Genomic DNA, 438,746 nt, shown 5'->3' with positions numbered 1-438,746 from the left:
CGGCGCTCGCTTCGTGCTCACCCGCACGCCTGGCTCACTTACAGATATTCGTTCATCATTCGTCCCCAGGTGGGCCAGTCGTGGCTGTTGTAGCTGTCCCAGGTCCAGAGCTGGTGGGGGATGCCTTTTTCGCCCATGATGCGGGCGAGGTCCTGGTTGTCGCCGAGGCAGTGGTCGTCCCAGCCGGAGCAGAGCAGGTAAGTGTTGCGGCGGTAGTGGTCGAAGTACCAGGGATCGCTCAGGCTGCGGAGGTAGTGCGGCGGCGTGTTGAAGTAGACATCGCTGTCGTAATAGCCGCCGAGGAAGCGGGTCATGTCGAAGGCGCCTGACATGGAAAAGAAGCCGGTGAAGCGGTCGGGATGGCGCAGGGCGATGTTGACGGCGTGGTAGCCGCCGAAGCTGCATCCCAGGCTGATGAGCTTCGGGTTCGGGTTCTTCCGGCGGGCGAGCGGGAGGACCTCCTCCATCACATAGCTCTCGTACTGCATGTGGCGGGCGATGCGCCAGCGCGGCAGGACGTTGCGGTTGTACCAGCTTTCCGCATCTACACTATCGAGAGTGAAGAGCTGCACCTCGCCGTTGTCGATTTTGTGGGCGATGGCGGAGATGAGGCCGCGGTCCTCGAACTCATAGAAGCGCCCCTGCGAGGTGGGGAAGACGATGACGGGCACGCCGGCATGGCCAAAGATGAGCAGCTCCATGTCACGGCTGAGGCGTGGCGACCACCATTTGTGATACTCGCGGTTCATGCTCTGTTAATGTAACAGGCATACCTCCGGGCGCATGGAAAGAATTGTGCGGCGGCAGACGACGAGACGGGAAGGACGAGACAAGGGCCTGGCCACACAGATTCCAGCATCTGCTCCCATGCAGCCGCCTCCGGCGGCCGAGGAGAGAGCACGCGAGCGTACGCGGCGCGCCCGCCTGCGCGTGCATACGAAGTTTCACAGCCGGTTTCTGCCGGACGACCGCGATGTGACGGTATATCTGCCGCCCGGGTATGAGGAAGAGACGAACCGGCGGTATCCGGTGCTGGTGATGCACGACGGGCAGAATCTGTTCGATCCGCGCACCTCGTTTGTGCAGGGGCGGACATGGCGCATGGCCGAGACGGCGGACGCGGCGATTGCCGCGGGAGAGATTGAGCCGCTGGTGATTGTGGGGGTGGCCAATACCGGCGAGCGGCGGATGGCGGAGTACACGCCGACGCGCGACTGGAAGATGGGCGGCGGCGAAGCGGCGCAGTACGGCGAGCTGCTGACGGAGGAGCTGCTTCCGTTTCTGCGGACAAACTACCGCCTGATGTATGGGCCCGAGCACACGGGACTGGGCGGATCGTCGCTGGGCGGGCTGGCGACGCTGTATCTGGGGCTGAAGTATCCGGAGCTCTTCGGGCGGCTGGCGGTACACTCGCCGTCGGTGTGGTGGCACCACAAGTCGATTGTGGGGCTGGTGAACGAGATGGCTCCGCTGGTGCCGCTCCGGGCAAGGATCTGGCTGGATGCCGGCGACGCGGAAGCGAAGAAGATGATCGCGGATACCGATCTGCTGTACCGGCGGCTGCTGGCCCACGGCTGGCGCGACGGAGCGGATCTGCACTATGAGCGTGTGGCCGGCGGAACGCACGACGAAGCGGCCTGGGCGCTGCGGGTAATGCCGATGCTGCGGTTTTTGTTCCCCGCATAATTCCGGGTTCCGGCTCTGAGCTTCAGAGTCTGAGCGTGCCGAACTCCGGGACATTCTTCTGAATTCCGAAACAGATGAGCAGTCTGTGAGCGGATTTGCCCTGGCGCGCCGCGGCGGCGAGCGATTGCGGGCCGGTGCGGGAGAGCATTGCTTCCTTCCTGTGCGCGGCGGGAAAATCTTTATAAAACTGTTATACTTGCACCTCAGAGACAACCTGTTTGCCGATGGAAGAGGCCCCATTTCTGCGGGGTCTTTTTTGATTCAGGCGGCAGGGTGCCCTTCCCCGGGCCGGGTTTGCCGGAACAGCCGGGGGGCGGCCGCATCTCTGGTGACTGCATGGGCAAATTACTCGATACGATCCATTCGCCTGCCGATATCAAGCGGTTCACGATCCCGCAGCTTGAGTCCCTCGCACAGGAAATACGGGAACGGCTGATCTTCACACTTTCAAGAACCGGCGGGCACCTGGGGCCGAACCTGGGCGTGGTGGAGCTGACGCTGGCGATGCACTACGTCTTCGACACGCCGCAGGACCGGTTTGTCTTCGACGTGAGTCACCAGGCCTATATTCACAAGCTGCTGACGGGACGCCGCGAAAAGATGGACACGATCCGGCAGCCGGGCGGCCTGAACGGCTTTATGCTGCGCACCGAGAGCGAACACGACAGCTATGGAGCGGGGCATGCGGGCACGGCGCTGTCGGCGGCGCTGGGCATGGCGGTGGCGCGCGACATGGCCGGCGGCAAAGAGCACGTGATTGCGATGGCCGGCGATGCGGCGTTCACGAACGGCATCTCGTTCGAGGCGCTGAACAATCTGGAGCAGACGAAGCGGCTGATCGTGGTGCTGAACGACAACGAGTGGTCGATTGACCGCAATGTCGGCGCGATTGCGAAGTATCTGCACAAGATCGTCACCAACGAGCACGTCTCGCACCTGCACGGCAGCGCGCAGCGGCTGCTGGAAAAGGTGGGCGGCAAGGCGGCGGTGAATGTGGTGCGCCGCGCCGAAGAGGCGGCGAAGGGATTGCTGTGGCCGTCGGTCTTCTTCGAGGAGTTTGGGCTGACCTATTACGGGCCGCTCGATGGACACAATATCGGTCTGCTGATCGAGACCTTCAAATTTCTGAAGCAGCAGGACAAGCCGGTCATTCTGCACGCGATTACGCAGAAGGGACGAGGCTTTCAGCCGGCGCTCGACAAGCAGAAGAAGTTTCACGGGCTGGGGCCGTACGATCCGGAGACGGGCGAAACGAAGCCGGCGGGGCAGAAGACGTACTCCGAGGTCTTTGCCGATACGCTGGTGAAGCTGGCCAACGAAAACGATAAGCTGGTCGCGATTACGGCGGCGATGCCGAACGGGACGGCGCTCGATCTATTCCGGCCGCATCATCCGAAGAAGTATTTCGACGTGGGGATTGCCGAAGAGCATGCGGTGATCTTTGCGGCGGGCATGGCAACGCGCGGCTACAGGCCGTTCTGCGCGATCTACTCGACGTTTCTGCAGAGGGCCTTCGATCCGATCGTGCACGATGTCTGTCTGCAGAATCTTCCGGTGGTCTTCTGCATGGACCGCGGCGGGCTGAGCGGCGACGACGGCGCGACGCATCACGGGCTCTTCGATATCAGCTACCTGCGCGGCATTCCGAACATCGTGCACATGGTGCCGAAGGACGAAGACGAGCTGGCCGATATGCTGTACACGGCGATGCTGCACGAGGGGCCGAGCGCGGTGCGGTATCCGCGTGGAACCGGACCGGGCGCGGCGGTGAAGACGCATCCGAAGGCGCTGCCGATCGGGAAGGCGGAGGTGGTGCGCGAGGGCGACGACTTTGCCATCTTCGGGCTGGGCGCGCTGCTGCCGATGGCCGGAGAGCTGGCCGATGTGCTGGAGCAGCGCGGATATTCGGCGGCGGTGATCAATCCGCGATTCGTGAAGCCGCTGGATAAGGACCTGATTGCGGCGTACGCGAAGCGTGTGACCGCGATCGTGACCTTTGAAGATCACGTGCTGATGGGCGGCTTTGGCAGCGCGATGCTTGAGGCGCTGAGCGAGATGCAGATCGAGACGCCGGTGGTGCGGATCGGCTGGCCGGACCGGTTCATCGAGCACGGCAAGGTCGACGCGCTGCGGGCACGGCACGGCATCAGCGTGGAGGCGGCGCTGGAGAAGCTGGCTCCGTGGCTGCCGACGAAGCGGCGGCTGGCGATCAGTCATTAAAGGCAGGGATCAGCCATCAGGGATCAGCTGTTATCCATTAGCTGTTCGAGCCCGGACGCACAGATTTTCTGGTGGTTGCTTATCTCTAAGAACTGCATGAGCCTATGTCCGAACATCCGGACATGGGGCACCCGATGCTCTGACAGCTAAGGACGAAGGGCTATTGGGGATCGCTCATTCCTGATGGCTGTTCCTGATGGCTGTTCCTGATGGCTAACAGCTAATCCCTGATCCCTAATCCCTGATCCCTGATCCCTGATCTATGTACTGCGGTCTTTCAGTCCGCTGAAGCGCTGCGCGCCGGCCTTCTGGAAGACCTTGCCGGTTCGGGCGAGGATCTCGGCCAGGCGCTTCTGGCGGTAAGCAAACATCTGCTCGATCCGGCGGCGTACGAAGAGGGCGTGAGCGAGGCTGCCGATGGGGCCGAGGGGAAGCTCGTAGGCGATCTGGTCGATGATCAGGGTTCCCCACGCGCCCTGATGGGCATGCTCCTTCACGCGGTGGAAGTGCTGCCAGAAGGCGAAGGGGCCGCGCACCTGCTCATCGCAGAGGTGCTGGTTCCAGACGAACTCGGCGATGCGCGCCTCCCATGTGGTGCGTTTGAGGGAGATGCGGGAGGGCCGAAAGCTGAGCGTGATGGCCGATCCCACGCCGGCGGCCACGTTGTGGAAGCCGCGCATGGCGTCGGCGGTGGCCGGAGCGGGGGGCGGGGCGACGATCTTCACCTCCTCGATGCGCATCTTTTGCCGCGGCGGAGAGAGCAGCGGCAGGTTCTGCGGATTGGCGAAAAAGGCGAAGACGAGAGCGGGCGGCCACGGGACCCAGCTCTCGGTCGACCAGGTATAGCGGTGACGCATCGCTCCTCAACATACAGCAGTCTCGGAACAAAGGCGAGAAAAGCGTGATCCGTGCGGGCTCTGTACGGAATTCGTACAGACCGGAGCGAAAAGAGCATCTGTCGCGGCCACAAACGAGAGGGCCGGAATGAGGAAGCTTCCGGCCCTGTGTCGTTTGCGCTGATGACGGTTACTTACTTAATGGTTCCGTTGAGGCCGTTGGGGAAGAAGACGCCGCCGGAGGAGCCTCCGCCGTAGACGATCTTCAGAACCTGCGCGGTGGTGCGGGCGTAGGTCATGGCGTTGGCGTCGTTGTCGACGATGGTGGCCGCTCCGCCGCTGCCGACACTGACGCCGATGTCGTCGTTGCCGGTGCCGTCGAGCGAGGCGCGGGCGGCGGCGATGGCCTGCGATGCCGATTGCGCTGCGGTACCTGCCTGGAAGATGCGGGTGCGGATGGAAGCGGCGTGATAAGCCTCGACGTTGTGAATGCCGATTGCCTTGTCCAGATAGGTTTTGCTGGAGAGGAGCGTGGCGGCTCCCTGATAGGCGGTGACGCCGACATCCTCGAAGATAAAGGCGCCAAGGAGGAAGTTGGTCTCGCTGGCGAAGGGGTCGAAGGCAGATCCCAGACCGGCGGCCTGGGCAAGGGTATTGAAGCTGGCCATCAGATCGATGTTGGGCTGGGCGACTGCCGAGGAGCCCAGGGCGGACTGGAGGAATTTGACGTGGTTCTGCTCGTCCATCGCGACTTCAGCAGCGAACTGCTGGAGAAGCGGCGTGGTGAAGGGAACCATCGGGCTGGTTTTGACGGAGACCGTTCCTCCGGCGGTGCCGCTGCCGCTTTTGGTGGAAATGCCGGCCTGGTCGAGGGTCATGCCGGTGGTGGCGAGGGTATAGAACTGCCCCTCGAGGAATTCAAGGTTGAGAGCGAAGTTGAGGATATCCGAGTCGGAGACCGTGGACTGCGCGAAGGCGCTGCGGGTAAGGGCGAGGCCGGCCAGGGCTGCTCCGCCGAGCAGGAGAGCGGAGCGGCGGTTTTTGCCCGGGGACGGTTCGATGGGTGTCTGATCCATGTGAGAGTTCTCCATTTCCATTTCTCGTCTAGGTGGTAGTCGCGGTGATGGTGCCGTTGAGGCCGCTGGGAAAGAAGCCACCCTTGCTGACCACTCCTGCCATTGCGCTGAGATAGACAATGTGCAGAACCTGGCTTGCGGTGCGGTCCCAGGAGATGGAACTGGAGTCGCAGGCGACGATGGAGGTGCTGGAGAGTGTGGTCTCCGCTCCGCCGCCGGCGGATGCGCGCAGGGCTGAGATCTGGTTGGCATAAGTAATGTAAGGAGTACCGAGCTGGGTGAGCAGGGTGCGGATGGTGCCGGCGTGATAGGCCTCGGTGCCCAGAATGCCGCCTGCGGCAGCGAGGTCGGAGGAGACGGTGAGCAGAGTGGCCGCACCGTGATAGGCGGTGACGCCCACATCCTCAAAGGTAAAGGCGCCGACGATGAAGCTGTTCTCGTCGGCGAAGGGGTTGAAGGCCGGGCCGATGCCGGCGGCCATGGCCGCCGCATTGAAGCTGTTGGTGAGATCAATATCGGGACGGCCGACGGCGGCGGAGCCGAGGGCCTTCCGCAGGAAGCGAACGTGGGCCAGCTCGTCATTTGCGATCTCGACGGCGTACTGCTGGATGGCGGGCGTTTTGAAGGGCACCATCGCGCCGCCGGTCACGGTGCCGGTGCCGCCGGAGTCGGTGGAAGAGAGGCCTGAGCCGGTGGTGGCGCGCAGGTAGAACTCGGCTTCGAGGTATTCGAGGTTGAGCGCGAAGTTGAGGATGTCCGTATCGGTGATGGTGGCTCCGGTGCCTGTGCCGGGTCCGGAGCCTGTTCCTGTGGACGAGCTGTTATTGCTGTGGCCGCCGCAGCCTGCAGCGACGGTCAGCGCGGCAGCAGCGCCGGCGCCTGTTCCGATTCCGGCAAGAAATCGGCGCCGCGAGAGGCGCTTTCCTGCCAGCCGATTGAGATTTTCCACGTAAGTTCCTCCCTTAGTTGACCTGCGCGATGCTCGTGCCGCATCGATTCGTACGCAGAGAGAACGCGCGGCCTGGCAGGAGCGGATTGCGGTCAGGAATGCTTTGCCGAAAGATGGCTTCGACGGGACGCAAGCGAGATGATCCAACGGTTTTCACGCATGGTGCATCGCCGCGTTTTGGCTGAGGCATGTGGGTAGACGGGACCGGCAGGTGCGAGAATAAAAGCTGCACATGTCAGCATCGGCTCCCACGAAACAGGATCACAGCACGGAACGATCGTCTTCCGTTCACGACAAATGGCTGATCGCGATCGGCGTCTACAAGCTGGTGGAGGCGACGCTGTTTGTTCTGCTGGGCATTGGCGCGGTGAAGCTGCTGCTGCGCCGCGCGGACCTGGTGGACGTGGCGACACACTTCATCAACGTGCTGCGCTTCAACTCGGAAGGGCGGCTGGTCAACCTGATCCTCGAACGGGTGGCGATGATCGATCCGCACCGGCTGCGTCAGATCAGCGCGGTGATCTTCGGCTATGCGGCGCTGCACGCGACTGAAGGCATCGGCCTGGTGCTGCAGAAGGCATGGGCCGAATACGTGACCATCATTCTTACGGCATCGTTTCTGCCGTGGGAGTTCTGGGAGATGCATCGCCACCTGACGTGGATGAAGGCCGGCGTGACCGCAGTGAATGTGCTGGTGGTGGTGTATCTGGTGTTTGTGGTGCAGGCGCGCATTCGCGAGCGCCGGCGCGGAGCGCGTGGATGAATCTGCCGGGAAGAAGGTTGTATCTATCGGCGGGTTTTCGACTTACCTTGAGCCGGGCGATCTGACAAGAGGCAGAAGCTAAAACGGAACCAAACTCGTTAACCACTACTGGTAGTGGTTAACGATCTGAATTCCCGCTATTCCTTGAGGTTTCCACAGCGGCGCTTCCGACCCCCCGGAAATTGCTCATTTTTGCCCCGAAATAAGGTGTTTTTCCCTTTGACACGGTACCAGCCATGCGCCAGGATTGTGGAGTGAAGTGGCCCAAAATGGAGTCTGAGGGCTGATTTCACGGTTTAACCGAAGCAGGCAGGGGTCGATAAAGCCTCACTCTCGACAGCCTGAACCGGATGGACTGGATCTGGCAAGGGGTTTTCGCAAATGTTTCGCGGCAACAACCCGGCGAAGGTGGATGAAAAGGGTCGGCTGAAGATTCCGGCGGAGTTCAGGCACGGATTCGATGAGCGCGGCGACATCCGTTTTTTCATCACGAGCCGGGACGGGAAGCGGGCGGAGATTCACGCGATGCAGGACTGGGAAGCGATTGAGCTGAAGCTGGCCGAGATTCCGGATATGAATCCGGCGAAGAAGAAGCTGATGGACCGGGTGAACTACTTCGGCCACACGTCGGAGATCGACACCCAGGCGCGGGTGCTTATCCCGCAGATTCTGCGGGACAAGGCGAAGCTGACCGGCGATGTGCTGGTGATCGGCAAAGGGAAGTATCTGGAAGTGGCGAATCGCGAGGAGTACGAGCGCGAGATGGAAGAGAACGAACTGACCGTGGACGATGCGCGGGAGCTGGCGAGCCTGAAGCTGTAAGCGGACTGGCTGTTAAGAGTTTTTACCCCCGAGGGGGAGCACATGAGCGAACAAAGTCGGCATGTGCCGGTTCTTTTAAAAGATGCGATCCGATACCTGAATGTGCGGCGAGGCGGCACCTATGCCGATGCCACGCTGGGCTATGCAGGGCATTCGTCGGCGATTGCCAGGGTGCTGGGTCCGGAGGGAAGGCTGATCGCCTTCGACCGCGATCCGGAGACGATGGCGCTGGCGAGGGAGCGGCTGGCGGCTCTGAAAGAGGAGCTGGGGCCGGAGATGCCCGAAGTAGTGCTGCACGATGTGGAGTTTTCGCAGGCGGGCGAGCTGCTGGAACCGGCGAGTCTCGATGGTCTGCTGGCGGACTTCGGCGTGAGCTCGATGCAGTTCGACGACGCGCACAGAGGGTTTAGTTTTCAGGCGGACGGGCCACTGGAGATGCGGATGAATCCGCGCCAGGGGGTGTCTGCCGAACAGGTGGTAAACCAGGCCGGCGAAAAAGAGCTTGCCGATCTGATTTACGAATTCGGAGAGGAAAGGAGGTCGCGGAGAATCGCCAGAGCCATTGTCAGGGCCCGGCCGGTGACGACGACGGCACAACTAGCCAGAATCGTTTCGGCCGCGGCCCCGGCGATGAAATCGGACAGAATGCGTCATGCTCTGCATCCGGCGACCAGGACGTTTCAGGCTCTCCGAATTTATGTCAACGCCGAGCTGGAGGAGATCGAAGCGCTGCTGGAAGCGGCGCCGAGGCTGCTGAAGCCGGAGGGAAGGCTGGTCGCGATCAGCTTCCACTCTCTCGAAGACCGGCGGGTAAAAGATGCGCTGCGCGAAGGAGCGCGGCAGGGAGTTTACGAGGTACTGACGCGGAAGCCGGTGACGGCGGAAGCGGAGGAGACGGATCGCAATCCGCGGGCTCGCAGCGCGAAGCTGAGAGCGGCGGAGAGGAAAAGCAGGGATCAGGGATCAGGAATTAGCGAGTAGGGATTAGAGATCAGGAAACAGAGATCAGGGATTAGCAATTAAGAACGAAGCGACTTTCTAATGGCTAAATGGCTAATGGCTAATCACTGATCGCTGTAGTGAAAAGATCGGGCCGGGGTCGTCCCACCGTTGTACAAGGCGAAAGTAAATGCTCCGCAAGACGACTTCAGCAGTAAACATCCTTCCGATTCAGCGGCCCAGGCCCGGTCACTGGAAGGAAAGCAAGGATTAGAGATCAGGAAACAGGGATCAGCGATTAAGGACAAAGTGACTTTCTAATGGCTGATGGCTAATGGCTGATCGCTAACGGCTAAGCGCTGATCGCAGAAGTTCAGGAGACGAGAGATGGCGACACAGGCAATTGCGGCACAACCCGGAATCGGCGTCAGCCGCCATAATGCAGAGCGGCTGATGGAGCGCAATGCATCGCTGATGGCGGCGCAGCGCCGCGCCCGCCGCGGTCCCACGCCTGAGGTTCTGTTTGCCAAGCGGCTCGACAACACTCGTCTGGTGAAGGCGGAAGACCCGCAGCGGGTGCGCGAGATGCGCAGCTTTGCCTGTGCGATGGCGCTGCTGTTCGGGCTGATCATGTTTTACGGATGGCAGCACTTCAGCGCCATCGAGTACGGCTATCACGTGGAAGCGGAGAAGCAGCAGGTGCAGCAGCTGGAAGAGCAGAACCATCAGCTTCGCCTGACTGAGGCGCAGCTGGGCGATCCGGCGCGCATCGACACGATGGCCAAACAGCTTGGACTGACGGCGCCGCAGCCCGGTCAGGTGGTTCGCCCTGACGGAGCCGAAGGCGTGACCGCCGATCCGAATGCTCCGGTACTGGCAGAAGCGCGGCCGCTGCTTCCTGCCGTTCATTGATTCGTTGTACTGATTCTGTTTCTGCGGGGAGGAAGCCATGGCGGTCATGAAGCCAGTTTCGCTTCCTCCCGGCGACCATCCCTCTTCTCCGCGAAATGCCGCATCCACCGGACTGGTGACGCCGATGCGGCGCATGCGCATTCTGAACATCCTCTGCATTTTCTGCGGGTGGGCGCTGCTGATCTGCTGCCGCCTGACGTTTCTGCAGGTGATTGAGCACCATAAATGGACCGAGCGCGCGGCCAGGCAGCAGGAGCGCACCTTTGAGGTGGCGCCGCGCCGCGGCATTCTCTATGACCGCAATCTGCAGGAGCTGGCGATGACGGTGCTCGCCGATTCGGTCTACGCGGTACCCACAGAAGTTGGCGCGAACCGGCCGGCGGATGCGGCGATTCTGGCGAAGATCGTACATACCGATCCGGACGATCACTTTACGACCGAGCATCAGATTCTGGCGCGGATGATGGCGTCAAAGAACTTTGCCTGGGTGGCGCGCAAGCAGCCGCCCGCTGTGGTGGCCAAGATCAAAGCGCTGAACCTGAAGGGCATCTACTTTCAGAAAGAGTTCAAGCGGTTTTATCCCGATCAGCAGTTGGCGGCGCAGGTACTGGGCTATGTGGGGCTCGACGACGACGGGCTGGGAGGTATTGAGCAGCGCTATGACGAAGAGCTGCACGGCACGCCGGGACGGGTGCTGACGGCGATCGATGCGCGGCGGCATGTGCTGGACAGCGAGGAGCACGAGCCGCTGCCGGGAGAAAACCTGGTGCTGTCGATCGACGCGAATATTCAGTTCATGGCGGAGCGCGCGCTCGACGAAAATATGGAGCGCACGCATGCGGTGAACGGCACGGTAGTGGTGCAGGACCCGCACACCGGGCAGATTCTGGCGCTGGCGATGCGGCCCACCTTCGATCCGAACGACTTCCGGCACACGAATCCGGCGCTGCTGCGGGATCACGCGGTGAGCGATGTGTATGAGCCGGGGTCGACGTTCAAGCTGGTATCGTATTCGGCGGCTCTGGAAGAGCACGTGACGACGCCGGATGCGCAGATCCGCACGCTGGGCGGGCAGATCAACGTGGCCGGGCGTATTGTGCACGACGACCGCGATGCCATTCGCTATGAGGCGGCGCACGGCAATGTGCTGTCGACGACGGAAGCCCTGGAGCAGTCGAGCGATGTGGCCGCGATCGAGCTGGCGCAGCGCATGGGTGTGGATCGGTTCTACAAGTACATCGTGGGATATGGATTCGGCGAGCGGTCGGGGATTGAGCTGCCGGGTGAGACGCGCGGCCTGGTGAAGCCGCCGCGCCGGTGGCAGCCGACGACGATCGGCTCGATTCCGATGGGGCAGGAGATCGGCGTGACTCCGATTCAGCTGATCACGATGGCTTCGACGATCGCCAATGGCGGCATGTATCTGCCGCCGCATGTGCTGCTGGAGAGCACGGACGATCGCAAGGGAAGTCCGAAGCTGAAGCCGGCTACGTTTCGTCCGGAGGCGGAGCTGCCGAATCCGCTGCCGGAGGGCGCGCACCGGGTGATCTCGGAGCTGACGGCGGCGGAGATGCGCCGGATGATGGAAGGCGTGGTGCTGTACGGCACGGGGCGCAGCGCGCAGCTGAACGGATACAGCGCTGCGGGCAAGACGGGCACGGCGCAGAAGATCGATCCGGCGACGCACACCTACTCGAAGACCAAATATGTGGCGTCGTTCGTGGGCTTTGCTCCGGTGAATAATCCGGCGGTGACGATTGCGGTGGTGATGGATTCGCCCGCGTATCAGTTTCATTACGGAACCGCGGCCAGCGCGCCGGTCTTTCAGAAGCTGGCGCAGCAGATTCTCGAATACCTGGGCGTGCCGCACGATGAGGACCTGAAGCCGGCGACGCTGGTGGCAAAAGACCAGAATGCGGCTCCGGAGGCGGAGGATGAGCCGCAGGAGTCACCGGAAGATCTGAACTCGCTGTTTGCCGAGGTGAACCATCTGCCGCAGGACGATCCGCTGCGCGAGCAGGCGGACGGAGAGGGCGATGGACAGAGCGCAGGGATCAGGGCGCAGGGCTCAGGCGGGACAGGTGATGCAGCCGGGCAGGATTTGACGGCGGATGTGATGCCGAAGACGCCTGAGGCGGCTGCGCCTGAAATGGAAAAGACGGGAAGGGAAAAGACAGGAGCAGAGAAGCCGGACGGCGCTGTATCTCCGTCTGTACAGGCGACAGCGCAACAGACGCAGACGGCGGCTCCGGGGATGGCAGTGGTTCCGTCGATGGCAGCGGTGACGGCTCCTGCTGCTGCGCCAAAGGGATCGGTGTCGGTGCCGAATAAGAAGGTCGCGGTTCCGTCGTTTGCGGGCGAATCGGTGCGGCAGGTGGTGGTGCAGGCGGGCTCTTCGGGGCTGGCGGTGCAGGTGCTTGGATGGGGCATTGCGCGGGCGCAGGCTCCGGCTGCGGGCACGATGGTGCCGGCGGGAACGGATGTAGTGGTCCGCTTTACGCAGCAGCCGCCGAATGCGCAGACGAGTCCTGTGGCGGCCCCGGCGGACAAACATGCGGCTGTTGCGCAGCCTGCGGGGCATCCTCCGCAGAGATAACCGCTCCGCACGCCGTACAATCGGCTGGAGCGGACTCTGATGAAATTTTCCGACATTCTGAAGGGCGTGGAGATTCTGCGCCGCACGGGCGGCAGCCCGGAGATCGCAGGCGTGGAGTATGACTCGCGCTGCGTGGGCCGGAGCTCGCTCTTTCTGGCGATGCGCGGCGGCACGACGGATGGGAACCGCTATATCGGCCGGGCAATAGAGCAGGGCGCGGCGGCGATTGTCACGGATTCGGCGGGAGCCTTCGACGACACCGCGAAGAGATTTCCGGAAATTGCCGTTGCGGAGATTGCGGCGGAGACGGGGCGCCAGGCGATGGCAGCGCTGGCGGGAAATTTCTTTGGGCATCCGGAAGCAGAGCTGGCGCTGAGCGGAGTGACGGGCACGAACGGCAAGACGACGACGGCCTTTCTGCTGGACGCGATGCTGAACCATGTGAGCCGGAAGACGGTGCTGGTGGGCACGATTGAGTACCACCTGCCACTCCATCACGCCAACGGCGGGCGCGCCGGGGACCCCGGTGCGCCCGGTCAGGTACGATCTTCGCCGCACACGACGCCGGAGTCGCGCGATCTGCTGGCGCTGTTTCGCGAGGGCGTCGATCTGGGCGCGACCGAGGCGGTGATGGAGGTGTCGTCGCACGCTCTGGCGCAGGGGCGCGTGTACGGCCTGCCGTATGATGTGGCCATCTTCACGAACCTGACGCGGGATCATCTGGACTTTCACGGAACGATGGAAGATTATTTTGCCGCGAAGAGGATGCTGTTCGACGGATCTCTGGGACGCGCGCCGCGCGCGGCGGTGGTGAATGTGGATGATCCGTACGGCGCGGAGCTGGTGATGGCGGCGCGGGGAGCGGGCGCGGAGATTCTGTCGTACGGGCTGGAGTCGGGCGAGTTTCGGGCCGCTGACGTGAAGATGACGGCGTCGGGCATGCGCTTTCGCATGCATACGGTTGCGGGCCCGGTGGACGTGCGGACGCGGCTGACAGGAAAGGTGAACGTCTATAACCTGCTGGCGGCGAGCGCGGCGGCGCATGCGCGCGGGCTGACGCTCGAAGAGATTGCGTCGGGTGCCGAGGCGCTGGCCTGCGTGCCGGGGCGGTTTCAGACGGTGGATGCGGGGCAGCCGTTTACCGTCGTCGTCGATTACGCGCACACCGATGATGCGCTGCGCAATCTGACGGCGCTGGCGCGGGAGTTCGTGAAGGGCACGGGCGGGCGCGTGATTACGCTCTTCGGCTGCGGCGGCGACCGGGACCGCGCGAAGCGTCCGCTGATGGGACGGGCGGCGGGCGAGGGCAGCGACTTTGTGGTGCTGACGTCGGATAATCCGCGCAGTGAGGAGCCGGCGGCGATCATCGCGGATGCGCTGCCGGGGCTGCGGGAGACGGGCGTGGAATTTGTAACAGAGACGGATCGCGGGCGGGGCATTCAGAGGGCGCTGGAGGCGGCGAAGGCGGGCGATATTGTTCTGCTGGCGGGCAAGGGGCACGAGAAGACGCAGACGCTGCGCGAGGGAACGGTTCCGTTTGACGATGCGGAGGTTGCGGCGAGGCTGCTGCGCGCCCATCAGGCTTCAGGAGTAAGAGCATGAGGCTGCTGCTGGAACAGATTGCGCACTGGTGCTCGGGCGAGCTGCGCGGCGGCGATGCGGCCGGTGTGCATGCCACGGGATATTCGATCGACTCGCGCACGGTGGCGCAGGGGGATCTGTTTTTTGCGGTGCGTGGAGAGCGCTTCGACGGCCACGAGTTTGTGCAGGCGGCGCTGGAGCGCGGCGCGTGCGCGGCGGTGGTGGCGCAGGAGAAGTATGCCGCGCTGCCGGAGGGCGTGAAGGATTTTCCGCTGATTACGGTTGCGGGCGCGGAGGGCGCGGATGCTCCGCTGGCCGCGCTGCAGCAGCTTGCGGCGGCGGTGCGCAGGCACTGGGGCAAACGCGTGGTGGGCATTACGGGCAGCGCGGGAAAGACGACGACGAAAGAGGCGGTTGCGGCGGTGCTGGCGGCGCGCTTCGTGGTGCTGAAATCGCAGGGAAATCTGAACAACGGTTTTGGACTGCCGCTGCAGCTGCTGAAGCTGGAGCCGGAGCATGAAGTGGCCGTGATCGAGATGGGCATGTCGGCAGTCGGCGAGATCGCCGCGCTGTGCCGCATCGCCGCGCCCAACTGGGGCGTGGTGACGAATGTGGGCAACGCGCATGCGGAGAACTTTGCCGACGGCATTGCCGGGATTGCGCGCGCGAAGTATGAGCTGGTGGCTTCGCTGCCTTCGGACGGGAGCGCCTTTCTGAACTGCGACGATGCGTATGTCTCGCAGTTTGGGCGCGATCTGCGCAGCAGAGCGGTGTACTTCGGGCGTGGTCCGTGCGCCGATCCGCGCGCGGAGGCGGTGGAGGCTCTGGGAGCGGAGGGGTTGCGGATCAGAGTGCGGGCGGGAGGTCGGCATGCGGAGCTCAATCTGCATCTGCCGGGCGAGCACAACATGAGCAATGCGCTGGCGGCGATTGCGGTGGGCCTCGAAGCGGGGATTCCGCTGGAGACATGCTGTGCGGCGCTCGAGGAGCTGCGGCCGGGAGACAGGCGCGGAGAGGTGCTGCATGTGCGCGGCGCTACAGTGATCAACGACAGTTACAATTCCAACCCCGAGGCGCTGAAGGCGATGATCGCCACGCTGGCCGGGGTTCCGGCGACGCGGCGGATTCTGATTGCGGGCGAGATGCTGGAGCTGGGGCGCGAGGCGGCGGCGCTGCACGCGGCGTGCGGAAGGGCCGCGGCAGCGGCGGGAATCGATATCGTGATCGGCGTGCGCGGAAACGCGAAGTTTATCGTCGAGGCAGCGCGCGAACTCCAAAATGAGTCCCGGACCGAGGCGCTGTTTGTGGAGACGCCGGAAGAGGCGGGTGCATGGATGCGCGAGCATCTGCGCGAGGGCGATGCGGTACTGCTGAAGGCTTCGCGCGGGGTGCGGCTGGAGAAGGCGTTAGAAGCAGGGATCAGGGATTAGCGATTAGTCATTAGCCTTCAGCCATTAGCCATCAGGGATTAGAAAAGATGATGCGAGTATCTGATTTTTCCCGATCGTTGAATTTCTGATCCCTGTTGCCTGATCTGAATTTCTCATCTCTGGTCTTTAACTCCTGATCCCTGATGGCTAATGGCTGAAGGCTAATGACTAATCGCTGTTCCCTGATCGCTGTTTGCTGCATTATGGCCGTTGACAGAACGGGCACAGGCTGAAGATCGGCGGGTTCGCGGCGGCGGGAGCCTGTAAGATAAGCATCGAAACCCTGTCCCGCCGGAGGAAGTTTGCTTTACTGGCTCCTTTATCAGAAGCTCTTTCCCTACTTCAGACCCTTTCGCATCTTCCGGTATCTGACGTTCCGCACGGCGTTCGCGTCGTGGACGGCGCTGCTGATCGCGCTGCTGATCGGTCCGTATGTGATCGAAAAGCTGCGCGAGTTTCAGATTGGCCAGTACATTCGCGAGGAGGGTCCGCAGGCGCATCAGAAGAAAGCCGGCACGCCAACGATGGGCGGGGTGCTGATCTGCATTGCGATTTTGCTGCCGACTTTATTGTGGTCGGATCTTGCGAATCCCTTTGTGTGGCTGGTGATGTTTTCGACGCTGGCCTTCGGCGCGATCGGCTTCGCCGATGACTATATCAAGGTCGTGAAGCGGCGCAATCTGGGGCTGACGGCGCGGGCGAAGATGAGCTTCCAGGTTCTGGCCTCGACGGTGATCGCGGTTGCGCTGGTCCTTCTGCAGACGCGGGGCGATTATTCGACGCAGGTGATTGTGCCATTCATCAAGAGCGTTCGTCCGCATCTTTCGATCGGCGCGCTCAGTCATCTTCCGCACCTGGGGCTGCTGGCGTTTTTCCCCTTCGTGATCTTCGTGGTGCTGGTGATCGTGTTTTCAAGCAACGCGGTGAACCTGACGGACGGCCTGGACGGGCTGGCCATCGGCTGCACGATCATCGCGGCCGGCGCGCTCACGGTGCTGACCTATGTGAGCGGGCATGTGGTCTTTGCCGATTATCTTGAGCTGCAGCGGATGCCGCTGGTGAGCGAGCTGACGGTCTTCTGCGGCGCGATGGTGGGCGCGAGCATCGGTTTTCTCTGGTACAACGCGCATCCGGCCGAAGTGTTTATGGGCGACGTGGGGTCGCTGGCGCTGGGCGGAGCGATCGGCACGGTGGCGGTGGTGATCCGGCAGGAGCTGCTGCTGCCCTTTATCGGCGGCATCTTCGTGCTGGAGGCGGTGTCGGTGATTCTGCAGGTGGGCAGCTACAAGCTGCGCAAAAAGCGCATCTTCCGGATGGCGCCGCTGCATCATCACTTCGAGCTGATGGGCTGGTCGGAGTCGAAGGTGATCGCCCGGTTCTGGATTGCGGCGCTGGTGTTTGCACTCTTTGCACTCACCACGCTGAAGCTGCGCTGAATCGCACACAGAACGTGTGACAATGGCCTCACTCCCGTCCGTAAGGGAGGAGAAATGTATTCCCATGTCCGAAAACACGGACATGGAGCACCCAGGTTTTGCAGCCCGGGGAACCGGTGTGTGTACGCTGCGAAGGGCGCTCCCACAGCAAAACGGTATAGCCTGAAGTCGTTATGGAACTCAAAGGCAAAAAGGTACTGGTCGTCGGACTGGGCAAGTCAGGCCTGGCGGCGGCGCTGTTTCTGCGGCGGCGGGGCGCGCAGGTCACGGTCTCGGATATTCGCAGCGCAGAGGCGCTGGGCAAAGACATTCCGGCGCTGCTGGACGAGGGCATTATGGTCGAGGCCGGCGGGCATGGCCTGCTGACCTTCCGCAGGCAGGACCTGATCGTGGTGAGCCCGGGGGTTCCGATGGATACGCCGGAGCTGGCGCAGGTGCGCGGCTTTGGGTTGCCGGTGATCGGCGAGGTGGAGCTGGCGGCGCGCTTTCTGAAAGGGAAGACGCTGGCGATTACGGGATCGAACGGAAAGACGACGACGACTTCGCTGTGCGGGGAGATCTTCCGGACGGCGGGGCTGCCGGTGCAGGTGGGCGGCAATATCGGCGTGCCGGTGATTGCGCTGGTGGAGGAGTCCAGCGACAACGGATGGTCGGTGCTGGAGGTATCGAGCTTTCAGCTGGAGACGACCTTCGAGTTCCGGCCGCAGATCGCGGTGATTCTGAATATCACGCCGGATCATCTGGACCGGCACGGGACGTTCGAGAACTATGTTGCGGCGAAGGAGCGCATCTTCATGAACCAGATGGCGCCCAGTGAAACAGAGCAGGACGCGCTGGTTCTGAATGCCGACGACGATGCGGCGTCGCGCGCGGCAGCGCGGGCGAAGTCGCGGGTGTACTGGTTCAGCCGGACGTGCGTGGTGCGCCAGGGCTCGTTTGTGCACGAGGGCGCAATTGTCTTCCGGGCATCGGAGCAGGCGGCTCCGGAGTTCATCATGAAGATCGCGGGCATTCCGCTGAAGGGGCAGCACAACGTGGAGAACGTGCTGGCGGCGGTTACGGCGGCGCGGCTGGCGGGCATTGGCGCTGACGCGATCCGCACGGCGGTGGAGAACTTCCGCGCGGTGGAGCATCGACTCGAGTTCGTGGCGAAGATCAACGAGGTCGATTACTACAACGACTCGAAGGCGACCAATGTGGACGCGGCGATGAAGGCGATTGCGGCCTTCGATGGCGGCATTCGCCTGATTCTCGGCGGCAAGGACAAGAATTCGGATTACCGGCAGATGCGCTCGCTGCTGACGGAGCGGGTGAAGGCGGTGTATACGATCGGCGCCGCGGCGGAGAAGATCTATACGCACATCGAGGGGTCGGTTCCGGTGGTGAGCGCGGGAACGCTGGATGCGGCGGTGGCGAAGGCGGCGGAGGCGGCGCTGCCGGGCGAAGTGGTGCTGCTGGCTCCGGCGTGCTCGAGCTTCGATCAGTTTGAAAACTACGAACATCGCGGGCAGGTGTTCAAAGAGCTCGTGCTGGCACGGCGGGGGCTGAACGAATGGCAAAACGCATAGGGGTAGACAAGTGGCTGTACTGCGCCACGCTGATCCTCGTGGTGATCGGCCTGCTGATGGTCTTCAGCGCGTCGGCGGTGATGGCCAAGGAGCACGGATCGCCGTACACCTTTGTGATCCGGCAGGCGATCTGGGCGGCGGTGGGGCTGACGGCGATGACGCTGCTGATGCAGGTCGATTACCGCAAGTACAACCAGCCCAATGTGGTGTTTCCGGCGATCGGGGTCACCATCATGATGCTGCTGGCGGCCTTCGCCATGCGCGACTCGCATAATACGCACCGCTGGATACGCTTCGGCGTGCTGTCGTTTCAGCCGTCGGAGCTGGCCAAGCCCGCGCTGGTGCTGTTTCTTGCCTGGTGGCTGCAGAGCCGCATGCACACGATCGAGGACTGGCGCGGCACGATTCTGCCGGCGGCCATCCCCAGCCTGATCTTTATTGCGCTGATTCTGAAAGAGCCCGACCTGGGAACGGCGATGGTGTGCGCGTGCGTGACGGCGCTGATGCTGTACCTGGCGGGCATGAATATGAAGTACCTGGGCTATGCGGCGCTGGCCGCGGCTCCGGTGCTGTACTTCATGCTCTTCCGCGTGGCGTGGCGGCGGGAGCGGCTGCTGGCGTTCATGAATCCGGAGTCGGACCCGCTGGGCAAGGGCTTCCACATTATTCAGTCGCTGATCGCGGTAGGCACGGGCGGAATCTTCGGCAAGGGATATATGGAGGGTCTGCAGAAGCTCTTCTATCTGCCGGAGCCGCACACGGATTACATCTTTGCGAATATCGCCGAGGAGCTGGGGCTGCTGGGCGCGCTGCTGGTGGTGGGACTGTTCGTGTACCTGGGCTATCGCGGCTTTCGCGCGGCGGTGCTGTCGAAGGACCCGTTTGCGCGCTTTCTGGCCTTCGGTCTGACGGCGACGATTCTGATTCAGGCGTTCTTCAATATCAGCGTGGTGCTGGCGCTGGTGCCGACCAAAGGCATTACGCTGCCGTTTATTTCTTACGGCGGAACTTCGCTGTTCATCATGCTCTCCTGCATCGGCGTGCTGCTGAACATTTCGCGGGAAGTGGATTAAGAGCAGGAGCGGGGATTCATTCCCTGCTGGTTGTATCCTCACTTGATTCCCCCGCCTCATTCCTGCTGCGATTCACAACCGCTGACAGGCTATAGTCAAAACGGCGACTCTCACGACCTTGCTCGGGCGTGGCAAAAACTGAATCATATGCGGGCCGCACCTCGGCGGCGGTGGAAGAGGCACGACCGGATGAGTTCTACCGTCCGGCGCCAACGCCTCGCCCTCGTCCCGGGCGCTTTCCCGTTCAGCCGGAAGATGACGCGGAGGATGAGCCCTTTCTGCGCACACGCCGGCGTGTGCCGGTGCGCAAAGGGATTCTTCCCGGATGGGCCGGAACCCGCTGGGGCATGATCGGTCTGGCGGCGGGGGCGATTGTTCTGCTGGCCGGGATCGTGGCGCTCATTTTTGCTGTGAGGAATTTTCTGGACCACGACCCGCGCTTCCGCATCGACTCCTCGGCCTCGATTCAGACGGCGGGCAACAGCCAGCTCTCCCGCGCCGATCTGCTTTCGGTCTTCGGCTCCGATATCGGGCGGAACATCTTTTTTGTGCCGCTCGGCACCCGCCAGAAAGAGCTTGAAGAGATTCCCTGGGTGGAGCGGGCGACGGTGATGCGCCTGCTGCCCGACCAGCTTCGCGTGGCGGTGACGGAGCGCACGCCGGTGGCGTTCGTTCGTCTGGGAAACAAGATCGATCTGGTGGATGCGAGTGGCGTGGTTCTGGAGATGCCTCCGACGATGGTGGCGGCGAGGCACTACTCCTTCCCGGTGGTGACTGGGATCGACCCGAACGATCCGCTCTCGACGCGCAGCGCGCGGATGCACCTGTATCAGAAGTTCATTACCGATGTGGACTCGAGCGGCGAGAAGGTCTCCGAGCAGCTGAGCGAGGTGGACCTCTCGGACCCGGAGGACGTGCGCGCGGCGGTTCCGGCGAAGGGCATGGACCTGCTGCTGCACTTCGGCGAAGAGGATTTTCTGAACCGCTGGCACAACTATCAGTCGCATATCGCGGAGTGGGAGCAGCAGTATCCGCATCTGGCCTCGATTGACCTGCGCTATGAGCGCGAGGTGGTGCTGAAGATGGCCGGATCGAGCGATGTGGACCCGAACATGGCAGCTCCCCCGGCGCCCGCACCGGCACCGGCTGCGCCCGCGGCAAAGGCGGCAGCGAAGACGGCGGCGCCGAAGGCCGCTGCGGGGAAGAAGCATCCGGCGCATGCGGCAAAGCGTGTGGTCCGGCATCACGCCGCGAGAGGAAAGCGATGAGCCAGAAGCCGGAAAACCTGATCGCGGTGGTCGATGCGGGCAGCTCGAAGACCCGGGTGCTGGTGGCCGAGGTTCATGAAGGAGCTCTGCGTTATCGCGGCCACGGAATTGTGGATGCGGCAGGGGTGCGGCGCGGCGTGATTGCCGATCTGGGTCCGGCGGCGGAGTCGTTCAACAAGGCGGCGACGCTGGCCGAAGAGGTGGCGCAGGGCACGATCGAGAAGTGCGTGGTCGGCATCGGCGGGCCGCATATCCGCGGCGTGAACAGCCGGGGCGGCATCAGCCTGGGGACGCGGCTGCGGGAGATCGGCCGCGAAGATGTGCGGGCGGCGGTCGACCGGGCGCGGTCGATCTCACTGCCCGGGGACCGCGAGGTGATTCATCTGCTGCCGCAGCAGTTCATTCTGGACGAGCAGCCGGGGATTCACGATCCGGTGGGGATGGTGGGGAACCGGCTGGAGGTGAACCTGCACATCACGACGGCGTCGGCGAGCGCGCAGCAGAGCATCATCACCTGCGCGAACAAGGCCGGCCTCGAGGTGACGGAGACGGTCTTTGAGGCCGTGGCCGCGGCGGAGGCGACGCTTTCGGCCGATGAGCGGGAGCTGGGCGTATGCCTGATCGATATCGGCGCGGCGTCGTCGGAGATCATCGTCTTCTTCGAGGGATCGGTGGCGCATACGTCGGTGATTCCGATTGGCGGCGACCACTTTACGAACGATCTGGCGGTGGGGCTGCACGCGACTCCGCCGGAGGCCGAGTGGCTGAAGTGCAATTACGGCCACGCGGTGGTGACCTGTGTTTCGCAGCAGAACGAAGTGGAAGTGATGGGGCTGCCGGGGTATGAGCCGCGCGTGGTGCGGCAGCGGTTTCTGGCCGAGATTCTGGAGCCGCGGGCGCGCGAGCTGTTTCACCTGCTGCGCGACAACCTGCGCCAGGGCGGCGTGCTGGAGGCGCTGGGCGCCGGCTGCGTGCTGACCGGCGGCGGAGCGCGGCTGCCCGGACTGCCGGATACGGCGGAGAGCCTGCTGCGGGTTCCGGCGCGCATTGCGGTGCCGGTGCCGCTTTCACGCATGCCGGCCGAGCTTTCCGCGCCGGAGTGCGCGACGTTAGTGGGAACGTTGCTCTATGCCCACCGCACCAGCGTGATTCGTGCGGCGGAAGACCAGGGACTGCGCGCCAAACTGCGCGCCATTTTTGCAGGAAGCGTTTAAGAGACCGATCCGCGCACGTATCCGGATCATGACAGACGAAGAGCGAGTGACCGAGTCACGAAGGAGCCGAAGCCCGATGCATCATCCCGAAGAAATGCGTATTCAGTACCAGGACGAAATTCCCCGCGGCGCGAAGATCAAGGTCATCGGCGTGGGCGGCGGCGGCGGCAATGCGGTGAACCGCATGATCGCGGCCCGCGTGGAAGGCGTGGAGTTTATCGCGGCGAATACCGACCGGCAGGCGCTGCAGCTTTCGCAGGCTCCGGTGAAGCTGCAGCTGGGCACGAAGCTGACCAGCGGACTGGGCGCGGGCGCGAATCCGGATATCGGACGGCGGGCGGCGCTCGAGGATTCGGAGAAGATCATCGAGGCGCTCGAAGGCGCGGACATGATCTTTGTCACCGCCGGTCTGGGCGGCGGAACGGGAACGGGCGCGGCGCCGGTGATTGCCTCGCTGGCGAGCGAGATGGGCGCTCTGACGGTGGCGGTGGTGACGCGGCCCTTCGGCTTTGAGGGCAAGCGGCGCATGGCGCAGGCCGAGCGCGGCATGCAGGAGCTGCTGGAGAGCGTGGACACGATGATCGTGATCCCGAACGAGAAGCTGCTGGCGGTGGCGCGGGACGCGGGATTCTTCGAGTCGTTCCGGATCGCCGACGACGTGCTGCGGCAGGGCGTGCAGGGCATCTCGGACATTATTACGATCCCCGGCATCATCAACCGCGACTTTGCCGATGTGAAGACCACGATGGCGGGCATGGGCTATGCGGTGATGGGCACGGCGGTGCGCAGCGGCGCGAACCGGGCGGGCGAGGCGGCGGTGGCGGCGATGGCTTCGCCGCTGCTCGAGTCGGGCGCGATCGACGGGGCGCGGGGCATCCTGATCAACATCAGCGGATCGAGCTCGCTGAAGCTGAGCGAGGTGAACGAGGCCTCGACGCTGATTCAGAATGCGGCGCACGAGGACGCGAACATTATCTTCGGAGCGGTGCTGGACGAGTCGATGGGCGACGATGTGAAGATCACGGTGATCGCGACCGGCTTCCGCCAGGGATCGGAGGGGGCGGGATCGCAGGAGCGGCGCAATACCATGCTCAGCTCCGGGCTGCGCGAGATGCGGGAGATGGTGGCGCCGCGGATCGAGAGCCGTCCGGCGACGCCGCGCTTTGCCAGCGAGATCGAGGAAGAGAGCTCGGTGTTCATTCCGGTGACGGCGCGCGAGGTGATCTCGGTCTTCGCCGAACCGGAGACGGCGGTGGCGGTTGCCGAACCTGAGGCCGAAGAGCCGGTAGCCGTGGAGCCGGTGGCCATGACGTCGGAAGCGCCGGCCAGCGGAGCGGCTGCAGAGGAAGTGCACGAGGACGAGAACGGAGAAAACCTGGATATCCCGGCCTTTTTACGGCGGGGAGGTTTATAAAAGAGACATGAGCGCCGCGGGACGCCCTCCGGCGGTTCCCGGCGCGGAGATTTTGTAACAGGATCAAAGGTAGTTTCACCACTCTGCAGAACCAGGCATCTGAACTGGTGTCTGCAGAGTGAGGTAAGAGCCACCAACCCGGTCTGGGATCGTGATTCAGATCGGGAACGGCTTACGGAATTCCGGAGCCGGTACCACAACAAAGACTCCCCCTGGGCCGATTCTGCAGGCATGATGGAGCAGAGCGTGACCGGAATGGTGCCGGGGATGGTTACAGGGTTTTCGAGATGGGAACACCAATGAAGCGTTCTGTCCTTGTTTTCTTCGCGTCCATTCTTACGGTGCTGCTGGCCGTGGCGCTTTCCGTGCCCGCCGCCGCCGCCGATACCACGGCGTCTGCCCGCCATGTGGTGCATCACAGACATGCGCATGTGCAGGAGTCGGTGACGGCCCGCCGCCATCTGACTTCCGTGCGCCACGTCCGCCGTACCGCGCATCTGCGCAGCGCGACGCTGGTCGAGACACGCGGCGTCCACACGGCCCGGCTGCGGCATGCCAGCCTCCGGGTGCGTCATCGTTATTATGAGCGCTTCACGGCCAGCTCCTACGCGGCCGACGATCTGACGGCGGGCGACATCACGACCGGCGAGGACCCGGTGGTCCGCCAGGCGGCGATCGATGCCCTGGGCAACATGAACGGCACGGTGGTCGCGATCGACCCGAGCAATGGACGGATTCTGGCGATGGTGAACCAGAAGCTGGCGCTCTCAAGCGGCGCCGAGCCCTGCTCAACGATCAAGCTCTCCGTGGCCCTGGCCGCTCTCGAAGAGGGCGTCATCACCAAAGACACGCCGGTGAACCTGGGCGGCTCGTACCACCTGAACCTGACCGAGGCGCTGGCGCACTCCAACAATCTTTACTTCGAGACGCTGGGACGCCGTCTGGGCTTTGAGCGGGTGAAGCACTACGCCAATGAGTTCGGCCTTGGCGAGCTGGCCGGCTACAACATTCCCGGCGAGCAGCTTGGCATCTACCCCGATCAGCCGCTGCCGGAGTCCGAAGGCGGCGTAGGCCGCATGTGCTCCTTCGGCGAGAGCGTTTCGATGACGCCGCTGCAGCTGGGCGCGCTGGTCTCGGCCATCGCCAACGGCGGCACGCTCTATTATCTGCAGCATCCCACCACGCCGCAGGAGGTTGCGGACTTTCAGCCGCGCATCAAGCGCACTCTGAATATCGCGCCGATCATTCCTGAGGTTCAGGACGGGATGCAGGCCGCCGTGCAGTACGGAACGGCCCGCTCGCTGCGCGCCAGTTTCCGGCAGTTTCCGGTGATGGGCAAGACGGGGACCTGCTCGGACAACGGTACCCGCTTCGGCTGGTTTGCCTCCTACGCCGATACGCAGTATGGGCGCATCGTGACGGTCTTCTTCCTCGAAGGCGGCCGGCCGACCTTTGGCCCGCGCGCCGCCGAGCTGACCGGATACTTCTACCGCAATCTGTGGGATCACAGCTACTTCGCCGCGAAACAGCCGGTGGACTCCGCGCCGACGGCGAGCACGGGTCTGAATCAGTAGCCAGAGCTTCTTTTCAACGCGAGACGGCCTTCGATTGCGAAGGCCGTTTTTCTTTTGGAGAGGAGGATGGCATCCTAATCGTAATGAACGTTCTTACCGCAGCGGAGATGCGCGCGACCGATCGCGCGACGGCCGAGACGTATGGCGTACCCTCGTTCGATCTGATGCGCCATGCAGGCCATGCCGTGGCGCGCTTTGTGGAGCGCGAGTATGCCGGGGCGCGGAAGATCACGGTTCTGTGCGGACGGGGCAACAACGGCGGCGACGGATGTGTGGCGGCGCGAGCGCTGAAGGAGGCCGGCCGCGAGGTGCGGGTGCTGCTGCTGGGCGATCCGGCGGATCTGAAGGGAGATGCGAAGTCGGCATACGACGAGATGGGCATTGTGCCGGTAGTGGTTGCGGATGGAGCGACGATCGATTCGCCGGTGATTGCGCGGCTGCTCGCTGAAGCGGATTTGATTGTGGACGCGGTTGTGGGTACCGGCTTTCAGCCGCCGCTGCGGGGAACGGCTGCGGTGCTGCGGGACCGGGTGAATGTGCTGCAGATGCCGGTGGCAGCGGTCGATCTGCCTTCGGGATGGGATGCCGACTCGCGGGAGTTTTCGGCGGAGGGAGCCTTCCGGGCGGATGCGGTGGTGACCTTTACCGCGCCGAAGACGGCGCACGTCTGCGGCAACCTGACAGGCAGCGCGTACGGGCCGATTGTGGTGGCGCCGATCGGGTCTCCCGAGGAGGCGATTGCGTCGAGCCTGACGCAGAACGGGGCGCAGGAGCGACCGCGGCTGCGCTGGGCGGGCGCGGCGAAGCGGATCGCGGAGGCTCCCCGGACGGCGGATGCGAATAAAGGCCTGTATGGTCATGCGCTGATCGTGGCCGGAGCGTGGGGCAAGTCGGGTGCGGCGGCGATGGCCTCGCTGGCGGCGCTGCGCACGGGCGCGGGGCTGGTGACGGCGGCGATTCCGGAGTCGATTCTGCCGATGGTGGCCGGTGTTGCGCCGGAGCTGATGACCATTCCGCTGAAGCAGGGCGCGAAGGGCGAGATCGACCGCGCGAATCTGGAGCCGGAGGCTTTTGAGGTGCTGACCAAACGGCGGACGGTGATTGCCGTGGGGCCGGGCATAGGCGAGGAGCCGTCGACGGAGGAGTTCCTGCTGGGACTGATCGAAAAGACCGATGTGCCGCTGGTGATCGATGCGGATGCGCTGAATCTTCTGGCGAAGCATCCGGAAACGATGAAGAAGTTGAGCGGGTCCAGTGGGCGCAGGCGGACCGTGGTGATGACGCCGCATCCGGGCGAGATGGCGCGGCTGGCGGGGATCAGCACGAAAGAGGTGCAGACGAACCGCGAGCCGCTGGCGCGCGAGTTTGCGCAGCGGCATCAGATCACGCTGGTGCTGAAGGGCTGGCGGACGCTGATTGCGCATCCCGGTGGCGAGATGGCCGTGAATACGACGGGGAATCCGGGAATGGCGAAGGGCGGAAGCGGCGATATTCTGACCGGAATTGTCGCGGCGATGCTGGCGCAGCATGCGGATCGCCCGGCTGAGGCCGTCGAGGCCGCGGTGTATCTGCACGGGCTGGCGGCGGATTTTGCGGTGCGCGAGCAGGACGAGCACACGCTGCTGGCCACCGACACCATAGGTCACCTTTTTCGAGCTTTTCACTTCCGCGCGTATGACAGCGCAGGATATGTTTGGATCGAAGGATTACCGGGAAGAGGGGCAGGCAAACGATGACCCAGGCAGCAGAGATGAAGGTCCGCGAGTTCGAAAGCCACAGCAGCCAGGAGACGATTCGCGTCGGTCATCAGATTGCGAAGCTGCTGGCTCCGCCGAAGTTCCTTATCCTGCGCGGCGATCTGGGAGCCGGCAAGACCACGCTGGTGAAGGGCATTGCCGAGGCGCTGCACGCGGCCGAGCCGGACGAGGTGACGAGCCCCACCTTTACGCTGATTCACGAGTATGAGGGGACGTGGGAGGAGCATCCGGCGAAGGACGGCAGGGGCTGGCCAGTGATGCTGTACCACCTCGATCTCTATCGCATTGAGAACGAGCGACAGCTCGACTCGCTGGGGCTGGATGAGCTGAGCGCTGCGGACAGCATCGTGCTGGTGGAGTGGGGCGAGAAGTTTCCCAGCGTCGTGAAGCGCAGCCAGGGCGAGATCGTGATGACCTCGACGGGCGGCGACAGCCGGAAGATCACGCTGGCGCTGAAGGACGAATAGAGCCGTCTGTGCGGCGGCGGCGGCGCAGACGCGGCGATGGAGCATCTCAAAGGCCGCGGGCGCGGTTTACGCTGTCTGATTCACTCAGAGCTTCGAGCCTCCATCGGCGGGAATGCTGGCCCCGGTGATCCAGCGGGCTGCGTCGGACGCGAGAAAGGCGATGACGTCGGCGACGTCGCCGGGCTGGCCGATGCGTTTGAGCGCCTGTATGGAGAGAGCGGTTTCGCGGCCGGCCTCGGTTTTGGTGAAGCTCGACATGTCCGTGTCGATGATGCCCGGAGCCACTGCATTGACACGAATGCCGCGCGGTCCAAGAATGGCCGCCCAGTTCTTCACCAGTGTCTCCAGCGCGCCCTTCGTCGATGCATAGGCAAGGATCGAGGGGTTCTCGAGCGCGGGCGTGCCGGCGATCATACGCGCCACGATGGATGTGACCGCAATGATGCTTGCTCCCTCGCCCAGCAGCGGCACAAGCTGCTGCACCAGAAAGAAAGGCCCGTATACATTGGTGACGAAGAGATGGTCGAGATCGGCGGCGGTGTATGCCTCCAGCCGGGCCGATTTGCTGACGCCCGCATTGAGCACGAGCACATCCAGCCGCCCGCCTGCCAGGGCGCGCACCTTTTCGGCGAGCGTGAATGCGGCTTCCGGCGCGGACAGGTCCGTACCCAGAGCCTCGGCCTCACCGCCATTCGCGCGGATTGCGGAGACGACGGCTTCCGCCGCCTGCGCGGAGCGTCCATAGTGAACGAGCACGCGGGCTCCTGCGGCGGCGAGAGCGAGCGCCGTGGCTCGTCCAATGCCGCGTGAGGCGCCGGTCACCAGCGCCGTCTTATTCTTCAGGTCGAACATGGCTCCTCCTCTTTACAGCTTCTGCCGCGGCTGACCGCTCCTTCACGGGATACGCCGAAGATGTTCTTTGCGGCGCATGATGCGTGAAGGAGCGACCGGTGCGGCGAAGGCTCAGGCGTTGGTTCCGCCGTCGATGGTGAGGTTTGCGCCGGTGATGTACGCCGCCTCCGGGCCGGCGACGAAGGCCACCAGCGCGGCGACCTCATCGACGTGTCCGTAGCGATTGAGAGCGGTGTTGGCGATCTGCGGCGCGGCCCAGTCGCCGGATGCGGGATTGAGGTCGGTGTCGATGGGGCCAGGCTGAATATTGTTGACCGTGATGCCGCGGCGTCCCACCTCGCGCGCAAGCCCCTGGGTGAACATCTTCACTGCGCCCTTGGTGGCGGCGTATGCGGTAAGGCCCGGAGTCATGATGCGCTCGCCGACGCAGGAGCCGATGGAGATGATGCGGCCGCCGTCCGGCATGTGCTTCAGCGCAGCCTGGGTGGCGGCGAAGACCCCGCGCAGATTGACGCCGATCATGCGGTCGAGCTCTTCAAAGGGAGTGTCTTCGAAGGGCTTCGGAATCGCGGTGCCCGCATTGTTCACCAGGATGTCGATGCGGCCGAATGTCTTCACGGTCTGCTCGACGGCGAATTTCACCGCCTCGGCATCGGCGGCGTCGGCCTGCACGGCAAAGGCCTTGCGGCCCGCGCTCTCGACGGCCTTCACGACGGCCGCAGCCGCGGCTGCATCTTTTGCGTAAGTGATGGCGACGTTCGCGCCCTCTGCTGCGAGGCGTTTTGCGATGGCCGCGCCAATGCCGCGGGAAGCGCCGGTAACCAGTGCCACTTTGTCCTTCAGTTTCGACATACGTTCTCCCTGAACCAGTTTCTGAATGTGGCTCGCCGCGCTTCTCCGCGTCTCAGGCTCAAGTCGGCGAGCTAAACATCTGATGTTATGTTGCCCTGCCGGATACAACGTTTTAAGGAGTACGGCATAGTGTGCTGTGGGAGCACCCTGAAGTGAGCTTTGTGTTGTGCCTGCGCTCGCCTCAGGAGCGCGTGCGAAAGACGGTGATCTGCTCGCTGTCCGGAGCGGAGGCGGCCGTCAGCCAGGGCTCCTGCGCAACGGCGGAAGTGCAGGGGCCAAGCGTGCAGACCCTGAAGGCCCGCTTTGTGCCTTCGCTGCGCAGTCTGCCGAGCACGTCGGACAGCATGGAGCCGGTGAAGGGCGTGTACAGATAATAGACGGTGCCGCCGGAGAGGTCGGCCGTGCGCGCATCGCCTTCGATGAAGCGGACACGGCTCAGGCAAAGGATTCGGGCGCATGCCTGCGCGCTGGCCACGTACGAGCCATCCACTTCGATGCCGAGGCTGCTGCAGCCGGAAAGGATGGAAGCGAGCAGGGATACGTGGCCGAGTCCTGATCCGAGATCGACGAGGAGATCGTCTTCGCCGAGAGCGCCTGCGGCGATCAGAGCGAGAATGTGGCGCACGGGCGTGGGCTGGTAGAAGACCATCTCCGAGTCGAGAGAGTGGTCAGCGTGCGCAGGCTCCTGAAGCTCGAGGATTCCGCTTACGATCTCGTCGCGGCGGTCGTAAGAAAGGCCAGGAGCAGGGTTGAGATCCGGCGCAGGACGCTCGGGCGCGCTGCCGGAGTGAATCCAGCGCAGCACGGCGTGAGGCTGCGCGCCATGCTGAATCTCCTGGCGGATGGAGGCGTACAGCGCCGCATTGGCGGCTTCGATGCGCGCGCGGAGCGCGATGGCGCGGGCATGAATCGATGTATTGGACGGCGCGGAGCCGAGGCTTCCGATGAGGAAGTCCAGCTCATCGAGCGCATCGATGCGTCGCGCCAGCTGATCCGGCTCAAAGAGCGATGGGTCGGTTTCGAGAGGAGTGAGCAAGCGGTACAGAGTCCTTCTCTGAGGATACGGGCACGAGGCGACGGATGTTCTCTCCGTGCCGGCTGACATGTGGAGAACGCTGCGCCGGCGATGCGGATTTTGCCGCAAAACAGGCCATTTCGGGACGCCAATTTCCGCCTTTGTATCAGGCCGACTCACTTTCGATACGGGGTCTGGTCAACTGAGCGCGTACGGGTATATGGTGATGAGTCGGACTGCGGCCTGAGCTGTTTCAAGGAGCGCACCGAACACCTGGAGTTAACGCTGTATGGCAACACTGATGCACCCGGAAGTGGTTACGCAGAAAGACTTTCTTCCGCTGAACGGCACCGATTACGTTGAGTTTTACGCAGGCAATGCCCGCCAGGCGGCTTACTTTTATCGTCTTGCCTTTGGTATGAAACTGGTGGCTTACGCCGGTCCGGAGACCGGGGTACGCGACCGCGCCTCGTATGTGCTGCAGCAGGGGAAGATCCGGTTTGTGCTGACCACCTCGCTGCGTGCCGATGGAGAGATTGCCGAGCACGTGCGCGTGCATGGCGATGGTGTGCGCGATGTGGCGCTGTGGGTGGATGACGCGAAGCAGGCGTGGAAGGAGACGACGCGGCGCGGCGCGCGCAGCGTGCGCGAACCGTATGAGCTGCGCGATGCGCAGGGCGTGGTGAAGCTGGCGTCGATTGCCACGTACGGCGATACGATTCACACCTTTGTCGAACGAAGCGGCTACAGCGGCGTATTCATGCCGGGCTTTCGCACGGAGCCGGAGGACAGGGCCGCGCGGCCGACCGGTCTGTTGTACGTCGATCACATGGTGGGCAATGTGGGATGGAACGAGATGAATCGCTGGGTGGATTTTTATGCCGATGCGATGGGCTTCTCGCTCTATCAGCACTTCGACGACAAGGACATCTCGACGGAGTACTCGGCGCTGATGTCGAAGGTGATGGCGAACGGCAACGGGCGCGTGAAGTTCCCCATCAACGAGCCGGCGGAGGGACGCCGCAAGTCGCAGGTGGAGGAGTATCTGGAGTTCTACCACGGGCCGGGCGTGCAGCACATTGCGCTGGCGACCGATGACATTCTCTCGACGGTGTCGAAGCTGCAGGAGCAGGGCGTCGGCTTTCTGAGGGTGCCGCACAGCTACTACAGCGATCTGGAGAAGCGGGTGGGCCGGATCGACGAGCCGATCGAAGAGCTGGAGAAGCTGGGCGTTCTGGTCGACCGCGACGATGAGGGCTACATGCTGCAGATCTTCACGCGGCCGGTCGAGGATCGTCCGACGCTGTTTTACGAGATCATTCAGCGCAAGGGCAGCCGGAGCTTCGGTAAAGGCAACTTCAGAGCCTTGTTTGAAGCGATCGAGCGGGAGCAGGCGGAGCGGGGGAACCTGTAAAGGCAGCGATTGGCCATTAGCTGTCAGCCATCAGCGAGCAGCTTTATGTGGGTTCGGAAGATCGCTGGTTAATCGGCCACCACGGTCTCTCCGGGCAGGATGGGGCGCGTGCGGGGCAGGACTCCGCGCGCCGCCAGCAGAGCCATTCCGGCGAGCACGGCGCAGTAGACGGCGAGCTTCACGATGTCGGTGATGTGATTCTTCGGCAGCGCCTTCCAGAGCAGCAGCAGTACGGTCTGCGCGGCAGTAACGGACCAGACGGTTCCGTAAAAGTAGCGGCGCTCCCAGCCTTCGCCCTGGGTTGAGCGGCGCACGCGCGGTAAAACTCCGAATAATCCGAGCAGCAGAATGACAATGCAGAGCGGCGTGTATCCGTGGGCGTAGATCTGCTTCAGATACCACTTGCCGGAGACGGCGGCGACGGCGAGACCGGCGAGGTTGAGCAGCGCGAAGTTGAGCAGCGCGTTCCAGGCGAAGGTGTAGCAGACTCTGCGGTAGAGCGGGTTGGGACGGTCTTCGGTGAAGCGCAGGATATAAGGCGCGGGCTCGGCTCCGGGAAGTTTGCCGCGCAGGGCTGCGATTCCGGTAAAGAGGAGCACCGCTGCGAGCCAGATGAGGTTTCCGGCGCTGCCGCCGCGCGCGAAGAGATCGAAGGTCAGCGGGCCGGGCGCGAGAAAGAAGACCCAGATCCAGATGGGCCAGTGCGCGGCGCGGTAACGGCGCGTGTTGCGGGTGCGCATCTTTCGCTGATGCGCATATTCAACGCGGAGAGCCATGCAGGCATCATCCGCGCAGAGCGCTGTCGGCGGCAACGGCAATTTCGCGCTCGACGGGCTCGAACTCCACCTCGACCGCGTCGCCGATCACGCGCACACGCACGTCTTTGAGCGAGGGCACGATCCAGTCGGCGGCGGTGAGGCTTTCGAGCGAATGCGAGAAGAGCGTCGCCAGCACTTTGCATCCGGCGGCGTGGCCGGCCTTTGCGCCGGAGGCGGCGTCTTCGATGACGAGGCACTCGGAGGGCGGCACGCCGAGGATTTCAGCTCCGCGCAGGTAGGGCTCGGGATTGGGCTTGCCGTACGTGACCATGTCGGCGGTGACGATGCGTTCGGGCACGGGCACGCCGCCGTGCGCCATGCGGCTGCGCGCGAGGCGTTCGGTAGCGGAGGTGACGACGGTCCAGTACTTCTGCGGGAGAGCGGTGATGATCTCGCGAACGCCGTCGAGAATGTTGACGTCTTCGGCGTCGGCGACCTCGAAGTCTTCGATGATCTTCAGCTCGGCGTCGTCGTCGAGATCGGGGCGCAGGAAGCGGACGCTCTCAATGGCGCGGCGGCCGTGCGCGGTGTGGATGGCGAAGGCGGGGTCGATGCCGCGCATCGCCGCCCATTTGGTCCAGCTGCGCTCGACCGATCCGATGGAGCTGACGAGGACGCCGTCCATGTCAAAGAGAATGCCGCGAAGGGTGATCTTCATCTTCTTCAGGGTAACAGTTTGGCTGCCTGTGATATATCATGGTATATACCAAAGAGCGCCAGGGATGCGGAGGGCATAATGACGATCAGAACAGCCAAACTCTTTCGCAATGGCCGCAGCCAGGCGGTGCGCCTGCCGGCGGAGTTCCGGTTTGAAGGGACGGAGGAGGTCGAGATTCGCCGGGACGAGATCACCGGAGATGTGATTCTCTCGCAGCCGTTACAAAAGGCAGAAACCGGAAAAGAGTTTCTGGAGTTCGTCGCCCGGTTACAGGCCCAGGCTCCGGAGGAGTTTGAAGGTTTTATGGAAGACCGTCCCTGGCACGACCCGCGCAGGCGTGACCCCTTCAAATGAGTCACTATCTGCTGGATACAAACGCATGCAGCTATGTGGTGCGGAACTACTCTTCGCGGCTGAGCCTCAGATTTGCTTCCACAGCTCTTGAGATGATGAAAATCTCCGTGATCTCCGAAGCGGAATTACTCTTCGGACTGGAGCGGCGGCCGGAAGCCCATGTCCTTGCTATCTCCGTTCATGCTCTGCTGCGCAAAATTGCCATTCTCCCCTGGACATCTGCCGCGGCAGAATATTATGCCACTGTGCGAGCAGACCTGGAACGTACCGGACAGCCCATGGACGATATGGACATCATGATAGCCGCACATGTGCTGGCAGAGGATTGTGTGCTGGTGACGAATGATGCGGCGTTTCGACGAATTGAAGGATTGAAAATCGAGGACTGGACAGCAGGCTGAAACCTGCCCCCCGAGTTCCCATCTACAGCTTGGCGAAGAAGTCCTTCATGCGGTCGAGGCCTTCCTCGATGGTGTCCTGTGTGACCGCATACGAGAGGCGGAGGTGTTCGGCGGTGCCGAAGGCCTCGCCGGGCACGGTGACGACGTGCGCTTCGTGCAGCAGGCGCTTTGCCAGCTCCATCGTGTCGTTTGCGCCGGGCCTGCCGAGGTAGGCCGAGATGTTGGGGTAGACGTAAAAGGCTCCGTCGGGCCGCGTGCAGGTGATGCCTGGGATCTCCGCCATACGGGTGAGCATGCGGTCGCGCAGACGAAGATAGCCGGCGCGCATCTCGCAGACGCACTCCTGCGATCCGTTGAGCGCGGCGACGGCGGCCTTCTGTACGAACGACGCCGTGGATGAGGTGGACTGGCTCTGCAACTTGCTCATGGCGGCGATGACGGCTTTGGGGCCGAGCGCGAAGCCGGCGCGCCAGCCGGTCATGGCGTAGGTCTTCGAGAGCGAGCCGAGGACGACGATGTTCTCCTTCGCGTCAGGGAACGAGCCGCCGCTGATCAGCGCGCCGGTGTAGGACAGATAGACGTAGCACTCATCGAGCAGCAGCCAGAGGCCGCGCTCCTGCGCCAGCTTCACGATGCGCTCGAGGTCGGCGGGCGAGACAACGGAGCCGGCGGGGTTCGAGGGCGAGTTGAGAATGATCGCTTTGGTGCGCGGCGTGATGGCGGCTTCGATGGCATCGGCGGTGATGCGGAAGTTCTCTTCTTCGCGGGTTTCGAGCAGGACGGCCTGGCCGCCGGCGTACTGCACGATGTCCTTAAACGAGACCCAGTAGGGGACGGGCAGGATGACCTCGTCGCCGTGATCGATGAGGACCTGCACGGCATTGAAGAGCGCGAGCTTGCCGCCCGTGGTGAAGACCGTTTCGTCGGGTGCGTAGTTCGAGCCGAAGTCGCAGGCGTGGCGGTTGACGATGGCCTGGCGCACTTCAGGAATTCCGGAGACGGTGGTGTAGCGGGTGAAATTCCCGTCGATGGCGGCGATGGCCGCGTCCTTGATATGACGCGGGGTGGGGAAGTGCGGCTCGCCGGCACCGAAATCAGAGAGCTTCGCGCCCTGCGAGCGCAGCCTGGCCGCCTCGGCGGTGACGGCCATGGTGGCGGAGATTTCGATGCGTCCGATGCGCTCGGAGAAGGTTCTGGCGGCGGTCGTCGTCATGTCCTTATTTTTCCAGATTTTGCCGCAGCGTGGAGATGGAATCGCTCCGCGTGCGGGCTGAAAAAAGCATAGCCGCCTGGCTGTAAGGACGGAGTAAAGAGATAATAAAAGCTCCGCGGGCATGATCGGGTCAGGAATGAAAGCCCCCGCATCTCAGATTCTGTCGAAATTCATTCCATCGAAATTTCATCGGGGAACAGAGGTATCGGATGACCCTGCTGCTGATGCAAATGGCGGTCGTGCTGGTGGTCACTCTTGCGTGCGGATGGGTGGCGCGCAGACTGCACCAGGCGCGGGTGATCGGCGAGATCATCGGCGGCATCGTGCTCGGGCCGTCGGTGCTGGGGCGGCTGTCTCCGCATCTGTCGGCGGCGCTGTTTCCTGCCTCCTCGTTCCATGCGATGGATATTTTGTCGACGGTGGGGCTGATTCTGTTCCTGTTCGTGGTGGGAATGGAGCTGGACTACGATCAGCTGATCCGGCAGCGGAAGACGGCGGTGGTGGCGAGCGGCACGAGCATCCTTGTTCCGTTCATCATGGCGGCCGTGCTGGCGCATTCGCTGCGCATCCGCTTTGCGCCGCATGGGATCGGCAGCATGCCCTTCGTGCTCTTTCTGGGCATCTCGATGAGCATTACGGCGTTTCCGGTGCTGGCGCGCATTGTGGAAGAGCGCAGGCTGCAGGGCACCTCGCTGGGCACGACGGCGATTCTGTGCGCGGCGGTGGACGACGTGACGGCGTGGCTGCTGCTGGCTCTGGCGATGGCGCTGCTGGGCGCCGATGGCGGCTCGTCGTCGCTGCCGGTGCGGCTGGCCGCGCTGGGAGGCTACCTGCTGCTGATGCTGGGCGTGGTGCGGCCTCTGGCGTCGTGGGCGGTGCGGCGGAAGAAGAAACGGGAGCTGTCGCTCGAAGTGCTGGGGATTGCCATTGCCGGAACGCTGCTTTCCGCGGCGGCGACGGAGTGGCTCGGCATTCATCCTCTGTTTGGAGCGTTCCTGGCCGGGGTGTGCTTCCCGCGCGTGGAGGGCTGGCAGCAGTCGATTCGCACGCAGCTCGACGCGATCACCTCGGTTCTGCTGCTGCCGCTGTTCTTTGCGATGACCGGCCTGCGCACGCGGCTGGATCTGCTGAACCACATCTCGATGTGGTACTGGGCAGGCATTGTGCTGCTGGGCGCGATCATCGGCAAGATGGGCGGAGCCATTGCCGCCGCGCGATGGACCGGGCAGTCATGGCGAAACGCGATCGCCCTGGGCGCGCTGCTGAATACGCGCGGGCTGGTGGAGCTGATCGTGCTGAACATCGCCTATAACGTGGGCGCGTTTTCTCCCACGCTGTTCACCATGATGGTGGTGATGGCTCTGGTGACGACGATGTGCACCACACCGATTCTCAATCTGCTGAAGATCGACGGGGAGTGGGCCGAAGAGGAACGCGCCGGCCGCACCCAGGCCACGGCTGCCTGAAGGCTGCCGGAATCTCCTGCCGCTGCGGAGAGCGGGACGCGGTTAAGGGTTTGAAGTGCTGGAGGCGGCTTCGTGGCTGCCGTTGTGGTCGGCGACGCGCACCTTGAGCCGGCGAATGACGAAGGGCGGGACCAGGCCTTCGACGGAGCCGCCCAGCTCGAAGACTTCCTTGACGAGGCGGGAGCTGACGAAGGAGTAGCGGGCGTCGGGCATGAGGAAGATGGTCTCGAGCTCGCGGGCCAGGCGGCGGTTCATGTGGGCCATCTGCAGCTCGTACTCGTAGTCGCTGATGGCGCGAATGCCGCGCAGGACGGCCTGCGCCTGCTGCTGGCGGGCGAAGTCGACGAGGAGGCCATCGAAGGTGGCGATGGAGACGTTGTCGAATCCGGTGACGGCCTCGGTGAGCATCTCGACGCGCTCCTCGACGGTGAAGAGCGGATTTTTGGTGGCGTTTTTCAGGATGGCCACGACGACATGGTCGAAGATTTTTGCGCCGCGCGCGATCAGGTCAAGATGCCCGTTCGTGACGGGATCGAAGCTGCCGGGGTAGATCGCTTTTACGGTATTCACGCCTTGGCCATTGTAGAGGAACAGGCAGCGGCAGAAACCGGCCTTGTTCGTCGAAATGATTTTTCTTCCGTTGACCCGGTGTGGTCCAAACCCAAATGGCCGCCTTATGCGGCCATTTGGGTTTGAGGCGATGTACCGCCGCTGTTACTGGCGGCGTGCCGGGCGCACGGCTTCCTGGGCAACGGCGGCGCCGTTGACGGGAACGGCCGGGACTTCGGCGGGAGGAACATTCGCGCCGGTGATGCCGAGCTTCTGGCGGAGCTGCGTGTCGATCCTGGCGAAGGTGTCCTTGTTGTCCTTGAGGAAGGTGCGGACGTTTTCGCGGCCCTGTCCGATGCGCTCGCCGGAGTAGCTGTACCAGGCGCCGGACTTCTCGACGATGTTGTTGTTCACGGCCAGATCGAGCACATCGCCTTCGCGCGAGATGCCTTCGCCGTAGAGGATGTCGAACTCGGCCTCGCGGAAGGGCGCGGCCACCTTGTTCTTGACGATCTTGACCCTGGTGCGGGCGCCGACGACGGTGTCGCCTTCCTTGACGGCGGCGATGCGGCGGATATCGACGCGGACCGAGGAGTAGAACTTGAGGGCGCGGCCGCCGGTGGTCGTCTCCGGGTTGCCGAACATGACGCCGATCTTCTCGCGGATCTGGTTGATGAAGATCAGGCAGGTGCGCGATTTGGAGACCGTTCCGGTGAGCTTGCGCAGCGCCTGCGACATCAAACGGGCCTGCAGGCCGACGTGCGAGTCGCCCATTTCACCGTCGAGCTCGGCCTTGGGAACGAGCGCGGCGACCGAGTCGACGACGAGGACGTCGATGGCTCCGGAGCGGACGAGGGCTTCGGTGATCTCAAGGGCCTGTTCGCCGTAGTCGGGCTGCGAGACGAGGAGGTTATCGACATCGACGCCCAGTTTTTTGGCGTACTGCGGGTCGAGCGCATGCTCGGCGTCGACGAAGGCCGCCATGCCGCCGGCCTTCTGGGCTTCGGCGATGATCTGGAGGGTGATGGTGGTTTTGCCCGACGACTCCGGCCCGAAGATTTCGATGACGCGGCCGCGGGGCACGCCGCCGACGCCGAGCGCGGCGTCAAAGGAGATCGATCCGGTGGAGATGGTCGAGATGGGCACCACCGCCTCTTTGCTGCCGAGGCGCATGATGGAGCCCTTGCCGAACTGCTTCTCAATCTGCGAAAGCGCCAGTTCCACGGCGCGCTGACGGTCATCTGCCACGTTGCTTCTCCAGTCGGTGAACGCGCCTCAAAACGCACACTCCGGAGGTGCTCCGGCGCGTGATTCTGAGTGGTTGGCGCGAGTTTGAGGGAATCTTAGCACGAACTTCAGAGGGGCGAAGAAAAATCAAAAACCATAGTAATGTTTACCCCGCCGGCAAGTCCAGCGCTTTTGCCATTTTGGGCCGGAAAAGGCCGCTCAGGCACTGAGGAAATCCGGTCCGCAATGGGTTTGTGCCGGGGGCGTTCCGGCGTCGAGGTGCGGGGAAATCCCCCAGAAATGATGGAGACATGGCGCGGGTGTAATTCACCCTTATTTCATGAGCGAGCGATGCGATTCGTCATTTCCCGCTGCTAAGGTCCTTTTCCCAGGAGGTAACTATGAAGAAAACAGCTCAGTTACTTATGTTTCTGACTGTCTTTGCTCTGGCGGGCGCCATGGCCCAGGACCGTGATCAGGATCACGACTGGGAGCGCAGCCAGATTCGTCACGTGCTTCTGATCAGCATCGATGGCATGCATGCAGTGGATTACCTGAACTGCACGCAGGGCATTGCGGGAGTGAACAGCGGGCAGCCCTACTGTCCCAGCCTGGCGGCGCTGGGCTCGACGGGCGTGAACTACACGGCGGCCAGCACGTCGAAGCCTTCGGATTCGTTTCCGGGGCTGATGACGATCGTCTCCGGCGCGACGCCGCGGACGATGGGCGTGTATTACGACGTGGCCTATGACCGGTCGCTGGACGCGCCGGCGGTGACGACGGGAAACGGCGTTGCCAGCGGAACGTGTAAAGCGGGCGGTGCGCCGACGGGATCGACGACGGAGTTCGATGAAGGCATCGATATCGATCAGACGAAGCTGAACGGCGGAGCTCCGGGGGCGGGGCTGACGGACGGAGGGATCGCGTCGATCGATGTGCAGCGCCTGGATCGCGACCCGAAGACGGGCTGCGCGCCGGTGTATCCCTGGAACTTTGTGCGGACGAACACGATCTTCGGCGTGATTCATGCGGCGGGCGGCTACACGGCGTGGTCGGACAAGCATCCGTCGTACTCTTCGGTATCCGGTCCGGGCGGCACGTCGCTCGACGACTATTACTCTCCGGAGATCAACTCGACGGTGGTGGCGCTGCCGGGCGTGACGACGCCTTCGGGCATCGCCTGCTCGACGATTCCCGACAGCTCGCAGACCGGCGCGTGGACCGACAGCTTCCAGAACATCCAGTGCTACGACACGCTGAAGGTCAACGCCGTGGTGCGGGAGATCGAAGGCAAAAACCATAACGGCCATGCCGCGCGGGTTCCGACGATCCTCGGCATGAACTTCCAGGCGGTGAGCGTGGGCGAGAAGCTGATCGAGGCCAATGTGGCCACGGGCGGCTACAAGGACGCGCAGGGCACGCCGACGGCATCGCTGCTGAGCGAGATCGAATTCGTGGACGACTCGATCGGCGAGATGGTGCAGGAGCTGAAGGACCGCGGGCTGTACGAGTCGACGCTGGTGGTGATTACGGCCAAGCACGGCCAGTCGCCGATCGACCCGAACCGCTATTTCCCGATTCCGGGACACAGCGGCAACAACGGCACAACGCCGGCGACGCTGATCGCCAGTCTGCTGCCTACCTCCGAGTCGCCGCTGAATCCGACGGGCATTGGAGCGACGGAGGACGACGTTTCGCTGCTGTGGCTGATCAACGGGGCCAACACCCAGGCGGCGGTCGATACGCTCGAAGGGAGCGCGGCGAAGGCGGGCATCGGGCAGATTTACTATGGCCCGTCGCTGGCGCTGAACTACAACACGCCGGGGCTGGCTCCGAATGGAGACCCGCGCACACCGGACATCATCGTGACGCCGAATGTCGGCGTTACCTACACGGGCAGCACGGCGAAGCTCTCCGAGCACGGCGGCTTCTCGCATGACGACACCAACGTGATGCTGCTGCTCTCGAACCCTGCGTTTCGTCCGCACACGGTCTTCTCCGGCGTGGCGACGGCACAGGTGGCTCCGACGATTCTGAAGGCTCTGGGACTCGATCCGCGCACGCTGGACGGGGTGCGGATGGAGGGAACGCCGGTACTGCCGGATGTGAACCTGAACTTCAGCTGGTAAGGAAACCGCCGGTCCGGGTCATGGCGGGATCGTGACCGGGACTGTGTGGCGTAGATCACGGTGCGGATGCTTCGGGTGGAGCGCCCGCACCGTGACTTTTTTTGAACCGCGTCTCTTTTGCGAAATCAGGGGCTCAGACAGCACGAATGACGGGCGGGGCGGAAGAAAGGCTATCGCTTCAGCAGGTCCACCGGCTCGTTTACATCCGAGACGCGGAAGTACTCGGCCAGAACGGGGTGGGCTTTGCGCACGGCCTGGTACATCTCCCAGGCGACGCGGCGGTAGGAGAAGTGGCCCTGGGGCTGGGAGCGCAGCTCGGAGATGTAGAGGGCTTCGGCGAAATCCATTTTGAAGAGGGCGCGGTTGCGGGTGCCGAGCGGGAGCAGGTACTGCGCGGAGGCTGCAGCCTCGGGCGCACTTGCCTGGGAGAGCGTCGCGTAGGCACGCTGCGCGGTCTGCACGGCGGTCTCATAAACAGGCTGCAGTCCGGCCTCGGCGATGCCTTCGGGGACGGCGTAGCCGTGATCGCAGGTGAAGCTCTGCAGGATCTGCACGCAGCGGCGGTGGCGGTGCATGTCGCGGAAGCCGCCGATGTCCATGAGGATGTCGAAGCGGAGGGCCTGGCCGGAGGAGAACTCGCGGAGCAGCTCGTCGTGGCGGCCCCGGCTGCGCGTGCCGAGGGCGAGGATCTCGTTGCGGCGCGGCTCGCTGAGCGCCTCGACGTGGCTGCGGATCTGACGGTACGGATAGTGGCACTGGCCGTAGAGCAGCGTGGTGGCGATGTCGATCTCGAGCGGCGCGCTCCCGGAGGCGGCGCTCTCTTCGATGAGGTCGACGAGCGGAGCGGCCTGGATGCGCTCCTGCTTCATGAGCCCGGAGGCGGCCTGGGCCAGCTCCTGGCGGGTGTGGAGGGCGTAGTCATTGGGCGCGGCGTATTTCACCAGCGTGGGTGCGGTCTTTACCTCGCGCGTGAGCAATGCGGCGGCGCGCTCGCCGAGGGCGGGGTCGAGGGCGGCGATCTCGCGCTGCAGGCTGGCCAGCTCTTCGGCGTGGACATTCCAGGCGGGACCGGCCGCGGCGGCGCGCAACTGCTCGCCGAGCTGGCGGATCTCGGCGAAGGGGCTGGACAGCAGGCGCGAGACCTGGGTCTCGAGGGTGCGGGCGTTGACGATCTGGCCGAGCGAGGTGTTGGTGGCGAGCGGCAGCAGATAGCGGGCGACGTCGAAGGCGCGGGCTTTGAGGGTGCGGTCGAAGGCCTCGGGCTTCATCTCATCGGGCTTTGCCGTCTGCTGCTTCAGCGCGGCGAAGACGCCTTCGGAGACGGAGTGGTACGAGGTGAAGAGATGCTCGATGGTCTCGCGAAAGAGGGTGGCCGAGACGGTATCGGTGCCGAAGCCGGGCATATACCAGCCGCTTTTGCGGAAGTTCTGGTAGCGGGTGGAGCGCTCCTGACCGTCCCAGCGCTGCTCGTCGACGAGCACGATGGCGGCCAGCAGGGAGAGGCGCTCGACGGCGAAGGCGATGTGGGCGAGGTCGGCGATGGAGCGGTGGCCGTACTGGAAGTAGAAGGTGTTGAGGAACTGCTCGGCGCGCTGGCTGCTGATCTCGCGGAGGGAATCCTTCATCGAAAGAGAGGAGCGGGAGTACTTCGCCATGGCGTAGGCGAGGACTTCGGGGTCGGCTCCGTGGACGGCGAAGACTTCGGTCTGATTGCGCGGCTGTTCTTCCGCGGCGGGAGCGGCGGGGACGGATTGCGTTTCGGGCATCGGGAACAGGATACGGTATTGCGCTGCGGATTGCCGGGCCGGTTGAGAGGGAGAGAAGCGATTACCATAGGGATTCAGGCGTGCGAATGAACGATATTCTTTCGACGACCGGACATCGGCCCTGGCCCTTGCCGCGATCTCCCTGGGCGATGACCCAGCGCTGGAACGATCTTCTTTTTGCGCACTGGCCGGTGCCGGCGGCGGAACTGGTGCACCTGCTGCCGCCGGAGCTGGTGGTGGATACCTTCGACGGCACCGCCTGGGTCGGCGTGGTGCCGTTCTGGATGGACCAGGTGCGGATGCGCGGCGTGCCGCCGGTGCCGGGCGCGAGCCGCTTTCCCGAGCTGAACCTGCGCACCTATGTGCGGGAGCGGAACTCGAATCGGGCGGGCGTGTACTTTTTCTCGCTTGATGCGGCGAGCCTGCTGGCCGTGGCCTTTGCGCGGACCATTTACCGGCTGCCGTATTACTGGGCCAGGATGCGCATCGAGGAGACGGGCACCGGAACGCGCGCGGGAAACGAGTTTCGCTACACGAGCGAGCGGAAGATGACGCAGCCGCGGGCAGGCTTCCGGGCGACCTACCGCAGTCTGGGACGGCAGCATCCGAAGCGGGCGATCGAGCAGTTTCTGACCGAGCGCTACGCGCTGTACACGGCCGATCCGCGGGGCAAGATCTTTCGCGGCAACATTCACCACCTGCCCTGGACGCTCGAAGAGGCGGAGGCGGATTTCGAGATCAACGAGCTGCCGCTGGCGCACGGCATCCGGCTGCCGGCCGAGGAGCCGCTGCTGCATTACAGCCGCCAGCTGGTGGTGTATGTGTGGTCGCTCGAGAGCCTGCCCGCTCCGGGAGTGCGGACCGCGGGGGCTCCGGTGCCGGCGGCGCCGTAGAGGCAGGGCGCAGGGCGCAGGGCGCAGGGCGCAGGGCGCAGGGCGCAGGGCGCAGGGCGCAGGGCGCAGGGCGCAGGGCGCAGGGCGAGACATCATCTCCTGTCGAGCGTTGCCTGTGAAAACGAAAAATCCTGCACAAAATAAAAGCGCCATCGAGCGAGGAAGCGGTTTTGCTGTTCCTGTGCTCTGATCCCTGAGATCTGCGCCCTGTTAAGGTACCCTGTCAAAATGGCATCACTGGAAGGCAGAACGGCGCTCGTTACCGGAGCGTCGCAGGGAATTGGAAGGGCCTGTGCGATTGCGCTGGCCAGAGCCGGAGCGAAGGTGGCGCTGGCGGCGCGCAACGAGGCGAAGCTGAGCGAAGTGGCGGCGGAGATCGCCGCGGCCGGCGGCACGGCGCAGGCCTTTGCGCTGGACCTGGCGAGCGAGGAGTCGATCAAAGCCGCGGCGAAGGCGGCGGTCGCGCACTTCGGCAGCGTGGAGATTCTGGTCAACAATGCGGGCATCACCAAAGACACGCTGCTGCTGCGCATGAAGCGCGCGGACTGGGACGCGGTGATCACGACAAACCTGACGGGCACCTTTCTGCTGACCCAGGCGCTGATCAGCTCGATGATGAAGGCGCGCTGGGGGCGGATCATCAATATCTCGAGCGTAGTGGGCGAGACCGGCCAGGCGGGCCAGGCGAATTACGCGGCGAGCAAGGCGGGGCTGATCGGCTTCACGAAGTCCGTGGCGCGGGAGCTGGCTTCGCGGGGTATTACCGCCAATGCCGTCGCGCCGGGGTACATCGAGACGGCGATGACGGCGGTGCTCGACGAGAAGCAGCGCGAGGCGATGCTGGGGCGTATTCCGCTGGCGCGTCCGGGAACGGATGAGGATATCGCCGCGGCGGTGCGGTTTCTGGCCTCCGACGAGGCTTCCTACATCACGGGCCATGTGCTGGACGTGAATGGCGGCATGTACATGGGCTGAGGACGGACCGTCCTGACAGGGACTGTGGCCGGCTGAGCGGGACCGGCCGTGGGATGCTGGCCAGCCAGGCAGGGCCGGGGGCGAGCGCGGCCTGCGCCGTCGCGGGAAGCTGTGCTGCTCCGGAAAGGGATGCGGTGCATCCGCGGCCTCTGCTTTTCTCTCATTTTTCAGGATGAACCCGCCGATAACTCCGGCATGACCCTGTCCCAGGCAATGATCGGTGGTGTGGATGGCGGCCGGGGAGCAGAGGCTGAGGAGAGCCGCTCCCGCCTGGTGGCGCGGCAGCCTATTTTCGATGCCAGTCTGAACCTCTACGGCTACGAGATTCTCTATCGCTCCGGGCCGGAGAACCTGTTTCGCGGCGATCCGGACGCAGCGAGCCGCCAGGTGCTCGACACCATGCTGGGCATGGCCTACCGCTCCCCCGTGGAGCAGCCGGTGGCCTTTATCAACTGCACGCGCGAGACGCTGGTCGAGCAGCTGGTGACGCTGCTGCCGGCGCAGAGCACGGTGCTGGAGGTGCTGGAGTCGGTGGTTCCGGACGGAGAGGTGATGGAGGCCTGCCGGGATCTGCGGGATGCCGGCTACCGCCTCGCGCTCGACGACTTTGCGCCGGACGATGCGCGGCTGCCGCTGCTCGAGCTCGCGGATTTTGTGAAGGTGGATTTCCGGGCCTGCGATGCGGCCGCCCGGCGGCGTGTATATGAGCTCGCGAGCCGCAGACGGGTGCGGCTGGTTGCGGAGAAGATCGAGGACGAGCAGGAGCTGCAGCAGGCGCGCCATGAAGGGTGCACCTTTTTTCAGGGATATTTCTTTGCGCGGCCGGCCATGCTCGAGACGAAGCGGATTCCGCAGGACCGGACGCTGTATCTGCGGCTGCTCAGCGAGCTGTGCCATGTTCCGCTGCGCCTGCGGGAGATCGAGCGGGTGGTGATGCAGGAGGCTTCGCTCTGCTACCGGCTACTGCGGATGGTGAATTCGGCACGCTACGGGCAGCGGAATAAAGTGACCTCGGTGCGCAGCGCGATCCTGCTGGCGGGCGAGATGGAGTTCCGCAAGCTGGTGACGATTGCGCTGGCGGGCGAGCCGACGCCGCGGTCGCGGGCGGTGGTGTCGCTGGCGCTGCAGCGGGCCTGCTTCTGCGAGCTGCTGGCGCCGATGACGGGGCAGAACCCCGACGAGCAGTATCTGATCGGCATGCTCTCGCTGATGCCGGCGCTGCTGCGCATTCCGATGGAGCAGCTGGTGGAGGGTCTGCCGCTCGATGAGCCGGCCAGGCAGGCGCTGCTCGGCGCCAACAACGGGCATGCGCTGCCGCTGGCGATTCTCGCCGACTTCGAGCAGGGCCGGTGGCAGGAGTGCGAGCGGCGCTGCACGGAGGCGAATATCGTCTCGGAGGGCATCGAGCCGCTCTATGCGCAGTCGGTCACCAGCGCCGATGCGATGCTCGACGAGCAGCAGCACTGAGCAGAGACACCAGGGATTCACGCTGACGGCGTTTCGTCAGGGCAGCGGCCTGCGCGGCAGGCAAAGCTGCTTGCGCCGCTCCGCATTGAGCTCGGCCCCGGTGAGCACGGCGAGCGACGTGATGTAGAGCCACAGCATCAGGCTGATGACCGCGCCCAGCGATCCGTAGGCGATGTTGTAGTGCGTGAAGTGGTCGAGATAAAACGTGAGACCGACGGAGCCGGGAAACCAGACGCCGATGGCGAGAGCCGCGCCGGGAAGCGTCTCGAAGAAGCTCTGCCGCGTATTGGGTCCGAGAAAATAGACCAGCTCAAGAGCCGCCAGAAAGGTGATGACGGTGATCAGCATGCGCAGCCCCGGCCACAGCCGGCCGAGCGAGCGCGGCAGCGGGAAGATGGCGGCCAGGAAGTGTCCGAAGTGCGGCCCGGCCACCAGAACAAGAAGGCTGATGAGGATGAGGCCGCCGCTGGTGAAGGCCAGCAGCAGAGCCTGCAGGCGGTCGCGCCACCAGGGACGCGAGGCCTCGACGTCGTAGGCGATGTCGAGCGCGGTGATGAGCGAGGTGAAGGCTCCGGTGGAGGACCAGAGATAGCCGAGAATACCGAGTGAGAGGATGCGGGTGTGGCCGGGCGTGAGAAAGCCGGCGACGATCTTCTCGACCATGCTGAAGGAGTCGCGCGGCACGAGCGTCGCCATGAGGTGAAGCAGCTGCTGAAAGAGATGGGGAATGGGCAGGTACGACATCAGCGAGCCCATGACGATGAGCAGCGGGATCAGAGAGAGCAGGGAGAAGAAGGCGAGTCCGGCGGCGTTGTCGAAGGCATGCGTGCGGTAGAGCTCGTTCCAGACCGTGACGGCGAGCTTCCGGCTGGTCGTGCACCGGGTGCGGAATGCGGCGAAGCTTTTGCTGGTTCGCATCCTGCGCTGCGCTCTGGCACGATAAGGAAGCACGGGCACCTGCGTGGAGAAGTTGTGGTCGTGCCTGTACGCCGATGTGAATTTTCCGGTTCCGGATGTGCGCAGCTCCGGGCGGCAGCGAATATGGAGGCACACAACGTGATGAACGAGCCGCAGAAGACCATGAACGAGCTTCAGAAGACACTGATCGGCAATGGAGTGGCCGCTGCGCCGGAGAGGATTCTCGAGGCGCTCGACGAGGCCACGACGCACCGTTGCCTCGCGGGAGCGCCGCACACGATCTACGAAGAGGTGTGGCACCTGGCCTTCTGGCAGGAGATCAGCCTGAAATGGATCGAGGGCGATGCGGTGCCCTTTCCCGGGCATGCGGCCGAGGGCTTTCCGCCTGCGGACGGCGGGGAGCCGTGGGAGACCCTGTGCCACCGTTTTCTTGCGGGCACGGAGCGCGCGGCAGAGCTGGCCGGCGATGCGCAGAAGATGGCGGCGAGGGTGGTGTGCCCGACGCGCCCGGGGATCGATCCGCGGACCTGTCCGGCGCTGGAGCAGATGGAGAGCCTGGCGGCTCACAACACCTATCACCTGGGGCGCATCGTTCTGCTGCGGCAGATCTTCGGCTGCTGGCCTCCGCCGGCGGGCGGAGATACCTGGTAGCGCAGGCCGCCAGGCCGTTTCCGACGCGTGGCGGGAGCCGTAGCGCCCTCAGCAATACCCATGCGGCTATCCTCGGTAACTTCGTGGGACAGGACGGAAGGATTACTCCCGACGGCGTGCCCGCCTTCGAGAGAGCGCCGAAGTCACCAGCCCGCCGGATGAATGGGAAGATCGGTTCCGGCGCCGGGCATGCCTTCGGGAACCCGAATGATACCGGCGGCATCAGGCCTGCCGGTGCGAAGGATGTACAGGAGCGGATGAGCCGCTTTTTGTGCAGGAGCGGAGGCCGTAACCATGTTGTCGGATTGGGAACTGTCCCATTATGGGAGGAAGCGAATCTTATTTGATTCCTCCCATTACCTGAGTTCTATCTTTTGAGTTACCACTGATTTAAGAAAGAACTTGCGCATCGTTTTCTGCACATGTTAACTATGCAGCCAACATTGCGTACAATTCTGCCTTGCAGTGTACAGGGGAAAGTGTGGACGATAGAGAGCGTCTATGAAAATTGGAACGACGATTCGCGGTTATCGATTGCAGAAGGGGTTGTCACAGGGAGACATTGAGAAGCGCACCGGGCTTTTGCGGTGTTACCTGTCGAGGGTAGAGAACGGTCATACGGTTCCATCGCTTGATACGCTGGCGAAGATCGCGCATGCGCTGGATTTACCACTGGCTCAGTTTTTTGCCGAGGATACGCTGGGCAGGGAGCTGAATACACAGAAGCTGAGCGATGATGAGCTCCGCTTCCTGACGCAGATTCGGCGGTACTCCTCGAATCTGAACGACAGCGACCGGAAGCTGCTTCTGGCGATGGTCAGGAAATTTGCCGCTACGGCTGTTCGCTGATCGTTTGATGCAAAAGCAATTATTACCGGACTAAAGAAGCAGTTATCCCCCGGTTTTACAGGTATTGAGGGGCAGGCTCACACCCACAGGGCCTGCCAGACCACTCCCCCGGCCGGTCTGTTCCTTCCTCATCTTCCAGCGACATTCCGGCTTATTCAGAAGCAGCCCTGCCCAGGGGCGTGTTTCGAGGCTTCCACCTGCGTCAGCGGTAGTAAGAATACACGCCGAAGGTCAGCAGAAGGAGCACGAAGCTCATTCCGACGACGGCGAGCGTACGGCGTCGCTCGAAGGTCTGGCGCGGCGCGCCGATGCGGGGGACCAGCGGGAGGCCGAAGGCGAGTCCGCTGAGGAAGCCGCCGAGATGGGCCATATTGTCGACCTGCAGCGCGGTGCTTGCGATCCAGGTGCCTGCGCCGATGACGAAGTTGATGAGCGCGAAGTAGATGACGCTGCGGCGCAGCTTTTTGAGCTCGAACTGCGGGATGGGCAGCAGGGGCGATTTGAGGATGACGATGAGGACTCCGGCGAGTCCGAAGACGGCACCGGAGGCTCCGGCGCTGACGATGCCGCCGGCTCCCGGAAGCTGTGGATGGACGGCGGTGCTGAGCAGGTTGCCGGCCACGCCGGTGAGCACATACGCGGCAACGATGCCGAGCGGCCCCAGCAGCGGCTCGCCGAGCAGGCCGAGGTTCCACAGGCACCACATGTTGCTGAGCAGGTGAATCCAGCCGAAGTGGACGAAGATGGGCGTCAGCAGCCGCCACCACTGGCCGTGGACGACGAGGCCGCCGTTGCCGGCGGTAAGGCCGAAGAGCCAGTCGCCGCGCGTGGGGTCGGTGAGCGAGCCGCCGCTGACCAGCATGGCGAGAAAGACCGCGCAGTTGATGCCGACCAGAGCGTAGGTGGCGGGTGCGGAGGCCCAGTGGCTGCGCCGGGCGCGGGGCTGCGGCGCCTGCTGCTCGGGCGGCGGATACCAGCCGCGGGCCACGGGCGGGTACTCGCCCGGAGGCAGAATCTCCGGCTCGGAGCGAGCTGCCTCGTAGTGGTGACCGTGTTGTCCGCTGCCGTTCCAGTCCGACATCTTCTTTACCTTGTCTTCCTTCCGGATATCCTGTGTTTCTTTCCTCCGGATATCCAGTGTCCTTGTTTTCCAGACATCCAGTATCCTTTTTTCCGGACATCTTTTACCCTATCTTCCCCTCCGGCAGAAGACAAACCGCCGGTGACGGAATGAGCCACGCGCATGACAAGCCGTGATGCGGCCAATACAATTTTCTTTCACACACATCAGACGATTGAGACGGGAGAAACGATTTGAGCGGCAACAAAATTGTGCGCAGAGCACTGCTGAGCGTGACGGACAAGAGCGGGCTGGTCGAGTTTGCGGGGCAGCTGGCGGGCCATGGGGTGGAGCTGGTCTCGACCGGGGGCACGGCGCGGACGCTGCGCGAGGCGGGGCTGGCGGTGCGGGATATCTCCGACCTGACGGGCTTTCCGGAGATGCTGGACGGCCGGGTGAAGACGCTGCATCCGAAGGTGCACGGCGGGATTCTGCATATCCGGGGCAATGCAGAGCACCGGGCGCAGGTGGCCGAACACAGCATCGAGCCGATCGATATGGTCGTGGTGAATCTGTACGCCTTTGAGCAGACGGCGGCGCGGCCGGGGGCGACCTTCGCGGATGTGATCGAGAACATCGACATCGGCGGACCGTCGATGGTGCGGTCGGCGGCGAAGAACTTCGACGATGTGGCGATTGTGACCGCGGCGGGGGATTATCCGGCGCTGGCGGAGGAGATGGCGGCGCATGGCGGAGCGCTGAGCCGCGAGACGCGCTGGCGGCTGGCGAAGCAGGCCTTTGCCACGACGGCGGCCTACGACACGGCCATCGCCAATGCCCTTGAAAAGATCACGAGCGACGAGGCGGAAGCCCCCGTGGTCTTTGCCGGGCCGGCCGAGGCGGAGTTTCCGAAGGCGCTGCGGATCGTCTATCCGCTGGGACAGGCGCTGCGGTACGGGGAGAATCCCCACCAGCGGGCGGCGCTGTATGTGGATGGCAGCGGCGCGGGCATTGCCGGAGCGAAGCAGCTGCAGGGCAAGGAGCTGAGCTACAACAACCTGGTGGATCTGGATGCCTGCTGGGAGCTGGTGCAGGAGTTCGACGAGCCGGGTGTGGCCATCATCAAGCATACGAATCCCTGCGGCGCGGCGACGGGCGCGACGCTGGCAGAGGCCTATGCGAAGGCGCTCGAGGCCGATCCGGTGTCGGCCTTCGGCGGCGTGATCGGCATCAATCGCGAGGTGGACGGCGCGGCGGCGGAAGAGATTGCGAAGCTGTTTGTGGAGGCGATTGCGGCTCCTTCGTTCTCAGCAGAAGCGCTGGCGCGGTTCGGCGCGAAGAAGAACCTGCGCCTGGTGGAGGTGAAGCCGGCGCGGACGGCGCGGGTGATCAAACAGGTCTCGGGCGGGCTGCTGCTGCAGGATGCGGACCGGGGACGCGTGACGCTGGCCGAGCTGAAGGCGGTCACGCAGCGGACGCCGACCGAAGACGAGCTGGCGGCGATGCTGTTTGCCTGGCGCGTGTGCAAGCACGTGAAATCGAACGCGATCGTCTATGCGCGGGGCGGATTGCGCAACGGACAGATGCTGAGCGCGGGCGCGGGGCAGACGAGCCGCGTGGATGCGGCGAAGTTCGGCGCGATGAAGGCGGTGCTGCCGCTCAGGGGCTGCGTGGCGGCGTCGGACGCGTTCTTCCCGTTCCCGGATGGACTGGAAGTCGTGGCCGAGGCAGGCGCGACGGCGGTGATCCAGCCAGGCGGGTCGGTGCGCGACGCGGACGTGATTGCCGCGGCGGACAAGCTGGGGATTGCGATGGTCTTTACGGGCATGCGGCACTTCCGCCACTGAGCTTGCCGGGACTGGCGGACGCGCCTGCGGCGCAGTGCTGGCCGCACGGGCAAAGGCGCCTGCGGTGCAAAAGCTGCGGAGCAGGAACATTTGCGGCAAAGCTATAAGCGTTTGTAAAGCTCGCTTCTGTCAAAGTGCCAGTTGTCTGAATCCCCTGTGCCGGAAAGACTGCGGAGTTCAGCGATACGCTGCTCCGCAGAGATATCACCGGCCAGTTCCTGAAGAGAATCGCAGATCGATGGGTCGAGGTTCCTGCCGACGTTTTCCGCTTTTTGTCCGGTACCGACCATCAGATTGTTCGTTGGTGGAAAGTATGAGTGTATGCCAGCATTTTCCGGCAAGTCGGTATAGTCATCATCGCATCATCATTAGTGATGCTATGATGCTTTCATGAGGACAACCATCACCCTCGATGCCGATGTTGCCGATTTGCTGCGCCGGACGGTTCAGGAACGGAATGTTTCTTTCAAAGAGGCCGTGAATGAAGCGATCCGGACCGGTCTGAAGGAAGTTGCCCATGCCCACCGGCAGCCTTTCCGGCAGAAAACGGTCTCGCTGGGCGCCGAGCAGCACTTTCGATGGGAGAAAGCCCTGAGTACGGCGGCTGCTCTGGAGGACGAAGATCTGGTCCGGAAGATGGCGCTGCGCAAATGATCCTGGTTGATGTCAATCTGCTGATTTACGCGGTCAACGAGGACGCGCCGGAGCACAGGGTCATTCGCGAGTGGCTGGAGAAGACCTTGTCCAGCGGGGAAGAGGTTGGATTTGCCTGGGTGGTGTTGCTGGCCTTTCTTCGCCTCACGACCCGGCAGGGACTTTTTACGAAGCCATTGCCGGTGAAAACCGCGTTTGAGCTGATGGAGAGCTGGCTGGAACAGCCTGCGGCTTCAGTCGTGCATCCGGGGCCAAAACATTTCACGCTGCTGCGGAAGCTGCTGGAGGACTCAGGCACAGGCGGCAATCTGACCACGGATGCCCATCTGGCCGCGATGGCGATCGAGCGTGACGCAGAGCTTTGTTCTCTGGATCGGGATTTTGCGCGCTTTGCCGGACTGAGGTGGAGGAATCCGCTGCTGAAAAAATCGTAGCCTGAGCAAAAGGCCTCTCCGAAGAGAGGCCTTTTGTTTTCCTGCGGAGTGCTGCCTGTTTATTCCGGCAGGCTGGATTCACCGGTGATGGTGAGTTTCTGTGAGACGCCTTCGCCTTCTTCGGGCTGGCTGCCGCCGGCGTAGACCTGGTAGCTGCCTGCGCGGACGGCGCGCTTGCCATCGCTGTCGACCTCGCTGAGCTGGCGCGGCGAGAGATCGAACTTCACGGTGGTGCTGGCGCCGGGCGCGAGATGCACGCGGCGGAAGCCCTCGAGGGAGCGCAGAGGCATGGGGCTGCTCTGCGGCGGGATGAGGTAGAGCTCGGCGACTTCGTCTCCGGCGCTGCCGCCTTTATTGGTGACGGTGACCTCGGCGGTAAGCGCTTTGCCGGCTTCGAGCGAAGTGGTGGAGAGCTTTAGTCCGGAGTAGGCGAACTTCGTATAGCTAAGGCCGTATCCGAAGCCGTAGAGCGGCTCTCCGGTGAAGTAACGGTAGGTGCGGTTCTTCATCGAGTAATCGGTGAAGGGCGGCAGCTGGCTGTCAGATGCGTAGAAGGTGATCGGCAGGCGCCCGGCGGGGTTGTAGCGGCCGGTGAGCACGTCGGCGATGGCCTCGCCTCCGGCTTCGCCGGGGTACCAGGCTTCGATCAGAGCCGCGGCGTGCTCCTTCGACCAGGTCATGGCTACGGCGCTGCCGCTCATGAGCACAACGACGACGGGCTTGCCGGTCTGGGCCAGGGCTTCGAGCAGGTCCTTCTGTTCCTGGGGCAGATCGATGTTGGTGCGGTCGCCGCCGATGAAGCCGTCGAGATCGACCTTCATCTCCTCGCCTTCGAGGTTGGGAGAGAGGCCGACGAAGGCCAGCACCAGGTCGGAGCTCTGCGCCGCCTTTACGGCTTCGGCGCGGAGAACGCCGGCGGGCGGCTGCCACTCGAAGGTGATGCCGGCGCCGAAGAGGCCGTCGTGGTGGGCATACTCGATGCGCAGGGCATGCGGACCGGTGCTGGTGAGATCGAGGACGAAGTCGGTTGCGGGGTGCTCATGCCAGTTATTGGTGTTCTGCGTGGAGTTGGTGTAGACCTGCTTGCCGTCGAGCCAGATGGAGTAGGAGTCGTGCTCCTTGCAGGCATGGCACTGGCCCTGGCGGACGGAGAAGTGGTATTTGCCGGGCGCGGGAGCGGAGATGAATCCGGTCCAGCGAACGCTGAAGTCTTTGTAAAGGAAGTCGGTGTGGTTGCTGCCCTGGAGCGGGCTGGCCGCGTTCCAGTCGAAGTCGACCTGCTTGTCGACGCGGGTCAGAGCGGGCGAGCCGGAGAACTGCGGGTTGGAGAAGTATTCGCCCTTCAGGCCTTCCTGCTTTGAGGACTCGGCGGGGCGAAGCACGGTGCGGGGAACGGGCACGACCATGCCCTGCACATAAGACGAGCCCTGCTGATAGGTGACGGTGGCTTTGCCGCGCAGAGCTTCCTCGATGCCGTCGACGGGCAGAACCGGATTCGAGGGGATGGCGTTGTAGTTGCCTTCGATCGCGGCCAGCGACGCGGCGTTGGGGCCGATCACGGCGACGCGATGGATGGATGGCTTGAGCGGCAGGACGCCGTCGTTCTTCAGCAGCACGATGGATTCTTCGGCCGTCTTCAGCGAGAGCTCGCGGTGCATGGGCGTGTTGTTTTCGGTGAAGGGAATCTGCGCATAATGCACCATCGAGGGCGGATCGAAGAGGCCGAGGCGCATGCGGGCGACGAAGAGACGCTTCAGCGAGACGTCGACCTCGGGCTCGGTGATGAGGCCCTCGCGGACGGCCTGGGGAAGGCCGCTGAATTCGGTGCCGCAGGCGGTGTCGGTTCCGGCCTTTACGGCGGCGGCGCTGGCGTGGGCAACGTCAGGCGAGTAGTGGTGGCCGGTCTTCGAGAAGAAGTCGGTGACGGCGCCGCAGTCGGAGGTGACGAAGCCCTGGAACTTCCACGCGTCGCGCAGATGATCCTTGAGCAGCATGTCGCTGGCGCAGGCCGGCACGCCGTCGATGGCGTTGTAGGCGCACATGATGGAGTCGGTGTGGCCCTCGGTGATGAGCGCGCGGAAGGCCGGGGTGTAGGTGTCCTCGAGATCGTGCGGGGAGACGTTGACGTTGAAGCGGTGACGGTCGGACTCAGGCCCGCTGTGCACGGCGAAGTGTTTGGGCGTGGCGATGGTCAGAAAGTACTTCGGGTCGTTGCCCTGGAGGCCGGTGGCGAAGGCGATGCCCATCCGGCTGGTCAGAAACGGATCTTCGCCGTAGGTCTCCTGCCCGCGGCCCCAGCGCGGATCGCGGAAGATGTTGATGTTGGGCGACCAGATGGTGAGGCCGAAGAAGATGCTGTGAATGTCGTCGCGGATGGCCTGGTTGTACTTCGCGCGCGCCTCGAGAGCGATGATGCCGGCGTCGTCGTGGAGCAGCGGCGCATCCCAGGTGGCGGCCAGGCCGATGGCCTGGGGAAAGAGGGTGGAGTAGCCCGAACGGGCGATGCCGTGGAGGCCTTCGCTCCAGTAGTCATACTCGGGAACGCCGAGGCGGGGAATGCCGGGCGCGTCATTATTCATCTGCGCGGCTTTTTCCTCGAGCGTCATCTGCGAGACGAGCGCGTCGACGCGTTTTTCGATGGGTTGCGAGGGATCGCGCCAGACGGATTCGGACTTCTGCGCGCTGGCGGCTGCGCCGCCGAACAGAAGTGATGCCGTCAACAGGCTGACAGCGCCCTGTCCCAGGCGCTTTCTGAGAGAATGACTGCTGCTCCACCATGGATTCACAGGATCGGCCCCCTGAATGTGTGAGGTTATTAAAGCGATTTAACGCCCGGCCAGAATCTTACACGGAGAGGCCGACGCCTGGCACTATTTCGCTGTGACAGAAAACCTTACACCTGCCGCCGGGGTTTGTGCAGCCGGGACCGGGTTACAATCGTCTTACGATACAGAGGGTGTCTCCATCGCGCCTGACAGGAGCATCCTGAGTGGTTTTTTGTCTTCAGGCAGGAAGGGTCGGGAGAGCACTTCTCCCATCGACATGAGCCGCAGGTTTTACCGTTTCTCCCTCTGCACGATTGCAACATTCGCTCTGGCTGCCAGTGTGTACGGCCAATCCACAAAGCCGGAGAACCGGGATACAGCGACCGCGGCCACCCCGGCCGCGAAGACTGCGGGAGCGGAAACAGCGGCGGACACACGCTCTTCCGGCTATTACCACTACATGCTGGCGCATGAATACGAAGAGATGGCCACCACCTACGGGCGGCCGGAGTATGCGAACCGCGCCATTGAAGAGTACAAGCTGGCGCTCGATGCCGATCCTTCGTCGAAATATCTGAACAGCCATCTGGCGGAGCTTTATTTCCGCACCGGACGCATCAAGGATGCGATCCTGGCGGCGCAGGACCAGATTAAAAAAGATCCGTCGGATCTGGATGCGCACAAGCTGCTGGCGAATATCTATCTGCGGTCGCTCGGCGACGGGCAGCAGGAGCCTTCGGCGCAGATGCTGCAGCTGGCGATCGGCGAATACCTGAAGATCACGCAGCTGGAGCCGAACAATGCCGAAGACCGTTTGCTGCTGGGCAGGCTGTATGCGGCGGCTCACGATTCGGCGAAGGCGGAAGAGCAGTTTCAGGCGGCGCGAAAGATCGATCCGGATTCGGAAGAGACGGTGCTGACGATTGCGCAGCTCAGCCTGGATCAGGGAGACACGAAGCACGCCATCAGCGTGCTGAACTCGCTGCCGGACGACGATCAGACGTCGCGGACGGAGTTTCTGCTGGGGCAGAGCTACGACCAGGAAAAGGACACGAAGAACGCGATCACCGCATACCGCAAGGCGCTGGGACTCGAGCCGGACAATCTGGACGTGGAGCGCAAGCTGGCCGATGCGCTGCTGAGCGACAACCAGTACGATCAGGCGCTGGCGGCTTACAAGGACATTGCAGAGGGCGATCCGGGCGATGCCCGCGCGCTGCTGCACCTGTCGGATATCTACCGGCATCAGGGCAAGTTCGAGCAGGCGCTGGGTGCGATCCGCAAGGCGAAGACGATCGCGCCGGATTCACTCGAGATCGACTATGACGAAGGGCTGCTGAAGGATGCGGTCGGCGACTTCGACGGGGCGGCGCAGGATCTGGAGAAGCTGGCGGAGAGCTCGGATCATCCGAGCGGACAGTATTCGAGCAGCGAGAAGAACAATCGCTATCTCTTCCTGGACCGGCTGGCCAATGTGTACCGGGAGCAGGGAAAGACGGACCTGGCGGTGGCCACGTATCAGAAGATGACCGCGCTGGGCGATGATTACGCCGAGCGGGCGTGGCAGTCGGAAGTGGATGCGCTGCGCGATGCGCATGAGTACGACAAGGCCGCCGATGTGGCGCGCACCGCGGCGGAGAAGCTGCCGAAGGATTCGTCGATTCAGCTTATGCTGGCGATGCAGCTTGCCGATACCGACCATGCCGACGAAGGTCTGGCGCTGGCGAAGGCGCAGCTGAAGAACACTTCCGACAATCGCGATGTGGATCTGGCGCTGGCGCAGATGTACACCCGCCTGCGCCGGTGGAAGGACGGAGAAGAGTCTCTGGATGCGGCCGAGAAGCTTTCGACGAAGCAGGACGATAAGCTGACGGTGTACTTTCTGCGCGGCGCGCTGCTGGAGCGGCAGAAGCGGTACGACGAGGCCGAGGTGCAGTTCCGCAAGGTGCTGGCCATCGATCCGGGCAACACGATGACCCTGAATTATCTGGGGTATATGCTGGCCGATCACGGCACGCGGCTGAACGAGGCGCTGGGCATGATTCAGAAGGCGGTGCAGCTTGATCCGCTGAATTACGCCTATCTCGACTCGCTGGGCTGGGCCTATTACAAGATGGGCCAGTACACGCAGGCGGAGAACAACCTGCGCAGGGCCAGCGAGCGCGACTCGATGGACCCGACCGTGCACGATCATCTGGGCGAAGTGTACGAGAAGACGGGACGGCTGAAGCTGGCGGCGGCGCAGTGGGAGCTTTCGCTGAACGAATATGCCCATACCGTCTCAGCCGATATGGACCCGGGCGATGTGGGCCGGGTGCAGAAGAAGCTGGACAGCGCCCGCGTTCGTCTGGCGAAGGAAGCCGGCAGCACGACGGTGGCTACACGGCCTAACTGACCGGACAGCCGGGAGCAGTTCTCGCACATGATGCAATCTCTGCAGCGGACAGCAGGACAGACGCCGGTGAGAGGCGGCCGCTGACCGATGGCGCACGCCGATCGTCCGCATGGCTCGCCGCTGCCTGCGGCCTGCGCCGTTTCCGATGAAGGCGCGCTGGCCGGGCGGCAGTTCGAGGAAGCTGCTCATCCCTACCGCAGCCCTTTCGAGCGCGACCGCGGACGCATCATTCATGCGCGGGCTTTTCGTCGTCTGGCGGGCAAGACCCAGGTCTTTACGCATCGCTGTTCCGATCACTTCCGTAGCCGCCTGACGCACACGATGGAAGTGGCGCAGATTGCGCGGACGATCGCGCGCACGCTGGGGCTGAACGAAGACCTGACGGAGGCGCTGGCGCTGGTGCATGACATCGGGCATCCGCCCTTCGGGCATGCAGGCGAGCGGGCGCTGGACGAGGTTCTGCGGCGGCATGGCCTGCGCTTCGATCACAATCTGCACGCGCTGCGCATCGTGGATCACTTCGAGCTGCGCTATCTGGCCTTTCGCGGGCTGAATCTGACGCTGGGCGTGCGCGAGGGGATCGTCAAGCATTCGCGGGATTACACGGAGGCCGACCATCCGGAGCTGAAAGGGCTGCTGCTGGACCGGCGTCCGCCGCTCGAAGCGCAGCTGATCGACCTGGCGGATGAGATTGCGTATCTGACGGCGGATCTCGATGACGGGCTGGAGGCGGAGATTCTGGAGCTCAGGGATATCCGGCGGGAGGTGACGCTCTTTGAGCGGTATTATGCGCCGCTCGAAGCGAGTCATCCGGGAGGCACGCCGAAGCTGCTGTTTTACGAGGCGCTGAAGCGCATGCTGAACGCGCTGGCCGGCGACCTGATCTCGGAGACGGCGTGGCGCGTGGAAGAGGGTGGCATCCGCGATCTCGGCGGCATACGGAATGCTGCGCAGCGGCTGGCCGGGTTTTCTCCGGAGATGGAGGATCTGCGGCTCGAAGCCAAGCGGTATCTGTATGAGAATCTCTACCTGAGCGACGATCTGCGGGCGGCTCACAAAGAGGCCGCACAGGCCGTGACGGGGCTCTTCGAGATGTGGATGGCTGATCCGTCGCTGCTGCCGGTGAGCTATCAGAGCCAGATCGCGGACGACGGCGCGCCCCGGGTGATCGGCGATTACATTGCCGGCATGACCGATACGTTCATTCTGACGCTGTATCGCGAGAGCGGAAGTGCGCGCAGCCAGGACGCCGAGTCCGGCGTGGAAGGAAAGCTGCGCAAACCTTAAAACTCCGCGCGCGCGGTATCTGCGAGAATGCGACAGGGCGCGGAATCGCAGGATAACGGTGGTCGGGGAAGACCATTGCGCCGGGAAGGCGCATCCAAGTGTGACAAGTGATGAAAGACAGGTGATCTGCTGAGAATGATGAAGATACGAATGAGGTTCAGCTCGCTTTTGCTGTTGTGTTTCCTTGCTATGCCGCTGGCTTCGCTCAACGCGCAGAGCGCGGATCTGCAGAAGGTCCTGAGTGAAATGGACGGAGCGGCGCAGAAGTTCCGCAGCGCCACCGCGGATTTTTCCGCCGATCAGTACACGGCCGTCGTGCAGTCGCACGAGATGCAGAAGGGAACGACGGCCTTCCGCCGGAACGGCAACGCCGTGGAGATGGCGGTACACATCGTCAGCGATAACGATCAGCCGTCGGAGCGGCAGCTGCTCTATAAGGACGGCGAGCTGGATTACTACCAGGCGAGCATTAAACAGGAGACGATCTTTTCCGCGGGCGCCAACCGGCAGCAGTACGAGAGCTTTCTGACATTGGGTTTCGGCGGAAGCGGCAGGGACCTTACCGCCTCCTGGAATGTGACGCTGCAGGGGATGGAAGCGATTGACGGCGTTCAGACGGCGAAGCTCGATCTGGTCTCGAAGCAGGACAGTGTGCGGAACAACTTCAGCCACATCACGGTGTGGATCGACCCGTCCCGCTCGATTTCGCTGAAGCAGGTCTTCTACGCGCCCTCAGGCGACACGCGCACGGTGACGTACAGCAATATCCGGTACAACACTTCGGTGTCGTCGAGTGTCTTTACGCTGCATGCGGCGCCGGGGACGGTGAAGGTGCGGAAGTAGAGTCCGGCGTGCCTCGCGCGAAGGCGACGGCGGCGAGCACCAGCAGCACGGGAAAGCATTCGAGGGTATAGCGCGGCTCCGGTGCTTCGAGCGTGAGCAGCAGCGCGGAGCGCAGCAGGCAGAAGGCGATCATCGCGCCGCCGAGCCGCGGGTGTTTGCGCAGACCGGCGATGGCCGCGGCGAGGAAGAAGAGATTCAGCGCCGCGTAGGCAGCGCTGAACGCTGTTTCTCCTTTGTGGCGCTGAAACTGCCACCAGCGAAGCTCGATCCAGAGGAACTCGGTGCGTGGCCGCAGCCACATATCGGCGAGGCGTGCGAGCGGCAGCGCGACAAAGCAGCGGAAGGGATGGACGCGGACGCGCTCGGCGGCCAGCGCGGCGAAGCGCGCATCGAGCTGCGGGGTGAGCGTGAGGGTTGCGTTATAGGCGTCCAGAAGGTGTGCGGTCTCGGCGTACTGCTGCGGCGAATCAAAGGCGCGCAAGGGCAGAGCGTGAAGGTCGATCACGTCGTTGCCGGCGTTCCAGTACACGTCCCAGGTGCAGGCGAAGTCGACGCAGACGGTTTTGGTCCAGCGATTGAAGCCGGGGTCGGCGCTCTCGCCGGGATCGACGGCATAGCGGGGCGCGAGCGGCTGGAAGACGTGAAAGGTATGCCGGTTGCGGAGCGTCCAGGGCACGAAGGGCAGCACGGAGAGCAGGCCGCAGAAGAGCGCCGTCTTCAGCATGCGTGCTGTTCCCCACCGGCGGCGGCCGTACCAGATGAGTGCCGGGCAGAGAGTGAGGGCCAGAAGAGCGCCGTCGGGACGGAGCAGCGCGGCGCCGCTCCACGCAAGAGCCTGGAGCAAAAGCCAGCGGCGGCGGGGAAAGGCGAGATATCGCGCGAGGGAGTAGAAGGCGAGCGCGGTGAAGAAGAGCTCGGGCGTTTCGGTGAGAGGGATGGCGGCGTAGTTCGCGGTAAAGGGACAGAGCGCGGCGAGCCAGAGAGCCCACCAGGCGGCTGAAGTATTCCAGACGCGCTTTGCGAATGCGGCGATGAGCAGGCAGGTGGACAGATCCATGACGGCCTGCGTGTACATCACGGCGTGGTAATGCTCGATGCCGAAGAGGCGGAAGCAGAGGACGAGGAAGAGTGGATATCCGGGCAGGCGGATGAGCGTGGGATGAATGCCGGAGCCGCCGGAGAGGCCATAGATGCCGTGGAGCATCCAGTTCTTTGCGATGTCGCCGTAGAGGAGCGGATCGCCCTGTACCTCGGGGTAAGCGTGGATAAACCAGAGGCGCAGCGCGGCGCCGCAGGCCAGCGCGAGCAGTACGAGGCATCCTTTACGAGAGAGCGCGGCGGACATTGAGATGAATGATACAGGCGCGTAACAAGGGCACCACGGTCATGCAGAGAAGAGCGCGGAATGGCGTAGGATTTAAGGAAAGCGGAAATCTGTTTTGGATATTTCCCGTCATCCTGCTTTTTTGATTCGGACGAATCCCGGTAATGATGAAACAGATTTTTTACGATCCGCAGCGCAAACGCTGGAAACGGCTCCGGCGCATTATCGACGTCTCGGCGGCGCTGCTGACGATTGTGCTGGTGGTCTTCTTTTTCAGCGTGATCTCGCGGCAGACGCTGCCTGAGCTGCTGCTGCCCGCGCAGAAACGCAATTACCGGGCGCTGCGGACGGCGCAGCAGAACGATCTGAAGAGAGCGGCGGCGCGGACAGCGCGGCGCAGAACCCACCGCAGAGCCTCGGAGCTGACGCTGAACCAGGACGAAGGGCTGCGCGCGGCGTTCTACGTGAACGATCCGCCCAGCTATTCGGCGCTCAAGGCGCATATTCACCAGATCGATATGCTCTTTCCGGACTGGCTCCATGTGATCTCGACCGATGGAGAGCTGGTATCGGCGACGCCGTTGTTCCCCGTGCATATGTACAGCGTTGTGGACGCGGCGGGCGTGCATGGAGTGGACCCGGACAACAAAGTACGCCACGCGATTGAAGCGGCGAAGGAAGACACGGAAGTCTTTCCCATGCTGAACGACTTCAACGCGATTGCCGGCAAGTGGAATGGCGAGACCATCGGAAAGATGCTGGAGAATCCGGCCGCGCGCGAGCGCCTGCACGTGGAGCTGGATAAGTTTCTCTCGGCCAATCCTGGGTATCACGGCATCTGCCTCGATTTCGAGCAGGTTCCGGATAAGGATGAGAAGCTCTACACCGACTGGATCGCCGAGCTGCATCGCGACCTCCACGCGAAGAACCTGCGCATTTACGTGAACGTGCAGGTGAGCGCCGACGATGCGCTGCTGCACGATATGGCGGCGGGCAGCGATGGCATCATCCTGATGAACTATGACGAGCACGAGGAGGAGAGCGATCCGGGGCCGATTGCGAGCGAGCCCTGGTTTGAGGCGAACCTGGCTCACGTGCTGAAGGTGGTGCCGAAGTCGAAGCTGATCTGCGGCCTCGGCAACTATGGGTTCGACTGGTCGGTGCCGCTGCCGGAGAAGGGAAAGAAGCCCTCAGACAAAGTGCTGGATGTGGAGGACCTGACGGTGCAGGAGGCGTGGCAGCGGGCCTCCGATGCCGGCGCGGATGTTCACCTCGAAGGCGATACGCTGAATCCGCACTTTGCCTACGACGACGAGGACGCGCACGTGCGCCATCAGGTGTGGTTTCTGGATGGCGTGACGGGCCTGAATGAGATGCGCGCCGGGCGGCAGCTTGGGCTGAGAACCTTTGCGCTGTGGCGGCTGGGCGAGGAAGACGGCTCGCTGTGGTCGGTGTGGGATCATCCCGGCGCGAAGGACGCGCCGAATCTGCTGAAGATTGTTCCGCCTGGCCATGACGTGGATGCGGAGGGCGAGGGCGATATTCTGCGCATCACCGAGCTGCCGCAAAGCGGGCGGCGCAGCATCGAGATGGATGCGGATAACGACACCATCACCGATGAGAGCATGGACCAGCTCCCGCACTCCTATACGGTGCAGCAGTACGGGTACCATCCGAACGAAGTGGCGCTGAGCTTTGACGACGGGCCCGATCCGAAGTGGACACCGAAGATCCTCGACATTCTGAAGCAGTACAACGTCAAGGGCGCGTTCATGGTGATCGGCGAGCAGGCGCAGGACAATATCGGCCTGCTGAAGCGCTACGTTCGTGAAGGCCATGAGATCGGCAACCACACCTTCACGCATCCGGACATCAGCGAGGTCTCGCCGCGGCAGCTTGAGCTGGAGCTGAACTGGACGGAGCGGCTGTTTGCGGCGGAGCTGGGCGTGCAGCCGCTTTACTTCCGGCCGCCTTACGATATCGACGAAGAGCCGGAGACGACCGAGGAAGCGGCGCCGGCCTATCGCATTCAGCAGATGGGCTACACCATCATCGGCAACAAGATCGACACCGATGACTGGAACGAGCATCCGCGCAAGACGCCGCAGGAGATCACCGACAGCGTTCTGCAGCAGCTCGCCGACATGAAGACCGCTTCGTGGAAGCGGGGCAGCATCATTCTGATGCACGACGGCGGCGGCGACCGCGCGGCCACGGTGGCCGCGCTGCCCATGCTGATTACCACGCTGCGCAGCCGGGGATATACCTTTGTGCCCGTCTCCGCGCTGATGGGCAAGACCACGGCGGAGGTGATGCCGCCGATTGCGCCGCGCATGCGGTGGCAGGCGCGCATCGACGCGGTGGCCTTCTTCCTCTTCGCCTTCTTCGGGCACTTTGTGGTGGATGTCTTTTTCCTGGGCGACGTGCTGATGAGCGCCCGGCTGATTCTGGTGGGGATCTTTGCGCTGATCGACCGCATCAGAAAGCGCCGCGTTCCTCCGGGAGTCTATGAGCCGCGCGTGGCCGTGATCATTCCGGCCTACAACGAAGAGACGGTGATTGTGCGGACGATCCGCTCGGTGCTGCGATCCGATTACGCGAATATCCGCGTGATTGTTGTCGACGACGGCTCGAAGGACAACACCTGCGAGACGGCGCGCGCGGCGTATCCGAAGGAGATTGCCGAAGGCCGGCTGACGGTGATGACCAAGCCCAACGCGGGCAAGGCCGAGGCGCTGAATTTTGCGCTGCAGCAGCTGGATGAGGAGATATATGTCGGCATCGACGCCGATACGGTGATCGCGCAGGATGCGATCTCGAAGCTGGTCTGCCACTTTGCCGATCCGCGCGTGGGCGCGGTGGCGGGCAATGCGAAGGTGGGCAACCGCGTGAACCTGTGGACGCGCTGGCAGGCGCTCGAGTACATCACGAGCCAGAACTTCGAGCGGCGCGCGCTGGACCTGTTCAACGTGGTGACGGTGGTGCCGGGAGCGATCGGCGCATGGCGCACGGCGCCGGTGATGCGGGGCGGGATGTATCCGGTGAATACGGTCGCCGAGGATGCCGATCTGACGATGAACCTGCTGGAGCAGGAGTACAAGGTGATCTACGAGGACAAGGCTCTGGCGTTCACCGAGGCTCCGGTGAATGCGCGCGGGCTGATGCGGCAGCGCTTCCGCTGGTCCTTCGGCACGCTGCAGGCGGTCTTCAAGCACAAGCACGCCTTCCGCACGAACCGCGCGATGGGACTGTTCGCGCTGCCGAATATCGTGATCTTCCAGATTCTGCTGCCGCTGGTCTCACCGTTTATCGACCTGATGTTCGTTGCCGGGCTGATTCATTACCTGGCGGACCGGCACTTCCATCCGCAGACGGCGAGCGCGGCGAGCTTCGAGAAGCTGCTGACCTACTTCCTCGCGTTTCTGGTCATCGATTTCCTGACGTCGGCGCTGGCCTTCAGCCTGGAGCGGCGTCATCCGGCCAGCAAGGGCGACGGATGGCTGCTCTTCCACATCTGGCTGCAGCGATTCAGCTATCGTCAGCTCTTTTCGATCGTGCTGTTCAAGACGCTGAAGCGGGCCATCGACGGCAGGCCGTTCAACTGGGACAAGCTGGAGCGGACGGCGACGATGTCGCGCGCGACGGAGAAGATCACGGCAGGCGACTGACGGCCCGCGTTTTCTCTGTCAAGTGTCCCGAAGCTGATCCTGCCCGGTAACTGATTGTTTTTACATGCGATCAGCGCCGGTGAAAACTGGCATGCAGTTTTGCGCGGCTCACTAAAATAGAGGGAAAGAAGCAGCCTCACAAAAGGTCCGCCCCTGGCGGGCCTTTTTTATTTTCCGGAGAGGTGAGGCGGCTTCTGATCCGAAAGCATGCAAAGGATAGCTATGAGCAACATTTTCGTGAAGCTGGGAGTGGGCATCGCCGATGTGGGGAAGTGGGTTGCCGATGCGGTGAAGGGCGTGGTCGATCTTGCAACGAAGATCGAGACGATTCTGAAGGCGGAGAAGCCGCTGGAGGCCCCTTTTGTCGCGGGGCTTTCGACGGTGATGGCCGATGTGGAGGCGCTGATTTCAGCATCGGAGAGCGCGGTCAGCGCGGACGGGCTTAACTTTCCCGCCGATTCCAGGGTGTATTCGGAGTTTCTGACGCTGATCAGCGACTTTAAGAAGCTGGCTCCGGTGGTCGAGCAGGCGATTGCGATTCTGAACGGTAAACCAGCCGTTGTCGCAACCACGGCCACGGCATCGGCTGCGGCTCCGGCTCCGGCTCCGGCTGTGGCAAAGAACTGATCGCAGCAACGGGCTCATAACGGCCCTGCGGGGTCGCGTCCGGAGCCGGAATTTCAGACAGGAATCCGGCTCCGGAATCAGGCTTCGGAACCGGGAGCCTGCGCTCTCTTCGATGGCCGCGAGCAGTTCTGTGGCGAATCTGTGCATCCAATGGGAAGAAGTTATCCTGAATGGCTGGAGAGCGCGGAGCTGCTCGAAGAATGGCGCAGAAGATAGAAGATTACGCTGTCATTGGAGATTGCGAGACTGCGGCGCTGGTGGGCCGGAATGGATCGGTCGACTGGCTCTGCTGGCCGGACTTTGCCTCGGACGCATGTTTCGCCGCACTGCTGGGGTCGGAAGAGAACGGCTACTGGAAGATCTCACCGACAGAAGGCGAGTGGACGACGACGCGCAGATACGTCGATCACACGCTGATTCTCGAAACCACCTTCGAGAGCGATCAGGGCGCGGTCAGGCTGATCGATTTTATGCCGATCCGGGGCATCAACTCCGATCTGGTGCGTATCGTCGAAGGCGTGCGCGGGCAGGTGCCGATGCGCATGGAGCTGGCGCTGCGCTTCGATTACGGCCACATTCTGCCCTGGGTGACGCGCATCGAGGACGGAATACGCGCCGTGGCGGGACCGGCGCTGACGGTTCTGCATGGCTCGGTCGAGACCCACGGAGAAGACCTGACGACGGTGGCGGAGTTTACCGTCGGGCCGGGAGACCGGGAGTGGTTCACGCTGACCTACGGGGCCTCGCACAGGCCCGATCCAAAACCAATCGATGTGGAAGAGGCGCTGCGCGATACGGAGCGCTTCTGGAATAAGTGGATCTCGCGAGCCTGGCTGGACGGCGAGTGCTCGGATGCGATTGAGCGCTCGCTGATCACGCTGAAGGCGCTGACCTACCGGCCGACGGGCGGCGTGGTCGCGGCGGTGACGACGTCGCTGCCGGAGTGCCTGGGCGGCAGGCGTAACTGGGATTACCGCTACTGCTGGCTGCGCGACACAACCTTTACGCTGCTGGCGCTGATGAATGCGGGCTTTTACGAAGAGGCGACGGCGTGGCAGGAGTGGCTGCTGCGGGCGCTGGCCGGAAGTCCGGACCAGGTGCAGATTATGTACAGTATCTCGGGCAACCGCCAGTTGCCGGAGTGGGAGGTGAGCTGGCTGCCGGGGTATGAGAGCTCGGCGCCGGTGCGGGTGGGGAATGGCGCCTCGCTGCAGACGCAGCTCGATATTTACGGCGAGGTTCTCGACGCGTTTTTCCACTCGCAGCACGGCATGCGGCGGCGCTGCGCGAAGGATTTTCCGGCGCTGCAGGGACTGGTCGAGCACCTGGCCGATATCTGGCAGCAGCCGGACGAAGGCATCTGGGAGACGCGCGGCGGTCCGCAGCAGTTCACGTATTCGAAGGTGATGGCGTGGGTCGCCTTTGACCGCGCGGTGATGCTGGCGGAGAAGCTGAACCAGGAGAACGCTCCGGTTGAAAAGTGGAAGACGGTGCGGGACGCGATCCATGCGGAGATCTGCGCGAAGGCATTTGACGCGAAAAGCAACAGCTTTATGCGGTCTTATGGTTCGAGCGATCTGGATGCGTCTCTGCTGCTGATGCCGATGGTCGGCTTTCTGCCGTGGAGCGATTCGCGGGTGCGCGGCACGGTAGAGGCTGTCGAGCGCCATCTGACGCGGGATGGCTTTGTGCTGCGCTATGACTCGACGCAGGTGGAGGACGGTCTGCCGCCGGGCGAGGGAGTCTTTCTGGCGTGCAGCTTCTGGATGGTGAGCGCGCTGAAGGGCATTGGACGGGAAGACGATGCGCGCGCGCTGTTCAGGCGCCTGCTCACGCTGCGCAACGACGTGGGCCTGCTGGCCGAAGAGTACGATGTGAATCTGAAGCGGCAGGTGGGCAATTTTCCGCAGGCCTTTTCGCACATTTCCCTGGTGAATGCGGCCTTCGATCTCGAAGGCAGCGAGCGCGTGCAGAAGCGCTCGCATCGCAGCCATGCTCAGGGAGCCGGTGAGCCTGTGCCTTCGACAGCCGATGCCGGGCCGGAGCGCTGAACCACAACGTAACGTAAGGATGCTGCATGCACCGATTTCTGCTTTGGGCGCCAAAGGCGAAGACTGTCGAAGTGAAGGTCGAGGGCGCGAAACATGCGCTGGCTCCGCTGCCGGGGGGCTGGTGGGAAGCCAGCGTGAACGATGCGGGACCAGGCAGCGATTACGCATACTTTCTCGACGAAGAGGATCTGGCGCTGCCCGATCCGCGCTCACCGTGGCAGCCGTATGGCGTGCATGGCGCTTCGCGGATTCCGGATCACGCGGCCTTTCGCTGGACCGATGACGGATGGCAGGCTCCGGCGCTGCAGGATGCGGTGTTTTACGAGCTGCACATCGGCACCTTTACGCCGGAGGGAACCTTCGATGCGGCGCGTGAGCGGCTTGGATATCTGAAAGAGCTGGGCGTCACGCATGTCGAGCTGATGCCGGTGGCCTCGTTTCCGGGAAAGCATGGATGGGGCTACGACGGAGTGGACCTGTTTGCTCCGCATGAGCCGTACGGCGGACCGGAGGCACTGAAGCGGCTGGTGGATGCCTGTCATGCACAAGGGCTGGCCGTTGTGCTGGACGTGGTCTACAACCATCTGGGGCCTTCCGGAAATTACCTCGGCAAATTTGGTCCGTACTTTACGAGCGCGCACCATACGCCGTGGGGAGACGCAGTAAATCTGGAGGATCGCGGCAGCCACGAGGTGCGGCGGTTCTTCTGCGACAACGCGCGGATGTGGCTCGGAGAGTATCACTTCGACGGACTGCGCCTCGATGCGGTGCATGCGTATCTCGACCGGTCGGCGATTCGCTTTATGGAACAGATTGCGAGCGAAGCGCACGCACTGGAAGCGGAGACGGGCAGGCATGGTCTGATGATCGCGGAGAGCGACCTGAACGATCCGCGCATCGTGACGCCGCGCGAGGAGAACGGTTATGGAATGGACGCGCAGTGGAGCGACGACTTTCATCACGCGCTGGTGACGGTGCTGACCGGCGATCGCAGCGGCTACTATGCGGATTTCGGATCGATGGCCGATCTGGCGAAGTCGCTGAAAGAGGTCTTTGTTTACGACGGACGGTTCTCTCCGTATCGCGACCGGATGCATGGCCGCGCAGTGCCGGGGCTTCCGGGCTGGCGCTTTCTGGGATACGCGCAGAATCACGATCAGGTGGGGAATCGCGCAAAGGGCGAGCGGCTGATACATCTGACCAGCGCGGGGCGGGCGAAGATTGCGGCGGCGCTGGTGCTGGCTTCGCCGTTTGTGCCGATGCTTTTTCAGGGCGAGGAGTGGGGCGCGTCCTCGCCCTTTCAGTACTTCACCGATCACGAGGACCGCGAGCTGGGGCGGCTCGTCTCCGAAGGGCGCAAAAAGGAATTTGCCGCATTCGGGTGGAGCCCGGAGGAGATCCCCGATCCGCAGGATGAGGCGACCTTCGAGCGGTCGAAGCTGCAGTGGGCAGAGCGGGAGCGGCCGCCGCATGCGGAGCTGCTGCAGTGGCACCGCGATCTGATCGCCTTTCGCCGCTCGATGCCGGAGCTTCGCAACGGCAATCTGAGCGAGGTGCAGGTGCGCTTTGACGAAGAGGCGAAGTGGCTGGTGCTGCAGCATGGACGAGTGCATGTGGCGTTTACGCTGAACCCGGCGGGCAGTGAGATTGCGGTGCCGCAGCATGCGCATCTGGCGCTGCAGTCTGACGCTGCAGTCACGCTCGATCAGGGAAGGCTTCGTCTGCCGCAGGATTCGGTTGCGATTGCGGTCGAGCGCGCATAAAGCCTCTGCACGCGTGTACGGTCGGGTACGCGCAGGCGCTTTCCTGTTGCTCCGCGCACAGCCGCTCATCGTACATTGGTAGAAACGCGCGATGGATACGATGGCATTTTCCGGATGGATCTTTCTCAGCTCGCTGCTGGCTGGCCTGCTGGGAGCGCTGACGGGACTTGGCGGCGGCGTGGTCATTGTGCCGGTGCTCACCATTCTCTTTCACATCGATATTCGCTACGCCATCGGAGCCTCGCTGGTCTCGGTGATCGCCACTTCGTCGGGCGCGGCCGCTGCCTATGTGCGCGAAGGCTTCTCGAATATCCGCATCGGCATGTTTCTCGAGATCGCAACCACGCTGGGAGCGCTGCTGGGCGCATGGCTGACGGCGAAGGTGACGACGCATACGATCGGCATCCTCTTCGGCGTGGTGCTGCTCTACTCCGCATACAGCTCGCTCAGGGCAAGGCACGATCATCTGGACGCAAAGCCGGACGCGCTGGCTCTGAAGCTGAAGCTGAGCGGTTGTTTTCCGGGCGAGAATGGTCCGGAGAAGTATCTGGCGCATCGCGTGCCCGCGGGATTCGGACTGATGTTTGCGGCGGGAACGCTGTCGGGGCTGCTGGGGATCGGATCGGGCGCGGTGAAGGTGCTGGCCATGGATCAGGCGATGCGATTGCCGTTCAAGGTGTCGACAACGACCAGCAACTTCATGATCGGCGTGACGGCGGCGGCGAGCGCCGGAATTTATCTCAGCCGCGGTTACATTTCTCCGGGGCTGGCGATGCCCGTGATGCTGGGAGTGCTGGCGGGCTCGCTCGCGGGGTCGCATCTGCTGGTGAAAGCGAGGGTGCACACGCTGCGCGTGGTGTTTGCAGTGGTGATCGTCGCTCTGGGCGTGGAGATGATCTACAACAGCATGGCGGGGAAGCTGTGAAGGCCTGGGACGATCTGCGGATCGAGATCTACGTGGCGCGCATGCTGCGTACCGGCGTATTTCTGGCGGCGATTGTGGTGCTGGCCGGCGGCGTTCTCTATGTGGCGCAGTCGCACGGCCCGCGAAATGACTATACGCACTTTCACGGCGAGCCCCAGGCGCTGCGGAGTCCTTCCGGTATTGCTCACAGGGCCTGGGCGCTCGACGCGCGTGGACTGATTCAGCTTGGACTGCTGATTCTGATTGCGACGCCGGTGGCGCGCGTGGGGATGTGCGTCGCCGGCTTCTGGTTTGAGAAGGATCACCTGTATGTGATCGTCAGCGCTATCGTGCTCGCCATTCTGCTGTACAGCCTGTTCTTCGATCACTGAAAGGGCCTGCAGGCCCCTCTTCAGAAGTTGAAGGAGGCCTGCAGAGCGAGGTAGCGGTTTGAGCCGGCACTCGGAGCGAAGAATCCGGATGCCAGTGACTGCGACTGGTTGAAGAATGGTGAACCCAAAACCCCGTTGGGCGTTCCGAGGTTGGTGTGGTTGAAGATGTTGGTCGAGAAGGCGGAGAGCGTCAGGTTGTACTTGTGAGGCGTGACCGCATCGAGACGCCCCGGTCCGCCGCGGCTGCCGCTGAATCCGCCGCCCAGTCCTGAAGGCCCGCCACGCCGGCCACCGCCGCCACCGCCTGGTCCCCGGCCACCTTCGACGCGCGGCCCGATACCGATGACCTTGCTGAGCCGCATATTGACGCTGATGTTAGCCGGTCCGGTGCCGAGGCCGAAGGGAATGATCTTCTCATTTGTGCCGTAAGGCGCCTTATCGAAGCAGCCGTAAGGTGTCTGAACGACATTGGAGTCGGTCTCGTCGCAGTTTGCCGCCCAGGTGGGACGGGCATTGAACTGATTGTTGCCGGTCAGATCGGTTCCGGTGGTGATGTTGAACGGCGTGCCGGAGTTGGCGACCATGAAGGGCGATGCTGAGATCTGCCACGGCAGCGTGAAGTTTCCAAAGAGCAGGAAACGGTTGTGGATGTCGAAGGAGGTGCGTCCGAAGTCGAGTCCGGGATCGCTGGACACGGACGGCACATACGTGACGCCGCTGGTATCGCCTTTGGCGTTGCTGTACGTGTAGTTGCTGAAGAGGCTGAAGCGGCGATAGCGCGCGGTCAGCGACAGAATCACCTGGTGCTCGCGGTAGAAGCCGCCCGACTGATACTGAAGATTGTTCTCAAGCGGTTCGGTGACGGGAGCGCCGGGATAGGTGCCGTCGGTGGGGAAGAGGCTTTCGGCGCTGATGTTGTTGGTCAGGTACTGATGCGTGCCCTGGCTGTAGACATAGGTGATGTTGCCGGTGATCGACTTCGCGATCTGACGATCGATGCCGATGGCCGCCTCCATGTCATTCGCGGCGCGGAAGTGCGGATCGATCGAGTAGACGGTCGGCGCTTTGGTTCCGGCAGTGGTCTGAATGATCTGCGGCTCGTTGATGCCGTTCTGGTGAATGGCCTGCACGACATAGGGAGTTCCTGCCGCCGAGCCGAAGCTGTTGGGCACCGTGAAGCGCTGATAGAACCAGCCATAACCGGCGCGCAGCACGGTCTTCGCGGGCTTTTTATCGGCGGCGCGGCCGAGAGCGTAGGCGACGGCAAAGCGCGGCGCCCAGTCGCTCTTGTCGTGGATACGGTTCTGCGATTCCCAGCGCAGGCCGTAGCTGAAGGTCAGACGCGGGCTGACCTTCCAGTCGTCCTGATAGAAGAGCGCCGCGTCGAAGAGAATGGCGCTGGCATTGGGATTGTTGATCACCGTGTGGCTGTACTGCTGAGGGGTATTGTTCGCGTAATCCAGAAGAGACGCGTAAGTATAAGAGCCGTTGCTGCCGCCGTTGGTGAAGTTCAGATCGTCGTAGGAGCGAAGCCGCGCGCCGAAGTTGAGCGAGTGGCTGCCCAGCGCTCCGGAGAAGTAATCCTGCAGCTCGAAGTCGTTCTGCTGATCCTTAACCGTCTGCGAGTTATTGCCGCCGAAGTTGACGATGCCCTGAATGGAGACCGACGGAAGCGTCGAGACAGGCGATTCCTGACTGTGAATGTGCCGGTACTGGAAGCGGATGTCGTCGACCAGGTTTTTGCTGAGCACCAGGCTGTCGGAGATCTGAAGCTGATGCTCCATGTTGGTGGAGTCGGTGGCCTGCGAGGGCAGCGTCAGCACGCCGACTCCGCCATTGGAGGTGACGGCGCGGTAAAACTCATACCGGACGGTGAGCGTGTTGGCCTGGCCGAGCTGGATATCGACTCGCGGGTTGATGTCGAGGCGCGATGAGGAGTTGCCGAAGGCTTCGTTGAGTGACGCCGCGGTCGCCGCTGTGCCGTCTGTGTTGACAGTAACCGTCGTGGGATCGATGGCGTCGATAATGTTCTGGTTGAGCGTGCTGCGTGCGAAGGCGCTGAAGAAGAACGACGAGGTCTTTGTGATCGGGCCACCGAGATCGGCGTGCGAGTCCCAGGAGTAGTAGCCGGGCTCGGAGGTATTGTGCAGGATCGGGTCCTGGCTGTTGAAGGCGGAGTAGTTGCCGCGCGCCTCGATCTGCCCGTGCATCTTGTCGGTTCCCGGCTTGGTAAGAATCTCGATGCGCCCGTAGCCCAGGCGGTCGAATTCGGCCGAGAAGGGATTCTGGTTGATGCGAATTTCGCGGATGGAAGATTTGGGCGGCATCTGGCCGCCGGTGAATCCGTCGATATAGATCTCGCCGCCATTCGGACCGGCAGCGGGACCGGCGAGCGCCTGCAGCTCATTCTGCAGCTCGTCGGGATCGTCGGAGAGAGCATCGAGATCCTTGCCCTTGATGACGATGGCGCTGGCATTGCTGTCCGGACTGGTATCGACCTGCGTGGCCTCGGCCTCGACCTGCACCTTCTGCTCCTGCATCTCGATGGCGAGCGCGGCGTTCAGATCTTTGGACTGGCCTGCGGCGATGGTGACACTGGCGGCGTGAAAGGGCGCAAAGCCGCTTGCGGTGACATCGACGTTGTAAGTGCCGGGCGCGATGCCGCGCACCTCATAGGCGCCCCCGCCATTGGAGGTCGCAGTGCCGGCAACCTTGCCCGCAGCGGAGGTCACAGTGACCGAAGCATTGGGAATGACGGCGCCGCTGGGATCGGCAACCTGTCCGCGAAGGCGTCCGGTTCCGTTCTGCGCGAGAAGAGACGCAGCGCAGAGAAACGGGAGCGCCACAAAGAGACACAACGAGCGTATGAAGACTTTTTTGTTCACAATTCCCCACAAAATCGATAAGAGCCGCGTTCGGTCTGTTCGTACCCGCGGACGTGCTGACGTACTACGGAGTGCCTTCTTCGCCGCCTGCAGAGCCGCCCCCGAGGTTCCACGAGGCGGAGAACATGTTCTGGCTGGCGCTTGCTGAGGCCTCAAGCATGGGTTCCACCCCGGCCAGCAGTGTGACAGCCGTTGCCGAATCGGGTGTTCCTTGGGTGGCGACGATCATGATGGCGTCGCCTTTATGTAAATCGGAGAGCTGAACGACCGGGGCACGCTGAATGACCCTGGCCAGATCGCCTCCTGCTGCGCGGCCCTGTCCATTCGGACCACCGGCAGCATGCTGTGCGGGTGCCGCGCCCGAGGGTGCTTCGGCGGGCGAGGCGCCTCCACTGCGGAGACGCGCTGCAATCATCTGCGCCATCGTGGGCTCAAGGCGATGCAGTTGTGAATCCGCGGTGGTGTGGATGACGACCTGCTTTTTCGTGCGCAGGTCCTTCACGGTCAGTGAACTGGAGGCCGCGTCCATCGAGACGATGGTGCCCGCGATGTTGCGGAACGAGCCGGAGACGATCTCTTCAGCCGTGACTTCGCCTCCATCCGCGCTGTGATCGCCGCGTGCGGTGACCTGATCTCCGGCGTGAATCTGATCGAGCGTGGAGGGCTTCGCATCGGTGAAGCGAATCGAGTCGGGAGCATAGCGGAGGATCGTCGTCGCAGGAGCCACCTTCACGGTGATGACTCGCGAGCCGGACATGAGCGTGATGCTGCCCGCCGTCGAGTCCACCGATTTGACGAGACCGCCGACGCCGCGGCGCTGCCAGTCGGCGCGCTCGGCCTGCTGCTTCTGCGCGATGTCGGACTGCTTCATCGCGATGACGGCCGTGGCCGCAGCCGGAGAGCTGTCGGACGAAGGCGTGAACATAACCAGCACGCGATCGCCGACGGCAAGATCGGTGAGCGCAATCTTCGCGGCGCCGGCCAGCGTCTTCTGGCCAGGCTCGGTGCGCAGCAGGCGGGTGCTGTCGCTCACGGTCACGGATGTGGATGCCCCGTTGCCTGTATTCAGCGTGAGCGTGTTGCCGCTGATGGATGCAACCGTGCCGATGACGTGACTGGATGTTCCTGTGGCGGCCTGGGCTGCGGCGGGCGCGGGAGATTTTGCGAATGCCGGAGCAGCGCAGAACGGAGCGGCGAGAATCGCCAGGAGCAAAGCCGCTGAAGGGAAAAGATGCATACGTATGGCTGCAGTCATACAGGGTGCCTTTGTGTCCTCGGAAAAGTGTCGCGAAAACATATTGTCTTTAACCTCACAGACGCGCGCAGAGGGTGAAAGTTTCAGAGGAAAGTGCTTCAAACTGCGTTAGTTACACTTTGTTACAAAGCTCGCGTCTCTTTTCATTCCATCATGCCCGCAGCGAAAGATGACGGGCGGTTCATCAACTGGCGCGATATCATCACCAATGGCACGACAGACGGAAACGCTTACACTGCGAGTGTCCGAAGATGAACACTGCAGCGCACAAAGTGCAGGGGCCTTTTCAAAGATATGGCAATAGCAAACACCGGCAGTAACACAGCCACGGTTTCCGCAGGATCAGGCGGCAGCTATCGAAGCGCATTCGCGATGGTGACCACACTGTTTTTCGTGTGGGGCTTTCTTACTTCGCTGAATGACATTCTGATTCCGCACCTGAAGGCGATCTTCGATCTGGACTATACGAAGGTCATGCTGGTGCAGTTCGCCTTCTTTTCATCGTATGCCATATTCGGCATTCCCTCGGGCAAGGTGGTGGAGTGGATCGGCTACCAGCGGACGATGGTAGTGGGGCTGCTGACGATGGGAGCGGGCGCCATCCTGTTCATTCCGGCGGCGAATACGCCGTCGTTTCCGCTGTTCCTGGCCGCGCTGATCATCCTGGCCGCGGGCATTACCGCGCTGCAGGTGGCCGCGAATCCTTATGTGACGGTGCTGGGTCCGCCGCAGACGGCATCGAGCCGTCTGAATCTGACGCAGGCGTTCAACTCTCTGGGTACGACGATCGGGCCTCCGCTGGGAGGCTGGCTGATCCTGAAGGGCGCGGAGAAGACGCTCGAGAATACGACCGGCATGTCCACGGCGGCGCTGCATGCCTACCGGATTCAGCAGGCGGCCACGGTGAAGGTTCCGTATCTCGCGATCACTCTGGCGCTGGTGGTGCTGGCGCTGGCGATTGCGTTCTACAAATTTCCGCGGCTGGATACGACGAAGGATTACCGGCCGGCGCAGACGGGCGAAAAGGGTCACAGCATGTGGCGCTATCCGCATGTGGTGCTGGGCGCGGTGGCGATCTTTCTGTATGTGGGCGCCGAGGTCTCGATCGGCAGCTTCCTGATCAACTACTTCAATCAGTCGTACATTGCCGGGCTGAGCGCGCTGGCGGCGGCGAATCTGGTGCCGTTCTACTGGGGCGGTGCAATGGTCGGGCGCTTTATCGGATCGGGTGTGCTGCAGAAGGTGAAGACCGGCCCGCTGCTGACGCTGTGCGCAGGCGTGGCCACGGTGCTGGTGCTGATCTCGATGCTGACCTTCGGGCACATTGCGGTCTGGAGCATTCTGCTGGTGGGCCTCTTCAACTCCATCATGTTCCCGAGCATTTTCACGCTGGGCATTGCGGAGATGGGGCCGCTGACGGGCGAAGCCTCGGGACTGCTGGTGACGGCCATCGTGGGCGGGGCGATCATTCCCGAGCTGCAGGGCATTCTGGCCGACCGCATCGGCATTCATCATGCGTTCGTTATTCCGGTGCTGTGCTATCTCTTCATCGCGTATTACGGATGGAAGGGCAGCAAAGTCATTCTGCCGTCATAAAAAAGAATCACCGCAGAGACACGCTTTGCGGTGATTCGCCGTATCGCCTTTCACCCGCGCGCGGTTAAGCTGTTGGGCGATGGCTTCTTCGCTGCAACTTTCAGGACGTCCGCTCTCCATTGAAGAGATCGCCGCTGTGGTCGGCGGGCGCTGCACCGTCACCATCGCAACGGAGGCAATGACTGCGGTGCGTGCATCGCGCGCCGTGGTGGATCATCTGCTGGCCAGCCGGGAGACCGCCTACGGCATCAACACCGGCTTCGGCAAACTCTCCGACGTACATATTCCTCCGGATCAACTGGAGGAGCTGCAGCACAATCTGGTGCGAAGCCACGCGTGCGGCATAGGCCAGCCGCTGCCGGAGGATGAGGTGCGCGCCATGCTGCTGCTGCGTGCCAATGTTCTGGCGAAGGGGCTGAGCGGCGTGCGCCCGCTGCTGATCGAGACGCTGGCGGCGATGATGAACGCCGGCGTGCATCCGGTGGTTCCGGCGCGTGGGTCGGTGGGCGCGAGCGGCGATCTGGCTCCGCTGGCGCATCTGGCGCTGGTGGTGATCGGCGAGGGCGAGGCCTTCTTCCGCGCCGAGCGCATGGCGGGGGAGCGGGCGCTGCGGCTGGCGGGCATCGAGCCGCTGGTGCTGCAGGCCAAAGAAGGACTGGCGCTGCTGAACGGCACGCAGGCGATGACGGCGGTGGGCGGCCTGGCGGTGGCGCGTGCGCTGCGTGTGGTGGAGCTCTTCGATCTGGCCGGAGCCATGTCGCTCGAAGCGCTGCGCGGCACGCCGACTCCCTTCGATGCGCGGATTCATGCTGCGCGTCCGCATGCGGGACAGATGGCTGCGGCGAAGCATCTGCGCGCCCTGCTGGAAGACAGCGAGATTCGCGAGTCGCACCGGCACAACGATCCGCGTGTGCAGGATGCGTACTGTCTGCGCTGCATGCCGCAGGTGCACGGCGCGGCGCGGGGAGCGCTGGCGCATGTCCGCGAGGTGATCGAGGTGGAGAGCGGCGCGGCGACGGACAATCCGCTGATCTTTGTGGGGAACGGGGCGGAGGACGGCGCGAAGAACGGCGACGGGGAGATTCTCTCCGGCGGCAACTTTCATGGAGCGCCGCTGGCCCTCGCGCTCGATTACGCCGCGATCGCGCTGACCGACATGATGAGCATCAGCGAGCGGCGGATCGACCGGCTGGTGAATCCGGATATCAACGAGGGGCTGCCGCCGTTTCTGTCGCGGACGCCTGGAGTCTCTTCGGGGCTGATGCTGGCGCACGTCGCCTCGGCGGCGCTGCTGAACGAGGCGAAGGTGCTGGCGCATCCGGCGAGCGTGGACAGCGTGCCGACCTCGGGCGGAAAAGAGGATCATGTGTCGATGGGCATGACCTCGGCGCTGAAGCTGCGGCAGGTGGTGGAGAACGCCGGGCATGTGCTCGCGATTGAGATGATGGCGGCGGCGCAGGGGCTGGAGTACAGGCTGCCGCTGCGTCCTGCGAAAGAGGTGGGCCTGGCGGTCGGGCTGCTGCGCGAGCAGGTCGCGCCGCTTGGCGAAGATCGTGTGCTGTCGCCGGAGATCGAAGGGCTGGCGGCGAAGATTCGCGCGGGAGGCTTCGATCGCTGGCGCGGCTGAGAGCCGCCGGTGAAGCTGCGCGAGAGGAGGATGCGATGCTGCAGACGGAAGCGCCTGTGATTCGTGCTCCGCGGGGAAGCGTGCTGAGCTGCCGTGGCTGGCAGCAGGAAGCGGCTCTGCGGATGCTGATGAACAACCTCGATCCCGAGGTCGCGGAGCGGCCGGAAGAGCTGGTCGTTTACGGTGGGACCGGAAAGGCGGCGCGCAACTGGGAGGCCTTCCACGCCATCGTTCGCGCGCTGCGCTCGCTCGCCGATGACGAGACGCTGCTCATTCAGTCGGGCAGGCCGGTGGGGATTCTGCGCACGCATGAAGCGGCGCCGCGTGTGCTGCTGGCGAATGCGAACCTGGTGGGACGATGGTCGGACTGGGAGCACTTTCACGAGCTGGAGCGCAAAGGGCTGATGATGTACGGCCAGATGACGGCCGGCTCATGGATCTACATCGGCAGCCAGGGCATCGTGCAGGGCACGTACGAGACCTTTGCGGAGGCGGGGCGAAGACACTTCGGCGGATCGCTTGCGGGAAGGTTGATCGTCTCCGGCGGCATGGGCGGAATGGGCGGCGCGCAGCCGCTGGCTGCGACGATGAACGGTGCGTGCTTTCTCGGCATCGACGTGGATGCGGAGCGGATCAGGAAGCGGCTGGCGAGCGGATACTGCGATCACATCGCGTTCACGCTCGATGAGGCGCTGAAGATTCTCGAAGCGGCGCGCGCAGGCGGTGCGGCGATTTCCGTGGGACTGGTGGCGAATGCGGCCGATGCGCTGCCGGAGCTGATTCGCCGCAACATCGTGCCCGATGTGCTGACCGACCAGACCAGCGCGCACGATCCGCTGAACGGCTATGTGCCGAATGGAATGAGCCTGGCGGAGGCGCTGTGTCTGCGTGAGGAACATCCCGATGAGTACACGCGGCGCTCGATGGCGGCGATGGGCCGGCACGTGGAGGCGATGCTCGCGCTGCAGCAGCGCGGCGCGGTGACCTTCGATTACGGCAACAATCTGCGCACGCAGGCGAAGATCGCAGGTGTGGCACGTGCGTATGACATTCCCGGCTTTGTGCCGGAGTACATTCGTCCGCTCTTCTGCGAGGGTAAAGGGCCGTTCCGCTGGGTCGCGCTGTCGGGCGATCCGGAGGATATTTACCGCACGGACCGGCTCGCGCTCGAGCTCTTTCCGGAAGATGCGGGCCTGCGCCGCTGGATCGGGCTGGCGCAGAAGCGAATTCACTTTCAGGGTCTGCCGGCGCGCATCTGCTGGCTCGGCTATGGGCAGCGCGCGAAGTTCGGCATGGCGATGAATGAGCTGGTGCGGCGCGGCGAGATCAGCGCGCCGGTGGTGATCGGGCGCGATCATCTCGATGCCGGCTCGGTGGCGTCGCCCTATCGCGAGACGGAGGCGATGCCGGATGGATCGGACGCCGTAGCCGACTGGCCGCTGCTGAATGCGCTGGTGAATACGGCGGCGGGCGCGTCGTGGGTGAGTATTCACAACGGCGGCGGCGTGGGCATCGGCTACTCGCAGCATGCGGGCATGGTGGTGGTGGCCGATGGAACGGACTTGGCTGCGCAGCGGCTGGAGCGAGTGCTGACGACCGATCCCGGCACAGGCGTGCTGCGCCATGTGGACGCGGGCTGCGCCGAGGCAATTGCCTTCGCCGAAGCGAACGGCATTCGCATTCCGATGCGCGAGGCCGGGAAGTGAGCGTGCGATTGCCCGAAGACCGTAAAGAGCGTGCCGGAGGCGTCACGCATCGCCACAAGGGCGATCTGCTGGTGATGAATGCTGCGCAGGTGGTGACGCTGGCCGGACCGGCGCGGGCGCGAACCGGCGGCGAGATGCGCGAGCTGGGCATCGTTGGCGGCGGCGCGATGCTGGTGCGCGACGGTCGGATCGCCGCGGTGGGTATGCTCGCGGAGATGGAGCCGCAGACGGAGCATCCGGAGATCGTCGATGCGGGAGGACGCATCGTAACGCCAGGATTTGTGGATGCGCATACGCATCTGGTCTTTGCCGGGAACCGCGCCGATGAGTTTGAGAAGCGCTGCGCGGGCATGACCTACCGGCAGATTGCCGCGGAGGGCGGAGGGATCTGCTCCACGGTGCGCCGCACGCGTGCGGCCTCGGAGGCGGAGCTTGCGGCGAGCGCCGAGCGGTATGCGCGATGGTTTCTGGCTGGCGGCACGACGACGGTCGAGGCGAAGTCGGGCTACGGGCTTACGGTCGAGGATGAGCTGAAGATTCTGCGCGTGATTCGCCGCGTCGGTGAGACAACGCCGCTGCGCTGCGTGCCGACCTTTCTCGGCGCGCACGAAATTCCGGAAGAGTATGCGGGACAGGCCGACGAGTACGTGCGGCTGGTGATCGAAGAGATGCTGCCGCGTGTCGCGGAAGAAAAACTCGCGGAGTACTGCGACATCTTTTGCGAGACGGGAGTCTTTACGCTCGGGCAGGCGCGGCGCGTGCTCACGGCGGCGAAGCGGCATGCCCTGGGTTTGAGAATGCATGCCGATCAGTTCACCGCCTTTGGCGCGTCCGATCTGGCTGCGGAGCTGGGCGCGGCGACCTGCGATCATCTGGAGCAGTCCGGAGAGCAGTCGATCGAGGCGCTGAAGCGCGCGGGCGTGCAGCCGGTGCTGCTGCCGGCCTCGGTGTACGCCATCGGATCGCAGAAGTATCCGGCGGCGCGGGCGATGATCGAAGCCGGGCTGGCTGTGGTGCTGGCGACGGACTTCAACCCAGGTTCTTCGCCTACTCCGTCGATGCGCATAGTGATGTCGCTGGCCTGCACGCAGATGAAGATGACGCCGGCGGAGGCACTGACGGCGGCCACCATCAATGCGGCGCACAGCCTGGGGCGCGGCCACGAGATCGGCTCGCTCGAAGCGGGCAAGACGGCGGACTTTGCGATTCACGAGGCGGAAGATTATCGCGAGCTGCCGTACTTCTTCGGCGCGGGCGGCTGCGCGGTCTTCGCTGCCGGCGTGCGCGTGGCCGAAAGTTGACTTTGCGGGCGGCGCTCTGTTCTCATGCCAGCATTCGTCATGCGTTCGGTCCTGTTCATCTCCGCCATTCGCGCCATCATGATTGATGTGCGAATTATTACGCCCATGATTGGGATACCCAGCAGAGCGGGGCGGCCAGAGCAGCGAAGTTAAGCAGTAGAGACATCGCAGAAAGCAGCCACCACCGCCGGGAGCGGAAGGTGGCTTTTCTTTTGCACGAGAGGAAGTTCCATGAGCGTCACACTCGAATCGATCCAGGCCGCGCGGCAGCGTATCCGCGACGTAATCTACTGCTCTCCTGCGCCGCATTCGGCTGCGCTTTCGCAGATGACCGGCCAGCAGGTGTTTCTCAAGCTGGATAACCTGCAGCGCACCGGAGCCTTTAAGGAGCGGGGCGCGCTGAACAGGATTCTTACGCTGACGGATGTGGAGCGGAAGCGGGGCGTGATCGCGGCGAGCGCGGGCAACCATGCCCAGGCGGTGGCCTATCATGCGACCGAGCGCGGCATTCGGGCGCGGATCGTGATGCCCCTGATGACGCCGCTGGTGAAGGTCTCTTCGACGGCAAACTACGGCGCCGACGTGGTGCTGCACGGCGCCAACTACGACGAAGCGTATGCGGAAGCGCTGCGCCAGGGCGAGGCCGACGGGCTGACCTTTCTGCATCCCTTCGATGACGACGATGTGATCTCAGGGCAGGGATCGATCGGCCTCGAGCTGCTGGAGCAGATTCCGAAGCTGGAAGCGGTGGTGGTTCCCATCGGCGGCGGCGGACTGATCGGCGGCGTGGCCTGCGCGATCAAGGAGTCCGATCCGAAGATTCGCGTAGTAGGCGTGCAGACCGAGCGGCTGCCTTCGATGGTGCGCGCGCGCGAGGCCGGAAAGCCGGTGATGATTCCCGCCGAGGCGACGATCGCCGACGGCATTGCCGTGCGCCGCGCGGGCGAGCGCACGCTGCCGCTGGTGTGCCGCTATGTGGATGAGCTGGTGACGGTCGACGAGGAGGAGATTGCCAACGCCATCATGATTCTGCTGGAGCGCGAGAAGACGCTGGCCGAGGGCGCTGGCGCGGCTGCTCTGGCTGCGCTGCTGCAGAAGAAGACTTCATTGACCGGACAGCGGACGGCGGTGCTGGTCTGCGGCGGCAACATCGACGTGAGCCTGCTGGCCCGTATCATCGAGCGCGGCCTGGTCAAGGATGGACGGCGGACCCGCCTGCGGGTACACCTGACCGACCGTCCCGGCGCGCTGCACCAGCTGACGAAGATCATCGCCGAAGCGCGAGCGAATATCGTGCAGACCTCGCACGACCGCGCCTATTACGGCGTCAACCTGGGCGATACGGTCATCGACTTTACCCTCGAGACGCGCGGCGCGGAGCATATTACCGAGATTCGCAATGAGCTGGCGGCGCAGGGATACCGCCATGAGCGCATCGATTGAGAGCCGATCCTCCGGAGCGCCGACTCCACCAAAAGTATGAGACCGGGCCACGACTTCTGGCGGATTTGTCGCAAAACGGCAGTTCGCAGTTGAGCATCCTCTTTTCGTTGCAGTAGAGTACCGACTGCGGAGGCTTTTCAGAGCGCCTGCGCTCTCTAAGGCTTCCGGGCAAAAAAAGAATGCGGCTCTCAAAAACAAGGTTACGGATCGTTCTTTTCAGCCTGCTGGCCATTGCTGGAGCAGGGCTTTGTCTTCGCAGCGTGTATGCGGGCTCGGGGCCCGATCTGGACCGAAAAGATTACACGGCTCACGTGCTGCAGAACTACGATCTGCCCTTCGGCAAAGAGCAGATGTTTTTACCCAGCAATGCGCAGACCTCGACCGGTGAATTTATCCCGGCCAGCGCCTTTCCCACGGCGCAGTACTGCGGCCACTGCCACAAGGAGACTTACCATGAGTGGCGCGAGTCGCTGCACGCCAACTCCTTCCGTGAGCCGTTTTACAAAAAGAACGTCGAGCTGCTGAACACCACGCAGGGCATCGCCTTCTCCCGCCACTGCGAGGGCTGCCATGACCCGGTGGCGCTGCTTTCCGGCGCTCTGACCTCGAAGCCCTTCATCAAAGACCGTCACTTCGATAATGACGGCGTCACCTGCTCGGTCTGTCACTCGATCCAGAAGCTGGAGCCGTCATACGGCGTGGCTTCTTACGTGATGGGCGTGCCGGCGGTCATCGTCGATGCGAACGGCAAGCCGATTCCGGGCGAGGTGCCGTACAGTGAGATTCTGGCGCACACCGACCGCCATGTGGCCGCGGTGATGAAGGACTTTTACCGCACGCCGGAGTATTGCGGAGCCTGTCATAAGGCCAATCTTCCCGGCACGCTGAACAACTATAAGTGGCTGCGCGCGATCGGCCTGTACGACGAGTGGCAGGCCTCGTCCTTCTCGCACCGCTCGCCGCTGCCCTTCTATTCGAAGCCCTTCACCAAATGCCAGGACTGCCACATGCCGGAAGAGAAGGCGACGCTGAGCGACTACGCTGTAAAGGATGGCAAGATCGCCTCGCATCGCTGGGTGGCCGGCAACACCGCGGTGCCCTACTACTTTAAGTACAAAGATCAGGTGCAGCGGACCGAGGAGTTTCTCCAGAAGGACCGGCTGAATGTCGATCTGTTTGCGATTCGCCGCACTGCGGGCGGTCCGTGGATCGCTCCCTTGGGCGCGACGGCCTTCGATCTGAAGCCGAACGACAATGTCGAGACGGCGGTGGTGATTCAGAACAAGGGAATCGGCCACACACTGATCCCCGAGCAGCGCGACATCTTCGAAGCCTGGGTGGAGTTTACGGTGAAGGATGCGCGCGGCCGTGTGATCGCTGAGAGCGGCGCGGTGCAGCCGGACGGAACGCTCGATCCCGAGGCGCACAGCTTCGTGACCCGCATGCTGGATGACAAGGGCCGGCTGCTGATCAAACACGAGGTGTGGTTGCGTCACACGAATGCGAGCGACACCACCATCGCCTCCGGCCGTTCGTCGGTGGTGCGGTATCAGTTCCATATTCCCGCCGGCGCGACGGGGCCGCTCACGGTTACGGCGAAGGTGAACTACCGGCACTTCAACGAGCCCTTCACGGACTTTATCCTGGGCAAAAAGCATCCGGCGTATCCGGTGACGGAGATGGCGTCGCGGACGCGGACGTTCGTGATCGGTCATAATCCCGCAGAAGCCCATGCGGAGCAGGACAATCCCGACTGGATGCGCTGGAACAACTTCGGCATCGGTCTGCTCGACGCGCAGCAGTACGCCGAGGCGGTGGACGCCTTCACGCATGTTGCGGAGATGCGTCCGGATTACGCCGATGCGCGCACCAATCTCGGCCTGGCCTATTACCAGTGGGAGAAGTACGAGCCCGCCGACAGAGAGATTGCGAAGGCGCTGGAGATGAGCCCCGGCAACCCGCGCGCTCTGTACTACCAGGCGCTGGTCTATCGCAATGAAGGGAAGCTCTCGGCCGCGATCACCGATCTGGAAAAGGTGGCGGACGAGTTCCCGCAGTCGCCCGATGCGCACCGCGAGCTGGGCTTCAGCTACTACCAGCTCCACAAATACGAGCTGGCCGAGAAGCAGTATCAGATACTGCAGGGCATCGATCCCGATGCTCTGCCGGCGCACTATATCCTGGCGATCGTCTACCGCAGGCTGGGCAAAAAAGATCTGGCCGCGCAGGAAGCGGCACGCTTTGCCGATGAGAAGGACGATCCGATGGCGAGCACGAACACGCTCGAGTATCTGGAGAAGAATCCGGAGTTCTCAGAAGAGAGCGTTCCGTGGCATCTGCATTCCACGCAGACTGCCGAGCCTGGTCCTGCAGTCGCAAGAGGGAAATAAGAACAGGGCAGCCCAGCCTGAAGTTCAGGGCATCGAGCCCGGGCTGCGTGGCTTCCGCTTCAGCCTGTGGCCGGAGGCGTTCAGCGCTTTCCCGGTTTTACCGGCGCAGGTCCGGTCGACCGGCGAACCACGAGCAGCGGCTGAATCCGGTACTCGCCGCCCTTCCCGGCGTTCACGTTGATGTCGTAGAGCGAGCGGAAGGCGACCTTCGCCACATCGTTGCGCGAGAGCTTCACCGTGGTCAGCGAAGGCTGCGTGAACGAGCTGATCTCGATGTCGTCGAAGCCGGCCAGCGAGATATCTTCCGGAACCCGCAGTCCGCGTTCGTGGATGGCGCCGAGGGCGCCGATGGCCGTCATGTCGTTCGATGCCAGCACCGCCGTGGGGCGAATGCGCTTGCTCAGCAGCCGGGCCATGGCGTCGTGTCCGCCGTCGACGCGGTGGTTGCCCTCTTCGATCATGGAAGGATCGAGGCGAACGCCCTTCTGCTTCAGGCTGCTGACGAAGGCCTTGCGGCGAATGCGCGCGGAGGCCAGCGACATGGGACCGCTGATGAATCCGACCGACGTGTGGCCGAAACCGATCAGGTGCTCGACCGCCGCGTTCACTCCCGCCGCATAGTCGATGACGATATTGCTGATCAGCTTCTGCGGCTTGCCGGTGTCGAGAAAGACCAGAGGAATGCCGCGGCTGTTGAATTCGTCGATGAACTTTTCGTCCATCTCCGAGGTCATGATGGCGACGCCGTCGACCTTTCGCTGCAGCATACGGCTGACGCAGATCTCCATGCGGGCCGGGTCGTAGTTGGTGTTGGCCACCAGCACTTCCTGCCCGTGCTGCACGGCGATGTCTTCAAAGCTCTTGACCAGCTCGGGGAAGAACGGATTGGTAATGTCGGAGATGATGAGCCCATACAGGCTGCTTTTGCCGGAGCCGAGGGCGCGCGCGTTGGTGTTGGGGTAGAAGCGGAGCTGCTCGATCGCGCGGCGCACCCGCTCGGCCGTTTCCGGAGTGACTTTGCTCGAGCCGTTGATGGTGCGCGATACGGTTGCCGTGGAGACTTTGGCCAGCTGTGCAACTTCCCTGATATTCATGCGTTTCCGTCAGATCCTTCTGCGTTGCGGGCGGTCGTCCTCGCGCGGGAACAGGTTCCCGGGAGGCGCTGTGAGCCACGCAGCGAAGTCGGGAATGCGGTGGACCGAGGCTCCGCGGCTGCGGTTTGTATAGTATTTGGCTGCGCAGGCGTTTTCAACCCGCATTTCATTTTCTGCACAGCCGTGTGCATAAAGCGCAAAGGCATGCCGGCAAAGCAGTGGAGCCGTCGAAAAGGCGGGCAGCAGCGCCGGTGATTCTGCTATCCTTGCGCCGAATCCCTCGGACAGGAGTGCCACGGTTGTTATTTCGACGTTTCGCAGCAGTATGGCTTGCCGCTTTTTCTCTGACACTATTCTCGGCGGCTCAGACGCCGCAGGCTCCTCAGGCTCCGGACCAGCAGCCGATGGGCGGCAGCAGCACCGGAGGGGTGCACACCGCGATTCATGACGCGGAGAATCGCCCGATTACGGCAGGCGGATTCGTCGATTCGGGCCCGGTGATCTTTAAGGATGTGAGCCAGCAGGCCGGGCTGACGAGCTGGACGCACACGATGGGCACGCCGCAGAAGCAGTTCATTATCGAGACGAACGGCTCCGGCGTGGGCCTGATCGACTACGACAACGATGGCTGGCTCGACATTTATATCGTCAACGGCTCGACCTACGACGCTCTGAGCGGAAAGACGACTCCGCCGCATGCCGCGCTCTTTCACAACAATCATGACGGCACATTTACCGATGTGGCCGCAAAGGCCGGCGTGACCAACGACCGCTGGGGCTTCGGCGTGGCCATTGGAGATTACGACAACGACGGCTGGCCCGACATTTATGTCAGCAACTTCGGAAAGAACCGTCTCTACCACAACAACCACGACGGCACCTTTACCGACGTGGCCGAAAAGGCCGGAGTCACGCTGGGCAACTGGTCGACGGGTGCGTCGTTTGGCGATTATGATGGCGACGGACGGCTCGACCTCTTCGTTCCGGGATACATTCACTACGATGTGGATCACCCGCCGGTGCCGGGCACGAGGGCCGTGGCCTTTGCCGGATGCCAGTTCCGCGGCGTGCCGACCATGTGCGGTCCGCGCGGACTGCCGGGCGAGCATGATCACCTCTTCCATAACAACGGAGACGGAACCTTTACGGATGTAAGCGTGAAGGCGGGCGTCAGCGATCCGAACGGCTACTACGGCTTCACCTCCGTCTTCGCCGATCTGAACAACGACGGCAAGGTCGATCTGGTGGTGGCCGACGATTCATCGCCCAACTATCTCTATCTGAACAAGGGCAACGGCACCTTTGAGGACGACAGCTACGCGTCGGGGTTTGCGCTGAACCAGGACGGACGCGAGATTGCCGCGATGGGTCTGGGCGTCGGCGATTATCAGAACAACGGGCGTCTCGATCTGGTGACGACGGACTTTTCCGACGATTACAAGGTTCTGTATCACAACGACGGCGACGCCAACTTTACCGACGTCAGCTATCACGCGGGCATTGCGCAGGTGAGCATTCCTTTCCTTGGCTGGGGCGTGGGCTTTCTGGACTACGACAACGACGGCTGGAAAGACATTATGATGATCAACGGCCACGTGTATCCGCAGGTGGACCAGCATGACTGGGGCACCACCTTCGCAGAGCGGCCGCTGCTGTTCCACAACATTCAGGGGCAGAAGTTCGAGTATGTTCCGGCAGTAAAGGGCACCGCGCTGGCCGACGTGATTCCCGGACGCGGCGCGGCCTTTGGCGATCTCTTCAACGACGGCAAGATCGATGTGGTCGTGAATGTGATGGATCATCACCCGGTCCTCTTTCGCAACGTAAGCGACGACCATCATCACTGGGTGGAGCTGAAGCTGGAAGGCGGTCCGAAGGGGCCGCGGGACGCGGTGGGAGCGGCCGTGTATCTTACCGCGAATGGAATGCGCCAGCGCGACGATGTTCTCAGCGGCGGCAGCTACATGTCGTCGAACGACCAGCGTGTGCACTTCGGCCTGGGAACTGCGACCACCGTGGACAGCGTGGAGATTCACTGGCCGGGCGGCGCGGTGGAGAAGGTGAAGCTTCCGGCGGTGGATCGCATTTACACCGTCGAGCAGGGTAAGGGCATCACCGGAGCGCTCTGCACCGCGTGCGGGCAGAACGCAAAGGTTGCCGCGGCGAAATAACCGGCGCGGCTGTCGTCGCCGGGGGCATGCGGCAGGGCAGATACAGAGGCGAAATTTCGGGGCGCCGTCATTGCAGTGCGGCTACACTGGTGCAGACCTTCCGTTGCCAGGAGCCCTTCATTCATGCTCTGTTCGCGCGTTGCTGCCCCACTTGTTCTGCTTGCGGGCGCTGTTCTTTCCATCGCGGCGTGCTGCGCGCAGCAGGCAACTGCCGATCCGGTCCATGTGGACAAGGCTACGCTGCGCAGCTATGCCGGCCGGTATCGCTCGCAGGATGAGCCGGACATCATCCTCTCGTTTTTCGAGGACGGAGATCACCTCTACGTTGAATCGGCCCGCTCCCCACGCTTCGATCTGACGGCGCAGTCCTCCGATACCTTCACCGCGGGCGGCGGCTCGGTGCATTACCGCTTTGAAAAAGATGCCGCAGGCAAAGTGACCGGCGTCCGGCGCATCGCGGACGAGCAGGAGTCGTTCGATCCAAGGATCGACGGCCGTCCTGAGCCGAACCACTTCCGCCCCTACGACCGGGAAGAGGTGATGATCCCGATGCGCGACGGGGTCAGGCTGCACGCCATCATTCTTCGCCCAAAAGACACGCAGGCGCCACTGCCGTTTCTGATGCAGAGAACCCCGTACGGAGTGGACTGGGCGGCCTCGGACAGCATCAACGCGGAAAATACGGAGCTGGCGCAGAGCGGCTATATCTTTGTGATGGAAGATATCCGCGGCCGCTATGGATCGCAGGGCACGTTCGTAATGATGCGCCCGATTGTGGATCATCACGATCCGCATGCGGTGGATGAAAGCACCGACACGTATGACACGGTGGCGTGGCTTCTCAAACACGTTTCCCGCAACAATGGACGCGTCGGGGTGCTGGGCATCTCGTATCCGGGGTTTCTGGCCGCGGAGGCGGGTATCGATCCTCATCCCGCGGTGAAGGCCATTTCGCCGCAGGCTCCCATGACCGATGTGTGGATCGGCGACGACTTCTTTCATAACGGAGCCTTTCGCCAGAGTTACGGCTACGACTATGTGCTGGGCATGGAGAGCAGTAAGCAGGCAACCTTCGGCTGGCTGAACGAAGACGCCTACGACTATTTTCTGCATGCCGGATCGTTTGCCCAGGCGGGAAAGATCTCCGGCTCCTCTGATCTGCCGACGTGGAAGGCCTTCCTCGATCATCCGTCGTACGACGAGTTCTGGCGATCGCGCGCGGTGCAGTATCACCTCAATTCCGTGACGGTGCCGACGCTCGAAGTGGGTGGCTGGTGGGATCAGGAAGATATGTGGGGGCCGCAGGAGCAGTATGCTGTGCTTGAGCCTCACAACCAGCCCGGCGATCCGATGCATCGCGTCTTTCTCGCGCTCGGGCCCTGGCGTCACGGCGGCTGGTCGCAGACCACGCGGCATCTCGGCGCGCTGGACTTTGGCGCTCCGGTGGGCGATGAGTATCGTGCGCAGATCGAGGCGCCCTTCTTCGCGTATTACCTGAAGGATCAGCCGGGATTCGATGTGAAGAATACGGCCGCCTTTCAGACGGGCAGCGACCGCTGGATGCGCTACGACCAGTGGCCTCCAAAGAACGTGAAGGAGCGCGATCTTTATCTGCAGGCCGATGGCTCTCTCGGCTTCAGCATGCCGGCCGATACAAAGGCTTTTGTCGCGTATACCTCCGATCCGGCAGATCCGGTGCCTTATCGCAGGCGCCCCATCGAGGCGACGTATGCGCCGGCCGGCTCAGGCTGGTACACGTGGCTGGTGCAGGATCAGCGGTTTCTCAACGGCCGGAAGGATGTCGCCTCATGGACGACGGCGCCGCTCGATCACGATCTGACCATTACGGGCGATGTGGTGGCCGATCTGACGGCGTCGACCTCGGGCACGGACAGCGACTGGGTGGTGAAGCTGATCGACGAGTACCCGGACGACCCTTCCCTGGGAAAGATGTCCGGCTACGAGCTGATGATCGTCGACGAGATCTTTCGCGGCCGATACCGCGAAGGCTATGCGCATCCAGAAGCCATTCCGGCGAACCAGCCGGAGGAGTACACATTCAGCCTGCACGGCGCGGACCACGTTTTTCTGAAAGGCCACCGCGTTATGGTGCAGGTGCAGAGCAGTTGGTTCCCGCTCTACGACCGCAACCCGCAGACCTTCGTGCCGAACATCATGGAAGCGCAGCCCGCGGATTTTAAGCCCGCCGGGCAGCGCATCTACGCCGGCTCGCACATCGAGCTGCCGGTCGCTCCGCAGCCGTGAGGCGGATGCCTGGGGGCTGATGAGTCTGGTTCCTCCGCGCTGTTTTCAATCAGCCGTATTGCGGATAATCAGAGTGTGAGTGTGCCCGGCAATGCCGAGATTCTGCGCGAGTATCTGGCGTACCTGCGCATCGAAAAGGGGCTGCGCCCGCTGAGCATCGAGGCGTACGAGCGCGACCTGCTGCAGTTTGCCGAGTTTCTGGAGCTGGAGAATACGGTCTTTCTCCACGCGCGGCAGCAGCACGTCTCGGGCTTTCTGGAGCATCTGGGAAAGCATGGCGTCGAGTCGCGGTCGGCAGCGCGCAAGCTGTCGTGTCTGCGCGGCTTATATCGCTGGCTATTGCTGGACAAGAAGATCGACAGAGATCCGACGCTGAATCTCGATTCGCCGTCGGCGTGGAAGGTGCTGCCGAAGTCGCTGGCGCAGAGCGAAGTGAAGTCGATGCTGGAGCAGGCCGGTATGGCCGCCGATCATCCCGAGGCGGATGCGATTGCGCTGCGCGACCGCGCCATTCTGGAGCTGCTGTACGCGGGCGGCCTGCGCGTCTCGGAGCTGACCGGGCTGCACGTTGCCGATCTCTCGCTCGATGCCGGACGGGTGCTGGTGCGGGGCAAGGGCGACAAGGAGCGCATTGTTCCTCTGGGCCGCGCCGCGGTCGAGGCGCTGGAGACCTATCTGAAGCAGGGACGCCCGGCTCTGGCAAAGTCATCAAGCCTTGCCGTGACGCTCTTTCTTTCCGTGCGCGGCGAGCCGCTGACGCGGCAGTGGATCTGGCAGCTGGTGAAGCAGAGCGACCGGCACGCAAGCCCGCATATGCTGCGGCACAGCTGCGCCACGCACATGGTAGAGGGCGGAGCCGATCTGCGCACCGTGCAGACGCTGCTGGGCCACGCCGACATCGCGACGACGCAGGTGTATACGCATCTCGCGCTGGGGCGGCTGAAGGCCGTGCACCGCGAGCATCATCCCCGGGCAAAGCGAAGCCCGCAGGAGCCGTGATGGCCAGCGGGAGTCGTAATGAAAGAGATGAAATGCCGCGCGGCCATCGAATGCAGTTCGAGTTCGCGTCTCTCCTTCTGAGGCTGTCGCTGGGCGCCGGGTTTCTTTCCGCCGTGGCCGACCGTTTTGGAATCTGGGGACCGCTGGGAACTTCATCGGTCGCGTGGGGAAACTTTCACAACTTCGTGGCCTATACAGCCACGCTCAATCCCTGGAGTCCGGCCGCGATGGTTCCCGCGCTCGCGTGGATCGCGACGTTTGCAGAAACGGTTCTGGGTGTTCTGCTGGTGACCGGTCTCATGCTTCGTGCCGCGGCATTGCTCAGCGGCCTGCTGACGCTGGCCTTCGGCCTGTCGATGACGGCGGTGCTCGGCATCCACGATCCGCTCAACTATGGCGTTTTCGTTTACGTCGCGGGGTCCTGGCTCCTGGCGGCCTGCGCGGCATATGACCGGTGGACCCTTGATGCCGTGATTGCGAGGCGAAAGCGCCATGTCTGAAGCGATAAAGCCGGAGATCGTGCGGCTCACCGAACGCTTTCTTGCCGCGCTGGCGCATGAGCGCGGCGCTTCTGCGCACACGCTGCGGGCCTACGAGCGCGAGCTGCACGGCTTTGCCGCGTTTCTCATTGCCGCGCATGGAGCAGATTTTTCTGTACGGAAGATCGAGCACCCGCACATTCGCGCGTATCTGAGCGAGCTGTATCAGCGCGGGCTCTCCAAAGCCTCGGTGGCGCGTGCGCTGGCGTCCATTCGCTCGTGGTTCAAATGGCTGGCGCGGCAGGGCGAGGTGGAGCAGAGCCCGGCGGCTCTTGTCGCCACGCCGAAGCTGCCGAAGCATCTGCCGCGCGTGCCCACGATCGAGGAGATGAATCGCGCCGTCGATGGAACCGCCGATACCGAAGCCACGGCGTGGCCGGAGCGCGACCGCGTGATCTTCGAGCTGCTGTACGGATGCGGCATCCGCAATGCGGAGCTGGTCGGGTTGGACCTGAAGGACATTCACTGGGCGAACGAGGCGATCCTGGTGCGCGGCAAAGGGCGGAAGGAGCGCTATGTTCCGCTGGGCGATGCGGCGGCGCAGGCTCTGCGCGCGTACCTGCCCCTGCGGGAAGCGAAGCTGGCGGCGGGGAAAGCGGCTGCGGCAACACATCGATCGAGCGAAGCGCTGCTGCTGAATGCGCGGCTGAAGGGCTCAAAGAACGGATCGCAGCTGCGGCTGACGACGCGCAGCGTGGGCCGCATCGTAAAGCGCATTGCGCTGGCCCACGGGCTGCCGTCGGAGGTGCATCCGCATACGCTGCGGCACGCCTTCGGCACGCACATGCTGGAGGAGGGCGCGGACCTGCGCGCCATTCAGGAGCTGCTGGGGCACGAGCGGCTCTCGACGACGCAGCGTTATACGCAGCTCACCGTCGGCCAGGTGGCCGAGGTCTACGACCGCACCCACCCCCGCGCGAAGTAGCTCTCGACGGCATCTGCGCAGGACTTCTGCCCTGTAGTGGTGCGGCAGAAGCAAAGATCTAAACAGGCAACAAAATGGTTGCATATCGAAAGTCGGTTGGCCTAATATGCAACACAGAGGTTGCGTAACGATGGAGCATCGCATTGAGAAGCGGATTGAGCTGAAGGCGCCGGTGTCGCGGGTATGGAAGGCGCTGACGGATCACGAGCAGTTTGGCGAGTGGTTTCGCGTAAAGCTGGAGGGCCCGTTCGTTGCGGGGCAAACGGCGGGCGGCTACATTACCTGGCCGGGTTATGAGCACATGCGAATGGAGGTGGTGGTGCAGAAGATCGAGCCCGAGCACTACTTTTCGTATACGTGGCACCCGTACGCGGTGGATGCGAAGAAGGATTATTCGCAGGAGACGCCGACGCTGGTCGAGTTCCATCTGAAGAAGACGGAAGAGGGAACGCTGCTGACGGTGACCGAGTCGGGCTTTGAGAAGATTCCGGCGGAGCGGCGGCTGGAGGCCTTCCGGATGAACGACGGCGGGTGGGCGCAGCAGATGGAGAATATTCGGGAATATGTCGCAAAGAGGCCGTAAGACCGCGGCGGAGAGGGGCGGTAAACCCGCATCGGTCCGCATACTGACCAAAAACGGGCCGGTCTTTCGACAGGCTCAGGGCAGGTTTCGGGCTGCCCGGCGGCCGGTGCCAAACGCTTCCGCCGCGCCTGTGTTTGCGGCGCTGGGAGACGAGACGCGGCTGGCGCTGCTGGCAACGCTGAGCCGCGGGCAGCGCTGCTCGATCTCGCAGCTTACGGAAGGCTCGCGGCTGACGCGGCAGGCGGTGACGAAGCATCTGCGCGTGCTGGAGAGTGTGCGGATGGTGCGCTGCGTGCGCCAGGGGCGCGAGAGCCTCTTTGAATTTGCCCCGCAGCCGGTGCGGGAGATGCGCGAGTATCTCGACTTCGTTTCGGCGCAGTGGGACGAGGCACTGGGCCGGCTGAAGGCATTTGTGGAAGGGTAGGACGGTCTGTGGCAAATTATTCTGGAGCATGACTGAAACTCCTGCCACATCCGTCAGAGCCCGCTCCCGAAAGAAGAATCGTCTTCTTCTCGCGGCCCGATGGTTTGGGATCGGCGCAGGGGCTCTCTGGCTGCTGGCTTCGCTGATGCTGGTGGCTCTCCGGTGGGTCGATCCGCCCACAACAGCGGTCCACATGCAGCGCCGCGTGCAGGCCTGGGTTCAACACCGGCCTTATCATGAGCGGTACAAATTCATTCCGCTCGGCCAGATCTCGCTTAACCTTCAGCACGCCGTCATTGCGGCGGAGGACGCGCGCTTCTACCAGCACCACGGGTTCGACTGGCACCAGATCGAGCTTGCAGCCGGAGAGGATATGGAGGGCGGACGGATTCGCGGCGGCTCGACGATTACGCAGCAACTGGTGAAGAACCTGTTCTTCGGAACGGGCCGCTCGATCCTTCGCAAGGGCGCGGAGTTCACACTGGTGCCGGTGGCCGAGCTGGTTCTCGGCAAGCGGCGCATTCTGGAGCTTTACCTCAATGTCGTGGAATGGGGTCCGGGGATTTACGGCGCGGAGCCCGCATCGCATGCCTGGTATCGAACCGATGCGCGGAACATCGACCGGGAGAAGGCGTCACGGCTCGCCGCTATTCTGCCGGCTCCGCTGAAGCGGCGGCCCGAGCGCATGAATCGCTACAGCGCGATCATTCTTGAGCGGATGCGCCAGATGGGCTGGTAAAAAAGAGAGAATTTCATCGTGTTGCCTGCCGGGCCGGGCGAAAAGCCGCCCTTCCTCCGGACCATTTACACTATAAAGTGAGGAAATTCTGCTTTGATCGGTAGCACACTTACAAAGATTTTCGGGACCAGCAACGAGCGGGTGGTCAAACGTCTTCTGCCCGAGGTTCAGACCATTGGCGCGCTCGATCCGGAGACGCGGCAGCTCTCCGATGACGAGCTGCGCGCCAAAACCACGGAGTTTCGCGCGCGCATTGCAAAGGCCCTCGAGGGCATCGAGGACGCTGAGGATCGCGACAAGGCCGAGAAGCAGGCTCTGGACGAGATTCTTCCCGAAGCCTTCGCCGTGGTGCGCGAGGCCGGGCGGCGTGTGCTGAATATGCGGCACTTCGACGTGCAGCTCATCGGCGGCATGGTGCTGCACCAGGGCAAGATCGCTGAAATGAAGACCGGCGAAGGCAAGACGCTGGTGGCGACGCTGCCCTGCTACCTGAATGCGCTGGCCGGCCGCGGTGTGCACGTGGTGACCGTCAACGATTATCTGGCCAAGCGCGACGCCGAGTGGATGGGCAAGATTTACGAGTTCCTCGGGCTGAGCGTCGGCGTGATCGTGCATGATCTCGACGACAGTCAGCGCCGCCAGGCGTACGGGGCCGATATCACCTACGGCACCAACAACGAGTTCGGCTTCGATTATCTGCGCGACAACATGAAGTTCGAGCTCTCGGACTGCGTGCAGCGCGGGCACTACTTCTCGATCGTGGACGAGGTGGACTCGATCCTGATCGACGAGGCGCGGACGCCGCTGATTATCTCCGGCCCGACCGACCAGACCACCGATAAATATGCGCGGGTGGACCGCATCATTCCGTCGCTCGAGCTGGGCGAGGAGATCGAGCACGGCGAGACGAAGACCCTGACCGGCGATTACGTGGTGGACGAGAAGCACAAGACCATCAGCGTGACCGACGAGGGATGGGAAAAGATCGAGGGCCTGCTGGGCATCGGCAATATTGCCGATCCGGAGAACTGGGACCTGAAGCACCACGTCGAGGTGGCCATCAAGGCGCACTCGCTCTACAAGCGCGATGTGCAGTATGTGGTGAAGGACGGCGAGGTCATCATCGTCGACGAGTTTACCGGGCGACTGATGCCGGGACGGCGCTGGTCCGATGGCCTGCACCAGGCGGTCGAGGCCAAGGAGCGCGTGAATATCCGCCGCGAAGACCAGACGCTGGCGACGATCACCTTCCAGAACTACTTCCGCCTCTATAAAAAACTGGCCGGCATGACGGGCACGGCCGAGACCGAGGCCGCGGAGTTCGGCGACATCTACAAGCTCGACATCGTCGTGATTCCGACCAACCGGAAGCTGCTGCGCATCGAGAACCCCGACGTGGTCTTCCGCACGTCGAAGGAAAAGTACTTTGCCGTGGCCGACGAGATCGCGGTGCTGCATGAGAAGCAGCAGCCGGTGCTGGTGGGCACCACCTCGATCGAAAAATCGGAGCTGCTGTCGCAGATTCTGGCGCGCAAAGGCGTGCGGCACGTGGTGCTGAACGCGAAGTATCACGAGCGCGAGGCCGAGATTGTGGCGCAGGCGGGCCGTCTGGGCATGGTGACCATCGCCACCAACATGGCCGGCCGCGGTACCGACATTCTGCTCGGCGGCAATGCGGAGTTCATGGCGCGGCAGGAGCTGATGAAGAAGGGCCTGGCCCGCTCGATCAGTCCGGCCGAGGGCGCCATCAATCCCATGGCCGCTCCGGGCATGCTGCGCTTCTACTACCTGGGGCAGGAGTTCGAGACCTCGCAGGAAGACTGGGAGCGCGTGTACGGCGCCTATGCGCAGGACGTGTCGCGCGAGCACGACGCGGTGATCGCGGCCGGCGGCCTGCACATCATCGGCACCGAGCGGCACGAATCGCGGCGCGTGGATAACCAGCTTCGCGGCCGCGCGGGACGCCAGGGCGATCCGGGAGCTTCGCGCTTCTATCTGTCGCTCGAAGACGACCTGATGCGCATCTTCGCAAAGGAGTGGGTTTCGACGCTGTTGCAGAGGATGGGCATGGAAGAGGGCGTGCCGATCGAGTCGAAGATGATCTCGAACCGCATCGAAGGCGCGCAGAAGGCGGTCGAGGCGCAGAACTTCGAGGCCCGCAAGCACCTGCTCGAATACGACGACGTGATGAACAAGCAGCGCGAGGCGGTGTACGGGCTGCGCCATCAGCTTCTGGAAGGGGTCGACCAGAAGGAGCTGATCGTCGAGGATTATGTTCCGAATGTCCTGAGCGAGCTGCTCGATGAGTTCACGCCCGAGAAGCAGCATCCCGACCAGTGGGATATGAACGGACTGAATGGGAAGCTGATCGCGCACTTCGGCTTCGACGTGAAGGCTGAAGAGGTCGACACCTCACAGATGACGCGCCATGAGCTGGGCCAGACGCTCTTCGAGCGGCTGAAGGAGAAGTACGAGGCCAAGGAGCAGTTCATCGGCGGCCAGGCCATGCGCTTCCACGAGCGCATGATCATGCTGAGCGTGCTCGACGGCCTGTGGAAGGACCATCTGCTCAATATGGATCACCTGAAGGAGGGGATCGGGCTGCGCGGCTACGGGCAGCAGGACCCGCTGGTGGTCTATAAGAAGGAGTCCTTCGAGATCTTCGAGGAAATGATGGAGCGCTTCCAGGAAGATACGGTGCGCTACCTCTTCCTCATGCAGATCGTTGGACCGGATGGACAGCCGGTGGTGGTGCCGTCGCGTCCGCGCCAGGCGATTCCGGCCGCTCCCGCGGTGGCTTCGGCCGATCCGGTCGCGGTGAACGGGCATCATGCGCCGGCGGCGGTGACGGAGCGCCCGGCGATTCCGATTCCGACGCGCCAGCCTTCGACAACGATCGATGCGCTGGAGCGCGAGTTCGAGCGGAAAAAGAAGCAGGAGCTGCAGCATGCGCGCATGGCCGGCAGCGCAGCGCAGGAGAGCACGGCTGCGGCGCAGCGGCGCACGGGCGAGAAGGTGGGACGCAACGATCCCTGCCCCTGCGGCTCAGGCAAAAAGTACAAGAAGTGCCACGGCATCAACGAGGCATAATCGCGGCAAAGAGCAGGGAACTGAGGCAAAAGAGAAAGGGCAGAGCGGGTTGGCTCTGCCCTTTTCTGTTCCTGCGCGCAAAAAGGATCAATCGCCGTAGGCCGGAACCGGCTGCGGACCCGGATGCACGGAGAGGCCGGGACGCAGGATGGCGCGGCTTTCCTCGATGCGGAATTTGCCGATGTGCTGCTGCAGCCGCTGCGCGCCCGATTCGACAGAATGGACGATGGTGTTCATCGCGGGGATGGCCGCCGCGCTCTCTTCGCCCAGCCGGTTGATGACGTCGACGTTTTCGCTCGACTGGCGGGCCGCTTCGGCCTGCTGTGTGGCCGCCGTGGCAATCTGCGCGATCATCGAGTCCACCTGATCGGAGGCCTGGATGATGCGGGCCAGCGATTCGCCGGCGCGGCGCGTGGTTTCGACGCCCTCGCTGACGGTCGCGGTGCCGGTCTCCATCGCCTGCACGGCGCCGCGGGTGTGGCCCTGAATGCCCTGAATCATCTGAGCGATCTCGCTGGTGGCGTTACGCGTCGACTCGGCCAGACGCCGGACCTCTCCGGCGACGACGGCGAAGCCGCGTCCCTGCTCACCGGCGCGGGCCGCCTCGATGGCCGCGTTGAGGGCCAGCAGGTTGGTCTTCTGCGCGATCTCCTCGATGACGTTGACGATGCGAATGATCTGTTCGGACTCGCGGCCGAGGCGCTGCACGGTGTCGGCGGTGTTGCGGACCGAGTCGGCGATCGACTGCATGCTGACCAGCATCTGATCGACGATCGAGCCGCCTTCGCGCGCGGTGGCCGCGGCCTGGCGGGCATTGGCGGCCGAGTTCTGCGCGTGGCGCGAGACCTCGGCGATGCTGATCGACATCTCCTGCATGGCGGCGGCGGCCTGCTGCGTCTGCAGGCTCTGCTCCTTGGTGCGCCGCGAGGAGTCGGCGGCGGAGCGGGTCAGCTCCAGCGCGTCCTGGTTGACCGTGGCGGCGATCTCGCCCATGGTGCCGATCATCTCGCGCAGGTTCTGCTGCATCTGGTTCACGGAGCGCGCCAGGCCGGTGACCTCGTCGTTCGAGTCCAGGCTGAGCGCCTCGCTCATCAGATCGCCCTCGGCGATCGACTGCGCGCGGTCGGCGACCATGACGATGGAGCGCACGATGCGGCGGATGGTCACCTCGGAGAGCAGCAGGCCGAGCAGGCCGCCGGCAAAGGTGGCCAGCCACATGTAAATGGCCTCCAGATGGCTGAGATGCACCGTCTCCTCGAGGCTGTGGCCGGAGGCTGCGACCTGCTGGTCGAGCACGGTCGTCATCAGGCTGGAGAGCCGGTCGTAGTGCTGCGCCGTTTCGCCCTGCAGCAGGTCGAAGGCCTTGCCGGTCGAGTCGCTGCCCTGGCCGAAGGCCATCTGCGCGACCGTCTTCTGCTTCTCCTCGTAGATGTGATACTCGCTGAGCATCGCGTCGAGCCTGGTCATGTCGACGTTGCGCGCGAGCGAGGAGCGGGCGGATTCGATAGCCTGCACCGAGGTCAGACCCTCCTGCTGCGCCCGGTCGAACTGCCCGCGGTAACGGGCCGCCATCGCCGGGTCCACGCCGAAGAGCAGATACGATTTGAGCGCGGTCGACGATTCGACGGCATGCAGGCGCAGATCACGCATCGCCAGCATGGCCGGAAGCTGGCGCGTCGACAGATCGACCGAGAGCTCGCTGGCCTGGCGGATCTTCCAGTACGCGGCCAGCGACCCCATCAGGACAAAAAGCATCAGCACAGCGGTGCTGATGCGCAGTTTATGCGCAAGGCGCAGATTTACCATAGCCGTCATCCTCATTAGCTTTGTGGCGAACGATATTGCAGGGTTAATTGCCGACTTCGAAGTTCACGTCGATGACTTCCGTCGTGGCCCCGTCGGCAGGCGCGAACTTCCACTTGCGGACCGCATCCTCGGCGGCAGTGGTCAGAAGCTTGTTTCCGTCCGTGGCCCTCGCATTCGTGACCGAGCCATCCGGCGCGACGGTTGCGGAGACCCGCACCATGCCGCCGATATGCATGCGCCGGGCGAGCTCCGGATAGACCGGGGGAACGCGGCGCTGCACGTGGCGGTCATCGGCGTGCAGCGGAAGAGTGCAGAGCAGCAGAACGGCCACAGCCAGCAGCAGGCCTGGCCTGCGTCCCCTGGCCGGCCGCTTCACGGGAGCAGAGTTCGAGCGGGCAAAGTTATGCATGGGTATACCTCGGCAGAGCAGAGAGTCGCTTCATGAGGTATGTATCGGTAGGGAGAACCTCAGACATTAGTAACGCGGAGGGCGAGTTACTAATGTGTTGCTTCACGGACAGGGATTCCGGCGGAGACGGCGCGGCAAGGCAGGGGAGCCCATCCCTGCCGCGTGGTCTGTCTGTCGGCCGCCGGAGATCGCGCTGCCGGAGATCAGGCGAAGCGAAGGTGTACGGAGCCGCAGGTGGAAAAGCGCACCTCGACCGTGGAGCCGGCGGCGGCGTGCGTTTTGCCCGACCAGCTTCCGGTGGTGACCCACTGTCCGGCGAGAAGACCGCCGGTGCGGGCCGAGCCCTGGTTGGCCAGGTACTCGACGAGACGGAGCAGATCGGTGCCCGCACTGTTCGAGGCGGTGCCTTCAAAGCGCACCATATCGTCGACGGTAACGGTGACCGATTCGCGGGAGAGATCGACCGTGGTCCAGTCCGGAATAGCTTCACCGAAGGCGAAGCCGCCGTTGATCTGCAGATCGCCGAGGAAGGAAAAGCGCTCGACCGTATCCGGATCGTCGTAGCCCGATTCGAGCAGCTCGATGACGGGATGGGCGCTGGCGATGGCGGCGACGATCTCCTCGCGGGAGTACGGCTGGACGCGCGGCGGCAGGTCCTGCCCGAGCAGGAAGGCGATCTCGGCCTCGATGCCGCGCAGGCGGCGGAGGGGTTCGGCAATCACGGAGCCGGAGCTTGCGAATCCGCCCCAGAGCGGCATGGGGCAGTAGAGCGGCGTGGCCTCCGGTGAGAGCGCGCCGATCTTCCAGCCGCCGATGGGGCCGAGGGCTTCGGCCATCAGATCCTGCAGGGCGTAGGCCTCTTCGAGAGAGTGCGGGCGCACGGCCTCGGGAAGCTCGCGGATGGGGCGCACGTCGCGGCGCGCGCGAAGAAGCGGCTCGGTGGCCTGGCGCAGACGGTCAAGGTCGGGTGTGGAGAGGTGGTTCGGATTTTTTGATGTGAAGCCGATCATAGCGTTACTCCCGTGCGGAAATGGAGAGGATGTCGAGGCACGCCAAATGGAGTGTCGTCCGGGGGCTGTATGCCGTTTGCGGGTGGAAACCCTCCCGGTTGCGGCCTGTTCGTACTGTAACCGGCAGACCGGTAACGGAGTCCAGCCAGCGAGTGGCGACTGAGAATTCTGATTCGAATCCGGAAAGAGATTCCTTCTTCTGAGAGTACGCCAGGCCGGCGTACAGGGGCCGATACCGCACCATGCCCGGTTGGACGCAGATTGCGCCGGACCGGCCTTACTCCGAAGGGCCGCGGATAGACGAGGCGCGGCCTGCGCCGCTCCGGCGATGCAGGCGGAGATCAGTAGCGCTTGATCTTTGCCTCGGGCGCCGCGCCGGAGCGGCCGCCGAGCAGCCAGTCGACGGTGGTGCTTACGTCTTCATTGCGGGCTTCGCCCATGATGCGGGTAACGATCTTTCCCTGGTCGTCGATCACGATGGTGGCGGGCACGATGTTGCCGAGGCCGAAGCGGTCGAGCGTATCGGCGTCGGCGCCGGACCAGACATCGAGATTCACATTCAGCTTATGAATCAGCGGCTCGATTTTAGAGCGGTCTTTGGGCGCGTCGATGGAGACAGCGACAAAGTGAACATTCTTTCCGGCATATTTCTGCGCCATCGCGGAGAGGCGCGGCAGCTCTTCCTGGCAGGGACCGCACCACGTGGCCCAGAAGTTGAGCACGACGATCTGCCCCTTCAGCGACGAGAGCTTCTGCGTCTGCCCGCTGAGATCCTTCAGAGACAGGTTCGGGGTCTTTCCGGCGAATGCGGCGGAAGGAAGAAGCGCGAGCAGAGAAACGATCAGGATGCGGCGAAGAGGATTCATGGTCGTTCCGTATGTGTAACTTCTGCTGGTGTGAATCTTGTTTGAGAAGCTGCTGCGCGGCGGCATGCTTCTGTCGCCGATGCCCATGTCCGGATCTCCGGACATGGGGGTACCCGCGTGCTGTTCAGAAGCGGTGCGTGAAGCTGGCCAGCCAGACATACTGCGCGAAGGCCGCGTCGCCATGAGCATGGTACACCTCATCGGGATAGCTCACCGTGCGGTCGCGGTGAACGGCCTTGAAGACGCTGGCAGAAAAGATATTTGAGCCGCGAGCGTATTCGGCGCCGGGACCGGCGGAGACGGCAAAGCCGGGGCGGCGGAAGCCGTCGTTGCTGTTGGGAAAGAGGTTTTTCGCGGGAACGCCTTCGTCGCGCGGACCGAAGGTGATGGTGAGGCCGCGGACCTGGTCGATGGGAATGGAGACGCCGGCCTCAAGCAGATACTGATCGGAGGGGCGACGTAGTTGTCGAGCGGCGTGGTGGTGCTGGAGCTGCGCTGCACGCCGTTGGTGTCGCCCTGCGAGGCGATGTAATCGCCGTCGGTGTAGAAGATAAGGTGGCTGCCGACGGCGCGGAATCCCTGCCACTGCACATCCATGCCCCAGCCGCCATTGCCGGGCTGAATGGAGTAGTCGACCGGAGCGGTGGTGGTTGTGGTGACGCCGGCGCTGCTGGTGCTGCTGGTCGTGTTCAGCACATCGTCGTTGCCGGTGGGCATCATGATGCCGATACCCGCCTGGAAATTGCCCCGGAAGTTCTTCTTCGGATTCAGGAGCCAGACATTCGCGGCGAGAATGGTGTCGCCGATGCCCGAGGCCTGGTACTCAATCGGAGAGCTCTGCGACTTCCGCGAAGCGAAGAGGAAGGGCGCATTGAGCTCGAAGCTGATGCGCGGCGTCCACTGGTAGATCAGGTCCGCGGTGACGATGTTGATCCGGTTCTCGACCTGCGTGTGCTGCTGCGCGCGGTACTCCTGATATGCGTCGCCGACGTAGTGCTGATACGAGAACTGGTGGCGCTCCCCGATGGTGACCTGAACGTGTCCGGGCTGCAGATAACCGCCCTGGCTGGTGGGCAGGCCGTTCTGGTCGATGCCCGGCAGCACCTGCTCCGGCGAGCGGGCCACGATGCAGCCCTGCGCATGCAGATGAAGAGGAAAAAGCAGCGCCGCAGCCAGAGCCGCAAAGAGCCCCGGCAGAAGCCGCATCCTGTTTTTATGTTGTGCTGAGGTTGGTTTGAAGGCGGAGGTGCGAGCGAAATCAGAATTCAATGAGCAGGCCTCGTCAAAAAGATGAAATGAGCAGTCTCCGTGCGGATGTTTTGTTCAGGCGGAGCAGACCGCGGCAAACGCGCCGCGAAGATTCCGCCAAAGTGCCCGCATGGGTTACAGCAGACTGCGCGGACCATTATCGAGGCCGGTCACAGCATATGTCGTGATGCGACAGATGGGTTTTTCTCTCCGCCAAAAGGTGGAGTCACAGTGCCGGCAGGCGGTTCTTTGCTGAAGTTCTGCGGAGAAAGTGCGGTCAGGGGCGCGGACCGGGGCAGCCGAGCGGCTTGGACATGCGGATGAAGTGGCAGGGCATGCTGACCAGCGCCTTCATCGCCTCGGGGATGGGCTCGGTGCCCGAGACGGTGTAGCCGTACTTTTCATACAGAGGAGGCAGCTCGGTGCGCAGATGCACGACGCGCAGATCCATAAAGTGCGCGCCCATCTCGCGGGCGAACTCCTCTGCGGCGGAGATGAGGCGGCGTCCTAAACCGGAGCGCTGACGCGAGGGATCGACGGAGAGCAGGCCAAGATAGGCGCGCCGGCCGCCGATCTCCACATAGACGCAGGCCGCGAGAGCGCCGTTTTCTTCGGCGACCATAAATCGGCCGGTGCGAAAGAGAGCCTGTGCGGACTGTGCATCGAGCCGGTCACCGATCTTGAAAAAGCTCTCGACGCGGAAGGCCTGGTTGATAAGCTCTCTCAGCGCTTCCACGTCCCGTTCTTCAGCAAAACGAATTTCCATCCGGGTGTCCTGTTCTGCGTCTCCGCCGGGAGTGAAATCGGGCAGAGAAAAAGGCCGAAGGCAGCGCCTCCGGCCTGAATCCGTATCGATCGGGAATCAGTGTCCGACCGGAGTCTTGCTGAGGGCCGCCTCTTTTTCCGCATCGGCCTTGAGCGCCGTCTGCTCGAGCTGCGACGCCGCAGGCAGGTAGGTCAGCGCCTGCTGGATCATCGGGTCCCAGTCGGCGCGAACCTCGATGCCGTTGGTCTGACCAAAGACGATGGTGAAGAGCTCGGCCTTGATGTTGGTCCTGATCCAGTCCAGAGAGCTGTTGATGTCCTGATCGCTGTAAGCGACGTTCTGCGAGCCGAGAAACTGTTTGAAGTCGCTCATCACCGCATCGTCCACCTGAAAATCCTTCGTCACGGTGTGATTGACCAGATAGTGCGGAGCGAAGTGAGTGAAGGCATAGTGGGCCAGCAGCAGGTCTTCGAAGTGGTTCGACTTTGGTGCCTCGGCCTTGTAGTCGGGCGTGATGCCGCCGCCGCCGTAGACCGTGCGTCCTGAATCGGTGAGCCGGACTTCGCGATCCTTCAGGTCGGTCGGATGATCGTGATTGTAGTAGTAGTCGTAGAGCGAAACGCCGTTGTAGTTGCGCTGGATGAGCCGTCCGCTGGGCGTGTAGTAGTGATAGGTGGTCAGCGCCAGTCCGGTATTGTCGGAGAGCTGATACACGGTCTGCACAAGACCCTTGCCGAAGGTGGTCTCGCCGACGATCAGGGCGCGGTCATGATCCTGCAGCGCGCCGGAGACGATCTCCGCCGCCGAGGCCGTGCCGCGATTGACCAGCACCACGATGGGGAAGTTCTCGCCGCCGTTGCCGTGGGTGGCGCGGTAGACCTGTTCCGGGTAAGCGCGGCCGCGCTGCGAGACGATGATCTGATCGCGCTTCAGCAGCCGGTCGCAGACGCTGACGGCTTCGGTCAGCAGGCCGCCGGGGTTGTTGCGCAGATCGAGCACCAGACCCTTGAGATCGCCGAAGCTGGCGACGGCGTCATCGAACTCGCGGCCGGTCGTCTCCTGAAACTGCGTGATGTGAATGTAGCCGACGCCGGGCCGGATCTCGTATTTCAGGTCGATGCTGGGGTGCGGAATCTCATCGCGGATGAGATCGAAGGTGAGCGGCGAGGCTGCTCCCTCGCGGGTGACCGTGACCTGGACGTGTGTGCCCTTGGGGCCTTTGAGCATGTTGGCGACGGCATCGGAGCCCAGATTGGCGGTCGGCTTGCCGTCGACGGCGATGATGATGTCGCCGGGGTGAATCTTCGCCCGGTAGGACGGGGTGTTTTCAAAGGGGTAGACGACGACGATCTTGCCGTTCTGCGGCTGGATGACCATGCCCACGCCGTAGTACTTGCCGTGCTGGTCCTCGCGCATGCGGGCATAGGCTTTGGGATCGTAGAAGTTCGAGTGCGGATCGAGGGTGCGCAGCATGCCGGGGATGGCGCCGTCGTAGATCACCTTGTCAGGCATGTCGCCGGTCAGAGGCTCGGCATAATTCTGCGCAATAACGTCGTACACATTGCTGAAGGATTTGAGACTGTCGCGAAAGCTGGACTCATCGGTGCTGGACTGCGCTCCGACCTGCTGGCTGACGAGCATGCCGCCCAGGCAGCAGGCAGAGAAGAAGACGATGAGCGAGAAAAACGTGCGTCGGGTACGCGTAGACATTCTGAAAAAAATCCTTCAGGGAGTTCCCGGGCCAGGCGAAGAATACGGGAAATCTCCAGCCTGAAGTATAGCACCGGGTATTCCGGCCGCAGCCTCGCCAGGCGGCGGCGCGAGCCGCGTTGGCAATTCGACGCGGCGGGTGTTTAGAATGGCAGCAGCGCCGGTACAGGCCAGTTGCGGTATGCCGGTTTTTCCGGAGCCGGGGACGGCTTCGGCGGCGCCTTTTGGGATGTCTATCAACATGATGCTTCGACCTTCGCTGTATTCGTCGCCCCGGCCTGCCAGTCTGCTCCTCCGGGGTTCGCGGCTCACCGCACTGCTCGCCGGAGTGACCCTCGCCGTCCTCCCTGTATGGGGGCAGAGTTCCCGCTCCTCGAATGCGGCGGCGCAGCAGCAGTCCCCGTATCACGGCGCCGTGGTCGAAGACATCATTGCGCGGATCAACGACCAGATCATCAGCCGGTCGGATTACGACCGCGCCCAGCAGGACCTTCAGTCGGAGGCGCGGCAGCAGGGATGGTCGCCGCAGCAGCTGATGGAGCAGCAGCGCGATCTGCTGCGCGGGTTGGTCGACAAGCAGCTTCTGCTCTCGCGGGGCAAGCAGCTCAACGTCGATCCCGATGCCGAGCTGGTGCGCCGTCTCGACGAGATCCGCAAACAGAACCACCTCGACAGCATGGAGGCGCTGCAGAAGGCCGCCGAGTCGCAGGGCGTCTCGTTTGAGGACTTCAAGGAGCAGATTCGCGAAAACATCATCACCTCCGACGTGATCGGCCAGGAGGTCAGCCGCCACATTCAGATCAGTCCGAACGAGATTCAGGACTACTACAACGCGCATCAGAAGGAGTTCGAGAAGCCGGAGCAGGTGCATCTGAGCGAGATTCTGATTCCGACGGCCAATCCGGACGACTCCACGCAGGTGGCCGATGCGCAGAAGAAGGCCGACGATGTGGAAGCGAAGCTGAAGGCGGGCGGCGATTTCGCAACGCTGGCCAAATCGAGCTCGGGCGGACCGACGGCGGCGCAGGGCGGCGATCTCGGCGACTTCAAGCGCGGCCAGCTGGCCAAAGTGCTGGAAGACCAGACCTTCGATCTGAAGGAGAACCAGTTCACCGGACCCATTCGGACGCGCCAGGGCTTCGTCATCCTGAAGGTGATGCAGCATACCGAGGGCGGTCTCTCTCCGGAGAAGGATGTCGAGAATCAGATCGAGGAGCAGATCGGCTACTCGAAGATGCAGCCGGCGCTGCGCGCCTATCTGACGAAGCTGCGCGACGACGCCTATATCGATATCAAGCCCGGCTATGTGGACTCCGGCGCGAGCCCGGATGAGCAGAAGCCGGTGTACAGCGCCTATGTTCCGCCGAGCAAGAAGAAGAAGCGCGAGCAGCGGACGCGCTACCGTCAGGTGACCCATCGCCGTGGCCGGATGAGCCAGACGACGGAGACGGCGAACGCGAACACAAAGGCTCCGGCGCCTCCGAGCGGCGTGCCGACCCTCGACAAGGTGAATGCGGCGCAGAACAGCGGGACGAAGCAGCAGGCCAGCGCGCAGGCATACACGCAGAAGCCGGGCAAGAAGGAAAAGATCCGCTTCGGCCAGGCGCCGCGTGAGACGCTGCCTCCGGCGCAGACGGCGGTGGAAGATGCCGGCGCCGGAAACGCTCCGGCCGGAAACGCGCCGAATCAGAACGCCGAGAATCAGAACACCGAGGTCGCGTCCGGCAATGTGCCCGCCGGCATGCAGATAACGAACCCGGACGGCTCCGTTCTGGAAGAGCACTCTGCTGCGCCGAAGAAGAAGTCTCGCTTTGAAGATCGCGCCCGTCTGCCGAAGGACAAGAGCGAAAAGGCGAAGATCAACCCGTTTGCTCCGCTGCCGGTAACCACTGAGGAAGAGGCCGACCGCAGCGAGCAGTCCACGCCGCTCGGGCTGCAGGGCGACACGCTGCACAAAAAGAAGCCGAACCCGGCGAAGAGCGGTCCCAAGCGCCGCATGACGGACGAGGACAGGAAGAAGACGGTGGCAGCGGGTACGGACAGCACGACTCAGACGCCTGCGGCTCCTTCAGCGCCCGCAGCGCCTGCTCCGGCCGCTCCCCAGCAGTAACGGAAAGACCCGATCCGGCATGAAGCATCCGATGATCGCCGACCTGGCCCGGTACGACGGCCAGGAGATTACCGGCTTCTTCGTCGCCGGATCGAAGCAGGTGCGCAATCGCAGAGATGGCGCGCCATATCTGGCTCTCAGCCTGTGCGATGCCACCGGGCAGCTTGAGGCGCGGCTGTGGGAGGCCGACGGTGTGGCCGACTTTGCCGCAGGCGATGTCGTCAAGATTCAGGCCCAGGTCGGCCGCTATCAGGACAAGCTGCAGATGGTGGTGAAGAAGCTGCGTCCGGCGCGTCCGGAGGAGTACGACCTCGGCGATTTCGTTCCGAAGACGGGGCGCGATGTCGAGGAGCTTTGGGCGGAGCTGAACAGCTTCGTCGCGAGCTTTGCAGACCCCGACCTGCAGGCGCTTCTGCGCGCCTTTCTCGACGATGAGGAGATCGCCGGGGCTCTGCGCGAGGCTCCCGCGGCCAAGAGCATGCACCATGCCTGGATCGGCGGGCTGCTGGAGCATGTGGTCTCGCTGCTCGGCATCTGCCGGATCACGGCGCAGCATTATCCGGAAGTGAATCGCGATCTGCTGCTGACCGGCGCGTTTCTGCACGACATCGGCAAGCTGCGCGAGCTGCGCTGGGGAACCAGCTTCGACTACACGATCGAAGGGCAGCTCCTCGGGCACATCACCATCGGTATCGGGCTGATCGAGAAGAAGATTGCCGCGCTGCCGGACTTTCCCGAGGCGAAGCGCATTCTCGTGGAGCACCTGGTGCTCAGCCATCATGGGCGCTACGAGTACGGATCGCCGAAGCTGCCCATGATCCCTGAGGCGATTCTGCTGCACTATCTGGACGACATGGATGCCAAGATGCAGACGGTGCGCAGCGAGCTGACCCGCAACGAGGCGGCCGGCCGGCCGGCCGGGCAGGTGACCGACTGGGTGCGCGCTCTCGATCGTCCGCTGCTCGATTCGAAGCGCTATCTGGCGGCGAATATGCCGGTTCCCGATGAGGTCGGGTATGCTGGCGGGGAGCCGGTGAAGACGGCTTCGGAGAGCGACAATGTCTTACCTTTTGAAGACTGAGCCCAGCGTCTATTCGATGGATGACCTGACGCGCGACGGCGAAACGGTATGGGATGGCGTCACCGCGCCGGCCGCGGTGAAGTTTCTGCGCGGCATGAAGCCGGGCGACAAGCTGGTGATCTATCACACGGGCGACGAGAAGACGGCGAGAGGCCTGGCCAAGGTCGTCTCGGTCGATGCGAGCGATCCGAAGGTGCCGGTGGTGCGCATCAAAGCCGGCAGGCCGGTAAAGACGCCGCACACGCTGGCGGAGATCAAAGCGAACAGCCTCTTTGCCGGCTCGCCGCTGGTCAATCAGGCGCGCCTGTCGGTGGTTCCGCTGACGGACGCGCAGTATGCCTGGCTTGCTGAGTAAGGGCTCTATCTGAAAGCCTGGCTACGTGGTGAGAACGGCGTTTATCGGGAATCAACCGCGTCGCAGCCAACGGCAGGTCAAAGTGTGTTTGGCCTGAAAGTTCAGGCGATTTTTGGTATTGGTCACAATGCTCGGCTATCGATTTTCATCGATTGACACCGGTTCTAATGCCCAAACAATCTGGTTTTCCTGGAACACTGGCTTACCGCTGCGCCAAGGAGATCAACATGACGGTGCAGGAACAAATCGAGCAGTACATTGCCGCTCAACCGGAACCAAAGCAAAGCGAAATGCGAGAGCTGCATGACATGATGCTGGCATTGATGCCGGCTTGTCAGTTGTGGTTCCTCGATGGAAAAGACGAGAAAGGAAAAATCGTCTCCAACCCAAACATTGGATACGGATCTCGAAGCATTCAATATGCCAGCGGAAAAACCAGGGAGTTCTACCAAACAGGCATGAGTGCCAACACAACGGGTATTTCCGTCTACATCCTTGGAATCGAAGACAGGAAGTACCTTGCGCAGACATTCGGGCCGGATCTCGGCAAAGCAAGCGTGACGGGGTATTGCATCAGGTTCAGGACCCTGGCAGACATAAAAGTGGATGTTCTCAAAGCAGCAATACAGTGTGGGATTGAGCAGACAGGTATCTCACATTGATTCAACCTGAATAAACAAACAGCCATCCTGGCAATAGATAAACGTTTGCCACTTTCAGTACGGGCCGCCAATGCAGACTCGACGGCAACGAGGTTCGGATCAGTACCGATATGTCGGCTTATGGGAAGCAGTTTGTTTTTCCTGCAGATTCTCCCCGGATCGCGGGCAGTTCGGAAAGCTGGCGATTCGACCCGAGGGTTCGGACTGATCTCCTGCCGCGTTGTCTGGCCGCTACGCTCACACTCCTGTAATCAACTACAATCGAAGCTGAAAGATCATGCTTCGTTTCTCTACAGCAGGTGAGTCGCATGGCGAGAGTCTGATTGCTCTCGTCTCGGGGATGCCCGCGGGCGTTCCGGTGGATCAAACCTTTATCAACCGCGAGCTTTGGCGCCGCCAGCAGGGGTACGGGCGCGGCGGGCGCATGCGCATCGAAACCGATACGGCGCATATTCTGAGCGGCGTGCGGCATGGCAAAACCATCGGCTCGCCCATCGCCATGGAGATTGCCAACCGCGACTGGAAGAACTGGACGGACATTCTGCCGGTCGAGACGGGCGACCCGTCGAAGCACAAGGCGGTGGCCTCTCCGCGGCCCGGTCATGCCGATCTGGCGGGCGCGCTGAAGTACGATTTTCCCGACGCGCGGTATGTGCTGGAGCGGGCCTCGGCGCGTGAGTCGACGGCGCGCGTGGCGGCCGGCGCGATTGCGAAATCGCTGCTGCTCGAGCTGGGCATCGACGTGGCCAGCCACGTCATCCGCGTGGGCCATGCCGAGCTGCAGCGCGATGTGACGTGGGAAGAGATCGCGGCGCTGCGGGCAAAAGAGGAAGTGCTGCTGGGCTGCGTGGACGAAGAGGCCGAGGCGCGCATGAAGGCCGAAGTGGATCAGGTGCTGCGTACCGGAGACACGGTCGGCGGCGTCTTTGAAGTGGTGGTGCACGGCGCGCCGGCGGGCATCGGCACCTGCGCCAACTGGGACGAGCGGCTGGACGGCATTCTGGCCCAGGCGGTGATGTCATTGCAGGCGGTCAAGGCGGTCGAGATCGGGCGCGGCGTGACGGCGGCGATCTCCTTCGGTTCAGAGGTGCATGACGCCATCGGCTACGCAGAGAAGGCGGAGAACGGCGCGCACACGCGCTTTACGCGCGAGCACAACAATGCCGGAGGCGTGGAAGGCGGCATCTCCAATGGAGAGGACGTGGTCGTGCGCGGCCATATCAAGCCCATCTCCACGCTGCGCAGGCCGCTGCAGTCGGTGCGCTTCGACACGCGCGAGACCACGAAGGCGGCGTACGAGCGCAGCGACGTCTGTGTGGTGCCCGCGGCGGGCGTGGCGGCGGAGGCGATGGTGGCTCTGGCCTTTGCGCGCCAGTTGATGGAGAAGTTCGGCGGAGATTCGCTGCGCGAGCTGAAACGTAACTATGATGGTTACGTGGAGCAGATTCGCGCATACTAGATTTTTTTCAGGGGTGTGGCTCGATTCGATGATTCGAGAGATTGTTAAATTTCCTGATCCGGTGCTGCAGACGCCGGCTGAACCGGTGACTGAGTTCGATGAAGCGCTGCGCACCCTGGTCGACGACATGTTCGAGTCGATGTATGAGGCGAAGGGCATCGGCCTGGCGGCGCCGCAGATCGGCATCGCGAAGCGGCTGACGGTGATCGATCTCAGCTTTAAAGAGAAGCCCGGGGACAAAATCGTCCTCATCAATCCGGAGATCATCCGCAAAGAAGGCAAGCAGTACGAGGAGGAAGGCTGCCTGAGCCTGCCGGAGATTCGCGAGAAGGTCTCGCGCGCCGCGAAGGTGAAGGTGCGCGCTCAGGACGTGAAGGGCGAGTGGTTCGAGATCGATGGCGAAGAGCTGCTGGCACGCGCCTTTCAGCATGAGATCGACCATCTGGACGGCGTGCTCTTCATCTACCGCATCAGCGGGCTGAAGCGCGACCTGGTGCTGCGCCGGATTCGCAAGATGCAGAAGGCCGGCGAATGGTAGAGCGCAATGGCGGAATCGGATAACCGACGCATGAAGCTGGTCTTTTGCGGCACGCCTTCGTTCGCCGTGCCCACGCTGAAGTCCGTAGTGCGCGCCGGTCACGAGGTTGCGCTGGTGGTCACGCAGCCGGACCGTCCGGTGGGCCGCGGGCAGCAGCTTGCCGCTCCCGCCGTAAAGGTGACCGCGCTCGATGCGGGACTACCGGTGGTGCAGCCGGAAAAGATCAAAAAGAATGAGGAGTTCCGTGCGCAGCTTGAGACGATCGCGCCCGATGCGATCCTCGTCGTCGCCTATGGCCGCATCATTCCGAAGTGGATGCTCGATCTGCCGCGTTACGGCAACCTGAATCTGCATGGGTCGCTGCTGCCGAAGTATCGCGGAGCCGCGCCGATCCAGTGGGCCATCGCGAACGGCGAGCCGGTGACGGGAGCGACGACGATGCACCTCGACGAGGGGCTCGATACCGGCGATATTCTGCTGCAGCGCGGCATGAGCATCGCTCCGTCCATGACGTCGGAAGATATCTTTCCGCTGCTGTCCGAGATGGGCGCGGACCTGATGCTGGAGACGCTGGCCGGACTAAGCGCGGGGACGATCGAGCGGCGTCCGCAGGACCATGCTCTGGCCACGCCCGCGCCGATTCTGACGCGCGACGACGGGCGCATCGACTTCTCGCAGCCCGCGATGACCATCTACAACCGCTGGCGCGGCTTTCAGCCCTGGCCGGGCGCATGGACCACGCTGCAGGGCAAAAAGCTGACCGTGCATCGCATGCTTCCGACCGAGGTCTCGGGGGCATCTGCCGGTCCGGGCGGGTTGCATCAGAACGGCGACCGCCTGTTTGCCGCCTGCGAGGGAAAGACCTGGGTGGAGCTGGTGGAGATTCAGCTCGAAGGCAAAAAGCGCATGGCTGCGGCCGATTTTCTGCGCGGACGCGCGCTCGAGAGCGGCACGAAGCTCGGCGAATCATGACCGGGATGGGCAAAACGGGCAGGATCTCTCCGGCGCGGGCCGTTTCGTATCAGATATTGATACAAATTGAGGAACGCGGCGCGCACAGCGACGAGCTGCTGCGCTCGCCCGAGGTCGATGCGCTCTCTGCGCAGGACCGCAATCTGACGACAACGCTGGTGCTGGGCACGCTGCGCTGGCAGAGCGCGCTCGATATGCGGATACAGCCCCTGCTGCAGCGTCCCGAGACGGAGCTGAGCGCGCAGGCCGCGGCGGCGCTGCGCCTCGGCGCCTATCAGCTTTTGTACCTCGATCGCATTCCGCCGCATGCCGCCATCAGCGAAAGCGTCGAGCTGGTCAAGCAGTCTCCCGAGCGCTTTGCCGCGGGCATGGTGAATGCCGTGCTGCGAAAGATCAGCCAGCAGCCGCGCGCTCAGACGGCCGCGCACACGGCGTCGGCGCGGCAGACCGCTGATGACTTTGCGCATCCGCAATGGATGGTCGAGCGCTGGGCGCGGTTTTACGGCATGGAGGCGGCGCAGGCCGTCTGCGCCTTCGATCAGCAGCCCGCGCCGGTGGCGATCCGTCTGCTGGACGAACGGGCCGAGGCCGAGCTGTCCGCTGCAGGCATCGAGCTGACGCCGGGCGAGTTTCTGCATGCGGCGCGGCGCGTGGTAAAGGGCGATGTCTCGCGCACGGAGGTCTTTCGCGCGGGGCGCGTGCGGATTCAGGATGAGGGATCGCAGCTGGTGGCCGAGCTGGCCGCCGCGGCGCAGCCGGGAGCGCAGCGCATTCTCGATGCCTGTGCCGCTCCAGGCGGCAAGACGGCGATTCTCGCGGAGCGCAACGGCATGGCCGAGATTACGGCGCTCGACATCAGCAAACGCAGGCTCGATGCGATGCGGCACTTTCTGCGGCCAGTCGATCCGGCGGGACGGATTCGCTTCGAGCTCGCCGACGCGGTGAAGATCGCAGCGCGGGCGAAGTACGATCTGATCCTTTGCGATGTGCCCTGCAGCGGAACGGGCACGATTGCGCGGAATCCGGAGATTCGCTTCCGCGTGGACCCGTCGGAGCTGGCGCGTCAGCAGGCGAAGCAGACGGCGATTCTGACGGCGGCGCTGCAGGCGCTCGCGCCGGGAGGGCGGCTGCTCTACTCCACCTGCTCGCTCGAGCCGGAGGAGAATGAGCGGGTGGCAGAGCGGGCGACTGGCGCGGGCTCCGCTTATCGGGCCGTGCCTGTCGAGACGCCTCTCGGCACACTATCGGCCGATGGAACACTGACGGCTGAGGGAGCGAAGCGAGCTTCCAGTGCGATGGCGAACGGCTGCCTGCGCACCATTCCCGGAGTGCATCCCTGTGATGGTTTCTTCGCTGCCGTGTTTGAGCGAAAAGAGTGAAGGGGCTCTAGCGGGCAACTGTTAAAGCAACAGGTGTGGAAGCATCGACGCGCTCGCCGGCGGCGGGGCTTTGCGCAAGGATCGCGCCCGGCGGATAAGATGGCGCGGGTGGCAGCGGCGAAGCGGTGCTGCCCACCGGAAGCACGGCGACCGGGGCATCTTTGACCGGCGCAAGCTGCAGCCCGGCATGGGTGATGGCGAAGGCCGCCGCGGTAAACATCTGGCCGGTCAGGTCGGGCATCACGAAGCTGCCGGCCGATGCATCGCCGGGCTCGGCGACCAGCAGGCTGACCTCCGGGCTTTCGACGCCCGAGGCTTTGGCCTGCGGGCTCTGCGCGATGATGGTACCGGGCTGCGCGCCTGCCCACGGAAGCTGCGCGACGACGCCGGGCTGCAGTCCCACGCGGCGAATCTCGATGGTGCCCAGGCGCTCCTGCTGCCCGGTCACGTCGGGAATGGCGACCCTCTGCGGACCCAGGCTCTCGATGATGCGCACATGCCAGCCGCTGCGCACCAGGGTGCCGGGCGCGGGCGACTGGTTCATGATGTGGCCTGCGGGCGTCTCCGTCGAATAGAAGTGATTTTCAACGTTGAGGTTCAGATCGAGATCCACGCCGCGCCGTACGGCCTGAGCGATGGTCATGCCCCGGAAGTCGGGGATGGAGACCTCCGCTCCGTGAATGGCGAAGTGCATGGTGATGACGGCTGACGTCATGGCGACGACCACCAGCAGCAGCACGATCAGCACGAAGCGGAGGAAGGAGATCAAGCGGAGGCCGCTCCCTCGTCGAGCTCGATCGAATACGTGATGTCAGCGGCTTTCTCAAGCATCTTCGATACCGAGCAGTATTTGTTTTTGGAGAGCGACACCGCATCTTCCGCGGCCTTTTGTGTGACGTTGCCGCGAATGCGATAAGTGAGATGGATCTTCGTGAAGACGCGCGGAGGCGCAGGCGACTGCTCGGCCGTGGCGCTGACGGTGAGGCCGGTGATCGGCTCGCGCTTCTTCTGAAGAATGCTGACCACATCGACCGAGGTGCAGCCGCAGAGCGCCGTCAGCACGGCTTCCATGGGGCTGAGGCCGGTGGTGTGCGCAGGCGTGCTGTCGAAGCGGATGGTATGCCCGCTCTGGGTGTGTCCGTCGTAAAGCGTGCCCTGTTCCGCGCCGGTTTCCGGTTTCCATTCTGTGCTGGCAATCATCGAATCTCCCTCAGCGATGGTGATTATCGGTGGCTGGCTCGGGATGAATCAGCATGCGGTTCACCTCAGGACATTCCTGTTTGAAGCGGTCTTCGAGCAGCGTGATCACCTCGTGGACGCGCTGCATCTCCATCTCATCGGGCAGCGTGCAGTGGCACGACACCTGAATGTGGTCGCCCACCCGGCCGATCACGATGTCGTGAATGTCGATGATCTCCGGAAAGTGCACGGCGGCGGCGCGCAGGTGCCGCTCGATGCGGCGGTCGTGCTCCACCTTCACGCGGTTCTCGATGGTGGCGGGCTCGCTTTCAATATGTGTAAGTACGGAGCTGACCTGGGGAAGCTCGGTGCGGATCTCTTCCTCGATGCTGCGCACGAAGTCGTGAGCCGAGCGCAGCGGCATGTTCTCCGGCACCTCGATGTGCTGCTCGACGTGCAGCCCGTCGTCGAAGGACTGGATGCTCACATCGTGCATCACCACGTTGTTGCGCGAGGCGACGGCGCGCACCTTGTCGAAGATGCTCTCGGCGATGGTGGAGCGCGGAACGGTGTGGATGACGACGTCGGCGCCGGGAAGCACGCGCTGCACGGCCTCAGTGGCGTCGCGCACCAGCTCTTCGGTGCGCTGAAAGGTGAGCTGGCGCGAGAGAGACAGCGTGAGATCGGCGAAGTACGAGCTGCCGGAGCGGCGCACGCGCGCCTGATCGATGGCCAGCACGCCGTCGGTGTGCCGTACCGCATCGAGCACCTGATGGCGCACCTCGGCGGGAATGTAATCGGTGAGGGCGCGAACGGTGCGCCAGGCGAGCCTCCAGCTGAAGACGAGAATCATCAGCGAGACGGCGATGGCGGCGACCGAATCCGTGTAGCGCAGCCAGCCGATGTGGAGCAGAGAGCCGGTCCACGAGGCCAGCAGGCCGACAAAGACGGCGACGCTGCTCCAGATATCGGAGGCGAAGTGCATCGCATCGGCTTCGAGCGCTTCGCTCTTATAGCGGTTGGCGACCGCGCGCAGATGGCGCGAGCGCCAGTAGTCCACCGTGATGGAGAGCATCAGCACCAGCAGCGGCCAGACGGAGTAGCGGATCGCGACCGAGTGGAAGAAGATGCGGTCGACGGCCTCGCCGGAGATCCATACCGCCGATGCGGCCATGAGGAAGGTCTCGACGAAGGCCGAGACGTTTTCGACCTTGGCGTGGCCGTAGGGATGGTTCTCATCGGCGGGCCTGTCGGAGACGCGCACCGAGAGCAGAGTGAGCGCCGCGCCGACCAGGTCGAGCGCCGAGTGAGCTCCGTCCGACAGCATGCCGAGACTGCCGGTCAACAGCCCGGTAAAGAGCTTGAGGGCGGTCATCACGCAGGCCGCGGCAACGGAGACCAGCGCAGCCGAGCGCTTTTCCGCGCTGGCGGCAGGGCTTATGGTCGCGGAGGCATTCTGCATACGGTCTTCCACCGAATCTTCAGCGTATCCTGAAATCAAAAAACGCGGCCGGAGAGCTCTTCCGCCGAAGGTTTGATTCCGCGGTACAGCCCGGCGATGCCCAGGCTGTAAGGCGTCCATGAGACCTGGGTAAAGCCCGTGCTGCGCATCAGATCGAGCATCTGCGGCGGCGGCGGAAAATTCGCCACCGACGACGGCAGATAGGCATACGGGCCGGCGACGCCGGAGAGCCGGGAGCCGATGGCCGGAAGCACCCGGCGGAAATAAAACGCGTACAGACGGCCGAGGAGGCCGCCAGGCTCGCTGAAGTCGAGGATGCCGACCTCACCCCCCGGAGCCAGAACCCGGAAGAACTCTTCGAGACCGGCGCGGTAGCTGGACAAATTGCGGAAGCCGAAGGCCGTGGTGATCAGGTGGAGCGAGCTGCCGGCGAGCGGCAGGTGCAGCGCGTCGGCTTCGACGAAAAAAACGTTCTCCTGCGCCAGCTTCCGCGCGCCGCGCACCAGCATGGCATGCGAGAAGTCCGCGGCCATCACCGGCTGCGCAGCGGCGGGACGGCGCCGCAGCAGTGCCCGCGTCATATCGCCGGTGCCGCAGCAGATATCGAGAACCCGCGCCTCGGGCCGCGCCAGAATATGCCGGAAGCGGCGCGCCGTGCGCCACCACCACAGCCGGTCCACATTGCAGGAGAGAACATGGTTCAGCAGATCGTAGCGCGGCGCGATGCTGTCGAACATCTCGCGCACGGCGCGCGCGGAGCTTTGCTCGCTGTCGGCTCCGGAGGGCCGTGAGCCTGCCGCTGCGGCGCGGGCGATGTTCTGCGGCGCGGAGCTCATCGGCCGCGAGCCTCGGTCTTCTGCTCGGACTGGCGGGCAGCGGCCAGTGTCCACTCGACGGCGTCGCGCATCTCGGCATCCGTCACATTTTCCACGACCACCGCATCGCCGATGCCCTGCGGCAGCACGAAGCGGCGCTTTCCGGCGCGGTTCTTCTTGTCGCGTCCCGCCGCTCCCAGCAGCAGTCCGGCGCTGCTGCGGAAGGGCCGCAGCGGTCCATAGGCGTGAATGGTCTGCGTGATGCGGTCCGCCTCCTGCGCGGTGACGGTGCCGCGGCCGAGCGCGATCTGCAGGGCGGCCAGCATGCCCCAGGCGATGGCCTCGCCGTGCAGCAGCCTGCGGTATCCGGTGGCGGCCTCGATGGCGTGGCCGATGGTGTGTCCAAAGTTGAGGATCATGCGCAGGCCCGACTCGCGCTCGTCGATGCCGACCACTTCGGCCTTCATGCGCACCGACGCGCCGATCACATATTTCAGCGCATCCATATCGCGCTGCAGCACGGCCTCGGCATTGCGCTCGAGAAAACGGAAGAGCTTCGCGTCGCGAATGATGCCGGCCTTGATGCTCTCAAAGAGGCCGGCGCGCAGCTCGCGGGCCGGGAGCGTCTGCAGCGTGGCCACGTCGGCAAAGACGGCGCGGGGATGATGAAAACTGCCGATCAGATTTTTGCCCGCGCTGAGATTGGTGCCCGTCTTGCCGCCGACCGAAGAGTCAACCTGGGCCAGCAGCGTGGTGGGCATCTGAATGTAGTCGATGCCGCGCATGTAAATGGCGGAGAGAAATCCGCCGACATCGCCGATGATGCCTCCGCCGAAGGCGATCAGCACGGAGGAGCGGTCCGCGCCCGCCGCGGCCAGCTCGCCGGCCAGGCGCTCCACCTCCGCGAGGCGCTTGTAGCGCTCGCCCGGCGGCAGAAAGAGGATCGAGGGATGCTGCTCTTTGGGCAGGCCGGAGAGCAGGGCCTCTCCCCAGAGCGCCCAGATCTCGGGCGAGGTGAGAATAAAGAGCCGGGGCAGCGCATCGCCGCTCAGTTTGCGGAGATGGCGCGAAAGCTGCGGCAGAAAATCGCTGCCGACATACACCGGATAATCGGCCGATTCTGTTTTAACGTGTATCGTTCGCACGATCTCTTCATCGTATCGCAGATGGGCTGAACCCTTCGCCGCCTGGGCATACTCTAAAAGGTCTGAACGCTGTTACGTGATAGCCTGGAACGTTATGGCCGGTGTGGAAGAGACGGATTTTATAGTGGTGGGCGCGGGCATTGCAGGGCTGCGCGCCGCGATCGGACTGTCAGCCGCGGGACGCGTGCTGGTGGTCACGAAAGAAGCTCTGGACGAGTCGAACACGCATTACGCGCAGGGCGGCATTGCGGTGGCGATGGGCGGCGACGAAGATGTGGCCCTGCACCTCGAAGACACCATGAACGCGGGCGACGGCCTTGTGAACCGCGAAGCCGCGCGCGTGCTGGTAGAGGAGGGTCCGCGCCGCGTGGACGAGCTGCTGGCATGGGGCACGGGCTTTGACCGCGAGGCCGGCGAGCTGATGCGCACACGCGAAGGAGCGCACAGCCGCAACCGCATTCTGCACGCCAACGGCGACGCGACCGGCGCCGAGATCGGTCACTCGCTGCTGCGGCGCGCCCGCTCCGAAGAGCGGATTACGCTGCGAGAATGGACGCCGACGGTCGACCTGCTCGCCGGGGACGGCGAAGTGAGCGGCGTGACGCTGCTGCGTCCGGACGGCTCGCAGTATGCGGTGTGCGCCCGGGCCGTGCTGCTGGCCAGCGGCGGCGCAGGCCAGGTGTACAGTGACACGACCAACCCCGCTGTGGCCACCGGAGACGGCATCGCGATGGCGTACCGCGCCGGCGCCGAGATCTCCGACATGGAGTTCTATCAGTTCCATCCCACCGCGCTGAGCCTGCCCGGCGTGGCGCGGTTCCTGATCTCCGAAGCGCTGCGCGGCGAGGGCGCGTACCTTATCAACGACCGCGGCGAGCGCTTCATGGAGCGTTATCATCCGCTGCTGGAGCTGGCTCCGCGCGATGTGGTGGCGCGGGCCATCACCCGTGAGGGCATGGGACCGGACGGCGAGCAGCGGCCCGTGTATCTCGACATGCGGCACGTCACCGGTATCGATCCGGTAAAGCGCTTTCCCGGGATTTCGCGCTTCCTGGCGCAGCATGGGCTGGAGCTGCGGCGCGACCGGATTCCGGTACGTCCGGCGGCGCATTACCTGATGGGCGGCGTGCGCAGCGACATGAATGGCGGCACCTCGCTGCGGCGGCTTTACGCGGCCGGCGAAGTAGCCTGCACCGGAGTACACGGAGCGAACCGCCTGGCGAGCAACTCGCTGCTCGAGGGGCTGGTCTTCGGCGCGCGCGCGGCAGAGGCCATGCAGGCGGAGGCGGCCATCGCTGCGGGCGTCGCAGTCGAAATACGCGAAGACACGCTGCCGAAAACAGATGTCACCGCACTGCGGCAGAGGCTGCAGAGGACGATGTGGGAGAAGGCCGGCCTGCTGCGCGAGGGCGATGGTCTGCGCGAGGCGATGCGCGAGCTGGAGACGCTCTCGGGCGATGCTCCAAAGGACGCCGGCCGGCCGGCGCTGGAGCTGCGCAATCTGCAGCGGGTAGGCGAGCTGATCGTGCGCTCAGCGCTGGCGCGTGAAGAAAGCCGCGGCGCGCACTACCGCAATGATTTTCCGAAGCGCGACGACCTTCGGTTTGCCCGGCATTCGGTGACGAAGGCAGGGCAGGGAACCGGGTTCAGAGCTTAGCCGCGGCTTTGCGATCGGGAATCACGCGGCTGGCAATGGCGAAGACGGCCAGCGTGACGAGAATGATGCCGAGCGAGATCGCAACCGGCACATCGATCCACTGGTGCAGCAGCATCTTCAGCGAAACGAAGGCGAGAATCACCGCGAGGCCGTAGTGCAGCAGCCGCAGCCGGTCGAGCAGGCCGGCCAGCACAAAGTACAGCGAGCGAAGCCCCAGAATCGCGAAGATATTCGACGTGTAGACGACGAAGGGATTGCGCGAGATGGCCAGCACCGCCGGAACGGAATCGAGCGCGAAGATCAGGTCGGTGGCTTCGACGGCCAGAATGACAAAGAGGAGAGCGGGGAAGACCAGCCGGATGGTCGGATTATCGGGGCCTCCCGTTTCAATAAAGCCGCCGATGCGCGAGCGCCGCAGCCAGCGAACGAGGCCCGAGGCCTCCGCCTTGTCGGCCTTGTGACGAAGCAGGCGGACGGCGGCGACGAGCAGAAAAGCGCCGAAGAGATATTCGATCCACGCGAAGCGGTTGAGCAGCGTAACGCCGACGGCGATGAAGAGCGCGCGCATGACGATCGCGCCCAGCACGCCCCACAGCAGAACGCGGCGCTGCTCCTCGATGCCGAGGCGCAGCGAGCGGAACATGAGCAGAAAGACGAAGAGGTTATCGACGCTGAGCGAGCCCTCGATCAGGTAGCCGGAGAAGAATTCGAGCCCCTGCTGCCGTCCGTCGGCGTGCGAGAGAAAGATGGCGAATCCAAAGGCCAGCGCCGCCAGAAAGATGGTCCATGCCCAGGCGGTGCCGAGCGCAACCGCCTGCTTGCCGCGCTGCAGGATGCCCAGGTCCACGGCCAGCAGAACCACAACCAGCACATGGAAGAATACCCACCACGTCGTGGTTGCGCCGGCGTGCATCATCGCTGGTTGAGCAGGCTGATCGATTCGAGGAAGGCGTCGCCGGAGATGGTGAGGCTCTCCGCGCTCAGCTTATCCATCGTGTCCTCGACCGTGTGATGGAAGCTGTTCTCGTAGCCGTAGTCGATGTCGATGATGTCGGCGCAGGGCACGCCGCGGTGCACGAACGGCATGTGATCGTCGTCCACCTGATTGTCGCGCGCGAAGAAGTACGACTGATAGCCATACTTCGAGGCGGCATTACGCACCAGGTCTTCGAGCCATCCGGTCGAATTCTGATCGCGGTCGATGTCGAGATCCTTATCGCCCAGCATGTCGGCGAGGATCAGGGCCTTCACGCGCTTCAGCGTGCCGTCGCCCTGCCACTTCTCCGCCAGATGGCGGCTGCCGTAGAGCGCGTCGCTGTCGGACCACTGCGGCTGAATGGACTCTTCCCCGTCGAAAAAGACCAGCCACACGCTGTAGCCCTGCGGCGGATGGGCGCGGAGCCAGTCGGCCATGGCCAGCAGCAGCCCGGTGGTCGAGCCGCCGTCGTTTGCGCCGACAAAGTTGACGTTGCGCAGCCAGTAGTTGGTTTCGTAGTGCGTGGCGAATACGATGACGCCGTCTTTTTTGCCGGGAAAGCGCACGATGAAGTTGTGCATCTGCATGCTGCCTGCGGGCGTTTTGGCAGTGAAGGTGTCCTCTTCGAGCGCGTCGTGCCGGAAGTGATCCTTCAGAAAGGCTTCTGCTTTGGCGTGGCCGGGGCTGCCGATCCAGCGGGGGCCGATGGCGACGAACTGGCGCGTGTATTCAAGGGCGCGTCTGCCGTCGAGCTGCGGCAGATTCTGCACGGGGGCCGCTGACGCCGCGCCCACGGCCAGCAGGCAAAGCGCCGCGGCTGCGCCGCAGAGGATCTGCCGCATCCGCTTCAGGACGCGGCCTCCTTTTCGGCGCGCTTCTTTCGTTGCGCGGGATGAACCATGTAGGAGACGGCGATGCTGATGAGATAGAGCGACAGCATCGGCAGCGCGAAGACGCACATCGTCAGCACATCCGGCGTCGGCGTGATGACGGCCGCGATGATGAAGATGATCAGGATGGCGTAGCGGATGTTCTTCCATAAAAAGCGCGGGCTGACGATGCCGAATATGGAGAGGAACATGATGAGGATGGGCAGCTCGAAGGTGATGCCGAGGCCCAGGATCACGGTCAGAAAGAGGTCGGTGTACTCGTTGATCTCGATCAGCGGACGGAAGTCCTTGTCGAAGGTCAGCAGGAAGTCGAGCGAGCCGGGATAGACCCAGCGGTAGCCGAAGTACGCTCCGGCCAGGAACAGGCCGATGGTGGCCGCCATGAAGGGGACGACGTACCGCTTCTCGTTCTGATAAAGGCCGGGCGAGATGAACAGCCACACCTGATAGAGAACGAAGGGCGCGGCGAGAATGCAGCCGCCCATGAAGCTGATCTTGAGGTAGAGGTTAAAGGGATCGATGGGGTTGTGATAGACCAGCTGCGTCGGCATGTGATGCCTGCTCAGCGCCAGCGTGATCGGCTCCTGCATAAAGGCGTAAATCTTCTCGTGGAAGAACCACGCCACCAGAAAGCCACCAACGATAAAGAGGATCGAGCGCACGATGCGCCGACGCAGCTCCTCGAGATGCTCGAGGAGGCTCATGCCCGGCAGTTCCGCGCGCTCCGTGACCGCCGTTCGGGCGCGATCGACAAAATCAGCCATGATGAAGAGAGGTGCTCTCGTGCTCCTGTTCAGAAGTATGGGAAGAGGCTCCGTTCAGAGCGGCCGGTGCGGGAGCAGCATCGGCCTGCGGTGTTTCGGAGGATTCGAGGTGGCCCGCAGCCGGGGCATCGGAAGGCTCGGCCGGCATCGCGGTGGACGGCTCGGGAAAAGGCTCGGTCTCAGCCGCGGCCATGTAGGGAGACGACGCGCTCACTGTGGTTCCGCTACTGGGAGGCATGATCGTCAGCGTGTCCGATGACGGGGTTTCCGCAGCCGTTTCTGCAGTCTCGGAAGAGGCGCCGGAGGCCAGCTCGCCGGCCGGGGTCTCAGTCTCGGTCTGGCTGCTCTGTGTCTGGCTGTTTTCGGCCAGCTGCAGGCGGGCTTCGCGTTTCTTCTGCTCTTCCTGGCGGTCGAGGTTCCGCAGCTCCTCATCGATCTGCATTTTGAATTCGTTGCTGGCGCGGCGGAACTCCGCCAGCAGTTTGCCGATCTGCTTTGCGATTTCCGGCATGCGTTTGGGGCCGAAGAGTACCAGGGCCAGCAGAAAGATGAATATGGAATCGCCAAGATGCATGAAAGACCATGATACCCGCCAGCATCGGGGGCCACAAATGAGGGGCTCCCGGCGCCGGCAAAGCCCGGAAATCGATAGAGTTGAACCTCACGGCAGCCACGGGGGAACTCTGTTGTGCGGCCGCCGTTTTGTGTACGATATGAGTTACAGAAACAGATGGGCCCGCCCGGTGAGATTCACCGAATTTGCAACGGATTTTCACGAGGCGCGTCTAAAAGGTGTGGTTGCAACATCCCCGTCGACTGGGTGGCATAAGCCACAGCGAGCCGACTGCAGCCGGAATTGCTTTCAACATCCCCGTCCATCGAGAACGGTCTTCCCGTTGGGCTGAAGGCGGAGCATACATTGAACGTACTTGAGGAAGTTGTCCCACAGGCAGAGACGTGTTCTCTGGAGAATTATCTGGTCCTCCCCGACCACACGATGGATGACCGCATTGCGGCCGCCCGCGAAAAGCTGGGCGCGAGCACCGTATTGCTGGGCCATCACTACCAGCGCGATGAAGTGATTCGCTTTGCGGACTTCACCGGCGACTCTTACAAGCTCTCCCAGGCGGCAGCGGCCAGCGAGGCCGACTACATTCTCTTTTGCGGCGTGCACTTCATGGCCGAGAGCGCCGATGTGCTGGGGCGTCCCGACACGGCGGAAAGGCCGGGGCAGCGTGTGATTCTGCCCGACCTGAATGCGGGCTGCTCGATGGCCGATATGGCCGAGATCGGCCAGGTGGAAGACTGCTGGGAGACGCTGCTCGGAGCCGGCCTCAAGGAAAGCGAGCTGCTGCCGCTGACCTACATGAACTCCACGGCGGCCATCAAGGCATTCTGCGGCGAGCGCGGCGGACTGGTCTGCACCTCGTCGAATGCGCGCACGGCCTTCGAGTGGGCCTTTGCGCGCGCGGAAAAGATCCTCTTTCTGCCCGACCAGCACCTCGGCCGCAACACCGGCTGGGCGATGGGCATCCCGATGCAGGAGATGGTGGTCTACGATCCCTGGCAGATCGGCGGCGGCGTTTCGCCGGAGCGTCTGAGGGCGGCAAAGGTCATTCTGTGGAAGGGCCACTGCTCGGTGCATCAGCGCTTTCTGCCGGAGCACGTGGACAAGGTGCGCGCGAAGTATCCGGAGATGCAGGTGATCGTGCATCCGGAGTGCCGCTGGGAGGTCTGCCGGAAGGCCGACGCGATGGGCTCGACGGAACGGCTGATCCGGCTCGTCGCCGACGCGCCCGAGGGGTCGAGCTTCGCCATCGGAACCGAGATTCACCTGGTCAACCGGCTGGCGAGGGAGTTTGCGCCGAAGGGCAAAAAGATCATCACCCTCGACGACACCGGCTGCCTGTGCACGACGATGTACCGCATCAGCCCGCAGCATCTGGCATGGGCGCTCGAAAACCTGGTGGAGGGTCATGTGGTGAACCGCATTCAGGTGCGGGACGACGTGAAGCACTGGGCGCGCGTGGCTCTGGACCGCATGCTCGAGATTCCTGCATAAATATGCTCAGGATTCCTGCATAAGGATCGGCAAAGCGGGCGCGCTCCCTTGAAAAGCCACGAGAGCGTGCCTGCGGAAAAAGCCGCGCAAAGGTCTTCAGGAAAGACCGCGTTAAGGCCTGCGGGAAAAGCCGCGTAAAATAAGACCATGAAGACCTTCACCCTCGATGAGGCGCAGGCGCTTTTACCTGTGCTCGAATCGCTTCTGAAGCGCGCCATCGAGGCTAAACAGGCGGCCGAGTCTCTGCAGGAAGAGCTGCAGGAGCTGAGCCGCCGCATCTTTCTCTCCGGCGGCATGCGCGTCAATGTAGCCGACGTGCGGCGCCGGAAGGCCGCGCTCGACGGTCTGGTGCAGCGCGCCAAAGACGCAGTATCGGAGATCGACGCGATCGGCGTGCAGGTCAAGGATCTGGAAACCGGACTGCTCGATTTTCCCGCGCGGCTCGACGGGGAAGTCGTGCTGCTGTGCTGGAAGATGGGCGAGGAGCGCATCACGCACTGGCATACGCTCGAAGCAGGCTTCCGCGGCCGTCAGCCGATCGGCGACCGCTTCGGACGCGTCAGACCGGACAAGCCGAACTGAAGATTTCCCCGCAAAAAACAAGCCCTCCGGCGCGCAAAGCGAAGGCTCTTCTTCAGTTTTGACAAACGATAATTATTATCGTTTAATAGAAATTGATGAACGCGGCCGAGATCAGAGAGTTTCGCGATGCCTGCTCCGCTGCCGGGATTGCGGTGACGCATCAGCGGCAGGTGGTGTGGCAGGCGCTGCGCAGTATGCACGGCCATCCCAGTCCGGAAGAGATCTACGAGCGGGTCAGGCCGCGTATTCCGGCGATCTCGCTGGCGACGGTGTACAAGAACATTCATCTGTTTATTGAGAGCGGCATGTTTCGCGAGGTGAGCCTGCATCACGGCTCCATGCGCGTCGAGACGAACCCCGAGCCGCATCATCATCTGGTCTGCCGCGTCTGCAAGTCCATTCGCGACATCGACGCAGAAACACTGGGAGTCGCCGGAAAACCACGGCGGCTGCCGGACGGCTTCCTCGCCGAGCGGTACGCCATCGACATTCTGGGGCTGTGCGCGAAGTGCCAGAAAAGCATGTAGCCCTTTTTGCTGCGGTTCCTGCCTGCTTTCAGATTGTTTTTCCTGGCCGGTTTCAGGACTGACAGCGAGTTGTTTTCACAAAAATACGTGCCTTCTCTTTCCAACCCCTTTTTCCCCGAACCCATACGATTTTTCCGAAAATCCAATCCTTACAGGAGTCATTCATGCTGACCGTCGGCGAAAAGTTTCCCGCATTTTCCATTACCGCAACCGTAAGCACCGATAAGAACAACGCCTTCGAGACCATCACGGATGAAAGCTATCCGGACAAGTGGAAGGTGTACTTCTTCTGGCCCAAGGACTTCACCTTCGTCTGTCCGACGGAGATTGCGGCCTTCGGCAAGCTGAACGGCGAGTTCCAGGACCGCGATACGCAGGTGCTCGGCGGCAGCACGGATTCCGAGTTTGTGCATCTTGCGTGGCGCAATAACCACGAGGATCTGAAGGATCTGCCCTTCCCCATGCTCTCCGACATCCGCCGCGATCTGTGCGAGCAGCTCGGCATTCTCGATGTGAGCGCCGGTGTGGCGCAGCGCGCGACCTTCATCGTCGATCCGCAGAACATCATCCGCTTCGTCTACGTCACCGATCTGTCGGTGGGCCGCAACCCGCAGGAGGTTCTGCGTGTGCTCGACGCTCTGCAGACCGACGAGCTCTGCCCCTGCAACTGGCAGAAGGGCGAAGCCACGCTGACTGCATAACGGAGTGGTCAGCCGGCAAAGAAGCGGTCAGGCACAAAGATGGTCAGGGGCAAAGCGGTCAGCGGTTGTGACCGGATAAGCTGGCCGTCTTATCCCTGGTCGTTTCATCCCTGTCTGCTGACCGCTTTCCGCTGACGGCTTAAAGAAAGGATCTCTATGTCTATCGATACCCTGATCGACGCTCTGCCGAATTACGCGAAGGACCTGAAGCTGAACTACTCCACGCTGGTGCGCAACAACACCGAGCTGACGCCGCAGCAGCTGTGGGGCACGGTGGTCGCCTCGGCCATGGCCACGCGCAATGCCGGGCTGACCGAAGCCGCTCTCGAAGAGGGAGCAAAGCATCTCTCGCCGCAGGCGCTTGAGGCGGCGAAGTCGGCCGCGGCGGTGATGGGGATGAACAATATCTACTACCGTTTTCTGCACCTCGCCTCGAACGAGAAGTATGCGACGCTGCCCGCCCGTCTGCGCATGAACGTCATTCGCACGCACGGCGTCGAGCCGGTGGACTTCGAGCTGTGGTCGCTGGCGGTCTCGGCCATCAACGGCTGCGGCCGGTGCGTCGACGCGCACGAGAAGGTGGTGCGCGAAAAGGGCGCGGCCGAAGAGCTGGTGCTGGCGGTGGTGCGGGTGGCTTCCGTCGTGCATGCCCTCGGTCCGGTGCTCGAGGCGGAGCGCGTTCCGCAGCAGGATGTGGTCGCGGTGTAACTCCGGCGATGCGGCCAGTGAAAAAGCCCACCATGCGCGGGCTTTTTGTCTCTGCGAGAAATATTTTTTCGGAAGAATCAGTGATGACCGGGCGGCTGCGGCTTTGGCTGGCCGCCGGGGTTCCAGGCGGGCTTCCAACTGGTATCGGCCAGCCACTCAACCGGCTTCACCATCGACTCGATGACTGTCGTCATATACGGGAAATCGATCCGGCTCAGCTCGTCGCTCGGCTGATGGTAGTCCTTGTGCAGGTTGAAGCTCGAAATGGTCTGCGCCACAATGCCGCGCAGCGCCAGCGCGTAGTTATCCGAGCGCTGAAAGAAGTGCTCTGCCGGGTGCGGATCGGCGGCCAGGTGCGCCCCGTGACGGATCAGCTCCGGCCCGAGGTTGCTGCGCTCGAAGCCGGTCAGCCAGAAGCTGCCCGCGGGAACGGCGGGATCGGGCCTGCCGATCATCTCGAACTCCAGATTGGCGGCGATATGATCGAGCGGCACCGGCGGGTGTTCGAGAAAATACCGGTTTCCCATGCCGCCGATCTCTTCCGATCCGAAGAGCACGAAGAGGATGGTCCGCTTCGGCCGCGGACCCCGGCTGAGCGCCCGCGCCAGCTCGATCACCGCCGTGGTGCCCGAGGCATCGTCGTCGGCGCCGTTATAGATCGAGTCGCCGCTGACGGCCGGCCCTACTCCCAGGTGGTCCAGATGAGCCGTGAGCAGAATGGCCTCGTCCGTCGTCCTGTCGTTAGTCTGTTTTTGTGAGCCAGGAAGCGAATCAGAAAGCGAGCCAGGAAGAATGCCGACCACGTTCCAGGTTTCCGTGCGTGGCACGGCCTCAAAGGCCTGCAGGCGCTGCTGCATCCGCGGCGGGAGCCTGCTGATGTCGACGGGAGCCTTCTGCACGAAGCTTCCGTTGTCGCCGCCCGGCTCGAGGCCGAAGCTGGCAAAGAGCGAAGCCGCATACAATGCGGCAAGGTGCTCATCGCGCGTGGCGCTGCCCCGGCCGCGCAATGTGTCAGAGGCAAGAAACTGCATGTCGGCCTGGACGCAGGGCCTGCAAAAGACAATCTGCTGCGCCATGCCGCGGCAACAAAAATAAACGAGCAGGGTTATGGCCGGAGTGACGGAACGAATGGATAAGCGCATGGTTGTGCGCAGTATACAGGCAGTAAGAAGCGTACGATTCTGGTTCAGCCTTCCCCTCGCGGGGCTGCTGATGCTCTGTGGCTGCGGACAGTTTTTCCCTCCGCTCACCTCGGGAAGCGGTAGTGGAAGCGGCAGCGGCGGCGCCACCGGCGACTATCTGTACGTTGCCAACTCCAACAGCAGCCTGAACACAGTGGCGGGCTTCTCCATCGCCAGCGGCAAGCTGGCCGGGACAAACAGCTCGCCGTATGCCATCGCCGTCACGCCGACCACGATCGCCATCACTCCGAACAACAAGTATCTCTACGTGGCCGATGCCATTGCCGGCGCCATCTACGGCTACACCATCAACAGCGACGGATCGCTTTCGGTCATCAACAACGGAAACAACGGGCTGGTGGCCACGCAGGTCTATCCGCTGGCCATGCGGGTGGACACGTCCGGAAACTGGCTGGTCATCGCCGATGTCAGTTCGGACACCGCCGTCTTTAGTGTCAACAGCAGCAGCGGGGCGCTCACCTTCGTCTCCGGCACGCAGGTCGCGCTGACGCCCGGCTCGGCCGGACGCATCGCCTTCAATCCCGCCGACAATCTGGCCTTCGTGGCGATGGGTACGGGAGGAGTCAATGTGCTCAACTTCAACTCCTCGACCGGCGCCATCAGCGCCAACCAGAAACTGGCATCCGGACAGGCCGGAGGTACCTCGCTTTCCGACACCAGTCTGGCAGTAAGCCCAGGCGGCAATTTTCTATTCGTAACGGAGACCACTACGGGGGTCAAGGTGCTGTCGATTGCATCGAATGGTGCGCTGACGTCCATTGCCGGCTCGCCCTATTCAACCGGTTCGTCCGGACCAAACGATGTGCTGGTGGATTCGACTGGCTCTTATGTATACGTCGCTAACCGGCCGGACGCGACCATCAGCGCCTTCAGCCTGAACAGCACGACCGGCGCGCTGACGCCGATCGCCGGATCGCCGTTCTCGACCGGGAGCGAGCCGTCGTCGCTGGCCGAGGACAACACCCACACCTACATTGCCGTCGCCTGCGCGGGAGGCAGCTCCGACTTTGAGGTTTACGCGATCGACACCACAACGCCGGGTGCGCTCGACGCCTTTGGGAACTCGACGACCGGCACCGATCCCACCGGGGCCTTCCAGGTGGTGGCGACCAACTGAAACATCCGCGATCCGCGCACAGGATGCGCCTTCCGCTGCACGTCTCCGCGTGCGGAAGGTGACCGCCTGGATGCGTCATCGATGCGTAACCAAAGAGAGGCGAAAATTCTGCGTCAAAGCATGCGATGCTGGTCTCTAAGAACGTGGAGCATACTGCTTTTCCCCTGACCGCCGTGCCGATGATGCCGCCTTCCAGAATCCTTCGTTTTTTCTTCCGGATATCCGCCATTGTTCTTGTCCTTGCCGTGGCCGGCTGTGGGCGATTCCGCCCGAAGCCCGCGGCAGAGTACGTCTACGTCTCCGTGAAAGGGACCTTTCTGCGCGACCGTGTGGCCGCGGTCACCAACCGGGTCGCCGAGGTGACGAACGGGCAGCGTCTGCAGGTGCTGGAGCACGGCCGCCGCTTTCTGAAGGTGAAGACGGATAAGGGAGAGACCGGCTGGATCGAGGAGCACGCGATCATCGATCAGAAGGTCTATGACGTCTTCTCCGCGCTGCAGGCGGCGCACGCGCACGATCCGGTGATTGCGACAGGCGTGCTGCGCGACGACTCGTACCTGCACGAGGAGCCGGGCCGCAAGACCGAGCATTTTTACCTGCTTCCGGAAAACGACAAGCTGCAGCTGCTGGTGCGGGCCTCGGTTCCGAAGCCGGCTCCTCCGCAGGCTCCTGTGCCGGTGGCGCCTGTACCCTCGCCCAAAGAGAAGCCGGCTTCCGCGCTGAAGGGTGCGAAGGGCGCAGCCCATGCCGCTGCTGATGCTCCGGCTAAGCCGCCTGGGCCGGTGCTCGAGGATTACTGGCTGATACGCGATCAGCAGGGCTTTGTCGGATGGGTGCGCAGCCGCGCGCTCGATGTCGACGTACCCGACGCCATTGCCGGGCTTGCCGAAGGGCAGAGGATTGTCGGCGCCTATGTTCTGAAGAAGGTCGCCGATCCGAACTCGGATTTTCCTGACAAAATGGCGCCGGAGTATATCGCCGTGCTGGCGCCCTACAAGGACGGCCTGCCGTACGACTTCGATCAGGCGCGTGTCTTTACCTGGAATGTGAAAAAGCACCGCTACGAAACGGCCTACCGTGAGCGGAATATGGAAGGCTTTCTGCCGGTTACGGTCGGGGCCGATCCGTCCGACGCTCAGGTTCCGGTCTTTTCCTGGAAGGTGGCCGCGGACAATGCGGCGGCGATCGATCCGCAGACGGGCATTGCCCATCCGGCGCAGACCACGGTCGAATCCTTCCGCATGGAAGGCGTAGTCGTCCGCCGGACAGGCCCTGGCGTCGCGCCGCCTTCAAAGAAGGCTCCCGCGCAGGCCGGGGAGCGTCCAAAGGCTCCGTCCAGGCGGCCTGCCCGCGCGCGAAGGGCCACCCGTCCCCGCCACCGGCGGCGTCACGCCAAATAAGTTTGTAAATTTTCAGCATAAAAGAGGCGTGGTTTTTTAGTACTCGCGTGCGACGCTGTAACCGGATTCAGCATCAAAGGGCGTATCCACCGGGATCAGGTGTTTTCCGCCCGTGCTGGCTGTTTTGACAGAGTTTCATGGCGGAGAGAGATGAGGATTCCCGCACGGGTGGTGTAACGTTTGAGCGTCTCGTTGCACAACCTGTGCGTAGCAAGTATTTTGTTAGCACGCATTTCTGTGAAGGGCATGAATTTTCGCCCTTACACAGGTTTTCCTGGCATGTAGTTACTTAACCTATTTCACTTTTTGAGCTCAGGAGATCGGCACATGGAAAACAAGCCGGCACAGAATATTCAGGATACTTTCCTGAATACCGTTCGTAAAGACAAGACACCCATTACGATTTACCTGGTAAGCGGTGTCAAGCTTACCGGAAAGATTCGCTCCTTCGACAAGTACTCGGTATTGCTCGAGAACAACAGTCAGGAGCAGCTGATCTTCAAACATGCGATCTCCACGGTCGTCAGCACTCGTGCAGTCATTCATGGAGAACATCGTCCCGCCACGCATACCGGGGCACCTTCTCATCCGGGAGCGGCTCCTCCGGCCTCGCCCGCGCAGGAATCTTCCGGCTCCTGAGATGCCGCAGGGCAATGCAGGAGAGGTGTGCACAATCGATGAGCGGTGAACTGTTCCGGGTGGTTCCGATTTGAACGTCAGGGGAGCTTCTGAGGAACGGGCACTGCTCGTCTCCGTAGATTTTGGAGCGCAGCGAAAGGCTTTGCCACGCATGGCGCTTCTCGCCCGCGATGCAGCTCTGGCTGTCTTCGAGGATGGGGAGCAGGACCGGGGCGCGGTGTCGCGTCCGGAGCCCTCTGCCTTCTCGGAGGAATCGTCGATCGAGGAGTTTCGCGAGCTGGTCGTCAGCGCCGGTGCAAGGGTCGTCGGCGAGCTGGAGCAGCACCGCGCAAAGCCCGATCCGGCAACGCTGCTGGGCAGCGGCAAGGTCACGGAGCTGGCCGGAATGGCCGCGTCCGCGCAGGCCGGCGTCATTCTCTTCGATCACGACCTCACGCCCACGCAGCTCCGCAACCTCGAGCGCGCGCTGCCGTGCCGGGTTGTCGACCGCACACAATTAATTCTCGATATTTTTGCGCGGCATGCGCGCACCCGCGAAGGCCAGCTGCAGGTGGAGCTGGCGCAGCTCGAATACATGATGCCCCGCCTGACCGGCCGGGGCAGCGAGATGTCGCAGCTCGGCGGCGGCATCGGCACGCGAGGCCCGGGCGAAACGCAGCTCGAAACCGACCGGCGGCGCATTCAGCGGCGCGTGCTGCAGCTCAAACAGGACCTGGAGGCGGTGCGCCGCACGCGCAGCCAGCAGCGGCAGCGGCGCGAGTCGGTGCCGGTTCCCGCAGTGGCGCTGGTGGGCTACACCAACGCCGGCAAGAGCACTCTTTTCAATACCATCACCCGCGCCGGAGTCCTCGAATCGTCGCGCATGTTCGCTACGCTCGACCCCAAGCTCAAGGCCATCCAGCTGCCCAGCCGGCGCAAGGTGCTGCTGTCGGATACGGTGGGATTTATCCGCGATCTGCCGCATACGCTGGTCACCTCCTTCCGCGCCACGCTCGAAGAGGTGCAGAAGGCCGAGGTGTTGCTGCACGTCCGCGACTGCTCGAGCCCGGTGCAGGACGAGCAGAAGGCCGAGGTGGAAAAGGTGCTGGGCGAGCTGGGCGTGCTCGACAAGCCCCGCATCGAGGTGCTGAACAAGATCGACCGGCTCACGGAAGAGGAGCGTGCGACGCTGCAGCAGAACGCGCATCGCGGCATTGCCGTCTCCGCCCGCCTTAACTGGGGCGTCGATACGCTGCTCGCCGGGGTGGACGCCGCCCTGACCCAGGACCCGATCGTGGAGCAGCGCTTTCAGATTCCGCAGTCGGAGGGCGAGGCGCTGGCCGCGCTCGGCGCGGGCGCGGTGATCCGCGACCGGCAGTATGCGGGCAATCTGGTGACGCTCACCGTCGCCGGGCCGGAGTCGCTGCTGGGCCGGTATCGAAGGTTCCGGAAGGCGTAGATAATTACTCTCCGCGAGCGGGTTTGCGCACAAATCAGTCATTTTTCGCAGAAACACAAAACGGGCCGAATGAAGGGAAGCGGTGGTAGGTTCCGGTCATTCGGCCCGTTGGACCCTGAAACGGGTCACAGGTGATATTCTCAGTGTACGCCGGTGAAAGGGCGAGTCAAGAAATCTTTGCGTACCCTTTCCGGGCCCCCCTCAGTAAACACCCGTGAAGTGTGCCCGGGTTGACACTCTGATTTTCACTTTGGTAGAACGATCCAAAAGTTTCAGACCTTTCTGAATTGCATCCCGACAGTCTGTATACCGGTTAAGAACTATGGATGACCTGCTGCGCCAACTCGGTGATCTTTTGCTCGGTGCCGTACCGACCATCATTATTTTCGTTTTTCTCGTACTGGCATACCGCTGGATCGTCTATCGGCCGCTGCTGCGCACGCTCGCGGCACGCCGGGAGCACACAGTCGGCGCGGTAGAGAAGGCGCACGCCGCCATTGCCGCAGCCGACGCCCGCACCCAGGAGTATGAAGCGAAGCTGCGCGCCGCGCGCGCCGAGATCTTCCGCCGCCGGGAGCAGCGTGTGCAGCAGTGGAATGCCGAGCGGGAAAGCGCCCTGGCCTCGGCCCGTTCCGCGGCGCAGGAGCGGGTGCGGCAGGCGCACGGCGCGATCGAGGCCCAGGCGGCCGGAGCGCGCGAGGAGATCGAGGCGACGGCCGATCAGCTTGCGGCTCAGGTGCTGGCTGCCGTTCTGCCCTCCCAGGCCGTGGTTGCGGAAGGTGCTCATTGAAACGCATCTTCCGGACAGTTTTCTTTTCTCTGATCGCTCTGGCCTTTACCTCGGCCGGTCTGCACGCGCAGAATGGGGCTCCGGCTCCGGCTTCAGCTCCGGCCGGGCAGAAGCCCGCGCACGCCGCGCAGGGGCCGCACATGGAAGACCAGGTGAGCCACGGCGAGTGGGAGGAGTTCCGACACTCGGCCGCCGTGCAGGCCATCGCCCGCTACGGCCATGTGGATACCGAGACCGCGGCGAAGATCTTCGAGGACTTCAACTCCGGCGTGATGATCCTGGCCATTCTGGCCTTTCTGCTGAAGGTGCTGCCGAAGGCCTTCCGGAAGCGCTCGGAAACGCTGCAGAAAGAGCTGACCGACGCGCGCACGGCAGGCGATGAGGCAAACCGCCGCCTGAGCGCGGTAGAGGCCCGCCTGGCAAAGCTGGACGATGAGATTGAAGCGATCCGCCAGCAGACGGAGATCGAGGCCGGGGAAGACGAAAAGCGCATTCATGCGCTGCTTGAAACCGAGCGGGAGCGCATCGTGCAGTCCGCCGGGCATGAGATTGAGCTGGCGCAGGAGGCGGCGCAGCGCGAGCTGAAGCGCTTTGCCGCGAATCTGGCCATTGACCGCGCCACGCAGCGCATCCGGCTTACGCCGGAGGCCGACCAGGCGCTGCTCGACGGAATCGGCGAGGATCTGGCCACGCACTTTTCAGGCCGGAATATGGGAGGGCGGAACTGATGTCCGCATTTGCCGCCCGTTACGCGCGGGCCTTTGCCGACGTAATCTTCGAGGCGCGCCTCGACGCCGAGGCGACGCGGCGTCAGCTTGGCGATTTCACCGCCGCATGGCGGGAGAGCGCCGACCTGCGCGAGGTCTTTCTCGATCCGTCGTTTCCCGCCGACCAGAAGGTCGCAATTCTCGACAAGCTCAACGCCCGCCTGGGTATGGCGGTGCAGGTACGGAATTTTATTGCTGTGCTGATCCAGCATGACCGGATGGCCGATTACGGTGAGATCGTTCGCGCATTTGAATACGAGCTCAACCGCCGTCTGGGCATCTCAGAGGTAGAAGTCACCACGGCCCGGCCTCTGGATGCGGCCGGGCGGCAACGGCTGGAAGCACAGATAGCCGAACTTACCCGCACGCGGGTGCAGGCGACCTTCAGCGAGGACGATTCGCTTCTGGGCGGCGTCATCGTGCGTGTCGGCAGCACCGTCTATGATGGCTCGATACGTGGAAGGCTCAGTCGGCTTCGCGAAGAGCTGGTGGCGGATCAGTCCGCCTGAACAGAAAAAGAATTCAGCCCGTAAGGGAACAGGGAAGCATGGCGCAGATTAAGGCAGACGAGATTACAGCGCTCCTGAAGGAGCAGATTGCAAACTACGACGCGAAGGTGCGGGTCGACGAGGTCGGAACCGTGATCTCGCTCGGCGACGGCATCGCCCGCCTGCACGGCCTCGACAAGGTCATGGCCGGCGAGCTGGTCGAGTTCCCGCACGGCATCGCGGGGCTGGCGATGAGCCTCGAAGAGGATCAGGTCGGCTCTGTGCTCCTCGGCGATTACACCGAGATCCGCGAAGGCGACCAGGTGCGCCGCACCGGAAAAATTCTGAGCGTGCCCGTGGGCGAGGCTCTGATCGGCCGCGTCGTCAACTCGCTGGGCCAGCCCATCGACGACAAGGGACCGATCCACACCACCGAGACGCTGCCCGTCGAGCGGCTGGCGCCGGGCGTCATCGACCGTCAGCCGGTGCGTGAGCCCATGATGACCGGGCTCAAGGCCATCGACTCGATGATCCCGATCGGCCGCGGCCAGCGCGAGCTGATCATCGGCGACCGCCAGACCGGCAAGACCGCCGTCGCGCTCGACACCATCATCAACAGCGCAAAGAACAACCTGATCTGCATCTACTGCGCGATCGGGCAGAAGCGCTCTTCGATCGCCCAGGTGGTGCAGACGCTGACCGAGTACGGCGCGATGGACTACACCATCGTCGTCGCCGCCTCGGCGTCGGAGCCGGCGCCGATGCTCTATCTGGCTCCCTACGCCGCCTGCGCCATGGGCGAGTATTTCCGCGACAGCGGCCGCCATGCGCTGGTGATCTACGACGATCTCTCCAAGCACGCCACGGCCTACCGCGAGATCTCGCTGCTGCTGCGCCGTCCGCCGGGCCGCGAAGCGTATCCGGGCGACGTCTTCTATCTCCACTCGCGTCTGCTCGAGCGCGCCTCGAAGCTGAACGACGAGAAGGGCGCGGGCTCGCTGACCGCTCTGCCCATCATCGAAACCCAGGCCGGCGACGTCTCCGCCTACATTCCGACCAACGTCATCTCCATCACCGACGGGCAGATCTTCCTTGAGACGGATCTGTTCAACTCCGGTGTGCGTCCGGCGGTGAACGTGGGCCTTTCGGTCTCGCGCGTCGGCTTTTCGGCGGCGATCAAGGCCATCAAGCAGGTGGGATCGACGCTGAAGCTCGACCTCGCCCAGTACCGCGAGCTGGCCGCCTTCTCGCAGTTCGGCAGCGATCTCGACAAGGTGACGCAGAACCAGCTCAACCGCGGCCAGCGCCTCACCGAGCTGCTGAAGCAGCCGCAGTTCCAGCCGCTGACGGCGGAAAAGCAGGTCATCATCCTCTTTGCCGGAACCCAGGGGTACCTCGACGACCTGAAGGTCGCCGACATTCGTGCCTTTGAGGACGGCCTTTATTCGTATCTCGACTCCGGCCAGACGCAGCTTCTGAACGATATCGCCACGAAGAAGGCCCTCGACGACGATCTGAAGAAGCGCGTCCACGCGGCGCTCAAAGAGTACAAGGCAAACTTCCTCGCCGAGCATCAGCAGGCGCAGACGCAGCCGGACAAGTCGAAGGAAAAGCAGCAGAAGCCGTCTGAAAAGGCACAGTCCAAGCAGCCCGGAGAGCAGGAGCAGTCCAAAGAAAAGCAGCAGCCGGCGGGAGCGGCGAAGTAAGACGACGTCATGGCGAATGTCCTCGATCTGCGGCGGCGTATCCGCAGCGTAAAGAATACCCGGCAGATTACCCGCGCCATGAAGATGGTCTCGGCGGCGAAGCTGCGCCGCGCCCAGGAGCGCGCCATTACCTCCCGCCCCTATGCGGCGATGCTGGCCAGCGTGCTCGAATCGCTCAAGCGGCGCATTGAGATCGTCGACCCCGATACCGGCGAGGTCCGTCATCCGCTGCTCAAGACCCGTGAGGAGAAACGGATTCTGCTCGTCGTCGTCTCCGGCGACAAGGGATTTGCGGGCGGCTTCAATACCAACATTATCAAGGCCACGACGCACTTTCTCGGATCGAACGACGGGAAGGAGATCGACGTCGAAGCCATCGGGCGCAAGGGGCGCGACCTCTTCCGCCGCCGCTATCCGGCTGCGCGCTTTCAGGAGATCGAGAGCCACGACGGGCACGCGCCGCGTCCGGAGCGCCAGCGCTCGTCGCAGATCGAAGTCATCGGCGACCATCCCGGACTGCTCGAAAAGCTCAGCTTCGATGCGGCCCGCGAGCTGGGCGAAGAGATCGTCGACCGCTATGTGCATGAGGAGATCGACGCGGTCTACATCGTCTACAACGAGTTCAAATCGGTGATTCAGCAGCGGGTGGTGGTGGAGCGCATCCTGCCCATCATTGAATTCGGCCGCCACGAGATCACCGAGTCGCAGGAGATGAGCGCCGAGGAGCGCGCCCGCGCCGCGGAGGCCGCGCTGACCGCGGGCGTGAGCCTGCAGCCGGGTGAGGCCGAGGCCGATATCCAGGAGTTCGAGGACGAGGCGAAGAAGTTCGGCACCGCCGAGGTCGATTACATCTACGAGCAGAAGCCGCGCGAAATCTTCGACGCCATTCTGCCCCGCTATGTGACCTCGCAGATCTATCACGCGCTGCTCGAATCGGTCGCGGCGGAGCATGCGGCGCGTATGACCGCGATGGATTCGGCGACCAACAATGCCGGGGAGATCATCGACTCGCTCACGCTGACCATGAACCGCGTGCGCCAGGCGGCCATTACCCGGGAGATTATCGAGATCGTCAGCGGCGCTGCGGCGCTGTAAGAAGCAGTTACAACGGGTTGCTGAACTCCCGGCAGCAAAAAGCGAGCAGCTGGCGCTGGCAGGAGACGGAGCAGGCAGGAAGAGATCAGGAAAGTTTTATGGCAGAGAACATCGGCAAAGTCATTCAGATTTCCGGCCCGGCGGTCGACGTGCAGTTTGAAGAGGCGAAGATGCCTCCCATTTACCAGGCGCTGCGTGTGGTCAGCGATGGTTTCACGGTTCCCGTACCCATCAGCGTCATCCTTGAGGTGCAGCAGCATATCGGCGAAGGCCGGGTGCGCTGCGTGGCCATGGAAGCGACCGAGGGCATGGTGCGCGGCATGAAGGCCATCGACACCGGCGGCCCGATCACCGTGCCGGTGGGCCGCGAGACGCTGGGCCGCGTGCTCAACGTGATCGGCGAGCCGGTCGATGAGCTGGGTCCGGTGCAGGCGAAGCTGCGCATGCCCATTCACCGCCAGGCTCCGGCCTTCGATGAGCAGTCGACCTCCGAGGAGATGTTCGAGACCGGCGTGAAGGTCATCGACCTGATTCAGCCCTTCCTCAAAGGCGGCAAGATCGGCCTCTTCGGCGGCGCCGGCGTCGGCAAGACCGTCGTCATTCAGGAGCTGATCAACAACGTCGCCTCCAAGCACGGCGGCTTCTCCGTCTTCGCCGGAGTCGGCGAGCGGACCCGCGAGGGCAACGACCTCTGGCTCGAATTCCAGGAAGCGGGCGTGATCGACATTCACGATTACACGAAGTCGAAGGCCGCGCTCATCTACGGCCAGATGACCGAGCCGCCCGGCGCGCGTCTGCGCGTGGCGCTGTCGGCCCTGACCGTCGCCGAGCACTTCCGCGACGAAGAGGGCGCGGACACGCTGCTCTTCATCGACAACATCTTCCGCTTTACCCAGGCGGGCTCCGAGGTTTCGACGCTGCTGGGACGCATGCCTTCGGCCGTCGGCTATCAGCCGAACCTCGCCACCGAAATGGGCGAGCTGCAGGAGCGCATCACCTCGACGAAGAAGGGCTCGGTCACCTCGGTGCAGGCCGTCTACGTGCCCGCCGACGATCTTACCGATCCGGCTCCGGCGACGACCTTCGCTCACCTCGATGCGACCACGGTGCTCTCGCGTCCGCTGTCGGAGCTGGGCATCTATCCCGCCGTCGATCCGCTCGCGTCGAGCTCGCGCATTCTTTCGCCGCGCGTCGTCGGGCAGGAGCACTACGACGTGGCCCAGGGCGTGAAGCGCATTCTGCAGCGGTACAAGGACCTGCAGGACATCATCGCCATCCTTGGCATCGACGAGCTCTCGGAAGAGGACAAGGTGACCGTCTCCCGCGCGCGCAAGGTGCAGAAGTTCCTCTCGCAGCCCTTCCATGTCGCCGAGCAGTTCACCGGCATTCCGGGCAAATACTGCAAGATCGCCGACACCGTGCGCAGCTTTAAGGAAGTCATCGAAGGCAAACACGATGATGTTCCCGAGCAGGCGTTCTACCTCAAGGGCACCATCGAGGATGTGCTGGAAGCGGCAGAGAAGCTGAAGGCAACGGCATAAGAGAGAGGGTAATCAGTTGCCAGTCCCCGGTGAACCGCAGAAGCTGAATGGAACTGACAACTGGGGACTGTTAACCGGGGACTGATTACTGAGAACAGACTATGGCGGATACAGATCAATTACGTGTACGGCTGGTGAGCCCCGACCGCATCCTCGTCGATCAGACGGCGACGGCGGTCGAGGTGCCGTCGAGCTCCGGCTACATTGAAGTGCTCTTCGGGCATGCTCCGCTGCTGGCCGCCATCGGCGCCGGCGAAGTGCGCCTGCATGGCGGCGAAAGCGACGGCCAGCGGTACTTCGTCGCCCGCGGCTTTGTGGAGGTTCTTCCGGAGCGCGTAACCATCCTGGCCGAGGTTGCCGAAAAGCCGGAAGAGATCGACTCGGGCGAGGCGCAGAAAGAGCTGCAGCACGGGCAGGAGCTCTGGAACGATGCGGGCGAAGAGGCCGAAAAGTACGATCAGGCGAATCAGGTGATTGCCGAAGCCGAATCGAAGCTGGCCAGCTCCGGCCGTTCCGCCGCCGGAAGCCATTCGTAACCACCGGGCTTCCGGTTCGGGTCTTCCGCGCTGAGCCGAACGTGTATCGTGAACAGGTGCTTCGTATCCCCCGTATGAGCCAGCCATTCAGCACACAGATTCAAAGCGCCGCGCTCTCCAGCGTCGGCCGCATCCGCACCGGAAATGAAGACTCCTTCGGCGAGTGCGCCGAGGCCGGCGTATTTGTCGTCTGCGACGGAATGGGCGGAGCCGCCGCCGGAGAGATCGCCAGCCGCATGACGGTCGATTCCGTGATCGGCACGCTCTGCCGCGGTGAAGAGGCGGGCTCCGTGCCGGAGCGGCTGGCCGAGGCCGTCGAAGAGGCGAATGCGCTCGTCCATCAGCGGGGAGCAGCCGACCGGTCGCTCTCCGGCATGGGCACCACGCTGGTGGTGCTGCAGCTTGTTCCCGGCCACGCCTATGTGGCCCACGTGGGCGACAGCCGCATCTACCTCTTCCGCAGCCGGACGCTGGTGCGCTGCACGCAGGACCACTCTCTGGTGGACGAGCAGGTGCGCATGGGGCATCTGACGCCGCAGGAGGCCGAGCAGTCTCCTTACCGCAATATCATCACCCGCGCCATCGGCACCCAGCCCTCGGTCGCGCCCGACATCAGCGAAGCCGTGACCGAAGCCGGCGATGTCTTCCTGCTCTGCTCCGACGGGCTGATCCGCGAGGTATCCGACCCGGCGATCGAGAGCGTGCTGCGTGAGACCCCCGATCTGGACGCAGCCTGCCGCCGTCTGATCGACGCCGCCAACGAGGCCGGTGGCCACGACAACATCACCTGCCTGCTGGTGCGCGTCCCCGAATAGGCCCTCCGTTTCGCTCCGCCGCGAGCCTCCTGATACACTCACCTGTTTTGTTCCGGAGAAGAATCGCATGAGCGATATCACAACGGTCGGCGTCGTCGGCGCCGGCACCATGGGCAACGGCATCGCCCAGGTCTTTGCGCGCAGCGGCTTTCCCGTGCGGCTTTGCGAGGTCGAGCAGCGCTTTCTCGACCGCGGCATGGAGACGATCCGCAAAAACCTCGGCCGCGAAGCCGCCAAAGGCAAACTTACCGAGGCCGGGGCCGCGGCGGCTCTGGCATGCATCGAGGGCACGCTCGACCGCTCCTCGCTCGCCGGCTGCGATCTGGTGGTCGAAGCGGCGACCGAGCGCTTCGAGATCAAAAAGCAGATCTTTCAGGAGCTCGACGACCTGCTTCGCCCCGAGGTCATCCTCGCCTCGAATACCTCGTCCATCTCCATCACAAAGCTGGCGGCGCAGACCGGCCGCCCCGCCCGCGTGATCGGCATGCACTTCTTCAACCCGGTGCCGGTGATGAAGCTGGTGGAGGTGATCCGCGGCCTCCAGACCTCGCAGGAGACCTTCGAGACGGTCAAATCGCTCTCCGAGCGGCTGGGCAAGACGCCGGTTGAGGTGCAGGACGCTCCCGGCTTCGTCTCCAACCGCGTGCTGATGCCGCTGCTGAACGAGGCCATGTTTGCCGTGATGGAGGGCGTCGCGACCCCCGAGGCCATCGACGAGATCTTTAAGCTGGGCATGGCGCATCCGATGGGTCCGCTGACGCTGGCCGATTTCATCGGGCTCGATGTCTGCCTCGACATCATGCGCGTGCTGCACGAGGGACTCGGCGATCCGAAGTACCGTCCCTGTCCGCTGCTGGTCCGCATGGTCGATGCCGGCTGGCTCGGCAAAAAGAGCGGACGCGGCTTCTACCGGTACGAATAGCGGCTCTGCTTTCCCGCTCCCGTACCCTGGCGGGTTCCCGCCCCTGTCTTCCACACCGTTCCGGCGTATGCTCACAGGATATGGTGCGGATGACAGTGCTGGCCAGTGGATCCAGGGGGAACAGCACAGTTGTCTCCAGCTCGAAGACACGTGTCCTGGTCGATGCCGGGCTCTCGTGCCGCGAGCTGATGAAGCGCATGTGGGCCGCCGGAGAAGATCCGGAGACGCTCGACGCCATCGTGATTACGCACGAGCACCAGGACCACGTGCAGGGGCTGGCAGTAACCGCCCGCAAACTGGGTATCCCGGTCTACTTTACCGAGCCCACACACCGCGCCTGGATGCGCTGGATGACGCCGCGCCGCCGCATCACCTATGCGGAGTGGCTGGCACAGCGCCAGGCCGCCGCACAGCAGAATTCTGATCTGAGAATTCCCGATTCGGGAATTTCTGGCCCCGGAAATCCCGACTCGGGAGAAGATCTTGAGCCGGAGGCTGCGGCCGCCATCACGGCCATCGCAGCCGCGGAAGAAGAAGGCGTGGATGATGCGGTGGAGAATCCTGCTCTGGCCGCGGCGGAGACTGCGGACGTGGAGGAAAAGCGCGATCCCTGCGCGCTTCCGGCGGTCGAATACTTCCAGTCCGGGCGCGGCTTCTCGATCGGCGACATTTCGATTACTCCTTTTACGATTCCTCATGATGCTGTTGATCCCGTTGGGTTTGTATTTGAGGCGAATGGGGTGCGCATAGGTTTTGCCACCGATCTCGGATACATGGCATCCAACGTAGTGATGCACCTCCGCAGATGCGATGTCCTGATGCTGGAATCGAATCATGACCTGGAGATGTTGCGCGACGGCCCGTATCCGTGGCCGGTAAAGCAGCGGGTGCTGTCACGCGTCGGGCATCTTTCCAACGATGCGGCTGCGGAGTTTCTGGAAAAGAGTTACGACGGCGGAGCCGCATATGTGGTACTGGCTCATCTGTCTGAAAGCAACAATCTGCCGGAACTGGCAAGAGTGGCCGCGGAGCGGGCACTGCGTTGCCGGATGAGCCTGCTGGCGAACCAGCTTCTGCTGGCCTCGCAGGATGCGCCCATGGAGTCCATCCGGCTTTAACCCGTGGCTTTTGTTACGCTCTGGTTTATACTGAAGCTGGAATTCCCTGAGTTTTCAGGTTTCACCTCCAGGTCCGGTCCAGGGCTGAGGCGAAGAACTACGGGTGGCATGGGACGTTAGGGGATCGCATCATGAGTTTGTGCACCGATCAGGTTGTTGGAGACATACTTTCAGGCTGGCGTTATGACATTTCCGGGATTTCCCCCGAAATGCGTACAGATTACGAGGAGCATCTCGAAACCTGCACCCACTGCCGCGCGCGGCAGCGTCTTCATCGCGCCATCGATGTCGCTCTGATCGGTTTTACCACCCTGTCGGTACTGGCCTTCATTCTGGCTCTGGCGGTCATTCACCGCTTCCAGCCTCTGCACAGCTGGGAAATCACCATGCACCTGTCGCATGCCTCAGTGGTGCTGACCATGCAGGCGATTGCGATTGCCGGACTTCTGCTCTCTCTGCTGGCCTGGCTGCTGGTCGCCGTGGCGACTCCCGCGCCGATCTATATCACCGGCATGGCGCTTGAACAGGCCCGGGTGCTGCAGAACCGCATTCCCGATGAGCTGAAGATGCGCCGCACCGGTACGTAGCCGTACCGGGCACATAGCAGGACGGGCAAGCAGGCCGAAGCGGGTTCTGTCGCGCAGACCGTCCATACTCTCTTCTCTTCCGTACTCTCTTTCAGATAAATCTTTCGGATAAATCCTTTTCCTGCAGGCCGATCAGCTTCCCTGCGCTGGCTCCGGTGGCGTCTCTTCCTTTGGCGCCGCCGTGTCGAGCTTTCCGGTCAGGTCCGTGACCTTCGCCACATGATGCCGTGAGCACCAGTGTTCGAGCCCGTGCGCAATCCGCTCCACCGCCCGCGGATCGGCGTAGCTGGCCGTGCCTACCTGCACCGCCGTCGCTCCCGCCAGCAGAAACTCAACCGCATCCTCGGGCGTTGTGATGCCGCCCATGCCGAGGACGGGGATGGTGACCGCGCGCGCGGCCTCCCAGACCATGCGCACGGCGACCGGCCGGATCGCCGGGCCGGAGAGTCCTCCGGTGATGTTGCGGATGCGCGGACGGCGCGTCTCGATATCGATCGAGAGCGAGACGAAGGTATTCACCAGCGAGACGGCGTCGGCTCCGGCATTTTCCGCGCAGCGCGCCATCACCGCGATCGAGGTCACATTCGGCGACAGCTTTACGATCAGAGGCCGCGTGGCCACCTGTTTACACCGCCATACCAGATCGTTGAGCAGATCGGGGTCCGAGCCGAAGACCATGCCGCCGTGCTGCGTGTTCGGGCAGGAGGCGTTCAGCTCATAGGCGGCGATGCCCTCCGCCGCATTCAGCCGCTCGATCACCGCCAGGTAGTCCTTCTCCGTGTAGCCGAAGACGTTGGCAATGACCGCGCAGTGGTTGTAGCGCCGCAGAGCGGGCAGCTTCTTCTCGATGAAGGCATCGACGCCGATATTCTGCAGCCCGATGGCGTTGATCATGCCTGCCGAGGTCTCAATCAGCCGGGGAGCGCGGTTACCGGCCATCGGCTCGCGCGAAAGCCCCTTGGTGACGAAGCCGCCGATGCGGTCGAGCGAGACGATCTCCTCGAACTCGATTCCGTATCCAAAGGTGCCGCTTGCCGCAAGCACCGGATTGACTAGATCGATTCCGGCGACCTGCACCCGCATATCCGGTTTCACTGTTGCGTCCCGCCGGTCTTTGCCGCGGTGCCGGCGGCTTTATGGGAGCGCTCGGCGCGCGCGTGCGGACGCACCGCCGGTGGTTTGGGGTACGTGACCTCCGATTCGGGTTTGAGCGCCTGCGTCAGAATCTGTCCCACGGAAGCCGAAGGCTGATTGATGCCAAGCAGCGAAGCGAAGGTTGCCGCGAGGTCCACCGGCTGCACGCGGCCGTGGTACGTTGCCGGAGCGAAGGGCGCGCCATAGAACGCCAGCGGCACGTGCCGGTCGTAGGCATACGGCGTGTAGTGGTTCGTGCCTTTGCTTCCCGGCGTGCCCGCCATCTGGAAGGCCTCCGGCGTCACCATGACGTACCAGCCGCCGTTGGGCGAGTAGCTGTGCGCCAGGATCTCGCCGAAGGGTGTCGGCGGAAGCTGCCCCTGCGCGAGCTGCTCGCGGGTATAGCTGCGGAAGAGCGCAGGGCGAGGCGGCAGCTTCGTCTGCGCGGCGCCGGCGGTCGGCTCCTCGGGAACCAGCGCGTTGAAGGCCCCCGGCAGGGCATCCTCGACCGCCTGCTCGGCCTCCTGCTCGTTGATGCCGGCGCGCTCGAAGGAGGGCTGGTTGAGCGAAAGGTAGGGCAGGCTCTGGTCCGGCAGCAGATACTCCACTTTTTCTCCCGGAGAGAACTTGGTGTTGACGGCGTCGTTCAGCCCCGCCAGCAGCTTCTTCATGTCGATGGTCGCGGCGTTCAGCCCCATCTGCGCGGCAACCGCGGGCACCGGAGCCACGCCGTGATCGGCGGTGAGCGCGATCCACACATTGCCCAGGCCGCCGTCGACGTTCTTGTCCAGCCAGGTAAAGAAATCGTCCAGATCGGCATCGACCGCATCGATCATCGCCCGCTGCTCGGGCGCGTCGGGGCCGACCTGGTGGCCAAGGATATCGGTGGACGAGATGCTCAGCGTCAGCATGTCCGTCGTGTCGTGATGGCCGAGCTGTGTCGACTCGATCAGCGCTTTGGCAAAGCTCAGCTCATAGCTGACGGCGGCGGGCGTCGCTCCGACATCGTGGTAGAAGTTCTTCGTGCCCGAGGCATTGGCTGCCTGCTCGGCCTCGGCGATATCGTGGCCGTTGTCGAAATCCTGCACCCACTGCGGAAGCTGCTGCATGTAGAAGGTCGAGGTAATAAAGCGCCCCGAGGCCTGATCGATCCAGAAGGCTCCGTTGGCCGTGGCGCCGGCAGGAAGAATCGCCGCGCGATCCTTCAGCGAGACGCCGTAGACCAGCGACTGCCCCTGTGTGGCGAGGCGCAGCTCGTCGCCCACCGTCGAGGCCATCTCATTGCGCGGCGAAACGCCGGGGGTGGTCTTTTCGCCCTGCGGCAGGCCGACCAGCGCATAGCGTTCGTCCTCGACCGAGGTGACGGGGTGGTCCTTGCTGCGGTTCAGGTCCCACCACTGATTGCTGTTGATGCCGTGCCCGTCGGAGTAGGCTCCGGTGCCGATGGTGCTGTGGCCGGGAGCCGTCTCCGTGTTGGCGTATTCGTAGTAGCAGTCGGGGAAGTACGCTCCGTGCGCGAGAAAGAGATTGAAGCCGTGGGCCTTGAAGTCGGCGCGCCAGCGGTCGAGATAATCGCCGCGGAACTGATCGAGCACCAGAATGATCGCCAGCTTCGGATGTCCGTTATAGGCGCTCGGCGGCGGAACGGGGATGGCCGCGGCGGCCTTCGATCGCGCGGTCGCGGCATGCCGGACCTGCGGCGCGGGCTGAGCGACTGCAGGCTGGAGCGAGAGGATACAACAGGCCAGCAGCGGGAGAAGGAGGCGCTTCGGCATTCGCATAGACGCTTTCAGTATCGCAGGGATATCGGTGAGGAGTCGAAGGAGAGGCGAGCCGGACGCCCTTCTTCTTCTCCTCCGTGGATGGATGCAGATTCGGGGCGGAAACGATTCCCGAATCCGTATACTGCGGTATGCTTCCGCACCGGAATTTTCAGAATAGTTCTGGCTATGGTTACAGATCAGTTCCCGCACCCGTTTCCAGACTGATTTCCAGCCCGATGCTGCTTAGGGTCGCCCTGGTATGGCTGGCGCTGGCCGTTCCCGCCGCCGCGGCGCGCACCTGCGCAAGCCTCGCCTCTCTGCAGCTTCCCGATACGGCCATCACGCTGGCCGCCGATGTGCCTGCGGGCGGATTTACCGAAGCGCCGGGGCCGCGGGCTCCGTTTGCAGCGCTCCCCGCCTTTTGCCGCGTGACGGCGACACTGCGTCCCACCGCCGACTCCGATATTCGCATCGAGATCTGGCTGCCGGAAGCAAAGGGATGGAACGGCAAACTGGAAGGAGCCGGCAACGGCGGCTGGGCGGGCTCGATCAACTATGACGATATGGCGGCATCGCTCGCTCGCGGCTATGCGGCGAGCTCGACCGACACGGGGCATACCGGAGGCCGGGCCAGCTTCGCCGTCGGCCATCCGGAAAAGCTGATCGACTTCGGCTACCGCTCCATTCATCTCATGACGATGACGGCGAAGGCGGTCATCGCCGCGTTTTACGGCAGCGCGCCGAAGCTGTCTTACTTTGCCGGATGCTCCTCCGGCGGTCGGCAGGCGCTGATGGAAGCGCAGCGCTTTCCGGACGACTACGACGGCATCATCGCCGGCGCGCCGACCAATAACTGGACCAGGCTGATGTTCGGACGCATCTGGGTCGCGCAGTCCACGTTGTCCGATCCGGCGAGCTACATCCCGCCCTCGCAGTACCCGATGATCCACCAGGCCGTGCTCGCCGCCTGCGACAAGCTCGACGGCGTGAAAGACGGCGTGCTCGAAGATCCTCGCCGGTGCCGCTTCGATCCGTCTGTGCTCGCGTGCAAAGGAGCAGCAAACGCATCGTGCCTGACGAAGGCCCAGGTCGAGGCCGTGGACCGCATTTACTCTCCCGCAAAGAATCCCCGCACCGGCGAAGAGGTCTTTCCGCAGATGGAGCGCGGCAGCGAGCTGGTATGGAGCACGCTCGCCGGAGGGCCGGAGCCGATCCGTCTCGCCGACGACTACTTCCGCTATGTGGTCTTCAACCAGCCGCAGTGGGACTTCAGAACCCTCAACTTCGACGGCGACGTGACGAAGGCCCTCGATCGCGACGGCGGCGTGCTCACCGCGAACAATCCCGACCTGCGTCCCTTCTTCGCACATGGAGGCAGGCTGATCCAGTATCACGGCTGGACCGACCAGCAGGTGATGCCGCGCAACAGCATCCACTACTACGAAAGCGTCGCCGCAAGGGTCGGCCAGGCAGAGGCCGCGGAGGACTACCGTCTCTTCATGGTGCCGGGCATGAACCACTGCGGCGGCGGAGACGGCACCAGCCACTTCGATATGCTGACCGCGCTTGAGCAGTGGAGAGAGCAGGGAAGAGCGCCCGAGTCGGTTCCCGCCTCGCACACGACGGACGGCAGGGTCGACCGCACGCGGCCTCTCTGCCCGTATCCCCAGGTCGCCCGTTACCGCGGCACCGGAAGCACGGACGAGGCGGCAAACTTCTCCTGCGCTTTGCCGTAATGCGGGCTCTCTCCGTGCCGGATGTCCGGGAGACGGGAAGAGCCTGTAATCTGGTAAATATGCTCGATCTCGCATTCGTCCGCGCCGGCCTGGAACAGGTGGAACAGAAGCTCCGCGACCGGGGACAGGACCCCGCCGCGCTGCTGGGTGATTTTCGGAGCCTCGATCAGAACCGCCGCGAGCGCATCACCGAAGCCGAACAGCTCAAAGCGCAGCGCAACAAGCTCAGCGAAGAGGTTGCGCGGCTGAAGAAGTCCGGCCAGGACGCCACCGCCGTGATGGAAGAGACGCGGACGCTGAAGGCGCGTATGGAAGCGCTCGAGGCCGCGGCGTCCGAGGCCGAAGAGCAGCTCCGCGCCATCCTCATGCGCATCCCCAATCTGCCGCAGGAGAGCGTCCCCGTCGGCGCTTCGGAGCATGACAACGCCGAGGTAAAGCGCTGGGGCGAGGTGCCGCAGTTCTCCTTCACGCCAAAGTCGCACTGGGATCTCGGCGAGCAGCTCGGCATTCTCGACTTCGAGCGCGCGGCAAAGATCTCCGGCGCGCGCTTCTCCGTGTACTGGGGCGACGGTGCCAGGCTGGAGCGGGCGCTGATCGGCTTCATGCTCGACATCCACACCCGCGAGCACGGCTATACCGAGGTGCTGCCGCCGTTCATGGTGAACAGCAAATCGCTCTTCGGCACCGGCCAGCTTCCCAAGTTTGCCGAAGATCTCTTCCGCTGCGTCGACGAGCAGGGATACGAGCCGGGCGTCTACCGCGACAGCGACCACTGGCTCATTCCCACCGCCGAAGTGCCGGTGACGAACCTTTACCGCGACGAGACGCTGGACGAGGCGCAGCTCACCACGTCGCTCGTGGCCTATACGCCCTGCTTCCGCTCCGAGGCCGGCTCTTACGGCAAGGATGTGCGCGGCATCATTCGCCAGCACCAGTTTCAGAAGGTGGAGCTGGTGAAGTTCACCCGGCCCGAAGACAGCGAGGCCGAGCACGAGAAGCTGACCGCGCATGCCGAGGCGATTCTGGAGCGGCTGAAGCTCCCCTACCGGCGCATGCTGCTCTGCACCGGCGATATGGGCTTCAGCTCGGCGAAGACCTACGATCTGGAGGTCTGGCTGCCCGGCCAGAGCCTGTATCGCGAGATCTCTTCCTGCTCCAACTTCGAGGCCTTTCAGGCGCGCCGCGCGAATATCCGCTACCGTCCGCGCAGCCAGTCGAAGAGTGCTCTGCTGCACACGCTCAACGGCAGCGGCCTGGCCGTGGGGCGCACCTGGGTCGCCATCGTCGAGAACTATCAGCAGACCGACGGAACAGTGCGCATTCCCGATGCGCTGGTACCCTATATGGGTGGCCAGACGGTCATTGAACCACGCATGGAGCCGCGCATGAAACAGCCGGCCACCGGAGCAGGGGCGAAGTAACGTGAGTGTCGGACGAACGCTGAAGAGCTATCTCTTCTGGACATACGAGCGGGGCAGCTTTCACTACGACGTGATGGTGACGCTGATCCTCGCCTTCCTCTTTGTGACGCCGCATCTGTGGGATTACGGCGACCGCCCCGTCCCGCCACGGTCATCGAGCGAGATCGGCGTGCAGGTCACCGCGAAGGGCTTCATCTATGAGATTCCGGCTGCGCGGGTGCATGCGGATTCGTCCACGCCTCTTCAGAGTGCCCTCCAGCAGCAGATCATGCCGGTCTCGGGACCGGTCGCCATCGACCGCTGGGAGCCGGTAAAGGACGCGCACGGTCATCTGACCACGTGGCGCGTCTGGGCACACCGGTAAACGAATCCTTTCCCGTCGCTCCCGGACGTTCATCTTCCGGGCGGAACAGGCCTGATGGCCTCACGGCCGGCAGAGGTGAGACTGCCGCAGCGATAGACGCTGTCCGAATCCGGCTGCTTCGACCAGGGATCGGAGTTCCACGAGAAGAGATCGATGCCCGTCAGGCGGCGCTGCGCGGCGAGCGCCGTGAAGTCGCCATACATCTCCTTCACCAGAAGCGTCCGTGCCGCGTCATTCAGCGGGCACGAGAGATTCGGATTCGGAAAGCCCCATTCGGAGACCCAGCAGGGTTTGCCGCCCGGAGTGCCGGGGGCGCGGCATTCGGCGAAATCGACCGTATTCAGGCGAGCCGTGCGTCTGGCCGCGGCTGCGGGGTCTCCGGGGTGATCGCCGGAGGGATACGAGTGGATTCCATAGGCATCGACGAGTGAATCGAGCCCGTTGGCGCGAAGAAAAGCGATGGTCGCAGGCAGGCTGACCATATCTTCCTTTTTGTTGTTATAGAGTTTGCCCCCGTCCGGGGCCGCGACCAGCCCGGCCAGAATGATGGGCGTGTTGCGGTTCAGACGGGAGTGATCGCGCACTTCCTTCAGAACGGCGAGGATCTTCAGATACTGAAGAAAGCCTTTGGCGATCTGCTTTCCTTCCGGGTCATGAGAGAGATCGGAGAGGCTGAGGATTTTGCCCTCGCCGGGCAATGGAAACTCGGAGTTGAATGCGGCCCAGTTGATCTCGTTGCCCAGCTCAGCCCCGGCCAGCGTGATGCCGTTGGCGTCCAGCAGATCGAACATGGACTGGAATGCGGCTTTGGAGAGGGCGGGATCTGCGGAAGACAAAGGAGGACCGCCCCACATCAGTGGAAAAAGAGCCGGGCGGTAGGGTACCGACGGAGCGTTGGGCGGGTACGCGGCACTGAGGCCGAGCTGGATATGAATGCCGAGCGCGGCGGCTCGCCTGGCATAGTCGATGCCCTTCGCGTCGGCTGTGATGCCGCAGCGGATGACGTGGACACCGGCGGCATGAAGTTGCGCCAGGACGGCATTCTGGTCGGCAACGCCGGCTCGCATGGGATTGACCACGTTCACGCCGACGACGACGCTCTGCGCACGAGCCGGGGAGGACAGCGCCAACACAGGAACCGTCAGAATTGCGAAGATCAGGGCAGCGCCATATCGCATCACACCAGGCATGAGCTCTCTCCCGGGAACAGGCTGGATCACACAGGTGCAAACCCTGGCCTTTCTCCGCAGGTGTCGGTCGAAGTGCGAAAACCCGGTAAAAAAGCTGTCGAGCCCGGCTTCACAGCCCCGTGGTCTCGATCGCCGGTGATGCGGGGCCGCGAATCCGGTTCACCCACTATCGAAGCGCGGTGCCTGTTTGACACCTCTGCCGGGCCGGTGTCATGCTCGGGAGTTTTGCCGGGGGTGTACTCGGGATGACTCCGATGCCTTCTCCATTAACCGTGGCCGAGCCGTACCTGATTCAGCAGGACTGGCAGGCCTATACGCCGGAGCAGCATGCTGTCTGGGCCGAGCTGGTGAGCCGCCGCATGCCGCAGCTCCATGAGCACGCCTGCGAGGAATATCTCGACGGCTTTCAGCAGATCGGGCTGCGCGAGGACTCGATTCCTGACCTCGCCGAGGTTAACCGCCGCCTTGGCCCGCGCACCGGCTGGAACGCGACCCCGGTCAGCGGCTTTCTGCCGCCCGACGCTTTCTTCGAAATGCTGGGCGCGAGAAAGTTTCCCACCACCACCTGGCTGCGCAGCCGCGATTCGCTCGAATACACGCCGGAGCCGGATATCTTTCACGACGTCTTCGGCCACGTGCCCATGCACGCCCATCCCGTCTTCGCCGATTTTTTGCAGCACTACGGCCGCGTCTGCTTCGGCCTGATGCACGATAAGGAAAAGCTCGAGAAGATGGGCCGGCTCTTCTGGTTTACGGTCGAGTTCGGCGTCATCCGCCAGAAGGGAAAGATCAGGCTCTACGGCAGCGGGCTGATCTCCTCGCATGGCGAATCGAGCCATCTGATCAACAGCTTTAAAAACGGGGGAGCGAAGAGCGGCGCCGGCCCGGAGATTCGCGACTTTAACCTCGATCAGGTGATGCATCAGCAGTTTCTGGTCTCGGAGATGCAGAAGGTGCTCTACGCCGTGGAGTCCTTCGATCAGATTTACGAGGCGGCGCAGGAGGCCGAGCGGCGGCTGGCCGACTGATCGCTCCGGCCCTGAAAAGTTCCCGTTTGTGCAAAAAAAAACCTCTTCTTCTCTGTCTCTTAGAGAAAATTTGCAGTTTTCTTACACGCCGTGTTGCACAATGCAGTTTTGGGGAAAATATTTTGCCGCGTATCCATTTCCATCTGCAACTTGCGGAGCTGAAGGACAAGCTGCTTGCTATGGCGGCGCTGTCGCAGCAGGCCGTTGAATCGGCTGTCGATGCTTATCTGCTGCGCGATGCGGGAATCTGCCAGTATGTCCGCGAGAACGAGACGGCCATCAATTCCGCGCACCGGGAAGTGGACGAAATGGCCTACGATCTGCTGGCCAAAGAGCAGCCCATGGCCATCGATCTGCGCTTTATCCTCGCCGTCATCAAGATCAACGGCGATCTGGAGCGCATCGGCGATCAGGCGATGAGCATCGCCGTGCGCACGCTGGAGCTGATGAAGTCGAGCCGCGCGGAGCTGCCCGTGGACATCGCCGGCATGAAGGATTTTGCCGGCCGGATGATCCGTGCCGCGCTGCAGGCGCTGCTGGAAGGCGATGCCCATGTGGCCGAGTCCGTGCTGGAGATGGATGACGAAATCGATCGCATGAACCGCGTCGCGAAGAATGACCTGACTGTGGTCATTCAGGAGCGTCCTACCTGCGCCGAAGAGGCTCTGCAGGCCATTCTGGTGGCGCGCGGCCTCGAAAGAATCGCCGACCACGCAACCAATATCGCCACCGACGTGATCTTCTGGATACGCGGCGCCGATGTACGCCACCAGCTCAGCCTGGCCATCGACTGAAGCCGTCCCGCAGGTCTCGGAGTTGTGCGCGTCCCGCGGACGGTTGTGGCAATTTCAGTGTTTTCGATGGGCCGGTACAACGTGCCGTCGAAACGCGATGACGCTTTTCTCAGCCCTGAGCCCTGAGCCCTGTTCTTCCGTACACTGGAAGATATGGCAGGAATGGTTCTCGACGGCAAGGCATACGCGAAGGAGCTTGAAGGCGAACTTCAGGCGCGGGTCGAACAGCTTCAGAAAAAGACAGGCGGGGAGCCGCCGATTCTGGCCACGATCCTCGTGGGCAGCGATCCGGCCTCGGCGACCTATGTTCGCATGAAGGGCAATGCCTGCCGCCGCGTCGGCATGGAGTCGCAGAGCGTCGCGCTGCCGGAAGAGACCACCACCGAAGAGCTGCTGGCAACGATCGACGAGCTGAACGCCAGCCCGCGCGTGCGCGGCATTCTGCTGCAGCATCCGGTGCCGAAGCAGATCGAGGAGCGTGAATGCTTCGACCGCATCGCCATCGAGAAGGATGTGGACGGCGTGACCAGCCACGGCTTCGGCCGCATGGCCATGGGCGAGGCGGCTTATGGATCGGCCACGCCGGCCGGCATCATGCGTCTGCTGAAGCGCTACGGCATTGATCCGTCAGGGAAGGAAGCCGTCGTCGTGGGCCGCAGCCCGATCCTCGGCAAGCCCATGGCCATGATGCTGCTGGGCGCAAACGCGACGGTCACCATCTGCCACTCGCGCACGAAAAATCTGGCTGAGATCGTGCAGCGCGCGGAGATCGTCGTCGGCGCGGTCGGCAGGCCGGAGTTCATCAAAGGCAGCTGGATTCGCGATGGCGCCGTCGTCGTCGACGCGGGCTACCATCCCGGAGGCGTGGGCGATATCGAGCTGAGCGCGGTCATCGATCGCTGCTCGGCCTGGACGCCGGTGCCCGGCGGTGTGGGACCGATGACCATCGCCACGCTGATCGCGCAGACCGTCGAGGCCGCCGAGAAGGCCGCAGGCATCGCCTGAGTCCGCTCAGGCGAAGAGGCCGCCGGCCAGGGTGCCGAGCCATACCGCGGCGAAGCCGATAATGATGCTCATCCCCAGATAAAGCAGAGCGGTCGACGGCTGCCCGTGCTGAAAGGCGCGCAGCGTCTCATACTCGAAGGTCGAGAATGTCGTGTACGCGCCGACAAAGCCGATGGGGATGGCCAGCCGCCATTCCTGCGGCAGGCGCAGGTGCGTGTCGAGCACCGTCAGCGCGAGGCCGATGATGAAGCAGCCGCTCATGTTGATGAAGAACGTGCCGTACGGAAAGCGCGTGCCCAGCCACTCGAAGATCCACAACCCGACCAGATAGCGGGCGATCGAGCCCATGGCTCCGCCCAGTCCAACCCAGAAAAGCTTCATCATCCGCCTGCTCCCTTCGGCGCGCAGCGCACGCCGGCCGTGACCGCATCGCGGCCGCAATCGCTTCAGAATTTTGGGTGAGCTTCCGGCGCAAAACACGACTCCGCGACGAAATACTCGTCAGGAGTCATTGGCTGCCGGCAAGGGACAGCGGTTAACCAGCCATAGCTGGCCAGGCGAACTCCTCCACCTGTCTTTTCAGAATGAGCGCAGCGGCGGGAGCCCGTCAAGGGCGGCAAAGCCTGGAGGGTCCAGGAGTGAAATCCGCGTCGGCGCGCACCGGTCTGTCCGATCCATCGGAGTGTGCAGAATCGTGACGAGAACGGATATGTGCAACCGTCGCCGTTGCATATTTTCGACAGGAATTGCGGTTCGGCGCTTACCTTGCGCATCCCTTTGAGTCCAAAGACGAAACCTGATCCGGGGCCGAAGATTACAGGTTTGTCATCCCACCGCAGGGATTGGACAGAACACCTCGATAGGCTCAAAGTAGAGGACCTTGTCGTGACGAGCACCGGCGCACCGGCGGAGATGACTGAGACAGAGGCGCAGAGCGCCTATACGCAGCACGTGAACCCTCAATGGGTGCGTCTGCTGAACCTGCTTGAGATGAATGCGGAATACGTGCGCTGCCGGGGCGAAAAGCTGGAGACGGCTGATGGCCGTACCATCCTCGATTTCCTCTCCGGATACTGTGTCTACAATGCCGGGCACAATCATCCGCACATCGTTGAGGCGTTGTATGCCGAGCTTGGACGCTGCGGTCCTTCCATGCTGCAGAGTCATGTGGCGGCTTCGGCGGGCGAGCTGGCGGAGCAGCTTTGCCGACGCGCGGGAGGCCGCCTGAACAAGGCGTATTTCTGCAGCTCGGGCAGCGAGGGTGTGGAGACGGCCATCAAGTTCTCGCGCGCCTTTACGGGGCGCAGCGGTCTGCTGGCAGCCCGTGGGGCCTTCCACGGGCTAAGCTGCGGCGCGCTGGCGCTGATGGACAATGGTTTCTGGTCGGAGGGCTTCGGCCCGCTCATTCCTGGCGTGGAGTTCGTCCCCTTCGGCGATCTCGCTGCGCTGGAGCGCCGGCTGGCTGCAAAGAAGCATGCAGCGCTCATTCTTGAGCCGATCCAGGGGGAGGGCGGTATCCTCGTGCCGGGCCGGGAATATCTCGAAGGAGCGCAGCAGCTCTGCCGCCGCTGCGGCACACTGCTGGTCATAGACGAAGTGCAGACCGGTCTCTGGCGTACCGGACGCTTTCTCGCCGGCCATCATTACGGGCTTGACCCGGATATGGTCATCCTCGCCAAAGCGCTCAGCGGCGGGCTGGTGCCGGTGGGCGCGGTGCTCATGACCGACGATATATACGACAGCGTTTACGGCTCGCTGCGCCGCGCCATCGTGCATACTTCGACGTACAGCGAAAGCGGGCTGGCGATGCGCGCCGGGCTGGCCACGCTGGAAGTACTGGAGCAGGAGCGGATGGGAGAGCGTGCGCTGGCTTTCGGCGAAGTCTTCCGGCAGCGCCTGCGCGAGGTATGCTCTAAATACGAAATGGTGGCCGAGGTCCGCGGCATGGGCTTCTTTACCGGCATCGCATTCAAAGCGCCGAAGTCACTCGGGCTGCGCCTTTCGTATGAGGCTTTTCATCGCATCCACCCCGCCATGTTCGGCCAGATGCTGGTGATGCGCATGTATTGCGATCATGGCGTCCTGACACAGATTTGCGGCAACGATTTTTCAGTGCTCAAGGCCGCGCCGCCGCTGAACGCCGAAGAGGAAAGCCTGGACCATTTTGTTCGAGCTATCGACAATGTGCTCGATCTCGTCCATTCATCCAGACGCTTCTGGCGGGATGCGCTGCACCTGGCAACGCGCGCGATAAAGATTTAAGGGAAGAAAGGCAGGGCCTCATGCGGTTGCTGGTGGTCGAAGACGACAAAACGATTCGTGAATTTCTGGTAAGGGCACTCGGCGAAGCGGGATTTCGCGTGGATGCGTCAGGGGAAGCAGCCGATGCGGAGAAGCTGTCGCTGGAGGGTGTGCACGACGCCATCGTCGTCGATCTCACTCTGCCCGACATGGATGGTCTGGAGCTGATTCAGCGCATGCGGGCGCAGGGCGTAGCCGCGCCGGTGCTGATTCTCTCCGCCCGCCGCTCGGTGGACGAGCGTGTGCTGGGCCTCGAGCGCGGCGGCGACGATTATCTGACCAAGCCCTTTGCCGTGGCCGAGCTGCTGGCGCGGCTGCGCGCTCTGCTGCGGAGAAGCACCGCCGGCCAGCCGGAGGCGGTCCGGCTGCGTGTCGCCGACCTTGAGCTCGATCTGATCCGTCGCGAGGCGAAACGCGGCGGCGTGGAGCTGCAGCTTACGCAGCAGGAGTTCGGCCTGCTCGAGTACCTGTGCCGGAATGCGGGACGCGTGGTGACGCGCGCCATGGTGCTCGATCATGTATGGAAGATGCGGATCGATACATCCACGAATATCGTGGATGTGCACATTCATCGTCTGCGCAACAAGGTGGACCGGAATGCCGAGCGGCCTCTGATCCGCACCATGCGCGGAGTGGGTTATGTTCTCAAGGATTAGCCGATCCTTCTACCGCACCGCGGCATGGAGGCTGGCGCTGGGCAGCACGCTGGTCTTTGCCGCCGGCTGCGCGCTGATTTTCTGGGCCATGTACGTGCTGGTCGCCGGAACGGTGCGCGAGCGCAGCGACTCCTGGCTGGTGGGGGAGAGCGAGACGCTGAAGCAGGTGGCGCTGACCACGCCCCGCGATGCGTTGTATGACCGCATCGTCGAAGAGGTCGCCGAGCTGGCGACGCAGGAGATGGCCTACGACAGCCGGGGAAATCGCACCTCGGGCAGCACCGTCTTCTTTGCCGAGTATGACGCCTCTGACAATCTGCTGGTCTGGGTCGGGCCGAAGGACAATCAGCAGTTCCTCGCGGCGATACAGAAGATGAACCCGCGCAACGCCGCACCGGCCTCGCTCGAGATTCACGGCTGGCGCTCGCCCTTTCGCGTGGTCATGGTGCCGATGAGCGGCGGCGACGGGCACGTCTGGCTCGGTCTTCAGGACGCGAACGCCGCGGAGATGCTCAACCGTCTGCTGATCCGCTTTATCCTGGGCTGGGTCTTCATGGTGGGCCTCGGCTTTCTGATCACGCTGCTGGGGCTGCGCAGGATGCTGAAGCGGGTGGACGCGATCACGGGAACGGCGGCGAGCATTCGCACCCACGATCTGAGCACGCGCGTTCCGGTCGGCATGCAGCAGGATGAGATCGCGAGGCTGGCGCGCACCTTCAACAACATGCTCGAACGCATCTCGGCGTCGGTGAATCAGCTGCGCACGCTTACCGATTCGGTGGCGCACGATCTGAAGAGTCCGATCACCTCGGTGCGCGGAAGCCTCGAGATTGCGCTGTCGCTCGAAGACGAAGAGTTCTCGCGCGATCTGGTGGCGAAAGCCATCGAGAGTCTCGATCATCTGTCGGGAGTGATCACCACCTCGCTCGATCTGGCGGAAGCGGAGGGCGGCGCGCTGCATCTGCACGTCGAGAAGGTGGACCTCGCGGAACTGGCGGGTCGCGTGGCGGAGTTATATGCTCCGGCCTTTGCCGAGAAGCGCCAGAAGCTCAGGATAGAGGTCGATCGTCCTCTTCCCGCAGCCGTCGATGTACAGCTCTTTACCCGCCTGCTGACCAATCTCATGGAGAATGAGCTTCGCTACGCGGGCGAAGGCGCGCATGTCACCTTTTCCGTGACGTCGACGGATGGCATGGCACGAGTGCGTGTGACCGATGACGGGCCGGGATTTGCCGCCGATCTGCTGCCGCGCATCTTTCAGCGTTTCGCGAAGGGAAGCAGATCGGAAGGACACGGCCTTGGGCTGGCCTTTGTCAATGCCGTCGCCGGCGCGCACGGAGGAAGAGCTCTCGCGCAGAATCGCTCGGCCGATGCCGCCGAGCACGGAGCCTGCATCACGATTGAAATGCCGCTCACACCAGGCGCAGCGGCTGCGGACGGCATTGTATTCAGCAGCGAAGAGTCAGAAAATCCGGCATCGTCCGGGGGCAATGTCAGAGAGTTGTCAGTATGAAGTAATAGTCATTGCGCCGACGATCCACATTCACTCAGGCATCTTATGCTTGCACTCAGGTATCTTCTCTGAGCATAAAGGGCAGAGGAGGAACCAGACTGCTTATGCATATTGTCAGCACTTCCACCGAATATCCGCCGCACTACTTCACACAGAGAGAAGTGCTGAACGCGCTGCTGAAGCACTGGGGCGCGGAGCTCGACAATGCTGCTGTGCTCGAGCGGCTGCATCTTCGCACCGGCGTCGATGGACGCTACTTCTCACGGCCTCTTGAAGAGTACGAGGCGCTTGATACCTGGGGAAAAACCAACAATGTCTGGATTGAAGTGGCGGAGGAGCTGGGCGAGCGCGCCCTGCACTGCGTGCTTCGCCAGTGCGGTCTCGCTCCGCACCAGATCGATGCGCTGTTCTTTGTCTCTGTCACCGGCGTAGCCAGTCCGTCGATCGACGCGCGGCTGGTGAACCGCATGAAGCTCTCGCCGCATATTAAGCGCAACCCGATCTTCGGACTGGGCTGCGTTGCCGGCGCGGCGGGACTGGCGCGGGTTGCCGATTATCTTCGCGCCTGGCCGGATCATGTCGCCGTGCTGCTCTCGGTCGAGCTCTGCTCGCTCACCTGGCGGCGCGACGATCTCTCGGTTGCGAACCTCATCTCATCGGGGCTCTTTGGAGACGGCGCCGGCGCCGTTCTCGTCGCGGGCGACAAAGTCGATCTTCCCGCAAAGGGCCCGCGCATCGTTGCCAGCCATCAGGTCTTTTATCCGGACACGGAGGACGTGATGGGCTGGGATATCTCCGAAAAAGGATTCCGCATCGTTCTCTCGCCCGATGTGCCGAAGGTGGTGCGCGAAAATCTGGGCCGCGATGTCGACGCGTTTCTCGCCACGCAGGGGCTGACGCGCAGCGATATCGGCTCATGGATCATGCACACCGGAGGGCCGAGGGTGCTGGAGGCATCGGCCGAAGCACTGGGCATTGAAAGAAGCGCGCTGGAGGTCTCCTGGGAGGCGCTGCGGCGTGTGGGCAATCTCTCGTCGGCATCTGTGCTGGTGGTGCTGGATGAAGTCATCAGGCGGCAGCGTCCGAAGCCGGGAACGCGCAGCATTCTGGCTGCGATGGGGCCTGGCTTCTGCGCTGAGATGCTGTTGCTGGAGTGGCAGGAGTAAGTTGAAGCAGAGCTGCGATGTGCTGATTGTGGGCGGTGGCCCTGCCGGTCTGGCAGCGGCGATCGCCCTGCGGCTGCGCGGCGCGGATGTGCTGGTCGCCGATGCACTGCAGCCTCCCATCGACAAGGCTTGCGGCGAAGGACTGATGCCGGACTCGCTCGATGCTCTGAGCCGGCTCGGTGTCGATCTGCCTCCCGATGCCGGAGCGCCCTTTCGGGGCATACGATTCGTCGATGAACGCTCGTTCGTCTCCGCTGAGTTCGGCGGCGGCAGGGCAGGACTCGGCATTCGCCGCCTCACTCTGCACTCGCTGCTGGTGCGGCGCGCTGAGGAGGCGGGTGTCCGCACCGCATGGGGCAGCCCCGTGGTGGTGCAGAACGGCCTTCCCATTCGCGTCGGCGGCGAGCGCTGCCGCTATCAGTGGCTGGTGGGAGCCGATGGCCACGCCTCGCGGGTGCGCTCCTGGGCCGGTCTTGAGGATCGCACGTTAAAGCATCGCCGCTTCGGCTTTCGCATGCACTACCGTGTCCGGCCGTGGAGCCCGTATGTCGAGATTCACTGGAGTGATCTCGGCCAGGCGTATGTGACGCCGCTGAGCGAGCAGGAGGTCTGCGTCGCTGTCGTCTCGCGCTTTCCCGAGCGTGCCCGTGTCCGCGAGTTCGTGAACAGCAATCCGCTTCTGCGCGCAAGACTCTACGGAGCCGAAGCCACCACACGCGAGCGCGGCGCGATCACCACCAGCAGCCGCCTGCGCCGCGTGGTGAGCGGCAATGTCGCGCTGGTCGGCGATGCGTCGGGATCGGTGGACGCCATTACCGGCGAGGGGCTGGCGGTAGCCTTCCGGCAGGCGGCGCTGCTCACGGAATCCATTGCCGCGGGCGATCTCGCGCGTTACGCCTCACAGCATGCCGGCACTCTGCGCGTGCCGCAGACCATCGCCGCGGCGATGCTGCTGATGGATCAGCGGCCCTCTCTGCGCAGGCGGGTGCTGCGGGTATTCGCCGAGCGTCCTGCGCTCTTTCAAAAGCTGCTGACCGTGCATCTCAGAGAAGAACCGCTGCCGAAGCTCCTCCTCCGCTATGGACCGGAGCTCGGCGCGCGGCTGTTGCTGGCCGGTCAGTTCTGACCCGGAAACGGAAACCGTCGAAACGGAGACCCAAAACGGAGACACAGATGCGCCCCATTTGCCTTCGCTTCAGATTTGCCTCGATGTGTGCCCTTGCTCTGCTGGCCTGCTTCGTGCCGGCCGCCGTCGCTCAGTCCACATCGCAGGTCACCGTGCATCTCGATCCGTCGCAGACGCAGATTCACTGGACGCTGCAGGGCAATATGCACACCGTCCACGGAACCTTTCAGCTCAAGGGCGGGTTGATCACCTTCGATCCGGCCTCAGGCGTCGCCGAGGGAGAGGTCCTTGTCGATGCAGCCAGCGGCCAGAGCGGCGAGGGCGCGCGCGACCGCCGTATGCAGAGCGACGTGCTCGAAAGCCCGCGTTATCCGCAGATCATCTTCCATCCGCAGAAGGTTTCAGGAACGGTGAAGCCGGGCGATGCGCAAAACGTAACCGTGGACGGCACATTTACGCTCCACGGAAAGGATCACCCGCTCACGCTTGCGCTGAAGGTCGAGGCCGATGCCGGCGGACACGTGACGGCATCGACGCACTTCGTCATCCCTTACGTTGCCTGGGGCATGAAAAATCCGAGTAATTTTCTGTTCCGCGTGGATAAGGAAGTGGCGATCGATGTGGAAGCGAAGGGAACTGTGGAAGGTCTGAAGCCGTAAGCTGCCGCCTGGGAGAGAGCCTCCTGGCGGTGGTGCCGCCCCTGCTGCCGGAAGGCGATTCAGACCATCGCGAATCGCCCTTCCGGAGGTCGGAGCGGAGAGAGCAGAGCTGCCGGAAGCTAGTTCAGATGCTGAATGGCATCCCAGACATATATGCCCAGAATCCCGGCGGTCATCACGCAGGTGGCTCCAATGGAGACACGCACAAAGGGCTGAATTTTATCGATCCGTTTCAGGATAGCGGCCTGTGCTGATTTCTGGTGATCCTCGGCCGGATCGAGGAAGAGCTGATCTTCTTCGTAGCGGGTGAGCGTTCCACGATATGCGAGAAGGATCAGCAGGATGCTTAAAACAACGGCCCACACGATCCATAAAACGGGCATATAGCTAACCATATAGCGCCTCAGGATTCGGAATTGAGCCGGCTCTGATACCGAGCGGGTCCGGAGTGATTGCCCCAGGCTCGGGGGGTAGGAGGTGCCGTTCGAGAAGCATATTAGTCCCATTCAAAGCGGCTGAACAGCGGGATTTTTGATGCCGCGCATCTTCTCTGGCAACTCCTGCGGGCAGAATGGATTCCATCTGCATGTATCAGGATCGGAAACAGGAGAGTACGCGATGATTCCCGGAAAGCGAACGAAGCTGATAACCCAGTGTCTGGTGGCGGCGGTGCTGTGCTTTGCCGTCGTATGGATCTCGGCGTGCAACGATCATCACCCCTCTGACCAGCAGTTGCAGCAGCAGGCGGCTCACGCAACCGAGCAGGCGAAAAAGGACGCACAGAATGCGGCAGCCAATGCCCGGGTCGCCGCGGCCGAGGCGGAGCGCAGGCTGGACGATATTGCCTCGGGCTTAAAGCAGGGGCTGCACAACGGCAAAGATGCCCAGGGGCATATCGACATCAACTCCGCCAGTCTGGATGAGCTCGAAACGCTGCCCGGCATGACGGAGGCGCGGGCGCACCGCGTGATCGCCCACCGGCCCTATGACGCGACGCACGATCTGGTCGGCAAGGGCATCGTAACCGAGGCCGAATACGACCGGATTTCAGGGAGGATTGTGGCCGACTGAGGCGTACTTCGCGCGTTTTTGATCCGTCTTCCCTGCATCGGAATGCATTTTGTCTCATCTAAAAGAGGCAAGCGTGTATCCTTCCTGCATCAGGCATTCCGGGGTACACTGGAAGAAGCATCTCTTCGAGGAGAATTGATTCATGGCCACCATTGCTGCAGCCACACCGGAAATCGTTCAGCCTAAGGTGAATCCAATCCATCTCACCGATACCGCGGTCAGCAAAGTACGCGAGATTATGGCGACCCAGGACCCGCTGCCGGCAGGGCTTCGCATCGGCGTGGTGGGTGGCGGCTGCTCCGGCTTTCAGTATTCGATGTCCTTCGAGAATCAGTCGGGCATGATGGACAAAGTCTTCAGCTTCGACAGCCTGAAGGTCTTCGTCGATGCGACCTCGCTGATGTATCTGAACGGCTGCGTCGTCGATTACGTCGAGACCCTCGAAGCGGCGGGCTTCAAGTTCGAGAACCCGAACACCAAGAGCACCTGCGGCTGCGGCTCCTCCTTCAGCGTGTAACGCGCGTTTTTTCAGCGAATCGGCCTCCGGTGCCCGCGGCTTCGGAGGCCATCGTGTTTGCAGGCTTAGATTTTCAGCCCCGTTTTCAATTCCCGTTTTCAGACTCAGAGATGCGCGAGTCCATTTCGGCGGAACGATGCATCAGCTCCGGATGTCAGTTTTGGGTGTCAGTTCTGGCTGGAGGGCGGATTCGACGTGCCGGAATTTCCCGAGCTTCCCGAATTTCCCGAGGACGAGCCGCTGCCGGAAGAAGAGCTTCCTGATAAGCCTCCGACATTGCTCGGGCCGTTGCCGAATCCATTCGAGTTGCCAAAGCCATTGGAGCTGCCCGACGAGCCGAAGGGCGTGGTTCCCGAGCCTGTGCCGAAGCCGGTTCCGGTGCCGGCTGAGTTGTTGATGTTCCCGGCTCCGCCCAGCAGGCTGGCGGCGGCGCGCATCTGATCCTCGACCGGATCGTAGATAAACTCCCACTGGTTATAGTGCTTCTGCTTTTTGTACTCGATCAGCGAGGCTTTGGTGCTGGGGCTGACGACGCCGACAAACGGTCCCACGCCAAATCCCGATCCCGAATCGGAGCTGCTGCCGAAGCCGCTCCCCGATGTTCCCGTGGAGCCGCCGGGCGACGAGCCCGTCGAGGAAGAGAACGGACTGTTCGACGAGCCGGAGCCGAACGAGCTTCCCGAAGAGCCGGACCCAAACGAAGAACCCGATCCGAAGGAACTCCCGGACCCGAAGGAAGAGCCGGACCCGAAGGAAGAGCCCGATCCAAACGAGCTTCCCGACCCGAAGGCGCTTCCATTCGTTCCGGACTGCGTGCCCGAGCTGCCCGTACCGGAGGTGCTGCCATCCGTACCGTTTCCCGTGCCATCCCCCGTGCCGTTTCCAGAGGTGCTGCCGTCGGTCGAGACTGGAACGACGGCGTAAATATTGCTGCTCGACACGCCGATGCCCGCTGCGCCCACCCCGCCGATCGACAGCGGCTTTCCGAAGAAGCCGAGAGGGTGCAGATGCGCCTGTCCCATCATCACGAGCTTCCAGTCGTCCTTGCCGGTGATGGGGTCGGTATAGCGCCTGCGCAGAAAACGAATCTGGTTGGTGTTCACCAGTTGATCGACGGACGTGGGGTAAGCGCCGAATTTCTTGTAATAGAGCTGGATGGCGCGCTTGTACTGCTCGCCCCGGTGGATCAGCTCTTCTTCCCGGTCGCGCTGAATGGACTTTGCGATCTGCGGAATCGCGATGGTGAGACCGATCATCAGCAGCGCGACGAGAAAGAGCACGGCCAGAAGGACGAAGCCCGACTCCGGGTGCGTTTCGCGATGATCGGACTGTGAGGCAAACGGCATAAAAACGGCTCGGGGACCGCCTCAGCTCTGCACAAGCGGAAGCGTCTGTGTGTTGTTGTAGAGCAGGTCGGTGACCTCGATGGACATCGGATTGATCTTCAGCACGCGGTAATGATGATCGACCACATCGCCCTCAGCGGCGATGAAGATATCGTCTCCGTGAATCAGAAATGCTTTGCGGTGTCCGCCTTCGGCCTCGTAACCGAAGAAGCGCAGCGCGATAGGCGGCGGCGGAGGCGGTCCCATCTGCGCAACGGCCGCCGGGGCTGCATTGCCATTCGGACGCACCGGGCCGCGCACGGCCTCGATGACTGCCGGGACGGAGTTCATCGAGAAGATGTTGCGGCCGTTGCCGGAATACTCCAGCGCTTCCGCTCCCGCCATCACCTCGGGATGCAGCGTGGGATCGAGGCTGGTAAGGCTCACCGGCACCTTCAGGGCATTGCCTCCAGGCTCTGCAGCCGTCGTAGCCGCCGCCGGAGCGGATGAAGCGGATGCGGGAGCAGCGGCAGGCGCCGCCGCCGGTGCCGAGGCCGCAGGAGCAGGGCTGCTGCCGCCGAAGAACTGAGTTGCCTCGTAGATGGCCACAATCACCAGCACAGCCAGAAGCACGCCCAGGATCGCGACCTTTTTCTTGTTCTCGAAGCCGGATTTCAGCGCCATCAGCGGCTCTCCTTGTCTGCAACCGGCTGTACGGCGGCTCCGGTCTGCGCGGCCCCGGTCTTCGAAGTCGTGGTCTTCGCAGTCGCGGTGTCGCTCAGCGGAGCAGGCGGCAGATCGGTGGCGTTCGAGCGCAGCCAGGTATTGACGCGCAGGCGCAGATTCACCAGCCCGGCCTGCTGTCCGCTGAAGGCGAGACCGCTCACGGTAAAGAAGACATGGTTCTTGTCGCGCTCCAGATCGTTGATAAAGTGCATCAGCTGCGTGTACTGGCCGCTGAGGGCGGCGTCGATGCGCACCTCGGTGAGAGCGTCGATGGCCGGGGTGGGCGTGTACTCCGCGTGCGAGAGGCGCACCTGATCCTTCACCGCCAGCGTGCCCAGCTCCTCGACCACCGTCGAGTAGTTGGGGGCGATGCGGCGCTCATAGAAGCGGTCCGCGTCGCGGCGGGACAGGTCCACCTTCTGCGGCAGGCCCTGAATATGCGACATCTGCGCCTGCAGCTGACCGTAGTGAAGCTGCTCCTGCACGAAGGCCTCGGACTGGTCGGAGCGGATGGCGTTCCACGCGAAGACGAACTTCACGCCGACGATGATATCGAGCAGCAGAATCACGGCGAGGCCGGCAATATGCAGATTGAGCAGCGTCAGCAGCGAGCGCAGGCGGTTCATGGATGCCTCCTGGCTGCCGTGCCCGGCCGGTTTGCCGGGCGGCTTCCGGAAGGCCCGGCAGGAGCGGGCGCCGGCGTGAGCGACAGCCCGGACTTCTTCTCCGTTTGTGCCGGCGCATCCTGCGGCGCCGTCTGGTCTTTCTGATCCGCGTCTTCATCGCCGGTGATCGGCAGCGGGCGGTAGTCGGCGAGGATGTCAAAGCTGACATCGCTGTTCGCGCTGATGTTCTGTACGGCGTTCTGGATTCCCTGTGCGGCGGTCATCGATTCCGCCGCCAGACGAGGCGAGGCGAAGTGCTTCGACTTTTCGAGGTTGCGCACCAGATCGACGGCGCGGTCGCGTCCGCCGCTGACGCGCATGCGGATAGTGACGTGGCCGTTGGGCGCGACGATCGGCTCGATGCTCTGCACCTGCACGCCGGCCGGGAGCACGGTCTCCAGATCGGTCATCGTCGCCGTCCACGAAAAGGCCTTGTGGCGGAAGAGATCGTTGAGGAAGTTGGCCTGGGTCAGGATGGAGGCATTCTGCGGCTGGCGCATCAGCGCCTGGTAGCTCTGCTCCTGCTGCTCCAGATGCTGCACGTGGCTGTGAACGGCCTCCACGCGGGCCGTGGCCTCGCGCGCCTGGCTCTGCTCGCTGTGCAGCAGAAACCACAGCGCCCCGCCGAAGAGCGCCAGGATGAGCATCCAGAGGCGCAGACGGCTGTAGACGGGCCGCAGCTCGATGTAGGGACGGGTGGCGAGATTGACGGCGATACGCATCAGCTGGCAAGCGCTCCTGTCACGCCGGCAACGATTCCTTTGGGCAGGGCTCCGGTTACGCCGGTCGACGGCGCGGGAGCGAGGTCGCGGATGCGCGGCATGCGCTCCTCGAAGATGCTGCCGAAGGCGCGGGCAAACTCCGCCGCTCCTCCGGGGCCGGAGTAATAAACGGTCGTGGGCGGCGTATGCAGCGTGTCCTCGAAGTAGGCGATGGCCACCGAGACGATCTCCGCCATTTCGCGGAAGGCGCTCTCGTCGGCGGGCAGCTCCTGCATGCGGTGCAGCAGCAGCTCGTTGCCGCGGGTGATGGCAGTGGTGACGAAGAGGCCGTTGCAGTGCAGCACCAGGCACGCTTCCTCGTCGGCGGGCAGCGCGGCCAGCGAGGCCAGCGTGCTTGAGAGCACGACGCCGGGCTCGAAGCGCGCGGCGCGCACCACGGACTCGTACTCGGCGAGGATCGGCGCGGGCATGGCGACGACCATCACGCGAAGCTGCTCCTCGGTGCGGGCCATGATCTGATAACTGATCGCTGCCTGCTCGGCCTCAAAGGGCAGCAGCTTGCGCAGGCGGAAGCGGAGGATCGGAAGCGCCTCCTGCGCTTTGGCCGGCAGCGTGTCGAAGTCGAGCAGCAGCACGCGCACCGCCGCGTCGGGCACGACGATGGTCAGGTTCCGCTCCCGCGCTCCGGCATCGGCAAGCGCCCGCTCCAGCGCCGAGGAGACCGCGGCCGGGTCGGTCAGGTTGGCAGACTTCCAGCCAGGCTGCACCGTGCCGCGCTCGAGCGGCGCAAACGAGAACGCCTCCGGAATACTCGGCGCGCCGCGCGCGACCACCACGCCTTCGGGCGCGATCTCGCAGGCCAGATGCGGCCGCAGCTGCGGGTTGGGTCGAAACGGGTTGAAGTCGATCGCCACTATCGGAATGCCTCGATGAAGGTCACCTTGTTGATCTCTTTAAGAGTCGTCAGCCCGCGGCGCACGCGGTCCAGCGCCGATTCGCGCAGGAACTGCATGCCTTCCTGCTGCGCCAGACGGCGGACCTCGGAGCTGGGCTTCTTTTCCAGAATGATTTCACGAATCGGATCGGTCAGGTCCAGCAATTCGTGAATGGCGGTACGGCCGCGGTAGCCGGTGCCGCCGCACTCGATGCAGCCGGCGCCCTCGCGAAAGCGGAAGCCGCGCCACTCCGCCGGATCGAGCCCGCTCGACGCCAGCGTCTCCTCGTCGTACTCCACCTCATGCGCGCAGTAATCGCAGATGGTGCGCACCAGCCGCTGGGCGAGAATGCAGTTGAGCGCGGAGACGAAGTTGTAGGCCTCGACGCCCATGTTCAGGAAGCGGCCCAGCACGTCGACCACGTTGTTGGCGTGCACGGTGGTGAAGACGAGGTGGCCGGTGAGCGCGGAATTGATCGCGATCTGCGCCGTCTCCTGGTCGCGGATCTCGCCGACCAGGATCTTGTCCGGGTCATGGCGCAGAATCGAGCGCAGACCGCGGGCGAAGGTCAGCCCCTTCTTTTCGTTCACCGGAATCTGCGTGATGCCGCGGATCTGATACTCGACCGGGTCTTCGATGGTGATGATCTTGTCTTCCTCGCTCTTGATCTCGTTGAGCGCGGCGTAGAGCGTCGTCGTCTTGCCGGAGCCGGTCGGACCGGTGACCAGCACCATGCCGTACGGCTCGCGAATGTAGCGGCGGAAGCGCTTCAGATCCTCCTCGGCGAAGCCCACCACGTCGAGGGTGAGCTTGCGGAACTTCTCGCTCATCGACTCCTTGTCGAGCACGCGGAGCACGGCGTTTTCGCCATGCACCGTCGGCATGATCGAGACGCGGAAGTCGATCAGGCGGCCCTTGTAGCGCACCCGGAAGCGGCCGTCCTGGGGCACGCGGCGCTCGGCGATGTCGAGCTCGCTCATGATCTTGATGCGCGACAGGATGGTCGAGTGGTGCTCGCGGGCGATCGGCGCCATCGCCGCCTGCAGCACGCCGTCGATGCGGTACTTGACCAGCACCGAGTCGTCGAAGGTCTCGACGTGCACGTCGGAGGCGCGGCGCTCGAGCGCGGTGAAGATCGTCGTGTCGACCAGGCGGATGATCGGGCTGATGTCCTCTTCCGAGGTCAGCTTCTCGATCGAGATCGTCTCGTCGGAGCTGTCCTCGGAGGAGAGCACATCGAAGGTCATGCCCTCGGAGGCCTCATCGAGCACGCGCTGCGACTGCTCGGTCTTCTTCAGCAGATCGGTGATCTGCGAGAGCGTGGCCACGCGCGTCGCAATGCGCTGGCCGAGCAGGCTCGAAATCTCGTCGAGCACCATCAGCCGGCTCGGGTCGCTGACCGCGATCAGCAGCCGGTCGCCCTGCTGCTCCAGCGGCACGAAGTTGTAGCGGAACATCATGTCCACCGGCACGCTGCGCAGCACATCGTGCTGAATGCGGAAGTTCTTCAGATCGACGAACTCGCAGCGGTACCGCTTCGCCAGCGTCTGCGCGAGAGCCGTCTCGTCCTGTTCGGTGGGAAGCGTAAGTATGGGCGCCTGTGCCATCTGTGAATCCTTGTAAAGCAAAAAACCGTAAAGCAAAAAAACGGTAAAGCAAAAAACGAAAGCGAAAAACCAACCCGGTGACCGGCCGCTGCCGGAAAATCCCTGCCCGAGGCGCGCTATCTCCCCAGGCTGCTGGCGTTGGCCAGCGAAACGATGGGCAGATAGAGAGCGATAAGAATAATGACGACGACCACGCCCATCACGATCAGAATGGCCGGCTCGATCAGGGCCATCGCCGCGCTCAGGGCCGTCTGTACATCCTCCTCGAAGAACTCGGCGACGGAGTTAAGCATCTGCGGCAGCGCTCCGGTCGACTCGCCCACCTCGATCATCTCGACGGAAAGCTCGGGGAAGACCTTCGTCGATTCGAGGCTCTTCGCCAGCCCCTTGCCTTCGCGCACGCTGGTCACCGCTCCGAAGACGGCCTTGCTGATGCGCTTGCTGGCGATCGAGCGCGCCGCCGTCTCGAGCGACGGCACCAGCGGAATACCGCCGGTCAGCAGCGTCGAGAGCGTGCGCGCAAAGAGCGCCACCTGATACTTCAGCCAGATTTTGCCCAGCACCGGCAGGCTGATGCGCACGCCGTCGATGCGGTCGGCCCCGGACTCCGTATGGCTCCAGCGCCAGATGCCGTAGATCACAAGGGCCAGCGCCGGAATGATGTAAACGATGTAATGCTGCGTGCCTTTGCCGAGCGCCAGCAGCGCCAGCGTGATCGAAGGCAGCTTGGCGTCGACCTGGTCGTAGAGCTTGGCGAACTGCGGCACCACGAAGGTGATCAGAAAGATGAAGAGCCCGAAGACCAGGGTGATCAGCAGCGCCGGATAGATCAGCGACGCGGTCAGCTTCTTGCGGAAGGTCAGCGTCATGCGCTGAAAGGCCAGATAGCGGCCCAGCACCTCTTCGAGGTTGCCGCTGCGCTCCCCGGCCAGCAGCGTGGTGGTGTACATCAGCGGAAATCCGCCCTGGGCGTCGAAGGCCGAAGAGATCGACTCGCCGGTGCGGACGCGGGCGGCGACATTCTGCAGCTGGCCGGCAAAGCCGGGGTTCTTCTGGCTCTTCGCCAGCATTTCGAGCGAGCCCAGAATGGGCAGGCCGGCGCGGACGAGGGTCAGAAACTGCTGGTTGAAGATGAGGAAGGTCTCGAGCTTCGTCTTGCGGCTGCCGCCGGTCAGGCCGCGCGGCTTGACGGAGTAGACATGGTAACCGGCCTGGGAGAAGCGCTGGCGCACCTCCTCGGCCGAGGAGGCGGACTGTACCTGCTCCCGCACGTGGCCCCGCTCATCCGCCAGCCTGATGACAAATTCCGCCATGATCCTTCACCCCGCCGGACATGCTCGCCGGGAGCCCGAACAAACCCGCCGGCCGGAAATCCGGCTCCGGCAAAGAAATGCGTCCCTTTTTCAAGGGTACCAGTTCGCGCCATGTACAGGACGCAGGGGGAGGGGAATTCGCTCGGGCCGGAAAGAGGGAAGTACCGATTGGGGAAGGCTGTCCCGAAGTGATGCATCTGCAGGAGATGCGCCCGCCATGCCGAGCCAGCTCCCGCTGCCTGAACGATCCCGGTCTACTCCGGACGAAGCCTTTCAGCCTCTGCCGGGCGAAAGGCTTTCGCGGCCGGAGAGCTTACGGGTGCTTCAGCGTCTCCGGGTCGAGGCGGGCGATGCGGCCATGCGGTCCGACGATCCACGGCAGGCTGATCGCATTCCAGCCGCCCCCCTCCGGAGTCGAGTCGAGCGGCTGCCAGGTCCTGCCGTCGTCATGGCTGATATCTGAGCCGTTCGGTCCCGCCGCGATCCAGGCTCTGGCCTCCGCATCCCAGGCGACCGACGAGCGGTAACCGTGCGGAGGTTTGACTGCGGCCGTCCAGTGCGCGCCGCCGTCGGCGGTCCAGGCGGCGGTTCCGGCCGTTTCATCCGGCTTCTGGTAGTCGCCGCCTGCCGCTATGCCGTGCTGCGCGTCGCGAAAGGCAATAGAAAAGAGGCCGGAGGTCGCATTCCCGCTCGCCAGCGGCACCTCCGCGCTCTGCCAGTCCGTCCAGGGAATGCCGCAGGAGTGAGAAAACGGATCGATCGCGCCGCCGCAGAGCCCGGCGGGCACAATCCATGGCTCGTACTTCCGGCGCAGCACCCGGTCATGGCTGGTGCCGAGCCACAGCCATCCATCCTGCGCAGCCATCGAGCTGTTGCTGGCGGCGAAAAAGGCTTCCTTATCCAGCGGCTGCAGGTTCTTTCCCGGCTCTCCGGACTCGGGATCGACCACCGGAGCCCAGATTTTGCCTCCGTCCGCCGTCACCCGAATCCGGAAGGTGAAATAGCCGCCTTCGACCGGATTGATCCCCGGGCTCCCATGCGCCGGGTCGCCAAGCACGATCCCATGCTCCCGATCGACGAACAGCAGCGCGTCGTAAAACCCGTCTTTTTCCGGATTCGTAAAGAGCAGCGTCCAGTGCGAGCAGCCATCGGTCGTCTTATAGAGCCGCGACTGGCCGCCGGGGCCGCTCGACATCACGACCGCCGTGTTCCCGTCCCACGCTTTGATCCCGCGGAAGTCCAGCTTCTCTGCGCCGGGAGGCACGGCGCAGGCCTGCCACATGTACCCGGCATCCTCCGTCCGCAGCACGGTGCCGTTCGTCCCGCTCGCCCATGCCACTCCGCCGCCCACCGCGTCCACCCCGCGCAGATCGGCCGTGGTCCAGCTTTGCTGCGCATCCCAGGGAGACGCCGACGCAGGAGCAGCCGCCTGCTGCGCAGTGAGAAGGCATGGTCCGGAGAGCAGCGCGAGTGCGGAGACGATCGGCAAAAGGCAGGACTTCATGCGAAAAGCATATCGCGAAGGAGAAGTTGCCAGTTCTCAGTCTTCAGTGATCAGTCCCCCAGCTCCCAGCTCTCCAGTCTCGAGTACTCTCTCCCGTCTCCGGTTCCAGGCACTGTGGACTGAAGACTGAGCACTGTTCTCTGTGCCCTGCGCCCTGTACTCTGCGCCCTGCCCTCACCTCTTCTTTTTCCTCAGCTGATCCAGATCGATCTTCGCAATGCGCCCGCCGGGACCCACCACCCAGGGCAGCCCGAGCGCCGTCCAGTTATCGCTGCCGATCGATGTCCAGCTGCGCCCGTCGTCGTAGCTGATATCGGCGCCGTTCGGTCCGACCGCGATATATGCCTGGATCTCATCGTTCCACTGCACCGCCGAGCGGTAGCCGTGCGGAGGATTCTTCGACGCCGTCCAGTGCTGGCCGCCGTCGTCGGTCCAGGCCGCCGTCTGCGCCGGCACTTCGGGATGCGCAAAGTCGCCGCCGACGGCAACGCCGCGGCTGGCGTCGCGAAAGTCGAGCGACGCGATGCCCTGGGAGGCAGTCGTTCCGGCGATGGGCACACGCACGCGGCGCCAGGTGCCGAGCACTCTGGTTTGAGCGGCCAGCGTGGTCGACAGCACATCGGCCTCGCCCGGTCCGCTGGTGCCGAAGCGAATGCCCCAGTCCGGATCGGCGGCCAGAGCCGAATTGCTGGCCGGAATCACGCCCTGGCGCGAGATCAGCTCCGTCTCGGCTTCGAGCGTCCATGACTCGCCGCCGTCTTTCGTGTCGAGCAGCACAAACTGGCCTCCGACCGGATCGCCCACCAGATATCCGTACTCGTTGTCGATGAAGCGCATCACGTCCCAGTAGCCGCCGCTGGCCGGGTTGACGTACAGCAGACGCCAGTGTGCGCAGCCGTCCACGGATTTATAAAGGCGCGAGAGATTTCCCTTGCCGCTCGACATGGCCAGGATGGTCGTGCCGTCGAAGGCCTGAATGGCGCGGAAGTCGAGACCCTGCCCGTCGGAGGGCGCCGGGCAGGCCTGCCACGTCTTGCCGTCATCCTCGGTGTGCAGAATGGTGCCGTTGGCGCCGCTGACCCAGGCCAGTCCGCCGCTGAGGGCGCGAATGGCGTGCAGGTTCACGCTGGTGCCGCTCGATTCGAACGTCCAGAGAGCGGGTCTGGCTTCGGGTGCGGAGCGTTGTGCGGAGGAAAAAGAGGCGAGCGCGAGAACTGCGGACAGAAGAAACAGCGGTCGATTCACGGAAAACATCATAGAACAGGACTCAGGGCACAGAGCACAGGGCTCAGAAAATCAAAAGCGTCATCTGGATGAGATGGAGCTTCTGCTTTGGTTTTGATTCGCAAAAACTCACAAATATCGCGCAGGCATTCACGCCCTGCGCCCTGTGCTCTGCGCCCTGTTTCTCTACATCGGCTGCATGCCGGTTACCACGTGCACTCCGGGCGGCGGCGTGAAGAGGAACTGGGAATCTGTCACCGGAACATTCGGATGCTCATCGGCGAAGGTGAAGGTGTTGAGCACGCCGTCGGTCTCTTCGATCTTCATCGCCTGAATCGTGCCGTCGGCGGTCACCGTAAGGCTGAGCGAGGAGACGCGCTGCTCCATGCCTTTGGGAACGCCCGAGAGCACGTACGTGCCGTCCTCGCCGGACGTCATCAGCAGATGGCCCAGCTCTTTTTCGAGCTCCGTATGGCCCAGCAGAAAGCGCAGCGGCGAGTGCAGGTCGTCCAGGTCTTTGGCCGGGATGCGCTGCGCCTCCGCGCTGCCCGGCGCATAGAAATAGCCGTCGTGGCCGTCCAGCACGAAGAGCTTTCCCGCAGGCTCCGAATATGTCCACCGCATCTTGCCTGAGAGCCGCAGCGCGCCTGCCTTTTTGAGCAGCAGCACGCCCGACTCCCGCCGGTGCATGCCCATGCCTTCATAGGTCTGCGTAAAGTGTGCTTCGAGTGAGTGCAGCGAGTTGTAATGATGATCGACGCGCGAGGCCAGAGCTGCGGCGGCCGGCTGCTGGCTCCACGCAGGGAAGGCCGAAGTCAGCAGCAATATCGCGGCGAACAGCGCCTTCCGCTGCGCCCGCATCGCTGTGAAAGCGGTGCGGACGGCAGAGGAGAAGAAGGAATGTCCGGCCGGCTCCGGTCTCTGTGGAAGCTCCGGCATCTACTGAATGGGAACCGTGCAGTTGGTTCCGCCCGAGGGGTCCGACTTGATCTCTCCGGCCATATCCATGCAGAAGCCGCGATGGCCCGTCTTGCCGACGGCCTGAGGCACGGCGGTGACCTCGAAGCCGGTGAACATATCCTGGTTGTTGACCGTCGTCTTGGTGCAGTTCACCAGGTTGAAGGTGTATCCCGACTTCTGGCCGCCGGTGAGGTCGGTCTGCAGCAGCTCGGCCTTCTGCGGGCTCGGAGCGCCCGAAGACGAATCGCCGCCGAGGGTCTGCAGCGAGCAGGCGAAGCCGTTGGCGGGATAATTGGTCTGGTACTGCAGCTCGGCCTGGTAGACGGCGCGCAGCGACTGAATCGCTGAAGTCTCGTCCGCCTGGCTGCGCAGGTTGAGCATATTGGGAATGGCGATCAGCATCAGGATCAGCATGATCGAGATCACGATCAGCAGCTCCATCAGCGTAAAACCGCCTTCACGGCGTGCGTAACCGGCCTCTCCGCAAAGGAGATCAGCATGGCGCCGGCGGCGCAGCAACAGGGCAAAAACAGAATTCGGCTTCATGGTCTGCACAGACTTTCCCGGCGAAACTCCGCCAAACAAAATCCTAAAGGATACTGACGCAGAGCGAAAGGGAATCGCTCATCGCCACAAATTCGTGAGACGCCTGCGCCGTCGAATGGTTATCGTTCATCGCGCCGCCTCGGCTGTAATCGAGGACGCAGGCACCTCGAGCACGCCCACCCGGTCGCCGATCCGGTCGTGAATGCCGACGCGCAGCGAATACTCGCCTTTGGCCGGAACCGCGATCTGCTGCTGGTAGCGCATACCCTCCTTCAGAAACTGCTGCACCGCCTCCGGTTTGGCGAAGACATTCACCGCATTCGACTGCCCGGTCATGAGCCGTCCGTCGCGGTCGTACACCAGAGCGACAAAATCGAGCGCCACCCGCCGCGCGCCGTCCGGTCCCTCCGGCATCGTGATATCGCCGGGGTTGGCGGCATAGGCGATGGTCACCAGACGCCACGGCGGCTTCGCCCCAGGCAGCACGGTATTTCCCGCTGCCGGTTGATCGCTCAGCGCCGGACTGGCCGCCAGGATCGCCTTGAACAGAATCTCACCCGGAGCCGGCGCGCCCCACTGCATGGCGGCGCGCATGGCATCGAAGTGCCCGGCATTGCCGGGTGCGGGCGAATGCTGCAGCGAGCGCTCCGCATCCCGCTGCGCATCGGCGGTATCGGCGTAATAGCCGTTGCGGTAAGTGAGCGTGTAGTGGCCGGAGGCGACGCGCACCGCGATTTTGCGATAGCTGCCGTCTTCCTTTTTATCGGCCGGGCTGTAGACCAGCGTGTAGTAGCTCGATCCGTTCTGCAGAATGCTGCCGATCGCCTGAGGAATGCCGTTGCCGTCGAGGTATGCCTTCCCTCCGGTCGCCGCGGCCATCTGCCGCATCGTCGTGTGAGCGTCGATGGTCTGCGTGGCGAACTGATCGAGATCGTTGTCGACCGCGACGCCTCCGTTGATGGCATATTTTCCCGCCGAGGGATCGGAGATCGGAGTATTGGCGAGCCCCGCCGCATCCACCGGATAGACGGCCACCTGGGCGCGGGCCAGCAGATTCATCGTCTCGCGAAAGCTGCTCTGCAGCGGACCGGTGTGGGTAAGATCGTTCAGCGGAAGCGAGCCCGAGAGCCAGATCAGATTTTTGCGTCCTGGCATCCCGGAAAGATAATGCGCCATCTGGTTCAGCGCGCCCAGCGTGTACATAACGCGAAGCTGATCCTGGCGATTTGTCTGCCGGGCGTCTATCTCGCGCGCTCCGGCAATGGCCTGCGAGCTGGCGGAGGGCGACACAGGCATCTGGGCCAGATCGTCGGCCAGGCCGCTCATCGAGCCGATCGGGTCGGCCAGGATGGGCGACGGCGTAGCCGCGTTCATGCCGCTCATCGCAGCCCGCAGCAGCAGCGGATCGGTGGTAAATCCCTGCACCAGGCTGAGGCGGGTGGTGAGACGAAAGATGGCCAGGCGAGAGCCCGGCCGCATGCCCGCGAAAAAGCTCAGGAGCTGCTGCCGTACATGGGCCTGCCTGTCCGCGGGCGTATTCAGGGTGTCGACCAGCAGAACGTTGAGCGGCGCATCCTCCGGCACGGGCGTGAAGTTCGTGTACACATGGGGCGGAAGCGGCGGTATCGCCGCCGGCTGGCCGGGCGCGGCCTCGGCCGGCGCGGCATGCTCGTCGAAGTTACGGATCGTCTGCTGCCTGCCGTTTTCAAGAACGGAAAAATCCGCCTGCTTCAGGCCGTGGACGGGCACACCGTGCCCATCGGAGACGGAGACATCCACCACCACAATCTGTGTGCCGGTGCGGATCGTCGGAATCGCCGGGCTCTGCGCGAAGGCCGCTGCGGACGCCGCGAACAGGACAGAAGGCAGAGCGAGACAAAGCAGTAATCCGGAGCGCCGCTGCATAGTTCTCCCAGTGTCGCGAAGGAAAGTATCCGTGAAGGAAAGTATCTGCGAAGGGAAGTATAGAGAATGCGCCGTCTCTCCGTCGCCTGTTTCTGTCTTCATTTCCGCCGGACGTATAGTGCCGATGCTGTAATGCCGGCACAGACGCGCCGCGGCGGAGAAAGGACCGGATGCCTGCGTTTATTTTCGGACTACGGGGTTTTCTGCACGAAGAGGCAGGCAAAATACTGCCGGTAATGAATGGCCAGAATCAGCCAGAGCGCGGACGTCACCAGAGCGACGGAGATGCCCGGGCGATACAGCAGCAGATGAAAGCTCAGAATATTCACCACAATAGGGGCCAGCAGCGCTATGCCGAGCGGCACATAGCGGTTCACCAGCAGAAGCGCGCCGCCGGCAATCTGGAAGGCCGAAACCACCATCGCGTAATGCGACTGCATGAAGGCATGCAGAAAGTCGCTGACCATGCCGCCGGGCATCGGCGGAGACGGAATGAAATTCAGAAAGCCGTTCAGGCCGAAGATCAGAAAGATCAGGCCAACCAGAATGCGTGCAATGAGCGCGGCAATTTTCATGCAGGTCCCTTTCAGCAGATGAGAATGCCCGAAGAGCGAGGCAGACCGGAGGGTTCTCCGTCCGCCTCGCCCGCCAGCTTACCGCAGGATCAGGCGCGCTGCGCAGAAAGATGCGCGTCCAGGCGTCCCAGGCTCTGGCTCCAGCCGGCCGCCATGCCCTTCAGATACTGCGGAGCCTCCGCCGTTCTGCTGAGCACGCGCGCCCTGAGGGTCAGCTCCGTTTTGCCGCCCGCATCGGCCAGCGTCACGGTGTGGAGCACCTCGAAGATCGGTCTGCCCTCGGCGTCGAGCGGAGCCGTGGTGAAGACGATGCGCTCGTGCGGCACCAGCTCGCGGTACAGCCCGGTCATCGGATAGACCATGCCGTCCGGCCCCCGCATCGTAATCTGCATAGCGCCGTTGGGCCTGGCATCGACCTCGCAGCGCGGATTGCTGAAGCCATCCGGCCCCCACCACTGCGCCATGTGCTTCGGCTCGGTCCACGCCTCGAAGACCAGCTCGCGCGGCGCGTCGAAGGTGCGGGTCAGCACCAGATCGTACTCGTGCGGCGCCATCGTCTCCAGCTCCTGCGCCAGGCGGGAGAGTGTCTGGTTGCCGCCCTCGATCGCGTTGTACTCCCGCACCACGTGCGCGCGGACGGCCGCATCCGGAAAGACCATGCGCATGGTCAGCCGCGTCGCGCCCTGCTCTGCGTCCTCGAAGGTCACCGTCGTCACGTGCGACACCGGTTCGCCTTCATCGCCGGGGTGGGTGAAGACAATGCGCTCCGGGTCGACAATCTCGTCGAAGACGATCTTGTTCACATAGTCGCGGCCATCCGGGCCATGCATGATGAAGCGCCACACGCCGCCGGGGCGGATATCGATCTCGTGAACGGTATTCGTAAAGCCTCTCGGCCCCCACCAGCGAAGCAGATGCTCCGGTTTGGTCCAGGCGCTGAAGACAAGTTTGCGCGGAGCGTCAAAGACGCGCGTAAGAACGATCTCGCGATCCATGCTAAGACTGGCGGCGGGGTTGGCTGCGCTGACTGCGGGCATGCTTCTTCTCCTTTTGGGGCCGGACGTCTCCGGCCGGGGGCTGTTCCCGCTCCGGGCCCGCACTCTGCGGCCCGGAGGCAGGGGATTCACTGTGTTTCTGCCCGAGGCCCATTTCCTTCTGCAGCTCGAACAGGTAATCGTCAAGGCGGTCGAGGCGCTCGCTCCAGTGGCGGCGATAGCTCTCGACCCAGTCGGCCACCTCGCGGAGCGGGGCAGCCTCAAGCCGCCGCGGCCTCCACTGCGCCTCGCGGCTGCGGGAGATGAGCCCGGCCCGCTCCAGAACGCGCAGATGCTTCGATACCGCAGGCATGCTCATCCGGAAGGGCTCGGCCAGCTCGGTGACGGAGGCCTCGCCCAGCGCCAGACGCGCCAGAATGGCGCGGCGGGTGGGATCGGCCAGTGCGGCAAAGGTGGTGCTGAGGGGATCGGTTTCCATCGTTAAAAACCATCTGGTTAAATAACCAATGAGTTAAATAAAACTCCATATCTCACTCCTTGTCAAGACAAAATCAAAGTTTTCCTGATCGGCGCTCTCCCGGCAGAGAAGAAAGACAGCCAGGCACTCCAGGCGCAGAAAAAGCGCAATTTTTTTGTAATGAGCGAGAAAAGCTGCGCAGGCAGTTGAATGAGGACTAAACTTGTCGTATATTCAGTTTGAAAGATGACAGCCGGTTCATATTCGGCATCACCGTGATTCGGTTACAGCGAAATTGCAGGCAGGTCCCCGCGAAGACTCCTGGCAGAGATAAGCGCGAGGACCCGATGACCACGGCCTGACGGCAGCGGGCTTCCTTCACTATAGGGCCGCGCCTCAGTGCTTTCAACCCATGGTTTGAGCCGGGGCGGCTGGCTGTGCGCCTCCGTCCGGCTCCGTAAGCGCAGTACGGGGAGAGGGACGTGAGCAGAAAGTCTGAGAAGCGCGCAGTACAGAAGAAGACACGCAGAAACAGATTGAGCGGGCACAGAGCCTGGCTGGCGATGGGCACCATCGCGGCCTGGACGGCCGTCGGTGGCGGCAAAGCGGTGCTGGCCCAGACCGCTCCGCAGAGCGGCAAAAGCGGAGGCAGCCAGGCGCAGCTTCCGGTGCGGCGCTTCGACATTGCGGCAGGACCGCTCGATCAGGCGCTGAAGCAGTTCGGCAACGAGTGCGGCGTGACCGTCTCCTATACCCTCCCCCAGGAGACGGTCCCCGGCTTCCGCTCGCAGGGCGTCACCGGCCTTTACACCGAGCAGCAGGCGCTGAAGCAGCTTCTCTCCGGCACCGGTCTCGACTTCTCCATCGACAACTCCGGCTCCGTCACCATCGGCCTGCGCAGCACGCAGTCCGTGCAGGTGAACGCGGTTGCCGGAGACAGCATCGCCCTCAGCAAGTTCACCGGCCCGCTGCTCGATACGCCGCAGGCGGTCAATACCATCTCCAAAGACATTCTGGCCGACCAGGGCGTCAGCACCTTCCGCGACGCGCTGCGCAACTCGCCCGGCATCAGCCTCGCCGCCGGCGAGGGCGCGCTGCAGGGCGACAACCTCACCATCCGCGGCTTCTCCGCGCAGGACGACATCTTCCTCGACGGCGTGCGCGACTTCGGCAGCTACTATCGCGATCCCTTCAACTACGAGCAGATCGACGTGCTCGAAGGGCCGGCCGGCGTCGAGTTCGGACGCGGTTCGACCGGCGGCGTCATCAATCAGGAGAGCAAGGTCGCGCAGCTTCGGCCCTTCATGGTCTTCGACGCGGGGCTGGGCACCGATCTCACCCGCCGCTTTACCGGAGATATCAACGAGCCGCTGCCGCACATCGCCGACGGCGCAGCCTTCCGTCTGAATTTCATGGGCAACGACTCGAATGTGGCGCAGCGCGACGTGACCACCAACCGTCGCTACGGCGTCGCGCCCACCTTTGCTGTCGGTCTCAACACGCCGACGCGGCTGATCGCCAGCGCCCTGCATCAGCAGGAAGACGATATCCCCGACTACGGCATTCCCTGGTACTTCGGACATGTCGCTCCCGTTGCGCGCCAAAACTATTACGGCTTTAAGCACGACAACTATCTGCGCACCAACGTCGACATCGGCACCATTCGCCTTGAGCACGACGTGGATGGCCACGGCCTGCTGCGCAACGTCGCCCGCTATGCCCACTACGAGCGCAAATGGCAGATCACCGAGCCGCAGGTAAACAACGCGAGCTCCGGAACCATCACGCCGCAGACGCCGCTCGATCAGGTGATGGTCAACCGCAATCAGCTTCAGGGCATCAGCGATGAAGCCGAGCTCTGGGACCAGGCCGACTTCACGTATACCGGCAAGCTGCTCGGTATTCGCCAGACCGCGGTCATCGGCGCCGAGGGCGGACGCGAAAGCTCCGATCCCACGCGCGGGCGCTACGTCAATCCGGTCACCATGCTGAACACCGTGCCGGCGGCCAGCCTGCTTCATCCCGACGAGGATCAGTCCTTTTCCGGAACGCTCTACCCCAACACGCAGAACCACACCGCGGCCTTCAGCGCCGCAACCTATCTGCTCGACACCTTCGACTTCGGCCCGCAGTGGCAGCTCAGCGGCGGCATCCGCCTCGACCACTTCGACGCCAACGTGGATACCATCACCTGGGTCTATCCGAAGACCGGCGCGCCGGTCGGCGCTCCCTCGTATAACAATTTTGAGCAGGATCTGAACAAGGGCACCTGGCGCGCGGCGCTGGTCTACAAGCCGAAGCCGAACGGCAGCGTCTACTTCGATTACGGCACCTCCTTCGATCCCTCCGCCGAGTCGCTCTCGCTCACCGCCGCGACCTTTGCCGTGCCTCCGGAACAGAACGAAACCTACGAGCTGGGCAGCAAGTGGGACGTGAACAACGGCAAGGTCACCGTGCGCGGCGCGCTCTTCCGCACCAACCGCCAGAACGTACTCGAGCCCAGTCCGACCGACTCGTCCATCGACGTGCTTGCCGGCAGCCAGCGCGTGGATGGAGCCGAGGGCGTGATCCAGGGCCACGTCACCGACCGCTGGGAGCTGCTGACCAGCTACACCTTCCTGCACAGCGAGACGCTGAACTCGCCGGTCACGCTCAAGAACTATCCCGCGGCCATCGGTCTGCCATTGCAGAACGTGCCGGAAAATATGTTCAATCTGTGGACCGAGTACCGTCTGCCGCGCGGATTCGAGGTCGGCGCGGGCGGCAACTTCGTGGGCAAACGCGACGCCAACAGCACCACGCTGACTTCGCTCTCTTCGCTTGAAACGGCGCCGCAGTACTGGACCTTCAATGCGATGGCGAAGTACGACATCAACGACCGCATCGCGCTGCAGGCCAACGTCAACAACCTGACCGACCGCTTCTATCTTGATCAGCTGCACCCGGCCCACGTGGTTCCCGGCGCGGGAGCCTCGGCCGACTTCGGCCTGAAATTCAAATTCTAGGAACTGCGCGTCCGGCGATACGCGCTTCGCGCAGTCAGACAAATGTGTTTCAGGTCGCTTGAATCGGTAGAAGCCCCGGGCTTTAGCCCGGTGAATACCACGGGAGAAGAATCGGGGCTTTTAGCCCCGGGCCTTTCTCCAGTCAGCATATAAAACACTCCACGGACAACGCTTCGCATAGCCGTGTTTAAGGAACAACGATGCTCTTAACGATCCCTGATGTATTGACGCGCGAGCAGATCACCGCCGCGCGCCAGAAGCTCGAATCTGCCGAATGGGTGGATGGCCGCGTCACCGCCGGACATCAGTCCGCGATGGCCAAGAACAACGCTCAGATCCCCGAGGGCCATCCCGTCGCGGTGGAGCTGGGCGAGCAGATTCTGCAGGTGCTCGGCCAGAACCCTCTCTTCGTCTCCGCCGCGCTGCCGATGAAGGTCTTCCCGCCGCTCTTCAACCGCTACAGCGGCGGCCAGTCCTTCGGCACCCATGTGGACAACGCCATCCGCCATCTCAAGGGCACTTCGCATCGCGTGCGCAGCGATCTCTCGGCAACGCTCTTCTTCTGCGAGCCGGACGAATACGAAGGCGGCGAGCTGGTCATCGAGGACACTTACGGCATCCACTCCGCAAAGCTGCCCGCCGGCCACATGGTGCTCTACCCCTCGTCGAGCCTGCACCATGTCCGTCCCGTCACGCGCGGAGCCCGCACCTGCTCCTTCTTCTGGATACAGAGCATGGTGCGCGCCGACAGCTCGCGCACGCTGCTCTTCGATCTCGACTCCGTCATTCAGCGGATCAGCGCCGAGACCCCGGGCTCGCCGAACGCCGTGAAGCTGACGGGCATTTATCACAACCTGCTGCGTCACTGGGCGGAAGTGTAAAGGCGGCATGCGGGCAAGACGGCTGCTCTCCTGGATGCATCTGATCACCGGCTGCGCCGTGGGCATGCTTCACCGGGTTTCTGCTGGCGGGCAGAAGGTTTCTCAACAGCCGCCGCATCCGCGCCTGAAAGAGCGTGTATGCAGATCAGGCCTCGTGAGGTATCGACGAGGCCTGAAAGTGAAGAGCTAAACGGTTTTCAGAGGAAGGACTACGCCATCTTCAGGTCGGCGGTCTCTTCGGTGAGGCAGCTCCGGAAGTATTCGAGGCTGAGCCGCAGACCGGTTTCGAGATCGACCTTCGGCTCCCATCCAAAGAGAGTCTTCGCCTTCGTGATGTCCGGCTGGCGCTGCATCGGATCGTCCTCCGGCAGCGGATGGTAGACGATGCGGCTCGCCGAGCCGGTCACCTTCAGCACCGCCTTCGCGCATTCCAGGATCGTCCACTCATGCGGGTTGCCCACATTCACCGGCAGATGCTCATCCGTGCCCGAGAGGCCGAGGATGCCCGCAACCTCATCGGAGACATAGCAAAAGCTGCGCGTCTGTCCGCCGTCGCCGTAGACGGTCAGATCTTCGCCGCGCAGCGCCTGCATGACGAAGTTCGAGATCACGCGGCCGTCGTTCTTCTGTAACCGTGGCCCGTACGTATTGAAGATGCGCACCAGGTGCGTGTCCACGCCGTAGTAGCGGTAGTAGGCCATGATCAGCGCCTCGGAGAAGCGCTTGGCCTCGTCGTATACCGAGCGCGGCCCGATCGGGTTGACGTGGCCCCAGTAGTCTTCCGTCTGCGGATGCACATCGGGATCGCCATAGCACTCCGAGGTGGAGGCGTGCAGAAACTTCGCGCCGTACTTCTTCGCCACTTCAAGCGCGTTCTTCGTGCCGTCGGAGCCGACTGCGAGAGTCTCCGGCCCGAGCCGCGAGTAATCGACGGGGCTGGCCGGCGAGGCAAAGTTGAAGACGTAGCCGACACGGCCGAAATCAAAGGGCGTGCAGATATCGTGCTCGGCAAACTCGAAGCGCGATTCGTGCTTCAGATGGCTCAGATTGGCCAGCGAGCCGGTGCAGAGATTGTCGACGCCGAGGACGGAGTGTCCCTCCGCGAGCAGGGCGTCGGTAAGATGAGATCCGAGGAAACCGGCTGCTCCGGTAACGAGAATGCGCATCATCTGGATATGTCTCAATCGCTCCGAAAGAGGCTTTACAGATCGCGGCAGTGAATGCCGCATCCCGCGAAAGAAGGCTCTGCCGCGGAGGGAGTGCGGTGATTACCTTGATACTAGAGGATTGAGTGAAGGAAGGCAACGGCGCAGAGGCCGCGCGCATGTGCCGTTGTTCATCAGAATGCGCAAAGGGCTGTATTACCATCGGAGCAGTGAAACCCACCGTCATCATTCTCACGTTTAACTGTGCCGATACGCTGCCGGCAACGCTGGCGCAGGCGCGCAGAGTGTCCGGCGAAATCCACTGCGTGGATTCCTTCAGCACCGACGGCACGCTGAAGATCGCCGAAGCGGCCGGAGCGAAGATCCATCAGCATGCCTTTGAGAATTACGGCGCGCAGCGAAACTGGGCCATTGATTCGCTGCCCATTGCCGGCGCTTGGCAGCTTCATCTCGATGCCGATGAATGGATGAACGATGAGCTGGTGGAGGCGATTCTCGCCCTGCCCGACGATCCGCCGCAGAGCGGCTTCTTCCTGGCGCGCTATCTGCGCTTCCTCGGCCGCGTGCTGCGCCACGGATCGCTGTCGCCCACCTGGCACATGCGGCTCTTCCGCACCGGCGTGGGGCGCTGCGAAGACCGCAAATACGATCAGCACTTCTACGTGAAGCAGGGGACGACGGCGCAGCTCGGCGGCTCTATGGTCGACGACATTCAGATGTCGCTCTCCGACTGGACCGCGCGGCACAACCGCTGGTCCGACGGCGAGGTGGCCGAGACCCTCAGCAGCAAGACCGTGAACGAAGTGCGCGTCGAAGGCAATCTCTCCGGCAATCCGGTGGAGAAGAAGCGCTACTGGCGCGAAAAATACGGCGACCTGCCGCTCTTCGTGCGCCCCTTCGCGCTCTTCTTCTATCAGTACTTCTTCCGTCTCGGCATCCTCGACGGCATGGAAGGATTCATCTTCTGGGTGCTGCAGTCCTTCTGGTTCCGCTTCCTCATCGACGCCAAGCTGTACGAGGCGAAGCAGCGGGAGGCAGCGCTGCCGTCATGACCGCCGACCGGGCAGCCGCAGCTTTATCGCAGCCCGCCGGTGTGTCCGCTTCCATCCCTCGCTCCTGGCACTCTTTTCTCGGTGATCTCGCCCGCGAGGCCGGCTTCGTGCTCGCCGGCATCGCCGCTGCTCCCGAGCCCGGCTCTTCGGAAGACCTCCAAGAGCGCCGCCGTTACGAGGAGTGGATCGACGCGGGCAGCGCCGGAGAAATGGAGTACCTGAAGCGGCGCGACGAAACCGGCCGTCTGGTGCGCTCCTCCGTGCGTGTGGTCTTTCCCTGGGTCCGGTCGGTGATCGTCTGCGCGGCGAATTACAACTCCGGGCAGCCGCATTCGATCGACAATCCGCCGCCGGGAGCGGGCTGGATCGCCCGCTACGCGCAGACCGGGTCGGACGGCAGGCCCGCTGACTATCACAAGGTTCTGCTGAAGCGTCTGGAAGCGCTGCGCACTCTGCTCGAGCGCGAGGCCGGACCCTTCGAGTCGCGCTGTTATATCGACACCGGGCCGCTCGTCGAGCGCGTCTACGCCCGCTACGCCGGCATCGGCTGGACCGGAAAGAATACCTGCACGCTGCACGAAAAGCTGGGCTCGTGGCTCTTCCTCGGCGTCATCCTCACCTCGCTCGACGTGCCGCAGCAGCATCTGTCGATCCCGGCCGCGGATCGCTGCGGAAGCTGCACGCGCTGCATCGACGCCTGTCCCACCCAGGCCCTGACTGCGCCGCGCCAGATGGACGCCAGCCGCTGCATCGCCTATCTGACCATCGAAAAGCGCGGAGAGATTCCCGAAGAGCTGCGCTCCGGCATCGGGCGGCAGGTCTTCGGCTGCGATATCTGTCAGGATGTCTGTCCCTGGAACCGCCGGGCTCCGGTGAGCGCCGATCCGGAGTTCACCCCGCGCGAGGCGCTGGTGAATCCCGCCCTCGACTGGCTGGCAGAGATGGATGAGGCCGGCTTCGGCCGCTGGTTTTACGGCTCACCGGTCAAGCGCGCAAAATTCGCCGGCTTCCGGCGCAATATCGCGATCGCGATGGGGAACAGCGGAAGCAGGCAGTATCTTCCGGTGCTGCGCGGCTGGCTTGAGGACGGCGACCCGGTTCTGGCCGATGCGGCCCGCTGGGCCATCCACACACTCGATACGACCGAAGCCGGTTCCTGACGAATGCGGCGCAGAGAGAGACGGCCTCCCGCTCAGGGGAGGCCGCTCAGAAGCGATGTTCCTGCAGGGATCAGGCGCTGCGCTCTACATTGGCCGCGTTCAGGCCCTTGGGGCCCTGCTGGCACTCAAATTCGACTGATTCACCCTCGTTCAGTGTCTTGTATCCGGCGTCCTGGATCGCGGAGAAGTGTACGAAAACATCCTCCCCGGTCGAACGCTGGATAAACCCATAACCCTTGGCTCCATTGAACCACTTCACAACGCCACGTTCCTTCACGGCAGACTCCTTTGTTCAGACAACCCCGGTTGGCCTTCAAAAGCACCCTGAAGACACCAAAAGCCGCCTCGCCAGCCGCGCCGCGGCCGCTTTGGCAGCTCATGTGAACCCAGGTCACCTCTGAAGACAAAAAACCAAAACATCAAAAACGGCCTTCCACATCTTTGCTGTGTCCTTTTGGTACACAGCAGTGCTCAAGTTATGCCCGGAAAATTTAGTCAAAGCAAGTAAAAAATAGCGGACAAAGGCAAATTTTCCTGTTAGTTACCGAAGTACAGTGTCCCTGAGAGTTCAGAGTTTGCATGGAATTCCATGGAATTCATGAATTCGCCGCAACGGGCATATCTGAAATTCCCGTTTCATTTAGCGCCTCCCCCCGGGCAAGCCGCAGAGGGCAACATCCGGCGCCCTGGCCGGATGCCGTAGCATAAGAGCTGGAGTCCCCGTTTTCATGTCCATCGCAGAGCCCGCCCCGAAAAAGGGGCCCGTCCTGCTTCATCCCCGGCCCCCGGCGCTCCCGGCCGGCGAGTGGCCGCTGGTGGTCTCGCTTGCCCGGTATCTCAGCCAGAGCGAGGTGCACACCTACGCCTTCAGCGTGGCGGCAAACGCCATCCTCTCCCTCTTTCCCTTCATCGTGATGATGTTCACGGTGGCGCAGCGCATCTTTCACTCCACCGCCATGACCGACGTGATCGGCGACATGCTGCGCTATTTTCTGCCCTCGAATCAGGATTTCGTCGTCCGCAACATGAGCCTGCTGGTCCATCCCAGGGGCGGGGTCGAAGTCACCTCGGTGGTCATGCTGCTCATCTCGTCGTCGGGCGTCTTTCTTCCTTTGGAGGTCGCGCTCAACCGCGTCTGGGGTGTGGACCGGCACCGCTCCTACCTGATGAACCAGCTCATCTCGCTCGGTCTGGCGCTGGCCGTCGGCATTCTGGCGCTGTTTTCGATCGCGCTTACCGCCGCGCAGACGCGTGTGCTCTCCATCCTCTTCTTCGGACACACGCAGAATATGGTCTTCGGCTTCTTCGAGCATGTATTTCTGCGCATCTCCGCGGCCTTTCTGAGCGTTTCGCTCTTCTTCGTCATTTACTGGATACTGCCCAACCGCCGTCTGCCGGTGCGCGCCGTTGTGCCCGCCGCCATCACCGTCGGTCTGCTGTGGGAGATCGCCAAAATCGTCTACGTCGCCGTGCTGCCGTGGCTCGATCTGCGCTCGGTCTACGGCCCCTTCGCCGTCTCGGTCGGGCTGATGATCTGGGCCTTCCTGACCGGGCTGCTGATGCTGGCCGGAGCGCACTACTCCGCCACACGGTATACGCTGCGCCTGGCGCACCAGGCGGATATCGAGACGGCGGCGGAAAAGCCGGAGGCAAAGAAGGAATAACCCCGGGTACGCCGCCGCGCCGTTTTCGGTGGCCCGGCAGAATCGCGTAAACTCATCCAAAAGATGGGATGGGTCAGGGATTTCGAAGTCAGGGTCTTTCGGGTAGTGCGGCGCGAGCCTCCGCGGGGCATGATTCACCGCTCGGCCTTCTGGCTGCTCCTCTCTTATATCGCTCTGCGTCTGCTCGCGATGATCCCCGGCGTGGCCGGCGAGACCTTTCGCGGCCTCAGCATCGTCGCCCTGGTCCTTCTGATCGTCTTCTGCGTGCCGCTGATATGGCGGTTCGTCTTCGGGCGTCTCCTGTGGAAGGTGCGCAACCGCCTGATCGTGACCTATGTGCTGATGGGGTTGACGCCGGTGGTGCTGTTTGTGACCATGGCGCTGATCTCGCTCTACATCTTCTCCGGCCAGTTCGCCATCTTTGCCGCGACCGCCGAGGTGAACGACGAGCTGGCGCACCTCAGCTCCGACAACCACGACTATGTGCTGCATCTGGCGCATGTCTTCGCCGCCGAGCCGCACCTGCACGCCGTCACGCTGCCCGAGGCGGCCCAGGCCGTCGATGAAAATCCGGGCTTTGAGATCGCCGCCTTTCAGGACGGTCAGCCCGTCACCCTCGATCCGGCCGCGGTGAACGCGCACGACATGCGCGCGGTGCCGGACTGGGTCAGCAGCGGCTTTCGCAATGTGGTGCTCGACAATGGCCGGCTCTATCTGCGCGCGGTGAACTCGCAGACCGTCAACGGCCACACCACCACGGTCATCAGCAGCCTTCCGCTGGCGAAGGAGAATGTCAGCCGCATCGCGCAGGGGCTGGGCCAGGTCGCCATCATCCCCGGTGTGGATTTCGATGAGGAAGACCAGCCGGAGCCGCGCCGCAACGGCAAAATCCGCCTGGAGATGAACCCCGTCGGCAAGGGTGAAAACGGCGTGACCGTCAACGGCCGCGAGCTGGAGTCGGCGGTCAGAAGAACGGCCATCGTCGGCGGCACGCTTCCGCCCCGGGAGCATTTTTACGACATTCCGGTTACGTTTTACGCTCCGCTGATGACCGAGGACTGGGTGACGGGCAAGCAGCACCAGACCTATACCCACGTCAGCTCGCGCCCCTCTCTGCTGTATCTGCGGCTCTTCAACACCTCGCTGCGCGTCGCGGTCTTCGTGCGCGAGGCGCTGATCGCCATCGCCGTCGTCTTCGGCCTGCTGGAGCTGCTGGCCTTTCTGGCCGCGATGCGGCTGAACCGCACCATCACCCGCTCCATTCACGACCTGTATCACGGCACGCTCTCGATCGACAGCGGCGATTTCGGCTACCGCATTCAGGTCAAGCGCAACGACCAGCTGGCCGCGCTCAGCCAGTCGTTCAACAGCATGGCCATCTCCCTCGAACGGCTTCTCGAGGAGCAGCGCGAGAAGGAGCGCATGCAGAATGAGCTCGCCATCGCGCAGGAGGTGCAGGCGAATCTCTTTCCCCGCGGCCACATTGCCCTGCCCATGCTCGAGCTGCACGGCATCTGTGTCCCGGCGCGCACCGTCAGCGGTGATTACTACGACTTCCTGCTCTTCGGCGAAAGCGGGCTGGGCCTCGCCCTCGGCGACATCAGCGGCAAGGGCATCTCGGCGGCGCTGCTGATGGCCACGCTGCACTCGGCGGTGCGCGCCTACCGCTTCGCCGGCGAAGAGCTGATTCTCGACGGCACCGCAGCCATGGCCATTCCATCGCAGCAGCAGCAGGGCGAGGAAGAGCTCGAATGCGGCGAGTTCTTCGAGGAGCCGGCAAAGATTCTCGGCCTGCTCAACCGGCATCTCTACCGCAGCACCCAGCCGGAAAAGTACGCCACGCTCTTTCTGGGGCACTACGACGGACTGCGGCGGCGGCTGATCTACTCGACCGGCGGCCAGCTTCCGCCCCTTCTGCTGCGCGCCGACGACAGCGTGACGCGCCTCGACAGCGGCGGCACCGTGGTGGGGCTGATTGACAACGTGAGCTACGAGCAGGGAACCGTGCAGCTCGCCACCGGCGACATTCTGGTGGCCTACAGCGACGGCGTGACCGAGCCGGAGAACGACTTCGGCGAGTTCGGCGAGGAGCGGCTGATGGAGGTCATCCGCCAGCACCGGCACATGCCGCTCGAGACCATCTCCGAGCAGGTGATGCAGTCGCTGCGCAGCTGGATCGGCGACCAGGAGCAGCCCGACGATATCACCCTGGTGCTGGCGCGGCAGCGGTAGACCAGCGCTTGACATCACGATGTTTCGTAGCGCAGCATCATGATGTGCGTACGACTTTATCCATCGATGATGACGTGGCCGCTCTGCTCCATCGGGAGATCCGGAAGTCCGGTCTGACTCTGAAGGGCGCGGTGAATCACTTTCTTCGTCTGGGCCTGGTGGCGGCGAAGCAGCCCTCGGGAAAGCCGTTCGTGGTGCGGCCTCGTGCCCTCGGTCTGCCGGCGGGGCTCAGCTACGACAATGTCGGAGAGCTGCTGGAGAAGACAGAGAGCCTCGGCAAAGAGCCCGGACAAAAATCCGGACGCAGCATACGGATCAGGTAAAGAGAGCAGCCGAACCGTGATCGTCCTCGACGCCAATCTGCTGCTGTATGCCTACGACGCAGCCTCGCCGCATCATGCCGCCGCGCGCGCATGGCTGGAAAAAACCTTCTCCGGTGAAGACCCTGTCGGTCTGCCGTGGCAGACCATCGGCGCCTTTCTGCGCATTGTGACCAATACCCGGCTGCCGGGAAACCGGTGGACGCCGGAGGAGGCCATTGCCATCGTGGACGAATGGCTTCAGCAGCCGAACGTCCGTGTGCTCGCAGCCGGAGACAGTCACTGGAGTTTGCTGCGTCTTGCTGTCACGGAAGGGCAGGCGCACGGCGCCCTCATCACCGATGCGCAGCTTGCGGCCCTCGCCGTGGAGTACGGCGGCACTTTGTACACCACAGACCGCGATTTTGCGCGATTTCCCGGACTGCGCTGGACCAATCCTCTGAGCCGGGCCTGAATCTCTCTTCCGGCCGCATCGGTCCGCCGGCTCGCTTTACTGCACGCGAAATGCCTTCACCGCGATGTCGTTCGGATGCCGTCCCACCGGCAGCATGGTAAAGAGCGAGCCCTGATGAATGGTTCCATCGGGCGCGTAGCTGATGGTGCGGATCACCGAGACGTCGCCCGAGCGGGTATCGACGGCGAGCAGCACGAAGCCGTTGCTGGCCAGCGCCAGATGATCCGGACCATCGCCGACATTGATGGTGTTCACCAGCTGGCCGTCGTCGATCGAGTAGGCGCCGACCGTGTTGGCGCTGAAATTGCTGATCCAGAGCGTCGAATTGTCTGCGCTCACCACGCCGCCGGAGGGGCGCGTGGCCACGTTATACGCTCCGCCCACCTCGTTCGCTCCCGTGGCAATCTCGGAGATGGTGTCGCTGCCGAAATTCGAGACGAAGATCTCGCCGCCGTCGGGCTTGAGCGCCAGATGCACCGGCGTCTGCCCCACATCAAGAAAATCCAGCAGACGATCCCGGTGCTCGCTCTCGTAGGGACTCGCCGGCCGGGCCAGGCCGATGACCATCACCTGATGCCCGCCCGAGCAGGCGACGAAGGTCTTCGACGAGTCGGGCAGAATCACGGCGTCGGTGGCCTGCGGGCAGCCGGTGAAGACGCTGCGCACCCGGAACGCATGCGGATCGACGATGGAGACGCTGCCGCTGGCGCGATTGGTGACCACCAGGCTGTCGCCGTCCGGTGAGATGCGGGCCAGCCCCGGAGCCTCGCCCACGCCGATCGTGGCGATGACGCGCCGCGCCGCCAGATCGATCACGGAGACATTGTTCGATCCCGCATTGGCCACGTAGCCGCGCTCGCCCTTTGCATCCACATCGATGAAATACGGCTGGCGATGCACCGGAATCGTCGCCGCGAGGCGGTTGTTCTCCGCATCGATGACACTGACGGTGCCGCTGCCGGAGTTGACCGCATAAATCTCGTTGCGCGTGGGGCTGGCCGTAATGCCCGTTGGGCTGGAGCCGACCGCGATCACGCGATCCTGGCGCATATTCACCAGATCGAGCACGCTGACCGTATCGCTGCCGCCGTTGGTGATGTAGGCGAACTCGCGAAAATTGGCCGGATATTTGGGGAAATGCTGGCGTCTGCACCCGGCCAGCAGCAGCGGCAGCAGAAGGCACAGGGCAGAGACAGCCCGCACTCCTGCAGGCAGCTTCACGAACGGCGCTCGGCCGGGCTGCGCACCCGGCTTCGAGGGCGTATGCACCGGATCAGCGAGCAGGGCCGGAGGCTCCGGCCGCTTCAGTGGTATGGATGCCGCGCGGCACGCTGCGCCGCAGCACGGCGGCAATCTGCGAGCACTCATCCATCAGCTGTGCGAACTGTTCGGGGTAGATCGACTGTGCGCCATCCGAGAGCGCCTTGTCCGGCTGGTTGTGTACCTCGACGATCAGTCCGTCGGCGCCCACCGCGACTGCGGCGCGAGCCAGAGGCAGCACCTTGTTGCGCTTGCCGGTGCCGTGGCTGGGGTCGACCAGGATGGGCAGATGGCTCAGGCGCTGCACCGCGGGCACAATGCTCAGGTCAAGGGTGTTGCGGGTGTGGTCGGTAAAGGTGCGAATGCCGCGCTCGCAGAGAATGACCTCGTAGTTGCCCTCGCTCATGATGTATTCGGCGGCCATCAGAAACTCTTCCAGCGTGGCCGACATGCCGCGCTTCAGCAGCACCGGCTTGCGTTTGCGCCCCGCGGCCCGCAGCAGCGAGAAGTTCTGCATGTTGCGCGCGCCGATCTGAATCACATCGGCATATTCGGCGACCAGCTCCAGCGCCTCGTGATCGATGGCTTCCGTTACGATGCGAAGTCCAAAGCGCTCGCGAATCTCCGACATGATCCGCAGCGCCTCTTCGCCCAGCCCCTGAAAGGCGTAGGGTGAGGTGCGCGGCTTGTACGCTCCGCCGCGGAAGAACTGTGCCCCTGCGCGCGCCACCTCTTCGGCGACGGCAAAGGCCTGCTCCCGTGTCTCAATCGAGCAGGGCCCGGCAATGACCGCAAGGTTGTGCCCGCCGATCGTCGCATCCGTGCCGGCAAAGCGGATGATCGTATCCTCTTCCTTCACATCGCGGCTGACCAGCTTGTAAGGCTTCGAAACAGGAATCACCTCGGCCACGCCCGAGAGCTCTTCGAGATTGCCGCGGTCGATCTCGCCCTGGTTGCCGGTGATGCCGATGGCGGTGCGCTGCGCGCCGGGCAGCGGATGCGCCCGGAAACCGAGTTGCTCAATTTGAGCGCAGACGGCCCGAATCTCTTCCGGAGTCGCCTGCGCCTTCATGACGACGAGCATGGTGGGAACCTCTTGCCGCTGCCTTCACCCGGTGCAGGTCACCAGGCGCCGGCTAAAGCGGTAAACACCCAGTGTAATAAGGGAGCCGCGGCCAGGCAATGCGAAGCACTCTTTGCCGGAAGCGGCCTGAGAGCAGGCCCCAAAAAACAAAGGCTGCGAGAACAGGTCGCAGCCTCTGTGGTTGGCAGATGGATGGGAAACGGGTTGGGAAGTTCCGGAATCTTCCGTCCAGCGGAATCGTCCGCCTGACACTGTCTATCCTGCCCTGGCTCTGCAGCGCGTGAAATCCCACCTCGGCTTCACCGGTTCACACAGAGGTGGGATGTCCGGCGGAAACTCTCTTCGAAATTTTCTGATGAGCCGCAACTTCGCCTGGAGGCCGGTGTTTCGATGAGAGTGAGAAGTCCCTGGCGGGCTTCTCTTGTTACACAGCAACCCCTCCTCGGACAACGAGGCCGCTGCAGCTATCGGCCTCGTTGCTTTTTTTTGCGCGGCACGGCATCGCATTCTCATTTCGCTTCAGTCGATGCGCGTGGCCGTCAGCTCCGCCTGTCCGCCTCCGGCTTCCGTCGGTGTCCTTTCGAAGCAGCAGCCATCGCGATTGTCCTGTGAGCCTCTTCCTGCTGCAGCAACGCTGCATGCCCCTGTCTGCGCCCGTTCAGCAGTCCTGGTTCGACCGCAAAGGCGGCAGCGGAAAGAGAAGTGTTCGGAAAATTCACAGGCTGGGAAGCAGCCGCCATTCACATTCGGTCCGCGATCCGCTGCTATGATGGTGAATTGGCGTAACGCCCAAATTTCATCACAGGATACGCATGAAAACCGGCATCATCGGCCTGCCCCAGGTCGGCAAGACATCTCTGTTCCGCATTCTCACGAAGGCGAAGGTGGAAGATCGCGGGTACTCGAACCCGCGCGAGGCACACATCGGCGTGGCAAAGGTTCCCGATGAGCGGCTCGACAAACTCGCCGCGCTCTACGACCCGAAGCGCACCCTCTACGCCACCGTCGAGTACGCCGACGTGGCCGCCATCGGGCAGGAGGCGCTCAAAGAGACGGCCTTTCTCGCCAATCTGCGCAACGTCGACGCGCTGATCCACGTGCTGCGCGCCTTTGAGGACGATGCGATCCCGCATGTGGGCGAGATCGATCCGCTGCGCGACGTGAAGAATGTCGAGTTCGATCTGATCATCTCCGACCTCACCCAGGTTGAGAAGCGTCTCGAGCGCCTCGAAAAAGATCTGAAGAAGATGCGCACCGCCGACCTTGAAAAGGAAGATGCTCTGCTGAAGCGCTGCAAGGCATCGCTCGAAGCGGAAAAGCCGCTGCGCGAGCTGGAGATGTCGGCCGAGGAGAAGAAGCTGATCCGCGGCTTCATGTTCCTGTCGCAGAAGCCCGTGCTCTATGCGCTGAATATCTCCGAGAGCACCACGCTCGGCGACGACCTCGAAGCGGCGGTGGCAAAGTACAAGCTCACCGAAGCGGCGGCGCGTCTCAATGCGGGAGCCACCGCCTTCTGCGGCAAAGTGGAGGCCGAGCTGGCCGAGATGGAAGACGCCGAGGCCGCGGAGTTCCTCTCTTCTTATGGACTGAACGAGAGCGGTCTGGTGCGTCTCATCCGCAAAAGCTACGAGCTGCTGGGCCTCATCAGCTTCTTTACCGTGGGCGAGGACGAGTGCCGCGCCTGGACCGTTCCCGCCAGCTCGCGCGCGCAGGAGGCAGCCGGCGCCATCCACTCCGACCTTGAAAAGCACTTCATCCGTGCCGAAACCATCCACTGGGATACGCTGCTCGCGGCCGGATCGGAGGCCGTCGCGCGCTCGCAGGGCACTCTGCGCCTCGAAGGCAAAGACTATCTGGTGCAGGACGGCGACGTCATGCACATCCGGCACAGCGGCTGATGCTTCTCACCGTCATTCTCGGGGCTATCGCAGGGTCCGCCGATATCTTCGGCGGCCTGCTCATGGTCCGCCGCAACTGGGAGAAGCGTTACCTGCGCTACTTCATCGCGCTGGGCGCGGGCTTCATGATGGCCGTGGCGCTGCTCGACATGCTGCCTGAAAGCATGGCCTTCTCGCCGCGCTGGACGCCGCTGCTGGTGCTCGCCGGCTACTGTTCCATCCATCTGCTCGAGCACACCATCACGCCGCACTTCCACTTCGGCGAAGAGACGCACCATCACGAGTTCGCCCACGCCCACACCGGCTACTCGGTGCTCTTCGGCCTCGCCGTGCACTCCGTCTTCGACGGCGTGGCCATCGGCTCCGGCTTTGTGCTGTCGACCTGGCTGGGCTGGCTGATCTTCATCGCCATCTTTCTGCATAAGATTCCCGAAGGCTTCACCGCGGCTTCGGTGATGGTCGCCTCAGGCAGAACGCGCCGCACCGCCGTGATATCGGCCATCGTGCTGGCTGCGGCCACCGTCGCCGGAGCGCTGGTGATCAGCCTGCTGCCCACCTGGGTGCATGGCGGACTGCCGCTGGCCGCAGGCGTGGCGCTCTATGTGGCGGCAACCGATCTGCTGCCCGAGGTGAACCGCGAGCCGGGCATCCGCATGGCGCTGGTCTTCTTCGCCGGCGTGGGAATCTTTCTGGTGCTCAGGCTTCTGGCGCCGGTTTAGAACAGAGAGGGATGTTGCATCGACTCTTCAAAGCGGAAGATTCCGGCTTTAAGATAGTCCTCCACAGCTTCTCCGGCAATCCAACGGCGGTCCAGTTTTTCGGCCACCGCACCTGCCGTAAGCGAGCCTGCAAATGGATCAACGACCAAGTCGCCAGCATCAGTCAATAACTTGATGAAAAATTTGGGTAAGAGAGCAGGGAAGCGAGCCGGGTGAATCTTGATTCCTTCTTCTTTGCAGCGCTTCGTGTAAAAATCATTGGCAGCATTGTTTCCCATCTTCATCATGTTCTCGGCGACGTCGAACTCTGCCTCCGCGACATTAGGTGGGATAGAGCCTCCGGCATGAATTTTGTCGAATGAATTCCGAATCACGTGCCCGGAGGGTCTCACAGCTCCGCGTACACCATTTCGATTTAAGCGAAGCATGTCCTCGCTGTACTCCTTGAGAACATTAAGATTCGAGGCTTTGGGATGGGGGGATTTTGAGAACCACCAAACATATTCAACGGAGTCACGGACGCGGACGCGGCGCACTGTTACCCATTCAGCAGGAACCGGCATCTTTGCAGGGTTGTACCAGAAGCATTCCTGAGCAAGATGGAAGCCGATCTCTTCAACCAGCGCAATGAGCAGTTTAAAGTGGTAAATAGAACGTGTGGGCATGCCCTGGTTGTAGCTGCCGCCAATATTCAGGACAAAACTTCCATCGTCGGCCAGGACGCGCTGAATCTCTTTTGCAAAGGGTAGGAACCATTCAATATAGCGATCCTTGCGTTCGTTGCCGTATGCTTTTCTGAAGTGCAGTGCATAAGGCGGTGAAGTTACAACAAGGTTGACGCTCCCAGCTGGAAGTGTCTGGAGCATCTCAAGAGAATCGCCCCAGAAGGCGGCTCCGAGTCGGGATGTAAAGTATGCGTTCTTCCCGACTAAATGGGCCGGATGATCCGAAGGAAGATCGTCGGGGAAGTTTTTTTTAGCTGATAGCAGGGTCTCTTGGCTGTCGACGGCTTGAGGTTTAGGCGACATGCTTATTGTCATAGTACGACCTCGCTATGTAGAAAGATAGCCGAATAGGTTTACGTTGTCAACCAATTTTAAGAATGGAAGCGAATGGGTTTCACAAGCGGAAGCTGCGCGGATGCGCGGGGTTTCGCGGCAGGCCATCTCCCGACTTATTAAGAAAGGACGGCTCCAGGTACTCAGGATTGGCGGCAAAGTTTTGCTGAGCCGCGCCGAAATTGAGAATTTTGTCCCTGAGCAGCCAGGGCGACCCACAAATGAGCGAATCGCTCGAAACAATCAGAAAGCTCATTGATAAGTGTTCCACAGACCAACGCAAATCCCTGAAGCTTTATTTGAGAAACCTTCTTCCTCATCCTCTTGAACGTGAGTGGGGCATAGACGCGGATACTATTTTGAGCGCAATCAGCAGGTCTTCCGACCTTACCAGGCGAGGTGTGCGCGGCATCATTGCGGAAGCGGTTTTTGTGAATGATGTGATTCCAGGCATTGTGGAATCGGGATGGCAGCACATCAAAATCGAAGGAGATCATCCTTACGATGTGCTGCTACGGAAAGGCGCACTATCGGTGCGTATTCAGATAAAGCTACAACGCCTGGAAAAGGGCGTACCGAAGCTCTACTATCCCAGACATTACAAAGTGGGTTCGCTCCATGTGGTAGAGGTTCAGAAAACCCGCACTGGAGAAAGAGCGACCACGACAACTCTTCCAGGAACAGACACGAAGATTGTGACTACTGAGCCTGTCACAGTAAAGACCAGACCCTACAGCTTCGGTGATTTCGATATTCTGGCCGTCAACATGCACCCATCTTCGGGTGACTGGAAGAATTTTCGGTATACTCTGTCTTCTTGGTTATTACCCAGAAGAGATCCTGATCCTGCACTGATCGAGATATTTCAACCAGTTTCCGTTCTCCCCGACGAAGTCTGGACGGATAATCTTGCCGTGTGTCTTAAATGGTTTGAGGCTGGAAAGAAGAACAGAATTCTTGCGGAAGTACTCCACCAAAAGAAGGCGAAGAAGGACTTTTTGTAGCCGCATTCGAACATTTTGACTTATTTTCCCGATTCCTTCTGCCGCTCCTTCCACAGCCGGTACATGGCCCACGCTGCCAGCGTGCAGTTGTCCTGGATCGTCCCGTTGACGAGCATCTCTTCAAACTCCGCGACAGTCGCGGTGTGCAGCTCCAGGTCGTGCTCCTCCGGGTCGGGATCGGTGCCGGCATGCGTCAGCCCGGTGGCCAGCCACACGTGCTGCTTCTGGTTCGTGAAGCCGTAGGCGATCCACGTCTCGCCGAGGTGAATCATCGACGAGGCCACCAGGCCCGTCTCCTCGCGCAGCTCGCCCCGCGCCAGCTCTTCAGGGTCAACGTCTGACGTCTCCCATCCGCCCTGCGGCAGCTCGAGGCAGCGCTGCTGGATCGTGTAGCGGAACTGCTCGATCAGGTAGATCGTCTCGCCTTCAATCGGAATGACGATGGCCGAGACATCCTTTTCGACCACACCGTAGATGCCCGGCGTGCCGTTGCTGCGCTCGATCTGGTCTTCGCGCAGCTTCATCCACGGATTGCGGTAGATCTCGCGGCTGCTGAGGGTGCGGATGCTCATGCAGCCCATTGTGCCAGATGAGGAAGAAAATCAGGACAAAAGAGAAGGATGGCGCGCCGCAGCAAAAGTAATGCCGGTGCGCGCGCGGGGCGGGTTGTGGATGATAGAGTGAACTCGCGGTACATCGCTTTACTCCGGGCTTTACTTCGGGCTTTGCCCGCGGCTTTGCCTGGGGTTTTATTCAGGCAAATTCACGGGGGAAATCAGAGATGTTTCTGGGACTGGATATCGGTACAGGCGGGACGCGGGCCGTCCTGGTCAGCGCAGACGGTCAGGTCGTCGCGTCCGCGTCGAGCGAGCACGCGCCGTTTCGCAGTCCTTATCCGGGATGGGCCGAGCAGGACCCCGAAGACTGGTGGCGCGCCGCGCAGGAGGCCATCCGCGGCGCTCTGGCGCTGGTGCCCGGCGCGAAGGTCGAGGCCGTCGGCCTCACCGGCCAGATGCACGGCGCCGTGCTGCTCGACAAAAACGGCGATGTGCTGCGTCCGTCGCTCATCTGGTGCGATCAGCGCACCGGCCCCCAGTGCGACTGGCTGCATGCGCAGATCGGCCGCGAGCGGCTCATCGAGCTGACCGCGAACCCGGCCCTGCCCAACTTCACCCTGACGAAAATCCTCTGGGTACGCGAGCACGAGCCGGAGATCTTTGCCCGCATCGCGCACATCCTCTGCCCCAAGGACTACGTCCGCTACCGGCTCACCGGCACCTATGCCATCGACGTGCAGGAGGCCTCCGGCACGCTGCTGCTCGACGTCGCCCACCGGCGCTGGTCGTCCGAGGTGGCGCGGATATCGGGCGTTCCCGAAAGCTGGCTGCCCGAGCTCTTCGAGTCCCCCGAAGTCTGCGCAAAGATCAGCGGCGAAGCCGCCTCGCTGACCGGCGTTGCTGCCGGAACACCGGTCGTTGCGGGCGCCGGAGACCAGGGCGCGGGCGCCGTCGGCATGGGCATTCTGGAGCCGGGCTCGGTTTCGGCCACCATCGGCACCTCGGGCGTCGTCTTCGCGGCCACTGCCGCTCCCACACGCGACCGCCTGGGCCGTCTGCACACCTTCTGCCACGCCGTTCCCGGCCGCTGGCATGTGATGGGCGTTACCCAGGCCGCGGGGCTTTCGCTGCGCTGGCTGCGCGAGACTTTCATGCCCGGCTCGACCTATGACGACATGACGGCCGCCGCGGCGAAGATCGCTCCCGGCAGCGACGGTCTGCTGTGGACGCCTTATCTGCTCGGCGAGCGGACGCCGCACCTCGACTCCGAGGCGACGGCGGCCTTTGTCGGCATCACCGCCGGCCATACGTCGGCGCATTTTGTGCGCGCCGTGCTCGAAGGCGTCGCTTACTCGCTGAAAGATACCTTTACGCTCTTCGCCGAGCTGGGCATTCCGGTCAAAGGAGTGCGTCTGGGCGGCGGCGGCGCGCGCGGCAGGCTGTGGCGTGAGATTCAGGCCGCGATTTACGGATACCCCTGTGATGTCCTGGTGGCCGAAGAGGGCGGAGCCTTCGGCGCGGCGCTGCTGGCCGGCGTGGGCGCAAAGGCGTGGCCCGATCTTGAAGCCGCCTGTGCCGCCGGAATCACCGTCGCGGAGCAGATTGTGCCTGACCCGGCGGCGATTCAGCGCTATGCTGTGGGGTATGAGGCGTACCGGAAGGTATATCCGGCGCTTAAGGGCATAAAGGGTTAGCCTGCTCCCTTTGGCCGCGGTGCGGAGATGCTTCTGCAGATCGGCAAAGTCGTTTCCTTCATGCTGAGCCTTCTCTCTCTGCATGCGCTCATGCTGAACGCATTTTTTATCCCCGGCACCAGCCTGCAGGAGCGGCTGACGCAGTCGCTCGGCTCGCTCGCCCTGGCCGGATGCATGTGTTTCGCCAGCGGCCTGCTCTTCTGCATGCCCGTCTCACCTCACACGAAGGGTGAGGCCGCGCACCAGGTGAATCTCCCTCACCTGATGGAGACGCTGCCGGTGCGGCTCTTCTTCTGGGCCATCGGCCTCATGGTTGTGCTTCTGCTGCTCTCCTGGTATCTCGAGGCGTATTACGTGCCGCTGATGTGGCGCAACCAGCCGCACTGACGCGGGCGCTGCTTCAGCCGCCCAGATTCACCAGCTCCACGCCTTCAATCGGACGCCCCAGGAAGCGGCTGCCGAGTGCGCGAAACTTGCTCACCGAGTCGGTGGCGAAAAAGCGGCTGGCAGGCTTCACCGCCGAAGCCGTGTCCTTCGGCGCACACAAAGCCTCAGCCACCTGTGCCGCCGTTACCTCCGCCGAATCGATCACGTGGAGAGAGGCCGGTACCGAGCGCTCGATCAGCGGGCGCAGCAGCGGATAGTGCGTGCAGCCCAGCACCAGCGTGTCCGGCATCAGGCCCGCGTCATGGGTCTGCTGCATCAGCTCCGACAGATAAATGCTGAGTACCTCGCGCGTCACCGGATGGTCGATCCAGCCCTCCTCGACCAGCGGGACCAGTAGCGGACAGGCCTTTTCGAGCGCCCGCAGACCGCGCTCGCGGCAGGCCGCGGCATAGGCATGGCTTTCGACCGTCGCGGCGGTGGCCACCACCAGCACGTCGCCGGTGCGCGAGCTCGCCTGGGCCGCGTTGGCTCCGGTTTCGACCACGCCCAGCACAGGCACCGAAACCGAGGCGCGAATCTCATCGAGCGCCAGCGCGCTGGCCGTGTTGCAGGCGATCACCAGATATTCCGCGCCCTGCTCCTCCACCAGAAACTTCGCGCTCGACACGGCGTAACGGGCCACGGTCGCCTGCGATTTGGCTCCGTACGGCAGGCGTGCCGTGTCGCCCAGGTAGGTGTAGCTGGCGGAGGGAATGCGTTCGAGCAGCGAGCGCAGAACCGTGAGGCCGCCGAAGCCGGAGTCGAAGACTCCGATCGAAGGCGCGGAGGGCTGAGCGCCGGATTCTGTCGTTTCAGAGTGTGGTGTCGAATCAAAGCCTGCAGCGGTCATCGAGTGGGTTCCGGACTGGTCTCCGAGGCCAGATAGGTGCGTGTCAGGTCGGCATGTCCCGCCAGCGTGTCGCGCTGCTGTCCATCGACAAGGAAGCGGACCTCGGTAATAGATGGCAGATTGGTGTGCAGCGTCGCAAGAATCGAGAGCAGCGTCAGCGTCTCCGGCTCGATGCCCGAGGGCTGCGCCTCGGCAAAGGCGGAGGTGAGATTGACGACGGCCAGCTCTCCCGCCGGCGCCGAGGCGTCTTTGCTCTGCGGAACCGGCATCAGGAAGACATCCTGCACGCCCGAGGTCACGGCGACCGGATGCGTCGAGCTCTTTGCCGCGAAGGCATCCATCAGCCGCTCGATCAGCACCCGCGCGCGGGCGCTTTCATCCTGCGGCAGCGACAGGCTGCGATGGACCTCGGTCAGCGAGTCGTCGAGATCGTTGGGAACCAGCAGCGTTACACTCACCGCCGGTGTCTCGTCCGGCTCGATCAGCGCCGGAGCCGTGTCGTCCACCGCCTGCAGCCGGTCGTGCGCGCGCTCGCGCAGCCGGATCAGCACCGCGGCCATCACCACGCAGGCCAGCAGCATCAGGCCGATCAGAATGCGCTGCGCCTTTGAAACCAGAGCCGACATCAGGGCTGCTGCCTCCAGTCGCTGCGCCATTGTTCGAGCGCGGCCGTGATCGCATCGATGACCGACTTCTGATAGCTGGCGTCGGAGATGGGCTCGGCTTTGGTGGTGTTGCCCGCCGCCAGCGGAGCCACTTCGAGCGCAACCGCAGGACAGGTGAGGTTGTCGATGGGCGCCACCGATGCGCGTCCCAGCGTGACCGGAATCTGCGCATGCGCCAGCGCCGAATCGATATCGGAGGAAAGCTTCAGGCTCTGCGTCACGTAAGCCGCCTGCGCCGTCTGCCAGGGCGCGAAGCGCGCATACGGCGCCGGAGCCAGCGAAGAGGTGAACAGATGCACGCCGCTTCCCGTGGCCGTGGCATGAATCAGCAGACAGGCCGCGGCCTGCGCGTGATTCGCAGCCCCGGCGCGCGCCGGGGGTGCAATCAGCACATCGGATTCGCGCGTCGTCACCACTCCGATGCCGTGCGCATTGAGCGTGGAGCGCAGCCGCACCGAGAGCGCGAGCGTCAGATCCTTCTCGACCACCTTATCGGAGATGCGCGCCCCGGTATCGCCGCCGCCATGCGCCGCATCGAGCACCACCAGATAGCGCGGCTCCACATGCGCCGGCGCTGCCTGCGCAGGCACAGGCGGAGCACCCGCCGGCTGAGGCAGCGTGAGCGGAGCAGGCGGCTGTGCAGGCACCGGCGGCTGCTGGTTCTGCGCGAAGACCGGGAATGACAATACCGGGAGAGACAACGGCAGCAGCAGAGCCGGCAGAGCGGCGCAGGCGGACCTAATCCAGTGCATACACCGCCAGACCGCTGAGCAGCTTGGGAAAAAAGTCGGTGGACTTCTGCGGCAGCACCTCGCCGGCAAAGGCAATCTCGCGAAGCTGATCGAGCGTGACCGGGTTCATCAGGAAGGCCGCATCGGCCTCGCCGTTCACCACCTGATCGGCCGCCTCCGCCGCATCGCGCAGATAACGAAGGTGCGCCTGCTCGCGAATCTTCTCCTGCGTAATGCCCAGCAGCCTTTCAAAGATCAGCGCGTGCAGCTGCACCACGTCGAGACGCCGCTGCCTTGGAGAGATGCCGTCAAGCGCCGCCGCGACCGCCTCCGGCTTCGCCGTCAGCAGAAACCGCCCGGCGCGTGTCACGGTGAGGAATGCGGTCCGGTCGCGCAGTCGGCCGAGGCGCTCCATCGCCGCGTCGAGGTTGTCGCCGGCAATCGGCTCGACCTCGAAGAAGGCTGCGGCCTTTTCCAGAAACGCCGAAGGAAGAAAATCGCTGAGGCCGAAGAGCACCCGATGGGCCGACAGAATCACCAGGCCGTCGGAGTCCATGTTGATGAAGGTCATCATCGCGGCCGACTCCGGCGACTGCGGCTCGTGCAGCCGTCCCGGCGCGTGCTCCGTCGGACTCTCGTCACCCTCCGCCTCGGGTGGCGGCACAGGCAGCGCCGCTCGTTCGCGGGCGTAGGCCAGAGCCGTCTCGTAGCGGTGGTGCCCGTCGGCAATGATCAGCTTCCGGTCGGTAAGCGCGGTAGTCAGCAGATTGATCGTCGCCGGGTCGGAGACCTTCCAGACGCGGTGCAGCACGCCGTATTCATCCGTCACTTCCATATCAGGCATCGCCGGGCTGCTGAAGAGCAGGCGCTCGGCGGTCAGTCCGGGGTCGGAATACAGCATGAAGATCTGCCCGAAGTTGGCCCGTGTGGCGCGCAGCAGACTCAGCCGGTCGGCCTTCGGGCCGGAGTGTGTCTGCTCATGGCGAAAGACGATCTGCCGGTCGTAGTCGCACAGCTCGCCGAGCGCGATGAAGCCCCGGCGCTCGAGGACTGTCTCTGTGCCGGGAGCCGTAAAGCGCTGCGAGTAAGCGAAGATGCAGGGCGCGCTCTCCTGCGCCAGAATGCCGCTCTTCCGCCACGCCGCGAAATCGCGTGCGGCATCGGCGTAGAGGCTGTCCTGCCGGTCGAAAAGCTCCGGCTGGCGCAGCACGATTCGCACCATGTTGTACGGGCTGCGCTGGTAGTAAGCCTGCTGCATGGCGGGAGTGATCCTGTCGTAGGGCTGGGTGACCACGTCCTGCAGCGAAACGATGGAAGGGTTGTAACGCAGTGCGCGGAAGGGGTAGATGCGGGCCATGCGGGTAGTCGGGCTCCAGCGCGCCGGGAGAAAATGCCGGCACTTTGCTCTTGAACAGTCGAAATGCCGTTATACCTGACCGATTGTAACGCAGGGAAGCGATGGAGTTACGCTCCCCCAAAGCCACTGCCGGAATGCAGCGCGGCCGAAATCGTCCGTCATTTTATGACGAAGACGGTGAAAACCCTTTGTGCTGCATCAAAGAATAAAGAACTGTTGCTCAACTATATTGCCGAAGCTCCTTCGTTCGTGGCAGCATTCCTGTTAAGGACCGGTGAGAGCATGGCGTCCCTGGTCGGGCGCAAATTCGTCTCCAGATTTCCTCCAGGGCTCCGTAGTCATGGCTTCCAGGCGCGTCTGTGCCGGGTCGCCTGGCTGCTGGCCATCGCCGTACTGGTTTTGCAGCTCCAGGCGCATGCGCAGGAAGATCCGCTGAACCGGGTCCACGTCAACACACCGCCCCCTGCGCATCCTGCCGACCCCGCAGTTCCCGACGCAAAAGACGTTATGGCTGCCGGATCGCTGCATACCGGCATGCGTATCCGCGTGGATACGAACCTGGTGCTGGTGCCGCTCACCGTTACCGATCCGCTGGACCGGCTGGTGACCGGCCTCGAAAAAGAGAACTTCTTCATCTACGAAAACAATCGCGGCGAAGCGATCAAGACCTTTTCCAGTGAAGACACGCCCGTCTCCATCGGCATCATCTTCGATCTCAGCGGCAGCATGAGCAACAAGGTTGTCCGGGCCCGCGACTCGATCCTGCAGTTTCTGAAGACGGCCAACCCCCAGGATCAGTTTTTCGTGATCGGATTCAACGACCGCCCCGAGCTGATCGAGGACTTCACCTCATCGGTCGACGAGATCGAGGCGCGCCTCGCGACCGTGCATCCGGGCAACCGCACCGCTCTGCTCGACGCCATCTACTTCGGTCTCGACAAAATGAAGCAGGCGAAGTACGACCGCCGCGCCCTGCTCATCGTCTCCGACGGCGGAGACAACCGCAGCCGGTACACCGAAGGCGAGGTCCGGTCCGCCGTGCGCGAGGCCGACACGCAGATCTATTCCATCGGCATCTTCGATCCCTACGCCGCCACCATCGAGGAGCGCAACGGGCCGATGCTGCTCTCCGACATCAGCAACGAGACCGGCGGACGGCTCTTTCGCGTCGACGATGTCTCCGAAATGGGCGATATCGCCACCCGCATCAGCGCCGAGCTGCGCAATGAATATGTGATCGGATATAAGACAGACGATTCAAAACGGGACGGAAAGTGGCGTAAATTGAAAGTGAAGCTGGTGCCGCCGCAAGGGCTGCCTCAGCTGACAGTTCATGCACGTGCCGGATACTATGCCCCGCTGCAGTAACCGACGGATACCTGTTTTCCTTTCGTTCTTCGTCTGTATGCTCACGCCGGCGCTCCTGGCCGCGCAGACGCCGGGGGCTGCGCATCCTGCGGCAGCACCGCCCGCCTCTTCCGCACAGAGCGCACAGACTCAGACGGCTCCCTCGCAGCCGAAGGAAACACCCGCGCCCGAGGCGCAGCAGCCGCTCAACGTCGACCGCGACCCGGTTCTCGGCCCCGACCGTGGAGACAACGAGACCATCAGCCCCGGAAATACCGAATCCGCTCAGCCGGAGAAGCCGCAGGAGATCGTGAAGCAGCAGGGCACCTATACCCTGCGCCGGGACGTCGAAGAGGTGGTGCTCAACTGCACCGTCGTCGACAAGGACGGCCACCTGGTCAACGACCTGACGAAGGACGACTTCCACGTCTGGGAAGACAACACCCCGCAGGTGATGCTCTCCTTCCAGCACCAGGATATTCCCGTTTCGATGGGCATTCTGGTCGATAACTCGGGCTCGATGCGCGACAAGCGCGCCGCGGTCAACACCGCCGCTCTCGACCTGGTCCGGGCCTCTAACCCGGACGATGAGGCCTTCATCGTCAACTTCTCCGACGAAGCCTTCATCGACCAGGATTTCACCTCGAACATCAACAAGCTCCGCGAGGGGCTGTCGCACATCGACTCCAAGGGCGGAACCGCTCTGTACGATGCCGTGATCGCCTCAGCCGACGAGCTGGCGAAGCATGCGAAGCGCCCCAAACAGGTGCTGCTCATCATCACCGACGGCGAAGACAACGCCTCGGTGCTGACGCTCGAGCAGACCATCCGCCGTATTCAGAATCTGCAGGGCCCGGTCGTCTACTCCATCGGCCTGCTCTTCGGCGAAGACAGCGGCGGCCGCACCTCGCACCGCGCCCGGCGGGCGCTCGAGATGCTCTCGACCGAGACCGGAGGCATCGCCTACTTTCCCCATTCGCTCTCTGAAGTCGATTCCATCACCGCCGAGGTCGCGCGCGACATCCGCAACCAGTACACCATCGGCTACCGCTCGACCAAACCGCCCAGCCTCGGCGGATACCGCGTGGTCCGCGTCGATGCAAAGGCCGCGAATCACGGAAAGCTGACCATCCGTACCCGCACCGGATACTTCCCGAAGCCCGACGCTGCGGGAGCCGCCGCAAAGACGCCGCCCGTCCAGCACCCCTGATTGAAAACCCGGATCGGAAAACGCAGAGCAGGACGCTCAGGCGTAGATATTCGACGAGGCCAGAATCACGCGGTTCCGTCCCTTGTGCTTGGCTTCATAGAGCGCGCGGTCGGCGGCGCGCAGCAGCATCTCCATCGAATCGGCGTGATAGGGATAGAGCGCGATGCCGATCGAGATGGTGATCTGGCGCAGCGCCTGCCCGCGGTAGCGCAGCGTCGTATCGCCCACCAGCCGCCGCAGCACCTCGGCCCGCTCGTGCACCGTGTCGACAGAGGCTTCCGGCAGGATGATGACAAACTCCTCGCCTCCGTAGCGGCATACGGTATCGTCGCTGCGCACGAACTTGTGCATCGTCTCGGCCACCTCGCGCAGCACCATGTCGCCTGCCTCATGGCCGAAGGTGTCGTTGAACTGCTTGAAGTGGTCGACGTCGAGCATCATGATCGCGGTCGACTTCTGGTGACGGTCGGCGCGGCGCAGCTCGCGTTCGAGCGCGATCTCCATGAACCGGCGGTTGAACATCCCGGTCAGGCCGTCGCGGATCGACTGGTTCTCCAGCCGGCTGCGAAGGTTCAGGCTGGCGATGGAGATCGATGCCAGCTCCACCAGCTCCTGCAGCGGTGTGATGTGCGCCTCCACCATGGCGGCGACGCCCGGCGTCCGGCATTCGACGTACACCACGCCAAGCGTGTCTCCGTGCGCCGCCAGGGGAAGGCAGAGATAGATCTCAGGGCTATCTCCGGTAAAGTGTCCGCAATGCACCTCTGAGGCCGGAGGCTTCCGCCAGCGCGCGCGCCCCGAGCGCAGCCCGCAGCAGGAGTCGAGCGAAAATCCGTCCAGCAGATTCTGCGGCGTCTGCCATATCGCGGCCAGCTCCACCATCTGGCGCGAGTTGTTGATGATGCATACCGCTCCGGAGGTGGCCGGCAGCAGGCGCTCCAGATACCGCGCCGCGCACTCCTGCGCCTGGAGGGACGACTGGCACAGCGCCAGCTCGTCACGCGCCTCCGTCAGCAGCGTGGACTCCCGCGCCTTGCGCTCCAGCGCCTCGACCGTCAGCGCCAGCCGCGCATTCGTCTCCTGCATCTGCTCCTCCGACCGTTTGCGGTAGAGGGCATCGCGCAGCAGAAAGCCGAAGAGCACCAGAACGGTGATCAGCGATACGGCGACCATCAGAATGCGCGCCGCAATACTCGAGATGTTGCGCTTCTGCGAATTCCGGGTGCGCTGCGCGAAAAGGTCGTTCTCCTCCTGCCGCATCACTGAGACCGTGCGCCGGCTGAGGACCAGCTCCTCTTCGAGCCTGCCGGCCGAGCCCGACGCCGAGGCGGCGACCGCGCGCTGCAGATCGTTGTAGGTGGCAAGCAGATCGTGCACATGCCGTGTCTGCGAAGGGTTATCGTCCACAAGCTCCTGCAGGTGCAGCAGGGTGCCGTTGAGGCTCGCCGCCGTGTCCTCTGCCATGCGAAGCTGATCGCTGTCGCGCGTCAGCAGGTAGAGATGCGCGTGCTCGTTGATCTGCTCCAGCTGCAGCGTGATCGTCTGCAGGTTGTAGAGAACCTCCTGCGAGTGCTGCACCGAATCGCGGGCGGCAAGAAGATTCTCGGTATTCCGGAAGACCACATACCCCGTCAGAGACAGAAACACGACGACCGCCAGCGCGGTCATCCCCAGAATGGTGATGGCTCGGCTTCTGCGGCGCAGCGGGTTGGAGCTTCGTATGAACAATCTGGCAGAGAACTGACCGTGTACTGACCCGGCGAACAGGGCTCAGGGGTACAGAGATTAAAACGGCGGGCTGAGGATGAGTTTACCCTCAAATTTTCCGGAAAAACATTGAAAACAGAGGAGGCCCGCCTTTTATTGGCCGCCGTCTGCCCGCCCCGGACAGGCCTCTGCGCCGCCCTCCCGGAAGGCCCCCGGATCTGATTCCGGATCTGATTCCGGACCCGGTTCCGGCCGCCCCGGAGAGAGCTTCCCGGCGCTTCATGACCGGTCCGGCCGCGATCCGGAGCCCCCGGGGGCAGCGGGAAGCACTCCGATCCTGATAATCTGAGAGCTTCGTGATGACGACGCGGACTTTTTCTGAATCCGGCCTGCGGGTAGCGGAAGATATCACAGAGCTTATTGGCCGGACGCCCATGCTGCGCCTCAGCCGTCTCTGTACCCCGCAGATGGCTGCTGTCTATGCCAAGCTTGAATTTCTGAACCCCGGCGGCAGCGTGAAAGACCGCGCCGCTCTCGGTATGATCCTCGATGCCGAAGGGCGGGGGCTGCTCCATCCTGGCTCGACCATCGTCGAGGCGACGGCGGGCAACACCGGGGTCGGCCTGGCGCTGGTCGGCGTCAACCGCGGCTACCGCGTGGTGCTCTTCGTGCCCGAGGGCTTCGCCGAAGAAAAGTGCATGCTCATGCGGGGCTTTGGAGCCGAAGTCCACCGCACCCCCGAAGCCGAGGGAATGAGCGGAGCCATCCGCGCCGCCCTGGCCCTCGCCAAAGGTGATCCCAATATCTTTCCGGCCATGCAGTTCGAAAATCCGGCCAACCCGCATTTTCACCACGACACGACCGCCCGCGAGCTGTGGGAGCAGATGGAAGGGCGCATCGACGCCTTTGTCGCCGGCGTCGGCACCGGCGGCACCTTCTCCGGCATCGCCCGTTATCTCAGGGAGCAGAACCCCGCCGTCCTGGCCGTCGCCGTCGAGACCCAGGGATCGATCCTGCAGGGCGGGGAACCGGGCCACCACAAGGTGGAAGGCATCGGCGTCTCCTTCATCCCCAAGACCTTCGACCGCGATGTCGCCGACGAAATCGTCGCCGTGACAGATACAGATGCCTTCGCCATGGTCAGGCGTCTCGCCGCCGAAGAGGGCGTGCTCGCCGGGTCCAGCGCCGGAGCTATGGTGTATGCCGCGCTGGAAGTCGCGCGCCGCCTCGGCCCCGGCCGCCGCGTCGCCACCATCGTGCCCGACTCCGCCGAGCGCTATCTGTCCAAAAAGATCTTCGAACAGGACTGATCGTCGAAATTGCATTTTCCGAATCATGGATCGTTCTTTCTAAATTGCTGATAGGAGTTTTGGGTAGAAGCACCGGGCTTTAGCCCGGTGAAACAGGAACGGAACGGAAGGGCTTTAGCCCCGGCTGTTATCAACAGAACAAACGGATCGGAGTCGCACATGACACACGCAAAACACGGCTTCGCCACGCGCGCCATTCACGACGGACAATCCCCCGACCCGCTCACCGGCGCCGTCAACGTCCCCATCTATCTCTCATCCACCTACGCGCAGGAGGAGATCGGCAAGAACAAGGGCTATGAATACGCCCGCGTCTCCAACCCCACCCGCGACGCGCTCGAAACCAGCCTCGCCTCGCTTGAAGGCGGCACATCGGCGCATGTCTTCGCCAGTGGCATGGCCGCCATCACCGCGCTGGTCACCATGTTGCGCTCGGGCGATCACGTCATCTGCGGTGAGAACGTCTACGGCGGAACGCCGCGCCTCTTCAATCAGATCGTCACCCGCTACGGCATCGAGTTCAGTTACGTCGACACCTCCGATCCCGAGGCCGTGCGCCGCGCCATCCGCCCGGCCACGAAGCTCGTTCACATCGAGACACCGACCAATCCGCTCATGACCCTCACCGATGTTCGCGCCGTCGCCGATATCTGCCACGAGCGCGGCGTCGAGCTGAGCGTCGACAACACCTTCATGTCGCCGTACTTTCAGCGTCCCATCGAGATGGGCGCCGATCTGGTGATGCACTCGACCACCAAGTTCCTCAACGGCCACAGCGACGGCCTCGGCGGCGTGCTCATCGGCACAAAGCCGCAGCACAAAGAGACCTTCGCCTTCGTGCAGAAGTGCACCGGCGGCATCCTCTCGCCCTTCGAGTGCTGGATGATCCTCCGCGGCGTAAAGACCCTGGCCGTGCGCATGAAGCAGCACGACGAGAACGGACGCAGTGTCGCGCAGTATCTCTCCGGGCACAAAAAAGTCGGCAAAGTCTTCTATCCCGGTCTCGCCGAACACCCGCAGCACGCGCTGGCGAAGCGGCAGATGACGGGCTTCGGCTCGATGATCTCTTTCGAAACGGGCTCTCTCGAAAACGCCAACAACATGTTGAAGAGCGTGAGGGTCTGCACCCTGGGCGAATCGCTCGGCGGCGTCGAGACGCTCATCTCGCATCCCGCCACCATGACGCATGCCGCCGTCGGCGCGGCGGAACGCGCGCGCCTGGGCATCACCGACGGCCTGGTCCGCATCTCAGTGGGAATCGAGGATGCAGGCGATATTCTTGACGATCTCGAGCAGGCGCTGAAAGCCGTCTGAACCCGCGGTCTGCCCCCGCCGTTCGCCTGGCCCGAAGGGATTAGTGCAAAAAAGAGCAGCCGTGTAATCCGGCATAAAAGCAACCGCTGCTGTATCGTATTCGCAGATATCAAAGCTGCGAACGTCATGCTGCGCCTGTTATGACAGGCGCCGATTCCGGCAGCGGTTATGGCTCGTGTGTTTCTCTCTGCAGTACTCACTCTGACCTTGCAGGTTACCGGAGGCGCTTCACGATGCGCTTGACAGGGAAGTTTGTCGCTTTGCCCTGCTGTGTCCTGCTCTGTGCTCTTGCCGCCTGCGGCACCAGCCGCAGACTGTCTGGCGGCTCTGCCGGTACGGCTGATTTTCAGCTCACGCTTTCACGCAGCACGGTGAACGTTACCGCCGGAGGCGCGGCCCAGAGCCTTTCTGTAACGGCTACGGTTGCGAATGGCTTTACCGGCATGGTGAACATCACCGTGAACGATCTGCCGAGCGGCGTCACCGTCAGCCCGTCCTCGCTCACGCTGTCTCCGAATCAACCGCAGACCGTAACCATCGCCGCAAAGGCGGATGCTCCCGCGGCGCAGACCATGGTCACGGTAACGGGAAGCGCCGGCGCCGTCAGCCGCACGGCAACGGTCGCGCTCGCCGTGGCCTCCGCCACGCCCGGTTTCTCCCTGACCCTTTCGCCCAACACGCTCGGCCTCACCGCCGGAGGCCCCTCGCAGACCGTCTCGCTCACCGCGAATGCGCTCAACGGCTTCACCGGAACCGTGAGCGTGGGGCTGAGCAACGCGCTGCCCGACGGAGTGACCGCGACACCCTCGTCCTTCAATCTGCAGCCGGGCACGCCGCAGGTCATCACGCTTACGGCTGCATCGAACGCCGCGACCGGCCCGGCGAACGTGACCTTTACCGGAGTCTCAGGAAGCAGCGCCGGCGCCACCACCTCACTGGCTCTCACGGTCGAATCCTCCGCGCCAGCGCCCGATTTCTCGCTCACCATCTCGCCCGTGTCTCTGTCGCTGACGCAGGGAGCCGCGGGAAAAAATATCTCCGTCACCGCGAACGCTCTGCACGGTTTCACTGGTACCGTCACCGCCAGCTTCAGCGGCCTGCCGGGCGGTGTCACCGCAAGTCCATCGACGCTCACTCTCAAGCCCGGAGCCGCGCAGAACGTGACGCTCACCGCTTCCTCGGCCGCGAAAACAGGTACGGTCATCGTGACGCTCAGCGGCACATCCGGCAGCCTCACCCACGCCGCCACTCTTTCGCTCACCATCGCCGCATCAGCTCCTGCGCCCGATTATTCCTTATCGGTGTCTCCCTCCAGCCTCTCCGTGACTGCGGGCGCAACCGGAAAGAGCATCAGCATCACCGCAAACGCGCTCAATGGATTCACGAATGCCGTCAGCGTCTCGCTCAGCGGTCTGCCGAGCGGAGTCACCGCAAGCCCATCGACGTTCACGCTCACGCCCGGCATCGCGCAGAGCGTGACCTTCACGGCCTCGTCCTCTGCAAAGTCGGGTTCCGCGACCATCACCGTGACCACCACATCCGGCAGCATCACCCACACCGCCACGCTGGCGCTCACCATTGCGGCAGCTGCATCCACGCCGGATTATTCTGTGTCGGTCTCTCCTGCTAGCCTTTCCATCACCGCCGGAGCAACCGGCAGGAGCGTCAGCATCGCTGCCAATGCGCTCAATGGATTCGCCGGCACTGTCAGCGTCTCTCTCAGCGGCATGCCGGGAGGCGTCATCGCCAATCCATCGACATTCACGCTGAAGCCGGGTGCTGCGCAAAGTGTGTCATTCAATGCCTCTTCTTACGCGAAGGCCACTTCGGCAACCATCACCGTGACCGCCACATCCGGCAGCATCACCCACGCCGCCACTCTTTCGCTCACCATCGCCGCATCAGCTCCTGCGCCCGATTATTCATTGTCCGTCTCTCCTGCCAGCCTCTCCATCACCGCAGGAGCAACCGGCAGGAGTGTCAGCATCACCGCGAACGCGCTCAATGGATTCACGAATGCCGTCAGTGTTTCCCTCAGCGGTCTCCCGAGCGGAGTCACTGCGAACCCATCGACGTTCACGCTCACGCCCGGCATCGCGCAGAGCGTAACCTTCACAGCCTCGTCCTCTGCGAAGTCCGGCTCCGCAACGATCACCGTGACCACTACATCCAGCGGCATCACACACACGGCTACGCTCCCGTTGACTATTGCTGCCGCGTCGCCCACGCCTGATTATTCTGTATCAGTCTCTCCATCGAGTCTTTCCCTTACCGCCGGAGCAACCGGCAGAAGCGTCAGCATCGCTGCCAATGCGCTCAATGGATTTGCCGGCACTGTCAGCGTCTCTCTCAGCGGCATGCCGGGAGGCGTCATCGCCAATCCATCGACATTCACGCTGAAACCGGGTATCGCGCAAAGCGTGGCATTCAACGCTTCTTCTTATGCGAAGACAACCTCGTCTACCATCACCGTGACCACCACATCCGGTACTCTGACGCACACCGCGACGCTGGCGCTGACGGTGGCCGCAGCAGGAGCCGCTGCGCCGGATTATTCATTGTCCGTCTCTCCTGCCAGCCTCTCCCTCACCGCCGGCGCAACCGGAAAGAGCACCAGCATCACCGCGAATGCGCTCAACGGCTTCACGAACGCCGTCAGTGTTTCCCTCAGCGGTCTGCCGAGCGGTGTCACCGCGAATCCGTCTACCTTCACCCTTACGCCCGGAGTCGCGCAAAATGTAACGCTGACGGCATCTTCTGCAGCAAAGGCCGGCTCGGCGACGATCACCATTACCACTACATCCGGCGGCCTCACGCACACAGCAGCGCTGACGCTGACGGTGGCCGCAGCCGGAGTCGCTGCGCCGGATTATTCGCTGTCCGTCTCTCCTGTCAGTCTCTCCATCACCGCAGGAGCCGCGGGCGGCACTGTCGGCGTGACCGCGAACGCGCTCAACGGATTCGCAAACGCCGTCAGCGTTTCCCTCAGCGGCCTGCCCGGCGGCGTCACGGCCAGTCCCTCAGCGCTCACGCTCACACCGGGAGTGAAGCAAAGCGTCACCCTTACCGCCTCATCGAGCGCGGCAAATGCAACATCGACAGTTACATTTTCCGGAACCTCCGGGAGCCTGAGCCACTCCGCGACACTTTCCCTGGCCGTGAGCTCCGCAACGCAGCCCGCCGGAAGCGTGGATGTCACGACCTATCACTACGACAATGCCCGCGACGGCCTGAATAGCGCCGAGACCACGCTCACTCTCTCCAGTGTGAACTCGACGAACTTCGGCAAGCTGGGCTTCTACTCCACGCAGGGAGTGGTGGACGCAGCGCCGCTCTATCTCTCCGCGATGAAGATCGGAGGCGCAACGCACAACGTGCTCTATGTCGCCACCGAGCGCGATCTGGTCTACGCCTTTGACGCCGACACCGGCGCGCAGCTCTGGATGAAATCGATGCTCGGCGCAGGCGAGTCGACCAGCGACGATCACAACTGCCCGCAGATCGCTCCCGAGATCGGCATTACCTCCACGCCCGTTATCGATCGCAGTTACGGCAGCAATGGCGCCATCTTCGTCGTCGCCATGTCCGAGGATGCCGGCGGCAATTACCATCAGCGTCTGCACGCACTCGATCTCACCACCGGCTCCGACCTGAGCGGCAGTCCATCTGAGATTCAGGCAAGCTACCCCGGCACGGGAATCTATTCGAGCGGCGGCTCGCAGATCTTCGAGCCTGGGCAGTATGCCGAGCGCGTCGGCCTGCTGCTCATGAACCATACCCTCTACATGGGTTGGACCTCGCACTGCGATCAGGACCCCTACACCGGCTGGCTCATGGCCTACAGCGAGCAGTCGCTGCAGCAGAGCGCCGTGCTGAATCTTACGCCCAACAGCGGCGGCACCAGCGGCTATGGAGCAGGCGAGGGCGCCATCTGGATGAGCGGCGCGGGCCTGGCCGGCGATACGAGCGGCAATGTCTATTTCCTCGATGCCAACGGCGGCTTCGATACCACGCTCAATGCGAATGGATTCCCATCCTCCGGCGACTACGGCAACGCCTTCATGAAGGTCTCGACCGCGGGCGGCAAGCTCACCGTCGCCGACTACTTCAACACCTCGAATACCGTGAATCAGTCCGACTTCGATGAGGATCTCGGCTCAGGCGGCACGCTGCTGCTGCCCGATATGAAGGATGCGAGCGGGACGGTGCATCATCTCGCCGTGGGCGCAGGCAAAGACGCGAGCATCTACGTCGTCGACCGGGACAACATGGGCAAGTTCAATCCGAACAGTAACGCCATCTATCAATACCTGTCCGGAGCGCTCGGCGGCGGCGTCTGGGGCATGCCCGCATACTTCAACAACACGATCTACTACGGCGGAAAGGGCGACGTGATGCGCGCATTCACCATCACCAATGCGAAGCTCGAGACCTCGCCGTCCAGCCAGTCGTCCGCGTCCTTCGCCTTCCCCGGAACCACTCCCAGCGTCAGCGCCAACGGCACGCAGAACGGCATCGTGTGGGCCGTCGAAGCCAGCTCGGGCGGCGCCGCCGTGCTGCATGCCTACGATGCAGCCAGCCTGGGGCACGAGCTTTACAACAGCACGCAGGCCGGCAGCCGCGACAGCTTCCAGGACGCCAAGTTCATCACGCCGGTCGTCGCCAACGGCAAGGTCTTCGTGGGCACTCCAACCGGCGTGGCCGTCTTTGGACTGCTTCACTGATCTGCCGCGGACAGCCTCGAGTATCCTCGGGAAAAAGAAAAGCCTGCAGCCTCTGAGAAGAGACTGCAGGCCTGATGCAGCAATGCCTACTGGTGCGGACGCTGCTCCGGAGCGGCCGGCTGCGGCAGGCTGGCCAGCACCTCGGGCGTCTCCTCGCGCGGCTCCGGCAGAGGAGATTCGAGCGCCAGCTTCAGCACCTCGTCCATCGAGTCGACGAAGTTCATCTTCATCGCGCTCTTCAGGTTCTCCGGCAGGTCGGCCATGTCCTTGCGATTGTCGTTCGGCAGAATCGCTTCAAAGATGCCCGCGCGATGCGCCGCCAGCAATTTCTCTTTCAGCCCGCCGATAGGCAGCACCTTGCCCCTCAGCGTGATCTCGCCCGTCATCGCCACGTCACGGCGAACCGGAATCCTGGCCAGAGCGCTGGCCAGCGCCGTCGCCAGCGTAATGCCGGCCGAAGGACCATCCTTCGGAATCGCTCCCTCGGGCACATGAATGTGAATGTCGAGGTTGCGGTAGAAGTCGCGCGGCAAACCCAGATGGTGGGCGCGGCTGCGAATCCAGGAGAGCGCGGCCTGCGCGGACTCCTGCATCACATCGCCCAGCTGGCCGGTCAGCGTCAGCTTGCCCTTGCCGTCCAGAATCTGCACTTCCGTCTGCAGAATGCTTCCGCCGACTTCGGTCCACGCCAGCCCGTTTACCAGGCCGATCTCGTTCTTCTCGTGTACCGCCGAGTCGCGGAACTTCGGCACGCCGAGAAAGTCAGCGATGTTCTCGCCGGTAATGCTCTCTTTGTGCTTCGCGCCGTTCTTCACCACGCGCCGCGCCACCTTGCGGCAGACGTTGCCGATCTCGCGCTCCAGATTGCGGACGCCGGCCTCGCGCGTGTAGCTGCGGATAATCTCCGTCAGCGCATCGTCGGTGAAGGTGACGTTCTTTTCGCTGAGCCCGGTGCCCTCGCGCTGCTTTTTCAGCAGATACTGTTTGGCAATTTCGAGTTTTTCCAGCTCCGTATAGCCGTGCAGGCGCAGAATCTCCATGCGGTCCTGCAGCGGACCGGGAATGGTGTGCAGCACGTTGGCCGTGGCCACAAACAGCACCTGTGACAGGTCATACTCCACGTCGAGGTAGTGATCCTGGAAGCTGGTGTTCTGCTCCGGATCGAGCACTTCGAGCAGCGCCGAGGCCGGATCGCCGCGGAAATCCGACGCCATCTTGTCGACCTCATCCAGCATGAAGACCGGGTTCTTCGTCCCTGCCTTCTTCATCGACTGAATGATCTGCCCCGGCAGCGCGCCGATATAAGTGCGGCGGTGGCCGCGAATCTCCGCCTCATCACGCACGCCGCCCAGCGACATGCGCACAAATTTTCTGCCCGTCGCCTTGGCGATCGACATGCCGAGCGATGTCTTGCCCACGCCCGGAGGTCCGACAAAGCACAGGATCGACCCCTTCGGATTCTTCACCAGCTGCCGCACGGCCAGAAATTCGAGGATGCGCTCCTTGATCTTCTCCAGTCCGTAGTGATCCGCGTTGAGCACCTTCTCGGCGTGATCGATGCTGCGCGTCTCCTTGGATTTCTTCTTCCACGGCACCGCCAGCAGCCAGTCGAGATAATTGCGCGAGACCGTCGACTCCGCCGACATCGGCGGCATGGCCTCGAGCTTCTTCAGCTCCTGGATCGCCTTGTCGAAGACATCCTTCGGCATGCCGGCCGTCTCGATCTTCTTCTTCAGATCGTCGAACTCGCTCTTCTCGCCGCGGCCCAGCTCTTTCTGAATCGCCTTGATCTTCTCGTTGAGGTAATACTCTTTCTGGGCCCGCTCCATCTGCCGCTTCACGCGCGACTGGATGCTGCGGTCCATGTTGAGTTTTTCGATCTCGACATCGAGAACATCGGCGATCTTCGCCAGCCGCTCGACGGGATCGAACACATCGAGCAGGTCCTGCTTCTCCGGAATCTCCAGTTGCAGATTGGCGGCAATGGTGTCGGCCAGCTTCGAGGGCTCGTCGGTGCGGATCGCGGCCACGACGGTTTCGACATTCAGCGACTGCTGCAGCTTCACATACTGCTCAAAGAGGGAAGTGACGCGCTGCACCAGCTGCTCGACCTGCGGATTCATCTCCAGCACGGCCTTCGTGGTCTTCACCGTTGCGACAAAGAAGCCGTCCGAATCGGTCAGCTCCACGGCGCGGCCGCGCTCCATGCCTTCCACCAGCACCTTGATGTTGCCGTCCGGCATCTTCACGCTCTGCACGATGTTGCCGATCGTGCCGACGGGATAGATATCGTCCGGGCGCGGATCATCCACACGCGCATCGTGCTGGGTGGCGAGAAAGATCCGGCGGTCGCCGTTCAGCGCCTCTTCCAGCGCGCGCACGCTCGATTCCCGCCCGACGACAAACGGCGTCATCATGTGCGGAAAGATGACCATATCCCGTATGGGCATCATGGGCAGCTTGCGCTGATCGTTTTTGTCGCGGCTCTCTTTCGATTGGGTCACGTCATCCCTTTCGCCCGATGGAGGCATGTCTGTTAGATGAAATGTAAATCATTCAGACTCACGACGGCGCGCCGTTTCCGAATCGATTGTGATCTCTTCGACAGACGTTCTCTCTTGACAACTCCCGCGTTTCCGGAGAACGCTGCGTCAGCGGCGCGGCAAAAAAGGCCGCTGCGGCGCCGGAAGGGAGCCGGAAAATGGCCGCAGAGATGCGGAAGAATGCGGGATTCGAGAGGGGAAAAGCGATCGCGGAGCCGCGCAGAGTGCGGACGCGATCGCGGCTCAGCCGGCCTTGTCGAGCATGGTGATGGAGAGATCGCGCTTCTGCACCATCTCCGCTGTGATCTCCAGCTCGCGGATCTTTTTGTTGCTCGGCAGGTGATACATCAGGTCGAGCATCAGCTCTTCCAGGATCATGCGCAGACCGCGCGCGCCCACCTTGCGCAGCAGCGCTTCCTGCGCCACGGCCTTCGTGGCCTCTTCGTCGAAGTTCAGCCGGACGCCTTCATACTCGAAGAGCCGCTGATACTGCTTCAGGATCGCGTTACGCGGCTTGGTCAGAATCTCGACCAGCGCCACCTCGTCCAGCTCATCGAGAATGCCGATGACAGGGAGGCGTCCGACAAATTCAGGAATGAGGCCGAATTTGATCAGGTCCTGCGGCTCCGCCTGGCGCAGCAGCTCGGCATCGCGCTGCAGCCGCACACCCGCCGCCGCATCCTGCTGTTCCTTGTCTGCGATGGCTTTGAAGCCCAGCGCCTTCTTACCCACGCGGCGTCCGATCACCCGCTCGAGACCGACAAAGGCTCCGCCGCAGATAAACAGAATGTTGGTCGTATCGACCGGCGTGAACTCCTGGTGCGGATGCTTGCGCCCGCCCTGCGGCGGAACATTGGCCACCGTACCTTCGAGAATCTTGAGCAGCGCCTGCTGCACGCCTTCGCCCGAGACGTCGCGCGTGATCGAGGGGTTTTCGTCCTTGCGGCCGATCTTGTCGATCTCATCGATATAGATGATGCCCGTCTGCGCGCGCGCCACATCGCCGTCGGCGGCCTGCAGCAGCTTCAGAATGATGTTTTCGACATCCTCGCCCACGTAGCCGGCCTCGGTCAGCGTGGTCGCATCGACGATCGCAAAGGGCACGTCGAGCATCTTGGCCAGGGTGTGCGCCATCAGCGTCTTGCCGCTGCCCGTCGGGCCGACCAGCAGAATATTCGACTTCGACAGCTCCACGTCGTTGCCGCGCGTCCGGTTCATCTGGATGCGCTTGTAGTGGTTGTAGACCGCGACCGCCAGCTTCTTCTTGGTCTGTTCCTGGCCGATCACATACTCGTCCAGAAACGCCTTCACCTCGAGCGGCTTGGGCAGGTGCGCCGGCGCCGCGCCGGGCTGCGCATCGCTGCGGTCGTCCTCAAGGATCGAATTGCACACCGCAACGCACTCGTCGCAGATGTATGCGCGCGGATAATCGCTTGGAGAGGAAATGAGCTTGGCGACCGCGTCCTGCGACTTATGGCAGAAGGAACAGCGGAGAGAGTCGTCCGATCCCGTGCGCGTTTTCATGCTGCGTGGTGCTCCTTCGTACGTCCGTGCGCTGCCGGCTCACCGGTTTCAGGTGCGCGGGCGGTCGATGATTTCGTCAATAATGCCGTACTCTTTCGACTGAGGCGCGTTCATGATGAAGTCGCGCTCCACATCCCGTTCAATGCGCTCCAGCGGCTGGCCGGTATGCTTCGACATCAGGGTATTGGTGATCTCGCGGATGCGCAGAATCTCGCGCGCGTGAATGTCGATATCCGTCGCCTGGCCGCTCAGCCCGCCCATCGACGGCTGATGGATCAGAATGCGCGAATTCGGCAGAGCGAAACGCTTGCCTTTGGTGCCCGCCATCAGCAGGAACGCACCCATGCTCGCCGCCTGGCCGATGCAGAAGGTGACAACATCGTTTTTGATGTACTGAACCGTATCGTAGATAGCAAGACCGGCAGTAATCGATCCGCCAGGGGAGTTGATATAGAGCTGAATATCCTTCTCCGGATCTTCCCCGGAGAGAAACAGTAACTGTGCAATGACCAGATTGGCGATCTGGTCATCAATGGGCGTTCCCAGGAAAATGATGTTATCGCGGAGCAGACGCGAGTAAATGTCGTAAGCCCGCTCGCCGCGGCTCGTCTGCTCGATGACCATGGGTACCAGTGCCATGTTTCCCCTTATTCCCACTCCCCGAAACGCGCAGGCTTCGGTGCTGCGTATCGATACATTTCCGGCGAAGCGCACACACTTCGCCGGTTCAGACAGTCCACCTCAGGCCAGTCTTTCGACCAGCAGATTACCGGTTTTCTCTCTCCGTAATTGTGCACGAATTCTAGCCAGATTGCCTTCGCTGGTCAAACGCTCGCGCAGGCTTTCCAGCGGTTCGCGTGTTTGCAGAGAGATAATCTGCAGCTCTCGCTCCAGTTCCTCGTCAGATACCTGCATATTCTCCGCATCGGCAATCCGGTCCAGAATCGTGAGCCCTCTGACTTCGGAGAGCGCCGAATCGCGCTGCGCCTCGCGCAGCCGCGCGAAGTCCAGCTTGCGCATGTCCTCGGCGCGCATGCCCTGCGATGCCAGCGCCCGCAGTCCGCGGTCCAGCCGCGCGTCGATCTGGTTCTGCACCAGCGACTCGGGCACGGGGAAGTGGAAGCGTCCGACCAGAGCCTCCAGCAGCCGCTCGCGGGTCTCGGCTTCCACCCGGCGCTTCTTGTCGTTTGCCATATGCTCCCGCAGCTTCTGCCGGAAGTCCTCGATGCCCTCGTACTCGCCGCCCAGCTCTTTGGCGAACTCGTCATTCAGCTCGGGCTGAATCTTCTTTTTGATGCCCTTCACTTCCACGTCGTAGGCGACCGTTTTGCCGGCCAGGTTTCTCTCGCCGAAGTCGGCAGGATATGCGACCTCGAACTTCAGCTCCTGTCCCGGCTTCGCTCCGCGCAGCCCCTCGTTGAAGGCCGGAAGCGTATTCGCTCCGCCCACTTCGATCACCGCATCGTCGCTTTCGATCGGACGGGCCTGCTCCGCCGTCTGCTCTTCGGGCGTCTCCGTCCGGATCTCGCCCTTAAAGCCGATCTGCGCCCAGTCGCCATCGGCGAGGGCGCGGTCTTCGGCGACCGGCTCCATCGTCGAGCGGGCATCGCGGATGCGCTCCAGCTCCGCCTCGAACTCCGCCTCGGACAGCTCCGCCGAAGGCTTCTCGACCTTCACGTCCTGGTAGCCGTCAACGGAGAACTCCGGCTGAATCTCAAAGGCCGCTTTGAACTTCAGCGGCTCGCCCTCTTCAAGGTGCAGATCCGTCACCTGCGGCTGCGAGGCCGGCGTGACCTTCTGCTGCTCGATCGCGGCGCGGAAGTGCCCCGGCACCACGGTCTCCACCACTTCCTGGCGGATGCCGTCGGCGAACCGTTTGCGGATCAGCGACTCCGGCACCTTCCCGATGCGGAAGCCCGGAATGCGCGCCTGCTTCTGATAGCGCTTCACGACGGTGCGGAAGGCCTTCGAGACCTCGTCCGCCGGTACCTCGATCTCGACCTCGCGGGTGCATTCGGGGTTCAGCGTGGGAGCGGGCTGCGCATGGTCGTGATCATGATGATGATGGTCGTGATCGTGGCCCTCATGGCTGTGCCCCGCGTGTTCTGTACCGGTGGCAGCGTCCGTCTCCGGCGTGAGGGTTTCCTGTGCAGCGGTCTCTGCAGGATTGGTTTCCAGTGAACTCAAAGCTGTGTGCCTTCCCATGCCGTCTTCCCGCCGCTCCCACCCTGGTCAGGTGCAGCCGGCGCTGTCCGATGGAATTCACTCCTTGCCCGGCCCCGAGACTCTGGTGGAAGCAGGCGGCGTGAAGACGGTGAAATATGTTCGTCCGAAGCGCTCCGAAGTCTCCAGCATGCGCCTCATTGCCCTGAAAACATGCGGGGTTCGCGCGCGAAGCACGCGCCAAAGGAACGCACCGGACGGTCCTCTTCTATCGTACGGAGTACCGGGCATTCAGGCAAACCGGGCTGAAAATCAGTACTGGGTTAGTTTGAAATTGCGTTATATCGGCAGTTTGAAATTGATTTGTATCAGGGCACGGCTTCAGCCGTGCCGGAGCTGGCGAAAAATAAGCCGGGCTTCAGCCCCTGAGGGAGAATATTTCGTCAGGTGCCGGGTGCCCCATGTTCCGCTTCGGGACACGGGATTCGTGTGTCTTTACCGCGTCCAGGACTCGTCCGCCACGCAGAAGGCCGAGTGATACCGTGCGCCGGAGGCCATCAGCTTTTCGACGGCTTCAACCGTCTGAATCCCGCCCCGCGCTCCGGCCGCCATGCAGTTCAGCGCCGCCGCGGCGCAGGCAAACTCCAGCGTCCGCTCGAGCGGCCACGCCTGCAGCAGGCCGTAAATAAATCCGGCATGGAAGATATCGCCCGCCCCCGTCGTATCCGCCACCGGAACATGGAAGGCGGGCACGTAGTGCATCTGCCGTCCGTCCCAGGCCAGAACCCCGTCGTGTCCCAGCGTCGCCGCCGTCAGCGTGTTGCCGTAGCGGCGCTGCATGCCACGCAGAGCCGTCTCCAGATCGTTCTCCTGCATCAGGCGGCAGGGAAAGTCGCGGCTCACGATCAGGTAGTCGATCTTCGTCAGCAGCTCGTCCACGCCCGGATACAGCTCATCGAGATCGGCGATCACCGGAATGCCCGCCTCGCGCGCCCATCCCGCCGCAAGCGCCGCCGCCGCGGTGTCGAATCCGTCGATATGCAGCGCGCGCGCCCGCTGAATCCATGCCCGGTCCAGCTCGTCCGGCTGCAGCGTCAGCCGCTCGTCGCGCTGGCACAGCACCGACCGCTCGCCCTCGCCGTCCACCAGAATGATCGACTGCGGACTGGCCGCGCCCTCCACGGTAATCAGCTGCGCATCCACGCCGGCGCGGGCAAAGGCCTCACGATGCAGAGCCGCCGCGCTGTCGTCGCCCAGCTTGCCCACATAGCGGGTGCGCATGCCCCAGTGCTGGCAGGCGACCACCGTGGTCGCCGTCTGCCCGCCCGGATGCACGCTGGCCGCGTGATACTCCACCTTCGAGCCGGGAGCCGGATGATGCGGCAGCGGAATTACCGTATCCGTGGCATTCAGCCCTACGCCGACAAGATCCACCATCGCCGGCTCGTCCGCGGCAGGGAAGCCGTTCGAAGCCGGGGCGTCTTTCTGTTCTGCCGTGTGCTCTTCCGCCGCGTGGCGCGTCAGCGCCGTGGCGCGCTCGGCCTGCGCCAGCAGCGCCTGCGCTTCTTTCAGGAAGACCTGGCCGGCGTGGGTCAGCCGGACCGAGTCGCCCTCGTGTACAAACAGCCGCACACCGAGCGTCTCTTCCAGCTCCCGCATCCTGCGGGCCAGCACGGGTTGTGTCAGGTGGAGCAGTCGGGCAGCGCCCGGGAAACTGCGTTGTTCTGCCACGGCTGTGAATGATGCCAGTTGTTTCAGCTCCAACCTTTGTCCTCGCCGCTCCGGGCTTCAGCCGCTGCGCAGGGGCCTCAGCTGCCGCTCGGAGGATTGTAAGTTGCGGCCGGCGGGGGAAGCGCGATCGGCTCCTCCGGCATGACCACCCAGAAGATGATATAGGCCAGCAGGCCCGATCCGCCCCCGAAGACCGCCAGCAGCACGGTAATCACCCGCACCCACACCACATCCCAGGCATAGCTGTTGGCCAGTCCCTGGCACACTCCGGCAATCATGCGCCCCGGCCTCGGACGCATCAGCCTGGATGCCCCCGTGTACAGTGGCGGAGGTGCATAGTACATCTGCGCTCCGCAGGCCGAGCAGAAGCGCGCGTCGTCGTTCAGCGCCTTACCGCAGTTTCTGCAATAGATCGCCATCGTGATTCTCCCTTGTGCGTCCGCCTGCGCGTTCATGCCGCTTCGGGAACGCTTTCTGCAGAGAAATACGAGGAACCGTCCCGCCGGGTTCCCTTCAGCATGCCATACCGGCGTCAGCGTCCGGTATAGGCGGTATGGATATACTTCTTCGCCTGGTCGCCCTGCACCGTGTCGCTGCCCGCGTTCAGCACCGCCTCATACTGCTGCACGGCCCGGGGATGATCCATCATCAGATCGTAGGTCTTGCCCGCCTCCAGCAGGCAGCGGCGCTTCAGCTCCGGGCTGGTCGAGGGCTCGGCCGCCGCGCTGCGATACGCCTCGACCGCGTCCATGTACATCCTCTGGCCGCGCAGGCTGTCGCCCAGCCCGAAGTACGCCAGCTCCTTGTGCGCATTATCGAAATAGCCCGGCCTCTGCGCCTGGCCGATCACCTTGCGATACGTCGTGATGGCCTTCAGCCCGTCGCCGGCATCCTTCTCCAGGTTCGCCTCTTCCAGACAGAAAAGAAAATCGCGCGGATACTCCTCCGCCAGCGAATGCGCCAGCGCGACCGCCGCCGGATACTTCGCCTCGCGCCGCAGGAAGAGCATCATCGTGGTCTTCGCCTCCACCTGCGTGATCACGCCGTGCGCCGCCGCGTCCTCGAGCAGCGCCATCCCTTCCGTCTTCGATCCGTGAATGCCGGCAAAGCCGATCAGCAGCTTGAAGGCGAAGGGCAGCGCGCCCACCACGTACTGATACACCCCGACCACCAGCTTGGCGTCCTCGTAGCGCGGATCAAGCTGCAGCACCTTCATGTGGTCGCTGCGCGCACCCAGCGCCAGATGCAGACCGCTGCCGAAGGCGCGCTCCACCATCGCCATGTACGCCGCTTCGAGGCTCCGCGCCCATCCCCGCGCAAACAGCGCATTCACGTCATTGGGATTGGTCTTCAGCTGTGCGTTCGCCTGGTTCACCGCCTGGTCGCTCAGCGCTTTGATCCGGTCGCGCACCTTCGGGTCTTCGACCACCGTATGCTTCCCGGTCAGAAACCCATCGTTGGCATAGAACGTCGTGTCCAGCAGGTCCAGCCGGTTCAGCTCGCGAAAGAGCGTCGCATCGAGCAGATACGCGGTCGCCAGCGGATCGTCAGGATGCTCCCGCTGGATGCGCTCGAAGCGCGCAATCGCCCCGTCGTAGTCCAGGTTGTAGAAGTGGCGAAACGCCTCCTGCACCTCCGGCTGGCGGTTCAGGGGATCGGTATCGACGGTCTCCGCCCTGGCGGATCGTCCGGCAAAGGCCGGCAAAAAGAGCAGAAATATCGCCGCTAAAAGAGCCGGTCCGGAGCGTGGAGAGAGTAAGCGCATGGATTCTGGATAGTTAGACGGAAGATAGCAGCTTTTTTCCGCACCGGGAACCTTCCCGGCCGTGCCTGTCTATCGTCCGCCAGGGGGGCTGCCGGGCGCCGTTCGGCCCAGGATTGTGACGTCGAAATGAAGTGTCGGTCATGCCGCTCCGCCGGCCGCTGAATCCCGGTGACTCTTCCCGCCCGCTCCTGTCTCATCGAGAGAGATCCACAGGGAGAATGAATGCTGAGCTGTTTTTCCCGGCTGCTTCTGCTGGCCGGAGTATGGTCCGCTCTGCCCGTGGCGGCCCAGGTTGCCGTCATACCCTCCGGTGTGCCCCTCCGGATTCAGATCGATCACCGCTACCGCGTAAAGACCGGCGTCCGGATGGAAGGCCATCTGATCGCGCCCGTTTATCTGCGCGATCATCAGGTGCTCGCCGTCAACACGCCCGTCTCCGGAACCATCCTTGCCCGCGATCCGGTGCGGGGCAGCGCGCGTACCCGCGCTCTGCTCGACGGCGACTTCACCCCGCTCGTCACCCCGCGCGTCGCCTTCGACACCCTCACCCTTCCCGACGGCACAGCCCTGCCCATGAAAACCGCGGCGGTCGAGCGCGACAGCTCCGTGATCCGCATGAGCAGCGGCGGCAAACGTCCCTCTCTGCGCCGGCAGGCCACCGCGCAGATCGAGGAGCGGAAGAGGGAAGTCCTCGACACCCTTCGCAAGCCGAACTTCGGAGACCGCGCCCGCCGCTGGGTCTACTCTCAGCTTCCCTGGCACCCGCAGATGATCTGGACCGGCACCGAATACGACGCCGATCTCACCGCGCCGCTCTCCCTCCCTCAGCCGCACCCACCTGCGCCGCTGCCGGTCCTCGATCTGCAGGGACGCCCGCCCATCGGCGTGATTCAGGCCCGCCTCGTCAGCGGTCTCGACTCCGCGACCACGCAAAAGGGCGCTCCCGTCGAGGCCGTGCTCACCAGCCCTCTGCTGACTCCGGACAAGTCGAAGCTCATCCTGCCCGAAGGCACGAAGCTCGACGGCACCGTGCTGCAGACGCGCCCCGCCCGCTGGCTCGCCCGCAACGGAAGGCTCCGCTTCAGCTTCCGTAAGGTGGAGCTGCCCGGAGCAGCCGGCCCCGCATCGCAGGAGATCCACGGTCAGCTCTCCGCCGCCGAAGCCGCTCCCGGCCAGCATGTGCAGATCGACGCCGAGGGCAGCGCCAAAAGCACCGGGGGACGCGACCAGCTCATCGCGCCTCTCGCTCTCGGCCTGCTCGCCGCCACCACCTTTGGAGACGACGCCGGCCACGTCGGCAACAGCGCCGTCACCAGCAACGGCTTCGGCCTCGCCGCCAGAATCGTCGCCATGAGCGCCGCCAGTCCGGCTGTGTCGCGCGGCTTCGCCTTTTTCGCGCTCTCGAAATCCATCTGGTATCGGTGGATCGCCAAAGGCCATGAGCTGACCTTTCCCAAAGACACCCGTCTCGAGATCACCCTCAACGAGCGCTGAAAGAGGAAAGAGAGGAGAAAGGGCTACGCTGTCGCCGAAGCCGTCTGCTTCAGTTGTCCGCAGGCCGCGTAGATATCCCGCCCGCGCGGGCGCCGAATAAAAGCCGGAATGCCCCTGTCGATCAGCCGCTGCTGAAAGGCGCTCACGTCCGCGGCCTCGGGCATGTGGTAAGGAATACCCGGACCGGGGTTCCAGACGATCAGGTTCACCTTCAGCGGCAGGTTGATCCGCCGCAGCAGCTTCACCACCTCATCGGCATGCGCGATCCGGTCGTTGATTCCGCCCAGCAGCACATACTCGAAGGTCACGCGCTCTCGTGGCCGCAGCGGAAGCTGCCGCACCGCATCGAGCACCGCCGCGATATCCCATTTGCGCGTGATCGGCATGACCGACTCGCGCACCTGATCGTTCGACGCATTCAGCGAGATGGCCAGCTTCGGCCGCACCGGCTCCGCGGCAAAGCGCAGAATGCCCGGCACAACGCCCGAGGTCGAGACCGTCATGCGCGACTCCGCGATGCCCACCTCTTCGACCAGCAGCCGCGCCGCCGCCATAAACGCGTCGTAGTTCAGAAAGGGCTCGCCCATGCCCATAAACACAAGGTTGATGCGGTCGCGCCCCGGCTCAGCGTCATGGCGCTTCAGCACCGCCGCGACCTGCCCGGCAATCTCGCCGGCCGTCAGGTTGCGCTGGATGCCGAGCTTTGCCGTCAGACAAAACCGGCAGTTGACGGCGCAGCCGATCTGGCTCGACACGCAGATCGTGGCGCGCTTTCTGCCCGCAGGCTGGTCTTTGCCCGCTGAGCCCTGCGCCCTGCGCTCTGAGCCCTGCTCTTCGTCGCCCGCCTCCGAGCCGTCGCCGGCCTCGCCGTCGTCGCCCTCCGGCATCCACACCGTCTCGACCGTCTGCCCGCCTGCGACCGCGAGCAGATACCGCTCCGTCCCGTCCACCGACTGAAAGGCCTGCGCAATCCGCGGCAGACCCACCTCGAAACCGGCCGCGCGCACCCTTTCCCGCAGCGTCTTCGGCCAGGGAGTAATCTCGTCCAGCGTCTCCACCCGCTGCCGGTAAAGCGCCTCCCCGAGCTGGCGCGCCCGCCACGTCGGTGCGGAAAACTCCGCCATCGCTTCTTCAAGTTGTTGATTGGAAAGGCCGAAAAGCGGCCTTGCAGCGACTGGATCGGCGGGCAGGGCTGGAGCGTCTAAAATAAGGAAAGGTTGTTCCCAGCCTGGACTCATCCGTATTGAGCATAGCGCAACCGGCCCCAGAAGCCTTTGCTGTGCACCCCGCCCCCGGATTGTTCCCGGAATCAAAATCGCAGGACCGGCTTTTTGAACAGCAGGCCCCCGAAAGAAAGTCAGGTTCGTCTAATGACTACCGAAGATATGGATCCGAATCGCAATATCCGCCGCACCGTACTGTCGAATGGCCTGACGCTGCTGACCGAAAAGATGGAGCACGTGCGTTCCGTCGCCATGGGCGTGTGGGTCCGCAACGGATCGCGCCACGAGCTGCCGGAGGTGAACGGCATCTCCCATTTCATTGAGCATATGGTCTTCAAGGGCACCAAATCGCGCTCCGCGCAGCGCATCGCCCGCGAAGTCGACGCCATCGGCGGCAATCTCGACGCCTTCACCGGCAAGGAGACCGTCTGCTTCAACATGAAGGTGCTCGACGAGCACGTGCCGACGGCCCTGGACGTCCTCTCCGATCTGGTCCTCAATCCCGTCTTCGCCGACGACGAGATCACCCGCGAGCGCGGCGTGATCCTCGAAGAGATCAAGATGGACGAGGACAATCCCGACTATCTGGTGCACGAGATCTTCACCCAGAACTTCTGGAAGGACCATCCGCTCGGCAAGCCCATCCTCGGCACCCGCGAGACCGTCCGCAAATTCGAGCGCGAAACCCTGATCGGTTTTTACGAGCAGCGCTTCCTCGGCGGAAACATGGTCTTCACCGCGGCCGGTAACCTCGAGCACGACAGCTTTGTGGAGCATGTGGTGCGGCGCTTCGAAGGCCTCCCCGCCGGCGAGTCGAAGTACTCCGGCCCTCCGCCCACTACCGCCGCGCGCATCAATCTGCGCAACAAGAAGAGCCTCGAGCAGGTGCAGTTGTGTCTCGGCGTGCCCGCGCCGCCGATCGGCGACGAATCGCGCTACGTCACGCTTCTGCTCAATACCATCCTCGGCGGCGGCATGAGCTCGCGCCTCTTTCAGACGGTCCGCGAAGAGCGCGGCCTCGCCTATGCGATCTACAGCGATCTCAATCCCTACCGCGACACCGGCTCCCTCTGCGTCTATGCCGGCACCTCGTCCGACAAGGCCGTGCAGGTCGTCGAGCTGGTCATGGCCGAGTTCCGCCGCCTGAAGACCGAGCCCCTCGCCGCCGACGAGCTGCGCCGCGCCAAGGATCAGCTCAAGGGCAATCTTCTGCTCTCGCTCGAAAGCTCCATGTCGCGCATGTCGAACCTAGCCCGCCAGCAGATGTACTTCGACTACTTCTTCGGCCTGCAGGAGATTCTCGACAAGGTGGAGCGGGTCACCGTAGAGCAGGTCATGCAGATGGCCAATGCGCTCTTCCGGCCTGACCTGGTTGCGGTGACGCTGCTCGGAAGGCTCGACGGGCTGAAGCTCACCCGCGGCCACCTCGTCTGCTGATCCTCTATTTGGCCGCCGTCTTCCGCTTTCGCGTGACCGTCCGTTTACCGTTCGAGATGGAAACGCCCGGCGGATAGCTGGTCGACTGCCGCACCGTCAGCCTGGTCGTCACCGGATAGCGGCTGGGCAGCGCCGGCTGGTCCGGCTTTTCGATATGGCTGCGCAGCGCCTCAAACGCGGCGCGCGCCAGGTCGGTGCGCGACATGCGCACCGTGGTCAGCGGCGGATGGACGAACTCGGCCAGATGGATGTCGTCGAAGCCGATGATCGAAAGATCTTCCGGAACGTTCATCCCCTTGTGCGACAGCACGCGCAGCGCGCCGATGGCCGTCATATCGTTCGAGCACATCACGGCGGTGGGATGTTCCTTCGCGGCCAGCAGCCGCTCCATGGCGCGCATGCCGCCCTCGAGCGTGTGATCGCCCTCCACCAGCCATGCGTCGAGCGGCTTCAGACCGATCTCCGCGCAGCAGTCCAGAAAGGCCGCCTTGCGCAGCTGGCACGACCGCTGCTGCAACGGGCCGCTGATGAAGCCCAGATGGCGATGGCCCAGCGCCGCCAGGTGCTGCACGCCTTCGCGAATCCCGTGCCGGTAATTCACCACCAGCGCGCTCACCAGCGGACTCGGCGGACCGGAATCGACGAAGACCATCGGAATATTGCGCGAGGCAAACTCCTCGAGCAGCGGTTCTTCGATGCCGAAGGTCATCACCGCCACGCCGTCCACGTTGCGCTCCAGCATGCGCCGGATGCAGGTATCCATGCGCTCGAGGTCGTAGCTGGTCGAGCCGATCAGAATCTCGTAGCCGTTCTTCACCGCAATCTCCTCGAAGCCCTGAATCAGCTCCGGGAAGAACGGGTTCGTGATCTCCGAGATCAGCAGTCCCATCAGGTGGCTGCGGCCGGAGACCAGAGCGCGCGCCTGCGTGTTGGGAAAATAATTCAGCTCTTCGATCGCCTTCCAGACGCGCTTCGCCAGCTCCTGGTCGACAGTCGGCACACGGTTAATAGTGCGTGAAACGGTGGCAATGGAGACGCGCGCATGATGCGCCACATCGCGGATATCGAGGCGCTTGCGGCCTGCAACGGGTTGTCTTGGCTTACGTTTGACGGCAGACATGGGCTTTCGGCTTGACTTGGCAAGTGTAAAACGCATAGCTTCAAAAAGCCAGTAAACGTTTGCCCGAAAGAATACGGTTAAACCGATTTAGTACAATTGCCTCATTTGCGGCGAAAGGCCAGGCCACAGCATGCTGGAATCTCTGCGCGAGCAGGTGCTCGAAGCGAATCTCGAAATCGTTCGCCGCGGGCTCGTTCTTTATACCTTTGGAAATGCAAGCGGCATCGACCGCGAACAGGGACTGGTGGCCATCAAGCCGAGCGGCGTGCCGTATGAATCCATGAAGCCGTCGGACATGGTGCTCACCGATCTCGACGGAAAGATCGTCGAAGGCTCGCTTCGCCCCTCCTCCGATCTCGCCACGCATCTCTTCCTCTATCGCGAGTTTCCCACCATCGGCGGCGTGGTCCACACGCACTCCGAGTTCGCCACCGCCTGGGCTCAGGCCGGGCGCAGCATTCCTTCCTTCGGAACCACGCACGCCGACTACTTCTATGGGCCGGTTCCGGTCACCGATGAGCTGAACGCGGAGGAGATCGGCGGCGACTATGTTCTGAACACCGGCGTCGCCATCGCGCGCCGCTTTCGCGAGCAGAATCTTGATCCGGACGCCGTTCCGGCCGTTCTCGTTGCCGGACACGCCCCGTTCGCGTGGGGCAAAACGCCGGCCGCGGCTGCTTATCACGCCGTAGTGCTCGAGGCGGTGGCCCGGATGGCCTTCTATACGGTTACTCTGAATGCTGAGGGAGCGGGTATCTCGCAGGCGCTGCAGGACCGCCATTATTTTCGCAAGCACGGCGCAAAAGCGACGTACGGGCAGTAAAGATATACGAAGTCCGGACAAATAAAGATATAAGAAGTACGGACAAATAAAGATATAAGAAGTACGGACAAATAAAGATATACGAAGTAAAGACAGATAAAGATATACGGATGTACAGGCAGAAATCAGAATGAACGGCAGATAGAGGCATCTCTCTGCGATACGCGCCGGCTCCATCGGCATATTTTCGGTTTATGAATTTGAAGCACGACTTTCAGGCGGATTGAGGCAGGACCAGGCATGCACTTTGCAATCACAAACCCGGCAGCGCTCTGCGCGATGCTGTCGTCGTCGCTGGTAAAGCTCAGCGGAGTCGATATAGCCGTGATCGCGGTCTATTTCGCGATCGTGATCTTCATCGGCTTTTATCTGAAGGGCTCCTCGAACACCAGCGAGGAATTTTTCATGGCGGGACGCGAGATGACGGCGTGGATCGCCGGTCTCAGCTTCGTCTCGGCAAACCTTGGGTCGCTTGAGCTGATGGGATGGGCGGGCTCGGCCTACCAGTACGGCATTCTCGCCACGCACTGGTACTGGATCGGCGCCATCCCCGCCATGCTCTTCCTCGGCATCGTGATGATGCCGTTCTATTACATCTCGAAGGTCAACTCGGTTCCCGGATATCTGCACCTGCGCTTCGGCGACGGCACCCGCGCCATCTCGGCCATCAGCTTCGCCTTCATGACCGTGCTGATGAGCGGCATCAATATGTATGCGATGGCCATCGTGATGAAGGTGGTCCTCGGCTGGAACCTCAACTTCAGCATCTGGATCTCTTCGATCACCGTCGCCATCTACGTCGCCCTCGGCGGACTGCGCTCGGCCATTTACAACGAGGTCCTGCAGTTCCTGCTCATCTGGCTCGGCGCGCTGCTCGTGCCGATCATGGGCATCATCGAGGTCGGCGGCTGGAGCAACCTGAAGGCGCAGATCGCCGTCCGCCTCGGCAGCACCGACTACACCCACCTGTGGAGCACCACCGGGCACTTCCGTGATAACCCCATGGGCATTCACTGGACCGGCCTCGTCTTCGGGCTCGGCCTCGTGACCAGCTTCGGCTACTGGACCACCGACTTTCTCGTCGTCCAGCGCGTGCTCTCCGCGAACAACCTGCGCTCGGCGCGCATGGCTCCCATCATCGGCGCGGCCTTCAAGATGATGGTGCCGTTCATCGTCATCCTGCCCGGCCTCATCGCTCTCTCCGCGCTGCCCTTTCATCTGGTCGGCGAAGCTCAGGCCGTCGCCTCCGGCCAGCACAGCTACAACGAGGTGCTGCCGCTGATGCTGGTGCGCTACTGCGGACCGGGCCTGCTCGGCCTCGGCGTCACCGCGCTGATCGCCGGCTTCATGTCCGGCATGGCCGGCAACGTCAGCGCCTTCGCCACCGTCTGGACCTACGATATCTACGGCGCCTTTCTGAATAAGAAGGCGAGCGACCGGCATTATGTCTCGATGGGCCGCTGGTGCACCTTTATCGGCGTGCTCATCTCCGTGGGCACGGCCTATCTGGTGCAGCACGCGGCCAGCATCATGGACTACGTGCAGGGTCTCTTCAGCTTCTTCATCGCGCCGCTCTTCGGCACTGTGATCCTTGGCATGCTGTGGAAGCGGGCCACCAAAGCGGGCGGCTTCTGGGGTCTGCTCGCCGGTACCGGCACGGCCATCGGGCTGTGGTCGTGGGTGCGCCACGATCCTTCGGCGCTGCGCTATGTGGCGCTCTCGCCCGACGCGAAAGCTCTGGCTGAAGACATGTACCGCGCTCTGTGGTCCTGGCTGGCCTGCGTAATTGTCACCGTGGTCGTGAGCCTGATGACCAAACCCCGGCCCGAGGCCGAGCTCGAGGGGCTCGTCTACGGAGCCACCAAAATTCCCGAGGAGCGCGACGATCACTGGTATCAGAAGCCCATCGTATGGGCGGCCCTGATTGCCGTCGTCTTCATCGCGCTCAATATCATCTTCTGGTAAGGCGGAGCAGACAATCATGCGTGAACCCATTTCGATCTGGTTTTTTTCCGGCGTTCTCTTCCTGATCTATGGCGCGATTATCACCGTCACCGGATTATGGGAGCTCTCCCATCCTCTGGTTCATCCGCCGGTGCTCTACAACCAGTTCCATCCCGCCATCTGGTGGGGCGCTCTGATGGGCGTGGGAGGACTGATCTACACCATTCGTTTCTGGCCCCGCGTACGTTAAGAGCGAAGGCCGTTTCTCCGCGCACCGAAGTTACAGACAGGATCAGGAGCTGAAACCGGACTTATGAAGAAGCAACTTACTTTCGGACTTATCGTTGGCAATCGCGGCTTTTTCCCCGACCACCTCGCAAAAGAGGGGCGCGAGGAGATGCTGGGCGTTCTGGAAAAAGCGGGGATCAAAGTGATCGCTCTCACCCCCGAGCAGTCGAAGTACGGCGCCGTCGAAACCCATGAAGAGGCCCGCCGCTGCGGCGAGCTCTTCCGCAAACACCGCGACGAGATCGACGGCATCCTCGTCACGCTGCCCAACTTCGGCGACGAGCGCGGCATCGCCGACGCCATCCGTCTCTCGACGCTGAAGGTGCCCGTTCTCATCCAGGCCACGCCCGACCGCAAAGACATCATGAAGATCTCGCATCGCCGCGACAGCTTCTGCGGCAAGATGTCGGCCTGTAACAACCTCATGCAGTACGGCATTCCGTATTCGCTGACGAAGTCGCATACCGTCCAGCCCGACTCCGACGAGTTCCGCAGGGATCTCGAATGGTTCTCCGCCGTCTGCCGCGTCGTCGACGGCTTCAGCAACCTGCGCATCGGCGCCATCGGCGCGCGCCCCGCGGCCTTCAACACGGTGCGCTACAGCGAGCGCCTGCTCGAGCGCTCCGGCATCTCGGTCGAGACGCTCGACCTCTCCGAGGTCATGGGCCGCGTCGCCCGCCTGAAGGACAACGACGACGCCACCCAGGCCAAGCTCGCCGCCATCAACTCCTACGTCGCCACGAAGGGCATTCCCCAGGAAGCGCTGATGAAGATGGCGAAGCTCGGCGCGGTTATCGATACCTGGATGCAGCAGACGCACTGCACCGTCAGCGCCATCCAGTGCTGGACCTCGATGGAGGAGTACTTCGGCGTCGTGCCCTGCACGGTCATGAGCATGATGAGCGAGAACCTCTTCTCGAGCGCCTGCGAGACCGACGTGGCCGGCACGCTCAGCATGTACGCCCTCGCTCTCGCATCCGAGACGCCGAGCGCCCTGCTCGACTGGAACAACAACTACGGCGACGATCCGGATAAAGCCGTCTGCTTCCACTGCTCCAACCTGCCGAAGCACTTCTTCGCCGATGTCGTCATGGACTTCCAGGAGATCATCGCCGGCACGGTCGGCAAGGAAAACACCTTCGGCACCTGCGTGGGCCGCGTAAAGGCCGGCGCGATGAGCTATGTCCGCTTCTCGACCGACGACTATCACGGAAAGATTCGTGGTTATATCGGCGAAGGCGAATTCACGAACGATCCGCTCGAGACCTTCGGGGGCGCCGGTGTGGTGAAGATTCCGAATCTGCAGAAGCTGCTGCACTACATCTGCGAGACCGGCTTCGAGCACCACGTCGCGGCCAACTTCTCGAAGGTGGCCAGCCCCGTTTACGAGGCCGCCGTTCGCTACCTCGGCTGGGAGATGCATCTCCACGCGTAACGCAGCACGCAGGGCTCAGAGCGCAGGGTACAGGAAAAAGCAAAAGCGTCACCATTACGGTGACGCTTTTTTGCTTTTGCATGCAGGTGATGGAAAAAGGGCAATCAACATGGAGCAGTCATCTGTAAAGATGCACATCTCATCCTGAATTCTGATGGCTAATCCCTAATCCCTAATCCCTGATCCCTGCCTTCAATGACTCGCCTTTTCCTTCAGCCCCGGTCCCAGAGCCAGCTCGATCAGCGTGCGCTGTTCCATCTCGTGCGCTTTGGCCGAGCCGGTTGCGGGGCTGGCGGCAGCCGAGCGCTTGATGCTGAGCACCTGCCGGTCGCGGAAGAGGCGGCGCAGGCGTGGCATCACGAAGGAGAGCGCGCCCATATTCTCCGGCTCTTCCTGCACCCATACCAGCTCCGTCGCGCCCGGATGAGCCTCAATCGCGGCCTTCAGCTCCGCCTCGGGCCACGGATAAAGCTGTTCGAGGAAGAGGATGCCCGTCGTGCCGTCGCCGCGCTTCTGCCGCTCCACGCGCAGATCGTGCCCGATCTTGCCCGTGCACAGCAGCAGCCGCTCCGCATTCTGAATCCCTGTCTCCGGCAGCACATTGCGGAAGCGCGGCTGCGCAAAGTCGGCAATCGGAGAGACCGCGTCCGGATGGCGCAGCATGCTCTTCGGCGTGAAGACCACCAGCGGCTTCCGCCACGGGCGCAGCGCCTGCCGCCGCAGCAGATGGAAATACTGCGCCGCCGTCGAAGGCTGGCAGATCTGAATATTGTCGCGCGCCGCGAGCTGCAGGTAGCGCTCGATGCGGGCGCTCGAATGCTCCGGTCCCTGGCCTTCGTAGCCGTGCGGCAGCAGCAGCACCAGCCCGCTCAGCAGTCCCCACTTGTCTTCACCGGCTGAGATGAACTGATCGATCACGATCTGCGCGCCGTTGGCGAAGTCGCCGAACTGCGCCTCCCACAGCACCAGAGTCTCGGGATAATCGCGGCTGTACCCGTATTCGAAGCCCATCACGCCGGCTTCGGAGAGTATCGAGTTATAGACCGAAAACGTCGCCTGGTTCTCGTTCAGATGGTTCAGTGGAATCCACGGACGCTCATTCTCAATGTCGATCAGCACGCTGTGCCGCTGGTTGAAGGTGCCGCGCTGGCTGTCCTGCCCGCTCAGGCGTACCGGCGTGCCCGCAGTGACGAGCGACGCAAAGGCCACCGCCTCGGCCATGCCGTAGTCGAACGGACGTTTGCCGTGGCCCATCTCGGCGCGCTGCTCCAGCAGCTTTTTGATCTTGGGATGAATGTGGAATCCCTCGGGAAACGACGCAAGCCCCTGCGCCAGCCGGTCGACCGCTTCCTTGTCCAGCCCCGTCTCCACTTCATACTCCGCGCGGTACGGGCCGCCCGGATACGCCTTCCAGTACTCGGGAAGCTGCGCCAGATGCGCCTTCTTTTGCATCGTGGTCGCCGTCTTCTGCGCCTCGGAGAACTCGGCCTGCAGCTCCTTCACCCGCGCCGACACATCCAGTCCCGTCTGCTTCGCGTAAATCTCATACAGCGCCGGATGGTCCTTGATGCGCGCATAGCGCAGCGGCTGCGTAATCGTTGGATCGTCGACTTCGCTGTGGCCGTGGCGGCGGTAGCCGATCAGATCGACCACCACATCGGTGTGGAACTTGTACCGGTACTCGGCGGCCAGCGCGGCAATGCGAACCACCGCCGCCGGGTCCTCCGCGTTCACGTGGAAGATCGGCACCGGCAGCCGCTTCGCCAGGTCCGACGAATAGCGCGACGAGTTCGACTCGTCCGGCTCTGCCGTGAAGCCGATCAGATTGTTCACGATGATGTGAATGCCGCCGCCCACGCTGAAGCCGTCAATGCCGCCCAGGTTCATCGTCTCCGCCCAGATGCCCTGGCCGGCGAAGGCTGCGTCGCCGTGAATGATAACCGGCAGCACGCGGTCCATGCCGTCTGCGCCGTAGCGGTCCTGCCGCGCCTTCGCGCGTCCCATCGCCACCGGATCGACCGCCTCCAGATGGCTGGGGTTCGACACCAGGTGCAGCGAGATTCTTCCGCCGTTGCGCGTCGGATAATCGCCCGTCGCGCCGACATGGTACTTCACGTCGCCGCCGCCCAGAATGCTGCGCGGGTCCACATCTTCAAAGCGCGAAAAGATATCCGCCGCCGATTTGCCGAAGGTGTTCACCATCACGCTTAGACGTCCGCGATGGCTCATGCCCATCACGCAGCGGTCGGCCGTCAGCTCCGCCGAGCGGTTCAGCAGCTCGTCGAGAAAGGGAATCAGCACCGTCACGCCTTCGAGCGAAAAGCGCTTCGTTCCCAGATAGCGCGACTGAATCACCTGTTCGAAAATATCGGCCCGCGTCAGCAGGTCCAGAATATGGGCCGAGTCCACCTTCGCCGGCTCGGATTCGAGGTGTTCCTGAATCCATTCGCGCCGCTCGCGGGCGGGAATGTGCATGAATTCTGCGCCGATCGTGCCGCAGTAGCAGCGCCGGGCATCGCCGGCATCGGCGCCGGAGAGATCGAGTTCAGGAACCGGTGCGGGCAGCAGGTACTGGCCCAGCGGATCGAGCTGCGCCTGCAGATGGCCCCAGCGCCGGAAGGCATCAAAAATAAGTTCGCGTGAGGAGGGCGTAGCAGCAGATCGTTCTGACATGGGTTCCGAAGTGGTCGAGTCCAGTCTGGTCGAAGTCATAAAAATAATGGATGTCCGTATGAAGGCTGGGGGATGAAGTATGGTCCGGTCGTTTGCCGGGTATCAGACAGCAGCGGCTGTCTTCCATTCTACGCCTCGTGCGCAGGCTTCGCGGAGCCGCGCAGCAGCACCAGCGCAAGCAGCGCGGAGAAAAACAGCAGAATCGCCGTCACCCACAGCGCAGCGCGAAAGCTGTGCGTCAGGTCGCTCACCCGTCCCATCAGATACGGACCGCAGAAGCCGCCGAGCGCGCCGATGGAATTGATCAGCGCAATGCCGCCCGCCGCCGCCGTTCCCCGCAGCCTGTTCGCGGGCAGCGCCCAGAAGGGTCCAAAGCAGCCCCAGATGCCCGCCGCCGCCAGAATCAGCGCCAGCGCCGACGGCAGGGGAGAGGTCAGCACCGCGCTGAGAGCAAAGCCGACAGCCGCAACCGCAAGGCTCGCCGCCAGATGCCGCCGCCGCTCGCCCGAGCGGTCGGAGCTGCGCGCCATCAGCAGCATCGCCGCCATCGCGAAGACGTAAGGAATGGCGCTGAGCGCAATCGCCCGCTCATCGGAGACGTGCGCCAGGCGCTTCAGCATCACCGGCAGCCACAGGCTCAGGCCGTACAGACCGACCGAGATCGCGAAGTAGAAGAACGACAGCAGCCAGACGATCCCGCTCGAAAAGGCGTGACGCAGATGGTGCCCGTCATGCGCGTTTCCGGTCTCATGCGAAGCGACCGCCGCCGTCAGCCACGCCCGCTCCTCTTCTGCCAGCCAGCGCGCATCGCGCGGGTGATCGACCAGAACGAACAGCACCAGAATGCCGAAGACGATCGAAGGCAGCCCCTCGCCCAGAAAGAGCCACTTCCATCCGGCAATCCCCGCCACTCCGTGCAGCGACAGCAGCACGGTCGAAAACGGAGCGCCCACAATGCCCGCCACCGTGGTGGCCGCCATGAACCATGCCACCGCCCGCGCGCGGTGCAGCGGAGGAAACCACCACGTCAGGTACAGCACGATGCCGGGAAAGAATCCCGCCTCGGCCGCGCCCAGAAAAAACCGCACCAGATAAAAGCCCATCGGCGTGTGCACCAGCGACATGCACGACGAGAGCACGCCCCAGAACATCATGATCAGGGCGATCCACCGCCGCGGCCCAAGGCGCAGCAGCACCAGGTTCGCCGGAATCTCGAAGAGCGCATAGCCAAGGAAGAAGAGTCCCGCGCCCGCTCCGTACACCGTATCGCTGAAGTGCAGGTCGCGGCGGATCGACAGCGCGGCGTAGCCGATGTTGACACGGTCGAGATAGGCGAAGACGTAAAGAAGAAAGAGGAAGGGAACCAGCCGGAAGAAGACGCGGCGGAGAATATTTTCTCCATAGGTGCTGGCCGCGTCTGCTTCGGCGAGTTGTTCGTCAGCGAATGGGGGCATCGACTACGGAGTGATCTTCAGCATCACCACGCCGTGGCGCGGCACCACTACAGTGTAACTGCCGTCCGATGCCGTCACGTCCTTATGCGCCCACAGATCGCGCAGCTTCGCATTTTCCTCAAAGCCGACCTCGCTCAGATGCAGCGTCATCGGCAGCGGCGACTCGGCGCGGTTGAACAGAGCCACGGCCTTTGCGCCGCCGCTGAGCGGCTTCGCCCAGATCTCGTTCGGACCCACCGCCGAAACCCGGTCGCCCTGTTTGCCCATCGCATCCTGGTCGACGGCGATCACTTCTTTGTTCAGCAGAATGCTCAGCGTCTCCGGCGTCATTTTGCTCAGGTCGTTGCCGGCCAGCAGCGGAGCCGCAAGGATCGCCCACAGGCTCATGTGCTGGCGGTATTCGTCCGCGGTCATGCCGCCGTTGCCCACTTCGAGCATGTCAGGATCGTTCCAGTGCCCCGGCGCCGCGTACTTCGAAAGCCCGGCCTGCGCGAAGCCGATCTCTTCCATCCGGCTGTAGTGGTCTGAGATATCGCCCGTCGTGCGCCACAGGTTGCCGCCCACGTCCGTGCCCCACTCCCACACCTTGTTCCATCCGTACTGGCACAGGCTGTAGACAATGGGACGCCCGGTGGCCTCGATCGCGCGGTTCATCTTCTGATAGGCAGCCTTCTCCATATCGAAGGCCTTCTGCGGATCGCCGTTCGACTCCTGCTGCATGATTTTGCGAAAGCTGCACAGGTCGTACTTCAGGTAATCCATGCCCCACGCGGCGTAGGTCTTCGCGTCCTGCTCCTCGTGTCCGTAGCTGCCCTCGTATCCGGCGCAGGTCTTCGGCCCCGGCGAGGAGTAGATGCCGATCTTCAGCCCCTTCGCATGCACATAATCGGCAAGCGCCTTCATATCGGGAAACTTGCTGTTGGCATGGATCACGCCCTGGGCGTCGCGCTGCCCCTGCCAGGTGTCGTCGATGTTCACGTAGATGTATCCGGCATCCCGCATGCCGCTCGAGACGATGGCGTCGGCGGCCGCGCGCACATCGGCGTCCGTGACCTTTCCGGCAAAGTGGTTCCAGCTGTTCCACCCCATCGGCGGAGTCGCCGCGGCGGTCTGGGCCGAAAGCACCGGAGCGGTGGCGGCGCAAATGGAAGCGATTACATAGAAGGCAAGTTTTCTTTTGAACATGGCTACAGGACACGTTCCTTTCGCAAAGCAGGTTCGGTTAACGGATCGCAGTGTACAGGAAACCATCATGATCTGGCAGTGCCCGCCGGAGCAAGCGCCTGGCTGGCCGCGCGCAGCCCCGACCGCAGCGCGCCGTGCACCGTGCCCCAGTGGCCCGTCGTATCGGTGTGCTCGCCGGCGAAGAACAGCGTCTCTTCGACCGGCTGCGCCAGGTCATCGGAGGCGTGCAGCGCTCCCTTCGGCGCATAGCTGTATGCGCCCCGGCTGTACGGGTCTGACTGCCAGTCGTGCGCGAACGAAGCCACCAGCAGCGGCCGCAGCGTCTCCGGATGCCGTCCGAAGATCCTCGCCAGCGCATTGAGCGCGAGGTCCTGAAAGAGGTCCATTTCTGCGGGAATACCCAGCGCCCGCGGCCCTCCCACCCACGCCGTCAGCACCGGATCGGTGCGCGGCGAGGTCGTCCACCACACCCCCGGCGTCAGGTCGCGCGTAAAGAAGAAGCTCACATCCGGAAAGCGATCGCGCCAGAAGGCCTCGCGAAACAGCAGCGAGATGCGTACCGCCGTGCCCATCGCCATTCTGCGAAAGGCCGCGCCCGCCACCGGCGGATCGGGCGCAATCAGCGCGCGATGCGACTGCAGCACGCCCAGCGGCAGCGCCACCACGCATCGCGGCGCCTCGAAGACTGTCGTATGCACAGGATGGCGGTTCCACGAATAATCCGGCGTCCCGCTCTCAGGCGACGGCCGTGTCGTCACGCGCACCGAGCCGGGCTGCCACTCCACCCGCTGCACCGCATTCTGCAGATGCAGCTCGCCTCCGGCCGCAACAAAGCGCTCACACAGAAACTCCGCCAGCCGCTGATAGCCCTCCTGCACACGAAAGGCTCTCCCGCCCTCGATCGCCTCCTCGGCCTGCTGCTGCTTCACCAGAGCTGCCGTGCCGATTACGCCCGCGTCGGCCGCGTTGAAGCCTTCCACATAGCCCGTCAGCCACGCCGCCGCCTGGCCCGGCGCATGCTGCGCTGCGATCCACTCCGCAAAGGTCTCGTCCGGTTCGCCCGTCATCTGCTCCAGCAGAGAAAAGCCCCGGCCGTCTTCGCAGTCAGCGGACGCGCCGTTTTCAAAGCATGCGTGCTCGCCCTCGCGCTCAAAGAGCGTCAGCCCCGCTTCGTGGATCAGCGCATGCAGCTCCGGCGGCACGCCGTGAACGAACTCCGCGCCCAGCTCGAAGGGCAGATCGCACGCCGGATGCCGTACCGAATGCACGCGGCCTCCCACGCGGTCGCGGGCTTCGAGCAGCGCCACATGTGCGCCGGATTCGGCCAGCGCGCGGGCCGCGGACAGACCGGCGATACCGGCTCCGAGAACGAGGATGTCGGGAGTGAGCGAGCGGGGCATGCCTCCATTGTCGCCGGAGCGGCCACATCCTGCACTCCGTCACGCTCTGCGAATCCCGTCTGCGCAACGGCAAAACCCGAATGATAGATTGGAACCTGTCCGCATGCCGGCTGAAAAAGGCGGATGAAATGTCTCCTTTTGCCGGCCCATCGCTTCAGTCAGCACATACAAGGAGAGCAGGCAGAGTGAGCAGGGAATCGGAAGAACAGCCGTTGGCGGTCCAGACCGTCTCGCGAAGAAATTTTCTCGGCGCAGGTTCCGTCGCCGTGGCAACCGCGGCCTTTGCCGGACTCGCCGCGCACGCGCAGCAGAGCGGAACCGCCAAAGCCGAGCACGACCACTCCTCCAGCAATCCCGGACAGGAAAACCGTCCGCTGCTCGATGAGAACCCCGCCTCGAACATGCCGCCTCCCACCGACCACGGCGACATCGGCGCCATCTGGTACTCCTTCGACCTCGCGCACAAGCGCGTGCAGGAGGGCGGCTGGACGCACGAGGTCACGCAGCGCCAGCTTCCGCTCTCAAAGGACATCGCCGGCGTAAACATGCGCCTCACCGCCGGCAGCTATCGCGAGCTGCACTGGCACACCGCCGACGAGTGGGCCTTCATGCTCTACGGCAGCGCCCGCATCACCGTCCTCAGTCCCGACGGAACCATCTTCATCGACGATGTGAGCAAAGGCGATCTCTGGTTCTTCCCCGCCGGCTTCCCGCACTCCATCCAGGGCCTCGGCCCCGACGGCTGCGAGTTCCTGCTCGTCTTCGACGAAGGCGCATTCGCTGAGGACAACACCTTCCTGCTCTCCGAATGGGTCGCCCACACGCCGCCCGATGTGCTGATGAAGAACTTCAACCTGCCGCAGAGCGAGATCGCAAAGCTGCCGAAGGACGAGCTCTACATCTTCCCCTCCGATGTGCCCGGCTCGCTTGCACAGGCCCGCGCCGCTGCCGGAGGAGCCTCCGTCGCTTCGCCCGTCTCCTACACCTTCAAAATGGGGGCGATGGCCCCCACCAAAAAGACGGCAGGCGGCGAGGTCCGCGTCGTCGACTCGCATAATTTTCCCGTCTCGAAGAGCATCGCCGCCGGCCTGGTCACGCTGAAGCCCGGCGGGCTGCGCGAGCTGCACTGGCATCCCAACGCGTCGGAGTGGCAGTTTTATCTCTCCGGCAAAGGCCGCATGACCGTCTTCATGCCGCCCGGCCGCGCGCGCACCATGGACTTCAACGCCAACGATGTCGGCTTCGTCCCCGCCGTCGCCGGTCATTACATCGAGAACACCGGCGATACCGATCTCGTCTTTCTCGAGATGTTCAAAGCCGATACCTTCGCCGACTTCTCGCTCAACAACTGGCTGCGCCGTCTCCCGCCGCAGATGGTCACCGCTCATCTGAACCTCGATGAAGCCGCCATCCGCAGGATTCCATCGGAGAAGCAGGAAGTGATCGCGGGATAACAGGAGCCCTCAGCGTGCCGGGTCTGTCATCGGCAGATCCGGTGCTGCCGGGCAGAAGGCTATTTGAATGTTTGGGAAGGGCACGGCTTCAGCCGTGCCGTAAAGCCGCTCTCAAAAAGCCTGCGTGTCTCTGAATACGCTCTCGACTGACCCTTTGCCGGAGCTTCAGATGTCGCCCGCGTCCGGCTGCAGCGCCGTGACCTGAATGCGTCCCGCGCAGACCGTCAGCGGACGGCTGATGGTGAAGGTCTTTGTCGTACCGGGCGCGGTCACTTCAATCTGCGAGACCGCGGGACACTCCGGCCCGAACTGCCAGATCACCTGAAAGGCCGCGACCGAGTGCGGCATCAGCACCACCTCCGGCGCAGCAACCGCCGGAGTGGACACCGCAGCGGTCTTCGTCATGCCCTTCATCGCGTCCGCGGGCGTCATCTCCGCCGTCATCGCCGAGGTGGAAACCTTATCGATGGCAATGCTGCCGATCCTGTCGCCGCCTTCGTTCAGCAGCGCAATCTCCGGATAGCCGCCCAGCCGGCATGCCGCTGCGCCGCGATTCATGAAGGCCAGCTTCACCGAGCGGTAAGCGCCGTTCACGTTCGCCGCAATCTCAGAGACGGACAGCACCTCATCGCCGCATGCTGCGGCGTTGGCCGCGTCATCGGCCGTCGGCCGCGCCACCAGCTGCGGAGCCGACGCGGGCATGGTGTAAGGAGCATTGCGATTGGGGTGCAGCGGAGCATCGTCCGGCGCCAGCGCCGCGGGCTTCAGGTTCGCCGCCGTCATGCGGTGCGAGCCTGCGCAGCCGGCCAGAGCGATCGCCAGCGCGCCCGCCGCCAGATACGCACACAAACGGCGCAGACTGCGTGGGAGGAAACGCCGGGGGATTCGCATAATCTGGCCTCGGAAGCTCTGCAAACATGGGATGAGATACCGCCGAATCGGGTTGCATATCTCCGGCAAAAGGTTGCCTGCCGGGCTGCAATCCCCTCGTATCTCTTTCGATTACAGTATTAAGTATATATGTCGAAACCGCCGGGGAAGCTGCAGGGAAGGGTAGCGCTGGTGACGGGCGCGGCCCGGCGCATCGGGCGCAGCCTCGCTCTCGCGCTTGCCGAAGAAGGCGCGGACATCGCCATCACCTACCGTGAATCCGAGGCGCAGGCCCGGAAAACCGTCGAAGAGATCCGCGCGCTGGGCGTTAGCGCGGAGGGCTTTCACGCCGACGTGCGCGATCCCGAAAAGATTCGTTCCGCAGTCGCCGCCGCAGCAGGGCATTTCGGCCGCCTCGATCTGCTGGTGAACAACGCCGGCCGCTTCGAGACCGCATCGCTCGATGCCATCAGCGTCGAGCAATGGGACGCCATGTTTGAGACCAACACCCGCGGCCCCTTTCTCGTGGCCCAGGCCGCGCACCCCTGGCTCAAAGCCGTGCGCGGACGCATCATCAACATCGGCTCGCTCGGCGGACTGCATCCCTGGCCCACGCACGCGCACTACTGCGCCTCGAAGGCCGCGCTGCACATGCTCACGCAGACCATGTCCCGCGCCTTTGCGCCCGAGATCAGCGTCAACTGCGTCGCGCCCGGCATGATCGTCAACGGCGAGGTCACCGAAGACTACAAACACTTCGCCGACAAAACGCCGATGAAGCGCAACGGCACTCCGCAGGATGTCGCCGAGGCCGTGCTCTTCTTTGCCACCGGACCGCACTTCATCACCGGACAGATTATGAGCGTCGACGGCGGCCTCGGTCTCTGACGCCCGGAGCAGTCTTCCTTTTCATCTCGACCTTCGCGGCAGATGCTACTCCGTGCGCAGAGCCGTCAGAGGGTCGATCCCCGCGGCCCTGCGCGCAGGAATCGCGCTGGCAACCGCCGACACGGCAGCAACGCCCAGCGCCGCGAGAAGATAGCTCGCTGTGTCATACGGCTTGATGCCGTAGAGAGCAGAGGTCAGAGCTCTGCCGAGCAGCATTGCCAGGGGAATGCCGATCACCACGCCGGCGCCGGTCAGAATCAGACTTTCGCGCAGCACCATCCAGACCACCTGTCCGCGCCGTGCTCCGACCGCCATCCGCACGCCGATCTCGATGGTGCGATTGCTGACGCGATAGGCCAGCACTCCGAAGAGCCCGGTCGCCACGAGCACCACGGCAAGGATGCCGAAGAATCCGGCGAGCCGTGCGAAGAGCATCTGCTGCGAGATGGTGGTCTCGAACTGCGCGAGCTGCGTCATCGGATCGATCAGCGGCAGGTTGGGATTGATCTCCTGCAGCGCTTTGCGAGCCGCGGGCAGAACAGCGAGCGGGGCTCCGTGTACGCGCAGCTCGACGTTCATTCCGCCGGTGATCGGAATCTGGGCGTACATGTACCACGCCATGGGAATCGGCTCTTCGTCGATGCTGCGGTATTTGTGATCCTTCACCACGCCGACAATCGTCATTTTGTATGCGCCGTTGTCGGGCCCGATGACGTGTCCCAGCGGATTCTGATGGGGAAAGAAGCGCTGCGCGAACTGTTCGTTGATGATGCCGACGTGAGGCGATGCCGCAGTGTCTGAATCGTTGAAGTCGCGGCCGGCCAGCACCGGCACTCCCAGCGTCCGGAAGAACTCCGGCCCGGCCACATTGCTGCGTACCGTTCCCGGCGAGCCATCGATCATGCTGGTCATCTTTCCGTCCACCATCATGGCGCTGTTATCCGACCACCACGCTCCAAGCCGCTCTTCCATAATGGTTACGGATGCGACGCCGGGCAGCGCGCGCAGCTTGTCCATCAGCTCGCGATAAAACGCGATCCCCTCCGGAACCGAGTGGACGTTCTGCGGCTTCACGCCGAACACCACCAGCCCTTCAGCACGCATGCCCAGAGGAGTATGTTCAAGGTTCCGCAGCGTGCGAATCAGAAGTCCCGCGCCCACCAGCAGCACCACGCACAGGGCCATCTGCAGCGTTACGATCAGCCTGGCCGTCTTCGACTTTGAAGCGTCCGTATTCGCCGTGACCGCGGAGGTCTTCAGCGCCAGGCCCGGTCCGGCCGCCAGTGCAATCCGCAATGGCGCCAGGCCGAGCAGCAGCGCCGTCAGCACCAGCACGCTCAGCGTAAAGAAGAGAACCGTGTTGTCCGGCGCAAGGCTCGACTCAATCCGTGCCCATGCCGCCAGCGCTCTGGTCGCCGCGGCGGCAAAGAGCCAGGCCAGCCCGCCGCCCAGCGTCACCAGCAGCAGACTTTCCGTCAGCAGTTGCCGAAAGAGCTCTCCGCGGCCTGCGCCCAGTGCCAGGCGCACGGAAAACTCCCGTTGCCGCGTTGTGTTGCGGGCCATCAGCAGCATGGCCACATTGCTCAGCGCAATCAGCAGCACCAGCCCCACCATGGCCATCAGCATGCGCAGCGGTTTGCCGTACATGTCGTCATAGCCGGGGAAGTTTTTCGCGTCCTCAAGGCTCAGCGTGGGGCGCGTCTCACCGGCCTGCGGATTGCCCAGTCCGATATACGCAGCCGTCTGAAACGTGGATTGCAGCCTGGCGACCGCCTGCGCTCTGCTCACGCCGGGAGCCAGCCGTCCCAGCAGCCGCAGGCACCACCAGGTATCGTTGTCGCGATAGGTTTTGCCGTTCTCCGGAGGATTGCCCCAGGCATTCAGCTCCGGGCGGCTGGTCAGTGGAATCCAGAAGTCGGTGGAAGCACCCGGCTCCACGCCTTCGAAGCCCTCGGACGCAATGCCGACAACCGTGTGAGGAACTCCGTTTACGTAAAGAGTTTTCCCCAGCACGTCCGGGCTCCGGGAGAAGCGCTGTGTCCAGTAGCTGTAGCTGATTACAGCCACCTGTGCGTGGTTCGCCTCGTCCTGTTCGGTAAAACCGCGTCCGCGCGTCAGCTTTACGCCCAGCCCGGAGAAGAACGTGCCGCTCACCATATCGCCTTCGGCTTCTTCGGGATCGGTTCCGTAACGCACCGCGACCTTGTTGCCGGAAAGAGGTGCGAATGCGATCACCGCGGACAAAGCGCTGTGCTGGCGGCGCAGCGCGTCGTACACCGGATACGAGAACGTTTCATGAGAGTCGATCGTCCCGGTCATGCGAGGCGCATTCGAGGTCTGCAGGTAGACAACGTGCGCCGGATCGGAGACAGGCAGCGACCGCAGCAGCACGGCATTCATCACGCTGAAGACGGCCGTGTTCGCTCCAATGCCCAGCGCCAGCGTCAGGACGCAGACCAGAGTAAACCCCGGCGCCTTCCTCAGCTGGCGAATCGCATACTGCAGATCTCTCGCGGAAACGGGGAACATTCCAGACATGACGGCCCTCCCCATCAAAATGAAAAGTCAGACAGGAGAAGAGCAAATCATGGGCCAAAGGCCGGAAGTATCTTTTTATGCCAGGTGGCTGAAATTTAAGAGACTTTACAGGACGATCCGGACACTTCGCGCGAAAAAACCGGACACCGGCGTTCAGATCCGGACACGAAGACACGGAGGGACGCGATGATACGGAGACAGAGATCGGAAGCATTCCCGTGAGGACAGCACGGCGTTCTCGGCCTCTGACGCCTCGCGCCGCCCGGCGGACAGAGGCCGTCGCCTCTGCCCGTCCGGTCCGCTTCCTGCTCTTCTGCGATACCGCGTCACTCCTCGCTGTTCAGCAGCCAGATCAGCAGAGACGCCGTGTTGTCATCGACCGCGGCGAACGTCACCACGTCCTCCGTGCTGCGCACCGCCAGCCCGAAGGCCCCTCCCTGCGCCGGATCGACCGAGAGCTGCTTCACGAACGTTCCGCCTTTGGTGAACTCCACAATCTCGCTCGGCTGATTGGGATCGCTGTTGATGCCGTCGCTGTTGGCCACCAGCAGGTGCCCGTTCGGAGCCTCGGCCATCGCCAGCGCGCCGTGCAGGTGAGTATTGTCCTGGTAAACCAGTCGTCCCATGCCCGCATCCGTCATGCGGTCCGCCGCATTATTGATCGCAAACACCGCGTTGTCGCCCGTCGACGCCACATAGAGCACACCGCTGTGCTCGTCATACACCAGCCCCGTCGGCGACACGACGAACGTTACCGGATCGCCTCTGTGCATGTAGCCCGAGGCAATCGTCTTCGAGCGCAGCAGCGTCAGCCCGCTCGCCCGCACCGCGAAATCGAGACGCGCGATGCTCCCCGTCAGCGTGTTTGCGATAAACGCGATGGCCCGGTCTCCGTGATCCACCAGCGCCATATCCCACGGACCCTGAATCTCCGGCCCCGCGAAGCTCTGGATCCACTGCCCGCGATTGTTGATCACCAGCAGCGAGCCCGCCGTGGCCGTGGCAAAGGTGCCGTCCTTGCTGGGAAAGTTGCCGACCACGATCAGCCCCGCCCGCAGAGCGCCCAGTGCCGTGCTCAGTCCCAGCGGCGTTGTTCCCTGAAAAAACAGAGACTGCGCGCCCGACTGCGGTATGCGCACAATCGTGGTGCCGGTACCCTGCAGATTCGCTGCGTTGTTGAAATTCGAAACCAGGATATCGCCTCGCCGCAGCGGGCCCGATCCGCTCTGGAAATCGCGCGGAATGAAGACGACTCCGTAGGGATTCACATCTCCGTTGCCGGGAACGGTGGAGACGCTGCGTATCGGGCTGGGAAGAAACGCATCGTCGGCATCGTTGTCGTGACGCTGGGCAAAGCCCGCCGTCACCGTCAGAAGAAACAGACCCGCAAGCAGCAGTCCCGAAATCACACCGGATCTGCGCATGCGGGAGTGATCGGCCTGGAGGCCTGCTGCCATCCAGACGCGGCGGAAGGAGAGAGTATTCGTAGGTTGCATAACATCCGTCCTTTCCCTGTGTTCTGGAAAGTGCGCGTCGTTTCCGGAGGATGTCAAGCAGAGCGCAAAGGAGTGACAGGCTGGTGACAGAATCTCGTCAAACCGCGTCTATCCGGTTGAAAACCGGATCGGGAACAGGTCACTGTTGTTTTGCTATTTGGTGAACAGCCTGTTAAGAAAGCCGGGCCTGCGCTTCTGCGCCGGGTCCGGCTCGTTGTCGAAAATACCTTCCGGATCGGGCTGCGCGGGCCACTCCGCGTTGTTGAACGCGGCGCGCGGATTCCCGATGCAGAGCCGGTCGGCGGTCGCCTGGCCGTAGCGCTTCGCCACCGTCTCCCACGCCTCACGCATCTGCGGAGGACGGCCCTTCACGTTGTGCGCATCGGTGGCCAGAAAGTGGACCCAGTTCTTTTCGAGGCACTCAAAGGCAAAGCTCTGCGCCGTTCTGCCGAAGCGTCCGTTGAGCGACGAAGCCGTAATCTGCACCAGGCATCCGTCGCGCAGCCATCCCGCCAGCCGCTCCGGGTGGCGCTGAATGATCGGATTGCGCTCCGGGTGCGTGATGATCGAGCGCAGGCCCTTGACCGAAAGCTCGTAGAACGAATCCCCGATGCTGGCCGGAATCATCAGCTCGGCAAACTCCACCAGCAGATACTGCCCGCCGTTGATGCTGTACTTCGCCGGATGGCGCAGCGCGTCTTCGATGTTGTCCCACGACAGGTGGAAGTCACACCCCAGCCCCAGCGTCACCTTGTCGCCGATCCGCTCCCGTATCGCCGCCAGCCTCTGCTGGTTCGCCTCCGGATCGAAGCGGAAGTGCTCGTTCGAATGCGGTGTGCAGACGATATGCGTGATGCCGTCCGCCGCCGCCGCATCGACCATCGCGACCGACGTTTCAAGATCGGGCGCGCCGTCGTCGAGTCCGAACAGCAGGTGATGATGAATATCGATCATGAGCGCGCCGCCAGGGCTCCCGTCAGTGACTGGAAGATCCGGAACCCATCGGCGGAGCCAAGCAGCGCCTCGCTCGAGCGGTCGGGATGCGGCATCATGCCCAGCACATTGCGTCCCTCATTCAGGATGCCCGCAATGTTGTCGAGCGATCCGTTGGGGTTCGCCTCGCGCGTAATCTCTCCCTCGGGCGTCGCATAGCGGAAGGCGATGCGCTCGTCGCGGCGCAGCGTGGCCAGCGTCGATTCGTCGCAGAAGTAGTTGCCTTCCATGTGGCCGATGGGAACCTTCAGCGTCTCTCCCGGCGTCAGCAGGTTCGTAAAGGGAGAATCTGCGGTCTCAGTGCGCAGCCACACCTGTTTGCAGATGTACTTCAGCCCCGCGTTGCGCATCAGCGCGCCCGGCAGCAGCCCCGCCTCGCACAGAATCTGAAATCCGTTGCAGATGCCCAGCACCAGTCCGCCGTCCGCGGCAAACTTCTTCACCGACTGCATCACCGGCGAAAAGCGGGCAATGGCTCCGGTGCGCAGATAGTCGCCATAGGCAAAGCCGCCGGGAACCAGGATGGCGTCGCAGTTTTCAAGGCTCGGCGAATCGTGCCAGAGAAAGGTGACTGGCTGATGGGCCAGCTCGGCAATAACGTGGTACGTATCGTGGTCGCAGTTTGAGCCGGGAAAGACGAGGACGCCAAATTTCATAGCTGCTTTTACGATAGCAGTTCGCTCCCTCGGCAAGCGGGTGAAATCTCAGGCCATCATCCGCCCGTCCGTCCGCCGTCCATGCATAAATCCATCCATCATCCGCCCGCCGCCGTCTAATCAGACAGCGAAGGTCCATGCCCTCAAAGATCATTCCCTCGAAGCCTGTTTTCTGGTCCGATCTCAAAGCGCACAGCCGCACCGCCGGACGCGCCCTCTTCGCCTGGTCGAAGGCGGTCCTCATCGAAGGGCTCTGCGTCGCCGTCCTCTGGCTCGCCGGACTGCTTCTGCTCGGGGTGCCCTTCGCGCCGCTGTGGGCCGTCATCGGCGGCCTCATGACGCTGATCCCCGCCTGGGGCGGCGTCATCGCCGTCATCTTTCCCGTGCTTGCCGTCGCCTTCAGCGGTCACGACGAGTACCGCCTCGGCCTCGTGCTCGGCCTCTACGCCGTCATCGTCATCGTCGATCAGCTCGTGCTGCAGCCCTGGCTCTTCCACCGCATCACGCGCGTGCCCTTCTGGGTCTCGCTGCTCGCGCCCATCCTGCTCGGCATCCTCATCCCGTTCTGGGGAGTTCTCCTTGCGCCGCCGCTGCTGGCCATCGTCTACGCCTTCCGAAGGCCGAAAAAGACCCCCGCGCCGAAGGGCAGCGTCGTTCTCTGACAAACATTTCGGACAGCGCCAGCCGCCATACGCAGCGTATCTTCCGCCTGCAGTAGCCTGAGTGAGATAAGGCGCATTCCGGATGGAATGCTTTAGGGTTTTCCGCGGCTGTCGTAGCACGGAAAATCACTCACACTCTGGCTTTAATCCGGCCCCCGCTGCTTCCTGATCTGCCGCTTCCAGGCCGGCTGCTTCCGGATCTATTTCTGGAAGACCTGCATCATCATCCTGGCTTCGACCGTATTGAGCTGCTGCAGCGTCGCCTCCATCGTGGGACGATCGTCGAGCGAGGCGCCCATCATCAGCTCCTTCAGCCGGAAGGCCGTGTGGCGAATCAGAATCTCGGCATTCTTCAGCTTTCTGGCATTGTTCACCAGGCCGGTCTGGAGCTTCGCAGCATAGCTTCTCGCCGACTCCAGAGAGGCCGAAGCCTGGGCTCCCTGGCCCTGCTGAAGCTGGATCGTGGCGATCTCCGTCATCGAGTGCACCAGCTCCGCATAGAGGTAGCACTGCTCGCGTGGAGACGCCTCGGCTGCGCGCACTTCCAGTGCGGCAAGCTGTTGCGCATCGGGGATTTTTTCATCCAGATTGCCCGCCGAGGCAAACGGGACGGGGAGAAGGGCGATAACAGCAATCACTGCGACGAACCGCATATTGCACCTCCTGAGGTGCAGCGGTGCCTGAAGCGCCGTTACTTTTTACCAAGAGCAATCAGCCGGTGACGAGCCTGCCACTCCTGGTCTGGAAATTTATCCTGAGCTGCAGCGAGGAACCGGTGGTAATAATCCGCTGCTGCCTCGGTTTGATGCAGATTATCGTACGCCGTAGCGTAAAGAAACAAGGTTACGGGCGTATCAGCCACATATTTTGATCGTGTGGAAAGAGCCTGCAGCTCCAGCGGGTACTGCGCCGTCTTCGAGGCCGCGAAGGCGATTCCCCCCAGGGCATCGGCATCGTCCGGTTTCGCCGCCACGGCCTTCTGAAAGGCCGCAATCGCCCCGGCATAGTGCTCCTGCCGGATCAGGATCTGCCCGCGCGCGTCCAGAAACTCCGGATCGCGCGGCGCCGCGCTCAGCAGCTGTTGATACAGCGCATCGGCCTTGTCCAGAGCGCCCGTCTGCATATACGCATCGGCCAGCATGCCGCCGACCGACTGGTTTCCCGGAGCCAGCCCGTGCAGCTTCTCCAGCACCGACACCGCCTCCGCCTCCTTGCCTTCCCCTGCCAGAATCGTCGCCATCTGCGCATTCAGCGCCGGATCGTCCGGGTCCCGCTTCAGTGCTGAAGAGACCAGCGGCTCCGCATCGGCATACTTTTTCTGCGCAATCAGCAGATGGGCCAGCCCGGCAATGGCCTGGGACGAATCCGGCTGCTCCTGCAGCACCCGCTGGTACGCCTGCTGCGCCGTGTCCGGGTCGCCGGCCGCTTCGGCAATCTCAGCCGTCAGCAGCGTATCGTCCGGAGTCTCCGGGCTCAGCTTCAGCGCGTCCAGCAGAGCGTTCTTCGCCCCCTCCGGATCGTTGTTCCGCAGCAGGCGAGCCAGAGCGCGGTCGGCCTGCGCCTTCGCGTCGGGATTCGGCGGATTCGGCTCGAGCTTTGCCGCGGCCTCCAGCTGCTCGCGCGCGCCGTCATCGCCCTTCGCCGCCAGAATCAGCCCCAGCGCCAGGCGCGACTCAAACTGTTTTGGATCGGCGGCAATCGCCTTCCGGTACCAGGTCGCGGCCACGTCGGTGTGCCCCTGCGCGTCCTCCGCATAGCCGCGGTCAAAGAGCGCCCGCGCATCATCGGGATGCGCCGAAAGCCAGATATCCAGCGTGGCTGCCGCCTTCGCATAATCCCTCGCCGCCAGCGATGACTCGGCCTCGGCCAGCGGACCCGCCGCCGGACTCTGCGCGTTGTCTTCCACCTGCGTGCCCGGCGGCAGCGAGGCTGCCTGCGCGGCCGCGAATGAAGAAGAGCCCGCCGCCAGAGCGGCCACAAAAGCAAATGCAAAGATTCTCTGGCGCATGAGAAAAATGAACGGCTCCTGTACTTAAAAAAATTAACGGTACTTAAAAAATTAATGGCTTCCCGTAGCTACGGATTCAGCGGTAGCGGATTCAGTGGTTGCGGTTTCCTGCGCCGCGGTCTCGGCCGCCGCTTCCCGCTGCCGTTCACGCGGAGCCAGCGCCTTCGCCAGCCAGTAGCCGGTATGGGAGAGCTCATTCTGCGTGATCTGCTCCGGCGTGCCCGTGGCCACCACCTGTCCGCCGCGCGATCCGCCTTCCGGCCCCAGATCGATCACCCAGTCGGCCGACTTGATGATGTCGAGGTTGTGCTCGATCACCACCAGCGAGGCGCCGCCGTCGATCAGCTTGCGAAAGGCCACCAGCAGCTTGCTCACATCGTCGAAGTGCAGTCCGGTCGTCGGCTCGTCGAGAATATACAGCACCCGGCTCGCCTTCTTTCCATCGCTGTTCGCGGAAGACGTTCCCGACCGCACCGTCGCCAGGTGCGCCGCCAGCTTTACGCGCTGCGCCTCGCCGCCGGAGAGCGTCGTGGCCGACTGCCCCAGCCGCACATACCCCAGTCCGATCTCGTCCAGCACCGCCAGCTTCTCTGCAATCTTCGGCACGCCGGCAAAGAAGCGCAGCGCCTCCTTTACGGTCATCTGCAGCACTTCGTGGATATTCTTTCCCTTGTAGCGCACCTCGAGCACGCTCGATTTGTAACGAGTACCGTTACACTCTTCGCAGGGCAGCTCCACATCGGCCAGAAACTGCATCTCCACCGTCACCGTGCCGTCGCCCTCGCACACATCGCACCGTCCGCCGGGCACGTTGAAGGAGAAGTGTCCGGCCGAGTAGCTGCGCCGCTGCGCTTCGGGCTGTGAGGCAAACAGCTCGCGGATCGCGTCGAAGGCCTTGATATAGGTCACCGGATTCGAGCGCGGCGTGCGCCCGATCGGCGTCTGATCGACCAGCACGATATCGTTGAGCCGGTCCGCGCCTCTGATCTCGCGATACAGATTCGCCGGATCGCCGCCCTCCGTCTTTCCAAGCTGGTGCGCGATGACCTTATAGAGCACCTCGTGCACCAGCGTCGATTTCCCCGAGCCCGATACGCCGGTGATGCACACCAGCATGCCCAGCGGAATATCCACGTCGATGCCCTTCAGGTTGTGCGCCCGCGCGCCGCGCAGCCGCAGCCATTCTTTGCCTGAAAGTGGTCCCGGCTGGCGTCTCCGCGCCGGCACCGGAATCGTCAGATGCCCGCTCAGATAGCGGCCCGTGATCGACTCCGGATTCCGCTCCACCTCTTCCACCGTTCCCCCCGCCAGCACCCGTCCGCCGAACTCGCCCGCGCCCGGCCCCAGATCCAGAAGATAATCCGCGGCGCGAATCACATCCGGATCATGCTCCACCACCAGGATCGTGTTGCCCAGATCGCGCAGATTATCCAGAATGCGGATCAGCTTGGCCGTATCGCGCGTGTGCAGGCCGATCGAGGGTTCATCGAGCACATACAGAGCGCCCACCAGCTGCGAGCCGAGCGACGTGGCCAGCTGAATCCGCTGCGCCTCTCCGCCCGAAAGCGTCGAAGCCAGCCGGTCGAGCGTCAGGTAATCGAGGCCCACCGCATCCAGAAAGTGCAGCCGCTGCCGAATCTCGCCGAGAATGCTGCCCGCAATCTCCTCCTGCATCGGCGTCAGCGCAAGAGAAGAGAAGAACTCGTTCGCCGCGCCGATGGTCAGCGCCGCCGCCTCGCAGATATTCTTTCCGACGCTGTCTTTGCCGATGCGCACGGCTCGCGCCTCGGCGCGCAGCCGCTGGCCTTTGCACTCCGGGCAGAGCGCATAGCCGCGGTATTTGCTCAGCATCACGCGAACGTGCAGCTTGTATTTCTTCCGCTCCAGAAAGGCGAAGAAGCCGCGGATGCCGGGGAACGAGCCGTGCCCGTCCAGCACAAAGCTCTGCTGCTCCTCCGTCATGTCGTACCACGGCACATCGGTTGGAACGCCGTGCAGCTTCGCGGCCCGCTTCAGCTCCGTGAAGTACGGGCGGTACTTGGGCCGGTTCCACGGATCGACCGCGCCGTCGTCGAGCGTCTTCGATTTATCCGGCAGAATCAGGTTCAGATCGAAGTCGATCGTGTTGCCGAAGCCCTGGCAGCGCGGGCACGCGCCCGCCGGATTGTTGAACGAGAAGAGGCTCGGCTCCGGCTCGCGATAGATGCGGTGGCAGTTCTTGCACTCGAACGCCGCCGAAAACCGCAGCCGCTCGCGCTCCTGTCCGTCCGCATCCCGCGGCACAATCTCGAACAGCACCTCGCCCGACTCGCGATAGCCGATCTCCGCCGCGTCGACAACGCGCGCCCGGCTCTCCGCCGAGACCGCAATGCGGTCCACCAGCACAAAGACCGGCAGCGAGAAGTCGATCTCCAGCAGCGACTCCGGCGTCGAAAACTCGTAGATGCTGCCGTTCTGGTACAGGCGGTTGAAGCCGCGCGTGCGCAGATCCGTCAGCCGCTCCTTCAGCGCATCGGTCAGCGGGGAAGAAGGCGCAGCCGCAGCGGCTTTGCGCCCCCGTTTCGCAGGCTTTTCCGGCTCCGGCGCAACCGGAGTGGTCTGCGGCTTCTGTACCGGAAACAGCGCATGCAGCCGCGTCCCTTCGCCCAGCGCCAGAACCGCCTCCGCAATCTCGTCTACCGTATCGCGGCGCACGATGCCGTCGCAGACCGTGCAGTGTACCGTTCCGCACCGCGCCCACAGCAGGCGCATATAGTCGTAGATCTCCGTCGCCGTCGCCACCGTCGAGCGCGGGTTGCGCGTCGAGTTCTTCTGCTTGATCGCAATCGCCGGAGCCAGGCCGTCGATCAGGTCCACATCCGGCTTCTCGATCCGCTCCAGAAACTGCCGCGCATAGGCCGAGAGCGATTCGACATAGCGCCGCTGGCCCTCCGCATAGATCGTGTCGAAGGCCAGCGACGATTTGCCCGATCCGGAGACCCCGGAGACCACCGTCAGCCTGCCGTGCGGAATCGCGCAGTCGATATTTTTCAGGTTGTGGGTCCGCGCTCCGCGGATGATGATCTGATCGGTCAAAATGGATGCCCTGATTGCCGGGTGCGCCATCCCTGCACTCTGCATGCAGATAACGGCAAAATACCCCAACAGTAATTATAGGCTGCGGAAAATCGGCTCGGCGGGCAGGCAGGTCCGCTATGATGCGAGGGAACGGCCATGACGGAAAACCTCCTCGAAACGATTCGCGCAACGGTCCAGGACATCCTGGCCCCGGAGATTCGCACGCATTCGGTGCGGCTGGATGCGATCGAGCACCGGATCGAGGACACGAAAGAAACCCTCCGTGCTGAGATCCGCGCCGTCGATGCGAAGCTTTCCGGGGATATCCGCGCTGTCGATGCGAAGGTCGAAGATACGAAGGAGACCCTCCGTGCTGAGATTCGCGCTGTCGATGCGAAGGTCGAGGACACGAAGGAGACCCTCCGCGCGGAAATCCGTGCCGTCGATGCGAGGCTTTCCGGAGAGATACGCGCCGTCGATGCCGGGCTTTCCGGGAATATCCGTGCGGTCGATGCGAAGGTCGAGGACACGAAGGAAACCCTTCGGGCGGAGATTCGTGCTCTGGGTACCCGAATCGAAGGCCTGGAAAATCTGATTCGCAGTTTTATGCAGCAGGTTTCTGTGGAGATCTCGCTCCGCGAGCGCCTGGCGGCTGTGGAAGCCCGTCTTCCAAAGCAGTAACCGCCTCCAAACCTTTCCGGGAATTAATTTAAGCGTCATTTGGACCCTTCGAGCCGCAACAGTTTATTAACAGACCGCTGCTACGGTTATCCCCGCGCTGGGCCAGGCCTGGCCGGCGCGAGGAGACACAAGAAAAAATGAATTCCAAAGTTCCTGAAAATCAAGGTCTTCGGCGCATTGTCGCCGGAGGTGGCATTGCTTTTTCTGTCATTGCGCTGGCTGGTGGTCTGATCGCGCATGCCCAGAACGGCCGCTCCGATCGCGGCGAGGCATTCTTTCCCGGCAACCTGGTGGTCAGCCGGAGCGTTTACGACAACCGCGCATCGAACGTGAAGCTGGGCGAGGTTCTTCCTCCGAACTGCGCCAGCACCCAGGGCGGCTGCTCCGCCTCCACCGGCGCCATCAGCAACGGAACCTATCCGTACGTCTTCAACAACGACACCTACGATGGCAGCTTCGGCATTACCTCGCGCATTTATCTGGATCAGATCACCCCGTCCGGCTGGCTCATCGACTCGCTTGAGGTGCCCAACAGCCTCGATCGCGGCGTAAAGGCGGACAGCGATCAGCTCGTGACCAGCTTCAGCTCCAAATCCGAGATTGCCCTTCACCTCTCGACCGACGGCAGATACCTCACCTTCATGGGCTACGTCGCGCCCGTGAATACTCTTGACGTCTCGAACTCCAACACCCCCGGAGCCGTCGATCTCACCAATCCCGTCGGTGAAAACTACTACCGCGCCGTGGCCACCGTCGACCGCCAGGGCCGCTTCCACTTCACCGAGACCAACGCCTACAGCGGCAACAACGGGCGCGCCGCCATTCTGAACAATGACAACGGCGCGGGCATCTTCTACACCGCCGGCAACGCCGGTAACGGCAACAACCCGCAGCCCGACGGCATCATCCTCGGCGCCGGCACGCAGTTCATCGAGGCGCTGAAGGCCCCCGAAGCGGAGCAGGACCCCGGCACGCCCTCGCCGCTCGGCAGCTTCTCCGTCACCGAGCTCGGCGCCAAGGCCGACAAAATCGGCAAGGACGACAACTACCGCGGCATCGCCGTCTTCAACAACGTCGTGTACTTCACCAAGGGCAGCGGAAGCAACGGCGTGAACACCGTCTACTTCCTCGACACCACCGGCAAAGCCTGCCCCAAAGGCGTCGGTCTGCCGTCTCCTTCCGCGGCGCTGCCTGACGCGGCCCTCAGCTATAACCTGGGCACTCTGCAGAGCACCGGCCTGTCCAGCAACATGTGCATCCTCGCCGGCTTCCCCTCCATTCCCAACAAGAGCCAGACCACGATCACGGCCTTCCCCTTCGGCCTCTGGTTTGCCGACGCCAACACCCTCTATGTTGCCGATGAGGGCGACGGCTACACCGGCGGCACCGATCTCTACACGCACGCCGCAAAGCAGACCACCGCCGGGCTCGAAAAGTGGGTCTTCAACCCCACCACCAGCACCTGGACCCTGGCCTACACGCTCACGAACGGCCTCGATCTCGGCACGCCCTACACCGTTCACGGCTATCCCACCGGAATAAACTCTGCCACCACTCTTCCCTGGTCGCCTGCCACCGATGGCCTGCGCAACATCACCGGTAAAGTCAATCCCGACGGCACCGTGACCATCTGGGCCATCACCTCCACCGTCAGCGGCGGCGGAGACACCGGCGCCGACCCCAACCGCCTGGTCGTCATCACCGACCGCCTCGCCAGCACCAGCTCGACCGTTGCCGCAAAGGAGCGCTTCTTCACGCTTCGCTCCGCCGGCTTCGCCGAGGTGCTGCGCGGCGTCTCCTTCACTCCCGGAACGGGCGTGGCCGATCGCCACGATCACGATCACGACCGCTGGTAAAAAACACCCGGCAGTCAGCGGGCGGTGGCTGGAAAAACCAGCCGCCGCCCTTTTTATTTCCTTAAGAGAATCTTAAAAAGATAGCCCGCTCAGGCCTTTTTTGCCTGCGTGGAGCATGCGGAAGAGGCCGCGGAGGGAGCCGAAAAAGATGAAAATCCTGTAAAGACGGCCTCAGTCGATCTTCTTCTTCACAGGCATCAGCGCGTCGAGCAGCAGCAGAATGCCTCCCGTCACAATCGCCGAATCGGCAACGTTGAAGTCCGGCCAGTGATAGCTCCACGCGCCCCAGCGCAGGTGAACCTCCAGGAAGTCCGTGACCGTCAGATAGCGCAGCCGGTCCCACACATTCCCGATCGCCCCGCCCAGAATCAGCGCCAGCGCCAGCGACGCCACCGAAAGCCGCCGTCCGATGCGCAGCAGCACCACCAGCACCACAACCGCCGCAAAGATCGAAAACCCCGTCAGCAGCCAGTGTGTCCGCTCCGGATGCGCCGTCTCCGTAAACAGGCTGAAGGCCGCGCCCGGATTCTCCACATGCGTAATGCGGAAGTAGCGCGGAATGACCGTGATCGCGCTGCCTTCCTCGATGTGGCGGCCCACCCAGATCTTCGACCACCGGTCCAGCGCCACAATCAGCGCCGAAAGCAGCAGCAGCCAGCCGCGGCGATTGCTCCCGGCGCCGCTCACGCCGCGTCTCCGTCGTGGCCCATCTGCCGCAGCGCCCGCGCGCAGCGTCCGCACACCTGCGGCCACGCGCCAAAGGCCTGCACCCGGTCGGGGCCGTCGTCTGCGTAGTAGTTCCAGCAGCGCTCGCACTTCGAGCCGTCAGCGGGAGCGGTCGCGGCATGCAGCGCTCCATCCGCCGCCGCCGCAATCTCCACGCCCGAGACGTTGAACAGCTCCTTCAGCGACGACGCATACTTCGTTGCGAGAGCATACTGCTCCGCTCCCGCTTCGATGCGCACCTTCGCTTCGAGCGCCTTGCCGATGCGCTTTTCTTTGCGCGCCTCTTCGAGAGCCTTCAACGCTTCATCGCGCACGATGAAGAGTTTCTGCCACTCTCCCAGCAGCGCCGGATCGGCCGGCGCAATCTCATCCGCCATCGGAAACAGCGCCGCATGCACGCTCGCTTCGCGCCCTTCCACCTTCGGCAGATACTGCCACACCTCATCCGCCGTAAAGCTCATCATCGGAGCTACCAGCCGCACCAGCGTCTCGGTGATCTTCCAGATGACCGTCTGCGCCGACCGCCGCTCATGGCTTACCGGAGCAAAGGTGTACATGCGGTCCTTCAGCACGTCGAGATACACCGCGCTCAGATCGGTCACGCAGAACTCGGTCAGCGCGTGATAAATGCGGTGGAACTCGAAGGCCTCGTACCATCCGCCCTTTCCGTCCGCGCCGCTGACCTTCTCCACCAGCTCGCGCGTGCGGCCCAGCATGTACCGGTCCAGCGGCAGCAGCTCGTCGTACGCGACCGCATCCCGCGCCGGATCGAACCCGTGCAGATTCCCGAGCAGGAAGCGGAAGGTGTTCCGCAGCTTGCGGTAGTTATCCGCGACGCGCTGCATCAGGTTCTCGCTCGCGCGCACATCTTCGCGAAAGTCGACGCTCGCCGTCCACAGCCGCACCACTTCGGCCCCGAAGCGCTTCGCCACATCCACCGGGTCCACGCCGTTGCCCAGCGACTTCGAGAACGCGCGCCCCTGCTCGTCGAGCGTCCACCCCACCGTCGTGACATGTTTATAAGGAGCCTGATTGCGCACCGCGACCGCGCACAGCAGCGACGAGTGGAACCATCCGCGATGCTGGTCGGCTCCTTCAATATAGAGATCGGCAGGGAAGCGCTGCTCCGGATTGCCGGCCAGCACTGCATTCCAGCTCATCCCCGAGTCGAACCAGACATCGAGAATGTCCGTCTCCTTGCGGAACTCCGTTCCTCCGCAGCCCGGGCACTTCGTTCCCGCCGGAAGAATCTGCTCCGCGCTCTGCGTATGCCAGGCTTCGATGCCTTCGGTCTCGAACAGTCTCACCACCGAGCGGTTGATCGCCGGATCGTTCAGCGTCGCATTACAGCCGCTGCAGAAGAAGACCGCAATCGGCACGCCCCAGATCCTCTGCCGCGAGATGCACCAGTCCGGACGCGTGGCGATCATATTCGAGATGCGCTCCTCGCCCCACGCCGGGTCCCACGTCACTTTTTTGATCTCGTCGAGCGCCCGCTGCCGGAAGGTCGTTTCCGAGCCGTCGGCATTCCTCATCGGCGTTTCGAGCCCGATGAACCACTGCTCCGTCGCGCGGAAGATCACCGGGTTATGGCAGCGCCAGCAGTGCGGATAACTGTGATAGATATCGTTCCGCCCCAGCAGCGCGCCCCGCGCCGTCAGCAGAGCGATGATTGGCTCGTTGGCGGCAAAGACCGTCAGGCCGTCGTACTCCGGCAGCCCATCGCGCAGAATGCCCGCGTTGTCGACCTTACAGGTCTGATCGAGCCCGTAGCGCGCGCCCGTGTAAAAGTCGTCTGCGCCGTGCGCCGGAGCCGTATGGACCGCGCCCGTGCCCGCATCGGCGGTCACGTAATCCGCCAGCACGCCCAGCACGCTGCGATCCAGAAACGGATGCTGAAAGGTCACACGCTCCAGCTTCGCGCCTTTGAAACGCGCAACTTCGACCGCGCCGTCGAGCCTGCACGCCTCGCGCACCTGCGCCGCCAGCGCTTCGGCAACGATATAGACCTGTCCGTCCTTCTCCAGCGCCACGTACTCGAAATCCGGATGAAATGCCACCGCCAGCGATGCGGGCAGCGTCCACGGGGTGGTCGTCCAGATAATCGTTGCGACCTTCTTCCCGGCCAGCGCCGTGTCAATCGCCGCCGGATCGCTGGTCAGCGCGTAGCGCACATAGACGCTCGGGCTGGTGTGCATCTCGTATTCGATCTCCGCGTCGGCCAGCGCCGTGCAGTCGTGGATGCACCAGTACACCGGCCGGAGGCCGCGATAGACAAAGCCCTTTTCGTAAAAGTCGTAAAAGGTCTCGAGCGTCTTTGCCTCATACGCCTTCGACATCGTGAGATAAGGCTTCTCCCAGTAGCCGAAGACGCCCAGGCGGATCAGCTGGCTGCGCTGCAGGTCGATGAACTTCTGCGCATACTCCCGGCAGGCGCGCAGCACCGACGTCGCCGGCATCGACAGTTTTTTGCGCCCGAGCTGCTCATCCACCTTGATCTCAATCGGCAGGCCGTGGCAGTCCCATCCCGGAATGAGCGGCGCGTCATAGCCGGCCATCGTCTTCGATTTGAGAATGAAGTCCTTAATACATTTCTGTAACGCGTGGCCCAGGTGGATCGGCCCGTTCGCATAAGGAGGGCCATAGTGCAGAATGTACTTTTCCGCGCCCCGCCGCGCCTCCCGAATCTGGTCATACAGATGCGTCGTGGCCCACTCCTCCAGCCGCGCCGGTTCGTTCTGCGGCAGGTTGGCCTTCATGGGGAATTCGGTCTGGGGCAGCGTGAGCGTCGCCTTCAGGGGCGTTTTCTCCGGCGCAGAGGCTTCCTGCGCGCCGGAGCGGGGTGCAGCGGACATCGTATCTCCGAAAAACAAAAGGATCAGGACTCGGTTTTATTGCAACGGCCGGAAACCTTTATTGTATCCGCCGTGCCGTAAACCGGGCCTCGCGTGTAAGGGGCGTGTCACCAAAAGCTCTCCATCCTGTAAATAATGATGTGACTTCGTCTGCGGGAATCCGTCTATCGGGAGAGGAATGGGCAACGGCCCGATTTTCGCTTATCATAGGCCGTCCCCCTCCGGATTTCGTGCTGCCGCGTTTTTGCTGTTGGCATCACAAATACGGATGGTCCTTGCTGTCCGCGACAACCGGGGCAGCGGTCATGGATAATGGGGAAAACCGGAAGTTCCGCTTCCGGGGAAGTACTATGGGCAATCAGCTTTTGACACCTCCGGAACTGGAACCAGAAACAAAACGGACCGCGGACGTGAAGGCCGACCCTCTGCAGGAAGCGGACGGTTCCATGTGGGCATCGCTGCTCTCGAATCTGCGCGATGCTTTTTCCTCCTCGAAGCAGCCCCCGCTCGAATTAAGCTCTCAGCCAGTCGCAGTCGCCGATACCTTCGCAGAGGAACCGGTCTGGAAGACCCTCTGGACCAACGTTCAGGATGCCTTTTTCCCGAAGAAGCTTCCGCCCCTTGAGCTGACCTCGCAGCCCGTCGCCGTCGCCGATCCCATGGCGGTGAAGCGCAGCCCGGTCTCCAGCTCCATCTCCTTCGTCGTGCACGCGGTCATCATCGGGCTCATCCTCCTCTTTGCTCTCGAAACCTGGCGTACCCGCCCGATCGTGAAAAAAGAGGTCGCGACCGATGTGGACCTCAAGCCGTACATCCCGCCCACGCTCCACATGAACCAGTCGATGGGCGGCGGCGGTGGCGGCGGCAACCACGAGATCGTCGAAGCCTCGAAGGGCAAGCTGCCCAAAATGTCGAAGACGCAGATAGCGCCTCCGCAGCTTCTCCGCATCGACCACCCCAAGCTCGCCGTCGAGCCGACCGTGGTCATGCCGCAGGCCATCAAGCTGCCTGACACCAACATGCCGAACATTGGAATTCCGCAGTCTCCGCAGGTGGCTTTGGCCTCGCAGGGCGGCGGCAGCGGCTCCGGCTTTGGTTCGGGCCGCGGCGGCGGTATCGGCTCAGGCAACGGAAACGGCGTCGGTCCCGGCACCGGCGGCGGCTACGGCGGCGGAGTCATGCGCCTCGGCGGCGGCGTCTCCAATCCGCAGGTCATCTATGCGCCCGATCCGGAGTTCTCCGACGAAGCGCGCCGCGCCAAGTATCAGGGCATCTGTCTGGTCGGACTCATTGTCGACGCACACGGCAATCCGCAGAATGTGCGCGTCATCCGTCCGCTCGGCATGGGCCTCGACGAAAAGGCCGAAGAGGCCGTCCGCCAGTACAAATTCAAGCCGGCCATGTATCAGGGACACGCCGTCGCCGTCGAAATTCAGGTCGAAGTCAACTTCCACATCTACTGAGTGAGGCCCGGTGAGCGCGTCCGTCTCACCAGGCCTGTTTCTGATTTGTCTCGCGAAGCGACTGTTGGCGGCTACGCCTCACTCGCTTCGTGGAGTCAGTCTCTAGCGGCGTCCTCCGCCATGACCGGCATGACCGCCTCCCTGGAACCCGCCGCTGTGCTCCCCGCGTCCGTCATGACCGGCCGTGCCGGCATGACCGCGTCCGTCGCGGGCCTCGTTCGCGTGGAAGCCATTGAATGGTCGCTGGCCGCGCTGCGGCAGCGGTCCGGCATATCCGTGGTGGGGGTCCCAGCGGTTGTCGACATGGCCGTAAAAGCCGTGAGGACCATGAAACCACGGGCCTGCTCCAATGAAGAGCCCGTTGATGAACCAGTCCTGTCCATAGTAGCCATAGGGAGCGCAGTCATACGGTGGGTAATCGAAGTAACCGTAAGGGCATACCGGTGCCGGCCCGATGTTGATCGAGATTTGAGCCGGGGCTTTCAGATTGGTTGTGAAGAGGATTCCAGCAGCAAGGGCGAGTGAACCGAAAAACCTGGAATAACGCATCTTTTCACCTCTGCATGAGGCTAACAGAATGGGTGTTTCCAGAAATCGATCAGATTCCGGCCGGAGCAGGCCGCATTTCACTACCGGTTGTGCGTGGAAGGGATCTATGGTGCGCCCAGAAGGATTCGAACCTCCGACCTACTGATTCGTAGTCAGTCGCTCTATCCAACTGAGCTATGGGCGCACAAAAGAAATGACCGCGAACTTCTGTAAAGATATCAGGATGCGCGCCGCAGAGCAAACCCGAATTACGGCCCACATCCTCTCCGTTTAACACGAGCTTTGCCCCCGCCGCACCGCTTCAAAACATCATCATCGGTCACTCCCGCGGGATGAGTTCCGGCAGCGGGCGTGTTAGCTTTCTATCGACATGTCTTCAACCCGAAGCCTGACGCGCGGCTCCGCTCGCATCCTCTACGGCTGCGCGATCTTTCTGGCGGCCTTTCTTCTGTTTGCCGTCGAGCCCATGGCCGCAAAGCAACTGCTGCCGGCCCTTGGAGGCTCCTCCGCCGTATGGCTCACCTGCCTGGTCTTCTTTCAGGTGGCGCTGCTGCTCGGCTATCTCTACGCGCACTGGCTGGGATGCGCCCGCCGCCTGCCGCTTACCCGCGCGCTGCACCTGCCGCTGCTGCTGGTCGCCGCCGCCATCTCGCTCATCGGCTTTCAGCCCGACCTCGCCAGCGCCTCCGTTCATCCATTCCTCGCCATCTTTCACACGCTCATCCTCACCATCGGGCTGCCCTTTCTTCTGCTCGCCTCGACCAGTCCGCTGCTGCAGCTCTGGCAGGCGCGGGAAGAGGGAAGCGGCGTGCCCTGGAAGCTCTTCGCGCTCTCGAATGCCGGATCGCTTCTCGCTCTCGTCCTGTATCCCTCCGTCATCGAGCCGTACATCTCGCTCAGTCTGCAGCGGCGCATCTGGGCCATCGGCTTCGTCGTCTATGCCGTCTTCTCTGCCGCGCTCGCCTGCCGCACCCACGCTTCCGCTCTCTCCGAGCCTGCCGCGCCATCTGCATCTGTTCCATCGTTCGAGACTCCGCCGCGCAGCACCCTGCGCGCGCGTCTGCTGTGGTTTCTGCTGCCCGCCGGAGCCTCCATGCAGCTCTGCGCTGTCACCGGACACCTCAGCCAGAACGTCGCCGCCATTCCGCTCCTCTGGGTACTGCCTCTCGGCGTCTATCTGCTTACCTTCATCCTCGCCTTCGAGACGCCGCACCTCTACCGCCGCTGGATCGCGCTGCGTCTGCTTGCCGTCATGCTCGCCGGCCTCGGGCTCATGTTCTCGAAGACCGGCGTCACCTGGCCGATCCTGATGATCATCGGCTTCTTCCTGCTTGAGCTCTTCATCGCCTGTCTCTTCTGCCACGCCGAAACTTGGGCGCTTCGTCCCGCCGATCCCTCCGAGTCGACGCTCTTCTATCTGCTCATCGCCGCCGGCGGAGCCGCAGGCACCATCTTCATCGGCATCCTCTGCCCGCTCCTCTTCGCCGCAAACTACGATGTCGTGCTCTCCTTCCTCGCCACCGCCGCTCTGGCGCTCGCCGTCGCCTGGCAAAGTGGATGGGGGCAGCGGCTGCTCTGGGGCACGGGAACGGCGCTGATGTTCGCGCTCGTCATCATGCTGCACATCGTCTACGGGCGCAGCACTCTGGTTCAGGTGCGCAACTTCTACGGCTCGCTCCGCGTCCGCGAATCGCACTGGCCGCCCCAGGCGCACACCATGCGAACGCTGCTGAACGGAACCATCGAGCACGGCACGCAGTGGTTCGCATCCGACATGCGCCGCATTCCGACCACCTATTACGCCTTCGACTCCGGCGTGGGTCTCGCGCTGCGCTTCTGCTGTGAAGGCCGTGCGCGCACCATCGGCGTCATCGGCCTCGGCGCCGGAACGCTCGCCGCCTATGGCGATGCGGGCGACCGCATGCAGTTCTACGAGATCAACCCCGCCGTGCTGCCCATCGCCCGAAACCTCTTCGCCTACATCCGCGAATCGCCCGCGCAGATCTCCATCATTCCGGGCGACGCCCGCATCTCTCTCGCCTCCGAGCCGCCGCAGCACTTCGATGTGCTGGCCATCGACGCCTTCTCCGGCGACGCGATTCCGCTGCATCTGCTCACCGTGCAGGCCATGCAGGTCTATCGCCGCCATCTGGCGCCGGGCGGCATCCTGGCCTTCCATGTTTCGAACCGCTATCTCGATCTGCCGCCTGAGGTCGAAAAACTCGCCGAAGCCTCCGGCATGCAGGCCCGCGTCATCGACACCCACACCGACGACGCCCGCGGCGAGTACCGCGCCACCTGGGTGCTGGTCACGAACAACACCGCCTTTCTCGCCCGCCCGCAGATCGCCGACGTCGCCTTTCTCATCCCCGATAAGCCCGGCCTCCGCGCCTGGACCGACGACGCATCGAGCCTTCTGCCCATCTTTCAGTGGCACCTGCCCACAACGCAGTAAGCGCTCCCGTTTTTAACGGCGAGCCCGCGCGTCCTCGTGTATGCTGAGCCGCGATCAGGAGGAGACATCATGAGCATCGCCGAAACCCTGTTGCCCGAATTCGACGAGGAGTATGCCTGTACCCGCAAATTTCTCGCCCTCGTGCCCGACGACAAACTCACCTGGAAGCCGCACGAAAAATCCATGGAGCTGGGACGCCTCGCCTGGCACGTCTCGGATTTTCCGGAGTGGTGCTCCAGCACCATCACCAAAGATAAGCTCGACCTCAGCGACACCGACGCGGCCGACTCTGCCGGCGGATGGCAGGGGAAACAGCGCGCCGACATGCTGTCGCGCTTCGATGCAAATCTGCCCCAGGCGCGCGCCGCACTGGCCTCAGCCAGCGACGACGCCATGAACGCGCACTGGAAGATGATCTGGAACGGGCAGGCCATCATCGACGACCCCAGAACCGCGGTCTATCGCAGGTGGGTCATCAGCCACATGGTGCATCACCGCGCGCAGCTTGGCGTGTATCTGCGCCTCCTCGGCGTGCCCATCCCCGGCGCCTACGGCCCCTCCGCCGACCAGAGCTGAAGCGGAAAAGGAAACGGGCGGCACCTGGCCGCCCGCATGTCCTTACAGCTTTTCAGCCCTGAATCAGCCGACGAAATCCACCTTTGCCGAGTGAGGAATGATGCCGCGCTCGTGGCCCATCGTGAGCAGTTTGCGAATTGCCTCGCGTCCGTCCTCGCCGTAGCTCAGCGTGCGCTCGTTCACATACATGCCCACAAATTTGTCGGCGAGGCTCGTGTCCAGATCGCGCGCAAACTGCATCGCGTATGCCAGCGCCTCTTCGCGATGGTCGAGCCCGTGCTGAATGCTGTCGCGCAGTGCCTGGGTCACGGTCAGCATCGCCTTCTCGCCCAGCGAGCGGCGAATCGCGTTGCCGCCCAGCGGCAGCGGCAGCTTCGTCTGCTCGCGCCACCACTGTCCCAGATCGAGAACGCGGTGCAGCCCGTTGTGCGAATAGGTGAGCTGGCCTTCGTGAATGATCAGCCCCGCCTGGAAGTTGCCCGCCACCACCTGAGGAATGATCTGGTCGAAGGGCACCACGGCCGTCTCGATCTCCGGCGCAAACAGCTTCAGCGTCAGATACGCCGTCGTCAGCGTGCCGGGCACGGCGATGCGGATCTTTTTGATCTCGTCCAGATCGTAAGGCCGCGGCGCGACGATCATCGGACCGTATCCCTCACCCACCGAGCCGCCGCACGCCATCAGCGCATAGTTATCCTGCAGGTATGGATAGGCGTGAAACGAGATCGCCGTCACATCGTAGAAGGCCTCGTGAATCGCCTTCTGGTTCAGCGTCTCAATGTCGCACAGCGTATGGACGAACTTATAGCCGTTGACGCGCACCTTGTTGGTCGCAAGACCGTAAAACATAAATGCGTCATCGGAGTCCGGGCTGTGCGCAACCGAAATTTCGCGCACGCCGCTGGTGGTCGGTGTTTCGGCCTGAGCCGGAGTCGAGGCAGTCACTGCTGGGTTAGTTCCTTTCAACGGCGTTCCTCTCTGATTGTCCTGCAAAGCGCTGCGGATATTCCTTCGGGGGCAAAGAAATCCCGTAAATCCTGCAGGCAGAGGAAACGCAAAACAGGTGGATGTTAGTTGGCGCGGTATCTGCGCTGACGAAAGCGCCAGATTCCGGCTCCCGCCGCTCCGGCCGCGAGCGTTTTGAGCAGATCTCCCGGCAGAAACGGTAATACTCCGATCGAAAACGCGGCGCGCGCATGCAGGTGCGTCAGCATGGCAAGCCACGTGGCGCCCGCTGCGAGCGTGAAGAGGCTTCCGGCCGCTGCCGAAAGCGAAGCGGCGATCATGCCGTGCCGGCGGGTCGCCCGGAAGAGCCATCCGGTCAGCGCCGCGGCCGGCGGATACGAAAGCAGGTAGCCGCCCGTCGGTCCCATAATCTGCAGCACTCCGCCCGGACCATGCGGGCTGAAGACCGGAAGTCCCGCCAGCCCTTCGAACAGGTAGAGCGCCAGGGTGGTCAGCGCCGCGGGAGGCCCGAAGGCCAGCCCGATCAGCAGCACGGCAAAGGTCTGCAGCGTCAGCGGCACCGGGCTGATGGGAATCGGCACGGCGATATGGGCGCAGACGCCGACGAAGGCGCTGCCCAGAAGAACCGCCGCCAGTTTGCGCAGTGCGATATTTTGTCTGAGCGAAAGACCCTGGGATGTGGCAGAAGAAGAAGCAAAATTCATGGATCATCTCCACGTCGGGATCAGTTCTTTGCCGGTCCCGCCGTTTCGTCCGAATGTTCGGCGCTGCGTCGCACACTCATCATCTGATGCCGGCGGATATGGCGCGTGACGGATACGACCGCCCAGAGCAGCGCCACGGTGCACAACACAAAAACCGCGTACAAAACTCGCATACGAGCAGTGTCAGAATAACAAACAGCGCCTCCGGGGCACAGCCCGCTGTGTCAGATTCCGGGACGCAGGCAGCCCGCCAGCCAGTCCAGATACTCCCGGCTGCCCGATTCGACCCGCAGAATCAGCAGCTCCGGCACCTCATACGAGTGCAGCCGCTTCAGCGCCGCTTCCAGATTCTCCAGATGCCGCGCCGAAGTCTTGATCAGCAGCAGCACCTCCTCCGCCGATTCGATCTTCTCCTGCCAGCGGTAAATCGAGGTCAGCCCTGGCGCCAGGTTCACGCACGCCGCCAGCCGCTCCTCGACCAGGGTATGGGCTATGCGCTCCGCCTCTTCCCGTGACCCGGCGGTCGAGAGAACGATGCGGACATCGGCGGCGGCAACAGTCATGGCGCACCCATCATGACACGACCGGCGTACGGCCTGACAATCACGTCACGATCGGCGCATACGGCGGCAGAGTAGTGGCAGCCGCCGCCGGTGTCATGATATGTCTTGCAGGGTCACGGCCCGATGCCGGCGACCGCTGTCCCGCAACATTTACATTTGCCGCTTCCGTCCGGCGGTTGAACGCCCCGCGAAGCATCCAAACCGGCAGAACATTTCGAGAGGGAAAAGCATGCCCGCAGAGATCAAATTCGGCACTTCCGGCTGGCGCGCCATCGTCGCCGAGGAGTTCACGCTGGCGAACATTCGCCGCGCCGTTACCGGAATCGCAAAGTATGTGGCCTCGCAGCCAGGACCGAAGACCGTGCTCGTCGGCCGCGATCCCCGCTTTCTCGGCGAAGCCTTCGTCGCCGAAGCCGCCCGCGTTCTTGAGGCCAACGGCGTCACGCCGCTCATCATCCCCGAGGCCGCTCCCACGCCGGCCATCGCGTATGCCGTGCGCCGTCTGAAGACCGGCGGCTCCATCAACTTCACCGCCTCGCACAATCCGCCCGAATACAACGGCATCAAGTACTCCACCCCCGACGGCGCGCCCGCCCTGCCCGAAGCCACAAAGCAGATCGAGGCCGATATCATCGCCCTCGGCAGCACGCCCGTTCCCGTGCCTGAGTCGCAGACGAAGTTCCAGGAAGTCGACGTGAAACCCGATTACCTGAAGCGCCTCGGCGAGCTGGTCGACTTTCCCGCCATCAAAAAAGCGAATCTGAAGGTGGTCTTCGATCCCTTCTGGGGCGCGGCCCGCGGCTACAGCAGCGACATCCTGCGCGAGCATGGCGTTCAGGTTGAAACCGTGCACGACTACCGTGATGTCCTCTTCGGCGGCCACGCGCCCGAGCCCGATGACCATCTCCTCTCCGGCTGCAGGGCGAAGATGAAGGAGACCGGCGCGGCTCTCGGCATCGCGACCGACGGCGACGCCGACCGCTTCGGCATCGTCGACGCCGACGGCTCTTTCATTCAGCCCAACTACATCATCGCCCTGCTCTTCGATTACCTGGTCCAGACCCGCGGCTGGCGCAACGGCGTCGCCAAGTCGGTCGCCACCACCAACCTCATCAACGCGCTCGCGGAACACTACGGCATCCCGCTCTACGAAACCCCGGTTGGCTTCAAGTACATCGGCGAGCTCATCATCGACGACAAAATCGCCATCGGCGGCGAAGAGAGCGCCGGACTCACCATTCGCGGCCACGTTCCCGAGAAGGACGGCGTCATCGCCGGCCTGCTCATCGCCGAGATGGTCGCCGTTCGCGGCAAAAGCCTCGGAGCCCAGCTCAAAGAATTATTTGCCGGAGTTGGTTCCTTTTACCCCAATCGTGAGAACTTCCGCTTGACGCCCGAGGTGAAAGCCAAATTCACTGAAAAGGTGAAGACCGATCCGGTGGACCTCGGCGGCCGCAGGGTGACGCAGATCGTTCGTACCGACGGTCTCAAGCTCATCCTCGCAGACGGCTCCTGGGTCTGCTACCGGCTGAGCGGCACCGAGCCGGTGGTGCGGGTCTATGCCGAAGCGCGGCAGGAGAGCGATCTCGCGCCGCTCAGCGAGGCGGCAAAGAACTGGGTGCTCGAATAACGGATCTTCGCTGCGGCGCATCTCAGCCACAGCAGGGAAGTGACGCGGACCGGCCGAAGCCATGCTGACGCTCCGGCCGGACGCAGCCGATAGAAGGAAAGACGCAGTTCATAAGGAAAGCAGTTCATAGGAAAAGAAAGAGCAGTCGAAAAGGAAAGAGCAGTCGAAGCGAGAAGACCTTGAACCCACCGGCCCCACACATCGCCATGCCCCGCCGCACTGCCGGCTGGCTCTACCGCATGCGCCGCCGCATCGCCACCGGCATTGCCATCGTTGCGGCCGTCTTCTTCGGCTACCACGCGGTCTTCGGTGAGAACGGTGTCAACGTCTACGAGCAGAAGCGCGCGGAAGACCGCAGCCTGCAGAAGCAGATCGTCGATCTGAAGCAGGAGAACGACCACCTGCACCAGCACGTGCAGCAGTTGAAGAGCGATCCCGACGCCATCGAGCACGAAGCGCGCGAGCGCCTGCACTACGCCCGCCCCGGCGAGGTCATCTGGACACTGAACGACAGACCCTCGGACACCGCCGCCCCGGCAAACCCAGCCGCCCCCGCCAAAAAATAAGCGATCACTTCAGGGCAACCGCCCCCGCACGCTTCTTTCTTTGTACAGGCAACCTTCGCCGCTATACTCTGTGAGGGAAACCCTTTGCATTCATGACAGCTCCTCTGCGCTTCATCTGGAACGCGACGCGCGGCCATCGCCTGCGGCCATGGCGCAGCGAGTATGTGAAGTGGCGCATCGAGACCTACTCCGGCATGAAGGCCGAAGAGATGACGCGCGGCGATGTCCTGCGGTTTTTCTGGCGGGAAAAGATGAGCCTGCTCCGCTTTCTCCGCTGGACCGGCGAGATCGACTCCCTGCGCGTCCACGCTCCCGGCCGAAAAAGATAGAAGGAAAGCAGGGCAGAAACAGGCAGCAAGAGAAGGAGAGGCAACATGCAGACGCGGCGTGAATTTCTGATGCTCTCAGCGGCCACCGCCGCCCTTGCCGCCGCTCCCGCGGCATTCGGCCTCCAGCGGCGTCCGCAGCCTCCGTCCTCCGGCTCCGAAGAGTACACCGGCTCGCATGCGCTGCGCGCTCACGCCGAGGCGCGCGGCCTGCTTGTCGGCTGTGCCGTCGTGCCGGAGAAGCTCAGCAGCGAGCCCGCCTACGCGAATGTCGTCGCCTCGCAGTGCAATCTCCTCGTTCCCGAAAACGCCATGAAGTGGAAGGCGCTGCGCCCCGCTCCCGACAAATTCGACTTCCGCGGCGGCGATGCTATCCTCGCCTTTGCTCAGGCGCACCGGCAGCGCGTCCGCGGACACAATCTCTGCTGGCATGAGGCGCTGCCCGACTGGTTTGCGGCCACCGTCAACAAGTCCAACGCCCGCGAGATCCTCGAGCGCCACATTCAGACCGTCGCCGGACACTACTCCGGCAAGCTCCACTCGTGGGATGTCGTGAACGAGGCCATCGACCCCGCCAGCACGCGCCCCGACAGCCTGCGCAGCTCGCCCTGGCTCGACTTCATCGGCCCCGGCTACATTGAGATCGCCTTCCGCGCCGCCCGCAAAGCCGACCCGTCCGCTCTGCTCACCTACAACGACTACTCCATCGAGTTCGACTCGCCCGAGCAGGTCAAAAAGCGCGACGCCGTCCTGCGCCTCGTAAAGCACCTCCGCAGCCGCAACGTGCCCATCGACGCCATCGGCGTGCAGAGCCACCTCGACGCCGCAGCCGGTCTCCCCGGCAACGGCCTGCGCGACTTCGTCCGCGAGCTGCACCGCATGGGCCTGCAGGTCTTCGTCACCGAGCTCGACATCAACGACAAAAAACTTCCCGCTGACATCGCGGCGCGTGACGCCTCCGTGGCCCGCATCTATCGCGACTACCTCACCATGATGCTCGCCGAGCCCAACGTGACCGCTCTGCTCACCTGGGGCATCACCGACCGCTACACCTGGCTCGACGCTCCGAAGTACGGCCGCGCCGACGCCCTTCCCGAGCGCCCGCTGCCCTTCGACCCCAATTACCGCCCCGCGCCCGCCTTCTTCGCCGAGCGCGACGCCATCGACTCCCGTCCCGTGGCCGCCCCGCAACCCGCGCCGCAACCGGGCCGGGAATGAAACCACGGCCGGGGACGAAACCACGGATGCTGAAGACTAAATCGGCGCGCTCTGCGTCTCAGAAAACAGAGGACCGCGTGGCCGTTTCGCAAAACCATTCCCGGAATCATCTCCAGACCTGTCTCCACACCCGTCTCCGGACGCGTCTCTTCCGCCTGCTCGCGCTCGGCAGCCTCTTCGCCGCCGCATCCTTTGCCCTCGCGCAGGAGCCATTCCCCGGCGAGCCCGCCCAGCCTCCGGCCCAAAGCCAGTCCCAGTCCCAGCCGGAAGGTCAGCCGCCCGGGCCCCCGCAACACGCTCCGCTGTCCGTCCCTGACTCCGCCTACCAGGCGCCCACCATTCGCGTCACCACCAACGTCGTGCTCGTTCCCACGCTCGTCGAAAAATCCGACGGCGAAGTCATCTACGGCCTGCAGTCCAAAGACTTCACCCTGCTCGACAACGGCGTGCCGCAGAAGGTGCGCGTCGACGACGACATGGACACGCAGCCCGTCTCGCTCGTCATCTGCGTCGAGCGCGGACGCGACGCTGCCCTCGAATTCAGCAAGATCAGCCACCTCGGCTCGCTGCTCCAGCTCTTCACCGGCCAGGGACACGGCGAAGTCGCCCTCGTCGCCTTCGACTCGCAACCCGAATACCTCGATCAGTTCTCGCAGGACACCACCTACATCGAAGAGGATCTCGCCCGTCTGCCTCCCGGCGATGGCGGCGCCGCTATCATGGACGCCGTCGGCTTCTCCGAGCATCTGCTCGAAAGCCGTCCGCCCGATCACCGCCGCGTGCTGCTGCTCATCAGCGAATCGCGCGACCACGGCAGCCACAAGGTCACCATCCCGCAGCTCGTGCAGCGCATCGGCGTCAGCAACACGCTCGTGCTCAGCCTCGTCTTCTCGCCCTCCAAAGCCGAGCTCATCGACTGGGCGCGCGGCAACACCGGCGGCGGGTCGGAGCTCAACATCCTCGCCCCGCTCATGATGACCATGAACGCCATGCGCCGCAACACGCCGAGGACGCTCGCCGAGATGAGCGGCGGCGAATATGCGCCCTTCACCAAAGACAAAGGCTTTCAGGATCGCGTTGCCGAAGAGGCCAGCCACGCCCGCAACCGCTACATCCTCAGCTTCCATCCCTCCGATCTCACGCCCGGCCTCCACTCCATTCAGGTAAAGCTGACCGAGGACTACGGAGCGCACATCGTGGCCCGTGCCAGCTACTGGGCCGTCAACGCCGACAGCCAGACGCCCGCGCCGTCCCCCGTTCCTGCTCCGGAAACTCCGCCTGGGAACAACTGACGCGGCCGCATGCCGCTCCGTCTCTGCCGCATTCTGCAAGCAGTCCGAACACCATCCAACCCCCAACTTCTTCGGAGATACCGTCATGAGTGAAACTGTGAAGCTGAAGGCCGGCGACGGCCATGAGTTTGATGCCTATGTAGCACGCCCCGCCGGAGAGCCCATCGCCGGTCTCGTCGTCGTGCAGGAGATCTTCGGCGTCAACAGCCACATCCGTTCCGTCGCCGACAGCTATGCGAAGGACGGCTTCCTCGCCGTCGCTCCCGCGCTCTTTGACCGCTATGAGCGCGGCGTCGATCTTGGCTATCAGGGCCCCGACATGGAGAAGGCAAGAACGTTCCTGCCCCACCTCAATATGGATTTCGCCGTCAGCGACGTCGCCGTCGCCCTCGACTATGCCCGCGGCGAAAGCGGAAAGAAGACCGGCATCATCGGCTACTGCTTCGGAGGAACCGTCGCATGGCTCGCCGCGACACGCCTCCATCCCGACGCCGCCGTCGGCTACTACGGCGGGGGCATCGGCCGCTTCGCCTCCGAGCACTCCACGGCTCCCGTTCAGCTCCACTTCGGCAAACTCGATCAGCACATCCCGAAGGAAGAGGTGGACAAGGTGCAGGCCGCCAACCCCTCCGTCGAGGTCTTCTGGTATGACGCCGGCCACGCCTTCAACGCCGATCCCCGCCCCAGCTACGACGCGGCCTCGGCAAAGCTGGCCCGGGAGCGCTCGCTCGCCTTTCTCAAAGAGCACCTGACCACGTAAGCGAAGGCCCGGCAGCGCATGCGTCCGGAGCCGATACCGAGCCATTCTCCGGAAGCGACGATTGCGCAGGGCATCGCTCTGCGGCGCTGTTTTTCCTGCCTCTGGTCCGGAAGAAAAATCGCGGAGGGAAGTCCGTGCAGCGGGAAATCCTGGAATGGGAAATCCCGTATCGAGAAATCCAGGGCACGAAATCCGGCGCTTTTCGCACCTCCATCCACCCTGCGGCATCGAAAATAAAGGAGAGCATGACAGACGAGTCGCAGGGACAGCCTCCCGCCGCCAAATCCCGGGCACCGCGCGATTTTTCCCACGCATGGCGTGCGCTCCGCCATCGAAACTTCCGGTTATTCTTCGGCGGCCAGAGCATCTCGCTCATCGGCACCTGGATGACGCGCATCGCCACCGCGTGGCTCGTCTACCGGCTCACAAAATCGGCTCTGCTGCTCGGCTTCGTCAGCTTCGCCGGTCAGATTCCGACCTTTATCCTCGCGCCCTTTGCCGGTGTCCTCGTCGACCGCGCCGACCGCCGCGCCGTTCTTGTCTGGACGCAGACCCTGGCCATGGTGCAGTCCCTGGCCCTCGCCGTGCTCACGCTGATGCACCGCATCAACATCACGGAGATCCTCGTCCTCAGCATCTTTCAGGGGATGATCAACGCCTTCGACATGCCCGGCCGCCAGGCCTTCATGGTGCAGATGGTCGAGGACCGCAACGACCTCTCCAACGCCATCGCCATCAACTCCTCGATGGTCAACATCGCCCGCCTCATCGGCCCGTCGCTCGCCGGGCTCATCATCGCCGCCAGCAGCGAAGGCTGGTGCTTCCTCATCGACGGCATCAGCTACATCGCCGTCATCATTTCGCTGCTGCTCATGCGCGTAAAGATCGCCGAAGTCCGCCGCGCGGCCACCTCCATGCTGGTGCAGATGCGCGAAGGCTGGGACTACGTCTCCACCTTTACGCCCGTCCGCACCATCCTGCTGCTCTTTGCCGTGGTCAGTCTCATGGGCATGCCCTACATGGTGCTCATGCCGGTCTTCGCCGCGCAGGTGCTGCACGGCGGCCCGCACACTCTCGGCTTCCTTATGGGCGCGGCCGGCGTGGGAGCCGTCGTCTCCGCCCTCTCGCTCGTCGTCCGCAAATCCGTCCGCGGCCTCACCAAAATGATCCCCATCGCCGCCGCCGTCTTCGGAGCCAGCCTCGTTCTCTTCGGCCTCTCGTCCGTTCAGTGGCTCTCCATGACGCTCATGCTCTTCACCGGCTTCGGCATGATGCAGGGCCTCACCGCCAGCAACACCATCATTCAGACGCTCGTGCCCGAGGACAAGCGCGGCCGCGTCATGAGCTACTACACCGCGGCCTTCGTCGGCATGGCGCCCTTCGGCAGCCTGCTCGCCGGCTCGCTCGCGCACTGGATCGGCGCGCCCCGCACCGTCATGTTCACCGGCTCCTGCTGCATCCTCGGCGCTCTCTGGTTCTGGAGCCGCCTGCCCGCCATCCGCAAAGAGATGCGGCCCGTCTACGAACAGCTCGGCATCATCCCGCCCCGCCCCGTCCGCCTCGTCGAAGAGCAGGCAGGGAACTGAAGAGCCCTTTCGCCGCCATGTATGATCCTTCCGTGAGCTCCGCCCGACTCAGCGTGGAACGCGACTACCCGCTGATCTGGGCGCGCCGCCGCGCCCGCCGCACTGCGGCTCTGAAGCTCCTCATCGTCGCCGTTCTCCTGCTTCTCACCGGTACCTTCGCCGAGCTGCGCCATCAGATGTGGGCAGCGCTCGCCATCGGCTTTGCCTTCCCCATGCTCTTCATGGCGAACCTGGTCTGGGTCTGGAGCCTCTTCTTCCGCTGCCCGCGCTGCGGTCATCCCTTCGGGGCCGGAAAGCGCCGCGCCGGCCGCTCAGCTCTCGCCGGACTGGGTCCGGTCTCCGGTAACCCCTTCACAAAACAGTGCCTGAGCTGCGGTCTCGCGCTCCGTGCTGAAGAGTAATGCGGAAGAGTAATCCGGAGCGCCTGCCACGCAGCTTTTCACTGGCCGCAAAAAGCTACCCATGTTACTCTTGATGCAGACACTTAGGAAGTGTATTTGACTGAGATTCATCAAGGAGTAGCGCACACCCGTGCTGGCACCTGCAAAAAAAATCGACATCATCTCCCGCTTTCGCACGCATGACACCGATACCGGCAGTCCTGAAGTGCAGATCGCGGTTCTCAGCGAGCGCATCGGCGAGCTGACCGAGCATTTCAAGACGCATGCGAAGGATCACTCCTCACGCCGCGGTCTTCTGAAGCTGGTCAGCAAGCGCCGCCGTCTGCTCGATTACCTCAAGACCAACGACACCGACCGCTATCGGGACGTGATCGGCAAGCTGGGTATCCGTAAGTAATATCAGCAGGCACTTTGTCTCCGACGCGCACGCGACGAGCAACGGAAACAGCATGGACCTTCCCGGCGGAAGGGCAAACGGCCGCCGCTGGTTCCGTGCAGAGGCATTTTCTGCCCCTTATGCGGAGAGTCGCGCCATGAGTCGCGCGCTCCCGCACCTCCTCATCGTTTTCCGTCCCGCCTCGTGCGTCCATCTCTCTGACCTCCGGCACTTCCGGCGAGCGAACTCGCCCCGCCGGAGCGTCTCCCCAACCGAAATGAGGAATCTATGAAACAGGAAGTGTTCGTCGAACTTGCCGGTGGCAGGCGACTGAGCTTTGAAACCGGGCGCATGGCCAAGCAGGCCTCCGGCGCCGCCCTTGTCACCCAGGGGGATTCCGTTGTGCTGGCAACCGCTGTCGCCTCACCCGATCCGAAGGAAGGCATCGACTTCTTCCCCCTCACCGTCGATTACCGCGAGTACGCCTACGCCGGCGGACGCATCCCCGGCGGCTTCATCAAGCGCGAAGGCCGTCCCAGCGAGCGTGAGATTCTCACCAGCCGCCAGATCGACCGCCCTATCCGCCCGCTCTTTCCCGAAGGCTTCCGCAATGAGACCCAGGTCATCGCCCTGGTCTTCTCCGCCGACAGGGAAAACGATCCCGACGTGATCGGCATCAACGCCGCCAGCGCCGCGCTCGCTCTGTCCGACATTCCCTTCGCCGGTCCCGTCGGAGCCGTTCGCATCGGCCGCGTTGGCGAAGAGTTCGTCGTCAATCCCACCTACACCGAGCGCCGCGAGAGCAGCATCAACATCATGGTCGTCGGCACCCGCGACGGCATCGTGATGGTCGAAAGCGGATCGACCGAGGTCAGCGAAGAGATCGTTCTCGGAGCCATCGAGTTCGGCCACGAGCAGATCAGGAAGATCGTCGCCGTGATCGACGAGCTGGTCGTGAAGGCCGGCAAACAGAAGCGCGCCGTCAACGCCCCCGAGTTCGACACCGGCTACTACGAGTCCATCAAAGCGCAGATCGGCGCGCGCCTCAGCGACGCTCTCGACACGAAGACTCATCCCAAGACCGAGAGCTACGCCCTCGTCAAACAGATCAGGGACGAGCTGGCCGCCAGCCTGAAGCAGCTGCCCGAGGCCGAACAGCCCGCCGCGAAGAAGAAGCTCGCCACATACTACGAGACCCTCCGCGAGCGCATCTTCCGCGAGCAGGTCACGAAGGACCGCGTCCGCCCCGACCGCCGCGCCTTCGACGAGATTCGCCCCATCAGCATCGAAACCGGCGTTCTGCCCCGCACCCACGGCTCCGCGCTCTTCACCCGCGGCGAAACCCAGGCTCTGGTCACCGCCACGCTCGGCACCAACGATGACTCTCAGCGTCTCGAGAGCTTCGAAGGTGAGCAGAAGAAGCGCTTCATGCTGCACTATAACTTCCCGCCCTTCTCGGTCGGCGAAGTCGGCCGCATGACCGGCGTCGGCCGTCGCGAAGTGGGCCACGGAGCTCTCGCCGAGCGCGCCATCAGCGCCGTTCTTCCCTCTGAAGCCGAGTCGCCCTACGCGCTGCGTATCGTCTCCGACATCCTCGAGTCCAACGGCTCCTCGTCCATGGCCTCGGTCTGCGGCGCCAGCCTCGCGCTCATGGATGCCGGCATTCCCCTGAAGGCGGCTGTGGCCGGTGTGGCCATGGGCCTCGTCAAGGAAGACGAGAGCTACGCCATCCTGACCGACATCGCCGGAGCCGAAGACCACTACGGCGATATGGACTTCAAGGTGGCCGGCACGCGCAACGGCATCACCGCGCTGCAGATGGACATCAAGATCACCGGCATCACCTTCCAGATCATGCGCGAAGCCCTCGAACAGGCGCGCCGCGGCCGGCTCTTCCTGCTCGACAAGATGGACGCGGCCCTCATCGGACCCCGCACCGAAAAGTCGAGGTACGCTCCGCAGATCCGCACCCTGCAGATTCCCACCGACAAGATCCGCGACCTCATCGGGCCCGGCGGCAAGACCATCCGCGGCATCATCGAGGCCACGCAGGTCAAGATCGATGTGGACGACACCGGCCGCGTCAATGTGGCGTCGAGCGACGAGGAAGGCCTGAAGAAGGCGCTCGCCATGATCAACGACCTCACCGCTGTCCCTGAAATCGGCAAGACCTACCTTGGCAAGGTGGTTCGCCTGGCCGAGTTCGGCGCCTTCATCGAGCTCTTCCCCGGCACCGACGGTCTGCTGCACATCAGCGAAATCGCCGAGCACCGCGTCCGCGAAGTCAAGGACGAGCTGCGTGAAGGCGATCAGGTCATGGTCAAGGTCCTTGGCATCGAGGGCAACCGCATCAAGCTCTCGCGCAAGGCCCTCATCCGCGAACAGCGCCAGAAGCTGGGTCTTGAACAGCCCGCGGCCGAAGGTTCGCAGGAAGCGCCTGTGGGCGATGTCGCTGCCTCATCCGAGGAGCGTCCGCGCCGCCAGCCGCGCCCTGAGCCGGTCGAGCGCCAGCCTTCTTCCAACGCCAGCACCATCACCATCGAAGGCGGCGACGACTTCGAAGACGGCGAAGAGGGTGATGAGGAGGGCGAGGAGATCAACTTCAACCGTGCCGACGGAGTGCCGGCCGCTGCCGGGAACGGCGAGCGCCGTCCCGCTGGTGGTTCCGGAGGCGGTCCTGGACGTGGACGCCGTCGCCGCCGCGGCCGTGGTCCTGGCACCGGTAGTGGTGGTGGACGTGGCCCGGCCGGCGGTGGAAGCCGCGGACCGCAGTAAGCACAGGTCACAGAGCGCAGATCACAGCGCTCAGAAACAGCAAAGCGCCGCCCATCCGGGTGGCGCTTCTGCTTTGTACCGGTTCACACAAAAATCGCACACATTGTGCAACTCCTGCCATGCTGTGCAGTTCCAATTCTGCGCCCTGCGCCCTGCGCCCTGCGCCCTGCGCCCTGCGCCCTGCGCCCTGCGCCCTGTCTCTATATCCCGACGCTCATCCTCGTTCTCGGATCGAGGAAGTCGCGCAGCGCATCGCCGATAAAGTTGAAGGCCAGCACGCACAGCATCACGGCAATCGCCGGAAAGATCACCAGATGCGGCGCGTCGAACAGGTGCGGCCGCGCGTCGTTCAGCATCGAGCCCCAGCTCGCTGCCGGCGGCGGAACACCCAGTCCCAGAAAACTGAGTGTCGCCTCGGCCAGCACCGCTCCCGCCATGCCGATCGCCGACTGAACGATCAGAGGCTGCAGAATATTCGGCAGAATGTGCCGCAGAAAGAGCCGCAGATCGCTTGCGCCCAGCGCCCGCGCGGCCTCCACAAACTCACGCTCCCGCGCCGCCAGCACCTGCGCCCGCACCAGCCGCGCGTAGCCCACCCAGCCCCCGATCGACAGGGCCAGAATCAGGTTCAGCAGCCCCGGCCCCACGAAGGCCACAAAGGCAATGGCCAGCAGAATCCCCGGCAGGGAAAGGAACGCATTCATCACGAAGATGTTGAGAAACGTGTCCAGCGCGCCGCCGTAAAAGCCCGCCAGCCCGCCCAGAACCAGCCCCAGAGCCAGCGACAGCCCCACCACGGAAACCGCCACCGTCAGCGAAATTCTCGCTCCATAAATCGCCCGCGAAAGAATATCCCGCCCCAGCTCGTCCGTCCCGAACCAGTGCGCGTGGCTCGGCGCAGCCAGCCGGTCGTTCAGATGGATCGCCGCCGGACTGGCCGGCGCGAGGAAGGGCGCAAACAGCGCCAGCACCAGGAAAAGAATCAGCAGCGCGACCCCGACAGCGCCGAGCGGCTGCCTCAGCAGCGCCGTCCGCAGCCCCGCCCGATCCTGCGAAGGATTCATAAGTGGTCCGGTCAAAGTATTATTCCGGGGTTCAATGAACGATGCATCATGAAGTCAGCTGAAACACTCATAATAAAGGGACAAGCATCTGTTTCATCTGATTTGCCGTCTAAGCAGACATTAACCTGAATTGGCTGCGGAAAAAATGGGCTCTCTGAAGTAACGAAAACGAGTCACTGCTATAGTCACTGCTACAAGGCAGGCCACCATGAGCTTGACAGTCCAGGGTAATCGCCTCGACAATATTTTCAGGGACATCACCTTCGCATATCGTTCAGTCCCTGCTCACCTTCTGAGCCCACATCGACGAAACGAACCGCTGTTTTCGACAAAGCAAAAGACAATTACTCTGGTACTTGGTTTGCGGTAACGCAGGATTGAGCACAACTCTCTCTGGAGGAGCATTCAAGGCATGAATCTGAAGGGCGAAAAGGTCGTTGTCTGCGGCGCCGGTGGTTTTATTGGCGGTCACCTGGTAAAAAATCTGCTGGATGATGGTGTCGAGGTGGTGCGGGCAGTCGATGTCAAGCCTGTCGAGGAGTGGTATCAGTCTTCTGAAGGCGTCGAAAACCTGGCCCTCGACCTCAAGGATAAGGATAGCTGCCTCAAGGCAGCCGACGGCGTCACCGCCGTCTTCCAGCTCGCTGCCGACATGGGCGGCATGGGCTTTATCGAGAACAACAAAGCGCTCTGCATGCTCAGCGTGCTCACCAATACCCACATGCTCATGGCCGCCCGCGACAAGGGCGTCGGCCGCTTCTTCTATTCTTCCTCGGCCTGTGTCTACAACGGCGACAAGCAGAAGACCCCCGATGTCGTGGCCCTGAAGGAAGAGGATGCCTATCCGGCCCTCCCCGAAGACGGCTACGGATGGGAAAAGCTCTTCAGCGAGCGCATGTGCCGCCACTTTGAAGAGGATTTCGGCCTCCAGTGCCGCGTGGCCCGCTATCACAACGTCTATGGTCCGCTGGGCACCTGGACCGGCGGCCGCGAAAAGGCTCCCGCCGCCGTCTGCCGTAAGGTCATCGAGGCGAAGCACTCCGGCAATCACACCATCGAGATCTGGGGCGACGGCAAACAGACCCGCAGCTTCATGTACATCGACGACTGCACCCAGGGCAGCCGCATGATTATGGAGAGCGATATTCATGAGCCGATTAACCTCGGCTCCAGCGAGCTTGTTACCATCAATCAGCTGGTCGATATCGCCGAAGAGATCGCCGGCATCCGCCTGAAGCGCACCTATAAGCTCGACGCGCCGAAGGGCGTCAACGGCCGCAACAGCGACAACACGCTCATTCAGAAGTATCTTGGCTGGGAACCATCCATCCGGTTGAAGGACGGCCTGGCAAAGACCTACGAGTGGATTGAAAGTCAGATCCTTTCCTCAACCCGCAGTTTCGCAGGCGTTGTTTAGGAGCTGATCGCGCGAATGAAATCGCATCGGGGATACAGGCAGATCCTGGGAATCCGTTTCTACGCAGGAGACATCCATGGCGCGCTCGAGCGTATGCGCCACGGCGGTCTCCTCGTCGTTCCGGCCGCTCCCGCGCTCAAAGATCTCGCGACAAACCCTTCCTATCGTGAGGCGCTCATCCATGCCGATGTCGCCATCACCGACTCGGCCTTCATGGTCATGATCTGGAATCTTCTGGAGCGCGATTCGATCCGCCGGCTCTCCGGCCTTGAATACCTCCGCGGCCTGCTGCAGATGGACGAGGTGCGCAAGCCCTGCGAGACCCTCTGGATCATGGCCGGTCCCGCCAACGCAAAGCGCAATCTGGAGTGGCTGGAAGAGCAGGGAATCCTCGTTCCCGAGGATTACGTCTATATGGCTCCGATGTACGGCGGCGAAATTCAGGATGAGGCACTGCTCGCCCGTCTCCGCGAGCTGCGCCCGAAGCACATCATCATCACCGTCGGCGGCGGAACGCAGGAGCGTCTCGGCCTTTATCTCAAGCGCAGCCTCGAATACACTCCCTCGATCCACTGCATCGGAGCGGCCATCGCCTTCCTCAGCGGCGATCAGGTCCGCATTCCCGCCTGGGCCGACAAGCTTTACCTGGGCTGGCTCTTTCGCTGCTTCTCCGCGCCGGGCCGCTATGTGCCCCGCTACTGGGAGGCGCGCAAGCTGTTGCCTCTGATGGTGCGTCATCGCAGTCAGCTTCCCGGCCATAACGACCGCGAAGTTGCCTGAACAATTTTCACCCTCCCCCGGATGAAACGAGGCCATTTCGAGAGAAATGGCCTTTGTCTTTAAGCAGGAAAGGTGCCCCACACCAGCTGCTTCTGCCTGTGTGGGAAACATACCTTCCCTTTGTCATCCCGAGCGAAGCCGAGAGATCTGCTTTTTGCTTTGTATCAGGGCACGGCTTCAGCCGTGCCGAAAAGATCTCCGAAAAGAAGGGGCTTCAGCCCCTGTGTAAGATAGCCACGGAACACATCTCGTCTCGCGTCAGCCAGACCCGGTAGAAGCGCCGTGCTTTAAGCCCGGCGGGTAAAGATGTGAGAAACCGGGGGCTTCAGCCCCGGCTCTTTTTACGCGTTCGGATCTTTCTGGCCGCGCATGCTCTTGTAGGCGTCCACCAGAATCGGCGGCGTTACCGCCTTCAGCGCGCTCTTCAGGCCCGATTCCTTCACCACCACTGCCTCGGGCTCCTTCGCTTCGCCCTCTTTGGTGCGGAAGAGCGTCGAGTGCGAATCGCTGCGTTCTTCATCCGGCCGTCCGTTCGAGTAGTAATACGTGGCCATCGACTTCCGCGAGCGATCCGGCGGGCAGCTCAGCGGTGTCGGATGCCCATGGAACGAGAAGTCCGTCGTGCTGAAGATCGCGCAGCGGTTGAACAGCGGCAGAATCTTCTTCTCCGCGCCCTTCATCTCGCGATCCCACAGCTCGAAGTGGCCGCCATACGACTCATCCCAGTCCTTGTTCATATAGATCAGCATGTTCAGCCGGCGATCCAGCTTCAGCTTCTGGTGCAGGTTAAAGTCCGCATGCACCTCGAGGTGGCCGCCGCGTTCGATCTGGTGCAGTCCGCCTCCCACGAAGTAAGGATCGGGGATCACGCCCTGAATGCCGGTCAGCACTTCCAGAAACTGCAGCATCGGACGACTGTTCAGAAAATACAGTACGTCGCGGATCGAATCCGGCAGCTTCTCCGCGATATCGAAGGCCAGCTTCTTCTCGTTCTGATTCGAAAACTCATTCCACTTCAGCTGTTTGGGCTGCGGAAAGTCACGAAGCACGGCCTCTGCCGTCTCCTGGGGCAGGAAGTCGTCGAAATAGATATGAGGAAAGGGCTTATTGGCCTTGTACTCCGCCGCCTTTTCCCTGGCCAGACGCTCCAGCTTCGTTAAATATTCTTCACTGAATAAGACACTCATCGACTTTGTCTCCCGCGTTTCCGCCAGCAACCGTGCAGCATGGGTTCAATTGAGCGCAGTGTACCATCCGGAGAAACCGCAAAAAATACCACCGATGAGGGGCCTTCGAGGTTACCCGTGTGGAAGCCCGCGATCACTCCAACGGGTTACTGAAGCCGTGAAGGCAGGGCCGCCTTATTCCGGAACGCTTACACACTCACCCGCCTGCCTCCAGCAGGACGATCTGCGCTTCGATGCGGCCTTCGCGAATCTCGATCCTGCCCACCGAAAGCGGCAGCGAGAACCGCCGCGGTCCCGCGCTTCCCGGATTGAAGTACAGCACACCCGCATGACGGCCCGCTCCCTCTTCGACGGCCGGCTTATGCGAGTGCCCGCTCACCACCACGCCCACGCTGGCAGCCACCGGATCGAGGTCAAGCTCATTGCGGTCATGAATCAGATAGAAGCCGATGCCGCCCAGCTCGATCAGCTCCGTCTCCGCCAGCGCCGCGCATGCTCCCGTGCGATCGACATTGCCTCGGATCGCCGTCACCGGCGCCAGCTCGCTGAGCCGCTCCAGAATCGCCGCATCGCCAACGTCGCCCGCATGCAGAATCTGATCGGAGCCGCGCAGCGCCTCGACCGCCTCCGGACGCAGCAGCCCATGTGTATCGGAGATCACGCCAATCCGCATCTCTCCAGAGTAGAGCATTCTTCGTCGCGGCACACCGGGAGTCCGGGTGCCCCACCTTCGCGAATCGGGGTCCCCGGCGAACAACGTGCGCCGGGGTGGGAGCTAAGGTGGGAAGCGAAAGATAGGAGGCATCATCGCTTCGTATCAGGGCACGGCTTCAGCCGTGCCGAAAAGATCTCTCAAAGAAGGGGCTTCAGCCCCTGTGCGACTCAGCCACGGAATACTTCTCGTCTCGCGCCAGCGAGACCCGGTAGAAGCGCCGGGCTTTAGCCCGGCGAATAAAGATGTGAGAAAGAGGGGCTTCAGCCCCGGCTCTGCCAAAACGCGAACGAGAAGCGTAAAACCTCCCTGAAGCAAAGCTACTCCGGAAATAAATCAAAAATAGTTCTCACTAAGAGTTGCTTTTTCGAGACTACCTGTGGCAAAGTAACTTCTGCACAGGAGAAACGCCCGATGAACTACAAAACGCATAACTCGATGCGCAGGCTGGAACAGGGAAGCTATCCCTGCGTCGGCCGCCGGGCCTGGTTTCTCTCCCATCGCTAAGCTTACGGCGAATCCTGCGCAATCGCACGCATAACCTGTTTTCACTGAGTGGCGAAGAAGGCAGTTCCTTCGATTGACACGCAAACGTACTGTCTTCGCTTGTTCCCTCAGTGATACATGACCTGAGAAAGCATGGCCGCATGCTCGTGCATATCTGCGCGCAGATACGGCCGTCACCGGTGGCGAAAGAGAAGAGTTACTTCTTCTGCTGAAATACCAGCAGGGCCAAGAAGACCCTGCCGGAGCAGATACATCGCGGGACGAGGGCGCAGCCCTGAATCACAACGTACCGCGATGTCCATGGCTCCGAACTCTTTTCGTCTATTCCCCGGTGCTTTCTTTCGTCATGCGTGCTCGAAACAATCTCGGCCGGTGGTGAAGAGAACGGATACTTCGCCTGTTAAGCGGGTGGATGCAGGTTCGATTCCTGTCGCGGACGTAAGTTCGTGTAGCTCAATGGCAGAGCACCTCAAAGACCGTTTTCGCTCGTTCCCCGGTCACTAACTTCCCGGCACTTCCGGGTAGAAGAGGATGTTATGGGCAACTTATACGTGAAAGGTGGAACGCCGAAAGGTTCGGTATCGCTGTGCGGCACCTGCCTCTCCGCTCAGATCATCACCGGATACCGCGAGTCGGAGATGCTGGTGATCTGTACCGACGTGCATCCGAACATCGCGCTCCCGTTTAAGGTGTACGAATGTTCGGCCTATGGCGATAAGAACCGCCCTGACTGGGATCAGATGGAGAAGTTGGCTATTGATGTCCGGCCTTCCGCATCCCTCAAACCGGTCGGCTTCAAGGTCCGCACCAGCGTAACCACGGCGGACAAAACAGAAACCGAGGTTTCGGCGGAAGACGAAGAGTAGTCCGCCGGACCCCCAGGCAATATTGGCGAAGAAGAGAAGTTTTCCGGTAGAAGCACCGGGCTTCAGCCCGGTGACTGCAGCCCGAAACACAAAGGGCTTCAGCCCCGGTCTTCTCACAGAACGCCGCAACCCCAACCCTCGCCGGTGGCGCAGGCTGCGGATACTTCAACGGCAGAGCGCCGCTTAAAACGCGGAGGTGCAGGTTCGATCCCTGCCGCGAGCGAAAGCCCGCGTAGCTCGGCAACACATCCGCAGCCGCTTATTCCCCGGCGATAACGAAAATAGGCCGAACCTGGCCAAACAAAAGTAAGCGGCACTTAGCCGAAGAAAAAGCCGGGCTAAGTCGCGAAAGGAGAAACACTATGGCGCGTTTGAATATTCTGAAGCTGGGCCATCCGGCACCGGCGCGAAATCTCTTCCGTACGCATGAAGGCGCGCCGGCCGTCACGCTTACGCCGGAGCAGATGCTGCGCCGCAGCATCCTCACCTGCATGCTCTGGGAGAGCCAGTTCTACGAGGATGGCGTCGAGATCGCCGGCCGCATCGGCGGCCTTGTTCCAGCCGTCGAGCCGGCCCGTGTCGCCGCGCTTGCCATCGAGGCCCGCGAGCAGATGAAGCTGCGCCATGCGCCGCTGCTGCTCGTGCGCGAGATGGCGCGCCACGCCACGCACCGCGGTCTCGTGGCTGAGACGCTCGCCCGCGTCATCCAGCGTGCCGACGAGCTCTCCGAGTTCGTCGCCCTCTACTGGGCCGGCGGCCGCGCGCCGCTCTCCGGCCAGGTGAAGAAGGGGCTCGCCGCGGCCTTCCCCCGCTTCGGCGAGTACGCTCTGGCCAAGTACGACCGTGCCGGAGCCGTGCGTCTGCGCGACGTCCTCTTCCTCTGCCACGCGCGTCCTCGCGATGCCGAGCAGGCCGAGGTGTGGAAGCGCCTCATCGACGGTAAGCTGGCCACGCCCGATACCTGGGAGGTCGCGCTCTCCACCGGCGGCGACCGCCTCGCCACCTGGGAGCGCCTGCTCACCGAGCGCAGGCTGGGCGCGCTCGCTCTGCTCCGCAACCTTCGCAACATGAAGGAGGCGGGCGTCGGCGAGGATCTGGTGCTCGCCGCGCTCAGCGCGATGAACACCGGCTGGGTGCTCCCGTTCCGCTTCCTGGCCGCCGCGCGTTACGCGCCGCAGTGGGAAGAGGCTCTGGAGCGGGCGATGTTCCGCTCGGTCAGCACGGAGAAGCCGGGCGCGCACGCGAAGCTCGCCGGCCGCACCGCGCTGCTGGTCGACGTCTCCGGCAGCATGGTCGCGCCGCTCTCGCAGCGGTCGGAGATGTACCGCACCGACGCCGCATACGGCCTCGCCATCCTGCTGCGCGAGATCGCGGAGGAGATCAGCATCTTTACCTTCTCCGACGAGCTGAAGCAGGTGCCTGCGCGTCGCGGCTTCGCTCTGCGCGATGCGCTCGAGACGAGCCAGGAGCACAGCGGCACCAACCTCGGTCTGGCGCTGAGCCGGCTCGACGAGACGTGCGGCAAAAACCGGGAGCCGTACGACCGCATCATCGTCATCACCGATGAGCAGTCGCACGACCGCGTGCCCGCTCCTCGCGGAACCGGCTACATCATCAACGTGGCCAGCTATCGCAACGGTGTCGGCTATGGCGCGTGGACCCACATCGATGGCTGGAGCGAGGCCGTCATCGAATACATCCGCGAGCTGGAGAGCGCCGGCTCGCACTAACCTCAGCCCGGCCGGGAACGATCGAAAAACAGCGATCGAAAAAGATCGAAGGCAGCGATCAAACCGATCGTTCGATCCGAACCGGCCGGCTTTTCTTTACTCCATCGCCAGCAGACCGCGCTCAGCCGATCCGGCTGGCAATGATCTGCGTATTCGCCGCGTTCGACTCGATGCTCGTCGACTGCAGCAGAATCTCGAACGGCTTCAGTCCGCCCTCCGGCAGCGATGCCGCGTGCAGCACCGTCTCCAGCGCGTCTTTTCTCAGCAGCATCTCCGCCGCCGCCTGCGTCCCTGCCACGTCCAGCCCTTCCACCAGCAGAATGTGCCCGTTGCCGCTCAGGTTAGGAATGTAGGCGATCACCGCATACGTCTGGTGTACCGGCTCGTTCCAGTGGCTCACGTACTCCGCCGCCTCGCCCGGCCGGGGTTTGGTGTTGATCACCCACGCCTGCTGCATCTCGTTGCGGTAATCGATCTTAAAGTTCATGTTCTTCTGCGCCACGCCGGCCCAGGGGTCGCTCCCCAGCGATCCGATCAGCACCACGTTCCCGCGCTTCAGGTCGTCCAGCCGCAGATCGCGCGGAAAGCGCAGAAAGAGCCGCCGCGGATCGATCTCCGAAAGCCGCGACAGCGCCGACACGATCTCCAGGTCCACAAAGCTCGTGTACTCCTGCGTGCGCAGATCGTTCGAGCTGTGTTCGTCCATCGCCGGCAGCGGCTGCGTCAGAAAATCTCCATTCAGATAATCCGCCAGCGAGATCTGCCGGTGCGAAAGGTCTTCAATCATGTTGAAGCCGCAGTCGGCCGGAACAATAAACGTGCTCAGCGGCGAGTGGAACATCGCCGACCACAAAAGCTGCGAAGGCTCCGGCGGCAGGTGCGTCTCCGGATACCGCGCCCGCACCACCATCGTTGCCCATACCAGGATCGCCGAGTACGCCAGCAGCACGCCCCCGCCGAGCGCCCACTTCCGCCAGCCCCCGCTCCGGACCGCCTCCGCCGCATCCTCCTGGCTCTCCGTTACCGCTAACGGGCCGGAAACGACCTTCGGCTGCCGCGGCTCGCGCCCGGCAAAGGCCGGAACATACCCTCCCAGCGGAATCTCCACCCGAAAGGACTCTTCAAGCCCGTCGGCGGCAAAGTACTCCGCCAGCCGTTTTCGCAGCTGCCGGGCATAGTTGCGGACAATATTGTCTTCGACCGTGCGGTAGCCGTGCGGCCGGTCGAAGACCGTCACGCCGATCTGGTATTCGCTGATTTCTTCCTGGCGCCCCTGCAGCATTTCCGTGCACACAAACAGCAGAAACTTTGACAGCAGCGGCGCTCGCGCAAACTGGCGGCTGGCGACGATCCGCTGAACAAGCTGCCATCGGGGATCGTCATGAAGGCTGTATCCGGCCGGCTCTATGGCAGGAAAAGAGACCGGTGCGCTTTTCATCGTCAGGCTCCCTTCTCGATTCGCAAGCCATCTCACCCAGGCGGTGAAGTGTCCTGCCGGCGGTTTCCTGGCACTTCCAGGCTATCTGTTTTTGGTAAATATGCGATGAATGCCGCCCGCATTCCGCCTTCAAAAGACCGTGTTCACTGAGAATTTATGACATCGGTAAGCATTTAATTATAAATGGCTTAACCTCTGTTTACCCAGGGGTATACACGGGATTTCCCGAGGGGTAAACCCTTTTCCTCGAAAGTGTGCGGTCCTAGCTTGATCCTGGCGAAATCCCCCACAAATATTTCGCAGGAGTGCCAGTGTGAACACCTTATCGACCGCAGTTCAAAAAATCTTCCTGTCGCTGCAGACTACCCAGGCAGCGATGCGCATGCGGTGTCGTCCCCGAAGCATCGCCGCACTCTCCGGACTGATCTTCCTGGCCGCCGGTCTTCAGGCCCAGGTCAATACAGGAAACCTGAGCGGTCTGGTCGTGGACCCCACAGGAGCCATTGTCAGCGGTGCCGGCGTAACCGTTACCGCTCCCGCCACCGGATACACCCGCGCCGTCCACAGCGAAGGCGACGGCAACTATCTCATCCCCGACCTCCCCATCGGCCGTTATAACGTCGCCGTCACCGCCGCCGGCTTCTCTACTCTGAACCAGGAGGTCTCCATCGGCGTCGGTATGCGTATGCGCCTCGACTTCCACCTCCAGGTCGGCGCCGCCACCCAGACCGTCAACGTCGAAGCGAAGAACGTGAGCCTCTCCCAGGACGACGCCTCCATCGGCACCCTGGTCACCAGCGACACCATCAGCGGCACGCCGCTCTTCCTCCGCAACTGGGACGACCTGCTCCGCACCGTCCCCGGCGTCCAGATCAACCGCTACACCAATCAGGCAGGCGCTACTTCTTCCGGACGCACCGGCAGCTTCAACGTGAACGGCGTTCACTCCCTGCAGAACGACTTCATCCTCGACGGCATCGACAACAACACCTTCTCCGAGAATGTGCAGGAGCTCAGCACCGAGTCCGCGCACCCCTCCGTCGACGTCATCTCCCAGTTCAACGTCATCACCAACCCCTACTCGGCCGAATACGGCCGCAGCCCCGGTGCCGTCGTCTCCGTTAACACACGCAGCGGCTCCAACAAGCTGCACGGTACCGTGTATGAGTACGTGCGCAACCAGTACTTCGACTCCTTCGACTACTTCACCAAGCGCACCCAGACCAAAAAGGCCGAAGACAATCAGAACCAGTTCGGAGCCAGCCTCGGCGGCCCCATCCAGCGCGATCACCTCTTCTTCTTCTTCAATTACGAGGGCACCCGCATCAAGCAGGGTCTGTCGCGCATCTCCACCGTGCCGCTCGATAACGAGCGCATCGGCGACTTCAGCGCCGCCGCTGCCTCGCAGGCCGGAGTCGGTCCCTATCCGACCATCTACAACCTCTCCACCTGCCCTGAGCCCATCAACATCAAGACCTGCACGCCGGCGCCGCTGGTCAACAACAGCTTTCAGTCCGATCCGAACGCCCACATCGACACAGCGGTGGCTAAGCTGATCGCGCTCTTCCCGGAGCCGAACTACAAGCCCGGCTCGTCGACCTTCCCCGACAACAATAACTACTCCCGCACCGGCGGATCGACCGACTTCAACGACAGCTACGACGCGCGTATCGACTGGGCGCCGTCCTCCTCCGACACCGTCTTCGTGCGCTACAACTACTTCAACCGCACCCGCAGCATCCCCGGCTATCTCGGCGGCCTCGCCGACGGCACCTCCACCTCCGCCTGGGGCAACCAGATCCTCAAGGGCAACAGCGTGGTTCTCGGCTGGACGCGCATCCTCAGTCCGCGCATGGTCAACGACTTCCGTCTGGGCTGGGTGCGCGACTACTCCTTCGCCTCGCAGCAGCCCTTCAGCCTCAGCCAGCTTGCCGGCAGCTTCCTGCCCGGCGTGCCCGACAACCCATCCATCGGCGGCGGCGTGCCGCTCACCACCTTCTCCAACCACTCCAACGCCTTCGTCGGATCGCCCGACTTCCTGCCCAAGCAGCAGGTTCCCATGCTCTGGCAGTACAACGACACGCTCTCCTGGGAGCTGGGCCGCCACAACCTCAAGGCCGGCGTCACCCTCTTCCTGCCCATGCGCAACCTCTTCCAGGATGAGCCCGGCATGCGTGGCGATCTGACCTTTACCGGCGTCTTCTCCGGCCTCGGCTCCGCCACCCAGGGCGGCACCACCAACGCCCGCGACTACGCCGACGGTCTCTTCGGCGCCACCCAGTCCGACCAGCTCACCAACGTCTTCTTCGTCGATCAGCGCCTCTGGATGGCCTCAGGCTTCATCGAAGACGACTGGAAGGTCACGCCGCGCCTCACCCTCAACCTCGGTCTGCGCTATGACTTCGCCGCGCCGGCCGTGGACGGCAAAAACCGCATGGCCAACTTCAATCCCGCCGGTTCGGGCTCTCTGGTCTTCGCCAAATCCGGCTCGCTCGGCGACCGCGCTCTGGTCGATCCCAACACCACCGACTTCGGCCCCCGCATCGGCATCTCCTACTCGCTCGACAGCAACACCGTGCTGCGCGCCGGCTACGGCGTCTACTACACCGTCTTCGAGCGCATCGGCAGCGAAGACGAGCTGGCTCTCAACCCGCCCAACCTCATCAACAAGACGCAGGCCAGCAACACTCAGTCGGTTATCGTGCCTGAGATCGGTTTCCCCTCCAACTACCTCGATCCCTCCACCATCAACCTGAACAGCCTGCAGGCCTTCCACATCCGCTCCATCAACCCCGTCGCGCACGCTCCGATGGTGCAGCAGTGGAGCGGCGGCATCCAGCGCCAGATCGGCAACAACTGGCTGGCTGAGGTCGACTACGTCGGCACTAAATCCACGCACCTCGACGTGATCTACGACTACAACCAGCCCATCATCCAGGGAAACCAGAACACCGGCGTCATTCCCTATCCCAACTTCGGCCAGGTCGAATACACCACCCCCATCGGCTTCGGCAACTACAACGGTCTGCAGGCCAGCCTGCGCCACGCCATGCACAACGGCCTCAGCTTCGGCGCGGCTTATACCTGGTCGCGCAGCCTCGACAACACGCCCGAAGAGCTCGAGAACAACTCCGGCGATGCGCCGAACGGCCGCAACTACGCCGCCTGGTACGGTCCCAGCGACTTCAACGTGCCGCAGCGTCTCTCGGCCAACTACGTGTACGATCTCCCCTTCGGACACGGCAAACAGATGCTGAACTCCGGGCCGCTCTCCTGGATCTTCGGCAACTGGCGCACCTCCGGTGTCTACACCTTCTACAGCGGCCATCCCTTCACCGCGAGCTGGGGCAGCGAGAGCAGCCTGCTCGATCCCTACGGCTATGCCACCGCCGTTCCGAACGTCGTCGGCAAAGTGCATTACCTCGGCAGCACCAACTGCTGGTTCTACACCGCCGCCAACAGCGCGTGTAAAGCTTCGAGCGGAAGCTATGTCAACCCCTTCGTCGATGCCGGTAAGAACGTCATCGGCAACGGCTCGCGTAACAGCCTGCGCGGACCCCAGACCCAGGCCTTCGATGCCGCTCTTATCCGCAACATTCCCATCCACGAGAGCTGGAGCGCCGAGGCCCGCTGGGAGGTCTTCAACGTAGCCAACCACGCCCTCTTCGGCCAGCCCGGCGGCAACATCAGCAGCGGCAGCGCCGCGCAGATCACTACGCTCTCCGGTGATCCCCGCGTCATGCAGTTCGCTGTCCGCCTCAACTGGTAAAAGTTGTGCCTCCCTCTTAACCCGGGAGCACCTCGCGTGCCTCCCGGGTCTTTTTTTTGAGAGATTCTCTGTATGAAGCTTTCTGCGCGCCTCTCCTCCGCACGTCTGCTGCCCATCGCGCTCTTCGCACTCTCTCTCGCCGCATCCGCGCAGACCCCTCCGGCACAAAACGATCCCGCCCCTCCCGACCTCGTCCTCAGCGGAAAGGTCACCGGCACACAGAACCACACCTACATCGAAGTTCCGTTTGAGGTGCCCGCCGGCATCCACCGCATCAGCGTCGATTTCAGCTACACCGGCCACGAGGCCCGCACCACGCTCGATCTCGGCATTGAAGATCCCTATCGCTTCCGCGGTGAAAGCGGCGGCAACAAGAGCCACTTCACTCTCAGCGAGACCGACGCCACGCCGTCCTATCTGCCCGGCCCCATTCTCGCTGGCCGCTGGCATCTGCTGCTCGCCGTGCCCAACATTCGCGCCGCCTCCGTCGCCACCTTTCGCGCCGAGATCCGCTTCAACTCGCACCTTGAAGACAGCAGCTTCACCCTCGCGCCGCTGGAGCAGGGAAGCCGCTGGTATCGCGGCGACCTGCACATGCACACCGCGCACAGCGACGGAAGCTGCGCCGGCCAGAGCGGCCGGCGTGTGCCCTGCCCGCTCTTCTTCACCGCGCAGACCGCGGCCTCGCGCGGCCTCGACTTCATCGCCATCTCCGACCACAACGTCGAATCGCAGTACAACGAGATGCGCGAGCTGCAGCCCTGGTTCGACCGGCTGCTCTTCATCCCCGCCCGCGAGATGACCACCTTCTGGGGACACTTCAACATCTACGGCACCACTCAGCCCATCGACTATCGCGTCGCCGCGCACAATGGTCGCGATTACAACGCCATCCTGCGCGAAGTGGCCGCCAAAGGCGCCATCGCCTCCATCAATCACGCCGAAGCGCCCGGCGGAGAGGTCTGCATGGGCTGCCGCTGGGAGCCGCCCATGCCCGTCGACATGAGCCTCTTCACCGGCGTCGAAGTCATCAACGGCGGCAGCATGCTCTTTTCGAGCGACGCCTTCTGGGAGCAGCAGCTTCGCGACGGCCACCGCCTCACCGCCGTCGGCGGCAGCGACAGTCACAACGCGCTCGCACCCGCGCAGCCGCCCAACTCCATCGGCTTTCCCACCACCGTCGTCGAGGCCCGTGAGCTCTCCGTCGCCGCCATCCTCGACGGCATCCGTCACGGCCGCGTCTTCATTGACCTCACCGGCTCACGCGACAAACGCATCGACATCGACGCTGAGGCCGGAGCCGCGCACGCCCGCATGGGCGAAGACCTCGTCCTCAAAAACGGAGAAGCCGTGCATCTCTCCGTACACGTCGCCGCCTGCGCGCACGATGCGCTGCACCTCTTTGTCGACGGCAAAGAGACCGCCGCGCTTCCCGCCATCTCCATCGATCAGCCCGATCAGACCCTCAGCGCCACATGGACCGCAGCCGGCAGCGGCCGCCACTGGATTCGCGCCGAAGTCCACGACAGCAGCGGCAGGCTGCTGCTCTTCAGCAACCCCGTCTACATCAATTTTCCGTGATGAGGAGCAAGCCGCTCACTCTCTGACAGGGAAACGAAAATACCCTCCCCTTGTCATCCCAAACACCTTCCCCTTGTCATCCCGAGCGAAGTCGAGGGATCTGCTTTCTTCTTCCCCAGGCAACATCCCTGGGTGCCCCATCCTTCACGAAGTGAAGGGTGGGAGACCGGTCTTTCTGTCAGTGCCGTCATTGTTTTGTATCAGGGCACGGCTTCAGCCGTGCCGTAAAAGCCGGAAAAAGAGAGGGCTTCAGCCCCTGAAGAGAAACTGCCACAGTGGTAGAAACTACTACAGTCGTAGAAACTACTCCAATCTTCGGTAGTGTCTCAGTTGCAATTGCTTTGTATCAGGGCACGGCTTCAGCCGTGCCGGAACTCGGGAAAAATAAGCCGGGCTTTAGCCCCTGATGTGCTCCTCTTTCAAACTGAGACACTTCTCAATCTTCACTGCCTGCTCACGTTCACGTAGTACAGATCGGTCGCCACTTCGAACGTGTCTTTGTTCAGGTCCGTCTTCATCGTCTGCCACGTGGTCGTGGGATGAACAATCTCCCAGTGCTCCTTCGTGCCCACGCGCACCGGCATGGCGAAATCCGCCTCATCGACCTTCCATCGATAAGCCACCGTGCCCGCCGCCTCGTCGAACTTCAGCTCCAGCGTGGGAATATCCGGATGCCGCAGATACTGGTTGAAGATCGGCGTCAGATTCATCCCCGTGTGCTGGTTAAAGTACGCCACCACGTCTTCGGTCATGATGTTCTGATATTTGAAGTGCTGATAGAAGTCGTGAATCAGCCGGAACCAGCGTGGATCGTTGTCCACCACGCTGCGCAGCGTATTCAGCATCAGCGCGCCCTTGAAGTACTGATCCTCGGGAGGCGTCGCATTCACGCCGCGCTCCTGAATGATCGGCCGCTGATTTTTGATCTTCGGCTTCAGCCCGTCTAGATAGCGGATCGCGTCGTCGTGCCCCCACCGGTACTCGACATACAGCCCCTCCAGATACGTCGTCCATCCCTCGTGGACCCACATATCCGAGCGGTCCTGCGCCGTAATGCTGTTGCCGAACCATTCATGCCCGCTCTCGTGAATGATGATGAAGTCGAACTTCAGGCTGATGCCGGTCCCCGTCCAGTCGCGCCCCAGGTATCCGTTCCGGAACTGGTTGCCGTACGCCACCGCGCTCTGGTGCTCCATGCCCGAGTACGGCACCTCCACCAGCTTGTATCCGTCCTTCGCAAACGGATACGGCCCGAAGTAATGCGTGTAGGCCGCAAGCATTCCCGGCGCCTGCGCGAACTGCTTCTTCGCCTTCTCCAGATCCTCCGGCAGCACATAGTAATCGAGCGGCAGCTTGCCGAAATGATCGGAGAAGTGAACGTAGTTGCCGATATTCAGCGCCACGTCGTAGTTGTTGATCGGATAGTGTACGAACCAGTCCCACCGCGTGTATCCATCGCCCAGGTCCGTGCTGCCCAGGAACTTTCCGTTCGATACATCCACCAGCCCCTTCGGCACCTCGACGCTGATCTCCATCTCGCGCACTTCATCGCGCCACTGGTCCTTGTTCGGCCACCAGATGCTCGCGCCGTCGTCTTCGCACGAGGTCGTGATCCACGGATGCCCCGACGCATCCTTCTCGAAGGTGATCCCTCCGAACCTTCCCTTCGACAGCGGATGCCCCGAGTAATAAAAATCGATCGAGTACACATGCCCGGCGCGCAGCGTCTGCGGAAAATCCACGAAGACCGCGCCCGCGTCGCGCTCGTACTTCAGTTCCGTCTGTCCCAGCAGAATTTTGTCGATCTGCAGCTCCGGATACAGATCGAGCTGAATCCTCGTTCCGTCCTTCAGCATGCGGAAGCGAATCGTATTTCTGCCGCTGAGAAACTTCTTCTCCGGATCGACGCGCACGCTGAGGTGATAGAACAGCAGGTCGTTGTTCGCTCTGTATGGCCCGTACGCGCCGCGCAGAATATCCGCGTGCGTCGGCGCTGCCGCCGCCGGCGGAGCGCTCTGCGCATAGAGCGTCGCCGTTGCGCACGCAGCGAGAACAGCAGCACAGGCCAGAGAGGAAAGCGAGGTCAGCGAGAAGAAGAGGGAAGTGCGCCGTCCGCGCCTGCCGCCAGCAGAAAAGAACATGGTTTCAGCCTATCCCAACCCTCCGAGCTTACACCCGCCGCTTCACAGCGGAGGCGTAAAGCGCCCATCCACGGCCGTCCATCCGCCATCCACCAGCGTCAGCGTTCCGGTCACGAACGAGGCCGCATCCGAGGCCAGATACACCACCGCTCCGGCAATCTCGTGCGGCTGCGCCCACCGTCCCAGTGCGCTCTTCTTCGCGTAGGCGTCATACCATTCGCGGTTCGCCGAGATCGGTGCCGTCAGCGGAGTGTCCACCACTCCTGGGCCAATCGCATTCACCCGCACTCCCTGCGGACCCAGCTCCGCGGCCAGCGTGCGGCACATCTGCAGCACGCCCGCCTTGGTCGCGGCATACACGCCCTGGCCTGGCTCCACCGTCAGCGCGCGAATGCTGGCCATCGCGATGATGCTGCCTCGGCCGCGCTTCGCCATAGTGCGCCCCGCCGCCGTCATCAGCCGGAAGGTCCCCTTCAGGTTCAGCGCGATCACGCGATCGAATTCGTCCTCGGTCATCTGCAGCAGCGGCTTCCGCACGTTGATCGCCGGCGTGCTCACCAGAACGTCCAGATCCGACAGCGCCGCCATCGTCTGCAGTACCGCATCGCCATCGCGAATATCGAGCGCCAGCGCCGAGCCGTGTCCGCCCGTTTCGCTCAGGCTCTTCGCCACGCGCTCTGCCGCGTCCGCATTCATATCGGCGCAGATCACCTCCGCGCCGTGCGCGCTCATGCCCCGCGCCGCCGCTTCGCCAATGCCGCTTCCCGCGCCCACCACCAGAGCTTTTCTTCCCGACAGATCGAACAGCTTCCTGTAATCGAACAACGCCCTCACTCCATTCCGCAGAGAACTTCCCTTCGTTCTCTCCAGGTCCGTCACCGCATCACGGCTTTACGCTCAGCCTCGCGGAAACCGACAGGCGCTGCTCGTCCCTCACCGGCTCGAAGACCGCTTCGCCGAATCGCAGCGCGCTCATCAGCAGGCTCGCGCTGCGCTGCATCGCATTGGTAATGTGCTCGGTCGCCCGCAGCCGCGCCATCTCCGGATCGCGCGCGCGGATCGCGGCAGCCAGTCCCACGTGTTCCTTCACCAGCGCGGGACCGTAGGAATCGAAGGGCAGGCCAAGGTAGAAGAAGCGCATCAGGCGCACGTGTACATTGCTCACCACGTCGTAAAGCTGCTGGTTGCGCGTCGCCCGCGCAATCAGGCAGTGCAGCTGATAGTTCTGCCGGATGAACTGGCGATAGCTCTGCCGGTCTCCGACCTGGTACTCGTACTCGGCCAGCAGGTCCATCTCGTCCAGCTCTGCGCTCGTTGCCCGCTCCGCGGCAAAGGCCGCCGCGGAAGGCTCGAAGATCATCTGCAGCTCTTCGAGGTTGTGAAACTCCGTGACCGACAGCGGTGCGATCGCGTAGCCGCGAAAGGGAATGATGCGAATCAGTCCGTCGTTCTCCAGCCGCCGGCACACTTCACGCACCGGCGTGCGGCTTGCGTGGTAGCGGCGTCCCAGCTCGGCTTCTGAAAACGCGGCCCCCGGCGAAAGCTCACACTCGACTATGTCCTGACGAACCTTCTGATAAAGACGCTCGACAATCGTTTGCATGCGGACTCTGGTGTATCAGCGGCATCCGGCTGTGTCAAGAACGCTGCACATCGGTATACCGAGTGTTGACAGTCTCTGCCCTCAGGTGTACTGTGTCGCTCAATCCATATACGAATGCTCTGCAGTGCCCGTATTTCGCGGCTTTCTGCAGAGTTTCTTCGTTCTGTGTGTTCGCATTTTGCAGCGTGCCGGCGGCATCGTCGCGGCCCTGATTTGGCGCAGTCCGCGTTCCCCGGTTACAACTGCAACAGGGGCCTGTAACAAAAGCGGTCCTCGATAAAAAATTCGGAGAACACCGATGCGAATCAGGTACCTCCCTGCTGTGCTGCTTGTTTCTTTTTGTATGACGGGGGCAGTCAATACCGCTCTGGCGCAATACACCACAGGAACCATCGCCGGAACCGTGACCGATTCCACCGGCGCCGTTCTGCCCGGTGTCGCCGTCACGCTTCGCAGCGAAGAGAGCGGTCAGGCGCGCTCTCTCACCACAGGACAGGCCGGCGAGTATGTCTTTCCCGCTCTGCCGCCCGGCCGCTACGATCTCACCCTCATCGCCACCGGCTTCGAGCAGACAAAGGCCGTCGTCACCGCCGTCAGCAGCGAAACCGTTTCGCAGAGCTTCGCCCTCAGACCAGGCGCGCAGACCACCACCATCGAGGTCGATGCAGCCGCATCGAACCTCAGCATCACCAGCCCCGAGCTGCAGACCAGCCGCTCCTCCGTCGAGCTCAGCCAGCTTCCTGCCTCCACGCGCAGCCCATCCGATCTCGCCACCCTCGAGCCCGGCGTCACCCCCGTCTATCTTCGCGGAGGCGGCGCGCTCGTCGCCGTCAGCGGCGCGCAGACCGGCCTCATCTCCGCCTACGGCAGCCGCGCCCGCGCCACCGCCGCATCGCTCGACTACACCGACATCACCGACTGGGAGTTCGGCGGCATCGCGCTCGGCACGCAGCCCAACGTCGACATGATCTCCGAGTTCAACACCATCACCGGTCCCTTTGAAGCCGAGTACGGCGTCGAAGCCGCCAACATCGTCGAAGTCACAAAGAGCGGCACCAACCATCTGCACGGCACCGCCTACGACTACGTCGAGAACGACTATTTCAACGCCCGCAGCTACTTCGACACCACCGGCAAGCCCACTCCGCTCAAACAGAACAACTACGGCCTCAATGCCGGCGGACCGCTGTGGCGCAATCGCACCTTCCTCTTCGGTGGCTTTCAGAAGATCAGCACCCGCGGCGCCGGTTCCACCTTCACCTTTCCCGTTCCCACCGCCGCTGCGCTCGCCGGAGCCACCGACACTCTTGCTCTGCAGCTCTTTCAGAAGAACGTGCCGCTGCCGTCGAATGCTCCCGCCGCTGCCGCCGGCGCCAACATCACCGAGACCATGAGCTCGCCGAACGACAGCTACTTTTATCTGCTGCGCGGTGATCATCACTTCTCCGGCAATCACTCGCTCTCCATCCGCTATCTCTTCAACAAGGGAACCGCCGTGCTGCCCTACGCCGGAACCGTCAACTTCCTGCCCGGCTTCGGCGCCGACTTCGACACCGGCGCGCACAGCGTCAACATCTCGGACACGTATCTCTACGGCAGCAACAGAGTGAACGAGCTGCGCATCGCCTACGGCCGCTCCTCGGCGCAGTTCAACGCGCAGGACACCACCGGCATTCCCCGCATCGACTTTCTCAATGCCTACTACAGCTTCGGCGAGGCGCAGTTCTTTCCCCAGGGCCGTCTCTTCAACACGTATCAGGTCAGCGATACCTTCAGCTGGATTCACGGCCGCCACGCGCTCAAATTCGGCGCCGACATCCGCTACATTCAGGACAACTCCAGCAGCACCACCAGCGGCGGCATTCGCGGCACCTTTGCCTTCGACTCCATCGAGAGCTACCTCGCCGGGCAGCCCGTCTCCTGGTCGCGCGTCTTCGGCGCAACCTACGAGGGCTACCGCATGGGAGTGCCCGGCTTCTTCGCGCAGGATGAGTGGAAGGCCCTGCCCGGCCTCACGATCAACTATGGTCTGCGCTATGAGGTGCAGGGCGCTCTGAATGAGGTTCACGGCCTCATCTCCGAGCTCGATACCGCACTCCAGGGCGTCACCGTAGGCGCCGCCGGAACCGGTCCGCTCGGAGCCTTCCGCTCCGGCAATCCCGGCATCGCCGCCAACTACGGCAACGTCTCGCCGCGCATCGGCTTCGCGTGGAGCCCCGGCAATCACAGGCTGCTCGTACGCGGCGGCTACGGCGTTTACTTCGACACGCATAACTTCGCTCTGCTCGCCAACACGCGCTTCGGCCCGCCGCTCAACTACACCGTCTCGCTCGCGCAGTTCACCGGAGGCAACAGCTTCGACAACATCGTCAACGGCACCGCGCCCATCGTCTCCGATACCAGCGCGCAGATCGGCTCCTTCGGCTCGCTGGCCAACTTCGGCAGCATCGTCTCCGTCACAAAGCACCTGCCCAATCCCTACACGCAGAACTACATGCTCGGCGTGCAGTATCAGCTCGCCCGCCGCACCGCGCTCAGTGCCGACTATCTCGGCAGCGTCAGCCGCAAACTCACCGATCTCGGCCCCATCAACTCTGTCGCCGCGCCTCCGCCCGCTCCAAAATCTCTCGCTGAAGAGGCCGCCTGCATCGGCACCACCACCAGTCCCGGTCCATGCGCCGCTACCGTCGCGCAGGAATACGGCCCAGGTAACAACCGCATCGACCCGCGCTTCGATCAGGTCGATCAGCTCGCCGCCGACGGTGGCTCCAACTTCAACGGTCTCGTCCTTCAGTGGAAGCAGAACGCCGTCTACGGTCTGCAGGCGCAGGCCTCGTATACATGGTCGCGATCGCTCGACGACGACTCCGACTACAACCTCGCGCAGATCAGCAACGAAGAGAGCTTCCCGCAGGGGCAGGCAGCCGCGCTGCACAAGCTCGAGTACGGCCCCTCTGATTTCGACATCACCAACCGCTTCCTCCTCACCACCGTCTGGCAGCTACCCTGGTATAAAAATCAGCTCGGCCTCATCGGCCATCTCCTCGGCGGCTGGACCCTCTCCACCATCAACTCCTGGCAGTCCGGAGCCCCCGCAACCCTCTACTCCGGCTCACGCCTCGGCCCGCCCGATCCCTCCACCGGAAAACAGATCGCCATCTCCGACGTGAACCTCGACGGCAATCTCGTTCAGACCACCGGCAGCGACAACACCCGCGCCACGCTCAACCCCGGCGGAAAGGGCTTTAAATTCGGCAGCCCCTCCACCATCCCCGCTCCGCAGGATCGCGGTGTGGGAGGGCTGCCCGCAGACACCAATTCCAGCGGCTTCAGATATGTGCAGACGCTGGTGGGCAACATCGGCACCATCGGCCGCAATACCTTTCGCATGAATATGCTTCCCACCATCGACTGGTCGCTCGCCAAAGACACGCGCTTTCTCGAAAGCGGCCTCCTCGGCTCCGGCCCGTGGAGCTTCGAGCTCCGCGCCGACGCCTTCAACGTCTTCAACATTCCGTTTCTCACCGCCACCGGATACGAGACCTGGAACAATCTCGCCAACGCATCCTTTGGCCTCTACAACACCGCAGGCAGCTCGCGCTGGCTGCAGCTCACAGCTAAGATCAGTTTCTGATCCGCGCCGGTATCTTTTTGCCCGTATCTTTTTCGGAGCCGCGCTCTTTCGCCGCTCCTGGGCTGCTCTCTAATTCATCTCCGGGGGAGAAGGACCATGCACCATCGGTCGATCGATACACCGCAGGCAGCCGTGCTCAGGCAGATCGAAGAGATCAGCGATGAGATGATCTCCTTTCTGCGCGAGCTCGTGCACATTCCCACCGTCAATCCTCCCGGCGAAAACTATGCCGCCGGCGCCGAGCTCATCGGCAGCAAGCTGCGGCAGTTCGGATACGAGACCCATTTCATCGCCGCCGAAGGCAGCAGCGAGCACAGCGAGCGCTATCCCCGCATCAACGTCTTCGGACGCATGCCGGGCTCGCGCCCGCGCCCCTGCCTTCACTTCAACGGACACTTCGACGTCGTTCCCGTCGGTGCCGGCTGGACCCGCGATCCCTTCGGTGCGGAGATCGCCGATGGAAAGCTCTACGGCCGCGGAGCCTCCGATCAGAAGGCCGGCATCGCCGCCTCCATCTTCGCCGTCGAAGCCATTCGCCGCGCCGGAGTCCGCCTGCAGGGCTCTGTCGAGCAAAGCGGCACCGTCGACGAAGAGAGCGGAGGCTTCGCCGGTGTCGCGTATCTCGCCAGGCACGGCTGGATCGGCCAGGATAAAACCGACTTCGTCATCATCACCGAGCCCACTAACGTCGACCGCGTCTGTCTCGGCCATCGCGGCGTCTACTGGTTCAAAGTCGTCACCCACGGACGCATCGCGCACGGCAGCATGCCGCACTTCGGCATCAGCGCCATCGATCACCTCGCCGAATTTCTGCACCAGGTCAACAGCCGCCTCAGGCCGTCGCTCGCCACGCGCAAAACCTCCATGCCCGTCGAGCCCCCTGGCTCGCGTTATGCCAGCATCAACGTCAACGCGCTCTTCGGCGGCCAGCCGGAAGAAGGCCCGCAGACGCCCTGCGTCGCCGACCGCTCCGGAGCAATCTTCGATCGCCGCTTCCTCGCCGAAGAAGACTTCGAGCAGGTGCGCGGCGAGGTGCGCGCGCTGCTCGAAACCCTTCGCGAAAAAAATCCCGAATTTCGCTACGATCTCGAAGACCTTATGATCGTGCATCCCGTGCAGACCGACCCCGCCTGCGAGCTGGTCGCCGCCATCTCCGCCGGCGCCGAAGAGGTCCTCGGCTATCGCCCCGCTCTCACCGCCAGCCCCGGAACCTACGACCAGAAGCACGTCGTCCGCATCGGCAACGTGCATCAGTGCATCGCCTACGGTCCCGGCATCCTCGATCAGGCGCATCTGCCCGACGAGTATGTGCGCATCGAAGACGTCGTCACCTCCGCCAGAATCATGGCGCTCACCGCCCTCCGCCTTCTGGGAACGGAATAATGCGCACGAAGAAGATTCAGGTGCTTCCCCTCTGCATGTTTTCCGCTGATGTGGAACTGCGTCCTGCACCCTGTGCCCTGTGCCCTGCACCCTGCGCTCTGAGCCCTCGCCCCGCAGAATGCGGAGTGCGCGCATGAACCTCTACCTCACCGCGCTGATCGTCTACTCCGTATTTCTGATGGCCCTCGGCCTCTTCATCAGCCGCCGCGTCAAAACCTCGTCCGACTTCCTCGTTGCCGGCCGCTCCTTCGGCCCCGGCATGCTCTTCGCCACATTCCTCGCCGCCAATATCGGAGCCGGTTCCACCGTCAACGCCACCGGCCTCGGCTTCCGCTATGGACTCTCCGCCTGGTGGTGGGTCGGTGCCGCGGGCATCGGTGGATTCTTCCTCGCGCAGCTCCTCGGCCCGCGCCTCTGGCTCATCGCCAAAGAGCACAACCTCAGCACTATGGGCGATTACCTTGAGTTCCGCTATAACAAGGCCGTCAAAGCCGTCATCGCCATCCTGCTCTGGGTCGGAACCCTCGCGCTTCTCGCCGCGCAGCTCATCGCCATCTCTACCATCCTCAACGTCTCCGTCGGAACTCCGAAGTGGCTCGGCTGCCTCATCGGCGGCATCGTCGCCATCGTCTACTGCACCGCCGGCGGACTCGTCTCATCGGCCTTCGTCAATATCTTCGAGCTCATCGTCACCCTCTCCGGCCTCGTCCTCGCCGTGCCCTTTGCGCTCCACGCCCTCGGCGGCTGGACCCACGTTACCTCCGCCGTCGCTGCGCAGCCCGGCCGGCGCTTCATGCTCAGCATCACCGGCGTCGGACTGAGACAGATCCTCGGCTACATCGCCATCCTCACGCCGTCCTTCATCATCTCGCCTGGCCTCGTTCAAAAGCTCTACGGTGCAAAAGATGTAAAGACCGTGCGCATCGGCATCACCGTCAATGCGGTCGCGCAGCTCCTCTTCGCCTTTGTGCCCGCCATCCTCGGCATCTGCGTCTTCGTTGCCGCGCCGCATCTGGCCTCGTCCGATCTCGCTCTTCCCGCCGCCATGAAGATGCTTCTCCCCGCCTGGCTCGGCATGTGGGCCATGGCCTCCATCTTCTCCGCCGAGCTCAGCGCCACCGGAGCCATCCTCTTCATGCTCTCCACTTCGCTCGCCATCGATCTCTACAAAACATTTCTCAATCCGAACGTCACCGAGCGTCGCCTGCTCACCGCCAATCGTCTTGCATCCGTCTTTGCCGGTCTCGCCGGAATCCTCTTCGCCATACAACTGCCCAACATCCTTGCCGCCGTGCAGATCTTCTACGGCCTGCTCTCCGTCTCGCTCTTTGTTCCCGTCATCGCCGGACTCTATTCGCGCCGCGTGCTCTCCTCCGCCGCGCTCAGCAGCATCGCCGCCGCGCTCGTGGCCACTCTGGCCTCCATGCGGCTCACGAACGGACAGGGCTGGTGGATACTCTCCCCTCCGGCCATCGGAATCCTTACCTCCGCCATCGTCATGCTCGCCTTTCGCATCCTGCATCCCGCGCCAGCCGCGCTCAGCAACACAACCTCCGTGGAGACCGCAAAATGAAGCGTCGTGATTTCAGCCGCACCCTCCTCAGCCTTCCGCTCGCCGCCGCCGCATTTCCCGCACTCGGCCTGGCCGAAGCTCCTTTTGATACCGATACGGTTACAAATCCTTACGGCGGCTCCATCACCGATGTCCCCGGCATCCAGGTCGGCCATCACACCCTCACCGAGCGCCCCACCGGCTGCACCGTCATCCTCTGCGGAGAAGGCGCCACCGCAGGCGTCGACGTGCGCGGCTCCGCTCCCGGAACCCGCGAGACCGATCTCCTCAATCCCATCAATGCCGTCGACAAGGTCAACGCCATCGTCCTCTCCGGAGGCAGCGCCTACGGCCTCGACGTCGCCACCGGCGTCATGCGCTGGCTCGAGGAGCACAAGCTCGGTTATCCCATCGGACCGCTCGGCGTCGTCCCCATCGTGCCCTCCGCCATCCTCATGGATCTCGGCGTCGGCGACTTCCACATCCGTCCCAATGCAGACTCCGGCTACCAGGCCTGCGTTGCTGCCAACTCTTCCCAGGTGCCGGAAGGCAACGTCGGTGCGGGTGCCGGAGCCACCGTCGGCAAAATGTTCGGCATGAAGTTCGCGATGAAGTCCGGCCTCGGCACCGCCGGCGTAAAGGTCGGCGACACCGGCATCGTCGTCGGAGCCATCGTCGCCGTCAACGCCGTCGGCGACGTCTATCACCCCGATACGCACCGCATCCTCGCCGGAGCCCGCTCCGAAGACGGCAAAGGCTTCCGCAACGCCATGCAGCAGATACTCGAAGGCTATCGCGTCGTCCGCTCCGTCGGAGCCAACACCACCATCGGCGCCATCGCCACCAATGCGCCCTTCACCAAAACGCAGATGACCAAGATCGCGCAGATGGCCCACGACGGCTATGCCCGCGCCATCAATCCCGTGCACACCATGTTCGACGGAGACACCATCTTCGCGCTTTCCACCGGCGTCGCAAAGGTCGAAGCCGATGAAAGCGCCATCGGAGCCATCGGCGCGGTCGTCATGTCGCGCGCCATCGCCCGCGCCGTCATGCAGGCCACCGGCATTCCTTCGCTCGGTCTGCCTGCATGGCGCGATTATGCGCAGCACGTCTGATGGGCGCGGCACGTCGGATCGCGTTCAATATGAATTAACGCGTAAGCGTCGCGCTACGGCTTCCAGATGCCAAGCTGCTGCCGCAGCGCGACAATCTCACCCGTGTGGTAGCTGGTGTGGTCGCCGGCCAGCAGCACTTCGCGCAGTATGGTCTGTCCATCGCCCCAGGGAATCGCCGCATACAGATTCGTCTGCGGATTGCGGATCAGCTTCTCGAACTCCGCCAGGTCCGCTTTGAGCGCGCGGATCGAGGCGTGCCATTCCTCCGCGCCCGCCGGTCCGTCCTCCGCCGGCCAGTAGTCGTCCGGCCACTTCAGCGCGACGTACTTCGGGTTCACGGAAAAATCCAGCAGATCGTGCAGCGCAATGCGGATATGCTCCAGTTGCTGCCATGCGCTGTGCGCCGCGCCCTCCGGCTTCGTGCCGTAATGGTGCGCGGGGAAGTGATCGAGAGCGGTATTCAGGTCTGCGTGCGCACTGCCGCCGCGCATAAATTCGATCAGCGTGTCACGCACCACAGTATTTTCGGCAGGCATAAGACCCTCCTGCTTCGATCGGATGCGATCGAGCGGAGATTTGACTCCCGAATTCGATTAATTTGCTTCCACAGCCACCGGCTCGCGGCGATCGCTGAACACGTTGCCCATCCGCCGGATCTGCGCGCCCACGCCGCGCAGCTTTTCTTCGATATGCTCGTAGCCGCGATCCATATGGTACACGCGATCCAGAATCGACTCGCCATCGGCCACCAGCGCCGCCAGCACCAGCGAGGCCGAAGCCCGCAGGTCCGAGCACATCACCGCCGTCGCCGACAGCGGCGTTTTGCCGCGCACCGTCGCCGAGCGGCCATCCACGCGGATGTTCGCGCCCATCCGCACCAGCTCCTGCACGTGCATGAAGCGGTTCTCGAAGATATTCTCGGTCACTACCGAAGCGCCTTCGGCCTGCGTGGCCAGCGCCATGTACTGCGCCTGCATATCGGTCGGAAAGCCCGGATACTCTTCCGTCGAAATATCCACCGCCTTCAGACGGCCTTCGCTGCGCACGCGAATCTGGTCCTTACCCAGAACGTCGATGCGCGCCCCGGCCTCCTGCAGTCTGCCGATCACCGCTCCCAGATGCGACGGATTGCAGCTCGCCACGCACAGGTCGCCGCCCGTGATCGCGCCCGCCACCAGAAACGTTCCCGCCTCGATGCGGTCGGGATTGATCCTGTGCCGCGCGCCGTGCAGCTTCTCCACGCCCTGCACGCGAATCGTCGATGTGCCCGCGCCCTCGATCTTCGCGCCCATCGCCGTCAGCAGCGCCGCCAGATCGGTCACCTCTGGCTCGCGCGCGCAGTTTTCAAGAATCGTCTCACCCTCGGCCAGCACCGCCGCCATCAGAAGGTCCTCGGTGCCGGTCACGGTGATCTTGTCGAAATGGATCGCCGCGCCCTTCAGCCGCTCGGCGCGGGCTTCGATGTACCCATGCTCGTAGGTGATGGTGGCGCCCATCGTCTCGAGGCCCTTGATGTGCAGATCGATCGGCCGCCCGCCGATCGCGCATCCGCCCGGCATCGCCACGCGCGCCAGCCCCGTCCGCGCAACAAGAGGTCCGAGCACCAGCGACGACGCGCGCATTGTCTTCACGATCTCGTACTTCGCCACAGGGTCTGAGAGCACGCGGCAGCTGATCGTCGTGCGATGCTGCGCCCGCCCATAGCCCAGTTCGACCTCCGCGCCCATCGAGACCAGCAGCTTCCGCTCCGTCTCAATATCCTGCACCTGCGGAATATTCTCGAGAACCACCTCGTCCTCAGTCAGAATGGCTGCCGCCATGCAGGGAAGCGCCGAATTCTTCGCGCCGCTCACGCGAATCGTGCCGATCAGCGGATTGCCGCCTCGAATAACGAATTTATCCATATACGATTTCCGGCAGAACCATCCGGCCGAGGCCGTAACCACCCTGCGGAAGTGCTCCTTTAAAGCAGTAGTGTAAATCCGCAGACTGTGGGGAAGCGGGTGCCTGCGAAGGTACGCTTACTCCTCCGCAGGCGCGGAGTGGTCTTCAAACCATGCCGTGAGTTGATCTTCCGTCACCTGCCCCGCGGCAAGGTCGTAGATCACGAAATAGGCCTCTTCCTGCGTGGCCGTCATGGCCAGACCGTTCATCGCCAGAAAAGTGAACGATGTGACCATCGCAGTCCGCTTGTTGCCGTCAACGAACGGATGGTTCTTCGCGATTCCGAACGCCAGAGACGCGGCCAGCCGGTGCAGAGAAGGAGCCTCGCTCGCATAAGCCGCAACATTCTGCGGCCGCGCCAGAGCGGATTCCAGCAATCCCTCATCGCGTATCCCGTCCGACCCTCCGTGAACCGAGAGCTGTCTGCGATGAATCGCCAGTGCTTCTTCCTTTGTGATCCAGAAAATGTCCATAAAGAATCGGCCTACTCAGCAAGACGGCGAAGCGTATCGCGATACTGCCGCATGACCTTATCCGCAGCCTGCATCGTCTTCATGAATTTCTCGTCATACGGAGTGAGCTGCACCCCATCCGGAGTATCCGTTACACAAAGGATGTCGCCTTTTTCAATCTGCAGCTTTTCCAGAATTTCCTTCGGCAGCACGATCCCCACAGAGTTCCCGACCGTCGTTACCTTCACCGTAGTTGCCATAAAACACCTCCAGGAGTGGTCGCCGTAAAGCGCACCTGAATTATAACCATGATTATAACAAAGCCGCGCCAAATCCCGCCAAAACAGTAAAGGCGCAGCCGAAGCCGCGCCTCATAAAGAGAAGGAAAGAAAGCTCAGATCTCGGCAGCGGTGTCTTCAATCGCCAGGCGCACATTGCCGCCCGAGCGGGCCAGCCGCCGTACCGCTTCCGGCTTGTCCACGCCGGCCTTCAGCATCACCAGAGCCACCGGCACGCTGCGCCCTGCCGACTTGATCACCTGCACCGCCTCGTCGCGGCTTATGCTGCAGGCGCGCATCAGAATGCCGATACCGCGCTCGATCAGCTTCGAGTTCTGCATGTGTACGTTCACCATCAGGTTCTCGTACACATAGCCCAGACGCGTCATCGCGCCCGTCGTGATCATGTTGGTGATCATCTTCTGAGCGCTCGCCGCCTTCATGCGCGTCGAGCCTGAGATGACCTCCGGGCCGACCTCGGCCACAATGGCAATATCGGCGGCTCCGGCCAGCGGCGTGTTCGGGTTGCAGGTAATGCAGGCCGTCTTCGCGCCGCGCGCGCGGGCGTATGCCACCGCGGCCACCACGTAGGGAGTGCGTCCGCTGGCGGAAAGCCCGATCACCACATCCTTGCGCGTAGGCCGGCGGCGCGCGATGTCCCGCTGCCCCAGCTCTTCTGAATCCTCATTGACCTCGACCGGTGAAGCCAGGGCCTTCGGTCCGCCTGCCATCAGGTACTGCACCGTCTGCGGCGCGTTCGAGAAATAGGGAGGGCACTCACACGCATCGAGCGCGGCAATCCGTCCGCTCGATCCCGCGCCGACATAGATCAGCCGTCCACCGTCGCGCAGGCTGTGCGCCACCGCGTCGATCACCAAAGCGATCTCGGGCAGCGATTTCTTCACCGCCGCGGCGACCTTCTGATCTTCATGATTAATGATGCGGGCAATCTCAAGAGCAGATTTGGTATCGAAACCCTGAGAAGCTTCGTTCATGCTCTCAGTAAGCAGATCGTGAAGACTGGTTGTTGGTCTTGCGGGCCCGTCTGCAGATACTTCGGCCTGAGGGGTCAGTGTGGTTGCCATCTTTGTTTTGTTCCCCGGAACGAACACCATATTCTAACGCGTTGTGGCGGCATATGCATGTGAATTCTGAGGAGGTAGAAATGATTTGCAGATGCGCGCTTTGAGCAAAAGGTTTACCGCGTCAGTGCTTCGATCACCGCGTCGTGAAAGGCCGGACGAACTCTCTGAATCTCTTTGCTCGCGCGGTCCGGCCAGGTGCGATTCGTCAGCAGCACCACCGCCGCTCCGCGCTCCGGATCGATCCACAGCGATGTTCCCGCATAGCCCAGATGCCCGATCGAGCGCGCGCTGAAATACCGTCCTGAAGAAGAAGGAGCCGTCGGCGTGTCCCATCCCAGCGCCCGGCTCGTGCCCTCCGGCTCCGTCTGCCGCGTTGCAAAGAGCCGCACCGTCTCTGCGCGAAAAAGCGGCTGCCCTCGTCCCGAGCGTCCCTCGGCCAGCACGCATCCGGCAAAGCACAGCACGTCGAGCGCGTGCGCAAACACGCCCGCATGTCCGGCCGCTCCGCCCAGCGCCGCGCAGTTCTCATCCTGCACCTCGCCCTGAATCACGCGCTGCCGCCACACCGCATCGTCTTCGGTCGGCGGAATAAACGGCCGCCACTCTTCCGGCGGACAAAAGCGCATGCTGTCCAGACCCAGCGGCTCAAAGATCGCCCGCGTGCAGAAGCGCGCCAGCAGATCGCCCGACAAAATCTCGATCGCCTTGCCCAGCAGAAGAAACCCCAGGTCCGAGTACTCCATCCGCTCGCCAGGCTGCGCCTCGAGCGGCATCCGCAGGCAGGCGCGCAGCATCCCCTCCGGTGTCGCATGCTTCTCGAACAGCCGCGCATATCCCGGCAGGCCCGACGAGTGCGCCAGCAGCATCCGCAGCGTCACGCGCTCCTTGCCGCTGCCCGGCTCCATGCCGATCACAAAGCCCGGCAGAATATCACCCAGCCGCGCATCGAGGTGCAGAATGCCGCGGTCATACAGCAGCATCGCCGCCGCCGTCGTTGCCACCACTTTGGTCACGCTCGCCAGGTCGAAGACCGTTCCCGGTGCCACCTGCGGCGAGTTCTCCGTGTAGGTAAAGCGTCCGGCAGCATCCAGCGCAACAATCTCGCCGTTGTGCCACACGCCCCACGACGCGCCAGGAAAGGCCCGCCGTGCAATGGCCTCTTCGATCACCGCGCGCGCCGCCGCAAAACGCTCTCGTCCGGCAGCAGCCGATTCCGGAACAGCGACCACCGGTGGCGGCATGGGCCTATTCCTCCCGTCAGGCAGGGAACTGGTCCGCGCGCCTGAGTCCTGTTAGTGTGACCACCGTTATCTGAATTGTCAAAGAAGGGAGCAGCCGCCGTGGTTCGGTCTGCATTGTTATGTTGGAAGAACCAGAGTGCCCCACCTTCGCGAACCGGGTCCCCGGCGAACAAAGTTCGCTGGGGTCGAGAAGCTAAGGTGGGAAGGCGGGTGCCCCATAGCCTGTCCTGAGCGGAGCCGAAGGGTCCGTCTTTTCGGACATGGGAGTGGAAACCTGTCATCCGAATTCCACTTATGTCATCCCTTTCCCCTTGTCATCCCGGCACTCCTTTGTCATCCCGAGCGAAGCCGAGGGATCTGCGTTTGCTTCTCATGAATTGGGTGTTCGCAGAATCCGGGTGCCCCACCTTCGCGAACCGGGGTCCCCGGCGCACGTGGTGTTCGTGCGCTGGGGTGGAGAAGCTAAGGTGGGAAGCGTCATCGTTTTGTATCAGGGCACGGCTTCAGCCGTGCCGAACAAATCTCAAAAAGTAAAGGGCTTCAGCCCCTGTGCGACTCAGCCACAGAATACTTCTCGTCTCGCGTCAGCGAGACCCGGTAGAAGCACCGGGCTTTTAGCCCGGTGAAAGAGGCAAAAGAAAAGGGGCTTCAGCCCCGGCTCCGCCAAAATCACCAGGGTGCCCCATGTCCGGACTTTCGGACAGGGGAAGGAAAAGCTCTGCGTTTCACCCCTTCACGCAAGGAAGGCCGAAGCAGAAAGAAAGTATCGGCGCAACTGATATCCTGAACCCGGAAGAGGCGCTTACCGCTCCGCAGAGCTAACGCGATCCTCCCCGCTTCGTCTATTCAGCAAGCCTCCCCCAGCCCATCGATCATGCCGGTTTCGAAGGACGGTTGCAGATGAACAGAGAACTCAGCTCATTCCGGTTGCGCATCGCCGCGCCAGGCCTCGTACTCGGGCTCGTCATCGCGGGCGGCATGGTCACCGGCGCCGATGCCCAGCAGTCCTCTGCGCCGCAGACGGCTCCCGCGCAGACCCCCGCAGCGGCCGATGCGCCGGCTGCCGCAATCGAGGTGCCCGCCGGAACGAAGGTCCTGCTCGCTCTGCACAGCGGCATCGACACGAAGTCGGCGCAGCCCGGTGACAGTGTCTACCTCGCCTCCACCTTTCCTGTCGTCGTCGACAACCGCGTCGCCATCCCCGCCGGCGTCTACGTGCAGGGCGTGATCGACAAGGTGGTGCGCCCCGGCCGCGTTCACGGACGCGCCGAGGTGCAGATGCATTTCACCACCATCATCTTTCCCAATGGATCGGTCGTCTCCATCCCCGGCGTCATCAACGCGCTCCCCGGCTCGACCGACGCCAGAGTGAAGAACGACGAGGGAGCCGTCGAAAAATCCAGCGGCGCGCACATCGATCCCGGCGCCGTCGCCACCGGAGCCGCTACCGGAGCCGGTGTCGGCACCCTCGCCGGAGCCGCCGCCGATCATCCCTTCTCCGGCCTCGGCTATGGAGCCCTCGCCGGTGCCGCGGGCGGCGCTCTCTACTCGCTCTTTACGCACAACAACGACCTCACCCTCGAACAGGGCCAGACCGTCGAAATGGTTCTGCAGCGCCCGCTGAAGCTCGATGCGGCCAACCTCGCCGGCATCACCGGCCCCGGTCCCGTCCCGTCTCCGGAGAGCGATCTGCAGCGTCCGATGGCCAGGCCCGCGCGCTCGCACATGCTGTGCCCCCTGGGTACTTTGGGCTGCGTGTAACACCTTCGAGTCATTACTGTTATCTCCGCAAAAAGGTACCGTCGGGGCTGTTGACGGCGCCGGGCATCTGAGAGAATGAAGCTCGTGCAGCAATGCATAAACTGAAGCAAGCAGAGCCGGACAGTTGTGTCCACCGCAGGCCCCGGTTCAGCGCAGATGCGCAGTCCGCTCTATTCAGTCATAGCAGCCCCGCCTCCCCCGCCGTGGCTATGAGGAGCTCCCCATGCAGTTACAGGCAGGTTTGTTGATCGCCGGTTCACTTTTGATCGGCAGCTCGTTGATTCCCTGCGCACAGGCCCAGACCCCCAACAGTGCCCCCTCGGCAGCTACCGCTGCGGAGAATTCGGCCTCAGCGCCCGCACAGTCCTCCGACATCATCGAGGTTCCCGAAGGAACCAAAATGTTGCTTTCCCTTCAGACGGCGATCGATACCCGCACGGCAAAAGCCGGTGATCCCGTCTATCTGCAGTCCACTTTCCCGGTCATGGTCAACGGTCGTCTGGCCATTCCTCCGGGTGCCTTCGTTCAGGGTGTTGTGAATAAGGTTGTGAGACCCGGCCGCGTCCACGGACGCGCTGCCGTGAGCCTCTATTTCACCAGCATCATCTTTCAGAACGGCTCGCAGGTCTTTATCCCCGGCAACGTCGATCGCGTCCCCGGCTCCGGCGGCCCCATGGTCAAAGGGTCGGAAGGCACAATCGAACAGTCCGGCGGAAGAGGCAATGATGCCGCCAATATCGGCAAAACCACCGTGGGCGGTGCTTCCATCGGCGCGCTTGCCGGAGCCGCATCGGGCGGCAATCTCGCCGCCGGTACCGGATACGGTGCCGCAGCCGGAGCAGCCGCCGGCCTCGTCTATACGATGTTCACCCGGGGCAAGGACATTGTTCTTCCCCAGGGACAGTCGATAGAGATGGTCCTGCAGCGTCCGCTTAGCGTCAGGGTCTCCGACGTCGTTGCGCCGAGCGATCCCCGGCGGATGACTCCGGTTGCCATGCCTCTGCCACCGCAGTCGCAGCCGCTGCCTAAGCCGGAATAAGCGGCTCCCGTACGGCAAATGGCCCGGCTCCCGCAGCCGGGCCGAAGTTTTGTCCGCATCCCCGATAGTGGGTCTGTCTGAATGGCACGGGCTTTCTGCGTGAAGAATATCGGCTTCACAGTGAATGGCATGGGCTTCAGGCAGCGTCTGACGAACCGGTTGGGGCAAAGTTTTGTATCAGGGCACGACTTCAGTCGTGCCATACGCTGCCGAAAATATCTCCGGGCTTCAGCCCCTGAGGGATGATTTTCTGCATCCCCTTACAGCCGCCATAAAAGGGAAGCGATCCGGATACAATATATTCAGGTAACAGTTCAGAGATGCCGTATCGCAGCATGCACCAGGAGATCCTCGTTCAGGGATGAGCTCTCCGTCCGATCCTCTTTCGCCCCGCCCCGTCGAATCCACCGCACGGCACATTCGCCTCTGGCTGCGCGATGTCATCGTCTCCATTGCCGTCTCGTTCCTGATCATCACTTTTCTCTATCAGCCGGTGCGCGTCGAAGGCACCAGCATGCTGCCCGAGCTGCGCGATCACGACCGCCTCTTCATCAACAAATTCGTCTATCACTTTGAAAGCGTCTCCCGCGGCGACGTCGTCGTCTTCCACTATCCGCGCGATCCGCAGAAGAGCTACATCAAGCGCATCATCGCTCTGCCCGGCGACACCATCCGCATCGACGACGGCCACGTCTACGTCAACGACATCCGTCTCAGCGAGCCTTACGTGCCAAAGCCCTTCCGCGACACCCGTTCCATGGGCGAGATGACCATCCCCGCCAGGCAATACTTCGTCATGGGCGATCACCGCTCCATCTCGAGCGACAGCCGCGACTTCGGCCCCGTCGAGCGCAGCCTCATCTACGGCAAGGCCGAGTTCATCTACTGGCCCGCCGACAACATGGGCGTCATCCGCTAAATAACCTTATCAGTCCGCAAACCAGGTGCCCCATGTCCGGCTTTTCGGACAAGGGAATAAAAACTCCTTCCTTGTCACCCGAATCTTCCCATGTCATCCCGAGCCCTTACTGTTGTCATCCCGAGCGAAGTCGAGGGATCTGCATTTGCTTTTTATGAGGTGAGTATTCGCAGAATCCGGGTGCCTCACCTTCGCGCAGCTAAGGTGGGAATGCCCGGTGCCTCACCTTCGCGACCGGGCTCCCCTGCGCACGTGGTGTTCGTGCGCAGGAGTGGAAAAGCTAAGGTGGGAATCAAAAGCTCCTTGTCATCCCGACCGAAGTGAGCGCCGTCAGGCGATCACGAAGCCGAGGGATCTGCATTTCCTGATTTCAGAATCCGCCTCTTTTTCTCCCCTTCTATGAAACCGCTTCCATTCCCTCCTCTGCGCGGTGTATACAAACAGAGAAATGATGCCAGGCTCTCGTCGTTCGTTCCTGAAGATGAGCGCAGCCGCTTCTGTGGCTGCCGCTCTGCCCGGCTCCGCAGCTTCTCTGCCGGACACCCCAACCCCCCGCAAGGGTCGCATCCATCAGTCCGCCTGCCGCTGGTGCTATAAAGACACGCCGCTCGACCAGCTCTGCCAGTGGGGCGTGCAGATCGGCCTCAAAGGCATTGACCTGCTCGAGATCAATGAGTTCGACGTGCCCCGCCGTTACGGCCTCGTCTGCTCCATGGGCTACGCCGGCGGCGGAACCATCCCCGACGCGCTCAACCGCCTCGAGCACCACGCGGACATCGAGGCCGCCTTCCGCAAAAACATTCCCATCGCCGCCAAAGCGGGAGTGCCCAACGTCATCACCTTTTCCGGCACCCGCCGCGGCATGTCCGACGAGGAAGGCGCAAAGAACACCATCATCGGCCTCAACCGCGTGAAGAAGATCGCCGAAGACAACGGGGTCACCATCTGCCTCGAGCTGCTCAACAGCAAGGTCAACCATCCCGACTACATGGCCGACCATACCGCGTGGGGTGTCGGCGTCATGCAGGAGGTCAACTCCCCCAACGTGAAGCTGCTCTACGACATCTACCACATGCAGATCATGGAGGGGGACCTGATCGACACCATCCGTAAGAACATCGCCTGGCTCGGCCACTTCCACACCGGCGGCGTTCCCGGCCGTCACGAGCTCGACGATACGCAGGAGATCCAGTGGCCGCCCGTCATGCGCGCCATCGCCGACGCCGGCTTCACCGGCTACGTCGCGCACGAGTTCCTGCCCACGCGCGATCCGCTCACCAGCCTGCGCCAGGCCGTCGACCTTTGCGACATATAGGTCTCTGCGACGTGTAGCCCTCTGCGGCGTGCAGATCGGTGCAACCCATATAGCCCTCTGCACCTCATCGCTGTATCCACACTCTCTGTTCCCGCGTTCGCGCGCGGGAGCAGGGGTGTACAACTATGAAACTTTTGTTTTGCTTCTGCGTTCTTCTTCTGCAGCAGGGCGGCTCTTTCGTCTTACAGTGATAAGAAGAGGGAGCCGGCCTTGCAGCACAGCACCAGAGCGCGGAAACACGGGGCGCGGAACGAGATGTCAGCGCAGCAACAGGGATCAGCAGGGAACCGCGAAGCGCATCGCACAACGCATCGCCCGGCATATCGCGGATACCGCCTCATCGCCGCAGCCGTCTTTGCTTCCATGCTGGCAGCGCTCCTGCTGCTCCCGGCCTCGGCCTTCGGACAGCCGCAAACCGCGTCTTCCTCCACGCGAAAGCACACCGCCGCGCATCACGCGCACACTGCCGCGGCCAGACACGCCGCATCGTCAAAGACCGCTTCCGCAAAAAGCGCATCGGCCAGAAAGTCGAAGACCGCCTCCGCGCATCGCGGCACCGCGCATCGTGCCGAAGTCTCAACGCGCACCCGCCGCAGCCGCGCCCGCCGTCACCATCTCACCGCGAAGGAGCTGGCGAAGAGCCATCGCCTCCAGAGCGCCTTCGTCGCCTCCTCGCAGCTTCGTCCCATGGCGCAGCAGCTCGCGCAGATGCGCACCCCTGCGGCCTATCACGGCGTCTCCGCCTGGGCGCACGCGCATACCGGAGAAGCCGCCGCCGCGGCGTACCTCGCCCTCGGCCACGCCTATCTGCTCGACAAAAACTTCCCCGAAGCCATCGCCGCTTTCCACTCCGCCGATGCCGCCGGCCACTCCCTCGACGACTACGCCGACTACCTCACCGCGCAGGCCTATCTGCAGAGCAACCAGTCCGCCGGCGCCGAGGCCGTCCTCTCCGGCTTCGACAGCAAACATCCCGACAGCATCTTCGTAAACAGCGTGCCCGTGCTCGAAGCCAACCTCTTCCTGCAGGAAGGCGATCCGCAGTCCGCGCTCAAAGTGCTCAACGCGCACCGCTCCGATCCTCTCGCCGGACACGCCGACTACCAGCTCGCGCTCGCCAAAGCCCAGCTCATGGCCGGCAACGCCGCGCAGGCCGGGCAGGGCTTCCGCCACGTCTGGCTCGACTATCCGCTCAGCCTCGAAGCTGGCGTCGCGCACACCCAGCTCGCCTCTTCCGGCATCCTTGCCACGCTTCCCGTCACCGAGCGCCGCCGCCACGCCGACGCGCTCTACGCCGCGCATCGCTACAGCGACGCGGGCGACGAATACCGCGCCCTCGCCAACGACTCCTCGCTCTCCTCCGCCGACCGCAACACGCTGCTCGTCGCCGCCGCCTCCTGCGACTGGAAGCTCAATCGCCTCAAAAAGAGCGAGCTCGACAACCTCCCCGACAGCAATGATGAGGCCGGCGCGCGCCGCCTCTACCTGCTCATGGAGCTGGCCCGCGACAAAGACGACGGCGACACCCAGCGCTCCCTCGTCACGCAGATGGAGACGCGCTTCCCCCAGAGCCCCTGGCTCGCCGAAGCCCTCTACTCCAGCGGCAACATGTATCTGCTGCGCAAGGACTATCCCAGCGCCATCGGATACTACGGCGAGCTGGCCAAACGCTTCCCGCGCTCCTGCGAGCCCACGCCCTCAGCCGACTGCTCCAACTACTCGCCCAGCAGCCACTGGCGCGCCGGCTGGCTCAACTACCGCATCGGGCAATACTCTGAGGCCGCCCGCCTCTTCGACGAGCAGATCCGCTACTACGCCGGCGGCAAAGAGATCCCTTCCGCGCTCTACTGGCGCGCCCGCATCTATCAGGATCAGGAGCACAACCCGGCCCTCGCCGCCGAGTACTACCGCACCGTCATCCGGCTCTATCCCCACTACTACTACGCCACCATCGCGCAGGACCGCCTCCGCGAGCTCGGCCAGGTAACGCCCGAGCCCGTCGCCGCGCTCGACGCCCTCCAGCCCGACTCCATTCCTGAGCTCACCGACGATGTGCCCAACGACGATCCGCACGTCGTCAAGGCCCGCCTGCTCGCCAACGCCGGACTCAACGAATACATCGCGCCCGAGATCCAGGCGGCCGACGGCAGCCATGAATGGGGAGCCTTCGCCGAGGCCGAAATCTACGCCTCCTACGGCGAATCCTGGCGCGCCATGCGTCTGCTCAAGCGCGCCATCCCGTTCTATACCTCAGCGCCCATCGAGGCCATTCCCGTCGCCTACTGGCGCATCCTCTTCCCGCAGTCCTACTGGTCCGACATTCGCGCCCAGGCGGAGAAGAACGGTCTCGATCCTTATATGGTGGCCTCGCTCATTCGTCAGGAGACCGAGTTCAACCCCGGTGCCGTCTCCGGCAAAAGCGCCTACGGCCTCATGCAGCTTCTGCCCTCCGTCGGCCGCTCCATGGCCAAAGAGGAGGGCATCCATCACTTCCGCACCACCGATCTCCTTGACCCGGAGACCAACATCCGCCTCGGCACCCTCTATCTCCGCCAGACCCTCGACAAATTCGGCGGCCATCCCGAATACGCCTTCGCTGCCTACAACGCCGGCGACAACCGCGTCGAGGACTGGCAAACCATCGGCACCTACCACGGCATGGACGAGTTCGTGGAATCCATCCCCTTCACCGAAACCCGCGAGTACGTCCAGGCCATCCTCCGCAACGAGGAGATCTACCGCGAGCTAGACAAGATGACATCCCAGCAGGCCTCCCTCACGCGATAGGTCGTACCGCCGCGCACAGGCTGCCAAACCCCCGGCAGATATTTTTTAGGTTGAAATTTTATTAGCCTAACTTCTTGCATTCGTCGCAGCGGTCTTTGCCCCCGGTGCCCTCTTGCCGATGCCACGACTTAATTTCTTTGCCGTATTTGCAGTCATCGTGATCGTGATATACGTTCCGATGGGTTGGTGGATACTCCATAGACGAGGTGTTATACGCAGGCACTTTAGACACTAATATCTCCTTTCTTAAACTTTAATAGCGTAGGTCCGGATGATATTATCGTCAACCTGTTTTTATTGAATCTATGCTGCTGTTCTATAAAAACAGAATATACGCTGTATACATCTTTTCTAGTTAGATCGAGATATATCAAAATATGTCGGGTGCGTTCCGATGATCCAAATCATAGCTAACTCAAAAACAATCAATATTATTCGGTGAATTGTCTTTAACGGCTTATATGCTGAAATCGAAGACTTTCCGGGTGCCCCATGTCCGTTCGTTCGGACATGGGACATGAAAGATTTTGGGTATGAGCAGGAAACCCCCTTTTCCCTTGTCATCCCGACCGGAGTAGCTGCCGTTAGGCAGCTACGCAGCGGAGGATCTGCATTCCTTCGATACCAATCGCGAGCCATCAAGTCCCCGAGCACTGCGCCGCGCGGAAACTGACTCATCTTCATTGGTTTGCGTGGGAAGGGCACGGCTTCAGCCGTGCCGGAACGGCGAAAAATAAGCCGGGGCTTCAGCCCTGAGGGAAGGATTTTCCGCAAACGGCTGCGCTCTCATTGTAGCCTATAGGCTACAATGTAATCCTGTGATCGAAATTCGGGAGACTGACAGGTTCTCTGTCTGGTTGCGGGGGCTTCGCGACGCTCAGGCCAGAGCGAGAATCGCAGCGCGAATCCGGCGGCTGGCGTTCGGAAATCCCGGCGATGTGAAGCCGGTTGGTGACGGTGTCAGCGAGCTGCGTATTCACTACGGGCCGGGATACCGGGTGTACTTCATCCAGCGGGGAACGGTGTTGATAGTCCTGCTTTGTGGTGGAGACAAGAGCACACAGGACAAAGACATTGAGGCAGCGAAACGGCTGGCGAAGGAGACGGAATGAGTGAAGCAAAGACAAAACCGTTCGATCCGGCAGAGTACCTTGACGACAGCGAGTCCATTGCCGCGTACATGAGTGATGCGCTGGAGAGCGAAGACCCTGCCTTTGTGGCGGATGCGCTTGGAGTCGTGGCGCGGGCGCGCGGCATGAGTGAGGTTGCGCGGGAAGCCGGAGTATCGCGGGAAAGCCTCTATCGCTCTCTGAGCACAGACGGCAACCCGGAGTTTGCTACAGTCCTGCGAGTCATACGGGCTTTAGGGCTGCAGCTCTCCGTGACTCCCGTACGGCGGGGAAAAATTGCCTGAATCGGATTGCCGGCTGATTGCAGACTGAGGCAGGCGATGACGTGCGGGATTTTTAAAACCTTTATTGAACATCTGCGAGCAGGAAAACCCATCCCTTTGTCATCCCGACCGGAGTAGCTGCCGTCAGGCGGCTACGCAACCGGGGTCCCTACGGACAGGTCTTCGTCCGTGGGGTGGAGAGCGAAGGGATCTGCATTTCGTCGATCCCAGTTGTGAGCTGTCAATCTTCAGAACCCTGCGCCGCGCAGAAACTGACTCGCCTTCAGCCACTTCCCGCTTCAGAAAAGCTGGCATGAAATTTCCCATGCTCCACTAATCTGAAAAGAGGAGCGGATCGCACCGAAGTGCCGCTTTGCATGGGAAGAGCACGGCTTCAGCCGCCGAGGGATGGTCTTCTGCCCCCTCTCTTTAAAATCAGCAGTTTACGAAGGGATAACCGAGGTAACTCATGGATAAACCATTGAAATAAGACAGTTTACGGACACCCCTCCCAATAAAAACACACATCATTGCAGAACCTCTGCGTCTCTCTGTGCGAACCCTCGCTTCGCGGCATTCGGACCCCGGACGGGAATGAGCGAAAATGGAAGACGATGGATTTCGTCGATCTCAAAGCGCAGTACCACCTTCTGAAGCACCGCATCGATGCCCGCATCCAGGCCGTTCTCGACCATGGCCGCTTCATCCTCGGCCCTGAAGTCGCCGAGCTCGAGGAGAAGCTCGCCGCCCGCATCGGCGCGAAGTACGCCATCGCCTGCGCCAGCGGCACCGACGCGCTGCTCCTCGCCATGATGGCCCTCGGCATCGGCCCCGGCGATGAGGTCGTGACCTCGCCCTTCACCTTCTTCGCCACCGGCGAAATGATCTCGCTTCTCGGCGCCGTCCCCGTCTTCGCCGACATCGATCCGGTCACCTGGAACATCGAGCCCTCGGCCATCGAGGCCGTCATCACGCCGCGCACCCGCGCCATCATGCCCGTCAGCCTCTACGGCCAGTGCCCGGACATGGACGCCGTCAACGCCATCGCCGAACGCCATCGCCTCGCCGTCATCGAAGACGCCGCGCAGAGCTTCGGCGGGCTGTATAAAGGACGCCACTCCGGCAGCCTCAGCACCATCGGCTGCACCAGCTTCTTTCCCTCCAAGCCCCTCGGCTGCTACGGCGACGGCGGAGCCTGCTTCACCAGCGACGACACCCTCGCCACCGCCCTCCGCCAGCTCCACAATCATGGGCAGGACCGCCGCTACCACCACACCCGCATCGGCATCAACGGCCGCCTCGACACGCTCCAGGCCGCCATCCTGCTCGCGAAGCTCGAAGCCTTCGACGACGAGCTGATCGCTCGCTCTGAAGCCGCCGACCGCTACTCCACTCTTTTGCAGGACGTCCTGCAGCCCCCGCGTCTTCTGCCCGGATACACCAGCGCCTGGGCGCAGTACACGATTGAAGTCGATCACCGCGACGCCGTTCAGGATTCGATGCAAAAGGCCGGCATCCCTACCGCCGTGCACTATCCCGTGCCGCTGCACCTGCAGCCTGTTTATGCATCGCTCGGTCTGAAGCAGGGAAGCTTCCCGCACGCCGAGCGCGCCGGCGAGCGCGTGCTCAGCCTGCCCATGCACCCCTACCTCACGCCGCAGGCCATCGAAGAGGTCGTGGCCGCGCTCAGGCAGGCGCTCGCATCATAGCTGTCGTGATCGGGAGTGTTCTCTAACCAGGCGTCGTCAGGCGGTTGCTCGAGATCGGACGCACCTTCCACGCGCTCGCCGTCACGCCCGGCCCTTCGATCCGCGCCGTCAGCTCTGCGGCGCCGCTACCCGCGCCGTAAAACCGCGCGGTATAACCGGTGCGCTCGCCCAGAATCATCTCGGCAACCGAAGCGTCGAGAAACAGATGCAGCCGCGGCGTCTCATCCTGGCTGAGCGCAATCTCTCTGCCATTGGCAGAGAACGCATGCCGGTCGGGCAGCCAGGAGATCTTCAGCACCTCTGTGCCATTTGCCACTGTCGTCAGCACAAAATCGAACCCCGCCGCCGCCGCTCCGCTGCACTCCATCTCGCCATTCGCCTCCGGAAAGCGGATGCTGACCGCGCCGGGAGATTCGACCGTCGGCAGCGCCTCGCCGCGCAGCTCGTTCAGCGCGGGCAGCATCTTCATGCGCAGCGTTCCATCCGCATCGAGATGCAGGACCCGCGGAAGGCTCATCACCCCCGCCCATCCTGCCGCGCTGTATTCCGCCTCCGGACGCCTCTCCGGAATCCATCCCCACAGAATCCGCTGCCCCGTCTCGCCCAGCTGCGTCTTCGGCGCATAGTACGCGCCCACATCCAGTTCCCCCGTCTTTGCGGAATGAAAGAGCATCGTACTGGTATCGAGCCTTCCGCTCTGCCAGAAGACCTTTCCCGCCGTCGACCAGATCAGTACATGGCCGCCATCCAGCGCAAAGAACTCCGGGCACTCCCACATCTCGCCCGACGCCACCGGATTCGCCGCTTCCTTCCGGTCAGCTTGTGCAGCCACGTCCAGTGCTTCAGATCGCGCGAGCGGTAGAGCAGCACGCAGCCGCCCTGCTTCACCATCCCCGAGCCGACCGTCATGTAATACCAGCCGTCCTGCTTCCATATCGAAGGATCGCGAAATCCCGTGACGTTCATCCCCGCAGGAGGCGCGGCAATCACCGGCTCCGGCAGCTTGGTCCAGTGAATCAGCTCCGGATCGTCGGAGTACGCCAGGCACTGCGACTCGCGAATCGTCGAGTGCTCATCGTGCAGCGTCGCCTTCTCCGGAGTGCTCTGCACCGTGCCGGTGTAAATGGCGTACACGCGGCGATCCACGGCAAAGCATGAGCCGGTGAAGACGCCGTACGCATCCGGGCCGCCCGGCGTCGGCGTCATCGCCACCGGCAGATGCGTCCAGTGCATCATGTCCGGACTCACCGCATGCGCCCAGCTCATATCGCCCCACACCGCCGCGTGCGGATTGTACTGGCAGAACATGTGGTAGCGCCTGTTAAACCATATCGGCCCGTTGGGATCGTTCATCCAGTTCGCCGCGGGCATCAGATGAAACTGCGGCCGCATCGGATCGGCGGCCAGCTTCGCTTCAGAAGCCGTTTCTCCCTGCGGCGGCATCGAATGACCGAGCACCGCCGCAGCCGTCACCGACGTGGCCAGCGAGAGAAAGACCCTTCGCGTCGTCAAAAAGTTCAAATCCATTTCCTCGGCTGCGGCTGCAACCCTATACCGGCGCAGGCCTGTTCACAAGCTGTTTTTCCTCGTCTCATGCCCGATTCACAATGAACCATCGCGAACAACACATTTCCATAACAACGGATTGACACACCGCTCTCCGCCAGCAAAAATGAGCTCAAACATTTCCGAAGCGAAATGTTTTGAGACGCCGCCCGCAATGACTGAATCTGGATTCAGCTCGAGCGAGGTAACTGCGCTGACCGGCATCACCGCACGTCAGCTGCAGTGGTGGGACGAGCGCCGCATCGTCGTTCCCGCGCGAAAGGGCCGCCTGCGCGTTTATTCCGCGGAGGATCTCATCGACATCCTGGTTATTGAAGAGCTGCGCCGCCGCCGCATCTCGCTCCAGCAGGTGCGCCGCGTGCTGCGCTTCCTCGCAAAGGAGATTCACGCCCGCTTCGCCGATCTCGTGCAGGACGGGCGCGATCACCATCTCCTGCTCGATGGCCGCCGCATCTATCTCCGTTCGGAATCCGATCAGGTCGTCGACCTGATGCGCAGCGTAAAACAGCCGATGTTGCTGGTATGCCTCACCGATGCAGTGAGACGGCTGCGCATTGATCTGAGCGATATTCTGGCGCGCCGTGGCGAACGAAAGCCCGCCGCCTTCAGCCACCGTTCCGAGAGGAGGTCCGCAAAACCGCCGGCCACAGCCTGATATCTGCCAGGCTCAAAAGCTTTCCGGCGCTCAGAGAACATTGCAGTCGTTGGTCCTGCCCATCCCCGGAGGGCCGGACTTTATCCGCAGCGTACGTGACACATAAGGAGATTGGCATGCAGGAAGAACTTCAGTTGCTTGAGGCGTGGATACCGGAGCAAATGGAACCAGGAACGCTTTTTGTCCTCGAGAATGCCGGAACGATGGGCGATGCCCGCAATCCTTATGTCGCTGTGCTGGCCTGCCCCAGCTGCGGAGCGCTCGGACTGATCACGCGCGCGCAGTACATCGGCCAGCAGTCGATGATTTGCGGCGGCGATACCTGCTCAGCCGAATACTATTTGCACGACGACGATATCGAATACCGCCAGCCGCACTGATCCGGTTCCGTGAGCTGAATACGGATTGCGCCCATTGCGCACTCATTGTCCATGCGGCGCCGGTGTGTCATAACACAGCACGGGCAGTGCAGTGTGCGGATGCTCGTGGATGGTTATCGTGGACACGAAAGGCCTGCAGCTCCTGTCAGGGGTTGCAGGCCTTACTGCTGACGGGCGGGCTTTCGGTCCCGCAGGCGATGCCATAAGATAGATCTGACCCTCTGAACAGAAGACAGATCGTCTGCAGAGCCGGGCAGACGATTGCAGGAACAGAGCAGGGTTTCCGCCCGCCCGGATGGCGAAATCGGCAGACGCAGCGGACTTAAAATCCGCGGGCCCGAAAGGGCTGTGGGGGTTCAAGTCCCCCTCCGGGCACCAATGGCAATCGATGACTCGCCTGGTCAACAGCTCTCGCGCAGGGTCGCCCGCACAAATCCAGGGTGTGACCCTTGATCGCTGCAGCTCACTGGACTGGCAGGGTCAGGCATTGCTGCGACGCTCTGCAGCCATAAGCCACGGCCATTTTGATTCCTGCCTGGGACCAGATGCGGGAGCTATCTCTTTGAGCGGAAGATATCGATGTGGACAGCGCCAGCCGCGCATACGACAACTCATGCGATCCGCTATGGAAGAAAACAGAGACCTCGAAGATAAAACCTGATGAATCCAGCCGTACAGCCCTGATGATCGCCTGGCAGCGAGCTGCGCATCAGGTGCTCGATCACGGCTTAATTCTCCATGTTTGCCATGAAGATTCTGCGTGAAGACGAAAAGAACGTGCTTCAGTTTTGTGCCATCGAAGACATCAGTTTCCAGGAGATCACATCCAGGTTCGGCCACGCCGTTCAGGGACTCGCATCCGGACACGCCGCCCTTCATCTTGTCCACGCCAGGCACTAATGGAACGCAGCGGCTGTATTGCATTCAACCTGCGCTTCTGGGCTGTTCGTTTCTACAGAGAGCTTTCCGAGGGCGTGAATGGCGCAGGGCAATCCTCTTTGTCCAGACCCATAATCCGTCCCAGTCGTTTGCGAAGAGGACGTGTCACCCACAAGTCAGGCACCTTGCGGTAATACTTGCTCAAAGCATTCTCCACGATAGACGACGCCTCGGGAGAGCTGTGAATCTCCGGCAGCATCGCCTCCAGATCGTTCAGTCGGTGATTTAACGCAAACAGAAGCAATCCGGCTTTGATGATGCCCGGAATATATCCCACGATCGGAATCAGGGAAGCGGTACTCAGCGCGACCCCATCCCATCGCCTCTGCTTTATATCGTAGGTAATGGCCGCGACCGCGCCGGCCTCGCCTGCAAATCCCGGCATCAGCGACGCTATCCCCAGCATCGTTCTGATCAAAAGCGGGTCGAGTGCTTCAACCTGGATTTTCAGAGATTCAGGGAGCGCGTCACCGCTACCGAGTCTGAAATATTCGGGTGGCATGCTCTTTAGCTTAGGGTACATTTGTGGTTTTTACTACCGCCGTGACGAGAGCAGAATGCACATAGTCACGAGCGCAGAGCGCAGAATGGAGCGGCCATCGGTCTGGTCGCGACCGGCGAAGTATTAAGGAGGACCCAGGCATGAAAAAGCGCATTTCAATCAGCATGGCTTTCCTGATGATGGCCACAGTCTCCTTGTCCCTGGCCCACGCACGCCGAAAGCAGGCGGCCTCGGGCAGTGACCGCGCCGCACTGACTGGAGCCTGGCGGCTGGTATCGCTCGAACAGCCTGCCGCGGATGGAATCCTTCACCGCGTGAACTGTTCCGGGCTGCTCGTCTACACGAGTGACGGCCATATGTCCGTGCAGGTGATGGATGCCGATCCGGCCGCGGGCGCCTCCTCATACTCTCGGGGCGGCTATGAGGCGAGCTTCGGCACCTTCGACCTCGACCAGAACGGGCACACATTCACCTTCCATGTTGAGGGCGCTCTCGTTCGCACACTGGTCGGCCAGGATCTGTTGCGCGCGTATGAGCTGAACGGCAGACAGCTCACGGTGAAATCGACTAATCCCGGCGAGCACTGGCGGGTCGTCTGGGAGCGTGACTGATTCCGAAACCGCAGCGCCGTGACTGAGACCGCGCTGTGCCGCGACATATCGAGCCGCCGGCTGAACAGCCGATGATTGCCGTCCTCACCGCGACACGCATTCCAGTGCGCGCTTACCCGCGCCACGGTCGATATCCCACTCCTCCCATACATCGAATTTCTGCGCCCGATAAAGCCGCCTTTATCGGGCTCCTGTGCGCTGCGGCATCGCTTGCGCATGAAGGAGAAGCATCGCCTCTCGTCCAGGGCATTTGCCATAGAAGGGCGCACGGCATTAGCCACATGACAACCATTTGAAAAGGTAATGGAATGGGAAACCAAATGATTGTGCAGGCTTTATGGCATACGAACATCCTGAAGCCGTGAATACCAGGGGGAATGATTCCATGAAGTTATTTTTGAGAGGCCTCACCGCTCTGACCTTATGTACGCTCGTCGTTTTCGGCACAGGCATCGCCAGAGCCGACATTACCGGAACCATCTCCGGAATCGTGACTGACCCGAGCGGCGCGGTCATTCCGGGAGCGACCGTCGTGGCCACGGCCGCGTCCACGAACGTACAGCACACCACCGTCACCGATGGCCGCGGCTTCTATGCGTTTCCCACGCTTTCGGTCGACCACTATACGATTTCGCTGACCCAGTCGGGATATGACAAATTCGAGCTGCAGGACGTCATCATCAACGCGAACTCCGCCGTCCGCGTCGACATCACTCTCAAGCTCGGACAGGTGACGAACACCGTATCGGTCAAAGACAATGCGGTGCACGTCGAGACCGAGAGCACCCAGATGGGTCAGGTCATCGACGGCCCCAAGATCACGGCCATGCCGCTCAATGGCCGGTCATTTATCGATCTCCTCGCCCTGCAGCCCGGTGTGTCGCCTTATCAGGGCAACGACACCTCCTCCGGCGTCGGCGCATCGACGCTCTCCGGCGATCAGACAAACGGCACGCAGTCGGTCAACGGTGGCCGCGTCGAAGCGAACGGCTTCATGGTGAACGGCGCAGACGCGGAAGAGGGTGTCCATAACGGCGCAGCGATGATCCCGAACGCCGATTCCATCGCGCAGTTCCGCATCATCACCAACAACTTCAACGCCGAGTACGGAAACTTCAGCGGCGGTCAGATCAACGTCGTCACAAAGTCCGGCACCAACCAGTTCCACGGAGAGGCATTCGACTTTCTGCGCAACACCGACCTCGACGCGGCGAATTACTTTTCCGCGCGTGGCGTATACATTCAGAACCAGTTCGGCGGCACCTTTGGCGGGCCAGTTCTGAAAAATAAGCTCTTCTTTTTTGCAGACTACCAGGGCACGCGCCAGATCATCGGTGCCACGCAGAACTTTCCCGTACCATCGTTTGACGAGCGTAACGGCAATCTGAACAACCCCACGGACATAGGAGCTTTATCCGCCTCAGACCCGGCGAACGGAGGACAGGGCGTCGTCGGTTCCTACTGGGCCGGCGTGCTCAGCCAGAAACTGGGATACACCGTCACCGCAGGCGAGCCTTATTACACGACGGGATGCACGACTTCTTCGCAGTGCGTCTTTCCAAACGCTCAGATTCCTCAGAGCGCATGGTCGTCCGTCGCCGTAAATACTCTGAAATACATTCCTGTGTCGAACACATCCTCGCCGAACGGCCCTCTTTATGAAACGTCCGCATTCAACGGACGCCTGAAGGATGACAAGGGTGGATTTCGCATGGATGCGACCACACCCTACGGCGCGCTCTTCGGCTATTACTTCATCGACAAATTCAAGACGATCAATCCGTACGATCAGGGAATCAATATTCCCGGGTTTGACGATCAGAACACCGGCCAGACGCAGATGTACAACTTCGGCCTCACCACAACCATCGGTCCGAATCTTGTGAACGATATCCGGCTGGTCTATCTCCGGGACGTCAACTTTACCGGTGTGCCGGTGCAGGGCACGGGAGTATCTCTAAGCTCATTAGGCTTCAACACTCCCTGGAACCCAACCGGCGGCATCAGCAACATCACATCGCAGCTTGCCGGTGTGCCCTCGTTCTTCTTCAACAATTACCAGTTCGGGCTCGCGCAGGACACGCTGCGGCAGTACAACAATACGGTGCAGCTGATCGACAATGTCATCAAGGTGGCGGGAACCCACACGATCCAGTTCGGCATCGACGTGCATTATGACCAGATCAACGAGCGGAATTTCGACGACCCTAACGGAGCCTTCGGATTCAACGGCTCTGAAACGGGCCTCGACTTCGCCGACTATCTGATCGGCGCGACGAACAATTTCACGCAGGCAAGCCAGCAGCTTCTCGACTCGCGCGCCGGCTATTATGGCGGCTACGTGCAGGACTCCTGGCGGGCTTCGCGCCAGCTTACCGTCAATTATGGACTGCGCTACGAGGTCATGACACCCTGGTATGACACGCAGAACAAGCTGGAGACGGTCGTGGCCGGCGAGCAGTCGAAAGCATTTCCCGGAGCTCCCACCGGGCTGGTCGTGCCCGGCGATCCCGGCATTCCGCGCACGCTTTCTCCGATCAAATACACCAACTTCGCTCCGCGCATTGGATTTGCGTATTCGCCTGACCTGGCCAGCGGGTTCCTGAGCAAAATCTTCGGTACCAGCGGCAAGAGCAGCATTCGCGCCGGATACGGCATCTTCTACAGCGCCATTCAGAACGCGACCGGATTCGTGGAAGTGGGCGACGCGCCTTACGGCCTGTACTACTCCTCTCCGGTTCCTCCGCTGCTCGACTCGCCCTTTATCGATCGCGCAACCGGCAACAACGAGGGAATCAAATTCCCCTTCACCTTCCCGGCGACCAATGTCTCTCCCAAAAATCCCGATACGACCTTCAACTGGGTGCAGGCTACGCCGATCTCCGGTGCGGACTACTTCTATTCCCATAACGTGATTCCCTACGTGCAGGAGTTCAATCTCTCGCTGCAGCGGCAGCTTGGAAGCGCGACTGTCCTGTCCGTAAGCTATGTGGGCAACGTCGGCCGTCACCTGCTTACCTTTGAAGAGTCGAACCCAGCGAACCCCGCTCTCTGCCTGCAGCTGAATGCAGCGGCCGTCGCCCCCAATACGCTGACATGCGGCCCCAACCAGGAAGACAGTGTCTTCACGCTGGCGAACGGGACGACAGTAAACGGAACGCGCCCGACCTTCGGCATCAACTTCGGCAGCAATCCGTATATGAAGACGGCCGTCAGCTCCAGCTTCAACTCTCTGCAGATCAGCGTCGAGCACAATGAGAAATACGCAAATTTCCTCATCGGTTATACGCTGGAGAAATCCATCGACAATGGTTCGACGGCGTTCGATGCAACCAATCCCTACAATCCCGCGCTCAGCCGTGCCCTGTCGGTCTTCAACGTGCCGCAGGACCTGGTGGCCAGCTACACCGTGCAGCTGCCATTCAACAACCTCACCGGCAAAGGAGCTCTCTCCACTCGGGTCGCCGGAGGGTGGTCCATCTCCGGTGTGTCGACCTTCGCCAGCGGCCAGCCGGTGCAGTTGGCTGAGTCCGATGACAACTCGCTTACCGGAACCTTCAATGACACGATCGACGAGCCCAGCTATGCCAATAACGGCAGCAAACTGTTCGTGAATCGCAACCCGCGCAGCCAGCAGCCATATTTCAACCCGAATTACTTTGTGCCCGAACCACTCGGTCAGGTAGGTAACGCGATGCGGCGGTACTTCTCCGGCCCTGGAATTCTGAACTCCGATATGGCTCTCGAGAAAGAGACGAAGATCATGGAAAATCAGAGCCTGAATTTCCGTGCCGAAGCCTTCAACGTCTTCAACCACGCGCAGTTTAATAACCCCAATGGCCAGGTCGACAACACAGGAGCAAATGGTTTTGGCTATACGCTCTCAACCAGAGATCCCCGCATCATGCAGGTCGCTCTGAAGTACGTCTTCTAAGCGAAACAGGTACGGATGTGTCCGGCGCACCTCTGGCTGTCATCTCCAGTCAGGCGTGCGCCACAGCAGAAAGAGGAGGTCACTCGTCGAAATGACGGTGCCACAAATTAAAAGACTGATCGTTGCCGCGGCGTCTGTTCTTCTGGGCGCGATGGCGTGGAGCAGTGCAGGCGCGCAGCAGGCGCAGCAAAAGTTCGAGCTGCAGGCCCTGTCTCCGGGCTTCTGGAAACTTATTGGCCACGATGCGCAGCTCACCAAAGTCGCATCCGGTTTTGGATTTACAGAGGGTCCCGTCTGGGACAAAGCAGGATACTTGTATGTCAGCGATGAGACGCTGAACAAAATCTTTAAGGTCAATGTGCGGACCGGCGAAAAGCAGGAGATCATTGCGCTCGGCGATCCGGACGGAAATACCTACGACAAAAATCTGAGGATTCTCGACTGCGCCAGTGTTCTGCGCGCGATCATTCGTCTGTCGCCGGACGGCCACCAGTACACGGTCATTGCCGACCGTTATCAGGGCAAGCGCTTCAATTCGCCGAACGACGTAGTGCTTGGCCCTGACGGAGCAATCTACTTCACCGATCCCACCTCCGATCTGCCTCCGGGCCAGAAGCAGGAGATCCCCTTCCAGGGCATCTATCGCATCTCGAAGGACGGACAGGTCAGGCTGCTCACCAAAGAGCTTCCTCAACCAAACGGACTCGCCTTCTCTCCCGACGGAAAGAAGCTGTACATCGACGACGACGAGGATCGAAACATTCATGTGTACGACGTTCATCCCGACGGCTCGCTGAGCAACGGCCGCGTCTTTGGCTCTGAAGCGGGCCCTCCGAAGTCCGGCGATCCCGATGGAATGCGCGTCGACAAAGAGGGAAATCTCTATGTCGTGGGACCACGCGGCATCTGGGTATGGAGTCCCTCCGGCAGGCACCTCGGCACGATCGTCGTTCCCGAGCAGCCGGCGAATCTTACCTGGGGCGACGCGAGTGATTCGACGCTCTACATCACGGCGGGAACTTCGGTCTACAAAATTCCAACGCACGCGCGCGGCTTCATCCCGTACTTATGACTTTGCGCGCGATTTGCAGGACAATGACGGATAACTTCAGGAAGTGAATCGGAGAAACGATGAAAAAGCTGGTGAGTTGTATGGCCTGCCTGCTGTTGGCGGCGGTCGTGGGTGCAGCAGGCACGGCGGCGGCGCAGGATACCTCCCGTCAGATCATCCGGCCGGCGGGTGTTACGGGAAACTTCCCCTACAGCCCCGGAATTCTTGTCGATGGAACGCTCTATGTCGCCGGGCAGGGCAGTGCGAACGCGCAGGATGTTCGCCCATCCGATTTCCCCGCCCAGGTCAAACAGTCTCTCGATAACGTGCGCGGCGTTCTTCAGGCCGCCGGCATGGATTTCAGCAACGTCGTCTGGATGAATGTCTACGTATCAAGCGCGGACAACATCGACGCAATGAATGACGTCTACTGGAATGAGATCGGTGCCAACCCTCCGGCGCGGTCAGTCATGGTCGTCGGCTCGCTCGTCGGCAGCGATACGGTCGAGATCAACTGCATCGCCGTCAAAGACAAGGCCCATCGCAAAGCCATCTGGCCGCAGGGCTGGCCGAAGGGCGAGCACAAAGATCCGCCGGCCATCCAGGCGAATGATGTGCTGTATCTCTCCGCTCAGAACGGCGCAGACCCGGTGACGGGCAAGCTCGCCGATTCATTCTCCGGCGAAACCCGCCAGGCTCTGGACAACGTGGCTGCGATCCTGCGCGCCGCGCACATGAGCATGAAGAATGTTCTGTGGGTCAACCCGTATATGAGCGTCGGCGGCCAGTATGACGTCATGGGCAGCGTCTACAAAACATACTTCGAGTTCGGCAACACGCCAGGGCGCGGAACCATCCAGATCGTCGCCCTTCCCGGCGGAAGCCACATCGTCTTTACCTGCATCGCGGGTGCAGACCTCGCCAAGCGCAAAGCGATCCGCCCGCGCAATATGCCTCCCAGCGCTACGGCAAGCCCCGGCATCCTTTACGGCAACACGCTGTATCTCTCCGCCAAGGATGGCTTCATTCCCGGCCAGGGCATGGTGACGCAGGACTTTGACCTGCAGTTGCGGCAATCGATGCGCAACCTGCTCGATGGCCTCGAAGAGGCCGACATGGATTTCTCGAACGTCGTGTTCACCACGGTTTACCTCCGCCAGATACAGGACTTCGACAAAATGAATAACTTGTACAAAACCTTTTTCAAAGGAAGTTATCCGACGCGGACCACCATGCAGCAGAACACGGACACCGATGTGGAAGCCGCGGAGCAGATTTCCTTTATCGCAGTCAAGACTGCCAATCACTAACCACGGGGAGAAGACGACGTGATGGAACGAAGGACATTTATCAAGTGGGCGACAGCCCTTCCACTGCTTGCGCAGGTGGAGTTTCAGCGGGCGATCGGCACAGGCTGGGCGCAGACCGCGAAGGTTTCGACCGACAATATCTATACGCGGATCGGTATCAAGCCGGTGATCAACGGCCGTGGCACCTGGACCTATCTCAGCGCGACGCTTGAGCTGCCCGAAGTGAAGGCCGCGCAGGAAGCCGCCTCTCAGCACTTCGTGAATATCTTTGATCTGCAGCACGCGGTCGGCCGGCGTCTGGCCGAGCTCACCGGTGCCCAGTCCGGCATGATCACGTCGGGCGCTGCCGGAGCGATGGCTTCGGCGACAGCCGGCTGCATCGCCGGTACAGACCCCGAAAGAGTCTGGCAGCTGCCCGATACCACCGGCCTGAAGCATGAAGTGGTCATGATGGGCGGACGAAGCCCCTTTGACAGCGCCATCCGTCTGGCCGGCGGCAAGCTGGTCATCGCAAAGTCTGTCGACGAGCTTGCGAACGCGATCACCGATAACACCGCGATGGTCTACACCACCTCCGATCCCGACACGCTGGTCAAAGAGATCGCGGTGACCAAACGCGCGAACGTGCCTATCTTTATGGACGCGGCCGATGGAGTACCGCCCATCGACAAGCTCCAGCTCTTTGCAAAGATGGGGTGCGACCTCTTCACCGTAAGCGGCGGCAAGGGCCTGTGCGGTCCGCAGAGCAGCGGTGTTCTGCTCGGGCGCAAAGACCTGATCGAAGCCGCGCTGGCCAATTCAAATCCATGGGAGGGCGCGGTGTGCCGGCCCATGAAGGTGGGCAAAGAAGAGATCATGGGCTGCCTCGCTGCGGTCGAAGCCTGGTACCACAAAGACCTGTCCGCGCTCGATAAGGAATGGAACGGACGTGTGGAGCGCATTCAGAAGCTGATCCAGACCATGCAGGGAGTCACAACCTCGATCGACACGCCGCCAGGAGGCAACAGCTATCCCACGCTGACCGTGAGCTGGGATCAGGATGCCTGGGGATACACTATCGCGGACTGTGCCCGTGAGCTGCTCGACGGCACGCCGAGCATCGCGGTCCTCACCAACGACAATCCCAGCGACGTTCTCGGCCGCGCTCCCGACCGTCGCAAGGTCAAAAACATTAAGAACAACAATCTGCAGATCATTTCCATGACGCTCAAGCCAGGCGAAGAGATCATCGTCGGAAGGCGTCTGCGCCAGTTATTGTCGGAAGCGAAGTCCAAAAAGGCTTAGCGTATAACGATTCCGGAGCTATAACTGGATAACATCCGTACCTATGTGCAGCCGTTCAGGAGACAGAACGTGAAAGCCCTGTATTGCGCCGGAATTCTGATGTCCATCGGAATTCTGGCGTCCGGATTGAGCGCGCAGGAACCGCAGGCGGCAGCAGCCTCTCAGCCATGCACGATCCGCGCGACGACCTTCGACGGATTCCCGGCTCAGGAGATGTCGAACCAGTGGGTACGGCTGGACTTCGTGCCGCAGTTAGGTGGCCGGCTTATGCAGGTCACCTTCGACGGCCATGCCTATCTCTTCGTAAACCCGAAATACGCAGGCAAATACATTTCGCCCGAGCAGGCCGCCGGGCGATGGATCAACTACGGCGGCGACAAGATATGGCCGCTGCCCGAAGGCAATGACGACGAGCAGCACTGGACCGGAGCGTCGACGCCGCTCGATGACGGTGTCTATGCCTTCTCCGTCCTCTCGCAGGGCGATCGCTGCACTGTTCGCCTCGACGGCCCGCCCGATCCGCCGACCGGGCTGCAGTACTCGCGCGAGATCAGCATCGGAAGCGATTCGCCCGAGATCGATTTCCATGCCATCACGAAGAACAGCACCGGTCACAGCATCGACTGGTCCGTGCAGTCCGTCTCGCAGTACGATCTTTCGGATGCGAATGCTCCCGATGGCTGGAACCATAACTTCTGGGCGCTTACCCAGGTAGCTTCCGACTCGCCCTACTTACTCGGATACCACGTGCGCGACGGCCTCGCCAACGATCCTTCTTATGCCGTCGACGATGGCATGTTCCGCCTGCACTGGCGTTATATCGAAGGTGAGGTATGGGTCGACTCCGGACCGCAGTGGGTCGCTCTCGTCAACGGCGTCAATAACTACACCATGGTCGAGAAGGGCACGCACATTCGCAATGCGGAGTATCCCGGCAAAGCGACGGTGATCTTCTACAAGAACGGCCCGACGGTGGAGTTCAACGCTCAGGAGATGCCCTTTGTTACGCCGCCCGGTCGTGAGAAAACACCTTATTACATGGAGGCGGAGCTGAACAGTCCGATGGCGCAGCTCGAGGCCGGTCAGACCTACACGATGGACACGCGATGGTTTCCATGTCGCATGGGGCCTGAGCTCAAAGAGGTCACCGACTCCGGTGTGATCGGAACCGCGCTTACCGCAGTGCGTAACGGCACCGAAGTCAATCTGAGCGGACACTTCGGCGTCTTCTTTCCCGGAACGCTCGAAGCCTATCTGTACGATCGAGGCGGCACCGAGAGAGGCCGCGTGCCCGTGCAGACAGTCAGCCCGAAAGAACTGATCGATCTGCACCACGCGATACCGGCGCCCGCGAATATCGCCCGCATCACGATTCACCTGATAGACAGCCATCAGGCCGACCGCGGCGCTCTGGGGGAAGCGCTCGTTTCCACTCCGGCGGGTGAGCGTTGATCCGGTTCGTAAAAGGCGTTCTCTGCCTGTGCTGTGCGGCGCTCGGTCTCACTGCGGCTGCCGCTGGCCAGAACACGGCGACGACCATCAAAACAACCGAGGATATTGCCTCTGCATTCAAAAAAGGCGAGTGGCCGACCTACAACGGCGACTACACCGGAAAGCGGTACAGCGGCCTCACGCAGATCACGCCCGACAATGTAAAGCAGCTTCGCGCCGTCTGGGTCTTCCACAGCAGAAACGCAGGCACGCTCGAGGTCACTCCGGTCGTGGTCAACGGAGTGATGTACGTCACCGCATCGAATGACGCCTACGCGCTCAATGCCGAAGACGGGCAGATCCTGTGGCACTACTCGCGGCCGGTAAGCGACGGCCTCATCGATGACGCAGCGGGCCACATCAATCGCGGCGTTGCCGTCTGGGGCGATCGCCTGTACATGGAAACCGACAATGCGCATCTGCTCTGCCTCGATGCGCGATCCGGCCATCTGATCTGGGATATCGCATACACCGACGGAAACAAAAACTACGGCGCGACCAGTGCGCCGCTGATGGTGAAGGGCAAAGTCATCGTCGGAACCTCCGGCGGTGACGACGGAGTCAGGGGATTCATCGCCGCTTTCGATGCGCAGACCGGCGCCGAGGTCTGGAGGCGGTGGACCATTCCCGCTCCCGGCGAATTCGGCTCATCGAGCTGGCCGGGCAATCTCTATCTGCACGGCGGCGGCGCTTCATGGATGCCGGGAACCTTCGATCCGGAGCTGAACACGCTCTACTGGGGCACCGGCAACGCAGCGCCCGACTATGACGGAACCGGCCGCCCCGGCGACGATCTCTATACAGCATGCGTGCTTGGGCTCGATCCCGACACCGGCGCCATAAAGTGGTACTTTCAATTCACGCCGCACGATCTCTACGACTTCGATGGAGTCGAAACGCCGGTTCTCGTTGACAGAATCTACGACGGTCAGCCGCGAAAGCTGCTGATGGAAGCGAATCGCAACGGCTTTTTCTATATTCTCGATCGCACCAACGGAAAGTTTCTGTCGGCAACGCGCTTCGCCGAAAAACTGAACTGGGCGAAGGGAATCGATCCGCAGGGCCGCCCGATCTACACCGATGTAAAGCCGACTGCAGAAGGGACGCTCGTGTGCCCTGGAGAAGTGGGAGCCTCCAACTGGTATTCGCCCGCCTACAATCCCGGAACGCAGCTCTTCTACTTCCTTGCTCTCGATGAGTGCTCGGTAAACTCTTCAAAGCCCCAGGAGTTTGAAGAGGGCAAGGAGTTCTATGCCACTGGCGGCCGCCGCGATCCGAATGCAAAGGGCAAAAAGCGGCTTATGGCCTTTGACGCTTCCACGCATTCGTTCGCATGGATCTATCCACAGGTGGGCAATGCCCAGTCGTGGGGCGGAGTCATGACGACCGCCGCAGGCCTGGTCTTCTTCGCCGACGACGCCAACAGCTTCGAAGCCGTGGACGCCAGAACAGGGAAGAGCCTGTGGCACTTCAACACCGGGCAGCCTCAGCATGCCTCCCCGATGAGTTATGCGGTCAACGGTAAGCAATATGTCGCGATCGCCGCCGGCGACGATCTCTTCACCTTTGCTCTGCCATAACAGCATCGACGAGCACACAGCGTACAGACCAGGCAGGTACGGTATGCACATACTGGTTCATGAAGACAGAAAGTCCCTCGGCAAGGCCGCCGCGGCGCAGGCGGCAGCCGCCATCCGGCGCAGTATCAGAGAGCGCGGCAGGGCGCGCATCATCGCGGCCAGCGCGGCCTCTCAGTTCGAATTCCTCGAAGCGCTGACGGCCACGCCCGGCATCAACTGGTCGCGCGTGGAGCTCTTCCATCTCGACGAATACATCGGGCTGCCGATGACCCATCCCGCCAGCTTCTGCGGATTCCTGCAGGACCGCCTCATTGCGAAGACAGGCATCACGGCCTTCCATCTGCTCGATGGCGAGCAGGACCCGGCCGAGGTCATCCGCCGCGCCGGCGAAGCCATCTCCTCCGCGCCCATCGACGTAGCCTTTGTCGGCATCGGAGAAAACGGGCATCTCGCCTTCAACGATCCGCCTGCCGATTTTGCCACCGAAGAGCCATACATCGTTGTGGAGCTGGACGAGATGTGCCGCCGCCAGCAGGTCGAGGAGGGCTGGTTTCCCTCGCTTGATATGGTCCCCTGGCGCGCCGTCTCCATGTCCGTGCAGCAGGTATTGAAGGCGAAGGAGATTCTCGCCATCGTGCCCGGCCCGCGCAAAGCCGCCGCGATCGAGGCGTGCTTCGATCATCCGGTAAGCCCGGCCGCGCCCGCGTCAATTCTGCGCGCGCACGCAAATGCCGCGATTTATCTGGATGTGCAGTCTTCCTCGCTGCTGAAGAAAGAGACGCTGCGCGCGCTTGCCCGTCCGGTGTAAGGCTCGTTCCGGCCGGCTCTTCGCGTTAGGACAATTGCTCTAACACCGAATAGGGCGCTGCGCCGTTTTCATGCGAGAGACCTCGTTCTATGCTTTTGGGCAGGCATTCCTGATGTACTCGCCCGCGGGAGCCGACAGGTAGAATCAGCCATTGTTTACACGGATACATCTGGGTGTTTTCTGCTCTCTTACGCTCCTGGCGGGCGCTTTATCCGCGCAGACCACTAAAGACGGTGCGGGCGCGCTCCTCTTCAGTCAGAACTGCTCCGCCTGTCACGGCAGTGACGGCCGCGGTGGAGAGCATGCCCCGAATATTGCCACCCGTCACGATATCGTTGCCGCCTCCGATGCGCAGTTGAAGGGCATCGTGAGCCACGGAATTGCCGAAGCAGGCATGCCGTCCTTCGCGCATCTCGGAAACGAAAAGGTCGGCCAGCTCGTCGCTTACCTGCGCGTCCTGCAGGGTGTGGGAGACACGGCGCACGTTGAGCTTCCTGGTGATCCGGCAGCCGGAGAAGCGCTCTTCGCCGGCAAAGCTTCCTGTGCAAGCTGCCACATGATGCGAGGCAGGGGCGGATTTCTCGGCGATGACCTGAGCGATTACGCGCGCGGCCGTGCAGTCGATGCCGTTCGCACCGCCATTGTCAGCCCCGACAACGGCCCCGAGAGCCGTGGACATCTGACAAGCATTGCTCTCAGCGATGGAACGAAATATGAAGGACTGCTGCGTGCGGAAAACAATTTTCATGTTGTGCTGCAGACCAGAGACGGAGCCTTCCACAGCATTCCACGCGAATGCATCGCCACGCTGAACACCGGCAGGCAGACGCTGATGCCGCAAGACTACGGAAAGACGCTCACGCCAAAAGAGCTGAATGATCTGGTGAGTTATCTGATCAAGTCCGCATCGCTGATGGGCCCCGCTCCCGCCGGCACGCACTCCGACAGCGATGACGACGACGATCAGTAAGGAAGCCGTAACCTCACCGGCTCCCTCAGCAATTCCTGTTATCCCTTCCGCGCCTCGCTGAAGATCTCAGCCAGCCGGTCCGCAATCAGCTTGTCTTCTCCTTCCTTCAGCTGCCAGAGAGGGAATCCAAAATCGTTCGGGCCGCTTTCCGGATCGTCATCGGAGTACTTCTTCGTGTGAGGCTTCGGTGCGGGCTTCGGCTCCGATGCGCCTTCAGGATCGCGGCCGCGCAAACCGCTCGCGCCGGCGCTGCGTGCTCCAATCGCCAGAGGCCGCGTTTCGGCCAGCTTCTGCATCACATCCGCCCCGGTCAATCCAAGCCGCGGAGCAATTCGCCATGAGTAATACGGAGTCACGTTGCCAAGCGCCTGCGGATTGTACTGCCTCGGAAGCGCCGTCACGCCGAACTTCGTCACCGCATCGGTAATCACCCGCGCGCGCGCATCGTACATACGCGTGTCTTCGTCCAGGTCCTGATTCACGAAAAGCTCCAGCGCCTTCAGCAGGCCGAAGATCGTCTCTTTGCCGACCTTACAGCAGCGTCCGACGCGATCTTCCTGCGGACTCATATTCAGCAGCGCATAGCGAATCAGCTCTTCTCTGCCGATCAGCACGCCGGAGGCCTGCGGCCCGCGAATATCTTTGCCGCCGCTGAAGGCCACCAGGTCGAAGCCCAGTCCCGGATACTCCCACAGCCGCTCCTTCGGCGGAACATCCGCGGCAGCATCGTTGAAGGTGTAAAGGTTGTGCGCCTTCGCAATGGCAACCGTCTCCGGACCGCTCACCTGTCCCTGGTCCGACAGAATATTCGTGAAGTGAATCGCCACTGTTTTCGGATTGATCGCCGCAATCATCTCCTCGCGCGTCTCCACCTCCACCAGCGTCGCGCCTGTCTGGCGAATCTGGTGGTCGAAGGCATAGCGATGGCTCTTCTGGATGATCACCTCGGTCCTCGGAAATCCGCTCACATCCGGAATGGTGCGCAGACGCGGATTCAGATCCTCGGTCATCATCCCGGCGTAGCCCACCGTCAGCGCCGCAGCCGCTCCTCCTGTCACCAGGCCCGTATAGCCCGTGGGAGACCTGCAGATCTTCGCGATAAATTTCCCCGCCGCGATCTCCAGCTCGTCAATCGACACGCAGTGCTGGTTCCCCTGGCGAATCAGCTCCATCACTTCAGGGCGCATCACCGATCCACCGATCACCGTCAGCGTCCCGTTGATGTTGACCAGCGGCGTAATGCCAAGCTCGGCGTAGATGTCGCCGGTCGATCCCAGGCCGCTCTCGATCGGCACAATCGGATCGCCATCTACCGGGCGTTTCCGTTTCGGGCTCAGCATCGACGCGGCCTTCAGGTGATCCGGCGCCAGCAGACCGCCCGTGATTGTGCTCAGTGCGCCAAGAAAGGAACGGCGGCTCCATCTCGAAGGGAACGGCATCTTTTCACTCCTTCTGATAAACGGCTGAAGTGGAATCAGTCTTCATGAGACGTGGCCGGCCCCACCACCAGGGCGCTCCCCACAATCTCGATCAGTGAATCGCCCGGTATCCATTCCAGCGCCATGCAGGCGCGTGACGGAGCCTTACCGGGACTGAAATAGGTCCGATAGATTTTGTTCAGCGCATCGTACTGCGCCTTGTGCGCGTCGAAGCGCGCCTTCCCCGTGGGCATCGGAATCGAATCGGAGAGCGGCAGGCACAGAAAGACCTCGAGGTGAAGAATGCTGTCCATCGTGCAGCCGCGGCCCTCCAGAGTTCTTTTCAGCGCCTCCATCGTACGCGTCACGTGCTTCTCGAAGGGATCGTTTACCGTGACGTGGTCGCTGTCCGGGAAGTCGTCATTGGCGCCTGTTCCGGAGAAGTAAAAGATGCCGTCATGCACATGATTGGATATGCGCTTCTCGCCCGAGGCCGGCGTGGCGGAAGAAGCGGGCTGCTGCGCAAAAAGCTTTGGCGCTCCGGCAAGAGCGGCGGCAGCCGCGGCTCTGCCAAAAAACTTTCGTCGGGTGCTGGTCTCCATCAGGTCTCTCCCTCACGCTCTCGCCGGAATAAAAGCCGTCTCCGGACCCGGATTGCGCAATGCGGAAAGCATAAGACGAAGCGGCACGTCCATATACGGACAAATGCCCCATGACAGGCCAGGCTAAATGGCCTTAAAGATTACTCCAGATGGATCAAGCCACGCTGCAGGGCATAGATCGTCGCCTGCGTGCGGTCTCTCGCGCCCATCTTGTCGAGCAGGGAACTGACGTGGATTCGGACCGTCTTCTCCGCGATGCCCAGCTCTTCGGCGATCTCGCGATTGCTGTAGCCCCGGGTAATGCAGCTCAGCACCTCGGTCTCTCGCGGAGTCAGCTCCAGAGCGGGTGTCCGCTCGGCAAGCCGGTCCAGAGCCATGTTCGGAAAATAGCGCAGACCGCGATGCACGCTCTCGATCGCGTTGATCAGCTCTTCGCCGCTCGCATCTTTCGTCAGATAAGCCATTGCGCCCCTTCGCACCGCGCGATAAATATCCTCGCTGCCGGAGTAATTCGAAAGCACGACAATGTGAGCCGAGCGAAACTCTTCTTTGATCTTCACGATCAGATCGAAGCCGCTGATCAGCGGAAGCCGCAGGTCCAGCACCACCACGTCCGGAAGCAGCGAGCGGTACATCGCCAGTCCGGCCTCGCCGTCGCAGGCCTCGCCCACAATCTGTATCTGCGAATGCGCCGAGAGCACGGAGTGCAGCGCCATGCGCGCAAGAAAATGATCTTCGATCAGAAGCACACGGATTGGTTTCATATTCCGATCCATCGTATGACGTTTTGCCCCTGATGCACGAGTTGTTCCGTCGCGTTGAAGGGCACCTCCACCGCCACTTCCGTTCCCGAGTCGGCCAGGGAATGAATACGGAAGACGCCGCCGATCTTTCTCACCCGCTCCTGCATCACGGCAATACCGAAGTGTCCGTAGCGCGATGAGGCGCGGAACGAGGGCTGAAATCCGCTGCCGTCGTCGCGGATCGAGAGAAAGAGCGCATCGCTCGCATACTTCAGATGCACCAGAATGCGCGAGGCGCTGGCGTGGCGCATGGCATTGTTTACCGCCTCCTGGCTGATGCAGACCAGATGATGCACGCAGCCCGGCGCCAGCGGAATCTCCTCGCCCTCCACTTCGAGTGTCGTCTGCGTCCTGCCCTGAACGTGATTGGCCGCCAGCGACCGCGTCAGCGCCTGCGAAAGAACGCTGGTCACCTCGTCGGTCTCCCGCAGGTCCCAGATAATGCGCCGCGCCTCCGCCTGGCAGTGCGAGACCATGCTGCGCGCCAGCTCGCACGACTCAGCCGCCGGCGTCGACTCGAGCCCGCTGTCGCGGAAGAGCTTCGCCGTTGCCTCCAGCTGCCATGAGATCGCCGCAAAGCCGGCCATGAGCGTGTCGTGACACTCGCGCGAGATGCGGTTCCGCTCCTCGACCACAATGCCGATCCTGCCCTTCATCAGCAGCATGCGGCGGCGAAAGATCTGCACCGGCAGCGTGATGCCGAGGAAGAGCAGCGCGAGATAGAAGTACCACGTCTGATAGAACGGCAGCCGCGATTCGAGCGTCTGCGCCGATCCGGCTGCCTGCTGCTGCTGCGAAGCCTGCGCAGCGCCCTTCGCCGTCGAGCTCTGTGCGGCAGCCGAAGCGCCGTCGGCCTTCTCGGCATGTGCCGCTGTTTGAAGTCCCACGCTCACCGTGAGCGCGAGCAGTAGGACAGGCAGGCCAAAAGAGAAACGGAAGCCGCACCGCCGCGGATCTTGTGCCCCGGCAGAAAGAAGCGCCTTGTCCATTGCGGTTAACTCTGAGCCGGCCTGCAGCATACGATCCACATCATTCGGCAGGAACGGGGATAGGGCTCTCCGGACGAACCGTGAGCCAGCACAGTGCGCTGAAGATGGCCAGCACCGCGGCGATGGCAAACGAAGTCGTCCAGCCGTAGCGCTGCGCGATCCACGGCGTCAGCGAAGCCGTCACCGCCCCGCCGATCTGTCCGCCCATGTTGATGATGCTCGAGAACACGCCCGTGCTTGGTCCGGCAATGTCCACCGACACAGACCAGTAAGAGCTCTGCGAGAGATACAGCGCCCCCGCTCCGCCCGCCAGAGTCACCGCCGCCAGCGAGGAGTTATGCACCTGGGAGCCGAAGAGGAGGAAAAGCGCAGTCAGTACCAGCGCCACCGCGGCCAGCCAGCAGCGTCCCACGCGCAGACCATAGCGTTCCGTGAGCTTATCGCTGAGCACGCCGCCCGCCAGGCAGCATACCGTCATCGACAGAAACGGCAGCATGGAGTAATACGCGCTCGCCTTCAGGTCGAACTGGCGCACCTGCGCCATGTAAAGAAAAAACCAGCTGAAGAAGATCCACGCAATGTAGCCGAAGCTGAAGTATCCGGCAATCAGCGCGGGCAGATCCTTGCGGTGCAGAATCGCCCTCCACGAGATCACCGGCGTAGACGACTCCGAAGGCGTGCTCGGCAGATACGAAAGCCCCTCATGAATCTCGCGCAGCTCCAGCTTCGACACCGCGGGGTGCTCCTCCGGAGTATCCCGCGCGGTCTGCCACCACACCGCGCAAACCGCAATACCCACCACCGAGCTGAACCAGAACGCGACCCTCCAGCCATACGAAACGACCAGCCAGGTAAGAATCGGCGGCGTAAGGCCGCTGCCCGCGCCGACCCCGGCGAGAATCAGTCCGTTGGTAATGCCGCGCTCTCTGAGCGGCACCCATCGCGCCACAAACTGGTTGGCTGCCGGATAAATCACCGACTCGCCCGCGCCCAGCACCACCCGGATCGAGACCAGAAGCAGAATCGCCTGGCTGATGCCCACCGGCAGCAGCGCCGTCAGAACCGTCGCCGCGCACCACGACAGAACGCCGAAGGTGAGCACTCTGCGCGGCCCGAAGTGAGCGGCCAGCCATCCGGCCGGCACCTGAAACGCCGCATAACCGATCAGAAACGCGCTGAAGATCCAGCCCAGCTCCTGGTTGCCGATCCCGTATTCCTTGCTGATCTGCAGGCCGGTAATGGAGATATTGGTGCGGTCCAGGAAGGCCACGCCGCTCAGAATAAAGAGCCAGAAGGCCAGAAAATACCGCACGTGAGTCCGCGTCTCGGGAAAAGCCGAGTCCGCCTCCAGCCGCATTCCGAAACCGCGCAGGGGAAGCGCAGAAGAGCCCTGGCGGGCGCCAAAATCCTTTTCCGAGGGGCCGTTGATGGAGAGCGGGTGCTGCGCGCCTCCGGTATCCCGGAGCATGTCATTTTCAAAAACTCGGCGCAAGCGTGGACTCCTGGATTTCTCCGGCGTTATTTCTGCAATCGACAGCCTGGGCCATAAACAGAAAGATGAAAAGCGTGCAAATACGCGTGTAGGGTATCAGGTTCTGTTCGCTGTCCGGTAGTGGTTTTTGACGGCCGTACGGTACTGCGGGACGATCCGTAAACGTGCTGCGAGCACGCTCGCGTGCCCGCAGCGCCTGGCGAATAGACCTACGCCGCAGTAGGACGAAAGCCCGGTGACAGAGCCTCGCGCGTCGTGTGAAATCGTATTCTCAGGCGCCGGATCTCCGGTTTCCGGCTGGCCGCGCCAGCATGCATCCGTGATTTGCATCGCCGTGCGATGCGAGTATAGCGTTACTCCCTGTGTGATCTCCTCAATAGGTGATATATGCCAGCTAAGCGTTTCTCCCGCTTGTTTCGCACCGCTCCCGCCTTCGGATTTGTGCTTGCTGCCGGTCTGTTCCTGGGGTTGTCGCATATCGTCCATGCCGACACTCCGCTGACGGCCGCCGATTACTCGGCCAATCCCGCCGCCATGATCGACGCCTATCGGCATGTCGAAGTCGCCTCCGTCTCCGACGCGATGGAGCAGCTGCTGCACGAAAAGCGATACATGTCGCACCACATGCAGTCCATCTTTCCCGCAAAGTTTGCCGGCCCGGCTCTGACCGTAAAGCTGGTCAAAGAGGAAAATCACGATCCGCATGCGCTCGACGGCATGCTCAGGGCCATCGACTCCGGCGCGCCCGGCTCCGTTTTCGTCATGACCGTCGAGGATGGCGCGGATATCGCCGGCATGGGCGGCCTCATGGGTACCGCCATGATGTCGCGCGACTTCAACGGTGCAGTCATCGATGGCGGCGTGCGCGACCTGCCTCAGCTTAAAAAGATCGGCTTTCCCGTCTACGCTCTCGGTCCGGTGCCCTCAACGTCCGTGGGCCATTACCGCTTCGCCTTCATGAATCAGACAATGATCTGCGATGGAGTATCGGTCTCGCCCGGAGACATCGTTGCCGCCGATCAGGACGGCGTCGTCGTGGTGCCGCGTCAGCAGGCCGCCGAGATTCTTGTGCTCGCGCAGAAGCTCGATAACAGCGAGCACTCCATGTATTCATTCATCGAAAAATATCATTCCATCGAAGAAGCGGTGAAACAGTTCGGAAGGCTTTGAAACAGTTCGAAAGGCTTTAATCGCTGCAGTAGGCTATTTGGCCTACTTTAACCCTGAGCACACAGCCGATGACAGGCACCTCACATGCACTCGACAATTGTGCCTGTGAGCGTGCCTTACATCCGGAACAGCGCCTTGTCTCTGCACCATGAACCATCGGAATATCTTCAGCCGGTATTTCGAGGCCCCCGAATAAACCGCCCGGCAAAGTCTGAGCGCCAGGTTTCGGCATCTCTCTCTGGAGCGTCGCATGCAGGGAGGTAACGGTCTTCTTATGGGCAGGCTGCGCGTGCGGTATCTTCTGGGCTTCTGGCTCTTCGTCCTCAGCGGAGTGGCCTTCCTCGACAGGACTAACATCTCCATTGCCGGCCTGCAGATCAGCCACCAGTACGGTCTTACCAACCAGAGTCTGGGCTGGATCTTCAGCGCCTTCCTCATCGGCTACGCCGGCCTGCAGATTCCCGCCGGCTGGCTGTCCTCCCGCACCGGCCCGCGTAAAGTGCTCACCATCGGCGTGCTGCTCTGGGGAGTCACGACCGCCATCACCGCGCTGCTTCCATCGCACATACAGCACGCCGTTCTCTTTCTCATCGCGCTTCGTCTGCTCCTCGGAGCCAGTGAATCGGTGGTCTATCCCGCCGCCAATCAATTCGTCGCCCGGTGGGTACCGCTCAGAGAGCGCGGCGTCATCAACGGACTCATCTTCGCCGGTGTCGGCGCAGGCAGCGGCCTCACGCCGCCTCTGCTCAACTGGCTCATCATGAACTACACCTGGCGCGCAGCCTTCTGGTTCAGCGCCATTCTCGGATTCATCGCCGCTCTCATCTGGTGGAAGATCGCGCGTGACGCTCCCGAGGAGCACCCATCCATCACCGCTGCTGAACTGGTCGAGATTCAGGAAGGCGTGGGCATGCAGGCCGCGGCCTTTGAGAAGCCTGTGATCTCCTGGCGCGCCATGCTGCACAGACGGGACCTCCTCGCGCTCATCGCCGGGTACTTCAGCTTCGGTTACATTGCGTGGATCTTCTTCAGCTGGTTCTTCCTTTACATGGCGCAGGTGCGCGGCTTCGATCTCAAATCGAGCGCCGACTTCGCCATGCTGCCATTCCTCTCCATGACGGTCTGCTGCCTCATTGGTGGCGTCATGAGCGACAGCATCACCCGGCGCTGGGGTCTGCGCGCCGGCCGCTGCGGACTGGCCTCCGTCGCATCGGCGGCCACGGCTCTTTTTCTGATTCTGGGATCGCAGGTGCACAGCCCCAGACTCGCCGGCGTCATTCTCGCCGGCGGAGCCGGAGCCCTCTACATCTCGCAAAGCTCCTTCTGGTCCGTATCGGTCGATATCGCCGGCAACAACTCCGGCGTCTTCTCCAGCATGATCAATATGGGCGCTCAGATCGGCGGCGCGGTCACAGCTTCGCTCACACCGTGGATCGCGCAGCGCTACGGCTGGACCACATCGTTCGCCATCGCCGCGGCGCTGGCCATCTTCAGCGCGGTCTGCTGGATGACGGTACATCCGGAGCGCCCTCTGGTGATCGAGCCGCAGCGGCTCGACCGGTCGGAGTCGGCTATACGCGCCGCTGCATTCAGCGAGCAGGCCAAAGGCAATATGTAACGCACGCTCTGCGCATCGCTTCCGATACGCGGCGCAGAGCCTCGAAAGGACGGCTTCCGATGATCTTCAAACGTCCCCGCACACTCATCGTTCTGTCGCTCGCTGCATCCTGCGCATCTCTCTTCCACGCTGAAGACCGGCAGATCGATCCCACCTGGCTCTATCGCGGCGTCTCCTCCGTCGCCGCAAAGCCATCGGATATCACCTCGCCCACATGCCACTACAAGCCGCTCTTCGGCGCGGGCGACAAAGACACGTCGGTCGTTGTGGGCGTCGCGCGTTATGGCGAAGTCACCGTCGATCCCGGTGGCGCATGCGCCTCCGTGCAGTATCCGCAGGAAGATCAGGTCTACGTGGTGCTCAGCGGAACCGGAAGCGCACAGTACGGCAATCAGGACGTGCCGCTGAAGACCGAAGACTATCTCTACATCCCATCGGCTGTTTCGCACACTCTGAAGAACCCATCGGCAAAGCCTCTCGTCGCCGTCATCATGGGCTTTCGCACCAAAGGCTTTGAGCCGGTCGCGCCGCCGAAGGGTCCGCTGAAGGCCAACATCGAAGATGTGCCCACCGCTCTCGTGCAGGGCCATCCCGACTCAACCCGTTACCGCCTGCTCATGGGAGACGTTGACAGCAAGCGCGACCGCATCGCCGCCGGACGGGTGCTCACCAGTCTCTTTCTGATGGAAATCGCTCCCGGCGGCACCAACTTTCCGCATCACCACGAGCGCGAAGAGGAGATTTACCTTGTGCTCAGCGGCCACGGAACCATGGTGGCCGGCGGAGGCATGGACGGAACTGCCGGAAGGCATCCCGCCAAACCGGGCGATGCATATTTCTTCCGCCTCAATGCAACGGTGGGCTACTACAGTGCGCCAAACGTCCCCTCCCGCATCCTCTGCGTTCGTTCGTGGTACCCAGGCCTGGTAAAAAAGGGAATGGAACACTAGATCCGAAAACCGCGACGGCAGCTTCGGAGATATCGCGCAGACTGAGCTGCGAGCTCTGTCTGCGCGGACCTGCTTCTGTATCGTTGTCTATATTTATAGATACATTTATGGATACCTGCCGCTCTTCCCGATCGTCCTGAGCATCGGAGCGCACGAATCACCCGCAGATGCCGATAAGAGGCTCACAGTTTTTGGGAAAAGAGCTCAGGCCGCCTGGCCGGGACCTGCTGTATCTTCAATCTCCTGGCTTAGCTTTCGATTGACGCGAGCTGCATCGATCCAGAACGGTGCCCGGACGCATTCCACCTCCAGCAGCTCCGCTTCAGGATCGTACTTCCACTGAATCCTTGCTCCGTCCTTCACCGCTTCGCCCGCCGGTCCGGGAACAGGAATACCGTTTCTCTTTGCTTTTTTCTGAAGACGCGCAAAGATCGCGCGCGTAATACCACGAAATTTAAGTCTCGAACCGGACAACATCCGGCAACTCCTCTCGAAGTGCTGTGTTACGCGACGGGCTCTCCGAAAAAGAGGAAACGGGGTCGCTGTTATTGAGTCTGCGAGTCCCCTGTGAAATAGACGTTGGAAAATCAAAAAATGTTCGGACGCTCCTGATGAAAACAGAGCGCAGTCAAACCTCCGGCCTCCTGCAACAGGAAACCGCCTCGCTCCTCACCGGAGCACCGCCTCATCATACCCAAATATGAGCTGTCTCTGCACGCGCCGCTCCGCTTACCGGTCCTCTTCTCGCTGCCCGATCGCTCCGCTTTCCGAATAAAGCTCTTGCCGTCTGCCATATCCGTGAAAGGTATCCACCTGTTAGACCATTTTTATTTTCTTAACGTTATTTATTTGCAATCAGATATCTCCGCGTTAGAAAGCGTCGTTAACGTTGCCATTGCACGCCATCATCAATTAGCGTGATCTGCGTTTGTCAATTCTCTGCAGCCGAGCCATCACAGCCATCCTCCATGGTCAAAAGCATGATCAAACGCCGCACTCCGTATCGCTCTCATTCAGCCATCGCCGCGCGTCTCCGCTCTTTCTTCTCGCACGCGGATAAAACTCGAGAGCAGCTCGATGCGCGAACGCTGCCTGTGGTGCGAGTCGCCGGACTTTGCCTCTTCCTCTTTGCCCTGCTTCTCTCTCTTTCGCTGCCGCCAATGAACGCGCAAAGCGCCGCGCCCGCGCCGTCTCTTTCGAGCGCCCTCTACCGCCAGGCCGGTGCTCCCATCGAAGACCGTATCAGCGACCTCCTGCGGCGTATGACCCTCGAAGAGAAAGTCCGCCAGCTCGACATGTACTCTGGCGCGACCTCGATCATGAGCCGCCATACCGATGACACGCATGCCGCCGCCGATGCGCTCTTCCTGCCGGAAAAAGCCGAAGCGCTGTGGGGCGATCTCGGCGTTGGCTCCGTGCACGATCTCAACCCGGCGCCCGAGCAGGCCAACGCCATCCAGAGGTGGGTCATCGCGCACAACCGCCTCGGCATTCCCGCTTTGTTCATTGAAGAAGGTCTGCACGGCTTCGACACCGGAACCGTCTTTCCCGCGCCCATCGGCCTCGCGGCGACATGGAACCCGCAGATCGCGCAGCAGACCGGCGCCGCCATCGCGGCCGAGGCCCGCGCCACAGGAGTCGATATGATCCTCGCTCCCGTGCTCGATCTCGCCCGCGATCCGCGCTGGGGCCGCGTCGAAGAAGACTTCGGAGAAGACCCATATCTCACCGGCCGGATGGGTCTCGCGTATGTCCGCGGCGCACAGGGCGGCAGCCTCAGCACAGACCATACCGTCGTCGCCGAGCCCAAGCACTTCGTCGCGCACGGCTCGCCCGAAGGCGGCACTAATACTTCGCCGGTGCACATCGGCGAGCGCGAGCTGCGCATGGTCATGCTCCGCTCCTTCGAGCCCGCCATCACCGAAGGTCACGCTATGGGCGTCATGGCCGCCTACCACGAGATCGACGGCATCCCCATGACCGCCGATCCCTTTCTGCTGAAGACCGTTCTTCGCAATGAGTGGGCCTTTCAGGGCTTCGTGCTCTCCGATCTCGGCGCCATCAAGCGTCTTTACACCGTGCATCACGTCGCCGGCAGTCTCGCAGACGCTGCCTGCATGGCCATCCGCTCCGGTGTCGACATGCAGTTCTACGATCTCGATCACGCCCCGTTTCAGAAGGCGCTCATCGACTGCGTGCACAACGGCACACTCTCTCAAACAGACCTCGATCGCGCCGTTCGCTCCGTCCTGCGCGTCAAGTTCTCCCTTGGCCTCTTCGACCATCCCTTCGTGGACACGAATCTGAACGTCAAAGAGCATCGCGCGCCCGCGCATCTCGCCGTCTCTCTGCATTCGGCCCTCGAATCCATGACGCTGCTGAAAAATGACAATCATCTTCTGCCTCTTGCAAAGACAACGCAGCGCATCGCCGTCATCGGTCCCAACGGAAACATCGCGCGCTACGGAGACTACGAGAAAGAAGCGAATGGCGAGCACATCAGTATCCTTCAGGGCATTCAGAATCTGCTTCCGCACGCAACCGTAACCTTCGATGAAGGCACAAGCATTCCGCAGGCCGTCGCAAAGGCCAAAGATGCGGATGTGGTCGTCATGGCGCTCGGCGAAAAGCTGGGCATCTCCGGTGAAGGCTTCGATCGCTCCAGCCTCGATCTGCCCGGCAATCAGCAGGAGCTGCTCGAAGCCGTCACAGCCGCCGGCAGGCCCGTCGTGCTTGTGCTTCAGAATGGACGCCCACTGACCATCCGCTGGGCGAAGGAGCACGTTCCCGCCATCCTCGAAGCATGGTATCCCGGAGAGTTCGGCGGTAAAGCCATCGCGGAAACGCTCTTCGGCGACAACAATCCCGCCGGCCGCCTCACCATTACCTTTCCGCAGACCATCGGCCAGCTGCCCGACTACTACAACTCCGATCCATCACGCATGTATGGATACACGGACAGCAACGGCAGGCCGCTCTTTCCCTTTGGCTTCGGCCTCAGCTACACCACCTTCCGTTATGACCACCTCATCGTGCAGCCTCCCGCTCCCGGAAGCGGTGCAGACATTCAGGCCACCGTCGAGGTGACAAATACCGGCGATCGCCCCGGCGATGAGGTCGCACAGCTTTACATGCGCGAAGATGTCGGCAGCGTCGAAACACCTCGCCGCTCGCTCGAAGGCTTCTCGCGCATCCATCTGAACCCGCAGGAGACCCAAACCGTCACCTTCCACATTCCGCAAAAGCAGCTCGCCGTCTGGAACGCGGAAGGGAAGTGGGCCGTCGAGCCGGGTAGCTACACGCTCTGGGCCGGCGGATCATCCCAGGCAACGCTCACCGCGCAGCTTCATCTGCGGCCGTAACCGCAGAGACGGCGATTCCGGATCGACCCCGCCGGGCCTGTTCGCAGGCCGCCTGGCTCTTCGGTTGCGTATCCCTGCGCATCTTCGGATGTGCTTTCTGCGGTCGTCATCGACGGACCATCCTCCCCGTCTCCATCGCGAGTGGGCGAAGACCGCGCACACTCTTCGCGCCTGCAATCGGAGCGAAAGACCCTCCCGGTTAACGGAGGTCTCTACCGTTACATTCCCGCCATCTGTAAAAACCTATTTTTATCAGCAATATACGGCATCGTTAGAACTCCTTCTTAACGTAGCCAGCCCCATAAGTCGCGAAATAGCTTGATCCACGGTTTTAAGGAACCGTTCATCGTCTGCTCTAAAAGACGTTTTAAATCACGCTGTTTTTACTTAAGGAGGCATGCATTATGGCGCGAAGTACTCATAACTTTACGGCATGGATGGAGATACTCACAAAGAAGCCGTGCAGGTTACTTCTCACAGGGGTAGTAACCTTTTTCTTTATCCTGTTTTTCTCGGTTATCTCCCTCGCCCAGTCGGGAACCGGCCTCGGCACCATCTCAGGAACGGTAACCGACTCCTCCGGCGCGGTCATTCCCGGAGCCAAAATCATCGTCGCAAATATGGCGACCGGTGTTCCCTATAACAGCCTGACCAACGGCACCGGATATTTTGAGGTCAACGCCCTTATCCCCGGCCGGTACAGCGTCCGGGTCGAAAAGCATGGCTTCCGGGACCTGCTGCGCGAGGGCATCACCCTCGAAACAGCCGCGCACGTGAACGTGCCCCTGCAGTTGATTACCGGCGGCAGCGTTCAGACCGTCGTCGTCCGTTCCGACGCCAGCCTTCTCAACACCGAGAGCGGTTCCAGCGGCCAGGTGCTCACCACCAAACAGGTCGAAGCCATCCCCGTCTCCGGCAACAACCCCACCTGGCTCGCGCTCATCGCTCCCGGCGTTCAGGGCACGACCGGCCAGGCCGCCTCGACCGATGACACGCTTGCCTGGACCGGCCTCACCCAGGACTTCGGAGCCTTCGGCAATATCGGCGACAACGAGTTCAGCCTCGACGGCGCTCCCAACGAAACCAACTCGCGCCAGTCCGGTCTCAACCCGACCATCGACGAGCTGGGAGAAACCAAATTCGACGTCACCGGTTACGACGCATCCGTCGGCCACACCATGGGCGTCTCGGTTACGCAGACCTCGAAATACGGCACCAACAAACTTCACGGCACAGTCCGCTACACCTATACGCCCAAGCGCTGGGCCGCCATGAATCACTTCCAGGGACTGAACTACCGCTATCAGCAGTCTCTTGCCAACTGCGTCAACGGAGCCAGCACCAGCCCTCAGTGCTATGGCATCGAAAATCAGTATGGATGGCCCGGAACCCACATGAACAACGGCGCCGCCGCCATCGGCGGACCAGTCTACATCCCCGGCGTCTTCGACGGACACAACAAGCTCTTCTTCTTTGCCTCCGTTCTCGACGACACCTTCGCCGGCGCGGGATCGCAGTCAGCCACCGTCCCAACCCTGCAGGAGAGAACCGGCGACTTCAGCGATCTGCCTCAGCAGACCACGAACATTCCCGCTGCCTTCACCTCCGCGTGCCCTGCGGGAACGCCCTACTTCGGCCAGTATCAGATCTACGATCCTTATTCCGTCACCCTCGACTCGCAGGGCATTCCCCGCCGCGCGCCCTTCTGCGGCAACGTCATCTCCGGCAGCCGGCTCACCAACAGCGCGATGGTGAAGCTCTACAACAGCCTCATGCCTGTGCCCACGCAGAACAATCCCACCGGCAGCAACTATGCTTACACCCAGATCACGCCGCAGACTTATCGCGACTTCACCTTCCGTGTGGACTACAAATTCACGCCCAAAGACAATCTCTTCGTGCGCTACACGCGCGCAGACTACACCAAGGGACAGAACGACTGGACCGTCGGCGATGTCGGTCAGCAGCAGGGGCCGCGCTGGATCGACGTGCCCGCCATCGGGTGGGACCACATCTTCAGCGACCACACCAACCTTGCGCTGACCTTCGGTGGAACCAACTACAGAACGCACTGCTGCTACTACCCCGGCTACGACACCTACAAGCCCAGCGATCTCGGCCTGCCCACGTACGCCGATCAGTACGCGCAGTCCGTCAATCCGGCGCTCGTTGAGCTGCCCGTTCTGCAGATCAGCAATTACGAGAACAGCGTGCCGGGAGCGCCGAATACCTCACTCGGTGAAACCGACAGCGTCCCCTCCACCTATCGCTCCTTTGCCATTCGCGGCAACATCACGCATGTGCAGGGGCACCACACCATCCAGGCCGGTGCCGAGTACCGCTGGCAGAACGCATCTTTCGGCGTAGGCGGCAATGCCTCCGGAACCTACAGCTTCGATAACACCTACACCCAGGAAAACAACGGCTCCGACAATGCGTTCCAGCAGAACAACACCGGGTTAAGTTACGCCGCATTTCTCATGGGCGTGGACACCACCGCAGCGGCCGCCAGAAACAGCTCCGCGTCGCTGCAGTCGCCCTACTACGCGTTCTATGCAGGAGACACATGGCGCGTTACCCCGAAGCTGACCATCATTCCCGGTCTTCGTTATGAGTTTGAATACGGCGTCGTCGAAAAGCACAATCAGCTCATCGTCGGCTGGAACTCTAATGCCGATCTCTCCGCCATCTCCGGTCCCGCTGGCAGTGCCTATCAGGGCTCTCTTGCTTCAGCCACGCCCGCTCAGCGCGCCGTGCTTCCATCCTCGCTGGCGATCGCAGGCGGTCCGGAGTATGCGGGTGTCGATGGCGCGCCGCGCAGCGTGTGGAAGAACAACTACCGTTTCCTCCCGCGTCTTGCCATCGCCTATCAGGTCACACCGCGTCTGGTCGTTCGTGGAGGATACGGCCTCTTCTACGACACACTCAACGCTCTGAACGCCTCGATCGATCAGGATGGCTTCAGCGCATCCACCAGCGTGAACACATCCACCACCTACGGAACCAACTTCACCGCCGGCACTCCTCCGCTCACCGATCCGTTTCCCTCCGGCACCGGTGGCTCACGCTTCAACGCGCCCATCGGCAGCGCCGCCGGAGCTCTCTACTATCTCGGCGACAGTCCGACCGTCTTCGATCACAATCTGGTCCCTGCGCGCCAGCAGCGGGGCACTATCGGAGTGCAGTACCAGTTCAGCGGCTCCATGATGCTCGATATCTCGTACAACATCGCGCACACTACGAATCTGCAGGCGACCAAAAACTCTGCGTACACACCGGCATCCTTCTATGCCGGCGGCCTGCAGCCCAACACCACGCCCATCGCGCTGCTCTCCGGCAAGGTTCCCAATCCCTTCTACATCTCCAACTTCAGCGGAGTGCAGTCCACCAACCCCGCCGTCTACAACATGATGTCGCTGAACAGCTACTTCACGCAGCAGCAGATCCCCGTCTCCGACCTCGTGCGTGCCTATCCGCAGATGAGCGGCCTGTCGCTCAACCAGTCGCTCGGAGAATCCCACTTCCAGGAAGTGCTCATCACCCTCACCCGCCGCTACAGCCGCGGACTCACCGTCATGGGCTCTCTGCAGCTCAATGACCAGCACGATCGCGATTACTTCGCGAATGCATTCGACGCCGGCCCCAGCTGGGAGCCCAGCAACTACAGCGAGCCCGTCCGCTTCACCGCGGAGGGTGTCTATGACCTTCCCTTTGGCCGGGGCAGACACTGGGCGAATGCAGGCTGGGAGTCCAGAGCATTCGGAGGCTTCCAGCTCAGCGCAAGCTGGGAGGCGCAGCCAGGCCAGCTCGTCAACTTCAGCAATACCTTCTACGTCGGCAACATCAAATCGAACAGCATCAAGATCAAACATCCCGTCTACTACAACCAGCAGGCATCGGGCGGCTCTAACTACGTTCAGTGGCTCAACCCCGGAACCGTCACCGCCAGCGCCGTCACCACGACAAACAGCGATGGATCTGTAACCACCACATGCACATATAGCGGAAACGGATTCGTCACCAATCCGGCCTGTCAGCCTCAGACCGAAAACCTGCGCGTCTTTCCGACCCGCGTCAACGGCGTGCGCCAGATGGGCATGAACGGCGCCGACGCCAACGTGCAGAGAACCTTCCCCGTCCATGAAGGCATCTCGCTTGAAACCACATTTAACGTCTACAACCTCTTCAACCACCAGGTGCTTGGCAGCGTGAACTCCAGTCCGTCCGATCCGAACTTCGGACGGGTCTTCTCCGACGGATGGCCAAACTCCTCCGGCCGCTGGCTCGCCCTTCAGGGCCGCCTGCGCTTCTGATGTTTGTTCCACCTCCCTTAAAGTGTGGAGCTCGTTCAGCTCCACACTTCTTTTTCTCGCGCTTCCATTCAGCCCACATCCACAGCGGACCGAAAAGCCGCCACAGAATTTCTGCGTAACAGGGAATTGCACATGAAACGGCGTAACTTCCTCAAAGCCTCTCTGGCCGCCGGTGCGGCCGCATCGATGCCTCGGTTTGTCGCCGACGCGCTCTCCGGCGTCTCTTCGCCGCATCCATCGCCATCAGCCTCCATCGAATCCTCCACTCTTCCCTGGCAGCGCGAAATCTCTCTGCGCGAAGCCGCCGGATCGGTTGTGCTGCAGAACCGGCTCGACCCTGCAAATCCGCTGCCTGATTCCGGCGAGTACTTCGGCGGCCCGTCCATGAGCATCAACAACCTCAAAATGCGCACCACCATCTGGGGTCCGGCTTATCGCGTCACTATCAGCCTGAATAAAAACAACGTGTGGGATCGCCGCCTCAATGTTCGTGCGCTCGAATCGCCAACGCTCCAGGAGATCACCGCAGGAGCCTTCTCGCCGGCGAATGCCGATTACATCGGACGCAGCGCCCAGTCGCAGCGCCCCAGAGATCTCGGTTATCTGCTTCCCAAAGGCGGCACATACGACCCCTATCGCCAGCCCATCGAATATCCCTTCCCCTGCATGAAGCCCGTCGGACAGATCATTCTCGGCATTGACGCGCTCGAAGGAGCAGACGCCCCGCAGGTCACGCAGAGCTGCGCAAATGGCCTCGTGAAGCTGCACATCGAAAAAGGCGCGGCCTCTGCCGGCATCGAATACATCCTCGGTATGACGAGCAACACCTACGCTGTTCGCGGCACATGCAGCGGCATCGATCAGCCTGTCTCGCTCCGTCTCTATCGCCATCGCGACACCGCTCACATGGCCTACATGAGCGCCGACGGAAAGACGTACACAAAGCCGGAGGCCGCGCCCGACAAAGCCTTCAACGGCCCCATCGATCCTCCCTCCAGCGGAAAATCAGGCCGTTATTTCTGGATTCATCAGCGTCTCCCCGCCGAGAAGACCTTTCCGCAGGGCTTTGAATATGTGCTGATGGGCGTGCTTCTCTCGCCGCAACACGCCACGCTCGACGCCGTTCAGGATCAGACCGGTCTCGGCACGCCGCCTCCGAACGCGGAAATCGCCGCAGCCCCCGGCGCCGCGGCAACGGCCACATTCATACCGGGAGCCGGCGGCAAATTCGAAGCGCTCGTCACCATCGTCACCAGCATGGACGGCCCTCATCTCCTCACACTCGCGCAAAAGCGTCTCGAAGAGGCGCAGGCAAAGGGCTTCGACGGCATCGTCCAGGAAAACACCGATTGGTGGAATCGCTTCTACGACCAGCGCGAGAACGGACGCATATTTCACGGAACCACCGGCTCCGCCTGCTCTGACAACGTAAAGGCCATCTATCGCAGCTACACCGACAGCCACGGCGGCGGCACCAAAACCGACATGCGCCAGTTCGAGTGCAGCGCCTCCTACGCCTTTCCTGAAAGAGATATTCAGCTCTGGACCAGCGCTCCCTGCTACAACGAGATCTTCTACACCGGCCGCTTTGTCCAAAACTGGGGCGACAGCGAAGACATGTGGAAGCAGATCATCTGGCACTGGACCGCCGCGGCCGAAGAAAATGCCCGCCATATCTTCAACCTTCCCGGCATGTATCTCGTGCATGGTTATCTGCCGCCGATAAAAGCCGACAAATACATCCACACCACCATCACCCTCGAATTCTGCATGGACACGATGGCGCAGATCGTCAAGCCTTCCTGGGACGAGTGGGATTACGGCGGCGACATCCGTGTCCTTCGCGACGAGTGCTATCCGATCATGCGCAGGATGGCGCTGTTCTATGCCGCGTACGCTCATAAAGGCGACGACGGCCGCTACCACATCGTCCCCTGCATGGAAGCGGAGAAGTGGGGCTTCTATCCGAAGTTCTCCCATAACAAAGACATCATCAGCTCTCTCTGCATGTTTCGCTGGGGCCTCTCTCGCGCAGCCGACGCAGCGGAGCTGCTCGGCGTCGATGAAGATCTGCGCCGGCACTGGCGTGAGATCGCCGAACGCATCGCGCCTTATCCCGTCTGGCAGGGAACCGGCGGTCCCGAGTTCACCGATATCGAGGGCATCGAGCCCATCTATCTCCACGACGATCACTTCGGCGAAGCCGCCTTCTATCCCACGCTGCTGGCCGATGAAGTCAACCTCGACTCGCCGCAGGAGCAAAGAGAAAGCATGCTTCGCTCCATCCAGTCGATGCGCGAAGCCAGCACCAGTGCTCCCACTTCACTTCTTCTGGGTGTCGAGCAGGAAGGGAGAAACAGTCACAGACAAAAGAGCGAGGAAGCGGAGATGCTGCTCAACAGCCGCAGCGGAAGGGTGCATCTCTTTCCGGTGGTCGGCCCCGAAGAAGAAGTGGCCTTTCGCAACTTTCAGGCGCGCGGAGGCTTTCTCGTCTCAGCCTGCAGAGATGCCGGCGGTGTCTCTCACGTTGAGATTCACTCCCGCAGAAACATTCCATGCCGGTTGATGAATCCCTGGCCCGGCAAACAGGTGACGGTTCGCGATAAAGAAACCGCTGCGCCTGTACCGGCCAAACTCGATACAGCCAACGGAGAGTGCCTGGTCTTTTCCACGCATCCGGGCCGTACCTATCTCGTCCATATATGAGGACCGACAAAGCTCGGCGCTGCGCCTGGTTTCACTTTGAAGCGACACGCGGCCAGCAGCCTCCTCTTATTGGCGCATCGTCATCCGAAGGGCTCATCCGCAACATCCGGTGAGCTCTTCAGCATTTGGGCTCCCGCTTTTTATCGCAGATCTCTGCGAGCCTCTTCGTCCTTTCCGTCTCGCAATATGCACTGGTGCATACGGCGAAAAATCAAGATACACTTTTAGGCCGTGCCGGCGCAGGCCTCATCTGCGCGATCGCAAACCGGGAGCAGCCAATGACCCGAAGCCAGCAACCCGCTCTGACACTCTTTGCCATTGGCCTGATCGGCCTCGGTATCCTCGCCTTCATCTATGGAGACTTCGCTCTGGTCTGGCAGCCCGTCGCCGCCTGGGTGCCCGGCCGCACCGCGCTGGCCTATGCCTCAGGCGTGGTCATGCTGCTCGGCGGTATAGGCCTGCTCTTTGAGGCGACCGCAGCAATATCCGTGCGCATTCTCTTTCTTTATCTCATCCTTTGGACGCTGCTCAAGGTGCCCGTTCTCTTCGTGACGCCGCAGATTGAAGACGTCTGGCTCGGCGTGGGGGAGCTCACCGTGCTCCTCTCCGGAGGATGGATTCTCTTCGCGCGTCTCGCCAGGCTGCGCGAAGGATCTCTCCTCTCCTTTGCCGCCGGCGAAAGCGGAGTGCGCATCGCGCGCATCGTATTCGCACTCTCACTTATCCCCATCGGTCTTTCGCACCTTATCTACACACAGCAGACCGCGGATTATGTGCCTGCATGGTTCCACTTCCGCGTGGGCTTCGCTCGCCTCACCGGTATCGGACAAATGGCCTGCGGTCTCGGCGTCCTCTTCTCGATTCTGCCGCGCATCGCCGCATGTACCGAAGCCGTCATGCTGAGCCTCTTCACCCTCCTCGTCTGGCTGCCTGCGATTCTTGCCGCGCCCGGAACGCGTCTTCCGTGGACTGCGTTTTTTATCTCGTGGATTATTACCGCCGCCGCATGGGTAGTCGCCGGCAACATCGGCGTAAAGCATCCCGCTGGCCCCGGCGCATAACCTCCGCTGATAACATCGGCCCCGCTGATCGGTTAATTCAAAATAACTAATCTATTTGGGTAGAGTGCTAAACTGCATTGCACCGAAACCTCTTCTGTTGACATCGGCCAGTCGCGGGAATAGCATCACGAGCGACTTCCGGCGCAGCGCGCTTCAAACGCCGCTCCCCCTGATACCATCTGAGCGCGCAAACCCCAGGGGAGAAACACTATGTCCCGAATCGCAGCGTATCTCTATGGAATCCTCGTCTATCTGATCTTCTTCGTCACCTTTCTCTACGCCATCGGCTTCGTCGGCAACTTCTTCGTTCCCAAATCGATCGACTCCGGCACCGCCGCATTCTCTATCGCCGCGCTGGTCATCGATGCTCTTCTGCTGTCGCTCTTCGCCGTGCAGCACAGCGTCATGGCGCGTCCCTGGTTCAAAAAAGCGTGGACCCGACTGATCCCCTCCGTCATCGAGCGCAGCACCTACGTGCTCTTCGCAAGCCTCTGCCTCGACATCCTCTACTGGCTGTGGCGGCCCATGACCGGAACCATCTGGAGTGTCCAAAGCTCTGCCGGCCAGATCGTTCTCCTCGCGCTCTTCTGCATCGGCTGGCTCCTCGTGCTCGCCAGCACACTGCTCATCAGCCACACCGATCTCTTCGGTCTTCGCCAGGTCGGTTTGTACATGCACAACCGGCCCTATGAACCCATCGGCTTCAAAGCTCCCGCGTTCTACAAAAAGGTTCGTCACCCTATCTATGCAGGATTTCTCATCGCCTTCTGGGCCACGCCCCACATGACCCAGGGCCACCTTCTCTTTGCCGTCGCCACCACTGGCTACATCCTCATCGCCATTCAGTTTGAAGAGCGCGATCTCGTCACGTACTTTGGAGACGCCTACCGGCAGTATCGCCAAAGCACGCCCATGCTCGTGCCCTTCTCGAAGCGCGCAAAATAAGCAGCAATCAATAGCCGCCGTGACAGATCAAAGTACGCCCGGCCCGGCGCCCCTGACAGAACAATGCAAAAAGAAAAAGGGCACGCCTGAGCAGGCGCGCCCTCTTTTATCACTGCCGTCTACTTTGAGTTAGGCTGAAACAGCTCAAGCCGCACATGCCAGGTTACGGACTGCCCAGGCTTCAGTGTGACCATCCCCGTATCCATGCCGTGCCACTCCTTGCCGAAGGGATCGGCAAAGTTGAACTGCTCTTCGATCGCCGCAAACTGCTTCGTCGGAGGCGCATACACCTGCACCGTCCTGATCTCCGGAGAAAGCCCCTGTACCCGCACGCCATAGTTGCTCGCCGGATCGCTCAGCTCCACATTCACCGCTCCGTCCGTCCTCTGCAGCTTCGACCAGTTATCGTCCAGGTAGACATCGTTCAGCGCCTTGCCGTCCTGCGCCGTAAAATCCCACTTCGTGCCCTTTACCGGAATCAGCTTGCCCGTCGGAAAGACATCGCCGTAGTTATTCACCACCGCCAGCTGTTCTGCCGGAACATGAATCCTGGCCTGCTTCCGGTCGTTGCTCGGAATCGCGAAGTACGGATGCCAGCCGATCGCAATCGGCTCATCTTCCGTGCCCACATTCTTTGCCGTGATCATCGCATCCACTGCCTTGCCGCTCAGTGCGATGGAGAAGCTCAGGTCCGTCTTCGAGAGCCAGTGGCCGCCAAAGTCGCCCGCGTGAATCGTGCTTGTCACCGTCTGCCCATCGGTCGTGTTCTGCGTCTGCACATCTTCGGCTTGCGACGCCAGAATCAGACCGTGCATGGCATGCTTGTCCTTCGTCGGGTCCTCGCTGTTGTACCAGTTCGCCGGCAGCGTCAGCGTCTTGCCGTGCCATTCGGTCGTTACCGTCGACTGATCGGCAGAGAGCTTGCCGATAATGCGGTTCGGGTAGGGAACCAGGAAGGCTCCGCCGAATGAGAAGCTGGCGTTACCGTTCTGATCGTCCGGACCGCCATTCAGCTTCGCCGCCGCGTCTTCCAGTGAAGGCGACGCCAGCACCGGTATCTCGCCCTTGCCCGGAACATTTGCCGTAATCTGAAACACATTCATGCCCCGCCCCGGCAGAACCGTCACCGAAGTAAACTCCGGAGAAGCGCCGTTGCTGGTTGCCGGGCGCGTCAGCTTCACCACATCCATTCCACCAATCTGCGGAGTGGCCGGCTGAGTCGCGGCAGAGGATTCGGACGGAGCGGGCGCCGGCTTCCGGCATCCCGCCACAAACAACGCCGCAACGGCGGTGAGAATCAGTAAGAGACGGTACGACCCTGCAGGCATGCGCAGAAACCTCGTTGAGGATTTTCCCCAGGATTCCGCAGCGGCCGCAGCATCCTGTTTCGCGGTCGCGCTGGCAAACGTTTCCTGAAGCGCACCCATTCTACAGCCTGTCCGCACCTCCGCGATCCTGTTTAATAGATAAGCCGCCGCGATCGCGCCTCCGTCAGGAACGTCCCGAGCCGCCACTCCATCCGTCTGTCCTGGGTCCATTTGTGGGGAAGGGCACGGCTTCAGCCGCTGAGGGGTGATTTGCCTTCTCTGCGTCCTTCAGACTGATCATGCCCGTCCATCGGCAGAGCCTGACGAAATCTCCCGATAAAATAGATGCAGTGGCCCCTGCAAAGCACATCGTTCCCGTGTCTGATCTCTTTCGTGTGAATGAGCAGATCGTCGCCTGCAACCTCTGCACGCGCCTCAGGGAACACTGCACCACCGTCGCCGCCGTCCGCCGCCGCGCATATCGCGAGCAGGAGTACTGGGGCAAGCCCGTACCCTCCTTCGGCGATCCGGAGGCCCGCATCATGATCGTCGGCCTCGCGCCCGGCGCGCACGGCTCCAACCGCACCGGACGCCCCTTTACCGGCGACGGCTCAGGGGACTTCCTGTATCCGGTGCTGCACCGCGCCGGCCTCGCCTCGCAACCCGGCGCCGTCAGCCGCGACGACGGCATGCAGCTTCACGACACCTGGATCACCTCCGTCGTTCGCTGCGCGCCTCCCGGCAATCGCCCTCTGCCCGACGAGATCGCCCGCTGCGCGCCCTTCCTCGATGCCGAGATCGCCGCATGCCACCGTCTGCGCGTCTTCGTCTGCCTCGGAAAGATCGGCTTCGATGGCGTCGTCGCGCACCTGCTGCGCACCGGACAGATCCCGCGCCGCGGCCCTCTCGTCTTCGGTCACGGCGTCGAATACGCCATCCCCGGCGGACGCTGGCTCCTCGCCAGCTACCACCCCTCGCTGCAGAACACCAACACCGGCAGGCTCACCGCTCCCATGATGCTCGAGGTCTTTCGCCGCGCCCGCCAGCTTGCCCAGGGCAAATGAGCCGCTGAATATTCCCGCCGCCATACATCTGCTGCCGCGCACCCGCGCATCCGAAGGGGAAAAGCAGTTCAGCCTTTTGAGGAGGTGCAGAATGCTTGTCGATGTTTTGATTGTGATTCTGATCCTGATGTTGATTGGAGCATTCCCGTCATGGCCTCACAGCCGGGGCTGGGGCTATTATCCAAGCGGCGGAATCGGTCTGATCCTGCTCATCGTGATTATCCTGCTGCTCCTGCGCGTTATCTGATCGCCGCGCAGACACGGGCGCTGCCGAGGCTATCCTTCCAGAATCTCTTTCAGCTTCGCCATTTCGATCTCCATCTCTTTCATGGCCTGATCGAACTGCGGGTCGTTCATCACCGGAGGCTGAAAGAGCGTGAACATCACCGTCGAGCCGTCATTGTTAGGAACCACGCGGCAGTATGCATCCCACGTTGCCTGCGGGTCCTTCCAGGTATGGTCGAGGATGCCGAATTCCTCTACGCCCTTCACCCTGATCTGTCCTTCGCCGAATTTGGTAACGGCCTTAAACCACCCATCCGTGCCCGGACTCACCGAGCGCAGGTTCACCACCGCATATTGGGGCCAGTTCATCGGATCGGCAAGAAAGCCAAACACCTTCTCAGGCGCGGCCTGAATGTCTGCATGTTTGATCGCGGATCGGGCTATCTTCTTCATCTTCGTCTCCTTTATCTGGAACCTGGAAAATACTGCACGTGCTCGTCGCCATCGCGGCCGAAGTAGCGAACCTTTTTTCCATTCAGATACACCATGTAGTACGCACAGCCTGCCGCAGCCGTGCTCTCTCTTACAAAATCGGCGAACGACCATTCTCCGGACTGGACTTTCCTGTTGATGGCATCGAGCTTCTCTGCTGAGAAGGCAGGCGCAACTCTGTCGTGAACCAGAGGTACGCTCGTGACCAGCGACTCGCCGTTGCTTCTGTAGTACCGGAATTCATTTCTGAGGAAGTCCACATGATACGACTCCACTTCGTTCCTGCTTAGCGTCGCCAGAACTTCCGGAAACGTGATTTTTCCGGCCAGAGCCTTATCGATCAGCTCGTGAACCGTCGCTTCGTTAATAGGTTTCTCCTATTCCACAGGCATTTGCTTCAGTTGATGCAGCGCTGCCGTTTTCTTCAGCAGCGTAGTCAGCGTTCTGCGCTCGGAGCCGGAGAGCACGCCGAAAAACGCTTCGTCGTTTTCGTCCGCGAGCCTGGCCAGCTGCGGAACGAGGGCCACTCCGGCCCTCGTCAGCTCGATGTCCTGATAGCGGCGGTCACTGGCCGATTCGCTGCGTGTTACCAGCCCCTTCGCCAGCAGCCTGCTGATCAGTTTCGAGACCGCGCCTCGCGTAAGGCCGGTCAGCTCCGCGACAGCGCTGGGCGAGGTCGTCTCGTCCCCTCCATACATCTCCCGCAGAACAACCCATTCGGCCACCGTCACGCCGCTAGCCTCCAGCTTTCGGGCAAAGGCATGCGAGACGTGGTTGGAAACCAGCCGCATCCAGAACCCGATGTGCGCGGTGAGCTGGCTCGCGTTTAGCTTCGCATTCTTCCTGGTCGCCATATGCCCCTCACTCAAACCCAACAATAGATTCCTAGGAAACTATTGTCAAGGAAAGAATTCTGCAAATGAAAGTCTCAAAACAAAGCAATGACGATTCCTCTTTTTCCAATTCCCAGACGGGAATATCCCGAATCTCCCGAACCGGTGCCGCGCTGTTAACGGTCTCGCCAGGAGCAGACGGTCCACGAGTTATAGTCCCGGCACGTCGCTCCGTTCCTTTCGTCTCATCTCTGGCGCCAGACGCCCTCCGGCAGCGCAAACTATGCATTGTCCGGCGCGGCTGCCGATGCTACGATAGGACCACTCCAGCCCCGCATAAACAAACAGACGATACAGATGTTCGTGCAAAAGACGGTCATGCGTCGTTCGTCACACAATTCCGGCCTGTACCTTTGGACACAGAGGCAGGGCGCATGAGCCAGTCCGCGCCGCCCCGGATACCGTCTCTGTCCGGGGACGAATACAAGGCAATGCTGCGTATGGCCGAGTCGCTTCACCGGCGCTGTCCAAGCTGGACCCTCTCGCCGACTGCACTGGTTCATGAAGTCCTGATCAAGGTGCATGCATGGCCCGGTCTGCCCCCGAGCAGCGATCCGCATTTCATGGCGCTGGCGGCGCGCGCCATGCGTCAGGTGCTGGTGGACGCGGCGCGAAAGAAGCTTGAGGTGAAGAAGGGCGGCCGTCTCAAATTCGTGCCGCTCACGGAACGCGCGCAGCGAACCACCCTCAGCCCGGTCGAGTTTCTGGACCTGAACCAGGCCATGGACGAGCTGGCAAAGATGAACGCACGCCACGGCTTCGTCGTCACCTACACCTCCTGGTTCGGATACACGATCGAGGAGGTCGCGGAGATGCTGAAGGTTTCGACCAAAACGGTGCAGCGTGACCTGCGGGCGGCGAATGCCTGGCTGGCAAGCCGGGTAAGCGGGACCCCGGAGAAGTGATGCATGGACGGACAGCTCTGGCTGAATGTGGTGGACATCTTTCATGCGGCGGTTGAGCGCCCCGAGGAAGAGCGTGCGGAGTTCGTGATCGCTGCCTGCGACGGCAGTGAAGAGATCAGAACCCAGGTGCTCGCCATGCTGGACGAGGACCGGCGCGGCGTTTCCTGGCTCCGCGACGGAGTCGCCGCCGCCGTGGATCGGGCATTTGAAGACATGCGGCACTCTCTGCCCTTCGTGCCTCCGGAGAGAATCGGGCTGTACGAGCGCCAGGAGTTTCTGGGCCGCGGCGGCATGGGCGCCGTCTGGAAGGCTCTGCGCATCGATACCGGCCAGCCGATGGCGATCAAGTTCCTGCTCCCCCGCGACCGGCTATCGGAGATGTGGCGCAGACGCTTCGCCGACGAGATCAGCACGCTCGCCCGCCTTCGTCATCCATACATCGTCAGCTTCCACGATGCGGGTGTTCTCGATGACGAAACGCCGTTCTTCGTGATGGATTACGTCGAGGAATATGTCCGGGGCATGCGATTCACCGCATACAGCAGGCTGCCCGGCCGGTCCATCGACGAGCGGCTGCGCCTCTTTCGCTCGGTCTGCGAAGCCGTGCTCTATGCGCACCTGCAGGGAGTCATCCACCGCGACCTCAAGCCTTCCAATATTCTCATCGCGAAGGACGGAACACCCCGCATCGTCGACTTCGGCATCGCGCGGCGGCTGCAGGATGCCGGCGAAGCTGCGGACGCAACCAGCCCCAGTCTGCGCGTCATGTCGCTCGACTACGCTGCGCCCGAGTGGAAGTATGAGGGCCAGGTGGGCGTCTGTACCGACGTGTACTCGCTCGGCGTCATCCTCTATGAGGTGCTCGCCGGCCGGCATCCCTTCCGGCAGCAAACGCAGCCGCAGGGCTTCACTCCCGGGGAAAAGAGTGACCGGCTTCCTGAAAAACCTTCCGCAATCGTTCTTCGGGAGCGGTCGGCAGACTCGCAGCCCGGCCTTTCCCGCTGGGCATGGCGCGATCTGGACAAACTCTGCCTGACGGCCATGCACCCGGATGTGCGGCAGAGGTACGCCTCCGTCGAATCGCTGATTCGCGATATCGACCATTATCTGAACAGCGAGCCGCTCGATGCTCAGCCCCGGATGCTGCGTTATCGCATGGGAAAGTTCGTTCGGCGGCGGCGCCGTGCGGTACTTGCCTCTGCGGCAACGCTGCTGCTGGTCCTCTCGATGGCGGCCCTCTTCACTTGGCGGCTTGCCAGGGAACGAAATGTTGCCGTGGCTGAAGCGGCACGCGTGCTGTACATCCAGAATTTCATGAACAATCTGCTTCAGGGCGGAGATCAGGATGCCGGTCCGGAAGCGAACCTGCCCGTCACCGCCATGCTCGATCGAGGCATGCAGCAGGCAGCCGCGCTCCGGGGTGAGCCGCTCATCCAGTCCGACATCTATCAGACCCTGGGCACGATCTCGCAGAAGCTCGGCCGGCTCAGCCAGGCCGAATCTCTCCTGCAAAAAGCGCTCAGCGATCGGGAATCGTTGAAGGACCAGGACCCTGCGGGCATTGCGGCCACGCAGATCGCCCTTGGGCTCGTCTATGCGGACGAGGAGAAAACTCAGGCTGCTGAGCAGCTCGTGCGCCGCTCGCTCGACGAGCTGCGGAGCCGCGCCCCTGGCGATGCATCCCTGCAGGGTGAGGCAGAGCTCGCTCTGGGAACCGTGATGGTCACTGCCGGCGAACAAAGCCAGGCGCTCGGCGAGCTCGCCCAGGCCGTGAAAACCATCGAAGCGGCGGATGGACCGCAGTCTCCGGTGCTGGCGCGCGCTCTCGGCAAACTGGCCGACGCGCAAATCTACGCCGGCGACTACGATGCGGCCGATGCCTTCAATCGAAGAGCGCTCGCAATCGACCGCGCCGTTTACGGCGAGACCTATCCGCATGTCGCCGAAGACCTCGGAAACCTCGCGCAGACACAGGAGACTCGTGGTTACTATGCCCAGGCCGAGCAGCTCGAGCGGGAGGCGCTGGCGATCATGGAGAAATGGTACGGGCCCGATCATCCGGAGACGGCGCGCAAGCTGACCACGCTGGCAAGCACCCTTATCTACGAGAAGAAGAACGACGAGGCGGACAATCTCCTCCGGCGTGCCCTCGCCATTCAGCAACGCGTTTACGGACCGCAGCATCCGCACGTCGCCTATGTTCTTAATTCAATGGGAGCGGTTGCGCTGGGCGAGAAGAAGTTTTCGGAGGCGGAGAAAGACAATCTCAGAGTTGCGGAAATCTATCGTCAGTCCTACGGCGACGGAGATTATCGGGTAGGTGTGGCGCTGGGCAATCTGGCCAGCGTCTATCAGGCCGAAAAGCGTTATCCGGAGTGTGAGCGTATGCTCCTCGACGTGGTGGACCGCTTTACGCGCGCGCTTGGAGCCGGCAACATCCAGACCGGGATGGCCCAGGTGCGGCTCGGCCGAACACTCCTTTACGAAAAAAAATACACAGCAGCGGCAAAGTATTCACTCGCCGGCTACGAAAGTCTCAGTAAACAGATGAACCCCGGTTCGGGATGGGTTCAGGGTGCGCGCCACGATCTGGTCATCGACTATGCGGAGCTGCGCGAGCCGGACAGGGAAAAGCAGTTCGAAGCCGTATCGGCCGCCCCGCATATCCAGGCCGCCCGATAGCGCAGCGCTTTGCGGTATCGGTTCGATCACCGGCGACAGCGTAGCCGCGCATGGGATCTTCAGCGCGCATTTCCCCTCCTGAAATGTACCCCGAATCCGATACGAAGGATTCGGGGTAGCTCTCAAAACGGTTCAGTCGCAGCTGACCGACGGCTCACTGCACGGTTAGCGGAATGGATGCGGACGACGTGATGGTTCCGCTCGTTGCCGTCACCGTCACGCTGTAGCTTCCGGTCGTTGTGCCGGGGTTCGAAGGCGGATTCTTCCCGCCGCCGCCGCTGCTGACGCTGCCTCCGCCGCATCCCATGCACATTCCGGCAAGGGCAATGCACAGAATGGCAATCAGGCTCAGACCACGCCACCTGCGGCGCGGCACTCCGAAGATCAGCACGGCGGCCAGTGCGCCACCGCCCCACGGCAGCAGAGGATCACCGAGACGTGCGGAAGCTGCCGTCGTCGAAACCGTCAGCGTCGCGCTCACCGCGGAGCCCGGGGAAACCTGCGCTTCGTCCGGACTCAGGCTGCATGTCGGCGCAGCCGCAGCTGTTCCCGTGCCCTTGTAGGTGACAGCGCAGCTCAGATTTACTGTTCCCGAAAAGCCTCCGGCAGACGAAAACTGAATCGTATCGGTCGCCGATCCGCCCGCGGCGCTTACCGTCAGCGAACTGGACGAGGGTGACTCTGTGACCGTGGTGCCGGTTCCGGTCAGTGGCACAATCTGCGGCGATCCGCCGGCGTTGTCCGTGATGGTCAGGCTTCCCGTGCGTGTTCCGCCGGCAGTCGGAGTAAACGTCACCGCAATCGTGCAGTTCGCTCCGGCAGCCACACTCGATTTGCAGGTATTGGTCTCGGCGAAATCACCCGACGCGGCAATAGATGCAATGCTCAGCGCCGTCGAACCGGTATTGGTGAGCGTCACACTCTGTGCGGCGCTCGTTGAGCCGGTATTCTGCGCGGAGAAGCTGAGGCTGGTCGGCGCAAGCAGGATGCCAGGCGTTCCCGCGTTTACCGTGAGCGTTACGCTTGCCGTCGCCGAGGTATAGTCCGTGGTATCGTTCGGCGTAAACGTGACGGAGAGGGTTTGCTGGCCGGCATTCAGAACCGCGCCGCTCGCGGGGTTGTAGACAAAGCTCCCCGGCACCGATGCTGTCGCGTCCAGCTGCGCGCTTGAAAGCGGAGTGCCCTGCATGATCGGCGCCGGTGTGGCCCAGGTAATCGTGGGAGTCGCCTGGCCAACCACCAGAATGGCTTCTCCGGTCCCGGCGGAAGGAAGCGTATTGTTCGGCGGTGGAGTGGCCGAATAATACGCGTAGAAGGTGTGATTGCCCGCGGTCAATGGTGAAGTCGTGGTGATGAATCCGCCTCCGGTAACATTCGGGGCAGCGTTGCATACAACTCCATTGGTCGTGCAGTCCAGACCATCCTCAGTGATCCACCACCGGGCCTGACCATCCTGAATGGGAATGGTCTGGCTCGTGGTCGCAGTAAGGGTAACGGTCTGGTTGTAGACCACGCCGCTCGACGGGCTTACTGAAAGGAAAAAGGTCGGAAGATTGATGATGTAGCTCGCGCTGGCCACGGCGCTCGTCGTATAGCCGCTGGCCGTTGCAATGGCTTTAATCGTCTCGCTGCTCGCGACCGTGATCGCCCCGGTATATCGGGTGGAGGAAGTCGTCGGTGTCGATCCATCCGTGGTGTAGTAAATCGTCGCGCCGCTGGTCGCGTCGCTGATCGTCACCATCTGCGTGGAGGAGTAGTTGCCTCCCGCGGGAGAAAAGGTCGGTGTGGCTGCGGCTGCAGCGGACGCCGCAGGCGTATATTCCCAAAGATCGTTGAGAAGATAGCTGGAAAAACCTTCATCGAAGGCTCCTCCAAAGAGCCAGAGATGGCCGTCATTGTCGGTCCAGCTCATCCCCGCCTCACGAGCGGTGGGGATGTTTCCCGCGGCAGGCGTGCCCAGTGTGCCGTAAGTGCCCGGTGCGCCCAGCAGGGTACTGCTGCCGCCCATCCACGCCCATTGATTCGTGGCAGTGTTGAGCTCCCACAGATCATTGAGATAGCCGACGCCTCCTTCGGAATTGGCTCCGTACCCGGCAAAGAGCCAGAGATGGCCGTTGCTGTCGGTCCAGCTCATTCCCGAACTGCGGCCGCCGGGGGTGTTTCCGGCAGCCGCCGTGCCCGGAGTGCCGTAGACGCCTGACTGGCCCAGAAGGTTGTCGCCGGAGCTCGTCGGTACGGTGCTGCTGCCGCCCTCCCAGGTCCATTGATTTGTGGCAGGATCGAACTCCCAAAGATCGTTGAGATAACCAAAATAGGGAATATTGTCAATCTCCACGGCGCCTTCCCCTTCTCCCCCAAAGAGCCAGAGATGGCCATTGCTGTCGCTCCAGCTCATCGCATACTCACGGCCTCCGGGGATATTTCCAGTGGCAGGCGTGCCGAGGGTGCCGTAGATGCCTGCGTGACCCAACCCATAAGTGCTCAGGGTGCTGCTGCCGCCCTCCCAGGTCCATTGATTCGTGGCAGGATCGAACTCCCAAAGATCGTTGAGATAACCGTTTGTATCGGTGGAATCAAAACCCTGCCCCCCAAAGAGCCAGAGATGGCCGTTGTTGTCGGTCCAGCTCACTGCTCCGAAGCGGCCGCCGGGAATGTTTCCTGCGGCCGTCGTGCCCAGGGTGCCGTAAACACCGGCCTGGCCGCCCTGCGTGCCGACGGTGTTGCTGCCGCCCATCCAGGTCCATTCGCTCGTGGCAGGATCGAACTCCCAAAGATCGTTGAGAGCCCCGCTGTTGTTCAGGGAATCGTAACCCTCTCCTCCAAAGAGCCAGAGATGGCCACCGCTGTCGGTCCAGGTGACTGCCGCTTCGCGAGCTCCAGGAGTGTTCGCTGCGGCGGGCGTGCCCAGGGTGCCGTACACGTCGAGATGACCCCATGTGCTGCCGCCGCTTATCCATGTCCATTTGGATGTGGCAGGATCGAACTCCCAAAGATCGTTGAGATCACCGGTCTGACCATAAGTATCAAAACCGTTCCCCCCAAAGAGCCACAGATGACCACTGCTGTCGGTCCAGGTCATCGCCCCGTAACGGCTTCCGGGGACGTTTCCGGCCGCGGGCGTGCCCAGCGTGCCGTACACGCCGGACTGGCCATAGCTGCTGCTGCCGCCCATCCAGGCCCACTCTCCGGTTTGCCCTTCGGCCGTCGGGCAGAAGAATCCAATAGCCAGCATTGCGAGCGTCAACAACGCAGGAAACAAAGCAAGACGAGAAATCGCGCGCATCCTGAATCTCCGTGTATGAAGTTGTCCCGGGGCTGTCTCCGGCGCGCTGCGGCCATATAAAGCGGCTGCCGCTGTCTGGGGGGAAAGCTGCCGCGCCTGCGCTGGTGGCATACACCTCGCGCCTGTTCGCCCACACTCTTAAATACGAAAGTGAGGTCTGAAAGCGGACATCGTCCCGCAGCCGGATTCGTGGTGTCCGGGCCGGCGCGCCATCACCGCAGATGCGGACCGCTTTGGCTCACGCGCTCACACTTGATTTTTGAAATGACGGGCCTGGAAGCTCGCGCCCGTAATGGGGGGATCGAGCTTCCAAAGAGAGAATTTTCTTCCCTGGCTATTCCATGAAACATGGCGGAGCGCGCCCACGTGTCCGATTCGTTGACGCGCTCGAAAGGTAAAAACATATTTGGTTTGCGGGTAATCAACTGGAATCCAGCCTGAAGTCTGCTACTCGGAAACTCCGAAACTGTACATCTTCCCCGTCGACACAGTGTTCATTGAAACAGCGGTTCCCGGCGCAAGAAAACCGTACTCGCCTTTTTTCAGGCCGGCTATCGTTGCCTTGTAGGTGTCGTGGCCAATCTTTTGGAAGTTCAGGGCGAGGGCCTGACTGTCGACTCCCGCCGATGCACCGGTTACGCCGACTTTTGCGTCTGTGAACTCGCGGACATCCTTCTTCGGTGTGAGTGCGATCAGTTGATACTCTGTGGGTGCCGTACCGTCCGGACAACGCAGCACCAGCGCCACGGGCAAAGTCAGTTGAGCCGAGCTCTTGTCGCCGGGTACGGTGCCTTGAAGTTTGGCCTTCTTGAAACCATAAGAAAAGGCCATACCCAGCGTTCCGGCGGTTTTGAAGTTCACAACTTCAACCGGTAACGGCGTCAGCTGATCCCTGACCTGCGTGTAGACGCCGATGTCGTCGGGAAGACCGTTGTTCGCGGAAGCGTTCGAAGAAGCCGGGGGCCTGGGCGCTGCAGCCGCCAGGGCCGCATCGATGACCTTTTCGCTGAGCCCCGATTGCTTCAGAGCCACTAACCCCTGAACGGACGTATCCAGGGAAACACCGTTGGCGCTTATTGCGTTGATGATGGTCTGATCGTTGAACCCGGCTGTCTTCATCTGGGTCAAATCCGCGGCTGTCAATGGCTTCGGGGTTTGCGCCATCAACCTGTGCGAGCCTGTACCGCAGTACAGAAGCAAACCGAAGATGAAGGTCAGGAATGTTGTGCGAGCAAGCCTTTTCAAGTTGTCCTCCTCACCCTCCCCGGCAGCAGCCGGCGCGGCCTGTTCGTCAGCGCGCTTGTGCACCATAGTGGAGAGTCCTTAACTTGTATAACGAGAAAGCCCGCGATAACCGGACATCGGATGGAAATGGCAGCCCTGGAAAGGTCCATCCACGGGCACTGGGACCACCGAGCGGGAGACCGCAACCGAACCGGTGGCAAATCGAGCACACGCATGCGCAGAGCCTGCATTCCGGCGTATTGATTTTTGCTTGACCGCTGTATCGCGCGCCAGCACACTTGATGTTGCTGGAGAACCGGAACGATGTGGTCTCGCTGGGCATTTCTGTTTGCTTCTCTCATCTTCTTCGCGGCGCCTGTTGCCGCTGTGGCGCAATCCTCGCCGTCTCACTCACTGCTCGCCGTGTGCGAGGGCGATGGCTGTTTGCTGTGGGAGTTTCACGGCGGCCACGCTACCGGCACCTTCCCTGATGGAGCCATCGCCAGCCTGACGATCGAACAGTTTCCTCAGTCGGAGTCGGGAGCGGTCACCATCCGCCGCGCCGATACTTCAGGAGTGGGAAAAGGGATTACCGGCACTTATACGGGTACGCGCAAGGGCTCGATCATCGAAGGCAAGCTGTCATGGACATGGCCCGGCCATCCTGACGGGAACGCTGACTGGATTGCCGTCATGCTTACCGACACAGTGCACACAGCGCCTGCAGCGGCGCACCCATTCATCCCGATTCCTTCCTCTCTCAGCGTTTGCGAAGACGGGCACGGTTGCAGCATGTGGACCTTCAACGGCAAAACGGGCGCCATTCCCGGTCTCGCAAATCTTTCCGTCGAGCGCTTCGACAATACGGTTGTTGCTGTCCGGCGGCAGGAAGTCGCCGGAACACTGAAGGGACTCGAAGCTCTTTACGTGGGTCTGCGCAGAGGGAATAAAGTGGATGGCGTAGCTACGTGGAAGTGGTCCGGGCAGCCGCCGGTCGGGATTCTTGGGTGGCACGCAACGCTGCCTTCTCCAGCCGCTCCTTCGGAAGTGGCCGCGGCTCAACCGGCGCCTGCGGCTTCGTCAGAGCTTCCTCCGGGTCTGCCCATTGAAAAGCTCGTCGATGTCGTCAAGCCTGACGAGGTGCTCAGGGACCAGCCACCTCCGCCTGCTCAGTGGCAGCCGAAGAAAACTGTGGCAGCCTTCGATCTGAACGGGACCTGGGAAGCTCAGGGATTGCCAGCCGGACAAAGCGAAACGATCTCTGTCTTTCAGTTGAGGGATCATCTCGTTGCCACGACGATTAAAACGACAGTGCGCGATGAGCAATATTTTTCACCTGGGACAATCAGGTTTCGGGCAACGGTCACCGGCCCTGATTCTGCGTCAGGACAGTTCGAAGACGAGGATATGGGTGCATACACGATTATCGATGCCTTCGATACGGTTATTAAGCCCACAGGTCCGGATGATTTTCAGACCAGCCAGAGCCTTATGGGCAATCATGTAAATGATTTTCACTATCACCGCATCTCGGCGAACCGGGTCGAGGATATTCCCTGCGAAACCTCGAATCCTCATCACATCTTCCGGGATGAGGCGCTCCAGCGAGGAGACATCTATCTTCTCGAAAATGATCCCCTCACCGCCAACTGCTGGTTTTATTCCGCAGCGGCCGAAGGCAACAGCGATGCCCGCGCGGAATACGGAAGATCTCTTCACGACGGGCGTGGCCTTCCGGTCAATTTGCCGCTCGGCATCCGCTGGATACAGCGGGCCGCGATGGACGGCAGTGTGCGTGCCAGTGGTTATATGTCGATCCTCTTCACCGGGGGCGGTCTCCCTCCCAGCAAACAACGGCACAACTACTGGCTGGCCCGCTATCTTGGCACCAACCCGATGGTGATCCACGACAACCATCACAACTCAAAGTGGACGTGGATGGACGACACTGTTCTGCCCTGCAGTCCTTCGAACCCAAAACATGTGAATGGCGGGGACGCACTGAAGATGGGCAGGGTGGCCTATGAGGCCCAGTCCTTCCAGATCGCGCACTGCTGGTTAAGAATCAGCGCGGAACAGGGAGATATGACAGCCTGGACCTACCTGGGAATTATGAGCGCCTTCGGGATGGGTGTTGAAACAAATGAGAAAAATGCCTTCGGGTATATGTATCATGCAGCGCGAGAGAAAAATGTGTACGCCATGGTGTATCTCGCCAACTTTTACCGCATCGGCATTGGAGTCGGGGCAAGTGACGCAAATGCGCAAATCATCATGAACGCCGCGACCGACCGTCCCGGAGGCGAGGACGCATTCATGCGTGTCGAGGGAACCTTTGTATCTCCGTCGAAGGCCCTTTTTGTCGGGATGAATCTGCTGGAAGCAACTGTGGTGGACGAATTGCAGTGCCCGGCATCACCCGCGCACTTCGAATATCACGGCAACCTGCGGGTCTGGGTTCCTGCTTCGAAGCCTGCCGGCTGCACATCCCCGGAATCGGACAGGATCATGAGCCGTATCAAAATCGATGGTCCGAATCAGTTTTCTACTCCGGAGGAGCTTTACCCGGAAAATCCATTTCACGATTTCTAGAGTATTTTTGGTCCCGGCACAAAGACGCCTGGTGTAAAGACAGCCAGGCCCGCTCAGAGCGATGGCGCTATGCAGGGTGTTGACAAATGGGTGGGATTTGACAACCATAGGTCACCGCGTTCACGGAGTAGAAGCATGAGCGAACCTGAGACGCTTGCTGAAGCTGCTCTTCTTATTACCTGCCTGCGCGGACAGCCCTTCACCATTCCGTCCAATATCGACTGGCATACGTTGCAGGCTTTGGCCGCTGAAAACGGCGTGCTTCTTCCTGTCTGCCGGTCGCTTTCCGAAGCAGGCGCTGCCATTCCCGATTTCTTCGCGTCTGCGGCGCGCGAATGCGGCGTAGCTGCGGAGATATTTTCGGCGGAGCTGGAAAGCCTGCTGAAGGAGTTTGCCGCGCAGGGCATCGACGCACTTCCCTTAAAAGGGCCGGTGCTGGCGGAGTCGCTGTATGGCGATGCGGCGATGCGGCAGTGCAACGATCTGGACCTGCTGGTACGCGGCGGCGATTATCCTCGCGCCGAAGCTCTGTTGCTGCGCCTGGGCTTTGCTGCTTCTTCTGAGATCGACGACTATCACCGCAGGTTTGTCCGCAACGGCGTTCCGGTGGAGCTGCACTTCGGCATCGCACCGTCCCGGTATTTTCCTTTCGACCTGGACGGGGTCTGGAGACGCTCGGCCGAAGGCACGTTCCGGGGCAGCCCCATGCGTGTGATGTCCGACGATGATCTTGTTTTGTTCCTGTGCCTCCACGGGCTGAAGCATGGCTTTTCACGGCTCATCTGGATTCTGGACGTTGCGCGGGCGCTGAACAGAATACGGACTGGCGATTACAAGGCGCTGATACAGCGGGCGCGCCGGGAAGGTCAGGAGGCATGGTTGCTGATCGGCTGCGAAGTGGTGCGCGAAATGTTGCCGCGGCAGTTGCCGCCCGGGATGGATGCGGCGATTGCGGAATCTCCCCGGATGGCCGAAAGGGCACGGCGCGTGGTTGCGCAAATGTTTGCAGAAGACCCAAAGGTGATCAACGAGATTCGGGCGTTCTATCTGCAGACAGAGCGGAGCGCGCGCAGAAGATGGCGCCGCCGGCTGAGCTATCTCGCGCCTACTCCGATGGACGATCAATGGATGGAGCGCTATCGGATCAGCAGAAATCTTGTGCCTGTTTTGCGTCCGCTCCGGGTGCTGCAGAAGTATGGTATCTCCCGGGTGTGGAGAACTTTGTTTCCGCCCGCAGCTTGAAGCTGCCGTTCGTCGTGACAACACAAGGTCCGTCGCAGGGCCGCCGGCATTTTTGTGATACCGGCGGCCGCTTCTTCGGGATCAGGGACGGCTGTGAATGGCCTGTGCCTTCGATACGAACATCAGCAGAGGAGCCGCGACCAGGGCATATTTGCCGTAGCGCAAAATCAGCTCGCGCCGGTTCGATGCCTCCGGCTCATTCGCAGAGTCCGCCTGAGGGGAGATGGTTGTATCCTGGTTCTCCTGGGAGCGTATATCTTCCTTGTTTTCGTTTTCCTTCATGATTCCGAATGACTCTCCTTTTCTTTGGTGCCGCTGATAGAGCATGTGTTCTCTGCTATGGAGCTGTGACATTGGGAGAGGTGCTTGACCCGTATTTGCTGCTGCCGTCGGGTGTATAGGTGGCGTGGAGCGTATCTCCGGGGGTGAGCGCGAGACCGCTGTAGGGCACGGAGATCTGCGTTCCGCCCAGCAGCACGCCGGTATTGTTGCTGAAGCAGTTGGCTACTACCAGATCAGGAGTTCCGTCACGATCGATATCGCCGACAGCGGCGGAATAGGGATTGTTCCCCACCTGGAATGGAGACAGCGCCGTATAGCTTCCGCCGGAGCTCCCCAGCACCAGGCTGACCGTGCCGTCTGTATAGTTCGCAACGGCCAGGTCGGGAATACTGTCTCCGTTGAAATCGGCGAATCTTACTTCGTCCGGTCCGCGGCCGACAGAAACCACCTTCGCCGTGCCGAATGTGCCGTCGTTATTGCTCGGCAGCACGCTTACTGTGTTGCCGAGGTAGTTTGCCACTGCGAGTAACAGATTTGTTCCGGTACCGTTGATCGCCAGGGCCTGCGGACCAGCTCCAGTGGTAATGTGGCTGGCTGCAAACGTTCCGTTTTTGTTGTTCAGGAGGATGGTAACCGTGCCGTCACCGTAGTTTGCTACGGCCAGGTCGGAATAGCCGTCGCTGTTGAAGTCGCCGGAGCGAATCGCTTCGGGATCGCGTCCGACCGCGATGGGCGCGCCCAGCGGCGTCAGAGCGCCGCTGCCGTTGCCGAGAAGGATACTGATGTTGTTATTCCCCGTGTTCGCAGCCGCTACGTCCAGGTTGCCGTCGTGGTTAAAGTCTCCCGTAGTCAGCGAAGTGGGAGTACTGGCCGCCGTGCCGACGGTGTAGAGGGTCGGGGGCTGAAAGGTTCCGTTGCCGTTGCCCAGCAGCACGGCAATCTGATTGACATTGAAGCTGCCGACGACCAGGTCCATCGTGCCGTTTCCGCGCAGGCTTACGGCATGCACCTCAGCCGGACCAAATCCTGCCGAGATCAGAATGGAGGTCGCCGCTCCAAAGGTTCCGTTGCCGTTGCCCAGCTGCACGTTGATGGAATCCGTACCGAATACCGATGTAATCAGGTCCGGATTTCCATCTCCATTCACGTCTGCCAGGTCCGTCCAGACAGGAAGACTGTTCGCGCCGGTGCTGGTGGTCACCTGGGGCAGCAGAGACGGCGCCGCCGAGGCTGTATTGAGCGTCACCGGCGCGGCAACGGGACTGCCTGATGTCACGTCGGTGAAGGACAGCTGACCGCTTGGAGCTGTGAAGCCGAAGCCGAACACGTCGATCGTGGCCGTCGTTGGCGTCAGCGATGCGATTCTCGTCTGCGACGGACCGAAGACCGTGAATGGCACCGAGGTTGACGCAGTGGCGTAGTTTCCATCGCCGCTGTAGGTAATGGCCAGGGAGTGGCTTCCCGCGCTCAGCGTCGTTGGAATCGGAATGGTTGCAGCGCCGCCGGCCAGAGATACGACGTTACTGCTTCCACCGTCGAATGCGTAGCTCAGCGAGCCCGTCGGTACCGCTCCTGTGCCCACTCCGGCGACGCTGACCGCAACGCTTCCTCCCTGTCCCAGGAGGGGATTCGTGGGCGTGACCGTGGACCCAATGGTTACGGTTCCGGCCAAAACATTCAGCGGAGTGCTGGTGCTGCTGGCGGCGAAGTTGGTGGTGCCCAGGAATTTGACCGCAAGACTATGCCCGCCGGGAGACAGCAGGTTAAATGGTCCAAAGATCTGATAGTCGTTATTCCCGATCAGAATCAGCCCAAAGGAGCTTCCGCCGATGTTGCTGGCGCCATCCACCGTGACCTGGAAGTTGGCCGCCGTAATCCCCGTGGCATTGCTCGGTGTCAGCTGAACGGTAAAGCCGGAAGGCTGGCCATACAGGAATGTCGTGCTGGGAATCGCCGTGATCGACAGCGATGTGGCCGTCGCGCCCTGCGCAGTGAAGTTGATGTTGTCGGTCTGATTGTCGAAGGTGACCGTCACCATTCCACTGCCGGTAGTGGACGGCGTAAGAACCGCGGTGCCCACGCCGGAGGTATTGAATGTTCCGGTGGTGAGCGCCGGGTCGGCCGTCACTCCGGTTACGTTGAAGGTATAGGGATAGTTGGTCGCCACTGCGGGGAAGGCCCCGGCAATCGTATTGTTATTGGAATCGGTATTCAGGCCGACGGTAAGATTCATGCTGCCGCCCGGCGGGATGGTCATGATATCCGAAGTGAAGGTCAGCTTCGCGTAAGGTGCGGTCGTCAGACTACCTGCCCCGTTCTCGAGAACAGCCTGATCGCATCCGTCGCTCGCCGTCGCCGGGCCGGAGTTGCATCCCCACCAGTTTTCGGTAGCGATGGCCTCGCCCGCTCCTTCGCCGGATACTCCATTCGCCAGTCCGCTTCCACCGCCGGTCGCGGTATTGCCGACGATACGGCTCAGGCTGACATTCAGGATGTTTCCCTCCGCCTGAGTTTCGATACCCAGCGCGATCGCGCCGCCGGTCCCGGAGGCGGAGTTGGTCAGGAAATTCGAGCTGGTGATGGTGGTTTGCGATCCATCGCCGGCAGGGTTGCTCCAGATGCCGCCGCCGGAGCCTCCGGTCGAATTGCTGCTGAAGAGCGATCCGCTGATAAGAACCCCTGTAAAGGTCGCGATGCCGCCGCCATTGTCATTGGCCGCCGTGTTGGAGCTGATCGTGACGCCGGACAGCGTGGATTGAGGCGTGGCGGGTGGTGGCTGACGGCCCTCAAGATACAATCCGCCGCCTGACCCGTCGGCATCTCCATCGCCTGGATTGATGCTTATCTGTGCCTTGTTGCCGGTGATGGTCGTATTGGTGATGGAGACTGCGGCAGGTGGGAAGGCAGTCTGTATGCCGCCGCCCAGCTCCGGTGTGGAGTTATTTGCGATGCTGCCTCCACTGATCGTGAGCGTTCCGGTGCCCCCGCCGGCGGAGTTTTGTGCCCAGATGCCGCCGCCAGGTCCCCACAGCACAGTGTTGTTCTCAACCACGGTGTTGGTCAGCGTCAGATTGCCGGTGCCGTCGGCATCCCAGTTCAGCCCTCCGCCAACGAAGTTCGCCAGGCCATTGTTATTGATGTTGTTTGTATTTTTGCCGTTCTCGATAGTCAGATTTTCAAGGGTGGTATCGAAGACGTAGCTGTTGCCGCTGGGGTTTTCCGATCCAAACATGCCCGGGTTGATGGTGAAGACCGTGTCGTTGTTGCCGCCGCTGATAATCGTGCCGCCGCCGGTCGTCGTGCCGATGATGGTCACCGGTCCCAGGATCTCCAGGTGCGTCACCGCATTGGTATTTGCATCGGTCGTTCCCTTCTGCCAGGTAAGGGTATAGGTTCCCGCCGGGACCATAATCGTGTCCGACTTGCCCGCGCTGATGTTGTCGGACGCATCGTTGTTCGCAAACGTGACTGCATCCCGCAGCGTGCAAACCTCGCTCGAACCCGATGTGCAGCGTGTGCCGTCATCGGGATCAGTCGTCGTTCCGGTGTTGTCTGCCGGTGTATTCACATAGAAGGTGTTTCCCGTGCTGGGCACGGTGAAATCCGGCGATATGTTATCGGCGCTGAGTAATACCAGACCATGGCTCGTGGCCGGCGTCACCTGCGAGGACACGGCGGCGACCACATTGTCGGATGCGATGTTGTCGGAAGTCACACGGCTGGTTTCTGCAGCGACGGAGCTCTGCGAAGAAACCGCGGCGTGGCTGATAAGGGTGCGCTGCTGCTGCGAGGAGTTGACGACGACAAGATCGTCGCCACCGCTGCCCGATATCCGCGAGCGCAGCAGGATAGGGGGCTTGCCATCCGTGCTGGACGCGGCTGCCCCGGTGTTCGTTTCAACCTCCACCCAGGGTTCATTTCCGTTGTTGCCGGCCTGCTGGGCCAGCGACTCGGAATTGCCGCGGCGGCGTGTTTGCGCAATCTGCTGCGGCGTGTAGGGCCGGGGATCGAAGCCGCTGTGCGCCAGAATCACCACATCGCCGCTGGTGGTCAGCACCGCCAGCTGCAGCTGCGCATGGCGATCGAAAAGAAACTCTCCCGTTGTTACCGATTCAGCGCCGCTGACCGGCACCGTAGTCAGCGAGCCGCGTCCCGAAAGTGCGGTTTTGCCATGCAGGATCATCACCTTTCCACCCGCAACGACCGCGATATCGGGAATGAGATCGGCGTCGAGATTGGCGGCCGTCATCGCAGTCGCCGCGCCAGGCAGAGGATACGCGGCACGCGCGGTCAGCGCGGTTCCGCTGTACGTCAGAACCGACAGCCGGGCTCCGTTATTCGACTGAGTGCCGGCGATAATCGCTTCGCCCGACAACGGCGAACCGGGACGATAAGAGGCCAGTGCCGTGATGCCTCCCGCAACGGATGCGCTCACCGGAGCGCGGAAGTTTCCTTTGCCGTCGCCGAACATCACGTTCAGCGTGGTGCTGCCCTTCGTTGCGTACACCACGTCCAGATGCCCATCGCCGTTTACGTCCGCAGCGATCATCAGGTCAGGCTCTGCGGCAACGGAAACCGGTTTCGAGCTCTGCAGATAGGGGTCTGAATACTGGTGTCGTCCCGCGGCCTCCCAGCTCGCCTGCGTCTGCGGAGCGCGCGCGTCGAGGTTCCCCTTCAGCAGCAGGATGGAGCCGCCCTTCGTCAGGCCGTAGCCGACGGCAAGGTCCTGGACGCCGTCTTCGTCAAAGTCGCCCGAAACCATCGCAAGAGGACGAGGCTGTTCGCCAGCGAGCTGAACATGCAGGGGACGGGTCTGTAACTGTTGAGGCGAAGCGAGGACGTTCTGCTGTCCATACGCTGTATCCATGCACAGCGCAATGCCTGCCAGAACGGAGAGCAGAACCACAGGGACGTGAGCGAAGAACGAACGGCGATTCGTGGGGGACGAAAACATTTTTACCTCCAACTCCCTTACCGGTATAACTGCCGGAGAGTAACGACTTAGCCTCAACGAGAAAAAGGCAGGACGGGAACAGAGCAGATTCAGGAAGAGCCGATCAGGACATCGGTGCATGGAGAAAGCGTGAAAAGACTGCCTCGTACCGCATCGCTCCGGCTTCCGGTCCGGTCGGCACCAGAAAGAGCTCGTACTCCGGCGTGTGCGGATGTGTGAGCGTATACAGGCCCTGTTTAAGCCAGGGAGAGGCCGCTCCTGTAAAGATCAGAGAAAACTGTTCGAGATGTGCATTGGAGTGATCGGCAATCTCTGCCAGCTCCAGTTCGTAGTCCGCCGCCTGCGCAACGCGAAAGTGCAGGTGGAGATGCGGAGCAAAATCACCGGGAGTGAGATCTTCCGACATGCGGGTCCTTTCAGTGCGCGGGTGGCCGCCACTGGAGCTGTGCGTACATATCGTCGGCGCCTGACTGCACGAATCCCAGACGCTGATAGAGCCGGATGGCCGGATTGCTCTTCAGTGCCTGCAGGCGCAGAGCGCGGCCGCGTGCCTCGCACTCCTCAAGAAGCCTGCGCAGCAGGCTTGTACCGATGCCGTGATTTCTGTATTCGCCGAGCAGCGCGATATCGATCAGTTGCTCCTCTGCATCATCCCGGCTGACCACCATGTACCCCACGGCCGCATTTTCATGACAGATGATGTAATCGGCCGCGTTCGGATAAGCTGCGCGATACCACTGACGCCGCGCATGGAACTGCATCTCGAGAAACAGCTTCTGCTGCTCCGGCGGCCATCCCCACGCATCCACTTCCTGCCGGCGCGTATCCCAGTAAACAAGGGCGAGAAACGGCAGATCCTCCGCAGTCGCGTCGCGTAATGTGATCTGTTCCTTCATCGATGTCTTTACGAACGTGGCGGAAAGATTCCCTGCAGAGCGATGATGAAATTCAGAGTCAGATAAGGCGGCAGGTTGTTGTGGGGCTGGCTGCTTCCCGTCATCGCAACCGCCAGCGGGTTCATCAGGGCCGCATTTGGCTGCGACGCGGGCGCGTAGGCCGGTTCCTTTCCTCGTCCGCCGCCGCCGAAAACGATCGTGGGGCCCGGAGTGCCGGTGGTGCTGGCCGAAGCGCACATCGCCGTGTGCGGATGGGCGGGGATCTCCGATATCGTCAGCGTGACCGATGGCTCTCCGCCGGTCTCACCCATGGTTCGCGGAGTCAGACCCGCGCCATTGCCCTGATTCATGGGCGCGTTGCCCTGCAGGTTCGGCAGTCCGAATGTGCTTCTGCCGTCGCCGCCAAACTGTGTCCCCAGCAGCGAAAACAGCGCGGTGTTCTGAGCGATGGCTATAAGCTGTCCATTGCACAGTGCCCAGCCGATGGGCGCGAAATTGAACGGCACGATTCGAATTTCCCCTACAAATGGGTCAGCCATGCGTCAGGTCCTTTCCTCTCAGTTACGCGATGGTTAGCTGCGTGACGGGTAAATTCCCTGCAGCGCGATGATGAAGGTCAGCGTCAGGCAGGGAGGCATGTTGTTATGGGGCTGGCTGCCGCCGGTCTGGCTGAGAGCCGCCGGACTCAGCGTCGTGTTTCGCGCCGTGCTGTAAGGGTTATGCGAGGAGGAGGCCCAGGTATTCGCTTCCGCGGACGGCGAAGTGGCATTACTCGATACGCCTTGCGCAGAATGGTTGTGAGCGGGCATCTCCGGCTGAATGAGCGTGTGGTTGACCTCGCCTCCGGCTTGTCCCAGCGTGAATCCATTCCCCGCATGAACCGGCATCATGGCCTGCAGGTTCGGAAGCTGAAAGGTCCTTATGCCGTCTCCGCCGTAGGTCGTCCCCAGCAGCGAAAACAGCGCCTGATTCTGGTCGATGGGAAGAGTCTGTCCGTTGCAGAATGCCCAGCCCTTCGGAGGAAAGTTAAAACTCACGGCTCTGATTTCAGAGAGAAACTGTGTCGACATAGAGATCCTCTGCGTTTGGGATTCAGCTCTGGCTCGGATAAACGCCGAACAGGGAGATGATGAAATTCACCACAAGAAAAGGCGGCATATTATCGTGCGGCAGGCTGCCGCCCGTCGGAAGAATCGCGCTTGGAGCCATCGCATGCGCTGCTGCTTCCGTGGAATACTCATCCAGATTGGAGGCCGCCCACATCCCGTTTCCGGGAGACGGCTGCGAGCCCGCTGCCGAATTCGCATTCAGGGCATGCGTGTGCGCAGGAATCTGGCTGGTGATGAGCGTGACGCTTTCCGAACCCGAGATCTGCCCCAGCACCATTGTGTTGCCGGCGGACGTTCCCTGATGAAAAGGAATCCGGCCCTGCAGATTGGGAAGACTGAAGGTATTGATTCCGTCTCCGCCGTACGTTGTGCCGATCAGGTTAAAGAGCGCGCTGTATTCCGAGATAGGTAGTGTCTGGCCGTTGCAGAAAGCCCAGCCGACGGGTGCAAAATTAAACCCTGCCATGCGTATTTCGCCAATGTAAGGGGTACCCATTTCAAAGCCTCCGGTTATATACAGCAGTTTGGGCGCAGGGCATCGATGTCGCTAAGCCGTAGCGCAGGTCTGCAGGTCGAAGGAAAGAAGAGGATCAGCTATGCATGCGGTCTGGATGCTTTGCCGCTTGGAAGAATTTTTCCTGCAACACGGTAAACGAAATAAGCAAAATGAGAAAGTTAATTCTTTAAATAAAGTCGCATAACTTAAGTAACATTCAATACAAGACTGTCTACCCGCGCTATTTGCATCATGGTTAATAGTTCCGGACTGAAAATTTACTCTCAGCCGGAGACCGGCAGACCGTCTTTTTTTGATCCCGGCACTCAAGGCAGGACATGGACAGAAAACTACATCGCCTCGACAGCACATACCCGGGCCAATGCCTCTATCTTGTGGATGGCGGAGGGGTCGTCTTTTCAGAAACGCAGAACCGCTTTGTCGGCCTCGATGCCGCCGGGGTGGCCGCGTATCGTGCCTTCAATGCAGGGGTTGGCGTTCACGAGCTGAGAGCCTCTCACGATGGAAGCCGCTTCTCCTCGCCGCCCGCGGCATCGGAAGATGGACTGGAAACCATCCACGCGCTCTCTCAGGGAATCTTTCCTGGCGAAGACACATCTCCGGAGTGGCCGGCACTGCATGATCCTTTGTCCGCCAATCTCGAGATCCACGGCATTCCCGTCTTTCTCGAATATCCCGCCGGGCCGTTCCAGAATCTTTGCCTTGATTATTTTCGTAACTGTTCGGTAACCACTCGGCCTGCTCAATGCCATTTGCAGGCACAGCAGAAAGGAAATCGCTGGGCCATCCATATAAATGGCGGCGAATTTCTGTCCGGCCTTCAGGGTAAGCAGATTGGATTAGGCCTTCTGCATGCCGCGCGGGCCCTGCTCTATGCCGAAGCGCAATACGATATCGCCTTTCACGCAGCGATGGTGGCCGGTCAGGGCAGGGGAGTGATGCTCTGTGCGCCGCGCGAGTCCGGCAAAAGTACTCTGACGGCGCACCTGGTGGCCCGGGGCTTCGATCTGCTGGCCGACGAGCCCACGCTGCTGCATCTGGATACAGCTTCCGTATCTCCACTTCACTTTCCTGTCAGCCTGAAAGAAGGAAGCTGGAATGTGCTCGCTCATGAGTGGCCGCAACTGGCCGCCGCACCTGTCCATCTGCGCTCCGACGGAATGAAAATACGCCTGCTGCATCCGCCTCGCCTCGCCGCTCAGCCGCAACGGCTCACGCATATCGTGTTTCCGGAATACAACCCATCGTCTGCCGGATATGCAGAGCGTCTCTCCCCGCTCCGCTCACTCAGCTCTCTCAATGAAGGCGGTATGCTGCCTGCCCGCCGGCTGAAGCGGGATACCTTCGAAGCCTTTCTGAGACTCATCATGGATACCCCGTCATACGCGATGCAGTACGCATCTCTGGAAAGAGCAGAACAGATCATCGACGATCTGCCACATACTGCACGCGACTGACAGGCCTCCGGACTGGCAGGGAGAGACGGACTTCAAACCTTCTTCATACCGCTGCCGCGAGCCGGTCGAGGCAGCATTTCACCCTCTAAGTCGTGCTCAGCTCTTTCGACGATCTCCATAAGTTGCTCTTTAGTGCCTGTATGCAACTCAGGCCAATGGAATTGATTTCAATTACGGTAAGGAGCAGGCGCAAACGCCGGAAACCTGTTTCACTTTGAACGCATCTGGAGCGGGAGACCGGGATCGAACCGGCGACATTCAGCTTGGGAAGCTGACGTTCTGCCACTGAACTACTCCCGCTCGACAGGCGGCTATCGAACAGCCGCTTCGTACTATCCATTTTGCCATGCCTGCACGCAGAGCAGAAGAGGCGCCCCCGATTTCCTCCATCGCGTCAGCCTTCCGCCGTCTCATTCGGCGCGAAGCGCCTCCACCGGGTCCACCGCCGTCGTGCGCCGCGAAGGAATGTAGCTCGCAAGCGCCGCCGCCGCGCTCAGGGCGAGGCACGCGCAGCCATAGGTGATCGGATCGATCGGGCTCACATGAAAGAGCAGCGACGACAGCAGCCGCGTTACCGCCAGCGCCACCAGTATTCCGCACACAATGCCGGCCGCCGTCAGCACCAGCCCCTGCTGCACGAACATGCCGATGATCCGGTTCCGCTGCGCGCCGAGCGCAATCCTGATCCCGATCTCGCGCCTCCGCTGCGACGCCGAGTAGGCAATCACTCCGTAAAGTCCCACAATGCCCAGCAGCAGAGCCATGCCCGCCGCCACGCCCAGCATCGCCAGCGTGAACGACGTGCGCGCCATCGACTTCGTGTAGTAGTAGTCCAGAGGATGCACATCGGCCAGCGGCAGATTGGCATCCACCGACCACACCGCCTGGCGCACCTGGTTCATCAGCCCCTGCGATCCGGCCAGCGGACCGCGAATGGCCAGCATCACATAGCGGCGTACCTGGACATCGTTGCTCTCAAAGTGATTCATCATGATCGGCCAGTACGCAATCGTTGGCGCGTCCTTGCTCATCCCTTCGTCATGCACGTCGCCGGCTACGCCGATTACCTCGCGCCAGTCGTCCTTCGTGCTCACCCGAATCCGTCTGCCCAGCGCCTTCTGCGCGCTTCCCCAGTACTCGCGCGCAAAGTTTTCTGACACGATGGCAACCGGCAGCTTGTCGTAGGTGTCTGTCCAGGTAAAATCCCGCCCCGCCACCAGCGGAATGCCGAGCGTGCGAAACATCCCCGGCGAATAAAACTTGAACAGCCGCAGCGCGGGCATCGAGCCATCCGTGTAGTTCCGGTCCTGCGCGTACACCGGGTCATGCCACGCTCCTCCATCCATCGGAACGGAGTTCGCCAGCGCTGCCGAGGTCACCGAGGGAATCGCGGCCAGCTTGTCGAGAATCGCCGACTGCGTCCTCACCACCTTCACCGGGTCCGGTATTTCCGCCTCCGGAATATCGATGTGAAGCGTCAGAATCGGCGCCGTCGTGTCGTATCCCGGAGCGACGTGCGTCAGCGCGCGGAAGGTCCGTATCATCAGCCCCGAGCAGATCAGCAGCACAAAGGCCAGACTCACCTGCACCACCACCAGAATGTTCCGCGTGCGATGCCGTTCGCGTCCCTGGCTCAGCGTGCGTCCGCCTTCACGCATCCCCGTTCCCGGCCGCGCGCTCGCATAACGCAGCGCCGGAATGCATCCGAACAGCAGGCTGCACAGCAGGGCCACCCCGGCCGTAAAGGCCAGCCCCGGCAGATCGATCCCGATATCGTGCACCCGCGGCAGGCCCTCCGGAGCCATCGCGATCAGCAGGCGCAGCGCGCCCCAGGCAAGCGTCAGCCCCAGCGCGCTTCCCGCCAGCCCGATCACAAAGCTCTCCAGCAGAAATTCACCGGCAATCCGCGCCCGGCTCGCGCCCAGCGCCGAGCACACCGCCAGCTCCTGGTGCCGGCCCTCCGCCCGCACCAGCAGCAGATTCGCCACATTCGCGCACGCAATCAGCAGCACCACGCCGATGCTGCCCATCAGAATCCACAGCAGGCTGCCCACGTCGCCCACCACATCCTGCCGCAGCGGCCGCACGTTCGCCTGCATGTTGAGCTGTTTGAACAGCGTCAGGCTAAAGCCCGGAGGCGGCGGAAAGCTCCCCCATACCGTCGGAATCATCCGCGCCACGTCGCGGTTTGCGGCCTCCTGAGTCACGCTGGGCCGCAGCCGCGCCATCCCCTCGTAGCTGAACTCTCCCAGCGTCGTCTTGTTGCGGTCGAGCTGCAGCGGCAGAAACAGCTCCGGCTGCTCCCAGTCCAGAAACCGGAAGCTCTGCGGCATCACGCCGATAATCTGCCGCAGCTTGCCGTCCACCTTCAGGTTCTGCCCCAGCACCGAGCGGCTTCCGCCAAACCGCCTCTGCCAGTATCCATAACTAAGGAGGATCGTATTCGGGCTGCCCGGCGCATCGTCCGCGTGGCTGAACCACCGCCCCAGCATCGGAGGCACCCCCAGCACCGGCAGCAGGCCGTCCGTCACGTCAAGAGCCCGCACCTGCTCCGGGCTCGTCTGCCCCGTCACGCTGACCGAGTCTCCCTGGTACAGTCCGATATCTGTAAAGGAGTGGTTCTGCTCCCGGTAGATAAAGTAGTTCGACGGAGCCATGTTCAGGTTGTCCAGGTGCAGCGCCGGAGCCTTGTGCCACAGGCCCACCAGCTTCTCGGCATGCGGGTAGGGAAGCGGCTTCAGCAGCACGCCTTCCACCACGCTGAAGACTGCGATATTCGCGCCCACGCCGATAGCCACCGTCAGCAGCGTGACGAGCGTGAACATCGGAGCGTGCAGAAGCCTGCGCACCACCTGCCGGAGCTGATTGCTGAATAACTCCACCACAGTCTCTCCCCTTATCCGCGAAATCTGCCCGCGCCGGGGCCTTTGCTCCAGTACGCAGAGCCGGAGGCCGCGGTTCCGGCTTTTCCGGGGCAGCGGTAACCCGCTGGCAACCATCTCTGAATCTTTCGCATCTACCTCGCAGCTTCTTCCCTGTTTCTCTTTCGCCCGCACCGGCCGCGCCGGTTCCGGCTGGTGTGCCCGTACTGTCTGGTATCTTCAGGAGCCCGATCCGATGTCCACGACGTTGCCGCCCTCCGTCAGCGAGAAGAGTGTGCGCAAAAACCGCTCTCGAAATGGTGTCGAACAATCCGAGTCAGAAACCCTGGCCGTCATCCTCCAGGGTCTGCAGACCATGAAGGACGGAGACTTCAGCGCCCGCCTCCCCGTCTCCTGGATCGGCCTGCCCGGCAAAATCGCCGACCACTTCAACGAGATCATCTCCGCCAACGAACAAATGGCCTCAGAGCTGAAGCGCGTCGGCCAGACCGTCGGCAAAGAGGGCAAGACCCGCGAGCGCATGCGCATGCAGAAAGGCCGCGGCGCCTGGGACGAGATGGAGGTCTCCGTCAACACCCTCGTCGAAGACCTGCTGCGCCCCACCAGCGAGGTCACCCGCGCCATCGCCGCCGTCGCCCAGGGCAATCTCACGCAGACCGTCCGCCTCGATGTCGACGGACGCCCCCTCGAAGGCGAGTTCCTCCGCGCCGCCAACATCGTCAATACCATGATTCACCAGCTCGGCGTCTTCACCGCCGAGGTCACCCGCGTCGCCCGCGAGGTCGGCACCGACGGCAAGCTCGGCGGCCAGGCCGTCGTCCCCGGCGTCGCCGGAACCTGGAAGGATCTCACCGACTCCGTCAACTCCATGGCCAGCAATCTCACCGGCCAGGTCCGCAACATTGCCGAAGTCGCCACCGCCGTCGCCAGCGGCGACCTGTCGCGCAAAATCACCGTCGACGTGCGCGGCGAGATCCTGCAGCTCAAGGAAGCCATCAACACCATGGTTGACCAGCTGCGCTCCTTCGCCTCCGAGGTCACCCGCGTTGCCCGCGAGGTCGGCACCGACGGCAAGCTCGGCGGCCAGGCCGTCGTCCCCGGTGTCGCCGGAACCTGGAAGGATCTCACCGACTCGGTCAACGCCATGGCCGGCAACCTCACCGCGCAGGTCCGCAACATCGCCGAAGTCACCACCGCCGTCGCCCGCGGCGATCTGTCGCGCAAGATCACTGTCGATGTGAAGGGCGAAATCCTCGAGCTCAAAGACACCATCAACACGATGGTCGATCAGCTCAACGGCTTCGCCGGCGAAGTCACCCGCGTCGCCCGTGAGGTCGGCACCGAAGGCAAGCTCGGCGGCCAGGCCAGCGTCCCCGGAGTCGCCGGAACCTGGAAGGACCTTACCGACAACGTCAACTTCATGGCCGGCAACCTCACCGGTCAGGTCCGCAACATCGCCGAAGTGGCTACCGCCATCGCCCGCGGCGATCTCTCCCGCAAAATCACCGTCGATGTCCGCGGCGAGATCCTGCAGCTCAAGGAAACGCTGAACACGATGGTCGATCAGCTCAACCGCTTCGCCGGCGAAGTCACCCGCGTCGCCCGCGAAGTCGGCACCGAAGGCCGTCTCGGCGGTCAGGCCAACGTCCCCGGCGTCGCCGGAACCTGGAAAGACCTCACCGACTCCGTCAACTCCATGGCCGGCAACCTTACCGCGCAGGTCCGCAACATCGCCGAGGTCACCACCGCCGTCGCCCGCGGCGACCTGTCGCGCAAGATCGCCGTCGACGTGAAGGGAGAAATCCTTGAGCTGAAGAACACCATCAACACGATGGTCGATCAGCTCAATGCCTTCGCCGGTGAGGTCACCCGCGTAGCCCGTGAGGTCGGCACCGACGGCAAGCTTGGCGGCCAGGCGCTTGTCTCCGGAGTTGCCGGCACCTGGAAGGACCTCACCGACTCCGTCAACTTCATGGCCGGCAACCTCACCGCGCAGGTCCGCAACATCGCCGAAGTCGCCACCGCCGTCGCCCGCGGTAACCTGTCGCGCAAGATCACCGTCGATGTGAAGGGCGAAATCCTCGAGCTCAAAGACACCATCAACACCATGGTCGATCAGCTCAACGCCTTCGCTGCCGAGGTCACGCGTGTCGCCCGCGAGGTCGGCACCGACGGCAAGCTCGGCGGCCAGGCGCAGGTGCCCGGCGTTGCCGGAACCTGGAAGGACCTCACCGACAACGTCAACGTCATGGCCACCAACCTCACCGAGCAGGTGCGCAACATCGCCGAGGTCACCACCGCCGTTGCTCGCGGAGACCTGTCGCGCAAGATCGCCGTCGACGTGAAGGGCGAAATCCTCGAGCTGAAGAACACCATCAACACCATGGTCGATCAGCTCAATGCCTTCGCCGCCGAAGTCACCCGCGTTGCCCGCGAGGTCGGCACCGACGGCAAGCTCGGCGGTCAGGCACAGGTTCCCGGCGTTGCCGGAACCTGGAAGGACCTCACCGACAACGTCAACGTCATGGCCACCAACCTCACCGAGCAGGTGCGCGGCATCGTCAAGGTGGTCACCGCCGTTGCCAACGGCGATCTCACGCAAAAGCTCACCGTGAACGCGAAGGGCGAAGTCGCCGCGCTGGCCGAGACCATCAACAACATGACCGACACCCTCGCCACCTTCGCCGATCAGGTCACCACCGTCGCGCGTGAAGTCGGCGTCGAAGGCCGCCTCGGCGGTCAGGCCAATGTGCCCGGAGCCTCCGGAACCTGGAAGGATCTCACCGGCAACGTGAACCTCCTCGCCGACAACCTCACCAATCAGGTGCGCGCCATTGCCGAGGTCGCGACCGCCGTCACCAAAGGCGATCTCACCCGCTCCATTCAGGTGGAAACCCGTGGCGAAGTCGCCGAGCTGAAGGACAACATCAACACGATGATTGACAACCTCCGGCTCACCACCGACCGCAACACCGAGCAGGACTGGCTCAAGACCAACCTCGCCCGCTTCACCGCCATGCTGCAGGGCCAGCGTGACCTCGGCACCGTCGGCCGTCTTCTGCTCTCCGAGCTTGCCCCGCTCGTCGGCGCGCAGCAGGGCGTTATCTATCAGATGGAAAGCGACGGCTCGCGCAAGCTGGTTCTGCTCTCTGCCTTCGCCAACATCACCGAAGGCTATCCGCAGGAGATTCGCCTCGGCGAAGGCCTCATCGGCCAGTGCGCAGCGGAGAAAAAACGCATGCTCATCACTGAGCTTCCGCTGCAGACCGTTCCCATCCGCTCCGGCCTCTTCGAATCCGTTCCGCGCAACGTCATCGTGCTGCCCGTCCTCTTTGAGGACCGCGTCAAGGCCGTCATCGAGCTCGCCACGCTCCATGCCTTCACCGCCTCGCACCTCGCCTTTCTCGAGCAGCTCACCGCCAGCATCGGCATCGTGCTCAATTCCATTGAGGCCACCATGCAGACCGAGGGCCTGCTCAAGCAGTCGCAGCAGCTTGCCACCGAGCTGCAGACGCAGCAGAAGGAGCTGCAGCAGACCAACGAGCAGCTCGCGCAGAAAGCGCAGCAGCTCGCCGAGCAGAACTCCGAGGTCGAGCGCAAAAATCAGGAGATTGAGCAGGCCCGCCGCGCTCTCGAAGCCAAGGCCCGCGAGCTCGCGCTCACCTCGAAGTACAAATCCGAGTTCCTGGCCAACATGTCCCATGAGCTGCGCACGCCGCTCAACAGCATCCTCGTGCTTGGTCAGCAGCTTGCGGAAAATCACGATCACAACCTCACGCCCCGTCAGGTCGAGTTCGCCCGCACCATCCACGGCGCCGGTACCGACCTACTCAACCTCATCGGTGACATCCTCGATCTCTCCAAGATCGAATCCGGAACCGTCTCCGTTGAGGCCGAAGAGGTCTTCTTCGGCAGCCTGCTCGACACCATGTCGCGCCCCTTCCGCCACGAAGCCGAAAACCGCAGGCTCTTCTTCGAGGTCAAAAGCGACCCGCGTCTCAGCCGCAGCCTCGTCACCGACTCGAAGCGTCTGCAGCAGGTGCTCAAAAATCTGCTCTCCAACGCCTTCAAATTTACTGAGCAGGGCAGCGTGCGCCTCAGCGTGGCCGTCGCCGCCTCCGGCTGGAGCTCCGATCACCCCATCCTCAGCGGTGCCGGCTCCGTCATCGCCTTCGAGGTCTCTGACACCGGCATTGGCATTCCCGCGGAGAAGCAGCGCATCATCTTCGAAGCCTTCCAGCAGGCCGACGCCGGCACCAGCCGCAAGTACGGCGGCACCGGACTCGGTCTCGCCATCAGCCGCGAGCTCGCCAGCCTTCTCGGCGGAGAGATCCAGCTCCACAGCACGCCCGGACAGGGCAGCTCCTTCACCCTCTACCTTCCGCAGACCTACGTCGGGCCGGTCGTGCCCAACCTGCCGCGCCAGGAAAAGAGCGCTTACTCCGTCATCCCCGCTCTGCTCGGCAGCTCCGGAGTGGCCGAGCAGGCGGCGCACGCGGAAGACGACCGCGACCATCTTCAGCCCGGCGACGCCGTGCTCCTCATCGTGGAAGACGATCCGCACTACGCCCGCATGCTCTGCGATCTCTCCCGTGACAAGGGATTCAAAGTGCTCATCGCATCCACCGGCAGCGAGGCGCTGGAGCTCGCCCGCGAATACCACCCCGCCGCCATCTCGCTCGACGTCTTCCTTCCCGACATGCTCGGCTGGACCGTCCTCAACCATCTCAAGCAGGATCTAAAGACCCGCCACATTCCCGTCCAGATGCTTACCCTCGACGATGACCGCCATCACGGCCTCTCGCGCGGCGCCTTCGCCTTCGTCACCAAGCCCACCACCTCCGACGAGCTCGAAAGCGCGCTCACCCGCATCCGCGATTACACCCTTCGAAGCCGCCGCCGCCTGCTCGTCGTCGAAGACAATCGTGTCGAGCAGATGGCCATCCGTGAGCTGCTCTGGCATGAAGACATCGATATCGACCTCGTCGGCTCCGGAGCCGAAGCGTTGCGTGCCCTCGAAAGCGGAACCTGCGACTGCGTCGTGCTCGATCTTCGCCTTCCCGATATGAGCGGATTCGACGTTCTCGAAGAGCTGCGCCGGAAGGCCGATCTGCGCGATATCCCCGTCGTCGTCTTCACCGGCAGGGAACTGACCCACGAAGAGGATGCGCGTCTGCACACCCTCGCCCGCAGCGTCGTCGTCAAGGATGTCGAATCTCCCGAGCGTCTGCTCGATGAGACCGCGCTCTTTCTGCATCGCGTCGTGGCCGACCTTCCGCCCGGCAAGCAGCGCATGCTCGACCGCCTGCACGACTCCGACGAGGCCCTCGTCGGCCGCAAGGTGCTGGTCGTCGATGACGACGTGCGCAACATCTTCGCGCTCAGCAGCGTGCTCGAGCGGCGCGGCATGACCGTGCTGGCCGCCGGCACCGGACGCGAAGCCATCGAAACCATCGACTCCACTCCCGACCTCGCCATCGTCCTCATGGACATCATGATGCCGGAGATGGATGGCTATGAAACCATGCAGAGAATCCGGCAGAATGCTTCGCTGCGCCGCCTGCCCATCATCGCCCTCACCGCGAAGGCAATGAAGGGCGATCGCGAAAAGTGCCTTGAAGCGGGCGCTTCCGAATATCTGGCCAAACCGGTAAACACGGAGCAGTTGCTCTCCGCTCTCCGCATGTGGCTGCACCGGTAAAGGAACCGCGCGTAATGACGGTGAATGAGAAGGTCAACATCCTCATGGTCGACGATCAGCCTGGCAAGCTGCTCACCTACGAGGCCATCCTCGCCGAGCTGGGCGAGAACCTCATCAAGGCCGCCTCTGCTCGCGAAGCCCTCGAGGTCCTGCTCCGCACCGACATCGCCGTCGTGCTGATGGATGTCAGCATGCCCGATCTCGACGGCTTCGAGCTCGCCGGGCTCATCCGCCAGCACCCCCGCTTTCAGAAGACCGCCATCATCTTCATCTCCGGCGTGCATCTCTCCACCGAGGACACCATCAACGGCTACCGCCGCGGCGCCGTCGACTACATCTCCGTCCCCGTCATCCCCGAGGTCCTTCGCGCCAGGATCGGAGTCTTCGTCGAGCTGCACCGCAAAACGCGCATGCTCGAGCGCCTCAACAACGACCTGGAGCGCCGCGTCGAAGAGCGCACCGAAGAGCTGCGGCAAAGCGAGGATCAGTTCCGCACTCTGGCCAACAGCATCCCGCAGCTTGCATGGATGGCGCAGGCCGACGGCACGGCCTTCTGGTACAGCCAGCGCTGGTGCGACTTCAGCGGCGTCTCCATGCCGGTTCTGCTGGCCACCGGCTGGGCCTTCCTGTGTCATCCCGATCACGCGGACCGCGTCGCCGGCGGATTAGGCAGCGCCGTGGTCGCCGCCCAGCCGTGGGAAGACACCTTCCCACTACGCTCGCGCGATGGAGAATACCGCTGGTTTCTCTGCCGCGCCGTTCCCATCGTCGACTCGCAGGGCAAGGTGGCGCGCTGGTTCGGCACCGCAACCGACGTCACGGCGCAGATCGCCGCCGAGGAGCACATTCACCTTCTCAATCGCCAGCTTGAGCTGCGTGTCGCCGAGCTCGAGACCATCATGCGGGTGCTGCCCGTCGGTGTCGCCATCTCCGCCGATGCGTCGTCCGCCAATGCCACCATGAATCCTGCCTTCCGCGCCATCTTCGGCACCAATGGCATCCGCCATCTCAATGGCTCCGGTCCTGCAGACGGGGTGGAGAAATCCCTCACCGAACATGCCCACCTGCCATTCCTCTTTATGAACGACGTCATCCATGCCGGCCGGCCGGTCATGGATGCGGAGATGCAGCTTCAGGGCTCCGACGGCCTGGAAAAATATGTCCTCGCCAGCGCCAGTCCCGTCATCGAGCCCTCCGGCAATGTCCGCGGCGCCGTCGGCGTCTTTTTCGACGTCAGCCATCGCAAGCGCCTCGAAAATACGCTGCGCGAGCGCGCCGAGCTTTTGGAGCTGGCCTCTGAAGGCATCATGGTGCGCGATATGCAGGGCGTCATTCGCTACTGGAACTCCGGTGCCGAGTCCTGTTATGGATGGCGGCGCGAAGACGTCCACGGCCAGGACGTGCATGCGCTTCTGCAGACTGTCTTTCCCGTCTCCCGCGATGAGCTGAACAGCATCCTCCTCCGCGAGGGCTCATGGCGCGGCAAGCTCTCGCAGCGCACCAGCAGCGGACACGAGGTCGTGGTCGACAGCCACATGGTGCTCGACCGCGAGACCGGCTCCATCCTCGAAATCAACCGCGACATCACGCGTGAGCTGCGCGCCGAAGAGGCGCTGCGCCAGGCCGAGAAGCTCGCCGCCATGGGCCGCATGGCCGGCATCATCGCCCACGAGATCAACAACCCGCTCGAGGCCATCACCAACGCCTTTTATCTGCTGCGCAACCACCCCTCCCTCGACGACCAGGCGAAGTATTACGCCGATATGGCCGAGCAGGAGCTGCAGCGCGCCTCGCACATCACCCGGCAGACGCTGAGCTTCTACCGCGAATCGAAGCAGCCCGTCCCCGTGTCTCTGCCCGAGGTCATCGAGAGCGTCCTCGAGCTGCAGCAGCGCGGCCTGCAGTCCAGCGGAATCGATCTGCAGAAGCAGTACCGCTCCGGCGGCGTCATCTACGCGCATCCCGTCGAGCTCCGCCAGGTCTTCCTCAACCTCATCGGCAACGCGGTCCAGGCCATGCCCGGCGGAGGCACCCTGCGCATTCGCATCTCCGAAGCCACCGACGGCCTCACCGGCCGCCGCGGAATCTTCCTCTCCGTCATCGACACCGGTGTCGGCATCGATCCCGAAAATGCGGAAAAGCTCTTCCAGCCCTTCTTCAGCACCAAATCCACCAAGGGCACCGGCCTCGGCCTCTGGATCAGCAAGGGAATCGTTCAGAAATACGAAGGCCGCATCGCCTTTCGCAGCCAGTACTACAAAGGCCGTCAGGCCACCTGCTTCCGCGTCTTTCTACCCGCCGAAACCACCCACTCCTCCGCAAAATCCGGCGGCAAGCCGGCAGCCGACTCCGTCGCGGTCAAAGTCTCATAGCGCCCGCCGCATGGTGCGGCTCCCGCGTATCAGGTGTAGTGCGTCGCAAAGGACGCGGGATATAGGGCCGATATATCGATCCGGTGAGGAACGGTATGCCCTGCGTGGTTAAGGCAGGCGGCGGGCCAGATGCAGCAGCGTGAGATTGTGTTTGCGGATACGTCCTGCGGGTCTTGCCTCGATCAGGCGGCGCATCTCGTCGAACAGCCACTCGCGCTTTGCCGGCTCCATCAATCGGTGATCTGAAGCGGTGCGCATCAGGGCGACGTGTTCGTCCGCGGTGAACTCCTCCGTCCAGAGCCGCCGGATGACGCGCACATCGTGGAAGAGACCGGTCTGCTCAATCTCTGCGCGCGCATCAGGAATCGATTCGGGTGGCGTCGGAGGCCACGGCAGTCTGCCCGCGCCGATCGCTTCATAGCCATCCTGTATCTGCTCGAAAAATGGATCGTAGCCCGGAGGAAAAACATGCTCGCTCATCGAGAAGGCAAGAACTGCGTCGGCCTTCAGAGCTGCGGCGGCCCGCTGATAGCGCACCGCGGGATCGATCCAGTGCCACGCTGTGATGGCAAGCACAAGATCGAAGGCTTCGGCAGCTGCCCAGTCTTCAAAACGCGCATGGGCGATCCGGACCTTCGGAAAGGCTGCCAGATGCTTCCGTGCAAGGCCTGCAAGGTTTCCGCCCATCTCCAGCGCGACGACATCGCATCCGCGCCTGGCCAGGGGCAGAGTCGATTTGCCTGTGCCGCAGCCGATCTCGAGGATGCGTGTGCCGGCGGGGTCAAGCCCCGAGGAAGAAAAGAGCGTGTCGTAGAGCCAGCCGGGCGGCTCGCGCCGTCCCTCGTCATAGAGTTCGGCGATCTCGTCGAAAGTGCGCGAACGTTGCATGCGCTGTTCACTGGAAATCTGCATTTTTTCACCGTATCACCGCAGCGTGGACAATGCGGTGTGATGCATCCTGAGAAACAGCGATCGTCTTCGCCATATACGCTCTGCGCCATCCTCCCGTCATGCAATGATCTACACTTTGAGAAGTCGATGCCCATGAGGAAATATCAGATCGCACTCGTGCCCGGAGACGGAATCGGCAAAGAAGTCATCCCCGCCGGCCGTCAGTTGCTCGAAGCACTCACCGGAGCCGAGCCCGAGCTCGTCTTCGAATTCACCGGCTTCGACTGGGGAGGCGACTACTATCGCCTTCACGGAAAAATGATGCCCGATGACGGCGTCGAAGAGCTGCGGAAGTATGACGCCATCCTCTTCGGCTCCGCAGGCGACCCCGCCATCCCCGACCACATCACCCTCTGGGGCCTGCGCCTCAGAATCTGCCAGGGCCTCGATCAGTACGCGAACATCCGCCCTGCGCGCATTCTTCCCGGCATCGACGCACCGCTGAAGCGGGCCACGCCGCAGAACCTCGACTGGGTCATCGTGCGCGAAAACACTGAGGGCGAATACTCCGGCGTCGGTGGCCGCGTGCATCAGACGCATCCCATCGAGGCCGCGATGGATGTCTCCATCATGACCCGCGCCGGTGTCGAGCGCATTCTCCGCTTCGCCTTCCGCCTCGCCGCCTCGCGTCCCCGCCGGCTGCTCACCGTCGTCACCAAGAGCAACGCGCAGCGCCACGCCATGGTCATGTGGGACGAGATCGCCGCCGAAGTGGCAAAAGAATTTCCCTCCGTCACCTGGGATAAGGAACTCGTCGACGCCGCGACCGCCCGCATGGTCAACCGGCCCGCATCGCTTGATACCATCGTCGCCAGCAATCTCCACGCAGACATCCTCAGCGATCTCGCCGCCGCCCTCGCCGGCAGCCTCGGCATCGCGCCCACCGGCAACATCGATCCGGAGCGGCGATACCCCTCGATGTTCGAGCCCATTCACGGCTCGGCTTTCGACATCATGGGCAAAGGCATCGCCAACCCCGTCGGAACCTTCTGGTCCATCGTGCTCCTCCTGCAGCATCTCGGAGAAGACGCCGCCGCGGCGCGCGTCATGCGTGCCGTCGAGCACATCGCCGCAACACCCGCACTCCACACCCGCGATCTCGGCGGCACCGCCACCACCGCCCAGGTCACGGAAGCCGCCTGCACGCATCTGAAGGCAGCCGCGGCCGCTGCCGCCGCGGTATAAAACCGCACACTGTCCTGCATTCTCCTTTCCGCATGTCGCGGCACGGCCCATCCGTGAAAGAATCGGTTGCGTATCGCGTCCCCGATCGCGAGTAAACCGAATTTCCCGGGCCTGATACGTCAGGCTCGAGCCATAAGTTCGAACCATAAGTAAGAAGTAGTAAGAAGTGAAGTAAGGAGAAGCTGTGAAAGCTCTTGTCCTCGAAGAGAAGCGGAAGCTGAGTCTGCGCGAGATTGATATCGTGCAGCAGATGGGCCCCTCCGATGTCCGCATCCGCATCGCGCGTGTCGGCATCTGCGGCAGCGACGTGCACTATTACACGCACGGAAAGATCGGCCCCTTCATTGTCAGTGAGCCGATGGTCCTTGGCCACGAAGCCGCCGGCACCATCATCGAAGTCGGCGCCGAGGTCACGCATCTCAGGGTCGGCGACCGCGTCTGCATGGAGCCCGGCATTCCCGACATGAGCTCCAAAGCCAGCCGCGCCGGCCACTACAATCTCGATCCCTCCGTTCGCTTCTGGGCCACGCCTCCCATCCACGGCTGCCTCACGCCCCAGGTCATTCACCCCGCCGCCTTCACCTTTAAGCTGCCCGATCATGTCAGCTTCACCGAAGGCGCGATGGTCGAGCCCTTCGCCGTCGGCATGCAGGCCGCGACCAAAGCCCGCCTCCAGCCCGGAGACACCGCCGTTGTCGTGGGCAGCGGCCCCATCGGCATCATGGTCGCGCTGGCCGCGCTCGCCGGCGGAGCCGCGCGCGTCATCGTCGCCGATCTCGCCGCCGAAAAGCTTGCCATCGCCGCGCAATATGACGGCATCATCCCCGTCAATATTCGGGAGACCCCGCTCGTCGAAAAAGTCGCCGAGCTCACCGGCGGCTGGGGAGCCGAAGCCGTCTTCGAGGCCAGCGGAAGCCCGAAGGCATTCAGCAATATCATGGAGTTCGTCGCGCCCGCCGGCGTTCTCATCCTCGTCGGCATGCCCATCGAGCCCGTCTCCTTTGATGTGGTCCGCGCGCAGAGCAAAGAGATCCGCATCGAGACCGTCTTCCGCTACGCCAACATGTATGAGAAGGCCATCGCCCTCATCGCCTCCGGCAAAGTGAACCTGCACCCGCTGCTCTCCCACACCTTTCCGTTTGAAGAGAGCATCCCAGCCTTCGAGCGCGCCGCCGAGGGCCGCCCCGCCGACATCAAACTGCAGATCGAGCTGGAAGCGCGATAGATCCGATGTCCACTCCGGCCAAAACGCGCGCCTTCCTGGGAATGCCTGTCATCCTGCTCGGCGGTTATCTCGCCATCGTCTTCTGCATGACCGGCGACGGCATCGAGCAGGCATTTCTCTCGAAATATCTCGTTACCATCGGCTTCTCCGGCCGCGACGCCTCGCTGGTCTTCACCGTATACGGAGGCATGGCCGCGCTCGCCAGCTGGGTCTCCGGCGTGCTCGCCGATGTCATCTCGCCCAAAAAGGTCATGCTCTTCGGCATCGCCTGGTGGCTCATCTTCCACGCTCTTTTCCTTCACTATGGACTCGCGCAGCACAGCCTCTCCCGTACGCTGATCTTTTATGGCCTGCGCGGCCTCGCCTATCCGCTCTTCTTCTATGCCTTCTTCGTCTGGGTGGTCGAGGCGACGCCCGGCAACCGCCTCGCCTCCGCCATCGGCTGGGTCTGGGCCATGTTCACCATCGGCTACGGCATCGTCGGCTCCTATCTGCCCAGCTTCACCATCGGCCGCATCGGCTTCATGGGCACGCTCTGGATGTCCATGATCTGGATCTTCATCGGCGGCCTCATCGTTCTCTTCGCCACCCGCGAGCCGGCCCAGGCCGTCGTCTCGCGCGGCGCCGCTGAGAAGCTGCGCGAGATGAGCAAGGGCCTCACACTCATCTTTCAGAACCGCAACATCGCCCTCGCGCTCATCATCCGCATCATCTGCAACCTCTCGCTCTTCGGCTTTCCCGTCATCATGCCGCTCTACTACACCTCGCGTGAGATCGGCTTCACCACCACGCAGTGGCTGCAGATATGGGGAACCTTCTTTCTCATCCAGCCCTTCACCAACGTCATGTGGGGTGTCATCGGCGACCGCATCGGCTGGATGCGCCAGATGCGCTGGGTCGGCTTCGTCGGCTGCGGAGCCGCCTCGCTCGGTTTCTACTTTTTCCCCGCCTGGTTTCCGCACAACTTCTTCATCGCCTTTCTCGCTGCCATCTTCTTCGCGCTCACCATCACGTCCTTCGTGCCCATGGGCGCCATCTTCCCCATGATCGAGCCCAACCATAAAGGCGCGGCCATCTCCGTCCAGAACCTCGGCGGCGGCCTCAGCAACTTCTTCGGTCCCGCCATCGCCACGCTGCTCCTGCCCGCTTATGGATTCAAAGGCATCGTCATCGTCTACGGAGCGCTCTACTTTATCGCCGCAGTCATGACTCTCTGGATCAAAGTCGACCAGCCCCGCCACACCAGCCTGCCCGAATACGTGGCCATGTCGAAGGGTGGCTCCGCCGCCCATTAGGCAGCGTCTGACGCGGGCCCGTTCCGGCAAAGTTTTGTATCAGGGCACGGCTTCAGCCGTGCCGAAGGGCAATAAAAAGAGGCGGGCTTTAGCCCCTGTGCCTTCCTCAGCCGGAAGCGATTTGATCAGACACTGCGCCGGGCTACCCATGTCCGTCCGTTCGGACATGGGATCGATCACTCCCAATCTTTGCCATCCCTCCGCAGCGTTACCGCCTGAGGCGATCATTCCCAATCCCTGTCATCCCGACCGAAGTTACCGCCATCAGGCGGTAACGCAGTGGAGGGATCTGCAGTTTCTTTCCGAGAAATCCGGGTGCATGTCGCGGGGTGCCCCACCTGCGCCTGACCCGGATGATGCCCTTTCCGCAACAGCCATAACGCAGCCGTAGTGTGTCCGGACTCCCTTCCACCACCCCCAAAACCCGAATCCGGCACCAAAAATCCACAAAGACCACTCACCCAAACTACGGACTGCACCCGCATCCCGGAAAATCATGAGTTTTTCCGCAAACTGTGAACCGTGCCGTAAAAGGTTCAGATCGAGTGCGGCTTCAGCCGCGGAGGGATGGTTTGTTTTCGCTGCATTGCAAACTGGCCCACTGCCGATATTTCGTTTCTGGCGCGTTTCCGCACGCTTTGCAGATTTTCCAGTGATTGCAATAGCGACGTGCGGGCAGTACTGACCTTCTAACTAACTATCTGTTTATCTATGAGCCATTCAGCGCAGAAGCGTAAAGAGGATATAAAAGACAGCATGCGGGACTCAGAGGAAAGCCTCGAGAGCCAGACCGGCATGGCCACGCGCGGAATCGGGTTTCCGGTGGTCGGCATCGGGGCTTCCGCCGGTGGGCTGGAAGCATTTACGTCCATGCTGTCGGCTCTTTCTCCCAGCCTCGGCATGGCCTTCGTCTTCGTCCCGCACCTCGATCCCACGCGGGAGAGCGCCTTTACGCAGATTCTGGCGCGCAGCACACATATGCCGGTGGTGGAGGCGACGGACGGCGCCCGGATCGAGCAGAATCATATCTATATCATTCCGCCGAACCGGGATCTCAGGATTGAGAATTTCAGGCTGTTCGTAAGCCCGCGCGAAGAGCCCCGGTCCGTAAACATGACGATCGATATTTTCTTTCGCTCGCTGGCGTTCGATCAGGGCAGCAACGCCATCGGCGTGGTTCTCTCCGGAACCGCCTCTGACGGAACGCTGGGGCTGACAGCGATCAAGGGAGAGGGAGGCATCACCTTTGCGCAGGATACCGGATCGGCCAACTACGATGGCATGCCGGCCAGCGCGATTGCGGCCGATTGTGTCGACTTCGTGTTATCTCCCGAGGGCATTGCGGCCGAGCTGGCTCGCATCCGCCAGCACCCGTACGTCACCGGCCCTGTTCTGGAGCCGGTCGAGAACGAAGGCAAAAGCCCCGATGTTTATATGGGGCAGGTCTTCCGGCTTTTACGGCGCGCCACCAAAGTAGACTTCTCCGAATATAAGCCGCCCACGATCGGCCGCCGCATCCAGCGCAGAATGGCGCTTCACAAAATGGTGAAGCTGCATGACTACGTGGGCCTGCTGCATCGCGACCGGGCTGAAGTGAATGCCCTGTATCACGATCTGCTGATCAACGTTACGAGCTTCTTCCGGAATCCGGAGGCGTTCGAAATTCTGAAACAGATCGTTTATCCGGCCATTCTGAAAAGCCACGTGTCTCCGGTTTCACCCATCCGCATCTGGGTGCCGGGATGTTCACGGGCGAAGAGAGCTATTCTCATGCCATCTCTCTCATGGAGTTCCTCGGAGAAGAGCGCATGGAAATGCCGATTCAGATTTTCGGCACCGATCTGAGCGAGGCGGCCATTCCCCGGCTGAAGCTCAAAATCGACGTGTCGAATCTGGAGCAGATGATGCCGGACGTGATCCAGCAGGTGCATTCAAAGCAGCAGCTGGTGCAGGATCACGACGGCCACTGGTGCAGTCTTCGCATCACGCCTTATCGAACTCTGGATAACCGGATCGACGGCGTCGTGCTGAGTGTGCTCGACAGGAGTACGTTCGACGAGGTATTCGGCAGCGAGATCTCCGGAGAAAAAACAAATTCCTCCGCAAAGCGCGGCCCAAAGACCAAATCGAAAAAAGCATAACTGCGGGCCGGAAGTATAAGGGACTTTATTAGTTGCACACCGGAAAATACAAAAGTGCAATGCATGCCGTTGGCGCTATATGGCGCTTGTGGAAAAGCAGGTGCCGGATTAGCGTCTGAGCAGGCCCGAGTCCCTTTTATGCCAACCATTCTTGTTGCCTGCCCTGATGAACCCTGGCCACGACACGCAGATGGCTGCTCCAGAAGTCCGGCTATGACGTAGTCTGTGCCCAGGATCTTAATGCCACGTTTTCTCTGACATTGAGTATCCATCCTGATCTGATCCTGTTCTGTTACCTCTTTACGGCCGAGGAGCATAGGGCATTCGATGCCGAAATCCGCGTATGCCAGCCTTATTTGCCGGTGCTCTATCTCGATCGCAATCGAATATCTTCTGCGCGATTCATCCGGGATTGTGACGATATGTTCACACGCGGAGCAGCCTGATCCGGCCTGCCGAGTCGGCTGGATGGTGTCAGTGGCACCCGTTGATGCTCGATCCTGAAATAAGCGCATGCGATTGCCGCAGCGTGAGCGGAGCCGGCCTCTCGTCCGCGATCGCTGACGAGAAGCCGGCCCATTCCGGCAAATGCTTATGCCTTCGGTCCCTGCATCAGGGCAAAGGCGCATCCCTGGTCATCCACGGCCTGCATCACACGCGAGCCGCCCGGCACATCCATCGGCGGCAGCGTGATCGTGCCGCCCGCATCGGTCACGCGCTTTTGCGCGCCGTCGATGTCGTCCACCGTGAAGTAGAAGATCCAGCGTGGCTGAGTGCCTTCCGGTATTCCCGGACGGCTGATGCTCATCATGCCGCCGGTATACCTCGGCGTGTTGGTCCGGAACGTCTGGTAGACGCCCATCGCACCCATATCATGGGCGTAGTCCTTCTCCCATCCGTAGTGCTTTGCATAGTATGCGAATGCCTTTTCCGCATCGTCCGTCAGCAGCTCGTGCCATCCCACGTTGCCCACGTCCATCTGTCCCAGCCGCGGCGGTACATAGCTGCCGCCCGGCTCGAAGAGCAGATGTTTCACCTTCTGCGGATCAAGCACCACGGCAAAGCGTCCCACACCGGGAATCTCCTGCGCGGGCTTGATGATCGTCCCTCCGTCCGCCACCACGGACTTCAGTTCTTCATCCAGCTTCGCCGTGTGAATGTGCCCCACCCACTCCGGCGGCATACCGGGCGCGCCTGCGGCGGCCCACGTCATCATGCCGCCCACATCCTTGCTGTCCCTGCCAAAGATCGTGTACTTCATGTCGGGCATCCCGGCATCATGCACATCCCAGCCCACCACTTTGCCGTAGAACGCCGCTGCTTTGTCGACGTCGTTCGTCATCAGCTCATACCAGACAAATCCATCCGCCATCCTGCACCTTCCGTTTCGCGGCGTGCGCCGCACAAGTGAACACCGTCCACATACGTTACTCTGTTAAAGTGGATACTGTCCACATTGACTCATTCACGCCGGACTTTCTTTACACGAGGATGAAAAAAGCAGATCCAGCCAGGCCTCGCGGCACCTTCCGTCATGGGGACCTGCGAAATGCGCTTATTCGTGCCGGTCTTTCCATGGCGCGCGCGGGCGGCCCTGATGCGGTCGTCCTGCGCGAAGCCACCCGCCAGGCCGGTGTGGCGCCCAACGCCGCCTATCGGCACTTCACCAGTCAGGCCGCTCTGCTGGATGCCGTTCGCTCTGCCTGCATCTCCCGCCTTGCCGCCGCCATTGAACAGGAGATGGCGCGCCACAAGCCGGGCCGGAACCCCAGACTCTACGCCCGCCGCAGCCTTTGCGCGGTCGGCATGGGATACCTCGGCTTTGCCCTGCGCGAACCGGGCATGTTCCGCACGGCCTTCTCCGTGCCACCGGCCATTGAGACCCCCAATCAGGCCAACACCGCTTCGATGGGCCTGAACCCTTACCAGCTTCTCTCTCTCGCTCTGGACCGTATGCAGCAGGCCGGTCTGCTGCGCGAGAAGGACCGCGAGGGCGCCGAGTTTCTCGCCTGGTCTTCGGTGCACGGCCTTGCCCTGCTGGCGCTCGAAGGTCCACTCCTCTCCATGCCCCGTGCAACCGTCCTTGCGCTGGGGCAGCGCCTCGTCAACATGGTGGAGCGCGGCCTCAGTTGATCACGAAGGAGGAGATCTTCTGGCAGGCGGCTTATCCTCTTTAACCAATGCAGGGCCGCATGGTGCTTGCTCCTGCTGCAGCAGATGTATCAGTCCCGGTTTATTCTGTATAAAAATTTAAAGTTAATAACTAAGTAATTAAGCTATACTCACATCGCTGTTCAGGGCATAAGGTCGAAGAAGTTCGGAACCACCCCGCTGGGCTCTCCGGTCACATTACAAAGTAATGGAACCGCAACAGTGGCGACCGCGTCGCTGATTCCTGGATTGCACGCGATCACCGCCCGATACTCCGGAGATGGCAACTATGCGGCGGTCACAACCTCTGTCCTCGGTTTCACCGTGACGCAGAGTTCTGTACCTCTTACCGCAGCCACCACTGCTGCGGTTATGCCGGGAGTTCCTCCCACGCTGACTGCTCAACTGGGCGCAGCCGGGGAACAGCCTGTACCCACAGGGAAAGTCACTCTCTCGGTCCTCGAAAATAATGTTCCATCTCCCGTCAGCTCGCAGACCTTCACGCTAAGCGGCAATCCGCCATTTCAGCTCAGCGCCACAGTGAATACTGCCGCTCATCCTCTGGTGCCCGGGAAGTATTCCGCCTTCTGGTCTTATTCAGGAGATGCCGTCTCGGCGCCGGCTACTTCCAGTGCTGTCCTTTCCATTAGGGCGCGAACTCTCTGACGCTCACTTACAGCGGACCCTCCACGGTGACTGCTGGTGTTGCGCCCGTCACCTTCAGCGGTACTCTTTCTGAGTCTTATTCGTCGTATGCCTCTCCGCCAACGGGCACCGTAAGCCTCCTTCAAAACGGCAGCGTCATCGCGACCACTCCGCTCAGTGGTACACCGCCATGCAGCTTTCAGTTCACGGTAAACAGTTCGGCCAAACCGCTGCAGGCAGGAGCAGGCAGCTTCACCCTCAGTTATGCGGGTGAAGCTGCATGGCTCCCGAGTACTTCCAATGCCGTCAGCATCACGGTCGATCCTGTACTTGCGATTGCCCTCAGCTCGAATCTGGTCCCTGGCAGCACCACCGTGCTTTCGGAGCCACTGTTTCAGTAACCGGGACATTAGCCAGCATCGGAAACGGTCCGGCGCCAACCGGAACGCTGCAGTTCTACGACGGCTCCACGCCCATCGGTGCGCCCGTTCCGTTGCAGCAGGGCGCAGGTACCTATACTTCAGCGGCTTTTGCGGTCGGCTCGCACTCCATTACCGCCGTCTACTCCGGCGACTCCAATTACCCTTCCGTCACCTCGACGCCCACCACCTTCACCGTGATTGCGCAGGGCACCGACACGCTTTCGCTGACGTACACCGGCGCGACGACTGTAACCATGGGAATCCCGATCAGTATCCCAGGAAAGATTCAGTACTCTCCGATTCTCGGTCCCGCACCCTCCGGAGCCGTTTCACTGCTCGAAGACGGAGCTGCGATCGGCTCGGTCACCCTGAATGGTTCATCCACCTTCTCTTTCAGTGTGAACAGCCTCACATCTCCTCTCACTCCTGGGACACATGTGTTTACGCTGAGCTATCCGGGAGATGCGCACTGGTCTTCTTCATCAGCATCGAGCGGAACCAGCATTCTGATTCAGCACGCGACATCCAATCTTATTCTGGTGTTACCCACCGCTCCCGTCTCGGCTGAGGTTGGCTCACCGATCAAAATAGTGGGTGCGCTGAGCGAGCTCGGCAGTAATCCGGCTCCCAATCCAACCGGCGATGTACAGCTTCTTGACGGAACGATAGTCATCGCAAGCGTGCCTCTGTCCGGATTCACGCCGGGGACAACCAGCGTCACGGTGAATTTTTCCGTGAATACCCCGGCGGCTCCTTTGTCCGACGGCATGCATCAGCTCAGCCTCAACTATCCTGGCGACTCGATCTGGATTGGTCATCCTTCCGGTTCGCTGGCTGTAACCATCACCGGCAATGTTCCAAAGTTCACGCTGACCTCGAACGTTGGTGCGTTTCCCAACGCTGTGCATGGAACGCCGGTCACCTTCACCGCGACAGCCGGTGCTGTCAACGGTCTGGCTACACCAACGGGCACCGTCCAGTTCTATATTGATGGCGCCGCGGCCGGCAGCCCTGTTCCCATGTCCGGCGGAGTCGCAACCTGCACGCCCAGCGGCCTCAGTGTTGGATCGCACACCGCCACCGCTGCTTATTCCGGTAATTCCACCTACGGCTCAGTGACCACTAACGGAACCGTCGCCATCGTCACGCAGGGCTCCGACGCTCTCGTTCTGACCGCGCCATCCGCACAAACCGTGGATGCCGGAATGCCCTTCACGCTCACCGGCACGCTGAATGTCACCTCGTTCGGTCCCGCGCCCACCGGCACCGTCACTCTGCTGGATAACGGCACCGCGCTGGCCACCACCACACTGAGCGGCAACCCGCCCTTCGCGCTCAGCTTCCCGGTCAACACGGCTTCGGCCCCGCTTGCCGGCGGAAGCAACTCCTTTACTCTCCAGTACGCCGGCGGTTCGCAATGGACAGCAGCCACCGCTGCGGCGCAGAGCGTCACTGTGAACGACTTCAGCGTGGCGCCTGCTCAGACCGCGCTGACGGTTGCTCCGGGCTCCTCCGCCACAGAAACGCTGAACGTGAAATACCTCGGCAGCCTCGCCGCAACGACGACCTTCACTTGCTCCGGCCTGCCGAACGAGGCGAGCTGCAGCTTCAATCCGGCCTCCGTCACCGGCAGCGGTTCTACCACGCTCACCATCACCACCACCGGCGCGACAAAGTCTGAGCTGCGCTGGCTCACTGGCGGCGGAGCCACGACCCTGGCCTGCCTGCTCTTCTTCGGCCTGCCGCTTCGCAGCAGAAAATGGCTCCTGTTGCCCTGCGCTTTGCTTGCACTCTTTATCGGTGGCCTCACCGGGTGCGGCGGAGGCGGCAACATGAGCGGCGGCGGAGGCGGCACCGGCAATTCCGGCACACCGGCCGGAAACTACACCGTGACGGTCAGCGCTGTCACCAGCGGCACCACGTCCATCACCCACACCACCACCTTCACCCTTACTGTTCAGTAAGGGCATTCACCGGTCCGGCCTGCCGGACCGGCGCAGCACAGTAAGGTGAGGAAAGCGCCGGCTGAGACTGGCCGCGGAGATCCCTGACGGGTAATCCGCGGCTTCTCCTGGTCGTGTCACGGCGCGCAGGGAAAGCAGTGCTGCTCAATGATGACGTGCCGAACCAGCTCTGCGTTTACGGCTGCGCCTCTTCCGGAGGAAGGTCGAAGCGAACCAGCTCTGAGCGGAAGCCTTTGGTGCGAATCGCTCCATACACAATGCCCACGGTCATCCAGACAGATCCCAGAATAAGAGCGGGCTTGCTCAGGTGTATCCAGATAAATCCGCAGATCACGAAACCGAGAATCGGCACCAGCCAGAACCCCGGCGACCGTCTCTTCTCCCGTCCCACGTAGTGCATGAAGGCCGCAGCATTCACTCCCATGAACGCAATGAACGCGCCGAAGTTGAGAGCCTCCGCGCCAATCTCGTATGCGCCTCCGCCCAGCCTGCCCGAGAAGAACTCCAGAACCGCGGCTCCCACAAGCGCAAAGGCTCCCACCGCGAAGATGTTGTTTCGCGGAATATGGCGTTTGGGGTCGATCGCGCCGAAGAAGGAAGCGGGCAGGGCATTGCCGCGTCCCATGCCGTACAGCAGGCGGCCCGCCGCCAGCTGCGATCCCATGCCGGAACCCATATTCGCAATCAGCAGCGTGAAGTTGATGATCTGGAAGAGCACCCGTCCGCCCACCTGCCGCGAGATGATCGCGAACGCAGACTCGACATGCTCCGACGAGAACGGAGCCGAGCCCCAGACAAGCTGTGCCGCATAGACCTCGACGCCCGAGAGCACTCCTGTGATCAGGCAGACCAGCACCGTGGCCAGAAGAATATTGCGGCGCGGATTCCTCACCTCTTCCGACAGCGTCGATACCGCGTCAAAGCCGATATAGGTGAGCACGGCTACAGAAGTACCCGCAAAGATGCCCGCCGGGTGAAAGGTCTGCGGCTCATAAAAAGGACGCGTGTAGAAACCGGGATCATGATGCGTATGCCACAGCCAGCGCGCCACCACTCCCAGGAAGAGAAGCACAACCAGCACCATCCCCGCGCACAGGGCCTCGTTCATCTGGGCCGACGTCTGAATGCCGCGCAGGTTGGTCCACGTGAAGAACGCCGCGAAGACCAGAATCCAGACGTAATACGACGGTCCCGGCAGAATATTCATGGCGGCCTTGGCGCAAAAGGCCGTGCAGATCAGCGGATTCAGCAGGTAATCCATCACCATGCCCCAGCCCACGATGTAGCCGGCGGCCGAATGAATCTCCTGTCCTACATAGGTGTACGCCGAGCCGGCGCTGGGATAGACGCGCGCCATCCGGCCATAGCTGATCGCCGTAAACAGCATCGCGACCATCGCGAGCAGAATCGTGGTGACCACATGGCCGTGGGCCTTGTTGCTGATCACGCCGTAGATCCCCATGGGGGCGGTCGGCTGAATGATCACCATGCCGATGATGATCAGGTTCCACAGCCCGAGAGTCCGGCTGAGCCGGGCTCCGCCGGCGGCCGGAGTTGCGGAAACCTGGTTTTCCTGTGTCATGAATGCGACCCCCAAAAGACCTTGATTTAAGGACGAATCAGCAGGACCCGTGTGCGAACATCAGCGGCAGCCGCACGGCTCTGCCTGCACCTTCGCAGCGGCATTGCCCGGCAGTGAAGTCCGATCACGGGTATGTATCCTTTTGTTTCGATTTGTGTCGATGCGTAACTATAACCTTGCCCCTGCAAATTTACAACACAGATTGCGACGGGCAGGGAACAGCTTCCACACCAGACTTAAGGCCATCGCCAATGGCCCCATCCGGCCGGCCGTGCGGCCGAAAAACGGAGCCGAAGAAAGAGAGAGCCACCGCTGTCTGTACCCGGCATTACACCACGGGGGCAGAAAAGCAGTGGCTCTCTATGCTTCGCAGCGCTAGTAGATGCCGACGTTCTGCACGACGCGGCTGATCGCGCCGTTGGGGCTCGGATGGTCCGGCTTCAGCCCGGCCTCGATCGATCCGAAGAGTCCAAGCAACTGTCCGAAGATCACATCCAGCACCGGCCGGTACAGGTCCGGAACCGCATACCTGCGATCCGGTGAGAGCACGTAATCCGCCTCGGCCTGCAGGTTTTCCGGTTCTGCCGCGACGGCGACACAGGTGCGCACCAGCTCCTTGCTGCGGATCTCGCGCAGCAGGTCGATCTCATACTGCCTGCGCTGTGCTTCGCTCGACACCAGGCTCACGAACAGCGTGTCATGATCGAGCGCCGCCATCGGCCCGTGACGCAGAGCCAGGGTCGGCTGCGTGATCGTCTGAATCCTGCCCGCGCTCAGCTCCAGAAGCTTCAGCGCGCATTCCATGGCCGTGCCCGCCAGCACGCCGGAACCGACAAAGCACGCCTTCCTGAAGCCATTCTGCGTCAGCTCCGCGGCCAGCGTCGCGGCGCGGGGCAGCAGCTCTTCGGCCGCGCTGACCAGGCTCTGCAGAATCGTCTCGTATTCGTCGATACTCCAGGCATGCGCAAGAATCTGGCCGGCCAGCACCATGTTGGTGAAGGAGCTGGTCATTGCGAGTCCGCGATCGTTCGTCGCATCGTCCAGCACAATCGAAAAGCAGTTCTCGCGGTCCTGGATCGTCCGTCCCATGCGCCCGTTGGCATTGCACGAAATCAGAATGTGCGAGATGTTCGGGCACTCGGCCAGCGTCCGCTCCAGAACCGCGACGCCCTCCGGACTGTCGCCCGAGCGCGAGAAGGAAAGCCACAGATAGCGCTTGTCCGCGAGCACATATTCAGACAGATCGGTCAGCAGATCGGTGCTGGCAACCGGAACCACCTCGCACTGCCACTTCGTGCGCAGCAGATGATGCAGCGAGCGCCCGATGTAATCCGAAGTGCCGGCGCCGACCAGATACACGGTCGGCCTCTGCGTCGGAGCGCCTTTTACTCCCACCGCGGTGAGAAAGTCACACAAAGCGGTCCGGCGGTCGCGCAGGCGCTGGAACGTCGTGATCCATGTCTGGGGCTGCTGGGCGATCTCGTGGGGGGTGTGTTCCAGTCCCCGTGCTGTTTTTTCGTCAGCGGTTAGGTTGAGCAACGCGGATAGAGGATCCACCTGTCGGTCTCCTGCCGGGCAATTTCCCGGTCTGATTATTTTTGCGCGACAGGCTCCGAAATAAAACGGAACATATCAGTGCAAATCGAAATTCTACTATAACCAAACCGTTTTACAGGCAGCTTTTCCCGAAAGCATGCCGCCGCGTACCTCCTGCAGGTACGCGGCCTGTAAACAAAACAGAAGCTGATGGTTATGAGCTTTGCGAAAGGGAATCCGGCGAAGCCTTCGGCGAGCGGATAAGCAGGAAAACGAAGATCGTGGCGAGGATGGGCAGCAGCGCCGCCGCAAAAAATGCCGGACGGTAGGAGAAGCGATCGACCGTCGCTCCCACCGCGAAGGTGAAGGCCGCTCCGGCCAGTCCCGCGGCAAGCCCGCTCAACCCCGTCACCGAGCCCACCACATTGTGCGGAAAGAGATCGGTGGTAAAGGTCAGCCCCATCGTCGACCAGCTTGCATAACCCCAGAGCGCAACGCAGATCAGTGCCAGCGCGAGCGTGGAGCTGTGTACCGCCGCCGCCGGAATGCCCGCGCAGATCGGAATGCAGCTCACGGCGCAGACCCACTTGCGCACGCGGATGGTGGGATAGCCGCGCCGGATAAAGTATCCGGAGATCAGGCCGCCGGTGAAATTGCCGAGATCGGCTGCGACAAACGGAATCCACGCGAAGAGCGCAATCCGCTTCAGCGTGAAGCCGCGCGCATCGCTCAGATACTGCGGCAGCCAGAAGACATAAAACCACCAGATCGGGTCCGTCAGCCCGCGGCCCAGCACGATGCCCCAGACATTCCCATTTCTGATCAGCCGGAGCCACGACCGCAGACCACTTTCTGTCGCAGCGGTCTCGGCAGCCCGTCCGTCGCGAATCAGCGCCGTTTCTTCCGTTGAGACGCGCGGATGCTTCTCCAGCGGGTGATACACGCGCCACCAGGCGATCAGCCACAAAAAGCCGATCCCTCCGGTAAAGACAAATGCCCAGTGCCATCCGAAGGCGAGAGCGATCCACGGCACGCACAGCGCCGCCAGAGCCCCTCCCACACTCGATCCGCTGTCGAAGATCGCGACGGCGAGCCCGCGCTCCTTCGGCGGAAACCACTCCGCCACGGCCTTGCTGGCTCCCGGCCAGTTAAAGCCTTCTCCAATGCCCAGCAGAAAGCGGAACGCGACAAAGCCCGTCACCGAGTGCGCCAGCGACATCAGAATGTTGATGAGCGACCACCACGCGGCAGCGAGCGCCAGGCCCAGCCGCGTTCCCACCGCGTCCAGAAACATGCCGCCCAGCAGCCATGCCAGCGCATAGGAGACCTGAAACGCGCCCAGAATCTTTCCGATGTCTTCGTGGCTGAAGTGAAACTGCGTCGCGATCATCGGCGACAGCACCGCGAAGGACTGGCGGCTGACGTAGTTGATCGCGGTCGAGCAGAAAAGCGTCCAGACAATCCACCAGCGCACCCGCGAGGGGGTGCCCTGCCGGGCGTCCGGATTCGAGAGCGTGTCCGTATTCATCCCGGCTGGCTGCATGGGCTCCTTGTCTTAACGCGACAGTGGCAGGCTCTCCAGCTCAGCCGCCGATTCGCGATCCAGATAGATCGTCGCATCCGGATGCTGGCGCAGAATCGTCGCCGGGCATGCCGTTGAGATCGCCTCTTCCACCGTGCGCCGCATCACCGCCGCCTTGCGCGGTCCCGGCACCGAGACGATCAGCCGCGGCACGCGCATCAGCGCAGGAATTGTCACCGTGATCGCCTGGCTCGGCACCTCTGCAGGACCGCTGAACCATCCTTCGGCCACCTGCTGCTCCCTGCACTCCGCGTCCAGGTTCACGATCTTCACGTCGAGAGGGTCTCCGAAGTTCGCCTCGGCGGGATCGTTGAACGCCAGGTGTCCGTTCTCGCCGATGCCCAGAAGGCAGAGCTGCGGCTGAGCGGCCTCGAGCCGCTGGGCATACTGTCTGCAGATCGCTTCCGGATCGGGAGCGTCTCCCTGAATCTCGAAGAAGCTTCCCAGCGTTACGCGCTGCGTCAGCCGTTCGCGCAGATACCGCCGGAACGAGGCGCGATGGTTCTCGCTGATGCCGACGTATTCATCCAGGTGGAATCCCTCGATCTCTTTCCACGGAACATCCGCTCTCGCGATCAGCGCATCCAGCATCGCCAGCTGCGAAGCTCCGGTCGCGAAGATGACCGCGAGGCGCTCGTTCTGCTGCTTCAGTTCCTGGATCGCCTGCGCCGTCGCCTCTGCCGCAGCCCTGCCGGCGCTTGCCGTATCGTGATGGATCTCGATCTTCATCCTGTCCACCGTGATGTGCTTCACTTCTTCATTTGGCATCTTCATTCATCTCTGATTGTTTGGCTGAAATGCTGTTGCGCCCGGAGCATGCTCTCCGAATATTTCCTGAATATTTCCCGGATATAGAGCATGCCTCTTCGTGGGACGAGACCGCAGACCTGCGCGGTGGCTTGCTGCGTCCGCTCAGCCCTGGGCAACTGAACCCAACCTACGATCCCCGCCGGAAACTGTCAAGAAAACTTTCTTAAAACAGTGAAAATTATCCAGGATGCGGCCACGAAACACCATGCATCGCGTCCCCGCCGGGAGCGGATAAAAATCTCCGGCGCTCTTCGCAGTGGCATGCGAGCAGCGATCGTGGCTGCTTTGCGCGGTGTAACCGCATCGGCTCGGAGTTTTCCGTTGCCGCTATTAAATCGATATAGCTGAGAAAACTTTCTTATCACCGTGAAAATTATGTTGACGAGCGCGATTTTACGAGTGACACTCCTTCTTATTCTTCGCGGCAATGCGAAAAGCGCAGCGCGATTTACGAAGAATGCAAACTCTGAAAAATCCACGAGAGGGGTCGTCTCAGTGACAAGAAGACCATTCCTGCTGACTGCTGTTCTGCTCTGTGCGGTGATCGGGTGCCGCGACCACCGCCAGCCGCAACAGGCGTCCTCTGCCACTCCGCCGTCGCAGTCCGATGAGCCGACCGGCGCCTCCTTCACCGATGCCGAGCTCGCGCAGTTCAAAGCCCTGCGTCCCATCGACACGCACACGCATATCTACCAGAGCGCGCCGCAGATGCTGGCCATGCTCGACCGGCTGAATCTCCACATCCTCGACATCCTCGTTACCGAGACGCCCGATCAGAAGGCTCTCGACACGGAACGGAGCGACGCCTGGGCCTTTGTCGCCGCCAGCAACGGACACGCCAGCCTCTGCGATACCTTCAATCCGTTTGTGTATAACGAGCCGGGCTTTGCCAGAAAGGTCAGCGCCGATCTCAACAACGGCTTCGATCGCGGCGCGATTGCCGTGAAAATCTGGAAGAACATCGGCGAGCAGGTGAAGGATTCGAAGGGAAGGTATCTGCTGCCGGACGATCCCGTCTTTGAGCCGATCTACCAGGACATCGCCGCGCATCACAAGACGCTCATCGCGCACGTCGCCGACCCCGACTCCATCTGGGAGGCGCCGAACCCGCAGTCGCCGGATTACTCCTATTACATGGAGCATCCCGAGTGGTACATGTACAACAAGCCCGGCATCCCCTCGAAGGCCACTATCCTTCTTGCGCGCGATCGTCTGCTTGAGAAAAATCCGAAGCTCCGCGTCGTGGGCGCGCACCTCGGCAGCATGGAGAGGAACCTCGATCAGATCGGTCAGCATCTCGACCGCTATCCCAACTTCGCCGTCGATCTCGCGGCCCGCATGCCGTACTTTGTCATGCAGCCCAGAGATACGATGATCGCGTTCATCACCAAATATCAGGACCGCATCATCTACGCGACCGACGACGAGCTGCCTGCGAACGCCGACGCGGCGAAAGAGGTGCCGCACCTTGAGCGCGGCTACGCGGTCGACTGGCGCTATCTGGCGACGACGGACAACATCGAGTATCGCGGTAAGCAGGTGCAGGGGCTCGGTCTGCCGCTGCCGATTCTGCGCAAGCTCTACCACGACAATGCCGTGCAGTGGTTCCCTGGAATCGACGCCGGGCAGCAGCAGTAGCAGGCCGTGTTGTATGGCTCATCTGCACGCCGGTAACGGCGTGCAATCTTCAACTCTCGAACGGAAACGGAGCGAGCTGTGACAGATCAGGAATCCGGCGGAACCAGTCGCAGAACTTTTATGAAGCAGGCCGGCGGTGCCATGCTGGTAGCGGGCATGAGCGCGCGGTCCTACGCCCGAATCGTCGGCGCGAATGATCGCATCCGCCTCGGGCAGCTCGGCTGCGGCTCGCGCAGTCATGGGCACATCCACATGGTGAAGGTCGCCTCGCAGACCACTCCGGTGGAGACCATCGCCATCTGCGATCTCTGGAGCCTCGCGCGCGATCGTCGCGCTGCGCAGGTGAAGGAGGCTTTCAATCTCGATCCGAAGCAGTACAAATATTCCGAAGAAATGCTGAGCCGGAATGATATCGACGGCGTCATGATTGCGACCGGCGACTTCCAGCACGCAAAGCTCTGCGCCGAGGTCGTCCGCGCCGGCAAGGATTGCTACGTCGAGAAGCCCTTCGCCAACGTTCTGTCCGAGGCGAAAGAGACGCGCGATCTGGTAAAGGCTTCAAAGCAGGTCGTGCAGATGGGTACGCAGCATCGCAGCGAGCCCTACAACCTCGCCGTCCGCGACGTGATCCGCTCCGGACGCATCGGGCAAATCGTGCATATCGAGCAGGAGTGGAACGTCAACGAAGAGCGCTGGCGCTTCGTCGACATGGATACAGGCAACTCGCCGGAGATGGAACAGGACCGTAACCTGCAGTGGAAGCAGTGGCTCCTCGACCGGCAGTCGAAGCTGCGCGAAGAGGACACCGACTGGAAGCGCTGGCTTCTCGGCAAGCCCGACCGGCCCTTCGATCCTCACGTCTATCTCGAGTTTCGCCTATATAAGGATTACTCCTCCGGCATCTTCGATCAGTGGATGAGCCACGGCAGCGACCTCGTCCATCTCTGGGCCGATGAGCTCTATCCGGAGAGCGTGATGGCCACAGGCGGCGTCTATGCCTGGAAAGATGGCCGTCAGAACGCCGACACCTGCGTCGCCGCTGTGACTTATCCCAAAGGCTTTCTGTATACGTACAAAACCATCTTCGGCAACAGCTTTCGCAGCTTCTCCAGAATCCAGGGCCGTGACGGAACCATTGCGAACTACGGCGGCGAAGGCGCATCGCTGTTTACGGTGAGCAGCGAAGGCGGAAGAGACGAATACGGTGGCTCGGTCAAACGGTCCGGCCTGCCGATCACCGCGCCGCCGAACGATCAGGAAGAGATCATTCACGTGGAAGGAGCCCGTCCGCCGGATACGCGCGGGCCGGATGATGACAGCATCGTCCATCTGACCAACTGGCTCGATGCCATGCGGCAGCGCAAAGAGCCCAATGCAAATGTCGATCACGGCTTCGCGCACTCGCTCGTCTGCATCATGGCAGCGCAGTCCTACTGGGGCGGCAAACGTCTCTACTGGAATCCGCAGACCGAGGAGATTGTCGACGCTCCCGTGGCTGGTCAGGCTTAGAGGTTTGAAGAATGTACAACAGCGGCAGCCCGCGACCTTTTCCCGTTTGCATCGGCCGCGGGTTCGCTGCAATGCTTTCCTGTAACGAGTAATCATGGTCAAAAAGTCCACTGAGAACGCCGCCGCTAAAACCGCTCCCCGAAAGAGCAAAGTCGGGCTCCGCGAGATCGCGGCTGCAGCCAACGTCAGCATCGCAACCGTCTCGCGTGTTCTGAGCGGAAACAACCGCGTCGACCGCGAGATACAAAAGACGGTCTGGGCGCATGCGGAAAGACTCGGCGTCGACCCCGGTCAGCGGAACCAGAACAAGACGCTCGCCTTTCTGCTCAGCAACCGCGCCATGCTGCACGCCTTTCACTCGCGCATTCTCGGCGGCGCCGAGGCGCAGTGCGCGGCCAGCGGCTGGGATGTCCTCTATCTTTCGTTTCATTACCCGCTGCAGGCCTCGTGGACAGAGCTGCATCTGCCGAAGGTCATCCAGCGCCACGATCTGGTCCGCGCCGTCATTCTTGCCGGCACAAACTCCGTCGAGCTGCTCAAGCTGCTCGACCACCGGAACATCCCCGCCGTCGTCCTGGGCAACAACGCCATCGGCAGCCAGCCGGAGCTGATGAAGCACGACGTGGTCTTTGTCGACGACACGCAGGGAGGCTTCGAGGCCACGCAATACCTTCTCCAGCTTGGCCACCGCCACATCTGGTTTGTCGGCACCACCCGGCTTCCGTGGTTTGCCCGCTGCTTTCAGGGCTACCGGAACGCCATGCAGTCCGCCGGCCTTGAGCCCTGCCAGAGCAGCACCGAATCGGCCGACGACGCGGAAAGCGGATATCTCGCGACCAAGTCGCTGCTGGCGCGCAATGAGCCGGTAACGGCAATTCTTGCCGGCAATGATTTCACGGCGCACGGAGTCTACAAGGCGCTGAGGGAAAAAGGCCTCCGCGTTCCTCAGGACGTAAGCGTGATCGGCTGCGACGATACCGTCAGCACGCTGCTTACGCCGGCTCTGAGCACGACGCGCGAATTTCCCGAACAGATCGGCAAACGGCTGGTCGACCTCGCCCTCAACCGGATCACGAAGCCCGGTCAGGGCCCCCAGTCCATAACGATTCCGACGGAATTCATCCCGCGGGAGTCGTGTGCTCCGGCTGAGCCGCCGGTTCGCGCTGCTTCGAGGGTCGGCGCGGTCCGCCAGTCTGTTCGATAAACCATCCACCCGCCGAAAAGCGGGTGATGCGGCCCCGTTCGTTTCTGATGCGATACCGTGGCTCCTGCTGGGGAGCCGTTTGATAGCGGAGTGTATTTAGGAGTATGTTTTAGTTTCGCAATTGATCGACAAGGAAAGAAAAGGGAAGCGCGCTTTCTGCACTATGGGGAGCGGCTGCCGCAGATCTCTGTCGACTCGCACCTCACCACAGGAAGACAAACCGGCCAGCCGGCGTCTGGACAAAATACAGGAGGATATGGATGAGCGGCACAGACGGAATCGATCGCAGAGCATTCCTGAAGGGAACCGGAGGCCTGCTGGTGGCTGCCGGCATGGACGCGCGCTCCTATGCGCGGATTCTCGGAGCCAATGACCGGATTCGTCTGGGGCAGCTCGGCTGCGGCGACCGTAGCGAAGGACACGTGCACATGGTCCAGCTTGCATCGAAGCAGCTTCCGGTCGAGACCGTCGCCGTCTGCGATCTGTGGAGCATGGCGCGAGACCGCCGCGCCGCTCAGGTGAAGAAGGCCTTCGGCACCGATCCGAAAGCGTACAAGTACTCCGAAGACATGCTGGCGCGCAAGGACATCGACGGCGTGATGATCGCCACCGGCGACTTCCAGCATGCAAAGCTCTGTACCGAAGTCGTTCGCGCCGGCAAAGACTGCTACGTGGAGAAGCCCTTCGCCAATGTGCTCTCCGAAGCAAAAGAGGCGCGCGACACGGTGAAGGCCTCGAAGCAGATCGTGCAGATGGGCACCCAGCACCGCAGCCAGCCCTATCCGCTTGCCGTGAAGGAGATCATCCGCTCCGGCAAAATCGGCAAAGTCGTCCACATCGAGCAGGAGTGGAACGTCAACGAAGAGCGCTGGCGCTTCGTTCCCTACGACACAGGCATCTCGCGCGAAATGCTGAAGGACGAGGCGATGGAGTGGAAGAGCTGGCTCTACGGCCGCAAATCGCAGCTCCGCGAAGAGGACACCGACTGGAAGCGCTGGCTCCTCGGCAGGCCCGACCGGCCCTTCGATCCGCACGTCTATCTTGAGTTCCGTCTCTACAAGGAATTCTCCTCCGGCATCTTCGATCAGTGGCTGAGCCACGGCAGCGATCTCGTCCACCTCTGGACCGACGAAACGCACCCCGTCAGCATGACCGCCAACGGCGGCATCTTTGTCTGGAACGACGGACGCGAAAACGCCGACACCTGCGTGGCCGCGGCGACCTATCCCGGCGGCTTTCTCTACACCTACAAGACCACCTTCGGGAACAGCTACCGCAGCTTCTCGCGCATCTGCGGCCGAGAGGGAACCATCGAGAACTACGGCGGAGAAGGAGCATCGCTCTTCGTCACCACGAAGGAAGGCGGCCGCGATGAATTCGATCCCTGGGAGTCAGGCCCCGTCTACAAACAGGCGCCGCTGCTCTCCGGTCCTGCGGCAGACGGTGCCACGACCGTGCAGGTTCCCGGAGCGCCCGCACCCTCATCTCTCGGGCCGGACGACGATGATGTGGTCCACCTCGTGAACTGGCTCGAATGCATGCGCGATCGCAGACAGCCGAACGCCACGGTCGATCATGGCTTTTCGCATTCCATCGTGTGCATCATGGCGACCCAGTCCTACTGGAGCGGGAAGCGTGTTTACTGGGACGCTGCGCGCGAAGAGATCGTCGATCAGTTATGAAATGCTCCTGATCGAAATCCCATGGGACACCAGCTTCGCTGGCGCTGTTCCCATAATTGCTTTGACAGGCCCATAAACAGAATGTTTTAGCAGCATAAGCTGGCCAGTTTTCGCTTGACAGGAAAACAATAAGATCATAAACATTCAAATACGATAGAAATCAAAACTATTGTTTACGAACGGTTCAGTCACCGTCAGGTTCTTGGTCATTCAGAGGCAAAGGAGCGCAAATGAAACAGTCAAAAAAATACGCGGCTGCAGCATTCCGGACTTTCTTTGGCATGGAGGTCGGAGGAAGATTCATCCTCTCTGCACTGCTGCTGACACTTCTGTGTACGGCGACGGCATTCGCCCAGTTCACAACGGCGCGCTTCAACGGCATCGTCACCGATAACACCGGTTCGGCGGTGCTGGGTGCGAGCGTCACCGTCGAACAGGTCGACACAGGTTATAAGCAGAGCGTGAAGACGGGAGCCTCCGGCGATTATCTTTTCCCGAGCCTTCCGGTCGGTCAGTACCAGCTCACGGTTGAGATGAACGGCTTCACGACCTACGTGCAGAAGGGAATCACCCTCACCGTCGGTCAGTCCGCCAGCCAGAACGTCTCCCTGCAGGTGGGCGCGGTCAGCCAGCAGGTCACCGTGCAGGCCAGCGCCAATCAGGTCACCACCGACGACGCCGCCATCACGCAGCTCGTCGACTCAAAGAGCATGCAGAGCCTGCCCATGAACGGACGTCAGGCCCAGCAGCTGGTCTTCCTGGTTCCTGGCGCTGTTAACGTCTCGAACCAGAACTGCGGCAACGACTGCGAAGGCGGCGTTCTTCCCGGTGAGCAGTACGCCAAGGTCAACGGCGGCGGAGCAAACGGAGTCTACTACCTGCTCGATGGCGTGGACTATAACGACAGCTACATCAACACCAATCTCCCGTTCCCCAGTCCCGATGCGCTGCAGGAGTTCAACGTCCAGACGGACAACATGAGCGCTGCCTATGGAAACGCAACCGGCGGCGTCGCCAATGTGGTCACCAAATCCGGCACAGATCAGATCCACGGCGACGTCTTCGAATATCTGCGCAACTATGCCATGGATGCGAAGAACTATTTCGCGACTTCACCCGATCCTCTCAAGCAGAATCAGTTCGGCGGCACCATCGGCGGTCCGGTTCTGAAGGGCAGGCTTTTCTACTTCGGCTCTTATCAGGGTACCCGTCAGAACACGGCAACCAACGGTGAGATCTCACAGGTTCCCACCCAGGCCGAGCGCAACGGTGATTTCAGCGATCTTCTGCCTACGCAGCTCATCAACCCCAATAAGAATTCTCCCTGGCAGTTCGACAGCAACAACGTCATCGACCCCAGAGCCTTCGACCCCACGGCGCTGTTTATTCTCAAAGAGATTCCGCTGCCCAATGATCCTTCCGGCGGTGTTCATCAGCTCCTTTACAACGCGGCTCCTTCCATTCAGAACACGAATGAGTACCTTGCCAAGGTCGACTACATCCTCGGCAAGCACCACATCAGCGGTCACTACTTCCAGCTGCACTATGACGTTCCCATCATGCTGCCGCCGGCAAGCAACATCCTCGAGGGTACGCCTGAATCCCCGCAGAGCCTGGGCCTCAAGAACGTCAGCGTTGTCGATATTTACAGCATCTCCTCGAACATTCTGCTGAACAGCTACTTTGGATGGACAAGCCAGACCGGTCTCACGCAGTCCGCTGCGCCCTTCACCATTGCGCAGGCGGGCTCGATGATTGCCCAGCCTACCAACTTCAAGCCCACGCTCAACGTGCAGGTTGGAGGCGGAAACGACTTTACGGTCGGCGATCAAACTTCGACCGGAAGCTGGAACCGCGGCGACGTATCCGATCGGGAGATCCTCACTCTCATCCGCGGAACGAACGAGATTCAGGTCGGTGGCGAATACCGCCGTATCTTCGCGCCGATGGGCAATACGTATCAGGCGGACGGAAACTTCGACTTTGACAATAACCTCAGCAACAATAATCTCTCTGATTTCATGCTGGGAGCCGTATCGAGCTTTACTCAGGCCGGCGGTCTCTACCTCGACTTCACCGGAAACGAGTGGAGCTTCTTCGGCCAGGATAACTGGCACGCTACTCCGCGCCTGACTCTCAGCTTCGGCCTTCGCTGGGATCCATTCGTTCCTTACACCGACAGCGAAGGGCGCGTCGCCTGCTTCGTTCCCGGAGCGAAATCCACACGCTTCCCCAATGCTCCTGTCGGTCTGATCTTTGGTGGCAGCAATCATGATCCAGGCTGTCCGGCAGCCTCGATCTATAACAGCCTTGGCAACGTCGGCCCGCGCTTCGGCTTTGCCTACCAGCTCACGCAGGATGGCAAAACCAGCGTCCGCGGTGGCGCAGGCTACTACTACCAGTCGCCCAACGTCGTCGCCTTTGAGGATGTGGTCGGCGTTCCGCCCTTCGCTCCGATCGTCAACATCCAGTCCACCAGCCTCACTGATCCCTACGGTTATGCCCATGTGGCGAATCCATTCCCAGGCTCCTTCGGGCCGTCCAACCCTGGGCCGAGTGCAACTTTCCCGCAGAACATCTCCTTTACGCAGATCTTTGACCGGAACTTCCGTCTTCCGCAGATACTGAGCTACAACCTCACACTCGAGCGGGGCATCGGCAGCTCATGGCTCATTCGCGCGCAGTATGTGGGCAATCGTGCCAGCCACCTCGGCGGCACCGGTGATCAGGAAGCGGGTCTGCTCCAGCTCAATCCGGCACGCTATACATTTGAGTACGGCCCGCCTACCGAAGACAACACGCAACAGCGACGTGTTAATCCGTTGTATGGATTCGTTAACTCCATCAACTCCGGGGTGAACAGCAATTACAACTCCGGCCAGATTGAAGCCATCAAGCGCATCGGTTACGGCCTCTCCTTCCGGACCAACTTCACCTGGTCGCATGCTCTCAATGATTACGGCCCGAATGGAGAGCCCGGGGGACTTGCCACCAACACCTGCGCCTGCGGCCGTTACTTCGACTACGGTCCGGATGCCGGCGATGTGAGCAAGGTATTCCGCTTCTCCGGCGATTATGCCTTTCCGCATGCGCCCATCAAAGGCATCGGCAGCCAGGTCATCAATGGCTGGAATCTCAGCACCATCACCAGCTGGCAGAGCGGTTTCCCCTTTACCATCTTCTCCGGGAGCGACAACTCCCTGTCGGCCATCGGAGCTGATCGCGCAGACCTGACCGTGCCCAGCATCAGCCATGCCGTGCTCAGCACTGGAAGATCACATGCTGCGCTGGTCAATGAATGGTTCGATACCAATGCCTTCACACAGAATGCAGTCGATACCTATGGCGACATCGGCAAGAACTCCATGCGCGGTCCGCGGTATTTCGATACCGATCTGACCCTCATGAAGCTCGGAAACATTACCGAACGGGTGAACTACGAGTTCCGTGCCGAGTTCTATAACATCTTCAACAACGTCAACTTCGAGAATCCTGATAACGGACAGCAGGATGGCACCTTCGGTCAGATCAGCTCCGCTCAGTCTCCCCGAATCCTGCAGATGGCTCTGAAACTGAAGTTCTGATACGTCTCTCGATGGCGCAGATACCTGGAAAGACCGCATCCCTCGGATCGCTCCTCCAGGTATCTCGCCAGAGAGAAGAGATTTCTGGTTGAATCGCTGGCGTCCCTGAAATCCCTCCGGGAAAATCAGGGCATGAAAGAGATTTGCAGCATGCATTGCAGCCGGCACCGTTTTCGGGAGATCGCACTCCTCTCCCTCCTCTTCGCGGCAACAGCCGCCTCCGCCTTCGCACAGATCAGCCGCCCTTTCGTCGATCGCGATCTCGCGCAGCCCGAGCCGCAGGTCACCAGGTCTGAATATCAGTTCCAGCACTTCCTGCTGAACCGCATTCCTCCGCTTCCTTCTCCGGCCTCATCCGGGCAATGGACATCCCAGGAAGCGCAGCTGCGGAAACACATCCTCGACGACGTGATCTTCCACGGATGGCCCGCCGCCTGGGTCAGCTCCGCGCCGAAATTCGAAGAAACGGGAGTCATCGAGACCGATCACGGTTACCGCATTCACAAGCTGCGGTACGAGATCGTCCCAGGCTTTACCTCGACGGCTCTTCTCTACGAGCCGCTGAAGATCACCGGCAAGGTACCGGCCATTCTCAATCTTCTCGGCCATGAGCCGGACGCCATCAGCGTCGAATACGAGCAGAAGCGCTGCATCAACTTCGCGAAGCGCGGCATCATCGCCCTCGATATGGGATGGGTGGGCTTTGGCGAGCTCGCGCAGCCCGAGAATGCGCACGACTACGCATCGCTCCTGAATCTTGCCGGCGCCGACGCCGCAGGCTTCTTTTATCTCTCCATGCGGCGCGGCCTCGATTATCTCGCCGGCCTGCAGAATGTCGACGCCGACCGCCTCGGCGTCACCGGACTCTCCGGCGGCGGCTGGCAGACCGTCGTTCTCAGCGCTCTCGATCCGCGCGTCGCCGTCTCCGTCGAAGTCGCCGGCATCGGTTCGCGTGAGTCGAACATGACGCATCCGAGCGACACCGACGAAATCGAAGAGGACGCGCCGGATCTCATGCAGGCGGCCGATTATCCGGAGCTGATCGCCATGCGCGCGCCCCGTCCCTCGCTGCTCATACACAACGCGACCGACAGCTGCTGCTTCCGCGCTCCCATGGTCGAGCCGTATATATATACGGCGGTCCGGCCGTTCTTCCAGCTCTTTGGAGCAACCAGTGATTTTGCCTGGCACACGAACCACGACCCCGGCACGCATAACTATCAGCTTGATAACCGGCAGCAGGCCTACCATTTCTTCACGGAGCAGTTCGAGCTTCCGGTAGCAGACGAAGAGATCTACAGCGACGACGAGATTCGCACGCCGCAGGCGCTCGCCGTCGGCCTTCCGCAGGACAATCTGACTCTCGTCAGCCTGGGCCGTGAGCTGGCCAGCCAGATTCACCGTGAGCCCATCCCCGCTAATCCTGCTTCAGACAAAACATGGGCGGAGGCACAGCGGAAGAAGCTCGCATCCGTCGTCCGCTACGAGCCGGTCACCGTGCAGAACGCGCTGCGCGAGACCAATGGAAAAGCCTTCGATTTCAAAACGCTCACGTACCGCTTCGACTTCTCCAACGGCCTCAGTGCCAGCGGCCTCTGGTTCCGCGAAGAAGCGGCACCGGAGAACGCTCCGGCCACCATTGTCCTCGATGATCGTGGCCGTGCCGACGCCGGCGCCATCGTTGCCCGGCACGTCGATCGCGGCGAACAGGTTCTCGCGCTCGATCTTCTCTTCCAGAGCCCCGATCTGACGCACTCCACAGCCTGGGCGCTGCTCGCCGACAGCAGCGGCGCTCGTCCTCTTGGGCTCGAAGCGGCTCAGCTCATCGCCGCCGCCAAATGGCTGCACGCTGCTACCGGCAGGCCTGTGGAAGTGCAGACCAGCGGCATGCGCAGCCAGGTTGTGGCGCAGATCGCCGCGGCGCTCGCGCCCTCTGAATTCTCGACCGTCGTCAGCCGGAATGCTATCCGCAGCCTTGGATATCTCTTCGATGCGCCGGTCCCGTTCCGTTCGGCGCCGGAACTGTTTTGCCTCGACCTTTATCGCTACTTCGATATCGACGTTCTGACCGCGCTGGCGTCTCCTGACACCGTCTCGGTTCTCAACGTGATTTCCAAATAAGCATCATCTGCCATCTGCATTCAGGAATGGAAGTTTATGGAGGAACGTGTGAAGACGAATTTCGTCAGGATGAGCCGTACGTCATCCGGTTTGAAGTGGGGCCGAATTCTGCTGCTGTGTGCCGGCGTTGCTGCAGCGCCGCTGGCGCAGTCCTATGGCCAGGACCACTCTTTGACCATCAAAGTCAGTCAGACCGACGGTAAGTACTCGCTGGAGCTTCCCGGCTCCCGCACCGACGTGCTGCACGCCGGCATCGCCGCCGAGGTCGATGGCCGCTGGCTCCGCGCCAGCGATTATCCCCGTCACGAAGTCAGCCAGTCGCAGAGCGAAGGTTATCTGGGCGAGGCAACTGACTGGCAGATCACCTACACCGGCCTGAACGGACAGCCCGATCTCGTCTGTCATCTGCGCGTCTACAGCTCGCGGCCCTTCGCCGACATTCAGGTCACCGTGCGCAACACGACCTCCAAAGTCGTCCATGTCGAAGGCATCCGCTCCGTCGACGCAACAGAAGGTGCGATCCTCGATCTTGGTGGTCCGGCCGCTGACGACCGCGTCCTCTCCGACAGCTGGAGCGAAGACCGCCCCGGCATGACGATCCACGATCTCGCCGACGCGAAGAACCAGATGCATCGCGGCGTGGGCAGCCAGATCATCTATAACCTGCACAGCCACGAGAGCCTCTTCTTCGGCGCGCTCACCTCCGACCGCTTCATCACCGTCTATCGTCTGCACCTCGCCGATACCACGCCCACCGCGCCGCGGCTCGCAAATTACGAAGTCGACTCCACCGGCACCACGGAGATGGAGCTCGAGAACTCCCTCGAAGACTCACCGACGCAGGATCAGATTCAGCTCAACCTTCCCGTCGAAGTGGGTGGGGAATTAGCCGCCGAGCGCATCCTCTTCAGCCTTTCCAAAGACTATTACCAGCAGCTCGACACCTACGGTTCGTTGATCAAGCGCATCCACCACGCGCGCACCACGGCCCCGCCGCTCATGGGCTGGTGGAGCTGGACCGCCTATTATTTCGGACTCAACGAAGGCGCCGCCATCACCAACGCCGAATGGGAAGCCGAACACCTGAAATCACTCGGCTATAACATCTTCCACATCGACGAAGGCTACCAGTATGCCCGCGGCGAATACACCACCGCCAATGCGCCGCTCTTCCCGAACGGTCTCGCCCCGGTCTTCTACAAAGCGCACGGTCTGGGACTGATCCCCGCCATCTGGACAGCGCCCTTCGAAGTCACCGAGCGCTCCTGGGTCTATGAGAACCATCCCGACTGGCTGGTGAAGAACGCAGCCGGCCAGCCCATCCATGCCGGAACGGTGGAGGGCCACAAGGACCAGATCTACGTCCTCGACACCACCAATCCCGACGCCGCCAAATACCTGCACGACACCTACGTCACGCTGACAAAGGTCTGGGGTCTTCGCTACATCAAGATGGACTTCATGGACGACAGCGCTGTCGAAGGCTACTACTACAAGCCGAATACCACCGCGCTCGAAGCCGAGCGCATCGGCCTCGGCATCATTCGTGACGCCGTCGGCAATGGCGTCTGGCTCGACAAGGACGGCAGCCCCATGCTCAACCCGGTGGGCTACGTCGACTACGGCCGCATCTCGCAGGACACGGGCCACACCTTCGGAGCCAGCAAGGAAGCTGCCACCGGAATCGCCGCCCGCTACTTCATGAACCGGAATTACTTCGTCGCCGATCCCGATGCCTTCACCGTCTCGACGCAGACCATCGCCGACCAGGCCTGGCATGAAAGCACCACTCCTGCCACGCTCGATGAAGCCGAAGTCTCCATCTCGCTCGCTGCCGTCTCCGGCGGCATGTTCGAGATCGGCGACAACCTGCCTTCACTGAGCAGAGACCCCCAGCGCCTTGCCCTTATCGAGAATCAGGACCTGATCGACATGATCCGCCTGGGCAAAGCATCCCACCCGCTCGATCTGATGAATTACTCGGCCGAGGATAAGCAGCCGAGCCTCTTCCTCCTCAAAGAGAACAGCCGGCAGAGCATCCTCACCGTCTTCGACTGGACGGAAGGGCCGCGCGATCACTCGATCGACCTCGCCTCGATCGGTCTCCCGGCGGGCAGCTACACCGCCGCCAACGTGCTCGACAGCAAAGACACGATCGAGCTGCAGGGCAACACCCTCAACCTTCACCAGCCTGCCCATTCGGTGCGCGTCATCAAGCTCATCAATACGCAGGTGCAGCCCACTCCGCCCGACGTGACCGTGCAGCAGCCGTCAACAGGCGACGCGGGTGCGGACCTCACCTTCTCCGCGAAGGCCGGTGAGACCGATCCGGTTCTCACGTATCACTGGGACTTCGGCGATGGCGTCTCGGTCGAAGGTGCGGAGGTCACGCACGCCTACACCGAGCCCGGCGATTACGATGTGCATCTCTCAGCCAAAGGCCTGGACGGTCTGACGGCGGAGAAGCAGTTCCACGTGCAGGTCACCGGCCACATTCCGACCGCTTTCGAGCCGGAGAAAAACCGCCGCCTGCAGTCTTCCAACTAAAAAGCCGGCAAAGAAAACCAGTAAAATAAAGACAAACAGAACGACAGGCCCGCATCTTCGGATGCGGGCTTTTTTATACCCGCCTTCGCGCCGGAAGCTGCGCCATAGAGCCTGCGAACCGGCGGTTCAGCGAAAGCGCCTCCTGACAATTCAGTGACAAGTGCAGGTTTGCCCCCTGTTACATTTGCATCGATATGACCGAGCAGGACCTTGGTGAAAAGCATCAGGCGGGGAGCCGGATAAAGTATGTACTGCTGGTCATCGTTCCACTGTATTTGTATCTGAGCTTGTTTTCGCTGTCCGCTCTTCCGTTTTACCAGGATGGCGATCAGACATTTTTCTGGGAATACGCCATGCGTATGCTGTATGGCGAGGTCGTCTATCGCGATTTTTTCCAGTTCACTCCGCCGGGCACGGACCTTATCTTTCTCGCGGTCTTCCGAATATTCGGCCTGCATGCGTGGGTCTTCGGCTTCGTCGTGATTCTGATCGGAGCGCTGCTCTGCTGGATATGCCTCAGCATCTCCCGGCAAATCATGGATGCGCCATCGGCCCTGCTGGCCATGTCTCTGTTTCTCGTATTCGTCTTCGGCAAAACACTCGGGGCCACGCATCACTGGTTCAGCCTGTTCGCGGCGCTCTGCGCGGTCAGAGTTCTCATGCGAGCGCGAACCAGTGCCGGAGCTGCCTTTGCCGGCGTGCTCCTCGCCATTGCCTCATTCTTTACGCAGACCACCGGAGCCGTCGTACTGATCGCAGTTCTGCTCTTTCTGGCCTGGGACGAATCTTCTCTTCCGTCGAAGTGGCCGGCAGTATTGAAACTGCAGTCCCTGTTGCTGTTCACCTTCTGCGTGACGCTTTTCATTCTGAATGCCTGGTTTATCTGGAAGGCCGGGTGGAGGCAGATCTGGTATTGTCAGGTCACCTTTCCCGCGCACTATGTGGAATACGGACGTCATATGCTCTTTCCCGGTCTGCACCGGCAGGACGGCGGAGGAGTATCCCTGAGAAATGTCCTCGATCTTGCCAGGCGTCTGCTGCTTTATCTGCTGCCTTTCGTCGTATATCCCCTCATCGGATGGCAGGCTTTGCGCCGCAGACAGGACCAGGCAGGTGGTGTCCGGAGAAGCGTCATTTTATGTGCGTTCGCGGGAGCGGCGCTTTGGCTGGAGATGATAACCCGATCGAACTGGGTAAGAATCTCCGTCATCGCCATGCCGGCAATCATTCTGCTGGTTTGGGCAGGTACCCGCAAAGCGGGAATACGGCGCTGTCTGCTCGGAACTGGATGGGTACTCGTTCTTGCGTGTGCAATCGCTCATATCTGGTCGCGGCAGCACCAGAATCTTTGTGTCACGCAACTACCCATAGGCAAGGTTCTGCTTCCGCCGCCCGAGCATGAAAAGCTTTCTCTTCTGGCGCAGGATACAAAGCCGGGAGAGTATTTTTTCCAGGCAATGTGGCTGAATGTATACCCGGCCTTAATGCTGCGAAGTCCGGCATTTGTCGATGAGCTGTGGGCGAGCGAAACAACCCGTCCTGAGTATGCCGAACGGACCCTGCAGCAGCTTCAGCAACGCCAGGTAACGTATATTCTCTGGTCGCCGCGATTGAACTCTCCAATGAACCCTGCCCGTCCCTGGGAGTATCACCTGAATGCCATTCATGCCTGGCTTCGGAGCCACTACAGGCTGATCCATATCTTTTCCGACCAGGATGAGCTCTGGCAGAAAAACTGACGCAGCCGAAGTGCATCCAGCCCCCTCCGCCGCCGAGCTGCCCGCCTGCACCACGCCGCGATATACAGCGCATACAACGCCCTGCCTGCTGTCCGCATAAGCCGGGCAGATGCAGCTCATAAGCGAAGCTGATGCAGATGCGCTGTGCCGTCCTCGCATGCAGATATACGCAGCGAAAAACCTGCAGGCCGGTCAGGACGTGTGCGCGAGATGCGCGGATACCCACACTCAGCATTCTGCAGCAGCAGCCACTCTCGCACAGGACCGCACATTATACCCTATGAAATTCCATACTGCAAATCAACGTTTCTCCGGATAAGCGGAGAATCGTCGAAGTAGTAAGTGGAAAAACATTGAAGATAAACCACTTATAAAGTGGAACTCAGCTTGCATCTAACTCGCGCCAGATTGAAACCCTCTTGCACGAAAGCGCTTGATCGACCGATGCGCCTTCATTCCCCGGAAGCGCGAATGCCGGGTCCATTAGTGCCCGGTTACGGCTTTGTCATAAATGCCATAAGGCCGAAAGTCAGCGATCAGGAAGACCCTTTGCAAGCGGCATTCTGGAGGGATGGGCTATGTATCTTCGGAGATGGGTTTATTTCACGCTGTGCCTTGCGCTGGTAACTGTCTTATCGGCTGCGGCACAGCAGGGCACATCGGTTACCGGCGGCCTCAACGGCGTTGTAATCGATAGTTCGGGGGCGGTCGTCTCGGGCGCGACTATCATTCTTGCCGGACCCCAGGGAACAAGAACTCTCACCACCGACGCGGAAGGACGTTACAGCGCAGCGGGACTCACGCCCGGCTTATACAACGTGACGGCAGAGAAGGAAGGCTTCAAGAAGGTTCAGTCCAGCCACAATGAAGTCGTGGTCGGCATCTCGTCGCTGCTGAACCTCACACTGCCGGTCGGCGACGTCGCGCAGACGGTCGAAGTCAATGCCGCCGCGGTCAGCATCGATACGCAGTCCACCGCCATCAGCGCTAATCTGACGGATACTTTCTACAACAGCATCCCGATGGCCCGCAATGTAACGTCGATCTTCTACGTGGCTCCCGGCGTCGCCGGAGGCCAGGTGGCGGGATCGGCCAATCAGAATGGGCCGGGCTCTGCCAATCCCTCCATCGGCGGCGCCTCCGGGCTCGAGAACCTGTATGTCGTGGACGGCGTCACCATTACCGATCAGGCCTTCGGCAGCATCGGCACGTATAACCGCTATCATGGTTCGCTCGGCACCGGCATCAATCTCACCTTCATCAAGGAAGTCGATGTGCGCACCGCGGACTTCCCGCCCCAGTACGGCAAAGCGACCGGCGGCATCGTGCAGATCGTGACCAAGTCCGGTTCGAATAATTATCACGGAGCTGTCGGAGCCTACTTCGGACCCGGCTCTTGGTATGCCAACCGCAATCAGTTCTATCAGTACGGCTATCTGCAGACCACGCCCAGCCAGACCCTCAGCTCGCCGCAGTACGACGTCAGCGCTGAGTTTGGCGGTTATATTCCGGGCCTGCGCGACAAGCTCTTCTTCTTCGGCGCCTTCGATCCGACCATCCTGCAGAACATCGATGCGGCCGCGCCCAATGCGCCCTCCGCTGTCGTCTCCCACGGGCCGTATGCCTACAGCACCACCACGCTAAGCTGGGCAGGCAAGCTCTCCTACAATCTGAGCCCGCAGACCACTATGGAAGCATCGAGTTTCGGTGATCCTTCGAGACACAATGATGTGCCGAACAGCCTGTCCTCCGCAACGCCGGTCGCAGCCACCAGCTCTTATCAGTTCGGCTCGCGCGATTCCGTCTTCCGCATCAATTCGGTCATTACGCCAAGCTGGCTGGCAAATGCCTCCTTCACGTATAACTACAACCACTTCAATGAAACCCCTCTGCAGAACACATACGGCATCACCGATCAGTCTCTGGTGCCGCAGGGCGGATCGACCGTAACCCTCGGCTTTGGCGCCTTCGAGCCCTCGAAGAACGACACCTACAGTCTGTCGTTCAATACATCGAAGATCTTTCACTTCTTCGGTCAGCACACACTGCTGCTCGGCTACTCCTACGATCACACCAACTTCCTCGATTCGCCGTCGCGCTCCGGACCACTCTTTGCCATCCCCTCGGCGAATGCGGCCAGCGATTCTCTGGCCGCGCTCTACAGCAACATCCCCGCGCACGCCATCGGCTCGCTCACCAATGCCACCTTCACGCTCGCGGCGGCCAACACCACCAACTTCACCGACCCCACCTGCACCTACTGCGCTACGTATCATGGCGAGCAGGTCTATGCCTCTATCTCCCGCGGCACCTATGTCGGACTGAACGTTCAGGCCTTCGGCCGCTATCATGCCGCCTATCTTGAAGACAGCTATCAGATGAACCGCTTCATCAACCTCGATGTCGGCGTCCGCTGGGAAGAGGAGCGGGTCGGCGGCGATCTTCTGAACTATGCCTTTACCGGAAGCTGGTCGCCGCGTCTGGGCATCAACCTCGACCCGCTGGGAGATCGCAAGGGCAAGATCTTCTTCAACTATGGCCGCAACTACTGGGCCATGCCGCTCGATGCCGCCATCCGTCAGCTCGGCAATGAGCAGGACGACACCAGCTTCTACTTCGCTCCCGAGATCGGCGCCGACGGCTCCGTCACCATCGTTCCCGACAGCGCGCACACCCTCAACGGACTGCCCAAGCAGACCAACGCCGACGGCTCCGTCACCAACTTCGGCGCTCCCAGCTTTGCCTCATCCACCGGTGAAGGCATTCTCCCCGGCACCAAAGGCGAGTATGAGGACGAGTACGTGCTCGGTCTCGAAAGGGAACTCGGGCACAGCATCGTCGCCAAGGCTCGTTATACCGATCGCCGCCTCGGCCGCGTGATTGAAGACATCGGCTCGCAGTCGCCGGAGGCATCGACCATCTCCGGCAACTACACCGGCGGCATCTACAATCCAGGACCGGGCACCGATATCGCCGTAAACGAGGACGAGGTTACTTATACGCCGGCGCAGTACGCCACGGCTCAGGCAGCGTCGAAGATAAGTGGCCAGTATGTGGCTCCGGTACCGGGCTGCACCGCGACTAACGATACCTCCGGTCCCAAAGCCGTCGGCGGACTCTTCATCAATGGTGCCGACGCGCCCGTGGGCGGCGCCTGCTTCCTGAACCTCGCGACCATGGATGCAGGGCCGGGCGACGGCAAACCAGATGGCTTTGTCCGGCCGGTTCGCCGCTATCAGGCGATGGAGCTCGAGCTCGACAAGCGCTTCACCAATCACTGGCTCGCCGTCGTCAACTATCGCTTTGCGAAGCTCTACGGCAACTATGAGGGAGCCTATCGCAACGACAATGGCCAGTCCGATCCCGGCATCAGCTCGCTCTTCGACTTCACCGCTGGCAAGCTCGGCCTGCTCGGCGATCAGTTCACGCCCGGCTATCTGAGCACCGATCGCCGCAACGTCGGCAATCTCTTCCTCAGCTACACCATCGGGCAGGACACGCGTTTCTTTAACGCGGCGAACCGTCTGAACCTCGGTCTTGGGCTGACCGGTGAGTCCGGCGTGCCGCTCAGCTTACTCGCCGATCACCCCATTTACCTGAACCAGGGAGAAGTGCCGCTCGGTGGCCGTGGCGCGGCCGGCCGCACACCTTCCGCGGTGCAGCTCAATCTGCACAGCGAGTATCCGGTCACCATGCACGACCGCTACACGCTGCGCTTTGCTGTGGACGCCTTCAACGTCACCAACAGCCAGTTCATGACCGGCAAGGTGCAGTACACCGAGCAGCCCGGCACCGGTGTCGGCGTGGCGCCCATTTCCAACACGGACTATGGAAGGCCGACATCCTTCCAGGGACCGTTCTACGCTCGCGGCTCTATCCGCTTCGAGTTCTGAAGACAGAAGGGGAAGGGCCCGCCGCCTTTCCCCTTCATTGCCGCAGGAGTGTGCCGTTTCTATGTGGTTGCGCCGTGTTCTTTGTCTGTTCCTTCTTCTGCCTCTGCTCCCCGCGGCCCACGCGGCCGATCGCGCCAAAGACCTCTCGCCCCACTACCGCAAATGGATCGAGGAAGATGTTGCCTACATCATCCCGAGCGAAGAGCGGAAGCAGTTTCTCAGCCTGCGCAGCGATGCCGAGCGCGATCACTTCATTCACGCCTTCTGGGAGGAGCGCAATCCCGATCCCGGCTCCGGAGTAAACGCCTACGAGACCGAGCACTATGAGCGCCTGGCCTATGCCAACGAGTACTTCGGCAGCAGGGAAGCAGAAGACGGATGGCGCACCGATCGCGGACGCATCTACATCACACTGGGTGCGCCGAAGCAGAAGGCCGATTACGAGCTGGGGCAGAACGTTCGCCCCATGCAGATATGGTTCTACCAGAGCCTGACGTCGGCGCTGCCCACTCACTTTTACGTCGTCTTCTTCAAACCAGGCCCGGCGGAAGACTGGAAGCTCTACTCGCCGGTCATCGACGGTCCCACGAAACTGGTCACGACGCTGCGCGGCATGAACGACCCGCAGCAGTGCCTCGATATCGTTCGCCACTCACTCGGCGATGAAGTCGCCCGCACCGTGGTTTCGCTGCTGCCCACCGCCATCGTCGATCTCAGCCATTTCACCCCCGATCTCGAATCCGACGCGCTGCTCGGCAACATCGAGGGGCTCGCTGACAATCCCGTCACCCTTCGCCTTCTCGACGAGCGCCGCACCGCGAACGTCACCTCGACCATCTTCTACGGCGGCGACGAGCCCGATCTTCAGACCACTATCGCGCGCGAACAGGGCAGCGGCATGACCGTCAGCTATCTCTTTCGTCTGCCCAAACCCGATCCCTCGCTGGTGGGAAGCCTTCCCGGTGGCAAATTCGGATATCACGTAACACTCCACACGCAGGTGCAGACCGCCTCCGGCGCTCCCGTCTACGACGATCAGCAGGTGCTCACCGAAGATCTCGCTCCGGCGCAGATTCGCAGCGCGCAGTCGAAGATCTTCGGAGCCGAGGGGCGTCTTCCTCTGGCGCAGGGCAGCTACCGCGTTCTCGTAACGCTGACCAATGACCTGAACCACACCGGCTACCGCCAGCAGGCAACGGTGACGATCCCATCGCCCGATCAGGCCTCCTGGGGCATCAGCGGCCTCGTGGCCTTCTCTTCGCAGCCTCCCGTCCGCAACGCGCAGGCCGTGCTCCCCTTCAGCATGGAAGGCATTCGCTTCGCCCCCCTCGGTGTAAAGAGCGCCTGGCTGCATCAGGGAGAGACCCTGCGCCTCGCCTTTCAGCTCTGGAACAAGCCGCTCGACGCCGCGAGTCAGGCTACTCTCAAGGTCCGTCTCCACTATGCCTGGGGCGCCGTCGGCTCCGGCGAGCCGCAGCAGGAGTCCGAAGAAGTGGACGGAAGCGAATTCAGCGCCTCCGGCAATCTGCTCACGGGTCATACGTTTTCGACCGCCGCCCTGGCTCCCGGCACCTATCGCCTGGTGGTCACCGCAACGAACGAGGCCACGAATCAGAGCGCGTACGCGGCCATGATCTTTCATGTGACCGACAGCGCCATCCCCACCGAGATGTGGACCGTATACGATGCGCCGGCCCCGGGAAAGCAGGAGGACGCGCGCGACGACTATCAGCGCGGCCTCAGCGCGGCAGCTTCAGGAGAGATCCCCGCTGCCATCCACTGGCTCCGCAGCGCTCTCGAAGCCGCTCCCGGCGATCCGCACATCCTCGCGCATCTGGTGCAGTGCTACGCCTCCGCCGGGCAGGACTCGCAGATCGCCGTGCTCTCGCAGCAATACACGCCGACCCGCGACGTCGACCTGCACACTGCGGTGCTGATGGCCCTGGCCGACGCAAAACAGGGCGATGCGAAGCACGCCGAGCAGATCCTTGAATTTGAGATGCAGTTCCAGCCGCCATCCCACGAGCTCTATCAGGCTCTCGCCGAAACCTATCAGCAGCTCGGTGAGACCTCCAAAGCCCGGGAGCTGCGCGACCGCATAGCCAGACTCTAAGCATCTTCCGGCTTCGTGCGCTCACCCCACGCTGACAATTGCCGCTGAACCGTCATAAAAGAAAAGGCCCCGGCAATTCCTGCCGGAGCCTTCCGTAGAGTGAAGCCGTATTTATGCGTGATGCGTTTTGCGCGGGTGCAGCACGTGGTTGACGTTGCGAATGGTGCGGTAAAGACCGGCCTTGGTTCCGTCCCGCATCGGTCTGTGTCCGGGCTCTGAAGGATGCAGGCCGATCTTCCGCAGCCTGGCATTCATCCGGAAGACATCCGCCGACTGGTCCGCGACGCGCTTGTAGTTAATGCTGAGCGACACCGAGACATTCTGGCCGTTCTGCACCCAGTGCGGAAAGATGATCGGATTGCAGACGCCGACGCCCGGAGAGAGCTCGAATCGCCACGCCCGCTCCTGAAGCTGCTCACGATAGGTCGCCGCCTTGATATCGCCCGACCAGAAGCGCTCCAGCTCGACCGCCGGCAGCACCTCGCGATCGTTTCCGTCGAAGATGAAGACCGACTTCGATCCGTGCATCTGCATCAGCAGGTTCGCTTCCGAGTCGATATGGTAGGGTGTGATCCGCCCCGGTGACGTAATCAGGATCGTCATCAGCGCATCGCGATAGCTCCGGCGCATGTCGATGCCCGAAAGCTGCGACAGCTCATCGGTGCAGGCGTCGAGAACGCAGCGGTACTCCGGCTCCTCGTGCACGCGCTTCAGCATCACCAGAGAATGCGTGTCGGCGATCTCTTCGAGATTTTCGACGAGGGACTTCTTCGACGGGCGGTCGCTCCATCCGTTGCCGGGCGCCGTGTGGTCTTCTTCCACGTACGATCGGTTGGAACGGGGAGCCACCCGCCTGGCAAGATCGATCAGAGCCGGAAGCGAGAACAGCTCTGACGCATAAAGAGCATGCGAAAACTCAAACGGAACACGGTCCCATCCGACGCGGAAAAGCGCTCTGGATGCAGGATTCGGGCAAAGAACCGTAATCGGAGCAGTATCCATTCAGAACTCCCCGCTGGCCATAAATTCGGGACCAGCGCCGAGGAATCGTCCGCACGGCAAAGTGCGGTGGCGGTGAACCACCCTGCTGCGATTGGGGAGTGTCGACCGCCAAAAGGGCCCTCGACGGTTAGTTACCTGAAAAGACACGGCTGAATGAACGGTAAGAAGATGGATGTTCAGTCAGTCTCTGGAGGCAGAAATACTTCTGCAGGCCTGCGTGCCGTCTTGCGCGTTAAATCAGTGCCTGCCAAACTGCAATAATTTCTTCCCTTTCAGCCCGGCTTCGACGAATGTCTTTTTTGTACCGTCGATCAGCGCCGACCGGCCCGGAGGGGTAGGCTGAAAACCCATCCTGCGAAGATAATAGTTTGCCTGGTACACGTACTTCCTGTTTGTATCTTTGTACTGATAACTGATGCTGAACGAGATAGAGATGTTATCTCCGTTCTTCAGCCAGTGCGGGGAGTTTACCGGAATATGTACGCCGGTGCCGGGCTTCATTTCAAAGACGAAGGCCCGGTCCTGGTACTCCGGCTTATAAATGCCGGCATTGTTGTCTTTGGACCAGAACGTCTCCAGCTCATGCTCGGGCATAACGTCCCGATCATTGCGGTCAAATACATTGATCGTTTTTTTGCCGCGAACCTGCATAAGAAAGTTGCATTCGCGGTCGATGTGATACGAGGTGACGCGGTTGGGCGATGTCACGAAGATCATCGCCTCCTGGCTCTTCTGGTCCTCATCGATCTTTCTGCCGCTCAGCCGCTTTACCTCGTCCAGGCACTGGTCCAGCAGCATGTTGTAATCCGGATCGAGGCTCACGCGGCGAAAGATCATCCAGGCGCCGGCGTTGCCGATGTTGTCGAAGGCCTCTTCCATCGTTACCTTGCGCTCGGGAATCGAGTCCCACCGCTGGTCGACGCGAATCTCGCCGGCGTCGTAGTACACACCCTTCCGCGTCTCCGGATTCTCCATCAGCCTGCGAAGCCGTGAGAGCTGGAACAGGGGGTGGCTCTCGTTGAAGCAGTGAGAGAAGGCAAACGGCAGTTCGTCGAAATTCTCCTGGAAACCAGGATTGGCAGCTTCGAATATGGACTCGGTCGATGGACTTTCAACAGCGGCAGAAAAAGACATGAAAGAGGCTCCTTCAGGAAAACGGCTCTTGCCCCGATTTTGGTCGTTACTCTAATCCAGCCAAAACCGCTGGACAAGAATAACTTTTTGGCACAATGGTAAT

The 438,746-nt window shown here is 62.4% G+C and carries 348 protein-coding genes, 3 tRNA genes and 1 pseudogene; 209 read left to right on the top strand and 143 right to left on the bottom strand.

Features of this window, described 5'->3' with window-relative positions:
• Positions 1–38: 38 nt before the first annotated feature.
• Positions 39–749, bottom strand: coding sequence for an esterase family protein (locus tag D0Y96_RS18010; protein WP_117302648.1), 711 nt, complete (start codon positions 747–749; stop codon positions 39–41).
• Positions 750–783: 34 nt separating this feature from the next.
• Here D0Y96_RS18010 and D0Y96_RS18005 point away from each other — a divergent pair, with 34 nt between their 5' ends.
• A complete protein-coding gene (locus D0Y96_RS18005; RefSeq protein WP_117302646.1) occupies positions 784–1,686 on the top strand; it encodes an alpha/beta hydrolase in 903 nt (300 codons plus the stop codon).
• Positions 1,687–2,022: 336 nt separating this feature from the next.
• Positions 2,023–3,906: a 1-deoxy-D-xylulose-5-phosphate synthase gene (gene dxs, locus D0Y96_RS18000; RefSeq protein ID WP_117302644.1), complete on the top strand. Its 1,884-nt coding sequence runs from the start codon at positions 2,023–2,025 to the stop codon at positions 3,904–3,906.
• A 260-nt stretch (positions 3,907–4,166) separates the two neighbouring features.
• Here the strand turns inward: dxs and D0Y96_RS17995 are convergent, their stop codons facing one another.
• The 3 genes from D0Y96_RS17995 to D0Y96_RS17985 all read right to left on the bottom strand — a co-directional run bounded on the left by D0Y96_RS17995 (position 4,167) and on the right by D0Y96_RS17985 (position 6,767).
• Complete coding sequence (locus D0Y96_RS17995) at positions 4,167–4,763, bottom strand: SRPBCC family protein (RefSeq protein ID WP_199480440.1); 597 nt, start codon at positions 4,761–4,763, stop codon at positions 4,167–4,169.
• 173 nt (positions 4,764–4,936) lie between these two features.
• Positions 4,937–5,818 carry a ferritin-like domain-containing protein gene (locus D0Y96_RS17990; RefSeq protein WP_158562470.1) on the bottom strand — a complete coding sequence of 294 codons (882 nt, stop codon included), beginning with the start codon at positions 5,816–5,818 and terminating at the stop codon, positions 4,937–4,939.
• A gap of 28 nt (positions 5,819–5,846) precedes the next feature.
• The gene (locus tag D0Y96_RS17985; RefSeq protein ID WP_199480438.1) at positions 5,847–6,767 is read right to left on the bottom strand and encodes a ferritin-like domain-containing protein; all 921 of its coding nucleotides are present in this window, start codon (positions 6,765–6,767) and stop codon (positions 5,847–5,849) included.
• A 232-nt stretch (positions 6,768–6,999) separates the two neighbouring features.
• Here D0Y96_RS17985 and D0Y96_RS17980 point away from each other — a divergent pair, with 232 nt between their 5' ends.
• The 16 genes from D0Y96_RS17980 (at position 7,000) to tsaE (ending at position 27,581) form a co-directional block, all read left to right on the top strand.
• Positions 7,000–7,530 (top strand): DUF2127 domain-containing protein, encoded by a 531-nt coding sequence (locus D0Y96_RS17980; RefSeq protein ID WP_117302640.1) that lies wholly within the window; start codon positions 7,000–7,002, stop codon positions 7,528–7,530.
• Positions 7,531–7,911: 381 nt separating this feature from the next.
• Positions 7,912–8,352 (top strand): division/cell wall cluster transcriptional repressor MraZ, encoded by a 441-nt coding sequence (locus D0Y96_RS17975; protein WP_117302638.1) that lies wholly within the window; start codon positions 7,912–7,914, stop codon positions 8,350–8,352.
• A 42-nt stretch (positions 8,353–8,394) separates the two neighbouring features.
• Entirely contained in the window at positions 8,395–9,333 is a 939-nt protein-coding gene (gene rsmH / locus D0Y96_RS17970) for a 16S rRNA (cytosine(1402)-N(4))-methyltransferase RsmH (RefSeq protein ID WP_117302636.1), read from the top strand.
• 345 nt (positions 9,334–9,678) lie between these two features.
• Entirely contained in the window at positions 9,679–10,203 is a 525-nt protein-coding gene (locus D0Y96_RS17965) for an FtsB/FtsL family cell division protein (RefSeq protein WP_117302634.1), read from the top strand.
• A 46-nt stretch (positions 10,204–10,249) separates the two neighbouring features.
• Entirely contained in the window at positions 10,250–12,799 is a 2,550-nt protein-coding gene (locus D0Y96_RS20615; protein WP_286676439.1) for a penicillin-binding transpeptidase domain-containing protein, read from the top strand.
• 39 nt (positions 12,800–12,838) lie between these two features.
• Positions 12,839–14,401, top strand: a complete 1,563-nt coding sequence (locus D0Y96_RS17955; protein WP_117302632.1) for a UDP-N-acetylmuramoyl-L-alanyl-D-glutamate--2,6-diaminopimelate ligase — start codon at positions 12,839–12,841, stop codon at positions 14,399–14,401.
• The gene (locus tag D0Y96_RS17950) at positions 14,398–15,810 is read left to right on the top strand and encodes a UDP-N-acetylmuramoyl-tripeptide--D-alanyl-D-alanine ligase (RefSeq protein WP_117302630.1); all 1,413 of its coding nucleotides are present in this window, start codon (positions 14,398–14,400) and stop codon (positions 15,808–15,810) included. Before D0Y96_RS17955 ends, D0Y96_RS17950 begins: the two co-directional genes overlap by 4 nt.
• Before the next feature lie 302 nt (positions 15,811–16,112).
• Positions 16,113–17,246 carry a phospho-N-acetylmuramoyl-pentapeptide-transferase gene (gene mraY / locus D0Y96_RS17945; protein WP_117302628.1) on the top strand — a complete coding sequence of 378 codons (1,134 nt, stop codon included), beginning with the start codon at positions 16,113–16,115 and terminating at the stop codon, positions 17,244–17,246.
• A 173-nt stretch (positions 17,247–17,419) separates the two neighbouring features.
• Complete coding sequence (gene murD, locus D0Y96_RS17940) at positions 17,420–18,814, top strand: UDP-N-acetylmuramoyl-L-alanine--D-glutamate ligase (protein WP_117302626.1); 1,395 nt, start codon at positions 17,420–17,422, stop codon at positions 18,812–18,814.
• Entirely contained in the window at positions 18,799–19,887 is a 1,089-nt protein-coding gene (ftsW, locus tag D0Y96_RS17935) for a putative lipid II flippase FtsW (RefSeq protein ID WP_117302624.1), read from the top strand. Before murD ends, ftsW begins: the two co-directional genes overlap by 16 nt.
• A gap of 128 nt (positions 19,888–20,015) precedes the next feature.
• Positions 20,016–21,155 carry a cell division protein FtsQ/DivIB gene (locus D0Y96_RS17930; RefSeq protein WP_117302623.1) on the top strand — a complete coding sequence of 380 codons (1,140 nt, stop codon included), beginning with the start codon at positions 20,016–20,018 and terminating at the stop codon, positions 21,153–21,155.
• Positions 21,152–22,369: a cell division protein FtsA gene (gene ftsA, locus D0Y96_RS17925; RefSeq protein ID WP_117302621.1), complete on the top strand. Its 1,218-nt coding sequence runs from the start codon at positions 21,152–21,154 to the stop codon at positions 22,367–22,369. The genes D0Y96_RS17930 and ftsA overlap by 4 nt, the downstream gene beginning before the upstream one ends.
• Positions 22,370–22,445: 76 nt before the next feature.
• Positions 22,446–23,783, top strand: coding sequence for a cell division protein FtsZ (gene ftsZ, locus D0Y96_RS17920; protein ID WP_117302619.1), 1,338 nt, complete (start codon positions 22,446–22,448; stop codon positions 23,781–23,783).
• 299 nt (positions 23,784–24,082) lie between these two features.
• The gene (locus tag D0Y96_RS17915; protein WP_117302617.1) at positions 24,083–25,357 is read left to right on the top strand and encodes a penicillin-binding transpeptidase domain-containing protein; all 1,275 of its coding nucleotides are present in this window, start codon (positions 24,083–24,085) and stop codon (positions 25,355–25,357) included.
• An 83-nt stretch (positions 25,358–25,440) separates the two neighbouring features.
• Positions 25,441–27,093: an NAD(P)H-hydrate dehydratase gene (locus tag D0Y96_RS17910; protein WP_117302615.1), complete on the top strand. Its 1,653-nt coding sequence runs from the start codon at positions 25,441–25,443 to the stop codon at positions 27,091–27,093.
• Positions 27,090–27,581: a tRNA (adenosine(37)-N6)-threonylcarbamoyltransferase complex ATPase subunit type 1 TsaE gene (gene tsaE, locus D0Y96_RS17905; RefSeq protein WP_252263901.1), complete on the top strand. Its 492-nt coding sequence runs from the start codon at positions 27,090–27,092 to the stop codon at positions 27,579–27,581. The genes D0Y96_RS17910 and tsaE overlap by 4 nt, the downstream gene beginning before the upstream one ends.
• A gap of 84 nt (positions 27,582–27,665) precedes the next feature.
• Here the strand turns inward: tsaE and D0Y96_RS17900 are convergent, their stop codons facing one another.
• From D0Y96_RS17900 to D0Y96_RS17890, 3 genes are all read right to left on the bottom strand, one after another.
• On the bottom strand, positions 27,666–28,433 hold the full coding sequence (locus tag D0Y96_RS17900; RefSeq protein ID WP_117302612.1) for an SDR family NAD(P)-dependent oxidoreductase: 768 nt from the start codon (positions 28,431–28,433) through the stop codon (positions 27,666–27,668).
• Between the two features lie 111 nt (positions 28,434–28,544).
• The gene (locus tag D0Y96_RS17895; RefSeq protein WP_117302610.1) at positions 28,545–29,285 is read right to left on the bottom strand and encodes a 3-oxoacyl-ACP reductase family protein; all 741 of its coding nucleotides are present in this window, start codon (positions 29,283–29,285) and stop codon (positions 28,545–28,547) included.
• A gap of 181 nt (positions 29,286–29,466) precedes the next feature.
• Positions 29,467–30,321, bottom strand: a complete 855-nt coding sequence (locus D0Y96_RS17890) for a hypothetical protein (protein WP_158562469.1) — start codon at positions 30,319–30,321, stop codon at positions 29,467–29,469.
• Positions 30,322–30,589: 268 nt separating this feature from the next.
• On the opposite strand from D0Y96_RS17890, the gene hppD reads away from it, so the two are divergent.
• A complete protein-coding gene (gene hppD, locus D0Y96_RS17885) occupies positions 30,590–31,714 on the top strand; it encodes a 4-hydroxyphenylpyruvate dioxygenase (protein WP_117302606.1) in 1,125 nt (374 codons plus the stop codon).
• Between the two features lie 68 nt (positions 31,715–31,782).
• Here the strand turns inward: hppD and D0Y96_RS17880 are convergent, their stop codons facing one another.
• On the bottom strand, positions 31,783–32,490 hold the full coding sequence (locus tag D0Y96_RS17880) for a hypothetical protein (protein WP_117302764.1): 708 nt from the start codon (positions 32,488–32,490) through the stop codon (positions 31,783–31,785).
• Between the two features lie 7 nt (positions 32,491–32,497).
• On the bottom strand, positions 32,498–33,190 hold the full coding sequence (locus tag D0Y96_RS17875; RefSeq protein ID WP_117302604.1) for an HAD-IA family hydrolase: 693 nt from the start codon (positions 33,188–33,190) through the stop codon (positions 32,498–32,500).
• A gap of 78 nt (positions 33,191–33,268) precedes the next feature.
• Between D0Y96_RS17875 and D0Y96_RS17870 the strand changes: the two genes are divergently transcribed.
• Both D0Y96_RS17870 and D0Y96_RS17865 read left to right on the top strand, forming a co-directional pair.
• Complete coding sequence (locus D0Y96_RS17870; RefSeq protein WP_117302602.1) at positions 33,269–33,544, top strand: antitoxin; 276 nt, start codon at positions 33,269–33,271, stop codon at positions 33,542–33,544.
• Complete coding sequence (locus D0Y96_RS17865) at positions 33,541–33,945, top strand: type II toxin-antitoxin system VapC family toxin (RefSeq protein WP_117302600.1); 405 nt, start codon at positions 33,541–33,543, stop codon at positions 33,943–33,945. The genes D0Y96_RS17870 and D0Y96_RS17865 overlap by 4 nt, the downstream gene beginning before the upstream one ends.
• Positions 33,946–33,967: 22 nt before the next feature.
• Here the strand turns inward: D0Y96_RS17865 and D0Y96_RS17860 are convergent, their stop codons facing one another.
• Positions 33,968–35,158 (bottom strand): pyridoxal phosphate-dependent aminotransferase, encoded by a 1,191-nt coding sequence (locus D0Y96_RS17860; RefSeq protein ID WP_117302598.1) that lies wholly within the window; start codon positions 35,156–35,158, stop codon positions 33,968–33,970.
• Between the two features lie 209 nt (positions 35,159–35,367).
• Between D0Y96_RS17860 and D0Y96_RS17855 the strand changes: the two genes are divergently transcribed.
• Positions 35,368–36,624, top strand: a complete 1,257-nt coding sequence (locus D0Y96_RS17855) for a cation:proton antiporter (RefSeq protein ID WP_117302596.1) — start codon at positions 35,368–35,370, stop codon at positions 36,622–36,624.
• 42 nt (positions 36,625–36,666) lie between these two features.
• Here the strand turns inward: D0Y96_RS17855 and coaD are convergent, their stop codons facing one another.
• Together coaD and recA are read right to left on the bottom strand one after the other, a co-directional pair.
• Positions 36,667–37,194 (bottom strand): pantetheine-phosphate adenylyltransferase, encoded by a 528-nt coding sequence (gene coaD, locus D0Y96_RS17850; RefSeq protein WP_117302594.1) that lies wholly within the window; start codon positions 37,192–37,194, stop codon positions 36,667–36,669.
• Between the two features lie 144 nt (positions 37,195–37,338).
• Entirely contained in the window at positions 37,339–38,421 is a 1,083-nt protein-coding gene (gene recA / locus D0Y96_RS17845) for a recombinase RecA (RefSeq protein ID WP_117302592.1), read from the bottom strand.
• A gap of 380 nt (positions 38,422–38,801) precedes the next feature.
• On the opposite strand from recA, the gene D0Y96_RS17840 reads away from it, so the two are divergent.
• On the top strand, positions 38,802–40,529 hold the full coding sequence (locus tag D0Y96_RS17840; protein WP_252263900.1) for an alkaline phosphatase family protein: 1,728 nt from the start codon (positions 38,802–38,804) through the stop codon (positions 40,527–40,529).
• A 170-nt stretch (positions 40,530–40,699) separates the two neighbouring features.
• Here D0Y96_RS17840 and D0Y96_RS17835 read toward each other — a convergent pair whose 3' ends face one another.
• Positions 40,700–42,295, bottom strand: a complete 1,596-nt coding sequence (locus D0Y96_RS17835) for an FAD-dependent thymidylate synthase (RefSeq protein WP_117302589.1) — start codon at positions 42,293–42,295, stop codon at positions 40,700–40,702.
• Positions 42,296–42,381: 86 nt separating this feature from the next.
• Between D0Y96_RS17835 and D0Y96_RS17830 the strand changes: the two genes are divergently transcribed.
• The 3 genes from D0Y96_RS17830 to D0Y96_RS17820 all read left to right on the top strand — a co-directional run bounded on the left by D0Y96_RS17830 (position 42,382) and on the right by D0Y96_RS17820 (position 45,630).
• Positions 42,382–43,188: a YqjF family protein gene (locus tag D0Y96_RS17830; RefSeq protein ID WP_117302587.1), complete on the top strand. Its 807-nt coding sequence runs from the start codon at positions 42,382–42,384 to the stop codon at positions 43,186–43,188.
• Positions 43,189–43,416: 228 nt separating this feature from the next.
• Positions 43,417–44,163: a 3-oxoacyl-[acyl-carrier-protein] reductase gene (gene fabG, locus D0Y96_RS17825; protein WP_117302585.1), complete on the top strand. Its 747-nt coding sequence runs from the start codon at positions 43,417–43,419 to the stop codon at positions 44,161–44,163.
• Positions 44,164–44,358: 195 nt separating this feature from the next.
• Positions 44,359–45,630 (top strand): EAL and HDOD domain-containing protein, encoded by a 1,272-nt coding sequence (locus D0Y96_RS17820; RefSeq protein ID WP_158562467.1) that lies wholly within the window; start codon positions 44,359–44,361, stop codon positions 45,628–45,630.
• 36 nt (positions 45,631–45,666) lie between these two features.
• On the opposite strand, the gene D0Y96_RS17815 is transcribed toward D0Y96_RS17820, so the two are convergent.
• Positions 45,667–46,548, bottom strand: coding sequence for a YihY/virulence factor BrkB family protein (locus tag D0Y96_RS17815; RefSeq protein WP_158562466.1), 882 nt, complete (start codon positions 46,546–46,548; stop codon positions 45,667–45,669).
• Positions 46,549–46,671: 123 nt separating this feature from the next.
• On the opposite strand from D0Y96_RS17815, the gene D0Y96_RS17810 reads away from it, so the two are divergent.
• Positions 46,672–47,199 carry a DinB family protein gene (locus D0Y96_RS17810; protein ID WP_158562465.1) on the top strand — a complete coding sequence of 176 codons (528 nt, stop codon included), beginning with the start codon at positions 46,672–46,674 and terminating at the stop codon, positions 47,197–47,199.
• A 501-nt stretch (positions 47,200–47,700) separates the two neighbouring features.
• Entirely contained in the window at positions 47,701–48,048 is a 348-nt protein-coding gene (locus D0Y96_RS17805) for a helix-turn-helix domain-containing protein (protein ID WP_117302578.1), read from the top strand.
• A gap of 202 nt (positions 48,049–48,250) precedes the next feature.
• Here D0Y96_RS17805 and D0Y96_RS17800 read toward each other — a convergent pair whose 3' ends face one another.
• Positions 48,251–49,129, bottom strand: coding sequence for a rhomboid family intramembrane serine protease (locus D0Y96_RS17800; RefSeq protein WP_117302576.1), 879 nt, complete (start codon positions 49,127–49,129; stop codon positions 48,251–48,253).
• A gap of 233 nt (positions 49,130–49,362) precedes the next feature.
• Here D0Y96_RS17800 and purH point away from each other — a divergent pair, with 233 nt between their 5' ends.
• On the top strand, positions 49,363–50,955 hold the full coding sequence (gene purH / locus D0Y96_RS17795) for a bifunctional phosphoribosylaminoimidazolecarboxamide formyltransferase/IMP cyclohydrolase (protein ID WP_117302574.1): 1,593 nt from the start codon (positions 49,363–49,365) through the stop codon (positions 50,953–50,955).
• Positions 50,956–51,056: 101 nt separating this feature from the next.
• On the opposite strand, the gene D0Y96_RS17790 is transcribed toward purH, so the two are convergent.
• Positions 51,057–51,245 carry a hypothetical protein gene (locus tag D0Y96_RS17790; RefSeq protein ID WP_147325118.1) on the bottom strand — a complete coding sequence of 63 codons (189 nt, stop codon included), beginning with the start codon at positions 51,243–51,245 and terminating at the stop codon, positions 51,057–51,059.
• Positions 51,246–51,345: 100 nt separating this feature from the next.
• Between D0Y96_RS17790 and D0Y96_RS17785 the strand changes: the two genes are divergently transcribed.
• Both D0Y96_RS17785 and D0Y96_RS17780 read left to right on the top strand, forming a co-directional pair.
• Entirely contained in the window at positions 51,346–51,609 is a 264-nt protein-coding gene (locus tag D0Y96_RS17785; RefSeq protein ID WP_117302570.1) for an antitoxin, read from the top strand.
• Complete coding sequence (locus D0Y96_RS17780; RefSeq protein WP_117302568.1) at positions 51,606–52,043, top strand: type II toxin-antitoxin system VapC family toxin; 438 nt, start codon at positions 51,606–51,608, stop codon at positions 52,041–52,043. Before D0Y96_RS17785 ends, D0Y96_RS17780 begins: the two co-directional genes overlap by 4 nt.
• 59 nt (positions 52,044–52,102) lie before the next feature.
• On the opposite strand, the gene D0Y96_RS17775 is transcribed toward D0Y96_RS17780, so the two are convergent.
• A complete protein-coding gene (locus D0Y96_RS17775) occupies positions 52,103–54,763 on the bottom strand; it encodes a glycoside hydrolase family 3 C-terminal domain-containing protein (protein ID WP_252263899.1) in 2,661 nt (886 codons plus the stop codon).
• A 322-nt stretch (positions 54,764–55,085) separates the two neighbouring features.
• On the opposite strand from D0Y96_RS17775, the gene D0Y96_RS17770 reads away from it, so the two are divergent.
• From D0Y96_RS17770 to D0Y96_RS17760, 3 genes are all read left to right on the top strand, one after another.
• Entirely contained in the window at positions 55,086–57,203 is a 2,118-nt protein-coding gene (locus D0Y96_RS17770; protein WP_117302565.1) for a tetratricopeptide repeat protein, read from the top strand.
• An 87-nt stretch (positions 57,204–57,290) separates the two neighbouring features.
• Positions 57,291–58,490 (top strand): dGTP triphosphohydrolase, encoded by a 1,200-nt coding sequence (gene dgt, locus D0Y96_RS17765; RefSeq protein ID WP_117302563.1) that lies wholly within the window; start codon positions 57,291–57,293, stop codon positions 58,488–58,490.
• 150 nt (positions 58,491–58,640) lie between these two features.
• Positions 58,641–59,333, top strand: a complete 693-nt coding sequence (locus D0Y96_RS17760; protein ID WP_252263898.1) for a LolA family protein — start codon at positions 58,641–58,643, stop codon at positions 59,331–59,333.
• Here D0Y96_RS17760 and D0Y96_RS17755 read toward each other — a convergent pair.
• Positions 59,290–60,678: a glycosyltransferase family 39 protein gene (locus tag D0Y96_RS17755; protein ID WP_117302561.1), complete on the bottom strand. Its 1,389-nt coding sequence runs from the start codon at positions 60,676–60,678 to the stop codon at positions 59,290–59,292. The genes D0Y96_RS17760 and D0Y96_RS17755 overlap by 44 nt on opposite strands.
• A gap of 143 nt (positions 60,679–60,821) precedes the next feature.
• Between D0Y96_RS17755 and D0Y96_RS17750 the strand changes: the two genes are divergently transcribed.
• The 6 genes from D0Y96_RS17750 to D0Y96_RS17725 all read left to right on the top strand — a co-directional run bounded on the left by D0Y96_RS17750 (position 60,822) and on the right by D0Y96_RS17725 (position 70,062).
• Positions 60,822–64,325 (top strand): polysaccharide deacetylase family protein, encoded by a 3,504-nt coding sequence (locus D0Y96_RS17750; RefSeq protein WP_117302559.1) that lies wholly within the window; start codon positions 60,822–60,824, stop codon positions 64,323–64,325.
• A 222-nt stretch (positions 64,326–64,547) separates the two neighbouring features.
• Complete coding sequence (locus D0Y96_RS17745; RefSeq protein WP_117302557.1) at positions 64,548–64,952, top strand: hypothetical protein; 405 nt, start codon at positions 64,548–64,550, stop codon at positions 64,950–64,952.
• 200 nt (positions 64,953–65,152) lie between these two features.
• The gene (locus D0Y96_RS17740) at positions 65,153–67,003 is read left to right on the top strand and encodes a glycoside hydrolase family 15 protein (protein WP_117302555.1); all 1,851 of its coding nucleotides are present in this window, start codon (positions 65,153–65,155) and stop codon (positions 67,001–67,003) included.
• A 26-nt stretch (positions 67,004–67,029) separates the two neighbouring features.
• Positions 67,030–68,766: a malto-oligosyltrehalose trehalohydrolase gene (treZ, locus tag D0Y96_RS17735; protein WP_117302553.1), complete on the top strand. Its 1,737-nt coding sequence runs from the start codon at positions 67,030–67,032 to the stop codon at positions 68,764–68,766.
• 91 nt (positions 68,767–68,857) lie between these two features.
• Positions 68,858–69,691: a sulfite exporter TauE/SafE family protein gene (locus D0Y96_RS17730; RefSeq protein WP_117302551.1), complete on the top strand. Its 834-nt coding sequence runs from the start codon at positions 68,858–68,860 to the stop codon at positions 69,689–69,691.
• Positions 69,688–70,062, top strand: a complete 375-nt coding sequence (locus D0Y96_RS17725; RefSeq protein WP_350449113.1) for a DUF1634 domain-containing protein — start codon at positions 69,688–69,690, stop codon at positions 70,060–70,062. Before D0Y96_RS17730 ends, D0Y96_RS17725 begins: the two co-directional genes overlap by 4 nt.
• A 20-nt stretch (positions 70,063–70,082) precedes the next feature.
• Here the strand turns inward: D0Y96_RS17725 and D0Y96_RS17720 are convergent, their stop codons facing one another.
• Both D0Y96_RS17720 and D0Y96_RS17715 read right to left on the bottom strand, forming a co-directional pair.
• Positions 70,083–72,947 (bottom strand): TonB-dependent receptor, encoded by a 2,865-nt coding sequence (locus tag D0Y96_RS17720; RefSeq protein ID WP_147325117.1) that lies wholly within the window; start codon positions 72,945–72,947, stop codon positions 70,083–70,085.
• Between the two features lie 64 nt (positions 72,948–73,011).
• Complete coding sequence (locus D0Y96_RS17715) at positions 73,012–74,184, bottom strand: DUF5666 domain-containing protein (RefSeq protein WP_147325116.1); 1,173 nt, start codon at positions 74,182–74,184, stop codon at positions 73,012–73,014.
• Positions 74,185–74,496: 312 nt separating this feature from the next.
• Here D0Y96_RS17715 and D0Y96_RS17710 point away from each other — a divergent pair, with 312 nt between their 5' ends.
• The 6 genes from D0Y96_RS17710 (at position 74,497) to D0Y96_RS17685 (ending at position 84,265) form a co-directional block, all read left to right on the top strand.
• Positions 74,497–75,798: a sugar MFS transporter gene (locus tag D0Y96_RS17710; protein ID WP_117302545.1), complete on the top strand. Its 1,302-nt coding sequence runs from the start codon at positions 74,497–74,499 to the stop codon at positions 75,796–75,798.
• Between the two features lie 79 nt (positions 75,799–75,877).
• Positions 75,878–77,425, top strand: coding sequence for a histidine ammonia-lyase (gene hutH / locus D0Y96_RS17705; RefSeq protein ID WP_117302543.1), 1,548 nt, complete (start codon positions 75,878–75,880; stop codon positions 77,423–77,425).
• Between the two features lie 35 nt (positions 77,426–77,460).
• Positions 77,461–79,131, top strand: a complete 1,671-nt coding sequence (gene hutU / locus D0Y96_RS17700) for a urocanate hydratase (RefSeq protein ID WP_117302541.1) — start codon at positions 77,461–77,463, stop codon at positions 79,129–79,131.
• Positions 79,132–79,133: 2 nt separating this feature from the next.
• Positions 79,134–80,432, top strand: a complete 1,299-nt coding sequence (gene hutI, locus D0Y96_RS17695) for an imidazolonepropionase (RefSeq protein WP_199480436.1) — start codon at positions 79,134–79,136, stop codon at positions 80,430–80,432.
• 231 nt (positions 80,433–80,663) lie between these two features.
• Positions 80,664–81,875, top strand: coding sequence for a threonine ammonia-lyase (locus tag D0Y96_RS17690; RefSeq protein WP_117302539.1), 1,212 nt, complete (start codon positions 80,664–80,666; stop codon positions 81,873–81,875).
• 179 nt (positions 81,876–82,054) lie between these two features.
• The gene (locus D0Y96_RS17685) at positions 82,055–84,265 is read left to right on the top strand and encodes a tetratricopeptide repeat protein (RefSeq protein WP_117302537.1); all 2,211 of its coding nucleotides are present in this window, start codon (positions 82,055–82,057) and stop codon (positions 84,263–84,265) included.
• Between the two features lie 80 nt (positions 84,266–84,345).
• Here the strand turns inward: D0Y96_RS17685 and D0Y96_RS17680 are convergent, their stop codons facing one another.
• The gene (locus D0Y96_RS17680; protein ID WP_117302535.1) at positions 84,346–85,359 is read right to left on the bottom strand and encodes a LacI family DNA-binding transcriptional regulator; all 1,014 of its coding nucleotides are present in this window, start codon (positions 85,357–85,359) and stop codon (positions 84,346–84,348) included.
• A 404-nt stretch (positions 85,360–85,763) separates the two neighbouring features.
• Between D0Y96_RS17680 and D0Y96_RS17675 the strand changes: the two genes are divergently transcribed.
• The 9 genes from D0Y96_RS17675 to secA all read left to right on the top strand — a co-directional run bounded on the left by D0Y96_RS17675 (position 85,764) and on the right by secA (position 97,094).
• Positions 85,764–87,530, top strand: coding sequence for a CRTAC1 family protein (locus tag D0Y96_RS17675; protein WP_117302531.1), 1,767 nt, complete (start codon positions 85,764–85,766; stop codon positions 87,528–87,530).
• Between the two features lie 123 nt (positions 87,531–87,653).
• Positions 87,654–89,795 carry a CocE/NonD family hydrolase gene (locus tag D0Y96_RS17670; protein ID WP_117302529.1) on the top strand — a complete coding sequence of 714 codons (2,142 nt, stop codon included), beginning with the start codon at positions 87,654–87,656 and terminating at the stop codon, positions 89,793–89,795.
• A gap of 75 nt (positions 89,796–89,870) precedes the next feature.
• The gene (locus D0Y96_RS17665; RefSeq protein ID WP_199480434.1) at positions 89,871–90,794 is read left to right on the top strand and encodes a site-specific tyrosine recombinase; all 924 of its coding nucleotides are present in this window, start codon (positions 89,871–89,873) and stop codon (positions 90,792–90,794) included.
• A gap of 32 nt (positions 90,795–90,826) precedes the next feature.
• Positions 90,827–91,294 (top strand): DoxX family protein, encoded by a 468-nt coding sequence (locus tag D0Y96_RS17660; protein WP_117302527.1) that lies wholly within the window; start codon positions 90,827–90,829, stop codon positions 91,292–91,294.
• On the top strand, positions 91,287–92,258 hold the full coding sequence (locus D0Y96_RS17655) for a tyrosine-type recombinase/integrase (protein WP_117302525.1): 972 nt from the start codon (positions 91,287–91,289) through the stop codon (positions 92,256–92,258). Before D0Y96_RS17660 ends, D0Y96_RS17655 begins: the two co-directional genes overlap by 8 nt.
• A 130-nt stretch (positions 92,259–92,388) precedes the next feature.
• Complete coding sequence (locus D0Y96_RS17650; protein ID WP_117302523.1) at positions 92,389–92,841, top strand: SRPBCC family protein; 453 nt, start codon at positions 92,389–92,391, stop codon at positions 92,839–92,841.
• Positions 92,842–92,947: 106 nt separating this feature from the next.
• On the top strand, positions 92,948–93,265 hold the full coding sequence (locus D0Y96_RS20610) for an ArsR/SmtB family transcription factor (RefSeq protein WP_350449112.1): 318 nt from the start codon (positions 92,948–92,950) through the stop codon (positions 93,263–93,265).
• 28 nt (positions 93,266–93,293) lie between these two features.
• Positions 93,294–94,004 (top strand): monofunctional biosynthetic peptidoglycan transglycosylase, encoded by a 711-nt coding sequence (gene mtgA, locus D0Y96_RS17640; RefSeq protein WP_117302519.1) that lies wholly within the window; start codon positions 93,294–93,296, stop codon positions 94,002–94,004.
• A 93-nt stretch (positions 94,005–94,097) separates the two neighbouring features.
• Complete coding sequence (gene secA / locus D0Y96_RS17635; RefSeq protein WP_117302517.1) at positions 94,098–97,094, top strand: preprotein translocase subunit SecA; 2,997 nt, start codon at positions 94,098–94,100, stop codon at positions 97,092–97,094.
• An 87-nt stretch (positions 97,095–97,181) separates the two neighbouring features.
• Here secA and D0Y96_RS17630 read toward each other — a convergent pair whose 3' ends face one another.
• The 7 genes from D0Y96_RS17630 to D0Y96_RS17600 form a co-directional block, all read right to left on the bottom strand.
• Positions 97,182–98,909, bottom strand: coding sequence for a methyl-accepting chemotaxis protein (locus D0Y96_RS17630; protein WP_158562464.1), 1,728 nt, complete (start codon positions 98,907–98,909; stop codon positions 97,182–97,184).
• A gap of 34 nt (positions 98,910–98,943) precedes the next feature.
• Positions 98,944–99,309, bottom strand: a complete 366-nt coding sequence (locus D0Y96_RS17625) for an energy transducer TonB (protein WP_117302513.1) — start codon at positions 99,307–99,309, stop codon at positions 98,944–98,946.
• A 203-nt stretch (positions 99,310–99,512) separates the two neighbouring features.
• The gene (locus D0Y96_RS17620) at positions 99,513–100,319 is read right to left on the bottom strand and encodes a 2-keto-4-pentenoate hydratase (protein ID WP_117302511.1); all 807 of its coding nucleotides are present in this window, start codon (positions 100,317–100,319) and stop codon (positions 99,513–99,515) included.
• A 341-nt stretch (positions 100,320–100,660) separates the two neighbouring features.
• A complete protein-coding gene (locus D0Y96_RS17615) occupies positions 100,661–101,290 on the bottom strand; it encodes a TlpA family protein disulfide reductase (RefSeq protein ID WP_252263897.1) in 630 nt (209 codons plus the stop codon).
• Between the two features lie 105 nt (positions 101,291–101,395).
• The gene (locus D0Y96_RS17610) at positions 101,396–102,391 is read right to left on the bottom strand and encodes a hypothetical protein (RefSeq protein ID WP_117302509.1); all 996 of its coding nucleotides are present in this window, start codon (positions 102,389–102,391) and stop codon (positions 101,396–101,398) included.
• A gap of 319 nt (positions 102,392–102,710) precedes the next feature.
• Complete coding sequence (locus D0Y96_RS17605) at positions 102,711–103,199, bottom strand: GNAT family N-acetyltransferase (protein WP_117302507.1); 489 nt, start codon at positions 103,197–103,199, stop codon at positions 102,711–102,713.
• 96 nt (positions 103,200–103,295) lie between these two features.
• Positions 103,296–104,909 carry a S41 family peptidase gene (locus D0Y96_RS17600; protein WP_117302505.1) on the bottom strand — a complete coding sequence of 538 codons (1,614 nt, stop codon included), beginning with the start codon at positions 104,907–104,909 and terminating at the stop codon, positions 103,296–103,298.
• A 241-nt stretch (positions 104,910–105,150) separates the two neighbouring features.
• Here D0Y96_RS17600 and D0Y96_RS17595 point away from each other — a divergent pair, with 241 nt between their 5' ends.
• The 8 genes from D0Y96_RS17595 (at position 105,151) to rsmB (ending at position 113,465) form a co-directional block, all read left to right on the top strand.
• Positions 105,151–107,019, top strand: a complete 1,869-nt coding sequence (locus D0Y96_RS17595) for a peptidylprolyl isomerase (RefSeq protein WP_158562463.1) — start codon at positions 105,151–105,153, stop codon at positions 107,017–107,019.
• Positions 107,020–107,038: 19 nt separating this feature from the next.
• The gene (locus D0Y96_RS17590; protein ID WP_117302501.1) at positions 107,039–108,100 is read left to right on the top strand and encodes a 3'-5' exoribonuclease YhaM family protein; all 1,062 of its coding nucleotides are present in this window, start codon (positions 107,039–107,041) and stop codon (positions 108,098–108,100) included.
• Positions 108,078–108,455 carry an EVE domain-containing protein gene (locus D0Y96_RS17585; RefSeq protein WP_117302498.1) on the top strand — a complete coding sequence of 126 codons (378 nt, stop codon included), beginning with the start codon at positions 108,078–108,080 and terminating at the stop codon, positions 108,453–108,455. The genes D0Y96_RS17590 and D0Y96_RS17585 overlap by 23 nt, the downstream gene beginning before the upstream one ends.
• Positions 108,456–108,682: 227 nt before the next feature.
• A complete protein-coding gene (locus D0Y96_RS17580; RefSeq protein ID WP_117302496.1) occupies positions 108,683–109,117 on the top strand; it encodes a DUF1801 domain-containing protein in 435 nt (144 codons plus the stop codon).
• Positions 109,118–109,394: 277 nt separating this feature from the next.
• On the top strand, positions 109,395–110,576 hold the full coding sequence (gene aroC / locus D0Y96_RS17575; RefSeq protein ID WP_117302494.1) for a chorismate synthase: 1,182 nt from the start codon (positions 109,395–109,397) through the stop codon (positions 110,574–110,576).
• A gap of 28 nt (positions 110,577–110,604) precedes the next feature.
• Positions 110,605–111,114: a peptide deformylase gene (gene def, locus D0Y96_RS17570; RefSeq protein ID WP_117302745.1), complete on the top strand. Its 510-nt coding sequence runs from the start codon at positions 110,605–110,607 to the stop codon at positions 111,112–111,114.
• A 30-nt stretch (positions 111,115–111,144) separates the two neighbouring features.
• On the top strand, positions 111,145–112,086 hold the full coding sequence (fmt, locus tag D0Y96_RS17565) for a methionyl-tRNA formyltransferase (protein ID WP_117302743.1): 942 nt from the start codon (positions 111,145–111,147) through the stop codon (positions 112,084–112,086).
• Positions 112,083–113,465, top strand: a complete 1,383-nt coding sequence (gene rsmB / locus D0Y96_RS17560; RefSeq protein WP_117302492.1) for a 16S rRNA (cytosine(967)-C(5))-methyltransferase RsmB — start codon at positions 112,083–112,085, stop codon at positions 113,463–113,465. The genes fmt and rsmB overlap by 4 nt, the downstream gene beginning before the upstream one ends.
• Positions 113,466–113,472: 7 nt before the next feature.
• Here rsmB and D0Y96_RS17555 read toward each other — a convergent pair whose 3' ends face one another.
• From D0Y96_RS17555 to aroB, 5 genes are read right to left on the bottom strand one after another with little or no spacing between them, the layout of a single operon-like run.
• Complete coding sequence (locus D0Y96_RS17555; RefSeq protein WP_117302490.1) at positions 113,473–114,234, bottom strand: PASTA domain-containing protein; 762 nt, start codon at positions 114,232–114,234, stop codon at positions 113,473–113,475.
• Positions 114,231–114,665 carry an OsmC family protein gene (locus D0Y96_RS17550; protein WP_117302488.1) on the bottom strand — a complete coding sequence of 145 codons (435 nt, stop codon included), beginning with the start codon at positions 114,663–114,665 and terminating at the stop codon, positions 114,231–114,233. The genes D0Y96_RS17555 and D0Y96_RS17550 overlap by 4 nt, the downstream gene beginning before the upstream one ends.
• A gap of 10 nt (positions 114,666–114,675) precedes the next feature.
• A complete protein-coding gene (locus D0Y96_RS17545; RefSeq protein WP_117302741.1) occupies positions 114,676–116,106 on the bottom strand; it encodes a cation-efflux pump in 1,431 nt (476 codons plus the stop codon).
• Positions 116,107–116,141: 35 nt separating this feature from the next.
• Positions 116,142–116,942 (bottom strand): ubiquinone/menaquinone biosynthesis methyltransferase, encoded by an 801-nt coding sequence (locus D0Y96_RS17540; RefSeq protein ID WP_117302486.1) that lies wholly within the window; start codon positions 116,940–116,942, stop codon positions 116,142–116,144.
• Positions 116,939–118,066, bottom strand: a complete 1,128-nt coding sequence (aroB, locus tag D0Y96_RS17535) for a 3-dehydroquinate synthase (RefSeq protein WP_117302484.1) — start codon at positions 118,064–118,066, stop codon at positions 116,939–116,941. Before aroB ends, D0Y96_RS17540 begins: the two co-directional genes overlap by 4 nt.
• Before the next feature lie 94 nt (positions 118,067–118,160).
• On the opposite strand from aroB, the gene nadB reads away from it, so the two are divergent.
• A complete protein-coding gene (gene nadB, locus D0Y96_RS17530; protein ID WP_117302482.1) occupies positions 118,161–119,723 on the top strand; it encodes an L-aspartate oxidase in 1,563 nt (520 codons plus the stop codon).
• On the opposite strand, the gene D0Y96_RS17525 is transcribed toward nadB, so the two are convergent.
• The 4 genes from D0Y96_RS17525 to D0Y96_RS17510 are packed head-to-tail and all read right to left on the bottom strand — an operon-like array spanning position 119,713 to position 122,927.
• Complete coding sequence (locus D0Y96_RS17525; protein ID WP_252263896.1) at positions 119,713–120,639, bottom strand: TerC/Alx family metal homeostasis membrane protein; 927 nt, start codon at positions 120,637–120,639, stop codon at positions 119,713–119,715. The two genes, nadB and D0Y96_RS17525, sit on opposite strands and share 11 nt — an antisense overlap.
• On the bottom strand, positions 120,636–121,541 hold the full coding sequence (locus D0Y96_RS17520) for a M28 family peptidase (RefSeq protein WP_117302480.1): 906 nt from the start codon (positions 121,539–121,541) through the stop codon (positions 120,636–120,638). The genes D0Y96_RS17525 and D0Y96_RS17520 overlap by 4 nt, the downstream gene beginning before the upstream one ends.
• Positions 121,542–121,546: 5 nt before the next feature.
• Complete coding sequence (tatC, locus tag D0Y96_RS17515; protein ID WP_117302478.1) at positions 121,547–122,353, bottom strand: twin-arginine translocase subunit TatC; 807 nt, start codon at positions 122,351–122,353, stop codon at positions 121,547–121,549.
• Positions 122,346–122,927, bottom strand: coding sequence for a Sec-independent protein translocase subunit TatA/TatB (locus D0Y96_RS17510; protein WP_117302476.1), 582 nt, complete (start codon positions 122,925–122,927; stop codon positions 122,346–122,348). Before D0Y96_RS17510 ends, tatC begins: the two co-directional genes overlap by 8 nt.
• Positions 122,928–123,209: 282 nt before the next feature.
• On the opposite strand from D0Y96_RS17510, the gene nadA reads away from it, so the two are divergent.
• The 5 genes from nadA (at position 123,210) to ahpD (ending at position 126,933) form a co-directional block, all read left to right on the top strand.
• Positions 123,210–124,415 (top strand): quinolinate synthase NadA, encoded by a 1,206-nt coding sequence (gene nadA, locus D0Y96_RS17505; RefSeq protein ID WP_252263895.1) that lies wholly within the window; start codon positions 123,210–123,212, stop codon positions 124,413–124,415.
• Between the two features lie 147 nt (positions 124,416–124,562).
• On the top strand, positions 124,563–124,997 hold the full coding sequence (locus tag D0Y96_RS17500) for a DUF2203 domain-containing protein (protein WP_117302472.1): 435 nt from the start codon (positions 124,563–124,565) through the stop codon (positions 124,995–124,997).
• Positions 124,998–125,092: 95 nt separating this feature from the next.
• Positions 125,093–125,524 carry a Fur family transcriptional regulator gene (locus D0Y96_RS17495; RefSeq protein WP_117302470.1) on the top strand — a complete coding sequence of 144 codons (432 nt, stop codon included), beginning with the start codon at positions 125,093–125,095 and terminating at the stop codon, positions 125,522–125,524.
• Positions 125,525–125,688: 164 nt separating this feature from the next.
• Positions 125,689–126,225, top strand: a complete 537-nt coding sequence (locus tag D0Y96_RS17490) for a peroxiredoxin (protein ID WP_117302468.1) — start codon at positions 125,689–125,691, stop codon at positions 126,223–126,225.
• 156 nt (positions 126,226–126,381) lie between these two features.
• The gene (gene ahpD / locus D0Y96_RS17485) at positions 126,382–126,933 is read left to right on the top strand and encodes an alkylhydroperoxidase, AhpD family (RefSeq protein WP_117302466.1); all 552 of its coding nucleotides are present in this window, start codon (positions 126,382–126,384) and stop codon (positions 126,931–126,933) included.
• 77 nt (positions 126,934–127,010) lie between these two features.
• On the opposite strand, the gene D0Y96_RS17480 is transcribed toward ahpD, so the two are convergent.
• Entirely contained in the window at positions 127,011–128,075 is a 1,065-nt protein-coding gene (locus D0Y96_RS17480; RefSeq protein ID WP_252263894.1) for a M20/M25/M40 family metallo-hydrolase, read from the bottom strand.
• Between D0Y96_RS17480 and D0Y96_RS17475 the strand changes: the two genes are divergently transcribed.
• The 15 genes from D0Y96_RS17475 (at position 128,074) to D0Y96_RS17405 (ending at position 143,094) form a co-directional block, all read left to right on the top strand.
• Positions 128,074–129,252 (top strand): lactonase family protein, encoded by a 1,179-nt coding sequence (locus D0Y96_RS17475; protein ID WP_158562462.1) that lies wholly within the window; start codon positions 128,074–128,076, stop codon positions 129,250–129,252. The genes D0Y96_RS17480 and D0Y96_RS17475 overlap by 2 nt on opposite strands.
• A gap of 125 nt (positions 129,253–129,377) precedes the next feature.
• Complete coding sequence (locus tag D0Y96_RS17470) at positions 129,378–130,652, top strand: SH3 domain-containing protein (RefSeq protein WP_252263893.1); 1,275 nt, start codon at positions 129,378–129,380, stop codon at positions 130,650–130,652.
• A gap of 327 nt (positions 130,653–130,979) precedes the next feature.
• Positions 130,980–131,291, top strand: coding sequence for an RNA chaperone Hfq (gene hfq / locus D0Y96_RS17465; RefSeq protein WP_117302462.1), 312 nt, complete (start codon positions 130,980–130,982; stop codon positions 131,289–131,291).
• Positions 131,292–131,442: 151 nt separating this feature from the next.
• A complete protein-coding gene (gene hflX / locus D0Y96_RS17460; protein WP_117302460.1) occupies positions 131,443–132,729 on the top strand; it encodes a GTPase HflX in 1,287 nt (428 codons plus the stop codon).
• Between the two features lie 322 nt (positions 132,730–133,051).
• The gene (locus tag D0Y96_RS17455) at positions 133,052–133,519 is read left to right on the top strand and encodes a F0F1 ATP synthase subunit B family protein (RefSeq protein ID WP_117302458.1); all 468 of its coding nucleotides are present in this window, start codon (positions 133,052–133,054) and stop codon (positions 133,517–133,519) included.
• The gene (locus D0Y96_RS17450; protein ID WP_117302456.1) at positions 133,516–134,247 is read left to right on the top strand and encodes a F0F1 ATP synthase subunit B; all 732 of its coding nucleotides are present in this window, start codon (positions 133,516–133,518) and stop codon (positions 134,245–134,247) included. The genes D0Y96_RS17455 and D0Y96_RS17450 overlap by 4 nt, the downstream gene beginning before the upstream one ends.
• Complete coding sequence (gene atpH, locus D0Y96_RS17445; RefSeq protein ID WP_117302454.1) at positions 134,247–134,795, top strand: ATP synthase F1 subunit delta; 549 nt, start codon at positions 134,247–134,249, stop codon at positions 134,793–134,795. Before D0Y96_RS17450 ends, atpH begins: the two co-directional genes overlap by 1 nt.
• 38 nt (positions 134,796–134,833) lie before the next feature.
• Positions 134,834–136,480 carry a F0F1 ATP synthase subunit alpha gene (gene atpA, locus D0Y96_RS17440; RefSeq protein WP_117302452.1) on the top strand — a complete coding sequence of 549 codons (1,647 nt, stop codon included), beginning with the start codon at positions 134,834–134,836 and terminating at the stop codon, positions 136,478–136,480.
• A 9-nt stretch (positions 136,481–136,489) separates the two neighbouring features.
• Positions 136,490–137,575 carry a F0F1 ATP synthase subunit gamma gene (locus tag D0Y96_RS17435; protein ID WP_117302450.1) on the top strand — a complete coding sequence of 362 codons (1,086 nt, stop codon included), beginning with the start codon at positions 136,490–136,492 and terminating at the stop codon, positions 137,573–137,575.
• Between the two features lie 98 nt (positions 137,576–137,673).
• On the top strand, positions 137,674–139,116 hold the full coding sequence (atpD, locus tag D0Y96_RS17430) for a F0F1 ATP synthase subunit beta (protein WP_117302733.1): 1,443 nt from the start codon (positions 137,674–137,676) through the stop codon (positions 139,114–139,116).
• A gap of 101 nt (positions 139,117–139,217) precedes the next feature.
• The gene (gene atpC / locus D0Y96_RS17425) at positions 139,218–139,652 is read left to right on the top strand and encodes an ATP synthase F1 subunit epsilon (protein WP_117302448.1); all 435 of its coding nucleotides are present in this window, start codon (positions 139,218–139,220) and stop codon (positions 139,650–139,652) included.
• Between the two features lie 41 nt (positions 139,653–139,693).
• Positions 139,694–140,467, top strand: coding sequence for a Stp1/IreP family PP2C-type Ser/Thr phosphatase (locus D0Y96_RS17420; protein ID WP_350449111.1), 774 nt, complete (start codon positions 139,694–139,696; stop codon positions 140,465–140,467).
• Positions 140,468–140,534: 67 nt separating this feature from the next.
• On the top strand, positions 140,535–141,389 hold the full coding sequence (locus D0Y96_RS17415) for a 3-hydroxybutyryl-CoA dehydrogenase (RefSeq protein WP_117302444.1): 855 nt from the start codon (positions 140,535–140,537) through the stop codon (positions 141,387–141,389).
• An 80-nt stretch (positions 141,390–141,469) separates the two neighbouring features.
• Positions 141,470–142,507, top strand: a complete 1,038-nt coding sequence (locus D0Y96_RS17410) for an MBL fold metallo-hydrolase (RefSeq protein WP_117302442.1) — start codon at positions 141,470–141,472, stop codon at positions 142,505–142,507.
• 209 nt (positions 142,508–142,716) lie between these two features.
• On the top strand, positions 142,717–143,094 hold the full coding sequence (locus D0Y96_RS17405; protein WP_252263892.1) for a hypothetical protein: 378 nt from the start codon (positions 142,717–142,719) through the stop codon (positions 143,092–143,094).
• 132 nt (positions 143,095–143,226) lie between these two features.
• Here D0Y96_RS17405 and D0Y96_RS17400 read toward each other — a convergent pair whose 3' ends face one another.
• Both D0Y96_RS17400 and D0Y96_RS17395 read right to left on the bottom strand, forming a co-directional pair.
• A complete protein-coding gene (locus D0Y96_RS17400; RefSeq protein ID WP_117302438.1) occupies positions 143,227–144,177 on the bottom strand; it encodes a dihydroorotate dehydrogenase in 951 nt (316 codons plus the stop codon).
• A gap of 8 nt (positions 144,178–144,185) precedes the next feature.
• Positions 144,186–146,003 carry an alkaline phosphatase family protein gene (locus D0Y96_RS17395; RefSeq protein ID WP_117302436.1) on the bottom strand — a complete coding sequence of 606 codons (1,818 nt, stop codon included), beginning with the start codon at positions 146,001–146,003 and terminating at the stop codon, positions 144,186–144,188.
• 224 nt (positions 146,004–146,227) lie between these two features.
• Between D0Y96_RS17395 and D0Y96_RS17390 the strand changes: the two genes are divergently transcribed.
• Genes D0Y96_RS17390 through D0Y96_RS17380 form a run of 3 tightly spaced genes read left to right on the top strand, consistent with a single transcriptional unit; the run spans position 146,228 to position 149,512 of the window.
• The gene (locus tag D0Y96_RS17390) at positions 146,228–147,727 is read left to right on the top strand and encodes a tannase/feruloyl esterase family alpha/beta hydrolase (RefSeq protein WP_117302434.1); all 1,500 of its coding nucleotides are present in this window, start codon (positions 146,228–146,230) and stop codon (positions 147,725–147,727) included.
• Positions 147,728–147,786: 59 nt separating this feature from the next.
• Positions 147,787–149,148, top strand: coding sequence for a serine--tRNA ligase (serS, locus tag D0Y96_RS17385; RefSeq protein WP_117302432.1), 1,362 nt, complete (start codon positions 147,787–147,789; stop codon positions 149,146–149,148).
• A gap of 1 nt (position 149,149) precedes the next feature.
• Positions 149,150–149,512: a hypothetical protein gene (locus D0Y96_RS17380; protein ID WP_117302430.1), complete on the top strand. Its 363-nt coding sequence runs from the start codon at positions 149,150–149,152 to the stop codon at positions 149,510–149,512.
• A 29-nt stretch (positions 149,513–149,541) separates the two neighbouring features.
• Here the strand turns inward: D0Y96_RS17380 and D0Y96_RS17375 are convergent, their stop codons facing one another.
• A complete protein-coding gene (locus D0Y96_RS17375; protein WP_147325115.1) occupies positions 149,542–150,702 on the bottom strand; it encodes a hypothetical protein in 1,161 nt (386 codons plus the stop codon).
• A gap of 254 nt (positions 150,703–150,956) precedes the next feature.
• Between D0Y96_RS17375 and D0Y96_RS17370 the strand changes: the two genes are divergently transcribed.
• The 3 genes from D0Y96_RS17370 (at position 150,957) to folD (ending at position 153,529) form a co-directional block, all read left to right on the top strand.
• Entirely contained in the window at positions 150,957–151,730 is a 774-nt protein-coding gene (locus D0Y96_RS17370) for a phenylalanine 4-monooxygenase (protein WP_252263891.1), read from the top strand.
• Positions 151,731–151,852: 122 nt separating this feature from the next.
• A complete protein-coding gene (phoU, locus tag D0Y96_RS17365) occupies positions 151,853–152,524 on the top strand; it encodes a phosphate signaling complex protein PhoU (RefSeq protein ID WP_117302424.1) in 672 nt (223 codons plus the stop codon).
• Between the two features lie 153 nt (positions 152,525–152,677).
• A complete protein-coding gene (gene folD, locus D0Y96_RS17360) occupies positions 152,678–153,529 on the top strand; it encodes a bifunctional methylenetetrahydrofolate dehydrogenase/methenyltetrahydrofolate cyclohydrolase FolD (protein WP_117302422.1) in 852 nt (283 codons plus the stop codon).
• Between the two features lie 6 nt (positions 153,530–153,535).
• Here folD and crcB read toward each other — a convergent pair whose 3' ends face one another.
• Positions 153,536–153,913: a fluoride efflux transporter CrcB gene (crcB, locus tag D0Y96_RS17355; protein ID WP_252263890.1), complete on the bottom strand. Its 378-nt coding sequence runs from the start codon at positions 153,911–153,913 to the stop codon at positions 153,536–153,538.
• A gap of 501 nt (positions 153,914–154,414) precedes the next feature.
• Between crcB and D0Y96_RS17350 the strand changes: the two genes are divergently transcribed.
• The 6 genes from D0Y96_RS17350 to D0Y96_RS17325 all read left to right on the top strand — a co-directional run bounded on the left by D0Y96_RS17350 (position 154,415) and on the right by D0Y96_RS17325 (position 160,950).
• Complete coding sequence (locus tag D0Y96_RS17350; protein ID WP_350449110.1) at positions 154,415–155,791, top strand: aspartate aminotransferase family protein; 1,377 nt, start codon at positions 154,415–154,417, stop codon at positions 155,789–155,791.
• A 20-nt stretch (positions 155,792–155,811) separates the two neighbouring features.
• Positions 155,812–156,486 (top strand): winged helix-turn-helix domain-containing protein, encoded by a 675-nt coding sequence (locus tag D0Y96_RS17345; protein WP_117302420.1) that lies wholly within the window; start codon positions 155,812–155,814, stop codon positions 156,484–156,486.
• Positions 156,470–157,999, top strand: a complete 1,530-nt coding sequence (locus D0Y96_RS17340; protein WP_117302418.1) for a sensor histidine kinase — start codon at positions 156,470–156,472, stop codon at positions 157,997–157,999. The genes D0Y96_RS17345 and D0Y96_RS17340 overlap by 17 nt, the downstream gene beginning before the upstream one ends.
• A gap of 104 nt (positions 158,000–158,103) precedes the next feature.
• The gene (locus D0Y96_RS17335) at positions 158,104–159,165 is read left to right on the top strand and encodes a type III polyketide synthase (RefSeq protein WP_117302416.1); all 1,062 of its coding nucleotides are present in this window, start codon (positions 158,104–158,106) and stop codon (positions 159,163–159,165) included.
• A 1-nt stretch (position 159,166) separates the two neighbouring features.
• On the top strand, positions 159,167–160,291 hold the full coding sequence (locus tag D0Y96_RS17330) for an NAD(P)/FAD-dependent oxidoreductase (protein ID WP_158562461.1): 1,125 nt from the start codon (positions 159,167–159,169) through the stop codon (positions 160,289–160,291).
• An 83-nt stretch (positions 160,292–160,374) separates the two neighbouring features.
• Positions 160,375–160,950 (top strand): YceI family protein, encoded by a 576-nt coding sequence (locus D0Y96_RS17325; protein WP_158562460.1) that lies wholly within the window; start codon positions 160,375–160,377, stop codon positions 160,948–160,950.
• Between the two features lie 119 nt (positions 160,951–161,069).
• Here the strand turns inward: D0Y96_RS17325 and D0Y96_RS17320 are convergent, their stop codons facing one another.
• Entirely contained in the window at positions 161,070–161,345 is a 276-nt protein-coding gene (locus D0Y96_RS17320; RefSeq protein ID WP_117302410.1) for a hypothetical protein, read from the bottom strand.
• A gap of 223 nt (positions 161,346–161,568) precedes the next feature.
• On the opposite strand from D0Y96_RS17320, the gene D0Y96_RS17315 reads away from it, so the two are divergent.
• Together D0Y96_RS17315 and D0Y96_RS17310 are read left to right on the top strand one after the other, a co-directional pair.
• On the top strand, positions 161,569–162,021 hold the full coding sequence (locus D0Y96_RS17315; protein WP_158562459.1) for a ComEA family DNA-binding protein: 453 nt from the start codon (positions 161,569–161,571) through the stop codon (positions 162,019–162,021).
• A gap of 142 nt (positions 162,022–162,163) precedes the next feature.
• Positions 162,164–162,538, top strand: coding sequence for a HesB/IscA family protein (locus tag D0Y96_RS17310; protein WP_117302406.1), 375 nt, complete (start codon positions 162,164–162,166; stop codon positions 162,536–162,538).
• A 167-nt stretch (positions 162,539–162,705) separates the two neighbouring features.
• Here D0Y96_RS17310 and D0Y96_RS17305 read toward each other — a convergent pair whose 3' ends face one another.
• The 15 genes from D0Y96_RS17305 to D0Y96_RS17235 form a co-directional block, all read right to left on the bottom strand.
• Complete coding sequence (locus D0Y96_RS17305) at positions 162,706–163,884, bottom strand: hypothetical protein (protein WP_117302403.1); 1,179 nt, start codon at positions 163,882–163,884, stop codon at positions 162,706–162,708.
• Positions 163,885–163,905: 21 nt separating this feature from the next.
• A complete protein-coding gene (locus tag D0Y96_RS17300) occupies positions 163,906–164,547 on the bottom strand; it encodes a hypothetical protein (RefSeq protein ID WP_117302401.1) in 642 nt (213 codons plus the stop codon).
• Positions 164,547–165,215 (bottom strand): hypothetical protein, encoded by a 669-nt coding sequence (locus tag D0Y96_RS17295; RefSeq protein ID WP_117302399.1) that lies wholly within the window; start codon positions 165,213–165,215, stop codon positions 164,547–164,549. The genes D0Y96_RS17300 and D0Y96_RS17295 overlap by 1 nt, the downstream gene beginning before the upstream one ends.
• Positions 165,212–165,976 carry a PilN domain-containing protein gene (locus D0Y96_RS17290; RefSeq protein ID WP_117302397.1) on the bottom strand — a complete coding sequence of 255 codons (765 nt, stop codon included), beginning with the start codon at positions 165,974–165,976 and terminating at the stop codon, positions 165,212–165,214. The genes D0Y96_RS17295 and D0Y96_RS17290 overlap by 4 nt, the downstream gene beginning before the upstream one ends.
• Complete coding sequence (locus D0Y96_RS17285; protein ID WP_350449109.1) at positions 165,976–166,890, bottom strand: hypothetical protein; 915 nt, start codon at positions 166,888–166,890, stop codon at positions 165,976–165,978. The genes D0Y96_RS17290 and D0Y96_RS17285 overlap by 1 nt, the downstream gene beginning before the upstream one ends.
• A complete protein-coding gene (locus tag D0Y96_RS17280; protein ID WP_117302395.1) occupies positions 166,890–168,518 on the bottom strand; it encodes a GspE/PulE family protein in 1,629 nt (542 codons plus the stop codon). Before D0Y96_RS17280 ends, D0Y96_RS17285 begins: the two co-directional genes overlap by 1 nt.
• Before the next feature lie 116 nt (positions 168,519–168,634).
• Positions 168,635–169,831: a type II secretion system F family protein gene (locus D0Y96_RS17275; protein ID WP_117302393.1), complete on the bottom strand. Its 1,197-nt coding sequence runs from the start codon at positions 169,829–169,831 to the stop codon at positions 168,635–168,637.
• A 313-nt stretch (positions 169,832–170,144) separates the two neighbouring features.
• On the bottom strand, positions 170,145–171,335 hold the full coding sequence (locus D0Y96_RS17270; protein ID WP_252263889.1) for a WD40/YVTN/BNR-like repeat-containing protein: 1,191 nt from the start codon (positions 171,333–171,335) through the stop codon (positions 170,145–170,147).
• A gap of 174 nt (positions 171,336–171,509) precedes the next feature.
• A complete protein-coding gene (locus tag D0Y96_RS17265; RefSeq protein WP_147325113.1) occupies positions 171,510–172,580 on the bottom strand; it encodes a beta propeller repeat protein in 1,071 nt (356 codons plus the stop codon).
• A 165-nt stretch (positions 172,581–172,745) separates the two neighbouring features.
• Positions 172,746–173,498, bottom strand: coding sequence for a LolA family protein (locus D0Y96_RS17260; protein WP_252263888.1), 753 nt, complete (start codon positions 173,496–173,498; stop codon positions 172,746–172,748).
• Positions 173,499–174,065 carry a type IV pilin protein gene (locus D0Y96_RS17255; protein WP_117302721.1) on the bottom strand — a complete coding sequence of 189 codons (567 nt, stop codon included), beginning with the start codon at positions 174,063–174,065 and terminating at the stop codon, positions 173,499–173,501.
• A gap of 126 nt (positions 174,066–174,191) precedes the next feature.
• A complete protein-coding gene (locus D0Y96_RS17250) occupies positions 174,192–175,970 on the bottom strand; it encodes a VWA domain-containing protein (protein ID WP_158562458.1) in 1,779 nt (592 codons plus the stop codon).
• Between the two features lie 191 nt (positions 175,971–176,161).
• Positions 176,162–176,545, bottom strand: a complete 384-nt coding sequence (locus tag D0Y96_RS17245; protein ID WP_117302387.1) for a DoxX family membrane protein — start codon at positions 176,543–176,545, stop codon at positions 176,162–176,164.
• 89 nt (positions 176,546–176,634) lie between these two features.
• Complete coding sequence (locus D0Y96_RS17240) at positions 176,635–177,582, bottom strand: SRPBCC domain-containing protein (RefSeq protein ID WP_199480430.1); 948 nt, start codon at positions 177,580–177,582, stop codon at positions 176,635–176,637.
• Positions 177,542–178,018: an ArsR/SmtB family transcription factor gene (locus D0Y96_RS17235; protein WP_117302384.1), complete on the bottom strand. Its 477-nt coding sequence runs from the start codon at positions 178,016–178,018 to the stop codon at positions 177,542–177,544. The genes D0Y96_RS17240 and D0Y96_RS17235 overlap by 41 nt, the downstream gene beginning before the upstream one ends.
• 515 nt (positions 178,019–178,533) lie before the next feature.
• Between D0Y96_RS17235 and D0Y96_RS17230 the strand changes: the two genes are divergently transcribed.
• A complete protein-coding gene (locus D0Y96_RS17230; RefSeq protein ID WP_147325112.1) occupies positions 178,534–181,002 on the top strand; it encodes a TonB-dependent siderophore receptor in 2,469 nt (822 codons plus the stop codon).
• Positions 181,003–181,202: 200 nt separating this feature from the next.
• Positions 181,203–181,883, top strand: a complete 681-nt coding sequence (locus D0Y96_RS17225; protein WP_117302380.1) for a Fe2+-dependent dioxygenase — start codon at positions 181,203–181,205, stop codon at positions 181,881–181,883.
• Positions 181,884–182,092: 209 nt separating this feature from the next.
• Here D0Y96_RS17225 and D0Y96_RS17220 read toward each other — a convergent pair whose 3' ends face one another.
• Positions 182,093–183,049, bottom strand: a complete 957-nt coding sequence (locus tag D0Y96_RS17220; protein ID WP_117302719.1) for a UDP-glucuronic acid decarboxylase family protein — start codon at positions 183,047–183,049, stop codon at positions 182,093–182,095.
• Positions 183,050–183,258: 209 nt separating this feature from the next.
• Here D0Y96_RS17220 and D0Y96_RS17215 point away from each other — a divergent pair, with 209 nt between their 5' ends.
• Positions 183,259–184,101 carry a glycosyltransferase family 2 protein gene (locus tag D0Y96_RS17215; RefSeq protein WP_117302378.1) on the top strand — a complete coding sequence of 281 codons (843 nt, stop codon included), beginning with the start codon at positions 183,259–183,261 and terminating at the stop codon, positions 184,099–184,101.
• On the top strand, positions 184,098–185,261 hold the full coding sequence (queG, locus tag D0Y96_RS17210; protein WP_117302376.1) for a tRNA epoxyqueuosine(34) reductase QueG: 1,164 nt from the start codon (positions 184,098–184,100) through the stop codon (positions 185,259–185,261). The genes D0Y96_RS17215 and queG overlap by 4 nt, the downstream gene beginning before the upstream one ends.
• A gap of 70 nt (positions 185,262–185,331) precedes the next feature.
• Here queG and D0Y96_RS17205 read toward each other — a convergent pair whose 3' ends face one another.
• A complete protein-coding gene (locus D0Y96_RS17205; RefSeq protein ID WP_117302374.1) occupies positions 185,332–185,538 on the bottom strand; it encodes a cold-shock protein in 207 nt (68 codons plus the stop codon).
• Between the two features lie 451 nt (positions 185,539–185,989).
• Between D0Y96_RS17205 and D0Y96_RS17200 the strand changes: the two genes are divergently transcribed.
• The 4 genes from D0Y96_RS17200 to D0Y96_RS17185 all read left to right on the top strand — a co-directional run bounded on the left by D0Y96_RS17200 (position 185,990) and on the right by D0Y96_RS17185 (position 189,931).
• Positions 185,990–186,925 carry a YihY/virulence factor BrkB family protein gene (locus tag D0Y96_RS17200; RefSeq protein WP_117302372.1) on the top strand — a complete coding sequence of 312 codons (936 nt, stop codon included), beginning with the start codon at positions 185,990–185,992 and terminating at the stop codon, positions 186,923–186,925.
• 129 nt (positions 186,926–187,054) lie between these two features.
• Positions 187,055–189,157, top strand: a complete 2,103-nt coding sequence (locus tag D0Y96_RS17195; RefSeq protein WP_158562457.1) for a PP2C family protein-serine/threonine phosphatase — start codon at positions 187,055–187,057, stop codon at positions 189,155–189,157.
• 44 nt (positions 189,158–189,201) lie between these two features.
• Positions 189,202–189,480, top strand: a complete 279-nt coding sequence (locus D0Y96_RS17190; protein WP_117302367.1) for a DUF2191 domain-containing protein — start codon at positions 189,202–189,204, stop codon at positions 189,478–189,480.
• A gap of 16 nt (positions 189,481–189,496) precedes the next feature.
• Entirely contained in the window at positions 189,497–189,931 is a 435-nt protein-coding gene (locus D0Y96_RS17185) for a type II toxin-antitoxin system VapC family toxin (protein ID WP_117302365.1), read from the top strand.
• Between the two features lie 36 nt (positions 189,932–189,967).
• Here D0Y96_RS17185 and D0Y96_RS17180 read toward each other — a convergent pair whose 3' ends face one another.
• Positions 189,968–191,152, bottom strand: coding sequence for a YncE family protein (locus tag D0Y96_RS17180; RefSeq protein WP_350449108.1), 1,185 nt, complete (start codon positions 191,150–191,152; stop codon positions 189,968–189,970).
• Positions 191,153–191,204: 52 nt separating this feature from the next.
• A complete protein-coding gene (aroF, locus tag D0Y96_RS17175) occupies positions 191,205–192,275 on the bottom strand; it encodes a 3-deoxy-7-phosphoheptulonate synthase (protein WP_117302361.1) in 1,071 nt (356 codons plus the stop codon).
• 812 nt (positions 192,276–193,087) lie between these two features.
• Between aroF and ychF the strand changes: the two genes are divergently transcribed.
• Both ychF and D0Y96_RS17165 read left to right on the top strand, forming a co-directional pair.
• Positions 193,088–194,173: a redox-regulated ATPase YchF gene (gene ychF, locus D0Y96_RS17170; protein WP_117302359.1), complete on the top strand. Its 1,086-nt coding sequence runs from the start codon at positions 193,088–193,090 to the stop codon at positions 194,171–194,173.
• A complete protein-coding gene (locus D0Y96_RS17165; protein WP_117302356.1) occupies positions 194,173–194,892 on the top strand; it encodes a ZIP family metal transporter in 720 nt (239 codons plus the stop codon). The genes ychF and D0Y96_RS17165 overlap by 1 nt, the downstream gene beginning before the upstream one ends.
• Here the strand turns inward: D0Y96_RS17165 and D0Y96_RS17160 are convergent.
• A complete protein-coding gene (locus D0Y96_RS17160; RefSeq protein ID WP_199480420.1) occupies positions 194,889–195,932 on the bottom strand; it encodes a DNA-methyltransferase in 1,044 nt (347 codons plus the stop codon). The two genes, D0Y96_RS17165 and D0Y96_RS17160, sit on opposite strands and share 4 nt — an antisense overlap.
• A 43-nt stretch (positions 195,933–195,975) precedes the next feature.
• Between D0Y96_RS17160 and D0Y96_RS20815 the strand changes: the two genes are divergently transcribed.
• Together D0Y96_RS20815 and D0Y96_RS17150 are read left to right on the top strand one after the other, a co-directional pair.
• On the top strand, positions 195,976–196,209 hold the full coding sequence (locus D0Y96_RS20815) for a helix-turn-helix domain-containing protein (RefSeq protein WP_147325111.1): 234 nt from the start codon (positions 195,976–195,978) through the stop codon (positions 196,207–196,209).
• On the top strand, positions 196,172–196,954 hold the full coding sequence (locus tag D0Y96_RS17150) for a hypothetical protein (protein ID WP_147325110.1): 783 nt from the start codon (positions 196,172–196,174) through the stop codon (positions 196,952–196,954). The genes D0Y96_RS20815 and D0Y96_RS17150 overlap by 38 nt, the downstream gene beginning before the upstream one ends.
• 20 nt (positions 196,955–196,974) lie before the next feature.
• Here D0Y96_RS17150 and D0Y96_RS17145 read toward each other — a convergent pair whose 3' ends face one another.
• Positions 196,975–197,526: an NUDIX domain-containing protein gene (locus D0Y96_RS17145; RefSeq protein WP_117302348.1), complete on the bottom strand. Its 552-nt coding sequence runs from the start codon at positions 197,524–197,526 to the stop codon at positions 196,975–196,977.
• Between the two features lie 209 nt (positions 197,527–197,735).
• On the opposite strand from D0Y96_RS17145, the gene xylB reads away from it, so the two are divergent.
• Together xylB and D0Y96_RS17135 are read left to right on the top strand one after the other, a co-directional pair.
• Entirely contained in the window at positions 197,736–199,205 is a 1,470-nt protein-coding gene (gene xylB, locus D0Y96_RS17140) for a xylulokinase (RefSeq protein WP_117302346.1), read from the top strand.
• Positions 199,206–199,232: 27 nt separating this feature from the next.
• Positions 199,233–199,592: a hypothetical protein gene (locus tag D0Y96_RS17135; RefSeq protein ID WP_117302344.1), complete on the top strand. Its 360-nt coding sequence runs from the start codon at positions 199,233–199,235 to the stop codon at positions 199,590–199,592.
• A gap of 13 nt (positions 199,593–199,605) precedes the next feature.
• Here D0Y96_RS17135 and murI read toward each other — a convergent pair whose 3' ends face one another.
• The 4 genes from murI to D0Y96_RS17115 are packed head-to-tail and all read right to left on the bottom strand — an operon-like array spanning position 199,606 to position 203,234.
• Entirely contained in the window at positions 199,606–200,481 is an 876-nt protein-coding gene (murI, locus tag D0Y96_RS17130; RefSeq protein ID WP_117302342.1) for a glutamate racemase, read from the bottom strand.
• Positions 200,478–201,107 carry a GerMN domain-containing protein gene (locus D0Y96_RS17125; protein ID WP_158562456.1) on the bottom strand — a complete coding sequence of 210 codons (630 nt, stop codon included), beginning with the start codon at positions 201,105–201,107 and terminating at the stop codon, positions 200,478–200,480. The genes murI and D0Y96_RS17125 overlap by 4 nt, the downstream gene beginning before the upstream one ends.
• Positions 201,107–201,898 (bottom strand): N-acetylmuramoyl-L-alanine amidase family protein, encoded by a 792-nt coding sequence (locus D0Y96_RS17120; RefSeq protein ID WP_117302338.1) that lies wholly within the window; start codon positions 201,896–201,898, stop codon positions 201,107–201,109. The genes D0Y96_RS17125 and D0Y96_RS17120 overlap by 1 nt, the downstream gene beginning before the upstream one ends.
• Positions 201,885–203,234 (bottom strand): DUF1015 domain-containing protein, encoded by a 1,350-nt coding sequence (locus tag D0Y96_RS17115; protein WP_117302336.1) that lies wholly within the window; start codon positions 203,232–203,234, stop codon positions 201,885–201,887. Before D0Y96_RS17115 ends, D0Y96_RS17120 begins: the two co-directional genes overlap by 14 nt.
• A 282-nt stretch (positions 203,235–203,516) precedes the next feature.
• On the opposite strand from D0Y96_RS17115, the gene D0Y96_RS17110 reads away from it, so the two are divergent.
• Positions 203,517–204,602, top strand: a complete 1,086-nt coding sequence (locus D0Y96_RS17110; protein WP_117302717.1) for a VWA domain-containing protein — start codon at positions 203,517–203,519, stop codon at positions 204,600–204,602.
• A 37-nt stretch (positions 204,603–204,639) separates the two neighbouring features.
• Positions 204,640–205,791, top strand: a complete 1,152-nt coding sequence (locus D0Y96_RS17105; RefSeq protein ID WP_117302334.1) for a VWA domain-containing protein — start codon at positions 204,640–204,642, stop codon at positions 205,789–205,791.
• A gap of 36 nt (positions 205,792–205,827) precedes the next feature.
• Here the strand turns inward: D0Y96_RS17105 and D0Y96_RS17100 are convergent, their stop codons facing one another.
• A complete protein-coding gene (locus D0Y96_RS17100; RefSeq protein WP_147325109.1) occupies positions 205,828–207,519 on the bottom strand; it encodes a sensor domain-containing diguanylate cyclase in 1,692 nt (563 codons plus the stop codon).
• A gap of 338 nt (positions 207,520–207,857) precedes the next feature.
• Between D0Y96_RS17100 and cysK the strand changes: the two genes are divergently transcribed.
• The 3 genes from cysK (at position 207,858) to D0Y96_RS20520 (ending at position 214,846) form a co-directional block, all read left to right on the top strand.
• Positions 207,858–208,808, top strand: coding sequence for a cysteine synthase A (gene cysK, locus D0Y96_RS17095; RefSeq protein WP_117302330.1), 951 nt, complete (start codon positions 207,858–207,860; stop codon positions 208,806–208,808).
• A gap of 159 nt (positions 208,809–208,967) precedes the next feature.
• The gene (locus tag D0Y96_RS17090; protein ID WP_117302327.1) at positions 208,968–210,122 is read left to right on the top strand and encodes a trans-sulfuration enzyme family protein; all 1,155 of its coding nucleotides are present in this window, start codon (positions 208,968–208,970) and stop codon (positions 210,120–210,122) included.
• 233 nt (positions 210,123–210,355) lie between these two features.
• Positions 210,356–214,846: a beta strand repeat-containing protein gene (locus tag D0Y96_RS20520; protein WP_252263886.1), complete on the top strand. Its 4,491-nt coding sequence runs from the start codon at positions 210,356–210,358 to the stop codon at positions 214,844–214,846.
• Positions 214,847–214,932: 86 nt separating this feature from the next.
• Here the strand turns inward: D0Y96_RS20520 and lon are convergent, their stop codons facing one another.
• From lon to D0Y96_RS17050, 7 genes are all read right to left on the bottom strand, one after another.
• Complete coding sequence (gene lon / locus D0Y96_RS17080; protein WP_117302325.1) at positions 214,933–217,377, bottom strand: endopeptidase La; 2,445 nt, start codon at positions 217,375–217,377, stop codon at positions 214,933–214,935.
• 255 nt (positions 217,378–217,632) lie between these two features.
• On the bottom strand, positions 217,633–218,913 hold the full coding sequence (clpX, locus tag D0Y96_RS17075) for an ATP-dependent Clp protease ATP-binding subunit ClpX (protein ID WP_117302323.1): 1,281 nt from the start codon (positions 218,911–218,913) through the stop codon (positions 217,633–217,635).
• A gap of 48 nt (positions 218,914–218,961) precedes the next feature.
• Complete coding sequence (gene clpP, locus D0Y96_RS17070; RefSeq protein WP_117302713.1) at positions 218,962–219,552, bottom strand: ATP-dependent Clp endopeptidase proteolytic subunit ClpP; 591 nt, start codon at positions 219,550–219,552, stop codon at positions 218,962–218,964.
• Between the two features lie 102 nt (positions 219,553–219,654).
• Positions 219,655–221,100, bottom strand: a complete 1,446-nt coding sequence (tig, locus tag D0Y96_RS17065; RefSeq protein WP_252263885.1) for a trigger factor — start codon at positions 221,098–221,100, stop codon at positions 219,655–219,657.
• A gap of 471 nt (positions 221,101–221,571) precedes the next feature.
• Positions 221,572–222,840 (bottom strand): PfkB family carbohydrate kinase, encoded by a 1,269-nt coding sequence (locus tag D0Y96_RS17060; RefSeq protein ID WP_117302319.1) that lies wholly within the window; start codon positions 222,838–222,840, stop codon positions 221,572–221,574.
• 44 nt (positions 222,841–222,884) lie between these two features.
• Positions 222,885–223,226, bottom strand: coding sequence for a PspC domain-containing protein (locus D0Y96_RS17055; RefSeq protein ID WP_158562454.1), 342 nt, complete (start codon positions 223,224–223,226; stop codon positions 222,885–222,887).
• 113 nt (positions 223,227–223,339) lie between these two features.
• Entirely contained in the window at positions 223,340–224,572 is a 1,233-nt protein-coding gene (locus D0Y96_RS17050; protein WP_117302314.1) for a tetratricopeptide repeat protein, read from the bottom strand.
• Positions 224,573–224,794: 222 nt separating this feature from the next.
• Between D0Y96_RS17050 and D0Y96_RS17045 the strand changes: the two genes are divergently transcribed.
• On the top strand, positions 224,795–226,066 hold the full coding sequence (locus D0Y96_RS17045; RefSeq protein WP_147325108.1) for a hypothetical protein: 1,272 nt from the start codon (positions 224,795–224,797) through the stop codon (positions 226,064–226,066).
• Positions 226,067–226,089: 23 nt separating this feature from the next.
• On the opposite strand, the gene rlmN is transcribed toward D0Y96_RS17045, so the two are convergent.
• A complete protein-coding gene (rlmN, locus tag D0Y96_RS17040; RefSeq protein ID WP_117302308.1) occupies positions 226,090–227,304 on the bottom strand; it encodes a dual-specificity RNA methyltransferase RlmN in 1,215 nt (404 codons plus the stop codon).
• Positions 227,305–227,451: 147 nt separating this feature from the next.
• Between rlmN and D0Y96_RS17035 the strand changes: the two genes are divergently transcribed.
• On the top strand, positions 227,452–228,726 hold the full coding sequence (locus D0Y96_RS17035; RefSeq protein WP_117302710.1) for a M16 family metallopeptidase: 1,275 nt from the start codon (positions 227,452–227,454) through the stop codon (positions 228,724–228,726).
• Positions 228,727–228,730: 4 nt separating this feature from the next.
• Here the strand turns inward: D0Y96_RS17035 and D0Y96_RS17030 are convergent, their stop codons facing one another.
• Entirely contained in the window at positions 228,731–229,846 is a 1,116-nt protein-coding gene (locus tag D0Y96_RS17030; protein WP_117302306.1) for a LacI family DNA-binding transcriptional regulator, read from the bottom strand.
• Positions 229,847–229,976: 130 nt separating this feature from the next.
• Here D0Y96_RS17030 and D0Y96_RS17025 point away from each other — a divergent pair, with 130 nt between their 5' ends.
• The 4 genes from D0Y96_RS17025 to D0Y96_RS17010 all read left to right on the top strand — a co-directional run bounded on the left by D0Y96_RS17025 (position 229,977) and on the right by D0Y96_RS17010 (position 234,336).
• Positions 229,977–230,669, top strand: coding sequence for an L-ribulose-5-phosphate 4-epimerase (locus D0Y96_RS17025; RefSeq protein ID WP_117302304.1), 693 nt, complete (start codon positions 229,977–229,979; stop codon positions 230,667–230,669).
• Positions 230,670–230,909: 240 nt separating this feature from the next.
• Positions 230,910–232,634 carry a sodium:solute symporter family protein gene (locus D0Y96_RS17020; RefSeq protein WP_252263883.1) on the top strand — a complete coding sequence of 575 codons (1,725 nt, stop codon included), beginning with the start codon at positions 230,910–230,912 and terminating at the stop codon, positions 232,632–232,634.
• 16 nt (positions 232,635–232,650) lie between these two features.
• Positions 232,651–232,863 (top strand): hypothetical protein, encoded by a 213-nt coding sequence (locus D0Y96_RS17015; protein WP_117302302.1) that lies wholly within the window; start codon positions 232,651–232,653, stop codon positions 232,861–232,863.
• A 63-nt stretch (positions 232,864–232,926) separates the two neighbouring features.
• Positions 232,927–234,336, top strand: a complete 1,410-nt coding sequence (locus D0Y96_RS17010; protein WP_117302300.1) for an L-fucose/L-arabinose isomerase family protein — start codon at positions 232,927–232,929, stop codon at positions 234,334–234,336.
• A 192-nt stretch (positions 234,337–234,528) separates the two neighbouring features.
• On the opposite strand, the gene D0Y96_RS17005 is transcribed toward D0Y96_RS17010, so the two are convergent.
• The 4 genes from D0Y96_RS17005 to D0Y96_RS16990 form a co-directional block, all read right to left on the bottom strand.
• Positions 234,529–237,009 (bottom strand): 2-oxoglutarate dehydrogenase E1 component, encoded by a 2,481-nt coding sequence (locus tag D0Y96_RS17005; RefSeq protein ID WP_252263882.1) that lies wholly within the window; start codon positions 237,007–237,009, stop codon positions 234,529–234,531.
• Between the two features lie 128 nt (positions 237,010–237,137).
• The gene (locus D0Y96_RS17000) at positions 237,138–238,463 is read right to left on the bottom strand and encodes an MFS transporter (RefSeq protein WP_117302296.1); all 1,326 of its coding nucleotides are present in this window, start codon (positions 238,461–238,463) and stop codon (positions 237,138–237,140) included.
• A 3-nt stretch (positions 238,464–238,466) separates the two neighbouring features.
• The gene (locus tag D0Y96_RS16995; protein WP_117302294.1) at positions 238,467–239,648 is read right to left on the bottom strand and encodes a glycoside hydrolase family 27 protein; all 1,182 of its coding nucleotides are present in this window, start codon (positions 239,646–239,648) and stop codon (positions 238,467–238,469) included.
• Between the two features lie 65 nt (positions 239,649–239,713).
• Positions 239,714–241,048 carry a flavin monoamine oxidase family protein gene (locus tag D0Y96_RS16990; protein ID WP_117302292.1) on the bottom strand — a complete coding sequence of 445 codons (1,335 nt, stop codon included), beginning with the start codon at positions 241,046–241,048 and terminating at the stop codon, positions 239,714–239,716.
• A 212-nt stretch (positions 241,049–241,260) separates the two neighbouring features.
• Between D0Y96_RS16990 and D0Y96_RS16985 the strand changes: the two genes are divergently transcribed.
• On the top strand, positions 241,261–242,502 hold the full coding sequence (locus D0Y96_RS16985; RefSeq protein ID WP_252263881.1) for a cupin domain-containing protein: 1,242 nt from the start codon (positions 241,261–241,263) through the stop codon (positions 242,500–242,502).
• 165 nt (positions 242,503–242,667) lie between these two features.
• On the opposite strand, the gene D0Y96_RS16980 is transcribed toward D0Y96_RS16985, so the two are convergent.
• A complete protein-coding gene (locus D0Y96_RS16980) occupies positions 242,668–243,351 on the bottom strand; it encodes a DUF4232 domain-containing protein (RefSeq protein WP_158562453.1) in 684 nt (227 codons plus the stop codon).
• A 171-nt stretch (positions 243,352–243,522) separates the two neighbouring features.
• On the opposite strand from D0Y96_RS16980, the gene D0Y96_RS16975 reads away from it, so the two are divergent.
• Positions 243,523–244,260: an SDR family NAD(P)-dependent oxidoreductase gene (locus D0Y96_RS16975; RefSeq protein WP_117302285.1), complete on the top strand. Its 738-nt coding sequence runs from the start codon at positions 243,523–243,525 to the stop codon at positions 244,258–244,260.
• 45 nt (positions 244,261–244,305) lie between these two features.
• Here D0Y96_RS16975 and D0Y96_RS16970 read toward each other — a convergent pair whose 3' ends face one another.
• The 4 genes from D0Y96_RS16970 to purQ form a co-directional block, all read right to left on the bottom strand.
• Positions 244,306–246,798, bottom strand: coding sequence for an ABC transporter permease (locus tag D0Y96_RS16970; RefSeq protein ID WP_252263880.1), 2,493 nt, complete (start codon positions 246,796–246,798; stop codon positions 244,306–244,308).
• Between the two features lie 326 nt (positions 246,799–247,124).
• Entirely contained in the window at positions 247,125–248,294 is a 1,170-nt protein-coding gene (locus D0Y96_RS16965) for a hypothetical protein (RefSeq protein WP_199480418.1), read from the bottom strand.
• Positions 248,295–248,447: 153 nt separating this feature from the next.
• A complete protein-coding gene (locus D0Y96_RS16960) occupies positions 248,448–249,248 on the bottom strand; it encodes a tyrosine-protein phosphatase (RefSeq protein ID WP_117302281.1) in 801 nt (266 codons plus the stop codon).
• Positions 249,245–249,943, bottom strand: a complete 699-nt coding sequence (gene purQ, locus D0Y96_RS16955) for a phosphoribosylformylglycinamidine synthase subunit PurQ (RefSeq protein ID WP_117302279.1) — start codon at positions 249,941–249,943, stop codon at positions 249,245–249,247. The genes D0Y96_RS16960 and purQ overlap by 4 nt, the downstream gene beginning before the upstream one ends.
• An 89-nt stretch (positions 249,944–250,032) precedes the next feature.
• On the opposite strand from purQ, the gene D0Y96_RS16950 reads away from it, so the two are divergent.
• Complete coding sequence (locus tag D0Y96_RS16950; protein ID WP_491562717.1) at positions 250,033–250,605, top strand: AI-2E family transporter; 573 nt, start codon at positions 250,033–250,035, stop codon at positions 250,603–250,605.
• 200 nt (positions 250,606–250,805) lie between these two features.
• Here D0Y96_RS16950 and D0Y96_RS16945 read toward each other — a convergent pair whose 3' ends face one another.
• The 3 genes from D0Y96_RS16945 to uvrA are packed head-to-tail and all read right to left on the bottom strand — an operon-like array spanning position 250,806 to position 255,718.
• The gene (locus D0Y96_RS16945; protein ID WP_117302275.1) at positions 250,806–251,258 is read right to left on the bottom strand and encodes a hypothetical protein; all 453 of its coding nucleotides are present in this window, start codon (positions 251,256–251,258) and stop codon (positions 250,806–250,808) included.
• 38 nt (positions 251,259–251,296) lie between these two features.
• The gene (locus D0Y96_RS16940; RefSeq protein WP_117302273.1) at positions 251,297–252,613 is read right to left on the bottom strand and encodes a tetratricopeptide repeat protein; all 1,317 of its coding nucleotides are present in this window, start codon (positions 252,611–252,613) and stop codon (positions 251,297–251,299) included.
• A 51-nt stretch (positions 252,614–252,664) separates the two neighbouring features.
• The gene (uvrA, locus tag D0Y96_RS16935; protein WP_117302271.1) at positions 252,665–255,718 is read right to left on the bottom strand and encodes an excinuclease ABC subunit UvrA; all 3,054 of its coding nucleotides are present in this window, start codon (positions 255,716–255,718) and stop codon (positions 252,665–252,667) included.
• Between the two features lie 108 nt (positions 255,719–255,826).
• Here uvrA and D0Y96_RS16930 point away from each other — a divergent pair, with 108 nt between their 5' ends.
• Both D0Y96_RS16930 and D0Y96_RS16925 read left to right on the top strand, forming a co-directional pair.
• Positions 255,827–256,351 (top strand): hypothetical protein, encoded by a 525-nt coding sequence (locus tag D0Y96_RS16930; RefSeq protein ID WP_117302269.1) that lies wholly within the window; start codon positions 255,827–255,829, stop codon positions 256,349–256,351.
• A 137-nt stretch (positions 256,352–256,488) separates the two neighbouring features.
• Positions 256,489–258,207: a hypothetical protein gene (locus D0Y96_RS16925; protein WP_199480416.1), complete on the top strand. Its 1,719-nt coding sequence runs from the start codon at positions 256,489–256,491 to the stop codon at positions 258,205–258,207.
• A gap of 171 nt (positions 258,208–258,378) precedes the next feature.
• Here D0Y96_RS16925 and lspA read toward each other — a convergent pair whose 3' ends face one another.
• Both lspA and ileS read right to left on the bottom strand, forming a co-directional pair.
• Positions 258,379–258,894: a signal peptidase II gene (gene lspA, locus D0Y96_RS16920; RefSeq protein ID WP_117302267.1), complete on the bottom strand. Its 516-nt coding sequence runs from the start codon at positions 258,892–258,894 to the stop codon at positions 258,379–258,381.
• Positions 258,891–261,788, bottom strand: a complete 2,898-nt coding sequence (ileS, locus tag D0Y96_RS16915) for an isoleucine--tRNA ligase (RefSeq protein WP_117302265.1) — start codon at positions 261,786–261,788, stop codon at positions 258,891–258,893. Before ileS ends, lspA begins: the two co-directional genes overlap by 4 nt.
• A gap of 410 nt (positions 261,789–262,198) precedes the next feature.
• On the opposite strand from ileS, the gene D0Y96_RS16910 reads away from it, so the two are divergent.
• On the top strand, positions 262,199–263,251 hold the full coding sequence (locus D0Y96_RS16910; protein ID WP_350449107.1) for an energy transducer TonB: 1,053 nt from the start codon (positions 262,199–262,201) through the stop codon (positions 263,249–263,251).
• 102 nt (positions 263,252–263,353) lie between these two features.
• Here the strand turns inward: D0Y96_RS16910 and D0Y96_RS16905 are convergent, their stop codons facing one another.
• Positions 263,354–263,800: a hypothetical protein gene (locus D0Y96_RS16905; RefSeq protein WP_117302261.1), complete on the bottom strand. Its 447-nt coding sequence runs from the start codon at positions 263,798–263,800 to the stop codon at positions 263,354–263,356.
• A gap of 107 nt (positions 263,801–263,907) precedes the next feature.
• Positions 263,908–263,984 (bottom strand) — tRNA-Arg (locus tag D0Y96_RS16900).
• A gap of 186 nt (positions 263,985–264,170) precedes the next feature.
• Here D0Y96_RS16900 and D0Y96_RS16895 point away from each other — a divergent pair.
• Complete coding sequence (locus D0Y96_RS16895) at positions 264,171–266,255, top strand: fused MFS/spermidine synthase (protein WP_117302259.1); 2,085 nt, start codon at positions 264,171–264,173, stop codon at positions 266,253–266,255.
• A 69-nt stretch (positions 266,256–266,324) separates the two neighbouring features.
• Positions 266,325–266,831: a DinB family protein gene (locus D0Y96_RS16890; protein ID WP_117302257.1), complete on the top strand. Its 507-nt coding sequence runs from the start codon at positions 266,325–266,327 to the stop codon at positions 266,829–266,831.
• 63 nt (positions 266,832–266,894) lie between these two features.
• On the opposite strand, the gene D0Y96_RS16885 is transcribed toward D0Y96_RS16890, so the two are convergent.
• From D0Y96_RS16885 to cutA, 3 genes are all read right to left on the bottom strand, one after another.
• Positions 266,895–267,776 carry a menaquinone biosynthesis family protein gene (locus D0Y96_RS16885; RefSeq protein ID WP_117302255.1) on the bottom strand — a complete coding sequence of 294 codons (882 nt, stop codon included), beginning with the start codon at positions 267,774–267,776 and terminating at the stop codon, positions 266,895–266,897.
• 125 nt (positions 267,777–267,901) lie between these two features.
• Positions 267,902–268,501, bottom strand: a complete 600-nt coding sequence (locus D0Y96_RS16880; protein WP_117302253.1) for a biotin transporter BioY — start codon at positions 268,499–268,501, stop codon at positions 267,902–267,904.
• A 224-nt stretch (positions 268,502–268,725) separates the two neighbouring features.
• Complete coding sequence (cutA, locus tag D0Y96_RS16875) at positions 268,726–269,064, bottom strand: divalent-cation tolerance protein CutA (RefSeq protein WP_117302251.1); 339 nt, start codon at positions 269,062–269,064, stop codon at positions 268,726–268,728.
• A gap of 229 nt (positions 269,065–269,293) precedes the next feature.
• Between cutA and D0Y96_RS16870 the strand changes: the two genes are divergently transcribed.
• The 10 genes from D0Y96_RS16870 (at position 269,294) to pnp (ending at position 279,994) form a co-directional block, all read left to right on the top strand.
• Positions 269,294–270,694: a phosphoglucomutase/phosphomannomutase family protein gene (locus D0Y96_RS16870; protein ID WP_117302249.1), complete on the top strand. Its 1,401-nt coding sequence runs from the start codon at positions 269,294–269,296 to the stop codon at positions 270,692–270,694.
• 179 nt (positions 270,695–270,873) lie between these two features.
• On the top strand, positions 270,874–271,260 hold the full coding sequence (locus D0Y96_RS16865; RefSeq protein ID WP_252263878.1) for an FtsB family cell division protein: 387 nt from the start codon (positions 270,874–270,876) through the stop codon (positions 271,258–271,260).
• 92 nt (positions 271,261–271,352) lie between these two features.
• Positions 271,353–271,589 (top strand): hypothetical protein, encoded by a 237-nt coding sequence (locus D0Y96_RS16860; protein WP_117302245.1) that lies wholly within the window; start codon positions 271,353–271,355, stop codon positions 271,587–271,589.
• Positions 271,590–271,634: 45 nt separating this feature from the next.
• Positions 271,635–272,804 (top strand): endo-1,4-beta-xylanase, encoded by a 1,170-nt coding sequence (locus D0Y96_RS16855; RefSeq protein ID WP_252263877.1) that lies wholly within the window; start codon positions 271,635–271,637, stop codon positions 272,802–272,804.
• A 77-nt stretch (positions 272,805–272,881) separates the two neighbouring features.
• Entirely contained in the window at positions 272,882–274,096 is a 1,215-nt protein-coding gene (locus D0Y96_RS16850) for a VWA domain-containing protein (protein WP_158562452.1), read from the top strand.
• 85 nt (positions 274,097–274,181) lie between these two features.
• Positions 274,182–274,856, top strand: coding sequence for a dienelactone hydrolase family protein (locus D0Y96_RS16845; RefSeq protein WP_117302241.1), 675 nt, complete (start codon positions 274,182–274,184; stop codon positions 274,854–274,856).
• A 245-nt stretch (positions 274,857–275,101) separates the two neighbouring features.
• Complete coding sequence (locus D0Y96_RS16840) at positions 275,102–276,442, top strand: MFS transporter (RefSeq protein WP_117302698.1); 1,341 nt, start codon at positions 275,102–275,104, stop codon at positions 276,440–276,442.
• A 17-nt stretch (positions 276,443–276,459) separates the two neighbouring features.
• A complete protein-coding gene (locus tag D0Y96_RS16835; protein WP_117302239.1) occupies positions 276,460–276,843 on the top strand; it encodes a hypothetical protein in 384 nt (127 codons plus the stop codon).
• Between the two features lie 130 nt (positions 276,844–276,973).
• Positions 276,974–277,240 (top strand): 30S ribosomal protein S15, encoded by a 267-nt coding sequence (gene rpsO / locus D0Y96_RS16830; RefSeq protein WP_117302237.1) that lies wholly within the window; start codon positions 276,974–276,976, stop codon positions 277,238–277,240.
• A gap of 267 nt (positions 277,241–277,507) precedes the next feature.
• Positions 277,508–279,994, top strand: coding sequence for a polyribonucleotide nucleotidyltransferase (pnp, locus tag D0Y96_RS16825; protein ID WP_117302235.1), 2,487 nt, complete (start codon positions 277,508–277,510; stop codon positions 279,992–279,994).
• A gap of 200 nt (positions 279,995–280,194) precedes the next feature.
• On the opposite strand, the gene D0Y96_RS16820 is transcribed toward pnp, so the two are convergent.
• Positions 280,195–281,058, bottom strand: a complete 864-nt coding sequence (locus tag D0Y96_RS16820) for an ABC transporter permease (RefSeq protein WP_117302233.1) — start codon at positions 281,056–281,058, stop codon at positions 280,195–280,197.
• A 412-nt stretch (positions 281,059–281,470) separates the two neighbouring features.
• On the opposite strand from D0Y96_RS16820, the gene D0Y96_RS16815 reads away from it, so the two are divergent.
• Entirely contained in the window at positions 281,471–282,475 is a 1,005-nt protein-coding gene (locus tag D0Y96_RS16815) for an NAD-dependent epimerase/dehydratase family protein (RefSeq protein WP_117302231.1), read from the top strand.
• A 15-nt stretch (positions 282,476–282,490) separates the two neighbouring features.
• On the top strand, positions 282,491–283,255 hold the full coding sequence (locus D0Y96_RS16810) for a WecB/TagA/CpsF family glycosyltransferase (RefSeq protein ID WP_117302229.1): 765 nt from the start codon (positions 282,491–282,493) through the stop codon (positions 283,253–283,255).
• A gap of 341 nt (positions 283,256–283,596) precedes the next feature.
• Here the strand turns inward: D0Y96_RS16810 and D0Y96_RS16805 are convergent, their stop codons facing one another.
• Positions 283,597–284,442, bottom strand: coding sequence for a 2OG-Fe(II) oxygenase (locus D0Y96_RS16805; protein ID WP_117302227.1), 846 nt, complete (start codon positions 284,440–284,442; stop codon positions 283,597–283,599).
• A gap of 196 nt (positions 284,443–284,638) precedes the next feature.
• Complete coding sequence (locus D0Y96_RS16800; protein ID WP_117302225.1) at positions 284,639–285,115, bottom strand: metallophosphoesterase family protein; 477 nt, start codon at positions 285,113–285,115, stop codon at positions 284,639–284,641.
• Between the two features lie 1,082 nt (positions 285,116–286,197).
• Between D0Y96_RS16800 and D0Y96_RS16795 the strand changes: the two genes are divergently transcribed.
• Together D0Y96_RS16795 and D0Y96_RS16790 are read left to right on the top strand one after the other, a co-directional pair.
• Positions 286,198–286,527 (top strand): hypothetical protein, encoded by a 330-nt coding sequence (locus D0Y96_RS16795; RefSeq protein WP_199480413.1) that lies wholly within the window; start codon positions 286,198–286,200, stop codon positions 286,525–286,527.
• A 362-nt stretch (positions 286,528–286,889) separates the two neighbouring features.
• Positions 286,890–288,257 carry a TROVE domain-containing protein gene (locus D0Y96_RS16790; protein WP_117302223.1) on the top strand — a complete coding sequence of 456 codons (1,368 nt, stop codon included), beginning with the start codon at positions 286,890–286,892 and terminating at the stop codon, positions 288,255–288,257.
• A 121-nt stretch (positions 288,258–288,378) separates the two neighbouring features.
• On the opposite strand, the gene D0Y96_RS16785 is transcribed toward D0Y96_RS16790, so the two are convergent.
• Positions 288,379–289,695: a hypothetical protein gene (locus tag D0Y96_RS16785; RefSeq protein WP_117302221.1), complete on the bottom strand. Its 1,317-nt coding sequence runs from the start codon at positions 289,693–289,695 to the stop codon at positions 288,379–288,381.
• A 382-nt stretch (positions 289,696–290,077) separates the two neighbouring features.
• On the opposite strand from D0Y96_RS16785, the gene D0Y96_RS16780 reads away from it, so the two are divergent.
• Positions 290,078–293,464, top strand: coding sequence for a TonB-dependent receptor (locus tag D0Y96_RS16780; protein WP_117302696.1), 3,387 nt, complete (start codon positions 290,078–290,080; stop codon positions 293,462–293,464).
• Positions 293,465–293,536: 72 nt separating this feature from the next.
• Positions 293,537–295,045: a CehA/McbA family metallohydrolase gene (locus D0Y96_RS16775; RefSeq protein ID WP_117302218.1), complete on the top strand. Its 1,509-nt coding sequence runs from the start codon at positions 293,537–293,539 to the stop codon at positions 295,043–295,045.
• A 443-nt stretch (positions 295,046–295,488) separates the two neighbouring features.
• Here D0Y96_RS16775 and D0Y96_RS16770 read toward each other — a convergent pair whose 3' ends face one another.
• From D0Y96_RS16770 to D0Y96_RS16760, 3 genes are read right to left on the bottom strand one after another with little or no spacing between them, the layout of a single operon-like run.
• Complete coding sequence (locus tag D0Y96_RS16770; protein WP_117302216.1) at positions 295,489–297,186, bottom strand: M1 family metallopeptidase; 1,698 nt, start codon at positions 297,184–297,186, stop codon at positions 295,489–295,491.
• Positions 297,187–297,228: 42 nt separating this feature from the next.
• A complete protein-coding gene (locus D0Y96_RS16765; protein WP_117302213.1) occupies positions 297,229–298,011 on the bottom strand; it encodes an SDR family NAD(P)-dependent oxidoreductase in 783 nt (260 codons plus the stop codon).
• 58 nt (positions 298,012–298,069) lie between these two features.
• The gene (locus D0Y96_RS16760; protein ID WP_117302211.1) at positions 298,070–298,789 is read right to left on the bottom strand and encodes a GntR family transcriptional regulator; all 720 of its coding nucleotides are present in this window, start codon (positions 298,787–298,789) and stop codon (positions 298,070–298,072) included.
• 298 nt (positions 298,790–299,087) lie between these two features.
• Between D0Y96_RS16760 and D0Y96_RS16755 the strand changes: the two genes are divergently transcribed.
• From D0Y96_RS16755 to D0Y96_RS16740, 4 genes are all read left to right on the top strand, one after another.
• Positions 299,088–302,423 (top strand): TonB-dependent receptor, encoded by a 3,336-nt coding sequence (locus tag D0Y96_RS16755; protein ID WP_117302208.1) that lies wholly within the window; start codon positions 299,088–299,090, stop codon positions 302,421–302,423.
• 96 nt (positions 302,424–302,519) lie between these two features.
• Positions 302,520–303,806, top strand: coding sequence for an acetylornithine deacetylase/succinyl-diaminopimelate desuccinylase family protein (locus D0Y96_RS16750; protein WP_117302205.1), 1,287 nt, complete (start codon positions 302,520–302,522; stop codon positions 303,804–303,806).
• 133 nt (positions 303,807–303,939) lie between these two features.
• On the top strand, positions 303,940–305,379 hold the full coding sequence (locus D0Y96_RS16745; RefSeq protein WP_158562451.1) for a sodium:solute symporter family protein: 1,440 nt from the start codon (positions 303,940–303,942) through the stop codon (positions 305,377–305,379).
• Positions 305,376–306,476: a P1 family peptidase gene (locus D0Y96_RS16740; RefSeq protein ID WP_117302200.1), complete on the top strand. Its 1,101-nt coding sequence runs from the start codon at positions 305,376–305,378 to the stop codon at positions 306,474–306,476. The genes D0Y96_RS16745 and D0Y96_RS16740 overlap by 4 nt, the downstream gene beginning before the upstream one ends.
• A 53-nt stretch (positions 306,477–306,529) precedes the next feature.
• On the opposite strand, the gene D0Y96_RS16735 is transcribed toward D0Y96_RS16740, so the two are convergent.
• The 6 genes from D0Y96_RS16735 to D0Y96_RS16710 all read right to left on the bottom strand — a co-directional run bounded on the left by D0Y96_RS16735 (position 306,530) and on the right by D0Y96_RS16710 (position 311,476).
• On the bottom strand, positions 306,530–307,012 hold the full coding sequence (locus D0Y96_RS16735; protein WP_117302197.1) for a DinB family protein: 483 nt from the start codon (positions 307,010–307,012) through the stop codon (positions 306,530–306,532).
• A gap of 57 nt (positions 307,013–307,069) precedes the next feature.
• A complete protein-coding gene (gene murA / locus D0Y96_RS16730; RefSeq protein WP_117302694.1) occupies positions 307,070–308,380 on the bottom strand; it encodes a UDP-N-acetylglucosamine 1-carboxyvinyltransferase in 1,311 nt (436 codons plus the stop codon).
• Positions 308,381–308,497: 117 nt separating this feature from the next.
• Positions 308,498–308,893: a type II toxin-antitoxin system death-on-curing family toxin gene (locus tag D0Y96_RS16725; RefSeq protein ID WP_117302195.1), complete on the bottom strand. Its 396-nt coding sequence runs from the start codon at positions 308,891–308,893 to the stop codon at positions 308,498–308,500.
• An 11-nt stretch (positions 308,894–308,904) separates the two neighbouring features.
• Positions 308,905–309,132, bottom strand: coding sequence for an AbrB/MazE/SpoVT family DNA-binding domain-containing protein (locus D0Y96_RS16720; protein ID WP_117302193.1), 228 nt, complete (start codon positions 309,130–309,132; stop codon positions 308,905–308,907).
• Between the two features lie 134 nt (positions 309,133–309,266).
• On the bottom strand, positions 309,267–310,235 hold the full coding sequence (gene murQ, locus D0Y96_RS16715) for an N-acetylmuramic acid 6-phosphate etherase (RefSeq protein WP_117302692.1): 969 nt from the start codon (positions 310,233–310,235) through the stop codon (positions 309,267–309,269).
• 113 nt (positions 310,236–310,348) lie between these two features.
• The gene (locus D0Y96_RS16710; protein ID WP_117302190.1) at positions 310,349–311,476 is read right to left on the bottom strand and encodes a serine hydrolase domain-containing protein; all 1,128 of its coding nucleotides are present in this window, start codon (positions 311,474–311,476) and stop codon (positions 310,349–310,351) included.
• Positions 311,477–312,376: 900 nt separating this feature from the next.
• Here D0Y96_RS16710 and D0Y96_RS16705 point away from each other — a divergent pair.
• From D0Y96_RS16705 to D0Y96_RS16670, 8 genes are all read left to right on the top strand, one after another.
• Positions 312,377–313,237 carry a TrbI/VirB10 family protein gene (locus D0Y96_RS16705; protein WP_147325107.1) on the top strand — a complete coding sequence of 287 codons (861 nt, stop codon included), beginning with the start codon at positions 312,377–312,379 and terminating at the stop codon, positions 313,235–313,237.
• A 400-nt stretch (positions 313,238–313,637) separates the two neighbouring features.
• Positions 313,638–314,276 carry a hypothetical protein gene (locus tag D0Y96_RS16700; protein WP_147325106.1) on the top strand — a complete coding sequence of 213 codons (639 nt, stop codon included), beginning with the start codon at positions 313,638–313,640 and terminating at the stop codon, positions 314,274–314,276.
• Between the two features lie 361 nt (positions 314,277–314,637).
• The gene (gene lepB / locus D0Y96_RS16695) at positions 314,638–315,195 is read left to right on the top strand and encodes a signal peptidase I (RefSeq protein ID WP_117302180.1); all 558 of its coding nucleotides are present in this window, start codon (positions 314,638–314,640) and stop codon (positions 315,193–315,195) included.
• A gap of 448 nt (positions 315,196–315,643) precedes the next feature.
• Positions 315,644–316,510: a hydroxypyruvate isomerase family protein gene (locus D0Y96_RS16690; protein ID WP_252263874.1), complete on the top strand. Its 867-nt coding sequence runs from the start codon at positions 315,644–315,646 to the stop codon at positions 316,508–316,510.
• Between the two features lie 255 nt (positions 316,511–316,765).
• Positions 316,766–319,297, top strand: coding sequence for a transglycosylase SLT domain-containing protein (locus D0Y96_RS16685; RefSeq protein WP_117302176.1), 2,532 nt, complete (start codon positions 316,766–316,768; stop codon positions 319,295–319,297).
• An 818-nt stretch (positions 319,298–320,115) separates the two neighbouring features.
• Entirely contained in the window at positions 320,116–320,409 is a 294-nt protein-coding gene (locus D0Y96_RS16680; RefSeq protein ID WP_117302174.1) for a type II toxin-antitoxin system RelE/ParE family toxin, read from the top strand.
• The gene (locus D0Y96_RS16675; RefSeq protein WP_117302172.1) at positions 320,406–320,711 is read left to right on the top strand and encodes an addiction module antidote protein; all 306 of its coding nucleotides are present in this window, start codon (positions 320,406–320,408) and stop codon (positions 320,709–320,711) included. Before D0Y96_RS16680 ends, D0Y96_RS16675 begins: the two co-directional genes overlap by 4 nt.
• Positions 320,712–321,304: 593 nt before the next feature.
• Positions 321,305–322,399, top strand: coding sequence for a DegT/DnrJ/EryC1/StrS family aminotransferase (locus tag D0Y96_RS16670; RefSeq protein ID WP_117302170.1), 1,095 nt, complete (start codon positions 321,305–321,307; stop codon positions 322,397–322,399).
• Between the two features lie 22 nt (positions 322,400–322,421).
• On the opposite strand, the gene D0Y96_RS16665 is transcribed toward D0Y96_RS16670, so the two are convergent.
• Together D0Y96_RS16665 and D0Y96_RS16660 are read right to left on the bottom strand one after the other, a co-directional pair.
• Positions 322,422–323,231 (bottom strand): glycoside hydrolase family 32 protein, encoded by an 810-nt coding sequence (locus tag D0Y96_RS16665; protein WP_147325105.1) that lies wholly within the window; start codon positions 323,229–323,231, stop codon positions 322,422–322,424.
• A complete protein-coding gene (locus D0Y96_RS16660; protein ID WP_158562449.1) occupies positions 323,129–323,911 on the bottom strand; it encodes a glycoside hydrolase family 32 protein in 783 nt (260 codons plus the stop codon). The genes D0Y96_RS16665 and D0Y96_RS16660 overlap by 103 nt, the downstream gene beginning before the upstream one ends.
• Before the next feature lie 208 nt (positions 323,912–324,119).
• Between D0Y96_RS16660 and D0Y96_RS16655 the strand changes: the two genes are divergently transcribed.
• From D0Y96_RS16655 to D0Y96_RS16640, 4 genes are all read left to right on the top strand, one after another.
• The gene (locus tag D0Y96_RS16655) at positions 324,120–324,620 is read left to right on the top strand and encodes a MerR family transcriptional regulator (RefSeq protein WP_158562448.1); all 501 of its coding nucleotides are present in this window, start codon (positions 324,120–324,122) and stop codon (positions 324,618–324,620) included.
• Between the two features lie 116 nt (positions 324,621–324,736).
• Entirely contained in the window at positions 324,737–325,000 is a 264-nt protein-coding gene (locus D0Y96_RS16650; RefSeq protein WP_117302162.1) for a hypothetical protein, read from the top strand.
• Positions 325,001–325,289: 289 nt separating this feature from the next.
• Positions 325,290–325,378, top strand: a tRNA-Leu gene (locus D0Y96_RS16645).
• A 203-nt stretch (positions 325,379–325,581) separates the two neighbouring features.
• Positions 325,582–325,764 (top strand): hypothetical protein, encoded by a 183-nt coding sequence (locus D0Y96_RS16640; protein ID WP_147325104.1) that lies wholly within the window; start codon positions 325,582–325,584, stop codon positions 325,762–325,764.
• A 188-nt stretch (positions 325,765–325,952) separates the two neighbouring features.
• On the opposite strand, the gene D0Y96_RS16635 is transcribed toward D0Y96_RS16640, so the two are convergent.
• The gene (locus tag D0Y96_RS16635; RefSeq protein ID WP_147325103.1) at positions 325,953–326,441 is read right to left on the bottom strand and encodes a hypothetical protein; all 489 of its coding nucleotides are present in this window, start codon (positions 326,439–326,441) and stop codon (positions 325,953–325,955) included.
• A gap of 140 nt (positions 326,442–326,581) precedes the next feature.
• Between D0Y96_RS16635 and D0Y96_RS16630 the strand changes: the two genes are divergently transcribed.
• From D0Y96_RS16630 to D0Y96_RS20510, 10 genes and pseudogenes are all read left to right on the top strand, one after another.
• On the top strand, positions 326,582–327,052 hold the full coding sequence (locus tag D0Y96_RS16630) for a lipocalin-like domain-containing protein (protein ID WP_199480411.1): 471 nt from the start codon (positions 326,582–326,584) through the stop codon (positions 327,050–327,052).
• A gap of 385 nt (positions 327,053–327,437) precedes the next feature.
• The gene (locus D0Y96_RS16625) at positions 327,438–330,986 is read left to right on the top strand and encodes a TonB-dependent receptor (protein WP_158562447.1); all 3,549 of its coding nucleotides are present in this window, start codon (positions 327,438–327,440) and stop codon (positions 330,984–330,986) included.
• A 91-nt stretch (positions 330,987–331,077) separates the two neighbouring features.
• The gene (locus D0Y96_RS16620) at positions 331,078–332,058 is read left to right on the top strand and encodes an SMP-30/gluconolactonase/LRE family protein (protein WP_117302156.1); all 981 of its coding nucleotides are present in this window, start codon (positions 331,078–331,080) and stop codon (positions 332,056–332,058) included.
• Between the two features lie 59 nt (positions 332,059–332,117).
• The gene (locus tag D0Y96_RS16615) at positions 332,118–333,347 is read left to right on the top strand and encodes a RidA family protein (protein WP_117302154.1); all 1,230 of its coding nucleotides are present in this window, start codon (positions 332,118–332,120) and stop codon (positions 333,345–333,347) included.
• Between the two features lie 21 nt (positions 333,348–333,368).
• On the top strand, positions 333,369–334,631 hold the full coding sequence (locus D0Y96_RS16610) for an aminotransferase class V-fold PLP-dependent enzyme (protein ID WP_117302152.1): 1,263 nt from the start codon (positions 333,369–333,371) through the stop codon (positions 334,629–334,631).
• A gap of 69 nt (positions 334,632–334,700) precedes the next feature.
• On the top strand, positions 334,701–336,083 hold the full coding sequence (locus tag D0Y96_RS16605; RefSeq protein WP_350449106.1) for a hypothetical protein: 1,383 nt from the start codon (positions 334,701–334,703) through the stop codon (positions 336,081–336,083).
• Positions 336,080–337,702, top strand: a complete 1,623-nt coding sequence (locus D0Y96_RS16600; protein WP_252263872.1) for a pyrroloquinoline quinone-dependent dehydrogenase — start codon at positions 336,080–336,082, stop codon at positions 337,700–337,702. Before D0Y96_RS16605 ends, D0Y96_RS16600 begins: the two co-directional genes overlap by 4 nt.
• Before the next feature lie 43 nt (positions 337,703–337,745).
• Entirely contained in the window at positions 337,746–338,510 is a 765-nt protein-coding gene (locus tag D0Y96_RS16595; RefSeq protein ID WP_117302150.1) for a 6-phosphogluconolactonase, read from the top strand.
• A gap of 151 nt (positions 338,511–338,661) precedes the next feature.
• Positions 338,662–338,907: pseudogene (locus D0Y96_RS20810) on the top strand (c-type cytochrome); the annotation flags it as partial.
• Positions 338,908–339,066: 159 nt separating this feature from the next.
• Positions 339,067–339,480, top strand: a complete 414-nt coding sequence (locus D0Y96_RS20510; protein ID WP_252263870.1) for a hypothetical protein — start codon at positions 339,067–339,069, stop codon at positions 339,478–339,480.
• 38 nt (positions 339,481–339,518) lie between these two features.
• Here the strand turns inward: D0Y96_RS20510 and D0Y96_RS16585 are convergent, their stop codons facing one another.
• From D0Y96_RS16585 to D0Y96_RS16565, 5 genes are all read right to left on the bottom strand, one after another.
• Positions 339,519–340,919, bottom strand: coding sequence for an L-seryl-tRNA selenium transferase (locus tag D0Y96_RS16585; protein WP_117302146.1), 1,401 nt, complete (start codon positions 340,917–340,919; stop codon positions 339,519–339,521).
• 35 nt (positions 340,920–340,954) lie between these two features.
• Positions 340,955–341,500, bottom strand: a complete 546-nt coding sequence (locus D0Y96_RS16580) for a RidA family protein (RefSeq protein WP_117302144.1) — start codon at positions 341,498–341,500, stop codon at positions 340,955–340,957.
• Positions 341,501–341,640: 140 nt separating this feature from the next.
• Complete coding sequence (locus D0Y96_RS16575) at positions 341,641–342,264, bottom strand: response regulator (RefSeq protein WP_117302142.1); 624 nt, start codon at positions 342,262–342,264, stop codon at positions 341,641–341,643.
• Positions 342,261–343,190 (bottom strand): sensor histidine kinase, encoded by a 930-nt coding sequence (locus D0Y96_RS20505; RefSeq protein ID WP_350449105.1) that lies wholly within the window; start codon positions 343,188–343,190, stop codon positions 342,261–342,263. Before D0Y96_RS20505 ends, D0Y96_RS16575 begins: the two co-directional genes overlap by 4 nt.
• Positions 343,191–343,332: 142 nt before the next feature.
• Complete coding sequence (locus D0Y96_RS16565; protein ID WP_117302680.1) at positions 343,333–344,649, bottom strand: MFS transporter; 1,317 nt, start codon at positions 344,647–344,649, stop codon at positions 343,333–343,335.
• Between the two features lie 522 nt (positions 344,650–345,171).
• Between D0Y96_RS16565 and D0Y96_RS16560 the strand changes: the two genes are divergently transcribed.
• From D0Y96_RS16560 to D0Y96_RS16550, 3 genes are all read left to right on the top strand, one after another.
• Positions 345,172–345,954: an RraA family protein gene (locus D0Y96_RS16560; RefSeq protein ID WP_117302141.1), complete on the top strand. Its 783-nt coding sequence runs from the start codon at positions 345,172–345,174 to the stop codon at positions 345,952–345,954.
• Between the two features lie 250 nt (positions 345,955–346,204).
• Positions 346,205–347,572, top strand: a complete 1,368-nt coding sequence (locus tag D0Y96_RS16555; RefSeq protein ID WP_252263869.1) for an MFS transporter — start codon at positions 346,205–346,207, stop codon at positions 347,570–347,572.
• Positions 347,573–347,631: 59 nt separating this feature from the next.
• Positions 347,632–348,522, top strand: coding sequence for a cupin domain-containing protein (locus D0Y96_RS16550; protein ID WP_117302137.1), 891 nt, complete (start codon positions 347,632–347,634; stop codon positions 348,520–348,522).
• 204 nt (positions 348,523–348,726) lie between these two features.
• Here D0Y96_RS16550 and D0Y96_RS16545 read toward each other — a convergent pair whose 3' ends face one another.
• Positions 348,727–348,999, bottom strand: coding sequence for a hypothetical protein (locus D0Y96_RS16545; RefSeq protein ID WP_117302135.1), 273 nt, complete (start codon positions 348,997–348,999; stop codon positions 348,727–348,729).
• A gap of 503 nt (positions 349,000–349,502) precedes the next feature.
• On the opposite strand from D0Y96_RS16545, the gene D0Y96_RS16540 reads away from it, so the two are divergent.
• The 5 genes from D0Y96_RS16540 (at position 349,503) to mddA (ending at position 360,909) form a co-directional block, all read left to right on the top strand.
• Positions 349,503–351,884: a glycoside hydrolase family 3 N-terminal domain-containing protein gene (locus tag D0Y96_RS16540; protein WP_252263868.1), complete on the top strand. Its 2,382-nt coding sequence runs from the start codon at positions 349,503–349,505 to the stop codon at positions 351,882–351,884.
• 404 nt (positions 351,885–352,288) lie between these two features.
• The gene (locus D0Y96_RS16535) at positions 352,289–356,197 is read left to right on the top strand and encodes a TonB-dependent receptor domain-containing protein (RefSeq protein ID WP_117302131.1); all 3,909 of its coding nucleotides are present in this window, start codon (positions 352,289–352,291) and stop codon (positions 356,195–356,197) included.
• A gap of 132 nt (positions 356,198–356,329) precedes the next feature.
• Positions 356,330–358,903: a glycosyl hydrolase family 95 catalytic domain-containing protein gene (locus D0Y96_RS16530; protein ID WP_117302129.1), complete on the top strand. Its 2,574-nt coding sequence runs from the start codon at positions 356,330–356,332 to the stop codon at positions 358,901–358,903.
• Between the two features lie 278 nt (positions 358,904–359,181).
• Positions 359,182–359,964 carry a DoxX family protein gene (locus D0Y96_RS16525; protein WP_117302676.1) on the top strand — a complete coding sequence of 261 codons (783 nt, stop codon included), beginning with the start codon at positions 359,182–359,184 and terminating at the stop codon, positions 359,962–359,964.
• A gap of 210 nt (positions 359,965–360,174) precedes the next feature.
• Positions 360,175–360,909, top strand: coding sequence for a methanethiol S-methyltransferase (gene mddA, locus D0Y96_RS16520; RefSeq protein ID WP_117302127.1), 735 nt, complete (start codon positions 360,175–360,177; stop codon positions 360,907–360,909).
• A 119-nt stretch (positions 360,910–361,028) separates the two neighbouring features.
• Here mddA and D0Y96_RS16515 read toward each other — a convergent pair whose 3' ends face one another.
• Complete coding sequence (locus D0Y96_RS16515; protein ID WP_117302674.1) at positions 361,029–362,237, bottom strand: aldose 1-epimerase; 1,209 nt, start codon at positions 362,235–362,237, stop codon at positions 361,029–361,031.
• A gap of 356 nt (positions 362,238–362,593) precedes the next feature.
• Between D0Y96_RS16515 and D0Y96_RS16510 the strand changes: the two genes are divergently transcribed.
• On the top strand, positions 362,594–363,280 hold the full coding sequence (locus tag D0Y96_RS16510; RefSeq protein WP_350449104.1) for a uracil-DNA glycosylase: 687 nt from the start codon (positions 362,594–362,596) through the stop codon (positions 363,278–363,280).
• Between the two features lie 91 nt (positions 363,281–363,371).
• On the top strand, positions 363,372–363,527 hold the full coding sequence (locus D0Y96_RS16505; protein WP_117302123.1) for a DUF3309 family protein: 156 nt from the start codon (positions 363,372–363,374) through the stop codon (positions 363,525–363,527).
• A gap of 29 nt (positions 363,528–363,556) precedes the next feature.
• Here D0Y96_RS16505 and D0Y96_RS16500 read toward each other — a convergent pair whose 3' ends face one another.
• From D0Y96_RS16500 to D0Y96_RS16490, 3 genes are read right to left on the bottom strand one after another with little or no spacing between them, the layout of a single operon-like run.
• Positions 363,557–363,958 (bottom strand): SRPBCC family protein, encoded by a 402-nt coding sequence (locus D0Y96_RS16500; RefSeq protein WP_117302121.1) that lies wholly within the window; start codon positions 363,956–363,958, stop codon positions 363,557–363,559.
• An 11-nt stretch (positions 363,959–363,969) separates the two neighbouring features.
• Positions 363,970–364,314: a DUF1398 family protein gene (locus D0Y96_RS16495; RefSeq protein WP_350449116.1), complete on the bottom strand. Its 345-nt coding sequence runs from the start codon at positions 364,312–364,314 to the stop codon at positions 363,970–363,972.
• Positions 364,315–364,374: 60 nt separating this feature from the next.
• On the bottom strand, positions 364,375–364,851 hold the full coding sequence (locus D0Y96_RS16490; protein ID WP_117302117.1) for a MarR family winged helix-turn-helix transcriptional regulator: 477 nt from the start codon (positions 364,849–364,851) through the stop codon (positions 364,375–364,377).
• Between the two features lie 413 nt (positions 364,852–365,264).
• Here D0Y96_RS16490 and D0Y96_RS16485 point away from each other — a divergent pair, with 413 nt between their 5' ends.
• Positions 365,265–365,795: an ECF-type sigma factor gene (locus tag D0Y96_RS16485; RefSeq protein WP_158562445.1), complete on the top strand. Its 531-nt coding sequence runs from the start codon at positions 365,265–365,267 to the stop codon at positions 365,793–365,795.
• A gap of 3 nt (positions 365,796–365,798) precedes the next feature.
• The gene (locus D0Y96_RS16480) at positions 365,799–368,477 is read left to right on the top strand and encodes a serine/threonine-protein kinase (RefSeq protein ID WP_117302113.1); all 2,679 of its coding nucleotides are present in this window, start codon (positions 365,799–365,801) and stop codon (positions 368,475–368,477) included.
• Positions 368,478–368,631: 154 nt separating this feature from the next.
• Here the strand turns inward: D0Y96_RS16480 and D0Y96_RS16475 are convergent, their stop codons facing one another.
• Both D0Y96_RS16475 and D0Y96_RS16470 read right to left on the bottom strand, forming a co-directional pair.
• On the bottom strand, positions 368,632–371,760 hold the full coding sequence (locus D0Y96_RS16475; protein WP_158562444.1) for a chitobiase/beta-hexosaminidase C-terminal domain-containing protein: 3,129 nt from the start codon (positions 371,758–371,760) through the stop codon (positions 368,632–368,634).
• A 447-nt stretch (positions 371,761–372,207) separates the two neighbouring features.
• Positions 372,208–373,071 (bottom strand): hypothetical protein, encoded by an 864-nt coding sequence (locus D0Y96_RS16470; RefSeq protein WP_117302109.1) that lies wholly within the window; start codon positions 373,069–373,071, stop codon positions 372,208–372,210.
• Positions 373,072–373,308: 237 nt separating this feature from the next.
• Here D0Y96_RS16470 and D0Y96_RS16465 point away from each other — a divergent pair, with 237 nt between their 5' ends.
• The gene (locus D0Y96_RS16465) at positions 373,309–375,576 is read left to right on the top strand and encodes a tetratricopeptide repeat protein (protein ID WP_117302108.1); all 2,268 of its coding nucleotides are present in this window, start codon (positions 373,309–373,311) and stop codon (positions 375,574–375,576) included.
• 135 nt (positions 375,577–375,711) lie between these two features.
• Positions 375,712–376,818, top strand: a complete 1,107-nt coding sequence (locus tag D0Y96_RS16460; RefSeq protein WP_158562443.1) for a nucleotidyltransferase domain-containing protein — start codon at positions 375,712–375,714, stop codon at positions 376,816–376,818.
• Positions 376,819–376,899: 81 nt separating this feature from the next.
• Here D0Y96_RS16460 and D0Y96_RS16455 read toward each other — a convergent pair whose 3' ends face one another.
• From D0Y96_RS16455 to D0Y96_RS16425, 7 genes are all read right to left on the bottom strand, one after another.
• Positions 376,900–377,100, bottom strand: coding sequence for a hypothetical protein (locus tag D0Y96_RS16455; RefSeq protein WP_147325102.1), 201 nt, complete (start codon positions 377,098–377,100; stop codon positions 376,900–376,902).
• Between the two features lie 55 nt (positions 377,101–377,155).
• The gene (locus D0Y96_RS16450; RefSeq protein ID WP_158562442.1) at positions 377,156–382,054 is read right to left on the bottom strand and encodes a beta strand repeat-containing protein; all 4,899 of its coding nucleotides are present in this window, start codon (positions 382,052–382,054) and stop codon (positions 377,156–377,158) included.
• Positions 382,055–382,157: 103 nt separating this feature from the next.
• Entirely contained in the window at positions 382,158–382,460 is a 303-nt protein-coding gene (locus tag D0Y96_RS16445) for a DUF6916 family protein (RefSeq protein WP_117302100.1), read from the bottom strand.
• A 10-nt stretch (positions 382,461–382,470) separates the two neighbouring features.
• Positions 382,471–382,950 (bottom strand): GNAT family N-acetyltransferase, encoded by a 480-nt coding sequence (locus D0Y96_RS16440; protein WP_117302098.1) that lies wholly within the window; start codon positions 382,948–382,950, stop codon positions 382,471–382,473.
• Between the two features lie 8 nt (positions 382,951–382,958).
• Complete coding sequence (locus tag D0Y96_RS16435; protein ID WP_434090781.1) at positions 382,959–383,456, bottom strand: phage tail protein; 498 nt, start codon at positions 383,454–383,456, stop codon at positions 382,959–382,961.
• Positions 383,457–383,522: 66 nt separating this feature from the next.
• Positions 383,523–384,020, bottom strand: coding sequence for a phage tail protein (locus D0Y96_RS16430; protein WP_117302094.1), 498 nt, complete (start codon positions 384,018–384,020; stop codon positions 383,523–383,525).
• A 22-nt stretch (positions 384,021–384,042) separates the two neighbouring features.
• Positions 384,043–384,525, bottom strand: coding sequence for a phage tail protein (locus tag D0Y96_RS16425; RefSeq protein ID WP_252263867.1), 483 nt, complete (start codon positions 384,523–384,525; stop codon positions 384,043–384,045).
• Positions 384,526–384,893: 368 nt separating this feature from the next.
• Here D0Y96_RS16425 and D0Y96_RS16420 point away from each other — a divergent pair, with 368 nt between their 5' ends.
• Positions 384,894–386,033: a hypothetical protein gene (locus tag D0Y96_RS16420; RefSeq protein WP_117302090.1), complete on the top strand. Its 1,140-nt coding sequence runs from the start codon at positions 384,894–384,896 to the stop codon at positions 386,031–386,033.
• A gap of 225 nt (positions 386,034–386,258) precedes the next feature.
• Here D0Y96_RS16420 and D0Y96_RS16415 read toward each other — a convergent pair.
• Positions 386,259–386,333, bottom strand: a tRNA-Gly gene (locus tag D0Y96_RS16415).
• 110 nt (positions 386,334–386,443) lie between these two features.
• Complete coding sequence (locus tag D0Y96_RS16410; RefSeq protein ID WP_350449103.1) at positions 386,444–388,918, bottom strand: ABC transporter permease; 2,475 nt, start codon at positions 388,916–388,918, stop codon at positions 386,444–386,446.
• A gap of 232 nt (positions 388,919–389,150) precedes the next feature.
• Between D0Y96_RS16410 and D0Y96_RS16405 the strand changes: the two genes are divergently transcribed.
• Both D0Y96_RS16405 and D0Y96_RS16400 read left to right on the top strand, forming a co-directional pair.
• Complete coding sequence (locus D0Y96_RS16405; RefSeq protein ID WP_117302086.1) at positions 389,151–394,616, top strand: HAMP domain-containing protein; 5,466 nt, start codon at positions 389,151–389,153, stop codon at positions 394,614–394,616.
• 14 nt (positions 394,617–394,630) lie between these two features.
• Complete coding sequence (locus D0Y96_RS16400) at positions 394,631–396,988, top strand: hybrid sensor histidine kinase/response regulator (RefSeq protein ID WP_117302084.1); 2,358 nt, start codon at positions 394,631–394,633, stop codon at positions 396,986–396,988.
• 108 nt (positions 396,989–397,096) lie between these two features.
• Here D0Y96_RS16400 and D0Y96_RS16395 read toward each other — a convergent pair whose 3' ends face one another.
• Positions 397,097–397,876 carry a class I SAM-dependent methyltransferase gene (locus tag D0Y96_RS16395; protein ID WP_158562441.1) on the bottom strand — a complete coding sequence of 260 codons (780 nt, stop codon included), beginning with the start codon at positions 397,874–397,876 and terminating at the stop codon, positions 397,097–397,099.
• Positions 397,877–398,026: 150 nt separating this feature from the next.
• Here D0Y96_RS16395 and D0Y96_RS16390 point away from each other — a divergent pair, with 150 nt between their 5' ends.
• The 5 genes from D0Y96_RS16390 to D0Y96_RS16370 all read left to right on the top strand — a co-directional run bounded on the left by D0Y96_RS16390 (position 398,027) and on the right by D0Y96_RS16370 (position 403,785).
• Entirely contained in the window at positions 398,027–399,124 is a 1,098-nt protein-coding gene (locus D0Y96_RS16390; protein ID WP_199480402.1) for a tartrate dehydrogenase, read from the top strand.
• Positions 399,125–399,308: 184 nt separating this feature from the next.
• On the top strand, positions 399,309–400,349 hold the full coding sequence (locus D0Y96_RS16385; protein ID WP_199480400.1) for an NAD(P)-dependent alcohol dehydrogenase: 1,041 nt from the start codon (positions 399,309–399,311) through the stop codon (positions 400,347–400,349).
• 5 nt (positions 400,350–400,354) lie between these two features.
• A complete protein-coding gene (locus D0Y96_RS16380; RefSeq protein ID WP_117302080.1) occupies positions 400,355–401,644 on the top strand; it encodes an MFS transporter in 1,290 nt (429 codons plus the stop codon).
• Positions 401,645–402,400: 756 nt separating this feature from the next.
• Positions 402,401–403,489 carry a chemotaxis protein CheB gene (locus tag D0Y96_RS16375; protein ID WP_158562440.1) on the top strand — a complete coding sequence of 363 codons (1,089 nt, stop codon included), beginning with the start codon at positions 402,401–402,403 and terminating at the stop codon, positions 403,487–403,489.
• Complete coding sequence (locus D0Y96_RS16370; RefSeq protein WP_158562439.1) at positions 403,459–403,785, top strand: PAS domain-containing protein; 327 nt, start codon at positions 403,459–403,461, stop codon at positions 403,783–403,785. Before D0Y96_RS16375 ends, D0Y96_RS16370 begins: the two co-directional genes overlap by 31 nt.
• 592 nt (positions 403,786–404,377) lie before the next feature.
• Here the strand turns inward: D0Y96_RS16370 and D0Y96_RS16365 are convergent.
• Positions 404,378–405,157, bottom strand: a complete 780-nt coding sequence (locus D0Y96_RS16365) for a VOC family protein (protein ID WP_117302074.1) — start codon at positions 405,155–405,157, stop codon at positions 404,378–404,380.
• Positions 405,158–405,276: 119 nt separating this feature from the next.
• On the opposite strand from D0Y96_RS16365, the gene D0Y96_RS16360 reads away from it, so the two are divergent.
• The 4 genes from D0Y96_RS16360 to D0Y96_RS20805 all read left to right on the top strand — a co-directional run bounded on the left by D0Y96_RS16360 (position 405,277) and on the right by D0Y96_RS20805 (position 408,967).
• Entirely contained in the window at positions 405,277–405,918 is a 642-nt protein-coding gene (locus tag D0Y96_RS16360; RefSeq protein WP_117302668.1) for a TetR/AcrR family transcriptional regulator, read from the top strand.
• 153 nt (positions 405,919–406,071) lie between these two features.
• Complete coding sequence (locus D0Y96_RS16355) at positions 406,072–406,602, top strand: Ig-like domain-containing protein (RefSeq protein ID WP_350449115.1); 531 nt, start codon at positions 406,072–406,074, stop codon at positions 406,600–406,602.
• Positions 406,599–406,982 (top strand): Ig-like domain repeat protein, encoded by a 384-nt coding sequence (locus tag D0Y96_RS20500; protein ID WP_117302070.1) that lies wholly within the window; start codon positions 406,599–406,601, stop codon positions 406,980–406,982. Before D0Y96_RS16355 ends, D0Y96_RS20500 begins: the two co-directional genes overlap by 4 nt.
• Before the next feature lie 17 nt (positions 406,983–406,999).
• Entirely contained in the window at positions 407,000–408,967 is a 1,968-nt protein-coding gene (locus D0Y96_RS20805) for an Ig-like domain repeat protein (RefSeq protein ID WP_350449114.1), read from the top strand.
• A gap of 175 nt (positions 408,968–409,142) precedes the next feature.
• Here D0Y96_RS20805 and D0Y96_RS16345 read toward each other — a convergent pair whose 3' ends face one another.
• The 4 genes from D0Y96_RS16345 to D0Y96_RS16330 form a co-directional block, all read right to left on the bottom strand.
• Positions 409,143–410,549 (bottom strand): APC family permease, encoded by a 1,407-nt coding sequence (locus D0Y96_RS16345; RefSeq protein WP_117302066.1) that lies wholly within the window; start codon positions 410,547–410,549, stop codon positions 409,143–409,145.
• Positions 410,550–410,924: 375 nt separating this feature from the next.
• On the bottom strand, positions 410,925–412,106 hold the full coding sequence (locus tag D0Y96_RS16340; RefSeq protein WP_117302064.1) for an AgaS family sugar isomerase: 1,182 nt from the start codon (positions 412,104–412,106) through the stop codon (positions 410,925–410,927).
• A 193-nt stretch (positions 412,107–412,299) separates the two neighbouring features.
• Positions 412,300–413,613: an MFS transporter gene (locus D0Y96_RS16335; RefSeq protein WP_117302666.1), complete on the bottom strand. Its 1,314-nt coding sequence runs from the start codon at positions 413,611–413,613 to the stop codon at positions 412,300–412,302.
• A 27-nt stretch (positions 413,614–413,640) separates the two neighbouring features.
• The gene (locus D0Y96_RS16330) at positions 413,641–414,441 is read right to left on the bottom strand and encodes a glucosamine-6-phosphate deaminase (RefSeq protein ID WP_252263865.1); all 801 of its coding nucleotides are present in this window, start codon (positions 414,439–414,441) and stop codon (positions 413,641–413,643) included.
• A 531-nt stretch (positions 414,442–414,972) separates the two neighbouring features.
• On the opposite strand from D0Y96_RS16330, the gene D0Y96_RS16325 reads away from it, so the two are divergent.
• The 7 genes from D0Y96_RS16325 to D0Y96_RS16295 all read left to right on the top strand — a co-directional run bounded on the left by D0Y96_RS16325 (position 414,973) and on the right by D0Y96_RS16295 (position 428,762).
• A complete protein-coding gene (locus D0Y96_RS16325; protein ID WP_350449102.1) occupies positions 414,973–416,115 on the top strand; it encodes an amidohydrolase family protein in 1,143 nt (380 codons plus the stop codon).
• Between the two features lie 120 nt (positions 416,116–416,235).
• Positions 416,236–417,624: a Gfo/Idh/MocA family protein gene (locus tag D0Y96_RS16320; protein ID WP_117302060.1), complete on the top strand. Its 1,389-nt coding sequence runs from the start codon at positions 416,236–416,238 to the stop codon at positions 417,622–417,624.
• Between the two features lie 94 nt (positions 417,625–417,718).
• Positions 417,719–418,828 (top strand): LacI family DNA-binding transcriptional regulator, encoded by a 1,110-nt coding sequence (locus D0Y96_RS16315; RefSeq protein ID WP_117302058.1) that lies wholly within the window; start codon positions 417,719–417,721, stop codon positions 418,826–418,828.
• A 260-nt stretch (positions 418,829–419,088) separates the two neighbouring features.
• Positions 419,089–420,510, top strand: a complete 1,422-nt coding sequence (locus D0Y96_RS16310) for a Gfo/Idh/MocA family protein (protein ID WP_117302056.1) — start codon at positions 419,089–419,091, stop codon at positions 420,508–420,510.
• Between the two features lie 230 nt (positions 420,511–420,740).
• Positions 420,741–424,094 carry a TonB-dependent receptor gene (locus D0Y96_RS16305; protein ID WP_117302054.1) on the top strand — a complete coding sequence of 1,118 codons (3,354 nt, stop codon included), beginning with the start codon at positions 420,741–420,743 and terminating at the stop codon, positions 424,092–424,094.
• A gap of 132 nt (positions 424,095–424,226) precedes the next feature.
• Positions 424,227–426,215: an alpha/beta hydrolase family protein gene (locus D0Y96_RS16300; protein WP_117302052.1), complete on the top strand. Its 1,989-nt coding sequence runs from the start codon at positions 424,227–424,229 to the stop codon at positions 426,213–426,215.
• A 48-nt stretch (positions 426,216–426,263) separates the two neighbouring features.
• Positions 426,264–428,762: a PKD domain-containing protein gene (locus tag D0Y96_RS16295; protein WP_350449101.1), complete on the top strand. Its 2,499-nt coding sequence runs from the start codon at positions 426,264–426,266 to the stop codon at positions 428,760–428,762.
• Here the strand turns inward: D0Y96_RS16295 and D0Y96_RS20850 are convergent.
• Positions 428,759–429,379 carry a hypothetical protein gene (locus D0Y96_RS20850; RefSeq protein WP_491562716.1) on the bottom strand — a complete coding sequence of 207 codons (621 nt, stop codon included), beginning with the start codon at positions 429,377–429,379 and terminating at the stop codon, positions 428,759–428,761. The genes D0Y96_RS16295 and D0Y96_RS20850 overlap by 4 nt on opposite strands.
• 42 nt (positions 429,380–429,421) lie before the next feature.
• Between D0Y96_RS20850 and D0Y96_RS16290 the strand changes: the two genes are divergently transcribed.
• From D0Y96_RS16290 to D0Y96_RS16280, 3 genes are all read left to right on the top strand, one after another.
• Positions 429,422–430,501: a hypothetical protein gene (locus tag D0Y96_RS16290; RefSeq protein WP_491562715.1), complete on the top strand. Its 1,080-nt coding sequence runs from the start codon at positions 429,422–429,424 to the stop codon at positions 430,499–430,501.
• Positions 430,502–431,079: 578 nt separating this feature from the next.
• Positions 431,080–434,394 carry a TonB-dependent receptor gene (locus D0Y96_RS16285; RefSeq protein ID WP_117302048.1) on the top strand — a complete coding sequence of 1,105 codons (3,315 nt, stop codon included), beginning with the start codon at positions 431,080–431,082 and terminating at the stop codon, positions 434,392–434,394.
• 61 nt (positions 434,395–434,455) lie between these two features.
• Positions 434,456–436,507, top strand: a complete 2,052-nt coding sequence (locus D0Y96_RS16280; RefSeq protein WP_158562436.1) for a GWxTD domain-containing protein — start codon at positions 434,456–434,458, stop codon at positions 436,505–436,507.
• A 111-nt stretch (positions 436,508–436,618) separates the two neighbouring features.
• Here the strand turns inward: D0Y96_RS16280 and D0Y96_RS16275 are convergent, their stop codons facing one another.
• Together D0Y96_RS16275 and D0Y96_RS16270 are read right to left on the bottom strand one after the other, a co-directional pair.
• Positions 436,619–437,509, bottom strand: coding sequence for a hypothetical protein (locus D0Y96_RS16275; protein ID WP_117302044.1), 891 nt, complete (start codon positions 437,507–437,509; stop codon positions 436,619–436,621).
• 237 nt (positions 437,510–437,746) lie between these two features.
• Complete coding sequence (locus tag D0Y96_RS16270) at positions 437,747–438,643, bottom strand: transcriptional regulator (RefSeq protein ID WP_117302042.1); 897 nt, start codon at positions 438,641–438,643, stop codon at positions 437,747–437,749.
• Positions 438,644–438,746 lie beyond the last annotated feature (103 nt).

The sequence above is a fragment of the Paracidobacterium acidisoli genome, assembly GCF_003428625.2.
Taxonomy (GTDB): domain Bacteria; phylum Acidobacteriota; class Terriglobia; order Terriglobales; family Acidobacteriaceae; genus Paracidobacterium; species Paracidobacterium acidisoli.
Note: the sequence above shows the minus strand (reverse complement) of the source record. Positions and strands in the feature narration are given on the sequence as shown.

What these genes read in the sequence shown, in the direction of transcription:
- D0Y96_RS18010 (WP_117302648.1), bottom strand. Translation starts at nt 749, where the DNA reads ATGAACCGCGAGTATCACAAATGGTGGTCGCCACGCCTCAGCCGTGAC.
- D0Y96_RS18005 (WP_117302646.1), top strand. Translation starts at nt 784, where the DNA reads ATGGAAAGAATTGTGCGGCGGCAGACGACGAGACGGGAAGGACGAGAC.
- dxs (WP_117302644.1), top strand. Translation starts at nt 2,023, where the DNA reads ATGGGCAAATTACTCGATACGATCCATTCGCCTGCCGATATCAAGCGG.
- D0Y96_RS17995 (WP_199480440.1), bottom strand. Translation starts at nt 4,763, where the DNA reads ATGCGTCACCGCTATACCTGGTCGACCGAGAGCTGGGTCCCGTGGCCG.
- D0Y96_RS17990 (WP_158562470.1), bottom strand. Translation starts at nt 5,818, where the DNA reads ATGGATCAGACACCCATCGAACCGTCCCCGGGCAAAAACCGCCGCTCC.
- D0Y96_RS17980 (WP_117302640.1), top strand. Translation starts at nt 7,000, where the DNA reads ATGTCAGCATCGGCTCCCACGAAACAGGATCACAGCACGGAACGATCG.
- D0Y96_RS17975 (WP_117302638.1), top strand. Translation starts at nt 7,912, where the DNA reads ATGTTTCGCGGCAACAACCCGGCGAAGGTGGATGAAAAGGGTCGGCTG.
- rsmH (WP_117302636.1), top strand. Translation starts at nt 8,395, where the DNA reads ATGAGCGAACAAAGTCGGCATGTGCCGGTTCTTTTAAAAGATGCGATC.
- D0Y96_RS17965 (WP_117302634.1), top strand. Translation starts at nt 9,679, where the DNA reads ATGGCGACACAGGCAATTGCGGCACAACCCGGAATCGGCGTCAGCCGC.
- D0Y96_RS20615 (WP_286676439.1), top strand. Translation starts at nt 10,250, where the DNA reads ATGAAGCCAGTTTCGCTTCCTCCCGGCGACCATCCCTCTTCTCCGCGA.
- D0Y96_RS17955 (WP_117302632.1), top strand. Translation starts at nt 12,839, where the DNA reads ATGAAATTTTCCGACATTCTGAAGGGCGTGGAGATTCTGCGCCGCACG.
- D0Y96_RS17950 (WP_117302630.1), top strand. Translation starts at nt 14,398, where the DNA reads ATGAGGCTGCTGCTGGAACAGATTGCGCACTGGTGCTCGGGCGAGCTG.
- murD (WP_117302626.1), top strand. Translation starts at nt 17,420, where the DNA reads ATGGAACTCAAAGGCAAAAAGGTACTGGTCGTCGGACTGGGCAAGTCA.
- ftsW (WP_117302624.1), top strand. Translation starts at nt 18,799, where the DNA reads ATGGCAAAACGCATAGGGGTAGACAAGTGGCTGTACTGCGCCACGCTG.
- ftsA (WP_117302621.1), top strand. Translation starts at nt 21,152, where the DNA reads ATGAGCCAGAAGCCGGAAAACCTGATCGCGGTGGTCGATGCGGGCAGC.
- ftsZ (WP_117302619.1), top strand. Translation starts at nt 22,446, where the DNA reads ATGCATCATCCCGAAGAAATGCGTATTCAGTACCAGGACGAAATTCCC.
- D0Y96_RS17915 (WP_117302617.1), top strand. Translation starts at nt 24,083, where the DNA reads ATGAAGCGTTCTGTCCTTGTTTTCTTCGCGTCCATTCTTACGGTGCTG.
- D0Y96_RS17910 (WP_117302615.1), top strand. Translation starts at nt 25,441, where the DNA reads ATGAACGTTCTTACCGCAGCGGAGATGCGCGCGACCGATCGCGCGACG.
- tsaE (WP_252263901.1), top strand. Translation starts at nt 27,090, where the DNA reads ATGACCCAGGCAGCAGAGATGAAGGTCCGCGAGTTCGAAAGCCACAGC.
- D0Y96_RS17900 (WP_117302612.1), bottom strand. Translation starts at nt 28,433, where the DNA reads ATGTTCGACCTGAAGAATAAGACGGCGCTGGTGACCGGCGCCTCACGC.
- D0Y96_RS17895 (WP_117302610.1), bottom strand. Translation starts at nt 29,285, where the DNA reads ATGTCGAAACTGAAGGACAAAGTGGCACTGGTTACCGGCGCTTCCCGC.
- hppD (WP_117302606.1), top strand. Translation starts at nt 30,590, where the DNA reads ATGGCAACACTGATGCACCCGGAAGTGGTTACGCAGAAAGACTTTCTT.
- D0Y96_RS17880 (WP_117302764.1), bottom strand. Translation starts at nt 32,490, where the DNA reads ATGGCTCTCCGCGTTGAATATGCGCATCAGCGAAAGATGCGCACCCGC.
- D0Y96_RS17875 (WP_117302604.1), bottom strand. Translation starts at nt 33,190, where the DNA reads ATGAAGATCACCCTTCGCGGCATTCTCTTTGACATGGACGGCGTCCTC.
- D0Y96_RS17870 (WP_117302602.1), top strand. Translation starts at nt 33,269, where the DNA reads ATGACGATCAGAACAGCCAAACTCTTTCGCAATGGCCGCAGCCAGGCG.
- D0Y96_RS17865 (WP_117302600.1), top strand. Translation starts at nt 33,541, where the DNA reads ATGAGTCACTATCTGCTGGATACAAACGCATGCAGCTATGTGGTGCGG.
- D0Y96_RS17860 (WP_117302598.1), bottom strand. Translation starts at nt 35,158, where the DNA reads ATGACGACGACCGCCGCCAGAACCTTCTCCGAGCGCATCGGACGCATC.
- D0Y96_RS17855 (WP_117302596.1), top strand. Translation starts at nt 35,368, where the DNA reads ATGACCCTGCTGCTGATGCAAATGGCGGTCGTGCTGGTGGTCACTCTT.
- D0Y96_RS17840 (WP_252263900.1), top strand. Translation starts at nt 38,802, where the DNA reads ATGAAGAAAACAGCTCAGTTACTTATGTTTCTGACTGTCTTTGCTCTG.
- D0Y96_RS17835 (WP_117302589.1), bottom strand. Translation starts at nt 42,295, where the DNA reads ATGCCCGAAACGCAATCCGTCCCCGCCGCTCCCGCCGCGGAAGAACAG.
- D0Y96_RS17830 (WP_117302587.1), top strand. Translation starts at nt 42,382, where the DNA reads ATGAACGATATTCTTTCGACGACCGGACATCGGCCCTGGCCCTTGCCG.
- fabG (WP_117302585.1), top strand. Translation starts at nt 43,417, where the DNA reads ATGGCATCACTGGAAGGCAGAACGGCGCTCGTTACCGGAGCGTCGCAG.
- D0Y96_RS17820 (WP_158562467.1), top strand. Translation starts at nt 44,359, where the DNA reads ATGACCCTGTCCCAGGCAATGATCGGTGGTGTGGATGGCGGCCGGGGA.
- D0Y96_RS17815 (WP_158562466.1), bottom strand. Translation starts at nt 46,548, where the DNA reads ATGCGAACCAGCAAAAGCTTCGCCGCATTCCGCACCCGGTGCACGACC.
- D0Y96_RS17810 (WP_158562465.1), top strand. Translation starts at nt 46,672, where the DNA reads ATGGAGGCACACAACGTGATGAACGAGCCGCAGAAGACCATGAACGAG.
- D0Y96_RS17805 (WP_117302578.1), top strand. Translation starts at nt 47,701, where the DNA reads ATGAAAATTGGAACGACGATTCGCGGTTATCGATTGCAGAAGGGGTTG.
- D0Y96_RS17800 (WP_117302576.1), bottom strand. Translation starts at nt 49,129, where the DNA reads ATGTCGGACTGGAACGGCAGCGGACAACACGGTCACCACTACGAGGCA.
- D0Y96_RS17790 (WP_147325118.1), bottom strand. Translation starts at nt 51,245, where the DNA reads ATGGTCGGTACCGGACAAAAAGCGGAAAACGTCGGCAGGAACCTCGAC.
- D0Y96_RS17785 (WP_117302570.1), top strand. Translation starts at nt 51,346, where the DNA reads ATGAGGACAACCATCACCCTCGATGCCGATGTTGCCGATTTGCTGCGC.
- D0Y96_RS17780 (WP_117302568.1), top strand. Translation starts at nt 51,606, where the DNA reads ATGATCCTGGTTGATGTCAATCTGCTGATTTACGCGGTCAACGAGGAC.
- D0Y96_RS17770 (WP_117302565.1), top strand. Translation starts at nt 55,086, where the DNA reads ATGAGCCGCAGGTTTTACCGTTTCTCCCTCTGCACGATTGCAACATTC.
- dgt (WP_117302563.1), top strand. Translation starts at nt 57,291, where the DNA reads ATGGCGCACGCCGATCGTCCGCATGGCTCGCCGCTGCCTGCGGCCTGC.
- D0Y96_RS17760 (WP_252263898.1), top strand. Translation starts at nt 58,641, where the DNA reads ATGAGGTTCAGCTCGCTTTTGCTGTTGTGTTTCCTTGCTATGCCGCTG.
- D0Y96_RS17755 (WP_117302561.1), bottom strand. Translation starts at nt 60,678, where the DNA reads ATGTCCGCCGCGCTCTCTCGTAAAGGATGCCTCGTACTGCTCGCGCTG.
- D0Y96_RS17750 (WP_117302559.1), top strand. Translation starts at nt 60,822, where the DNA reads ATGATGAAACAGATTTTTTACGATCCGCAGCGCAAACGCTGGAAACGG.
- D0Y96_RS17745 (WP_117302557.1), top strand. Translation starts at nt 64,548, where the DNA reads ATGAGCAACATTTTCGTGAAGCTGGGAGTGGGCATCGCCGATGTGGGG.
- D0Y96_RS17740 (WP_117302555.1), top strand. Translation starts at nt 65,153, where the DNA reads ATGGCGCAGAAGATAGAAGATTACGCTGTCATTGGAGATTGCGAGACT.
- treZ (WP_117302553.1), top strand. Translation starts at nt 67,030, where the DNA reads ATGCACCGATTTCTGCTTTGGGCGCCAAAGGCGAAGACTGTCGAAGTG.
- D0Y96_RS17730 (WP_117302551.1), top strand. Translation starts at nt 68,858, where the DNA reads ATGGATACGATGGCATTTTCCGGATGGATCTTTCTCAGCTCGCTGCTG.
- D0Y96_RS17715 (WP_147325116.1), bottom strand. Translation starts at nt 74,184, where the DNA reads ATGCATCTTTTCCCTTCAGCGGCTTTGCTCCTGGCGATTCTCGCCGCT.
- D0Y96_RS17710 (WP_117302545.1), top strand. Translation starts at nt 74,497, where the DNA reads ATGGCAATAGCAAACACCGGCAGTAACACAGCCACGGTTTCCGCAGGA.
- hutH (WP_117302543.1), top strand. Translation starts at nt 75,878, where the DNA reads ATGGCTTCTTCGCTGCAACTTTCAGGACGTCCGCTCTCCATTGAAGAG.
- hutU (WP_117302541.1), top strand. Translation starts at nt 77,461, where the DNA reads ATGCTGCAGACGGAAGCGCCTGTGATTCGTGCTCCGCGGGGAAGCGTG.
- D0Y96_RS17690 (WP_117302539.1), top strand. Translation starts at nt 80,664, where the DNA reads ATGAGCGTCACACTCGAATCGATCCAGGCCGCGCGGCAGCGTATCCGC.
- D0Y96_RS17685 (WP_117302537.1), top strand. Translation starts at nt 82,055, where the DNA reads ATGCGGCTCTCAAAAACAAGGTTACGGATCGTTCTTTTCAGCCTGCTG.
- D0Y96_RS17680 (WP_117302535.1), bottom strand. Translation starts at nt 85,359, where the DNA reads ATGAATATCAGGGAAGTTGCACAGCTGGCCAAAGTCTCCACGGCAACC.
- D0Y96_RS17675 (WP_117302531.1), top strand. Translation starts at nt 85,764, where the DNA reads ATGGGCGGCAGCAGCACCGGAGGGGTGCACACCGCGATTCATGACGCG.
- D0Y96_RS17670 (WP_117302529.1), top strand. Translation starts at nt 87,654, where the DNA reads ATGCTCTGTTCGCGCGTTGCTGCCCCACTTGTTCTGCTTGCGGGCGCT.
- D0Y96_RS17660 (WP_117302527.1), top strand. Translation starts at nt 90,827, where the DNA reads ATGCCGCGCGGCCATCGAATGCAGTTCGAGTTCGCGTCTCTCCTTCTG.
- D0Y96_RS17655 (WP_117302525.1), top strand. Translation starts at nt 91,287, where the DNA reads ATGTCTGAAGCGATAAAGCCGGAGATCGTGCGGCTCACCGAACGCTTT.
- D0Y96_RS17650 (WP_117302523.1), top strand. Translation starts at nt 92,389, where the DNA reads ATGGAGCATCGCATTGAGAAGCGGATTGAGCTGAAGGCGCCGGTGTCG.
- mtgA (WP_117302519.1), top strand. Translation starts at nt 93,294, where the DNA reads ATGACTGAAACTCCTGCCACATCCGTCAGAGCCCGCTCCCGAAAGAAG.
- D0Y96_RS17630 (WP_158562464.1), bottom strand. Translation starts at nt 98,909, where the DNA reads ATGACGGCTATGGTAAATCTGCGCCTTGCGCATAAACTGCGCATCAGC.
- D0Y96_RS17625 (WP_117302513.1), bottom strand. Translation starts at nt 99,309, where the DNA reads ATGCATAACTTTGCCCGCTCGAACTCTGCTCCCGTGAAGCGGCCGGCC.
- D0Y96_RS17620 (WP_117302511.1), bottom strand. Translation starts at nt 100,319, where the DNA reads ATGATCGGCTTCACATCAAAAAATCCGAACCACCTCTCCACACCCGAC.
- D0Y96_RS17615 (WP_252263897.1), bottom strand. Translation starts at nt 101,290, where the DNA reads ATGTCCGGAGATCCGGACATGGGCATCGGCGACAGAAGCATGCCGCCG.
- D0Y96_RS17610 (WP_117302509.1), bottom strand. Translation starts at nt 102,391, where the DNA reads ATGCGGCTTCTGCCGGGGCTCTTTGCGGCTCTGGCTGCGGCGCTGCTT.
- D0Y96_RS17605 (WP_117302507.1), bottom strand. Translation starts at nt 103,199, where the DNA reads ATGGAAATTCGTTTTGCTGAAGAACGGGACGTGGAAGCGCTGAGAGAG.
- D0Y96_RS17600 (WP_117302505.1), bottom strand. Translation starts at nt 104,909, where the DNA reads ATGTCTACGCGTACCCGACGCACGTTTTTCTCGCTCATCGTCTTCTTC.
- D0Y96_RS17595 (WP_158562463.1), top strand. Translation starts at nt 105,151, where the DNA reads ATGATGCTTCGACCTTCGCTGTATTCGTCGCCCCGGCCTGCCAGTCTG.
- D0Y96_RS17590 (WP_117302501.1), top strand. Translation starts at nt 107,039, where the DNA reads ATGAAGCATCCGATGATCGCCGACCTGGCCCGGTACGACGGCCAGGAG.
- D0Y96_RS17585 (WP_117302498.1), top strand. Translation starts at nt 108,078, where the DNA reads ATGTCTTACCTTTTGAAGACTGAGCCCAGCGTCTATTCGATGGATGAC.
- D0Y96_RS17580 (WP_117302496.1), top strand. Translation starts at nt 108,683, where the DNA reads ATGACGGTGCAGGAACAAATCGAGCAGTACATTGCCGCTCAACCGGAA.
- aroC (WP_117302494.1), top strand. Translation starts at nt 109,395, where the DNA reads ATGCTTCGTTTCTCTACAGCAGGTGAGTCGCATGGCGAGAGTCTGATT.
- def (WP_117302745.1), top strand. Translation starts at nt 110,605, where the DNA reads ATGATTCGAGAGATTGTTAAATTTCCTGATCCGGTGCTGCAGACGCCG.
- fmt (WP_117302743.1), top strand. Translation starts at nt 111,145, where the DNA reads ATGAAGCTGGTCTTTTGCGGCACGCCTTCGTTCGCCGTGCCCACGCTG.
- rsmB (WP_117302492.1), top strand. Translation starts at nt 112,083, where the DNA reads ATGACCGGGATGGGCAAAACGGGCAGGATCTCTCCGGCGCGGGCCGTT.
- D0Y96_RS17550 (WP_117302488.1), bottom strand. Translation starts at nt 114,665, where the DNA reads ATGATTGCCAGCACAGAATGGAAACCGGAAACCGGCGCGGAACAGGGC.
- D0Y96_RS17545 (WP_117302741.1), bottom strand. Translation starts at nt 116,106, where the DNA reads ATGCAGAATGCCTCCGCGACCATAAGCCCTGCCGCCAGCGCGGAAAAG.
- D0Y96_RS17540 (WP_117302486.1), bottom strand. Translation starts at nt 116,942, where the DNA reads ATGAGCTCCGCGCCGCAGAACATCGCCCGCGCCGCAGCGGCAGGCTCA.
- nadB (WP_117302482.1), top strand. Translation starts at nt 118,161, where the DNA reads ATGGCCGGTGTGGAAGAGACGGATTTTATAGTGGTGGGCGCGGGCATT.
- D0Y96_RS17525 (WP_252263896.1), bottom strand. Translation starts at nt 120,639, where the DNA reads ATGATGCACGCCGGCGCAACCACGACGTGGTGGGTATTCTTCCATGTG.
- D0Y96_RS17520 (WP_117302480.1), bottom strand. Translation starts at nt 121,541, where the DNA reads ATGCGGCAGATCCTCTGCGGCGCAGCCGCGGCGCTTTGCCTGCTGGCC.
- tatC (WP_117302478.1), bottom strand. Translation starts at nt 122,353, where the DNA reads ATGGCTGATTTTGTCGATCGCGCCCGAACGGCGGTCACGGAGCGCGCG.
- D0Y96_RS17510 (WP_117302476.1), bottom strand. Translation starts at nt 122,927, where the DNA reads ATGCATCTTGGCGATTCCATATTCATCTTTCTGCTGGCCCTGGTACTC.
- D0Y96_RS17500 (WP_117302472.1), top strand. Translation starts at nt 124,563, where the DNA reads ATGAAGACCTTCACCCTCGATGAGGCGCAGGCGCTTTTACCTGTGCTC.
- D0Y96_RS17495 (WP_117302470.1), top strand. Translation starts at nt 125,093, where the DNA reads ATGAACGCGGCCGAGATCAGAGAGTTTCGCGATGCCTGCTCCGCTGCC.
- D0Y96_RS17490 (WP_117302468.1), top strand. Translation starts at nt 125,689, where the DNA reads ATGCTGACCGTCGGCGAAAAGTTTCCCGCATTTTCCATTACCGCAACC.
- ahpD (WP_117302466.1), top strand. Translation starts at nt 126,382, where the DNA reads ATGTCTATCGATACCCTGATCGACGCTCTGCCGAATTACGCGAAGGAC.
- D0Y96_RS17475 (WP_158562462.1), top strand. Translation starts at nt 128,074, where the DNA reads ATGGTTGTGCGCAGTATACAGGCAGTAAGAAGCGTACGATTCTGGTTC.
- D0Y96_RS17480 (WP_252263894.1), bottom strand. Translation starts at nt 128,075, where the DNA reads ATGCGCTTATCCATTCGTTCCGTCACTCCGGCCATAACCCTGCTCGTT.
- D0Y96_RS17470 (WP_252263893.1), top strand. Translation starts at nt 129,378, where the DNA reads ATGCTGGTCTCTAAGAACGTGGAGCATACTGCTTTTCCCCTGACCGCC.
- hfq (WP_117302462.1), top strand. Translation starts at nt 130,980, where the DNA reads ATGGAAAACAAGCCGGCACAGAATATTCAGGATACTTTCCTGAATACC.
- hflX (WP_117302460.1), top strand. Translation starts at nt 131,443, where the DNA reads ATGGCGCTTCTCGCCCGCGATGCAGCTCTGGCTGTCTTCGAGGATGGG.
- D0Y96_RS17455 (WP_117302458.1), top strand. Translation starts at nt 133,052, where the DNA reads ATGGATGACCTGCTGCGCCAACTCGGTGATCTTTTGCTCGGTGCCGTA.
- atpH (WP_117302454.1), top strand. Translation starts at nt 134,247, where the DNA reads ATGTCCGCATTTGCCGCCCGTTACGCGCGGGCCTTTGCCGACGTAATC.
- atpA (WP_117302452.1), top strand. Translation starts at nt 134,834, where the DNA reads ATGGCGCAGATTAAGGCAGACGAGATTACAGCGCTCCTGAAGGAGCAG.
- D0Y96_RS17435 (WP_117302450.1), top strand. Translation starts at nt 136,490, where the DNA reads ATGGCGAATGTCCTCGATCTGCGGCGGCGTATCCGCAGCGTAAAGAAT.
- atpD (WP_117302733.1), top strand. Translation starts at nt 137,674, where the DNA reads ATGGCAGAGAACATCGGCAAAGTCATTCAGATTTCCGGCCCGGCGGTC.
- atpC (WP_117302448.1), top strand. Translation starts at nt 139,218, where the DNA reads ATGGCGGATACAGATCAATTACGTGTACGGCTGGTGAGCCCCGACCGC.
- D0Y96_RS17415 (WP_117302444.1), top strand. Translation starts at nt 140,535, where the DNA reads ATGAGCGATATCACAACGGTCGGCGTCGTCGGCGCCGGCACCATGGGC.
- D0Y96_RS17410 (WP_117302442.1), top strand. Translation starts at nt 141,470, where the DNA reads ATGGTGCGGATGACAGTGCTGGCCAGTGGATCCAGGGGGAACAGCACA.
- D0Y96_RS17405 (WP_252263892.1), top strand. Translation starts at nt 142,717, where the DNA reads ATGCGTACAGATTACGAGGAGCATCTCGAAACCTGCACCCACTGCCGC.
- D0Y96_RS17400 (WP_117302438.1), bottom strand. Translation starts at nt 144,177, where the DNA reads ATGCGGGTGCAGGTCGCCGGAATCGATCTAGTCAATCCGGTGCTTGCG.
- D0Y96_RS17395 (WP_117302436.1), bottom strand. Translation starts at nt 146,003, where the DNA reads ATGCCGAAGCGCCTCCTTCTCCCGCTGCTGGCCTGTTGTATCCTCTCG.
- D0Y96_RS17390 (WP_117302434.1), top strand. Translation starts at nt 146,228, where the DNA reads ATGCTGCTTAGGGTCGCCCTGGTATGGCTGGCGCTGGCCGTTCCCGCC.
- serS (WP_117302432.1), top strand. Translation starts at nt 147,787, where the DNA reads ATGCTCGATCTCGCATTCGTCCGCGCCGGCCTGGAACAGGTGGAACAG.
- D0Y96_RS17375 (WP_147325115.1), bottom strand. Translation starts at nt 150,702, where the DNA reads ATGCCTGGTGTGATGCGATATGGCGCTGCCCTGATCTTCGCAATTCTG.
- D0Y96_RS17370 (WP_252263891.1), top strand. Translation starts at nt 150,957, where the DNA reads ATGCCTTCTCCATTAACCGTGGCCGAGCCGTACCTGATTCAGCAGGAC.
- folD (WP_117302422.1), top strand. Translation starts at nt 152,678, where the DNA reads ATGGCAGGAATGGTTCTCGACGGCAAGGCATACGCGAAGGAGCTTGAA.
- crcB (WP_252263890.1), bottom strand. Translation starts at nt 153,913, where the DNA reads ATGATGAAGCTTTTCTGGGTTGGACTGGGCGGAGCCATGGGCTCGATC.
- D0Y96_RS17345 (WP_117302420.1), top strand. Translation starts at nt 155,812, where the DNA reads ATGCGGTTGCTGGTGGTCGAAGACGACAAAACGATTCGTGAATTTCTG.
- D0Y96_RS17340 (WP_117302418.1), top strand. Translation starts at nt 156,470, where the DNA reads ATGTTCTCAAGGATTAGCCGATCCTTCTACCGCACCGCGGCATGGAGG.
- D0Y96_RS17335 (WP_117302416.1), top strand. Translation starts at nt 158,104, where the DNA reads ATGCATATTGTCAGCACTTCCACCGAATATCCGCCGCACTACTTCACA.
- D0Y96_RS17325 (WP_158562460.1), top strand. Translation starts at nt 160,375, where the DNA reads ATGTGTGCCCTTGCTCTGCTGGCCTGCTTCGTGCCGGCCGCCGTCGCT.
- D0Y96_RS17320 (WP_117302410.1), bottom strand. Translation starts at nt 161,345, where the DNA reads ATGGTTAGCTATATGCCCGTTTTATGGATCGTGTGGGCCGTTGTTTTA.
- D0Y96_RS17315 (WP_158562459.1), top strand. Translation starts at nt 161,569, where the DNA reads ATGATTCCCGGAAAGCGAACGAAGCTGATAACCCAGTGTCTGGTGGCG.
- D0Y96_RS17310 (WP_117302406.1), top strand. Translation starts at nt 162,164, where the DNA reads ATGGCCACCATTGCTGCAGCCACACCGGAAATCGTTCAGCCTAAGGTG.
- D0Y96_RS17305 (WP_117302403.1), bottom strand. Translation starts at nt 163,884, where the DNA reads ATGCCGTTTGCCTCACAGTCCGATCATCGCGAAACGCACCCGGAGTCG.
- D0Y96_RS17300 (WP_117302401.1), bottom strand. Translation starts at nt 164,547, where the DNA reads ATGGCGCTGAAATCCGGCTTCGAGAACAAGAAAAAGGTCGCGATCCTG.
- D0Y96_RS17295 (WP_117302399.1), bottom strand. Translation starts at nt 165,215, where the DNA reads ATGAACCGCCTGCGCTCGCTGCTGACGCTGCTCAATCTGCATATTGCC.
- D0Y96_RS17290 (WP_117302397.1), bottom strand. Translation starts at nt 165,976, where the DNA reads ATGCGTATCGCCGTCAATCTCGCCACCCGTCCCTACATCGAGCTGCGG.
- D0Y96_RS17280 (WP_117302395.1), bottom strand. Translation starts at nt 168,518, where the DNA reads ATGGCACAGGCGCCCATACTTACGCTTCCCACCGAACAGGACGAGACG.
- D0Y96_RS17275 (WP_117302393.1), bottom strand. Translation starts at nt 169,831, where the DNA reads ATGGCGGAATTTGTCATCAGGCTGGCGGATGAGCGGGGCCACGTGCGG.
- D0Y96_RS17270 (WP_252263889.1), bottom strand. Translation starts at nt 171,335, where the DNA reads ATGAAGTCCTGCCTTTTGCCGATCGTCTCCGCACTCGCGCTGCTCTCC.
- D0Y96_RS17260 (WP_252263888.1), bottom strand. Translation starts at nt 173,498, where the DNA reads ATGCCGGAGCTTCCACAGAGACCGGAGCCGGCCGGACATTCCTTCTTC.
- D0Y96_RS17255 (WP_117302721.1), bottom strand. Translation starts at nt 174,065, where the DNA reads ATGAAGCCGAATTCTGTTTTTGCCCTGTTGCTGCGCCGCCGGCGCCAT.
- D0Y96_RS17250 (WP_158562458.1), bottom strand. Translation starts at nt 175,970, where the DNA reads ATGCAGCGGCGCTCCGGATTACTGCTTTGTCTCGCTCTGCCTTCTGTC.
- D0Y96_RS17245 (WP_117302387.1), bottom strand. Translation starts at nt 176,545, where the DNA reads ATGAAAATTGCCGCGCTCATTGCACGCATTCTGGTTGGCCTGATCTTT.
- D0Y96_RS17240 (WP_199480430.1), bottom strand. Translation starts at nt 177,582, where the DNA reads ATGCCCGCAGTCAGCGCAGCCAACCCCGCCGCCAGTCTTAGCATGGAT.
- D0Y96_RS17235 (WP_117302384.1), bottom strand. Translation starts at nt 178,018, where the DNA reads ATGGAAACCGATCCCCTCAGCACCACCTTTGCCGCACTGGCCGATCCC.
- D0Y96_RS17225 (WP_117302380.1), top strand. Translation starts at nt 181,203, where the DNA reads ATGCTCTTAACGATCCCTGATGTATTGACGCGCGAGCAGATCACCGCC.
- D0Y96_RS17220 (WP_117302719.1), bottom strand. Translation starts at nt 183,049, where the DNA reads ATGCGCATTCTCGTTACCGGAGCAGCCGGTTTCCTCGGATCTCATCTT.
- queG (WP_117302376.1), top strand. Translation starts at nt 184,098, where the DNA reads ATGACCGCCGACCGGGCAGCCGCAGCTTTATCGCAGCCCGCCGGTGTG.
- D0Y96_RS17200 (WP_117302372.1), top strand. Translation starts at nt 185,990, where the DNA reads ATGTCCATCGCAGAGCCCGCCCCGAAAAAGGGGCCCGTCCTGCTTCAT.
- D0Y96_RS17195 (WP_158562457.1), top strand. Translation starts at nt 187,055, where the DNA reads ATGATTCACCGCTCGGCCTTCTGGCTGCTCCTCTCTTATATCGCTCTG.
- aroF (WP_117302361.1), bottom strand. Translation starts at nt 192,275, where the DNA reads ATGCTCGTCGTCATGAAGGCGCAGGCGACTCCGGAAGAGATTCGGGCC.
- ychF (WP_117302359.1), top strand. Translation starts at nt 193,088, where the DNA reads ATGAAAACCGGCATCATCGGCCTGCCCCAGGTCGGCAAGACATCTCTG.
- D0Y96_RS17165 (WP_117302356.1), top strand. Translation starts at nt 194,173, where the DNA reads ATGCTTCTCACCGTCATTCTCGGGGCTATCGCAGGGTCCGCCGATATC.
- D0Y96_RS17160 (WP_199480420.1), bottom strand. Translation starts at nt 195,932, where the DNA reads ATGACAATAAGCATGTCGCCTAAACCTCAAGCCGTCGACAGCCAAGAG.
- D0Y96_RS17150 (WP_147325110.1), top strand. Translation starts at nt 196,172, where the DNA reads ATGAGCGAATCGCTCGAAACAATCAGAAAGCTCATTGATAAGTGTTCC.
- D0Y96_RS17145 (WP_117302348.1), bottom strand. Translation starts at nt 197,526, where the DNA reads ATGAGCATCCGCACCCTCAGCAGCCGCGAGATCTACCGCAATCCGTGG.
- xylB (WP_117302346.1), top strand. Translation starts at nt 197,736, where the DNA reads ATGTTTCTGGGACTGGATATCGGTACAGGCGGGACGCGGGCCGTCCTG.
- D0Y96_RS17135 (WP_117302344.1), top strand. Translation starts at nt 199,233, where the DNA reads ATGCTTCTGCAGATCGGCAAAGTCGTTTCCTTCATGCTGAGCCTTCTC.
- murI (WP_117302342.1), bottom strand. Translation starts at nt 200,481, where the DNA reads ATGACCGCTGCAGGCTTTGATTCGACACCACACTCTGAAACGACAGAA.
- D0Y96_RS17125 (WP_158562456.1), bottom strand. Translation starts at nt 201,107, where the DNA reads ATGTCGGCTCTGGTTTCAAAGGCGCAGCGCATTCTGATCGGCCTGATG.
- D0Y96_RS17120 (WP_117302338.1), bottom strand. Translation starts at nt 201,898, where the DNA reads ATGCACTGGATTAGGTCCGCCTGCGCCGCTCTGCCGGCTCTGCTGCTG.
- D0Y96_RS17115 (WP_117302336.1), bottom strand. Translation starts at nt 203,234, where the DNA reads ATGGCCCGCATCTACCCCTTCCGCGCACTGCGTTACAACCCTTCCATC.
- D0Y96_RS17110 (WP_117302717.1), top strand. Translation starts at nt 203,517, where the DNA reads ATGGCGTCCCTGGTCGGGCGCAAATTCGTCTCCAGATTTCCTCCAGGG.
- D0Y96_RS17105 (WP_117302334.1), top strand. Translation starts at nt 204,640, where the DNA reads ATGCTCACGCCGGCGCTCCTGGCCGCGCAGACGCCGGGGGCTGCGCAT.
- cysK (WP_117302330.1), top strand. Translation starts at nt 207,858, where the DNA reads ATGACGACGCGGACTTTTTCTGAATCCGGCCTGCGGGTAGCGGAAGAT.
- D0Y96_RS17090 (WP_117302327.1), top strand. Translation starts at nt 208,968, where the DNA reads ATGACACACGCAAAACACGGCTTCGCCACGCGCGCCATTCACGACGGA.
- D0Y96_RS20520 (WP_252263886.1), top strand. Translation starts at nt 210,356, where the DNA reads ATGCGCTTGACAGGGAAGTTTGTCGCTTTGCCCTGCTGTGTCCTGCTC.
- lon (WP_117302325.1), bottom strand. Translation starts at nt 217,377, where the DNA reads ATGCCTCCATCGGGCGAAAGGGATGACGTGACCCAATCGAAAGAGAGC.
- clpX (WP_117302323.1), bottom strand. Translation starts at nt 218,913, where the DNA reads ATGAAAACGCGCACGGGATCGGACGACTCTCTCCGCTGTTCCTTCTGC.
- clpP (WP_117302713.1), bottom strand. Translation starts at nt 219,552, where the DNA reads ATGGCACTGGTACCCATGGTCATCGAGCAGACGAGCCGCGGCGAGCGG.
- D0Y96_RS17055 (WP_158562454.1), bottom strand. Translation starts at nt 223,226, where the DNA reads ATGGCGATCTATTGCAGAAACTGCGGTAAGGCGCTGAACGACGACGCG.
- D0Y96_RS17050 (WP_117302314.1), bottom strand. Translation starts at nt 224,572, where the DNA reads ATGCGCTTACTCTCTCCACGCTCCGGACCGGCTCTTTTAGCGGCGATA.
- D0Y96_RS17045 (WP_147325108.1), top strand. Translation starts at nt 224,795, where the DNA reads ATGCTGAGCTGTTTTTCCCGGCTGCTTCTGCTGGCCGGAGTATGGTCC.
- rlmN (WP_117302308.1), bottom strand. Translation starts at nt 227,304, where the DNA reads ATGAGTCCAGGCTGGGAACAACCTTTCCTTATTTTAGACGCTCCAGCC.
- D0Y96_RS17035 (WP_117302710.1), top strand. Translation starts at nt 227,452, where the DNA reads ATGGATCCGAATCGCAATATCCGCCGCACCGTACTGTCGAATGGCCTG.
- D0Y96_RS17030 (WP_117302306.1), bottom strand. Translation starts at nt 229,846, where the DNA reads ATGTCTGCCGTCAAACGTAAGCCAAGACAACCCGTTGCAGGCCGCAAG.
- D0Y96_RS17025 (WP_117302304.1), top strand. Translation starts at nt 229,977, where the DNA reads ATGCTGGAATCTCTGCGCGAGCAGGTGCTCGAAGCGAATCTCGAAATC.
- D0Y96_RS17020 (WP_252263883.1), top strand. Translation starts at nt 230,910, where the DNA reads ATGCACTTTGCAATCACAAACCCGGCAGCGCTCTGCGCGATGCTGTCG.
- D0Y96_RS17015 (WP_117302302.1), top strand. Translation starts at nt 232,651, where the DNA reads ATGCGTGAACCCATTTCGATCTGGTTTTTTTCCGGCGTTCTCTTCCTG.
- D0Y96_RS17010 (WP_117302300.1), top strand. Translation starts at nt 232,927, where the DNA reads ATGAAGAAGCAACTTACTTTCGGACTTATCGTTGGCAATCGCGGCTTT.
- D0Y96_RS17005 (WP_252263882.1), bottom strand. Translation starts at nt 237,009, where the DNA reads ATGTCAGAACGATCTGCTGCTACGCCCTCCTCACGCGAACTTATTTTT.
- D0Y96_RS17000 (WP_117302296.1), bottom strand. Translation starts at nt 238,463, where the DNA reads ATGCCCCCATTCGCTGACGAACAACTCGCCGAAGCAGACGCGGCCAGC.
- D0Y96_RS16995 (WP_117302294.1), bottom strand. Translation starts at nt 239,648, where the DNA reads ATGTTCAAAAGAAAACTTGCCTTCTATGTAATCGCTTCCATTTGCGCC.
- D0Y96_RS16990 (WP_117302292.1), bottom strand. Translation starts at nt 241,048, where the DNA reads ATGCCCCGCTCGCTCACTCCCGACATCCTCGTTCTCGGAGCCGGTATC.
- D0Y96_RS16975 (WP_117302285.1), top strand. Translation starts at nt 243,523, where the DNA reads ATGTCGAAACCGCCGGGGAAGCTGCAGGGAAGGGTAGCGCTGGTGACG.
- D0Y96_RS16970 (WP_252263880.1), bottom strand. Translation starts at nt 246,798, where the DNA reads ATGTCTGGAATGTTCCCCGTTTCCGCGAGAGATCTGCAGTATGCGATT.
- D0Y96_RS16965 (WP_199480418.1), bottom strand. Translation starts at nt 248,294, where the DNA reads ATGCAACCTACGAATACTCTCTCCTTCCGCCGCGTCTGGATGGCAGCA.
- D0Y96_RS16960 (WP_117302281.1), bottom strand. Translation starts at nt 249,248, where the DNA reads ATGATCGATATTCATCATCACCTGCTGTTCGGACTCGACGACGGCGCG.
- purQ (WP_117302279.1), bottom strand. Translation starts at nt 249,943, where the DNA reads ATGAAATTTGGCGTCCTCGTCTTTCCCGGCTCAAACTGCGACCACGAT.
- D0Y96_RS16945 (WP_117302275.1), bottom strand. Translation starts at nt 251,258, where the DNA reads ATGCGGTTCGTCGCAGTGATTGCTGTTATCGCCCTTCTCCCCGTCCCG.
- D0Y96_RS16940 (WP_117302273.1), bottom strand. Translation starts at nt 252,613, where the DNA reads ATGCGCCAGAGAATCTTTGCATTTGCTTTTGTGGCCGCTCTGGCGGCG.
- uvrA (WP_117302271.1), bottom strand. Translation starts at nt 255,718, where the DNA reads ATGGCGCACCCGGCAATCAGGGCATCCATTTTGACCGATCAGATCATC.
- D0Y96_RS16930 (WP_117302269.1), top strand. Translation starts at nt 255,827, where the DNA reads ATGACGGAAAACCTCCTCGAAACGATTCGCGCAACGGTCCAGGACATC.
- D0Y96_RS16925 (WP_199480416.1), top strand. Translation starts at nt 256,489, where the DNA reads ATGAATTCCAAAGTTCCTGAAAATCAAGGTCTTCGGCGCATTGTCGCC.
- ileS (WP_117302265.1), bottom strand. Translation starts at nt 261,788, where the DNA reads ATGTCCGCTGCACCCCGCTCCGGCGCGCAGGAAGCCTCTGCGCCGGAG.
- D0Y96_RS16905 (WP_117302261.1), bottom strand. Translation starts at nt 263,800, where the DNA reads ATGCGTTATTCCAGGTTTTTCGGTTCACTCGCCCTTGCTGCTGGAATC.
- D0Y96_RS16895 (WP_117302259.1), top strand. Translation starts at nt 264,171, where the DNA reads ATGTCTTCAACCCGAAGCCTGACGCGCGGCTCCGCTCGCATCCTCTAC.
- D0Y96_RS16890 (WP_117302257.1), top strand. Translation starts at nt 266,325, where the DNA reads ATGAGCATCGCCGAAACCCTGTTGCCCGAATTCGACGAGGAGTATGCC.
- D0Y96_RS16880 (WP_117302253.1), bottom strand. Translation starts at nt 268,501, where the DNA reads ATGAATTTTGCTTCTTCTTCTGCCACATCCCAGGGTCTTTCGCTCAGA.
- cutA (WP_117302251.1), bottom strand. Translation starts at nt 269,064, where the DNA reads ATGACTGTTGCCGCCGCCGATGTCCGCATCGTTCTCTCGACCGCCGGG.
- D0Y96_RS16870 (WP_117302249.1), top strand. Translation starts at nt 269,294, where the DNA reads ATGCCCGCAGAGATCAAATTCGGCACTTCCGGCTGGCGCGCCATCGTC.
- D0Y96_RS16860 (WP_117302245.1), top strand. Translation starts at nt 271,353, where the DNA reads ATGACAGCTCCTCTGCGCTTCATCTGGAACGCGACGCGCGGCCATCGC.
- D0Y96_RS16855 (WP_252263877.1), top strand. Translation starts at nt 271,635, where the DNA reads ATGCAGACGCGGCGTGAATTTCTGATGCTCTCAGCGGCCACCGCCGCC.
- D0Y96_RS16845 (WP_117302241.1), top strand. Translation starts at nt 274,182, where the DNA reads ATGAGTGAAACTGTGAAGCTGAAGGCCGGCGACGGCCATGAGTTTGAT.
- D0Y96_RS16840 (WP_117302698.1), top strand. Translation starts at nt 275,102, where the DNA reads ATGACAGACGAGTCGCAGGGACAGCCTCCCGCCGCCAAATCCCGGGCA.
- D0Y96_RS16835 (WP_117302239.1), top strand. Translation starts at nt 276,460, where the DNA reads ATGTATGATCCTTCCGTGAGCTCCGCCCGACTCAGCGTGGAACGCGAC.
- pnp (WP_117302235.1), top strand. Translation starts at nt 277,508, where the DNA reads ATGAAACAGGAAGTGTTCGTCGAACTTGCCGGTGGCAGGCGACTGAGC.
- D0Y96_RS16820 (WP_117302233.1), bottom strand. Translation starts at nt 281,058, where the DNA reads ATGAATCCTTCGCAGGATCGGGCGGGGCTGCGGACGGCGCTGCTGAGG.
- D0Y96_RS16815 (WP_117302231.1), top strand. Translation starts at nt 281,471, where the DNA reads ATGAATCTGAAGGGCGAAAAGGTCGTTGTCTGCGGCGCCGGTGGTTTT.
- D0Y96_RS16810 (WP_117302229.1), top strand. Translation starts at nt 282,491, where the DNA reads ATGAAATCGCATCGGGGATACAGGCAGATCCTGGGAATCCGTTTCTAC.
- D0Y96_RS16805 (WP_117302227.1), bottom strand. Translation starts at nt 284,442, where the DNA reads ATGAGTGTCTTATTCAGTGAAGAATATTTAACGAAGCTGGAGCGTCTG.
- D0Y96_RS16800 (WP_117302225.1), bottom strand. Translation starts at nt 285,115, where the DNA reads ATGCGGATTGGCGTGATCTCCGATACACATGGGCTGCTGCGTCCGGAG.
- D0Y96_RS16795 (WP_199480413.1), top strand. Translation starts at nt 286,198, where the DNA reads ATGGGCAACTTATACGTGAAAGGTGGAACGCCGAAAGGTTCGGTATCG.
- D0Y96_RS16790 (WP_117302223.1), top strand. Translation starts at nt 286,890, where the DNA reads ATGGCGCGTTTGAATATTCTGAAGCTGGGCCATCCGGCACCGGCGCGA.
- D0Y96_RS16785 (WP_117302221.1), bottom strand. Translation starts at nt 289,695, where the DNA reads ATGAAAAGCGCACCGGTCTCTTTTCCTGCCATAGAGCCGGCCGGATAC.
- D0Y96_RS16780 (WP_117302696.1), top strand. Translation starts at nt 290,078, where the DNA reads ATGCGGTGTCGTCCCCGAAGCATCGCCGCACTCTCCGGACTGATCTTC.
- D0Y96_RS16775 (WP_117302218.1), top strand. Translation starts at nt 293,537, where the DNA reads ATGAAGCTTTCTGCGCGCCTCTCCTCCGCACGTCTGCTGCCCATCGCG.
- D0Y96_RS16770 (WP_117302216.1), bottom strand. Translation starts at nt 297,186, where the DNA reads ATGTTCTTTTCTGCTGGCGGCAGGCGCGGACGGCGCACTTCCCTCTTC.
- D0Y96_RS16760 (WP_117302211.1), bottom strand. Translation starts at nt 298,789, where the DNA reads ATGCAAACGATTGTCGAGCGTCTTTATCAGAAGGTTCGTCAGGACATA.
- D0Y96_RS16755 (WP_117302208.1), top strand. Translation starts at nt 299,088, where the DNA reads ATGCGAATCAGGTACCTCCCTGCTGTGCTGCTTGTTTCTTTTTGTATG.
- D0Y96_RS16750 (WP_117302205.1), top strand. Translation starts at nt 302,520, where the DNA reads ATGCACCATCGGTCGATCGATACACCGCAGGCAGCCGTGCTCAGGCAG.
- D0Y96_RS16745 (WP_158562451.1), top strand. Translation starts at nt 303,940, where the DNA reads ATGAACCTCTACCTCACCGCGCTGATCGTCTACTCCGTATTTCTGATG.
- D0Y96_RS16740 (WP_117302200.1), top strand. Translation starts at nt 305,376, where the DNA reads ATGAAGCGTCGTGATTTCAGCCGCACCCTCCTCAGCCTTCCGCTCGCC.
- D0Y96_RS16735 (WP_117302197.1), bottom strand. Translation starts at nt 307,012, where the DNA reads ATGCCTGCCGAAAATACTGTGGTGCGTGACACGCTGATCGAATTTATG.
- murA (WP_117302694.1), bottom strand. Translation starts at nt 308,380, where the DNA reads ATGGATAAATTCGTTATTCGAGGCGGCAATCCGCTGATCGGCACGATT.
- D0Y96_RS16725 (WP_117302195.1), bottom strand. Translation starts at nt 308,893, where the DNA reads ATGGACATTTTCTGGATCACAAAGGAAGAAGCACTGGCGATTCATCGC.
- D0Y96_RS16720 (WP_117302193.1), bottom strand. Translation starts at nt 309,132, where the DNA reads ATGGCAACTACGGTGAAGGTAACGACGGTCGGGAACTCTGTGGGGATC.
- murQ (WP_117302692.1), bottom strand. Translation starts at nt 310,235, where the DNA reads ATGGCAACCACACTGACCCCTCAGGCCGAAGTATCTGCAGACGGGCCC.
- D0Y96_RS16710 (WP_117302190.1), bottom strand. Translation starts at nt 311,476, where the DNA reads ATGCCGCCACCGGTGGTCGCTGTTCCGGAATCGGCTGCTGCCGGACGA.
- D0Y96_RS16705 (WP_147325107.1), top strand. Translation starts at nt 312,377, where the DNA reads ATGAACAGAGAACTCAGCTCATTCCGGTTGCGCATCGCCGCGCCAGGC.
- D0Y96_RS16700 (WP_147325106.1), top strand. Translation starts at nt 313,638, where the DNA reads ATGTTGCTTTCCCTTCAGACGGCGATCGATACCCGCACGGCAAAAGCC.
- lepB (WP_117302180.1), top strand. Translation starts at nt 314,638, where the DNA reads ATGAGCTCTCCGTCCGATCCTCTTTCGCCCCGCCCCGTCGAATCCACC.
- D0Y96_RS16690 (WP_252263874.1), top strand. Translation starts at nt 315,644, where the DNA reads ATGATGCCAGGCTCTCGTCGTTCGTTCCTGAAGATGAGCGCAGCCGCT.
- D0Y96_RS16685 (WP_117302176.1), top strand. Translation starts at nt 316,766, where the DNA reads ATGTCAGCGCAGCAACAGGGATCAGCAGGGAACCGCGAAGCGCATCGC.
- D0Y96_RS16675 (WP_117302172.1), top strand. Translation starts at nt 320,406, where the DNA reads ATGAGTGAAGCAAAGACAAAACCGTTCGATCCGGCAGAGTACCTTGAC.
- D0Y96_RS16670 (WP_117302170.1), top strand. Translation starts at nt 321,305, where the DNA reads ATGGATTTCGTCGATCTCAAAGCGCAGTACCACCTTCTGAAGCACCGC.
- D0Y96_RS16655 (WP_158562448.1), top strand. Translation starts at nt 324,120, where the DNA reads ATGACTGAATCTGGATTCAGCTCGAGCGAGGTAACTGCGCTGACCGGC.
- D0Y96_RS16650 (WP_117302162.1), top strand. Translation starts at nt 324,737, where the DNA reads ATGCAGGAAGAACTTCAGTTGCTTGAGGCGTGGATACCGGAGCAAATG.
- D0Y96_RS16635 (WP_147325103.1), bottom strand. Translation starts at nt 326,441, where the DNA reads ATGCCACCCGAATATTTCAGACTCGGTAGCGGTGACGCGCTCCCTGAA.
- D0Y96_RS16630 (WP_199480411.1), top strand. Translation starts at nt 326,582, where the DNA reads ATGAAAAAGCGCATTTCAATCAGCATGGCTTTCCTGATGATGGCCACA.
- D0Y96_RS16625 (WP_158562447.1), top strand. Translation starts at nt 327,438, where the DNA reads ATGAAGTTATTTTTGAGAGGCCTCACCGCTCTGACCTTATGTACGCTC.
- D0Y96_RS16620 (WP_117302156.1), top strand. Translation starts at nt 331,078, where the DNA reads ATGACGGTGCCACAAATTAAAAGACTGATCGTTGCCGCGGCGTCTGTT.
- D0Y96_RS16615 (WP_117302154.1), top strand. Translation starts at nt 332,118, where the DNA reads ATGAAAAAGCTGGTGAGTTGTATGGCCTGCCTGCTGTTGGCGGCGGTC.
- D0Y96_RS16610 (WP_117302152.1), top strand. Translation starts at nt 333,369, where the DNA reads ATGGAACGAAGGACATTTATCAAGTGGGCGACAGCCCTTCCACTGCTT.
- D0Y96_RS16595 (WP_117302150.1), top strand. Translation starts at nt 337,746, where the DNA reads ATGCACATACTGGTTCATGAAGACAGAAAGTCCCTCGGCAAGGCCGCC.
- D0Y96_RS20510 (WP_252263870.1), top strand. Translation starts at nt 339,067, where the DNA reads ATGATGCGAGGCAGGGGCGGATTTCTCGGCGATGACCTGAGCGATTAC.
- D0Y96_RS16585 (WP_117302146.1), bottom strand. Translation starts at nt 340,919, where the DNA reads ATGCCGTTCCCTTCGAGATGGAGCCGCCGTTCCTTTCTTGGCGCACTG.
- D0Y96_RS16580 (WP_117302144.1), bottom strand. Translation starts at nt 341,500, where the DNA reads ATGGAGACCAGCACCCGACGAAAGTTTTTTGGCAGAGCCGCGGCTGCC.
- D0Y96_RS16575 (WP_117302142.1), bottom strand. Translation starts at nt 342,264, where the DNA reads ATGAAACCAATCCGTGTGCTTCTGATCGAAGATCATTTTCTTGCGCGC.
- D0Y96_RS16565 (WP_117302680.1), bottom strand. Translation starts at nt 344,649, where the DNA reads ATGCGGCTGGAGGCGGACTCGGCTTTTCCCGAGACGCGGACTCACGTG.
- D0Y96_RS16560 (WP_117302141.1), top strand. Translation starts at nt 345,172, where the DNA reads ATGCCAGCTAAGCGTTTCTCCCGCTTGTTTCGCACCGCTCCCGCCTTC.
- D0Y96_RS16555 (WP_252263869.1), top strand. Translation starts at nt 346,205, where the DNA reads ATGCAGGGAGGTAACGGTCTTCTTATGGGCAGGCTGCGCGTGCGGTAT.
- D0Y96_RS16550 (WP_117302137.1), top strand. Translation starts at nt 347,632, where the DNA reads ATGATCTTCAAACGTCCCCGCACACTCATCGTTCTGTCGCTCGCTGCA.
- D0Y96_RS16545 (WP_117302135.1), bottom strand. Translation starts at nt 348,999, where the DNA reads ATGTTGTCCGGTTCGAGACTTAAATTTCGTGGTATTACGCGCGCGATC.
- D0Y96_RS16540 (WP_252263868.1), top strand. Translation starts at nt 349,503, where the DNA reads ATGATCAAACGCCGCACTCCGTATCGCTCTCATTCAGCCATCGCCGCG.
- D0Y96_RS16535 (WP_117302131.1), top strand. Translation starts at nt 352,289, where the DNA reads ATGGCGCGAAGTACTCATAACTTTACGGCATGGATGGAGATACTCACA.
- D0Y96_RS16530 (WP_117302129.1), top strand. Translation starts at nt 356,330, where the DNA reads ATGAAACGGCGTAACTTCCTCAAAGCCTCTCTGGCCGCCGGTGCGGCC.
- D0Y96_RS16525 (WP_117302676.1), top strand. Translation starts at nt 359,182, where the DNA reads ATGACCCGAAGCCAGCAACCCGCTCTGACACTCTTTGCCATTGGCCTG.
- mddA (WP_117302127.1), top strand. Translation starts at nt 360,175, where the DNA reads ATGTCCCGAATCGCAGCGTATCTCTATGGAATCCTCGTCTATCTGATC.
- D0Y96_RS16515 (WP_117302674.1), bottom strand. Translation starts at nt 362,237, where the DNA reads ATGCCTGCAGGGTCGTACCGTCTCTTACTGATTCTCACCGCCGTTGCG.
- D0Y96_RS16505 (WP_117302123.1), top strand. Translation starts at nt 363,372, where the DNA reads ATGCTTGTCGATGTTTTGATTGTGATTCTGATCCTGATGTTGATTGGA.
- D0Y96_RS16500 (WP_117302121.1), bottom strand. Translation starts at nt 363,958, where the DNA reads ATGAAGAAGATAGCCCGATCCGCGATCAAACATGCAGACATTCAGGCC.
- D0Y96_RS16490 (WP_117302117.1), bottom strand. Translation starts at nt 364,851, where the DNA reads ATGGCGACCAGGAAGAATGCGAAGCTAAACGCGAGCCAGCTCACCGCG.
- D0Y96_RS16485 (WP_158562445.1), top strand. Translation starts at nt 365,265, where the DNA reads ATGAGCCAGTCCGCGCCGCCCCGGATACCGTCTCTGTCCGGGGACGAA.
- D0Y96_RS16480 (WP_117302113.1), top strand. Translation starts at nt 365,799, where the DNA reads ATGGACGGACAGCTCTGGCTGAATGTGGTGGACATCTTTCATGCGGCG.
- D0Y96_RS16475 (WP_158562444.1), bottom strand. Translation starts at nt 371,760, where the DNA reads ATGCGCGCGATTTCTCGTCTTGCTTTGTTTCCTGCGTTGTTGACGCTC.
- D0Y96_RS16470 (WP_117302109.1), bottom strand. Translation starts at nt 373,071, where the DNA reads ATGGTGCACAAGCGCGCTGACGAACAGGCCGCGCCGGCTGCTGCCGGG.
- D0Y96_RS16465 (WP_117302108.1), top strand. Translation starts at nt 373,309, where the DNA reads ATGTGGTCTCGCTGGGCATTTCTGTTTGCTTCTCTCATCTTCTTCGCG.
- D0Y96_RS16460 (WP_158562443.1), top strand. Translation starts at nt 375,712, where the DNA reads ATGAGCGAACCTGAGACGCTTGCTGAAGCTGCTCTTCTTATTACCTGC.
- D0Y96_RS16455 (WP_147325102.1), bottom strand. Translation starts at nt 377,100, where the DNA reads ATGAAGGAAAACGAAAACAAGGAAGATATACGCTCCCAGGAGAACCAG.
- D0Y96_RS16450 (WP_158562442.1), bottom strand. Translation starts at nt 382,054, where the DNA reads ATGTTTTCGTCCCCCACGAATCGCCGTTCGTTCTTCGCTCACGTCCCT.
- D0Y96_RS16445 (WP_117302100.1), bottom strand. Translation starts at nt 382,460, where the DNA reads ATGTCGGAAGATCTCACTCCCGGTGATTTTGCTCCGCATCTCCACCTG.
- D0Y96_RS16440 (WP_117302098.1), bottom strand. Translation starts at nt 382,950, where the DNA reads ATGAAGGAACAGATCACATTACGCGACGCGACTGCGGAGGATCTGCCG.
- D0Y96_RS16430 (WP_117302094.1), bottom strand. Translation starts at nt 384,020, where the DNA reads ATGTCGACACAGTTTCTCTCTGAAATCAGAGCCGTGAGTTTTAACTTT.
- D0Y96_RS16425 (WP_252263867.1), bottom strand. Translation starts at nt 384,525, where the DNA reads ATGGCAGGGTTTAATTTTGCACCCGTCGGCTGGGCTTTCTGCAACGGC.
- D0Y96_RS16420 (WP_117302090.1), top strand. Translation starts at nt 384,894, where the DNA reads ATGGACAGAAAACTACATCGCCTCGACAGCACATACCCGGGCCAATGC.
- D0Y96_RS16405 (WP_117302086.1), top strand. Translation starts at nt 389,151, where the DNA reads ATGTCCACGACGTTGCCGCCCTCCGTCAGCGAGAAGAGTGTGCGCAAA.
- D0Y96_RS16400 (WP_117302084.1), top strand. Translation starts at nt 394,631, where the DNA reads ATGACGGTGAATGAGAAGGTCAACATCCTCATGGTCGACGATCAGCCT.
- D0Y96_RS16395 (WP_158562441.1), bottom strand. Translation starts at nt 397,876, where the DNA reads ATGCAACGTTCGCGCACTTTCGACGAGATCGCCGAACTCTATGACGAG.
- D0Y96_RS16390 (WP_199480402.1), top strand. Translation starts at nt 398,027, where the DNA reads ATGCCCATGAGGAAATATCAGATCGCACTCGTGCCCGGAGACGGAATC.
- D0Y96_RS16380 (WP_117302080.1), top strand. Translation starts at nt 400,355, where the DNA reads ATGTCCACTCCGGCCAAAACGCGCGCCTTCCTGGGAATGCCTGTCATC.
- D0Y96_RS16375 (WP_158562440.1), top strand. Translation starts at nt 402,401, where the DNA reads ATGCGGGACTCAGAGGAAAGCCTCGAGAGCCAGACCGGCATGGCCACG.
- D0Y96_RS16370 (WP_158562439.1), top strand. Translation starts at nt 403,459, where the DNA reads ATGCCGATTCAGATTTTCGGCACCGATCTGAGCGAGGCGGCCATTCCC.
- D0Y96_RS16365 (WP_117302074.1), bottom strand. Translation starts at nt 405,157, where the DNA reads ATGGCGGATGGATTTGTCTGGTATGAGCTGATGACGAACGACGTCGAC.
- D0Y96_RS16360 (WP_117302668.1), top strand. Translation starts at nt 405,277, where the DNA reads ATGAAAAAAGCAGATCCAGCCAGGCCTCGCGGCACCTTCCGTCATGGG.
- D0Y96_RS16345 (WP_117302066.1), bottom strand. Translation starts at nt 410,549, where the DNA reads ATGACACAGGAAAACCAGGTTTCCGCAACTCCGGCCGCCGGCGGAGCC.
- D0Y96_RS16335 (WP_117302666.1), bottom strand. Translation starts at nt 413,613, where the DNA reads ATGAATACGGACACGCTCTCGAATCCGGACGCCCGGCAGGGCACCCCC.
- D0Y96_RS16330 (WP_252263865.1), bottom strand. Translation starts at nt 414,441, where the DNA reads ATGAAGATGCCAAATGAAGAAGTGAAGCACATCACGGTGGACAGGATG.
- D0Y96_RS16320 (WP_117302060.1), top strand. Translation starts at nt 416,236, where the DNA reads ATGAAGCAGGCCGGCGGTGCCATGCTGGTAGCGGGCATGAGCGCGCGG.
- D0Y96_RS16315 (WP_117302058.1), top strand. Translation starts at nt 417,719, where the DNA reads ATGGTCAAAAAGTCCACTGAGAACGCCGCCGCTAAAACCGCTCCCCGA.
- D0Y96_RS16310 (WP_117302056.1), top strand. Translation starts at nt 419,089, where the DNA reads ATGAGCGGCACAGACGGAATCGATCGCAGAGCATTCCTGAAGGGAACC.
- D0Y96_RS16305 (WP_117302054.1), top strand. Translation starts at nt 420,741, where the DNA reads ATGAAACAGTCAAAAAAATACGCGGCTGCAGCATTCCGGACTTTCTTT.
- D0Y96_RS16300 (WP_117302052.1), top strand. Translation starts at nt 424,227, where the DNA reads ATGAAAGAGATTTGCAGCATGCATTGCAGCCGGCACCGTTTTCGGGAG.
- D0Y96_RS16290 (WP_491562715.1), top strand. Translation starts at nt 429,422, where the DNA reads ATGCGAGCGCGAACCAGTGCCGGAGCTGCCTTTGCCGGCGTGCTCCTC.
- D0Y96_RS16285 (WP_117302048.1), top strand. Translation starts at nt 431,080, where the DNA reads ATGTATCTTCGGAGATGGGTTTATTTCACGCTGTGCCTTGCGCTGGTA.
- D0Y96_RS16280 (WP_158562436.1), top strand. Translation starts at nt 434,456, where the DNA reads ATGTGGTTGCGCCGTGTTCTTTGTCTGTTCCTTCTTCTGCCTCTGCTC.
- D0Y96_RS16275 (WP_117302044.1), bottom strand. Translation starts at nt 437,509, where the DNA reads ATGGATACTGCTCCGATTACGGTTCTTTGCCCGAATCCTGCATCCAGA.
- D0Y96_RS16270 (WP_117302042.1), bottom strand. Translation starts at nt 438,643, where the DNA reads ATGTCTTTTTCTGCCGCTGTTGAAAGTCCATCGACCGAGTCCATATTC.